This window comes from Pseudomonas sp. NGC7, assembly GCF_047159675.1.
GTDB lineage: Bacteria > Pseudomonadota > Gammaproteobacteria > Pseudomonadales > Pseudomonadaceae > Aquipseudomonas > Aquipseudomonas kermanshahensis.
Window position 1 is genome coordinate 4,379,746 of the sequence record NZ_BAAFZY010000001.1, and the last position, 461,373, is coordinate 4,841,118.

Sequence of the window (461,373 nt, forward strand, 5' to 3'; positions counted from 1 at the left end):
ATCGGCCACAGAATGGGCGAAATCCCCTGTCCTTGCCACCAGAGCCTACGTTTACAGGGCCTCCACTCGCCGGTCACCGGCCGGCGGCGCCGCTTTCAAGATGTGGGTAAAGCTCCCGGTCAGGCCGAACCGAAGCTCTTTGGGCATCAAGAATGTGAAGTGGATGAGCCATGACCCATCGCCGAGCAACAACGTCTCGCTTCTGTACCGAATGACTTCCGCTTCGCTAATGCCGATCGCCACAGCGACTTCCTGATTGCTTGGCTTGCGATCCATTGAGGTGACTCCCTCCGACATTGCGCCGGGAAGCCATCAATACTCCTCCAGAGTCGGAAGCGCTACTTATAAATTTCCACCCTGGCACACCGCTTCATGCTGCAGTAGCCCTTTCAGTATAAAACGTCATCAAAAGGCAATGAGGCCTGCGACAACGCCCTTAGCTAAACGCCAGGGTTTCCACAGGGAAAGGTGGTCGAACAATCGGCTGGAATTGCCCGCGACACCTGCAACAGCGAGGTAGACGAACCACTTTCGCAGCGCTCTGGAGAGTTTCTTTTTTGTGAATCGCAACAGTCGGTACACCTTGAAAAATAACCCTGTCGCTAAAAACGGAAAAGCCCAACACGTGCTGAGCTTAGGCGTCACGCCTCAAGGGGCTTCTGTATTTTCCGCCCCACAAATAAAAGCCCCGCAGACGTTAATCTGCGGGGCTTTCGAATAATGGAGGCCGAGGTCGGAATCGAACCGGCGTAGACGGATTTGCAATCCGGAGCATAACCACTTTGCTACTCGGCCTCAAAGTCGGATCTAGCTGCTTGCGCTTTGCTATCTCCTTGAAACACTGAACCTTTTTCAAAGTTCGCTGCGTTTCGATGGGCGCCATTATGTCTTCAATCATCGAACCTTGCAACCCCCTGAACATAAAAAAATTTCAAGGGGTTCAAGGTGTTAGCGCAAGCGGCCGAGTTTGCTCCAAAGCCCCACCACGGTGTTCTCCACCGTGCCGCTGGCAGCCATGCCAATACGCTCCTGCAGGCTCTTGCGTTCGGCGTAGTGCAGGTGGAACAGGTTGGCGTTGCGGGCGCGGTCGCTGAGGTACTCGTCGCTGGTCTGCAGCTCGTCAACCAGCTTGCGGTTGAGAGCCGCCACGCCCAGCCAGACTTCGCCGGTGGCCACTTCGTCGATGTGCAACTGCGGGCGATAGCGCGAGACAAAGTCTTTGAACAGCTGGTGGGTAATGTCCAGGTCTTCCTGGAACTTCTCCCTGCCCTTTTCGGTGTTTTCGCCGAACACGGTGAGGGTGCGCTTGTATTCGCCCGCCGTGAGCACTTCGAAATCGATGTCATGCTTCTTCAACAGGCGATTGACATTAGGCAGTTGCGCCACCACACCAATCGAACCCAGCACGGCAAAGGGCGCGCTGACGATCTTCTCGCCAATGCAGGCCATCATATAACCACCGCTGGCCGCCACCTTGTCGATGCACACGGTCAACGGGATGCCCGCCTGGCGAATACGCGCCAGCTGCGAAGCCGCCAGGCCGTAGCTGTGTACCAGGCCACCGCCACTCTCCAGGCGCAGCACTACTTCGTCCTGCGGGGTGGCGAGGGTCAGCAGCGCGGTGATTTCGTTGCGCAGGCTCTCGGTGGCCGAGGCCTTGATGTCGCCATCGAAATCGAGCACGAAGACCCGGCCCTTTTCTTCGGCCTTGCCTTTTTTCTGTTGTTTTTCCGCCTTGGCCTGCTGCTTGCGCAGCGCCTTGAGCTGGGCCTTGTCGAGCAGGCCCGACTCCAGGCGCTCACGCAGCTCTTTATAGAACTCGTTGAGGCGGGTGACCTGCAATTGCCCGCCCGGTTTGCGCCGCCCTTTACCGCGCAAACCGGCGATGGCCGACAGCACGACCAGGATGGCAATCACCAGGGTGGCGGTTTTGGCGAGAAAGCTTGCGTATTCGGCAAGAAACTCCACGTTGACTCCTTCATAGACCAGCGCCAGTTCGGCGCGTAACTGCTGCAAGCATACCGGTGCGCCTGAGGCGCTGCCAGCCGGTGTAAACGCTGGCAACACAGTTCAAACAACCTTTTCAAACGCTTGTATGTTTTTTCGTTGACAGCCTGTGTGGCACATCCTAACCTCGCAGCAACCTCAACAGGCCGGATACCTCCGTGGGCAACCTCTACCTGATCCGACATGGCCAAGCCTCCTTCGGTGCCGAGGACTACGACGTCCTCTCGACCATCGGTGTGCGTCAGAGCCAAGCCCTGGGTGAACACCTGGCCCTGCTCGGCGTGCAGCTCGATCGTTGCGTGGCCGGCGACCTGCGCCGCCAGCAGGACACCGCACGCCTGGCCCTGGAGGCCTTGCACGCCACAGGCTGCCCGGTTCCGGCTGTTGAGACCGATGCGGCATTCAATGAGTTCGATGCCGATGGCGTGATCCGCGCCCTGCTGCCCGGCCTGCTGGCGCAAGAACCCGATGCCCTGCGCATCCTGCGCAATGGCGCGCAGCACCGCAGCGAATTCCAGCGCCTGTTCGCGCTGATGGTGCAGCGCTGGCACGTGGGCGATCATCCTGCCGACGATGGCCTGGAGACCTGGCAGGCCTTCACCGCGCGCGTCCAGCGTGGCCTGCAGCGTGTGCTCGAAGGCGCGGGCAGTGGCGACAACATCGCCATCTTCACCTCCGGCGGCACCATTGCGGCCCTGCTCCATCTGGTTACCGGCATTACCCCCAGCCAAGCCTTCGCGCTGAACTGGCAGATCATCAACACGTCGCTCAGCCAACTGAAGTTTCGGGGCCGCGACGTGGCACTGGCCTCCTTCAACAGCCAAGCCCACGTGCAGCTGCTGAGGGCGCCGGAGCTTGTCACCTACCGATGAGCCCGGCTTGTTGTGTCCCTGCGGACGCGAATATAACTTAATAAGGATTACGCCATGAGCGATGTAGCTAAAGCCGTCGAAGCGATGAAAGCAAAGTTCAATCCAGCCGCCGCTGCGGGGCTGGACTTGGTGTTCGGCTTCAACATCACTGACGAAGACAAGCACTTTGCGCTGATCGTCAAGGACGGCAACTGCGAACTGAAAGAAGGCGAAAACCCAGACGCCAACTGCACCCTGGTGCTGGACAGCGAGACCCTCAAGGGTATCGTCAGCGGCGAGACCGACGGCATGCAGGCCTTCATGGGTGGCAAGCTGCGCGTCGAAGGCGACATGATGCTGTCGATGAAACTCAGCGAGCTGTTCCCGTCCTGAGTGATGGGCACGCCGATTGATCAAAAAACCGAAGCCTGACCGGCTTCGGTTTTTTTTTGCCCGATCACATCAAGGCGATTGATCCATCAGCAACACCCTCACCTATATGACGGCTGGCACGCTTGTTCCAACGCCGGCAGGCCATTAGATTAGCCAATAGTTGTTGCGAACGAAAATAAGGAAAACGCATGACGCTCACCGATCAGTCCACCCAGGTCCGCCCCGGCGAAGAACTCGACGCGGCCGTCATCGACCCTTATCTCAAGGCCCATATTCCCGGCCTCGAAGGCTTGCCGAGCATCAGCCAGTTCCCCGGCGGCGCCTCCAACCTCACCTACCTGGTCACCTACCCGGGCCGAGATTTCGTGCTGCGCCGCCCGCCATTCGGGCAGAAGGCCAAGTCGGCCCACGACATGGGCCGTGAATTTCGCATCCTTAATCAGCTCAACAGTGGCTTCCCTTACTGCCCCAAGGCGTACGTGCACTGCACCGACGAGACCCTGATCGGCGGCGAGTTCTATGTGATGGAGCGGGTCAACGGCATCATCCTGCGCTCGGACATCCCGGCTGAACTCAATCTCGACGCAGCCAGCACCGAAGCCTTGTGCAAAAGCTTCATCGACCGCCTGGTCGAGCTGCATCAGGTCGACTACCAAGCCTGCGGCCTGGCCGACCTGGGCAAGCCGGAAGGCTATGTGCAACGCCAGATCGAGGGGTGGACCAGCCGCTACGCCAAAGCCATCACCGATGATGCCCCGCGCTGGGAGCATGTGATTGCCTGGTTGCACGACAAGATGCCCGCCGACCACCCACGCCCCGGCATCGTCCACAACGACTACCGCTTCGATAACGTGATACTCGATGCCGACAACCCGATGCGCATCATCGGTGTGCTGGATTGGGAGATGGCCACCCTCGGTGACCCACTGATGGACCTGGGCAACAGCCTGGCCTACTGGATCGAGGCAGCAGACCCGGCGCCCGTGCAACTGATGCGCCGCCAACCCAGTAACGCGCCCGGCATGCTCACCCGCCGGCAGTTCGTCGACTACTACGCCGAGCGCGCCGGCATTCGCCTCGACAACTTCGATTACTACTATTGCTATGGCCTGTTCCGCCTCGCCGGCATCGTCCAGCAGATCTACTACCGCTACTACCACGGCCAAACCCAGGACAAACGCTTCGCTCAGTTCATCCACATGAACCGGCTGCTGGAGCAGATGGCCTTGCAGGTGACCCGCACCTCCACGCTCTGACGACAGATAACAAGGAAAACAGCATGTCCAAGACCCACTTGTTCGACCTTGACGGCAAGATCGCCTTCGTTTCCGGCGCCAGCCGCGGCATCGGCGAGGCCATTGCCCATCTGCTGGCGCAGCAGGGCGCCCATGTCATTGTCTCCAGCCGCAAACTGGACGGCTGCCAGCACGTTGCCGACGCGATCATCGCCGCCGGGGGCAAGGCCACCGCAGTGGCCTGCCATATCGGCGAAATGGAGCAGATCCAGCAGGTGTTCGCGGGGATACGCGAACAGTTCGGGCGCCTGGATATCCTGGTCAACAACGCGGCCACCAACCCGCAGTTCGGCAACGTGCTGGACACCGACCTGCTCGCCTTCCAGAAGACCGTCGACGTCAATATCCGCGGCTACTTTTTCATGTCGGTGGAAGCCGGCAAGCTGATGCGCGAACACGGCGGCGGCAGCATCATCAACGTGGCGTCGATCAACGGTGTTTCGCCTGGGCACTTCCAAGGCATCTATTCGGTGACCAAGGCTGCGGTGATCAACATGACCAAGGTCTTCGCCAAGGAATGCGCGCCGTTCGGCATCCGCTGCAATGCCCTGCTGCCCGGCCTGACCGATACCAAGTTCGCCTCGGCACTGGTGAAGAACGAGGCCATCCTCAACGCCGCCCTGCAGCAAATCCCGCTCAAGCGCGTGGCCGACCCCAAGGAAATGGCCGGCGCGGTGCTGTACCTGGCCAGCGACGCCTCCAGCTACACCACCGGCACCGCACTCAACGTCGACGGTGGTTACTTGTCCTGATCAGGCCTTGATCGCCTGCAAGGTGTAGCTCAAGGGCAGGCGTGACGGCTGGTGGCGCAAACGCCACTCGCCGTCGGCGCCCTTGTCCATCTGCCCAGGCAACGCTTCCCAAGGGATGCTCGGGTGCTCGACCAGGCCTGTCAGTTGCAGCCCGTGCGCCAGCAAGGCACTGATAACCTCGCCCAGGCCGTGGTTCCACTCATGGGTCTCGGTATGGACGAGGCGCTGGTCGGTTTCGACGTACGTCTGGTCGGTGTGCCACACCGTCGGGGTTTCGTGCTCGAAGTACGGATACTCGATCAACAGGCGGTCCTGGTGGTCTTCGTTGACGGCCATCAGCATCGGGTGGCCATCGCGCAGGAACAGCCGCCCACCCGGCTTCAACAAGGCCGCCACAGCGCGCGCCCACGGCTCGATGCGGGGCAGCCAGCAGAGCGCGCCGATGCCGGTGTAGACCAGGTCGAACGTCCCCGCTGGCAGCACCTGGTCGGCGGCGTAGACATCTGACTCCACATACGCGATTGGCGCTGCGCAGCGTTCGGCCAACGCCCGCGCCTGCGCCAGCGAAGCCGCGGAAAAATCCAGACCACAAACCTGCGCGCCAAGGCGTGCGAGCGACAGGGTATCGGTGCCGATGTGGCACTGCAGGTGAACGGCGTTGAGCCCGTGGATATCGCCCAGCAGCGGCAAGTCGAAACGAACGGTTTCGGAAAGATGCGCGGGGCGTTCGACCAGCAGCTCGACCTCATAGTCTTTCGAGGCAGCGTGCAAGGGGGCGCGTTCGTCCCAGCTGGTGCGGTTGAGTTGCAGCGATCGGTCCATGGTTGACGTCCTTGTCTGCTCGTACTGTTTTATTACAGGCACGTCGCCGCAGCAGCACGCCGCTGCAGCGCCACGCCGTCATTTTTTTGCGCGTAGTAATCGACCCGCGCCCCACCCGCCTGCGGATAAACGTCCACGAACGCCTCGGCCTCGCGGGTATACACGGTGAAACCACCCTGTTTGCGCGGCTCCAGGTAGCCACTGGCATCGTCCCCGAACACCGCCTCTTCCTGCCAGCTGAACTGAATGCATTGGGCAACCAGTTCTGGCGCCTTGTGCGAATCGAGCTGCGCGGTCGGCTTGCCGCCACGTGCCGTTTCCATGGTCGCGGAAGCGCAACCGACCAGCATCAGTACTGCGGCCATCGGCAGAATCGCTCGCATGTTCAATCCTCAGGGCAAAAAAGAAGGCGACTCTAGCATTGGCGGCACCGCGAGTGAATTGTCGGGCGCATGCTGCTGTCGCAGTAGGAACATGCCGTCACAAGGAAACCGCGATGAAAAAGCATCACCTGATACCCGCCTTGCTGCTCGCCGCCCTGCCCTGCCTGCCGTTGGCCGCTTCTGCCGCCCCGTCCGCCGAAGAAAGCATTACGGGGCCAGAAACCCACAACCGTGAACTCAAGGTGGGTGACAAGGCCCCCGACCAATACAAGCGCGATGATCAGACGGTAAAAGACTGGAAGGCCAAAGGCCTGCCCACCCCAGAAAAGGAAAGCCATTGGGTACGCATGGGCGAGCACTACGTGCTGGTGCAGATCACCAATGGGGTAGTGTTGGCGATCCACCCGGCCAGCTGAATCAACTGACCTGCACCAAGGCCGCCATGTGCACGGTGTTGCGCCCGGCGGCCTTGGCCTGATAAAGCGCTGCATCCGCCTGCGCCAGCAGGCTGGAGGTGCTGTCCCTGGGCCCTGGCACACCGCACCACAGCCCGACACTGAAACGCAGCTCGATCTCATCACCGGCAAAACGCGCGGGGCTGTTGGCAATCGCTTCCCGCAAGCCCTGCAACGCGGCCATCGCCCCGCTTCTGTCAGTACCTGGCAACAGCAGCAGGAATTCCTCCCCGCCATAGCGCCCAAGGCTGTCCCCCTGGCGCAAACGCTGCTGCAACTGACGCACGCAATGGCACAACACCTCGTCACCCGCCAAGTGCCCATACAGGTCGTTGATCCGCTTGAAATGATCGATATCGATCATGGCCACGGCCAGGCTGCTCTGCGCCTCGCGGGCGCGGTCCAACTCGACGCCGAAGCGTTCGAGGATCGCCCGGCGGTTGTAGGTGCCGGTCAACACATCGCGCAAGGCCAAGTGCTGTAGACGCGATTCGCTACGCTCCTTGGCCATCAACACCAAGCCGATCGAACACATCATCACCGTGACCGTGCCGATCGCCACCGAAATGCTCTGCTTGAGGTTGCTGGTGTCATAGCGCATTTCCACCGCCGTGCCATTGGCCACCGCCACGGCGCGCATGCCCAGCCCGACCAAGCTGATCAGCGCACCGATCTGCAGCAGCAGGTGCGCCCTGCCTGGTCGCTCGACGTACCGCCTGGCCCAGTACAGGATCATCGAGCACTGCAGCATCAGCACCAGCGTCGCCAGCAGCATGCGTGGTTCGAGGGTGTCGAGAAGCAGCATCAGCCCCACCAGCATGCACGCCGGGATGATGAAGATCAGCCGCCACGGGATCACTTGCTCACGCACCCGGAACAAGCTGGCCGAATAAAACGCCAGGGCCAGTGACAGCAAGCTGTTGCCCAGGCCATAGCTGAGCCACAGCGGCGCTTGCGCGTAAACGGTGTAGCAGACATACGCCAAGGCATGCACCAGCAGCCCGCAGCCGGTTAGCAGCAGGTTGTCGCGGCGGTTGCTGCGGCCGACCAACAACAGGCAGAAAGCCAGAATGGTCGCTACCAGGGCGACCGCGGCGAACAGCGTGGGGGTGTGGGCGATCATCGTGATTCACCGTGTGGCAGTTTGCCGTCTTGGCTGCGGCTTACCGTGCAGTCTAGGTGCCGACGGCCGGCTCGGCCATGACCGAGCGAGACAGAACAGCAGCCGGCAAGCACGCCACTCATCGCTGGCAGGACAATTTTTTGCCCGCCCAGGAAACCAAATGGATCGATCCCAGTCTGAGGAAGTGTCCCGTAAACCTTTGCGGATCAAGGACCTATATCGTGATGACCCGCCTTGCAAGCTTTTCGCTGATTGCCGCCATCCTGCTGACTGCTGGCTGCCACAGCCATCGCTACCATGACGACGACGATGGCTGGCGTGATCGCGACCGTGGCCATGGCCACCATCATCGGCATGACCGTGACGATGACGACGACGACCGTCAATACCGCGGTGACCGCTACTACCGCTGAAGCGTCTTTGCAACCCTGACCCGCCGCCCGCTGCGCGGCACCTTAACCTGATGATTCCTTTTGAGGTTCGTACCATGCGTCTGACTCTGCCTTCCCTTGCCCTCGGCCTGCTGCTGTGCCAGGGCGCTTTCGCCGGTGACGGTACCGCCGCCATTGGCGGTGGCCTGGGTGGTGTACTGGGTAACGTTGTCGGCCAACAGATCGGCGGCAGCACAGGCGCTGCCATCGGCGCCGGTGTCGGCGGCGCTGCCGGCAGTGCGGTAGGCGCTCGCAAGGGCAACCGCACCGAGGCTGCCATCGGCGGTGGCCTGGGTTCTGCGGGCGGTTCGCTGCTCGGTGGCAAAGTCGGCGGTTCTGCCGGCTCCACCATTGGTGCCGGCCTGGGTGGCGCGGCCGGTGGTGCCATCGGTAACCACATGGGCGACAACAACGGCAAGAAGCACCACCGTCACCGTCACTGATCCAGGCGATAAACAGGGGCCGCATAGCGGCCCCTTTTGCGTCTTAAACCCTGCAACACATCAACACACCCTTCATCCCAAGCTGGCACACTGGCTGCTAATGTCTACCGTGCCCCGTGTGAAGGAACACCCCCTCCCCATGAACCACGAGCTGCTCTGGGTCCTCGGCCTGCTGGCCATCGTCGTCGTCCTCTTCATCATCAACCGCCCGCGCATGGACGTGGTCGCCCTCATGGTGATCCTCGCCCTGCCGTTATCGGGCATCCTCACGGTGGAGCAGGCACTGGCCGGTTTCAGCGACCCCAACGTGGTACTGATCGCTGCCCTGTTCGTGATCGGCGAAGGCCTGGTACGCACCGGCATTGCCTACCGCATCGGCGAATGGATGAGCGAACGCGCGGGCAACAGTGAAGCGCGCTTGCTGATACTGCTGATGGTGGCGGTGGCGGGCCTGGGGTCGGTGATGAGTTCTACGGGAGTGGTGGCGATCTTCATCCCGGTGGTGCTGAGCATCGCCGCACGCCTCAAGCTCTCGCCCAGCCGCCTGATGATGCCGCTGAGCTTTGCTGGCCTGATCAGCGGCATGCTCAGCCTGGTGGCCACGCCGCCCAACGTGGTGGTGCACAGCGAACTGGTGCGCCATGGCGAACAGGGCTTCAATTTCTTCAGCTTTACCCCGTTCGGCCTGGTGGTGCTGGTGCTGGGCATCGGCTACATGCTGCTCACCCGCCACTGGCTCAACGGCGAAGTGCGCAAGGACGGCCGGGTAGAAACCCGCCGCACGTTGCTTGACCTGGTACTGGACTACAAGCTCAGCGGCCGCGAGCGGCGCCTGCGCATCCGCCCGCATTCACCGCTGATTGGCCACACCCTGGGCGAGCTGGAGCTGCGTACAAAGCATGGCGCCAACGTGATCGGCATCGAGCGCCAGCACAAATTCACCACACGGGTGATCACCGCCGACTCCAATACCGTGTTGCACCAGGGCGACGTGCTGCTGCTCGACTTGTTCGCCAACCGCGACGACCTGCGCAGCCTGTGCCAGACCATGCAACTGGAGCCCCTGCATTTCAAGGCAGCCTACTTCATCGATCAGTCGCAGGAACTGGGCATGGCCGAAGTGTCGCTGCCACCCGGCTCGCAGCTGATCGGCAAGAGCATCCTCGAGCTGGCGTTCCGTACCCGCTTCGACCTTAACGTGGTCGGCTTGCGCCGCGATCAGGTGGCCATCGAAGAGCAACTGGTGGAAGAAAAGCTGCGCCTGGGCGATACCCTGCTGGTGGTCGGCCCCTGGAAAGCCGTGCGTCAACTGCAGAGCAAACCGCACGACTTTCTGGTGCTGAGCTTGCCCGCCGAGATCGACCAGGTCGCCCCGGCCCGCACTCGCGCGCCGCAGGCCTTGTTGAGCCTGGCGGTGATGGTCGGGCTGATGGTCAGCGGCGCGGTGCCCAATGTGATCGCCGCGCTGATCGGCTGCCTGCTGATGGGCGCAGGCCGGTGCATCGACATGAACAGCGCCTACCGGGCAATCCATTGGCAGAGCCTGGTACTGATCGTCGGCATGCTGCCGTTCGCCCAGGCCCTGCAAAAAACCGGCGGCATCGACTTGGCCGTGACCGGGCTGGTCAGTGTGCTGGGCGGGGCCGGCCCCAGTGCCATTCTTGCCTGCCTGTTTGCCGTGACGGCGGTGATTGGCCTGTTCATTTCCAACACCGCCACTGCCGTGCTGATGGCGCCGGTGGCAATCAGCACGGCCACGCAACTGGGCATGTCGCCCTACCCCTTCGCCATGACCGTGGCCCTCGCCGCATCGGCTGCGTTCATGACGCCCGTTTCGTCACCGGTCAACACCCTGGTGCTGGGCCCGGGGCAATACCGGTTCGGTGATTTCGTCAAAGTCGGCGTGCCATTCACCTTGCTGGTGATGCTGGTGACTGTGGTGATGGTCCCGTGGTTCTTCGGCTTGTAAGGAAATCGACTGGGGATACCGGCAATTTGGCATTATCTTGCAGGATCGCGGCAGATTGACATCAAGTACCCTGTCGAAACACACTGACACGTAATTGCCCCAGGTGCTTCAAGCCGTTGTCCTGGATTTCGTTTCCGCTTGCCGGTCGAGTTCATGGTTTTTCCAGCCCAATCGCGCTTGTTGCCCTATGTCGCGCTGCTTTGCCTCACGTTTGCCCTGACCCTCGGCGGCATCCTGGCACGCCCCATCGAGTCCCTCTCCCTGTTCTGGCCGGTGAATGCGGTATTGGTCGGCGTGCTGTTGCGCTACCCCCGCCAGGCCAACGCCCTCGGCTTCATGCTGGTGTGGCTGGCCATGGTGCTGGCAGACCTGCTGTGCGGCAGCGCCTGGAAGCCGGCGTTGTGGTTCAACCTGTGCAACCTCGGCATGGTGTTCACCGTGTGGCAGTTGTTGTCACGCGTGCCGCGCCTGCACCGACGCATGCGCAGCCCGCATGGCGTACTCAGTGTGTTTGCCGCGTGCGCCGCTGGCGCAATGGTTGCCGCGAGCCTGGCCTCGGTGATGGCCGCACCGTGGTTCGAGCAATCGCTGCAGGCCACCTGGCTGGCCTGGTTCAGTGAACAGTTCTCGACCGGCGTACTGGTGCTACCGGTGCTGCTGTCGGCGCCCTCGGTGCGGGCAATGGTGCGCAGTGGCGCCCAAGCAGTGCGTTTGCCGCCGCTGCTGGTGCTGCTTGGCTCGCTGGCCTTCAGCATCGCCTTCGGTGGGCCAGGGGCGATTGCCTTCCCGATCGCCGCCCTGCTGTGGTGTGCCTGGACCTACCCGCCGTTTCTGGTCTCGATGCTGACGCTCACCGCCGGCAGCACCCTCATCGTCGCAGTCGCGCAAAACCTCATGCACTTCAGCGTGCCGCAGAGCGAACCCGGGGTCACCACCCTGATGTCGGCGCGCTTGGGCATCGCCATGCTGGTGCTCGGGCCGCTGGTGGTGGCCTGCGTCAGCCAGGCCAATCGCAGCCTGATGGCACGCCTGGCGCACCAGGCCACCATCGACCACCTGACTGGGGTACTGACCCGCAGCGCGTTCACCCGCCGCGCCAATGCACTGCTCGATAGCCGCCAGCAACATGCCCAAGCATTGCCGCTGACCTTGATGATGCTGGATATCGATCACTTCAAGGCGATCAACGACGCACATGGCCACGCTATCGGTGATCAGGTACTGCGCCAGTTCGCCCGCACCCTGCAAGACCAGTTGCACGAAGGCGAACTGTTCGCGCGCATGGGCGGCGAGGAGTTCGTCGTGATCCTCCCAGGCCTTGCGCCAGATCGCGCCAAATTCACTGCCGAACGCCTGCGCCGGGCCGTACAGGACCTGCACGTGGTGCACGCCGACCATCGCCTGCAGATCACCGTGAGCATCGGCCTGGACGGCTGCGCCGCCGACACCCCGGCGCCGAGCCTGGACGAGCTGCTGGCGCGCGCTGACCAGGCGCTATACCGGGCCAAGGCGCATGGCCGCAATTGTGTTGAACAGGCCGAGGCACAGCGCCAGGTGGTCTGACTCAACCGGCCAGCAAATCCCAGGACAACTTGGCAATCAGTACGCACAGCAAAATCAGAAACAGCCCACGCACGAAACCTGCGCCCTTGCGCACCGCCAGCCAAGTGCCGGTCAATGCACCGAGGATGTTGCAGGCCGCCATGGGCAAGGCGATGGCATACAGTACGTTGCCCGACGGCACGAAGAACACCAGCGCCGCCAAGTTGGTGGCGATGTTCACCACTTTGGCCGAAGCCGAAGCGTGCAGGAAGTCCAGGGCAAAAAAACGAATGAACAGAAAGATCAGGAAGCTGCCGGTCCCTGGCCCGAACAGGCCATCGTAAAAACCAATGGCCCCACCGATCAACACCGCCAGGCATTGCTCCTTGCGGCCGATCTGCGTGGGCTTGTGCAACGTGCCGAAGTCCTTTTTGCAGAACGTGTAGATCGCCATCAGCACGATCATCACCAGCACGGCCGGGCGCATCACGCTGGGCGGCACCAGCGATACCGTGGCGGCGCCGGCAAACGACATGACAAAGGCACTGAGCGCCGCGGGCACGATCAGCCCCCAGTCCAATGTGACCTTGCGGATGAACGAGCGGGCCGCAAAGGCAGTGCCGCACACCGAGGCCAGTTTGTTGGTGCCCAGCAAGGCCGCCGGTTGCGCGGTGGGCAGCACGTTGAACAGCGCCGGGATCTGAATAAGCCCGCCACCGCCTACGGCGGCATCGATCAAACCGGCGGCAAAGGCGAACACAGAAAGTACAGCGATATCCATCATGACGCGGCTCCAGGCAGTAAGACAGGCTGCAAGGCTAATCAAAGTGCCGCGCTTGTGTTGAAATGCCACATTGCGAAAACTGCAATGAGGAGTAGGCAATGGCCTTGGACATGCTGCGGGAGATTCAGGCGTTCGTCAGTGTCGCCCACAAGCGCAGCTTCGTCGCTGCGGCACGCGCCCTAGGGCGTTCACCCAGCGCGGTAACCCGAGCGGTGCAAACGCTGGAGGACAACGCCGGCAGTAAACTGCTCAACCGCAACGCCAACGCGGTGACCCTGACCGAAGCTGGCGAGCGCCTGCTCCCCCATGCCGAACGCTTGCTGGATGTGCAACGTGATGCAGTCGACGAGTTGGCCGCGCTAAGCGGTACCGCCCAAGGCTGGATCCGTTTCGCCGTGCCGCAATTGCTGGGTGAGCATGTGCTGCCCCGGGTGCTCGCCGAGTTTTCCCAGCGTCATCCACAGGTGACCCTGGACGTGCAGTACAGCGATGCCGCCCTGGACCCGCTGCTGGACAAGTTCGACTTCGTGGTGCGCGGCGCCTTTCCGCAATCCAGCGAGCTGATCGGCTATCCGCTGTGGGGTTACCAACGCCATCTGTATGCAAGCCCGGCTTACCTGGCCAGCGCCGGCAACCCGCAACACCCAGAAGACCTGGAGCACCATGCACTGATTCTGCATACCGCCCCACGCATACTCAAAGCCTGGCATTTCTGCCGAGATGGCCAGATCACCAGCCTGCGCCCAACGCCACGGCTTCGGCTGGGTTCTGGCGATGCGGTGTACCACAGCACACTGGCCGGGGCCGGTATCGCCCGCCTTGCGGCCTGGGTGGGCGAAGCCCAGGTCAAGGCCGGCCGCCTGGTGCGGGTGTGCCCGCAATACCGCCTGACCTCAAGCACCGGCCAAGACCCTCAAATGCACGCGCTGTACCCGGCCGGCGAGTTGCCCGCGCGGGTTCGTGAGCTGCTGCAGGCCCTGCGCCGCGCCGGCCTGTCGGCCTAACGGCGACAGCTCAAAAGGACTGTTCAAATTCTGCTCAATTTAACAGAGCCCGCTTCCGGCTTGGCTTGCAGCATTTTATCCACAGACCTACCCACGTTTTTTGTGGACAGATTTCCCAGCGCAAAGAACGACTTATCGCACATGCAGCAACGCTGTATTAGCCAGCCTGACCAACTCGATCCACTCAAGCGTGCTGATCTCACCCGCCTGTTCCAATGCGCCCGCGCTGCGCAGTGCCTCGTCGTAAGCGTTCTCATCGAGCGTGCCATCAGCGAGAAAACGGCTACGCCACTCCAGCATGGCTGAAGTGCCTTTCTTGCATTCCATGTGTGTTTCGACTCCAAGGCAAAAGACCGGCCCGTCAACGTGGGCCCCAGGACGGCGGCGGGAGATTACACGAGCCATTCGCACTTGAGAATTACTTGCAGGTACCACTGATCAGTCATGGTGAATGAACGGGGCAGCCGGGGGCGCAGGCGGGTGGGCCCATCTGGCGAATCAGACGGGCCGCGAAGGAAGGAGTCGGGTGAAAGTCAGCTTGGCGGGATGGTGCCCAAAATACCTATCAGAATGGTCAGGAGCAGAAAACCACCCAGGAACAGCGTCAGCTTGCCCATCGGAACCTCTACAGTGTGATGCGGGGATGGGCCTATTGTCGGTCCATGGCTGATACGGTTACAGATGCAGGTTTATAGAAAAAAAGCGGATCAGATGCCAGTGATCAGCGGCGCGACCCACCTCAACTCAATTGCTCCAGTTTTGCCAGCGGCAACCAACCGAACTCATCATCGTCATGGCGCCGACACCACATCCAGCCATTGAGCGAGCGCACCTTTTGCACCAGTTGCCCGGGGTCGGCATCCAGCTCATGGGCCGAGTAGTGATCAAGCGCCCTGCCTTTCTCTACACTGAACCGCTCGATCAATTGCGCCGGCACCCACCCCGGCTCCTGCCCAGGGCACGAACACAGGTACCAGTCCTGCCAGCCCGGCTCGCCTTCATAGCGCGGGCCGATATCCAGCAGCGTGCCCTTGGCAAAACGAATCGGCCTTGGGTATTCGCTGCGGTGGCGCTCGATCACGACGTAATGCATAGGGCCTCTCCTTGGCCAGGGGGAAATTATCGATCGTAGCAGAAGCCGTCTGACACGCTGCGACCGCATGGATGTATCTTTATGTGTACAAACTGAGACTTGATACACAAGAACGTTTCCTACAGCTAAATCGGACATACCCTCGATACAGAGGTCCTCTTTACTGGCTTGCATCAACCTATACCTATGGCCTTGCCAAGGAGATGCCCGATGCTTGCCAACCCCTCGACACCTTCAAGCCACCCAACACGCCGCATCCGCCACCTCCTCGCCTGTGCCCTTCTTCCCCTTGGCCTGATGGCGACTGCCGCCTGTTCGGCTGCGTCAGCACCGGCTCAGGCAACGGCCACCTCAGCGGAGCGCTTCGGCCCACTCAAGCACGTTGAAGCTGGCGTTCTCGATGTGGCCTATGTCGAGCAAGGCCCAGCCGATGGCCCTGTGGTCATCTTGCTGCATGGGTGGCCCTACGACATTCACAGTTTCGAGGCGGTGGCACCGAAGCTCGCCGCAAAAGGCTACCGCGTGCTCGTGCCGTACGTACGGGGCTATGGGCAGACCCGCTTCCTTTCAGCGCAGACCCTACGCAATGCCCAGCCCTCGGCCCTGGCCAGCGACGTCATCGCCTTCATGGACGCCCTCCACATCCAGCACGCCGTACTCGCTGGTTTCGACTGGGGCGCCCGCACTGCCGACATCGTCTCGGCCCTGTGGCCCGAGCGGGTCAAAGCACTGGTGTCAGTCAGTGGCTACCTGATCAGCAGCCAGGAAGCCGCCAAGGCGCCGCTCCCCCCCAGTGCCGAACTGCAATGGTGGTACCAATACTACTTCGCCACCGAGCGTGGCCAAGCCGGTTACGACAAGAACCGCCATGCGTTCGCCAAGCTGATCTGGCAGACCGCCTCACCCAAGTGGGCCTTCGATGACACCACCTTCGAGCGCAGTGCCAACGCGCTAGACAACCCCGATCAGGTTGCCATCACCGTGCACAACTACCGCTGGCGCTTGGGGCTGGCACAAGGCGAGGCCCGCTACGCCCCACTGGAAGCGAAACTGGCCACCTTCCCCAGCATCAGTGTGCCGACCATTACCTTGGAAGGTGATGCCAACGGAGCACCGCACCCACCGGCAGAAAGCTATGCACAACGCTTCACCGGCAAGTACGCGTACCGCCTGATCAGTGGCGGCATTGGCCACAACCTGCCCCAAGAAGCCCCCGATGCGTTCGCTCAAGCAGTGATCGACGCGGACCACCTGTAGTCACCGACGTGTTTCCCGCGTCAGCAGCCCCTACTTCAGGGGCTGTAATTGCTACATAAGGTTTCACAACGTTCGGTGACCCTGCTTTACACCGCTGCTGGCGACGGCGCGACCTAAATTGCTCGAAACCCTTGAGCCTGGGGCGTTGAGAACCTTATGCAGCACACGATTTGAAACGGTCAGATGCGAAGTTTGTAGGATCTTTACCCGTACATCGTAGGAGAAATCCAAGCAGTGGCATTTCCCTGTATGAAACATCAGTTTCATCGGCAAAATCGAGCTGCTAGGGTCCCATTTTCCTACAACGGCACGGATGCCCACCGCATGAGAAAAGCATGGACCCGTTCGATGCCTCGGCCCTGAAACTGCAAAAGAACCTGCTCAACCTGCGACAGTCGCGTGATCGATTTAGAAAGGAGGGCTATGACAAGGAAGCCGATGACCTTGATAAGTCGATCGCGCGAATAGAGGCGGTGTTGAGCAAGATGTCGGGCACCGTCAAACCACCGACTTTGCAGTAGCCCCTGTTCAGCCAGCGGCCAGCGCATGAGTGATTTGTAGCGTCTGCGTGGGTAAGCTCTTTGCTCATGCCTTCATACAGGAATAGGGAAATGAGCGTTGACTGGCACGCAGGGCCGATCACCAGAAGCACCCCGCTGGACAAACACTACCGGAGCACGCAAAAAGTTCGACGGTTCCTGACGGATGAGTGCGGAAGCGCATTCAAGTTTGATCGCGCCTTCATGGCCTGGATCAAGAGCGGCGAGCCGTTGACGATGGGCGACGTGGCTGACGGGTGGATACGTACCCATCTTTGAATTTGGCGCGCTGAGGGTGAGGGGTTAACTCAAGCAGATGTGTTCGGTAACTTGCGGCAATACACCAATGCCAGGTGGCGTCTTCGTGGGCCATTTCTTCGGCCTGAGGCACAGCTGGGCGAGCCAAGTGCAGATGTCATTTCAAAGCGTGGAAGACGTTCGGCGGCTTTCAGAGGGGCTTGAGGTTATCCTGTTGCGTGAAACGGAATCCCCTATGATCATCGATTCTGAATCCGTGAATTGGCATCGGATCGATGTGATCGTGCGCACGGTGCATTCCGCCAAGGCTGGCCAAGCCTAATGACCCGAACCGTATGCCCTTTACGCCTTTTGTCGTTCTCTGCTGGAAGCCCTAATGAACAAATTGATCCTGCCTGTCGCCATCTTCTTTAGCGTACTCATCGCTGGGAAAGCCTCCGAGCATTTCGGGCTGGAGGGCAGCTGGAAAATCGGCCTGCTCTGCGTTGTAGCGGCTGCCGTGCAGATCGCCGTGACCCGTTTCCAGCGCCTGCAACAGCAAAAAGTGCAACGCTGACCCTGCGACGGAACCGCCCTAGCCCGCCTTGGCGGGCTTTGTTTTGCCCGTTGAAATCAGAATCGATATCCCCGGTTCGCGAGAGCAGACAAAAGGGAATTGGCCTCACCATCAATCCAACTGTCTGCCTCAGCACCCGCACAGCCAGATGATCGCGGATCCATTTTGTACGTTCATTTCTCGAATGAGCCCACTGCTTTACGCAAATCAAAACAACGAAAGCGGGTAGTTAATGATTAGGCGGTTTTCATTGAAACTGGTATTAGTCCCCCACGCTCGACGCAGTGTCGAATTTCGCCATTTGACGTTCAGGTCTTTAAGCGCGCCAGACTGGAAAACATAAGCCAGTTCACTCTCCCTGCCCCACTCCTCGGCGCCATTCTCAGTACCCACATGGATACCGCTACCCTTAATGTACCGGTTCATAAGGGTCAGCCCGGGCACGCCCAGTGCCGTGAAGTTATAATCATGTCGCAACTGCCAAGAGCGCTCATTAGCATTTTCGTAGCTAGAGTTAAAGCTGTCATTGGCCAGTGAGCCACCCGACGTGCCGTTGACTTTCATCCAACCGTCCTGACCAGAGACCTTTTGCAACCCGATATAAAATGTGTTTGCACCATACTTGGCGAAAAACAACCCAGACCCTGTACGGTTATCAAGATCTCCGGCCAGAGATCGCCCCTCATCCTTACCAGTGAACCATTGTAAATTGGCACCCAGCGTCCAGTCGCCAACGGATTGGCTATGGGTGAGCTGCACCATCTGCTGACTATAGATATCTTTCAACTCAGCCCCCCACACGCCGAGCATCGTCCGCTTGTCATTGAACGTATACTCGCCACCCAGGAAGTTGAACCGATCAGAGGTGACGCCCGGTTTCTGCGCGAGGAACATATCCTCCATGCTGGCATCATTTCGCGGGCTGTTAGCACGGAATTGCCCGCCGTAGAGGGTAACATTTTCGATTTCTCGAGAAGTAATCTGTGCACCGCGGAACGTCTGGGGTAACGACCGGCCGTCATCTGAACGCAAGATTGGCAGCGTGGGCATCCATTCGCCGACCTTGAGCTCTGTAGAAGAGAACCGCGCTTTACCTGCAATTGCCAAACGCCCGTAATCATCGGCCGCGCGGCCATCGTCATGAATGGGCAGCAATTGTGTTCCTCGGGTGCCACGCCCACTGTCTAACTTCACGGCGAACAGCCCCAGGGCGTCAACGCCAAAGCCCACCGGCCCCTGGGTAAAGCCCGACTTATAACTCATGATAAAAGCTTGACTCCACTCTTCTGCTTTGCCTTGAGTGGCAGCGTCGCTTACAAAGTTACGGTTAATGTAAAAATTACGTAGCGCCAGCGCAGCAGTTGAATCCCCTATAAATCCAGCCTCGGTTGCCTGCACGCAGACTGCCGTACTGAGAAGCGGCAGAACAAAAAACATCTTTGCGTTATTGTAAATATATTCGGATGCGCGGATTTTCATTTCTTATTATTTCCATCACAGACATTCAATATAAACGCAGCTTTTCACGCCGAGTATTCATTCAACGAGGTTTTGTACAACGCTTTCTATTATTTGACGCCCCCTTTAAGCAGAGGGTTCTTCCGTTTCAATGAATAGCGCAAGCCTGCATAATCTCAGGCTTATTGCCGCGCCTCCGTGGCGCAGCGCGTGGCTAAGCGCTGGCGCGCTATTGTTGCGACATCCAGCAGACGGCGACGGCCGAGCCCCTCAATTCGTGAGCGCAGGCCAAACTCCCAGTACCCTCTATAAAGTCGAAAAATGAGCACGCCAAAGACAAAGCGCATGGCACTTGGCGAGGCGCGCCCAGAAGAGGAAAACGATCAAGCACTACCTGCAGTGTCGCTGCAGGACAGCAAATCTCAACCCGCGCTGGAAGGTGTCTTGCAGCGGGTGTATTCCAGTTGGTAAAGCGTGGTGGCGAGCTGCTGCTCAGGGTCGTCCAGCAGGTTGCTCAACTCCGCGACCAGTCGCTCTCTGATATGTCCGACATAGTCAGCGGCGCAACCTTCGATCATGATGATCCAGGATGGAATTTCAGTGCCCTCTGATCGGGCCTTCTTCTCCGCAGTCTCAACCTTGCTGACGGCTTCATCAGCGGTGCAGAAGTGGACACCGGTGATCCCTTGTGCGTCGACCAGCGGGGGCAACATTCGATCGCGCAATGCTTGCAGAACGTCCGTGTAGCGCTCGACGGCGACATTGAAGCGCAGGGTCACCAAATAAGCGCCATTACCCACACCGGCCGTGTAATGAACGTCGCAAATTGATCGGGCGACATTACGGTATGACTGCACGACTTTCTGTGTCCATGGCGTCGGCGCATTTAGGCGAGCCAGATAATCTGGCCCCCCCAGCACCTCGACAGAATCAGCCTCGTACAGATTGAAATAGGCAGGCCCAGCATCGAGCGCGATGTATCGTCGCCCCCGCTGAAATCCCGGAATCGCCGCGCGCTCTGGCATGTGTTCACGGTTATGCCATTCGTAGAACTCATCCCGCGCGTCGGGCATAAGATCATGCCAAATTGCAACCACGCCTGTTCCTGCAAAGCTCATGTCTTATTCTCCGGCATTAATCAACGTTTGGATGACGGCCCGCAACCCAGGCAGCTCCCATTTCCGCTACATACGGCACTACCGCCTGAGACTGTTCGCCCAGCCCTGTGCCCCCTACGCGCATGACGTCACCCGCCTTGAGAAACACATTTGGTTTCTGTCCAAGCCCAACACCTGGTGGTGTCCCGGTGATAATCACATCACCCGGCATGAGCGGCATGAAACGGCTCAGGTAAGAAACGATGTGCGCGACACTGAAAATCATGGTCCGAGTGTTACCGTTCTGATAACGCTTGCCGTTCACTTCCAGCCAGAGGTCGAGGTTCTGCGGATCGGCGATTTCATCGCGAGTCACCAACCAAGGGCCAAGTGGCGCGAAGGAAAAGCTGCTCTTACCCTTGGTCCATTGCCCTTCGTACTCAAGCTGATAGGCGCGTTCGGAGACATCGTTAGCCAGGCAGTATCCGGCGATATGATCCAGCGCCTTGCTTTCTTCTACGTGCCAGGCGGGTGAACCAATCACGATGGCCAGTTCAACTTCCCAGTCGAGCTTCTTCGCATCACCCGGCAGAATCACAGGGTCGTTTGCACCGCTGATAGAGCCTGTGTGTTTATTGAATACAACAGGCTGGCTCGGAATAGGCGTGTTGGTCTCGGCGGCGTGGTCAGAATAATTGAGGCCGATGCAGATCAGGTTCGGCACACTGCCCACACACGGCCCCAGACGCGATCCAGCAGGCGCGAACGGCAGACGCTCAATGTCGACGCCCCGCAGCTTCTCGATGCTGGACGGCGACAGCGCCGCTGCATCGATGTCATCGACAATGCCAGTGAGATCCCTGACCTGTCCTTGAGCATCCAAAATTCCAGGCAGTTCTTGTCCAGGCAAACCGAAACGAACCAAGCGCATACGTTACTCCTCAAGCGTTGAAAAAAAGACAGACAGTGAACCTGCCTCGCCGAACTGGATGTCCAGCGGCTGGTGAGTGGGAACTTCGAGTACCCCTGCATAGGAGCCGGTGATCACGACCTGACCCGCTTTCAGATTAATGCCCCGTGCAGAAAGAAAATTTGCAAGCCAGACGATCGGTGCGACGGGGTCATGATCCGGGTGAGTGCCGGCAACGCTCACAGGCTCGCCACCCGGATGTCTAAGCGTTACATCAAGGTGAGTGGGCAAATTGTTCGAGGTTAGTGAAACGGCACGTGCCCCCAGGACTAGCCCCTGGTTGAACAACCCGTCAGCCAGCAACTGCTCAAACGTAACTTTTTGCGGATCGGTGTACCGACTGTCGATCACCTCCAGCGCAAGGTGTACCTGGCTGATAGAGCGCGTTATATCGTCGGCCGTGTAAGGCGCCGCGCGGGCAGGAAGGCCGGCCCCTAACACGCATGCAAGCTCAGGTTCGATTCGCACCTTGGAAGTTGCGGAGCCCAGGGAGTATTGGTCGCAGCTCACGATGCTATCGGTGTAGATAGGCGCGACTATCCACTTGCCGGGCTTGGGCAATGCGCATTTCCATCCGCCCACTTTTTTCCCGGCCAGCACACCGACATGCTGCTGTATCTCGAAGCCTTGCTCTAGGCTCAGTGAAATCTCATTGCATGGCAGGGCATCTAATTTATTACCCGTTTGGCGTGCGTTCACGAGGTGCGCGGCGGCTTGCAGAAGGATGGATTCAGGCGCATCGGCTGATTGACTGAACTTATCCATGCACTTCATCCCTGCACACTGGATTGCCGAGGCCATACCGTACCGAGCTTGTTCGCAGCATCCTCGAGCAATGCATGCAAATCCTCGTAGCGGTCTGGATGCATGCGCAACACCGGACCGGCGATACTCATGGTCCCGACCACAATTCCAGATGGAATGAGCCTCACCGGAACCGCGATTGCCCACACGCCGGCCTCAGCCTCTTCCACAACGAGTCCGTAGCCCCGTGCTCTGGTCGCCGCCAAGTCGGAAAGTAAGCGTTCGACAGTATTGATAGCCCGAGGACCCTTGCCTGTACCCTGGTCTTTGCCCAAACCGTCGCGGATAGCAATCTCGACAGCTTGCTCGTCAGGCATAGATGCAAGCCAGGCTTTGCCATTAGCGGTGGTGTACAGATTGATAGGCTGATCCATGGCGGGCGAGTACATCAACCCAGGTGCAGCGCCTTGAGCCGAGGCCAGCCAGGACAAACCGCCCTCGCATACGACCGTTAGGCGTACCAGCTCATGGGATAAAGACGCTACATTCTCAATGATCGGCTGAACAAGCTCCGGCAAGCCGATGCCGTTCAGATAACGCTGCCCCAAAAGCGCCAATTTGAGTGTCAGACGGTATTGGGATGTCGCCTCATCCTGCTCGGCCCACCCTTGCTCCACCAATTGTGCAAGCACACGGTGCGCAGGCCCCTTTTCCATCCCCAATTCACCTGCAATATCGGACATTCGCATCCAGCGGGCCTCACGAGCCAGCAGCTCGATAGCCTCAAGGCAACGATCAACAGCACCTTTAACGACTCTCATGGAATTATTCTCAGCTGGTTTTGAGCAGCGCCGACGAAAATGTCACGCCGTTCTATCTGGAACACGGTTACAATAGTAATCATCACGCGATCGTCAAGTCAACGCAAATACGTTCAGTCGCTTGCCCCCTCCCCAACTGCTTATCTATACCCGACTCACTAGAAGTACAGCGATGAGGCTGCATTCACGCTGGCGGGCCTTCCACTCCCTCAAACCATGAATGGCTCGTGAACAGCCGGCCTAAGGGCGGCCGACTCATGAACCTGAACCGTGCCAGCACGCTTGACAAAGGCAATGCTCGGGAACAACATTACAAATGGAACGACGTTACAATAACAAAATTACGGTACCGGAGACACTTCATGAGCCATGGCATCCCGAGCGATCCACACCCCAAGCGTCAGTCAAGGAAGGCCGCAGCTAGCGGCTGGATCGGCTCGGCGTTGGAGTACTACGACTTTTTCATTTATGCGACTGCCGCTGCCCTGCTTTTCCCGCAACTGTTTTTTCCAACGGACGATCCAACCGTAGGAATCATCGTTTCACTCGCTAGCTTCGGCGTTGGGTATATCGCACGACCTATAGGAGCAGTGGTGCTAGGGCACCTGGGTGACCGCCATGGTCGCAAGACAGTATTGGTCTACTGCATGTTCTTGATGGGCTTCTCGACCATGTGCATTGGCTTACTCCCGACCTACCAGCAGATCGGCGTGTGGGCTCCCGCAATACTGATTATCTTGCGTCTGATCCAAGGGTTCGCGGTTGCCGGTGAAGTGTCTTGCGCAAGCTCTATGACCATGGAGCATGCACCTGACGGGCGCCGTGGTTACTTCGCAAGCTTTACCCTTCAAGGCGTGCAAGCTGGGCAACTGCTCGCGGCGGGGGTTTTCCTGCCACTCGCCCAATTCATGCCTGCGGATGACTTTGCGTCATGGGGCTGGCGAATTCCCTTCTTGCTCAGCGCTGTGGTGCTTGTGGTCGGATGGATCATCCGCCGCGAAGTACATGAGGCCCCAGTCTTCGCTGAGGCGCGAGCACAGGACAAACCTCGTAAATTGCCAGTAGTCGAGGTACTCACCGAAAGCTGGAAGGATGTGTTGCGCGTCATCTGCATGGCACTCTCTGCAGTACTTGCAATCCTCGCCTCCGTGTTCGGCGCCACCTATGCAGTCCAGCCTGCTTACGGTATTGGTTTTCCCTCCGGCTTGTTCATGTGGATTCCTGTCCTGGGCAATTTGTGCGCTGTGATACTTATCCCATTCGTCGGTAAACTCTCTGACAGAATTGGCCGTCGCCCCCCGGTGATCGTGGGCGTACTCTGCGGCGGTCTCTTGTCGTTTGGGTACCTCTATGCAATCAGCATCCACAATCTCTGGCTGTCTCTGATTCTCTCGCTTCTCATGTGGGGCGTGGCCTACCAAGGTTTCAATGGTGTTTTCCCAAGCATGTTCCCTGAGTTGTTCCGCACACGGGTACGCGTCACTGGTATGGCCATCGGTCAAAACATCGGCGTGGCATGCACTGCGTTTCTGCCAGCCCTGTTCGTATCGGTTGCGCCGCCTGGCACCGAAAATATCCCTCTGAAAATTGGAGCGCTGACTTTCGGTATCTGTGCCATCTGCGCCATTGCGGCGTTTACTACCCGCGAAACGTTCCGTATTCGCCTGAGCGAACTGGGTGACCCCGACGCTGTGCCAATGTCGAAGGAGGAGTACGAACTGCTGCGGGAAAAATCCAATCCCAGATCGAGCACTAGCACCCCGAATCAAGCGCTCAAAAATCAACTCCAGTGATGCCCGACTGACAACCAGACTCATCACTCTCAACGTGTTGCGCAGTTGCTCTGCGCAGCACGTTAAGCACCCCGGCGATAAACGTGTGCGCCGCCAGCAAGAAAGTCCAACAGCTGCGAGCTGGCAATTGGCGTGCCCCCGTCAACTACAGTAGGTTCACATGCATCCACTCATCACCGGCAAAACGCGCATCTATGGATTGATAGGTGATCCGCTCAAGAGCGCCAAATCGCCAATGCTGCTGAATAGGCTATTCGCCGAAGCACAGTCTGACGCCGTCTGCATTCCATTGGAGGTCGGTACGCAGGGCCTGGCCGAGTTCGTAAAAGGCGCGCGCACAATCCGCAACCTCGCCGGACTACTGGTCACCATGCCGCACAAGCAAACCATGCTTGAAGTCGTAGACATTCTTCACCCTACCGCGCGCCAGATCGGCGCAATCAATGTGGTTCGCTGCGACAAGGACGGTCGCTGGGAGGGAGCTGTGTTCGATGGGCTCGGCTGCGTACTGGGCATGCAGCGTCAGGGTGTTTCTCTACACGGGAAATCAGTTCTCCTGGTCGGAGCAGGCGGGGCGGGAAGGGCCATCGCTTTCGCCGTTGCCGCTGCTGGCGCTCGCACACTGACCATTTCAGATTTGGATCCGCTCCGCGCCGTTGACTTGGCGCAAAACGCTGGCAAAGAAGGGGCGTGCAACGTACAAGCAGGGCCTCCAGACCCTACAGGTCATGACATCGTTATCAATGCTACCCCGCTTGGCATGAACCCTGATGATCCGATGCCAATAGAAGCAACGCTGCTGAACCCAGCCACGGTGGTGGTCGACATCATCACTCGAGCCGAGCCGACCGCTTTATTAATTGAGGCACAAACACGCGGATGCAAAACCCTTGACGGCCAGCCCATGCACGTAGGCCAGGCCTTGCTGGCTCTTAGTTTCCTGGGTTTTGAAGACATCGAGCGCCGCTACTCGACGGGATTGTAGCCTCCCATACCCCTCCCCTGACTACCAGCCCGCACCCTCTTCATCACTCCAATCAGAACATTCCACGATGCGCATGCTTTCGGCATGCGCGCACCCCTCACGCCGACTGCTATTGCTCCACAGCGCCGGTAGCGCTCAGCGCCCGATCAAAACGTAACTTACTTCCGTTCATAACAGGGTCGTGATAGGGTGTTTTGCAACCTCAAAAATGTCGCTTGCGCGCTATTCTTTCGCGGTTCGATCCGTAACTTCCATGGCACCGCAGGTTTGTCAAACATACTTATTTATAAAGGTGGATGTTTGAAAGTCGTTCTCCTAGAAGTCAGCCACTGGCACACCCCGCTCTATCTCGATGCGCTTGAGCGCTTGCCTGATGTAACGGTCACGGCGGTGTCCGACGCAACGGGGTCGCGGGGTCCCGCTCTCGCCCAGCGTTTCGGAGCGCAACTTTACGATCACTGGGAAACCCTGCTGGAAAACGAGGAAGCTGATTTTGCCTTCGCCTTTGGCCCGCATGATGAGCTGTATGCCATGGGCGAGGCATTGATCGAGCAAAAGGTCCCCTTCGCGATGGAAAAGCCTTGCGGGCTAACCCAGCATGAGGTGCTGGACCTTTACCAACGCACCGAAGCCAACGGTCTGTTCGTGGCGGTGCCGTTGATATGGAGGCACAGTGAATTACTGAACCGCCTAAAACAAGAAGCCAGGCAGAGTGAAGCCAAGTGGAGAACCCTGGCGTTTCGATTCAACGCTGGCCCGCCTGGACGCTACCTGGCTAACAGTTGCTCTTGGATGCTTGAGCCAAAACGATCGGGGGGCGGATGCACGATCAATCTCGCCCCTCATTTCGTCGATCTGGTTGAGGAAATCTCCGGAGAGGCGATTCGCAGCGTGTCGGCAGTGATGTATCGCGATTCGTTACTGACAGCAGTAGAGATCGGCTCGTTGATGACCTTGGTGACCGAGAGTGGCTGCATCTGCACTATCGAAACGGGGTACAATTATCCCGCCAATACACCCGAGCAGCGGGAGTATTCATTTTCAATGTCAACTGATCAGTTCTATGCGCGCTCTACCGCTGACGGCTTGCGACTGGTCGACGCGGCCGGGCAGGCAAGTGACCTGCACATGAGCTTGAACTCTGACGTGTATTACGACAACTTCGTAACCGACATCCTCGCGCCTGACCGAGACGTTGCTTATACAGGCGCCGGGTTAGCAACCATGCACCGCGTCATGCGCATCATCGAGGCGGCCTATGAGTCAGATCGCCTGGGTGGCGCCCCCATCACCCTATAATGCCCTGACGCGAAACAAAGGACTAAAAATTGTCACATATAGGCCGCTACTTCAATACTCTGGAACTGCTCCTTTCCCATCCTGGCGGCCTCGCCCTGTCTGAAATCAGTGAACAGACTCAAGTGGCGATGGCCACGGCTCACCGTATATTGAGCGCCCTGCGGGAAAGAGGCTACGTTTACCAGGACGAGCAGGACCATTACTGCCTGACGCTGAAAATCCCCAGCATGGGCGTGAACTACATCACTGAAACTGGGTTTGCCAGGATCATGCAACCTTTGCTCAACGAACTAGCCAGCGAAACCGGCGAGCATGTTCGCCTGGCGGAAGTTGCAGAGGATCATCTGACTTGGGTATTGCAGGCCACGAAAAATAACAGGGGCCTTCAATACCGCCGCGCCCTAGACGAAAAAATCATTCCCCATACCACTGCGGCAGGCAAAGCATGGCTCTCCACTATGCGTGATGAGCGCGCCATGCGCATTCTCGCCGCCTGGGATATCGAGAATAGCCGAGAATATGCAGGGCCCAACGCACGCGTTTCGATTCGCGACATTTTTGATGACATCGCACTGATTCGCAAAGAGGGGCATGCGGTAGTACGAGAAGAAGGCGAAGTGGGCGTGTGCGTCGTGGCAGTGCCTGTATTCGACCCCTCACGATCAAGCAACTCAGCCCCGGTGGCAACTCTTAGCATCGCCGGCCCCATTGCACGCATGCGCGAGGAAACCTTGGATGCTCATATTGAACACTTGAAACGTTCGGCCACCAGGGTGGGAGAGTGCTGGTCTCTGTGGACATCTGTCAGCGGGGGAGACTCGTAAGCTGCGCGCTAATGCTCTAACTTGCACCTGGGCCCATTGCGGGCCTCAGGGCTACTGGGGCGACGAGCGATAGAAAGGCAACTACCGAATGTTCCACCCCTTCTCACGCAGATCCTGCACACCTTTGTTCAGTTCATATAAGGCGTTTTCTTCGCGGATGATTTCGAGCACGCAGTTTTCAATACCGCAGGTCGCGTGAACGGCTTCACCCAATCCGATGAAGTCTACCACTCCGGTACCAACTGGATCATGCCCCCACACATCCGTGCCGGTGTCGGACACATGCACAAAGTCGATAGCACTCTGGTAGGCCAGCAAACTCGCTACTGGGTCCTCACCTATGTAAGCAGCGTTGGCGATGTCATAAACGACCCTGACGACATCATCATTGACAGTATCAACAACCTCAGCTAACTCCCGCATCGTAGGGGTGAAGCAATACGGGGTATTTTCTAGCAGCAAGCGCACACCAGCCTGTTTCGCCAGCGGCGTCAGAGCCGCCAGGCTCTCGTACATCCAATCATAAGTCTTTTCGAGCGGTGGAGAAATCATCGGGCGCCGCGTGCCAGGAGATATCACCACCTCCTGGGTACCCCAAGCGACAGCCAGGTCAATCACCGCCTTAATGTGATCAATGCTCTTCTGACGCATGTTGGCGGCGGGACTTGCCAAGTTGACGTCATAGCCGCCGGCATTGAGCGACCTGATCTTGGCATCGTACTGACGTAGACGCACGCTTGCAGCAGAACGCTCTGCAGTCGACATTTCCACCGGCCAGCAATGTGGCGAACTTACGGGCACCTCGAACACACGGTGCCCATGCTCAGAGAGCTGCGCAATTGCATCGATTGCCGTGGATGACCACAGATAAGAAAACGTGCTGATGATCATATCGAAACATCCTTTCAGTTGAGTATTCACCGGAGTGAAACGGGTCATTCATATTATGAATTTTGTAGGCTGACCACTATCGCTTGCAGGAAGACGCGACCATGGATGCAGATAAATGGCGACAGCCAATGCGCTGCTAAGGAAATCCTGATGATGAAAAAAACATAACGTAATCGAATTCCATTGTCAATTTGGTTGCAAAGTCACACTTGGTTTTGTAGGTTAGGGTTCCCACCTACAACAAAATCTATGTGTGAGGGTTGTTAAATGAGAGCTTTGGTGAGTGGCGGTAGCAGCGGCATCGGTGCTTCGGTATGCCTCAGGATCGCGGAGGCTGCGCTTGCCCGGGGCTCGCAGCCGAAAATTGCCGTTTGTGGGCAAGCCCCAAACTCAACCCAGGATGAAATCGTTCGAAAAATCATAGCCATGGGTGGCGTCGCGATATCATTGTCTGGTGATCTCGGCGATCCTGCAGTGCCTGACCAACTGGTAGCAGCTGCAGTGGCCGAATTCGGCGGGCTTGACACGCTGGTTGCGAATGCCGGCGTCGCCAGCCCCGGCGCGATCTGCAATTTGTCCATTGAGGATTGGGACGACATGTTCGCCGTCAATCTTCGCGGCGCCTGGTTGCTTGCCAAAGCAAGCTACCCGCATCTTCGCGAAAGCCGAGGCTCAGCGTGCTTTACCTCGTCGATGTCTGGCCAGCTTCCGCACGCCGGCTCTGGCGCCTACAGCCCCACCAAGGCAGCATTAACAATGCTGGCGCAAACTCTCGCCCTGGAGTGGGCACCTGAAGGCATTCGGGTCAATATCGTGTCCCCAGGCATGACACATACACCCATGTCTGAAAAAATGTACGCTGATCCGCAGATCAAGAAAGCACGAGAAGCGATCATCCCACTGGCCAGAATCGGCGAACCGCTAGACATCGCAAACGTGATCGAATTTCTCATTAGCCCGCTAGCGGGCTATGTCACGGGACAGGATATCTGTGTCGATGGCGGATTCTCCAAATCGATCCTTAGCCATATTCCAGGTCGACCAAGCTCCAAATGATTATCACGGCTGGGGATTGAGCCTATACAGAAAGACTTAAATCCAAACCCTCTACAAGACACTAAAATGGGGCCGTGCGACCTTGCATTGTGTCGTGCGGCTTCGACCGAAGCTGTATCCTCGCGAGCTTCTATTCGCACTTACCTGCGCCTTGGCCTTTTAAACCCCTCCCCTAAAACTCAAGCTCGCCGACCTACTCGGGCGAGGCGAACTTAGCATCGATGGCGACAATATCTACAAGCAGCTGATCTGCGGCGCAGCAGTGGGCTGGATGGTGGTCGGCAAACAAAGCATCAACCCACCGACGAGGGGCGATGGGGTCAGCACCTCTGAGCTATCGGCCAGGCCGAGGGCGAGCTACAAAACGAGCTCATCGACTCGCTGAAACGGTCACCTACTACCGACACAAGCGCACCAGCAAGCGCAGGAAGAACCCCGGCAAGGAATGAATCAGCTATTTCTTCCTGAACAAGTCAGCTAAGCCGAGACCCTTAGGCAGCGATCTGAGCTTGGCTTGACTGAAGTGAGGCGAACTCGAAGCGAAGGCGAGCAGCTAAGGACCTAGTCATGTTGGGGCCGAGGTAGGCAGTTGCGCGACATCTTCGAGAAGGCGCCAATCGACGGGCTCAGAACTACGGACGTATCGGAAGCGCTTCCGAAATAAAGTGCCCATGGGTAGTTTTTCTACGCCCCAAAAACGCAAAAAGCCCTGAATAATCAGGGCTTTGAATATGGCGGAAGCGTAGAGATTCGAACTCTAGGATAGTTGCCCATCGACGGTTTTCAAGACCGTTGCCTTAAACCACTCGGCCACGCTTCCAGCTCGTTTTGCGGCCGCCATAATACCGTAATGAAACACGCTGTCAAACTCTCTGTGTCGCGGGTTGCAGGACGTCTGATAGACTCCTAGCATCTGAACGTCTGAAACCACAGGTTTACCAAGGAGCCTCGCCATGCGCGAACAGGATTACGCCGTACACCACGGCCAGCAGGTCGAGCAGCAGGAGATCAGCAAAGTCCTGCGCAACGCGTACAGCCTGCTGGCACTCACCCTCGCCTTCAGCGGTGTCATGGCCTTTGTGGCCCAGCAGATGCGCGTCGGCTACCCGAACGTGTTCGTGGTGCTGATCGGCTTCTACGGGTTGTTCTTCCTCACCAACAAACTGCGTGATTCGGCCTGGGGCCTGGTGTCCACCTTTGCCCTCACTGGCTTCATGGGCTTCATCCTCGGCCCTATCCTCAACCGTTACCTGGGCATGGCCGGTGGCGCTGAAGTGGTCAGCTCGGCATTCGCCATGACCGCACTGGTGTTCGGTGGCCTGTCGGCCTATGTGCTGATCACCCGCAAGGACATGAGCTTCCTCAGCGGCTTCATCACGGCAGGCTTCTTCGTGCTGCTGGGTGCAGTGGTTGCCAGCTTCTTCTTCCAGATCAGCGGCCTGCAATTGGCGATCAGCGCTGGCTTCGTGCTGTTCTCGTCGGTCTGCATTCTGTTCCAGACCAGCGCGATCATCCATGGCGGCGAGCGCAACTACATCATGGCGACCATCAGCCTGTATGTATCGATCTACAACCTGTTCGTCAGCCTGCTGCAGCTGTTCGGCATCATGGGCCGCGACGACTGATATCGCGCCTCATTAAAAAGCCCGCTTCGGCGGGCTTTTTTGTGCGCCAAAGACTGACTTAAAAGTCAGCTTATTGAGCGAACAGACACCGATCATGCCACCATCGTGCTTGCCCCTACCCCAATTGCGCTTCAGCCCGTAGAATGCGCTCCTTTTTTCTTCCGGGGCGGCTTTCTGCAATGAGCTCACACGAACACAGCCCAGGCGCATCGGCGCCTGCCAATGAACTGGTGCTGGGTCTTGAGGACAAGCCACGGCTGCTGATCGGCCTGCTGGCGGCGCTGCAGCACCTGCTGGCGATCATCGTGCCGATCGTGACACCGGGCCTGCTGATTTGTCAGGCATTGGGTGTTTCGGCGCGGGACACCAACCTGATCGTATCCATGTCGCTGGTGATCTCCGGCATCGCCACCTTCGTCCAGTGCAAGCGCTTCGGGCCGTTTGGCGCGGGGTTGCTGATTGTTCAGGGCACCAGCTTCAACTTCGTCGGGCCGTTGATTGCTGGCGGCGCGCTGATGGTCAAGCAAGGCACGCCGGTAGAAGGCGTAATGGCGGCCATTTTTGGCGTGGTGATCGCAGGCTCCTTCGTGGAGATGGGCGTGTCGCGTATCCTGCCGTTCGTCAAACGCCTGATCACGCCACTGGTGACCGGCATCGTCGTACTGATGATTGGCCTGACCCTGATCAAGGTCGGCCTGATCAGCATGGGCGGCGGCTTTGGCGCGATGGCCAACGGCACCTTCGCCAATGGCGAAAACCTGCTGCTGTCGGGCGTGGTGCTGGCGATCATCGTCATTCTCAACCGCATCCCGGTGGTATGGATGCGCAGCTGCGCTATCGTCATCGCCTTGGCGGTGGGCTATGCGCTGGCCGGCTACCTGGGCCGCCTGGACTTCACCGGCATGCACGAGGCTGCGCTGTTCCAGGTGCCCACGCCGCTGCACTTTGGCCTCAGCTTCTCGTGGGCGCTGTTCATTCCGATGCTGGTGATCTACCTGGTGACATCGCTGGAAGCCATCGGTGACGTTACCGCCACCAGCAAGGTCTCGCGCCAACCGGTCGAAGGCCCGGTGTGGATGCAGCGGATCAAAGGCGGCGTGCTGGTCAACGGCGCCAACTCGCTGCTGGCCGGCTTGTTCAACACCTTCCCCAGCTCAATCTTCGCCCAGAACAACGGCGTTATTCAGCTGACCGGCATCGCCAGCCGCCATATCGGCATCTGGATCGCTGTGATGCTGGTGCTGTTGGGCCTGTTCCCGACGGTTGCTGGAGTGATCCAGGCGGTACCGGAGCCGGTACTGGGTGGCGCGGCCATGGTGATGTTCGGCGCGGTAGCGGCCTCGGGTATCAACATCCTGGCCAGCACGCAGCTGGACCGTCGCGCCCTGCTGATCATTGCTGTGTCGCTGGCCTTGGGCCTGGGCGTGGCCCAAGTGCCTGAGTTCCTGGCCCACATGCCGGCGGCAATCCGCAATGTGCTGGAGTCGGGCGTCGCCACCGGCGGTATCTGCGCCCTGGTGCTGAACTGGTTCCTGCCAGAGAGCAAAGAGCGCGCCTGACCCTTCAGCGCCTCGCTGAAAAGCCCAGCCCCTCTGCACAAGGCCATGAGGTCCTTGTATGAGCGGGGTTGGGCTTTTTTGCTTTATCATGGCGGCATTCCTTTGCATGAGTTGTCCATGAAATTCGCTATCGCGGTTTTTTCCCCGGCCCATGCGCCCTCCTCGCGCCGCGCCCTGCGCTTTGCCGAGGCGGTGCTGGCCGGCGGGCATGAGATTGCCCGGTTGTTCTTCTATCAGGACGGGGTACACAGTGCCTCGGCCAACGTGGTCACGCCCCAGGATGAGCTGGATGTCGCCGCCCAATGGCGCACCTTCATCGACCACCACCAGTTGGACGCGGTGGTGTGCATTGCCGCTGCATTGCGCCGTGGCGTGCTCGACGAGGCCGAAGCCAGCCGCTATCAACGGCCAGCCGCGAACCTGCCCAAGCCCTGGGAGCTGTCCGGGCTCGGCCAACTGCACGAGGCGGCGCAGAGTGCCGATCGGCTGATCTGCTTCGGAGGCGATTGAAATGGCCAAGTCATTGTTGATCATCAGCCGCCAGGCACCCTGGAACGGCCCATCGGCCCGTGAGGCGCTGGACATCGCACTGGCCGGTGGCGCGTTCGACCTGCCGCTGGGCATGCTGTTCTTGGACGATGGCGTGTTCCAGCTCGCCCCGGGCCAGCAACCTTCAACTTTGCAACAGAAGAACCTGGCGGCCAACCTGCAGGCCTTGCCGATGTTCGGCGTAGAAGCGCTCTTCGCCTGCAGCCATAGCCTGCGCCAGCGCGGCCTTGCCGCCGACACCCTGGCGCTACCGGTGCAGGTGTTGGACGACGCGGCACTGACCGCATTGATCGCCCGTTTTGACCAGGTGGTAACGCTGTGATGACAACCCTGCATGTAATTGCCCACTCGCCCTTCGGCGACGACCGCCTGGCCAGTTGCCTGCGCCTGCTCGGTGCCGACGATGCACTGCTGCTGTGCGGTGATGCGGTCTATGCACTGCACGCCGGCAGCGAGCCCCAGCAGCTGCTGCAAGCCGCCGCGCTCGAGCAGCGCTTGTTCGCCCTCGACGAAGACCTGCACGCCCGCGCGGTTGCCAACGACCTGGCCACGCCTGTGGACTACGCTGCATTCGTCGAGCTGTCGCTGCATTACGACAAGGTCAACAGCTGGCTATGAGTACGCTGAACGTTGGCGATCAAACGATTGCCCTGGACAAGGACGGCTTCCTGGTCGACCTGCACGACTGGTCCCCTGCCGTCGCCGATGCCCTCGCCACACGTGAAGGCATCCCGCTGACCGCTGACCACTGGGAAATCCTCGAGCTGCTGCGCCAGTTCTACCAGGAATTCCAGCTTTCGCCGGCCACACGCCCGCTGATCAAGTACACCGCGCTGAAGCTGGGCCCTGAAAAGGGCAACAGCCCGCACCTGAACCGCCTGTTCAACGGCACTCCTGCCAAACTTGCCGCCAAGCTGGCGGGCCTGCCCAAGCCGACCAACTGCATATGATCGAACCACGCCCGCTCACCCTTGAAACACCCGCCGAACACCCGTTCGCCGAATTTGTGCGCATCCTTGGCAAAGGCAAGCGCGGCGCGCGCGGCCTGACCCGCGAAGAAGCCCGCGCGGCCATGACCTTGCTGCTGGAAGGCAAAGTCGAGGACACCCAGCTCGGCGCCTTCCTCATGCTGCTGCGGCACAAGGAAGAAAGCGCCGATGAACTGGCCGGTTTCACCGAGGCCCTGCGCGCGCACTTGCAAGCGCCGCACATTGCCGTGGACCTGGACTGGCCCACGTACGCGGGCAAGAAGCGCCACCTGCCCTGGTACCTGCTGGCGGCCAAGTGCCTGGCCAACAACGGGGTGCGCATCCTGATGCATGGCGGCGGCGCCCACACCGCCGGGCGCATGTTCACTGAACAACTGCTCGAACAGCTGCAGATTCCGCTGTGCCGCGACTGGGCGGCCGTCAGCACCGCGCTCGACCAGCAGCGGCTGGCGTTTTTCCCGTTGCAGGACTGGGCACCCCAGTTGCAACGCATGATTGACCTGCGCAACACCTTGGGCCTGCGCTCGCCAATTCACTCCTTGGCTCGGGTACTGAACCCGCTGGGTGCGCGCTGCGGCCTGCAGAGCATCTTCCACCCTGGCTACCAGGCGGTGCACCGTGAAGCTAGCTGCCTGCTCGGCGACCATGCCGTGGTGATCAAGGGCGATGGCGGCGAGATCGAGGTCAATCCCGATGTCATCAGCCATCTCTATGGCACTACAGCGGGCGAGGCCTGGGATGAAGAGTGGCCAGCCCTGAGCGAACGCCGCCATGTCAAACCACCGAGCCTGCAACCGCAGCAACTGCTCGCCGTGTGGCAGGGTGAGGCCGAAGACAGCTACGGCGAAATGGCCGTGGTCGCCACCATGGCCCTGGCCTTGCGCGGCCTGGGGCAGAACCGTGACGACGCCTTCGCCACAGCGCGCCGCTACTGGAGCGAACGCAAAGCATCGATTTAATCGATTAAAGACCCCGAGTCTTTGCGCTATTTATTCGAACGATATTCCCTAGACTGGGCTCCAACGACAAACAACTTTGTTCCAGGAGCTCAACATGGGCCTTTTGATCGACGGCCGCTGGCACGACCAGTGGTATGAAACCGGCAAAGACGGGGCCTTCAAACGCGAAAACGCCCAGCGCCGCAACGCGTTGCCCGCACCCGAGGCAGGCCGTTATCACCTGTACGTGTCACTGGCTTGCCCATGGGCGCACCGCACCCTGATTTTCCGTGCCCTCAAGGGCCTGTCGCCGCTCATCGATGTGTCGGTGGTGAGCTGGCTGATGCAAGAGAATGGCTGGACCTTCGACCAGCAGCAGGGCTCCACCGGCGACCACCTCGATGCACTCGAATTCCTGCACCAACGCTACACCCAGGATGACCCGCACTACACCGGGCGCGTTACCGTGCCGGTGCTGTGGGACAAAAAAGAGAAGCGTATCGTCAACAACGAATCGGCCGAGATCATCCGCATCTTCAACAGCGCCTTCGACGAGCTGACCGGCAACCGCCTGGACCTCTACCCCGAGCCCTTGCGCCCGGCGATCGAAGCGCTGAACGAACGGATCTACCCCGCAGTGAACAATGGCGTCTACCGCGCAGGCTTCGCCACCACGCAAGAGGCCTACGAGGCCGCGTTTGACGACGTGTTCAATGAGCTGGATTACCTGGAAGACTTGCTGAGCCGCAATCGCTACCTTGCTGGCGAGTACCTCACCGAGGCGGATGTACGACTGTTCACTACGCTGGTGCGCTTTGATGCGGTGTACCACGGGCACTTCAAGTGCAACCTGCGACGCCTGAGCGACTACCACAACCTGTCAAACTGGCTGCGCGAAGTGTACCAGTGGCCGGGGGTGGCGCAGACGGTGGATATGGAGCATATCCAGAAGCATTACTACATGAGCCACAAGACCATCAACCCGAATGGGATCGTGCCTAAAGGGCCATTGCAGGACTTTGGTCTGGCGCATGATCGGGAGCGGTTGGTGGGCCAGGGGATCTGGGTTAACCGGTGACACAGCGGGGCTGCTTTGCAGCCCTTCGCAGCACAAGGCTGCTCCTACAGCTCCGGCGCACGCCTGTGTAATCGATGGACTCGCCCCCGCCGAGGCATCACAGTGCCACGGTGGCGTTCAAAGAAGCCAACGGCAGCGAGGGCGAGACCATGAAGAAGCGACCGCATCAAGCTAAGGCTTAACGGCCTGAGCCCTGTTGATTACAGGGCTCAGGCTGCTAGCTGAAACTGTCCAACTTTCTGGGGGCAGTCCAATGCGTCAATTTTTAGAAATTGCGCAAGACAGTTGCTCCCATAGGCCTCACCTGAATCAATTCATAGGGGCGGATGCTCTTAACCGTGGCGCCTTCAATCCAGGTGGTTGATGCACACCACCTTGGGCTGGGTCATGTCCTCATAGGCAAACCGCACCCCTTCGCGGCCCAGGCTGCCGTACTTGAAGCCCCCAAACGGCATGGCGTCGAAGCGGTAATCGGAGGAGTCGTTGATCATCACGCCACCGGCCTCGATCCGCCGCGCCAGCTTCAGCGCTGTCGACAGGTCTCGGGTGAATACCCCTGCATGCAGGCTGTATTCCGGGGCATTGGCCAGGGCAACGGCCTGGTCGAGGGTGTCGAACGGCTCCAGGATTACTACGGGGGCGAACACTTCCTGCAGCCAGATACGGCTGTCGTGGCTGACCGTTTCCAGTACCGTAGGTGCGTACAGCGCACCTTGCCGGCGATGACCGCAAAGCAGCGTCGCCCCCTGCCCCAGCGCTTCTTCCACCAGTTGCTCGGTACGGCGAGCCGCCTGCTCGGTAACCATCGGGCCGACATCCGTGTCCGGGCTGGCAGGGTCACCCAGCTGCAAAGCCCTGGATTGCGCAACGAACTGCTCGCGGAAGGCTTCGTACACCGCGCGCTGCACCAGAATCCGTTGCGTGCCGATGCAGTTCTGCCCCGCCGCCCAGAAGGCCCCAGAGACACAGGACTCCACGGTCGGCCCCAGGTCGCAGTCCTCCAGCACCAGTACAGGCGCATTGCCGCCCAGGTCCATGGCGAGCTTTTTGAGCCCTGCGCTGCGGGCGATCGATTCGCCGGTGGCAAAACCGCCGGTGAACGAAATCATGCGCACCTCACGCAGCTCGACCAGCGCCTTGCCCAGTTCGACTCCACCGGTTGCCGTGGTCACCACGTTTTCGCCAAGCCCGGCCTGCACCAGGCAATCGACCAGTTTCAACGCCGACAACGGCGCAAGTTCAGACGGTTTGAGGATCACCGCATTGCCCCCGGCAATCGCCGGGCCCAGCTTGTGCGCCACCAGGTTCAGCGGGTCGTTGTAGGGCGTGATCGCGACAATCAGGCCCAGCGGTTCGCGGCTGAACCAGCCTTGGCGGGCTTCGGACCCTTCATAGGCTTCGAACGGCACCACCTCGCCGGCATTGCGCCGGGCTTCTTCGGCGGACAGCTTCAGCGTGTTCACACAGCGCTTCACTTCCTTCTGTGCCTGACGCAGGGTTTTACCGGCTTCGGCCACGATCAAGTTGGCGAACACAGCCGCATCGGCTTCGACCAACCGCGCCGCTTCTTCGAGAATGCGCGCGCGACGGTGCCGGGGCATCGCTGCACTCTCAAGGCACCCCGCCCGTGCGCGTGCCAGCAAGGCGGGCACGGCCGTGGCGTCCAGATTGGGCACACGCCCCACCAGACGGCCGTCGAAGGGGCTGAACACGTCGATGTGGCTCGGCGCTACAGCGTGAACACTGGCCATGCGAGATACGCTCATAAAGGCTCCGTTACTGACGCGGGGTGGTGTGCAGGGCGATGATGTCGGAGAGCAAGGCATAGGCGGTTTCGATACGCCCTGCGCCCGGCCCGGACACCGTGACCGCCCCCAGCAGCGCGCTGTTGAACGACACCGCATTGACCGCGCCATTGATGCCGGCAAGCGGATGATCGAGCGGCAACAAACGCGCTTCGACACTCGCGGACACCGTGCCGTCAGCGCCCTTGCTGGCAGCGCCGATCAGTTTCCAGCACTGCCCCGTGGCATGCGCCTTGACGATATCCGACGCACTGATGCCGCTGATGCCCGAGCACGTCACGTCGCTGACGCTCAAGCGCGCATCCAGCAACTCGTTGGCCAGGATCACCACCTTCAGGCGCACGTCAAAGCCTTCGACATCTGCCGTAGGGTCGGCCTCTGCGTACCCCAGTTGCTGCGCCTGGGCCACCGCATCCGCGAACGACATGCCGTCTTTCATGCGGGTCAGCACGTAATTGGAGGTGCCGTTCAGAATGCCTTCGAAGCCTTGAATCTGCGAACCTGCCAAGGCCTGCTTGGCCAGGCGGATCACCGGGGTGCCGCTCATGACCGCGCCTTCGTATTCGAACGCGACATTGTGGCGGCGCGCCAGCGCCTTCAGTTCGGCGCCGTGCAATGCAATCGGCCCCTTGTTGGTGGTCACCACATGAATGCCGCTCTCCAGCGCCCAGCGGCAGAAGGTGGCCGCCGGCTCGCCATCGACCGGGTTGGTGAAGGTAGCCTCAGCGATGATGTCCGCGCCGGACTGCTTGATGACGGTCTCGTTGAACGCCTCGGCAGTGCCCCCTGCAATCAGGGCGAGCGCGCCCTTTTCGGCGGGCAAGGCTGCCAGCGCGGCAGCGTCCAGGCCATTGCGGTCGACCACCGAACCGAGGAACAGGTCGGTGACGCCGACGATCTTCAGGCTGAAGCCGAGGGTGGCCTGCCAGCTGTCATTATGCGTTGCGATCAACTGGGCCAGGCCTCTGTTGACACCGCCAAAACCGACCAGGGCAATGTTGTATTCAGTCACGAAGGCATTCCTTTTTGCTGTTGTTTGATGGGCCTAGCGTACGAGCCGGCTACGGGCAGTTGAATAGGCCAAAGTGCCGTATTTATTGGGCGTTCTGCCAACACGCGAAATGGCCACTTTACGGATGCCACAGGTAGCTCGCGTTCCCTGTCGGAGCGGCCTTGTGTCGCGAAAGGGTCGCAGAACGCCCCCCAGGTTTCAGCATCGCCGCGTGAATTGTGGGGGCTGCTCTGCAGCCCTTTCGCGACACAAGGCCGCTCCTACAGAAAGGGGCACGCGCAGGGGAGAATGGGGATTAGAAGACAGCGGAGAGCACAAACGAGGTAACGGTGTTTTCAACACCCGGCATGCCGGCGATTTCTTTCCAGACGGCGTGGACCCGTTCCGGGGTCGCCGCAGCAACCCTCAGCATCAAGTCGAACTCGCCACTGAGCACTTCGCACTGGATCACCTCAGGGAGGGTACGCAATTTGGCCAGCACGTCGTCCCCGCGCATGCGGTCGTAGCGATAGACGAAAACCGCCGCGCTGATCAACGATGAAGGGCGGCGGGAATCCCCCAACCGAACGGTGTAGCCCTGTATCGCGCCATCGCGCTCAAGCCGTTCGATACGCTGGCGCACCGCATTGCGCGAGAGGTTGACCTTGGCCCCGAGTTCGGCATGGGCGATCCGCGCATTGGCAGTCAATTCGGCAAGAATGCGCTCGTCCAGCGGGTCGAGGATGCGTTTCATGCCGGCCTCGACTGCGCTGCCAGCAGGGCCTGGCACAAGCCATCAAGGTCCCCTCTGCACAAGGCTGGCGGCCCGTCTTGCACCACGGGCTGCGGTGCAAGCTCACCCTCCCACACGCCCAACTGCGCCAACAGCGCAGCCGACTTGGCCGGCGCAATCTGGCCCAGGGTCACCATCGGTGCGCCCAGGCTGCGTCGATGCATGCGGCCGGCCAGCGCGCCGACAGCCGTGTGCGGGTCGACCAGCGCTGCGGCTTGCGTGCGCAGTTTGATGACTTCGCGGCGCACCTCGGCCTCATCCACCGCATAAGAGTCGAACAACACCCGCGCCTGAAGCCATTGCGCATTGCCGATGCTTAATTCACCGCAAGCCTCGAACTGCGCCATCAGTGCCGCAACGCTGCTGCCACTGCGCCCGTACAGCTCCCAGATGAAGCGCTCCAGGTTCGAATAGAGCGAGAAGTCCATGGCCGGTGACAATGTGCGCTGACTGGCGTGCGGCGCGTAGCGATTGCGGTGCAGAAACCGGTGGAGGGCATCGTTGCTGTTGGTCGACACGATCACCTGGTTGATCGGCAGGCCCATTTTCTGCGCAATGAAGCCGGCGTAGATCTCTGCGAAACTCGCTGCGGGCACACTGAACCCGACCGGGCGGGTGCCGCCCCCCAGTTGCAGCGCCGCGTGGAAGTAGAACACGATCTGGGCAAGTACCCCGACCCAGTTGGTGGAGTTGAAACACACCGGTATCAACCCTTCCAGCGGCCAGGCACGGAACAGCCGCGCCACCAGGGTCTGGCAGTCATCGAAACTGCCATCGACGGGTATCAGCTGAACACTGGCGGGGTCACCCGCCTGCAAGGCGGCCAGGCGGTCTGCCGGGATCTCGTTGCGGGGGTAGAGAATCGCCAAGCGCACCTTCGGCCTGGAAGCGAAGGCTTGGATGGCGGCAATGCCGGTATCGCCATTGGTGGCACCGACCACCAACGCCGCTTCGTCCGACTGCTCGAGAAAGTGGCTGACCAGCCGCGCCTGAAGCTGTGCGGCAAAGTCCTTTGAGGTGTGGGTAGGGCCATGAAACAGCTGCAGGATCCATTCGTTATGGCCAATCTGCTGCAGCGGCGTGATGGCGCGATGGCTGAAGGCCTTGTAGCTGTCGCTGAGCAGCGCACGCAAGGCTTGATCATCGATGGCATCGCCGACAAAAGGCGCGATCACCCGCCAGACCAGCTCATCGAACGGCAGCCATGACCAACTGGCGATCTCCTCAGGGCTGATCACCGGCAAGTGTGCTGGCACATACAGCCCGCCATCAGCGGCAGGCCCCGACAGCACCACCTCACGGAAGTCCGCCCGTACATCACCGTTGCGGGTACTTACGTAGTGCATGAAAACTCCACAGGGTTACGAAGGCCGGTGCGCGTGTGCCACCAGCCAGGAAGAAAACAGCGCGGCATCGGGCGGCAATGGGCGGCCCTGCTCGCGTACCAGGTAAAACGACTCGCTCGCTTCGATGCGCTGGCTGAACGGCGCGACCAGTTGGCCGTCCCTGAGCAGGTCCTCGACCACCGAGGACCGCGCCAGCGCCACCCCCTGCCCCAGCTCGGCCATGCGGATGGTGGACACCAGGGTGTCGAACTGCAGCCCGCGCGAATAATCGACATCGTCCGCGCCCACCCGCTTGAGCCAATACCCCCAGCCCTCCTCATAGCCCAGCACATGCAGCAGCGGGTGGTGCCTGAGGTCGCGTGGTTCGCGAATGGCCGAGCGCGCCATCAGTGCCGGCGAACACACCGGCACCAACACGTCCCAGGTCAAGCGTTGGGCATGCAGGCCGGGCCATTCGCCATTGCCCCAGCGCACTTCCAGGTCGTCCTCGCCATCGGGCGCCTTGACCCAGAGATTGCTGATGTAGCGGATATCGATGTGCGGGTGCTGGCGGCTGAAGTCCGGCAACCGCGGGGCAAGCCAGTACTGCAGAAACGACAGGCTGCCACGCACCTTCACGGGGCCGCGCTTGTGCTGGCCGAAAATCTCGTTGGTGCCCACCGCCAGGCGGCTGATTGCATCCTGCACCACCGGCAGGTACGACTGCCCTTCTTCGGTCAGGCCCAGGCCCCTGGGCAAGCGCTTGAACAAGGCCACGCCCAGGTGGCTTTCGAGTTGCCGAATCTGCTGGCTTACCGCGCCTTGGGTAAGGTGCAGTTCCTCCGCCGCGTGGGTAAAGTTCAAGGCGCGTGCCGACACTTCGAACGACCGCAGCCAGTTGAGCGGCGGCAGGGATTTTTGCTTCATCGACACGACCTCGTTCACAGTTGAATCCGTGCATCATGAACCGGTTTGTTCAGGTCGCGCCAACACCCGCGCCTGCCGATGCCGCAGCCGCCAGGCGCTGTGCACGTTTGTTGCGGGTCACCCAGTAGACGAAGTAGCACCAGGCAATGAACGGGATGCCGAAATACAGGGCAACGCGCTGCTCCGGGTCGAAGGCAATGCCGACACACGCCAGCACGCAACAGGCAATCGCGCCCAGCGGCACCCACGGGTAGCCGCGCACCCTGAAGTGCAGGTCTTCGACCCGGCCACCATTGGCCACATAGTGTCGGCGGAAGGCCATCTGGCTGGCGGCGATGCTCATCCACACCACCACCACCGCCAGGCCGGAAATCGACACCAGCGCCAAGTACACCGTGTCTGGCGCCAGTACGCTGCTGAGCAACGACGCCGCGGCGCCGGCCATGCTCAGCATGATGGCGTTGACCGGCGTGCCGCGTGGCGACAGGCGGGCGAAGCACTTGGGCATATGGCCCTGGTCACTGAGCGTCCACAGCATCCGCGAGGCCGCGTACAACCCGGAGTTGGCGGCCGACAGCAGCGCGGTGAGGATCACGAAGTTCATGATGTCTGCCGAGTACGGAATACCGATCAGGTCGAAGACCATGACGAACGGGCTTTCGACCAGGCCTGCCTGTTCACGCGGCAGCAAGGTGGCCAGGACGATGATGGTGCCGACGAAGAACAACGCCAATCGTACTACCGTAGTACGTATCGCCTTGGGCACGCTGTCCTGTGGGTCTTTTGCCTCACCGGCGGCAATGCCGATGAGTTCGGTGCCGGAGAAGGCGAACGACACCGCCAGCAACGTCATCGCGATCGGCAACAAGCCAGTCGGGAACAAGCCTTCGCGGGTGAAGTTGGACAGCCCGATGCCCTGCACGTGCTGCACATCGAGCAGGCCAAAAATCGCCGCCCCGCCGATGGCGATGAAGGCGATCACCGTCAGCACCTTGACCAGCGACAGCCAGAATTCGGTTTCGGCAAACAGGCGTACCGACACCACGTTGCTGACCAGTACCGTGATCGCGAACAACGCGCTCCAGATCCACACCGGCGTGTCGGGGAACCAGCGCACCATCAGGATACCCGCCGCGGTGAACTCCGAGCCGATCGCTACCGTCCAGGTCAACCAGTACAGCCAGGCCACCGTGTACCCGGTGCCCGGCCCCAGATAGCGGGTTGCATAACTGCTGAACGAACCGGTTTCGGGCATCTGCACCGCCAATTCACCCAGGCAGACCATCACCAGGTAGACCATGACCGCGCCGACGATATAGGCGATGACCGCGCCCAAGGGCCCGGCCTGGTTGACCGTGTAGCCTGACGTCAGAAATAGGCCAGTACCGATCACGCCGCCCAGCGCCAGCATGACGATATGGCGCGTGTGCATCTCTTTCTTGTACCCGGCCGGGTGGCCCGACGCCGCGTTTGAGTGTTCGGTGGACATAGTTGAGTTCTCATGAAGTGGCTGGCACAGCAGCCGGCAGGCGACCCTGAGGCCGCCACCGTCGCTGTGTCAGCGGCTGTTATTGTTATGGCTTTCATGAATCAGGAAGGGCGTGCCCGACGCCTCAGGTGGACACTTCGACGTGCCGGCCACAGGTGTCGCTGCCCTGCCCCTGCGCGCGTTCGACCTGCACAGCGGCGAACGCCTGGCGCAGGTCTTCCAGCAGGTCGGCGGTATCCTCGATGCCGACCGACACCCGCACCAGGCCTTCTGAGATGCCCAGTGCCTGGCGCTCTTCCAGGGTGTTTTCCACGTGGCTGGTTGTCCGTGCCGGCCCGTAGATGGTTTCCACTGCACCCAGGTTGCCGGCGCGGTGGGCGTAGCGCAGCTTGGGCAGCAACTTGACGACAGTGCCCATCCCACCCACCAGCACGAAACTGACGATGGCGCCAAAGCCGCGCATCTGCGCACTGGCGATCGCGTGGCCTGGGTGCCCCGGCAACCCGGGGTAGTTGACCGACTCGACCAACGGCTCGCTGCACAGGTACTCAGCCAAGGCCTGGGCGCTGGCTTGCTGCTGGCGCAGACGCAGCGCCAGGGTCTTGATGCCGCGAATGATCAGGTACGCGGAAAACGGGTCCAGTGAAGCGCCGTTGATTTCGCGGTAGTGACGCACCTGCGCCATCAAGGCTTCGCTGCCGCAGACCACCCCGCCCAACACATCGCCATGGCCGGAAAGGAACTTGGTCGCACTGTGCACTACCACATCGACGCCCAGCAGCAGCGGGTTCTGGTTCAGCGGCGTGGCGAAGGTGTTGTCGGCAACGACCAAGGCGCCCACACGCTTTGCTGCGGCCACCAAGCGGCGGATGTCGAGGATTTTCAGCGTCGGGTTGCTCGGGGTCTCCAAGTAGACCACATCGCAACCCCGGGCGATTTCACGCTCCATGGCGTCGGTGTCGAGGGTGTCGCACAGCGTCACTTCGACGCCCTGACGGGGGAGGAATTCTTCGAATATCTTGTTGGTGCCGCCGTAGCTGTCGCGGGTCGAGACCACGCGTTTGCCATTGCACAGGAAGGTATGCAGCACACCGCTGATGGCCGCCATACCGGTGCTGAAGGCCACGGCCGACTCGGCGTGTTCCAGTGCACAGAGCTTGTCCTCGAGGACCGCAACCGTCGGGTTGCTCATGCGGCTGTAGATGAAGCCCGGCTGCTTGCCCAGCGCAATGTCGTACCAGGCGTCGATATCCTGGTAGCCGTAGGCGGCACTGGCGATGATCGGAGTTTGGGTGGCATTGAAGGGGTGCTCGACGTGTTCCCCCTCCCACACCACCCGCGTCCCAATACCCGGCTGCACGCCGTTAGCGACCTTTGCTTGGTTATTCATGTCATTGTCTCGCATCGATGAAACACGGCGGTGTTTCGACTGGTCTGCGAGGACTATAGAGCGCACCTGCGCCCATGAAAAACGATGCAATTGGGCCCTAAGGGGCGCTTATTTTAATGGCTTACCAAGCCGCCTGCGTCGGGCAAGCCATCCGGGGTTTACGCATTACCCGGTAGGAGCAGCCTTGTGCTGCGAAGAGGCCAGTGATAGCAACGAACATTGTTGTGTTTTCACCGGCCTCTTCGCAGCGCAAGGCTGCTCCTACACAGATTGGGGGCGCAGCGCTATTGCACATAAGCCTGCAGCGCTTGCTGGTCGGCATGGTAGGAGGACCGCACCAGCGGCCCGGACGCCACGTTCTTGAAGCCCATCGCCAAGGCCTGTTCGGCAAACCAGGCGAAGGTGTCCGGATGCACGAAGCGCTGCACCGGCAGGTGGCTGCGCGACGGTTGCAGGTATTGCCCCAGGGTCAGCATGTCGACCTGGTGCTCGCGCATGCGCTGCATCACCTCGATCACTTCTTCATCGGTTTCACCCAGACCCAGCATCAGCCCGGATTTGGTCGGTACGCTGGGCACACGGCGTTTGAAATTCTCCAGCAGGTCCAGCGACCACTCGAAGTCCGAGCCCGGCCGTGCCGCCTTGTACAGGCGCGGCACGGTTTCCAGGTTGTGGTTGAACACGTCCGGCGGCTCCTGCGCGGTGATGGCCAGGGCCACGTCCATGCGGCCGCGGTAGTCCGGCACCAGGGTTTCCAGCTTGACGCCCGGCGACAGCGTGCGGATTTCACGCAGGCAGTCGACGAAGTGCTGGGCGCCGCCGTCGCGCAGGTCATCGCGGTCCACCGAGGTGATCACCACGTACTTCAGGCGCAGGTCGGCAATGGCAATCGCCAGGTTCTTCGGCTCATCGGCATCCAGCGGTTTCGGCCGCCCGTGGCCGACGTCGCAGAATGGGCAACGGCGGGTGCAGATGTCACCCATGATCATGAAGGTCGCCGTGCCACCGGAGAAGCACTCGCCCAGGTTCGGGCACGACGCTTCTTCGCAAACACTGTGCAGCTTGTGCTTGCGCAGCAGCGCCTTGACCCGTGCGACCTCGGGTGACGTGGCAATGCCCACGCGAATCCAGTCAGGTTTGCGCGGCACCTCCTCGGTGGGCAGGATCTTCACCGGGATGCGCGCCACCTTGTCGGCGCCGCGCAGTTTCACACCGGTTTGCAAGGGCTGCGGGCGCGTGGCGGCAGGCAGGGTCTGGTTCATGTTCATGCTCCGGCAATCAAGGCTTCAGCCACGGTAATAACGTTGTGCAACAAAGGGTGTGCGTACCACCTGCATCGGCACCCGCTTGCCTCGCACCAAGGCGAAGACTTCGGTTTCCAATGCCGCGTGCGCACTGTGCACGTACCCCATCGCCAACGGCCCGCCCAGGCTGGGGCCGAAACCGCCGCTGGTGACACGGCCGATTTCCTGGTCGTTGGCATCGACGATCAGCGCCCCTTCCCGCACCGGTACACGCGCTTTGGGCATCAGGCCCACCCGTTTACTGGCCACGCCCTCGCGTTGCTGGGCAAAGAGGCGTTCGGCCCCCGGAAAACCGCCGGTCCGCACGCCCTCGGCACGTCGCGCCTTGGAGATCGCCCAGGTCAGGCTGGCCTCGATCGGTGTGCTGCGCGCATCCATGTCATGGCCGTACAGGCACAGCCCGGCCTCCAGGCGCAGCGAATCGCGGGCACCCAGGCCGATGGCCTCGACCTCGGGCTCGGCCAGCAGCGTGCGGGCGAGCATTGCCGCCGCCTCGGCCGGCACCGAGATCTCGAAGCCATCCTCACCGGTATAACCCGAGCGGCTGACGTAGCAGTCAACACCCAGCAGCTTCACACGGGCGAACTGCATGAAGGTCATGGCGCCGACCTGGGACGCCAGGCGGCCCAGCACCTTGGCCGCCGCAGGCCCCTGCAGGGCCAGCAAGGCGTGGCTTTCGAACAGCGATTCGACCTCGCACTGCCCTTCCAGATGCTGCTTGAGGTGCAGCAGGTCCTGGTCCTTGCAGCCAGCGTTGACCACCAGCAACAGTTCGTCACCGCCCAGGTTGGCCACCATCAGGTCGTCGAGGATACCGCCGTCGTCGTTGGTGAACAGCGCATAACGCTGCATGCCCACCGGCAGGTCGAGGATGTCGACCGGCACCAGCGACTCCAGTGCCTTGGCAGCGCCGGCGCCGCGCAGGCGAATCTGCCCCATGTGCGAAACGTCAAACAGGCCGGCCTGCTCACGGGTATGCAGGTGCTCCTTGAGCACCCCCAGCGGGTATTGCACCGGCATGGCGTAGCCGGCAAAGGGCACCATGCGCGCGCCGAGTTTCAGGTGCAGGTCATGCAGTGGTGTTTGTTTGAGTTGTTCTGTGGACATGAACGATTCCCCGTAGTCGATTCAGGCGCGATAGACCGGATATTCCGCGCACAGCCTGGCCACCGACGCGGCCACCTGGGCCTCGACATCGGCATCGCCAAGGTGATCGAGGATGTTGCAGACCCAGCCGGCCAGGGCCACGCATTCGGCCACCTTGAAGCCACGGGTGGTGACCGCCGGGGTGCCGATACGCAGGCCCGAGGTCACAAATGGCGACTGCGGGTCGTTGGGCACGGCGTTCTTGTTGACGGTGATGTGCGCGCGGCCCAGGGCGGCGTCGGCATCTTTACCGGTGAGGCCCTGGCGGATCAGGCTGACCAGGAACAGGTGGTTGTCAGTGCCGCCGGAAACCACGTCGTAGCCGCGGTCGATAAATACCTGGGCCATGGCCTGGGCGTTTTCGATGACTTGTTGCTGGTAGGCCTTGAAGCCTGGCTCCAGCGCTTCCTTGAAGCACACGGCCTTGGCGGCGATGACGTGCATCAGCGGGCCACCCTGGGCGCCGGGGAACACGGCAGCGTTGAGCTTTTTCTCGATCTCTGGGTTGGACTTGGCCAGGATCAAACCGCCACGTGGGCCGCGCAGGGTCTTGTGGGTGGTGGTGGTGACCACGTCGGCGAACGGGATCGGGTTCGGGTACAGGCCCGCAGCAACCAGGCCGGCAACGTGGGCCATGTCGACGAACAGCAGCGCACCGACCTTGTCGGCGATGGCGCGGAAGCGTGGGAAGTCGAGGGTCTTGGAGTAGGCTGAGAAGCCGGCGACGATCATTTTCGGCGTGTGCTCGACCGCCAGGCGCTCGACTTCGTCGTAGTCGATCAGACCGGTCTTGGTGTCGATGCCGTATTGAACCGCGTTGTACAGCTTGCCCGAGGACGACACTTTAGCGCCGTGGGTCAGGTGGCCGCCGTGGGCCAGGCTCATGCCCAGGATGGTGTCACCGGCCTGCAGCAGGGCCAGGTACACCGCGCCGTTGGCGGAAGAGCCGGAGTGCGGCTGGACGTTGGCGTAGTCAGCACCGAACAGCTGCTTGGCGCGCTCGATGGCCAACTGTTCAACCACATCGACGTGCTCACACCCCCCGTAGTAACGCTTGCCTGGGTAGCCTTCGGCGTACTTGTTGGTCAGCTCGGTGCCCTGGGCCTGCATCACTTGCGGGCTGGTGTAGTTTTCCGAGGCGATCAGCTCGATGTGGTCTTCCTGGCGTTGTACTTCGCGGCTGATGGCCTCCTGCAGCGCAGGGTCGAAGTCGGACAGGGTGAGGCTTTTATGGAACATGTGGGTGCTTCCTTATTGTTGGGGGCAGGCAAGGCCCGGACGGGGTCCGGGCCTGTGCAGTCAGGCGTCTTGGTAGACCGACATGGGCGGGCAGGCACAGGCCAGGTTGCGGTCACCGTAGACGTTGTCCACGCGCCCCACTGGCGGCCAGTACTTGTTCTCGCGCAGCGTCTGCAACGGGTACACCGCCAGCTCCCGGCCGTAGCGATGGGGCCATTCGCCCACCAATTCACTGGCGGTGTGGGGGGCGTTTTTCAGCGGGTTGTCGAGCGCGTCGAAGGTGCCATTTTCCACGGCGCGGATTTCCTCGCGGATGCAGATCATCGCCTCGCAGAAGCGGTCCAGCTCTTCCTTGGACTCGCTCTCGGTCGGCTCGACCATCAGCGTGCCAGCCACCGGGAACGACATGGTCGGGGCATGGAAGCCGAAATCGATCAGGCGCTTGGCCACGTCCTCGACGCTGATGCCGCTGCTGTCCTTGAGCGGGCGCAGGTCGAGGATGCACTCGTGGGCGACCAGGCCGTTCTCGCCGGTGTACAGCACCGGGTAGTACTCCTCCAGGCGCCGGGCAATGTAGTTGGCACTCAAAATCGCCAGCTGCGAGGCACGCTTGAGCCCTTCGCCACCCATCATGCGGATGTACATCCAGGTAATCGGCAGGATGCTCGCACTGCCATAAGGCGCTGCGCAGACGGCACCTTGTTTATGTTCCAGGTGCGCGTGGCCAGGCAGGAACGGCGCCAGGTGCGCCTTGACCCCGATCGGGCCGACACCGGGGCCACCACCGCCGTGGGGGATGCAGAAGGTTTTGTGCAGGTTGAGGTGCGACACGTCGCCGCCGAACTTGCCCGGGGCGCAGAGACCGACCATGGCGTTCATGTTGGCACCGTCCAGGTACACCTGGCCGCCGTGCGCATGGATGATGTCGCAGATGCGGGTGATGCCCTCTTCGAACACCCCGTGGGTCGAGGGATAGGTGATCATCAGCGCGGCCAGTTGCGCCCGGTGCTGCTCGGCCTTGGCTTGCAGGTCGGCCACATCGACGTTGCCGCGCTCATCGCAATTGACCACCACCACGCGCAGGCCGGCCATCTGCGCCGTGGCCGGGTTGGTGCCGTGGGCGGACGACGGGATCAGGCAAACATCACGGCCCGCTTCGCCACGGCTGGCGTGGTAGGCGCGGATGGCCAGCAGGCCTGCGTATTCCCCTTGCGAGCCGGCGTTGGGCTGCAGCGACATCGCGTCATAACCGGTGGCCTCGCAGAGCATCGCCTGCAGTTCGTCCGTCAGTTGCCGATAGCCGAGCGACTGTTCGGCCGGGGCGAACGGGTGCAGGTTGGCGAACTCGGGCCAGGTGATCGGGATCATCTCGCTGGCGGCGTTGAGCTTCATGGTGCACGAGCCCAGCGCGATCATGGTGCGGTCCAGCGCCAGGTCTTTGTCGGCCAAGCTGCGCAGGTAGCGCATCAGTGCTGTTTCAGAATGGTAGCGGTTGAACACCGGGTGCTGCAGGAACGGGGTGTCGCGCAGCAGCTGCACTGGCAAGCAATCGCCACAGCCCTCTGCCAGGGCGACGAAGGCCGGAAGCGCCTGGCCCGGGGCGGCGAACACCTGCCACAAGGCCTCGACACTGGCCTGCTCGCAGGTTTCATCCAGTGACAGGCCGACCCGCTGGGCGTCGATCGGGCGCAGGTTCAGGCCGGCCCCTTGGGCGGCGGCCAGCACATCGGCCGCAGGCCTGGCAGTGACCACGCTGACGGTATCGAAGAAGTGCGCTTGTTCCACTGCGTGCCCGAGCTGCAGCAGCCCTTGCACCAGCACTGCCGTTAACCGGTGCACACGCTGGGCGATCTGCGCCAGGCCTTGAGGGCCGTGGTACACCGCGTACATGCTGGCGATGTTGGCCAGCAGCACCTGCGCGGTGCAGATGTTGCTGGTCGCTTTCTCGCGGCGGATGTGTTGCTCGCGGGTCTGCATGGCCAGGCGCAGCGCCGGCTTGCCAAAGCGGTCGATGGAGACACCGACCAGGCGGCCGGGCATGTCGCGTTTGAACGTATCGCGTGTGGCGAAGTACGCCGCGTGCGGGCCGCCAAAGCCCAGCGGCACGCCAAAGCGCTGGGCGCTGCCCAGCACCACGTCGGCATCGAACTCGCCCGGCGGGGTCAGCAAGGTCAGCGCCAGCAGGTCGGCGGCCACCGCCACTAAGGCGCCGACGGCATGGGCGCGTTGCACCAGGGCCCGGTGATCGGCGATAGCGCCAGTGCTGGCCGGGTACTGCAGCAACAGGCCGAAGTACGCCTCAAGGCCCTGGCCTTCCAGTGCCGCTTCATCACCGATGACCACCTCGATACCCAGCGGCTGGGCACGGGTGCGCAGCACGTCGAGGGTTTGCGGGTGGCAGTGGCGGGACGCGAAAAAGGCCGGTGCCTTGCTCTTTGCCAGGCGCTTGCAGAAGGTCATGGCTTCGGCCGCAGCGGTGGCCTCGTCGAGCAAGGAGGCGTTGGCGATCTGCATGCCGGTGAGGTCGCAGACCAAGGTCTGGAAATTGAGCAGTGCTTCCAGGCGGCCTTGGGAAATCTCTGGTTGATACGGCGTGTAGGCGGTGTACCAGGCTGGGTTTTCCAGCAGGTTGCGCAGGATCGGCGTCGGCGTGTGGCACGGGTAGTAGCCTTGCCCGATGTGGTTGCGAAACAGCTGGTTCTTCGCGGCGATGGCCTTGAGCGCAGCCAGGGCCTCGGCCTCGCCCTGCCCTTTGCTCAGTTCAAGCACGCTGGTGCCTTTGATGCTACCTGGGATGACGCTGTCGACCAGGGCCTGCAGGGAGCCATGGCCGGTCAGCGCCAGCATCGCCTCGATATCGTGCTCACGCGGGCCGATGTGGCGGGCGATGAACTCATTATCCGTGGTCAATGGAAACGGTGCGTTGTGCATGTCGATACCCTGGCTCAGGCGTTGTCGGCCAGGAAGCGGTCGTAGCCGTCCTGGTCCATCAAGGTGTCGAGGTCGGCGAGGTTGGCCACCTGGATACGGAAGAACCAGCCATCCTGCATCGGCGAGGCATTGACCAGTTCCGGGTCGTCGGCCAGGGCCTGGTTGACCGCCACCACCGTACCGTTCAGGGGCATGCTGATGTTGCTGGCGGCCTTCACCGACTCCAGCACTGCGACTTCATTGCCCTCGCCGTACTCGCCCGGCTCTGGCAACTGCACGAACACCACGTCCCCCAGCGCCTCCTGGGCATAGGTGGTGATGCCGACGGTCAGTTCGCCAGTCGCTTCCAGACGCAGCCATTCGTGTTCGGGGGTAAAACGCAGCATGCTCATGGATCTTCCTCTCTTGTTATCAGGTAGGTCCCAGTACAGGACTGATAACTACAAGAGCAAGGGCGATGCCAACTTGATTAAATTCTTTTATTTCAATGGCTTGAGATACAAACCGGCGACAATCCAGTCGACCCAGGCGGAACGAATAAGCTCCAGTGCATCGCCCCGGCAGGCCTGCGTGCCGGGGCGTGCCAATGAACGCGGGGACCTCGCCGAACTGGAGTGCAATCACTCCAGTGGAACGCATTGACACCAGGGTGCTACGCCCGGGTGGCAATGCCGTATTTGCGCAAGCGCTGGCCGATGGCCGTGTGCGACGTCTGCAAGCGTGCGGCCAGTTGCCGGGTCGAGGGATAGGTTGCATAGAGCTTTTCCAGCAGGTTTTTTTCAAACCCCTGCACGGCCGCTTCCAGGCTGATGATTTCGTGTACGTCGGCCTGCTGGCTGCTCAAGGCGGTGCCGGCCAACTCCAGGTCGTCGCAGTCGATCACCTCCCCTTCGCTGATGGCCGCGGCGCGGAAAATCACGTTCTGCAACTGGCGCACGTTACCCGCCCAGCGGTTGCCCAGCAGCAGCGGATGGGTCGCCAGCGCCAACCGGCAGGGCGAGCGCTGTATCTGCGCGCAGGCCTGGCGCAGGAAGTACTCGGCCAGCAGCAGGATGTCCTTGCCTCGCTCGCGCAAGGGCGGCACCTTGAGGTTGAGCACGTTGAGGCGGTAGTACAGGTCTTCGCGAAAGCTGCCTTCGACCACCATGCTTTCGAGGTTGCGGTGAGTGGCACAGACCACCCGCACATTCACCCGCACTTCACCGCCACCGCCGACGCGGCGGAAGCTGCCGTCATTGAGAAAGCGCAACAGCTTGGCCTGCAGGTAAGGCGACATCTCCCCCACTTCATCGAGAAACACCGTGCCGCCATCGCCCAGCTCCAGCAGGCCGGGCTTGCCGCCGCGCTGGGCGCCGGTGAATGCGCCAGCGGCGTAGCCGAACAGCTCGCTCTCGGCCAGGCTCTCGGGCAAGGCGGCGCAGTTGAGGGCCAGAAACGACGCATCGCGCCGGGCACTGAGGGCGTGGCAGGCGCGGGCGACCAACTCCTTGCCGGTGCCCGTCTCGCCCTGGATCAGCAGCGGCGCCTCAAGGCCAGCCACCTTGTGCAGGCGCACCTTGAGTTCCTTCAGCGCCGTGGAATCGCCCAGCAGCCCCTCCAGCCCTTCGGTGTGGTCGTGCAGCAACGACGCCAGGCGCTCGCCGATGCGGCTTGGCGGGTACAGGGTAAGCAGGCCGCCCACCAGGGCATCGGCACCGCCGCTGATGGGCGTGGCTTCCAGCAACAATGCCTGGCCCTGGAACCCGACCTCGCACATGGGCAGGCGAAAGCCCTTGTCGATCAGGGTTTGGGCCAAGTCGGCCTCAGCAAACAGGCGCGACAACGGCTCGCCGGCCGGCTCGCGGCCAATGAGGTTGACCAGAGTGGGGTTGGCCAGCAGCACATGGCCGCCGGGGTCAACCGCCAGCACCGGGTCACTCATCGACGCCAACAGGGCCTCCAGTTGCAGGCGCCGGCGGTGGCCAGGCAGGAAGTCGACCAACTCGACCGCCTGCACCCCCACCACGCGCAACAGCGCACCGTAGAGCTCGTCCAGCACGGCCCGTGACAGCGCCGGGGCGTCGATGTAGACGTTGGGCGGGATCATTTCCACCGCGTCCAGGTTGAGGTTACGCGCCCCTAGCAGCGCCAGGATTTCCTGGGTGATGCCGACGCGGTCGATGAAGGTGACGTGGATTCTCATCGTGATTCCCTGGTTGGCGAAACGACAACAGGGGGACGGCGCACCCGGCGCTGTCCCCCTGGTTAAAACGTGAAGGCGGCGGTTACTCCGCTTCGAGCGACAACGCGGCATGCTCCTGTTTTTTCTGGCGAATGGACCGGTAGGACAGGCCCAGCACGGCAAACCACACAGGCACAGCGAACAACGCCATGCGGGTGTCCGCCTCCAGGGCCAGCAGGCCGAGGATGAAAGCGAAGAACGCCAAGCAGACCCAGCACATGATCGTGCCGCCCGGCATCTTGTATTTCGACGCACGGTGCAGGTGGTCACGCTGTTTGCGGTAGGCCAGGTAAGACAGCAGGATGATCGACCAGACGAACATGAACAGCAGGGCCGACACCGTGGTAATCAGCGTGAACGCGTCGAGCATGTTCGGCACCAGGTAGATCACCAGGGCGCCAGCGGTCAGGCAAATACAGGAGAAGATCAGGCCGTTGGAGGGCACTGCACGGCGTGACAACGCGCTGAACCGGCCCGGTGCATCACCCTCCACCGCCAGGCCATAGAGCATGCGACTGGTCGAGAACACGCCACTGTTGGCCGAAGACGCCGCAGACGTCAGTACCACGAAGTTGATGATCCCCGCTGCAGCAGGCAGCCCGGCCAGCACGAACAGTTCGACGAAGGGGCTCTTGTTGGCCACCACTTCTCGCCACGGGGTCACGGCCATGATGGCAATCAGCGCCAACACGTAGAAGACGATGATGCGCAGCGGGATGGAGTTGATGGCCCGTGGCAGGTTGCGTTCCGGGTTCTTGGTTTCGGCCGCGGTGGTGCCGACCAGCTCGATGCCGACGAAGGCGAACACCGCAATCTGGAAGCCGGCGAAGAAGCCCATGGCGCCGTGGGGGAACATCCCGTCGTCGTTCCACAGGTTGGCCAGCGAGGCGACGTTACCGGTCGGCGACTGATAGGCTGCCGCCACCATGTACACCCCGGTGCAGACCAAGGCGCAGATGGCCACGATCTTGATCATGGCGAACCAGAATTCCAGTTCACCGAACATCTTCACCGTCATCAGGTTGAGCGACAGCAACACACCGACGCAGGCCAGTGCCGGTAACCACAAGGGAATATCCGGGAACCAGAACTGCGAATAGGCGGCGATGGCAATAACGTCGGCAATACCGGTCACGATCCAGCAGAACCAGTAGGTCCACCCGGTAAAGAACCCCGCCCACGGGCCTAACAGGTCCGCCGAAAAGTCGATGAATGACTTGTACTGCAAGTTGGACAACAACAGTTCGCCCATCGCCCGCATGACGAAAAACAGCATGAAGCCGATGATCATGTAGACGAAAATGATCGAAGGCCCAGCCAGGCTGATGGTCTTGCCAGAGCCCATAAACAGGCCCGTGCCAATGGCGCCGCCGATGGCGATCAACTGGATATGGCGGTTGGACAGGTTACGTTTGAGTTCGTGGGTGTCACCCTCAGGCGGACAGTGACCCTGCGGCAGGTTATTCATTGTTATTTACCTTGCTAGTTTAATTGTTTTTATAACGTCACAAGTTCAACTTTCTAACCGGACATGCGTTGCAACAGCCGGCCGAACGCAAGGGAAAGAGCAAGGACTATGCCAAAGGCCAGAGCCCTTTAAATACGGGGGTCTGTGTGGGTATTAACGTTTATTGCTGTAATGAAGCCACTCCAGGCAGTGGCGGTAATGGCGCGGTGTACGACACCGAAGCGTCGTATACCGTGCCCTGCCCTGTGCTGTATCGATATCACTACAATGGAGCGCTATCAGTCCAGGTAAAGCGGTGCCCCCACAACGAACTCTATTTCATGGGTTCAGCCACGACCCTGTGGGAGCGGGCTTGTCCCGCGAACACCGGCAAAGCCGGTGCCATCCACCGAGTCGCCCCATTCGCGGGGCAAGCCCGCTCCCACAGGGACCGCGTAGGCTCACCCACGCTTGATCACGCACGCACCTCGCGCCGCGGCGCGCGGCTGCGCTGTTGTTCTTCCCACCCGTCCACCAAACCGACCGGCACATCGACCGGTGCCAGCGGCTCACGCCCGCGCACCAGGTCGGCGGCACGTTCGGCCAGCATGATGGTCGGTGCGTTGAGGTTGCCGTTGGGCTCGCTCGGGAACACCGACGAGTCGATTACCCGCAGCCCCTGCAGGCCATGCACACGCAGCGTCGAATCAACCACTGCCATGTCGTCCTCACCCATGCGGCAAGAACCGCACGGGTGCATGGTGCTTTCCATGTTGGCACGCACGAAGGCATCGATCTGCTCATCGGTCTGCACCTGCGGCCCAGGTGCCAGCTCCTCGCCGCGGAAGCGGTCCATGGCCGGCTGGGCGATGATCTCACGGGTCAGGCGCACGCAGCGGCGGAAGCCCTCGCGGTCCTCCTCGCTTTGCAGGTAGTTGAAGCGGATTTCCGGGTGCTGATAAGGGTCGGCCGACAGGGCCCGCACATGGCCGCGGCTCTTGGGCTTGTTCGGCCCGGTCAGCACCATGAAACCGTGGCCCTTGAACGGTTTGTCACCGTCGTAGCGCATGGCCGCCGGCAGGAAGTGGAACTGGATATCCGGCCAACGCAGCCCCTTGGACGAGCGGATAAAACCACCCGCCTCGAAGTGGTTACTGGCGCCCAGGCCATCCTTGAACAGCAGCCAACGCAGGCCGATCATCGCCTTGCCCAGCAGGCTCATCTTGCCGTTGAGGGTCACGGGCTCCTTGCACGCGTACTGGATGTAGATTTCCGAGTGGTCCTGCAGGTTTTCGCCCACACCCGGCAGGTCGTGCAGCACCTTGATGCCGGCCTTTTTCAGCACCGCCTCTGGGCCGATACCCGAGCGCTGCAACAGGTGCGGCGAGCCGATCGGGCCGGACGATACCAACACCTCGCGGTTGCAATGCACCGTGTGGGTCTGCCCGCCCTCGTCGTACTCCACGCCCACTGCGCGCTTGCCGTCGAGCAGGATGCGGCGGGTCATGGCGTGGGTCACCACGGTCAGGTTCGGCCGGCTCATCGCCGGACGCAGGTAGGCATTGGCGGTGGACCAGCGCACCCCGTCCTTGACAGTCATGTGCATGGCGCCGAAACCTTCCTGCATGTAGCCATTGCAGTCGGCGGTCTTGATGTAGCCGGCCTCGGCCCCGGCCTCTACCCAGGCACCGTACAGCGGGTTCTGCATGTTGTTGCCGTTGTTGGTGGCCAGCGGCCCTGCGCCGCCGCGGTAGTCATCGCCACCAAACTTGAAATGCTCGGCGCGCTTGAAGTACGGCAGGCAGTTGCGGTAGCTCCAGTGCTTCGCGCCCAGGCTTTCCCATTCATCGAAGTCGCAGGCATGGCCACGGATGTACACCAGCCCGTTGATCGAGGACGATCCCCCCAGCACCTTGCCCCTCGGGCAGTGCAATCGGCGGCCGTCCAGGTGGGCTTCGGCGGCGGTCTCGTAGCGCCAGTTGTACTTCTTGGTATTCATCGGCAACGAGAACGCACTGGGCATCTGGATCAGCACGCTGCGGTCACTGCCGCCGAACTCCAGCACCAGTACCGAGGTGCCGGCATCTTCGGTCAGGCGGTTGGCCAGGACGCAGCCGGCAGAGCCTGCGCCGATGATGATGTAGTCGTATCGATTTTTCATTGTTCTAGTCCTGTACGCGAAGGCCTGCGGCCTCGATGTTGCGTTCATTGCCCTTGGGGTAGCCGCCCCAGCCCAGGCGTGTGGCCAGCAGGCGGGTCAGACCGTAATGCACCAGCCCGGCCAGCAGGCAGGACGGCAGCGAGGCGGTGGCGAAGGTGAAGAAATCGGTATGGGCCAAGGTCTGCGGGTTGAACACCACCACGTAGATGGCAAACCCTGCCACCAGCGCCAGCAGCGCGATGGGGTTGAAGCCTTTGCAGAAGCGCAACGGCGAGCCGCTTTGCTCGGCATACAAATGGCGCAGGTTCAGGCGTTGCTTGCGCAGGAAGAAGTAATCGGCGATGCCGATGCCGGCCAGCGCGCTGTTCAGCGCCGACGTCCACACCAGGAAGATGAAGAAGCCGTCGTAGATACCCGGGAGGCACACCACGATGACCACCGGGATGATGCAGAAGAGCCCGATCAGCATCCCCCAGCCCAGGCTGCGCAACCGCTCCCCGGCCAACTGACGCAGGCCGATGACGGCTGTGTAGAGGATGTTGACCATGCCCGTCAGGTTGGCCAGGGCCAGGAAGCTCAGGGCGATCACGCCGAAGGTCATGCCGCCGGCCAGCCGCATCCAGGCGGTGGGGTCGCTGCTCCCCAGGGTAGTCGCGGCGAACAGGCTAACCGACTCACCCAGCGACGCGGCGCCGAAGATGCCCACCAGGTTGGGCCAAAATGCCGTACGCTGGTTGCTGCACAGGCGCGACAGGTTGCCGATGTAGGGCCACCAGGAGAACCCCGCAGCGATGTTGATTTCTACCGCGATCATGAAGTTGACGTGCGGGTTTTCGAACGGAGGCTGCAAGGGCGGCATGGCCAGCAGTTCGCCGAAACTGTAGCGGCGGGAGATGAAATACATCAGCGCCAGCATGATCAGAATCAAGCTGGGCGCGATCACCGCGCTCAGGCGGCGGATCATGTCCGGCCCGCGCATGGCCACCAGCGCCGCCAGCACGATGGCCAGCAAGGCGCCGGCAGTCACCAGCCAGTCATTGCTGTCGGGCTGGCTGTGCTGCACGAGGGTTTCCAGGTTGTCCAGCGCACGCCCGCACATCAGCCCCAGCACCGCCAGCCACCCCATGGTCAGGATCACCACCGAAAGGGTATAGACCAGCCGGCTGCCATTGAGGCCAAACATGCTGCGCAGGAAAGTGAACTGCTCGACGCCGTACTTGCCGCACGGCAGGCAGGTGGACGAGGCCGCGAGCACCACGCCGATGATGTTGCCGATGATGATCGCGGCAATGCCTTGCAAGGGCCCGACGAACAGCGCAGTGGCACCGCCGATCAAAAACACCCAGGTGGCCACCGCCAACGCCGAGTTGGCGTAGGCATAACCCCAGAAGCCCCAGACCCGCTCGCCCGGCAGCAAAGGCGTATCGCCGCGTTCGGCGGCCAGGCGAAATTCCTGCTCTCTGGAGCGGCTCATGGCTGGCCCCCCAGGCAATACGCGCCCACCACCATGACCAGGGTCAGCACGGCCAGGGCAACAACATCCGCCGCGCTCAGCGCGCCGGGCCAGTGCGCCCTGCCCTCCAGTTCTTCATAGGCGCGCAGGCGCCGTTCCAGGTCTTGTGCACGCTCGGTATCCACTTGGCTGTTCATTGGCATCACCTCGACGGGTTCTTGTTCTTGAAATTCGATGCGTTAATGTGGCCCCGCGTCGCTCGCCAAACCAGGCGACGCGGGCCAGCCCTGTACCTCAGGGCAAGGTGATCCAGACCGCCTTGGTCTCCAGCAGAAACTCCAGTTGTTCAGCGCCCATGTCCTTGCCATAGCCCGATTGTTTGTAGCCGCCAAACGGCATGGAGGGGTCCAGCGTGCTGTGGGCGTTGACGTAGACGGTGCCAGCGCGCAGGCGCGGGATCAGCCCGTGGACCTTGCCCAGGTCGTTGGAATAGATGGCCGCCGCCAAGCCATATTCCGAATCGTTGGCCAGCGCCAGGGCCTGCTCCTGGGTATCGAAGGGCAAGGTCACCAGCACCGGGCCAAAGATCTCCTCGCGGACGATGCGCATGTCGTTGTTGCAGTGGGCGAAGATGGTTGGCTGCACGTAGAAGCCCGGGCCTTCGACCGGCTCGCCACCGTAGTACACCTGCGCCCCTTCGGCCTTGCCCAGGGCGATGTATTCCAGTACCCGCTGCTGTTGCTGGCGCGACACCATGGGGCTGATGAAGCAGTCAGGGTCCAGGCCCGGGGCAATCTTCAGCGTGGCCGTATAGCGGGCCAGCGCTTCGAGGAAGGCTGGGTAGACGCTGCGCTCGACATAGGCACGGGTACCGGCATCACACACCTGCCCCGAGTTGAAGAACACACCGTTGGCGACCGCCTCGGCCGCCGCGTCAAGGTCGGCATCGGCGAACACGATCACCGGCGACTTGCCGCCCAGTTCCAGGGTCAGGCGTTTCATCTGGTCCATCGCCGCCTTGCCCACCGAGCAGCCCACCGGGGTAGAGCCGGTGAAGCTCAGCTTGTCGATGCCTGGGTGGCTGGACATCGCCGTGCCCACCACGCTGCCGCGCCCGGTGACGATGTTCAGCACACCGTCAGGGATGCCCGCCGCCTGCACCAGCTCGGCAAAGCGCAGGGCCGACAGCGACGTCAGCTCCGCCGGCTTGACCACCACGGTGCAGCCGGTCGCCAGCGCCGCGCCGAGCTTCCAGGCCATGGTTTGCAGCGGGAAGTTCCAGGGCACGATGGCCCCCACCACGCCGACCGCTTCCTTGCGGGTGTAGGCCAGGTAGTTGCCCGGCAGCGAAGGCTCGACCGTGCGCCCATGAATCTTGCTGGCCCAGCCGGCGAAATAGCGCAACGTATCGACGGTACCTTGGATATCCACGGCGCGGGCCTGAGCGACCGACTTGCCCATGTCGATCGACTCGATCTGCGCCAGCTCGTCGGCATTGTCTTCAATGAGGTCGGCCAAGCGATGAATCAGGCGCTCACGTTCCAGGGGCTTGAGCTGGCTCCAGGGGCCGCCATCGAATTGCGCACGGGCGGCACGCACCGCGCGGTCGAGGTCGTCCTGCGTGCCCATCGGGATGCGCGTCAGCACGCCCTCGGTGGACGGTTCGATGACCTCGGCGCTGGCACCGTCACTGGCCTCGAGCCAGGCACCGCCAATGAACATGCGCTGGGGCTTGCAGAGAAAACGCTGGGTGGCCTCAGAAACGCCGAAGGCCTGCAGGTAGGTTTTTACCTTGTTGTCCACGGTACGGTCTCCGGATCAGCGGGCGTTGGCACGCGCGTGGAAGATGAAGCCGATGCTGTTCATCAGCAATTGCGCGGCCAGAATCGAAGTCACGCCTGCCGGGTCGTAGGCTGGGGCCACTTCCACCAGGTCCATGCCGACAATCCGCCCCTGGCTGCGCTGGGCCAACGCCTGGATGATCTCAAGTACTTCGTAGTAGAAGAATCCGCCATGGCTCGGGGTGCCGGTGCCTGGGGCGATGGACGGGTCGAAGCCATCGATGTCGATGGTGATGTAGTAGTCGCGGCCTTCGGGGATCTTTGCCAGCACACCTTCGCAGCCCAGGCGACGCACGTCGCGTACCGAGAGGATCTGCGAGCCGGCTTCGCGTGCGGCATCGTAGTCGTCGCGGTTGGAGGACGACACGTTGCGGATGCCCATCTGGGTCATGCCGACGATGTGGTCCAGCTCCGAGGCGCGGCGCAAGGGGCTGCCATGGCCGTAGCGCACGCCATGGCGCTCGTCGACGAAGTCGAGGTGGGCATCGAAGTGCACGATGTGGATCGGCCCACGCCCTTCGAAGGCCTTGATGACTGGCGCATGGATCGAGTGGTCGCCGCCCAGCACGATCGGCATGGCACCCGCCGCGAGGATCTGGCGCACGGCCGACTCGATGTTGGCATTGCTGGTGGCCATGTCGGTGTGCACGATATCGGCGTCGCCGACATCGACCATGCGCAGCTGGTCATCGGTCAGGTAGGTGGCGTCATCTTCGAAGTCGTAGGCACCGGCGTGGCCGAACGAGAACAGGGTCGATGCCTCGCGGATGCCGCGCGGTCCGAACCGTGCGCCCGAGCGCCATTGGGTCCCCATGTCGTTGGGCGCACCGAGGATTGCCACATCGGCGTCGATGGCATTCCAGTCGGTGCAGATGGGTGACTTGGCGAAGGTGCAATGCCCTACGAAGGGCAGGTTCAGGCGGCCGGATTCATAACCGTGCTTTGCCATGTTCGGGTTTCTCCACTTATTGTTTTGGTCAGGAGACGGGGCGACTGCTCGACCGCCGTTGCAGCCACTATGGCGGCAGGCCAACGCGGGAAAAATGCGCAAGTGCAGATGCATACATCGGCCAACCCGAAGTAATCGCCCGCTGCCAGCGGCCAGGCGAAATGCCGGGTGTGCACCGGCAGTCATTTGCAGGTGCCGGGCATTGCAGTGATCACAGGGGCGTGGTTAGCTTGAAAAAAAACAATGGCCGGACGCTCATATCAGCCAGCGCGATGTGACGCACCGCCAGGAGGCCCCAGTGATCCAGCTCCACGACGTCGATCTGAAGCTCCTCAGGGTATTCACCACCATCGTCAGGTGCGGTGGCTTTTCTGCGGCGCAGGCCGCCCTCAACGCCGGCCAATCGACCATCAGCGAACAGATGACGCACCTGGAAACCCGCCTTGGGGTCAAGCTGTGCCAGCGCGGGCGCAGTGGCTTTCGCCTGACCGAACAGGGCGTGGCCATCCACGAAGCCACCTTGCGCCTGCTCAGCGCGGTGGAAAGCTTTTGCATGGATGCCGACGTGCTCAAGCAGCACATCAGCGGCAAACTCAACCTGGGCATCATTGACTCCACCCTGACCGACACCGCCTCGCCTCTGCCGCGCACCACCCAGCGCTTTGTTTCACGCGGGCACGATGCCCACCTGCACATCTACATCGGCGCCCCGGCCGAGCTGGAAGAGCGTGTGCTGGACAGCCGGCTGCACCTGGCCATCGGCCATTTTCCGCTGCGCGTGCCGGGGCTTTCGTACCTGCCGCTGTACGACGAAGCCCTGGGGCTGTACTGCGGCCGCCGCCATCCGTTGTACGCCAGCAAGGCGGCGAACGGCCGGTTGCTTGAAGAGGTTCGCCAGTGCCATATCGTGGTGCGCGGCTATATGCAGCAATACGACCTGGAGCAACTGGGCATCACCAAGGCCGCCGCGACCGTGGAGAACATCGAGGCGGCCGCGATCCTGATCATTTCCGGTGCCTATATCGGGTTTCTGCCGGTGCACTTCGCCGAGCAGTGGGTGAAAACCGGCGAAATGCGCCGGCTGGGCGCGAACACCCTGGACCTCACCTCGCCCTTCGACGTGATCACCCGGCGCGGGGTGTCACCACCGCCGATCCTACGGGCGTTCCTCGAAGACCTGAACGCCTGCATGCACCAGGCCGGGGGCGTTTGAGCCCGCAGGCTCAGGCAATAACCCGGGCAACCTGCTGCGCGCGAACAAGCCCAGTCGTCGCCAGGCCCTGAAGCCTTGCCACCAGCACGGCGCGGGCGGTTGGCGAGGTGGCCGGGTCGATAATCCGATACTGGCGATCGCACCACCCGCTGATCTCCTGTAGCCAGTCGGCTTGCAAGACGGGCTCGGCGTCCAGGCGCTGCAACAGGTAGGCCACTTGCGGCCCTCCACCACGCTTGGGGGGAGTTCCACCTGCAGCACTGCGCAATTCGCGGTGGGCCAAGGCATCACGCAGCAGGGTTGCAGGCTCGGTATCGACTTCCAGCAAGCGAAAGGCTCAGGTTTCACGGCAGCTGATTTCGGAGCCTGGTTCAATCTGCTTTTGCCGCCAGCTGCCTCTCGATCCAGTCGATGAATGCCCGCGAAGTGGGCGCCGCGGTGGATGGCACGGGCTTCGCCCGTGTTCGCGGGGCAAGCCCGCTCCCACAGGGAATTGCGTCAGATATTAGGAGTTGGGCCAGAAGCGTTCACCTTCCAAACAGCATGGCGTCAGTGAGCTGTTTGCGACAACTTTTGCATCACCTCGGCAACCATCTCCTGCGTACTGTTAATACCGTCAACCCGCAACACTGCAGACGTTTGCTCTGCCAACCACGCCTCGTGCCACGCTCGGTTGCGCCCCGAGAAGTTAGGGTCGTCATACTGCGAGGCCCATTCGCGGAAGGCCGCGTGGATTCCGTGCATGTCACCACCCGGTGCAATCCGATCGCCATAGCGCTCTTTTTCACGCGCGGCCAGCCGCTCAAGGCGAATGGGCGTGGGGGTGACGACGAACACGATCAGGTCGACGTGCGTAAGCAAGGCATCGCCCCACACCATGCAGGAACCGGTCAATACCCAATCTTGGTCACCGAGCTGCTGCTGGATCACTTTCACGCGGTCAGGGACAGGCCGCTTGGTCGTGAAAGGTGGGTCGGTGGGCATCCAGTAAGCATCGTCGACATCGACATGCCGCGCGCCAAGCACGGTCGCGAGGTTTTGACCCAAGGTGGTCACACCGGCACATGAAGCACCCGTAATGTAGATTCGCAATTGTTCCTCCATGAATGCACGCCGAAAACGGGCAGCACTATACACCCGACTTGCGCAAGACGCTGAAGCCGACGGCTGGCATCGGGTCAGCGTCAGGAAGAAATGGCAGGCTCAACGCTCCATGACATAAGTACCCGGCGCAGGGCAAAGCGGCCGGTACTTGCGCGAGCCCAGCTTCTTCGGCGGCGCCAGGCTTTCGCCGGAACGCTGCCCAATCCATTCGCGCCAATGCGGCCACCAACTGCCTTGCTGGCGCTCCCCGGCGTTCTGCAGCCAGGTTTCCGGCGCCTCGGCGGCGGCGGGCGCCGCGTAGTAGAACGACTTGGGGTTGCCGGGTGGGTTTACCAGGCTTTGCAAGTGGCCGGCATTGGACAGCACGTAGGTCGTGTCCTCGCCAAACAGCCGGGCGGTGCCGTAGCAGCCTTGCCAGGGGGTGATGTGGTCGGTAGTGCCGCCCACCACATAGGCGCCCACCGTTACCTGGGTCATGTCGATCAACTCGCCAGCAATCTCCAGGGCGCCGGGGTTGCTGTAGGGGTTTTGCTGGATGAGGTCTAGGTAGTCCGCGTGCAGCTGAGCGGGGAGCCGCGTGGTGTCGTCGTTCCAGGCGAGAATGTCAAATGCCGGCGGTGGGTTGCCCAGCAGGTAGTTGTTGACCCAGTAGTTCCAGATCAGATCGTTCGGGCGCATCCAGGCGAACATGCGGCCCATGTCCTGGCCACTGAGCACACCCTTGCGCCGGGAGCTGGCCTTGGCCGCGCGCAGGGCGGACGGCGTGGTGAACAGCCCCAAGGTGGTGTCGTTAAGCGCCGACGCCGTGTCGAGCACGCACACGGCCCAGGTGGTATTGGCCACTTTGTGGCCCTCGCCACGGGCCGCCAGCCAGCCCAGGTAGGCTGCCAGGGTGATGCCGCCCGAGCAGGAGCCCCACATGTTCACATCCGGGCTACGGGTAATTCGACGCGCGACGTCCACCGCCTGATCGAGGCACAGCGCGTAATCGGACAAGCCCCAGTCGCAGTGCTCGCGGGTGGGGTTGCGCCAACTGATGACGAACAGGCTCACGCCGCTGTCCTGTATCCACTTGACCAGGCTTTTTTCCGGCGACAGGTCGATGGCGTAGTACTTGTTGATCTGCGGCGGCGACATGACCAAGGGCCGGGCAAAGACCTTTTCGGTGGTGGGCGCGAACTGCAGCAGCTCGAACATTTCGCAGCGAAACACCACCTCGCCCTTGGCCGTGGCGATGTTTTCACCGACCGTGAAGGGCGTACTGTCGACCTGCCTCGGGAGGCCGCGGTTATTCAGCATGTCCTGGCCGAAGTGGCGGATGCCCCTGGCCATGCTCATGCCGCCTGTGTCCACCAGTTTGCGCAGCGCCGCGGGATTGGTCAGCGGGGAGTTGCTCGGTGCCAAGGCATCGGCCAGCTGTGCTGCGACAAAGCGGGCGCGGCTTTTTTCCAGCGGGGCCAGCTCGGTGGCCTCGATGAAGCGGGTCAGCTCTGCCTGGCCAGCCAGGTAACTCTGCAACAGTGCGCGCAGGAAGGCGTTGGATTGCCAGGCCGGGTCGGCGAAGCGCTTGTCCTTCGGGTCTGGCGCAATGCTGGTGTTGCCTGCGACGATGCCGCGCAGCGCCTTCAGGTAGCCCCCCACATGGGCACCCGCCTTGAGCGGCGAGGTGCCTACGGCCTTGAGCAGGTAGCCGGCTGAACTGGCCAGGTCGGCTGGGCGCATGCTGACCAGGGGGTTGCCTGCCAGGGGCTGGCTGGGGGTGACGGTCTCGTTCGTTTGCGTGGATCTGCTCATGGCGGCTCTTGATTCCGGGCACGGTTGTGTGGTGCTCCGACTCTAAGGCAGCCGTGGCTGCGGCCACTTCTCATCGCACGACAGCGGTTTTTCACTTCATGACGGGGGAGCGATCTGACCGAAAACACCGGCAAACTCGGTGCCATCCACGCTATGGTCAACACGACTCCCCGAAAGAGCAATCACGGCTAGGCACCTCGATGCCTGGACACAGGATGCTAGCGCTCACCGCACCTTCCAGAGGCTCCGTTCGTTGACTGACTCACAGCACAGCCCTACCTACGCAAAACGGTTCGAAGCCGTGCTTGCCTACATCGACAACCATCTCGAAGATGACCTGTCGGTGAATGCACTGAGTCGCATCGCCAACTTCTCGGCGTTTCACTTCCATCGGCAGTTCACGGCGTTCATGGGTGTTCCGGTTTCACGCTATGTGCAACTGATGCGGCTTCGACGCGCGGCGCACCAACTGGTCGCCTCGCCCGCAACGTCGGTGCTGGAAGCGGCATTCGGCGCTGGTTTCGAAAGCCCCGAAGCCTTTTCCAGAGCCTTCAAGCGTGCCTTCGGCATGGCGCCGAGCGTGTTCGCCAAGGCCCCGAACTGGCAGGCCTGGAGTGCGGTATTCGTTGTTCCTCATCGTTCCAGGAGTATCACCATGCAGATCCGTATCGTGGATTTCACCGAAACCCGTGTAGCCGCGCTCGAGCACCAAGGTGCGCCCGCCCTGGTCGGCGAAAGCGTCGCGCGTTTTCGCCAATGGCGGATGCACAGCGGCCAATCGCCAGTGGCCAGCAGCCGCACCTTCGGCATCCCCTACGACAACCCCGACACTACACCGGCGCACGCCTTCCGCTTCGCCGTTTGCGGCGAGATAGACGAGGCTGTGCAGCCCAACGATTTCGGCGTGCACGAACGGGTTATCCCGGCGGGGCGCTGTGCAGTGATTCGGCATAGCGGTTCGCCTGACTACATTGGCGAAACCATCTACCCGCTTTATCGTGACTGGTTGCCGTCGAGCAACGAAGAGCTGCGCGACCATCCGCTGTTCTTCCATTACCTGAGCGCGTACCCGGAAACGCCCTTGGAGCAATGGCAAACGGATATCTACGTCCCGCTGAAGTAGGCCGTGCCATGCCCGCCCGGTGCCAGGCCACCGAGCCCCCACCCATGAGCCTCTTCGATAAAGTGCAGCACTGCACGAGAACGCTCGTCAATCCGTGAAATCAGCGAAAGTTCACTGACCATTTCCGCTTGAGCAAGCGGCACGATGCGGATGCCCGGCATGGTCAGCCGGGTCATGGTTTCCGGCACGATGCTCAGGCCGATGCCGGCGGCCACCAGCCCGGGAATACTCATCAGCGACGGCACATACATGATGTTCTGCGGGTGCAACTGGTGCTGCCGGCACGCCTGGAGGGTGTGGGAGGTCAGGCCGATGCCGGTGCTGTCCTGGAGAAACACGAACTTTTCGTGGCGCAGGGTCGACAGGTCCCCGCTGAAGTGGTCGGCCAATTCATGGTTGTCCGGGATGAGCAGGACGAGCCTGGACTGGCTGAATGGGTGGGTGCGCAGACGGTCCGGCAGGTGGTCCTTGAACACCCGGGCGAAGGCCAGGTCGAGTTTGTGGTCGAGCAACATGTCGAACTGCGCGCGAATCCCGGCGTCGACCAGCGACACCTTGACCTCGGGGAACGTGCTGAAGTAATGCCGGAGCAATTGCGGCAAATTGGCTTCGAACAATGCCGAGTGGTAACCGATGTTGATTTCGCCCACCTCCCCCCGCTTGGCACGCCGGGCCGCGGCCATTGCCCGTTCGCTGGCCTCGATGGACTGCCGCGCGTGAGGCAGGAACGCCTCGCCGGCAGCGGTCAACGCCACGCCGCGGTTCTCCCGCCGGAACAGTGTCAGCCCCAGCTCAGACTCAAGCGTTCGCATCAATTGGCTCAGTGCCGGTTGTGCAATGCCCAGTTGCTCTGCCGCCCGGCTGAAATGCTGCAGGTCAGCGGCGACCACAAACGCTCTCAGGTGACGCAGTTCCATAATCGCTACCCATAAGGCTAATGCCAGTCAGTTAGGGCCAAGGGGGCCGCTGCGCGGCCCTTCGCAGGCAAGCCAGCTCCTACAGGAATAGCGTATTTCTTGTGAATTTCGCTCACCTGTAGGAGCTGGCTTGTCGGGGCGCCGAACCGCTGCGATGGGCTGCACAGCAGCCCCAATTACAGCCGATGACGCTTAACTGACTGGTATTAAACCATAAGGCTGGCTTATCTATTTATCGTGATTTCGATAATTATTCTGCAAGCAGGATGCGCTAACGTCTATTCACTTCGACGATTCCTTTCCACTGCATAGCCCGAGCGGAATCGTATGGGTATTCCGACACCATAAAAACAATGACGAGCCCCTTATGAGCACAATCAGTGACGCGCCTCATGATTCGCGCATGCCTCGCAAAGCGGTGACCGCCGCGACCATTGGCACAGCCCTGGAATGGTTCGACTTCACGTTGTATGGCGCGATGTCCGCGACCATTTTGCCCAAGTTGTTTTTCCCGGCGATGGAACCCACCGCAGGCCTGCTCGCTTCGCTGGCAACGTTCGGTGTCGGCCTGGCCGCGCGGCCCTTGGGCGCCATTACCTGTGGCTACCTCGGTGACAAACTCGGCCGCCGCAACTTGATGCTGGCCACCGTAACCATGATGGGCCTGGCTTCGGTACTGATGGGGTTGTTGCCCACCTACGGCCAGGTGGGTATTTGGGCGCCGATCCTGCTGGTGCTGCTGCGCATCATTCAAGGCTTCGCACTGGGTGGCGAGTCCACTGGCGCGCAACTGATGGCGCTGGAGCACGCCTCCCCCGATCGTCGCGGGCGCTATTCCGGCATGCTCGGCCTGTGCTCGCCCCTTAGCCAGATTTTGGCCAACGGCGTATTGATGGGCCTGGCAGCAACGCTTTCAAGCGAGCAATTCGAAAGCTTCGGCTGGCGAATCCCGTTCCTGATGAGCTTCGTACTGGTTATCGTCGCGATATTCATTCGCCTGAAAGTCGATGAAACCCCGGCCTTCGTGGCCTTGAAGAAGGCCCCGCTCAAACAGGAAAAGAGCCCGCTCACATCAGCCGTGAGCAGCCATTACAAAACCATCCTGCGACTGATGCTGTTCTTCTGCTCGCCCGCTGCGCTGTTCTACTTGATCGTGATTTTCTCCCTCAGCTACCTGACCAAGCACCTCGGCTTTAGCCAATCGACAGGCTTCATGTCGCTGATGGTGGCTAACCTGTGCGCGATTTTCGGTGCGCTTGCCGGTGGTTATCTGTCCGATCGTTGGGGGCGTAAAAAGGCGCTGGCATTGGGCTCGTGCATGACGTTGCTGATTTTGTTCGTCTATTTCCCAATCCTCAACACCCTGAACGTGCCCGCCATCATGGCAATCATGGGGCTGTTCCTGGGCTTCACCCAGTTCCAAAGCGGCATCCAACCTGTGGCCTTCGCCGAAGCGTTTCCTACCCAGGTCCGCTACTCGGGCTCGGCACTGGCCTACACAGGCGCCAATCTGGTAATCGGTGGCCCAATGCCGATGATCGCCGTGTGGCTGATGAGCCAGTCGAACAACTCGCCTTGGCCGCTGGTGACATTGTGCGCGGTGATCAACCTGATCTCGCTGGCGATGATCATCACCGGCCGGGAAACCCGCGGCATCGACCTGAACGCCGTCGCCGAAGACGACACCGTCGACGCCCGCGCTACCACCCTTCTTTCCAAATAACGCAGCAGGACAATCATGAATCGCACCGTTTTCATCCTTAACGGCCCTAACTTGAACCTGCTGGGTCGCCGTGAGCCGCACATCTACGGGCACACCACGCTTGAGCAAATCCGCCAACGCAGTGAAAGCCTGGCGCTGGAACTTGACCTGATATGCGACTTTCGCCAAACCAACCACGAAGGCGTCATGGTCGACTGGATTCAGGAAGCCTTCGAGCAAGGCGCTGCAGTAATCATCAACCCGGCTGGCCTTTCGTTTCACTCGATTCCAGTACTGGATGCGCTGAAATTACTCGACACACCGCTGGTCGAACTGCACCTGTCGAACATTCATGCACGGGACGAACTGCACCGCCACTCGATCATGTCTGGCGTGGTCAATACAGTGATCTGCGGCATGGGCGCTGACGGGTATCCCCTCGCAATCCGAGCTATTGATGCTTTACTGCGGCGTCGGGCAGCCAATAATTAACCGCCCTTCACCGGACGCTGACTGGGTGGTCCTTCGGCAACTTCGGCACGTCGCGCTTACACCCTGAACCGCCCTACCAGCGCTGTCATTTCCCCCACCAGGCCCGACAGCGCCTGGCTCGCCGCACGGGTTTGCTGCGCCCCGGTCGCCGATTGGTTCGACAACTCGCGAATGTTCAGCAGGTTCCGGTCCACTTCCCGCGCCACCTGGGCCTGCTCCTCCGCCGCACTGGCGATCACCAGGTTGCGCTCGTTGATCTCGCCGATGGCGCTGTAGATACCTTCCAGCACCTGCCCTGACGCCAGGGTGACATCCAAGGTCGACTGGGCCCGGCTGGTGCTGGCCTGCATTGATGCAACCGCGGCTTCGGTACCTTGCTGCACGCGCCCGATCATCTGTTCGATTTCCTGGGTCGATGCTTGTGTGCGATAGGCGAGCGTACGCACCTCGTCCGCTACCACCGCAAAACCACGCCCGGCCTCACCGGCGCGGGCGGCCTCGATGGCGGCGTTGAGCGCCAGCAGGTTAGTCTGCTCGGACACCGAACGGATCACTTCCAGCACCTTGCCGATGTCCCGTACCTGCCCCACCAGCTGCTCCAGGTGCCCACTGCTGGCCTGGATCTCATGGGTCATGGCCTCGGTACCAACGATGTTCTCGTTGACTTGCCGGCGGCTTTTTTCGGCCAGCTGATTCGATGCCTGCGTGGTCTCGGACGTGGAGACAGCATTACGTGCGACCTCCTCGACCGCCGTGGTCATTTCGGTGACGGCAGTGGCAGCCTGCTCCAGCTCCTGGCCCTGCTGGCGCAGGTTATTGGCGCTTTCCTCGGTAACGGTGTTCAGCGCCGTCGCCGCGTCAGCCAGCTGTTGTGTGCAGCTGCTGAGCTTGCCGAGGGTTTCGCGCTGGCTCTGCTGCATGCGCTCCAGTTCGTGGAACAGCTGGCCGATTTCGTTACGCCGCTGCACCACCACTGGCACGCTCAGGTCGCCGCCGGCGATGCGCTGAAAGTGCTGGCCAGCTTCACGCAATGGGTGCAACACACGCTGCGCGATGAAGGCCCAGCACAGCGCCGCCAGCAGCAACGTCACGCCCAGCAGCCCCAGGCTCAGCAGTTGTGCGCGCTCCAGACGGCGGTCGGACTCGAGCATGATCTGCTGGCTGCGCTCGCTCAAGGTGGCAACCAGTTGCTGACGCAGCGCCTGCAGGCGGCCCATGGCATTGCCGGCATCGGTGTTGACCTGGAAGTACTGCTCCAGCGAGCGCTGCCGCACGGCCTCACGCTGCCCCGCCACCGCCTTGGCGTAGTCGGCGAAGGTGGCCTGCAGTTCCTTGGCCGCCGTATGCAGCACCGGCTCGCGAGCGTTGTCGACGAACTCATCGACCAGTTTCTGGCTCTTGTCGTTCAATTCGACCGACAGCGCCATGCGCTTGTTCGCACTCTCGTCGTGGCCGGCTAGTTGCTCGATGAAACCCGAAGACACGTTAGCGCTGGCGCGGATCGCCATGAGCAACGCATTGTTCAACCGGTCCGACTGGTGCGCGGTCTGGTCCAGTTCGCTGATCTGCTCATCGCTGCCCACCGCCGCGCGCCAGGCACTGACGGTGGAGAACAGCAAGGTCAGGCTGAACAGCGACAGCACCCAGAACATTCCGGTGCGGATCTTCAGGTCGGCAAACATACGGGCAGTACTCCTCATGGTCCTGTTGGCACCCCTTCTCATCGGGATTTCGATGGCGGGTGAGCAGGTATCGGAGTGCCCGCTGCGGGCTTGAGTGGCGCTGAGGCGCTTGTGTGCGGTAACCGCACGATTGTTACTGGCGCCTTGCATGTGGCGGCGCATACGTGCAAGGGTAAAAAAGGAACGTCAGTCATCAGAACAGGAAGATAAGCACCTTATGCTTGGAATCACACGTATCCATCGCTACGTGCGCCCATTGCCTGCAAGCCAAGCAGCAGCCAGTGGGCGTGACGTCAACGTCAAACCAGGCGCCCGCCTGGCCGCGAAGCTTGCCACCCTCCTCTGCACACCCCGCGCCGTCCCGCCCTACCTCTGGGTCAACCCCGAGCGCCCCCCTGTCGATCGCATGCCCCCTACCTGACCGCCCACGCGCCGTCATCGCACCGGCCTCGCCATTCAGTGGCTGAAGGCGGGATGTTTCACGCAAAAAAAGGGGCAACACCCAATGATCATGTTTCAGGGCAAGAAAATTCACAGCGCCATCTTCGACATGGATGGCACGATGTTCGACACCGAGCGCCTGCGTTTCAGGACGCTGAAGCAAGCTTCGCTGGAAATCTTCGGCACCGCCTTGAGCGAGCAAACGCTGATCGGCTCGCTGGGCCTGAGCGCGAAAAAGGCCGAGGCCCTCGCCAAGGCTCACAACGGCGATGACTTCCCGTATGCGCAGATCCGCCAGCGCGCCGATGAGCTCGAACTGGCGTACGTGCGCAACCATGGCGTGCCGATCAAAGCCGGCCTGCTCGAGGTGCTGGAGCGCCTGCGCAAGTCTGGCCTGACCCTGGCGGTCGCCACGTCCAGCCGCCGCGCCATCGCCGAGGAGTACCTGATCAACGCCAACGTGCTCAAGTACTTCGACATCACCGTTTGCGGTGATGAAGTCAGCCAAGGCAAACCCCACCCAGAAATCTTCCTGCACGCCGCCCGCGCGCTCAATTGCCAACCCAGCCAGTGCTTCATGGTCGAGGACTCGGAAAACGGCCTGCTCTCAGCGATCCGCGCAGGGGGCCAGGCAATCCTGATCGAGGACATCAAGCCGCCCGCGCCCGAGGTCAAGGCCGGCGCGCTCATGGCCTACCGTGGCATGCACGCCTTCCTCGCCGACTTGAGCGAGTGCGTGCCCGACTTGGGCATGCCGGCGCTCGACGAGGCGTTCCCTGCCTCACTGAACCAGTTCCGCGTCGGCATCCACGGCTTCGGCGCCATCGGTGGCGGCTACCTAACCCAGGTGCTGTCCCATTGGGACGGCTACACGCGCCCCTGCGAAATCATTGCCGCGACCCGTTCGCGCATGCTCCGCGAATCGGTCGCTGCGTTCGGCCGCTACAGCGTGCGCTACGGCGCCACCGCGTTCGACCAGACCATCGACAATGTGCGCATGATCGACATGGACGACGAAGAGGCGGTAATCGAGATGTACAACGCCGCCGAAGTCGTCGGCATGAGCCTGCCCGAGCAGGCCATCCCGCATCAGGCCAAGGTCATTGCCAAGGGTTTGCTGCGGCGCTTCGAACGCAGGGGGCGCGAGCTGACCGTACTGATCGTGTTGAACAAGATCGGCGGTGCGGCGTTCGTCCGGCGCCAGGTGCAGGCACAGTTGGCGCTGCTGTGCACGCCACGGGTGTGCAAGCAGGTGCTGGAAAAGACCCATTTCGCCGAAACGGTGGTCAGCCGCATCGTTTCCAAGATCAGCAATGACGCGCTGGTTCGGCAGTTACGCATCAAGTCGCAGATCTTCAAGAACAGCCTGGAAGATGAGCCATCGGTCACCCGCAAACCCGCCACGCCAGCCCCGGAATACGAGCGGCTTATCGGGCACTTCAGGCCCTTTGCACAATCCAGCAGTGCCATGAGCCAGTTGCACCTGATCCTGTTCAACAGCGAGCCCGACATGCCGCTGTACGTGGAGCGAGGCAGTGATTTGCTGGAGCGGTTGCGCCAGGTAAAAACGGTCGCAGACATTACCCAGATCCAGATCATCAAGAACCGCTTATGGAATGGGCCACACGCAATCATCGCCTGGTATGCGAGCCTGCTGGGGCACACCTGGGTCGGCCAGGGCATGGGGGACGCCCGCGTCAGTGCGCTGGCGCAGCGCCTGATTCATCAGGAAGTGGCGCCAGCGTTGATGGCCGAATACCCGCAGATGTCGGAGGTTGTCAGCAGCTTTGCCAATGCGTTTCTCGAACGGTGCAAAACCTCGTTCAAGGACCCTTGCGTGCGGGTTGGGCGCGACCCCCTGCGTAAATTGCAGCGTAACGAGCGCATCCTCAGCAGCATCGACCTGGCCCGCAAGCATGGCATTCAGACCCCTGCGCTGGCGTTTGGGGCGGCGCTGGCCATTCACTATGCGCTGCACGGCAACGCCAGCAAAGATCGCGAGGCCCAGTTGATCAAGGCGCTGTACACGGCCAGCGGCGAACGTGTCGAAGCGGTGCTGACCCATGACGGGGAGTATCAGGGCAAGCCTTATCCGGGGCTGGACCCGGTCAGGGATGCCGAGCTGGTCGAAAGCATTTCGGCCAACTTCCGGCTGTTGCTGGAACGGGACAAGGCTGACTGGGCACTGCCCGCTGCGTTGGCGCGGGGGTCGTCCGAGTGTGGTAGGGCGTCGGCCAAGCATTCGCTACCGGTTGCTTGAAGCGGATTGGTAAGGGCGGTGTGTCGATGTGTTCGCCCTGACATCGTCAGCGCCTGGGAAATCGAGCGCCGCCCGCGCGGCGCATCGCGAGCTCTGCTCGCTCCTACGTTTATATCGGGCCAATCATGCCTGGGGGATTGGCGCGCGAACGACTTGGCGCATGACGCGATGGTGCGTCGTACAAACCCGGCGGTCGCGCGCGCGTGTCACAGGCGTTACTGGCCAAAAACAAACGTAGGAGCGAGCAGAGCTCGCGATGCGCCGCGCGGGCGGCGCTCGAACTCACAAGCGCCGCAAATGTCGAGGTGAACGACTGACTGACTCAACACTGACCACCGCCAGCACTAGGTCGCAAACCGTCGACCGGGAATGACCGCTTTCGACCCTTTGCAGTCGTTCGGGGTGTCTACCAAACCAAGGGCGATTCATACTGCCGGGAGGATAGGTGCTCTGAGGCGTGTAGCCGGCTTGGGAAAAGACAATCCTCGCTGTGCAGATGGGCTTGATGTATCCAGGCCTGTAGGGCCAGCCGAGCTTGCTCTGTAATCTCAAACTGCACGGGGCGCTGAGTTTTCTGCTGCATCAGAACCACTCTGCTAAGGACGTGCACCATGTCGACACACACCGCACGGCAAAGTGCTTGTGGCTGGGTTTGTCGAAGGCCACCTGCACCTGGAAAAAGCCAACGTGATGCAGCGCAAGGCCAACCGTTCCGGCACCTTGAAGGAAGCGATCGCTGTCACCGCCGAACTGAAGCCCACACTGACCCGTGAGGATATCCGCGAACGTTCGATCCAGGTGCTGCGCGCACTGGTTCAGGCCGGTACCACGCATGTGCGTGCCCATGCCGAGTTCGACCCGCCCAAGGCTTCACCGGGCTCGAAGTGGTGCTGGAGTTGCGCGGGCAATTCCGCGAGGTGATCGACATCCAGGTCGTGGCGTTTCCGCAAGAAGGCATTCTCAAGCTGCCTGGCATGCAGGCCATGATGGCCCAGGCAATGGAGATGGGGGCCGATGTGGTGGGCGGCATTCCCTACAACGACGTGTCGCCGCTGGAGCACATAGATTTCGTCTTTGGCTTGGCCAAGCGCTACGGCAAAGACATCGACTTGCACCAGGACTTCGCCGATGACGCCGAGCACATGACCATCAAGTACGTGGCACGTCGAACCATTGCCGAAGGCTACCACGGGCGCGTCTGCGTTGGGCATCTGACCAACCTGGCCGCCGCCTCGCCAGCGCGACGGGCACAGGTGATTGCGTTGCTACGTGAGGCCGACATCAGCGTGATGTGCCTGCCCGCCACCGACCTGCACCTGGGGGCTCGGGGTGACAGTCACAATGTCAGACGCACCCTGACACCGGTGCGTGCACTGCGCGACGGCGGTGTCACGGTTTGCCTGGCCACCAACAACATCCGCAATGCATTCACACCGTATGGCACTGGCGACCTGTTACACATTGCGCAACTGGCCATTCCCGCCTGCCACTTGGGCGGCGCGGATGATCAGGCCACCGTGTTGTCGATGCTCACGACAAACCCTGCCAAAGCCATGGGGTTGAAACGCCACGGTTTGGCGGTGGGCAATGATGCCGACCTGGTGATGGTCGATTGCCGGGCTGTGGCCGATGTCATTCTCGACCTGCCGACACGGCTGATGGTGCTCAAGCGCGGCAAGGTGGTTGCCACGGCTGAGCATCGTAGGTCAGTCGCATGTTGAGGCCATCTTGAGGAATTCGTAATCAAACGGGCTCATTTATCCCCGTGGAGAAGAGCACTGGCTGCGTCTCAGGAAGGTGGCATTGGATCGAGAGCGGCCACTGGCAAGATGGTAGACGTTTCGTTTCTACAGCCAACGCCTGACCTGTTTGCAGTACTGCGCAAACTCCCTCCCGAAAAGGCTGGCAAGGGCCCGCTCCTCCGGCCCGATCTGGAAGCGGTTCATGTAGATCACAAAGCCCAGCACGCCCAGCAGCGCTGGCGGCCAGGCGAGAAAGATCGACCAGGCTATCAGCACTGTGGCGAATCCTAAGTACATGGGGTTGCGTGTGTACCTGTAAACGCCCGAGCTGACCAGGGCCGAAGCCGTTTCAGGCTTCAGCGGGTTGACTGTGGTACGTGCGTGACGGAAGGAAAGCACGCCGGCCAGGCAAACCGCTACGCCTGCCAGCAATACCAACAGCGCAAGGCCAATGCGCCATTCGAGAGTCAGCTCCAGTGTTCCCGGCAAGTGTCGAGCTGCGAACCACGCCAACAGGCCGAACAGGGTAGCGACCAGCGGCGGAGGAATACGGTTGTCCATGATGAATGCCCGGTAGAGAGAAACTGGCTACCAGCGTGAGGGTTGTAGCCACTTCAGGGTCAAGCCGCTTGTGTACGATAGAGACCTCAGGGGCTCATATAACTTTCACCGCGCGCCCAATGAACTTCACCGGGCCCGTTGGAGCACCGGTCGGGGAGCCGCCCGCTTTCTCAAGGGTCAGCTCGAACAGCTGATTCGGCTCAAGCGCAGGCAAGCGCGTCAGCGGCACGCGGTACTGTTCGCCCGGTTTGACCAACCCCAGCGAAACAGGTGCGCGCCACTGCTCGCCCTTGGTCCAGAACTGCAGGGTCATGCCTTCGGGAACATCGTCCACGCCAAGCGGGATCAGTTCGATCATGCTCGCATCGTTGGCTTGCACTACCCACCCCGGGGCCTGCCCCGACGGCGCTACCAGCACCACCATGTAGGTGGTCACAGGCGGTGTCTTGGTCAGCAGCGCCAAGGCCAGAAGCAAGCTCGCGGCCAACCCCGCAGCGCTCAAGCCCTGCCAGAGTCCAAGCCGCTGCCACCAGCCAGCGCGTGGTTGCCCGGACGGTTGAGCCTCTTCAAGGCTGCGCTCGATCCGGCCCCACAAGCGGTGGCTTGGCGTGATGGGTTCAGCCTGCGTGGTCAGTTCGAGCAGGCGGGCCTCCCAGGCATCCACTGCGGCGCGTACGGCCGGCTCCGTTTTCAACCGGTCCTGCATGGCAGCACGCTGCTCGCCACTCAAGGTACCCAGCACGTACTCGGCTGCCAGGTCGTCCAGGTCCTCGGCGCTGTCATCACCTGGGGTACGCTTCATGTCATGCACTCCCGCAGGGCCTTCAGGCTTCGCTTGATCCATGCCTTCACGGTGCCTAGCGGCGCACCCAGCAGCGCTGCGATTTCGGCATTGCTGCAACCGTCCACATACGCGTGCAGGATGCAACGCTGGGGGGCGGGTTGCAGTTGCTCAAGGCAGCGATAGATTTTCGCCGAGCCTGACCACAATTGCAGGTCGTCCAGCTCCGGGGCCAGGGTTACAGCCGCGATCATGCCAGTCTCGTCCAGGTCGGTTTCCCAGCGGCCGTCACGCACGAAGTTCAGTGCCAGGTGACGGGTAATGCTGTAGACCCAGCCCCGGGCTGAACCGCGCGACGGGTCATAGCTGGCAGCACGTGTCCAGATACGCACAAAGGCATCGTGAACGATATCCTCCGCGCTCGCCTGATCGCGCGCGATGCGCCGTGCGACGCCCAGCAAACGCGCCCCCTCATGCTCATAGAGCGCCTGCAAGGCACGGCGGTCTCCTTGGGCACAAGCGGCAAGACAGCCCTCGAAATCAAATGGAACAACGGGCGAATTCAAAATGGGGTCGTTCCTTCATCATGAAACCTGGACGGTGCCCTGCCTTACCGGCCTGGGGCACGTCCAGCAGCGTAGATGATCAATCGCTGGCCTGCCGCTCAAGCCCTCGTCACTTGGCCGACCAGAACACGTAGTCCGCCTGGTACTTGACTACTTGTTGCGCGCCTTTGCTCTGCGCCGTGCAGTCCATGGCAGGCGCTACGCCACCGCGCGTCGCCAGGCGCTGGATGTAGCTGACCCCTTGCATCGCGCCCTTGCCCTCGGCAGGGTTGGCCTTGACCAGTTGATACGGGATATCGCCTTTGGCCGCCGGGGCGACGGCAAGCTGGGTGCCGGTCACTTTCGAACCGTCCTTGGCCTGCCAGGTGGCCGGAGGACCAAAATAGTCACCTATCAGGTTTGCCGCTGCGATCATTGAGCACCGCCTTGGGCCCGACGAAAAACCACTCCGTCTGGCCTGGCGCATTGGCCTTGTCGCGGCATTCGTAGGTGATCTCACCGACACCGACGGTTTCCAGCATGATGGCGTGGCCGTCGGGTACCTTGACGGCGTCCGGGACGCCCGACTGGGCATGGGCGGGTGCAGACGCAAGTACAAGGCAGGCGGCGAGCAGGGAGAAAGCGGGCTTGATGATCATGGGGCGAACTCCGTGGGGTCATGGGTCAGGCAATCACCGACTGCCTGATAAGAACTACCCATCGAGAGCCCTTCTGGATGCACTGGCGCAAAAATATTTTTGCATGCTCGTAATCGATACCGTGCTGACGCCGAAGCAGGCGTGCAGGCTTGCAACGGTCGACTGATCAGGCCGAGGCGGTTACGCTGGCGTTTTACACCTGCACGGAAGCGCCAGTGAAAGAGGCATACCAAGGAAGCTGCTTGTGCGCAGCGGTCAGTTACCTGCTGCTTACCCCGCCAAAGGCCGTGAGCCACTGCCATTGCAGCCAGTGCCGCAAAGGGCACGGGGCAGCATTCGCTTCTTACGGCAGTGTTCCTCGCAGCATGCTGCGCATCCTTCGCGGCGCCACCAGTATCAAGGCCTATGCGTCCTCGCCGCTGGTAGCGCGGGAGTTTTGCGTGGAGTGCGGCTCGACCCTGTTCTGGTCACGCACCCAAGGTGAGTTTGCCGACTGGATATCGATAGCGCTGGGCACGCTTGATACGCCTGTCCTGCCCAAGCAGCAGAAACACCTTCACCTCGATTCTGCTGCCTCGTGGTACGAGCCCTGCAGCGCAGTGCCTCAAACTGACTGAGATTGCAAAGCATCCTGATACCCCTATAATTGCGATCAATTCTTATCCGCACTTTATAATCAGGAAGATCCAGGTGCCCTACCCCCAGCCGCCCGCATCAGCCCGGCATGATGAGATGCACGCCCTGTACCGCGACCACAGCCAATGGCTGCAAGGCTGGATTCGCAGGCGCCTGGGTAATGCAGACCGGGCGGCCGATATTACCCAGGACACCTTTCTGCGCCTGATCAGCAGCGCGCTACGCCAGCCATTGGCAGAGCCTCGCAGCTTTCTGGCCACCGTGGCGCGGCGAGTGATGATCGACCAGCTGCGCCGACGCAACCTTGAGCAGGCCTACCTGGAGTTCCTCGCCAGCCAGCCGGTACTCGAAGAGTGCTCGCCCGAACAACGCCTGCTGATGCTGGAAACCCTGATGCAACTGAACGCCATGCTCGACGGGCTGGGCCAGAAAGTGCGTGACACCTTTCTGTACGTGCAACTCGATGGCCTGACCTACCCAGAGGTCGCCCAGCGCCTCGGTGTGTCGGTCAGTTCGGTGACGAAGTACATGGCCAAGGCCACCGAACGTTGCCTGCTGTTCGCTTTTGATGCGCAACTGTGAACCCCGCCGACCAGCGCCAGGCCCTGCGCGAAGCGGCACACTGGCATGCGCGCTTTCTCGCAGCGCCTGACTGCGCCGAAAACCGGGCACAGTGGCAAGCCTGGCTTGACGAAGCGCCTTTGCACGGTTGGGCCTGGGGGCGCCTGGAGCAATTGCAGGCAGGCCTTGCGGGCGTGCATGGCCCGCTGGCACGGCATACCCTTGCCGCAGGACAGATCGGGACGGGACGGCGTACGGTGCTCAAGACGCTGGTGCTCGGTGTGGGGCTGGCCGGGGTAGCCTGGACAGGCTATCGCAACGCCCCCATCTGGTTGGCCGATGTGCGTACCGCGACCGGCGAACGCCGCAGCCTGACCCTGCAGGATGGCACGCGGCTGACGCTCAATACAGCCTCTGTGGTCGATATCCGGTACAGCGCAGAGCAGCGCCTGATCGTCCTGGTCGAAGGCGAAATCGCCGTACACACCGCCGCTGACTCTCGCCCGCTGCGGGTGCGCACGGTACATGGCGACATGCGCGCCCTGGGCACTGATTTCACCGTGCGCCTGCATGCCGACTGCACCGAGCTGTCCGTTATCGAACACGCCGTTGCGGTGCACAACGCCGCGAGCGCCCATGAGGTGCGGGTTGAAGCAGGCATGGCCCTGGCCTTCGACAACGGGCTGCTGCCAGAGCCACGCCCAGCCGAAATGGCTCGCACGGCATGGCGCGATGGCCAACTGGTGCTCGACGGCTGGCCGCTGCGCCGCGCCCTGGCCGAACTGCAGCGCTACCGCCCCGGCGTGCTGAGTTGCAGTGACGACGTGGCCGGGCTGCGTCTGGCTGGGGTGTATCCACTGGACGACACCGACCGCGCCCTGGTGGCGATTGCCGAGGCGCTGCAGCTGAAAGTCAGCACCTGGACTCGCTACTGGGTCAGGCTGATGCCTGCCACGTCGTGATGTCAGGTGAAAATATTTCTCAACCGCATTGTCGGATTGGCCTCTCTCGTTCGAGCTCTCCTGCAAACCGCCCAAACAGGCATTTGAAGGAGCTGTCATGCCTAGAACAACAAGCTGCCCATACCCACGCCGAAAACACCTCACCTCCCTGCTGCTTGGCAGCGCCATCGCAGTGCATGCCGGGCTGCTGGCCCCGCTGCTGTCGACGGGCGCCCAGGCCCACGCCGAACAGGCCAGCCGCGTCTACGATATCGCCCCAGGGCCGTTGATGACGACCCTGAACCGCTTCGCCCGCGAGGCCGGGGTGCTGCTGTCGTTCGATGCGGCGCTGACCCAGGGACGGCAGAGCAGCGGGCTGCGCGGTGGCTACAGTATCGAACAGGGGTTTGCCCAACTGCTGGCCGGCACCGGGCTACAGGCTTTGCTGGTGGGCAACAACTATGTGCTGGTGAGCCAGGTTGATGCAGGTTCGGCGCTGCAACTGGGCGCAACCAGCATCACGGGTGAAGGTTTGGGCCTGACCACCGAGGGAAGCGGCTCTTACACCACCGGCGAAACTGCCGCCGCCACACGCCTGAACCTGAGCCTGCGCAAAACCCCGCAGTCGATCAGCGTGGTCACCCGCCAGCAGATGGACGACCAGAACCTGCAAAGTGTTTCCGAAGTCCTGAAGCAAACGCCCGGTGTCACGGTCAACCAGGAAAGCTCCGAAGCCTTTACCTTCTATTCGCGCGGTTTCAAGCTGGATAACTACCAGTTCGATGGCGTGCCCAGCCTGTCCTCCGACGGCGGCTCATTGCGCGACAACTACAGCATCGGCAACAGCCTGGTCTATGACCGGGTCGAAGTGCTCAAGGGCGCAACCGGCCTGGTCAACGGCGCCGGCAACCCTTCGGGGGTCATCAACCTGGTGCGCAAGCGCCCCACTGCCGAACTACAAGGCCATATCGGCGCAGGCGCCGGGTCCTGGGACAAATACCAGGCCGACTTCGACCTTGCCGGCCCGTTGACCGACAGCGGTAATGTCCGTGGCCGCATGGTGGCTGGCACCCAATCCCAGCACAGTTACGTCGAGTACCTGACCGGCGAGCAGAACACCTTCTATGGCGTGCTGGAAGCCGACCTCAGCGAGAGCACCCTGTTCACGCTTGGCTACGACGTGCAGAAAAACTACGACAACGGCAGCACCACCGGCGCACTGCCCGCGTTCTTCCTCGATGGCCGTACGGTCAAGTTCGACCGTGACACCAACGCCGCCGACCGCTGGACCTGGCGCAACCAGGAAACCCAGCGTGCCTTTGCAGAACTTGCCCATACCTTCGATAACGACTGGGTACTCAAGGGCGTGCTCAGCAGCCGTGATTACCGCTCGCGCGAGCTGATCTCGGGCATCAGCAGCGAGGCCATCCAGGCAGACGGCAGCATTTCCCATGGCTTTATCGGCGGCAACATCGACCCCGATACCGGCGCCGTGAACAACAACGGCACCGCGAGCAAATTCAACACCACCAGCAAGGAAAAAGGCCTGGACCTGTATGCTCGCGGCCCGTTCTCGCTGGGCGGACGCGTGCATGAAGCCGTGTTCGGCTACAGCATCGCCCACACCAAATCCACCTCCAAGCGTGATGATGGCGTGACCAATGGCGTCATCGACGACGTATTCCAGTGGGACGGCTACGGCGATACCCCGACCAACTTTGAATGGTGGTCCACCTTTGATATCGAAGCGCGGCAGAAGGTTGGCTTCGCGGCCACCATTCTCAAACCCACCGACGCGCTGGCAGTTATCCTGGGGGCACGGATCGTCGACTACAAATGGGACATCGACACGATCAACGCCATCGGTCGCCGCCTCCCGGCCAGCGCCACCAACTCCAGTGAAATCGTGCCTTACGCCGGCGTCACCTACGACCTGGACCAGTACCACACCGTGTATGCCAGTTACACCGACGTGTTCAAGCCGCAGGCCTACAGCCTCGGTACGGACGGCAAGCCCATCGACCCGCTCACCGGCGCCAGCTATGAGATCGGTATCAAAGGCGCCTACTTCGAAAACCGCCTGAATGCCAGCCTGGCCCTGTTCGAGCTGAAGCAGGACAACTTCGCAGTGCTCACCGGCGGCACCACGCCAAGTGGCGGCGGCGCCTACCGGGCAGCGCAAGGCGTCACCACGCGCGGCGTCGAGCTGGAAATGAACGGCGAACTGATGAAGGACCTGCAAGTGATGGCGGGCTACACCTTCGCCGAATCCCACGATGCGGATGACCAGCGCGTGGCGACCAACCAACCGCAACATCTGCTCAAGCTGGCGACCAACTACCGCCTGCAGGGCGAATGGCGCAAGTTCACCGTGGGCGGTAATGCGTATTGGCAGAGTTCGACCTTCTTCAAGCCAAGCGATGAGGACTGGTACGCGATCGACGACCCGGCTGCCAAGTTCGAACAGAAGTCCTACGCGCTGGTGGGGCTGGTAGGTGGCTATGACTTCACCCGCAACCTGAAGGCTACCCTTAACGTCAACAACCTGTTCGACAAGCATTACTACAGTGGCATTGGCAACTACGGCACGGTTTTCTATGGGGCGCCGCGTAACCTGATGGTCAATGTGAAGTACAGCTTCTAGGATATTCCCAAGCACCAGACCGAAGCCCCCGGCACCACGACGCCGGGGGAGAGTGCCCATGATGGGTTCACTGCGCGTAAAGGGTCACGACAATTTCCAACAGAGCAATCACGGCTAGGCACCCCAATGCCTGAACAGCGGATGCTAGCGCTCACCGCACCTTCCGGAGACTCCGCTCGTTGACTGACTCACAGCACTGCCCTGCCTACGCGAAACGGTTCGAAGCCGTGCTTGCCTACATCGACAGCCACCTTGAAGGTGACCTGTCGGTGAACGCCTTGAGCCGCATCGCCAACTTCTCGGCGTTTCACTTCCATCGGCAGTGCACGGCATACATGGGTATCTGTTCATGCCCATGGTCGCCTGGTTGGTGCAATCGGTTTTTCTCAATGTGCAATTCCCTGCCATACCGTTCTGGGGCTGGATGTTGGTCAACATTGGCCTGACCACGCTGGTGAACGTCCTGGGGCTTAGCCTTGCCGACCGGACAAACAAATTGCTGACAGGGTTGGGCATCGCCCTTGTGTTGCTGTTTGTGGTGCTGTGCGTTGTCCACCTGGCCCATCAGTCTCCGGTAGCCCTGACCGCGCCACTCTGGAACCCCAGTAGCACCTTCCTAGGTGTGTCTGCAGCGGCGGCCGTGGCGGCCTATTCCTATCTGGGTTTCGATGCAGTCACTACAATGGCCGAGGAAACGCGCGACGCGAAGCGCAACATCCCGCGCGCCGTGGTGCTGGTGATGGCAACGGCAGGCCTGCTGTTTGCGTTGGTGGCGTACATCATGCAGCTGGTCCATCCCGGCGGCGTATTCGAAGATGCCCAGATTGCTGCTTATCTCATGTCCGTCGAAGTGGGCGGGCAGATATTTGCGGATTGGCTGAACCTCGGTTTGATCATCTCCGGGTTTGCTTCGGGCCTCATCGTGCAACTCAGTACCAGCCGCCTGCTTTACTTCATGGGCCGGGCCGACTGCCCAAGAAGTTCTTCGGCACGCGCAGCCCGAAGACCCAGGCTCCGGTGTTCAACCTGCTGTTCACCGCCGTAATCGGACTGCTGGGTTTGAACCTCACGCTCGAAATGGCGACCTCCTTCATCAACTTCGGTGCCTTCCTTGGGTTCACCGCAGTGAACCTGTGCGTCATCTGCTACTTCTACCGCGCTCGTCGGCGCCAGAGCCTCGGGCTTGTGAGTTATCTGTTGTTTCCACTGCTGGGCATGTGCGTAAACCTGTATCTGGTGAGCCAGCTGAGTGCGACCGCGATCGTCATTGGGCTCTGTTGGCTTACCCTCGGCGTGATCTATCTCACCTGGCTGACACATGTTTCGAAAAATCCATGAAGGAAGTGTTTCATCCGTTCGGTATCAAGATGACCGGACATGATGGACATATTCAAGATCCATTGCACGCAGCGTTGAGAGACCGAGGCTACATCCACAACAAGGTCAGGAAAAAGCCAATCATGGGTTTCCTATGTACAGACCACTTTGAGCCACTGACTGTCCACCATGGGTCGAAAACGGTCGCCAATGCATATCCGGCCCCCATCGCCCCTCATCAGCCAGCCGCCGCCGCTCTGCACAGCGCCTTTCATCGATCTCACTGATGACTACTATCAAGCCGCGCGCCTGTGTAGTTGCCCACCCCCACCCGTATAATCGCCTCCAATTTCCCCCTCCTCTTCGTCTTTCAGGCGACTTCCCCCTTGGAACCCAGCACCATGCCAAGCGACAGCCAGGCCCCTAGCGGCCTTCCCGAACATAATCAACAAAGCGTCAAACAGCAGTGGCTGGCGATTCTATCGGTCGCGGTGGGTGCCTTTGCCCTGGTGACCAGCGAGTTTCTCCCGGTCGGCGTACTCAACGATGTCGCCAGCGACCTGGGCATCAGTGCCGGCCAGGCCGGGCTGATGGTTACCCTGCCCGGCATCATGGCCGCCCTCGCCGCCCCCTTGTTGTCTGTAGGCATTGGCGCCTTGGACCGTCGTTACCTGCTGATCGGCCTGACGCTGATCATGATCATCGCCAACGCGGTGGTGGCCTACGCCAGCGACTTCAACCTGCTGCTGTTCGGCCGTGTGCTGCTGGGCATCAGCATCGGCGGCTTCTGGGCGACGGCCATTGCCCTCAGCGGCCGCCTGGCGCCCAAGGGTGTGGGCGTTGCGCAGGCCACGTCGATCATCATGGTCGGTGTGACACTAGCCACTGTCCTGGGTGTGCCCGTGGGCACCTGGTTGAGTGGCCTGATGGGCTGGCGCATGACGTTTCTGGTGACCGCGTTGGTGGGCGTGCCGGTGCTGCTGGCGCAGATCCTGCTGCTGCCGCGGCTTAACCCGGACAAGGCCATTCGCATCAGTGACCTGCCGGCCCTGTTCATCAATCCGCAGGCGCGGGTTGGCTTGATCGCGGTATTGCTGATTGGCCTGGCGCACTTTGCCGCCTACACCTATGTCGCGCCCTTCTTCAAGCAAAGCGCTGGCTTCGATGGGCCGACCATTGGTTCGCTGCTGCTGCTCTATGGCGTCGCGGGCGTCATCGGCAATATATTCGCCGGCTTCGCCGCCAACCGAAGCGTGCGTCATACCCTGATGCTGGTCGCCCTGATGATAGGCGTCAGCACCGCGCTGTTCCCCTACTTTGCCACCGGCATGACCGGCGCGGCGATGCTGATCGCACTGTGGGGCTTCGCCTTCGGCGCCTTCCCGGCGTGCGCCAGTATCTGGATGTTTGTCGTAGCACCCAAAGATGTCGAACGCGGCATGCCACTGTTCGTCGCTATGTTCCAGGTGATCATTGCCTTGGGCTCGTTCTTCGGTGGGCAGATCGTCGACCAGTTGGGCACCGCAGTATTGCTGAGCTTGGCCACGGCACTGGTGGGTTGTGGTTTTGCGACGGTGCTGGTGCTGGGGCGTAACGTGAGTAACCGATTGGCGGTTCAACCCTGCTGATAGGGGCGCAAGCTGCCAACGGCCTTTGGCAGCTTGCGCCTTTGTGTGCCGCACTCGTATACAGGTCTTTTTGGGCAGGCAGCAGACGCAGCGGCCATAGGGCGACGGCGGTGCGTCGCAGGCGCCCTCAATCATGAGGAAAAATAACGTTCACCTTAAAAACAATGAGATTGCCTCATAATCCTTCACGCCTGAAAATCCCCCTATCGTTTTTTGCGCCGGCTCGCGGGCTACCTGGCGAAGCCCACACTGCGTAAACGCATCGGAAGCTCTGGTGCACTGAACAATTAAGGGATTAAGGCACCGCACAACATGAACAACACGCTTGCTTTTGCTATCAAGAGCGTCTGTTTCGATGAGCACTACCAGCCCTCGAACAACACACGCATCACCACCAACTTTGCCAACCTGGCGAGAGGCTCCAGCCGCCAAGCGAATTTACGCAACACCTTGAAGATGATCGACAATCACTTCAATGCACTGGCGCATTGGGACAACCCCACCGGCGATCGTTACACGGTAGCGCTGGAGATCATTTCTGTTGAGATGAACCTCGATGCTGAAAGCGGTGACCCGGCCCTGCCGCTGATCGAACTACTTAAAACGACCGTCATTGATAAAAAAACCAACACGCGTATCGATGGCATTGTCGGCAATAACTTCTCGTCCTACGTGCGCGATTATGATTTCAGCGTGCGCTTGCTGGCCCACAACAAAGGCCGGCCCACCTTCAGCACGCCAGAGGATTTCGGCGACCTGCATGGAAAACTGTTCCAGTGCTTCGTGAACTCAGCGGCCTACAAAGCGCATTTCAACAAGCCACCGGTTATTTGCCTGAGCGTTTCGAGCAGCAAAACCTATCAGCGCACTGAAAACCAGCACCCTGTACTGGGGGTCGAGTACCAGCAAGACGCGTATTCGCTGACGGATGAGTACTTCAAGAAAATGGGCTTGAAGGTTCGCTACTTCATGCCGCCAAACAGCGTTGCGCCGCTGGCTTTTTACTTCAACGGCGACCTGCTGGGTGATTACACCAACCTTGAACTCATCAGCACCATCAGCACGATGGACACCTTCCAGAAGATTTACCGCCCCGAGATTTACAACGCGAACGCGGTCGCTGGAAGGTCCTATCAGCCCAGCTTGCAGCACCAGGACTATTCATTGACGCGCATTGTCTATGATCGCGAAGAGCGCAGCCGACTGGCGATTGAACAAGGTCGGTTCGCCGAAGAGCACTTCATCAAACCCTACCACGCCGTACTTGAGCAGTGGTCCGCCAATTACGCTCATTGACGCTTCCCACGTTCAAGGTCTTTTACTATGAAAAAGCTGTTACCCACTTCAACCGCCGGCAGTTTGCCTAAACCGTCCTGGCTCGCACAACCTGAGACACTTTGGTCGCCTTGGAAGCTGCATGATGAGGCCCTGATCGAGGGCAAACACGATGCCTTGCGTTTGTCATTGCACGAACAGCAAGTTGCAGGCATTGACATTGTCAGCGATGGTGAGCAAACGCGACAGCACTTTGTCACGACGTTTATTGAGCACCTCAGCGGTGTCGATTTCGAGAAGCGTGAAACCGTTAGAATTCGCGATCGCTATGACGCCAGCGTGCCGACGGTGGTGGGGGCTGTGGCTCGCCAGAAACCGGTGTTTGTCGAGGATGCCAAGTTCTTGCGTCAGCAAACCAAGCAACCCATCAAATGGGCACTGCCAGGCCCCATGACCATGATTGATACGCTGTACGACAGCCACTATAAAAGCCGTGAAAAGCTGGCCTGGGAATTTGCCAAAATTCTCAACCAGGAGGCCAAGGAGTTGGAAGCTGCTGGGATCGACATCATCCAGTTCGATGAGCCCGCATTCAACGTCTTCTTTGATGAGGTGAACGACTGGGGGGTGGCCACCCTGGAGAGGGCCATTGAAGGGCTTAAATGCGAAACGGCTGTGCATATCTGCTACGGGTATGGCATCAAGGCCAACACCGACTGGAAAAAAACCCTCGGGTCAGAGTGGCGGCAGTATGAAGAAGCCTTCCCCAAGCTGCAAAAATCCAGCATCGACATCGTCTCGCTGGAATGCCACAACTCCCGCGTGCCGATGGATCTCATTGAACTGATTCGCGGTAAAAAGGTGATGGTTGGCGCCATTGATGTGGCAACCCATACCATTGAAACCCCCGAGGAAGTTGCCAATACCCTGCGCAAGGCCCTTCAGTTCGTCGACATCGACAAGCTCTACCCGTGCACCAACTGCGGCATGGCGCCGTTACCACGCCACGTTGCCAGGGGGAAATTGAGTGCGTTGACTGCAGGCGCTGAAATCGTCCGCAACGAATACGCCAACGCGTAGATTTAAGTTCCTCCCTCTGTGTTCTTCCCAGCCTTGGCCAATCCCTCTACAATCGAGAGTGTTTCGTATTTGCATCCTCCGCCGGCTGGGAGAGGGAATGTCCACAATGCCCCCCGACGCAGTACCTCATGAGCATCTGCATGTGCTGTACCGCGACCACAACGTGTGGTTGCGTAGCTGGCTGCGCCATCGGCTGAACAACTCAGCGGATGCTGCGGACCTGGCCCAGGATACCTTTGTGCGCGTGCTGCTGGCCCGCACCGCCAGCAGCCTGAAGGAGCCGCGGCATTACCTGGCGACCATCGCCCGTGGCCTGGTCATCGATTTGTACCGGCGGCGCAGCCTGGAACAGGCCTACCTCGAAGCCTTGCAACTGCGCCCCGAAGCGTATGCCCCTTCGGCAGAAACCCGTGCACAGATCCTGGATAGCCTGCTGGCCATCGATCGCCTGCTCGATGGCCTGGGCACGCGTACCCGGCAGATTTTCCTGGCGGTGCAACTGGATGGGCTGTCCTACGAGAAAGCCGCTGAACGCTGTGGGGTATCGGTGAGCACCGTGCGCAAGCACCTGGCCCGCGGCCTGATGCATTGCCTGCTGCTGGACGAGGCATGAAGCGCGCCCTGGCCCAGGCGGTGGACTGGTATGTGCGCCTTAACGAAAGCACGGTCAGCCCTGCCACCCACAGCCAGTGGCAAGCCTGGCTGGCGGCAGACCCGCAGCACGCACAAGCCTGGGCCCGGCTTGAACACTTGCAGCAGCGCTTGGCCCAAGCCCCTGCGGCGGTGGGTGCGGCGACCCTTGAACAAGCCCGGCAACAGCGCCGTGCGGCGGTGAAGATGCTGGCGCTGTTGCTCGGGGTCGGCGTGGTCGGTTGGCAGGGTTATCAGCTTTCCCCTTGGCAGGCGGACTACGCCACGCGCGTGGGGCAACGCCGCCACCTGACGCTGGCTGACGGCAGCCGCTTGGTGCTGGACACCGACACCCAAGTGAACCTGCATTTCGATGGCCAGCAACGGCTGATCGTGCTGAAGCAGGGCGAAATTCTGGTGGAGACGGCCAAGGATGCGCGCCCGCTGAGTGTGCAGTCGGCGGAGGGCCGAATCCTCGCCCTCGGCACGCGCTTTGCCGTGCGCCAGGGGCACGGCAGCACCCGGGTAACGGTCGAGGCGCACGCCGTGGAGGTCCGGCCACGGCTGGCGCAGGCACAGGTGATGCGTGCCGAAGCTGGGCAAACCCTGACCTTTACCGCAGACCGAATCGGGCCACTGCACCCCGCCGCCGCGCAAAGTTCAGCCTGGGCGCGGGGCATGCTGGTGGTGGTCGACTGGCGCCTGGACGACGTGCTCGCCGAGCTTTCACGCTACCGCCCCGGCTACCTCGGTTGCACGCCCGAGGTCGCCGGTTTGCGGCTGTCCGGCACCTTCCTGCTGGATGACAGCGAGGCGGTGCTGGCCAATCTGCAGGACTCCCTGCCCGTGCACATCCGGCGCCTGACCCGTTACTGGGTGCGGATCGAGGCGGGTGCGGCATGAAGCAAAACTTTTTCGCGTGAGGGGTAACAGATTTCGATTTCTGCTTCGGCTCTAGCTGCACATGCGTAAAAAACGCAGCCACTGCCAACCCCAACAGGAAGTTGTTCATGTTCGTACCCCCCTCCCGACTCGCCTGCGGTATCCACCGCGCAGCGCTCACCCTAAGCCTGGCCGGCTCGCTGCTGGTGCTACCCGCTGCCTGGGCGCAAGCACAGCGCTATGACATCCCGGCTGGCAGCCTGGCAGAGGCCCTCAGCCAATTCGCTGCCGCCAGCGGGGTCATGATCACTTTCAGCGCAGAAGATACCGCGGGCCTCGGCTCACCAGGCCTGCAGGGGGATTTCGAGCTGCACCAGGGGTTTGCCCGCTTGCTCCAGGGCAGCGGCCTGCGGCTCGTACAGGCGGGGAACAAACGGTACGTGCTGGCCAAGGCCGAGCGCGGCGCTGCCTTGGAACTGGGCGCCACCAGCATCAACGCCACAGGCCTGGGGGCCACCACCGAGGGCACTGGCTCGTACACCACAGGCCAGAGCAGCACGGCCACCAAACTGCCGTTGACCCTTCGCGAAACGCCGCAGTCGATCAGCGTGGTTACCCGTCAGCGTATGGATGACCAGGGGCTGAACGACATCACCGAGGTGTTGCAACAGACTCCGGGGTTGTCGGTGCAGAGCCTTGGCAGTGAGCGTTTCAACATTTATTCGCGTGGCTACTCGGTCGATAACTACCAGTTCGACGGCATCCCCACCACGCTGGATATCGCCACCCAGATGTCGGCGCAGAGCCTGGCCGACATGGCCATCTACGACCGTGTCGAAGTGCTGCGCGGTGCCACTGGGCTAATGACTGGCGCGGGCGACCCATCGGCCACGATCAACCTCGTGCGCAAACGCCCTACGGCCGAGTTCAAGGGCCACATCACGGCTGGCGTGGGTTCGTGGGACAAGTACCGTAGCGAAGTCGACCTGTCCGGCCCGTTGACGCCCTCCGGTAACGTGCGTGGGCGGATGGTCGCGGCTTACCAGCAGAACAACAGCTTCATGGACCATTATTCCCAGGAAAAGCAGATTTTCTACGGGGTCCTGGAAGCCGACCTGACCGACACCACGTTGCTGACGGTGGGTGCCGACTACCAGAAAAACAACCCGCAAGGCTCGTCTTCGGTGGCGTTCCCGCTGTTCCACAGCAATGGCGAGCAAACGTCGTTCTCGCGCTCCACCAACAGCGCCGCTCGCTGGAGCCATAACCCGCAAGATGCCCTCAACACCTTCGCAAGCCTCGAGCAGAAACTGGCGTATGACTGGACCCTAAAGGCGTCGGTCAACCAGATGTATATCAAGCGTGACGACTACAAACTGGCCACCGCCAGTTGGGGCTTCCCCGACGAGAGCACTGGTGCAGGTGTACGCCTGTATGGTGGCGCAGGCAGCACCTGGCAGAAACAGACCGGCCTGGATGTGCAAGCCCAAGGCCCGTTCCAGCTGTTCGGCCGCCAGCATGAGTTGATCGTCGGCTATAACTACTCACGTTACGAAAACCGCCATACACCGACCCGGGGTACCCGCATCGAAGGCACCTTCGTCAACGTCTACGACTGGGACAACTATACAGACAAACCGGTAATGGGTGGCGGCAAGCTCTATGATGGCGACACCGTCATTCACCAGACCGGCACCTACATTGCCACCCGCCTGCGCCCGACCGATGACCTGTCGGTTATCCTGGGTGCGCGAGTCAGCAAGTACGACTACGACTACGACCTGACCTACCCGGCGACGCCCCTCAGCAACCGCACGACCGACTACAAGGAAAACGGCGTTGTCACCCCTTACGCCGGTGTGGTCTATGACCTCAACGACATCCACTCGGTGTATGCCAGCTGGACCAGCATCTACAAACCACAGAGCCTGCGTGATGCCGACGGCTCGACCCTCGAGCCGCGTGAAGGCGACAACTACGAGGTGGGCCTGAAGAGTGAGTTCTTCGACGGTCGCCTGAATACCAGCATCGCCGCCTTCGAGGTCAAGCAGGACAACCTCGCCGTGCTCGACGAAGGCAAGACCGTCAACAATGATGGTATGACTGCCGCGTACAAAGCCGTGAGCGGCGCCACCACCCGTGGCTTTGAAGTCGAGGCCAACGGCGAGTTGATGCCCGGCTGGAACGTCTCGGCCAGCTATAACCACGGCATCACCAAGGACCGCGATGGCGAGCGCTTGAACACCGAAGCCCCGGCCAACATGGTGAAGCTGTGGAGCACCTACCGGCTACCGGGCGACTTCGACCGCCTGACCGTCGGCGGCGGTGCCAACTGGCAGAGCGGCACCCACATCACCGTCACGCCAAGCACCGCATTGGGCACGGTCAAAGCCAAGCAATCGCAGTTCACCGTGGTCAACCTGATGGCCCGCTATCAACTGACCGACCAACTTTCCACGACGCTCAACATCAACAACCTGTTCGACAAGAAATACATCAGTGCGTTGGATACCACCTTCTACAGCGGCTATTACGGCGAGCCACGCAACGTGATGTTGAATACCCGATACGATTTCTGAGCAGCCCCATGGCCTGAAATAAGGGGCCGCTGCGCGCCGAGTGTGTGATTTTTGCTGCTGAGCCTGCGTCTGAAACGCTACCCCTCGCTGTCGAATGGGGAGTGATAACAGGGCCTTCCATGCAAACGCTGTTGAACGAGATTCTCGACGAAGTGCGCCCCTTGATCGGCAAGGGCAAAGTGGCTGACTACATTCCTGCGCTGGCCGACGTGCCAGCGCAGCAATTGGGTATTGCAGTCTATGGCAACGATGGCAGTTATCACTGCGCGGGTGACGCCCTGGTGCCATTCTCGGTGCAGAGCATTTCCAAGGTATTCAGCCTGGTCCAGGCAATTGGCCATTCCGGTGAAGCCATTTGGGAGCGGCTTGGGCATGAGCCGTCAGGCCAGCCATTCAACTCGCTGGTGCAGCTGGAGTTCGAGCGCGGGCGCCCGCGCAATCCCTTTATCAACGCCGGTGCGTTGGTCATCTGTGATATCAACCAATCGCGCTTCGCAGCCCCCACGTTGTCGATGCGCGATTTCGTGCGACGGCTCTCGGCCAACCCCCATATTGCGATCGATACCCGCGTCGCGGATTCGGAGTATCAATTCCGCGCGCGCAACGCGGCCATGGCTTACCTCATGCAGTCCTTTGGCAACTTCCATAACGACGTCGAGACGGTGTTACGCAGTTACTTCAGTTATTGCGCGCTGCAGATGAGCTGCCTCGATCTGGCCCGCGCCTTCTGCTTTTTGGCCAACGACGGGTTCTGCAAGCACAGCGGCGAGCAAATCCTGAGCCGACGCCAGACCCAGCAGGTGAACTCGATCATGGCCACCAGCGGGTTGTATGACGAAGCCGGGAATTTCGCCTACCGCGTTGGGTTGCCAGGCAAGAGTGGCGTGGGTGGCGGGATTGTAGCAATCGTGCCGGGCCAATTTACCGTATGCGTGTGGTCGCCGGAGCTGAATGCTGCGGGCAACTCCTACGCGGGCATGGCAGCGCTCGAGTTGTTGAGTTCACGTATCGGGTGGTCGGTGTTCTGACGCATTACGTGGGAGCGGGCTTGCCCCGCGAACACCGGCGAAGCCGGTGCCATGCACCGCGTAGCCCCATTCGCGGGGCAAGCCCGCTCCCACACAACTACTCCTACAAAGCCTAGTTTGCGTGCGCCCAAGCACTGGGCCTGCGCGAAGACGCTCCCGAACGCACTTTCTTTATGTCTTAAATCATGACTATATGCGTCGTTTAAGACATATCAATTTCTCTGCATCATGGCTCCACACCCAATCAACGGAGCTGGACCATGACTCAGGAATACAAAGGCACTGCCCTGATCACAGGCGCATCTTCCGGCATCGGCGCGATCTACGCCGAACGCCTGGCTCAACGTGGCTACGACCTGGTTCTGGTCGCCCGCAATCGTGATCGCCTCAATGCCCTCGCCAGCCGTATCACCAACGAGACCCAGCAGAGTGTGGAAGTCTTCCAGGCGGACCTGGCCAGCTCAGCGGACTTGGCCCGCGTCGAGCGCAAATTGCGCGAGGACGCCAGCATCAACCTGTTGGTTAATAACGCCGGCATCGGCACCCACACCAGCTTGATGGAAAGCGATGTCGAGCGCATGGCCGAGATGATCACGCTCAACGTCACCGCACTGACACGGCTCACCTACGCCGCTGCTCCGGGCTTCGTCGCTCGCAAACAGGGCGCAGTCATCAATATTTCCTCCATCGTCAGCCTGGCCCCCGAATTACTGAATGGTGTGTACGGCGCAAGCAAAGCCTACGTAACGGCCTTCACTCAGTCGCTGCACAAGGAGCTGGCAGAACATGGCGTCAGGGTTCAAGCGGTGCTGCCAGGCGCCACAGCGACCGACTTCTGGGAGATCGGGGGGCTGCCTGTCGAAAACCTTGATCCCAACATCGTGATGTCAGCCAGCGACCTGGTGGATGGCGCCCTTCAAGACTTCGACAACAGCGTCCTGATCTCCATCCCTTCCATGCACGACCTGCAGCATTTCGAGCGCTACGAAAGCAGCCGCAAAGCGCTGTTCGGGCATCTTTCCAGCAACACACTCGCACCGCGTTACGGCGTTTGATCGATTGCGCCGGCGTAAAATACTTCGTCACCCACGTTGAACAGTGACACATCACTGCCCACTTCACGCACGATGCCAACGGTATCCCAACCAGCACCTGAACCGCTGATCAGCCATTCGCGCTGGTACGCCTTACCCAGGCGCCAACGCATTGATGAGGACGAAGGGTCTGCAGTGCCGCTTCGGCACGCACGTCAGTCGGTACTCGAATAAGCTAGAAGCAGATGCGGGGCCCCCTGCCCCGCTATTCGAACCTAGGCGCCTGCAGATCATCGATTCGTATGATTTCCTTCACTTTGACACGTCATTTATTCAACGATGCTGCGTCTCACGCACAAACTCGATCAGCGCTTTTAGCGCTGGCGGTACGTGACGCCGGCTTGAGTAGTAGATGAAAAACCTGCTTGGCAAGGCTCTCCAGTCTTCCAGCACTTCCTCCAATTGCCCCCGAGCCAAGTATTCCCTTGCCATCTCCTCATACACGTACGCGATCCCGGCGCCGTCTTTCGCCGCTTGAATCATCATGGTGTCATCTTCCAGTATTAACGGCCCTGCCACGGCCAGGCGCATAGGCTGCCCCTCGGCAAGATATTCCCACTTGTACAGTTTGCCGCTGGGAAAGCGTCGGCCAATGCAGGCGTGCTCAAGTAGCCTTTGCGGTGTGTCCGGTGTCCCGTGCCTACTGAGGTAACTGGGGGCAGCAACGGTGACAAACCCCTGGGGTGGGCCCACCGGGACGGCGATCATGTCACCCGCCAGGCTCTCGCCGAAGCGCACGCCGGCATCGAACCCTTTGCCGACGATGTCGCTCAACCCATCATCGGCCACCAGCTCTACGTTGATGCGTGGGTAGGCTGCCGTGAATCGCGCCAGCAGTGGCGCAATAACAAGACGGGCAGCGGGCCGCGATACGTTCAATCGCAGCGTGCCGGTGGGGACTTCCTGTTTGAAGGTCAATTCATGCAACGCGTTGGCGACCTCCGTCAAGGCAGGGACCAACGTGGCGAGCAGTTGATTACCCGCTTCGGTAGGCGTGACGCTGCGCGTGGTGCGATTAAGGAGCCTGACCCCCAGCTTGCTTTCCAAGGCACGCATGGCGTGGCTCAGAGCTGACGCAGATACCCCTCGCTCGTCGGCGGCTTTGCGAAAGCTGTGATGGCGAGCTACGGCGGCGAAGGCGTCGAGTTCGGAAAGGTCGCAAGGGGATTTCATGAATACAGCTCAGCAGTTCAAACACGATTAGCTATCTTATCGTCGGCAACCTCTCAATGAATACTCTGCGCCTCAATCGACGAGAGGTTTGCATGCAAAAGAATCGACTAGGGACATCCGAGTTGTTGATTTCGCCAATTGGAATGGGCACGTGGGCCATTGCAGGACAAGGATGGGCGTTCAGCTGGGGGGCGCAAGATGATGGCGATAGCCTGGCAGCATTGGAGTATGCGGTAGAACGCGGCGTGAACTGGATCGACACAGCAGCGGTATATGGGCTCGGTCATGCCGAGATATTGACTGGGCAATTGCTGCGTCAGGTGCCAGCTTCGCGTCGCCCGCTAGTATTCACCAAAGGTAGCCTGGTGTGGGACCGCACAACCCGTGAGATCTCTCATTCGCTCGCCCCCCAGTCATTGATGAAAGAAATCGAAGATAGCCTGCGTCGCTTACAGGTGAGTGTCATCGATCTCTATCAGATTCACTGGCCAGCGTTCCCGGCAGATGGAAACAGCGAAGGCATCGAGGAGGCTTTGGCGACCTTGGCCCAAGCCAAGACTCAAGGCAAGATAAGGGCGATTGGTGTATCAAACTTCGATGTTTCCCAGCTTGAGCGAGCCCGCTCCGTAACCGATATCGCCTCCCTTCAACCGCCGTATTCAGCTTTGATGCGTGATGTCGAAGACCAGATCCTGCCGTATTGTGCAACAGCGCAGGTGGGCGTGATTGCCTACTCGACGTTGCAATCTGGTTTACTGACGGGAAGCATGACCCGCGAGCGGATTGCGCAGCTGCCCGACGATGATTGGCGAAAATCGCGGAGCGCCGACTTCCAGGAACCTCGCCTGAGCAAAAACCTCGCGTTGGTAGAAGTCATGGCAAATATCGGTGCCAGGCATGGGGTCAAAGCGGCGGCCGTAGCCATCGCTTGGGTATTGCGTCACCGGGCAGTTTCCGGCGCTATCGTAGGCGCACGCCGCCCCGACCAGGTGAATGGATTGATAGACGCCTGCAGAATTCGTCTTAGCCACGCCGAAATAGAAGAGATACGCCCCTATTTACCTGAAGGTATGGGCACGAATGTACCCAGCAGTGGGGCTTGAGCATCGGATGCCCATTACGCTTCTCCGGTCAGTAAAACTCAATCAATTGGGATGCAATTTTTGCCTCCGGCATCATCTGCTGAAGTCCGCTGCTCAGTTCATCCCCAGCAGCCCTGAGGGCCTCTATGGGCATTTCAGGAAGGCTCTCCAGAATGAACCACATCCGCTTCGTGTTCGAATCAAGCCGGGTGCGGGTGCCCTGACGCCAGTTCCAGCGTCGGCAAGTCACACCGTGATCATCGCGCCAAATGACTTCGCCTTTTTCTGGCGACTCGTTTGCCGCACTGCCATCTTTGGTTGTGTCAAACAGCTCAGTGCCATCGGCGATGGTTAAACGTGGGCCACCTATGTAGGCATCAAAATTTTCTCCGCCAACGGGTATGGCGTACTTGATGCTGATTGCGTTGTACAAATCGACAATGGGATCGATGCTGGGAAGGCTCCCTTCTCGCAGAACTCGCTTGCGCAATGCTTCGGCTGAGCACGGGGTGCGCTGTGGTTTAGCGCCGAACAGCCTGAATGCATTGGCCCATGCAGCCAAGTGGCTCTTAGCCCAAACCGGGGTGTCAGCGACCAACGACTCACAAGCCTTCTCAAGCGCGTCTGTAGAAACCTGGGGGTGTTCGATCTGCGAAGCTTCCACGCTGATACTCAGCGCTCGGAAACCTGGTGCAATCTCAGCCAGTTGGGGGTCAAGAACAGGAGCGACAAATGACATTGCTGGCCTCCACGGCTACTAACGCTGAAAGTTTCTCATGGTGTAGCTGCCCCATGCCGAGCACAGGGTATGGAGGGTGTGGACGAGCGACTTCAGTGTGCATGCCAATGTAGCTGTCTCCGCAGTGAAGGTGATCAATGCAGGGAGTTTTAAACCGTCCCCGCCATCAGATCTAATGATTTACCATCATGGCGCATAAGCTCTTCTTATTAGCCTAATCAACATCTGTAACCGGGGCCGCTTCGCGCCCCATCGCCGGCAAGCGCGGCTCCCACAGGTACAGCGCATGCCTGAAGGCTGGTGATATTCCGGTGGGAGCCGGCTTGCCGGCGATGAGGCCTGCACTGACAGCAGAGCGTTGGATCAGTGTACGCCTTGGGTCGATTGCGGCCAGTCATGACCGTCTGCTTACGACCCATTGCGGTCGTTCACGAGCGACGTGGGCTGCAGTTTCCGTTTCCCGGGCTGACAGTTCAGTGTGCAGCGTTGTTCAGTTGCTGAAGCTCAAGTTGCTTGGCAGCACTGGCCTCAAGGTTTGCACGCTCTTCATCCAGGTACCGATAAATGCTTTGTAGGTTGGCGATCTTCTGCTTGATCTCTGCCATCTTTTTTTCAATGAGCATGGCGCCGTCAGCACAGTCAATCAGCTGGTTCCGCTGCGCATCCAGAATCTCGCCAATTTCCCCAAGGGAAAACCCCATGCTTTGCGCACGCTGGATAAAGTCCAGATCGTGCAGCGTTTGCTCGGTGTAAACGCGATAGTTGTTGGTTTGCCGCAGCGGTGAGATCAGGCCAAGTTGCTCGTAGTAACGCAGCGTATGGCGGCTGGCGCCGCTGCGCGCCTCGAGTTCGCCGATTTTCATGACAATACCGCTTGACCTTAGAGTTGGGTCGATAGTTTACGCTTTGTTTCTCACCTCGAACAAGGAACAGGGAAATGAGCGTGGAGTGCTTTGTCACAGGCGGGACTGGCTTTGTTGGCCAGCATTTGGTGGCGAACCTGAGTGCAAAAGGTCACACCATCAGGGTGTTGATGCGTCGCCCAGAGCAATTGGCTGCACTTCGCGAGCAAGTCGCTAATTTGGGAGGGTGTGCCAGCCGGGTGTTTGCCGTAGCGGGCGATTTGGAACGGGACAACCTGGGGCTGACTCCTGCTGACCGTGAAGTGCTAAGGCACGCCAGTGTCATATTCCATCTAGGCGCCCACTTCGCATGGGGGCTGTCAGTGGAGCATTCTCGTGCGGTAAATGTGGAAGGGGCAAAGCGCGTGGCGCTTCTGGCGGCAGAGCAAAAAAGCCGTTTAGTCATGATCGGCGGCTACATGCTGAAAAATCAGGAACATCTGCAACGCATCGGAATTGATCCTCGTCGTCCGGAGTTGACGAATTGGTCTGCCGTCTATCGACGTGTGGGGGGTTACGAGGGAAGCAAGCTGGAGGCGCATTTTGCAACCCTGGCGCTCATGTCTGCCAAAGGTGGGGAGATTACCGTTGTCCACCCTGCAACGGTCTGTGGCCACAGCCGCACGGGGCATATTCTTGAGGGGCAACCACTGGTGGCGCTGATACGCAACCTTGTGCAGGGAAAGCTCACTGCTGTACCCGGTACCGCCAAGCACTGGCTGCCACTGGTCACCGTCGATTATCTGGCGGAGCTGGTAGCAGTTTGTGCGTTTGACCCTGCCATGGTGGGCCAGGAATTGCTGGCACTTGATGACCACACTCCAAACTTGCGAGAACTCCTGATGCAGGTTGCACAACCGTTGGGCTTAACGTCTCCCAAGCATCACATTCCCCTCCGATTGCTGAAGCTGCTACTGGCTATTCCCCCCGTCGCGTCGTTCTTGCACACAAAACCCGAAGCCTTGGACTTTATCCAGACCACACGTTTTGATACAACGGCGGTCGAGCAATTTGCAAAACGGCACGAAATAGCCAAACCCGATATCCGTCAGTCTTTGCAGCACACGGCAGCGTTCGTCAATTCCTATTGCATCGCCAAAGGCTAGGTACCTGACTTCCCCTCCTCAACAATTATGCCGTCGATACTGGCGGAGCTCTATCGAACGACAACTCAGCGACAGGGATCGCCAGCAATGCAATCAACTTTCGGCAAAGGCGTCATATTTGCACTTTCCGCTGCAGCACTGAACGCAACGATCGGTGTACTCAGCAAAGTACTCATGAATAATGGCTTCACCGCCAGCAGTGTCGCTGTGATCAAGACCGTGCTGGGGTGCATGCTTCTTTCGATCTTACTGTTTTTCCTCAAGCGCCCTGCGGTGTCGACCCAATGGGCTCAGGCGGCTATCTGTGCATTCCTTGGCATCTTTGTGCTGTTCCATTTCGAAACGTCCGCCTATAGACACTACGCTGCGGCAGGTGTGGTAGTGGTGCTGATGGCCAGTGCCTCAATTTCGTCGATCATCCTGGGGCGCATTTTCCTCAAGGATGCGATCACAGCGAACGCTACCCTAGGCGCCGCACTGGCTATCGCTGGGATTTCGGTGATCTTCGGTGGCGACCTGCAGCAGGGCTTTAGCCTGCAAGGTGCTGCGCTGGCCTCCATTGCCGGCTCCGGCTATGGGGCTTTTTCGGTTGCCATGAAACGTATGGGAGTATCGGGAGGGCTGCACTTCACCCGTCAATTGTTGTTCTTTGGCAGCCTGTATCTGCTGATGCCGGCTGCCGCCGATGGTTTCGCGATCGGCGAGTTGTCGCCGCTGGCGATCGCGGCGCTGCTGGCGCTGGCCACGCTGCCGACAATCCTCGGCTTCTTCTGCACCACCAAGGCCATCGAGTACCTGAAGCCATCCCAGGTGCAGGCACTGGAGCTCACGGAGCCACTGTTCGCCGCGCTGCTGGCATTCGTAGCGCTTAACGAAGTGCCGCCTCAAAGCCTATACGCGGGAGCGGCACTGATCATCGTCGGCCTGTGCTTCTCCAATGAGCTGATTCGCTTGGGCGGCAAAGCATCCGCCCCTTCCACTTAGTGAACTATTTCGGGCTGCTGATTACGTTAGTAGCGCGTGTGTCTTGAACCGCATGGCAATCGCCCAAAATGAAAAAGGGCCGCGTACCGCGTGCGGCCCGGAGGCACTCAGACGCTGCGTGTAACGCCGCCATCGACCTTGATGTTCTGGCCGGTAATGTAGGCCGCCCCTTCGCTCGCCAGGAAGGCGACAGTGGCGGCAATCTCCTCACTGGTGCCATAGCGTTTAAGCGGCACACCTTCTCGACGCTGTTCGGTAGCAGGGAGACTGTCGATCCAACCAGGCAGCACGTTATTAATGCGAATGTTGTCAGCGGCGTACTTGTCCGCATAGATTTTGCTGAACGATGCCAAACCGGCACGGAAAACTGCCGAGGTGGGGAAGAGTTCGCTTGGCTCGAACGCCCATGCAGTAGAAATGTTGATGATTGCACCGCCTTTCTGGCGCTGCATGTACGGGGTCACCAGCCGCGCAGGGCGAATGACGTTGAGCAGGTAGGTCTCCATACCCAGGTGCCAGTCTTCGTCGCTGATCTCAAGAATCGGTGCCCGCGGACCATGGCCGGCGCTGTTAACCAGCACATCGATACGGCCCCATTTCTGAATGACTGCGTCGACTAGGCGCTGCAGGTCTTCATTTGACTGGTTACTGCCGGTTACACCAATACCGCCTAGCTCTTGCGCCAGGGCCTCGCCTTTGCCAGACGAAGAGAGAATACCGACCTTGAAGCCGTCAGCAGCCAATCTGCGAGCTGCCGCCGCTCCCATGCCGCTACCACCGGCAGTGACTATTGCTACTTTTTCTACTGACATACATCCCCCTAAGTGAGGCCTGGACGGGTTGTTGGTGAAATGAGACTAGCACCGTTCAGCACGTCTCAGAGAGACAACAACCCTTCTTCCTGCCAGTAGATAATCTATAGCCTCGCCTGTTCAAGTAGCCACGTTCGGACGGTTTCCAGGGCCGCCGGCTGGTGAGCGTTTCGCGGCCAGACCAGATAATAGGCTTTGTCCAAGCTCATTTGATGCGCCATTGCCAGCGCTAACCTTCCTGCCTCTAGGTCTGCTTTGACGAAGTGGTAGCTGGCCAATGCCAGCCCTTGTCCTGCTGCTGCAGCCTCGATCGCAAGTACTGTCTGGTTGAACCGCACATTTTTAGAGGGCTGGCGGATGGGGCTCTGGAAGGCCTGATCTATGAACTCAGGCCAGAAACTGTGAGCGTCATGCAGCAAGGTGTATTCCTGCAGTTTTTCCACGCTCTCTGGCCGACCCAGTTGTTCAAGCAATACCGGGCTAGCCACCGCAACTATACGTTCAGTCAGAAAAAGCTCGGCATTGAGCATATTCTCGAAAGGTGCACGTCCGTAGCGGACAGCGATGTCAGCTCCACCAGGCCGAAATTGCGAAATGCGGTCAGTGGCAAGTACTTGCAGATCGATCTGAGGGTGCGCAACTGAGAACGAGGACAGCCGAGGGATTAGCCACTTCGCCGCAAAAGTAGGCGTGACGCTGACCGTCAGCTCCTGCCCCACAGGCTTGAGGGCTTGCGTGGCCGTAGTGATCAAGGCGAATGCCTCACGAACTGCCAAGCTGTAGCCCTTCCCGGGTTCCGTTAAGCGCAGCCCTCTAGGCAACCGTTCAAATAACTTCAACGCAAGGCTCGTCTCAAGCCCTCGTATCTGCTGTGCCACAGCGGCCTGAGTGACACCTAGCTCGTCGGCAGCCAGCCGAAAATTCAGATGACGGGCCACCACCTCGAAAACCCTGAGCGCGTTAAGGGGAGGCAACAAGGTATGTCCGTTCATAGTGTTTTTTCTACTGGCAAGCGAGGGATTAAATGCCGCTTTGGGAGGATGAAAGGCGATAGCCATTTCTGCGGTTTGCGTGTAATCGCAGTTTTAGAGGCTACGTCGAAGCATCAGGAAAAGGAACCTGTGGCAGTGTAATTCACAGCCGCACTCTCCGTTGCCGGCACATTGGTTGGCATGCTGGCTGAATCGCTGTCGCAAACGAGCCCGGCGATCCAGTCAGCGAATGCGCTCACGGCTGGCGAAAGAAAGCGCTGATGCGGGTATAGCAGGTGCACAGGCACCGAGGCGGGCTGCCAGTCAGCAAGCACTTCGACCAACTGCCCTTCTCGCAGATGCTCCGAAACCACGCTCTCGCCCCTGTGGCCGTTTAACGGAGTCCGTCAGGCGCGTCTCGGCATGTTCGATAAGCCCCAGTATTTCCCGGCACTGCGCCAGATATTGTGGCTTGCGCCAACTGACGCCTTATTTATACGCGCGACTGCGCAGCCATGAGGTACAGAGCTGTTGTGGCCTGCCGAAGAACATTCGAGCGCCGCCAGCAGGCAAGCATGCAAACTGGCTTTGCGCTGCGCTCGATGAACGCCACCCGGTGCTAGTTCCCGGGCAAGAGGATCACGAAGTTCTTTTTCATGTTTTCCAGTACGGTCCATTTGCCCTTGGCGCCCGGTTCGATAATGAACGTGTCGCCAGCGGCCAGTGTGATGGGGGCGCAACCCTCAAGCTCGATGACGCACCGTCCACTCAGCACATGGCAGAACTCCCAAACTTTGTAGTCGATGCGCCACGCTCCGGTGCTGGCTTCCCATTCTCCGGAAATGCGACCGTGCTGTTCATCGTGATAATACTTGGACGTCAGCGTATGCGGGCTGCCTTCCACGACCTCTTCAAAAAAAGGAAGGTCGCGCACCGGTTGGATATCCAGTTGGCGGAACACGGTCAGTTTCTTGTTCATGGTCTTTTCTCAAGCACGTTGTGGGTAGGGCGATACATCAAATAGGCTTCACCGGTTACGCTCAGCATCGGGTGCGGAACGATCTGGCAGGTTTTAACAATGTGAAAACCGTGACGTTCGTAGAAGCGGCGTGCACCGTGGTTTTCTGCATAATCGATCAGGCATAGCCCATCCAGGCCAGAGTCCTCAGCGCGTTGCTGAGCATGGCGAAGAAACTGGACACCCAGCCCTTGGCTGCGCCAGGCCTCATCCAGGGCCAGGCTGGATATGTATAAGGTGTCGGGTATTTCCATGTCGGCATAAGGCGCGAGAACCGGGTCTGTCTCGACAGGCCTGTCTGGGGTCTCGCGCAAGGCATAGCTATGCATCATGCCGATGACGCGCCCTTCGAAAATGGCCATCAGGCAGTTCTTATAGGAAAAGTCGCCCTGTTCCCTGGCATAGCGAGACGTACCGACACTCAGCAATGCTTGTCCTGATGCGGCAAGCTTGCTCCATATGTAATCGGCCATGCCCTCCGATGTCAGTTGAAAGAAGCGTGCAATATCTTGTGCGTCTGAGGCTTGAGCGGGTCTGAAGTCGATAGGCATGTACAGCGCTCCCATGGAATCGGGTGGTTAGTTTTCAAGGATTACGCCTTTGAAAGGGAGGCAGGTTAGGCGGGTTCAACGGTTCCCATCATGCTCTGGGCGAACACTGTCAGCACGGCATGCGACGCTTCACATGCTCAAAGGCAGGTGGCCGTCTAATTGCTCAGGCCTTGGATTCAATCGTGGAATTGCCGGAGGTGGTGAGGCGAGAAGCGGGGCGACATGTACTTCTATGGGGGATGGCCAGAATCAGAGCAGGTTGCCTCCGTATAGGGTCGTATTGCACGAATGGCAGCTACCGACCCAAAGCGGTCAACGGTTGCAAACCTTTTTGGTCAAATCACTTTTACCGCGCGGCCAATGAACTTCACCGGCCCCGTAGGCAGCCCGGTAGGCGAACCGCCAGATTTCTCCAGTGTCAGTTCGAACAATTGGTTGGCCTCTAGCGGTGGCAGGCTCTGTAGCGGAACACGATAGGGCTCCCCGGGTTTGACCAGGCCCAGTGAAACCGGTGCTTGCCACTGTTCGCCCTTGGTCCAGAACTGAAGGGCCATGCCTTCGGGGACAGCATCCTGGCCAAGCGGGATCAGCTCTATCATGCGGCTATCGCTGGTCTGCACCACCCAGCCGGCGGTTTGGCTGTTCGGCGCCACCAATACCACCACGAATTGGGTGGTCGGAGGGGGCGCAGTAAGCAATGTAAACGCCAGGACCGCACTTGCAGCCAGCCCCGCAGCACTCAGCCCTTGCCACAGGCCGAGGCGTCGCCACCATTTAACTCGCTGTTGTGCGGCAGGTGCGGCCAGTTCATTAAGGCTGCGCTGGATGCGGCCCCACAGGCGGGCGCTTGGTGGTTGCGGCGCAGCCAGCGCAGTCAGCTCCAGCAAACGTGCTTCCCAGGCATTCACTGCGGCGCGCAAAGCCGAGTCGCTGACCAGGCGCTCGGTCACTGAGGCGTGTTGCTGTGGCGACAGGGTTCCCAGCACGAACTCGCCGGCGAGGCTGTCCAGTTCCTCGGCAGTATCCGGCTTCATTCCAGGCACTCCCGCAATGCCTTGAGGCTGCGCTTGATCCAGGCTTTGACGGTGCCCAATGGCGCCCCCAGCAGCCCGGCGATTTCGGCGTGGCTGCAGCCGTCCACATAGGCGTGCAGGATGCAACGCTGTGGTGCAGGCTGCAGTTTTTCAAGGCAACGGTAGATCTTCGCCGACCCTGACCAGAGGTCAACGTCATCGAATCCCCCCTGCAATGTGGGCGTCGTATCCATATCGGCTTCGTCCAGCACGGTTTCACGGCGTGAATCGCGGATCGAATTCAGTGCCAGGTGTCGGGTGATGCTGTAGATCCAGCCGCGCGCAGAGCCGCGTGCGGGGTCGAAGCTGGCGGAGCGGGTCCAGATACGGATAAAGGCATCGTGGACAATGTCTTCTGCGCTGGCGTCGTCACGCGCAATGCGCCGGGCAACGCCCAGCAGGCGCGCGCCTTCGTGGTCGTAAAGCGCCTGCAGGGCACGCCGGTCACCCTGTGCGCAGGCCTCCAGGCAGCGGTGGAAGTCGAAGGGGGCGACAGGCGAGTTCAACGTGTGCAGCTTCCTTGTGTCATGCAAGGTACCCCGGCCATCCAGCCGGGGGCTTGCCAACGAGCATAGATGAACGATTTTAAGGCGTATGCTCAAGTGCGCCTTACTTGGCTGTCCAGAACACATAGTCGGCCTGGTACTTGACGACCTGCCTAGCACCTTTGTTCTGCGCCGTACAGTCGCTTGCCGGCGCCACGCCGCCGCGGGTGGCCAGGCGCTGGATGTAGCTGACGCCCTGCATGGCGCCTTTGCCTTCGGCCAGGTTGGCCTTGACCAGTTGATAAGGTATAGCGCCCTTGTCTGCAGGTGCCACCGCCACCTGGGTGCCGGTGACTTTTGATCCGTCCTTGGCCTGCCATGTGGCGGGTGGGCCGAAGTAGTCGCCCACCTGTCTGCCGGCACGGTCATTGAGCGCGGCCTTGGGGCCTACGAATGTCCATTCGGTCTGGCCGGGGGTGTTGGCCTTATCGCGGCACTCGTAGGTGATCTCGCCGACGCCGACGGTCTCGAGCAAGACGCGATGACCATCGGGGACCTTGACCGCATCTGGCAGCGCGGTTTGGGCGTGAGCGGGTTGCAGCGCCAGGGCGAGGCAGCAGGCGAGCAGGCAGACGGAGGGTTTGAGGCTCATGGGTAGTGCTCCTGACAGGTCATTTGGCTGGGCAGTCACAGGCCGCCCATAAGCAATACCCGCCAACGGCCGGACTGGATGCACTGAATGGGTAAAAAACTGGTTTCGCCCATCGGGACCGACAGCTAACGACCCAAAGCTGCCGTTGGCCCAGGTTGACTATCGGCCCAAAGCAGTCTGCAGCACGCAACTGGATTTTTTTATTGAGACTCAGGGTCCCGTAGTCTGTCTTTCGATGTGGTTACCCGAAAAGAACAATAACAGCGCCACTAAGCAAACCGACGTCTGAATAACGCCTAAGCTCGACACAGGCGGGTACTGCAGAATCGATACCAGCCAAGTTGTGATCGCTGCAGCACCCATGGTCATAAAGCCAAACAATGCCGACGCAAGCCCCGCCTGCTTGCCGAATGGTCCCATGGTGATGGCCGTACCCAGAGGGTTGGCCAGACCCATACCCCAGAGAAAACTCGCCATCGACAGCGAGTACCAACCAAGGCCTGGATCGCTCGGCCCGACCAGCAGAAGGCAGCCGGCTAGCATTGCGGTGGTCAGACCCAAGGTAGCGACCGTGCGGCTGCCAAAACGGCGTGCCAGGGGCGGCGCGGCCATGCCGGCAGCGAATACCACGAAGACTGTGACAGCGAAGTACAACCCTGCCTGCAAGGATGACAAACCCATACCGCTCATCAGGATCGCGGGTGCGGCTGCGAAGGATGCGAACAGCCCACTCATAAGCAAGCTCACTGCAGTACCCGGAAGGATGAAGCGTTCATCAGCGATCAGCCGCCAGTAGGCGACCACTACCTGCGTTACCGATTGTGGGGTACGACGCTCAGGCGGCAGCGTTTCGCCAAGTCCACGTGCATAGAAAAACGCGATGACAACAGCAGCAACGCCAACCATCACGAAAATCGCTCGCCACCCCAGCGTTGTTGTCAGCAGGCTGCCGAGCAGCGGTGAGAAACCGGGGGCTGTCGCGGTGGCGATCATGGTCAGCGACAATGCTCGCGCCAGGGTTTGGCCTTCGAACAGGTCGCGTGCAATGGCGCGGGCCAGCACGGCGGCAGCGCAAGCGCCCAGCGCCTGGATGACTCGCCCGGCGATCAGCATATCCAGTGAGCCGGCAAAGCCTGCGACCAATGTGCCTGCTACGAAAAGCCAGAGACCGCCGAGCACGAGCCGCATGCGGCCGAAATGATCCGCCAGCGGCCCAACCACCAATTGCGCGAGCGCAAAGGTGATGAAGAAGCTGGAAAGCGTCAGGCCCAGCTCACGGGACGATACGCCTAGCTGCTGGCCAATGTCCGGAAACGCAGGAAGGATGATGTTGGTGGACAAAATGCTGATCGCCGAAAGCGCAGCCAGTAAAGCCACGATTTTGCCGGTCAGCGGCGTGCTGGTCTCTGTAGGCATCACGCTGTCGCTCGCGGTGTGCGAATGCCCGAGCGCCCGGCCAGCAGGCGGCGCCACACTTCATTCACACCACAGCCCAGCGGCCCGACGATGCCAGTACCGGTTACCACAATGCGTCTCTGCTGCTGAACGTTACTCATTGGAACCTCTCTTTGTCGGTCGGCGTTCTCCCTGGCCGCAGGAGAACGCGTGGCCGGGAGCTGCGTCAGGCTTTCGCCGTGACGCTCGAATCATCGCCGAGGCGGCTGGGGCGGATCTTGAACCAGATGGAGTACATCGCCGGCAGAAACACCAGGGTCATGATGGTGCCGACAAAGGTGCCGCCGATGAGGGTATAAGCCAGGGTTCCCCAGAACACCGAGTGCGTCAGAGGAATGAAGGCGAGAATCGCTGCCAGTGCCGTCAGCAACACGGGGCGGGCGCGCTGTACGGTGGCTTCGACCACCGCATTGAATGGGGCCAGGCCCTCTTTCTCGTTGTGATGGATCTGCCCGATCAGGATCAGCGTGTTGCGCATCAGGATCCCTGACAGTGCAATCAGCCCGACCAGTGCGTTGATGCCAAACGGTTGATGGAACAGGAGAAGCACCGGCACCACGCCAATCAAACCCAGCGGCGAGGTGAAAAACACCATGAACATCGCCGAGATCGAGCGTACTTGCAGGATGATGATCAGCAGCGTCAGGGCGATCATGATCGGCAGCAGTGGCAGAATCGCCTGGCTGGCCTTACCCGATTCCTCGATAGAGCCGGCCATTTCGATGCGAAAGCCAGTTGGCAAGGTTTCGATGATCGGCTGCAGGTCTTTCCATACGGCTGCCGAGACGTCTGGCGGCTGCAGCTCTTCGGCAATATCACCCCGTACGGTGATGGTCGGTGTGCGGTCACGACGGCGCAGAATCGGATCTTCCATACGCACATCGACCTCGCCGATCTGCGACAGCGGAATGCGCTGACCGGCTGAGCCAACCAGTGTGAAACCCTCGATCTTCGACGGATCGAGACGGATATCCCCCGCTGCCCGGCCGACCACCTGCACCGAGCGAATGTCTTCGCGCACCGTGGTGATCGGTACGCCGTTGAGCAGGAACTGCAGCTGCTGGGCGACTGCGTTAGAGGTCAGGCCTACGGCCTGCAGGCGATCCTGATCCAGCGAGAAATGCAGCGTTGGCACCTGAGGGCCCCAGTCGCTGTTCACGGTTCTCATCATCGGGCTGGCTTGCAAAACGCCCTGCACACGAGTGGCGATTTCGCGCAGTTGCATCGGGTCTGGCCCCATCACCCGATAGGCCACAGGATAAGGCGAGTACGGGCCGAAGACCAGTTGCGTGACGCGCACCTTGGCCTCGGGCGCCAGCCCTTCGGAGGCGGCCTCTCGTATACGCAGCTTGAGGGCCTCACGGGCCTCCTGGCTATCCGTCAGCACCACGATCTTGGCAAACGACGGATCGGGCAGCTCCGGCGCCATGGCCAGGAAGAAGCGGGGTGGGCCTTGCCCTACATAGGAGGTCACGATCTTCGCTTCTTCCTGCTCGCGCAGCCATGACTCAACCTTCACCGCCGTGGCGTTGGTCTGCTCGATGGAGGTGCCGTACGGCATTTGCACTTCGACCAGCACTTCGGGGCGGTCGGACGTCGGGAAGAACTGCTTCTTTACCAACCCCATACCCAGTACCGAAACCACGAACAAGGTGATGACCGTCCCAGCCACCAGCCATTTAAGGGCGATGACCCGCGCCAGCAACGCGCGAAAACGGTTGTAGTGGCGGGTGTTGTAGATGGCCGCATGGCCGCCCTCGACCTGCTTGATATCGGGCAACAACTTCACGCCCAGGTAGGGGGTAAACGCCACTGCCACCACCCATGAGGCGATCAGGGCAATGCCGACAATCCAGAACATGTTGCTGGTGTACTCCCCCGCCGTGGACTGGGCAAAGCCGTTGGGCATGAAGCCGATGGCGGTGACCAGCGTACCGGAGAGCATTGGCGCGGCGGTGTGGCTCCAGGCATAGGCCGATGCCTTGAAGCGGTCGTAGCCCTCCTCCATCTTCACCACCATCATTTCGATGGCGATGATGGCGTCGTCTACCAACAGGCCCAATGCGAGGATAAGCGAGCCCAGGGTAATACGGTCGAAGTTCTTGCCCGTGGCGGCCATCACCACAAAGACGATGGCCAGCGTCAGCGGCACGGCAGCGGCAACCACGACGCCGACGCGCCAGCCCATGCTGACAAAGCAGACCAGCATGACCACCAGCAACGCGACAAAGAACTTGATCATGAACTCATCAACGGACGAGGCGATATTGACGGCCTGATCGGTGACTTTGCTCAGCGTCATCCCTAGCGGCATGGCGTCGTTGATACTCGCGGTTTCTGCCTCTAGCGCCTCGCCGAGGTCAAGCCCGTTCCAGCCCTCGCGCATGATCACACCGAGCAGCAAAGCGGGCTCGCCATCGTTGCGTACCAGGAAGGTGGCGGGGTCCTCGTAGCCGCGCTCCACAGCTGCCACGTCGGCAAGCTTCAGCGTACGACCCTGTACGGCAATCGGTGTCTCGCGGATTTTTGCCAGTTTGTCGAAGGCACCATCCAGGCGCATGACGACCTGCGGCCCGGTGGTTTCCACCGAACCGGCAGGCGTCAGGGCGTTCTGGCTATTGAGTGCAGCAAAAATGTCCTGCGGCATCACACCCAGGGTTGCCAGCCGGTCATGGGAGAAGGATACGAAGATGCGCTCGGCCTGTTCGCCGATGATATTGACCTTCTTGACCCCTGGCACGTGCAACAGCCGTTGACGCAGCGATTCGGCGTCACGCACCAGCTGGCGCTGTGGTTCACCCTTGGCCTTCAGGGCATACACCGCGAAGGTCACATCGGAGAACTCGTCATTGATCATCGGCCCGATAACGCCGGCAGGCAACGTTTTGGCTTCATCACCCAGCTTCTTGCGGGCCTGGTAGAACTCTTCCTGGACCTGCGACGGCGGGGTGCTGTCGCGCAACGACACCACAGTGAATGCCAAGCCCGCGCGAGTGTAAGTTTCGCTGCGGTCGTACCACTTCAGCTCCTGCATGCGCTTCTCTAACGGCTCGGCGACCTGATCCTGCATTTCCAGGGCGGTAGCGCCTGGCCAGGCAGTGATAATGGTCATCTGCTTGACGGTAAACGGCGGATCCTCGGCACGACCCAACTGAAAGAACGCCAGCGTTCCGGCCACCGCGATCAGCAAAATCAAGAACAGTGTGATAGAGCGCTCGCGAACCGCGAGGGCGGACAGGTTGAAACGCCCCTTGCTCATCGCTGACTCCCGGCTACCGGTGTGACAGCCACTTGGGCAAGCCGTACTTCCTGGCCATCACGCAGCAGGTGGGCACCTAGGGCAACCACGTGCTCGCCAGCCTTGAGCTTGCCAGCGACACGCGCCGTATCATCACTGATACCTATTACCTGAACGGGCCGCCAGGAGACCTTCGCCGGCTCGCCGGCAATTACCCACACCCCTGTGCCATTGCCTGGATCGTATAGCGCGGCGATAGGTACCTGCAGCAGCTGAGTGGCGCTCTTGCCCTCTGCGATGTTCAGGGTAATGGTGGAGCCGAGCGGCGCGCTCGCCAACGCGCCGTCAAGCACATACCGGGCTTCGAAGGTTCGGGTGGTGGCATCGGCAGCCTCAGAGAGCAAGCGCAGCTTGGCTGCCACGGCAGCGCCGCTATTGCCATACAAGGTAGCTTGAGCTGTGGAGCCAGGCGTCGGGCGCAGGGTTTCAGGAAGGTGCACGACAGCTTCGCGCTGCCCCGCCCGCGCTAATCGGACCACCGGTTGGCCGGCACTGACTACTTGGCCGGGCTCTGCCAGAGTGTCCATCACCACCCCATTGGCGTCAGCCAACAACACCGCGTAGCCCGTGGCATTGCGCGCCACATCAGCCTGAGCCTGGGCAGCGCTGAGCTGAGCCTTGGCGGAGTTGGCGGCGGCCTTGATCTGATCATAGCGCGACGCCGATACCGCGCCGGCGGCTACAAGCACGCGATAACGCGCCTCGTCATCAGCCGTCTGCTTGGCCAGCGCCCTAGCGGAAGCGACCGTCTCCTGCTGCGCACGCGCCTGTAGTTGCAGGTCGACGGGATCGAGGCGCATCAACGGCTGGCCGCGCGTGACCGTTTCCCCAGTGTCAACCAAACGCTCGAGGATCTTGCCCGATACCCGGAAGCCCAGATCACTCTGGGTACGTGCGACCACTACGCCAGTGAATGAACGGCCCGTCTCGGACGACTGCTGGACCGTGGCCGCCCTGATCAACGGCGGCTTGTTGCGGGGGTCTTGGTCGACTGACGACTCTCCACACGCCACCAGGACGGTAGGCAGTAAAAAGGCAAAGGTGGCGAGCTTGAGGCGCATGGGTTCCGTTACTCAAGAGCTAGATATGAACCACATTCTTATTCTGGTGACCAATTCTGTCAATGGTCACAATCCAATAACTAAGGTGCCAGGCTGCGCAATATTAGTGCCGGCAGAAGTACGACGGCCTCAGGCGCTGAATCGAGGTTGTACTGCAATTGAGCCGCGTTGACGTAGGGGCGCAGGATCAAAAAGATTGCATTGACGGCCTCATCCAGGGGTGTTTTGCGCTCGAACTCCCCAGACTGTCGGCCTTCGAGGACGATCTTTTGGATAAGCTCGCGGATACGCAGCTCATGAGTCTTGACCGACGGCCACAGGTCGCGCGAAGCGACGGCGGCGATGTCGTAAAGCTTGCGATCATGGAAGAACAGATCGCTGCCAGCCTCGGAAATCGAGCGAAATAGGCGCCTTACTTTCTCGGATGCGGTCGGCGCCTCGGCAATGGCGGCTTCGACGATTTGCATGATCAGGGCCAGGCGATTGCTGCATATCACCCCGCCGATGGCCTGCTTGGAATCGAAGAATTTATAGATGTAGGCCTTGGAGAAACCGATCGCTTTGGCGAGGTCCGAGACGGTGGTCTTTTCGTAACCATAATGGCCGAAATGCTGCGTCGCCGCGTTGATGATCTGGTCGCGAATCTCATGATCCAGCGGGCCACGTAGGGTCGAGGTGTTCATATCTTCATTCATGACCAAAGCTTAACTCCGTGGCGAACTGATTGACAGATTGTGACTAATATACATCATGGTCACTACCTGTATTAGCTCTAGAGATACGTCATGCCTGCGTCCCGTATTCTTGCTCTCGTGGTAAGCACAAGCCTGGTAGCGGGGTGGGCTTGATGTATCCGGCCTTTGCGATTTGAAGCCTTACCCGAATGGCCCAGATGTCTTTCAGTCGGAGCGGAGCTGTTTGCCCGACCAATATTCCTTTGTTCCAAGGCTGATGGCTGCAGGTCGAGTTGTATTCATGGCTTGTCCTCCTTGTGAGGGAGGACAAGGATGGTCAGTTCGACGCAGAGGCGCTAACCGGACCATAGCTACCATTGCGAAAGTACTGCTATTGCTCATTTTCCGAGGCCGGCGCGAACCCTGTGTGCGGGTTTACCCCCAAAGCAGGCAACGCGAAGGATGGCACGGGCTTCGCACGTGTTCGCGGGTAAACCCGCTCCCACAAAAATCACCTCAGGCACGACTGGCAGCTTGGGGTCGATGACGGCCATTCACGACCGTCTGCTTTCGACTCCTAGCTGACAGCCGTAGCCGTGCTGCAGCCAAAAGGAGGGCTCAGTTCACCATCACTTCGTCCAGCGCCCGTTCAAGGGTGCTGACCGTGCGCTCGATATTGTGCAGTTTTTCGAGCCCGAACAGACCGATACGGAAGGTCTGGAAGTCGGCCGGTTCATCACATTGCAACGGCACTCCGGCGGCTATCTGTAGGCCGTGTTCTGCAAATTTTTTACCGTTCTTGATGTCGGGATCATCGGTGTAGCTCACCACTACACCCGGGGCCTGAAAGCCGGCTGCGGCCACGCTTTTGATGCCTCTGCCGGTCAACATGGCGCGGACTTGATCGCCCAGCGCCTGTTGTTCACCGCGCACCTTGTCGAAACCGTAGGCTTGCATCTCGTTCATCACGTCGTTGAATCGCGCGAGAGAATCGCTGGGCATGGTCGCGTGGTAAGCATGTCCGCCCTGTTCGTATGCCTGCATGATCTGAAGCCACTTTTTCAGGTCGCAGGCAAAGCTGCTGCTTTGCGTCTGCTCGATGCGTTCGAGGGCCAAAGCACTGAGCATCACCAGCGCGCAGCACGGGGAGGCGCTCCAACCTTTCTGCGGTGCGCTGATCAGCAGGTCGACTGCGCACTTGTCCATATCCACCCAAAGCGTGCCTGAGGCGATGCAGTCCAGTACGAACAGCCCCCCCACTGCATGCACAGCGTCGCCAATGGCCCGCAAGTAATCGTCGGGCAGGATAATCCCGGATGACGTTTCAACGTGTGGTGCAAAGACAAGCTGCGGCTTGTGCGCCTCAATGGTCGCCAACACTTCGTCCAGAGACGGGGGCGCGTAGGCTGGCTGGCGACCCGAGTCGATCGGTCGGGCCTTGAGCACCGTGGTAGCCGCCGGAATGTTGCCCATCTCAAGGATCTGGCTCCAGCGATAACTGAACCAACCGTTGCGGATCACCAGGCACTGCTGGCCGGTGGCAAACTGTCGCGCGACCGATTCCATGCCGAATGTACCGCTACCCGGCACTACTGCAACAGCCTGGGCGTTATAGACCTGTTTCAGGGTGCTGGAAATGTTCTTCATCACGCCTTGAAATGCCTGCGACATATGATTGAGCGAGCGGTCGGTGTAGACCACCGAATACTCAACCAGCCCCTCAGGATCAATACTTGGATAGAGCTTTGACATGCGGTAACTCCTTTGGCAGAGATGTCATTGGTATGGACCCAGTCCTAAGCCTTGGCAAATGAGAAGATTGATCGGGGTAGCTCGGGGCAAACCTGGCTAAGTAACGCTTAGCCGTCGGCCAAACGGTCATGGCGAATCGCCTTGAGGGGGCTATCGTTGCTTGTCTGGGCAACGACTACCGACCGAGGGCGGGGCGATGAACACCAGTGATCTTCTCGAACAGTTACTTCGGGCCGGGCAAGGCTCGCAAGCGCAACAAGGCAGCGGTGGCCTGTCATCGCAAGATGGCCTGGGCGGTTTAGGCGGCTTGCTGGGTGGTCTGCTTAACGGCGGCAGCGTCGCGGGTGGCGGTGGTGGCCTTGGCGGTCTACTGGGCGGCCTGTTGCGGGGTGGCGGCAGCGCTGGCGGCGTTAGCCAGGGGCGCGCCACGGGTGGCACCAATTACGCGGCCCTGGCGTCGCTGGGCATGATGGCGTTCCAGGCCTATCAAAGCTGGCAGCGCAGCCAGGCAGCAGCCCCGCAACAGGCCGTGCGTACTGTCGATCAATTGTCCGGCCTCGAGGCCGAGAGCCACAGCCATGCAATCTTGCGCGCGCTGATTGCGGCAGCCAAGGCTGACGGGCGCATCGACGAGCAAGAAGAACAGTTGATCTATGCAGAAATCAAACGCCACACCGGCGACCCGCAACTGCAGCAATGGCTGGATGACGAAGTCAGCAAACCCCTCGACGCTGCCGAAGTGGCACAGTCGGCACAGGACCCGGCCATGGCCGCGGAGATGTACCTAGCCAGCGTGATGCTGGTGGATGACCAGCAGGCCGCAGAGCGGGCCTACCTTGATGAACTGGCCAGCGCTCTACAAATCGACCCGACCTTGCAGGTGCACCTGGAACAACAGGCCAAGGGAGCCGCCTGACCGGGCTGAGATGCCTGCGCGATTTCATTAACCTTACGCCCGCGCAGGCATGGTCCCGAGCGTAAACAGCCTGTGAGGTTGTGCTGCTTAGCTTTCACCTTCCTGCACACTGACCCTCACGCCCGTGCTAGCGATTTCGTACTCGGATTCCGATATCTGCCGCACGGCCCCCCCGAATTGCATTTCAAAATGCACCGGACCTTCATGCCGAATCATTCCATTGGGCGAGCGCTCAACGGTCTCATCCTGATAAATGTTGATCACGTAGACCACATTATCCGTACCCACCCCGACTTTTTTCCCAACGTATTTATCCGCCATATCCGTTCGCCTTGAGTGAAACCTCACAGCGGCTGCACCTGGGATGCAGACCGTTAAAGCCTGTACGCAATGGCGCAAGCGGTCTGTGCGCTACCGTACAGACGCTTCGAATCAGATAGCCACCGCAGGCGAATTAGACAGGCTGGATGGTATCCTTCAGCGGTTTCAACCCGTTGGCGCTAGCGGACGGCGAACGACAAAAGGAAAATGTCATGCGTACACGCACCCTCCTCGCGGCATTCGGCGCCGCGTTCACGTTGCTGTCAGCCCCGGCATCGGCCACCCAGCCGGCACCTCTGACGCCCGCACAGGTGAACAAAGACCGCATTTCGGTAACGGTCGAAGGCAGCGGCCCAGATGTGATCTTGATCCCAGGTTTGGCGTCTTCCCGCGAGGTCTGGCGTGATCTGGCCACCCGCTTGCAGCGCAGCCACCGCCTTCATCTAGTACAGGTCGCAGGTTTCGCCGGCGCACCTGCGGTGTCCGACTCGCGTGGAGAAGTCGTGGCGCCGACGGCCGAGGCCATCGCTGACTACATCCGCACCCAGCACCTCAAGGCCCCGGTCATCATTGGTCACTCGTTGGGTGGCGAGGTGGCGCTGATGCTCGGCGCGCGTCACCCCGATCAGGTCGCGCGGCTGATGGTCGTCGACGCCCTGCCCTTCTACACACTGCTCATGAACCCTTTCGCAACCCGCGAGACAGCCGAACCGCAGGCGGCTGCATTCCGCGATTCGCTGCTGGCGTCAACGCCTGAGCAGGCTGAAGCCCTGCAGCGTGTATCCATTGCCCGCCTGGTAAAAAGCGAAGCAGCCCGGCCTGCGCTGCTTGCGGCGGCGACAAGCTCGGATCGGCAGACCACGGCGCAAGCCACTTACGAACTGATGACCACCGACCTGCGCCCAGAGCTTGATCGCATCCAGGTGCCGGTCGAGGTCGTCTATGCCTATGACCCGGTGTACGGCATCCCCGCGGCCAATGTCGAGGCGACCTTTCGCAACGCCTATGCCAACACTCCGCACATCAACTTCACGCGCATTGACGATAGCTTCCACTTCGTCATGCTCGACCAGCCAGAAGCGTTCGCCAACGTGGTCACTGATTTCCTGCAGCCCTAGCAGGCGCTTACCGCCGCCGTTCAGCGCTTGAGCAGGGCAATGAAAAACAGCCCGCCAAGCGCCGCGGTCGCAATGCCGATCGGCAGGTCTTGCGGGGCGATCAGGGTGCGTGCAGCCACGTCTACCCAGACCAGGAAAATCCCCCCCAGCAGTGCGCTCACCGGCATCAGCCGGCGGTTTTCCGCACCCACCAGCGCCCGCGCCATGTGCGGCACCATCAAGCCGACGAAGCCGATGGCACCGGAGAGCGACACCAGTACACCGGTCAGCAACGAGGTGCAGGTGAACACCTGCAGGCGCAGGCGTCGGCCGCTGAAACCCAGGCTCACTGCGGTCTGCTCACCGCTCATCAGCGCATTCAGCCCGCGCCCCATGACCTGCAAGGCAACCAGCCCCAGCACCACGCAAAGCGCCGGCAACCAGAGGACATGCCAACGCGCCGCCCCCAAGCCTCCCAGCATCCAGAACACCACCGAGGCGGCGGCGTGCTGGTCGCCCGTGTACAGCAGCAGGTTGACCACGGCCATCAACACGAACGACACGGCGACGCCCGCCAGCAGCAGGCGGTCGCTTTCCATGCGGCCATGGCGCCGCGCCACCGCGATCACCAGCAGCATGCTCGCCGCCGCGCCCATGAACGCCGCCAACGGCAGGCTGAAGGCGCCGATGAATTCGCCGAGGTAGAGCATCACCAACACCGCCCCCAACGCCGCGCCGGAGCTGACGCCCAGCAGGTGCGGGTCTGCCAGGGGGTTGCGGGTTACGGCCTGCAACGCCGTGCCGACCAGCGCCAAGCCTGCCCCCACCAAGGCCCCCAGTAAAACCCGGGGGGCGCGAATCAGCCAGACGATCTGCGCCTGGCTCTGGGACCACTCGCCTGACCCGGCGATGCCCAGTTGCTGGCCGACGATCCCGGCCACGTGGCCCAGCGGTACCGATGCGGGGCCGAATGCCAGGGCGATCAGGCACGACACCAGCAACAATGCTGTCAGCATCACGATCAACCACCGGTAGGCCACAGGGCTGTGCCCGACCCTCATTGAACGGCACCTTGGAACAGCTGCGGATGCAGAGCAGCAGCCAGCTTCTCGATGGCCAGGGCGTTCTCGACAGCGGGCGTTACCTCCAGGTAAGTCAGCACAATGAAGCGCTGCTCACGAATCGCCTGCACGTCTTTCAACGCCGGCTGGCGCAGCAAGAAATCGCGCTTCTGCTGCCAGGTGCTAGGGCCATAGTCGACGATCAGGATGACTTGCGGGTCGCGCTCCACCACACTCTCCCAGTTAACCTGGGTCCAACTGGCAGACACGTCTTCCATCACATTACGACCGCCTGCCGCCTCGATCAAAGCCTGGGGTACGCCCAGCCTTCCCGAGGTGGTCGGGCGGTCTTCGCCACTGTCGTACAGAAACACACGGGGTGCAGGCTGCGCGTGTTCGACCCGGCGCTGCACGTCACCGATGCGCGTGCGCATGTTCGCGATCAAGGCGTCGGCCTGGGGCTCGACGGAAAAAATCCGGCCTAGATTGCCCAGGTCGCGATAAACGTCATCCAGGCTGGCCCGTTGCTGGGCCATGACCCACGAACACGACTCGCTCAGCTCGTACACCGGGATACCGAACGGCGCGAGGGTGCTGGGCGTGACTGGCCCACCGACCTGCATGCCGTAGTTCCAGCCGGCAAAGAACAGGTCGGTTTCAGCCGCCAGCAAGGTTTCGATGGCGGGATAACGGCTGGCCAGCGGTGGTACGCCCTGCAGCGCTGCATCCACCCACGGGTCGCGGTGCTTGCTGGCAGTGAAGCCGGTGTAGCCGATGATGTGCTCGTGCAGCCCCAGGTGCAGCAGCATGGCGGTCATGTTCACGTCGTGCACCACGACCCGCTGCGGTGGCTGGGTGAACGTTATGTCGCGGTCACAGCTGCGCACGCTCAGGGGGTAAGCACTGGCCATCGCAGGCAACGCGGTCAGCATCGCCAACAGGCCGATCAGGTTGCGGATAGTCATGTTCGGGTGATCCAGGTAATGCGTGGGTAGGGATGCAGGGGATGCGGGTCGACCAGCGCCTCGACGCCGAAAACCTGCAGCAGCAGCGCGGGGGTCAGCACCTGCTGTGGCGTACCGCAGGCGACGATGCGCCCGCCATCGATGACGTACAGCCGATCGCAAAACGCAGCCGCCAGGTTGAGGTCGTGGAAGCTGGCCAGAATGCTCAGGCCCAGGCCACGCAGGTGCTGAAGCAGCTCCAGCTGGTAGCGTGGGTCGAGGTGGTTGGTTGGCTCGTCGAGTAGCAGCAGCTGCGGCGTCTGCACCAGCGCCCGGGCCAGCAGCACGCGCTGTTTCTCGCCGCCAGACAGGCTGGCAAAGGCCCGTTCGCTCTCGCCGCCAAGGCCGACTTGCGCCAGTGCCTGGGCCACTTGCCGGGCGTCCTCGGCCGTGTCGCCGTCGAACAAGCCCTTGTGCGGTGCGCGCCCCATCGCAACGATGTCGCCAACGCTCAAGCCAAACGCGTCGGGAAACTCCTGCAGCACCACCGCGATGCGTTGTGCGCTCCACCGTGCGCTGCGTTGCCAAAGGTCATCACCGCCAAGGCGCACACGGCCCTCGGCAGGTGCGTTGGCGCGGTAGGCGCACCGCAGCAGGCTGGTCTTGCCGCTGCCATTGGGGCCGATCAAGCCGACGAACTCGCCCTGTTCCACCCGCAGTTCCACGCCCTGCAGCAGCGGGCGCGGCGGCTGTCCCCGTTCAAGCAGGGCCCAGTCCAGGGCCTCGATGTGCAGTTGCGTCATGGGCATCACCTCCAGGAAGCACCGGCCAGGGGCCGGTGCGACAGGCTCAGAAGCTGTAGTCAGCCGTGACGAAGAACGAACGCGGTTCGCCCAGGTACCATTGCCGGCCGTTGTTACCCGTGGTGGTGACGTACTGGCGGTCGAACAGGTTGTTCAACTGCAGGCCCAGGGTCAGGTCCGGTTGCACGTGCCAGTCGATGTTGGCGTCAACCACGGTGTAGCTGGGCACCTCGACGGTGTTGGCGTTGTCGGCGTAGCGGCTGTCGACATAGCGCGCCCCGGCGCCGGCACTGAAGCGTTGGCCGAAGTCTTTGCTCAACCACAGGTTGGCGGAGCGGCGCGGCACGTTGATCGGCTGGTTGCCGGAGTAGTCGTTGGCGCCACTGGCAAACTCGTCATACTCCGCGCGCACCCAGGCGGCGTTGGCCGACAGCTGCACGTCGTACGGCAGGCGCAGTTCGAGGGTGGCCTCGATGCCGTCCGACGACTGTTGGCCGACCTGCTGTTGCAGCGTGGGGTTAAGCGGGTCGGTGCTCAGCAGCTTTTTCTTGACGATGTGATACGCCGCCAGGGTCCACTCGCCTCGCCCGTCAGGCAGCCTGTGCTTGATGCCGGCTTCGGTCTGTTTAGCGGTGCTCAGGTCCCATTGCTGCTGCGCGGCGTTGAGGGTGAGCAGGTTGCTCACACCTTCGGTACTGGTGGCGTACTGGCCATAAACCGACAGGTCCTCGGTCAGCGCGAACACCAGGCCGGCGCGCCAGTTGTCGCCAGACAAGCTGCGATCGGTGCGGGTATCGGCATCCAGGTCGTCGCGGTTCAGGTGCACCTGGTCGCGGCGTGCACCGGTGATCAACGACAGGCGCTCGGTGAGTTGCGTGCGGTTTTCGGCGAACAGCGAGAATTGCTTGGCCTGGTTGGCCTCGCGCGAGCGGTAAGGGTCGTCGCTGATGTACTCGCCCCCACCGGAACCGGACAACGGCACGGTATCGGTCAGGGTGTTGCCGAAGTCGTGCTTGCGCACGAAACGGATCGTGTTGTAGTCGGCGCCCACCACGGTCTGGCTGTCCAGGCCGAACAGTGGGTGTTGCAGGATGAACGACTGGCGATCGCCGAGCTGTTCCTGGGTCTGCTTGATGCTGATGAAGCTGCTGCGCCGCACCTGGTCGCCTGGCAGCCAGGTGTAGGTCTCGGCGTTGCGCCAGCGGCGCTGGGCCTTGAGGAAGTACAGCTGGTTGCTGGCGGTGAGGTTGTCGTTGATCACCCAGTCGGTGACCAGCCGCGTCGACTGGTCGTTGTAATGCACTTCGGCGTTGTCGACGTTGTAGTTGTGATCGCGCAGCGACTCGCGGTAATACCCGTCCACCAACGGCGTCCCCATGTACTGCTGCGGGTCTTGGTCTCCGTAGTCGTGGCTGAGGGTGAAGCTCAGTTCATCGCTGGGCTGCCAGCGCAGCGCGCCGCTGATGGCGAGGCTCTGCGAATCGCCCCGGTCGACCCAGCCGTTGCTGGCCAGCTTGTTGAGGTTCAGGCGGTAGCTCAAGGTGTCGGTCAGCGAGCCGCCGCTGTCCAGGGCCATCTGCCGACGGTCATCCGAGCCGTAGCCCAGGCGCAGGTGATTGCGGATTTCGCCTTCAAAGGGCTTCTTCGGCACGACGTTGACCACCGCACCGGTAGCGCCCTCCCCGTACAGCACCGAGGCCGGGCCGCGCAGCACATCGATGCGCTCGACCGACCAGGTATCGACCGGGAAGGTCACGGTGCCGGCGCCCACGTAAAGCCGGGTACCGTCGTACAACTGCATGGTCGAGCTGTGCCCGGTGAAGCCGCGGGCCGACAAGGCCGTGCCGCCGTTGCCAGGGGTGCCGATGAAGGTGATGCCGGGTGAACGGGTGACTGCGTCCTGCACCGTGGCGTTGTTGCGCGTGAGGATTTGCTCGGCACTGATACTGGTCACGCTGGCTGGGGTTTCCAGCGGCGTCAGGCCAAGCCGCGAACCACTGGTGCCTGGGGTATGCAGGTCGGGCTGAGGGTTGTGCTCGGCTGTGCCGGTAATGTCCGTGGCCGGTAGCGCCAGGGCGTTGTCCGCCTCGGCGGCGTGGGCGGCAACAGAGAGAAACACACAGGGCACCAGGCTGGCGTGCAGCAGCGTACCTGGCAGAGAACTGAACAGCGAATAACGGGACATGTCGTTCCACTTGAAGCAGGAATGAAAGAATCCCGGAGGGAACAACGCAAAGAGGAATCGCGGGCGAGCACGCCCACGGAAACCGGCCTGCGCCCGCCCACCGCGGGTTTGCCAAACGATGCTTCAGGCCGGTCTCCGGGCTCGCGAGGGTCATGAAGCCTTCACCTTCCCATGCCAGGGCACAGTGGTGTCTTGAATGCTTCGCTCGCATACCGTTGCGGGGGCAGCGCCGGACTGATCATCGAGCGATGACGAACCGGCTTCCCGTTTCACCCCATGCACGGCGGCAGGGGGCACCTGAAACAGGCGCGCAGATGACCATCAAAAGGCCGCTGCGTCAACAGGTAGGTGCACACTAAGCCGCTGCTCTGCGGCAGCAGCAACTAGACTGACTGTCTGCAACCGGCGCCCACACCCGACTCCCTGGAGGCAATTGCGCACATGAGCTTCATAGTCTGGGTGGCCATGCTCGGCGCAGTCTTGTTGCTGCTGGCGTTGACCTCCTCTTACCTGCGCTGGATCCCGGTCACGACCTCGGTCGTGTGCCTGGCACTGGGCGTCGCGCTGGGCCCCGGTGGCCTCGGCTTGCTGCAACTCGAGCTGCCCGATGCGCACGGCTGGATGGAGCACCTGACCGAGGTCGCCGTGCTGTTTTCGCTGTTCGTCAGCGGCCTCAAGCTGCGCCTGCCGCTGAGCAGCCGCAGCTGGCGGGTGGCGGTTTTCCTGGCTGGGCCGGTCATGCTGGCTTGCATCGCCGGGGTCAGCCTGGTGCTGCATTACGGCCTGAACCTGGGCTGGGGGGTGTCGGTGTTGATTGGCGCCATCCTTGCCCCGACCGACCCGGTGCTGGCCACCTTGGTCCAGGTCAATGACGCGCAGGACTACGACCGCGTGCGCTTCAGCCTGTCGGGTGAGGCAGGGCTCAACGATGGAGTCGCCTTTCCGTTCGTCATCCTGGGCTTGCTGCTTGTGCAGGGCGCAGCAGGCAGCCAATGGCTGACTGACTGGCTGTGGCAAGACGTGCTGTGGGCGGTGCCCGCCGGCTTGCTCAGTGGCTACTGGATGGGGCGCGGCCTAGGGCACCTGACCCTGTACCTGCGCACCCGGCACGAGGACAGCACCCTCTCGCCCAACGACTACCTGGCGCTGGCGCTGATCGCGATGGCTTATGTGGTCGCCGACCTGATCCATGGCTATGGGTTTCTCGCCGTGTTCGCTGCCGGGCTGGGCCTGCGACAGGCCGAAGTACACACCAGCCCCACCCCACAAGCGCCTGCAGAACACCTTGTGCAGCCGGTGGTTGGCCACCAGCATGTCGCACCGGAGCACGCGGTCAAAGGCGATATCGCCGCGCTGGAAGACACCCAGGTTGCAGCCGGCATCATGCTGGGCGACATGCTCTCGTTTGGTGGGCTTGTAGAGCGGGCGATGGAGGTGTTTCTGGTGACCTTGCTCGGTGTCGTGTTGATCGAGCACTGGGACTGGCGCGCACTGACCGTAGGCGCGGCGCTGTTCGTGTTCATTCGGCCACTGAGCACGCTGATTATCCCCGGGCGTAGTCTGCTGGACCTTCGCCAGCGCGGCATGCTGGGCTGGTTCGGCATACGCGGTATCGGCAGCCTTTACTACCTGTTCTACTCGGTAAACCACGGCCTGAGCGCCAGCGATGCCGCGGCCATCACCAACCTCACGCTGTCGGTGGTGGCGCTGAGTATTGTCGTGCATGGGGTGAGCGTGCAGCCTCTTCTGTCGCGTTATGAAGCTGGCCGAAAACGCCGTGACGGCTAACTAAGCGCCCTGCCCTGCGTGCCTCGGGTCAAGCACACAGCGCCGGCAGTTCGCTACGCAGCAGTGCCGCAGCGGCGGGCTTTAAGAGGGAGGTATTCAGTGCATCGCGCTCAATCCACTTGCAAGCGACGATCTCATTCTTCGGCACCGGTTTATCCTGATCGTCCAGCTGAAGGGTAAAAATGTAATGGAGGGTGTTACCGACTTGCAGCGTGCATAGCGCCACCAGGCGCTCACGGCAAATACCTGTTTCCTCTTTCAGCTCTCGGCTGGCGGCGTGCAACGGTGCCTCATTCGTGCCCACACCGCCCCCCGGAAAGCCCCATTTCCTGGCCTTTCTACGCACCAGGAGTATTTTGCCACTGCGAAAGCACAGCACCGTCGCTCTGCTCCTGAGGCTGCTCCTGTCAGACATGCCTACCTCCTACTTCCCAACACAACGCCCTGCGCTCGTAAGCGGGTAGCGTTATTCACTTGGATGCGAATATCGCGCCACTTTGAAAGCGGATAACCCTGCTTGAGAAAGCGTGGCCCGGGCAGTAGTTCCGTTCGGTAGGTAGAAGATTGCCCAGGCCTGTCGACATTGAAGGCATCTCGGTGCATGGCACCGGCTTCGCCGGTGTTCGCGGGGCAAGCCCGCTCCCACGTAATGCGTCAATTTTTAGAAATTGCGCAAGACAGTTGCCTACAGGCAAGCACTGCTCTCAAGGGCAGCGTTGTACCTGCGCGTTGGCTTGCCAGCGGGCGGTCAAGCGTCAGGGAGCGCTGCGATAATCGAGATTTCGACCAGAACGGCAGGGTCATACAACTTGGCTTGCACCGTCGCGCGCGCTGGCGCACACCCGTGCGGCAACCACTGGTCCCACACCTGATTCATCGCCGCGAAGTCGGCATCGATGTCCTTGAGGTAGAGGGTTGCGGACAAAATTCGTGTCTTGTCTGTGCCGGCCTGGTCGAGCAGTCGCTCGATGTTCTGCAAGGTTTCACGGGTTTGCTGCTGCACATCGCCCGCAAAATCGTTGGCAACCTCACCGGACAGGTACACGGTGCCTTGGTGCTTGACCACAAGGCTCATGCGAGCGTTAGTGTGCAGGCGTTCGATCGTCATCCTGATATTCCTTGTCGTGTCGAGATAGAAAACCACTGCGTCGTGCAGGCCCCCTGTTCTACCCATTAATGGATGTATTGTCCACGCGGGGCTTTTAGCCTAGATGCATTTCGACACCTTTCAGCGGCTTTTCACTGGGGCCAGCGCAAGCGCACACACCAGCCCTGCTGCCTGGCCGCATCGATAAAGCCAACGTCTATCTGCCCCCCGGTGCGTTGCACAATGGTCCGCACGATGGACAACCCCAACCCGGAACCTTCCTCCTGGTTTCCCTGCCCCCGATAGAACGGGTCGAACACCCGCTCCCATTCTTCGGGCGCGATGCCGGACCCGTCGTCACCGACGCACAGCTCTACCGCCTCCGCCGTTTGCTGCATCGACACTTCGACATGCCCCGCCTCGGGCGCGTGGCGAATGGCGTTTTCGACCAGATTCTTGACCACTGCGCGAAGCTCGACTTCACGGATGGTCAGGCGCACATCATCCCCTTCGACGCCAATGTCGAGCTGCTTTCGCTCCGCCAGCGGCATCAGGTCTTCCAGCACCAAGCGGCAAACTTCATGTACCGACACACTGCCGGAGGGCTCTGCACCCAGCTGAGCGCCCGCCAGGGCAAGCAACTGCTCGACCAGTTTGCGGCTCCTGCCGATACCCTGGCGGAGCTGGCTGACTTTGGCCTGGGCTTGCGGGGACATCGGTTCGGACGCCAGCCCCTCGCTCTGCAGGGACAACGCTGTGAGGGGTGTGCGCAGCTCATGGGCTGCATCTGCAACAAATCGCTGCTGGCCCTCCAGCGTGCGCGCGACACGCGCCAGCAGCCGATTGATCGCATGCACGAAGGGGCGGATTTCACTGGCCAGGGCTTGATCATCGATGGGACGCATGTCTTGATCCTCTCGGCTATCGAGCTTCGCCGCCAACGCGGTGACGGGCTTGAACAGCTTGCGGATCAGGTCGGCAACCACGAGCAGCAGCGTCGGAAAGAGAATGGCGAATGGCAGCAATGCTCGCCAGGCACTGTCGCGTGCATCACGGTTGCGGCTGCCGATTTCCTGGGCCACCACGAAGCGCGCCCCTGAGGCGTCTTTGCCGACCCACACGCGAAAGGGCTCGTCACCCACCTGCAGGGTGGACAAACCATCGGCGACCGTGACGGGAATAGGCAGCGGCAGCCGGCTGTCATCGCCATGGCTTGCCTTGGCGCCATCCGCCAGGTACTGAATCACGATCCGGGTTTCTTCGTCGTCTTCGGCCGCAATGGCCTGGTTGTCGCCGTAGTAAAACGTCAGGCCCTGTCGCGTATGCAACGCCGCGACTTGGCGCAGGCTGTTATCCTGGAACTCCAGTGCTTCATCGTAGGCCGACACATAGCTGAACAAGCCGGTCAGGGTCGCCACCAGCAGAATCGCAATCGTCAGCGCCAACGACAGCCGCAGTTGCAGCGAGTACTTCAGACGTCTTTTGAGACCATCCATCCCAGCCCCCTGACATTGCGGATGACATCCTTGCCCAGTTTGCGGCGCAAACCGTGGATCAGAAACTCCACGGCGTTACTCTCGACTTCGTTGCCCCAGCCGTAGAGCCTGTCTTCGAGCTCCGCACGCGACAGGATCGCGCCGGGCCGTACCAACAATGCCTGCAACAGCGTGAATTCACGGTTGGACAACTGCACGGCGTCCTGGCCTGGCACCCACGCGCATTTTGCGGCCGGGTCCAGGGTCACCCTGCCGTTACCCAGCTCGGGCGCCGCACGCCCGCCTTTTCGGCGCATGACCGCACGCATTCTGGCCAGCAACTCGGCCATCTCGAAGGGCTTTTGCAAAAAGTCATCCGCGCCGCCATCCAGGCCACGCAAGCGGTCATCCAGGCCTGACCGGGCCGTGATGATCAGCAACGGCACCGGGTTGTCCGCTGCTCGCAGGTGTTGCAGCACCTGCAAGCCGTCCTGCCCAGGCAACCCTAGGTCGAGCAGGACTTGGTCGTAGGCGTGCGTACGCAGTGCCGCCTCCGCCGTGAGGCCATTATCGACCCAGTCCACGGCATACCCCGCTGCTTCCAGTGCATCCTGTAATGCCTGCGCAATCATGGTGTCGTCTTCGACCAACAGAATTCGCATGGCGTCTCCCTCGGTGCCAACCTTTGAGGGAACGATAGCCTCCCCGGTATCTACAGGAAAGCTGTCGTCCCGCTCCAGCCCTGCTTAGCCCTGTCGCGGGCCCTGCAAGGTATCGAAGGCCTTGAGCAGGTCACTCATCGCCGCCTTGCAATCGCCCTGCTGTGGCTGGCCTGCCCGCAGCGCATCGAGCGAATGATCGATGGCTTTGTCCAACAGGTGCCAGTCACTGGCAGCACGCGGCTTGATGCCCGCCTCGGCATCGTCCCAGGCCTTTTCCAGGTCTTTGATGCGCGCCTTGGCGCCAGGCAGGTCCTGGGCGTCCACCTTCGCCGCGACGTCCTCGGCGATAACCCGAAATGCGCTCAGGTCACCGAGCTTGCTGGGGGCATGAACCCCAGCGGTAGGCTGTTGCGGGTCATCTGCCTTGGAGCAGCCTTGGGTGATGCCGAGTACCGAGGCCAGGCAGGCGACCGCCAAGGCAAAGCGCAGTGTGCGTTGTGAAATCATGGATAAGTACCTCATGTTCAAGGGGCGAGCCGCCGGGACTGGGCGGCACCGATCTGGGCGACGCCAACCAGGATGAAGATGACGCAGAGGAATATCGCGCTGGTCCAGGTAGCGCCCATGCCGAGGCCTCCATAGGCGTGTGCCTGGGTAAGCAGGTCGCCGAGGGATGCGCCCAGGGGGCGGGTAAGGATGTAGGCGACCCAGAACACCAGCACCGTATTGACGCCCAGCCGCCAGGCAATCAGGCAGGCGGCGATCAAGGCGCCGAAAATCAGCGTACCGATGCCAAAGCCCAGGCCCAGTGCCTCAGTCGCTAGGTCGCCACCTGCGGTGCCCAGGGCAAAGGTGCAAAGCACCGTGCTCCAATAGAACCACTCGCGCCGGGCGGTGACGATGTGACGAATCGAAAGGTTGCGCTCCAACGCGTACCAGGCTGCAAAATTGGCCATCAACAGCACTGAAAACACGGCGGTGCTGGTGTAGAGGCTGACATCCAGCACATCGGTCAGGATATCGGTGATCTGGGTCCCCAGAATGCTCACCAGCACAACGCACAACCAGTAAATCCAGGGCTCGCATTCGCGCTTGCGCAGCTGGAGCGCCAGCGCGGCGCTCAGCAGCAAGGCCATCACCACGCTGGTGATGCCCAGCCCCCAACCGACATCGACGGCCAGGAAGTCGGCAAACGTCTCGCCCACGGTGGTGGACATGATCTTGATGATCCAGAAGGACAACGTCACTTCCGGGACTTTATTCAGCCAGCCTGTGCTCACTGTATTCATCGCAAGTACCTCCTCGGATCCTGTCGCGGTCAGGAGGCACATTACGGATGAAAACTTAGCTGGGCCTGAGCTGCGCAGGCTGGTTGTCGGGCGCGGCCTCTGCGACACTGGCCCGGCCAACGATGATTGACCCAGGAAGGCCTCGTGTCCTCACCCCCCTCAGTTGCGCAGCACCTGCCAGTGCTGATCGAAGCCAAGCACCTGAGCCGCGTGGCGGCCTCAGGCAGCCCGCCATTGCTCGCACCGACCGACTTTTCGCTGTGCGCAGGCGAGCGTGTGGCGGTCAGTGGCAACTCAGGCTCGGGCAAAAGTGTCCTGCTTCGCTTGCTGGCGCTGCTGGATGCACCCAGCACCGGCGAAGTCCGGTGGATGAACAGCGCCCTCGCCGCCCAGTCGATCCCCCACTACCGCTCATGTGTCTGTTACCTGGCACAACGGCCTGCGCTGGTGGAAGGTTCAGTCATGGACAACCTGCAGATGCCCTTCAGGCTCAAGTCGCTGCGCCACCGCCGTTTCGACAGCCGCGTGCTCGATGAGCTGCTGGGCCAGGCCGAAAAACCCCAGGGCTTTCTGGACAAGCTGGCCACCGACCTGTCGGGCGGCGAAGCACAACTGGTTGCGTTGATTCGCGTGCTGCTGCTGGAACCCCAGGTGATCCTGTTCGACGAACCCACTTCAGCGCTAGACCCGCGCTCGGCAGCCGCCGTGGAACGGCTGGTGATGAACTGGTTCAACGCATCCAGGCATTCGCGTGCCTATATTTGGGTATCGCATGATCGTGAACAGGCCCGGCGCATGTGCACCCGCCAGATGAGCATGCGGCAAGGTGTGCTTTGCGAGAACATCACATGACCTATCAGAACCTCTCTTATGCGGACCTGGCGATTGCGTCGTTGCTCATCCTGATCAATGGCGTGCTGTCCGTTCTGTTGAAGCTGCAACTGGAGCGGCAATTGCTGTGGGCCGCCCTGCGCACCGTGGTTCAACTATTGGCGATCGGTTACATACTGGGCTGGGTTTTCCAGTTTGCCGAGTGGTATGTGGTACTGCCCTTGATGCTGGCCATGACGCTTGTCGCAGGCAGCTCTGCAGCCGGGCGCGGCAAGCATCGTCACCGCGGCTTGCTCGTCGACAGCATCATCTCTGTCTGGCTGAGCGCTTGGCTGGTCACGGCCATCGGCCTGTTCGTGGTGCTGAAGGTACACCCCTGGTACACCCCCCAGTACGCCATCCCTATCCTCGGGATGGTGCTCGGCAACACGCTCACAGCCGTGTCATTGGGCATCGACCGCATGACACGCGAGCTCACTACCAACCGCGCCACCGTGGAAACGGTCCTGAGCCTGGGCGGTACCCGCTGGGAGGCGGCTCAAGCCGCTGCTGCGCAGGCGGTGAAAGCCGGCATGATGCCAACCCTGAACCAGATGACAGTGGTTGGCATCGTCAGCCTGCCTGGGATGATGACCGGCCAGATCCTCGCCGGGCAAAGTCCGGCAGAGGCCGTCCGTTACCAGATCGTCATCATGTTCCTGATCGCCGCAGCCTCGGGGCTGGGGACCGTGTGCGCGGTGTTGCTGACGTTCCGGCGACTGTTTTCGGCCTCACACCAGTTCATGTCGCACAGGCTCTCGAAGCAGAAGTAATACCCTACAAACGCGCTGAACGTTATACGCAGCAGTCAGCCCACCACCGGCTTCAACAACGCCTGCGCCTCGTAGAGCGGTGGCAGGTAGCGCAGCCGTATCTCGTCAACGCTCAACCGCGAGGCGTGGGTGGTGATCGTCAGGGTCGCCTTCAGCAGGCCGCTACGGTCCAGCAGCGGTACCCCCAGCACCCGCATGCCGATTTCGTATTCCTGGTCGACGATGCAGTAGCCCTGCTGGCGCACGCGCTGCAGCTCAGCTTCCAACAGTACCCGGTCAGTCTGGGTATAGGGCGTGAGCGGACGGAGCGGGTTGCGTGAGAAGTAGTCATTGAGCGCGGCCTCCTCCAGCGCCGCCAGCCAGACTCGCCCGCCGGCGGTGCAGTACATCGGCACCCGCGAGCCGGGCCTGATCGACAACGAGGCGATGTGGCTGTAGCGGCTGCGCACCAGGTGGATGATTTCATCGCCGTCACGGGTGCCGACCGAGACATGCTCCTGGGTCTGCCGCGCCACCTGCTCGACGATGGGCCGCAGCATGCGCGGCAACTGTGCCGAATCCACGTAGGCCTGGCCGATGCGCAGCGCCTTGGGCGTGAGCCAGTACTGGCGGCTGTCGGTGTCGGCAAAGCCTTCGTGTACCAACGTCAGCAGGAAGCGGCGCGCGGCACTGGGGGTAAGGCCCGATTGCCTGGCTGCCTGCGGCACGGTCAGGCGTGGCTGATCGACGCTGAACAGTTGCATCAATGCCAGGCCTTTCTGCAAGCCCGCGATCAAGTCGCGGGGGTGGATATCGGGTTTGTCCATGGGGGTTCTCCAGTGATGCGCGAGCCCGGGTAGGAGCAGCCTTGTGCTGCGAAGAGGCCGGTGGCAACACCCTCGATCTTCGCTGTTTTTACTGGCCTCTTCGCAGCACAAGGCTGCTCCTACAGTGAGGGAGCGTGTTTATGACGGACATTTATTGGTATTACCCGCCAATAATCGCTACCTGACTGCGATTATCGCACTACCCGCCCGACAAGCGCATTTTCCCGCGCCCTGCACCCGGTCACCCTTGCTGCACAACAACAGCAAGCACGGAGGTCAGCATGATTCGGGGTTCGACAGAACTGGTCGCCATCGTCGGTTCACCCATCGCCCAGGTGAAATCGCCTGAAAACTTCAACACCTGGTTCGCCAGCAACGGCTGCGACCTGGCAATGCTCCCCATCGACCTGCAAGAGACTGCGCTGGAAGCCTTTGTCGGCAGCCTGCGCGGCTGGCAGAACCTGCGCGGATGCGTGGTCACCGTGCCTTACAAACAGGCACTGGCCGCACGCCTGGACGGCCTCAGCGCACGCGCCGCCGCACTGGGTTCGGTCAACGTGGTGCGCCGCCACAGTGACGGCCGCCTGCTCGGCGACAATGTCGACGGCGCAGGCTTTCTTGGCGCCACACGCAAACAGGGCTTTCAACCGGCAGGCAAACGCGCGCTGGTGATTGGTTGTGGTGGGGTGGGCAGTGCAATTGCCTATGCACTGGGCGAAGCGGGCGTGCGCCAGATCATCCTGAGCGACCCCAGCACTACCCGCGTTGGCGCGCTTTGCGAAGTACTCGGCACGGCCTTCCCCAGTCTCGAAATCGCCACCCACTACCGCTCGCTGGAAGCGTTCGACGTGGTGGTCAACGCGTCGCCGGTTGGCATGGGCAGCACCGATGAGTTGCCGCTACCAGCGCCGATGCTGACAACCCTGCAACCCTCCACGTTGGTTGCCGACGTGGTCACCTCGCCAGAAATCACCCCGCTGTTGCAGCAGGCACGCGACCGGGGCTGTGCGATCCAGACTGGCCCGCAGATGGCCTTTGCCCAACTCGGCCACCTCGGCGCCTTCATGGGCGTCACCCCGCAGGAGATCTGAGCCATGGCCGCTACCGAACACGCGCAACCAGTGTACGACTTGGTGGTCCTCGGCAGTGGTGCCGGGGGCTTTGCCGCCGCCGCCACGGCCGCCAGCCTTGGCCTGAAGGTACTGATCGTGGAGAAAGCCGACACCTTCGGCGGCACGTCGGCGATTTCCGGCGGTGCGGCGTGGGTGTATGGCACCGATCAAGCCCGTGCAGCCGGCGCCAAAGACTCCCCCGAAGCCATGCGCACCTACCTGAAAACCGTGATTGGTGCCGGCTACAACGCACCGCTGGTAGACGCCTTCATTGCACGCGGGCATGAAGCGCTGCGCTGGCTGGAGCGCCACACCGAACTGCGCTATGCCCTGCGCCCGCACTCGCCGGACTATTACCCGGATGAGCCCGGCGCCACCCAGTTCGGCCGGGCGCTGGAAATGGTCGAGTACGACGGCCGCCGCCTTGGCCCGCGCTTCAAGGACCTTAAAATGCCGCCGCCGGGCATGCTGTTGTTCGGCGGGATGATGGTCAACCGTGTGGATATCCAGCATTTTCTTGGCCTGCGCAAATCACCACGCTCCCTGTGGCATTGCCTGAAGCTGATGGCGCGCTATGCGTTGGACCGCCTTCGCCACCACCGTGGCACCCGCCTGACCACCGGCAATGCGCTGATTGCACGCCTGGCCACCACGGCATTTGCCCACGGGACGCAACTGTGGCTGCGCAGCGAGGCTAAGGCGCTGATCGTCGAGCACGGCGCGGTGACTGGCGTGGTGGTGCAGCACGAAGGCCGGCGCGTGCAGGTGCGTGCCCGGGGTGGCGTGGTCTGCGCCATGGGCGGCTTTGCAGCCGGCGAACTGGCTGCCGCCTACCGCCCGGGCGTTAATGCGCCGCACCTGACCATGTCGCCGCCAACCAACGACGGCGCCGCGCTGCACCTGGGTGAAGCGGTGGATGCTGCCTACGGCGAGGGGCTGGCCGCCAACTTCTTCTGGGCACCCGTTTCCGAGTTGCGCCATGCCAATGGTGAGCGCGAACGCTTCCCGCACCTGGTCACCGACCGTGCCAAACCGGGGGTGATCGCGATCAACCCGGCCGGGCAGCGCTTCGTCAACGAGTCGAACTCCTACCATCACTTCGTGCAGACCATGTTCGCCAGCAACCTCACCACCTGCTGGCTGATCTGCGACGCCGAGGCCATGAACCGCTACGGCCTGGGCCTGGCACGCCCGAAACCTGTGAACAACGCGGCACTGATCGACGCCGGCTACCTGTACCGCGCCGACACACCCCGCGCCCTGGCCGAGGCCATCGGCGTCGACCCTCAGGCATTGCAGGCGACGCTGGAGCGCTTCAACGCCGACGCCCGCAACGGCATCGACCGCGCATTCGACAAAGGCGGCAACAGCTACAACCGCTACATGGGCGACCCGCATCACACGCCCAACCCCTGCCTCGCGCCCCTGGTCAAGGCGCCGTTCTACGCCATCCAGCTCCACACCGGCGACCTGGGCTCGGCACGCGGCCTGGTGACCGACGCTCATGCCAACGTGCTCAACCGCGCCGGCACGCCGGTTGCCGGCCTTTATGCAACGGGCAACGACATGAACTCATTGATGAACGGCACCTACCCCGGGCCAGGCATCACCCTTGGCCCTGCCCTCACCTTCGGCTGGATCGCCGCCAGCCATATTGCCAACCGCCTGCAGGCGCAGGCCCACCCTATGGAGACAAACGCATGTACTACGAACTGAGAACCTACACCCTCGACCCACTGAAGATGGCCGACTGGCTGGCCCTGTACCAAAGCCACGCGCTGGCGGTGCAGAGCGAGCACCTGGGCAAGCTGGTCGGTTTCTTTACCAGTGAATTCGGCGAGGTCAACCAAGTGGTGCACCTGTGGGCCTACACCAGCCTCGACGACCGCATGCAGCGCCGCGCGGCGATGGCGGCGGACCCGCGCTGGGCGGAGTTCTCGCAGCGCAATCGCGAGCTGGGCGCAGTGTTACGGTTGCAGTCGCGGTTGATGCGGCCAACCGGCTTTTCGCCGCTGCAGTAACTGACTGCCCCTCCAACCTGACCGGAGCCCCTCCATGCAACCCCTGGAATGTGACGTACTTGTCCTCGGCTCCGGCGCCTCTGGCCTGGCTGCCGCAGTAACCGCCGCCCATCACGGCCTTAAGGTGATCGTCGCGGAAAAGGCCAGCCAATTCGGCGGTACCAGCGCCTGGTCGGGGGGCTGGTTATGGATACCCCGCAACCCGTTGGCGATCGCCGAAGGCACCGTCGAAGCCGACGATGCGCCGGAACGCTACCTGCGCGCACAGACCCACGTCGCCGAACTGGACCCACGCCAGCAGGCGTTTTTGCGCCATGGACCGGAGATGGTGGCGTTCTTCCAGCGACATACCGCCGTGCAGTTCCAGTCCGGGACGAAAATGCCCGACATGCATGAGGGGGATGGCAGTGCGCGTGGCGGGCGATCCCTGTGTGCGCAGCCGTTCGACGGGCGCCTGCTCGGGCACTGGATCCACCGGCTACGGCCACCTCTGGATATCGTCAGCCTGGCCGGCATGGGCATCGCCGGTGGCGCAGACATGGCCGCCTTCTTCAACGCCAGCCGCTCACCCAAGGCGGCCTGGCACGTGGGCAAACGCCTGATGCGCCATGGGCGCGACTTGCTGCTGCACCGTCGCGGCCTGCAACTGGTCAACGGCAACGCGTTGGTGGCGCGCCTGCTGCGCAGTGCCCTCGACCTGGGCGTGACGCTGTTTCATGACCGGCAGGCCACAGGCTTGCTGAGGGATGGGCGTATCACAGGCGTGCAGTTCAGCGATGGCCAGGTGATCCGTACGCGACGCGGTGTCGTGCTGGCCTGCGGGGGGTTCCCCCATGACCGCCAGCGCATCGCCCAGCTGATACCCCATGCCCCTGAGGGCGATCGCCATTACTCCGCAGCGCCGCCACAGAACAGTGGCGACGGCCTGCGGTTAGGCGAAGAGGTCGGCGCACAGGTCGCCACCACGGCGGCCCACGCCGGGGCCTGGGCGCCGGTCTCACTGGTGCCGCGAAGCGACGGCAGCCTCGGCCACTTCCCGCACCTGATCGACCGCGCCAAGCCGGGTTTCATTGCCGTGCGCCGAGACGGTCGACGGTTCGTCAACGAGGCCGACAGCTACCACGCCTTCATGAATGCGCTGTTCAGCTCCACGCCACCCGGTGAGGAGCCCGAGGCCTGGTTGATCTGCGACCACGTCGCGCAACGTCGCTATGGCATCGGCTGGGCCAAGCCGTTCCCCTTCCCTGCCGGCTTCTATGAGCGCCGTGGCTACCTGTTCAGCGGCCCTACCCTGGCGCAACTGGCCGCACGCTGCGGGATCGACGCAACGCACCTGCAGCGCACCGTGGCGCGTTTCAACCACCATGCGGCGCATGGCACGGATCCGGACTTCCAGCGTGGCGCCTCACTCTACAACCGCGCGCAGGGCGACCCGTTGCACGTGCCCAATCCGTCGTTGCGGCCGCTGCTGCACGGCCCCTTTCATGCGGTAAAACTGCTGCCGGGCAGCCTCGGCACCTTCGCCGGCCTGCACACGGATGCTTCGGCACAGGTAATGGACAGCCTGCAGTGCCCAATACCTGGCCTGTTCGCGGTCGGCAACGACATGCACAGCATCATGGGCGGGCACTACCCCAGCGGCGGTATCACCCTTGGCCCTGGGATGACCTTCGGTTACCTGGCAGGCATGGCACTGTGCAATCAGCCAGAAGACGCCGCGTCACTTTTGTTCGATCATCGAACAGTAGCCCCATCTTTGAATTGACGCTCCCCCCTTCACTGCTCACCATAAATGACCTTGCGCGCCCAGCCTTGCCCTGGGCAAAACCGCGTTCCAGACGCATTGCCGTTCAAAACAATTTCAAGAAACGACTTCACATGACCCCTTCCAAGTTCGACACTGCCAGCCCCCGCCTCGCCCATGGATCCATCGGCGACAAGGTGCGCGGCGCCTTCGCCGTCGGCAAGACCCGCTGGGGCATGCTTGCCCTGGTGTTCTTCGCCACCACCCTGAACTACATCGACCGTGCCGCCCTCGGCATCATGCAGCCCGTTCTCGCCAAGGACATGGGCTGGACGGCGATGGACTACGCCAACATCAACTTCTGGTTCCAGGTCGGCTATGCCATCGGCTTTGTGCTGCAGGGCCGGCTGATCGACAAAGTCGGGGTAAAACACGCCTTCTTCGGCGCCGTCCTGCTGTGGAGCCTGGCCACCGGCGCCCATGGCCTGGCGACCTCGGCAGCGGGCTTTATGGTCTGCCGCTTCATTCTGGGCCTGACCGAGGCGGCTAACTACCCGGCGTGTGTAAAGACCACACGCCTGTGGTTCCCCGCCGGCGAGCGCGCCATTGCCACCGGCCTGTTCAACGCCGGCACCAACGTCGGCGCCATGGTCACCCCGGCGCTGCTGCCACTGATTCTCGCTGCCTGGGGTTGGCAGGCCGCGTTCATCGCCATGGGTAGCCTTGGCCTGGTTTGGGTGGTGTTGTGGGGTTTGAAGTATTTCAACCCTGAGGCGCACCCGCACGTTCGCCAGAGCGAGCTGGACTATATCCAGCAAGACGTGGAGCCCGAAGCCAAACCGGTGCCGTTCAGCCGCATCCTGCGCCAGCGCGGCACCTGGGCCTTTGCCGTGGCCTACTCGATCACGGCGCCGGTGTTCTGGTTTTACCTGTACTGGCTGCCGCCGTTTCTCAACCAGCAGTACGACCTGGGAATCAGCGTCACCCAGATGGGGATCCCGTTGATCCTGATCTGGCTCACTGCAGACTTCGGCAGCATCGGCGGCGGCATTCTGTCGTCCTGGCTGATCGGCCGCGGCATGCGCGCCACCCGTGCCCGGTTGATCTCGATGCTGATCTTTGCCTGCACCATCGTCAGCGTCGTCTTCGCTGCCCACGCCAGTGGCCTATGGGTCGCGGTGCTTGCCATCGCCGTGGCGGTCGGCGCGCACCAGGCCTGGACCGCAAACATCTGGAGCCTGGTCATGGACTACACGCCCAAGCATCTGGTGAGCACGGTGTTCGGCTTTGGCAGCATGTGCGCGGCCATCGGCGGCATGTTCATGACACAGATCGTCGGCAGCGTGCTGACGGTCACCCACAACAATTATGCGGTGCTGTTCACCATGATTCCGGTGATGTACTTCATTGCCCTGGTGTGGATGTACTTCATGGCGCCGCGTGGGATCGAGGCCGCGTAAAGTCCTTTCAGGTTTCCTCTATGGGGCTCTTCGGAGCCTCTTTTTTTGCCTGCAGACAGGCCATGGGACCTCTGCCTAACGTGGAGCGGCCTTGAAGTTTACTGTCATGCGCTGCTTTGCAGCCCTTGCCTGGCAAGCCAGCTTTCACAGAACAACACATACCGAATAGATTTAGCAGGGACCTGTGGGAGCGGGTTTACCCGCGAACACCGGCGAAGCCGGTGCCATACACCGCGGCGCCTGCATCGCCGGCAAGCCGGCTCCCACAGGAGTGGGGACTCGCTTTCGATCTTTGTTCTCTGCGCCGCACAGCGGCCCTTGAAGCTCAAACCCGCGCCAATACCGCCTTGGCTTTCTCCAGCGCCATCCGCGCACGCTGCTCGCCACTCACGCCCTGCTCCAGCAACTGCCGGGTCGGAATCTCCAGGCTCAACGGTACGGTGGCCGGCAAGCCACGCAACAGGCCGATCAAATCAGCATCGCCATCACCTGGGAAGCGCCGTTCGTTGCGGGCCTGGCGCAGGATCTCGTCCATGTCGTCCGGCACCGGGCCGGCCACGTCGCACAGCTGCGCATAGCGCATGCGCTGCGGTGCCAGGTGGGCCAGGTCGTCGAGTGAGGAAGCGGAGCGGTTGAAATGGAATGCGTCCACCAGAACGCAGCCGTTTGCCCGGTCAGCGTTGGCAACCACACGCATGGCCTGGCGCAGGTCGCGAACGTCAGTCCAGGGCATGAACTCCAGGTGCGGATGGATACCATAGCCCGCCGCCAGGTCGCACAGTTCGGCAAAGCGCTCCGTGAGGCGTGCCTCGTCCGGGTCGTTACCGGCCACCAGCAGTTCGGTCCCGCCCAGCTCGGCACCCACCGCCAGAATGGCTTCGAAATCGGCAACACAGGTTTCAGGCTTGAGGCGGAGGATTTCCAGGTCGAGTACCTTGATGCCGGTATCGCGCAGGCGCGCTTGGGTCTGTCGGCGCAGGTCAGCGTCGGCCACCAGCGGGAAGTGCTGCTCCTCTGCGGTAGCCGGCACCAAACGCAGGCCCACGTGGCTGTAGCCGGCACGGGCAGCGGCCTCCACCATGGCTGGCGGCGAAAGCTCGAGCACCGTCAGCGCGGCAAGGGAAAAGATACGGTCAGTCATGTTCGTTACCTGAAGGCAATTAAAGATGTGAAGGGGGCTCGCGTCAGGCGATCGTCTCGGGGGCGCAGGCCCGGCCGCTTTCGGCTGCCTGGCGGATCGCCTCGACCAGGGCCAGCGTGCGGCCACCATCTGCAGCATCGGTCAAAGGGGCCTCTTCACCGCGGGCGACGCGAATGAAGTGCTGCAATTGCAAGGTCAACGCTTCACCTGCTGGCTTTTCGGCGCCACTTTGCAGCAAGGGTGTGTGCCAGCCGGAGCCTGCTTCGCCGTAATGCCAGTGCTTGAGCTGCGGAATGCTCAGTGCGCCGTGGCTGCCGGCCAGCAGGTAGCAGGGCTGGCCATCCTGACGCGGGTAGATCGGGCTCTCGCCGGACGTCAGCTCCCAGCTCCAAGGGGCAGCTACCGCGTCCGAACCTGTCAGGCTGCCCAGCGCCCCGTTGGCGAACTGCAGCAGCACGGCGGCGCTGTCTTCGTTGGCATACCCACGCACATCGTTACGGGTGAACGCCTGCACCTGCACGACCTCGCCGCACAGGTAGCGCAGCAGGTCGAGGTCGTGGATCAGGTTGGTCAGCAAAAAACCGGCGCCCGGCTCGCGGCGCCAGGGGGTGTCGAAGTAGCTGTCGGGCTTCTGCAACTGCCACAGCGCAGTGACATTGATCAGCCTGCCCAGCGCACCCTCGGCGATCAGGCCGCGCGCGCTGGCGATCAGCGGGTTGTGCCGACGATGGTGGCCGACCAGCACTGGCACACCACAGCGCTTGGACGCTTCGACCAACGCACGGACTTCGTCCAGGTGCACGCCCACAGGCTTTTCCACTAACACTGGCACGCCGGCTTCGATGCAATCGAGCGCGGTGGCCACGTGCAGGTTGTTGGGGTTGGCGACGATCACGGCCTGAGGTTTGACGCTGGCCAGCATCTGCCGGTGATCGGCGTAATAGGCCACCCCGCATTCGGCGGCGAAAGCCTCAGCCTGGGGGCCGGGGTCTGCCACCGCGCACAATTGCGCTTGCGGCAACTGGCGCAGGTGCTGGTAGTGCTGGCGGCCCATGATACCGGCGCCAATCAGGGCGATACGAAGCGGTGCATTCAACGGACTGTCCTCTTGTCATTGTTGTCGGGCATAAATTACGGAACAGTGTTCCAGAATTCATACTCGACAATTTAGAACTCGGGTCCGCTTTACAGAAGCGCCGCCTGCACAGACTGTGCGGTTATCGACCACTAATGAACAGGCGGCGCTTCAGGCAAACAGTTCGCTAGCCTGGCTGGCCGCCGACAGTTCGCCCACTGCCGCCAATAAAAGGCTAGCCAGTTCAGGCAGGCGCGCTTGCGCCAGCCGGGCGCTGGGGCCGGCGATGCTCAGCACCCCGATCACCTCGTCAGTGCGTGGGCGCCGCACCACGGCGGCCAACGCTGACGTGCCCACCGCTGAGGTCTGCTCGACCCAGGCATAGCCACGCTCACGTGCACGCTGTAGGTAGCCCAGCAGTTCATCCGTGGAACGCGGCGCATTCGGGCCAAACTGTGCCGGGTCGGCGATGCCTTGGCGCAAGACCATCTGCAGCGCCTCGTCGTCGCTCAGGCTGGCCAGCCAGGCATGACCGGAGGCGGTGTAGAACAGCGGGGCATCGCGGCCCATGTCGGGGTCGTAGCGCAAGCCGGAGCGCGCGCCCTGGGACTTGGCGATCCAGGTCTGGCGGCTGCCTTCGATCACGCCCAGGCGCACCAGCTCGCCGCTGTCCTGGGCTAGGCGATCGAGAATCGGCTGAATGATGTCGGCGCCACTGCTGGACAGGTAGCGAAAGCCCATCGCCACCAGCTTGGCAGACAGCTGATAGCGGCTGTTGTCGCGGTTCTGCCGCACGTAGCCCAGGCGGATCAGCTCGGCCAGCATGCGGTGAGTGGCGCTCTTGGGGATCTCCAGGCGCTCCGCCAACGTCTGCAGGGCAAGGCCCTCAGGCTCGCCGGTCAGGCTTTCTACAAGACTGAAGGCGCGTTCGATCTGACTACCAGCCATGGCTTAGGTCCCTGAAAAATGGATGAATTGTGGAAGATGATTCCACAGCCACGGCCATCGGCGCAGCAGCCAGGCGTTGAAGTGTCCGGTTATCGACCAGTTATGCACGTCCTCACTTGCATCTGGCACCGTCTCACATGAAGAATATGGAATCACGTTCCAATAATAATACTGGAGACCCTGCGATGCCTACCGACACCTTGCAAGCCGAATACGACGTTCTGGTCATTGGCTCAGGCGCAGCCGGCCTGGCCGCAGCGGTAACGGCAGCCTGGCATGGGCAGCGCGTGATGCTGGTAGAGAAGGCGCCGGTGTTCGGCGGTGCCACAGCCTGGTCCGGCGGCTGGGCCTGGGTTCCACGCAACCCGCTGGCCCGCCGCGCCGGCATCGTTGAAGACATCGAACAGCCCCGTACCTACCTGCGTAACGAATTGGGCACGCATTACGATGCTGAACGGGTTGATGCCTTCCTCGAGGCCTGCCCACACATGGTCGCCTTTTTCGAGAAACACACTGCGCTGCAGTTTGTCGACGGCAACGCCATCCCCGACATGCATGGCGACACACCCGGCGCCGCCACCGGTGGGCACCAAGTGATCGCCGCGCCCTATGATGCCCGCGAGGTCGGCGCCCTGTTGCCCCGCCTGCGCAAGACCCTGCGCGAGACCTCGTTCATGGGCATGCCGATCATGGCCGGCACTGACCTGGCCGCTTTCCTCAACATGACCCGCTCGCCACGGGCCTTCTTGCATGTGTGCAAGCGCTTTGGCCGCCACCTGTACCACCTCGCCCGCCATGGCCGGGCCATGCACCTGGTCAACGGCGTGGCTCTGGTGGCGCGCCTGGCCAAATCGGCCGAAGACCTGGGCGTGCGGCTGCAGGAATCTGCCCCGGCCAAGCGCCTGCTGATTGAGCACGGCCAAGTGCGCGGCGCCGTGATAGGCACACCGCAGGGTGACCTTACCGTCCGCGCGAAAGCCGTGGTGCTCGCCGCCGGGGGCTTCCCCAACGACAGTGCGCGGCGCCGGCAGCTGTTTGCGCGTGATGCCAGTGGCCATGACAACCTCGCCCTGCCCCCGCAGTCCTGCTCGGGCGATGGCCTGCGCCTTGGCGAGTCGGCAGGCGGTGTGGTGGCTACCGACCTGAAATCTGCAGTGGCCTGGGCACCGGTCTCCAAAGTGCCGCACCGCGACGGCAGCGTCGGCCACTTCCCGCACATCATCGAACGCGGCAAGCCCGGCGTTATTGGCGTGTTGGCCAGCGGTAGGCGCTTCGTCAACGAAGCGCACGGCTACTACGACTATGTGTCAGCCATGCTCGAGGCGGTGCCGCCGGGCGAGGAAGCCTGCTCGTGGCTGATCTGTGACCACCGCTTCCTGCGGCGTTACGGCCTCGGTCACGCCCGACCTGCGCCGTTGCCGGTATGGCCGCACCTGCGCAGTGGCTACCTCAAGCGCGGTGCCAGCATCGAACAATTGGCCCGCGCCTGCGGCATCGACCCTGTCGGCTTGAGTGCCACCGTCGCGGAGTACAACAGCCACGCGCGCCATGGCCAAGACCCGGCTTTCGGCCGCGGCTCCACGCCGTTCAACCGCAAGCAGGGTGACCCGGCGTACAGCGGGCCGAACCCATGCGTGGCGCCGATCGAACCAGGGCCGTTCTATGCTGTGAAGGTTCAACCCGGTTGCTTTGGCACCTTCGCCGGCTTGCGCACAGATGGCCATGCGCGGGTACTGGATGAGCAAGGCCAGCCGATTGGCGGGCTTTATGCCGCCGGTACCGACATGGCCAGTGTGTTTGGCGGCTGGTACCCCTCAGGCGGCATCAACCTGGGCCCGGCGCTGACGTTCGGTTACGTGGCCGGGCGGCATATTGCCGGGGCGCAGGCACCGGAATAAGGCCACCGTTTGGCGGTCATCGGGTAAAAACTGTACAAAAAAATCATCCTGTATAGCTTTGCGGCGAAAGCTAAACTATACCTGTACAAGAAAACTTTTTTGTACAGGAAAGTGCATGCACAGCTACCTGCAAACCTTCGCCGAACGCTTTGCCAGCCTCGATGCGCACACCCTCGACATGCTCGGTGACCTGTACAGCGAGGACGTGACCTTCCGCGACCCCCTGCACCAGCTCAACGGCTTGCCTGCGCTGAGGGGGTACTTCGCGCAGCTGTACGCGAACGTGCAGGAGGTTCGCTACACCTTCGAGGGTTACGACGAAGTGCAGCCGGGCCACGGGTACCTGCGCTGGACCTTGCATTTTCGCCACCCTCGCTTGGGCAATGGCGCGCTGATCAGCCTGCAAGGCTGCAGCCATCTGCGTTGGCACGAGCGGGTTCACTTTCATCAGGATTACTTTGACGCCGGTGCGCTGCTTTACGAGCACGTCCCGATCATGGGCAGCGCGGTCCGCTGGCTCAAAGGGAGGCTGGCATGAGCCGCTGCTGGGTGACCGGTGCCAGCAGTGGCATCGGCGCGGCGCTGGCCCTGCGCTTGCTGGAGCAGGGGCACCAGGTGGCCTTGGGTGGCCGCCAGGCCGACCGCTTGGCACCCTTAGCGGCGCGGTTTGCGCAGCAGGCCATGCTGGCCATCGGCGATAACGACGAACCGGGCCAGGTCGCCAAGGTCGCCGAGCAGATCGAGCACGCCTGGGGTGCACTCGACCTGGTGATCCTCAACGCGGGCACCTGCGAATACCTGGAGCCGGGGCACTTCGACCCGGCGCTGGTCGAACGGGTGATGCGCACCAACCTGATCGGCACCAGCCACTGCCTTGCCGCTGCCCTGCCCTTGCTGCGCCGTGGCCAGCGCCCGCACCTGGTGGTGGTGGGCAGCTCGGTGAGCTGGCTGGTCCTACCCCGTGCCGGCGCCTATGGCGCGTCCAAGGCGGCCCTGCGTTACCTGGTGGAGTCGCTGCGCATCGACCTGGTCCGCGAGGGCATTGATGTCACCCTCGTCAGCCCTGGCTTCGTCGACACGCCCTTGACCCAGCGCAACGACTTCCCCATGCCACAGCGCTGGAGCGCCGAGCGCGCCGCCGGGCACATCGTCGCGCGCTTGGCCAAACGCCCGCTGGAAATCAACTTCCCCGGCGCTTTCACCTGGGTGTTGCGCCTGCTCGGCGCATTGCCGGTGCGCTGGCGTCTGCAGCTAGGCCAACGCCTGGCACGAAACCCACGGGAATAGCACGCCATGCGCATCGCAATCATCGGCAGCGGTATCGCTGGCCTCACCTGTGCCCACTTGCTCTCACGCCAGCATGCGCTGACGGTGTTCGAGGCGGCTGACTGGGTGGGTGGCCACACCCACACCGTCGACGTGAACTGGGGCGGCCAGCAGTATGCGCTGGACACCGGGTTCATCGTCTTCAACGACTGGACTTACCCGCATTTCATTCGCCTGCTCGAACACCTGGGGGTGGCATCGCGGCCGACCCAGATGAGCTTTGCGGTACATGACCCCGCCAGTGGCCTGGAGTACAACGGCCATGACCTCGACACCTTGTTCGCCCAACGGCGCAACCTGTTGTCACCTGGGTTCTGGGGCATGCTGCGCGACATCCTGCGCTTCAATCGCCAAGCCCTGGCCGACCTGGACAACCGGCGCATCGAAGAGGACACCACGCTGGGCAGCTACCTGCGCACACACGGCTATGGGCGGCGCTTCATCAACCACTACATCGTGCCCATGGGCTCGGCGATCTGGTCGATGTCACGCGCCGACATGCTGGGCTTTCCGTTGCAGTTTTTCGTGCGATTTTGCCGCAACCACGGTTTGCTGTCGGTCAACCAGCGCCCGCAATGGCGGGTGATCGAAGGTGGCTCGCGCAGCTACGTGGCACCGTTGTGCCAGCCCTTTGCCGAGCGTATCCGGCGCAACTGCCCCGTGGCCCGGGTGACCCGTGACCCCGACGGCGTGACTGTGATCAGCGCTGCCGGTACCGAGCGCTTCGACAAGGTGGTGTTCGCCTGCCACAGCGACCAGGCCCTGGCCCTGCTGGCAACGCCCAGTGCAGACGAGCGCGCGGTGCTGGGTACCCTCACCTACGCCAGCAACGATGTGGTGTTGCACACCGACACTCGCCTGCTACCGCGTCGGCGCAAAGCCTGGGCCAGCTGGAACTATCGGCTGGGCGGCGCCGAGCAGGCACCTGCGGCACTCACCTACAACATGAACATCCTGCAGGGCATCGACGCCCCGGTCACCTTCTGCGTGAGCCTCAACCAGACGGCGCAAATCGACCCGGCCCAGGTGCTCGCCCGCTTCAGCTACAGCCACCCGCAGTACAGCCTTGCGGCCTTGGCTGCGCAGGCCCGCCAAGGCGAATTGCAGGGCCGCCAGCACAGCTACTACTGCGGTGCCTACTGGGGCAACGGCTTCCATGAAGACGGCGTGCTCAGCGCGTTGAAAGTGGCAGAATACTTCGGAGAGCGCTTGTGAACAGCAGCCTGTGTCATGGCTGGGTCAGCCATCGGCGGCTGACCCCGCGGCACCATGCATTCCGCTACCGGGTCGGCATGTTCTACCTGGACCTGGACGAGCAAACACACTGGCGCGGCCTGTCGCGCTGGCTCGCGCGCTCGCGGCTGGCGCCCTTGTGCTGGCGGGAAACCGACTACCTGCCCGCACTGACCGCGCGCGGCATACCGTTGGCCCAAGCCGCCCGCCAGCTGGTCGGCCAAGCAACCGGGCACGCACCCCAAGGCGCGGTGCACCTGCTCACGCAACTGCGCTGCTGGGGGCTGTCGTTCAACCCGGTGAGCGTCTACTTCTGCCATGACCGCGACGGCCACCTGGTGGCGATACTGCTGGAGGTCCGCAATACCCCCTGGCGGCAACGCCACCACTACGTGCTGCCGGTGCAAGACGGCCAACCCGACGCATTTAGCCTGGCCAAGGCGTTTCATGTATCGCCGTTCATGCCGCTGGACATGGACTACCGCCTGCGCTTCGTGCTCGACGGCCAGCGCGTGCACGTGCACATGGCGAACTGGCGCGAGGGGCACAAGGTATTCGAGGCCCACCTGGCCCTGCGCCGCGAACCGCTGGACCGGCCCGCATTGCACCGCTACATCCTGAGCTTCCCGTGGATGAGCCTGCGCACAGTGTCTGCCATCTACTGGCAGGCCCTGCGCCTACTGCTCAAGCGCACCCCCGTCTATAACCACACCGCCAGCCAGGGCGACCTGAGCCTTGGCCACGCCTCTAAGGAACCTGATCATGTCCGACCCCACACTGAGCGTTAGCAAGTCGGCCGGCCTGACGCCGGTGCTTGGCAGCCTGGCCCGGATGGCCGTGCTGGCGCAATTGCGGCGCTTGAGCCAAGGCTGCCTGCGTCTGATCTGCAATGACCAGCACTGGAACTTCGGTGACGCCGGCAGTGCGCTGTATGCCGAAGTCGAGATCGTCGATGACGCCGCCTGGAGCCTGATCGCCGGCAACGGTTCGATCGGTGCTGGGGAGGCTTATATCCATGGCTACTGGCGCACCCCCGACCTGGCGGCGGTAACCCGCCTGTTCGTGGCCAACCTGGACGTGCTGGACGCCCTCGAAGGCGGCTTGGCGCGCTTCGGCCGCCCGGCCCTGCGCCTGCTGCATCGCCTTAACCGCAACAGCCGGCGCGGTGCGCGGCGCAACATCCTGGCCCACTACGACCTGGGCAATGCGCTGTTCGAGCGGCTGCTCGACCCTACCCTGATGTATTCTGCGGCACAGTTCGACAGCCCCGAGCAGACCTTGGAGCAGGCCCAATTGAACAAGCTGGAGCGCATCTGCCAGAAGCTTGAGCTCAAGCCCCACGAGCACCTGCTGGAAATTGGCAGCGGCTGGGGCAGCCTGGCCATCCATGCCGCTACCCGCTTCGGCTGCCGGGTGACCACCACGACGCTTTCCGAGGCGCAGTACGCGCACACGCTGCAACGTGTGCAGGCGGCAGGCCTGGAGCAACGCATCACGGTGCTGCGTGAAGACTACCGCGACTTGCAAGGGCGCTTCGACAAACTGGTGTCGATCGAAATGATCGAAGCCGTCGGCCATCGTTACCTGCCCCTGTACTTTCGCCAATGCGCCACGCTGCTCAAGGACGACGGCCTGATGCTGTTGCAGGCCATCACCATTCGTGACCAGCGCTACGAAAAGGCCCGGCGTTCGGTGGACTTCATCCAGCGCTACATCTTCCCCGGCGGCGCCCTGCCCTCGCTTAGCGTGTTGCTCGACGTCGCCAGCCGCCAAACGGCGCTGAACCTGGTACACCTGGAGGACTTCGGCACCGACTATGCGCGCACCCTGCGCCATTGGCGCGACAACCTGCGCCATGCGCGCAACGCGTTGATGGAGTTGGGCTACGACGAAACCTTCCAGCGCCTGTGGGAGTTCTACCTGTGTTATTGCCAGGGCGGTTTCGAAGAGCGCGCCATTGGCGTGGCACAGCTGCTATGGGCCGCGCCCCAGGCCCGCCGCGCGCCCCTGCCAGGCGCCTGACCAGGCAGGCAAAGGCTGGGCACGTCCCGGTAGGTAGGAGCAGCCTTGCGCTGCGAAGAGGCCAGTGAACATTGCGAAGATCAACGGTGCTGTCGCCGGCCTCTTCGCAGCACAAGGCTGCTCCTACAAAGGGCGGGTCATGTGATCACTGCGGTACCGGCATCGCCAGGGTGATGCAGAAGGTAGTACCCGCCTGCTCTGTCGATGTGACCGAAACTTCACCTGCATGCGCCTGGGCTATCTGCCTGACAATAAACAGCCCCAGCCCGATGCTGCCGGCCTTTGCAGCCCGTTGCTGGCCGCGTACCAGCGGCTCGAACAGGCGCCCAAGCAGCTCGGAAGGAATGGGTACGCCCCAATTGTGTACGCTGACCGTGGCTGCACGCCCGTAGCTGCGAGATGTCACCTGAATGGGCGCACCGCGCTCGCCATAAGCGACGGCATTGGCGACCAGGTTGCCGATGGCTTGATGAAGGCGGTCTTTGTCGAACAGGGCGCTGCGCTCGCCTAGGTGCAGGTGAATCAAGGGGTAATCGGGGCAGGTCAAGCGCAGTTCTTCCACGCACCGCGCAACGGCCTCTGACAGGTCGCACAACACTGGATGCAGGGCGATGCCTCGCCCTTCCTGCAACAACGTGTAGTCCAGTAGGTCCGCCACCAAGCGCTGAGCCCGCGCCACAGAATCGCTGATGGTGCCCAGCAGCCTGAGCGTATCGTCGCAATGCTGACGACGCGACAACAACTCTGCAGCCATGCTCACTGCCTGCAGCGGCGTCCGCAGGTCATGGCAGACCATGCCCAGCATCTGCTGGGGCGACACGGTCGGCTTGTACAGGGGCGCCGGTACCGGTGGCATAAAGGCGAGGGAAAGCACGGGGGCAAACTCCTATGGCGGAACAGTTCATCGGGACGCAGGACCAGCATGTGCCCTCAACCAGAGCGGGTCTGTTCGCTACCGAACAGACCCGCGATGCCCGCGCCGCACACACTACTTACTAGACCGGCCAGCTCACGGCACCCGACACCTATGGACAACCCTTGGCTTAGCGCACTCAGCTACGTGCAACGCCTGGCCAACCGCGCCCGGCGCTGGCGCGCGCCACGGCACGCGTTCACCTACGAAAGCCTGCTGCGCTCGGAGCTGTACAGCGCCAAGCAACTGGCCGAGCACGGCACCTGGCTCGCCAGCCAGCACCGCTTGAGCCAATTGCCTGCCGACGATTCGCTGCTCGACCGCCTGGCCGATAACGAACGCATGCTCTACGCAAGCTGTACTGCCCTCGCCGCCGCCCTGCCCGACTCACGCCCAACGCTGCCAGCCGCGCAGTGGCTGCTCGACAACTTCTACTTGGTCGAAAGCCATATCCGCATCGCCAAACGCCACCTGCCCAGCGATTACAGCCTGCAACTGCCCCGGCTGGACAATGGCCCCTCGAACGGCTTGCCGCGGGTCTATGACATTGCACTGGAAACCATCTGCCACGGCGACGGCCGGGTGGACGTCGAGAGCCTGAGCCAATTCGTCGAGGCCTATCAGCAAACCGCCACGCTGACCCTGGGCGAGCTCTGGGCGATCCCGATCATGCTGAGGCTGGCGCTGATCGAGAACCTGCGCCGCGTGGCCGCCCGGGTCATGGCCAACGGGGCGGACCGCGACCTGGCCAATGGCTGGGCCGACACCCTCAGCGAAACCGCCGAACGCGATGCCAAAAGCGTGGTGCTGGTGGTGGCCGACATGGCCCGCTCGGAGCCACCGATGACCGCCGCCTTCGTCGCCGAGCTGGCCAGGCGGCTGCAGGGCCACAGCAGCGCGTTGACCCAGCCACTGGCCTGGATCGAGCAACTGCTGGGCGAGTCGGCAATGAGCATTGAGCGCCAGGTGCAGCTCGATGCGCAACAGCAGGCCATCGACCAGGTCTCTATCAGCAACAGCATCGGCAGCCTGCGGCTGCTGTCGACCGTGGACTGGCGGCTGTTCGTCGAACACCTGAGCCATGTCGAGCAAGTACTCGGCCAAGACCCCGCCGCCGTGTACGCAGCCATGGACTTCGCCAGCCGTGATCACTATCGGCACATCGTCGAACGGCTGGCGCGGCACAGCGCCTTCAGTGAAGAACAGGTGGCCCGCACCGCCATCGAACTGGCGCGTGCCGCGAGCGCGACGTCGCACCCACAGGCAGCCCATGTCGGCTATTACCTGGCAGGCGCTGGCCTGGCGTTGCTGGAACAGCACCTGGGGGCGCGGGTGGCGCTTGCCGAGCGCTGGCAGCGCCTGTTGCACCGGGCACCGCTGGCGTTCTACCTGGTGCCGTCGGCACTGCTCTCGTGCCTGCTGGCCTGGGGCTTCGTCGCGGGCATGGCAGCCGAGGGCTGGCCTGCCTGGGCAGTGGCGGCCATGGCCCTTCCCGTGCTGCTGACCACCAGCCGGCTTGCCATCGGCCTGGTCAACTGGCTGGTGACCCTGACCGTGAAGCCTGCGTTTCTGCCACGGCTGGACTACGCCGCGGGGATTCCCGCCGAGGCCCGCACCCTGGTCGTGGTGCCGAGCCTGCTGGGCAACGCGGCCGACGTCGAAGAGCTGGTCGAAGGCCTCGAGGTGCGCTACCTGGCCAACCGTGATGAGCACCTGCATTTCGCGCTGTTGAGCGATTTCATGGACGCCCCCACACAAGCCTGCGCCGAAGACACGGCCCTGCTCGACCTCGCCAGTGACGGTATTGGTGCACTGAACACAAAATACGGTGAGCGCTTCTTCCTGTTGCACCGGCCGCGGCTGTGGAACCCCACCGAGCGATGCTGGATGGGCCACGAGCGCAAGCGCGGCAAGCTCGCAGCGCTCAATGCCCTGCTGCGTGGACACGGGGCCGAGCGCTTCATACGCATCGTCGGCGACCTACGCACGCTCGATCAGGTGCGCTACGTCATCACCCTGGACACCGACACCCAGTTGCCACGCGATGTGGCGCAGAAGTTTGTCGGTGCCATGCAGCACCCCTTGAACCGCGCCTGCTTCGATGCCGACAGCGGCCAAATCCTGTCAGGCTACGCGATCCTGCAACCACGGGTCGGCATCAGCCTGCCCAGCGTGTCGCGCTCCCCCTACGCCCGCCTGTTCGGCAGCGATGCCGGGGTCGACCCTTACACCCTGGCGGTGTCGGACGTGTACCAGGACCTGTTCCTCAGTGGCTCCTTCATTGGCAAGGGCATCTACGCCGTGGATGCCTTCGAGCGGGCCCTGGACGGGCGCTTTGCCGACAACCGTGTACTCAGCCACGACCTGATCGAAGGCTGCTACGCCCATGCTGGCCTGCTCAGTGACGTGCAGTTGTTCGAGGCGTATCCGGCGCGTTACAGCGCCGATGTAAAGCGCCGCCACCGCTGGATACGCGGTGACTGGCAACTGCTGCCGTGGCTGGTGCCGAGGCTGCGCACCGGCGTCGAAGGCCAGGCGCAGCGCCCGCTGAGCGCGCTGTCGCGGTGGAAGATCTTCGACAACCTGCGCCGCAGCCTGGAGCCGGCCGCGCTGCTGACGGCATTGCTGTGGGGCTGGCTGGCCAGCGCCACGCCGCTGCTGTGGACCGTCGCGCTGCTGGGCCTGCTGCTGACCCGCCCACTGCTGGACACGCTGCTCGAACTGGTGCGCAAGACCACCGATGTGCCGCTGGCCGAGCACCTGCTTGCCGCCCTGCACACCTCGGGCATCTACTTAGTGCGGGCCGGGTTGTCGCTGGCCTGGTTGCCGTTCGAGACCCGCTACAGCCTGGATGCCATCGCACGCACGCTGTGGCGGCTGACCGTGAGCAAACGCCGGCTGCTGCAGTGGAACCCTTCGCGGGAGGATGAACGCAACAGTGCCGATACCCTGCAGGCGGTGTATCGCGAGCAATGGGTACAGCCCGCCCTGGTGCTTGGACTGACGGGCGCATTGGCGATGCAACCCAGTGTCTTGGTGCTGGCCTCGCCCATTCTCGCCCTATGGCTGCTCGGCCCGGCCCTGGCTTGGTGGCTGAGCCGCACTCGGGGGCGCAGCGTGTTCGTACCGCAACCCCAGGACGTGCGTTTTCTGCACCGGCTGGCCAGGCGTAATTGGGCCTTTTTCGACCGCCATGTAGGGCCCGCCGACAACTGGCTGCCCCCCGACAACCTGCAGGAGCCACCCTTCCCCAGCATCGCTCACCGCACGTCGCCGACCAACATCGGCATGGCCCTGCTCTCGCACCTGGCGGCCCATGATTTTGGCTACCTGACGGCCGGCCGCCTGTTCCAGCGCCTGATCCAGATGCTCGACAGCCTGGACCACCTGGAGCGCTACAAGGGGCACTTCTACAACTGGTACGACACCCAGACCCGCGCGCCCTTGCACCCGCTGTATATTTCTGCGGTGGACAGCGGCAACCTGGCGGCCCTGCTACTGACGCTGAAGCCCGGGCTGCTGGCGATGGCCGATACCCCCGTGCTCGACCGCCGCCTGAGCCAGGGCCTGCTGGACACGCTCGATATCCTGCACGAAACGTTCGCCACCGCAGGCCGTGCTGGCGAACCGCTGGAAGCGCTGGGCAAACAGCTGCGCCAAGCCCATGAGCAACCGGCCCCGTTGCCTGCCTCGTTGATGCAACAGCTCGCCGAGCAAGTACAAGGGTTGATCCAGCAATGCGCCCCGCCCACTACTGAGGCCGACGATTGCCTGTTCTGGCTGGAGGCCCTGCATCAGCAATGCCTGGACCTGGCTGGCGAACTTCACGCCTTGCAACTGCCACCCGGCAATGCGCCGGCGCTGCAGGCAGCGTTGAGCTGGCGCCAGCTTGCGCAGCTAGAGCCGGACGACTGGCCCGCCGACGAACGCCTGGCCGTGGCCACTGTCCGCACGCAGGCCTGCCAGCGCATCGAGCAAGCGCACAGCCTGGCGCAGCGGATCGCCGACATGGCCAGCATGGACTTCAGCTTCCTTTATGACAGCCAGCGTGACCTGTTCGCCATCGGCTACAACGCCGATGAGCATCGCCTGGACACCGCGTTCTACGACTTGCTGGCCTCGGAAATGCGCCTGACCAACTTCGTGGTCATCGCCCAGGGCCAAGTCCCCCAGGCCAGTTGGTTCGCCTTGGGCCGGCTACTCACCAGCAATGCCGGCGTGCCGGTGCTGTTATCGTGGTCGGGGTCGATGTTCGAATACCTGATGCCGCTGCTGGTGATGCCGAGCTACGAAGGCACCTTGCTCGACCAGACCTGCCGCGCCGCGGTCGAACGGCAGATCGACCACGGCAACCTGCTGGGCATCCCCTGGGGCGTTTCTGAGTCGGCCTACAACGCCCTGGACGCTCACCTGAACTACCAATATCGGGCGTTTGGCGTACCCGGCCTGGGCCTCAAACGCGGCCTGGGCGAAGAACGCGTGGTCGCCCCCTACGCCAGTGCGCTGGCCCTGTTGGTAGCGCCGGGCGCCGCCTGCCGTAACTTGCAGCGCCTTAGCACACTGGGGCTGGCTGGCCGCTTCGGGCTGTACGAAGCCATTGACTACAGCGAGGCGCGGCTCCCCCCGGGGCAGAGCGCCGTGGTGATCCGCTCGTTCATGGCTCACCACCAGGGCATGAGCCTGCTGGCCCTGACTTCCTTGTTGCTGGGCAAACCCATGCAACGGCGCTTCACCTCCGACCCGCAATGCCAGGCCAGCCTGCTGCTGTTACAGGAACGCGTGCCGAAAACCGCCGCGCCGTACCTGCACACCCTGCAGGCACCGGCCGTGGACGCGGCAGGCCACGCAGGCGAAACCCGGCTACGGGTGTTCAGCGAACCGAATCGCCGCCACCCCGCCGTGCAACTGCTTTCCAATGGCCGCTATCACGTCATGGTCAACCATGTCGGCAGTGGCTATAGCCAGCGCAATGGCTTGGCCGTGACCCGTTGGCGCGAAGACGCCACCCGCGATGACCTGGGCAGTTTCTGTTACCTGCGGGACGTCGCCAGCGGTGCATTCTGGTCAACCACTTACCAGCCCACGCGGCACCGCGGCAGTAATCAGGAGGCTATTTTCAGCGATGGCCGCGCCGAGTTCCGCATCCGTGAAAACGACTTCGACTGCCATACCGAAATAGCCGTGTCCCCCGAAGACGACATCGAACTGCGGCGCCTGCACCTGACCAACCACAGTGACCAGCCGCGCACCCTGGAGCTGACCAGCTACGCCGAAGTGGTGCTGGCACCGGCGCTCAGCGATGCCCTGCACCCGGCATTCAGCAAGCTGTTCGTGCAGACCGAACTGGTCCGCCCACTGCAGGCCATCATCTGCACCCGGCGGCCGCGCTCGCAGCAGGACGCGGTGCCGTGGATGTGCCATGTGCTGGCCGTGCATGGTGCCGACATCGATGCGGTGTCTTACGAAACCGACCGTGCGCGTTTCATCGGCCGTGGCCGCACACTGGTGGCCCCGGCGGCACTGGACCGCCACACCGAGGCCTTGTCCGACAGTGCCGGGGCAGTGCTCGACCCCATCGTGGCAATTCGCTGCCGCATCAGCCTGGCGCCTGGCCAGAAGGCCACGGTCGACCTGGTCACCGGCGTGACCGACAGCCGCGACGCCTGCCTGCAGCAGATTGCCAGGTACCGCGACCGGCACTTGGCCGACCGGGTGTTCGACCTGGCCTGGCCCCATAGCCAGGTGCAGTTGCGACAGCTGAATGGGTCGCTCAACGATGCCCGGCTGTTCGAGCAGATGGCCGCGTCGGTGCTCTACCCCAACGCGGCGCTGCGGGCCAGCGGCGCCCTGCTGGCCCGCAACCGGCGCAGCCAATCGGGCCTGTGGGGCCAGGGGCTGTCGGGGGACCTGCCGATCGTGCTGGTGCAGATTGCTGACCCGGCCAACCTGCACCTGGTCAAGCAAATGGTGCTCGCCCATGCCTATTGGCGGCAGAAGGGCCTGGCATTGGACCTGGTGATCTGGAACGAAGACCAGGCCGGTTATCGCCAGCAATTGCAGGAGCAGATCATGGGCATCGTCACCTCCGGCAGCGAGGCTGCGCTGCTCGATCGCCACGGGGGGATCTTCGTGCGCCCGGCGCAGCAACTGTCGGCAGAGGACCGCACCCTTACCCTGTCGGTGGCGCGGCTGGTGCTCAGCGACAGCCACGGCACGCTGGCCGAGCAGTTGCATCACCGCCGCACACCGCCCACCCCCGCCGCCTTCGAGGCGACCCTGACCTACCCCCCGAGCAAACCCGATAGTCGCTCGCTGGCAGACGCACCGGCGCGGATGTTGGGCAACCGCTACGGCGGTTACAGCGCCGATGGCCGTGAGTACCTCATCGCCCACGCTGATGGCCTGCCACCCCCGGCGCCGTGGGTCAATGTCCTGGCCAACCCACAATTTGGCAGCGTGTTGTCAGAGGCCGGCAGTGCCTATACCTGGTACGAGAACGCCCACGAATACCGCCTGACGCCTTGGCACAATGACCCGGTTTGCGACCCCAGCGGCGAAGCCCTTTACCTGCGTGACGAAGACAGCGGGCAGTGTTGGTCGCCCACCCCAATGCCTTGCCCAGGCCCTGGCCGTTATCGCACCCGGCATGGCTTTGGCTACAGCGTTTTCGAATATGCCGACGACGGCTTGGACAGTGAGCTGTGGGTGTATGTCGCACTGGATGCGCCGATCAAGTTCAGTCGGCTCAAGCTGCATAACCGCTCGACGCAGGCGCGGCGGTTGACGGTGACCTGCTTTGTCGAGTGGGTGCTGGGCGACCTGCGCAGCAAGTCGGCCATGCACGTAGTGACTGAAATCGACCCGGCCAGCGGCGCCGTGTTTGCCCGTAACCGCTATGCCGAAGCATTTGCCCGGCATGTGGGCTTTGTCGATTGCGACCTGCCCTTGTATGGCATTACCTGTGACCGCAGCGAGTTCCTCGGGCGCAATGGCGACTACCAGGCCCCGGCAGGCCTGCGCCAGGCGCGGCTGTCCGGGCGCACCGGCGCCGGGCTGGACCCGTGCACGGCCGTGCAGGTCAGCGTCCTGCTGCAAGCGGGCGAAAGCCGCGAGGTGGTGTTGCGCCTGGGTGCCGGGCCAAACGCCGAGGCCGCCAGCCACTGCGTGCAGCAATACCGAGGGCTGCGCGCGGCCCTGGACGCTCTGGCAAAGGTCCAGGCCTACTGGCGCGACACCTTGGGCAGCGTGCAAATCGAAACCCCCGAGCCGTCCCTGGATGTGCTGGCCAACGGTTGGCTGCTGTACCAGGTGATTGCCTGCCGCTTCTGGGCGCGCAGCGGCTTTTACCAGTCCGGCGGCGCCATCGGCTTTCGCGACCAGCTGCAAGACAGCATGGCCATGCTCCACGCCACCCCAGCCCTGGCCCGCCAGCACCTGCTGACGTGCGCCGCGCACCAGTATGCCGAAGGCGATGTGCAGCACTGGTGGCACCCACCGCTGCAGCGCGGGGTGCGTACCCGCTGCTCCGACGACTTGCTGTGGCTGCCGCTGGCAACCAGCCGCTATGTGGCACTGACAGGCGACCACGCAGTGCTGGACGAGCCGGTCGGGTACCTGCAGGGGCGTGCGCTGAATGCCGGCGAAGAGTCCTATTACGACCTGCCCACCCAGGCGAACCTGGTCGAGAGCCTGTACCAGCATTGCCAGCGTGCCCTCGGGCATGCTCTGCAATACGGGGTTCACGGCCTGCCGTTGATGGGCAGCGGGGACTGGAACGACGGCATGAACCGCGTCGGTGAACAAGGCCTGGGCGAAAGCGTGTGGCTGGGGTTCTTCGGCCACGAGGTGTTGCGGGCGTTCGCCAGCATCGCCCTGGGCCACGGCGACAGCGCCTTCGCCCTGCAGTGCAGCCGCCAGGCCGCCACCCTTGCCGAGCACCTGGAGCAGCATGCCTGGGACGGTGGCTGGTACCGCCGCGCCTGGTTCGACGACGGCCAGGTGCTCGGTTCGGCCAGCAACCAGGAGTGCCGCATCGACTCGCTGGCGCAGAGCTGGGCAGTGCTGTCCGGGGTTGCCCCACCTGAACGGGCGCGGGCCGCCATGGCCGCGCTGGACAAACACCTGGTGCGCCGCGACATCGGCATCGTCAAGCTGCTCGAGCCACCCTTCGACCACGGCGACCTCGACCCCGGCTACATCAAGGGCTACCTGCCCGGCGTACGCGAAAATGGCGGGCAGTACACCCACGCGGCCATTTGGGCGAGCATGGCCTATGCCAGCCTGGGCGATGCTGCCAAGGCCTGGGAACTGCTGCGCTTGATCAACCCGGTGCGCCAAGGCAGCAACGGATTGATCGACACCTACAAGGTCGAGCCCTATGTGATGGCCGCCGATGTCTACGCCGTGCCCCCCCACGCAGGGCGCGGGGGCTGGAGCTGGTACACCGGCTCCGCTGGCTGGATGTATCGGCTGATCGTAGAGAGCCTGCTGGGCCTGCAACGCTGCGGGGACACCCTGCGGATTCAGCCGCTGCTGCCAGCGGACTGGCCCGGCTACACCCTGCACTACCGATTCGGCAGTACCCCGTACCGCATTGAAGTACGCAACGGCGCTAATGCCGAACTGACCTTGACCCTCGACGGCCAGCGGCTGGCCCAGGCGGTGCTGCCGCTGAAGGATGATGGCGTACTGCACCAGGTGATCGCCGAGTACCAGCCGTCACCCTTGCCCATCAACTGAGGCAGCACGTGCTCGCAGGGGCTAACCTTATGCTGATAGACGCTGCCCTCGACGGTCCCGAGCATGCAATCTACGTTCAATCCCCGCCAAAATCACCTGTTGGCCGCTCTGTCTGCGCAGACGTTCGGCCGGCTGGAGCCGCACCTGGAACGGGCCAACCTGCCGCTTGGCAAGGCGCTCTACGAGTCCGGCGACACCCTGCGCCACGTCTACTTCCCCACCGATGCCATCGTTTCGCTGTTGTACGTGATGGAGAACGGCGCCTCGGCAGAAATCTCGGTGGTGGGCAATGAAGGGCTGGTTGGCATCGCCGTGTTCATGGGCGGCGAAAGCACCCCAAGCCGGGCGATCGTGCAAAGCGCCGGGCACGCCTATCGCCTGCCAGTTCAGCATCTGAAGGACGAGTTCAACCGCCATGGCGAGCTGATGATGCTGATGCTGCGCTACACCCAGGCCTTGATCACCCAGATGGCGCAAACGGCGGTGTGCAACCGGCACCACTCCATTGACCAGCAACTGTGCCGCTGGCTGCTGCTGTCGCTGGACCGCCTGCCGGGCGACCGGCTGTGCATGACCCAGGAACTGATCGCCAACATGCTGGGCGTGCGCCGCGAAGGGGTGACCGATGCCGCTGGCAAACTGCAGCGGCTGGGCGTGATCGAATACAACCGGGGGCATATCAGGGTGCTCGACAGGGCACACCTGGAGCAGCTCAGTTGCGAGTGTTACGCGGTGGTCAGGAAAGAGACCGAACGCCTGCTTCCCTACCTGCCGCCTGTACGTCCTTCCGTTTAGCCAAGCGTTACGGCCTGATTTTCTGCTTCGGCTGATAGCTGTACCGCTCTGCCTCAGAGGCTCTTGACGGGTCGGGATGGCCGGAACCTCTTTGGCTTTCCGTCGGCGTCTGTGCCTCGGTATCGTCTTCATCTTTCCCGGTTGGCCAGTCTTCGCCGTGCCCTGGTTCGACAGCGGGGGCATCAGCCTCTGTGAAGCGCTTGCCAGTGGTCATACACACCTCTCAATGCTCAGATGATCTGAGCTACAGCCAGTGTGCGCCTTCCCGGTGGGCAGCAGTTTTATATCGGACCAGAGACCGCCAAGGCATTTGCCGTGCGCGCGTGTTGCAGGGCGGCCTAAGCCGTATATATGATAAGCATTATCGTTTGCAACAATGACCCCTGCGGCGGCCGCACTCCATGCTCCCTTCCCCTGATCCCCTTCTGTGCGATGTGGCCCTGCTCTATCGCCAGCAACACAGCTGGCTGACGCGCTGGCTAAGGCTGCGGCTGAACTGCTCGCAGAGCGCAGCAGACCTGGCGCAAGACACCTTCCTGCGCCTGTTGAACAAACAACATGTGCCACAGTTGCATGCACCCCGCACCTTCCTGGCCAAGGTGGCGCAAAGCGTCTTGTGCAACCATTTTCGCCGGCAAAAACTCGAACGCGCCTACCTCGAGGCGCTGGCGACACTGCCCGAACAGGTTGCGCCCAGCCTGGAAACTCAGGCCATCCTGCTGGAAACCCTGATCGCCCTCGACGCCGCCCTCGACGGCCTGGAGCGCCCGGTGCGCGAAGCGTTCCTGCTGTCGCAGGTGGATGGCCTGGGGCACGCGGACATTGCCGAGCGGCTGGCCGTGTCGATTACCACGGTGAAACGCTACATCGTCAAGGCAGGCGCCCTGTGCATCATGCTCGATCACAGCCTGGACCTGCCATGAACGGCCAGGGCTCAGCGTCGATCCCGGGTGAGGTGGCCGAGCAGGCCATGCACTGGCACCTTGAACTGCAGGAGCCGACCGTCAGCGCTGCCACGCTGGCCGCCTGGATGAGCTGGCGCCAGGCGCACCCGCTGCACGAGCACGCCTGGCAACGGACCCAGGTGTTCGCCCAACGCATGCAGGACATGCGCAGCCCAGGCCAACGCCCCTTGGCCAACGCGGCGCTGCGCCAGCAGCCGTCGCGGCGCACGGCGCTCAAGCAACTGTCGCTGCTGATGGCCGCAGGTGCCGGCGCCTGGTACCTGAAAGACGCCGCGCTGGTACAAGACTGGCGCGCGGACTACCACAGCCGCATCGGCGAGCAACGGCGCTTGACGCTGGCCGATGGCACCCAGGTACAGCTGAACACCGACAGCGCCCTTGATGTGGCATTCGATCACCAGGCCCGCCGCTTGCGGTTGCTGCGTGGCGAGATGCTGATCAGCCGCTCGCCACGCGCCGATAGCCGGCCGCTGTGGGTGGACACCGTGCATGGCCGCCTCGCATCGACACTGGCGCAGTTCAATGTGAGGCAGCACGCCGAGCTCACCCAGGTCAGCGTGTATCAGGGCAGCTTGTCGGTGCAACCTGCCCTGCAGCCCCATCCACCCCTTCTGCTGAGTGCCGGGGAGCAGGCCAGCTTCAACCGCCAGGGCGTGCTCGACCGTCAGCCCGTGCCCCCCGTTGCCCCTGCCTGGAGCCAAGGCATGCTGGTTGCCCAAGGCCAACGCTTGGCGGCCTTTCTCGACGACGTCAGCCGCTATCGCCGTGGGCACCTGGCCTGCGACCCCGCCTTGGCGGACCTTCGTGTGTCAGGCACGTTCCCGCTGGATAACACCGAAAAGATCATCGCCGCAGTCGCGGACACCTTGCAGCTCGACGTGCAGCACTTCACCCGCTACTGGGTGACGTTGAAGCCGCGAATGGCCTGACGCAAAAAAAAGTTGCGCAGAGGTGGTCCGATTTCGCGTCTCACGAGACTTAACCCTCAGCACTTCAAATCAATGGGGGAACACTCGTGAATCGCACCGCACGCAAACGCCAGGGCTGGCAGTTATCGGTTACGCAAAAACTCGCCGGCGCAGTGGTCCAGGGTATCGCTTGCATGAGTGCAAGCGTCCCGCTGCTGCTGACGCCCGGCTGGGCCACCGCTGCCGAGCAGGCGCAGGCCGATTTCGATATCGCTGCCGGCCCACTGGCGCCCGCATTGGCCCGCTTTGGCCAGACCGCGCACATTCTGCTGTCTTACCCCACGGCATTGACCGAGGGCCGCAGCACCAGCGGGCTGCAGGGCCGTTTCGATGTCGACCAGGGCCTGGCGATGCTGCTCGCTGGCACCGGGCTTGAAGCCAGCCGCGGCGTCAACGGCAACTATTCGCTGCAAGCCACTGCCACGGGGGCCTTGGAGCTGAGCGCGGTGTCCATCTCGGGCAAGGCGCCGGGTTCGACCACCGAAGGCAGCGGGCTCTACACGACCTATTCGTCGAGCAGTTCCACGCGCCTCAACCTTACCCCTCGCGAGACCCCGCAATCGCTGACCGTGATGACCCGCCAGCGCCTGGATGACCAGCGCCTGACCAACCTCACTGACGCGCTGGAAGCCGCGCCAGGCATCACCGTGGTTCGCGATGGCCTGGGCTCGGAGAGCGATTCGTATTGGTCGCGCGGGTTTGCCATCCAGAACTACGAGGTCGACGGCGTGCCGACCAGTACCCGCCTGGACAACTACTCGCAGAGCATGGCGATGTACGACCGCATCGAAATCGTGCGCGGCGCCACCGGCCTGATCAGCGGCATGGGCAACCCCTCGGCGACGATCAACCTGATCCGCAAGCGCCCCACCGCCGACGCCCAGGCCAGCATCACCGGCGAAGCGGGTAACTGGGACCGCTATGGCACCGGTTTCGATGTGTCCGGGCCGCTGACCGAAACCGGCAACGTGCGGGGGCGCTTCGTCGCCGACTACAAAACCGAAAAAGCCTGGATTGACCGCTACAACCAGCAATCGCAGCTGATGTATGGCATCACCGAATTCGACCTCAGCGAAGACACCCTGCTGACCGTGGGCTTCAGCTACCTGCGCAGCGACATCGATTCACCGCTGCGCTCCGGCTTGCCGACGCGCTTCACGACCGGTGATCGCACCAACCTCAAGCGCTCGCTCAATGCCGCGCCAGGCTGGTCGTACAACGATCACGAGCAAACCAGCTTCTTCACCTCCATCGAGCAGCAACTGGGCAACGGCTGGAGCGGCAAGGTCGAGCTCACCCATGCCGAGAACAAATTCGACGAGCTGTTCAACTTTGCCATGGGTGAGCTGAGCCCGGAGGGCAGCGGCCTGACCCAGTTGCCCGTGCGCTTTTCCGGCACCCCGCGCCAAGACAACCTCGACCTGTACGTCACCGGCCCGTTCAACCTGTTCGGGCGTGACCATGAGTTGATTACCGGCATGACCCTGTCCCAATACCGGGAAAGCACCCCAAGCTGGGGCGGCTGGCGCTATGACTACGCCGGCTCGCCAGCGGGTGTGATCGACAACCTGTTCACCTGGGACGGCAAGTCTGCCAAGCCGGACTTCGTCGAAAGCGGTAAGTCATCGATCGACGAAGACCAGTACGCGGCGTACCTGACCTCGCGCTTCAGCGTGACCGACGACCTCAGCCTGATTCTTGGCAGCCGCTTGATCAACTGGAAGCGCGACACCTCGGACAGGCCGTATGGCGGCGACGAAACCGAAGTGAACCGTGAGGAAAACGGCGTATTCATCCCTTATGCCGGCGTGGTCTACGACCTCGACGACACCTGGTCGCTGTATGCCAGCTACACCAAGATCTTCAACCCGCAGGGCTCGTGGGTCACCGACGAGAGCAACAAGCCGCTCGACCCGATGGAAGGTGTCGGCTACGAGCTCGGCATCAAGGGCACCCACCTCGATGGCAAGCTCAACTCGAGCCTCGCGGTGTTCAAGCTGGAGCAGGACAACCTGGCCATTTGGCAACACGACAACGTCTACAGCGCCGAACAGGACACCACCTCCAAGGGCATCGAACTGGAGCTGAACGGCGAGCTGGCCGAAGGCTGGCAAGCATCGGCCGGCTATGCCTATTCGGTGACCACTGACGCCGACGACCAGCGCATCAACACCAACCTGCCGCGCAACAGCTTCAAGACCTTCACCAGCTACCGGCTGCACGGGCCACTGGACAAGATCACGGTCGGCGGTGGGGTGAACTGGCAGAGCAAGGTCGGCGCCGACCTGCACACCTTCAGTCAGGGCAGCTACGCGGTCACCAACCTGATGGCGCGCTACGACATCAACCAGCACGTGAGTGCATCGGTGAACCTGAACAACGTGTTCGACCGCGAGTACTACAGCCAATCCGGCCTGTACGGCGTTTATGGCACGCCACGCAATGTAATGACGAGTTTCAAATACAGCTTCTGATTCGAGCCACAGACGCGTCAAATCCCCGCTCAACCCCAAGCCCTGTAGGAGCAGCCTTGTGCTGCGAAGAGGCCCGCGACAACAACGAAGATTGATGGTGTTGTCACGGGCCTCTTCGCAGCACAAGGCTGCTCCTACAGGGGGGGGCGTCCCCGGCAAGTGCGCCTATGTGTGCAAGGAGAATTGGGCGTTGGGTAACGGCATCGCTAAAAATCAGGGCAACCGCTTCTCCATCGGCTGATAGACCAGCCCGGCAAACTCGCCCACGTCGCCTGTCAGAACGAACCCATAGCGTTCGTAGGCGGCCACCGAAGACAACGACGCCCTGACCGTCACCACCGCCTCCCTCGCCTGCGCCAGTGCCGCGTTCATCAGGCGCGTACCGATGCCCCGACGTTGCCAGCCCGGTGCGACGAACAGCATGGCCACGTGGCGGCCTTCCTTGAATTCGATCAACCCGGTGAGGGCGCCGTCCGCGACGCACACCAGCATCAGGTTATCGCCCTCCATACGCTCGGCAAACGCCTGTGCCGCCGCCACCTTGGCGAAGGTGTCCACACCCTGCGCCGACAGCGAAGGCGCAACGGCCTGCATGAATGCGTCCAGGCACAGAGTGCTGGCGGAGGGCAGGTCGTCGTAGGTCAGTTGGCGTATGTGCATGGTCGTCATCCGTGGCGAGTCAAAGCAGGATAGTGCCCTCCCGGAGGCAACCCTAGCAACGCGGGCAATCAAGGGCCGGCCTTAATCGATGAGGAGGTGCAGGTTCATACCCTGGAGCCTGGTGCTGCTGTTCGGCATAACATTTGGGTCAATCCCATGAAGGACCTTTTGCGAGAGTACTTGTCAACTGACACTTATGCCAGTTGCCCTTGTTCTACAGAAGAATACTATCAACCCGTAGTAAATTTTCTTTTGGGAGATTAAACATGTCAGTCAGCATTTCTAAAATCACGGACAGTAATGGCGATGAGCTGAAAGCAGGCGACTCCAACGCAGGAGCGACCCCACCTTTCACCGTTCATGGTACGGCAGCAGCGAATCACAGGATTATTCTTTGGTTAAACAAAGAAATGGTCAGCATGATGCCTACATCAACTAACGATGGAAAATGGACCTACGTATTCACGCCTATGTCTACGTCTAAAGAAATCGACTTGGTCGCTGCGGAAGTGGGCTACTTTAACTCCACTAACGGCACGTTCAATCGTAAGTATTCGGGAACCCAGGTTGGATAAATTTTGATCCAGAAAATCCGCTTTGGGACGCTGTCAACCACTCGTTGATTCGCCCCATCGCGATTAGCCCACATTAGTGGATCACAGCTCCCTCAGCCGCATGTTAATTCTCCCTAGACGCGGCGCCTTGAAAGCTTGCGCAAAGCCATTTACCTCACCTTACCCATTCGGCGCCTGCGCCTGTCTACGGTAACCGGACAACGAAACCCCCGTCTGGCGTTTGAAATACCGGCACAAATACGACGCGTCGACGAAGTTGAGCGTGTCCGCGATTTGCCCAATCGCCAGGGTACTGTATGAAAGCAGTGCCTTGATTTCCAAGGTCACCTGACGGTCAATCAGGCCTTTGGGGGTGTCATTGAAAAAAGCCTTGCTGAGCTGCGACAGATAAAACGGCGTGATCGTCAGCGCATCGGCATAAAACTTCACCTCTCGGTGGCGCATGCAGTGTTTGCCTATCAACTCCCAGAAACGCCAACTGAGTGTTTCCTGGCGGCTGAATTGCCGGCCCGCTTGGTACTGCGCCGGAAGTTGCTCGGCGATCTTCAGAAACAGGTTTTGCAGGTGATTTCTGAGCATGATGTGCTGGTACGTGGGGCAGCGCTGCGCAATGTCCCGCATGTGCGCCAACCAGCCCCCCAGCAGCGGCCTGTCGGCGTTGGCCGGCACGCAGTGTGGGTGGTCATGCAAGAAAACGAACAAGGGGTTTGGCAGTTGGTAAGCCACCTCCGCAGCAAAGCCTTTGGGCATCAGGCAAAAAAATACCCTGAAACTGCGTGAGCGACGTTTGAGCAACGCGATCGTGTCCTCGGCCAACACCATCACATCACCACGCCTGACCGCCTGGTCCTTGAAGTTGAACGCGAAGGCGGCACTGCCGGACAAGCACACCAGCAGCGTAATGTAGGCATGGCCGAAAGACAGCGGCACGCCTACCCCTTCAGCGAGGGTGGTGTCCCCCAAGCGGGGCGGATCGCCCGGTGTAACCAGTTTCGGAATGTGCTGCATGGTGGCTCAACGCTGCCTGCTTAAACTGCGCAAAGCTTATCACCGCTCGCTGATGGAGTTTCGAAAAGTACCGAAACTGCCGAGGTACTAACGTGTACCCGTCAAGCGCCGCCCACTACCCTGTGACGCCCGAGTAACCCAGGATGAGTACAGGACATGCAACTTGAAACACAACGGCTGTGGCTGCGCCCTTGGCAAGAAACAGATGCCGCTGACTTATACGAATATGCCAAGGACGACCGCGTTGGCCCTGTCGCGGGGTGGCCACCGCACACCAGCGTTGCGCACAGTGCCGAGATCATCCGCACCGTGTTCAATCACCCCGAGGTGTATGCCGTCGAACTGAAGGAGAACGGCCGTGCAGTGGGATGTGTGGGCATTCTGATAGGCGGCAACAGCCACTTCGAGATCAGCGAGCAGGAAGGCGAAATCGCCTACTGGATCGGCGTGCCGTACTGGGGCAAAGGCCTGATTCCCGAAGCCGTGCGTGAAGTGATGCGGCACGGGTTTGAAACCCTGAAACTCAAGGCGCTCTGGTGTGGCTATTTCGCTGACAACACCCAGTCTTTTGTTGCCCAATCGAAGTGCGGGTTCCGCCATCACCACACCGAAGAAAACAAATACAACCCGTTCCTTCAGGATTATCGAACCGAACACATCAGCTGCATCACTTACGCGCAGTGGCTCACGCCGGCTGACCACCCGTGACGGGCGCACTGACAGCCAGGTGTGATGTGCGGTGATCGCTTAGCCAACCGCTTTCAACCACGGCCAGCGCTCCCGGTAGCTGGCCGCTTTTTGCTCGAACAAGCCAGGTTGCAGGTTCAATGGGTTGGGCCTTAGCAGGTCGTGCTGAAGATCATCCAGGCCATGGGTGCTGTACAGCGCGCCGGTGTAGACATCTATGCCCAGGCAGGTCGAGCTGATCAGGTAGCGGTCGATGCCATCGGTTACCCGTTGCAATGCCGGGTAGGTGGTGCCGAACTTCGAGGCGTACCACAGGTGAACACGGGCCTGGTTGCGCACCTCGACATTGACGCCAAGGTGCGCGCTGGCCTGCTGAACCCGTGCGATCACCCGGTCTTCAGCCTCCCACGACAGGTCTTCATCGAAGTAGGCAATGTCGTAATCCTTGATGCCCCACGCTGCCGGTTGCCCTGAGCGATGGTTCCAGAAAGCCTGGAACAGGCACCCCGCTGTCAGCATGCAGTGCGGTATATCCAGCGTGGGCAACAGCGACAGCAAAGCCCGGTTGATGGGATTTTCCTGGGCAATGGCCAGTACCTGCGCGTGGCTCAGTGGCTGCATCGTTACCTCCCTGGTGATTACGGGGCTGACGATAAGCCTACCTGAGCGTCAAGACATTCGCACTGCGCTCGGCGTCGCGAGGTGATCATCATCGAAGGGGAGTTGAGCTGACTGCCCTGCCTGCCCTGCCCTTCAGCCATGCGCGGTCGTGGTAGGAGCAGCCTTGTGCTGCGAAGAGGCCGGTGATAACACAGTAAATCTTCAGTGCTATCACCGGCCTCTTCGCAGCGCAAGGCTGCTCCTACACCGGGCGTGCGTGGCTGGGGTACGCAGCATTCGGCTTTCAAGCGCGCAGCTGATACCAGGTGGTCTTGAGCTGTGAGTACTTGTCGAACGAATGCAGCGACAGGTCGCGACCAAACCCCGACTGTTTGCCACCCCCAAACGGCACCGTGACATCCAGCGCATCCACCGTGTTGACCGAAACGGTGCCCGCCTTCAACGCCCGCGCGACGCGATGCACCTGGTTGAAGTCGTCGCTCCACACCGACGCCGCCAGGCCGTAGACACTGTCGTTGGCCAGGCGCACGGCCTGCTCTTCGGTGTCGAACGCGCTGACCGCCAGCACTGGGCCGAACACTTCCTCCCGGGCCAGGCTCATGCTGCCATCGACGCCGGCAAAAATGCTCGGTTCGATGTAGTTGTCCGAGCCGTCAATGGTGAGGCGCCGGCCACCGCACACTAGCTGGGCGCCCTGCGCGTGCGCACGGTCGATGGCGGCCTTGATGCGACCGGTCTGCTCGGCATCGACGATGGCACCCGCGCGGCTTGCCGGGTCGAGTGGGTTGCCGGGCATCCATTGGCGGGCTTTGGCTTGCAAGCGCTCGATGAACGCATCGTGGATCGAGCGCTGCACATACAGGCGCGAGTTCGCCGAACACACTTCACCTTGGTTGAAGAAAATGCCGAACGCTGCTTTTTCCGCGGCCAAGTCCAGGTCCTGGCAGGTGTCGAACACCAGGTTCGGGCTCTTGCCGCCACACTCCAGCCAGACCTGCTTGAGGTTTGACTGCGCCGAGTACTGCATGAAGTACTTGCCTACCTGGGTGGAGCCGGTGAACACCAGGCAGTCGACGTCGGGGTGCAGCCCCAGCGCCCGGCCCGCGTCTTCGCCCAGGCCCGGCACGACATTCAGCACGCCCTCCGGCAAACCGGCTTCCAGCGCCAGTTGCCCCAGGCGCAGCGCCGAGAACGGCGATTGCTCGGCGGGTTTTAGCACCACGCTGTTGCCGGCCGCCAGCGCCGGCGCAAGCTTCCAGGCCGCCATGTCGAGCGGGAAGTTCCACGGCACCACGGCGGCGACCACGCCCAGCGCTTCGCGGGTGATGGTGGCGAGCGCGTTGGGCGCGGTGGGCGCTACCTGGTCGTACAGTTTGTCCAGTGCCTCGCCGTACCAGGCAAAGACATGCGCCGAGCCGGGGACGTCGATGGTGTAGGCATCCATGACCGGCTTGCCCATGTTCAGCGAGTCCAGCAGCGCGAGCTCTTCGCGGTTGGCCATGATCAGCTCGGCCAGGCGCAGCAGCACCTTCTTGCGCTCGACCGGGGCCATGCGCGACCACGGGCCTTGCTCGAAGGCACGGCGTGCGGTGGCCACCGCCAGGTCGACTTCAGCCTGACCACAGGCGGCGACCTGCGCCAGTACCTGCTGGGTGGCCGGGTTGATGGCGGCGAACGTGGCGCCGCTGTTAGCGCTCACCTGCTGGCTGCCGATCAGGGCCTTGTCGGGCAAACGCAGGCTTGCAGCGCGCGTTTGCCAGTATTCGAGACGCTCCATTTTCACTCCCTATGACTGTCTTGGATTCTGGGGCTGCGCTGCAGCCCATTCGCGGCGCAAGGCCGCTCCTACAGACGATCGCCTGCACGTGTAGGAGCGGCCTTGCGTCGCGAATGGGGCGCAAAGCGCCCCCACTGGCTCAGAGCCTGCCCACCAACCGGGCAGTGCGGTCTACAGCGATACGTGTCTTGTCGACCAGTTCGTCCAGCTCGGCGCGGTTGGCCACCAGTGCCGGCGCCATGATCATCCGGCCCAAGGTCGAGCGAATGATCACGCCTTCTTCGAAGCCGAAGGTGCGGCACTGCCAGGCCAGATCGTTCTCGTTGGCAAAGCGCTTGCGGGTCGGCTTGTGTTCAGCGAACTGCAGCGCCGCCACCAGGCCCACACCCTGCACCTGGCCAATCAAGGGGTGATCGGCAAACACTTCACGCAGGATGCGCTGCAGGTACGGCCCGGTGTCATCCTTCACCTGGCGCACGATGCCTTCATCGCGCAGCGCCTTGAGGTTGGCGATGGCCACGGCCGCCGCCACCGGGTGGCCCGAATAGGTCAGGCCGTGGGCAAACACCCCGCCGCGTTCCACCAGGGCTTCGGCGATGCGCTTGCTCAACACCAGGCCGCCCATGGGCACATAGCCGCTGGTCAGGCCCTTGGCGATCGACAGGGTGTCCGGCTCGAAGCCGAAATACTCATGGGCAAACCATTCGCCGGTGCGGCCAAAACCGCCGATCACCTCGTCGGCGCACAGCAGCACGTCGTATTGGCGGCAGATCCGCTGGATCTCGGGCCAGTAGCTTTCCGGTGGGAAGATCATGCCCCCGGCCCCCTGGAAGGGTTCGGCGACAAAACCGGCGACGTTTTCCGCACCCAGTTCGAGGATCTTTTCCTCCAGCTGCAACGCGCAGCGGCGGCCGAACTCGGCCGGGGTCAGCTCGCCACCTTCGGCGTACCAGTACGGCTCGTCGATGTGCGCCACGTCCGGGATCAGCCCGCCCATCTCGTGCATGAACTTCATGCCGCCCAGCGCCGTGGCCGCCAGGGTCGAGCCGTGGTAGCCATTCCAGCGGCCAATCATGATCTTCTTGGTCGGCTGGCCAACCACCTGCCAGTAACGGCGCACGGTGCGGATCAGCACCTCGTTGGCCTCGGACCCGGAGTTGGTGTAGATCGCGTGGCTGTAGTGGCCAGGCAACAGGCTGAACAGCAACTCGGACAGCTCGATCACCGCCGGGTGGGTGGTGTGGAAGAACATGTTGTAGTAGGCCAACTGGTCCATTTGCGCGGCGGCGGCGGCGGTCAGGTCCTTGCGACCGTACCCCAGCTGAGTGCACCACAGCCCCGACATGCCATCCAGGTAACGCTTGCCCTCGCTGTCCCACAGGTGCAGCCGTTCACCTCCAACCATGACCCGCGGGCCTTCGGCATTGAGCGCCTTCTGGTCGAGAAAGGCGTGGATGTGGTGCGCGGCGTCGGCGGCCTGGTAGTCACGGGTCTGGCGTTGGGGAACGAAAGGCGCATTCATGGGTGGTTTTCCTTGTTGTCGGTGGGTGTTGCAGGGCTGCGGCGCTTAGCGCAGCTTGCCCATGTAGCTTTCCAGCGGGTCCTTGCCCAGCACGCCCTGGGCATTGGCCAGCGCGTCGATGAACAAGGAAAACAGTTCGGATTGCGTGCCGATGTCGAGCTTGGCGTAGACGTTTTTGCGGTGGGACTTGATGGTGTCTTCCGACACCCCCAGGCGCTCGGCCAAGGACTTGGTCGAGTGGCCACGCAGGATGAGTTGGGCGATGCGGCACTCGCGCTCGGTCAGCAACGAGCTGCCAAAGTTGTTGAGCGCGGCATGGATACGCTGCTCCAGCACGTTCTCGAAACGCCCCCCGCGGCTCCCCAGCCCGGCGAAGTGCTTGTTGAGCACCGCCAGCACCCAAGGCGTGACACGGCCGAACAGCTCGCGGCTTGGCACGTCCAGTTTGTCGGTGAAGGCCAGCGACACCGCCAGGCTCTGGCGGGGCGCGACCTGCAGGATGTAATTGAGCTCATCCTCCAGGTGCGAATGGCGGTAGAACGACTGGTAGTACTCACTCACTTCGAAGTGGTCAGGGGCCACGTCGAACAGGCCGTAGCAGCCAGACTCGACGCGCTCCACGCAGGCACCGTAGAACGGGTCGAGCAGGTAGAACCCGGAAAGGTAGCGGCTGACATTGCCTTCTGGCAGCCAGGGCGCCTTGTCATCTTGCTCGAACAGCGCGCTCGGCATGCCGTCATGGGGGTAGAGGTAGACGGTGGTGGCCTGGATCGGCCGGATGAACCCGAGCGCACCGAACAAGGTGGCGGCAAAGCCCGGCTGGCCGATCATGTCGGTCACCTTGGCCATGTGCTCGAACCACTGCTCTGAAGCCAATTGGTCACTGTTCACTGGAATTCTGCCGGTAGCGGGAAACGGTATCGCCGTTGGGGCGGCGCGTTGTCTGCAAATACTCCCACGGCCAGGCAGAGACCGAAATCACCCTTTGGGGTGAGCGTTTTCAGGCGACGACCGGCTCACCCCAAAGGGTGATTTCGAGTGTGCCTGGGGTGTGGGAGCATCGTCCGGCCCCACCCCTGAGGGCCGCGCACCGCACGCTGGCCCAGCCTCCTTTCATGACCCCGCAACGGTATCGAGCCCACTCGCCTACCGCGGCGTCCTGCATCCGATTTCAGGAGTTAGCAATGCATACAACAACAACTACAGCCCAACCCGCCCATGCCGCGTCGCCCTCCAGCCCGTCGGGCCGCTTCAGAAAATCCATGGGGCTGAGTGCCCTGGTGCTGTTCGGCCTTGCCTACATGGTGCCACTGGCGGTATTCACCACCTATGGCCTGGTTACCCAGATGACCAAGGGGCACCTGCCCACCGCCTACCTGCTGACCCTCGCCGCCATGCTGCTGACTGCCTACAGCTATGGCCGCATGGTGCAAGCGCACCCCTACTCCGGCTCCGTGTACACCTACACCCGCAAAGCCTTCGGCACCCACATCGGCTTCATGACTGGCTGGACGCTGCTGCTCGACTACATCTTCTTGCCGTTGCTCAGCTACCTGCTGATCGGCATCTACATGTCGGAGTACTTCCCGGCCATCCACGCCTGGGTGTGGGTCGCAGGCTCCATCGCCCTGGTGACCTTCCTCAACCTGATCGGTATCGAATCGATTACCCGGGTGAACTGGATTCTGGTGGTCGTCCAGCTGGTGTTCATCATCGTCTTCGTCGGCTTGTCGATCAGCAACCTGGCCGGCCAGTCGGCGCCTGTGTCATTGCTTGCGCCCTTCCACCATGAGGGCTTCAGCGTGCCGCTGATCATGACCGGCGCCGCCGTGCTGTGCCTGTCGTTTCTTGGCTTCGATGCGGTCTCGACCATGGCCGAGGAAACCAGCAACCCGACGTTTCGCATCCCACTGGCGATCATGGCCGTGTCGCTGATCGGCGGGCTGCTGTTTCTGGTGGTGTCGTATTGCGCGCAGATGGTCTTCCCGGAGTGGGGCAGTTTCGCCGACCCCGACTCGGCCTCGGTGGACGTGATGCGTCGGGTGGGCGGTGAACTGTTGGTGACGGCGTTTACCGCCACCTATGTCGCCGGCTGCTTCGCTTCGGCCATGGTCTCCCAGGCAAGCGTGTCGCGGGTGCTGTTCGCCATGGGGCGCGATGGGGCGTTGCCGGCCGTGTTTGGCCAGCTGGTGACGAAAAAGCGTGTACCGGCGGCGGCGATCATGCTGGTCAGCCTGCTGTCGCTGATCGCCCTGTTCATCACCCTCGACACCGTCGCCAACATGATCAGCTTCGGCGCGTTGTTCGCGTTTTCCGCTGTCAACCTGGCCGTGGTCAAGCACTACCTGGTCGACCAGAAGCTGCGTGGCACGCGCAACTGCCTGCTGTACGGCGTGGTTCCTGGGCTGGGGTTTCTCAGTACGCTGTGGCTGTGGAGCAGCTTGTCGAGCCTGTCGTTCACCATCGGGCTGTGCTGGATGGGCGTGGGGTTCGCCTGCCTGCTTGGGCTGACCCGGGCGTTTCGGGTGAAACTGCCCGAGCTGCAGATGGCCGAATAAGGCTCAGAGCGTCATGAGCATTTCGTGCCAGGCCATGCCACCGTGCGCCGAGGGCGATGGCTGCACGTAGGTGTAGCCCAGCTTTTGGTACAGCGCGACATGCTGCTCTTTGCACATCAGGTGGATGGTCTGCTTGCCCTGGGCCTTCATGCGCTGGATGAACTCGCTCATCAGCCGCGTTGCATAGCCTTTGCCCTGATGTGCGGTGTCGACCACCACCGACATGATCACCACGTTCGGTGCCGCCGGGTCATGGCCGACCAGCTCCTTGAAGGCCTCGTCAGACATGACCACGTCATGCGCACAGCCACTGTTGATGAAGCCGACGGTTTCGCCCTCGGCTTCAAGTAGCAGAAAACCTTCCGGGTACTGGACAATGCGGGTGCGGATTTTTTCCAGGGTTGCCGCTTCATCCCCTTCGTAGGCGCCGATTTCGATCGCGTAGCAGCGTTCAGCGTCGGCGGGCACGGGGTTGCGGAACTGAGGGGCGCTCATGCGCGGACTCCTTGGGGTAATGACGACAGGGCTGCATCATAAATCACTGCCGATTATTTTCGGCATGACAGGATCGTTTCCTGGGCTGAGCGATCTGATTACCATGCCACCCTCGCCACCTCGACACGGAAACGCCCAATGACTGCTACCGCCACGTGCCTCACCGAGCCCGGCCGCTGCGCACGCCTGAAAGCGTCCAGCAGCCGCGACCACGACAGTGTCGACGCACTGGTCATGGCCGCACGCCCCTTCGAGGACCGTGAGCGCTATGCCCGCTTCCTGCAGGTGCAACACCGTTTCCATGGCAGCCTGACGGCGTTGTACCGCGACGAGCAGCTGAATCGACGCCTTCCGGGGTTGGTGCATTTATCGCGGTTCGAAGCGGTGGAGGCAGATCTGCAAGCCTTGGGGTTGCCGCTGCCTGCTGCGCCGCAACGGGTCCTTGCCAGCCCCGCCGAGGCGTTGGGTTGGCTGTATTGCAGCGAAGGGTCGAACCTGGGGGCGGCGTTCCTGTTCAAACAGACCCAGCGCTTGGGCCTGGATGGCAACCTGGGCGCCCGGCACCTGGCGCCCCACCCCGATGGCCGCGGCCTGCACTGGCGTGAGTTTGTCGCCAAGCTTGATGGGTTGGCACTGGAGGCTGATGAGGAAGCGGAGGTGGTGGCCGGGGTGATTGCCGCGTTTGACAGTTATCGGGGGCATTTGCGGGCTGTGTTTGTGGCGGGTGGGGGTTGATAGTGCGTTGGGGCTGACAGGTGGTTGGCTGGGGATTTTGGGCGCGTTTGAGATCGAGCGCCGCCCGCGCGGCGCATCGCGAGCAACGCTCGCTCCTACGTTTGTTTTTGGCCAATAACGCCTGAGACAGGCGCGCGCGACCTCCTTGTTTGTTCGGCGCGATATCGCGTCATGCGCCAAGGCGGTCGCGCGCCCATGCCCCAGGAATAATTGGCCCGAAACAGACGTAGGAGCGAGCGTTGCTCGCGATGCGCCGCGCGGGCGGCGCTCGATCTCATAGGCGCCAAATCAATCAACCCCTACCCCCTCTAGAACTTTTCCCTATTTAAAGGTCTATCTGCACAGGTAAATAGAACCAGAGGTTGGCTTCGCTCATGAAAATGCATGTCGCACGGTTGATGCTTCTCAGCCTGTTCACGTTCGCGGCGGTGGGCTCGGCATCAGCATCACAGATAAAGACCTCGAACGCGGTCTCCCCGGCCGCAACCGTTCAGGCGCTACAGCAACCGGCAGAAAACCCTTGGCCGACCGTGGCCAGCCTGGCGGGTGAACACACGGCGCCGTTGCTCGCCCATGATGACCGCGACTGGCACGATGATCGTTGGCACGATCGCAGAGGCGACTGGCGCCGCGAACAATGGCGCCGCGAGCAAGCCCGCCGCGAAGCCGAGCGCCGACGCGATTGGGAACGCCGTCGTGATTGGGAGCGCCGCCATGAACGGGCCATGCATCACCGCTATCAGGACGATCACCGCTACTATCGCCGTTGATGCGCGGCCCCGGTAGGAGCAGCCTTGTGCTGCGAAGAGGCCGGTACCAGCCACGAATTACTGTGGTCTGTACCGGCCTCTTCGCAGCACAAGGCTGCTCCACAAGACGCAAGACCGTGCATGACCAGCGCGTGCGACAGTCCCCAGGCAAAGATTGAACTACTCGCACTCCCAAGCGCTCTTACTCAGTGAGTGGTTTATTTCCTTGGGCTTGACGCTACTGGAGAACACACTATGCGCCACCTATTCCTCGCCCCCGCGCTGCTGCTCCTGCTGCCTGCCGGTGCTGCCCTGGCCCGCGTCGATGCGGGCGACGTGGCCACCTCGGCCGGTGTTTCCGCTTCGCTGTATTCGACCTTCAAGGACGACAAACGGATTATCCCGGCCCGTGACGAGCTGTCTGCCTTCGTCGCCAGCGGCGGTGCTATCCGCGGTGCCTACGTGGAATCGGCGCTGGAACAGGCACGTAAGGACCATCCCGGCCTGCAGGCCAATGACGAAGAACTGGCCCGGGCCATTCTCTCCAAGGACGACCCTGTAGCAAATCATTGAAACCTTGCACTCAGCACACCCACGCCTGCTTCTCTTCGCAGATTTAGCAGGCGTGGGTGTGCTGCGAGCACACGCAGGCTGAAGGGGTGATACGCTTCCAACGACAATAACAATTGCCGCCGAGTGAGCCCCATGAACATCCTCTACGACGAGCGGGTCGATGGAGCGCTGCCTGACGTGGACCTGCCCGCCCTGCTCAAGGCCCTGCGCGATGCGCAGCCGGACCTGACGATTCTTCATCGCGCAGAAGACCTCAAACCCTACGAGTGTGACGGCCTCTGCGCCTACCGGACGGTGCCACTGCTGGTGGTGCTGCCTGAACGCCTGGAACAGGTTCAGACCTTATTGCAGCTCTGCCACCAACGCGGCGTACCGGTGGTGGCGCGCGGTGCCGGCACCGGGCTGTCCGGGGGTGCCCTGCCACTGGCCAAAGGCATCCTGCTGGTAATGGCGCGCTTCAACCGCATTCTGGAGATAAACCCCGAGGGGCGCTTCGCGCGTGTTCAGCCCGGGGTACGCAACCTGTCCATCTCCCAGGCTGCCGCGCCCTATGGCCTGTACTACGCCCCCGACCCGTCTTCGCAAATCGCCTGCTCCATCGGCGGCAACGTGGCCGAAAATGCCGGGGGCGTGCATTGCCTCAAGTACGGTTTGACCGTGCACAACCTGCTCAAGGTGGAGATTCTCACGGTCGAGGGTGAACGCCTGACTCTGGGCAGCGACGCCCTCGACAGCCCCGGTTTCGACCTGCTGGCACTGTTCACCGGCTCCGAAGGCATGCTCGGCATCGTCACCGAAGTGACCGTCAAGTTGCTGCCCAAGCCCCAGGTGGCGCGGGTGTTGCTCGCCAGCTTCGACTGCGTCGAGGACGCCGGCAGGGCAGTGGCCGAGATCATCGGCGCCGGGATCATCCCCGGCGGGCTGGAGATGATGGACAACCTGGCGATTCGCGCTGCCGAGGACTTCATCCACGCAGGCTACCCCGTGGATGCGGCGGCGATCCTGCTGTGCGAACTCGATGGTGTCGAAGCCGATGTGCATGACGACTGCGAGCGTGTCGCGGCCGTGCTGACCCTGGCCGGCGCACGTGAGGTGCGGCTGGCCTGCGACGAGGCCGAACGCGCGCGTTTCTGGGCCGGGCGCAAGAACGCCTTCCCCGCAGTAGGGCGCATTTCACCTGACTACTATTGCATGGATGGCACCATCCCACGCCGCGAACTGCCCCGCGTACTCAAGGGCATCAGCGCACTGTCCGAACAGTACGGCCTGCGCGTGGCCAATGTGTTCCATGCCGGCGACGGCAACATGCACCCTCTGATACTGTTCGATGCCAACCTGCCCGGCGAACTGGAACGCGCCGAGGCCATTGGCGGCAAGATACTCGAACTGTGCGTGGCGGTAGGCGGCAGCATCACCGGCGAGCACGGCGTCGGGCGGGAGAAGATCAACCAGATGTGCGCGCAGTTTAACAGCGACGAAATCACCCTGTTCCACGCCGTCAAGGCCGCCTTCGACCCGCAAGGGTTACTCAACCCTGGCAAGAACATCCCCACCCTGCACCGCTGCGCCGAATTCGGCGCGATGCATGTGCACCACGGGCAGTTGCCCTTCCCCGACCTGGAGCGTTTCTGATGGGCAAGGACCGCGACATCAGCCAGGCCCTGCTGGAGCAGGTCAACCAGGCACTGATCCTGGGCACACCGCTGCGAATCCAGGGCGGCAACAGCAAGGCCATGCTCGGCTGCCCGCTCGCCGGGGAAGTCATCGATACCCGCGGCCATCGCGGTATCGTCAGCTACGACCCCACCGAACTGGTGCTAACCGCACGCGCCGGCACGCCGCTGCAGGAAGTCGAGGCAGCGCTGCACGAGGCGGGCCAGATGCTGCCTTGCGAGCCCCCGCACCTCGGCCCCGAAGCGACCCTCGGCGGTGTCGTTGCGGCGGGGTTGTCCGGGCCACGGCGGCCATGGGCGGGGGCGGTGCGCGATCATGTGCTCGGCACCCGGGTGATCACTGGCCACGGCAAGCTACTGCGCTTCGGTGGTGAAGTGATGAAGAACGTCGCCGGGTATGACGTCTCGCGGCTGATGGCCGGCAGTTTCGGTTGCCTTGGCCTGCTGACCGAGGTGTCGCTGAAAGTACTGCCGCGCCCGCGCCAATGCCTGAGCCTATGCCTGCCGATGGACCGTCACCAGGCGCTGGCGGCGCTTACCACCTGGGGCCAGCAGCCGCTGCCGATCAGCGCTGCCTGCCATGACGGCGAGGCGCTGTACCTGCGCCTGGAAGGGGGTGAAGGCTCGGTGCAGTCGGCACGCCAACGCCTGGGAGGTGACGTGCTCGACAGCTGCTTCTGGACCGACCTGCGCGAACAGCGCCTGGCTTTTTTCGACGACCCGGCGCCACTGTGGCGGCTGTCCGTGCCCAACGCCACTGGGGAGCTGAACCTACCCGGGCGCCAACTGATCGACTGGGGCGGCGCGCAGCGCTGGCTGAAGTCGAGCGCGCCAGTGGAGTCGATTCGCGCAGCGGTTGCCGACGTCGGTGGCCATGCCACGTGCTACGCACCTGGCGAACAGAGCAGCGCACCATTGCCCGCCGCCCTGCTGCGCTACCACAAAGCCCTCAAGCAGCAACTCGACCCCCAGGGCATCTTCAACCCGGGCCGCCTGTACCCAGACCTATGAGGGCACACCATGCAAACCAACCTGAGTGAAGCCGCGAAACGCCTGCCCCGCGCCGAAGAGGCCGAACGCATTCTGCGTAGCTGCGTGCACTGTGGTTTCTGCACGGCCACCTGCCCCACCTATCAGTTGCTCGGCGACGAGCTGGATGGCCCTCGCGGGCGCATCTACCTGATCAAACAAGTGCTCGAAGGCGCACCGATCACCGCCAGCACGCAACTCCACCTGGACCGCTGCCTGACCTGCCGCAACTGCGAAACCACCTGCCCTTCAGGCGTGAAATACCACGATTTGCTGGACATCGGCCGCGCCGTGGTCGAACAGCAAGTGCCACGCCCGCTCGGCCAGCGCCTGCTGCACGGGGGCCTGCGGGCGGTGGTGCCGCGCCCTGCGCTGTTCAAGGCCCTGTGCCGCACTGGGCAAGCCTTGCGCCCGGTGCTGCCGGCGGCCCTGACAAGCAAGCTGCCCGCCCGGGTGACCGCACCCGGCGTACGGCCGGCGCCACGGCATTCCCGCCGGGTGCTGATGCTCGAAGGCTGCGTGCAACCGGCGCTGTCGCCCAATACCAATGCCGCTGCCGCGCGCGTGCTGGACCGGTTGGGGATCAGCGTCGAACCGATTCGCGAAGCCGGTTGCTGTGGTGCGGTCGATTACCACCTCAATGCCCAGGCCCAAGGCCTGGACCGCGCCCGGCGCAACATCGACGCCTGGTGGCCGGTCATCGAAGCGGGGGCTGAAGCCATCGTGCAAACGGCCAGCGGCTGCGGCGCGTTCGTGCGCGACTACGGCCACTTGCTGGAGGCGGACCCGCGGTATGCCGCCAAGGCGGCGCGGGTCAGTGCCTTGTCTCGCGACCTGGTGGAAGTGCTGTGCGAAGCGCCGGTCGAGCAGCTTGGGCTGTGCGCCGAGCAGCGTGTGGCCTTTCATTGTCCGTGCACCTTGCAGCACGCGCTCAAGCTTGGCGGTGCGGTAGAAGGCCTGCTGACTCGCCTCGGTTTTACCCTGACCGCGGTGCCGGATGGCCATTTGTGCTGTGGGTCGGCGGGGACCTATTCGCTGACCCAGCCAGAGCTGTCGCGGCAGTTGCGGGACAACCGGCTGAATGCCTTGGAGAGCGGCAGGCCGCAGGTCATTGCTACCGCCAACATCGGTTGCCAGGCCCACCTTGCTGGGGCCGGACGCACGCCGGTGCGGCATTGGGTTGAGCTTGTCGATGCGGGTTTGGGGGCGGGATAGGTATGACGTTAGATGTGCAGCGCCTGGGAGATCGAGCGCCGCCCGCGCGGCGCTTCGCAGCACAAGGCTGCTCCCACATCTGTTTCGGGCCAGTGAGGCCTGTGATATTTGCGCGCGACCGCCTTGTTGGTCCAACTCGATATTGAGGTGGGCGGTAAGGGGCCGCGCGCCCATGGAATAGGAATAACTGGCCCGAAACAGATGTGGGAGCAGCCTTGTGCTGCGAAGCGCCGCGCGGGCGGCGCTCGATCTCATAGGCGCAGAAAACCCCAAGGCTGAACACTTTCAGAAATCCCCCACAACTACGTCAGAAAGGCCCTACTTGTCGCGCCTGGCAGCTAAAAACATGATCCCCTCTGGACGACCCAGAGGAGGCCCCGCATGCACCAGTCCGCTCGCCCCACCGCCGAATTGCGCCACACCCTGCGTGAACTGCTGGCCCACAAGGTCAGCAACCCTGATGACGACCCGCACCTGTCGGGGGTGCTGTTCTTCTGTGCCACCGACGAGCGCACCCGCCAGTTGATCGAGCGCATCGAGCTGCTGGCCAGCGAAGCCTTCTTCGACGCCAGTGGCCGCGCCATCACCCACCGGATGCGGGCGGCTGCGGTTGACGGGGTGCGTATCAAGCAAAAACACAAGGCACCGGCCGATGAAACGGTGATACGCATCGCCCTGCCCGACAAAGGCTACATCACGGTCAGCACGGCACGCTTGTAGGCGCAACACGGTGCATTGGCACTGTACGTTGAAGTGCGATCCGCTATCCTCAGCACTCCCCTGCACCGGATCGTTTCATGGAACTGCACATCCGCCTGGAAGGCCGCAAAGGCCTGGCCGACCAGCTCTACCAGCAACTGCGCGCGGGCATCGACAGTGGCCACCTGGCGGCCGGCAGCCAATTGCCGCCCACCCGGCTGCTGGCCGAACAACTGGGCGTGTCGCGCAAGACCGTGGCCGAGGCGTACTCCAGGCTTACCTATGACAACCTGCTCAGTGGCGTGGTCGGTCGCGGTACGTTCATCACTCCGCGCCACCCCCTGCGTTCGAGCGAGGCAACGGCCGTCCCCTTGGCGGCTGCGGCATCCCTCGAACGCTGGCAGCAACGCGGGACGGTGCTGGGCAGGCCGCAACTGCAAGCACCGTCGCGCTATGACTTCGTTGGCGGCGCTTCGAGCAAGACGCAGTTCCCGTTCGACCAGTGGCGCAGCTGCCTGAACTACGCCCTGCGCCGCAGCCAGCGGCACCCCGAGCGGCAGTTCTCTGCCCAGGGGCTGCCTGAGCTGCGTGAAGCCATCGCCCATCACATCGCCTATGCCCGCGGCGTACATTGCAACGCAGCGGATGTGTTGGTATGCAATGGTGCGCAACAGGCGCTGGACCTGATCGCCCGGGTACTGATCGAACCGGGCTGCCCGGTGGCCATGGAAGACCCAGGTTACCCGCCGGCACGTCAACTGTTTCTGGCCTTGGGCGCACGCCTGCAATCGGTACCGGTGGATGATGAAGGGATGTGCGTCGAGCAGATCGCCGACGGCACGCGGCTGATCTACGTGACCCCGTCACACCAGTTCCCCCTCGGCATGCCGATGAGCGAGCCGCGCAGGCGGGCGTTACTGGCACGCGCCGCCGAGCTTGGCGCGTTGATCATCGAGGACGACTACGACTGCGAATTCCGCTACCTGGGGCCACCCGCCGACGCCTTGCAGCGCCTCGACCGGCATGGCCTGGTAGCCTACGTCGGGACCTTCTCCAAGACCCTGCTGCAGGAGCTGCGCCTGGGCTACGCCGTGTTGCCGCCTGCCGTGCTGAAAGCCGCCTGCGTGGCCAAGCACCTGAGCGACTGGCACAGCCCGACCCTGCTGCAATGGGCACTGGCGCGCTTCATCAGCGAGGGCCATCTGAACAAGCACATCCGCCGCTGCCACGATGTCTACAGTGCCCGCCGCGAGCGCATTCTCGCCCGCCTGGGCGGCGACCTGGCGCCTTGGTTCAGCCCCGTGCCGGCCAGCGCCGGTTTCCACTTGAGCGCGCTGGCCAAGCCGGGGGTGGATGTCGAACTGCTGGCAAACCTCGCACGCAAGGTGGAGGTCGGCCTTTACTCGCTGGCGCCCTTCTTCAGTGACGTACCTGTGCGCGCTGGGCTGGTAATGGGCTTCGGCGCTATCGAACTGCTCGACATCGACCCTGCCCTCGACCGCGTTCGCGATACCCTGCAGCGCCTTAGCTAACCGACGCGGCCTGGCCGTTCGGCGCCGAACGGGCAATGGCTGCCGCATAGCCGCGTGGCGCGAAACAGGCCGTCACCAGCAACATCGCCACCACCGTCACGGTCAACAGCACCCACGACGCCTGGAAGTCGCCACTGACGTCGCGCAACCCGCCCGTGATGTACGGCACGATCCCGGTAATGATGAAGCCGATCCCTTGGACAAAGGCCGCCAGGCTCCCCGCTTCGGCGGGTGTTTTCAGGTGCTCCAGCGTCAGTGTCAGGCTCTGGCTGAAGCACGCCCCCAGGCCAAAGCCGATCATCGCCACCCACACGCCCATGCTCAGCGTGGGCGCCAGTAACAGCCCAAGGAAGCCGGCCAGCTGGATCGAAAGCGCCAGCCATAACCCAGGCCGACGGTCGACCCAGCGGCGCAGCAACAACGGCAGGCCTAGCGCGCCGGCAACCTGGAAGATTGTCATCAGCCCCACCAGGTCACCACCGCCCTGGGCGGTCCCGCCGTGCTCCAGGTGATAGGCCGGCAGCCAGGCGACCATGCTGGTATAGCCACCATTGATCAGGCCGAAATACACCGCCAGCAACCAGGCACGGCGGGTGCCGAACCAATGCCCGCCCGTGGCACCCGCCAGCGTCGGCGTAGCCTGCGGTGGGCGCAGCAGCGTCCAGGCCAGCAGCGCCACAAGCGCCGGGATCGCCCACAGGCCCAGCCCGGCCTGCCAATGGCCAAAGTACCCACTGATATGCGGGCCAAGCACCGCCGCCAGGCCGCCACCACTCATCAAGGCCGCGGAATACATGCCCATGGCCCCAGCCAGGCGGGTCGAGAACCAACGGTTGACCAACCCCGGCATCATGCCCTGAACCACCGCCACGCCGAGGCCGGCGACCACCGCGCTGGCAATCAATGCCCAGGCGCTGTCCAGTTGCAGGCGCCACAAGCACGCCAGCGCAATTGCCGACAAGCCGGCGAGCATGCCGCCATGTTCGCTGACCCAGCGCCGCAACCAAGGTTGCAACAACGGCACCAGTCCCATGCACAGCACGGGCAGCGCGGTCAGCAGTGCGGCCTGCTGGTAGCCCAGGCCGGTACTGGCGCGCATGGGTTCGAGCAGCGGCCCGATGCTGGTGAGGATCGGGCGCAAGTTCAGCGCCAGCAGCACCACCAGCAACAGATTCAAGGCAGTTCTCATTGCGTGTTGGCCTGCTTCCACTCAAGGTACAGGCCGGCTTCGCCACTGGGTTTCAGCGGCCGCAACGGCAGGCTCTGCTGTTGCGGTGGGCGCGCCATCTGCGCATACACCGCAGCCGTGGATAAGCCGAAAGGCTCGCCTTCATCGTTGTCATAAGCAAACCAGGCACGCTCGATGCCGCACAGGTGCATGGCCGCCAGGCACATCGGGCACGGGTGACCGCTGGCGTAGACCTCGGCACCGTCCAGACGAGCCTGGCCCAAGGCATGCGCGGCCTTGCGGATGGCCTGCATCTCGGCGTGGGCGGTCGGGTCCTGGGTGCTGTGGATCTCGTTGACCGCGCGCGCCACCACCTGCCCCTGGTAGACCAGCACTGCACCAAAGGGCCGGCCACCGGCCTGAATGTTGGTGCGGGCCAGTTCGAGGGCTTCGCGCATATAGCGTTCTTCGGACATGAATCGGTACTCCTTCTGCAAGACCTGGCCATTATCCCGGCTTGCCGGCCTTGGCAGAAATGAAGAGATTGGATGCCCCTCAGTGGGCACCTGAATGGCCCGATTGGCCTCCGGGCAAAGTGTGCGATTGGCTATCGGGCTGATCGCTGCACAGCGCTAAGGTAGCGCCATGACCACCCAACACCTTCTGGAGAACACCATGAATACACGTATCGAATGGGCCAAGCACGCACCGGAAGCCTACAAAGCCATGGTCGGCCTGGAACAGGCCCTGGCCAAGTGCGGCCTGGAGAATTCACTGCTCGAATTGGTGCGCCTGCGCGCTTCGCAGATCAACGGCTGCGCCTACTGCGTCAACATGCATGCCAATGACGCACGCCAGGCCGGCGAAACAGAAGCGCGCCTGCAAACGCTGAGCGTGTGGCAGGAAACCGCCTACTTCACGCCGCGTGAACGTGCCGCACTGGCATGGGTAGAATGCCTGACCCGGCTGCCGGAGCGCGGTGCGCCACAACCGGAATACGAAGCGCTGCAAGCGCATTTCGAGCCGCAGGAAGTGGTCAACCTGACGCTGGCCATCGCCACCATCAATGCCTGGAACCGCTTCGGCGTCGGCTTTGCGATGGTGCCGGCCTGAACAGGGAGTGAAAGGTCCCACAGGATGAAGTGAGGTCGCCTACTGCGCCATGTCTGCGGCGTTACTAGCATCGGGCATTCGATCAATAACCGAGTACTCCCCGATGAGCGTAACCCTCCACCCTGCGCGCAGCCTGATCCTGCTGTGCGCGGCACTGTTCGCCAGTACTCACCTGCAGGCCACGCCGTTGACCCGCGACAACGGCGCTGCGGTTGGTGAAAACCAGCATTCGCAGACTGCCGGTGCCAGCGGGCCGACGCTGTTGCAAGATGTGCATTTGATTCAGAAGCTGCAGCGATTCGACCGCGAGCGCATCCCAGAGCGTGTCGTACACGCCCGCGGTACCGGTGCCCACGGTGAATTCACCGCCTCTGAAGATCTGCGGTCATTGACGCATGCCCCGCTGTTCACCCCAGGTGAAAAAACTCCAGTATTCGTGCGCTTCTCTTCCGTGGTACATGGCCTGCATTCACCGGAAACCCTGCGCGACCCACGCGGGTTCGCCACACGCTTCTACACCAGTACTGGCAACTGGGACCTGGTAGGTAACAATTTCCCGACCTTCTTCATTCGCGACGCGATCAAGTTCCCGGACATGGTCCACGCCTTCAAGCCCGACCCACGCAGTAACCTCGGTAACGATGCACGGCGTTTCGATCTGTTCTCGCACATGCCCGAGGCCACCCGCACCCTCACCCTGCTCTACTCCAACGAAGGTACGCCCAAGAGCTATCGACACATGGATGGCAACAGCGTGCACGCCTACAAATTCGTCAACGCCAAGGGTGACACGACCTACGTGAAGTTCCGCTGGAAGAGCCTGCAAGGGCAGGAAAACCTCGACCCCAAGGCCGTCGAGAAAATCCAGGGCAAAAATTTCAACCACATGACCCAAGACCTGGTCGCCGCCATTGGTCGTGGTGAGTTCCCCAAGTGGGACCTCTACATTCAGACATTGAAGCCCGAGCAGTTGACCGATTTCGACTTTGACCCACTGGACCCCACCAAAGTCTGGCCCGGCGTGCCCGAGCATCGGGTCGGCCAGATGGTGCTCAACCGCAACGTTGGCAATTTCTTCCAGGAAACCGAACAAGTCGCCCTCGCCCCCTCTAACCTGATCCCAGGCATCGAGCCATCCGAAGATCGATTGCTGCAAGGCCGACTGTTCTCCTACGCCGATACCCAGCTGTACAGGGTTGGGGCCAACGCCAACAGCCTGCCGATCAATCAGCCGAGAGTCGCCGTCAGCAATGGCAACCAGGACGGTGCGTTAAACCCTGGCCGCTCCAGCGGCATGGTCAACTACCAGCCAAGCCGGCTGCAGCCGCGCGGCACCAGTGATTCGGCCCGCGCAAGCCAACTGGCCCTGAGCGGCACAACCCAACAGCAGGGCATTACCCGCGAACAGAACTTCAAGCAGGCGGGTGAACTGTTCCGCGCTTACTCGAAAAGCGAACAGCGCGATCTGATCAATAGCTTTGGCCAATCGCTGGCCGCGGCGGATGATCAGAGCAAGCACATCATCCTGTCCTTCCTGTACAAGGCCGATGCCGAGTACGGCACCGGGGTCGCCAAGGTGGCGAACGGCGATTTGAAGCGCGTCAAGGCACTGGCGGCACTGCTGCAGGATTGACAGGCTGCTCAGGCCTTGTCGTCGACCTGTCGGCTACAGGGCTGCTTGCCAAACGCACCCTGTAGCTGCCGGGGCTCTGCCCGGTCCACTTCTTGAACGCCCGGTGGAATGCACTGGGCTCCTGGAACCCGGCCTGCTCGGCAACCTCGGCGATGCTCAGCACACCTTCGCGCAGGTGCTCGAAGGCCATCGCCCGGCGCACCTCGTCCTTTATCTGCTGGTACGAACGGCCCTCCCGTTCCAGCTGACGGCGGAAGGTACTGGCGCTGACCCCCTGCACCTGCGCCAACGCGGCCAACGTTGGCCATTGCCCGTAGCGGCGGGCGCGCAGGTGGCGATAGACCTCGGCCACCAGGCCGTTCTGGTTGCGAAAGCGAATAACCAGGCCTTGGGGGGCGCTGCGCAAAAAGGTCTTCAAGGCCGGCAGGTCCTGCACTACCGGCAGGCGCAAGTAGGCACTGTCGAACTCCACTTCGGTACGCCCACTGCCCAGGCGCAGGTCAGGCCCCCACAGCAGCAGGTCATCGTCCTGCGCGGGGCGCGATACCGCAAGCTCGGTGCGGTCGATGGCAATGCGCCGCCCTGCCAGCCAGCACAGCAAGCCGATCATCAGCACCAGGTAGGTTTCTTCGGCATACACACGGGTCAAGGGGTCGGCAATGCTCGACTGCACGCTGATCACCGCCCTGCCGCCGCGTAGCGTGAGGCTACCGCGCAGGTCACGCAGGAACAGGCCAAAACCGCCCATGCACTGACGCAAAGCCTTTTCCAGGTTCGGCTCCTGAATCAGGCCACGGCAGATCAGGGCAAAGCTGCCCAGCGGCATGCCGTGGCTGTCGAGGCAGAAAAACTCGTCGTCCAACAGCTGGATCAGGGCCAGCCACAGCTGAGCGAATGCCTTGGCCGGCACGCGTGCCTGGGGCTGTTCGAGCAGTTGCGGGTCGATACCGACCGCACGCAGGTGTGCATCGCGCACGTCCGGGCGTTCGCGCAGGGCATGAAGCATGGCTTCGAGGAAGTACACGGCGACCGTATCGCTATCGCGCATGGCGGATTTCGCTGTCTATGCTGAGTGGCAAAAAGTGCCAGGTTGATTGAACAGATCCGGCATAGGCTCTGGCAGAGCCTTTGCCTAGACTCGGATGAACGAAGGGATCGCCCGCCATTCTCGCAGAGCCAGGCCCGGTCCCGCCATGCCTTCGCAATCGGAGCCCCTATGAGCAGCGCAGAAATTTACGTCGTCAGTGCCGTCCGTTCAGCCATTGGTGGCTTTGGCGGTTCCCTCAAGGACCTGCCGCTGGCCGACCTCGCCACCGCCGTAACCCGTGCCGCCATCGAACGCGCGGGCATGGACGCCGGACAAATCGGCCATGTGGTGATGGGCAGCGTGATCCCCACCGAGCCCCGTGATGCCTACCTGGCGCGGGTTGCAGCGATGAACGCTGGCATCCCCAAGGAAACCCCGGCGTTCAACGTCAACCGCCTGTGCGGCTCGGGCCTGCAGGCCATTGTCTCGGCGGCACAGTGCCTGCTGCTGGGCGACACCGATGTGGCCCTGGCGGCGGGCGCCGAGTCCATGAGCCGCGGCCCGTACCTGCTGCCACAAGCCCGCTGGGGTGCACGCATGGGCGACCTGCAAGGTATCGACTACACGGTCGGCGTGCTGCAAGACCCCTTCGAACACTTCCACATGGGGATCACGGCCGAAAACGTCTCGGCCAAGCACGGTATCACCCGTGAAATGCAGGACGAGCTGGCCCTGACCAGCCAGCGCCGCGCCGCCCGCGCCATTGCCGAAGGCCGCTTCACCAGCCAGATCGTCCCGCTGGAACTGAAAACCCGCAAAGGCAGCGTACAGTTCAGCGTCGACGAGCACGTGCGTGGTGATGTCACCGCCGAGCAGCTGGCCGGCATGAAGACCGTGTTCAAGAAAGACGGCACCGTCACCGCCGGCAATGCCAGTGGTATCAACGACGGCGCGGCCGGCCTGGTGCTGGCCAATGGTGACGCCGTGCGCCGCCTGGGCCTGAAACCGCTGGCGCGCCTGGTGGGCTACGCCCATGCCGGCGTCGAGCCAGAGTTGATGGGCCTGGGGCCGATCCCGGCAACCCGCAAGGTGCTGGAAAAAACCGGCCTGAGCATCCAGGACCTGGACGTGATCGAGTCCAACGAAGCCTTCGCCGCCCAGGCCTGCGCCGTGGCCCGCGAGCTCGGCTTCGACCCGGAAAAGGTCAACCCGAACGGTTCGGGTATTTCCCTCGGTCACCCGGTCGGCGCTACCGGCGCGATCATCGCCACCAAGGCCATCCATGAACTGCACCGCATTCAGGGCCGTTACGCCCTGGCCACCATGTGCATTGGCGGCGGCCAAGGCATCGCCGTAGTCTTCGAGCGCGTCTGAGGAAACTGACACATGAACATCGAACAGATTGCCGTGATCGGCGCGGGCACCATGGGCAACGGCATTGCCCAGGTGTGCGCCGTGGCGGGCTATCACGTGCTGCTGGTGGACGTTTCCGATGCCGCGCTGGAGCGTGGCGTAGCCACCTTGCGCAAGAACCTCGAGCGCCAGGTCAGCAAAGGCACGCTCGACGCCGAAAAGGCCGAGGCGGCGAAAGCCCGCATCCGCACCAGCACCGACTACGCGCAACTCAGTGGCGCGCAGTTGGTGATCGAGGCAGCCACCGAAAACCTGCAGCTCAAGCAGCGCATCCTTCAGCAAGTGGCTGCCAGCGTGGCCGCCGACTGCCTGATCGCCACCAACACCTCGTCGCTGTCGGTCACGCAATTGGCCGCGAGCATCGAGCACCCCGAGCGGTTCATCGGTGTGCACTTCTTCAACCCGGTGCCGGTGATGGCCCTGGTCGAGATCATTCGTGGCCTGCAGACCAGCGACAGCACCTATGCCCAGGCCTTGCTGGTGACCGAGAAGGTGGGCAAGACCCCGATCAGCGCCGGCAATCGCCCAGGTTTTGTGGTCAACCGCATTCTGGTGCCGATGATCAACGAAGCGATCTTCGTGCGCCAGGAAGGCCTGGCCAGTGCCGAGGACATCGACACCGGCATGCGCCTGGGCTGCAACCAGCCGATCGGCCCACTGGCACTGGCCGACCTGATCGGCCTGGATACCCTGCTGGCAATCATGGAGGCCTTCCATGAGGGCTTCAGTGACAGCAAGTACCGCCCAGCGCCGTTGCTCAAGGAAATGGTCGCGGCCGGTTGGCTGGGGCGCAAGAGCGGCCGCGGTTTCTTCACCTATTGAGGAGCAAGTGCCATGCCCCCGGTCAACGCTGCAATGCGCTGTGCCAATTTTGAAGAGCGACGTGACCGGGCCATGGCGCTGTTTGCCGAAAAGGGCTTCGGCCAGGTCAGCATGCGTGAACTGGCGGCCCACGTCGGGCTGACCGCGGGCTCGCTGTATCACCACTTCCCCAGCAAGCAGGACCTGCTGTACGACTTGATCGAAGAGTTGTACGAGGAGCTGCAGGCGACCCTGGACCTTGGGCGCAGGGCCATGGCACGGGGTGGTTCGGCGTTGTCGTGCCTGATTGCGGCGCATTGGCAGTTGCATGCCGAGCGGCCGTTGCAGTTTCGCCTGGCCGAGCGGGATTTTTGCTGCTTGAGCGAAGCGCAACAGGCGCGCCTGATGCTACTGCGCAGGCGTTACGAAACCGGGGTGCTGCACCTGATTGCACCGCGGGCAAGCCTCAAAGGCGAAGCACTGGCGGCGACCGCGCATGTGCTGGCGACGTTGCTCAACCAGTTGCCAGGCCTGCTGCAGGCGCGGCGCCTGCCGGAAGGCGAAGGGCTAGGGTTGATGGAAAGCCTATTGCTAGGAGGCATTGAGCGAACCCTGCGCTAACGTTCACGCTGTTGTAGGAGCAGCCTTGTGCTGCGAAGAGGCCGGCATGGGCACCTACTTCTCTATGGCTGCAATGGCCTCTTCGCAGCACAAGGCTGCTCCTACATCCGGGTAGCCTCAGCGCAACAGGGCCTGGATCTGCTCGTGCAGGGTATCCAGGTCGAACGGCTTGGCCAGGATCGGCGCCTTGCGCGTGATCGGGCTGCCCGATTCGAGAATCTCGGCCGGGTAGCCACTGATGAAAATCACCTTCAGCTCCGGCCGCAGTTTTACCGCGGGCTCGGCGATATCCACCCCAGAGATACCCCCTGGCAAGCGAAAATCGGTGACCATCAGGTCCAGGTGCGGCTTGCTCGCCAGGATCTTGAACGCCTGCTCGCCGTCTTCGGCCACCAGCACGTGATACCCCTCGCCGGCCAGGTAGTCGCGCAAAATCATCCGAATCGCCGGCTCGTCCTCGACCACCAGCACCACATCTTGTGCATCTTCACTCATGATAACGCCTTGAAATTCTTACAGTTGGCCATCTGACCCCAGGCTTACGCAGAGGTTGCTCGCGCCTGGTCGTTTTGTTCTTTGAACGTTGCCAGCGGCAATTGCAACGTGAATGTGGCGCCCTCGCCTTCCTCGCTGTCCACCAGAATCCGCCCGCCGTGGGCCTGGACGATCTGCTCGGAGATGTACAGCCCCAACCCCAGCCCGCCGCTGGCCTGGTGTGCTGCGACCCGCTCGAACTGCTGGAAAATGCGCTGCTGGTTGACGGCGCTGATGCCAATGCCGTGATCCTGCACCTGCACCCAGGCCATGCCGCCCTCCGCGAACACCCGCACCTGCACCGGTTTTCGTTCACCGTAACGCAAGGCATTGGACAACAGGTTGGCCACCACTTGTTCAATCCGAAATTCGTCCCACTCACCCTGCAACGTTTCACAACGTTGCAGCGCGATATGGGTATCCAGCGCGGTGGCCTGGGCGCTGAAGTTTTCCACCAGGCCGCGCACCAGTTGGCCAATATCGAACACCCTGGGCCGCAGTGACAACTTGCCGGTGCGGATGCGCGAGACGTCCAGCATGTCTTCGATCAGCCGGATCAGGCTGTTGATCTGCCGCTCGTCACGCTCGACCATGGCCTGCAGCTTGTCTGCGCTGAAGGCCTCCAGGTTGCCCCGTGCCAGGTGCATCTTGCGCAGCTGGGTTTCCAGAATCAGGCCATTGAGCGGCGTACGCACTTCGTGGGAGACGATCGACATGAAGTCGTCGCGCATGCGCACCGCATGCTCCAGCTCGCACCGCGCCAACTCCAGCTGGCCAAGCAGCACCTCCTGCTCCTGACGGCTACGCTCCAGGGCTTCCAGTTGCCGACCAAGCACCTTGCGCTGGCGGAACAGGTCGACGAACACCGAGACCTTGCTCTTCACTGCCAAGGTGTCGAGCGGCTTGTGCAAAAAGTCCACGGCCCCGCTTTCATAGCCCTTGAAGGCGTAATTCATCTCGCGCCCCGCCGCACTGACAAACACGATGGGAATGTTCTTGGTCTTTTCCGTGCCGCGCATCAACTCGGCCAGTTCGAAGCCATTCATGCCTGGCATCTGCACATCGAGGATGGCCAGCGCAAATTCGTGCTCAAGCAGCAGCGACAATGCCGCTTCCGCAGACTGGGCCTGGTGCACCTCGCGGTCTTCGCCCTGGATCAGGGCCTCGAGCGCCAGCAGGTTTTCCGGCAGGTCGTCGACGATCAGCAGTTTGGCGATGGTGTGGCTTAGCATGCGCTTGTTTCCAGGGTCGCGAGCAATTGCCCGATACCACTCAGAGTAAGGATATGGTCGGGCTGGTGCAGGGCCAAGGCGGCTTCCGGCATCAGCGCGACCTGTGCGTCGCGAGGGTCCTGAACAATCGTGCGGCCCCCATTGTTGTTGATGTAGGCCAGGCCCGCGGCGCCATCCTCATTGGCACCGGTCAGCAGCACGCCAAGCAGGCTGGCGCCGTAGGCATCGGACGCCGACATGAACAGGAAGTCGATGGCCGGGCGCGAGAAGTGCACCGGCGCTTCCTGGCTCAACGACAGCGTCAGGTCACGCTCCACCGAGAGGTGGTACCCCGGCCCAGCAACGTAGATCATCCCAGCGCTGATCCGTTCCTTGTCACTGGCCTCGCGCACTGGGCGCTGCAGCCGCCGCTGCAGCACTTCGGCCAGCTGGCTGTGCCGCCCGTCCGGCAAGTGCAGCACGCACAATACCGGGATGGCGAACGCCGAGGGCAGCGCACCGAGCACCTGGAACAAGGCCGCCACCCCGCCAGCCGAGGCCCCCATCACCACTGCCCGTGCGCCGTTCATGTCTTACGGTAGATCCGTTCCGGCTTGACCAGCGGCTCGAAGCGCTGGCTGTAGGCCGAAAAGTCTACCGACTCCTTGCTGCCCAACACCAGGAAGCCCCGGTGGCAGAGGGATTCATGAAACAGGCCCAAGGCCCGGTCTTGCAGGTCTTTGTTGAAGTAGATCAGCACATTGCGGCAAGACACCAGCTGGGTCTCGGAGAACACGCTGTCGGTGGCCAGGCTGTGGTCGGCGAAGGTCACGTTGTCGCGCAGGCTGCTGTCCATGATGGCGTTGCCATAGGCAGCGGTGTAGTACTCGGCAAAGTCACGGCGGCCACCGGCCAGGCGGTAGTTTTCTTCATACTCGCGCATGCTTTGCATCGAGTAGATACCCTGCTTGGCCCGGTCCAGCGAATGCGGGTTGATGTCGGTGGCATAAATGATAGTGCGCTCAAGCAGGCCTTCCTCACGCAGCAGGATGGCCATCGAGTACACCTCTTCACCGGTGCTGCACCCCGCGACCCAGATCTTGATCGACGGCCAGGTCCGCAACAGCGGCACCACTTCGTTGCGCAGGGCCAGGAAGTGGCTCGGGTCGCGGAACATCTCGCTGACCGGGATCGTCAGGAACTGCAGCAACTGCATGAACATGCCCGGGTCGTGCAGCACCCGCTCTTGCAACGCCGACACCGTCAGGCAGTCGAACTGGCGCAGGGCATGCAGGATCCGGCGCTTGATCGAAGCGCCGGAGTAGTTGCGGAAATCGTAGCTGTACTTGAGGTAGATCGCCTCGATCAGCAGCCGGATCTCGATGTCGGTGTTGCGCTCGCTAGTCAAATTCGCTCCAGTTGCGGCAGCCATACACGGATCAACGAGAACAGGCGGTCCAGGTCGATCGGTTTGGCCAGGTAATCATTGGCGCCAGCCTGCAGGCAACGCTGCTGGTCATCCTTCATCGCCTTGGCGGTCACGGCGATGATCGGCAGCTTGCGCCAGCGCGGTTGCTGGCGGATCAGCCGGGTAGCCTCGAAGCCGTCCATCTCCGGCATCATCACATCCATCAGCACCAGGTCGATGTCGTCATGCTGCTCCAGGCGCTCGATGGCTTCACGCCCGTTACGGCCGATCTCGACGATGGCGCCCTTGTGCTCCAGGGCACTGGTGAGGGCGAAGATATTACGCACATCGTCATCCACTAGCAGTACTTTGCGCCCCTCGAAGACCTTGTCGCGGCTGCGCGCGGTCTTGAGCATGCGCTGGCGCTCATGGGACAACTGCGATTCGACTTTGTGCAGGAACAGCGTCACTTCGTCGAGCAGGCGCTCCGGCGAACGGGCGCCCTTGATGATGATCGAGCGCGAATACTTGAGCAGGTCGGTTTCTTCTTCGCGGGTGAGGTTGCGCCCGGTGTAGACGATCACCGGCGGGAATGAGCGGATGTCCTCGGCAGTCATGCGCTTGAGCAGCTCGTTGCCGAGCATGTCGGGCAGCTTGAGGTCGATGATCATGCAGTCGTAGATGTTCTCGCGCAGCAGCGCCAAGGCGTCCTGGGCCATGGCCACGGCGGTGATCTCGACATCGTCATCGCCGATCAGGCGGGCGATGCTTTCGCGCTGCAGGTCGTCGTCCTCCACCAGCAGGATGTGCTTGAGCTTTTGGGTCAGCTTGGCTTCCAGGCGGGCGAACACTTCCTTGAGTTCTTCACGGCTGGCCGGCTTGACCGCGTAGCCCACGGCGCCCATGTGCATGGCCGCTTCGACGCGATCCTCCACCGAAATGATGTGCACCGGAATATGCCGCGTGCCGGCCAGCTCCTTGAGGCGCTGCAGCACGGTGAGGCCAGAATGGTCAGGCAGGCGCATGTCCAGCAGGATGGCATCGGGGATGTACTGGGACGCCAGCGCAAAGCCCTCGTCGGCGCCATGCGCCACCAGGCAGCTGTAACCCAACTCGTGGGCCAGGTCGAAGAGGATGCGGGCGAAGTTCGGCTCGTCCTCGATCACCAGGATGCAGCGGTTATTGAAGGGGGCCCGCTCGCGGTCATCGGCGAAGGTCGGTGCCGGCAGTTTCGGCGCCACGACGTTGGACGCCTTGGGCGCTGGCGGCAGAGTGTCTACCGCAGGGCGCAGGCTCAGGGCCTCGACTTCCTCGCCCTCATGTTCGTAGCGTTCGGGCATGACCAGGCTGAACACGCTGCCCTGCCCCGGGTTGCTCTCGACATTGATCTGCCCGCCCAGCAGGTGCGCCAGGTCACGCGAAATCGACAGGCCCAGGCCGGTGCCGCCATAGCGCCGGTTGCTGCTGCCGTCGACCTGGTGGAAGGCGCCGAAGATCGCCTGCTGCTGGTCGGCGGCAATGCCAATGCCAGAGTCACGGACGGTGAAAATGATGCCGGTATCAGCCTCGTGGCTGATGGTCATGCTGACCTGACCGTGGTCGGTGAACTTGATGGCGTTGGACAGCAGGTTCTTGAGGATCTGCTCCAGCCGTTGACGGTCGGTGAACAGCGTCACTGGTACCTGCGGCTCGACCTTGACCTCGAAGGCCAGGCCTTTGTGCTCGGCCAGCGGCAGGAACATGCCGCGCAGGCCTTCGACCAGGCGCTCCAGCTGAGTGGTCTCCGGGCGCACTTCAAGCTTGCCGGCTTCGACCTTGGCGATGTCGAGAATGTCGTTGATCAGGTTCAGCAGGTCATTGCCCGCCGAGTAGATCGATTCGGCGAACTTGACCTGCTCGGCGCTGAGGTTGCCTTCGCCGTTCTCGGCCAGCAACTTGGCCAGGATCAACGAGCTGTTCAGCGGCGTGCGCAGCTCGTGGGACATGTTGGCGAGGAACTCGGACTTGTACTTGCTCGAACGCTGCAGGTCGTCGGCGCGGGCCTGCAGCTCTTGCTGGGCCTGGCTGAGCTCATCGTTCTTGCGGTCCAGGGCGTCGGTGCGCTCGGACAGTTGTTCGTTGGTCTGTTCAAGCTCGGCCTGTTGAGTTTCCAGGTGGGCCTGGGATTCCTTGAGCACCCGTGATTGCTCTTCGAGTTCTTCGTTGGCGGTTTTCAGCTCTTCCTGTTGCACTTGCAGCTCTTCGTTCAACTGTTGGGTCTCGGCCAGCACTTCCTGCAGGCGCTGGCGATAACGCGCACTCTCGATGGACATGCCAAGGTTGCCGCCGACCCGCTCCATCAGCTCTTCATCACGCGGCTGCAAGGGGCGCAGGAAGCCCAGCTCGATCACACCATTGATCTGCCCATCATCGGTGGCGGGCATCAGCAATGCACTGCGCGGCAAGCCATTGCCGAGGCCCGAACTCAGGCGGTAGTAGTCTTCGGGCAGGTCGTCGAGGCACAACAGCCGGCCTTCGCGCACGGCCTGGGCCAACAGGCCATCGTGGTCGCCTTTGATCTGCTCACGGGCCTGCTCCTCGGCGCTCAGGCCATAGGTGGCCACGCGCACCAGGCGGCCATGTTCGTCGCGCGCATACACCGCGCCCACCACGCTGCCCAGGTAGGTAGCAAAGAAGCGCAGAATATTGTCGCCCAACATGGGCAGGGTCAGCTGCCCGAGCACCTGCTGGGCCAACTGGGTCTGGCCATTACGCAACCAGGCCTGGTGCTCCAGGCGCTCGGCCGCACGCTGCTGGGCCTGCAGGTTTTCGTCATAGCTGCTCGACAGCGCCAGCAGGTCGCGGCGCCCGAGGTAGGCCAGCAAGGCGCTGAGGCCGACGATGAACAGCACGAAGGCCGAGATCGCGGTCACGGTGACCGAGCTGACTTTCTCGTTGCGGGCCATGCGCAGTTGCTGCTCAGTGTCGATCAGGCCTTCGAATTCCTTGCGGATTTCATCGGTGATGCGCTTGCCGCGCCCATTGCCGATCGATGCCTGGTAATTGCCCTCGCTGCGGCGCAGGGTAATCATCTCGCTGCCGAAATCATTCCAGGCCTTTTGCAGGGCCAACAGCCGATCAATACGGTCAACCTGCTGCGGGTTGTCCTCGACCATGCCGCGCAGGCTCTGCAGGCTGCCGAGAATTTTCGGCTTGGCCACCTCGTAGGGGTCGAGAAAACGTTCGTCGCCGGTGATCAGGAAGCCGCGCATGCCGGTTTCCATGTCGATCGACAGCTTGACCGTTTCGTTGGCATTGCCGATCACGCGGTCCGTATGCTCGACCCACTGCATGGCCGAGAGCAGGTAGTTGATCACCGCGACGAACGCCACTGCGCCCAGCAGGCCGACCCCAAGGGGCAGGCCGATGTTGCGACTCAGCAGCTTGCGAAAGCTTTGCTGGTCAATCGAGGCTACTTGAATCATCTGAAAACGCCCGAGCGAAAAGAATCCATGAAAAAGTGTGGCACCAAGACCGTTATAATTGTCTGCCGCCGCGCTCACCGGTAATAGCGAGTCTAACCAGCTTTGCTGGCGCTGGCAGGGCATTTAGCCAGCATTTGAAGGTTGCAGGCGCGAATCGTTCCATCTGATTGCAGGGATCGGTATCCTCGGGAACTTCTGCCGTCGACCGGCGTACAGAATAAAGACATTCATTTTCACAGGATCCAAACCATGCATCTTCTGGTAGTCGAAGACGACGACATCGTACGCATGCTGATGGTCGAAGTGCTCGACGAGTTGGGCTACACGGTCATCGAAGCGGAAGACGCCGCCGCAGCACTGCGGGTGCTCGAAGACCCTGCGCAGACTTTGGCGCTGATGATGACAGACGTGGGCCTGCCGGACATGCGCGGCGATGAGCTGGCGCAATGGGCACGCAAACTTCGTCCACTGCTGCCGGTGTTGTTTGCCAGCGGTTATGCCGACAACGTAAACGTGCCGGAGGGCATGCACCTGATTGGCAAGCCGTTCAGCATCGAGCAATTGCGCAACAAGGTGGTGGACATACTGGGTACGGCCTGATGCCCGTGTGGCGGCTTTCGCGGGCAAGCCCGCTCCCACCCGAACTGTGTAGCCTCAAAGGCTAGCGCCAGACCTGTGGGAGCTGGCTTGCCAGCGATGAGGCCGGCACAAACACCACAAGGCAGTTGCTCTCACAGGTCTTTAACGACTGTGGGGGCTGCAGCCAGCTACAGTTCGCGGCGTAACAGATACGTGTCCATAATCCACCCCTTGCGCCCCCTCGCCTCCTCCCGCACTTGCAGAATCTGCGCCTTCACCGCCTGCAAAGGCCCGGCAATCAGCACCTCATCTGCGGTGCCCAGATAAGCCCCCCAGTAAATCATCAAACCCGGGTCATCCAGTGAGGCAAACGCGCACTGCCCGTCGAGCATCACCACCACATTGTCGATACGCTCCTGTTCGGCAAGGCGACGCCCAGGCAGTACAGTCAGCGGCTCACCGATACGGTTGAGCGGTACTTGGTGGCGGGCCGCCAGGGCCTGGACGCTGCTGATGCCGGGAATCACTTGCAGTCGCAGCGCCAGCCCGCCTTCGCTGACCCAATCGAGCATGCGCAGGGTACTGTCGTACAGGCCAGGCTCACCCCATAACAGAAAGGCGCCGACATCGTCGGCACCGATCTCGTGCGCGATCAACCGGCTGTACAGCGCGGCCCGCTGCCGGTGCCAATCCTGAACAGCACCCACGTAATCTAGCGCCTGGCCATCGCGGGAAGGGTCGGCGACCTGCACCAGCCGGTAGCCGCCTTCAGGCCGATAGCGCTGCAGAATAGCCTTGCGCAAGCGCACCAGCTCGTCCTTCTCCGTGCCCTTGTCGAGCACGAAGAACACGCTGGCACGACGTAACGCGTCGACCGCTTCATAGGTGACCTGGCGTGGGTCACCCGGGCCGATGCCAATCAACAACAGGTCTTTCATTGCCCTGCCCTTTCGCCAATGCCAGTCAGCCATTGTCGATCAGCCACTCACGCTTGGCAAAGCGCCCCGTCAGAAGATGGAAAAGTTGTAACTTACAATGACGCGAGTCTCATCCATATCTCGCGCCCACTTCTCATAGTTGCTGCGGTAGGTGGAATTACGCAGGCGCACACTGACGTCTTTGAACGTGCCACTTTGCACCTGGTACTTGAACTCGGTGTCGCGTTCCCATTCCTTGCCTTCGGCCGTACTGCCCGGGACTTTGATGTGGTCGCCATTGATGTAACGGGTGAAGAAGGTCAGGCCGGGCACACCCAGTGCCTTGAAGTCATAGTCGTAGCGCAACTGCCAGGAACGCTCCTGGGCGGCGGCAAAGTCGTTGACCTGGGCGTAGTTGACCAGGTACGGGTTGCTGCCATCCAAGTAAGGCATGGCGCTTTCGCCGTACATGCGCTGCCAGCCGGCGCTGACCTTATGGCCGCCCAGGCTGTAGCCGAGCATGCCACTGAAGGCGCGGTGGTCGATGTCGCCGGCGCGGGCATTGCCGATGTCGTGGCTCTTGATCACGCGCAGGTCGGCCGACAGGCTGCCTACCGCCAGCGGCTGGCTGGCCACCAGACCGAGGAAGTGCTGGCGATAGATGTTTTCAAGCTTGGCCACTTGATACTGAGCGCTGACGCGGTCATTGAAACGGTAATCGAGGCCTGCCAGGTCGAAGTGGTCGGCTTCGATGTCGCAGGCATAGCGCTTGTTCTTGCAGTGCACGCGAATGTCCTGGCGATCGGTGGAATCACGCGCGGTGTATTTGTCCAGGCGGGCCAGGGTGAACTTCAGGTCGCGCACTTCTTCAGAGGTGAGCATCGCGCCATGGAACATCGTCGGCAACAAGCGCCCATCGTTGTACTTGAGCAACGGTACATCCGGCATCATCGAGCCATACTTGAGCACGGTGCTGGACACCTTGACCTTGGCCGCCAAGCCCATCTTCGCGTATTGATCAGCCGAGTGCCGTGGATCATGGCCAGACGACGGCAACAGGCCGCTGTTACTGTCCGCAGGGCTGGAGTCGAGTTTGAAACCGACCATGCCCAGCGCATCCACGCCAAACCCTACCGGCCCTTGGGTGTAACCCGACTGAACATTGAGAATAAAGCCTTGCGCCCACTCTTCGCGCTTGGACGCGCCCTGGCTGGAACTGCTATAGCCGTCACGGAAATCCCGGTTGAAGTAGACATTGCGCGCTTCAACCTTGGCGCTGCTGTCTTCAAGAAAACCGGCGGCCTGGGCATTGACGCCGGCACACAAAAGGAACAGGCCGACAACACGGCGCCCAGGGGCGTGAGGGAGGGGGGCAAACATGCGAGGAAATATCCAGAAAGAAAGGCGAAAAACAACCTGCAGCAAACACCTGCTGCGGTACTGCGACACGCTCGAACAGTCGCCGAGCATCATCTGAAAGGATCGCTCAAAGGCTCTATTCCGGGCTATTGGACCTTGGTCTAGAGCCAGTCGCCAGCCCCGTCGAAGTCGTCAACAACTGGCGCATGAAAAACCTGTAAAGTTCCGTGCTTACTTATAAAAAGTTTGCAGTTTACCCAGTAGCGATGAATGACTACACTCGATATCAGCGAACAGCGGAACCCACCCCGTGGCCGGCGTTTTGTTCTTCTTCAATGTTCGTCACGCCCTGCCACGAAAGACGTACAGGAGTGATTACAGTGTCCAGACTTGCAGAGTTTCGAGCTGCCGAAAAAGCGCTTCAGGAACAAATGGCTCAACTGGAAGCGCTGAAAAAGGATGCCGGCCTCAAACGCGAAATCGAATTCGAGCAGAAACTAGTCGGCCTGATGAAAAGCTATGACAAGGGTCTGCGCGATATCATCGCCATCCTCGACCCCAAGGCTGCCACCCGCCCTACTGCCGCAGCCCCCAAACAACAGCGCCGCCCACGCGTGGTCAAGGTCTATGAAAACCCGCACACGGGCGAGCTGATCGAGACCAAAGGCGGCAACCATCGCGGGCTGAAAGCCTGGAAAGAAGAGTACGGCGCTGCCACCGTTGAAAGCTGGGTACGCTGATGAAACGTCCACATGGACTTCACACTTTTTTCACAAGCGCTGGCTCAGTATCGAGACAGCTAAAGGACTAGCGACCCCACGCGCCCGCACATGCGGGCCTCTAATTCAAGCGCCCTGCCTCGTGCAGGGCGCTTTCATTTGCGCAATCGCTTCACTGCCGTATCATGGCCAGCCTGTCTGTTTTGCCGGTGCCGCGCACCGGCCCCGTCTCAGGAGTTCCCATGAGCCTGCACGATCTGCAAACCCTGCCTGGCGTCACCGCGCAGCCGGACGCCGCCACCTCCAAGTTCGTCTTCAACCACACCATGCTGCGGGTCAAGGACATCGAGAAGTCGCTGGACTTCTACACCCGCGTTCTGGGCTTCCGCCTGGTGGACAAGCGCGACTTCCCGGAAGCCGCCTTCAGCCTGTACTTCCTGGCCCTGGTCGACCCGGCGCAGATCCCTGCCGATGACGCCGAGCGCCATCAGTGGATGAAGTCGATCCCAGGCGTTCTGGAGTTGACCCACAACCACGGCACCGAAAACGACGCCGATTTTGCCTACCACAACGGCAACACCGACCCACGCGGTTTCGGCCATATCTGCGTTTCGGTGCCGGACGTGCGTGAGGCCTGCGCGCGCTTCGAAGCACTCGACGTGCCCTTCCAGAAACGCCTGGCAGATGGCCGCATGAACCACCTGGCCTTCGTCAAGGACCCGGACGGTTACTGGATCGAAGTGATCCAGCCGACCGAACTCAAGGGCTGAGGCACACCGCTATTCGCTCGTCGGGCCGGGAACTCCCGGCCCCTTGCTGTGGTATATGAAGGTAACCGCTTCATAAGCACAGCGAGGTAAGGACGATGCAATCTCTTCACTGTGAGCACCGCAAGTACACCATCACCGCCAGTGTGATGCCCCACCCCGACTCCCCCCTGCCCTATGCCGCCGGCTGCCTGATCACCGACCCTGAAGGGCACACCAGCAAGCGCATCTCGATGCCGATGAAATTTTTCTCAGACCTTGAGAATGCCCAGCATGTGTCGCTGGCCCATGGCCGTGCGCTGGTGGATGAACAGCTGGACAAGGGGCACAAAGCCTTCTGATTGACGCAACATAGCGCGCCCCTCCTGTAGGAGCAGCCTTGCGCTGCGAAGAGGCCGGTGCAGCGATCAGAGATTGATGATCCTTGTACCGGCCTCTTCGCAGCACAAGGCTGCTCCTACAGAGGGTCGCGCGCGTATGCGACGGCTGCTTCTACTTGCTCACGCGTAGGGCGCACGCCGGTATACAGCACGAACTGCTCCAGCGCCTGCAGCGCAATCACCTCTAGGCCCGTGATCACTGGCTTGCCCAATGCCTGGGCCCGGCGAATCAGCGGCGTCTGCGCCGGCATCGCCACCACATCGAACACCCGCTCGGCCGCCGCAATGGCCTGTTCGCTAAAGGCCAGCGCGTTGGCCTCCTGCCCGCCAGCCATGCCGATCGGCGTCACGTTTATCAGCATCGGCGGGCACAGGTCGCCGAGCTCAGCCACCCAGCGATAACCACAAACATCCGCCAGTTGCCGCCCCGCCTGTTCATTGCGCGCGACGATCGTGCCCTGGGTAAAGCCCGCGTCACGCAAGGCACTCGCCACCGCCTTGGCCATGCCACCACTGCCGCGCAGAGCAAACGCAGTCGTCGGGTCGACCTCGTGTTGCGCCAGCAACTGCCGCACCGCCAGGTAATCAGTGTTGTAGGCCTTCAGGTGGCCACCGGTATTGACCAGGGTATTGACCGACTCGATTGCCGCAGCGGACGGGTCCACCTCGTCGACCAAGGCCATGCAGGCTTCCTTGTAAGGCATCGACACCCCGCACCCACGAATACCCAAGGCACGAATGCCTGCGACCGCCGCCGGCAAGTCGTCTGTGCTCATGGCCTTGTAGTAGAAGTCCAGCCCCAACTGTTGGTAGAGGTGGTTGTGGAAACGCACGCCGAAGGTGCCAGGCCGCCCGGCCAGGGAGATGCACAGCACCGTGTCTCTGCTGGGAGTTGTCGACATAACCTGCTCCATTTTCAGAACTGAATCGTTTGTTCAGCGTATCAGACGCAGCCGCTTGTCGTCCCTTACACAACCTTTACCGTTTCCCTGTGCTCAGCTGACAGAGGCAGAGTCATAGTATTAGGGCCCCATCTGTGGGGTTGCCCTGCGAGGACGCTTTATGAACCGTCACATTCCCGTAATCGCCCTGCTGGTCGGTGCCCTGGCCATCAGCGGACAAGCTGCTGCCCATGGTGGCCATGGCGGTGGCGGTGGTTGGTATGGACCCGGCCCGCTGTTCGGCGCGGCGGTGGTCGGTGCCGTGGTGGGGGCAACGGTTTATGGCGGTCGTGATCGCACCGTGTATGTGGAGCGCCAGCCAGTCTATTACGCACCGCAGCCGGTCTACGTACAGCCGCCGCCGCAGCCGGTGTACTACCAGCCCTACTATGCACCGGCCCCGCCGCCACCGGGCTATCGCCCTTATTACGGCCCGCCCCCGGTGTACTACGGGCCACCCCGTTGGTGACCGTTGATAAAACCAATGATCACTATCAACTCAGTTAATTTCAAACCGCTGCGGCCGCTGCGTAAGGTAGGGCCATGTTTTACAGGAGGTCCACATGGCCACTATCCAGATCATGTCCGTCGTCGGCAGCGCCGTCCCCCCTTCACTGCGTCAGCAAGGCCTGCTGGCCTGCTGGTACTTGGTGCGTAACGGTGAACCCGTGAGCGGCCCCTTGGCGACCCGCGCCTCGGCTCAAGCCCTGGCCGACCAGCTGCAGCCAGATACCCTGGTCGCTTGACAGTATTTGTTGTGCGTTGCTCCCTACCTTATGGCCCGCCGCTTGGCGGGTCTTTTTTTGCCCGTGTGATCCGACGAGCGGAGGCGGCAGAACCGATCCAGCATGAAGCTTTTTTCATTTCGCCGGGTCGCTTCAACGAGCAATCGACAGCACTTCGACCATACTCCACAATGCAGCGGTTTTTTGGGGGAAAACCCTTGCACAGCCAACGACATACCAACTTTTAGTGAGCCTCAACGTGAAAACATCCCTGTCCATCCTCAGCCTGCTGCTGTTGCTCACAGGTACCGCGACCCTCCCGTCGACTGCTGCTGCACAACCCCCGGCCCAGGTGCAACGTGACCCGGCCAAATTGCACTTGGCTTCGGGCAGCGCCTTGCTGATCGACCTGAACACCAATCAGGAACTGTATGCCAGCCACGCCGACCGCGTGGTGCCCATTGCCTCGGTGACCAAACTGATGACGGCGATGGTGGTGCTGGACGCCAAGCTGCCCATGGATGAAATGCTCACCATGACCATCGCCAACAACCCGGAGATGAAGGGTGTGTATTCGCGGGTGCGCCTGGGCAGCCAGCTGAACCGCCGCGAGACCTTGCTGATTACCCTGATGTCGTCGGAAAACCGTGCGGCCAACAGCCTGGCCAACCACTACCCCGGCGGTTACCCGGCGTTCATCAAGGCCATGAACGCCAAAGCCCGCAGCCTGGGCATGGCGCACACCCGCTATGTCGAGCCGACTGGCCTGTCGACGCAGAACGTGTCCAGCGCCCGCGACCTGTCCAAGCTGTTGATGGCGTCGCGCAAGTACCCGATGCTGAGCGAACTGTCGACCACCCGCGAGAAGACCGTGGCCTTCCGCGCGCCCAACTACACCTTGGGCTTCCGTAACACCGACCACCTGGTGAACAAGAGCAACTGGGACATCAAGCTGACCAAGACCGGCTTCACCAACGAGGCTGGCCACTGCCTGGTGCTGCTGACCCGCATGGACAACCGCCCGGTGGCCATGGTGATCCTCGATGCCTTCGGCAAGTACACCCACTTCGCCGATGCCAGCCGCATGCGTCAGTGGCTGGAAACCGGTGCAGCCAAGCCTGCGCCAGCAGTGGCCATGCAGTACAAGGCTGACCGGGTGAAGGGGCGCTTGGCGGCCGAGTAAGCCAGGCGCGTTGCTGTTGGCGTACGACCTGGGGGCTAGCTCGCTTGCACGATGATCTGGCTCTGCAGGTCCTTGACCATCGCCTCGAGCGTCGGCTTCATGGCGGCAAAATCCTCGGGTGAACACACCACGTTCGGGCGGCTGAACTTGAAGTGCCGCTCGATCACCACCGCATTCCCCTCCTGGGCGTAACGCGCGCTGTATTCCACATTGCCGTCTTGCAGACGCACCTGTTTGGGGATCGCCAGCACGCTGACCTCCGATGGGAATTCGAAGCGCGATGTTTCCACGGTGTCGTTGGAAATGCACACGAAGTGCTGGCTGCGTTCCTTCTCCATGGCAAAGCTGTAAACGTTCTGCGAGATGCCCCCTGCCAGACTGCTCAAGGCCACCACCCCCACCGGCCCGGGCAGGTTGACGAGGTTTTCCGTGCGCCCATCAACGGTGCTGACAAACTCGCCAGTGGCGCTCGGCGGGCGTACCTGGAACGTACCGCTGCCGCGCTGCCCATAGGCGCCGAGCACTTTTTCGACGAGCAGTTCACGGTCGGCCGGCTTCATCGATTTAACCCCATAACGGCTGACCTCGCTGGCCCAGCCTTGCACGGTGGCAACGTTGGTGAAATCCGCCGCCCCCTTGCCGTTGACCTTGAACTTCAGGTCGCTGGACACCTTGTTGAGCTGGATGGCCGGGGTACGCCCGAACTCGCCTGTGGCAGTCAGCAGCACGCGCTTGTTCAATGTGCCCAGCGGCAGGTAGCCTGCGGCAATCGAAGGGTCGGTGGAGTCCAAATACAGGTCCAGGCTCGGCACGTAGGTGATCACGTGGTTCAACACCCCCAGCGCAGGGACCTTGGGAAACACATAGGCATTGCCCAGGTTGATCAAGGCCGGTGTGCTTTTGATACCCGCCGCCGCCAGCAGCGCTTCAAGCAGTGCCACATGGTCCTTGCAATCACCGTAGCGGTTGTCCAGCACGGTCTGCGCGGCATGTGGCACCACCCCGCCGGCACCGACATACACGGCGACATAGCGAATGTTCTCACGCACCCAGTCGCTGAGCGTCAGCGCCTTTTCCCGTGCGGTAGGTAAGTGAGCCGTCAGACGGTGCGCCAACTCGGTGATCGGTGCCGTGACCTCGACCTTGGCCCGTGCCTGATAGGCCTCGGCGAACTGTTTGAAATCGGTGAAGGTCGAGACGGCCAGATAATGCCCGTAGTCCAGGTAGGACACCGCACTGGCCTCGATCCGCGCCCGGTCCGCCGGCACGTAGTCCCAGCGGTAGACCGTGCGCCCGGGTGCAGCCACCGGCATCGACGCCTTGAAGCTGCGCGCGTCCGCTTGCAGGGGCATGTCCTCGGGCATGTCGTAGGTCAGCGTGAACTGCTCGACCGGGTGGAATTCCGGCACGGTGATGTCTTCGAACTGCCCCGGGAACAGCGGCGTGAATCGGTTGCGCTGGTAATGCAGAACCAGGCGATCCCCCACCGCAACTTCAGGGAAGATGATGACCTTGTTGACGCTGTCCTGAAACATCGGCGCCTGCGCAGACGCCTGCTCTTGCTGTTCCTTGATGTGCGCGGCATCCACCCGCACTTTGCGCCCATCGGGCTTTTGCGTGTAGGCCTCGATCACTTCCAGGGTTTCCAGCGAGCGGTTGAAGCTCACCGGCTGCTGGGCGCGGGCCTTGATGGCGCGTTCGTCATTGATCAGCAAGACACTGTCGACGTCCAGGCGGTGGCTGCCATCCTTCTGCACGACAAAGGTCTGCTCGACCTTTTCCAAGGTCACGGAGCGGTCAGTGCCATCGGTGAAGGCCTGCGCCGAGCCACACCAGCTCATTGCAAGCGGCAGCAGCATAGCGGCGACAAGGTAAGACTGTTTCAGCATGGAGATCCTTCTCAATCGAGGTGTATCGAGGCTGCCATCAATCGACAATGATACTCATTGGCGTGGCAAGATGGCAAAATGATTGCACTTCCTGTGCTCACATTGCCAGCGCGGCCAGCACCTCGGCAGACGTCGTCACCTGGCGGAAGTGGTGCTTCCACAAGTCGATGCCCATCTTCCCGGACCTGTCCAGCGACGACCCTACCGTCATGTCGGTCACCAGGGTTGGCGTGAGCCCCGCATCGAACAACGCAAAGCCTGCAGCCAGCACGCAGGTTTCGGTTTGCATGCCGCACACCAGCACCCGCTCCACGCCCAGTTGCTTGATGTATTCGAGGGTTTCGACGGTCTGCCCGTAGCCATGCTTGACGAACACCTGGTCTGCTTCGACCAGGCTCTCGTCCTCGGCTGCCGGGTGCCAGCCCAACTGACGCTGGAACGGCGTGGCCTGCTCATCGTGCAGTTCGACCGAGGCGATGGTCGGGATATTCGCCGACAACCGCCGCAAACCGTCGACCAGCCATTCGGGCGGGCTGAAGGTGGATTGAACATCGACGATGAGCAAAACCTGGCGCATAAGGGTCTCCGGCCATGGGCAAAAAGCGCCGAGTATAACGTGGTGCTAGCACTGCGGTTTGCTGAAAACAGTGCCTGCATGGCCCGCATCGAGGCTACCGCCGATGCAATGCCAAGGTCTGATACTTCTAGCCATCCCCGCGATCCGCGCAGCTTTTTACACCTGACACCCCGGAGTACGACGCGTAAGTTCTCATCAGATCATCAACAGATCCTTTGCCCCATCATGAACCAACAACGAGGTGAGTTTGCCCCCCCGGCAGCGGCTCGCCATTTACTTGATGGGCGATGCTGATACGGCCCAACTGGTGCGGACCAACGATACCGAGCAAGGCGAAGTCGGATGACTGCTCGCAGCTTACTCGTCTTCGCCGCTAAACTCGCCACTCTCCTTCCATGGCAGCCCGCACAATGGATTTGCACTCAACCCCACGCCTCGCTCAGCCCGAAGACGTCGATGCGCTTATAGCGCTGGACGCCATTGCCCGGCACGCGCCGCAACGGCGATCCTTCATCGCCCAGGCAATCGCCAGTCGCCAATGCTGGGTAGCTGCGGACGCGCACGATGCCTCGCTACTGACGGGGTACGGCGTGCTCAACGACGCCTTCTACGACCATCCCTTCATTGCGCTGGTCGTGGTGAGGGAGTCGGCACGCCGCCGCGGTATTGCCGGAGCCATCATGCGGACATTGGAGGCGCAATGCAGGGGCAGCAAGTTGTTCACTTCGACGAATGCATCGAATGCTCCGATGCAGGGTCTTCTTAGCAAACTGGGCTTCATCAGGAGCGGGCAGATCGACAACCTGGATGAAGGCGATCCCGAGCTCATCTTTGTCAAATTCCTCTCGTGAGGCGGGTGTTCGCACGCGAACCCGCGAACACCGGTCATGGCTACCCCCCGATCACCAATCGTAGGTCATCTCCACCGACGCCACGCGCTCTTGGCCGTAATAGCAACCGAACGCGTAGTTGCAGTCCGACACATACTCGCGGTCGAAGATGTTCTGTACATTCAGGCTGGCCTGCAAACCGCGCAGGCTCGCGTCGAATTTGCCCAGGTCGTAGCTGACGGTAGCGTCATACACCGCGTAGGCCGGCACGTCGAACGAGTTGGATGAAGCACCCGGTTTACGGCCGGTGTAGCGGGCACCTGCGCCGAAGGTGAGGCCGTTGAACATGGCCTGGGTAAAGTGGTAATCCACCCACAGGGACGCCGATACCGGCGCCTGCGACTCGCTGCGGTTGCCTTGGTCGCCGTAGTTGCTCTTGGTGTAGAACGAGTCGATGTAGGTGGCTGCCGCCAGCACGTCGATGTTGTCGAGGGTGGACTTGAGTTCAAGTTCAACGCCACGCGAGCGCACCTCACCGTCCTGCGCCTGGTACTGGGGGTTGTCGTCGTCCTGGGTCAACACGTTCTTCTGCTTGACCTGGAACACCGACGCGGTGAGCAAGGTGCCCTCGACCGGCTGGTACTTAACCCCCACTTCGTACTGTTCACCCTCGGTCGGCTCAAACGACTTGCCGGCGCTGTCCGTGCCCAGTGTCGGCAAGAACGACTGGGAATAGCTGACGTAAGGCGCCAGGCCAAACTCGGTGACGTAGGTCAGGCCGATACGGCCCGTGAACTTGTTGTCACGCTGTGAAGCGATGCTTTTGGCCAGCAGGTCTTTGTTGTCGATTTCTGCCCAGTCCTGGCGGCCACCAACGGTCAGGACCCACTCGTCGAGCTTGATCTGGTCCTGCACATACACCCCAGTCTGGCGAACGGTATTGTCCCATTGGGTGTCCAGCACAGGGGTTACGCTGCTGGTGTCGTAGTTGTTCTTGCCGTAGAGGTCGACGGGCAACACGTTGTAGGCGTTATAGCCATCGTATTTGCGGGAGAAGTGGCGGTAGTCCACGCCGGCCAGTGCGGTGTGCTGCAGCGCGCCGGTATTGAATTTGTACTCAAGATTGTTATCGAGGGTGTAGGCGATATTGTGCTGGCGCCAGTCGAGCTTGACCCGGTTGGCCCGGGTGTAATCCACCCCCTCGTCGTCCGTAACGAAACTGCGCAGGTAGAAGCCTTTGTAGCGGTCACGCACATCGGTGTAGCGCGCTGTGGAACGTACCGCCAGGTCATCGCTGAAGCGGTGGCTGAAGTCGTAGCCGAAGATGTACTGGTTACGCTTGTAATCGTTGTAGTGCGAGTCGCCCGAGAAGAAGTCGCGGTCGATGCGCTGGCCCGTCGGGCCACGCTTGAGCGAACCGATCATCGGCAGCGACTGGTAGTCGGCAAGGCCGTCGTCGCGCTGCACCTGTGCCAGCACCGTCAGGGCGGTGTCTTCGTTCGGCGCCCAGGTCAGGCTTGGCGCCAGCAGCAGGCGTTCGCTGTGGGTGTGCGCCACCTGCTCGTTGCCTTTGTCGGCCACACCGACCAGGCGATAGGTGAACGCGCCCTGCTCATCCAATGGGCCGCTGGTGTCGAACGCACCGTTGACCCGGTTGTAACTGCCGGCACCCAGCTTGACCTGGTTGCGCTGCTCGCGGGTCGGGCGTTTGGAGACCATGTTGATCAGCCCGCCCGGCTGGTTTTGCCCGTAGAGCACCGACGATGGGCCCTTGAGCACCTCGATGCGTTCCAGGGTATAGGGGTCGATCTGTGGCGCGCCGCCCAGGCTGCCCGCATACGGCAGGTACGCGCCATCCAGGTACAGCGGGGTCGGGGCGAAGCCGCGGCTGGTGATTTCGTCGGCAATGCTGTTGCGATCGGTGAACCCCCCCGTTGCCAGCCCCGGCGTATAACGCAATGCCTGGGTCAGGTTGCGCGCGCCCTGGGCCTGTACCTGGTCGGCAGTGACGACGTTGATGGCCTGCGGGATTTCCAGAATCGGCGTATCGGTCTTGGTCCCCGTCGCGCTGCGGGTGGCGACATAACCGGTTACCGGCCCGTAGGCCGACTCCACGGACGTGCCGGTGATGCTGGTACTGTCGAGTTGCAGCGTCGACGCATCCCCGACCATGGGCAACAGCGAATAGCTGCCGTTGGCCTGGCGCAGCACCTGCAACTGGCTGCCCACCAGCAATTGGCGCAGGCCGGCCTCGGCACTGTAGCGGCCATGCAAGCCTGGCGACTTCAACGACTGCACGTAGGACGGTTCGAACGACACGGTCACCCCCGCCGCCTCCGCGAACTGGGTGAGCGCAGCGCCCAGCGGGCCGGCCGGGATGTCGAATGCGGCTTCGACACGGGTCTGGGCCATGGCTGGCGGGGCGATCATCGCCGCAGCCAGAGGCGTCGCGAGCGCGATGCTGAACAGCGCGCGATTGACCGCCCGCGTCATTGGTTTTTTGGCACAGTTGATGAGGATAACGGGGTTGCGAGTGTCTGAAGGGAGCATGGGTATTCCTTTCGCCCTGCGGCAGTTTTTACGGCGTCTGATGCGCCTCTACTTAACAAGTCGAATGAGAATTGAAATCGATAACCCCCCTTGGGTAAAAGAGTGCCTGCTTTTGGTTTTGATGTGAGGCGTATATCGAGCGCCGCACGCGGCGTTTCGCAGCACAAGGCTGCTCCTACATTTTTTCGGGCCAATTATTCCTGCGCACAGGCGCGACTGGCCCGAAACAACTGTAGGAGCAGCCTTGTGCTGCGAAGCGCCGCGCGGGCGGCGCTCGATCTCATAGGCGCTGAAAATGCTGAGCGAACACCTTCCCCCCTAAGCCCTCAAACAGCCTCGACCCGCGTCCAGAACCGGCTGAACCGCCGAATGCGTACCGGCAAGGTGCGGGTGAGGTTGTCCAGGGCAGTATCGATATTGCCCAGCTGAAACGCGCCGGACAGGCGCAGCTCGCTCACGGCCGCGTCACACCCCAAATGGCCGGGCCGATAACGTTGCAGTTCGCTAACAACATCGGCAAGGCGCCAGTCGTCCACCACCAGCATGTCGCGGGTCCAGGCATCCGCCAGCGCTGTCGCGGGCTGTACCACGCCGGCTTCATCCGCGCGAAAGACCAGTTGCTGACCGGCCTCGACACGCACGGCCGCCAGCGTGTGCGCCGTGCGTACCTCCACGGCATGTTCCAGCACGAAAACCCGAGTGACGTCAGCATCACAGCGGACAGTAAAACGCGTGCCCAGGGCGCGAATGCTGCCTTGTTCGGTGTGCACGATAAACGCTCGGGCCTGCGCGTCGCGCGCGGTTTGCACAAGGATCTCCCCGCCCAACAGGTGCAAGGCGCGCCATTGGGCGGTGTAACGGATATCGACAGCGGTGGCGGTGTTCAATTGCAAGCGGCTGCCATCCTCCAGGCGCAGCGAACGGCGCTCGCCAACCCCTGTGCGTTGGTCGGCCATCAACCGCGCGATGCCCCCCTCGTGCCAGGCCAGCCCCCCTGCCCCACCCGCAGCCAGCACAATCGACATCACCTTGAGCACTTCGCGGCGCTTGGCCCTGGCACTGCTCAGGGTTGGCCGAGCGATGCCTGGTGCCACGTGCTCGAAGGTGCCCTGCAAGCGCGCCAGGCGCTCCCAGGCCTGCCGGTGAAGTGGATCGCTGAGCAACCAGCGCTGATGCGCGGCGCGCGTACGTTCATCGGCATCGCAGCGCAACTCGACATACCAACTCGCCGCGGCTTCGAGCACGTTCCGATCCAGTGGCGGGGCCCCGGCCACGGTTCAGTCCTCGGCCAGCATCAGGCAATGGGTCAGTGCCCGCACTGCATGCTTCTTGACGGTGGTAACCGAAATGTCCAGGCGCCGCCCGATCTCGACATAGCTCAAGCCATCCAACTGGGCCATCAGGAAAATCTCCCGGGTACGGGCGCCCAGGCCGTCGAGCAGGCGGTCGATTTCCATCAACGCTTCGATGATCAACGTGCGCGCCTCGGGCGAGACGTCGACCTGCTCGGGGCGGGCGGCAAGCGTTTCCAGGTAGGCCTGCTCAACAGCACGGCGGCGGAACATGTCGATCATCAGGCTACGGGCGATGCTGGAGAGGTACGCCCGTGGCTCGCGCAGCTCGGCCGCCTTGCGCAGGGTCAGCACGCGGATGAACGTGTCCTGGGCCAGGTCCGCCGCATGCTCGACACACCCGAGCTTGTTGCGTAGCCAACCGCACAGCCAGGGATGGTGCTCCGCGTAGAGGGTATGCACGGTTTTTTGCAGGGAAGGGTCAGCGCAGGACATGGGGTGAACCGGTCAGGACGTCTTTAATAATGACTCTCATTTAACATGAGCCATCCAACGCTGTGCAACTCTTCATTCACGCGACATCATTCATGGCTTCATTCATGCCGCTACTGCCATGCCGCCAAGCTGTCTTCCGGCCCATCGGCATGGCTTTTAAAAAACGCCCTCAAGTGCTCGATGAAACACGATACCTTCGCGGACAGGTTCAAACGCTCAAGGTAAACCGCGTAGATATCCGCCGGCGGTGTCTGGTAATCACCCAACACCTCCACCAGGCGCCCACTGCGCAAGTGGTCCGCCAGGTTCCATTCGGCCCGCATCAGGATGCCTTGCCCCTCCAACGCCCAGTTCAACGCCACCTCACCATCGTTGGTGCTCAGGCTTCCACGCACCTTGACCGATTCTGACTGCTTGCCACGGCTCAAGCGCCAGAGGCCAAAGGCGGCATCGTTCTGGCGTAACACGATGCAATTGTGTGCAGCCAGGTCCTTGGGCACCTCGGGTGTTCCGCAGGCTTCCAGGTAGCTGGGCGCGGCACACAGCCTGCGGCGGTTGGCTGCGATCTTGCGCGCGATCAGGCGCGAGTCGGGCAATTCACCAAAGCGGATAGCCACATCGATTGCGTCATTGGGCAGCTGGATGGGCCGATCGGTCAGGTGCAGTTGCACCTCCACCTCGGGGTAACGCTTGGCAAACGATGAAATCGCCGGCCCCACATGGGTACGGCCAAAGCCCAACGGCGCATTGACCCGCAGCAGGCCCTTGGGCTCGGCGCGGCTGCTGGACACCTGGCGCTCCATCTCCTCGATCTCACCGAGTATGCGCCGGGCATTGACCAGGTAGGTCTCGCCCTCGGCGGTCAGGCTAATGCTGCGTGTGGTGCGGTTGAGCAACCGCACGCCCAGCCGCTGTTCCAATTGCGCCAGGCGCTTGGAGACCGCAGGTGGGGTCAGGTTCATCTCACGCGCGGTGGCAGCCAGGCTGCCCACGCGGATGAGCTGGGTGAAAAAGGCCAGCTCGGACACTGGATTCATAATTAACCTGAAGGAAACAATGAGTTGAATTTCATTGTATTACACGGTTTTTAAAAAACCATTACCTTGGCCCTGCGTGATTAACCCTAAGAAATCTGGGCTATCGAGCTGCCACGGCCAGGTGTTGCCTGCCGCCACCGATAAGCCCAGCCGCCACAAGAACCGACTCACAACAATAATTCGGAGACGGCAATGGCCAAGCGAGTGTTAGGCAAGTTGTACGTGCAGGTGCTGATCGGGGTAACCCTCGGGGTACTGATCGGGGTGTTCTGGCCACAGGTCGGCGCAGACCTCAAGCCGGTGGGCGATGCCTTCATCAAACTGATCAAGATGGTCTTCGCACCGATCATTTTCGCCACGGTGGTGCTGGGCATCGCCAAAATGGAAAACATGAAAGAGCTCGGCCGCGTGGGCGTGCGTGCGCTGATCTACTTCGAAGTACTGTCCACCTTTGCCCTGGTGCTGGGCCTGGTCGTGGTCAACCTTGTACAGCCTGGGCAAGGCATGAACGTCGACCCAGCCACCCTCGATGCCAAAAGCATTTCCACCTACACCGCGGCAGCTGCAAACAGCTCGGGCGGGTTCATCGACTTTCTGTTGCATGTCATCCCCGGCAGCGTGACCGATGCCTTTGCCAAGAATGAGATCTTGCCGATCCTGCTGTTCTCGACCTTGTTCGGCATCGCCCTCTCGCACCTGGGCCCGCGCGGCAAACCGATGGTCGATGTGCTTGAAGCGTTCTCCCACGGCATGTTCTTCATTGTCGGCATGATCATGCGCGTGGCGCCGCTCGCGGCCTGTGGTGCAATGGCATTTACCGTCGGCAAGTACGGGCTGGGCTCGATCGTCTCGCTCGGCAAGCTGATGGCAACCATGTACCTGACCTGCTTCCTGTTCGTGGTGATTGTGCTGGGCGCCATCGCTCGGCTGTCCGGTTTCAGCCTGTGGAAGTTCCTCAAGTACCTCAAGGAAGAACTGTTCACCGTACTGGGCACCAGTTCATCGGAGTCGGTGGTGCCGCAACTGATGAACAAGCTGGAGAAGGTCGGCGTGTCCAAACCGGTGGTGGGCCTGGTGATCCCTTCCGGCCTGACCTTCAACCCGGACGGGCAATGCATCTACTACACCATGGCGGCCATCTTCATCGCCCAGGCCACCAACACGCCACTGACGCTGATGGACCAGTTGATCGTGCTGGGCGTGCTGCTGCTGACCTCCAAAGGCTCTGCAGGTGTGACCGGCTCTGGCTTCATCACCCTGGCCGCAACTTTGGCAACCATGGACAACATCCCGGTGGCCGGCATGGTGCTGCTGCTGGGCGTCGACCGCTTCATGTCCGAGGCCCGCGCCATCACCAACACCATCGGCAACGCCGTCGGCACCGTGGCCATTGCGCACTGGGTTGGCGCTTTGGACAAGCCGCGCATGGCCCAGGTGCTGGACGGCCAGCTACCCGCAGAACCCGAAAAACCCGAGGCCACTCAGCTACACACCCCGCTTCTACACAGGGAGGCCAGCACCAGCGGCACCCTGGCCCCCTGAAAACGCAGACATCGAACAATCAGCCTTGTGATGCAGTGAGGAAAAAACCGTGGATAAAGAATCAGCCGTGTCATCGCTCACCGACGTGATGGCGAAGTTCACCGCCTATATCGGCAAGCGCCTGCCCAAAGACGTCAAGGAGAAAACCGCAAAACTGCGCGCCGCAGAAACCAACCCACTGGCCATTGCCGTGTATGACTCGATGGCCGACAACCAGGAGTACGCCGACAAACTCGACCGCCCCAGCTGCCAGGACACAGGGGTCATTCAGTACTTCATCTCGGCGGGGGCCAGGTTCCCGCTACTGAGCGAGCTTGAAGGCATTCTGGAAAACGCCACCAAAGAGGCCACCATCAAGGGCCCGCTGCGCCACAACGCGGTAGAAACCTTCATCGAGAAAAACACCGGCACCAACACCGGCTCGAAGATCCCGTGGCTGGACTGGGAAATCATCCCGGATGCCGACTACGCCATTGTCGATGTGTACATGGCCGGTGGGGGCTGCACCTTGCCAGGCTCGGCCAAGGTGCTGATGCCAGGCCAGGGCTATGAAGGGGTCACCGAGTTCGTCTTCGACGTGATCACTTCGCGAGGCGTCAATGCGTGCCCGCCCTTGCTGGTTGGCGTTGGCGTGTCGACCTCGGTGGAGACCGCTGCGCGCCTGTCGAAAAAGGCGATCCTGCGCCCGGTCGATTCTAGCCACCCGAACGAAAGCGCCGCCATGATGGAAAAGCTTCTGGAAGATGGCCTCAACGAAATCGGCATCGGCCCGCAGGGGCTGACTGGCAACAGCAGTGTCATGGGCGTAAACATCGAGTCTTCCGCGCGTCACCCCTCGACCATTGGCGTCGCGGTATCGACCGGTTGCTGGGCGCACCGCCGCGGCAAGATCCGCATCAACGCCGACCTGTCCTACGACATCCTCTCGCACGAAGGGGTAGTACTGTGAAAAAGATCCTGACCACCCCGATCAAAGACGAAGACCTGGCCAACCTCAATGTCGGCGACGTGGTTTATCTCACCGGCCAGTTGGTGACGTGCCGCGACGTCGCGCACCGTCGTTTGATCGAGCTCAAGCGAGAGTTGCCGGTTGACTTGCGCGGCGGTGCGATCTTTCACGCTGGGCCTATCGTGCGCAAAAAAGACGATGGAAGTTTCGAGATGGTGTCCATTGGCCCAACCACCAGCATGCGCATGGAGAAGTTCGAAAAGCAGTTCATCGAGCAAACCGGCGTCAAGCTGATCATTGGTAAAGGCGGCATGGGGCCGGAAACCACCACCGGCTGCCTGGAAAACAAAGCCGTGCATGCGGTGTTCCCAGGGGGCTGTGCGGTGCTGGCTGCAACGCAGGTAGAAGAGATCGAACGTGCCGAGTGGCAAGACCTGGGGATGCCTGAAACCCTGTGGGTCAACCGGGTACGGGCGTTCGGCCCGCTGATCATTTCCATCGACACCAAGGGCAATAACCTGTTCGAACAGAACAAGGCCCGCTTCAACGCGCGCAAAGGGGCGGTGATCGAGAAGATCAACAGCCAGGTTCGCTTCATCAAATAACCGCGCCAAATCGGGGCCGCTATGCGGCCCCGATACAAGCACCTCATGCCTTCGACAATTCGCCAATCTTCTCCAGCCGCGCCCGCACGATGTTGCGGCTGATGTTCAACAACCGCCCGGTCTGCAGCTGGTTCCCGTGGCAATACCGATACGCCGCCCGGAATACCGTCTCCTCGATGTGCTCATACAGGTTCGGCACGTTCTGCTCGAACAACGCCAACAAGGCGCTTTCAAGGTTAGGCGGCGCCGCGAGCGCGGCCGGGGCGTTGGCCTGCGTGGCATACACCTGGGCCGCACCCTGCGGCCTCATGTCCACCAAGTGCAGGTCTGCGGGCGCTACCACCTGGTAGCGGCATACCAGCAAGGCATGGTGGATCGCGTTTTCCAACTCGCGGATGTTGCCCGGCCAGCTGTGGGCCAGTAATTTGCGCTCGGCATCCGGGCTGAGCGACGCACGTTCATAACCCAGGCGCCGGCAATGCTCTTCGATGAAAAATTCGGCCAAGGGCAGGATGTCGCCGGGCCGCTCACGCAGCGGTGGCAGGCGGATGGTGGCGACGTGCAGGCGGTAGAACAGGTCTTCGCGAAAATGCCCCGCCACCACAGCGTCGGCCAGGTTGACGTTGGTCGCGGCCACCAGGCGCACGTTGATCGGGATCGGTGTACGCGAGCCCAGCCGCACGACTTCGCGCTCCTGCAGCACCCGCAGCAACTTCACCTGCATGTTCAACGGCAGGTCCCCAATCTCGTCGAGAAACAGCGTGCCGCCATTGGCCGCCTCGAACCAGCCGGCTTTGTTCGAGGTGGCTCCGGTGAACGCCCCTTTCTCATGGCCGAACAGTTCGCTTTCCACCAGGGTTTCGGCAAAGGCACCGCAGTTCACCGCCACGAACGGTTCGCGGCCACGGCGGCTCAGCTGATGGATGTGGCGAGCGACAAGTTCTTTGCCGGTTCCGGTTTCGCCGATGATCAGGGTATTGGCCTCGCTGGGCGCCAGGCGCTCGATACGGCTGAGCAGCTCCTGGGAGCGAGGGTCCTTGAACACAAGCACGGTGGCACGTACCGACTTGGTCAGCTCTCGGGCATTAGGGTGGGTGATCAGCGACATGGGGGCATTCCTGGCAATTGACGCGCAGCCCCATAGTGCCCGAAACAAATTAGATCAAAAAATTATTAATTAATATTTATATATTCCATTTTTGAATATTTGATATTCCAACAACCGACTGCTGCTGCAGCAGCAACGCGCCAGCACTGCCCTGCGTGCCGATCAGCAGGCTGGGCTGCACGCCGCGCCCCTCCCATGTGCTGAAGGCCCCGCCGTTAAAGGCCTGCAGCCGCCTTTTCAAAGACTGGCATGCATTTCGCTCCTGGCCTGGCAATGCCTGGTTCGCTGCAGCACGCGGCCCAGACCTGTTGAACCCTTGTTTGGAGCCGCACATGAACACACTCTGGCGTCACGGCCTGGCCCTGTTGGGCGGCCTGTTACTCAGCCTGACCACATTGGCCGCCGAGCCACCGGCAGCGGTGCGTATCGCCATCGTTGCCTTCACCCAAGGCGGCGCGCCGGTCTTCGGGGGCATCCCGGGGCGGGTGATCGAAGACGGCTGGCTCGAACAGCAGTTGGCCGCCCGCGGCGTGAAGCTGCAATGGACCGCCCTGCCCCACGCCGGCGCGGGGCCACAAATCAACGAAGGTTTCAGCAACGACAGCCTAGACTTCGCCGTACGCGGCGACCTGCCCTCGGTCATCGCTGGCGCCGGCCAAGTGCCCGGCAAGCTGATCGTGCCGGGTGGCAGCGGCAACAACATTTACCTGGTGGTGCCCAGCGGCTCTGCGGTGCGCAGCATCCAGGACCTCAAAGGCAAGCGCCTGGCCCTGCACCGCGGGCGGCCCTGGGAATTTGCCTTCAGCAACTTCCTGGAAAGCCAGGGCCTCAAGCTGACCGACTTCAAGATCGCCAACCTCAACCCGCAGGTCGGTGCCGCCGCCGTGTCGGCCGGCAAGGTCGATGCCGCCGTGCTGCTCAACGAAGCCTACGCCCTGGAAGACAAAGGCGTGGCGCGGATTCTCTGGTCGACCAAGCAAGGCGCCAACGACTGGCGACTGGTGTCCGACCTGTGGGGCACCGACCGCTTCGTGCAGCAGCACGCCGACCTTACGCAGCTGGTGGCCACGGCCTGGGTGCGCGCGGCCTGGTGGATCTCCCAAGCGCAGAACCGCGACGCCTATTACGCGCTGTCGTCCCGCGCCGGGGTGGCCGAAAGCGTGCTGCGCCGCGATGACCAGGACGACCCGGTGGCCTGGAAAGCGCGCTGGGCGCCGAAAAGCGATGCCCAACTCAAAGCCCACTACGACGCCCTGGGCCAATACGCCTTGGCCAACCGCCTGATCCGCACGCCCTACGACATCACCAGCGACCTGGCCACAGGCTTCACCCGCCAGGCGCTCATCGACCTGCAGCTCACCCACTATTGGCCGTCCCTGAACGCTCAAATCAGCCAACAACCTTGAGAACATCTTCCATGAAATTGCCTGTTTCCATCGTTTTCGGCCTCAGTGCCCTGGCCTTTTCCATTGGCGCCCTGGCCGCCGACACCTACGCCCCCAAACCCGACCCGCAACAAGGCGACGGCCGCGTTTCGAGCTTCTACACCTGGTCCAAGGCAATCCCGGCCACCCCCGGTAAACTGCTGCGCAGCGAGCCGCTGGACTCAGCGCTGAGCTTGCCCAACGCCGCCAGTGCCCAGCGCATCCTCTACACCTCGCTGGACGGCATCGACGGCAAGACGCCAATCGTGGTCTCTGGCGCGCTGTTCATTCCCAAGGGCCCGGCGCCCGCCGGTGGCTGGCCGGTCGCCAGTTGGGGCCACGGCACCGTCGGGGTGGCGGATATCTGCGCACCGTCCTGGGCCGGGCGTTCCTACCGCGATGTGCAATACCTGAACCGCTGGCTCGAAGAGGGCTATGCCATCGTCGCCACCGACTACCAAGGCCTGGGTGTACCCGGTGGCCACCCGCTGCTGAACAACCGCATGGCCGCCTACGGCATTCTCGATGCCGCCAAGGCCGTGGTCGCCGGCGTGCCGGGGCTGGCCGACAAGGTCCTGATCATCGGCCAGTCCCAGGGTGGCGCCGGTGCCTTTGCAGCCGGTGCCTATGCCGCAACCTATGCACCCAAGCTGGGGGTCAAGGGCAGCATCGGCACCGGCGTGATCTACACCGTGGGGTCGAAAAACGTCGGTGAGCAGGACCAGAACAAGGTCGACCCGGCCCTGGCCTACGGCTTCTACACCTTGCTCGCCGCACAGCAGTACGACCCGAGCATCGACCCGCGCGACTTCTACACCGACAAGGCCCTGCCGCTGTTCGAGCAGGCGCGCACCAGTTGCCTGTCGGCACTGGTCAGCGATGTGGTCGGCACCGGCCTGACCCCCGCCAACGCCAAAAAGGACTACCAGGGCGACCAGCTCAAACCGTGGCTGGCCCAAGTGTCGTACCCCACCCTCAAACTGGCCCAGCCGATCTTCATCGGCACCGGCGCCGAGGACAAGACCCCTGCCGCCGCGACCCAGGTTGCACTGATGCAGGATGCCTGCAAGGCCGGCTCGGTGGTGCAGGGCCACCTGTACAAAGGCCTGGGCCATAGCGAAACGGTCAACGCCTCACTCAAGGACTCGATCCCCTTCGCCCGCCAGGTCATCAGCGGCCAGCCGGTCACGCCCAACTGCAGCCCCAGCGTCCAGTAAGGAGGCCACCCCATGAGCATCGAATTCTTCACCCGCCTGCCACTGCATGGCGAAACCCAGTACCTGCCTGGCGATCCACGCAACCGCGGCGACTGGCACGCAGGTGGCGACAGCAGCGGTGCGGTGTCCGGGTTCGCGGTAGGTGATCACTTCACCTACATCGATTACCTCGGGCAAATCGCCCGCGCTGCGGAAATCAACGGCTTCGGCGGCGCACTGATGGTCAATGCGCCCACCGGCGAAGAGCCGTGGACCGTGTGCTCGCTGCTGGCACGGGAAACCCGCACGCTCAAGTTCGTCACCGCGTTCCAGCCTTATCACTACACGCCCTGGGTGGCCGTGCAACAGGCCGCGACCTACCAGCGCGCCACCGGCAACCGGCTGGTATGGAACATCATCAACGGCGGCTCTGATGCCATCCAGCGCCAGGTCGGCGACTTCGAGGGCCACGACGAGCGTTACGCCCGCGCCACCGAGTTCATGGACGTGGTACGTGGCTACTGGCACAACGAGCAGTTTCACTACGAGGGCACCTATTACCGCGCCGAGGGCGGCGGGCTGCGCGGGCCGCTGAAAAAAGCCGAGCTGCCGCTGATCTGCACCGCCGGTTCTTCGCTGGCCGCGCGCGAGTTCGCCGCCAAGCATGCGGACTTCTACCTGATGCGTGCCGAACACCCGGACGAGATTGCCGCGCTGATCGCCGACATCCGCGCCCGCGCCTTGAAGTGGGGGCGTACCGACATTCGCTTCGGCCTATCCATCGACGTGATTGCCCGCGAGACCGAAGAGGCCGCGCGGGCCGAGGCCAAACGTTTCTTCGACGAAGGCGTGGCCAAGGGCACGGTCAAGGCCCGCGCCGCCCACGCGGGCCTGCGCACGGCACGCAAGCTGAGCTACGAGCACGGCTACAGCGACAAGGACGAGCAGCAGGCCTTCGACGATTTCTTCATCCACCCCAACGTGTGGACCGGCTTCGGCTATATCGGCATCCCGCCAGGCTGCGCGCTGGTGGGCAGCTATGCCAACGTAGTGGCGCGCATTCGCGAGTACCACGGCATCGGCATCGACCTGTTCTTCCTTGCCGGCTACCCGCACCTGGAAGAAGCCTACCGCCTCGGCGAGCACATCTTGCCGCACTTCCGTGGCCAGCGCGCCGCCCTCGCCCGGCCGGCGCCCACCCCCGTGCAACTGCACGCCAGCAACGGGGGCTGACGCCATGGCCTGGGACGGTTACCCATTAAGCCGGCGCGCCTTCATTGGCCATGCCGGCGTACTGGCCGGCGGGTTGCTGGCGGGCTGTGGCCCAAGCGACAGCCCTGGCGACGCGGTCGCCGACCAGCCACGCCATGGCGGGCGCCTGCGTCTTGGCATCATCGATGGCAACCAAAGCGGCAACCTCGACGCCCATAAACCGGTCGGCAGCGGCATCGTCCGCGGCTTTGCCCTGTACAGCAAGCTGTGGGAGTGGGACGAGCAGATGCAGCCGCGCCTGGCCCTGGCCGAGTTCGCCGAGCCCAATGCCGACGCCAGCGGCTGGACGTTGCGGCTCAAGCCTGGGCTGGAGTTTCACCACGGCAAGAGCATCGACGCTGACGACCTGATCTTCTCCATCAGGCGCCTGACTGACCCGCAGCTGGCCTCGCCCTATGCGGCGCTGCTGCACTGGGTCGACCGCGACAACCTGGTCAAGCTCGACGATCGCACCGTGCGCCTGGCTTTTCGCGAAGGCCGCAGCTACCTGCCGTTGCCCGAGACGTGGGTCAACTTCGGCGGCATCGTGCCGGTGGACTACCACCCGGTCACCAACCCGGTCGGTGCCGGCCCTTATAAACTCAAAAGTTTCACCCCGGGCCAGCGCTCGCTGTTCACCCGTTTCGACAATTACTACAAGCCCGGCAAACCGTATGCCGATGAACTGGAGATCATCGACTTCAAGGACCAGACCGGCCGCCTGGCGGCCTTGCGCGCCGGGCAGATCGACATGGCCAACGTCATGTCCACCGAGCACCTGCAAGTGCTGCAGGCCGACCCACGCCTGCGCCTGCTGAAGTCGGTGAGCGGCAATTGGTTGTCGTTCGACATGAACACCACCAAAGCGCCCTTCGACGACCCGCGGGTGCGTGAGGCGTTTCGCCTGCTGGCAGACCGAGAGGACTTGGTGCGCCGGGCACTCAATGGCCAGGGCCGGGTGGCCAACGACCTGTACGCCCCTTTCGACCCCACCTTCGACCACAGCCTCGGGCCACGGCCGCATGACCCACAACGGGCGGCGCAATTGCTCAAGGACGCGGGCCACGAAGGCCTGCAGGTGGAACTGGTCACGACCCCAGGGCCTGGGCTTGCCTCGGCCCTGGTGCTGGCCGAACAGGCACGGCGCATCGGCGTGACGATCACGGTGCGCCAAGTCGACCTGGCGACGTTCCAGGGGCCGCAACGCGACGACTGGACGTTGAGCACTGGGGGCAGCATCGGTGCGCCGTTTCTGGCCAGCGCCATCCATACCGACGCGCCGTTTGCCGTGGCCAACAAGACTCACTTCCACGACCCGGCATTCAGCGAGGCCTTCCTCGCTGCCATGGCCCAGCCTGACCTTGAGAAACGCAAAGCCCTGGTGCACCGCGCCCAACGCATCCAGTACGAACGGGGCGGCATGCTGATCTGGGGCTTTGCCGACTTGCTCGACAGTGTCAGCACACGGGTCGGTGGGGCGCAGGCGGAGCAGTCGCTGTTCAGTACCTGGCGGTTCGAGAGCCTGTGGCTCAAGCGCTAAACGCTGGGCCAGCACAATTTTCTGTGGGAGCGGGCTTGCCCCGCGAAGCAGGCACCTCGAGTGGATGGCACGGGCTTTGCCCGTATTCGCGGGGCAAGCCCGCTCCCACAAGGGGCGCATAGCGCCCCCGGCAGTCGCCATAGGCACCCAATAACCGCAGGCGCGGCTGCGCCCTCGCTTTTCCCATTCCCGAACAGAACGAGGCTCAGCCCCATGCTCCGCGTTGCCTTGCTGCACCCGACATTCCAGCCCAGCGCCCTGGCACTGGCCATCCTGGCCGCCAGCGTACCGCTGGCCTACGCCGAGGACACCCAACTGCAAACCGTCACCGTCCAAGCCGAACAGGCTGACGACGACGCCCTGCCCACGCGCCCACCGGCCTCGATCTACGGCGGCTTGGAAAGCAAAGTCCTCGACACCCCACGCTCGGTCACCCAGATCAACGCCGAGCAATTGGCCCGCGACCCGATCCAGAGCTCGGACGACCTGGTCAAGTACGCCCCCGGCATCACCCGTGGCGGCGGCCAGAACGCCGGCATCGCCCCGCAAATGCGCGGGCAAAGCTCCGAGGTGTTCCAGGATGGCCAACGCGCCTACGGCGTACGCCACCCCGCCAACTTCAACGCCTATGAAGGCGCCGACATCGTCGCCGGGCCCTCGTCGGTCACCTACGGATCGGTCAGTGGCAGCGGCGGCTACATCAACTACCTAAGCAAGAAGCCCGACTTCAACCGCTTCCGCACCCGCCTGAGTGGCGAAATCGGCAGCTGGATCCCCGATGGCGAATCACGCGATGCCACCCAATTCAGCATCGACAACACCGGCCCCCTCAGTGACAGCCTGGCCTACCGGGTCAGCATCACCCGCCAGCGTCAGGAAACCTTCTACGACAACGTCGACAACAACTTCGACGCGTTCTACGGCGCCCTCGCCTGGCGCAACGACAACCTGCGGGTGGACTGGAACGCCGCCTACGACGACTACTACGACTACAACATCACCCACGGCTGGAACCGCGCCACCCAGGACCTGGTCGACCACGGCAGGTACAACGCCGGGCGCGCCACGCCGATCATCCAGAACGGCAACAGCCTGTGGTCGCCGGTGCTGTCATCGGGTGCCAGCGATGCCCAGGTACTCGGCTGGGTGCAGCGCCAGCGCAACGCGCAGGGCCAGTACCAGGTGGTCGATGGCAGCTTCCAGGGCGCCTCACCCAATACCCAGGCCAGCCCAGGCAGCTTGCGCGGCTGGGTGTACGACCCGTCGCTGGCAGGCAATGGCCAGACCTCGCTGTCGTCACAGAGCGGCCAGCGCGCGCAGGACCAGAACCGCTCGCGGCGCTTCACCACACAACTGCGCGTCGAGGGCGACCTGACCCCGTCGATCACCCTGGCCAACAGCACTTTCTACCAGCACTCCACCGACACCACCGACGCGGTGGGCGCGTTCCAGGTGCAGGGCAAGGACGACATCTTCGACAACCGCTTCGAGTTCCGCGCCCGTGGCCAATGGCAGCTGGGCGGCCTGACGCTGGTCGACGACAGCAACACCGGGCTGATCTACCGCCGCGAGACCAACGAGTCGATCGCCGCCAACAACAATTTTGGCTCCACCATCAACGCCTACGACCTCACCCTCGACCCGACGCTGAAAAACCCTGGCGACCTGCTTGGCCTGAGTGGGCGCAACCCCGCCGGTGGCAACGGAGCCTGGATCGGCCAGCCCGGCGTGCCACAGTTGTCCAATTACTATGGCTGGCTCAACCTGCCCGCCATGTACCCGGCAGGGCACGGTTTGTACTCTGAATCGGTAGCGCCCTACACCGCCGACAGCACCTGGACCACCCAAACCCTGTTCAGCCAGCACAACCTGCGCCTGGGCGAGCGCGTGGGGCTGAACGTGGGGGCCAGCCGCAGCTGGATCGATGCCCGTATCGAAAACCCCTTCGTGCTCGCGGGCGGCAACCCGCGCAAGGACTCGGACAAATACCGGTTGTTCTCGGTACAGGTCAGCCCCTATTTCAAACCCACCGACAACAGCACCCTGTACTACACCTTCGACCGATCCCTCGCCGTCAACACCGGGTTCTTCACCAATGGTTTGGGCTGGGGCAGTGGCGCCGGGGCCAACCAGCTCAACCCGCTGGCGTTCGAGAGCCTTAGCGTGCTGCACGAAGTGGGGCTGAAGGTCGAAGCCATGCCCGACCAGTTGTTCTTCACCTTGGCCGCCTACAAGCAGGCGCGCGACCAGTCGCCAGACAGCAACAACAACATCGCCCGGTTGATCGTCAAAGGCTGGGAAGCAACCCTGCGCTACCAGGACCCACACCTGCGCGGCGGCCTCAACCTCAGCCGCATCAGTGCCTACAACGAGTTCACCAGCCAGGCCGGGTTCGCCTCAGCAGGGTTCATCCCCGACAACGGCACCGTGTTCGGCGACAACAACAGCCTCAACCAGCGCCCGTCCGGCAAGTTCGATGCGGTGCAGATTCCTGAGTACAACGCCGGCGGCTATGTCGATTACCGCTTCGATTCCGGGTTCGGCGTGGAGCTCTCTGGCTGGTGGACCAGCAGCTGGTACCTGAACCTGAGCAAGACGGTGAAGGTGCCCGACGAATACAACCTCGACCTTGCCGCGTATTACCGCCAGCCACAGTGGGGCGTGACGCTGCGCATGCTCAACGTCACCGACGAACTGAATTTCGTCAGCGGCCTGGCCGGCTCGACCAACACCTTCCTGCAACCCATGCCTGGGCGCACCTTGCTGGCCCAGGTCGATTACCAGTTCTGACCCTTCCTCAACGTAAAAGGCCATCGCCATGTCCATTGAATTCGTCGGCATGATTTTCCCCCGCCAGTGGTCCGAGACCCGCGGCGTGCGCTCGCCCGACTTCGACCTGCCGTTCATCCGCCACCACGCCCGCGCCCATGAGCATGCCGGTTTCGACCGGGTACTGATCGCCAGCGGCCCAGGCAGTGCCGACAGCCTGCAGATTGCCGCCTATGCGGCCGCGCACACCGAGCGCCTCGGCTTCATGATCGCCCACCGCCCTGCCCTGACCGCGCCGACGGTGGCCGCGCGGGCATTCGCCACCCTCGACCACACCACCGGCGGCGGGCGCATTCGCCTGCATGCGATCACCGGCATCACGGCCGAGCCGCAAGAAGGCGACACCCTGCTGGACAAGACCGCGCGTTACCAGCGCGCCGACGAGTACCTGGAGATTGTCCGGCGCACCTGGACTGCCGAAGAGCCGTTCGACTTCGAAGGCCGCTACTTCACCATCAAGGGCGCTTTTTCGCCGGTCAAGCCGCTGCAGCAGCCGCATATCCCGATTTCCTTTGGTGGCTCGTCCGACATCGCCTACCAGATCGCCGTCAAACATGCCGACCTGTATGCCCTGTGGGGTGAACCGCTGAGCGGCGTCGCCGAGCAGATCGCCAAGCTCAAGGCTGCGGCGAGTGCCGCTGGCGTGGCGGCGCCACGGGTGAGCTTGTCGGTGCGGCTGATCCTGGGTGCCACCGAGGAGCTGGCCTGGCAGCGCGCGGAGCAGATCCTCGCGCAGATCAAGGCCAACCCGCAGTTTGCGGCGGACAGCCCCTGGCAGAAGCGCATCAAGGGCACCGGTTCCGAACGCCTGCTCGCCGCCGCCGCCCGGGCGGACCGGCATGACCGGGCATTGTGGATGCCGACGGCGACAGCGGTGGGGGCTTATGGCGATACCACGGCGCTGGTGGGCACGCCGGAGACCGTCGCCCAGGCGTTGCTGGATTATGTCGACCTGGGGGTGAGCACCTTCCTCAACCGCGGGTATGACCCGTTGTACGACACGGTGGATTACGGGCGCTGGGTGATTCCGGCGGTGCGGGAGGAAGTGCGGCGGCGGCAGGCGCGATTTGCTGGGTGATGGTGCCCAGCTGGGGATTGCATCTGGGGTGCCAGGTGCATGCCTTGGGCCTTGCAGCGCCTAGGTGCATGCCTTGAGCCTTGCAGCGCCTGTAAGATCGAGCGCCGCCCGCGCGGCGCATCGCGAGCAACGCTCGCTCCTACGTTTGTTTCGGGCCAATTATTCCTGGGGCAAACGCGCGCGACCGCCTTGACGCATGACTCGATATCGCGTCGAACAAACAAGGCGTTCGCGCGCGCCTGTCACAGGCGTTATTGGCCAAAAACAAACGTAGGAGATTCTATGGTGCGAGGGAAGCATCAAGTAGGCGCTTCCTCCGCCGTCCCCCTCAATATCAAGGCGCAAGCCGACGCATGGCCTGATACATAGATGCAACCGGGTTCCTAAGTTCAAAAGCAGCTAGACAGTGTGGGCGAGTCCATACATAGGAGCAGCCTTGTGCTGCGAAGGGCCGCAAACGGCCCCACCCGTTTCAGCTATGTTGCGAACCTTCAAACCACGCCAGCTTCTCACGCAACTGCACCACTTCCCCCACAATCACCAGGGTCGGCGCATGCACTTCATGCTGGGCCACAAGCGCCGGCAAATCCGCCAGGGTGCCCGTAAACACCCGTTGATTGCGCGTAGTGCCTTGCTGCACCAGCGCCGCTGGCGTACTGGCCGCACGCCCATGACGAATCAGTTCGGCGCAAATGGTCGGCAAGCCCACCAACCCCATGTAGAACACCAGGGTTTGCGCCGGTGCCACCAAGTCATCCCAAGGCAAATTGCTGGTGCCATCCTTGAGGTGCCCGGTAACAAAGCGCACCGATTGGGCGTAGTCGCGGTGGGTCAGCGGGATGCCGCCATAGGCTGAGCAACCACTGGCCGCGGTAATGCCGGGCACCACCTGGAAGGGGATGCCCTGCTCGGCCAGCTGTTCGATCTCCTCGCCACCACGGCCAAAGATGAACGGATCGCCACCCTTGAGGCGCAGCACGCGCTTGCCCTGCTTGGCCAAGTCGACCAACAGGCGGTTGATCTGGTCCTGCGGCACAGCATGGTCAGCGCGGCGCTTGCCGACGTAGATACGCTCGGCATCACGCCGGCACATGTCGATGATGGCCGGGGCCACCAGTCGGTCGTACAGCACCACATCGGCCTGCTGCATCAGGCGCAACGCGCGGAAGGTCAACAAGTCCGGATCGCCCGGCCCTGCCCCCACCAGATATACCTCACCGCCCTGCTGCACCGGCGCGCCATCGACCATGGCCTGCAACAGGCGTTCGGCCTCGGCACCCTGCCCCGCCAGCTGACGCTCGGCAATCGGGCCCTGGAAGACATTTTCCCAAAAGCCGCGACGCTGGTTGACGTCTGGGTACAGGCGTTTGACCTGGTGCCGGAACCGCGCAGCCAGCCCGGCGAGTTCGCCATAGGCCGAAGGGATCCACGCTTCCAGCTTGGCACGAATCAAACGCGCCAGCACGGGCGCATCACCCCCACTGGAGACTGCCACCACCAACGGCGAGCGGTCGACGATGGCCGGGAAGATCACCGTGCACAGGGCCGGCGCGTCCACCACATTGACCGGCAGGTTGAGCGCCTGGGCATCGGCCGACACCTGGGCGTTCAGCCCAGCGTCATCAGTGGCCGCGATCACCAGCCGGCAACCGACCAGGTCGGGCGCCTGATAGCCGCGTACCAAGACCTCACCGCCACCTTCCCGGGCCAGTGCGGCCAGTTGGCCGTCAACCTCGGGCGCCACCACGCGCAGCGCGGCGCCGGCATCCGCCAGCAGGCGCGCTTTGCGCAAGGCAATTTCACCGCCGCCGACGACCAGTACCCGGCCGCCCTGCAGCTTGTGGAACAGTGGCAGGTAATCCATTTAGCGGATGACCTCGACACCACCCATGTACGGCTTGAGCACCTCAGGCACACGGATCGAACCGTCGGCCTGCTGGTAGTTCTCCAATACCGCCACCAGGGTGCGGCCGACTGCCAGGCCAGAACCGTTGAGGGTATGCACCAGCTCTGGTTTGCCGGTTTCCGGGTTGCGCCAGCGGGCTTGCATGCGACGCGCCTGGAAATCACCGCAGTTGGAGCAGGAGCTGATCTCGCGGTACTTGTCCTGGCTCGGTACCCACACTTCCAGGTCGTAGGTTTTCACCGCACCGAAGCCCATGTCGCCGGTGCACAGCGCCAGTACCCGGTAGGGCAGTTCCAACAACTGCAGCACGCGCTCGGCATTGGCGGTCAGGCCTTCGAGGGCTTCCATCGACTTGGATGGCTCGACTACCTGGACCATTTCGACCTTGTCGAACTGGTGCTGGCGGATCATGCCACGGGTGTCACGGCCCGATGCGCCGGCTTCACTGCGGAAGCAAGGCGTGTGGGCGACCAGCTTGAGCGGCAGTTGCTTGGCATCGAGGATTTCGCCGGCAACCAGGTTGGTCAGCGAAACCTCGGCGGTTGGGATCAGGTAGAAGTCAGCTTCGCCTTCGCGGCTGATCTTGAACAGGTCTTCCTCGAACTTCGGCAGCTGGCCGGTGCCCTGCAGGGCCGGCGCTTGTACCAGGTACGGGGTGTAGTGCTCTTCGTAGCCGTGCTCGCCGGTGTGCAGGTTGATCATGAACTGCGCCAGGGCGCGGTGCAGGCGGGCGATCGGGCCACGCAGCACGGCAAAGCGGGCGCCAGACAGCTTGGCTGCCGCTTCGAAGTCCAGGCCACCGCTGATTTCGCCCAGGGCGACGTGGTCTTTGATTTCGAAGTCGAAGGCTTTAGGGGTGCCCCAGCGGCGTACTTCAACGTTGTCGTCTTCGCTGGCACCAACCGGCACGCTGGCGTCCGGCAGGTTAGGAATGGTCAGCAGGATGCCATCCAGCTCAGCCTGGATGCCGTCCAACTCGACTTTGCCTGCGGCCAGCTCATTGGCCATGCGCTCGACGTCGGCCATCAGCGGCGCAATATCTTCGCCCTTGGCCTTGGCCTGGCCGATGGACTTGGAACGGGCGTTACGCTCCGCCTGCAGTTGCTCGGTGCGCGTCTGCACGGCCTTGCGGCGCTCTTCCAGTGATTCGATGCGCGCGACATCCAGGCTGAAGCCACGGGAGGCCAGGCGATCCGCCACTTCCTGAAGTTGGCCGCGTAACAGTTTGGAATCGAGCATATCGTTCTCTCGTTATGTGTAGGTGTTGGTTCAGAATCGGGTCAAGGACAGGCCGGCCCAGGTCGCGAGCAGCCCGCCCACCACGCTGATACCGGTATAGCCCAAAGCCAGGGGCATCTGCCCGCTTTCCATGAGGCGTACGGTATCGAGCGAAAAGGAGGAAAACGTGGTTAAGCCGCCCAGGAAGCCGACGATCAGGCCCGCGCGCAGCTCGACCGGCACCATGGGCTTGTGCAAAAACAGGCCATACAGCAGGCCGATCAACAAGCAGCCGATCAGATTGACGGCCAGCGTACCGAGATAGAAGTGCCGTGGCCAGTGGGCGACCACCCAGTTGGTGGTCGCAAAACGCAGCAAAGTACCCGCGATACCGCCTGCACTGACGGCAGCGATCAGTGCAATCATGGTTTTCTCCGTTGCCGGGGGCTACTGCGATCCAGCTCGGCCAGGTGCCGTAGCTTCTCGCCGATTTTCAGCTCCAGGCCGCGGGGCACGGGTTGGTAATACTGGCGAGGCTCGAGTTGGTCAGGGAAGTAGTCTTCACCTGCCGCGTAGGCATCGGGCTCGTCATGGGCATAGCGGTATTCGTCGCCGTAGCCCAATTGCTTCATCAACTTGGTCGGGGCGTTACGCAGGTGCAGCGGCACTTCCAGCGAACCATGCTCGGCCGCCTCGCGCAGGGCAGTCTTGAAGCCCATGTACACCGCATTGCTCTTTGGCGCACAGGCGATGTAGGTAATGGCCTGGGCCACGGCCAGCTCACCCTCGGGGCTGCCCAGACGCTCTTGCACGTCCCACGCCGACAGGCACAGACTCAGGGCACGAGGGTCGGCATTGCCGATGTCTTCGCTGGCCATGCGCACCACGCGGCGGGCGATGTACAGCGGGTCGCACCCCCCGTCGAGCATACGCGCGAACCAGTACAGCGCGGCATCGGGGTTGGAGCCACGCACCGATTTGTGCAACGCCGAGATCTGGTCATAGAACGCCTCGCCGCCCTTATCGAAGCGCCGACGGCTGTCACCGAGCAGGCTTTGCAGCAGCTCGACGCCAATTTCGCTGCCATCTTCAGCCAGGTCCGAGGCGTTTTCCAGAAAGTTGAGCATGCGCCGGCCATCGCCGTCGGCGGCCGCCATGAGCATCTTGAAGGCCTCGTCGCCCACCTGCAGGTTGTGCTTGCCCAGGCCGCGCTCTTCGCTCAAGGCTCGGTCGACGAGCTTGCGCAGCGCCGGCTCGTCCAAGCTCTTGAGCACGTACACCCGCGCGCGGGAAAGCAACGCATTGTTCAGCTCGAAGGACGGGTTTTCGGTGGTGGCGCCGATGAAGATCAGCGTGCCGTCTTCCACGTAGGGCAAAAAGGCGTCCTGCTGCGACTTGTTGAAGCGGTGCACTTCGTCGACGAACAGGATGGTCCGGCGGCCATACTGGGCAGCCTGCTGCTTGGCCACCTCGACCGCCTGGCGGATCTCCTTGACCCCTGCCAGTACCGCCGAGACCGTTTCGAAGTGCGCGTCACAGAACTGCGCCAGCAGCCGCGCCAGGGTGGTTTTGCCCACCCCGGGCGGCCCCCAGAAGATCATCGAGTGCAACGCCCCCTGCTCCAGCGCCTCGCGCAGCGGCTTGCCGCGCGCCAGCAGGTGCTCCTGGCCAACGTACTCGTCCAGGTTGGACGGGCGCAGGCGAGCAGCCAGGGGCTGGGCGACGGGTTCGCTTCGAAACAGGTCCATCACGGGCTCCGGTTACTCCTGGATGATATCCGCGCCTTTCGGGACATCGAACTTGAACTTGCTGTCAGGCACTGCCTGGTTGGCCTTCACCCCACTGAACAGGATGTTGGTCCGCTGGCCGACACTGTCAATCAGCTGCATGTCATTGATCAGGCCCTTGCGGAACGACACGCGCAGGGAGTCGAACAAGGTGTCCTTGGTTTTCGGCTTCAAGGTGAAATCCATGACTTCGCCCTGCTCCTTGGACGCGATGTCGAAGCTCTGGCTGATCTTCGACACGTCACCGGACAGCAGCAGCGCCGGGGTCTGGTTCAGGCGTACATCAAGCTTCTTGATGGTGGCCTGCTCAAGGTCCGGGTCCCACAGGGTGACCATCTTGCCATCAGACACCACCACCTGCTCCTGCGGGGCATCGGTGTGCCAGTAGAACAGGCCCGGGCGCTTGACGGTCATCTGGCCCTTGGTCTCCTGCAGGCTGGTGCCGTCGGCACCCAGCGTCAGCTGAGAGAAATTGGCATCGATCGTCTGCGACTTTTCCAGCAACTGGGTCAGGCGCTTCACGTCCAACTCGCCGGCATGGGCCGACACAGAGCCCATGGCCAGGGCAGAAACCAACAGCATGCGAATCGCGCGCATGGAAATCCTCGTAGGACAGTAAATGAGCCAGGCGCCCAGCAGGCGCCCGGCAAGGTGTTCATCAATCGCGCGGGCCGCCTGGGGCTATCACTTCCCGCGAGCCGTTGCTGTTCATCGGGGTGACCACGCCGGCCATCTCCATTGCCTCGATCATGCGTGCGGCACGGTTGTAGCCGATCTTCAGCTTGCGCTGCACAGCCGAAATGGAGGCACGGCGGCTCTCGAGCACGAACTGCACGGCTTCATCATACAGTGCATCGCTTTCCGAATCGTCGCCGTCACCACCACCGCCGCCACCTTCGAAGCCGCTGCCGGCCTCTTCGACGCCGTTGAGGATGTCGTCGTTGTAGTCCGGCGCGCCACGCAGCTTCCAGGCTTCCACCACGCGGTGCACTTCGTCATCGGAAACGAACGCACCGTGCACGCGGATCGGCAGGCTGGTGCCGGGTGGCATGTACAGCATGTCACCGTGACCGAGCAACTGCTCGGCGCCACCCTGGTCGATGATGGTGCGGGAGTCGATCTTGCTCGACACCTGGAACGCCATGCGCGTCGGGATGTTGGCCTTGATCAGGCCGGTGATCACGTCAACCGACGGGCGCTGGGTGGCGAGGATCAGGTGAATACCGGCGGCCCGCGCTTTCTGAGCGATACGGGCGATCAGTTCTTCGACCTTCTTGCCGACGATCATCATCATGTCGGCGAATTCGTCGACCACCACCACGATGGTCGGCAGGGTCTTCAGCGCGGGTGGCTCGTCGTCCATGCTCTCGCGACGGTACAGCGGGTCGTGGATGACCTCGCCGGCCTCCTGAGCGTCCTTGATCTTGCGGTTGAAGCCGCCCAGGTTACGCACGCCCATCGCGGCCATCAGCTTGTAGCGCCGCTCCATCTCGGCGACGCTCCAGCGCAGCGCGTTGGCGGCGTCCTTCATGTCGGTAACCACCGGGCACAACAGGTGCGGGATGCCTTCGTAGATCGACAGTTCGAGCATCTTCGGGTCGATCATGATCAGCCGCGCGTCTTCCGGGCCGGACTTGAACAGAATCGACAAGATCATCGCGTTCACACCCACCGACTTACCAGAACCGGTAGTACCGGCCACCAGCAGGTGCGGCATCTTGGCCAGGTCGGTGATCACCGGTTTGCCACCGATGTCATGGCCCAAGGCCAACGCAACCGGCGACTTGGACTCGTCGAACTGCGGCGACGACAGCACTTCAGAGAAACGCACCATCTGCCGGTTTTCGTTAGGGATCTCGATACCCACGGTGGTCTTGCCCGGGATCACCTCGACCACGCGCACGCTGGTCACCGCCAGCGAGCGCGCCAGGTCCTTGGCCAGGTTGGCGATACGGCTGACCTTGACCCCTGCCGCGGGCTGGATTTCGTAGCGGGTAATGACCGGGCCTGGGTGGATGGAGTCCACCGAGACTTCCACGCCGAATTCCTTGAGCTTGATTTCCAGCAACTGGCCAACACCGGCCAGGGATTCTGGCGAGTACTCGATCTTTTTCTGCTCGGCCGGATCGAGAATGGAGATCGACGGCAACGTGCCTTCCACAGCGCTGTCGACGAACAGCGGGGTCTGTTTTTCCTTCATCACCCGCTTGCTCGGCTCCGGCGCCTTGGCCGGGGCTGGCGGGATGATCACTGGCGCCGCAGGTTGCTCGCGGGGCACCACTGTCTCGCGCGCCACCACGGGTTCACGCGGTGGGGCAGGCCGGGCGGGCGACTCTTCGCGCTCGACGCTACGCTCACGCAGCTGAGGCTTGACCGGCTCGCGCTTCTGTGCAGCCGCTGGCGCGGTGTTGAAACTCGGTTCATCCACCTCACGCAACTGCGCCTCCAGGCGCTTGCGCTCGTTGCGGGCTTCCCACCAGCGGTTGGCGGCGCCTTGCACCAGCTCGAACAGGTCGAGGGTGATCTTGCCGGTAAGGTCCATCACTTTGAACCAGGACAGGTCGGTGAACACCGTCAGGCCAAACAGGAACAGGGCAATGAACATCAACGTGCTGCCCTGCACGTTCAGCAGGCTGCGCGCCAGTTCGCCCAGGCTTTCGCCGAGGGCACCGCCCGCGGAGAACGGAATGCTCGCCGGCGGGTGGAAATGGATATGCGCCAGGGCTGCGCCCGACAGCACCAGGAACACCAGCCCGATCAGGCGCCAGGAGAACAGCCAGCCGCTCCATTCCCAGGGTTGGTGGCGCTCGCGGAAGATCTGCCAGGTCTTGATCGCCAGCAGCAGCGGGAAGATGTAGGCGAAATAGCCCAGCACCATGAACAGGATGTCGGCGAAGTAGGCCCCTGCTCGCCCGGCGGCGTTTTGCACCTGGTCAATGTTGCTGGTGTGGCTGAAGCCAGGGTCGGAAGTGTCGTAGGTCAGCAGCGCCATCCACAGGTACAGGCACAGGGCGCCGACAGCGATCAACGCACCTTCCTTGAGACGATAGTGCAGCTGCTGCCGCCACATAGGCACTGGCAAGGGAGCTGGAGTTGCGGTGGATTTCTTCAAAACGCGTCTATTCCTGCGCGTGCTGCGCGTCCAATAGTGATCGGCCGGTGTCTGGCCAATGAACCACTACTTTTAACATTACTGCCCGCCAGCCGCCATGGCGGCGCGCCGCACATGGGCTTGAGGGGGCTGCTTTCACTTAGCTGCAATTTGAGCATGCATTTTCTTTTGTGACAAAGGCTTATGCTGTGTTTTTGCACAGGTGTGACAGCAAATGTCTCGGATGGTGCCTGAGGCCTCATGAATGTGTAGGAAAATGCCTAAAGGGCTGCCTTCGCTACGGCGAATGAACCGCAGTGATTGACCCTGCTTTTCAGCCACGCCATGCTGACCACTCCCCTCCCCCACCGCACGATAGACCATGCTTACCTGGCTGACCCGCGACTCGCTGACCTTTCCGCCCCTGGAAAAGGCCCTGCACGAACCCAACGGCTTGCTCGCCGCCGGCGGCGACCTGAGCCCCGAGCGCCTGGTGCAGGCCTATCGCCACGGCTGCTTCCCCTGGTACCAGGACGGCCAGCCGATCCTCTGGTGGTCACCCAACCCTCGCACCGTGCTGCTGCCAGACGAACTGCACGTCTCGCGCTCGCTGGCCAAGTTCATGCGCCAGGGCCACTACCAGGTCAGTTTCGACACCGACTTCGCCGGCGTGATCGCCGCCTGCGCCGCGCCACGTGACTACGCCGACGGTACATGGATCACCGACACCCTGCGCGCGGCCTACTGCGAGCTGCACCGGCTCGGCTACGCCCATTCGGTGGAGGTGCGCCAGGATGGTGAGCTGATCGGCGGCCTGTACGGCCTTGCCATGGGCCGCCTGTTCTTCGGCGAATCGATGTTCAGCCGCGCCGACAATGCCTCCAAGGTCGGCTTCGTGACCCTGGTCACACACCTGCGCCAGGCCGGTTTTGTGCTGATCGACTGCCAGATGCCGACCAACCACCTGCACAGCCTTGGCGCGCGCGCCATCAGCCGCGCCGACTTTGCCGACTACCTCGCGCGCTACCTCGACCAGCCCAACAGCGCCACCTGGGTTCCCTAGGCGAGTTCTCAGAGCTGGCTTACACTTAAGGCAAAGTCTCACCGAAGGGGTTGATCATGACAGAGTTGGCGCGGTTGAAGTTTTATGCCACTCAACCCCACTCCTGCAGCTACCTGCCCGAGGAGCAGGCAACCACGCTGTTTCTCGACCCCAGCCAGCCAATGGACGTGAACGTGTACGCCGACCTGTCGGAGATGGGTTTTCGGCGCAGTGGCGATCACCTGTACCGCCCCCATTGCCAAAACTGCAACGCCTGTGTGCCAGCACGCATTCCGGCGGCGCGCTTCATCCCCAACCGCCAGCAACGGCGCATTCTCAAGCGCAACGCCGACTTGACCGTGACCGCCGCACGCCCGGCGTTCAAGGAAGAGTATTTCGACCTGTACCGGCGCTACATCGAGACACGCCACGCCGACGGCGACATGTACCCGCCCAGCCGTGATCAGTTTTCCACCTTCCTGGTACGTGACCTGCCCTTCTGCTGGTTCTACGAGTTCCGCCTGGCAGGGCGCCTGCTGGCGGTGGCGGTATGCGACCTGCTGCCCAACGGCTTGTCGGCGGTCTACACCTTCTACGAGCCCGATGAGGAGCGCCGCAGCCTGGGCCGTTTCGCCATCCTCTGGCAGATCACCGAAGCCCTTCGGCAGAACCTGGAGGCGGTTTACCTCGGGTACTGGATCAAGAACTGCAAGAAGATGAACTACAAGACCCAGTATCGCCCCATCGAGCTGCTGATCAACCAGCGCTGGGTCACCCTCAACTGAAAGCATTGGCTTGAAATACTATTTTCCGGCATAATCCACGCCACTTTTTTGCCCGGTGCGGTTATGCGTCGGGCCAACACTGGACACCGAGGGCTCAACTGCATGTCGAAAGAAGACAGCTTCGAAATGGAAGGTACTGTCGTCGACACCCTGCCCAACACCATGTTCCGCGTGGAGTTGGAAAACGGGCACGTCGTAACCGCGCACATCTCCGGAAAGATGCGCAAGAACTACATCCGTATTCTCACTGGCGACAAGGTCCGCGTCGAACTGACACCTTACGACCTGAGCAAAGGCCGCATCACGTATCGTGCGCGCTAAGCCCAAGCCATGAAAAAGCCCGGCCAAGTGCCGGGCTTTTTTGTGCCTGCAAGAGTGGTTGGGCTGCTTTGCAGCGCATTCGCAGCGCAAGGCTGCTCCTACCTGGGAATGTGACACCCTGTAGGAGCAGCCTTGCGCTGCGAATGGGCCGCAAAGCGGCCCCCGCTATCACGCCACCTCAGCCGTGGTTTCGAAGTCGAACACCAACTCGCCATCGCGCAAGTCGACGTGCACCACGCCGCCATGCTCGGCAAGCTCACCGAACAGGATCTCTTCAGCCAGCGGCCGCTTGATCTTGTCCTGGATCAGCCGCGCCATCGGCCGTGCACCCATCTGCACGTCGTAGCCCGACGCCGCCAGCCAGCCTCGTGCGTCATCACTGACCTCCAACAGCACACGTTTATCTTCCAGCTGCGCCTGCAGTTCGATAAGGAACTTGTCGACGATGCTCTTGATGGTTTCGTGGCTCAGGCGGCCAAACTGGATGATGGTGTCCAGGCGGTTGCGGAACTCCGGCGTGAAGCTCTTGCGAATGACTTCCATGGCATCGGACGCATGGTCCTGATGGGTAAAACCGATCGAAGCCCGCGCCGCAGTCTCAGCCCCGGCGTTGGTGGTCATGATCAGGATCACGTTACGGAAGTCCGCCTTGCGCCCGTTGTTGTCGGTCAGCGTGCCGTGGTCCATCACCTGCAGCAGCAGGTTGAAGACTTCAGGGTGCGCCTTCTCGATTTCGTCCAGCAACAACACGCAATGCGGCTGCTTGGTGATCGCCTCAGTCAACAGGCCACCCTGGTCGAACCCGACGTAGCCAGGCGGTGCACCGATCAAGCGCGAAACGGTATGCCGCTCCATGTACTCGGACATGTCGAAGCGCACCAGCTCCACACCCAGCGCCTTGGCCAACTGCCGCGCCGCTTCGGTCTTGCCGACACCGGTTGGCCCGGCGAACAGGAACGAACCCACCGGTTTATCGGGCGCCTTGAGCCCCGCACGGGACAGCTTGATCGCCGTCGCCAGCGAGTCGATGGCCGCGTCCTGCCCGAACACGGTCAGCTTCAGGTCACGCTCAAGGTTGCGCAGCAGCTCCTTGTCGGAACTGGTGACATGCTTCGGCGGAATCCGCGCGATCTTGGCGACGATGTCTTCGACTTGTGGCACCTCGATACGCTTGACTCGGTTTGCCTCAGGCTGCAGGCGCTGGTAGGCACCCGCCTCGTCGATCACGTCGATGGCCTTGTCCGGCATGTGCCGGTCGTTGATGTAACGCGAGGCCAGCTCTGCAGCGGCGCGCAGGGCTTCGTCGCTGTACTCGATGTTGTGGTGGCTCTCGAACCGGCCCTTGAGCCCGCGCAGGATCCCCACGGTGTCTTCCACCGAAGGCTCGCTGACATCAACCTTCTGGAAACGCCGCGCCAGGGCACGGTCCTTCTCGAAGATGCCGCGGAATTCCTGGAAGGTAGTCGAACCGATGCAGCGAATATCGCCAGACGACAGCAGCGGCTTGAGCAGGTTGGACGCATCCATGACCCCACCGGAAGCCGCACCGGCGCCGATGATGGTGTGGATCTCGTCAATGAACAGGATCGCCTGCGGGCGTTTGCGCAGTTCGCCGAGCAGCGCCTTGAAACGCTTCTCGAAGTCGCCGCGGTACTTGGTACCGGCCAGCAGCGCACCCAGGTCGAGGGAATACACCACGCTCTGGGCCAGCAGGTCAGGTACCTGGCCGTCGACGATACGCTTGGCCAGGCCTTCGGCGATGGCCGTCTTGCCCACCCCGGCCTCACCGACCAGCAGCGGGTTGTTCTTGCGCCGGCGCGCCAGGATCTGCGCAACACGCTCGACTTCCTGCTCACGGCCCACCAGCGGGTCAATACGCCCGGCACGTGCCAGTTCGTTCAGGTTGCTGGCATAGGCGTCCAGTGGGTTGCTCGACGATGACGTTTCGCCACCGTCCTCGTCCTGCATCTCCTGGTCGCCTTCGGTGTTAGGGCCATGGCCCGGCACCTTGGAAATACCGTGAGCGATGTAGTTGACCACGTCGATACGGGCCACGCTCTGCTGCTTGAGCAGGAACACGGCCTGGCTTTCCTGTTCGCTGAAGATCGCCACCAGCACATTGGCGCCGGTCACTTCGCGCTTGCCGGAGCTCTGCACATGGAACACGGCACGCTGTAGCACACGCTGGAAGCCCAGGGTCGGCTGGGTTTCGCGGTCTTCGTCGTTGACCGGAATCAGGGGTGTGGTGGAATCGATGAACTCTTGCAGGTCGTGCTTGAGTTTGTCGAGATTGGCGCCACAGGCGCGCAGAACGGTCGCAGCAGCCTCATTGTCAAGGAGTGCCAGCAGCAGATGTTCGACGGTCATGAACTCATGACGCTTCGAACGAGCCTCCTTGAAGGCCAGATTGAGGGTGACTTCGAGCTCGCGGTTTAACATAGCTTCACCTCATACCCAAGTGGTCGGCGATTAACCGTCCTTCTCGATTTCACAGAGTAGCGGATGCTGGCTTTCCCTGGCGTATTGGTTGACCTGCATGGCCTTTGTTTCGGCGATGTCACGGGTAAACAATCCGCACACTGCCCGCCCCTCGGTATGGACGGTCAGCATGATCTTGGTCGCCAGCTCGCGGTTCAGACTGAAGAACGTCTCGAGCACTTCGACGACGAAATCCATTGGTGTGTAGTCATCGTTGAACAAAACCACCTTGTACATCGGTGGCGCCTGCAGGATCGGCTTGGCTTCCTGGACAGCAAGACCTGAGCCGTCGTCCTCATTCGATTGCGGGCGATCCTGATTGAATGTTAGTCGAATCTCACTAGGTGCATGCATGGAAAGAATTTCATCATGATCGACAGGTTAAAGTTGTGGGTTGAGCGCAAAGTCAGCCTCCGGCGCACGCGCCGCATGACCTTGACTATCGGCAAAACGGTGTTACAACCAATAAGAACCCACCGTGGTCGATAAAGATCCGCGCAGTCAACCAGATTTTTCGCATGGTTCGTATGCGGATGAAGTGGATGATACTCCAGTGATGGAGTCCTTTGCAGAGGGACATAGGGATGGCAAGCGGTAAAGTCAAGTGGTTCAACAATGCCAAGGGCTACGGATTCATCAACGAGGAAGGTAAATCCGATGACCTTTTCGCTCATTACTCGGCCATCCAGATGGACGGATATAAGACGCTGAAGGCTGGCCAGTCCGTGGAGTTCGACATCATCCAGGGCCCCAAAGGCCTGCACGCGGTCAACATAAAGGACGCCGCTGCCGCTAAGGACGCCGCTGCCGCTGCGGCTGCCAAGGCCCAAGGCCAGACTGCAAGCGAAACCGCCAGAGCCTGACCACTGCTCCGTGTGGGTATACGAAAAAACCGGTCGCCTCTTTAGCCAGGCGACCGGTTTTCTCTTGCCTCACATATGCTTGATCATCTCATCGCCAAAGCCCGAGCTGCCCACCAACGTCGCCCCGTCCATCAGGCGTTCGAAGTCATAGGTCACGGTCTTGGCGGCAATCGCGCCATTGGTGCCCTTGATGATCAGGTCGGCCGCCTCGGTCCAGCCCATGTGGCGCAGCATCATCTCTGCAGACAGAATCACTGACCCCGGGTTGACCTTGTCCTGCCCGGCGTACTTGGGCGCGGTGCCGTGGGTGGCCTCGAACATGGCCACGGTATCCGACAGGTTGGCACCCGGCGCAATGCCGATACCACCCACCTCTGCTGCCAGGGCGTCGGACAGGTAGTCACCGTTGAGGTTGAGGGTGGCGATCACGTCGTATTCAGCGGGGCGCAGCAGGATCTGCTGGAGCATGGCGTCGGCGATGGCATCCTTGACGATGACCTCACGCCCAGTCTTGGGGTTTTTGAACGTCATCCAAGGGCCGCCGTCGAGCAGCTCGGCAGCAAACTCGTCACGGGCCACCTCGTAGCCCCAATCCTTGAAGGCCCCTTCGGTGAACTTCATGATGTTGCCCTTGTGCACCAGGGTCAGCGACTCGCGGTCGTTGTCCACCACGTATTGCAGGGCCTTGCGCACCAGGCGCTTGGTGCCCTCGCGGGAAACGGGTTTGACGCCGATACCGCAGTCCTGGTCGAAACGGATCTTAGTGACGCCCATTTCCTCCTTGAGGAACTTGATCACCTTGTTCGCCTCGGGCGAGCCGGCTTTCCATTCGATGCCGGCGTAGATGTCTTCGGAGTTCTCGCGGAAGATCACCATGTCGACATCGCCCGGTTTTTTCACCGGGCTCGGTACGCCCTGGAACCACACCACCGGGCGCAGGCACACGTACAGGTCAAGCTGCTGGCGCAACGCCACGTTCAGCGAGCGGATACCGCCCCCGACCGGCGTGGTCAGCGGGCCCTTGATCGACACCACGTACTCGCGCACCGCATCGAGGGTTTCCTGCGGCAGCCAGGTGTCCTGGTCGTAGACCTGAGTGGCCTTCTCACCCGCGTACACCTCCATCCAGGCAATCTTGCGCTTGCCGCCGTAGGCCTTCTGCACGGCGGCGTCCACGACCTTGATCATCACCGGCGAGACATCGACGCCAATCCCATCGCCTTCGATATAAGGAATGATGGGGTTATCGGGCACATTGAGCGAATGGTCTGCATTGACGGTGATCTTGGTGCCGTCGGTCGGAACCTTGATTTTCTGGTATCCCATGCTTGCACTACTCCGCTTTCGGGTGTGATTGGACATCCTGCAATCCAATGAGCCTAAACCACATCTGCTGACCTGCAAGGGCTGCGACATCGCGCCACATTGCCCCTACGTCTTTGGTCTTATAAATGGCGCCGATGTCACTTGGCCTTGCTGATTAGCCCAAAGGGTTTGATATACTCCGCCGCGACCGAAGGGTCATTGGGGCGATCCCTAGGAAAATGCGGCTCGCCCTTGGCCAAGAACGGCCACAAAGCCTGGGCTGTTACCGCAGTTCAGCACTTGACGCTCGACTGATGCATCCACCATCACCGCTCGCAGCCTCTCGACTTTCCGCTCATGGCGTCGCCAGGGCGAAGCGCCTACCCTGCGCACCTCGAGACTCGAGTACGCTCAGCACATAGAGAGTTAACCCGCATGCCCACCCGTTCCAAGATCATCTATACCTTCACCGACGAAGCCCCCGCCCTCGCCACCTACTCGCTGCTGCCGATCGTCGAAGCCTTCACCGCTTCCGCTGACATCGCCGTCGAAACTCGCGACATCTCCCTGGCCGGCCGTATCCTCGCGGCATTCCCGGAGCAACTGGGCGCCGAGAAGCAAGTAGGCGATCACCTGGCGGAACTGGGCCAACTGGCTACCACGCCTGAAGCGAACATCATCAAGCTGCCGAACATCAGCGCCTCGGTACCGCAGCTCAAGGCCGCGATCAAGGAACTGCAAGGCAAGGGCTTCAACATCCCTGACTACGCCGACGAGCCGTCCACCGAGGCCGAAAAAGAATCTCGCGCCCGTTACGACCGCATCAAAGGCAGCGCCGTTAACCCGGTACTGCGCGAAGGCAACTCTGACCGCCGCGCGCCGCTGTCGGTCAAGAACTACGCACGCAAGCACCCGCACAAGATGGGCGCCTGGGCTGCCGACTCGCAGTCGCACGTTGCCCACATGACCCAAGGCGACTTCTACGGCAGCGAAAAAGCCGCCCTGATCGAGGCTGACGACAGCCTGCGCATCGAGCTGGTCGCCAAAGACGGCACCACCACCGTCCTGAAAGCCAAGACCGCGGTCAAGGCTGCCGAAATCGTCGACTGCGCGACCATGAGCCGCAAAGCCCTGAAAGCCTTCATCGCCGAGCAGATCGCCGATGCCAAGGCCTCCGGCGTGCTGCTGTCGGTGCACCTGAAAGCCACCATGATGAAGGTCTCCGACCCGATCATGTTCGGCGTCATCGTCGAAGAGTTTTATAACGACGTGCTGGCCAAGCACGCCGCTGCACTGGCTGAAGTAGGCTTCAACGCCAACAACGGCATCGGCGACCTGTACGCCCGCATCAAAGACCTGCCAGCTGACAAGCAGGCCGAGATCGAAGCCGACATCCAGGCCCTGTACGCCGTTCGCCCGGCCCTGGCCATGGTCAACTCCGACAAAGGCATCACCAACCTGCACGTGCCGAGCGACGTCATCGTCGACGCCTCGATGCCGGCCATGATCCGTGACTCGGGCAAGATGTGGAACACCGCCGGTGAGCTGCAAGACGCCAAGGCGATCATCCCGGACCGCTGCTACGCCGGCATCTACCAGGCCACCATCGAAGACTGCAAAGTCAACGGTGCCTTCGACCCAACCACCATGGGCAGCGTGCCGAACGTTGGCCTGATGGCGCAGAAAGCCGAAGAGTACGGCTCCCACGACAAGACCTTCCAGATCCAGGCCGATGGCGTGGTTCGTGTGGTCGATGGCAAAGGCCAGGTCGTGCTGCAGCAGAACGTCGAAGCTGGTGACATCTTCCGCATGTGCCAGACCAAAGACGCGCCGATCCAAGACTGGGTCAAGCTGGCCGTCAACCGTGCCCGCCTGAGCAACACCCCGGCGGTGTTCTGGCTGGACCCGGCTCGCGCCCACGACGGCGTGATGATCGAGAAAGTCCAGAAGTACCTGAAGGATCACGACACCGCTGGCCTGGACATCCGTGTCCTGGCACCGGTCGATGCCATCAAGTTCTCCCTGGCTCGCATCCGCGAAGGCAAGGACACCATCTCGGTGACCGGCAACGTGCTGCGCGACTACCTGACCGACCTGTTCCCGATCATGGAGCTGGGCACCAGCGCCAAGATGCTGTCGATCGTCCCGCTGATGAACGGCGGTGGCCTGTTCGAAACCGGCGCTGGCGGTTCGGCACCGAAGCACGTGCAGCAGCTGGTTGAAGAGAACTTCCTGCGTTGGGACTCGCTGGGTGAATTCCTGGCCCTGGCCGCTTCCCTGGAGCACCTGGGCAACACCTACGACAACCCGCGCGCCAAAGTCCTGGCCAACACCCTGGACCAGGCCACCGGCAAGTTCCTCGACACCAACAAGTCGCCTTCGCGCAAAGTCGGTGGTATCGACAACCGCGGCAGCCACTTCTACCTGACCCTGTACTGGGCCGAGGCCCTGGCTGCTCAGGCTGACGACGCCGCCCTGCAGGCACGCTTCGCACCGCTGGCAAAAGCCCTGGCCGAGAACGAAGCGACCATCGTCGCCGAGCTCAACGCCGTTCAAGGCAAGCCGGCCGACATCGGCGGCTACTACGCCCCGAATGCCGAGCTGACCGCCAAGGTGATGCGCCCAAGCCAGACCTTCAACAGCGCCATTGCCGCCCTGTAAGGTCCGCTTGAAGTAACCCCACAAACCCCGGCCACGCACCGGGGTTTGTGCTTTCTGGATCTTGGGGGCTGCTTTGCAGCCCATCGCCAGCAAGCCAGCTCCCACAGGCAATGTGCATACCCTGAGATTTATGCACCACCTGTGGGAGCTGGCTTGCCGGCGATGGACCGCAACGCGGTCCCGGCAATCGACAAGGACACTTCAATGACCTGGCAACCCCACATCACCGTCGCCACCCTCGTCGAGCACGAAGGTAAATTCCTGTTCGTCGAAGAATTCAAAGCCGGCCAGCACGTCTTCAACCAACCCGCCGGCCACCTCGAACCCAACGAAACCCTGCCCCAGGCCGCCCTGCGCGAAACCCTCGAAGAAACCGCCTGGGAAGTCGAACTGACCGGCGTGGTCGGCATCTACCTGTACACCGCCCCCAGCAATGGCGTGACTTATCAGCGCATCTGCTTCGCCGCCCGCCCCGTGCGCCACCATGCCGACCTGGCACTGGACAGCGACATCGTCCGTGCCGTCTGGCTGACCCGCGACGAACTGCTGGCCGACCCCACCCGCTGGCGCAGCGAGCTGGTGCCGCGCTGCCTTGACGACTACCTCGCCGGCCCGCTGCACAGCCTCACGCTGCTGCGCGACTGACGTGCAGCCTCGGGTTTGATAGAATCGGCGTTTTTCCCCTCTGATACACATCGGTAGCCATGACCAGCCCAGCACTCAAAGACCCCGCCAAGACCCGCGTCATCGTCGGCATGTCCGGCGGCGTGGACTCCTCCGTCTCCGCCCTTCTGCTCATGGAGCAGGGCTACCAGGTGGAAGGGCTGTTCATGAAGAACTGGGAAGAGGACGACGGCACCGAATACTGCACCGCCCGCGAAGACCTGGCCGACGCCCAGGCCGTGTGCGACCGCATCGGCATCAAGCTGCACACCGCCAACTTCGCCGCCGAGTACTGGGACCACGTCTTTGAACACTTCCTCGAAGAATACAAAGCCGGCCGCACGCCTAACCCGGACATCCTCTGCAACCGCGAAATCAAGTTCAAGGCGTTCCTCGACTACGCCCTGTCGCTGGGCGCCGACCTGATCGCCACCGGCCACTACGTGCGCCGTCGCGACACCGGCGCGCTCACCGAGCTGCTAAAGGGCCTGGACCCGAACAAGGACCAGAGCTACTTCCTGCATGCGGTTGGCGGCAAAGAGATCGCCCGCACCCTGTTCCCAGTCGGGGAGTTGGAAAAACCAGAGGTACGCGCCATTGCCGAAAAGCATGGCCTGGCCACCGCCAAGAAGAAAGACTCCACCGGTATCTGCTTCATCGGCGAGCGCCGTTTCAGCGACTTCCTCAAGCAGTACCTGCCAGCCCAGCCCGGTGAAATCCAGACCACCGACGGCGAAGTCATCGGCCGCCACCATGGCCTGATGTACCACACCATCGGCCAGCGCCAAGGCCTGGGTATTGGCGGCCTGAAGGACGCCGGCGACGAGCCGTGGTACGTGCTGCACAAGGACCTGGCCCGCAATGTGCTGGTGGTCGGCCAGGGCAATGAACACCCTTGGCTGTTCTCCCGCGCCCTGCTCGCCTCGGAAATCTACTGGGTCAACCCGATCGACCTCAGCAGCCCGCGCAAGCTCACCGCTAAGGTGCGCTACCGCCAGAGCGACCAGCACTGCACCCTGGAACTGACCGAGAGCGGTTACCGCGCCGTGTTCGACGAACCGCAACGCGCGGTCACCCCAGGCCAGTCGGTGGTGTTCTATGACGGTGAGGTGTGCCTGGGTGGCGGCGTGATCGAGACTGCCGAGCCCTGGAGCCCGCGCGCATGAGCAACCTGCAGGAGCAATTGATTGCCCTGGGCGGCGTATTCCAAGCCGCCGTGCTGGTCGACCGCATCGCCCGCACCGGCCAGGCCAGCGAGGCCAACATCGGCTGCATGCTGGGTAGCCTGCTGGTGCGCGATCCCAAAGACACCCTGGAGGTGTTCGGCGGTGACGACCTCAACCTGCGGGACGGCTACCGCGCCCTGGTCGGCGCCCTGGAGCGCGACCCCAGCAGCCTGCAGCGCGAGCCCTTGCGCTATGCCCTGTCCATGCTGGGCCTGGAACGCCAACTGGCCAAGCGCGGCGACCTGCTCGACACCATCGGCAACCGCCTGCCGCAAATCCAGTCACAGGCTGACCATTTCGGCCTGGTTCATGAAAACGTCATCGCTTCCAGTGGCGCCTTGTACCAGGACACCCTGAGCACCTTGCGCCAGCGTATCCAGGTACACGGCGACATGCGCTTCCTGCAGCAGGCCAGCAACGCTTCCAAAATCCGCGCCCTGCTGCTGGCCGGCATCCGCGCCGCGCGCCTGTGGCGCCAGCTGGGCGGCCATCGCTGGCAGCTGGTGTTCAGCCGTCGCAAGCTGCTCAACGAACTGTACGACATGATGCGCAGCGCCAGCTGAGGGGCTGCGCTGATCCTTGTAGGAGCGGGCTTGCCCGCGAAGCAAGTGACTCGGTGGATGGCACCGGCTACACCGGTGTTCGCGGGCAAGCCCGCTCCCACAGGGTTTGCCACCAGCATCAAATAGGCCCGACCTTTGGTCAGCCACCCGACCCGGGCGCTTTTTTCATGTATGATATGCGCCCTTCCAAAAGCCTGACTGTCCGAGAACACCCCATGCAGCTTTCCTCGCTCACTGCGGTTTCCCCTGTAGACGGCCGTTATGCCGGCAAAACCCAGGCCTTGCGCCCCATTTTCAGCGAATACGGCCTGATCCGTTTCCGCGCCCTGGTCGAAGTGCGCTGGCTGCAGCGCCTGGCCGCCCACCCGCAGATCGGCGAAGTACCGGCGTTCTCCGCCGAAGCCAACGCCCTGCTGGACACTCTGGCCACCGACTTCAAGCTCGAGCACGCCGAACGCGTCAAGGAAATCGAGCGCACCACCAACCACGACGTCAAGGCCATCGAGTACCTGCTCAAAGAGCAGGCTGCCCAACTGCCTGAGCTGGCCAAGGTCAGCGAGTTCATCCACTTCGCCTGCACCAGCGAGGACATCAACAACCTGTCCCACGCCCTGATGCTGCGCGCTGGCCGTGACGACGTGCTGCTGCCGCTGATGCGCCAGATCGCCGACGCCATCCGCGCCCAGGCCCACGCCTTGGCCGACGTGCCGATGCTGTCGCGCACCCACGGCCAACCGGCTTCGCCGACCACCCTGGGTAAAGAGCTGGCCAACGTCGTGTACCGCCTGGAGCGCCAGATCGCCCAGGTAGCCGCCGTGCCACTGCTGGGCAAGATCAACGGCGCCGTGGGCAACTACAACGCCCACCTGTCGGCTTACTCGCAGATCGACTGGGAAGCCAACGCCCGCGCCTTCATCGAAGACGAGCTGGGCCTGCAGTTCAACCCGTACACCACGCAGATCGAGCCGCACGACTACATCGCCGAGCTGTTCGACGCAATCGCCCGCTTCAACACCATCCTCATCGACTTCGACCGCGACGTCTGGGGCTACATCTCCCTGGGCTACTTCAAGCAGAAGACCGTCGCCGGTGAAATCGGCTCGTCGACCATGCCGCACAAGGTCAACCCGATCGACTTCGAGAACTCCGAAGGCAACCTGGGTATCGCCAATGCGCTGTTCCAGCACCTGGCCAGCAAGCTGCCGATCTCGCGCTGGCAGCGCGACCTGACCGACTCCACCGTGCTGCGCAACCTGGGCGTGGGCTTCGCTCACAGCGTCATCGCCTACGAAGCCAGCCTGAAGGGCATCGGCAAGCTGGAAGTCAACACCGCACGTATCGCCGCCGACCTGGACGCCTGCTGGGAAGTCCTGGCCGAGCCGATCCAGACCGTCATGCGCCGCTTCAACATCGAGAACCCGTACGAGAAGCTCAAAGAGCTGACCCGTGGCAAGGGCATCACCCCTGAGGCGCTGCTGACCTTCATCGACGGCCTGGACATGCCAGCCGACGCCAAGGCCGAGCTCAAGCAGCTGACCCCTGCCACTTACATCGGTAACGCGGCAGCACAGGCCAAACGCATCTAAGCTGACCGTCGCGTTCAACGCCCGGCTTAGCCGGGCGTTTTTATTCCCGGACGAAAATTACGTTTTTTCAATAGGTTGAACATGAATCCTGATACTCCACTGCAGCTGCTGGGCGGCATCTCGGCCCGCGAATTCATGCGCGACTACTGGCAGAAGAAGCCCCTGCTGGTACGCCAGGCCTTCCCCGACTTCATCAGCCCGATCGAGCCCGACGAACTGGCCGGCCTGGCGCTGGAAGAAGAAGTCGAATCGCGCCTGGTGCTCGAACACGGCGAGCGCCCGTGGGAGCTGCGCCGCGGCCCGTTCGAAGAAGAGGTCTTCGCCACCCTGCCCGAGCGTGACTGGACCTTGCTGGTACAGGCCGTGGACCAGTTCGTCCCGGAAGTGGCCGAACTACTGGAAGAATTCCGCTTCCTGCCCAGCTGGCGCATCGACGACGTGATGGTCAGCTTTGCAGCCCCAGGTGGCAGCGTCGGCCCGCACTTCGACAACTACGACGTGTTCCTGCTGCAAGGCCACGGCAAGCGCAACTGGAAGATCGGCCAGATGTGCAACAGCGAGAGCCCGCTGATCGAGCACGCCGACCTGCGCATCCTCGCCGACTTCGAACAGAGCGGTGAGTGGACCCTGGAACCTGGCGACATGCTCTACCTGCCGCCGCGCCTGGCCCACTACGGCGTAGCCGAAGACGACTGCCTGACCTACTCGGTCGGCTTCCGCGCGCCAAGCGCTGCTGAAGTGCTGACCCACTTCACCGACTTCCTCGGCCAGTTCCTGCCGGACGAAGAGCGCTACAGCGACGCCGACGCCCAGCCGGTCAGCGACCCGCACCAGATCCAGCACGACGCCCTCGACCGCCTCAAAGGCCTGCTCGACAAGCACATGGGTGACAAAGACCTGCTGCTGACCTGGTTCGGCCAGTTCATGACCGAGCCGCGCTACCCGGAGCAGGTCGTGGGTGAAGAGCTCACTGAGGAACAGCTGATCGAAGCGCTGGAAGATGGCGCCATCCTGATCCGCAACCCAAGCGCGCGCATGGCCTGGTCCGAGCTCAACGATGACCTGATGCTGTTCGCCAGCGGCCGCAGCTGCCCGTTGCCGGCCAAACTGCGTGAGCTGCTGAAGCTGGTCTGTGCTGCCGATGCGTTACACATCGAAAACCTTGCAGAGTGGCTGCAGGATGAAGATGGCCTTATGCTGGTACAGCAGCTGATCAAACAAGGAAGCCTGGGATTCGCCAATGAATAAGATTCGTGTGCGCCTCGCCGACTGGCATAAGGACAACGCCGACATCCGCCGCATCCGTGAGGCGGTGTTCATTGCCGAACAGCACGTACCACCAGAGCTGGAATGGGATTCCGACGATCCAAGCGCTGCGCACTTCCTGGCGCTGGAAGGCGACTACCCAATCGGTACCGCCCGCCTGCTGCCTGACGGCACCATTGGCCGGGTCTCGGTGCTCAAGGACTGGCGCGGCCTGAAAGTGGGCGATGCACTGATGAACGCGGTGATCGTCGAAGCGCAGGACCGTGACCTGAAACAGCAGATGCTCAGTGCACAGGTACACGCCACGCCGTTCTACGAGCGCTTGGGCTTTCGCGTCGTCAGCGAAGAGTTCCTTGAAGCCGGCATCCCGCATGTGGACATGGTGCGCGACTCGCGCGCCTGATCCATAAGCCGTGGTTTCACTGACCCCTTCGCGGGGCAAGCCCGCTCCCACAGGTCCTCCACTGCATTCAGGATCAGTGCAAGACTTGTGGGAGCGGGCTTGCCCCGCGAAGAGGCCGGTACAGCCAAATACATCTCCCCAGACAAAAACCTGTACATCCATCCAGATAAAACTTGCCTCTGCGCCCCTGCTTGCGCATCCTAGTGCCCATCAACCCCGATGAAGCGTGCTCGGCCATGCGCCTGTTCCTCTGCGAAAAACCCTCCCAGGCAAAAGACATCGCCAAAGTGCTCGGCGCCAACCGCAAGGCCGACGGCTGCTGGCAAGGCACCGACGTCTGCGTCACTTGGTGCATCGGCCACCTGCTCGAAACCGCCCCGCCCGACAGTTATGACGAACGCTACAAGCGCTGGAACCTCGCCGACCTGCCGATCATTCCCGAAAAATGGAAGATGCTGGTCAAGCCCAAGACCGCCAGCCAGTTCAAGGCCGTCAAACGCCTGCTAGGCGAGGCGCGCGAGCTGGTCATCGCCACCGACGCCGACCGCGAAGGCGAAATGATCGCCCGCGAACTGGTCGAGCACTGCCGTTACCGCGGGCCGATCCAGCGCCTGTGGCTGTCGGCCCTTGATGATGCCTCCATCCGCAAGGCCCTGGCACGCCTGCTGCCGGGCCAGGAAACCTTCAGCCTTTATCACTCGGCGCTGGGCCGCTCCCGCGCCGACTGGCTGATCGGCATGAACATGAGCCGGCTATTCACCTTGCTCGGGCGCCAATCCGGCTACCAGGGCGTACTGCCGGTAGGCCGGGTACAGACCCCGACCCTGCGCCTGGTGGTGGACCGTGATCGCAGCATCGCCGACTTCGTCCCGGTACCGTTCTGGGCCATCGACGTGCAACTCGAACAGGCTGGCCAGGGCTTCAACGCTCAGTGGCGAGCACCAGAAGATGCTTGTGACGACCAGGGCCGGTGCCTCAACCAGGTGCTGGCGCAACAGGCTGCCGCCGACATGGGCAATGCGGGCACTGCCCGCGTGGCCAAGGTGGCGACTGAACGCGTACGCGAAGCCGCCCCCCTACCCTTCGACCTGGGCACCCTGCAGGAGCTGTGCTCAAAGAAGTTCGGCTTCGGCGCCCAGGAAACCCTCGACATCGCCCAGGCCCTGTACGAAACCCACAAATTGATCACCTACCCGCGCAGCGACTGTGGTTACCTGCCGCTGAGCCAGCACGCCGAGGCCCCCGCCATCCTTGCCGCCCTGCAGCGCGCCGATGCCAGCCTGGCGCCGCTGCAGGCTCACCTGGAGCCCCAGCGTCGCTCCCGCGCCTGGAACGACGCCAAGGTCAGCGCCCACCACGGCATCATCCCCACTGCCGCGGCCAGCGACCCCTCGCGCCTGCCCGCTAAGTACAAGGCGGTCTACACCCTCATCCGCGCCCGTTACCTGGCGCAGTTCCTGCCCAACCACGAGTACGACCGCACCCAGGCCGATTTCGACTGTGCAGGCCATGCCTTGCGTGCTGTGGGTAAGCAGATCGTCGAGCCTGGCTGGCGCCGTGCCTTGCCCGAGGCGCTGACCCCGGCCAAAGGCCGCGAGGCGCCGCCGGCCCAGGTTCTGCCAGCCCTGCGCGAAGGCCAGGACTGCAACGTGCAAGGGCTGCAACTCAAGGACATGTGGACCCAGCCACCCAAGCCCTTTACCGAAGGCGACCTGATCAAGGCCATGAAAAACGTCGCCAAACTGGTAGATGACCCGCGGTTGAAGCAGAAGCTCAAGGAAACCACGGGCATCGGCACCGAAGCGACACGGGCCAGCATCATCCAGGGCCTGCTCGACCGTGGTTATCTGGTCAAGAACGGCAAGGCCTTATCCGCGACGCCCGCAGCCTTCAGCCTCATCGACGCCGTACCCAGGGCCATTGCCGACCCCGGGACCACGGCCATCTGGGAGCAGGCACTGGACATGGTGCAGAGCGGTGAAATGAGCCTGGAAGAGTTCGTCGCCCGGCAGTCGGCCTGGATGGGCAAGCTGGTCGAGCGCTGCAGCGGCATGCGCATGACCATTACCGCGCCAGCGGCCGGCGCCGCGCCACCTTGGAAAAAGAAGCGCCGGGGGGGCGGCAAAAGTAAAGCCACCGGAAGCAAACCAGCAGCAGGCAAGCCAAGGCAACCTCGTAAAAAGGCAGCGACCTGAAGCCTGCACAGTACCTGTGGGAGCGGGCTTGCCCGCGAAGAGGCCGTCACAGGCGGCACTAAAACACAGCAAAAGCACAAAACCCGACCAACGCACTGGCGCCGTGAAATTTACCTGCTAAATTTTCATGAAAATAATCACAATAATTTTCATGAGGCACCGGCATGTTCAAGCAATCCGCGCAACACATCGCCAGCTATTACGCCCAGACCTACCCCACCCGCATTCCCCTGCGCCCCACCCTGCAAGGCCGCCACGATACCGACATCCTCATCGTCGGCGCAGGGTTCAGCGGCCTGCACACCGCCCTGAGACTGACCATGGCCGGCAAGCGTGTCACGCTGCTGGAAGCAAGCCGTGTGGCGTGGGCCGCTTCCGGGCGCAACGGCGGCCAAGCGTTGCTGGGCTGGTCGTGCGACATGCCACCGCTGGAGAAGGCCCTTGGCGTAGAACGCACCCGGCGCCTGTGGGACAGCATGTGCTGGGCGGCCGATGAAATGCGTGAGCTGCCACAGCGCCATGGCTTCGATATCGACTACCGGCTTGGCAGCTTGTGGACAGCCGTGCTACCGCGCCGCGTAAAAATGCTTGAAGAAGCCCTGCACGACGCCGAAACCAAATGGGGCTATGACGCCCTGCGCCTGATAGGGCGCGACGAGCTACCCCAGTGGATCGACAGCCCACGCTACCAAGCCGCGCTGTATGACGCCAAAGGCGCCCACCTCAACCCCCTCAAGCTCGCCCAAGGCCTTGCCAGCAATATCGAGGCAGCCGGTGGCCACATTTTCGAGCAAAGCCAGGTGCTCGGCTACCAGCAGACCGGCAACGGTTATGTGACCCGCACTGAGCATGGCGAGGTACACAGCCAAATCCTGGTACTGGCCTGCAACGCGTACATCGACCGCCTCGACCCGGCCCTGTCGCGCCGCTTGCTGCCCGTCGGCTCCTACCAGGTCGCCACCGCGCCCCTGGAAGCTGACGTCGCCAAGTCATTGTTGCCGCGCAACAGCTGCGTGATCGACAACCAGTTCGTACCCGACTATTTCCGCCTTACCCCCGACAACCGCCTGCTGTTTGGCGGCGGCTGCACCTACCTGGGCGGCATCCCCAAGGATGTGGCCAGCGCCACCCGCCCCTACCTTGAACGGGTGTTCCCGCAGTTGGCCGGCGTGGCCATCGACTATGCCTGGGGCGGCCACATCGACTGCAGCATCCAGCGCACCCCCGACATCGGCCGGGACGGCGAGCGCTATTGGTTACAAGGCTTCTCGGGCCACGGCGTGCTGCCGACCCTGGCCGGGGCGCGGGCGGTCAGCGATGCGATCCTTGGCAACGATGACCTGCTGGCGCTGTACCAAGGTATCGATAACGGCCGCTTCCCAGGCGGCGACTTGATGGCCGCACCGCTGGAAGCCGCAGCCAAAGCCTGGTACAGGTTGCGCGACCATGTCTGATGAAGTTCAAACACTGGCGCTGCTGATTCGCGACCTGCGCAAGCACCGCGGGCTGACGCTCGACGAGCTGGCCAGCAAGGTCAAGCGCTCACTGGGGTTTCTGTCCCAGGTCGAGCGCGGTTTGTCACGGCCAACCGTGGCCGACCTGACCGCAATCAGCGAAGCGCTGCACGTACCGACCACCTACTTCTACCAGGCCGGCCAACCCCGGCCGCTGGACTGGGTTACCCGACCGGGCGAGCGGCGCACCATTTACTACGCCGAAGGCATCAGCGATGTGCTGGTGTCGCCCACCTTGAATGGCGGCTTTTCCATGCTCGAAAGCCACTTGGCGCCCGGCGCCAGCAGTGGCGAGGGGCACCTGAACGACAGTTCCGAGCAAGGCGGTTTCGTCCTGGAAGGTGAGCTGACGCTGTGGCGCGATGGCCACGCCGAGGCCGTCACGCTCCGGCGCAACGACAGCTTTCAGCTGCCGCCGCACAGCCAGTTCCGCTACGCCAACCTGACCGACCAGACGACCCGGGTTCTCTGGGTCTTCCGATGAGAGCACAGCATGACCATCACAACAGGTTTTCCCGATCTGCTCAGTGAAGTACGCGCCTTCCGTGCCCGCTACCCCGAAGTACGCCATGTCGACCTGCTGAGCCTGGACATCCCCGGGCATTTCTACGGCAAGCGCTACCCCGTCGACATGCTGGAAAAGGTCGCCGCCGGCAGCCCGCTGAAACTGCCGCAGAACTGCGTGTTGCTAGGGGTACAGGGCGGGCTGTTCCCGATTGGTGACTACTGTTTCAGCGACGGCGACCCGGATGCCGTGCGGCGCCTGATCCCCGGCACCCTCAAGCCAGTCACCTGGGAGCGCGAGCCGCTGGGGCAGATGTTGATCAGCTCCGACGGCACCGCCGCGCCCATCGAGTTCGAGCCCCGGGAAGTGCTCACCCGCGTACTGCAACGCCTGGCGCGGCGTGGCATTCGCCCGGTGGTGGCGTTCGAGCTGGAGTTTTACCTGTTCGAGCGGGCACTGAAGGAAGGGCTGCCGCAGTGCCCCCGCGACCCGTTCAGCGAAGACCCGGACGATCAGCCCAACATGCACATCGAGCGCCTGTCGCGCTTCAGCGACGTGCTGCGCGACATGGTAGAAACGGCCAATGCCCAAGGGGTGGATGCCAATGTCATCACGGCCGAACTGGGGCCGGGCCAGTTCGAGATCAATTTCGGCCACTGCGACGACGGCCTGCGCGCCGCCGACTGGGCTGCCCTGTTCTGCCGCAGCACCCGTGGCGTGGCGCTCAAGCACGGGCTGCGTGCTTCATTCATGAGCAAACCCTACCTGCACGCCCCAGGCAGCGGCATGCATGTACACGTCAGCCTGTACGACAACGACGGCAACAACCTGCTGGCTGCCGATGGGCAACGCCCGCTGCGCCATGCGGTGGCGGGCTGCCTGGCGGTCCTGCCCCACTGCATGCCGATCTTTGCAGCCAACCACAATGCGTTCCGTCGCTACGGCGCCATGGTCAACGCCGCCAGCCGTGCGAGTTGGGGCTATGAAGACCGCGATGCGTGCATACGCATTCCCGAGTCCGATGTACGTAATTTGCGCATCGAGCATCGTCTGGCTGGCGCGGATGCCAACCCGTACCTGGTGCTGGCGGCGATCCTGTGCGGGATGGAGCATGGGCTGGATGCGGCGCAGGAGCCGATCACACCGCTGAACGAAGACCGCGGCAGCGGCATCGACTTCCCCAAGGACATGCTCAGCGCAGTCACCGCGATGCGCAGCCACCCCGCAGTGAATGAGGGGCTGGGGGAAGAATTCGTGATGGTGTATTGCGAGAACAAGCGGCAAGACCACTTGGCATTCATGCAAGAAGTCAGCGCCAGGGAGTACCGCTGGTTCCTGTAATGGCTCGATTGCCGGTGCCGGCCCTTTCGCGGGGCGAGCCCGCTCCCACAGGTTTACTACCAGGTTAAAGACGGTGATATACCTGTGGGAGCGGGCTTGCCCCGCGAAAAGGCCAGTACTGACAACACAGAAATCTCTCCTATTCTCAATAGCTCACTCCCACAGGTTTACTACCCGGTTAGAGACGGTGGTATTCCTGTGGGAGCGGGCTTGCCCCGCGAAAAGGCCAGTACTGACAACACAGAAATCTCTCCTATTCTCAATAGCTCACTCCCACAGGTTTACTACCCGGTTAGAGACGGTGGTATTCCTGTGGGAGCGGGCTTGCCCCGCGAAGAGGCCAGTACTGACAACTCAGAAATCTCACCTATTCTCAATAGCTCACTTGGCAATCCCCTGCACAGAGGAGACGCGACCATGAGCTACGTAACCACGAAGGATGGCGTTCAGATCTTCTACAAAGACTGGGGCCCGCGCGATGCGCCGGTCATTCACTTCCACCACGGCTGGCCGCTCAGTGCCGATGACTGGGATGCCCAGTTGCTGTTCTTCCTGGCCCAAGGCTTTCGCGCGGTCGCCCACGACCGCCGCGGCCACGGGCGCTCTAGCCAGGTGTGGGATGGCCATGACATGGACCACTACGCCGATGACGTAGCCGCCGTGGTCGACCACCTGGGCATCCAGGGTGCGGTGCATGTCGGCCATTCCACGGGTGGCGGCGAAGTGGTGCGCTACATGGCACGCTACCCCGGCGACAAGGTGGCCAAGGCGGTACTGATTGCCGCAGTGCCACCGCTGATGGTGCAGACACCGTCCAACCCAGGCGGCCTGCCCAAGTCGGTCTTCGACGGCTTCCAGGCCCAGGTCGCGAGTAACCGGGCGCAGTTCTACCGCGACGTGCCCACGGGGCCTTTCTACGGCTACAACCGGCCCGGGGCCAAACCGTCGGAAGGCATCATCGGCAACTGGTGGCGCCAAGGCATGATCGGCAGTGCCAAGGCGCACTACGACGGCATCGTGGCGTTTTCGCAGACTGACTTCACCGAGGACCTCAAGCGCATCACCCAGCCGGTGCTGGTCATGCACGGTGACGATGACCAGATCGTGCCTTACGAGAACGCGGGCCCTTTGTCGGCCAAGTTGCTGCCTAATGGCACGTTGAAGACCTACAAAGGGTATCCGCACGGCATGCCGACCACCCATGCCGATGTGATCAATGCGGATTTGCTGGCGTTTATTCGGAGTTGAGAGTTTTCAGGCCGATTGCTTGTTAAATGAAGTATCGCAATTGGCCTGTACTCACGCCTTCATGCAACTGGTAAAATTATCAGTTGCGCACCTATAGCCTCTGACTGAAAGTAGCCTGAACTGTATCCATCCAAGAGGTACGCCATGCAGGACTCCCTTCAGTACCAGCGCACCATAAAAGGCCGGCACCCCAACGAACGCTTCAATACGCTTGTTTATACAGCTTATGGTTACATCAATAAGCCACCCCCAGCCGTTTACCTTGGCTTCACTGGGCAGCGCTATGATAGCTTCACGAACTGCTATCTCCTCGGCGAGGGTTATCGCGCTTACAGCCCTTCACTGGCGCGTTTCTTATCTCCAGATAACCTAAGCCCATTTGGACAAGGAGGGCGAAATGCATATGCTTACGGTGCAAACGACCCAATTAATCATGTCGACCCCTCGGGTCATATGCCTAGCAAAAAAACCACAAACGTTGGTTACGTGAATTATTCTACTTCTGAGCAGGCATACCAGAAGATGAAATCCGTGTATAAGTCGAGAAAAGACTTGTATAAAAAAAGTAAAACGGAGCTAGTAAGTCTCGCACGTGACGCGACGCAAAGGATCGCCGGACTGGAGGAAGTTGACTGGGCCAGTCCATCCATCAAGAGGAAGTACCTTTTACGAGCCGCCGAACTCCCTCTGAAAAAGCAGCTTGTAACGCTAATATCTCAATATGACCCAGACGAGACAGAAGCGAACCTGAAATCTCATTACAACCAATATGTCGAGAACTTGGAAAAAAAGCTGATAGAGAAAAATTTAATAAAAAAGTCAACGTCCACGTCAACCTTGGAAACCTTGCTGAGCGATTCAAATTCAGACATCCGGCAGGCTGGGTTTACCTAGCAACGTAGCTGAAGCAGAATTCCACTTCCCGATTACCTTAGTCCCCAAAAATGCCCTTCGAACTCACCGTAGACCCCCTCACCCTACTCATCCTGGCCCTGGTCGCCTTCATCGCCGGCTTCATCGACGCCATCGCCGGCGGCGGCGGCCTGCTCACCACCCCGGCCCTGCTCACCGCCGGCATGCCGCCACACCTGGTGCTGGGCACCAACAAGCTCAGCTCTACCTTCGGCTCGGCCACGGCCGGCTTCACTTACTACAAGCGCAAACTGTTCCACCCCGCGCAGTGGCGCCCGGCGTTGTTCGCTACCCTGGTAGGCGCCTCGCTGGGTGCGGTGATCGCCCACTACCTGCCCGCCGAATGGCTGAACAAGATGCTTCCGGTCGTGGTCTTCGCCTGCGGCGTCTACTTGCTGTTCGGCGGCACGCCCAAGGCGCCGCTGGATGCCGACGCACCGATCAAGAAAAAATGGCAGGCCCCCCAAGGCTTCACGCTGGGTTTCTACGATGGCGTGGCAGGCCCCGGCACTGGCGCGTTCTGGACCGTGAGCACCCTGCTGCTGTACCCGATCGACCTGGTGCGCGCCAGCGGCGTGGCGCGCAGCATGAACTTCGTCAGCAACATCGCGGCGCTGACGGTGTTCATCATTTCCGGGCAGGTGGATTATGTCGTCGGCCTGTGCATGGGCCTGTCGGTGATGGTGGGTGCGTTCTTCGGCGCACGCACGGCGATCAGCGGCGGCAGCAAGTTCATCCGCCCGGTCTTCATCACCGTGGTGCTGGCGCTGACCGTGCGCCTAGCGTGGCAGCACTGGTTCGGGCAGGCCTAAGCGTTCAGCCACGTACAAATCGATCAGGTACCGGGCGATGGAACGCCCGGCCGGCAGCGGCGGCAGGTCATGCACGCTGAACCACTGGGCATCCTCGATCTCGTCGGGCTGCATGACGATCTCGCCGCCCGCGTACTCGGCATGGAACCCCAGCATCATCGAATGCGGGAACGGCCAGCACTGGCTGCCGACGTAACGGATGTTCTGCACCTCGACCGCTACCTCTTCACGCACTTCGCGCACCAGGCAATCCTCGGCCGACTCGCCGGGCTCGGCAAAACCCGCCAAGGTGCTGTAGACACCGGTGACGAAACGCGGCGAGCGCGCCAGCAGAATCTCGTCACCGCGGGTGACCAGCACGATCATGCTCGGCGAAATGCGCGGGTAGCTGCGCAGGTCGCAGGGCTGGCAGTACATCGCCCGCTCCCAACGGATTTGCGTCATCGCCTGGCCGCAGCTACCGCAAAAACGGTGCTCGCGTGCCCAGGTACCGATCTGCGCGGCATAACCCAGCACCTTGTACAGGTCGAAGTCGCCTTCGAGCATGAACGCGCGCAGGCCACGCCAGCTGCAACCCGGCAGGTCGGTGGCGCTGCGCAGTTCGAGCAGGAACACCGGCTCGCCATCGAAGTGACCGATACCATGCTCGCACAGCACGTCCAGGTCCTGGCGCTTGAGCCATTCGCGGGGGAACAGCGCGCCGTTGTCGTCCACCAGGAACCCTTCCGGGCTGCGAGCGACGGCCAAGCCCCCGGTGATCTGCGGGTCGAGTACTGCGGTAGTCCAGCGTGCTGACATGTCGGGGTTCCTTGCTGCGCGCCCCCGACCCAGTCAGTCGGCGAACGTCGGTTTCTGTTTGCTCATGTGCGCCGCCACGGCCACGCGCAGGTCTTCGGACTGCAGCATCGCGGCGTTCCAGGTGGCGATGTATTCAAGGCCATCGTCAATGCGGTGGTCACGCATGTAGCTGAGCATTTCCTTGGTGCCGGCCACGGCGATCGGCGATTTTGCGGCAATCTCACGGGCGATGGCAAAGACCCCGTCAAGCAGCGCGGCCTGATCATCATAGACCCGGTTGACCAGGCCGATGCGCAGCGCCTCATCGGCCTCGACGTTGCGCCCGGTGAATGCCAGCTCGCGCATGATGCCGTCGCCAATGATACGTGGCAAACGTTGCAGCGTGCCAACATCGGCGGCCATGCCCATGTCGATTTCCTTGATCGAGAACTGCGCATCTTGGCTGCAGTAGCGCATGTCGCACGCCGAGATGAGGTCGATGGCGCCCCCAATGCAGTAGCCCTGGACTGCCGCCAGCACCGGCTTGCGGCATTTGTCGACGGCATTGAACGACGCCTGCAGGCGCAAGATGGTGCTGCGCAGCAAGCGCGCATTACGGCCAACGTCCTTGCCCAACTGGCCGGCCAGCGAGGCCAGCATCATCAGGTCGATGCCGGCAGAGAAATGCTTGCCCGCACCGCTGATGACAACGGCGCGCACCGCATCGGTGTCGTCGACCCACTGGAAGATGTCGATGATCTCCTCCCAGAAGGCAGCGTTCATCGCGTTGACTTTCTCGGGGCGGTTGATCTGGACGTGGGCGATGCTATCAGTCAGTTCAACCTTGAACGCGCTGTACTCGGTCACGGGCGGCACTCCTGCTGGGAAAGGGTCATAACGCAGGATGTTAACCCAGCCAGGAGGCCGCACTTGTGCCAAAAGCAGGACGGCAAATCTTGCCTAAGTCGGCTCGATCCGGCACCGTGCGCCATCGCTGAATCATAAGGATACATATTCATGCCCCGCTCCCTGCCCGGTGCGCTCGCCCACAACTTCCTGGGCCAGTCACCGCTTTGGTATAAGGCTGTCATCGGCCTGTTCCTGGTGCTCAACCCCTTGCTGTTGCTGACTGCGGGCCCGGTCACGGCGGGCTGGGTGCTTGTGATCGAATTCATCTTCACCCTCGGCATGGCGCTCAAGTGCTACCCGTTGATGCCTGGCGGCTTGTTGCTGGTCGAAGCACTGCTGCTCGAGATGACCACCCCACAGGCCCTGTACGAAGAGCTGCTGCACAACTTTCCCGTGATCCTGCTGCTGATGTTCATGGTCGCCGGCATTCACTTCATGAAAGAGCTGCTGCTGTTCCTGTTCTCGCGGATCTTGCTCGGTGTGCGCTCGAAGGCGGCCCTGTCGCTGCTGTTCTGCGTGCTGTCAGCGTTCCTCTCGGCCTTTCTCGATGCGCTGACAGTCACGGCGGTGATCATCAGCGCTGCCGTGGGCTTCTACGCGGTCTTTCACCGCGTTGCTTCGGGTGCCAACCCGCGTGAAGAAAGCGCGCTCGACAGCGACCAGCAGATCCCGCAACTGCACCGTGAAGACCTCGACCAGTTCCGCGCCTTCCTGCGCAGCCTGTTGATGCACGGTGCGGTCGGCACTGCATTGGGCGGCGTGTGCACGCTGGTGGGCGAACCGCAAAACCTGCTGATCGGCCATGAAATGGGCTGGCACTTCGCCGACTTCTTCCTCAAGGTCGCCCCGGTGTCGTTGCCGGTGCTCGGCGCCGGGCTGTTGACCTGCGTAGCGCTGGAAAAACTACGCCTGTTCGGCTACGGCACACTGATGCCCGAACGCGTGCGCCAGGTGCTGGCCGCCTACGCCGCCGAAGATGACGCCGCCCGTACGCCGGCCCAGCGTGCCGCGCTGTGGGTACAAGGCAGCGCCGCGCTGATCCTGATCATCTGCCTGGGCCTGCACATTGCCGAAGTGGGCCTGATCGGCCTGTTGGTGATCGTGTTGATCACTGCGTTCACCGGCATCACCGACGAACACCGCCTGGGCCGGGCCTTCCAGGATGCCATGCCGTTCACCGCGCTGTTGGTGGTGTTCTTCGCCGTGGTCGCGGTGATCCATCAGCAGCAGTTGTTCAGCCCGCTGATTGCCTGGGTACTGGCACTGCCTGCCGAACAACAACCGGGCATGCTGTACCTGGCCAACGGTTTGCTGTCGGCGATCAGCGACAACGTGTTCGTCGCCACTATCTACATTACCGAGGTCAAGCAGGCCTTCATGAACGGTGGCATGAGCCGCGAGCATTTCGAGACGCTGGCGGTGGCGATCAATACCGGCACCAACTTGCCGAGCGTGGCAACGCCGAATGGGCAAGCGGCGTTCCTCTTCCTGCTGACCTCGGCGATTGCACCACTGATCCGCCTGTCGTACGGGCGCATGGTGTGGATGGCGTTGCCCTATACCGTGGTCATGGGTGGGCTGGGCTGGTGGGCGGTGACTTACTGGCTGTAAAACCTGGCGGCGTGGGGATATTCGATACAACTTTTCCCGCACGCCCGCATCGAAGCAAAGGTAAATCCCCATCCGCTTCAAGGAGGTTCGCTATGGCGATGCGCACGGCACTGATGCTTTCCTGCATGACCCTTGCCCTGGTCGGCTGCGCGGGTTCGAACGATGAACACCGCACGCCGCCGACCACCCAGCAGGTCGACCTGCAACGCTACCAGGGCACCTGGTATGAGCTGGCGCGCCTGCCAATGTTCTTTCAGCGCAACTGCGTTCAATCCGAAGCGCGTTACGGCTTGCGTGAGGACGGGCGCATCGACGTCAACAACCGCTGCAAGGAAAAGGACGGCCAATGGAACGAGGCCAAGGGCATCGCCGAAGCCCAGCAACCGGGCAAGACTGACAAGCTCTGGGTGCAGTTCGACAACTGGTTCAGCCGGCTGGCTCCGGGCCTGACCAAGGGTGAGTACTGGGTGCTTTACCACGACAAGGACTACCGCGTGGCCCTGGTCGGGCACCCCAACCGCGAGTACCTGTGGTTGCTCTCGCGCACGCCGGCAATCACCGACCAGGAACGCGAGGAACTGCTGTCGATTGCCCGCAAGCAAGGCTACGACACCAGCAAGCTGATCTGGCGCCAGGAGGGCTAGCCCGCCGCGCGGCTGGCATGTCGACGACGCGGGGCAATCAGGCTAAGGTGTGCGCCCCGCCTCCCCTCGAAGGAACGAGCCGTTGATCACCTGCCACGTCAAATACACCGTCGACCCTTACCAGCTACCGGCCTTCGAAGCCTATTCGCGCCTGTGGATGCGCCTGGTCACGCGCATGGGCGGCAAGCACCATGGCTATTTCCTGCCTGCCGAAGGTGCCAACAACATCGCCTACTGCCTGTTCAGTTTTTCCAGCCTGGCCGCCTACGAGCAGTACCGCAAGCAGGCAGAGACCGACCCGGAATGCATCGCTGCAGTTGCCCTGGCCACTGAGCAACGGTTCATCCTCAGCTATGAACGCAGCTTCCTCAAGCCGTTGCTCGAACCGCGCATTCGCTCGCTGGCGCTGTGCGTTTTCCATCACCAAGGGAAGATTCTGGTCAACGTCTTCGACGACCCGGTGACGCAGCAGACGCTGTGCCGCCCACTCGGGGGTGGCATCGAGTTTGGTGAGCGGGGCCGTGACGCCATCGCCCGGGAAATCGAAGAAGAACTGGGGCAGTCGATCAGCGATGTGCGGTTGCTCGGCACGCTGGAGAGCTTGTTCCACTATGCCGATACGCCGGGGCATGAGATTGTGCAGGTATTCGATGCACGCTTCGACGACGCCAGCCTTTACCAGCAGCCCTGGGTAGAAGGCCGCGAGTCCGACGGCAGCCCCTTCCGCGCCCGGTGGTGCGACAGCGCCGACTTCGACCGCATCGGCCCGCTTGTGCCGCAGGGCCTGCAAGCGTTGTTGCGCGACCTGTCGCTGCTGGGCTGAAGCAAAGGAGCCTGATCATGGACCTGCTGTTTCTAGGCACCAGTGCCGGGGTGCCGACCAAGGCCCGCAACGTCAGTGCCACGGCCCTCATCGAGGCCAGCGGCAGCCACTGGTACCTGATCGATTGCGGCGAAGGCACGCAGCATCGGCTGCTACAGACGCCGCTGTCGATACGCGACCTGCGCGGCATCTTCATCACCCACGTACACGGCGACCATTGCTTCGGCCTGCCCGGCCTGCTGGCCAGCGCCGGGATGAGCGGGCGTACCCAGCCGCTGGATATCATCCTGCCCGCCGCCCTGCATGACTGGGTGCGCCTGGGCTTGACCGCCAGCGACACTTACCTGCCTTTCGAGGTGCGCCTGCTGGCCGTTGAAAGCCTGACTGACTGGCGTAGCGAGACGCTGCAGGTCAGTACCGTGCAGCTGTCGCACCGGGTGCCGAGCGTGGGCTTCGTGCTCACCGAGCTCAACCCTGAGCCGCGCCTGGACGTGCAGCGCCTGGATACCGAAGGCATTCCACGCGGGCCGTTGTGGGGCGACCTGGCCAAAGGGCTGTCGGTCGAGCATGAGGGGCGGACCCTGCACGGCCAGGACTACCTGCGCGCATCGCGGCCGGCGCGACGGGTGATCGTGTGCGGTGACAACGACAACCCCGAGCTGTTGGCGGAGGCGGCCAAGGGCGCGGATGTGATGGTGCACGAAGCGACCTTTACCCAGGCGGTCGTCGAGCGCACGGGGGCTACGTTCGGCCACAGCACAGCGGCGCAAGTGGCACGGTTTGCCGAGGCGGCGGGTGTGCGCAACCTGGTGCTCACGCATTTCAGCGCACGCTACCAGGGCGATCCGCGGCGCAGCCCGTGCATCGACGATGTACGTGTGGAGGCCCTGGCGCATTACAGCGGGCATCTGACCTTGGCGCAGGACCTGCAGCGGTATCACATTGGGCGGGATGGGTGTCTTGTGGTGGTGGGGTAGATAGGGTTGCGGCTGATAGGTGCATACCGTTAGGGCTGTGGCGCCTATGAGATCGAGCGCCGCCCACGCGGCGCATCGCGAGCAACGCTCGCTCCTACGTTTGTTTCGGGCCAATTATTCCTGGGGCAAACGCGCGCGACCGCCCTGGCGTATGGCTCGATATCGCGTCGAACAAACAAGGCGGTCGCGCGCGCCTGCCACAGGCGTTATTGGCCAAAAACAAACGTAGGAGCGAGCGTTGCTCGCGATGCGCCGCGCGGGCGGCGCTCGATCTCATAGGCGATGAAAACCTCCCGCCAGGCACCTGTCAGCCGAACCACCCCTTCAAGACATACACCCCCTACGCCGCCAACCGCCCACTGGCAATCGCCTCCGACGCCGCCAGCATCGCCCGCAACAACACCGCACACCCCGCCGCCAGGTCCTCCGGCGTGGCGTTCTCGATTTCGTTGTGGCTGATGCCATTCTCGCAAGGCACGAAGATCATCCCCGCTGGCCCCAATTCGGCCAGGAAGATCGCGTCATGCCCCGCTCCACTGACGATATCCATGTGCGGCAGGCCCAGCGCACCTGCCGAATCGCGCACGGCATCGACGCAGGCCTTGTCGAAATACAGGGCCGGGAAATCCGCCGTAGGGATCAGCTCATGCGCCAGGCCATGCTTGGCGCAGGTGCTCTCGATCACCCCACGCACCTCGGCAATCATCGCGTCCAGTTGCTCGCCTTCAAGGTGACGGAAGTCCAGGGTCATGCGCACCTCACCCGGGATCACGTTGCGTGACCCCGGGTAGGCCTGCAGGCAACCCACCGTGCCACAGGCATGTGGCTGGTGCCCAAGGGCCGTACGGTTGACTGCCTCGACCACGGCGGCAGCGCCCACCAAGGCATCCTTGCGCAAGTGCATGGGCGTTGGGCCGGCATGGGCTTCGACCCCGCGCAGGGTCAGGTCGAACCACTTCTGGCCCAGCGCACCCAACACCACGCCGATGGTCTTGGCCTGGTCTTCAAGGATCGGCCCCTGCTCGATATGCGCTTCAAAATAAGCCCCCACCGGGTGGCCGAGTACCGCGCGCTGGCCGGCGTAACCGATCGCATCGAGCGCCTCGCCAACACTCACCCCCTGTGCATCACGCTTGGCCAGCGTCTCTTCCAGCGTGAACTTACCGGCGAACACCCCAGAGCCCATCATGCAGGGGGCAAAGCGCGAGCCCTCCTCGTTGGTCCACACCACCACTTCCAACGGCGCTTCGGTTTCAACGCCGAGGTCGTTGAGGGTGCGGATCACCTCCAGCCCGGCCATCACCCCATAACAGCCATCAAACTTGCCGCCGGTGGGCTGGGTATCAATATGGCTGCCGGTCATCACCGGTGGCAGCTTGGGGTTGCGCCCCGGGCGGCGGGCGAAAATATTGCCGACCGCATCGACACTCACGGTGCAACCGGCTGCCTCGCACCACTCGACGAAGAGGTCGCGGGCCTGGCGGTCGAGGTCGGTCAGCGCCAGCCGGCAAACACCGCCTTTGGCCGTGGCGCCGAGGCGGGCAAGGTCCATCAGCGATTGCCACAGGCGTGCGCTGTCAACATGGCGGGCGGTGGTCTTGAGGATATCGTGGACTGGAGTCATGGGTTTTCCCCTCAGGCTTTTTTGTTGTTTATCAGGGCCTCTTCGCGGGCAAGCCCGCTCCCACATTGAACGTGCCGTAGCCTGTGGGAGCGGGCTTGCCCGCGAAGAGGCAAACTCAGTATCACGGCAACGGCTTGGCCAACCGCGCCGGGCTGCGCGCCGCCAAGCCACCCAGGACGTAATACAACGCCCCACCCAGCAGCGAGCCGGTGAACCAGCCATAGTCGTAGAACCAGCTGAAGCTGCTGTTGCCGATCGACATCACGGTCAGCGCCACCGGGACGCCGAAGGCGGCAAACCCAGCCCAGTTCCAGGCCGGATACACGTCATCGCGGTACAACCCCGCCAAGTCCAGGCGCTGGCGACGGATCAAGAAGTAGTCCACCACCATGATCCCGGCAATCGGCCCGAGCAGGCTCGAGTAACCCAGCAACCAGTTCGAATAAACGCTTTCCAGGCTCAGGTCCGAGACGATCCAACCCAGCTTCTTGAGCAGTTCATGGCCCATCAGCGCCAAGCCGATAAACCCGGTCAGCCACACCGCGCGGCTTCGCCCGATCAGGCGTGGCGCGATGTTCTGGAAGTCGTTGGTGGGCGAGACGATGTTCGCCGCCGTGTTGGTCGACAACGTGGCGATCACGATCAACGCCATGGCCAGCGCCACCCAGCCCGGGCTTTGGATCTTGCCGATCAGGCTGACCGGGTCAGACACCGTTTCACCCACCAGCGACGCGGACGCTGCGGTCAGCACCACACCCAATGCCGCAAACAGGAACATGGTCAGCGGCAGGCCGAAGATCTGCCCCAGTATCTGGTCCTTCTGGCTTTTGGCGTACCGGCTGAAGTCGGGAATGTTCAGCGAGAGCGTGGCCCAAAAACCGACCATGGCGGTGAGCCCGGCACAGAAGTAGCTGACCACGCTGGCGCCCTCTGGCCGCTTGGGCGGCTGCGCCAGCAACTCGGTCATCGACATGTGCGGCAGTGCCCAGAACAGCAGGCCCACGCCCACCGCCACCAGCAACGGCGCCGAAAGCGTTTCGAGCCATTTGATCGACTCCGCCCCGCGCAACACCACCCACAAGTTAAGCGCCCAGAAGATCATGAAGCCGATCACCTCCCCGGTGCCCTCCAGAGCCTTCCAGCCATCGAACATCGAGCCGAGGAACAGGTGAATGGCCAGGCCGCCGAACATCGTCTGGATGCCGAACCAGCCGCAAGCGACCACCGCGCGAATCAAGCACGGCACGTTCGAGCCGAGGATGCCAAACGAGGAACGCAACAGCACCGGAAACGGGATGCCGTACTTGGTGCCAGGGAACGCGTTGAGGGTCAGCGGGATCAGCACGATGAGGTTGGCCAGCAAAATGGCCAGCAGCGCCTCGCCCACGCTCAGGCCAAAGTAGGCCGTGAGCACGCCGCCGAGGGTGTAGGTGGGCACGCAGATGGACATACCCACCCACAGGGCGGTGATGTGCCATTTGTTCCAGGTGCGTTGGTGCACCTTGGTGGGTGCGATGTCGTGGTTGTAGCGCGAGCTGTCGAGCACGTCAGTGCCTGCCTCCAGCTCGAACAGGCCATCCTGCTCGATCACTTGCGATCTGCTCTGTTGCATGGGGCCTTCTCCAGGTTTTTCTAATTGTTTGCTCATCGGGCTAAAGCGATGGCCGGAGTACACACACCACCAGTACTGCTCCTCCGGTCCGGCCTGGCGGTTGTGGCCGTACTCAAATTACGTGCCGGGTTGGCCTGAGCCGTCCCGGGTGGCCGCCGCCGACCGGAGGTAATCAACTGAACTGAAAGGCATTTATCGACGCAAAGCGAAAGCACGGTTATCCCTTCGCCTGCCTGTTGCGCCCGCTCAAGCCAGGCTTGCGTCCGGCGCGTGTTTCAAACCGGTGCAGCCTGTTTTTTCAGCCACGCGGCAGGCGTCTTCTGGCCCGCTATCAAGCAGCTGATTTTGCATGGAAAATCTTGACCAATTTGGCTTCTTGTCAAGTGCGTCAAAATGGTGAAAGGCCTCACCATTTTGGTGATTAAAACAATAATTGTTTAAATATCAATAAGTTACAAAAGTTCTAAGCTCATAAATTATTTTCTTGAACAATCCCAAATCACCATCTAGATTCCATTCTTGTCAGGCCTGACAGGATTGTAGGCTACCCTTCGATCACCGGCAGTCACTGGCGTATAACAATTCAAGAACCGGCTCAGACCGGTCAGCCTGCGAGGAAGACGGCATGTCCCTGTTGATCCGTGGTGCCACCGTGATCACCCACGAAGAGCGTTACACCGCCGATGTCCTGTGTGTCGATGGCCTGATAGCGGCCATAGGCGCAAACCTCGAACCGCCCACCGACTGCGAAATCCTCGACGGCAGTGGCCAGTACCTGATGCCCGGCGGCATCGACCCGCACACCCACATGCAACTGCCCTTTATGGGCACCGTGGCCAGCGAAGACTTCTTCAGCGGCACCGCTGCCGGCCTGGCCGGTGGTACCACCTCCATCATCGACTTCGTCATACCCAACCCGCAGCAATCATTGCTGGAGGCCTTTCACACCTGGCGTGGCTGGGCGCAAAAGAGTGCCTGCGACTACGGCTTCCACGTCGCCATCACCTGGTGGAGCGAGCAGGTCGCAGAAGAGATGGGCGAGCTGGTGGCCAACCACGGGGTGAACAGCTTCAAGCACTTCATGGCGTACAAGAACGCCATCATGGCGGCCGACGATACCTTGGTCGCCAGCTTCGAGCGCTGCCTGCAACTGGGCGCGGTGCCTACCGTGCATGCCGAGAACGGCGAGCTGGTCTACCACCTGCAGAACAAGCTGCTGGCCCAAGGCCTGACCGGGCCAGAGGCACACCCGCTGTCGCGCCCTTCGCAGGTCGAAGGCGAGGCGGCCAGCCGTGCTATCCGTATTGCCGAAACCATCGGTACGCCGCTGTATGTGGTGCACATCTCGAGCCGCGAAGCCCTGGACGAGATCACCTACGCTCGGGCCAAAGGCCAGCCGGTGTACGGTGAGGTACTGCCAGGCCACCTGCTGCTCGACGACAGCGTCTACCGCAATCCGGATTGGGCCACGGCCGCAGGCTATGTAATGAGCCCGCCCTTCCGCCCGCGGGAACACCAGGAAGCCCTGTGGCGCGGCCTGCAGTCGGGCAACCTGCACACCACCGCCACCGACCACTGCTGCTTCTGCGCCGAACAAAAGGCCATGGGCCGCGATGACTTCAGCCGCATCCCCAATGGCACCGCCGGTATCGAAGACCGCATGGCGGTGCTGTGGGATGCCGGAGTCAACAGTGGGCGCTTGTCGATGCAGGAATTCGTCGCGCTGACCTCCACCAACACGGCCAAGATCTTCAACCTGTTCCCGCGCAAGGGCGCGATTCGCGTCGGTGCCGACGCTGACCTGGTGCTGTGGGACCCGCAGGGCACGCGGACGATTTCGGCGCAAACCCACCACCAGCGTGTGGACTTCAACATTTTCGAAGGCCGCACCGTTCGCGGCATCCCCAGCCACACCATCAGCCAGGGCCGTGTGCTGTGGGCCGATGGCGATTTGCGCGCCGAGCCTGGCGCCGGTCGTTACGTGGAGCGCCCGGCCTACCCCTCGGTGTACGAGGTGTTGGGCCGCCGCGCCGAGCAACAGCGCCCGACACCCGTTCAGCGCTGAGCATTACCCGCACTGCACCTGCACTGCCGTACCGGCCCTGAAGAGGCCGGGCGGCGCCGTATTGCCGTTGACTGCCACATCCAAAAAAGAAAAGAGAGGCTACAACCGTGATCGATGCCCTGAACCACTTGCCGCGCCCCCGGGCCGGCGCCGACCAGCTGGCCGAGCGCTTCGGCGATCTCGCCCCTCCCCTCACCGCCCGCCAGGCCGCCGTGGAGAGCGCACGCTGCCTGTATTGCTACGACGCGCCCTGCGTCAATGCGTGCCCCAGCGAAATCGACATTCCCTCGTTCATCCACCGCATCAGTGACGAGAACCTGCAAGGCGCCGCCGAACGCATTCTCTCGGCCAATATTCTCGGCGGCAGTTGCGCCCGTGTCTGCCCGACCGAAATCCTCTGCCAACAGGCCTGCGTACGCAACAACGCCCAAGAATGCGCACCGGTGCTGATTGGCCAGTTGCAACGCTATGCGCTGGACAACGCGCACTTCACCGAGCACCCCTTCACCCGCTCCCCCGCTACCGGCAAGCGCATCGCCGTGGTCGGCGCCGGCCCTGCGGGGTTGTCCTGCGCGCACCGCCTGGCCATGCATGGGCATGACGTGGTGGTGTTCGAAGCCTGCGAAAAAGCCGGTGGCCTCAACGAATTCGGTATCGCCCGCTACAAACTGGTAGACGACTACGCCCAGCGCGAAGTGGAATTCCTGCTGGGCATCGGTGGCATCGAAATCCGCCACGGCCAACGCCTGGGGGACAACCTTGGCCTGGGCGAGCTGCGCGATCAATACGACGCGGTGTTCCTGGGCCTGGGCCTGAATGCGGTGCGCCAGCTCGGCTTGGCCGATGAAGAGGCACCTGGGGTGCTCGCCGCCACGCAGTACATCCGCGAACTGCGCCAGGCCGATGACCTGAGCCAACTGCCGCTGGCCGACCGCTGCCTGGTGATTGGCGCCGGCAACACCGCCATCGACATGGCCGTGCAGATGAGCCGCCTGGGCGCCCGTGACGTCAACCTGGTTTACCGCCGCGGCCACGCCGACATGGGCGCCACCGATCACGAGCAAGACATCGCCAAGGCCAACCAAGTGCGCCTGCACACCTGGGCGCGCCCCGAGGCGGTACTGCTGGACGATGCCGGCCAGGTGCGCGGCATGCGCTTCGCCCGCACCGAGCTTGCCGACGGGCGCCTGCGCGACACCGGCGAAACCTTCGAGCTGGCCGCCGATGCGATCTTCAAGGCCATCGGCCAACGCTTCGATGACGCCAGCCTCGCCGACCCCGTGGCGGCGCAGCTGGCCCGCGAGGGTGAACGCATCCGCGTCGATGCGCACATGCGCACCAGCCTGGCGGGCGTCTACGCGGGCGGCGACTGTACCGCCCTGGGCCAAGACCTCACCGTCCAGGCTGTGCAGCACGGCAAGCTGGCCGCTGAAGCCATCCATGCCCAACTCATGCTCAACGTGGAGGCAGCGTAAATGGCCGACTTGTCTATCGAATTTGCCGGCATCAAGGCACCCAACCCGTTCTGGCTGGCCTCGGCGCCCCCCACCGACAAGGCCTACAACGTGGTCCGCGCCTTCGAGGCTGGCTGGGGCGGTGTGGTCTGGAAAACCCTGGGCGAAGACCCGGCGGCGGTCAACGTGTCGTCGCGCTACTCGGCGCACTACGGCCCCAACCGCCAGGTGCAGGGGATCAACAACATCGAACTGATCACCGACCGCTCGCTGGAGATCAACCTGCGCGAGATCACCCAGGTGAAGAAGGACTGGCCCGACCGTGCGCTAATCGTGTCGTTGATGGTGCCGTGCGAGGAAGAATCCTGGAAGTTCATCCTGCCTCTGGTGGAGGCCACGGGCGCAGATGGTATCGAGCTGAACTTCGGCTGCCCCCACGGCATGCCTGAGCGCGGCATGGGCGCAGCAGTCGGCCAGGTACCGGAATATGTGGAGATGGTCACCCGCTGGTGCAAGACCTATTGCGCCCTGCCGGTGATCGTAAAGCTCACACCCAACATCACCGACATTCGCCAGTCGGCCCGCGCCGCGCACCGTGGCGGGGCGGATGCGGTGTCGTTGATCAACACCATCAACTCGATCACCAGCGTGGACCTGGACCGCATGGTGGCCCACCCGATAGTCGGCGACCAGAGCACCCATGGCGGCTATTGCGGGTCGGCGGTCAAGCCGATCGCGCTGAACATGGTCGCGGAAATCGCCCGCGACCCGGAAACACGCGGCTTGCCCATCTGTGGCATCGGCGGCATCGGCAACTGGCGAGACGCGGCCGAGTTCATTGCCCTGGGCAGTGGCGCCGTGCAGGTATGCACGGCAGCGATGCTGCACGGGTTCCGCATTGTCGAAGACATGAAAGATGGCCTGGCGCGCTGGATGGACCAGCATGGGCACCGTAACCTGGAAGCGTTCAGAGGCCAGGCGGTGGGGCACACCACTGACTGGAAGTACCTGGACATCAACTACAAGTCAGTGGCGCACATTGACCAGGACGCCTGCATAGGGTGCGGTCGTTGCCATATCGCCTGCGAAGACACCTCGCACCAGGCCATTGCCAGCACGGCCAAGGCCGACGGCACCCACGTCTACAGCGTGATCGAGGAGGAATGCGTGGGCTGCAACCTGTGCCAGATCACCTGCCCGGTGGAAAACTGCATCGACATGGTGGCGCAGGATACCGGCAAGCCTTACCTGAACTGGACACAGGATCCGCGTAACCCCTATCGCGAGGCGAGCTGAGGCTGAATAGGCCGGGGCCGCTGCGCGGCCCTTCGCGGGGCAAGCCCGCTCCCACAGGCGTTGTGTGCTTTTTCAGGCAGGCAGAAATCCTGTGGGAGCGGGCTTGCCCCGCGAAGGGCTGCGAAGCGGCCCCAACTATAGTCAAACCACCGCTGTCTCATGCAAGTACACCCACACCACCCGCTGCTCGTCACACTCCACAATCGCCAACGAATACCGCGCAGTCTCCTGCCCCGGCAAGCGGTGGGTCTCCTTGTAGCGCACCGCCACACTCGCACCCGCCTGCCACACTACCTGCACCTCACTGACCTCGATTTCCAGCCCTGGTCGAACGCCGGCCCCCCGCTCGAACAACTGCCCCACCTGCTGGTGATCAACAATCGCGCCCGTCGTGGTGACCATACTGAAGTTGTCGGCAAACACCGCCATCAACTCGCTGCGAAGCGCCTCGGTCTGCGCAGCGGGCCGGGTGAATACCGCATGGATCAGATCATGTACATCGTGGATGCTGCGTACAGCCCGTTCACTCAAGGTCATATTCAAGGTTCCAAACCAATGCCGCGCAGGATGACGCTGGTCACCGTCTGCACCGCGTTTTCAAACGCCCTGTCCGACAATGCCTCGCCGCCATTGAGCAACGCCACCTGATAACCGAAGTCCGCATAATGCTGGGTCGATGCCCAGATCATGTACAGCAGTGCAGACGGCTCCACCGGCAAGATGCGGCCCTCTTCCACCCAACGGCGGATCTTGGCCTCCTTCAGCTTTGCCCATGGCACCAGGCTTTCATCCAGGCTCACGCCCAGCACAGGCGCCCCGTGCAGCATTTCTTCAGCCCAGATCTTGGATCCCAACGAGCGCGAGCGCGAGTGGCCCATCTTGGCCCGGATGTAACTGGTGAGCACCACCCGCGGGTCATCGAAATTTTCGAAGCACAGCGCGTCCTGTTTCCACACGTCTAGCAGGTCCTGCAGCACCGCGCGGAACAGTTCGTCCTTGGTACTGAAGTAGTAATGCAGGTTGGAGCGCGGCAACTCGGCCTGTTCGGCGATGTCGCCCATAGAGGTAGCGCCGTAGCCTTTTTCGGCGAATACCTTTTCTGCTGCCTGAAGAATCTTCTCGATATTGCGCCGACGGATCTCGATCTTGTGGTTGGCCATTAAGGTTGGGCCGTCCACACCGCCAGCTCATAGCCGTCCGGGTCCACGAAATGGAACCGGCGGCCCCCCGGGAACGCAAACGTCGCCCGGCTGATCACCGCCCCCGCCGCCTCAATCCGCTGCTGCGTTGCCTCCAGATCGTCCGCATACAGGATGACCAGCGGGCCACCCGGGCGCACCGGCTCACCCGTGGTAAAGCCCCCGGTCAGGCGACCATCGCTGAACTCCGTGTAACTAGGCCCGTAATCGGTGAAACGCCAGCCGAACGCGCTGCCATAAAACGCCTTGCTCCGTGCGATATCGCCGACGTTGAATTCGATGTTGTCGATCTGCCGATCGTGGCCACGAACGCTCATGCATAGTCCTTGCTGAGAGAGGTAATTGCCCCAGTCTACTCCGGTCGTTTCGCCCAATCGAATCAGGCAGCCTGGAACAATCGCGTGACCACGGGCTGCTGACGGTGACGCGCTTGCCAAATGTCGTAATCGGCCTGGATGGCAAGCCAGAGCCTGGCCGTACTGATACCGGCCATTTCCAGGCGTAATGCGAGGTCTGGAGACATTGCGGCACGGCCATGCAACACCCGAGAAAGCGCTTCACGCGAGAACCCCAGGTGCGACGCAAAGGCTTTCACCGTCAGGCCCAACGCCGGCAGAACGTCCTCACGCAAGGTTTCGCCGGGGTGTGGCGGATTGTGCAAAGGCATGATCAGCCCTCCTGTTCAGTGATAATCAAGGTAATCAACCAGTTCGACATCCGAACCCACAAAACGAAAAATCAGCCGCCAGTTACCCGAAACACTGACTGACTGATGATCATGGGTAGCTCGCCGCGTCCATTTGGGGGACAGGCATAGCGTGATCCTATGCATCACACATGGCAAAGTATCACATGTGACGTCATGCGTCACACACTGATTGAGACCAGAACACATGCGGGTAGCACACTATCCACACCGCGCCCGGTCCCGCGCCGGGCACTGCGCACGGTGCAGGTTCAGTGCCGTGTTGATGATGCCGATATGGCTGAACGCCTGCGGGAAGTTACCCAGCATTCGCTTGCCGGCCGGGTCGTACTGTTCCGCCAGCAAGCCGAGGTCGTTGCACAGGCCGCTCAGCCGTTCGTACAAGGCTTGCGCCTGCGCTTGCCGGCCCAGCAGGACATAGACGTCGGCGAGCCAGAACGAACACACCAGGAAGGTGCCCTCGCCTGGGGTCAGGCCATCGCTGCAGCTGTCGGTGTCATAGCGCAACAGCAGGCCATTTTTCAGCAGGCGCTGCTCGATTTCCTGCAGGGTGCGCAGAAAACGAGGGTCATCCGCTGGCAAAAAACCGGTCAAGGCGATGTGCAGCAGGCTGGCGTCCAACTCGTTGGCGCCATAGGCCTGCACGAAAAATGTGCCGCTGGGATCCAACCCGTTCTCACACACGTCCCGATGGATCTCATCCGCCACCTGGCGGTAATGCCGCCCGCGCGCGCGGTCTTCTTCGGTGGTGTCGGCCAACCCTGCGGCGCGGTCGAATGCCACCCAGGCCATCACCTTGGAGTGCACGAAATGCTGCCGGCCGCCGCGCACTTCCCAGATACCTTCATCGGGCTCGCGCCAGATGCGCTCGACATACGGCAGGATCAACCGGGCAATCGCGGCGCTGCGTGGGTGGCGGGGCAAACCGCCTTTGATTGCTTGGCTCATGGCATCGGCCAGTTCGCCGTAGATATCCAGCTGCCGCTGCCCCGACGCCGCGTTGCCCACCCGCACCGGCTGCGAGTGCTCGTAACCGGCCAACCACGGCAAGGTGTATTCCTGCAAGTCGCGCTCGCCGGCCAGGCCGTACATGATCTGCATCTGCTCGGGGTTGCCGGCGACCGAACGCAGCAGCCATTCACGCCAGGCCTGGGCTTCGTCGAAGTAGCCAAGGTTCATGAACGCCAACAAGGTCATGGTGGCGTCGCGCAGCCAGCAGAAGCGGTAGTCCCAGTTGCGTTCACCGCCGATACGTTCGGGCAGCGACGTGGTAACCGCGGCAACGATCCCGCCGGTGGGCGCGTAGGTCATCGCCTTGAGCGTGAGCAGCGAACGACGCACCCGGGCGGTATAAGGGCCGACCTCCGGGCAGCGGGCGGCAAAGGCCTGCCATTGGTCGATGGTTTGCCCCAGCGCGGTGTCGACATCGCAATCGGGCTGAACAGGCAGGTGCGAGGGCTGGTGGCGCAGGCTGAAGACCTGGCGTTCACCGGCACGCACGCGAAAACGTGCAACGGTGTGGTGGTCGCGGGCATGCGGGGGCACGGTGCTGCTGAGGATCAGCCGGTCTGGGCCAGCGACGGCGCTGAGGGTCAAGGGGTCGAGCCGTTCCACCCACGGCACGCTGCGGCCGTAGTCGAAACGCATCACCAGGTCCATTTCGAAGTTGGTTTCGCCAGCAAGCCCCTCGACGATGCGGATGACCGAGTTGACCTCGCTCAAAGGCATCAAGTCCAGCACGCGGGCCCGGCCTGAGGCGGTGACCCAGGTGGTTTCCAGTACCAGGGTGTCGTCGAGGTATTGCCGGCTGGTGTGTTCGACCGGGTCGCAGGGGGCCAGGCGCCAACGGCCGTTTTCATCGTTGCCTAGCAGCGCTGCGAATACCGCCGGGGCGTCGAAGCGCGGCAGGCACAGCCAGTCGAGCGAGCCATCCCGGCTGACCAGGGCGGCGCTGCGGCAATTGCCGAGCAGGGCGTAGTCTTCGATAGCTGCGGGCATTGGATCTCCTTTCAATTGGCCGGGTCTGTTGCCTGTACTGGCCTCTTCGCGGGCAAGCCCGCTCCTACAGGTTCTGCACAGTGCTCAAGACTGTGGGAGCGGGCTTGCCCGCGAAGAGGCCGGCACAGGCAACACCGCTTGATCAGGTCACCCCAGGCGGTGCCATTCCCGCTTGTCCCGGGTCAGCAGTTCATTGCCAGCCTCGGGCCCATCCTCACCCGCCGGGTATTCATGCACCTCGCCCTCCTTGGCCCAGGCGTCGAGAAACGGCTGCACCGCGCGCCAGCCGTTCTCGATGTTGTCGGCGCGCTGGAACAAGGTCTGATCGCCGGTCAGGCAGTCGTAGATCAGCGTCTCGTAGCCCGTCGCCGGGGTCATCTTGAAGAAGTCTTTGTAGGCAAAACCCAGCTCGACATTCTCCATCACCAGCTCCGGCCCTGGGCGCTTGGCCTGCAAGTCGAACCACATGCCCTCATTGGGCTGGATCTGGATTTTCAGGTAGTTGGGTTTGGGCCGTTCCAGCTCCGACTCGCGAAACTGCGCATACGGCGCAGGCTTGAAGCAGATGGCAATCTCGGTGTCGCGCACGCTCATGCGCTTGCCGGTACGCAGGTAGAACGGCACGCCGGCCCAGCGCCAGTTGTCGATCATCACCTTCAGCGCCACGTAGGTTTCGGTCTGGCTGTTTTGCGCTACGTTGGCCTCCTGGTGGTAACCGGCCAAGCGCTTGCGCCCCTGCTTGCCAGCGCTGTACTGACCGCGCACGGAGTTCTTCAGCGCCATCTTCGTCGACCACGGGCGAATGGCACCGATCACCTTGGCCTTTTCACCACGTACCGCATCGGCGCCAAAGGCAGCCGGCGGCTCCATGGCGACCATCGCCAACAGCTGGAACAAGTGGTTGGGGACCATGTCGCGCAGGGCCCCGGTGTTGTCATAGAACGCACCCCGGGTCTCGACGCCAACGGTCTCGGCGGCGGTGATTTGCACATGATCGATGTAGTGGTTGTTCCAGAACGACTCGAACAGGCCGTTGGAGAAGCGGCTGACCAGGATGTTCTGCACCGTCTCTTTACCCAGGTAATGGTCGATGCGGTAGATCTGCCGCTCGCCCATCACCTTCAGCAAACAGGCATTGAGTGCCTCGGCGCTGGCAAGGTCGGTCCCGAAAGGCTTCTCCACCACGACCCGACGGAAGCCCCCGCCGGACTCGTCGAGCAAGCCGGCCTGGCCCAGGCGTTGGGCCACTTCGGGGAAGAAGCGTGGCGATGTCGCCAGGTAGAAAATCGCGTTGCCATGCCGGGTCGCGTCGATGCGTTTGGCGATGGCCTGGTAAGTGGCCGGGTCCAGAAAGTCGCCGGTCTGGTAGTCCAGCTGTTTGGCCAGGCGCGCCCAGAGCTTTTCGTCCAGGCACTTGGCGTCCCCCTCACTGCCCTTGTCCCGCTCCAGCATGAACGCGTGCAGGCGGTCGGCGAACGCTTCGGCAGTGGCCGCATTGTGGTCGACGCCGACAATGCGCAGGTTGCGGTCCAGCAACCCGTCGCGGCTAAGGTTGTACAGCGCCGGCATCAGCAGGCGCTTGACCAGGTCGCCATTGGCGCCAAACAGAAACAAGGTACAAGGCGGTGCAGCTGGGATCGTCTGTTTAGTCATTCGCCTTTCTTCTCGACATGGCCACCGAAGCCCAGGCGCATGGCCGAGAGGATCTTGTCACCGTAAGTGCCTTGCTGCTGGCGCGAGCGGAAGCGTGCAAACAGCGCGCTAGACAGCACTGGCACTGGCACAGCTTGCTCAACGGCGGCGTCGATGGTCCAGCGGCCTTCGCCACTGTCCGACACCGAACCACTGAACTGCGCCAACTGCGGGTCGGCCACCAAGGCGTCGGCAGTGAGGTCGAGCAGCCACGAGGTCACCACACTGCCACGACGCCAGACTTCAGCGATTTCGGCCACGTTGAGGTCGAAACGCTGGTCTTCCGGCAGCTCGTTGCCGCCTTTGCTGCGCAGCAAATCGAAGCCTTCGGCGTAGGCCTGCATCAGGCCGTATTCGATGCCGTTGTGGACCATTTTCACGTAGTGACCGGCACCGGGCGGGCCTGCATGAATGTAGCCATGCTCGGCGCGCTGGTGCTCGCCTTCGCGGCCATGGGTACGCGGGATGTCGCCAACGCCGGGTGCCAACGCCTTGAACAGCGGCTCGAGGCGTTCGAACACGTCCTTTTCGCCACCGATCATCATGCAGTAGCCACGGTCCAGGCCCCACACACCCCCTGAGGTGCCGACGTCCAGGTAATGCAGGCCACGTTTGGCCAGTTCGCCCGCACGGCGCATGTCGTCTTTATAGAAGGTGTTGCCACCGTCGATGATCGCATCGCCCGGTTCCAGCAGCTCGGCCAGTTGGGCGATGGTCTGCTCGGTAGGCTCCCCGGCCGGCAGCATCACCCACACCGCGCGCGGTGCCTTGAGTTTCTGTACCAGTGCACCGAGGTCGTGCGCACCTTGGGCTCCCTCGCCCTCCAGCCCCACAATGGCGTCACGGTTGCGGTCGTGCACCACGGTGCGGTGGCCGGCGCGCATCAGGCGCCTTGCAATATTGCCGCCCATGCGGCCCAGCCCGACGATTCCCAATTGCATGAGCCGATGCTCCCCTTGCGAAATAGATGACGACTACAGTTCAGCGTTTCAGATTAGTCCAGCGTACCGCCGAAGGGTTCAGCGACGAACGGCAAGACCACGATAAACAAAAAAGTTCCCACGGGCGGTGAAAGAATTCAGAATGCGCCCCGCATGAAGCGACTACGCTTGAAAATGTCTCCACCAATTGCGAGGTGTGCAATGGGTACTTTGATGCCAGCGACTCCCATCCAGACACTCTACGTCTCAGTGCGCCGTGATGAACTGGCCCGCCTGAAGCAAGAACGCGATCAGCTGCAACAACGTGTCGCGCAACTCAGCCAAATGCTGGAACAAGCCAATATTGGCGAAAAATCCGTCAGCCGCTGACGAACTTTCTACTCGTTGACGGGGGCACGCCCTCCTTACCGTAGCATCCGCCGCAGGCCCGCTCCGGAGCCTGCATCCGCCGATGGATACGCGTATGTCCCCCGTTGCCTATTTGCTCCCTGCCGCCCTGCTCATCGCCTGCCTGCCGGCGCAGGCGAGCACGCCACAAACAAACCCGCCACAACAATGCCAGACGCTGACTGAGGCCGAGTCCCGCGCCTTGTTCGAGCAATGGAATGCCAGCCTGCAGACTGGCGATGCGGCGGCCGTCGCCAAACTGTACAGCGACGATGCGGTATTGCTGCCCACGGTGTCGAAGGTGCCTCGGCTGACCCCCGACGAGCGAATCGACTACTTTGAGCACTTTCTTGCTGATCGGCCAAGTGGCACGCTGGACACGCTTCACCTGACCCCTGGCTGCAACAAGATGACCCTGGCAGGGCTGTATACCTTCGACTTTGCCGCCAACGGCAAGCAGGTACCCGCGCGCTACACCTTCACCTACCGCTGGGACGGGCAGGCCTGGCTGATCAGCCACCACCATTCCTCACTGTTGCCACAAAGCTGAGGTCGCCTTAGCAAGACACCAGCAAATTGCGTGTTTTACCCGCCCCATAAGAGGGCGAGAAAACACGCACGCGCCCCATGACGACGCGCCGCCCTTCCCGCCTGCCCCACCCTCGATCATCCCTGTTCACATCCAGTCACATTCGCCAACGTTTGCGTCTAAATCAGCCATAACGAAAGTGACCAGTGGGTCACCTTTTTTACTTCTTCTCTCCTACACTCAGCATTCGGCCCGCCATTTGCTCAGAGGAAGAGTGACGTAGAAAAGTCGAACTTTCACAAACGGCGGTGGGTCAGCAATTAAGTAGGGCACGTGCAAAGGGGGCTTCCCCACCAGGGCCCGCCAACCCCAATCAGTCCAATCGCCGTCGGCCGGAATGCTGATCGCGTTGAGCCTGTGCGCACGACTCAGGGGCATGGATGGCACTACACAGTTTTGTATTAGAGAGAACCAACACGAGATAACACCACGGGTGCCAGCACCCGGCCAAGCATAGGGACGGAGAGAAGTATGATCAGTGCCGCTGTCGAGCCTCACGTAGATTCATTCAACCCGGACAACCGCGAACCGCTTACCCCGGATTTCGCCACGACAGGCAAGGCACCCGGCGCCCAGCGCCAGCACAACCCGAACAAACGCAAGATTCTGTTCGTCACCTCGGAGATCGCCGACCTGGTCAAGACCGGCGGCCTGGGCGATGTTTCCGCCGCCCTGCCCCGCGCCTTGGCGCATCTGCATGATGTACGGGTATTGATCCCCGGCTACCGCCAGGTGATGGAAAGCGACAACCCGATTCACATTGTCGGCGAATTGGGCGGCCATGCGGCGCTGCCGCCGTGCAAGATCGGGCGCATGGACCTGGCTGACGGCCTGGTCATCTATGTGTTGATCTGCCCTGAGTTGTACCAGCGTGATGGCACTCCCTATGGTGCCAACAATGGTCGCGACTGGCCCGATAACCACATCCGCTTCGCCCGCCTGGGCTTGGCCGCCGCCGAAATTGCCGCAGGCGAAGGCATGATCCACTGGAAGCCCGAAGTGGTGCATGCCCACGACTGGCCCGCCGGCCTGGCGCCCGCCTACATGCATTGGCGCGGGCTGAACACGCCGACCCTGTTCACCATTCACAACCTGGCCTACCAGGGCGTCTATAGCCGTGGCTGCAGCCCGGAACTGGCGATCCCCGAGCATGCCATGCAGCAAGAAGGCATGGAGTTCTACGGCAAGCTGTCGTTCCTCAAGGCGGGCCTGGCCTACTCCAGCCACATCACCACGGTCAGCGCCACCTATGCCCGGGAAATCACCACGCCGGAGTTTGGCTGCGGCCTGGATGGTTTCCTCTCGGCCAAGGCCCAGCAAGGCCTGCTGGGCGGCATTCCCAATGGCATCGACGAAAGCTGGGATTCGGCCACCGACAAACACCTGCAACACAACTTCAGCATCAACGACTGGGCCGGCAAGGCGCGTAACACCGAAGCAGTGCGCCAGTTGTTCGAGCTGGAGCCTTCCGAAGGGCCGTTGTTTGCCGTGGTCTCGCGCCTGGTCTACCAGAAAGGCCTGGACCTGACCCTGGGCGTGGCCGACTACATCGTCGAGCAAGGCGGGCAGATCGCGATTATCGGCCGTGGCGAGCCGGAAGAAGAACAGGCCATGCGCGAACTGGCGCTGCGTCACCCAGGCCGCATCGGCGTGCGCATCGGCTTCAACGAAACCGATGCCCGGCGCATGTTCGCCGGCAGTGATTTCCTGCTGATGCCCTCGCGCTATGAGCCATGCGGCCTCAGCCAGATGTACGCGCAGCGCTTCGGGTCGCTACCGGTGGCGCGTAATACCGGTGGCCTGGCCGACACCATCGAGTGCGGTGTCACCGGCTTCCTGTTCAACGAATCGACCGTCGAGAGCTACCGTGAGGCGCTCAGCCGCGCCTTCTATGTCTACGGCAAGAAAGACCTGCTCAACGCCATGCGCTGCCTGTCGATGACCCAGCCGTTCAACTGGTGCCAGGCGGTGGAACCCTACGCCCGCCTTTACGAGGACTTGGTCAAGCAGGCACAGGTCAGCCATTACTGAGCGGAGAACCGAAGATGCACAGGCATGGCGCACACTTGCTGGACGCCACGTCGGCGCGCTTCGCCCTCTGGGCGCCGGATGCGCGCAGCGTGAGCGTGGAATTGGAGCAGCAGCCTGCTGTAGCACTGCTGCCCGACAATGATGGCTGGTACACGGGGGATGCCCCGTGTCAGGCCGGTGATCGGTATCGTTACCGGGTGGACGGCACATTGCTGGTCGCCGACCCCGCGTCGCGCTACCAACCCGAAGGGGTGCAAGGGCCCAGCGAGGTGGTGGATGTTGCCAGCTATGCCTGGCAACACCCTTGGCAGGGCCGGCCGTGGCATGAGGCGGTCATCCAGGAATTGCACGTCGGCGTGCTGGACGGCTACACCGGGGTTGCCCGGCAGTTGCCGCGCCTGGCCGAAATCGGCATCAGCGCCATCGAGCTGATGCCGCTGGGGCAGTTCCCGGGCGAACGCAATTGGGGTTACGACGGCGTGCTGCCGTTCGCGCCGCAAAACACCTACGGCACCCCGCAGCAACTGTGCGCGCTGGTCGACCAGGCGCACGGCGAAGGGTTGATGGTGTTGGTGGACGTGGTCTACAACCACTTTGGCCCGGATGGCAATTACCTGCACCAGTACGCCAGCCCGTTCTTTCGCGAAGACCGGCAAACGCCCTGGGGCGCGGCGATCGACTTCCGCCGCGCAGAAGTGCGCGAGTTTTTCATCCAGAACGCCTTGATGTGGCTGTGCGACTACCGCTGCGACGGCCTGCGCCTGGATGCGGTGCATGCCATCGACCAGCCGGACTTTCTGGTCGAGCTGGCGCAACGGGTGCGTGCTGCCGTGGCGCCCGGCCGGCATATCTGGCTGGTGCTGGAGAACGAGCACAACCAAGCCTTTTTGCTGGAGCAGGGTTTCGATGCCCAGTGGAACGACGATGGCCACAACGCCCTGCACGTGCTGCTCACCGGCGAAACCGAAGGCTACTACGCCGACTATAAACACCGCCCCATCGACCAGTTGGCCCGCTGCCTGTCGGAAGGCTTCGTGTTCCAGGGCCAGGCCAACCGCCATGGCACGCCACGGGGCGAGCCAAGCGGGCATCTTGAGCCCAGCGCATTCGTGCTGTTCTTGCAAAACCACGACCAAATCGGCAATCGCGCACTGGGTGAGCGCCTGACCCGCCTCTGCCCGCCGCAGGCTTTGCGGGCAGCCACCGGCCTGTTGCTGCTGGCGCCGATGATCCCGTTGTTGTTCATGGGCGAGGAGGATGGCAGTTGCAGCCCGTTCCTGTTCTTTACCGACTTCCATGACGAATTGGCCGATGCGGTGCGCGAAGGCCGGCGGGGCGAGTTTGCCCACTTCGCCGCGTTCGCCGACCCCGAGCAGCGTGAACGCATCCCCGACCCCAATGCCGCACAGACCTTTGCCTCGTCACGGCCGCAAAACAAGGACGTCATTGCCGGTTGGCATGGCCTCTATCATCAGTTGCTCGACTTGCGCCGCCGCCACGTCATCCCGCACTTGCCGGGCAGCCGCGCGCTGGGCGTTGACGTGCACGGCGACAAAGCGCTGACCGCACGTTGGCAGTTGGGCGACGGCAACACCTTGCGCATTGACCTCAACCTGTCCGCAAGCCCCCAAGCCGTCGCGCTGCCGCCCGCCGAAAGCCGGCTGTTCGACAGCAGTGACACCCGCCACCCCGATACGTCCCTGGCCGCGTACAGCTGCGTGGTCAGCCTGCTTCCCCCTGGCCAGGAGCGCCCATGAGCGAAACCGCCCTGCACCGTTTGGCGGCCCGCGTCGGGCTTAGCCGCGACTGGATCGATGCCAATGCCCGGCCGCAGCGAGTCAGCGATGACGTACTGCGCAATGTCCTCGAAGGCCTCGGCCACCCCGCCGCCGACGAAAACGCCATCCAAGCCAGCCTGCGCGCCGTGGAGGCCGCCGAAGACAGCGAACACCTGCCGCCCTTGTTGACCGTCGAGCTTGGCCAACCCCTGGCGCTGGGCCGCTACTTCAGCGCCAACAGCACCGTGCGTTGCACCTTGGAAGACAACAGCCAGCGCACCCTTACCCTGGACAACCAGGGGCGCCTGGCTGCCGAGCTGCCCCTCGGCTACCACGCACTGGAAATCGACGGCCGCACCTGCACCGTGGCCGTGGCGCCTTCACGCTGCTACAGCCTGGCCGACAGCGTTGCGCAACCGCCCCCACGCTGTTGGGGCCTGGCCGTGCAGCTGTACAGCCTGCGGCGCACTGGCGATGGTGGCTATGGCGACTGCCTGGCACTGGAACAACTGGCGCGCACCGCCGCCGAGCGCGGCGCCGATGCCTTGGCGATCAGCCCGATTCATGCGCTCTCGGCCATCGACCAGGAGCATTACAGCCCCTACTCGCCGTCCAGCCGCCTGTTGCTCAATACCCTCTATGCCAGCCCAGCCGCGCTGTTCGGCGAGCGCGCCGTACGCATGGCGATCGAAGCCTGCGGCTTGGAACAGGTGCTCGAAGACCTCGAGCAGCAGCCGCTGGTCGACTGGCCGCGCGCCGCTGCTGCTCGCCTGCGCCTGCTCGAAGCCCTGTACCAGGACTTCAGCCAGGGCGACCACCCGCTGCGCAAGGACTTCGACAGCTACCGCGCGGCCGCCGGCCAAGCCCTGGAACACCATTGCCGCTTCGAAGTGTTGCAAGCGCAAGCGGTGGAGCATGGCCTGGGCGCTGACTGGCGCAATTGGCCCCGCGCCTGGCACGACCCCTACCACCCCGAAGTCGAGGCCTTCGCCAACGCCTACCCGGCCAAGGTCGAGTTCCACGCCTTTTGCCAGTGGCTGACCGAACGTAGCCTGCAGCGCGCCCAGGAGGCCGCGCGGGGCAATGGCATGACCATTGGCCTGATCGCTGACCTGGCGGTGGGTGCCGACGGCGCCGGCAGCCAGGCCTGGAGCCGCCAGGACGAGTTGCTGGCCAACCTCAAGGTCGGCGCGCCGCCCGACATTCTCAACCGTTCGGGGCAGGACTGGGGTATTTGTGCGTTCTCGCCCGAAGGCCTCAAACGCAACGGCTACCGCGCGTTCATCGAGATGCTGCGGGCCAACCTCGCCCACGCCGGCGGCCTGCGCATCGACCACGTCATGGGCCTGCGCCGGCTGTGGTTGATCCCGCGTGGCGCCAAACCCAGCGAAGGCGCTTACCTGAATTACCCGCTCGACGACCTGCTGCGCCTGCTGGCGCTGGAATCGGTTCGGCACCAGGCGGTCATCCTCGGCGAAGACCTCGGCACCGTGCCCGAAGGCCTGCGCGAACAGCTGGCCGACAAGGCCGTGCTGGGCATGCGCGTGCTGCCTTTCGAACAGACCCAACCTGGCCACTTCAAGCCCATTCTCGACTGGCCCGACAGCGCCCTGGCCACCACCGGCACCCATGACCTGGCGCCGCTGGCCGGCTGGCTGGAAAACCGCGACATCGACTGGTTCCATCGCCTGCACTTGATCGATGCCGCCAACGAACTGCACTGGCGCCACGACCGCCAAAAAGAACACAACGGCCTGCGCCGCACCCTGGAGGCCAACTACGGCCCGCTACCCGATAACGACGCGGTGATCGACGCCGCCATCCGCTACGTCGGCCACACCCGCGCCCCACTGGTGCTGGTGCCCCTCGAAGACCTGCTGGGCTGCGACGAGCAACCCAACCTGCCTGGCACCACCGCAGGCCACCCCAACTGGCGCCGGCGCTTTGCTCTGCCGGTGCGCGAACTGCTCGACGACGAAGACGCCGCACGGCGCCTGGAACTGCTGGCCCAGGCCCGCGAACAAGCCTGGGAGCGTGACCGATGAAACCCCTGACCGCGACCTTACGCCTGCAATTTCACAGCGACTTCACCCTCGACCACGCGGTGCCGCTGGTGCCGTATTTCGCCCAGTTAGGCATCAGCCACCTGTATGCCTCGCCGATCCTCAAAGCCCGCGCCGGCTCACGCCATGGCTACGACGTGGTCGACCCGACCCAGGTCAACCCGGAGCTCGGCGGCGAGGCGGCGCTGCAGCGCCTGGTCGCCGCCCTGCGCCAGCACGGCATGGGGCTGATCCTCGACACCGTGTCCAACCACATGGCCGTGGGCGGTGCCGACAACCCCTGGTGGCAAAGCCTGCTGGCCTGGGGCCGGCGCAGCCCGTATGCGGAGTTTTTCGACATTCAGTGGCACTCCAGCGACCCGCTGCTGGCCGGCCAGTTACTGCTGCCCTTCCTCGGCAGCGACTACGGCGCAGCCTTGAAGCAAGGCGAGATCCCGCTGACCTTCGACAATCAGCACGGCGTGCTGGAAGTTGCCCATTACGATCATCGCTTCCCGATCTGCCCAATCGACTATGGCTGGATCCTCGCGCAAAGCCCTGAGCCCGCCTTGCAGGCGTTGGCCGCGCACTTCACCGCGCTGAGCGACAGTGCCCAACCGCTGAACGATGCCCTGCCCTTGCAGGCTGAGCTGGCGCGCCTGGTAAACGACGGCGCCGACCTCGAATCGGCCCTCATCGCGTTCGATAGCCGCAGCGAGGCCGGCCTCAAACGCCTGCACCTGCTGCTTGAACGCCAGACCTATCGCCTGGCCAGCTGGCGCACCGCCGCCGACGACATCAACTGGCGGCGCTTCTTCGACATCAACGAGCTGGGCGGCCTGCGGGTCGAGCGTGCAGCGGTGTTCGAGGCCACCCACGCCAAGCTGTTCGAGCTGATCGAGCGCGGCCTGGTGGATGGCCTGCGCATCGACCATATCGACGGCCTGGCCGACCCCCGCGGCTATTGCCGCAAGCTGCGCCGCCGGGTCGACAGCCTGTTGGCGCGGCGGCCACTGAACGCGGCGCTGGAACACTTCCCTCTCTACGTGGAAAAAATCCTCGGCGCCGACGAGCACCTGCACCAAGACTGGCTTACCGACGGCACCACCGGCTACGAGTTCATGAACCAGGTCTCGCTGTTGCAACACGACCCGGCCGGCGAGGCGCCGTTAACCGAATTGTGGGCCAACGTCAGCGAGCGCCCAGACTTCCCCGAGGAAGTGCGCCTGGCACGCCACCTGGTGCTCAATGCCAGCCTGGCCGGTGACTGCGAATCGGTGGCCCAGGCCTTGCTGCAGGTGGCCCGCGACGACCTGATGACCCGCGACCTGACCCTAGGCGCAATCCGCCGGGCGTTGCAGGCACTGGTCGCGCACTACCCGGTGTACCGCACCTACTTCAACGCCTGCGGCCGCCCTGCAGAAGATGAAGCCTTCTTCCAGCAAGCCTTGGCCAATGCCCGCCAAGACCTCAGCGAAGCGGACTGGCCGCTGCTCGACCAGCTCGAACAGTGGCTCGGTGGCCAGCCCTGGCGCCGCCTGCCACCGGGCCGGCCACGCAAGCACTTGCGCCATGCCTGTGTGCGCTTCCAGCAACTGACCGCGCCCAGCGCCGCCAAGGCCGTGGAAGACACGGCGTTCTACCGCAGCGCCCGGTTGCTGTCGCGCAACGATGTGGGCTTCGAGGCCGAGCGTTTCAGCGCAGGCAGCGAAGTGTTCCACAACGAAGCCCAGCGGCGCCTGCGCGACTTCCCCGACAGCCTGCTGGCCACCGCCACCCATGACCACAAGCGCGGCGAAGACACCCGCGCCCGCCTGGCCGTGCTCAGCGAACGCGGCCCGTGGCTGGCCAGCCGGGTGGAGCATTGGCGCGAGTTGGCGGCGCCGCTGCGGGCGCAACTGGACGACGGCCTGGCCCCCAGCCCTGGCGATGAGCTGATGCTGCTGCAGACGCTGCTGGGCAGTTGGCCGCTGAACCTGGACCCACACGATGACGGCGCCCTGCGCCAGTACGCCGAGCGCCTGCGGCAATGGCAACAGAAGGCCCTGCGTGAAGCCAAGTTGCGCAGCAGCTGGAATGCCCCGAACGAGGCCTACGAGGCCGCCTGCGCCAGCTACATCGACGGCCTGCTGCTGGATGACGAGAACCAGCAGTTGCGCAAGTCCGTGGCCGATGCCGCCCAGCTCATCGCCTGCCCTGGCGCACTCAATGGGTTGGTCCAGACGCTGTTGCGCATGACCGTGCCCGGCGTGCCCGACCTGTACCAGGGTAACGAATACTGGGACTTCAGCCTGGTCGACCCGGACAACCGCCGCCCCGTCGATTACGCGCTCAGGCGCCGCACCCTGGACGACGCCACTACCCCCGCCGAGTTGCTGGCGCACTGGCGCGACGGCCGCATCAAGCAGGCCTTGATCGCGCGGGTGCTGGACTGCCGCCAGGCGCATGCCGAGCTGTTCCGGCGTGGCGCCTACCTGCCGCTGAACGTGCAGGGTCGGCATGCCGACAAGGTGCTGGCCTTTGCCCGCCTGGGTGACGACGAACGCGCCATTGTCATTGCGCCACGCCTGGCCAGCAGCCTGCTCGGCGGCGCCCCTACACCGTTGATCCCGGCCCATAACTGGGACGATACCCGGCTGATACTGCCGTTTGCCTTGTCGCCTGCCAACTCGACGGGACTTTTCTCCAGTGCTGCGGTCAGCCCTACAAAGGAGCTGCTGTTGAGCGCCGTACTGTCGGAATTTCCGGTCAATGTGTTGATACAACAATCTTGAGCATCAGGAGCGTCATGATGAGTGTCGATGAGAAACGTATCCGTGAATTTGCCTACCAGATCTGGGAATCGGAAGGTAAGCCTGTGGGTGAGGAGGAACGCCACTGGGAGATGGCGCGCAAGCTTGCCGAAGCTGAAGCACTTGCCCCCAAGGCAGCACCGCGCAAGAAAGCGGCGGCCAAGCCGAAGGTAGCGGCAGAACCGGTTGCAAAACCTGCAGCTGCGAAGAAGCCCCGGGCGGTGAAAAAGCCCGCCGCCGGTTAAACCTGAACAGGCCCCTTCGCGGGGCAAGCCCGCTCCCACAGGGCCCCCACTGCCTCAAGCGTGGTGATGATCCTGTGGGAGCGGGCTTGCCCCGCGAAGGGGCCCGGTCAGGCCTACATATCCCCCTTCCACCACGGTCACTCGAGGACTGCCATGAGCCCCCGTACCCCGAAGAAAACCCGCTCGGTCGCCCCCTCGCGCATTCGCGAAGGCATGCCCTTCCCCCTTGGCGCCACCTGGGACGGGCTTGGGGTCAACTTCGCCCTGTTCTCGGCCAACGCCACCAAGGTCGAGCTGTGCCTGTTCGACTCCACCGGCGAGCAGGAAATCGAACGCATCGAGCTGCCGGAATACACCGACGAGATCTACCACGGCTACCTGCCCGACGCGCACCCGGGGCTGGTCTACGGCTACCGCGTCTACGGCCCTTACGAGCCCGAGAACGGCCACCGTTTCAACCCCAACAAGCTGCTGATCGACCCGTATGCCAAACAACTGGTCGGCAGCCTGAAATGGTCCGAGGCACTGTTCGGCTACACCATCGGCCACCCCGACGGCGACCTGTCGTTCGATGAACGCGACAGCGCGCCCTTCGTGCCCAAATGCAAAGTCATCGACCCGGCCTTCACCTGGGGCCGCGATCAGCGTGTGCAGGTGCCGTGGGAGCGCACCATCCTCTACGAAGCCCACACCCGCGGCATCAGCATGCGCCACCCGGCGGTGCCGGAAGAACTGCGCGGCACCTTCGCTGGCCTGGCCAACGACGAGCTGCTCAAGCACATCAAAGAGCTGGGCGTTTCCAGTATCGAGCTGCTGCCGATCCATGCCTTCGTCAACGACCAGCACCTGCTGGACAAAGGCCTGAACAATTACTGGGGCTACAACAGCATCGCCTTCTTCGCACCACACCCCCGTTACCTCGCTAGCGGCAAGATCGCCGAGTTCAAGGAGATGGTCGCGCACCTGCATGACGCCGGGTTGGAGGTGATCCTGGATGTGGTCTACAACCACACCGCCGAGGGCAACGAGCGTGGCCCGACGCTGTCCATGCGCGGCATCGACAACGCCTCCTACTACCGGCTGATGCCCGACGACAAGCGTTACTACATCAACGACTCCGGCACGGGCAATACCCTCGACCTGAGCCACCCGTGCGTGCTGCAACTGGTCACCGACTCGCTGCGCTACTGGGCCGGCGAGATGCATGTGGATGGCTTCCGCTTCGACCTGGCCACCATCCTCGGCCGCTACCACGACGGCTACAGCGAACGCCACGGCTTCCTCGTGGCGTGCCGCCAGGACCCGATGCTGAGCCAGGTCAAACTGATTGCCGAACCTTGGGACTGCGGCCCTGGCGGCTATCAGGTGGGTAACTTCGCGCCGGGCTGGGCAGAGTGGAACGACCGCTTCCGCGACACCGTGCGGGCATTCTGGAAAGGTGACGAAGGCCAGTTGGCCGACTTCGCCTCGCGCATGACCGCGTCAGGGGACATGTTCAACAACCGTGGTCGGCGCCCCTATGCCTCGGTCAATTTCGTCACCGCCCACGATGGCTTCACCTTGCGCGACCTGGTGTCGTACAACGGCAAGCACAACGAGGACAACGACGAGAATAACCAGGACGGCACCGACAACAACCTGTCCTGGAACTGCGGCGCTGAAGGGCCTACCGAAGACCCTGAAATCAATGCCCTGCGCATGCGCCAGATGCGCAACTTCTTCGCCACCCTGCTGTTCGCCCAGGGCACGCCGATGATTGTCGCTGGCGACGAGTTCAGCCGCACCCAGCATGGCAACAACAACGCCTATTGCCAGGACAGCGAGATCGGCTGGGTCAACTGGGACCTGGACGAAGACGGCACCGCGCTGCTGGCCTTCGTCAAGCGCCTGACCCGGCTGCGCCTGGCCTACCCGGTGCTGCGCCGCTCACGCTTTTTGGTCGGCGACTACAACGAGGCAATCGGGGTCAAGGATGTCACCTGGCTGGCGCCGGATGGCAGCGAGATGAGCGTCGAGCAGTGGGAAGACCCTCATGGCCGCTGCCTGGGCATGCTGATCGACGGGCGCGCGCAGGTCAGCGGCATCGCCCGGCCCGGCGCCGAGGCGACGGTGCTGCTGATCGTCAATGCCCACCACGACACCGTGCCGTTCCAGCTGCCGGCGGTGCCCGACGGGGACTACTGGAGCTGCCTGGTCGACACGGATCGGCCAGAGCTGCGCAAGGGCCAGCACTTGCAGTTCGAGAGTACCTTCGAGGTGAAGGGGCGCTCGATGTTGTTGATGGTGTTGCAGCACGAGGACGAGTGAACCCACCTACCCTAGGCAGGTCCTAGCATTAAACCGCCCCGATGATGACCTTGTGGGAGCCCCTGTGAAGCTCGAAGCCAGCAGCCCCGGTTTCGCCACTGTTGACCAGGCCCCAGCCGTGCACCGGCTGCGGGTGCTGACGGTCAACACCCACAAGGGCTTCACCGCCTTCAACCGACGCTTCATCCTGCCGGAACTGCGCGAAGCGGTGCGCAGTACTCAGGCCGATATCGTGTTCTTGCAGGAGGTGCTCGGCAGCCACGATCGCCACGCCGCGCGCTACCCCGGCTGGCCGCAGACGTCCCAGTACGAATTTCTCGCTGACAGCATGTGGAGCGACTTCGCCTACGGCCGCAACGCCGTATACCCCGACGGCCACCACGGCAACGCCCTGCTGTCGAAATACCCGATCATCGAGCACCGCAACCTCGACGTGTCGATCACCGGCCCCGAGCGCCGCGGCTTGCTGCATTGCGTGCTCGATGTACCTGGCCCGCACCAGGTGCATGCCATCTGCGTGCACTTGTCGCTGCTGGAGAGCCATCGCCAACAGCAACTGCAGTTGCTGCGCAGGCTCCTCGAGTCTCTGCCCGAAGGTGCACCCGTTATCATCGCTGGCGACTTCAACGACTGGAAGCTGCGCGGCAATCGCACCCTGGGCCTGCGCAACGACCTGCACGAAGCGTTCGAACGGCACCACGGCCACCTCGCACGTACCTACCCGGCGCGTATGCCGCTGCTGCGCCTGGACCGCATCTACCTGCGCAATGCGCAAAGCCATGCGCCGCAGATTCTGGGGCACAAACCTTGGACGCACCTCTCCGACCATCTGCCGCTGTCGGTCGAGGTCAAGCTGTAGCAATCATTCTTCATAGCCAGGCATCCGCAAATAGCGAACCTTGCTATACCCGACCATTTAACTCAACAAATCAGCCACTTGAACCAAATCATGTGCAATGAACACAACCTTCACGCTTTCTTGACGCAAGCCGCTCCCTCTCCTTAGCTGAACATTATCTAGTCGTAAAGATCTCGCGCCGGGCCTCTAGCTCGCGCCTTCGTGCGCGTTTGCAAAAGCAGGCGTGCTGGTTTGGGTCGCCCACTGTTTTTGCCGTACAGCTCGTGACAACAGGCCAGGTCCTTGGGCTGTACCACAAAAATAAACGGAGATCCGCCATGAAAAGAACCTCGAATCCCTTGTGCTTCGACAGCATTTTCTACGCGGTTTCCACGTCGCTGCTTCTGGCAACCCCAGTGGAAACTTTCGCGTTCGAACTGCAGGACGACCCGACCTCTCCCAGCTTCCTACAACAACCGGCGATGCCGCAGCTATCGCTCGACCCGGTCAGCGCCAGCGGCGTGAGCCTCGGCACATTGAACGCGTTTTCGGAGAAAATGACCGAACGCCACGGGCAGGCGGCACCGGACCTGGTCGCCAGCCAGTGGTCGCAGTTTTTCCCGGGTGCCACGCGCACCGGTGCACAACCGCCTGACCAGCTCGAAGCCCCCAGCCAGCAACTGCTGGTTGGCCCAGACCTGTTCCTGCGCGAGACCGGCGCAGGCAATGTGCACCGCGCGGGGATTTTTGTCGGCCACAACAACCTGCAAAGCAGCTTCAACGGTATTCGCCCCCTGCTGGGCGACAAGCAACGCAATGCGGTGAACCTGAGTGGCGAGAGCCTGGGGGTGTACTGGAGCATGACCCATGAACGGGGTTGGCACCTGGATGCCGTGGCCATGGGTTCGCGCATCGATATCAATGGCCGTGGCGAAAGCGGCCAGCGCCTGGACGACAGCGGCCATGCCATGACCTTCTCCCTGGAAGGCGGCTTCCCGATCGGCTTGGGCGGCGGTTGGGTGATCGAGCCACAGGCGCAGTTGATCAACCAGCAGTTTTTCCCCGGCAGCCGCGTGCAGGAAGAGACGCTGCAGGCGTTCGACAGCCAGCCCAGCTGGAGCGGCCGGGTCGGTGCCAAATTGTCCGGGCGCTACGAAGTGCGCGGCATGCCCATCGAACCCTATGTACGCACCAACGTCTGGTATGACTTCAGCAATGCTGAAGAGGTGAAGCTGGACCAGGTCGACAAGATCTCCAGCTCGCGGTACTCGACCACTGTGGAATTAGGGTTGGGCCTGGTGGCCCGGGTGACGCCGAATGTGGCGCTGTTCGTGAGTGCGGATTACAGCAGCGATGTGGATGACAATGACCTCAATGGGCTGATCGGCAGCCTTGGGGTGCGGATGCGGTGGTAGCCGGCCTATAGCCCTTGTGCTGCGCATGCGATGGTATGCCTGCCTGTAGGAGCAGCCTTGTGCTGCGAAGAGGCCGGTGAAAGCAGCCTAGAGTCACTGTGCTTTCACCGGCCTCTTCGCAGCACAAGGCTGCTCCTACACGGGCAATGTTTGCCCCGCTCAGGCAGGCTTGAGGATCAACACGCCCAGCGGCGGCAGGTTGAGCGCCAGCGACAACGGCTGCCCGTGGCTGGTGACGGCTTCGCTTACCACCGCCCCCAGGTTACCCACGTTGGACCCGGCATACAGTTCGGCATCGCTGTTGAGCAGCTCTTCCCAACGCTCGCCAAACGGCACGCCAATGCGATACCCCTCGCGCGGCACCGGGGTGAAGTTGGCCACCACCAATAACGGCTCGCCATTGCTGCTCCAGCGCAGCCAGGCATACACGCTGTTTTGCGCGTCATCACCGATCAGCCACTGGAAGCCCTGGGGCTGGCAGTCCTGCTCATGCAGCGCAGGCACCTCGCGGTACAGGCGGTTAAGGTCGCCGACCAGGCGCTGCACGCCCTTGTGCTCGGGGTACTGCAGCAGGTACCAGTCCAACTCGCTGTCGTGGTTCCACTCGCGCCACTGGCCAAATTCGCAGCCCATGAACAACAGCTTCTTGCCCGGGTGCGCCCACATGAACGTGAGGTAGGCACGCAGGTTGGCGAACTTCTGCCAGCGGTCGCCTGGCATCTTGTCGATCAGCGAGTGCTTGCCGTGCACCACCTCATCGTGGGAAATCGGCAGAATGAAGTGCTCGGAATAGGCATAGATCAGCCCGAAACTCATCTCGTTGTGATGATAAGTGCGGTGAATCGGGTCGTTCTGGATGTAGTGCAAGGTGTCGTGCATCCAGCCCATGTTCCACTTGTAGGCAAAGCCCAGGCCGCCCTGCTGGATCGGCTGGCTGACGCCGGGCCAGGCGGTGGATTCTTCGGCGATGATCAACGCGCCAGGGGCTTCGTGCGCCGCCACGCCATTGAGGTGGCGGATGAAATCGATGGCCTCCAGGTTCTCGCGCCCACCATGGCGGTTGGGCACCCATTCGCCGGCCTTGCGTGAGTAGTCGCGGTACAGCATCGACGCCACGGCATCGACACGCAGGCCGTCGATGTGGAACTGCTTGAGCCAGAGCAATGCCGAGGCCAGCATGAAGCCACGCACCTCGTTGCGCCCAAGGTTGTAGATCAGCGTGTTCCAGTCCTGGTGGTAGCCCTCCAGGGGGTTTTCGTATTCGTACAGGGCCGTGCCGTCGAAGCGTGCCAGGCCGTGCTCGTCGGTAGGGAAATGCGCCGGCACCCAATCGAGGATCACACCGATGCCGCCTTGGTGGCAGGCATCGATGAAGGCGGCGAAGTCTTCGGCACTGCCGTAGCGTGAGGTGGGCGCGAACATCGACAGGGGCTGATAGCCCCAGGAGCCGCCGAAGGGGTGCTCCATGATCGGCATCAGTTCGATGTGGGTGAAGCCCAGCGCCTGCACATAGGGCACCAGGCGTTCGGCCAGCTCGCGCCAGTTGTAGTAACGCGCCACCTCGCCCAGGTCATCCAGCTCGCACTGCCACGAGCCGACATGCAATTCGTAGATCGACAGGGGCGCGTTGTAGGCGTGACGTTGCGCACGCTGCGCCATCCAGTCGTGGTCTTGCCAAGGGTGGCTGAGCGCACCGGCGACCTTTGACGCGGTGCTCGGCGGCAGCTCGGTGGCGCGGGCCAGCGGGTCGGCTTTCAGGGGCAGCACGCCCTCTTTGCCCAACACTTCGAACTTGTAGGTTTCACCCACGCCAAGCCGCGGCACGAACAGCTCCCACACCCCAGCGCTGTGGCGCAGGCGCATGGGGTGGCGGCGGCCGTCCCAATTGTTGAAGTCACCCACCACCGACACCCGCCGCGCATTCGGCGCCCACACCGAGAAGCACACGCCGTCGATGCCATCGGCCTGCATCGGCTGGGCACCAAAGCGCCCGGACAGGTCACGGTGGTTGCCTTCGGCGAACAGGTAAAGATCCATGTCACCCAACTGTGGGCCAAAGCTGTACGGGTCTTCGGTCACCTGCTCACCACCGGCCCAGCCGATTTGCAACAGGTAGGGCTGTGCGTCATCAAGGTGCGCGGTAAACAGCCCAGGCAAGCTGGCCTGCACCATTTCGGCGAGCACGCGGCCGTCGTGGCGCGACAGCACGCGCGCATTCAGGGCATTGGGCAGGAAGGCGCGGACCCACTGCCCGCCAGCGCCGTCGCCATGGGGGCCAAGTACCGCAAATGGATCGGCGTGCTCGGCGCGGGCCAGGGCGTCGAGGTCCCGTTGCCGAAGACCGCCGGTATCACGCGTGGTTGCATTCATCTATGACTCTCCCCAGGTACTGATCAGTCCATGCAAGCCATGCAAAGGCACGGCCAGCCAATTCGGTCGATTTTCAGCTTCGTATGTAATTTCGTACGCGGCCTTTTCCAGGCAGAACAATTCCAGCGCGGCGCGCTCGCCTTCGGCCTGTTGCCAGGCGTGGGGCATGGCAGCGGTAGCCAAGCCATAGGCCTCGACAAACGCATGACGGGATTGGTGCAGATAGTGCCTGGCAACCCGTTGCCGAGCCTTGCGCGCCGGGTCGGAAAGGTCCACCGCAGAGGCGTTGCGCAGAATCATCGCAGCAGCATAGTCGAAGGATCGCAGCACGCCGCTGACATCTTTGTAGGGGCTGTGACGCGCCCGGCGTTCTTCCAGTGGGCGCGCCGGTTCGCCCTCGAAATCGATCAGGTAAGCATCACCCTGCACCACCAGTACCTGGCCCAGGTGCAGGTCGCCATGCACGCGCATCAGCAGGCCGCCTTGGGCTTGCCGGGCGAGGTTGTCGATGTGCTGGGTCAGGCCGTCGCGCTGTTGCTGCAGGTCGTCGACCAACGCCTGGCTGTCGCTGTCCAGGCTGTCGCGGTGCTGGGCCAGCAGGTCGAGGGCGTGGGTCAGCTCGGCAGTGATCTGGGTGCCCCAGCGCTCGCTGTCCTGGGCATCGCTTGTGCGCGGCTGAAAGGCCGCATCTTCGGTTGGCGCTGCCAACAACACGTGCATCTCGCCCAGACGCTGGCCCAACAAGGCAGCAAAGCCATCAAGTTCGGCCAAAGCATCGGTGTGGGCTTCGCTGGCCGAGCTGGTTGGTTCCATCTCATCGCGGATGGCCCGTTCCAGGGTGTTCTGGGTCCAGGCCCAGGCATCGCCCTGATTGCTCAGGTAGCCCTGGGCGATCATCAACAGGTGCGGGGTGGCGTGCTCGTCCACGCGGCTGACCCACCCCAGCAACGGTGAAATATTGGTAAAGCCCGCCGCAGTTAGGTAGGCGCTCATCTCAAGTTCTGGATGAATGCCTGGGTTGACCCGGCGGATCAGCTTGAGCACCACCCGATCGGCAACCACCACCGAGCTGTTGGACTGCTCGGCGCTGAGGTAGCGCACAGGGCTCTCTTCGGTGAGCCCCAGCTTGGCAAGCTGTTCGGTGCATTCGAAACGCAGCTCGCCTAAGCCATTGCCACAGGGCAGCCGGTGGTGTTCCTGGCAGGCCCGCAGTACAGCGCGGATGAATGGCTCAAGGACGAAGGCGTCGGTGATCAAACCAACCTGTCGGCCACGGCGCACGCGCGACAATGCCAACTGCTGAGGCAAGGCACTGTTGATCTGCTCTTCAGGCAACAGGCCGAACGGCAGTTGGTAGTGGTTGGCGACGCCATCGCTGAGCACTTCCAGTTCGCCGAGCAATACCGGCGTGGTGGCCGTGCCAAAACGCACGCCATAACGCAGGCGAACCTGGTCGATCGGCCCTTCCTTGCCGGCGAACCAGCGCCGTTTCGGCAGGTATTGCGGCAGGATCGAGCCTTCTAACATCTCGCTGGAAGGCGCCTCGAGCAGCTCTTCCAGGCGCTTGCGCAGCACCAGTGTGGTCAATTCAGGTAACCCCTCGGTGGCCTGGATATGCCAGCTGGGCATGCGGTCGTGCGACGCCAGCAGAAACCAGTAAAAAGCATAGGGCGGCAATGTCAGCAAAAACGGCAGCTGGCCGATCGGGGGAAAGGCGCTGCCGCCTAGCATCTCCACCGGCACTTTATCGGCGTATTGCGACAGCTCGAGTTCCGCGGCCTGGGCGGCGCGGGACACGTTGGCCACGCAAAGAATCACTTCGCTGTTGCCCTCTTGGTCGGTGTACTCGCGGATGTACGCGAGGATGCGCCGGTTGCTCGGCGTGAGCATGCGGATGCTGCCACGGCCAAACGCCTTCTGCTGGTTGCGCACCGCCAGCAGGCGGCGGTTCCAGTTGAGCAACGAATGCGGGTCGTGGGACTGGGCCTCGACGTTGACCGTCTGGTAGCCGTACAGCGGGTCCATGATCGGTGGCAGCACCAGGCGCTGCGGGTCGGCGCGGGAAAAGCCGCCGTTGCGGTCCGGCGACCATTGCATGGGGGTGCGCACGCCGTCGCGGTCGCCCAGATAGATGTTATCGCCCATGCCCAGTTCATCGCCGTAGTACAAGGTCGGTGTGCCGGGCATCGACAGCAGCAGGCTGGTCAGCAGTTCGATGCGCCGTCGGTCACGTTGCAACAGCGGCGCCAGGCGGCGGCGGATGCCAAGGTTGATACGGGCGCGGCGGTCTTCGGCGTAGTAGTTCCACAGGTAGTCGCGTTCGCGGTCGGTGACCATCTCCAGGGTCAGCTCATAGTGGTTGCGCAGGAAAATCGCCCACTGGCTGTTGGCGGGGATTTCCGGGGTTTGGCGCAGGATGTCGGTGATCGGGAAGCGGTCCTCCATGGCCAGGGCCATGTACATGCGCGGCATCAGCGGGAAGTGAAAGGCCATGTGGCATTCGTCGCCATCGCCCTCGCCAAAGTACGGGCGGGTGTCTTCGGGCCATTGATTGGCTTCGGCCAGCAGCATGCGGTCGGGGTAGTTGGCGTCGATCTCGGCACGGATCGCCTTGAGCACCCGGTGGGTCTCGGGGAGGTTTTCGTTGTTGGTGCCGTCGCGCTCGATCAGGTAGGGGATGGCGTCCAGGCGCAGGCCGTCGACGCCCAGGTCGAGCCAGAAGCGCATCACCCCGATCACCGCCTTGAGCACTTGCGGGTTGTCGAAGTTCAGGTCTGGCTGGTGCGAATAGAAGCGGTGCCAGAAATACTGGCCAGCGACTGGGTCCCAGGTCCAGTTGGACTTCTCGGTGTCGAGGAAGATGATGCGCGTGCCGTCGTATTTCTGGTCGTCATCCGACCACACGTAGAAGTCGCGTGCCTTGCTGCCCCGCTTGGCCAGGCGGGCGCGCTGGAACCACGGGTGCTGGTCGGAGGTGTGGTTGATGACCAGTTCGGTGATCACCCGCAGGCCGCGCTTGTGCGCCTCGGCGATGAAGCGCCGGGCATCGGCCATGCTGCCGTAGTCGGGGTGCACAGCTTTGTACTCGGCGATGTCGTAGCCGTCATCGCGCCGTGGCGAGGGGTAGAACGGCAGCAGCCAGAGGGTGTTGACGCCCAGTTCGGCAATGTAGTCGAGCTTGCTGATTAACCCGGCGAAATCGCCGATGCCGTCGTTGTTGGCATCGAAGAACGACTTGATGTGCAGCTGATAAATCACCGCGTCCTTGTACCACAGCGGGTCATCGATAAAGGCTGCTGGTCGTGAACGCTTGGCCATGGGTGACTCCTTTCAATTCTGCGGATGCGCGCTACCTGGTTTTAGGGCTGCTGCGCAGCCCATCGCCGGCAAGCCAGCTCCCACAGGTTTTGTGCTGGTTTCACAGGCAGCACCGGGCCTGTCATTTGACTGCAAAGCTCGCAGCCGACGCCGGCCCCTGTGGGAGTCGGCTTGCCGGCGATGGGCCGCACAGTGGCCCCCGGCTTGAAGGCCTAACTGGCCTTTTCAATTCGCCAGATACCAAACGGCTGATGCCAGGGCTCGATGCGCATCCATTGGGTCTTGCCATGCCAGGTCCAGCGGTGGCCGTTCATCAGGTCTTCGCCAACAGTGTCGGCGTTATCGTCCAGGCCCAACTCCCACAGCGGCAGCTCGAAGCTGGCTTCCTGGGCGTTGTGCGGGTCGAGGCTGATCGCCACCAAAATGAAGTTGTCGCGCTCGGGCGTGCGCTTGGCGAAGTACAGGATGTTGTCGTTCCAGCAATTGAAAAACGCCACCCCTAGGTGAGTCTGCAAAGCGCGGTTCTGCCGGCGGATGCGGTTGAGCTGGGCGATTTCGGCAATGATGTTGCCGGGTTGGGTGAAATCACGCGGGCGGATTTCGTACTTCTCCGAGTCCAGGTATTCCTCTTTGCCGGGCAGCGGCGTGGCTTCGCACAGCTCGAAGCCCGAATACATGCCCCACAACCCCGACCCCATGGTCGCCAAAGCCGCGCGAATAAGAAAACCCGCCCGCCCCGAGGTGTGCAGGAAAAACGGATTGATGTCCGGCGTGTTGACGAAGAAATTGGGCCGGTAGCACAGGCTCCACGGCGGCTGGTTGAGCTCTTCGTAAAACTCGCGCAGCTCCTGCTTGCTGTTGCGCCAGGTGAAATAGGTGTAGCTCTGGGTGTAGCCGACCTTACCCAAGCGCGCCATCATCGCCGGCTTGGTGAAGGCCTCGGCCAGAAAAATCACGTCCGGGTGCTGGCTGCGCACATTGGCTATCAGCCATTGCCAGAATGGCAACGGTTTGGTGTGCGGGTTGTCGACGCGGAAGGTCTTCACGCCCTCCTCGACCCAGCCAACCACCACGTCACGCAGGGCCAACCACAGCGAAGGCACGGCCTCTGGGGCATAGAAGTCGACGTTGACAATGTCCTGGTACTTTTTCGGCGGGTTTTCCGCATAGCGGATGGTGCCGTCGGGGCGCCAACTGAACCAGCCGGGGTGCTCCTTGAGCCAAGGGTGGTCTTGCGAGCACTGTATGGCGAAGTCCAGGGCGATTTCCAGGCCATGCTCTGCAGCCGCGGCCACCAGGCGACGGAAGTCTTCACGGGTGCCCAGTTCCGGGTGAATGGCGTCGTGGCCGCCTTCGGGGCTGCCGATGGCGTAAGGGCTGCCTGGGTCATTGGGCGCTGCCTGCAAGGCATTGTTGCGGCCCTTGCGGTGTTTTTTGCCAATCGGGTGAATGGGCGGGAAGTACAGCACGTCAAAGCCCATGTCGCGGATCATCGGTAGGCGTTCGTGCACGTCGTTGAAGGTGCCATGGCGCTCGGGGCTGTCGGTGATCGACCGCGGGAACAATTCATACCAGCTGGCGAACTGCGCCGCCGGGCGGTCGACGTCGACGGGGAATTCGCTGCTGCGCGTAAGGTAGCTGCGGTGCTCGGCTTCGGTCATCAGCCGTGTGGCTTCGGGGCCCAGCAACAGCGCCACCTGGTCATCCTCAGGCAGTGTCGGCAGCCGCGCCTGCAAGGCTACGATCTGTTCACGCAAGAAGCCCTCGCTGCGCTCTGCGCCTTTGCCCAGCAGAAGACGGCCTTCCTCAAGCTCCAGCTTGACCTCGACGCCAGCGTGGTACTTCTTCTCCAGGTCGTGGCAATAAGTGGCGAACGGGTCGATCCAGGCCTCGATACTAAACAGGTGCGGGCCCAGCTCCGTTGGGGTGAACTCGCCCAGCCACAGGTCATTGCCGGGTGAATGCATAGGCACGCAGTGCCAGCGGCGGCTGTGGGCCTGGCGCCAGTTGAGCATCACAGCGAGGCGGTCATGGCCGTCGCTGTAAACCTTGCTACTGACCGCGACCGCCTGGCCGCTGATGGCCTTGGTGGCGAACGTGCCGCCGTCGAGCGCAGGTTGCGTGCTTTCGATCACGATGCGCGGCGCCAGCAGCGCCTGGGCCAGGCTGATGGCCTGGTCTGGGTGATCGTTCGCCATGGGCACGCTTTCGAAGGGCTCGTTTCGTGACATCGGACCTTGCTCCCTTAGGCTGGTGGCGGTAAGGGTTCAGAGCCGGGCGCGGGCGTAGGGGTTCAAATAAATTGAGCGAACGGCAGCCCCTGACAGTCAGAGCCTGCAGCACCTCTTCATTCACCCACGCGAGGTCAGGCCATGAACATTCCCATTCCACCGGAAACCCCCGATCCAAACATCGACGACCCCAGCTTGCCGCCACCCGTGCCGGAAGAGGACCCGGACGAGCTGCCGATCAAGCCGACCGTACCGCCGACGGTGGGCGACCCGCCGAGCCAGGAGCCACCGGTGAAGGCTTAAGGGTAGACCACCGCTACTGATATTTTTGCCAGTAGCGGCGCCTGCCGGTTGTGCTGAAGATGAGTTCTCCTTATTGCGGGCAGGAGAACTCATCATCGTGGACATCACACGGCATGTAATCGACTGCTTCCAGAATGCTGGTGTGGTCGATCCCGACACGGGCACTCGCCTTGCGCACCTGGACAAGGACAAGTGTGAGTTCGCGTTAATGTGGCTGGAGATATGCCACGGTATCCCTCTGGATCGCGATTACCGCACGCTAGGCGAACTGGCCGAGGCGCTTGGCGAGGCGATAAGGTTTCGCTGACACCGCCGGCTTATCAATGATTCCCCCTCTTTCGACCCACCCAACACCTGTCATTTTTGCTAGGTGTGCACGTTCCACTCTCCCTATACGCTTCGATCACTGGCCCTAGCCTGGGCCGCCGACCGCAGCGCAAGGGAGCTGGGCATGAACGACCTCATCACCGCGAACAGTAACGACACGCCCGCCGAGCGCTCGGACGCTGCCACCTACATGAAGCTGTTCCCCGATACCCGGGAACGTTGCGCACCAGCCTCGCCATGGGCGGACAATGAGCGGCCAGCCTACTTGGTCCATCTCAAGGGCCTGATAGAAGAACTGCAGATACAGGCAAAGGTCGCCGAGCCGGTAACCCTGCAGACTCGCCGCCCGGACTTGCTGCAACTCAAGCTGAACAACAGGAACATCCGTAAAAGCCTGGCGAAGATCGACATCGTGCTCGAGGTGCTCGAGCGGCATGCGGGGGTGGCGCGTAAGGACTTGCCAAGGGCTGTGGCCGAGGGCGTGTACAAGGGTAATGTTCCCTTCCACAACGCCTGGGAAGCGATCAAGGCCACGCTGGCCATGAAGCAGCTGCCCCTGTGGGACTTGCTGTACAGCGTGAACATGGGCATGCCCGCCTTCAGCTTCGATGCTGCAACGCTTAACGCCCAGCACAACGCCGCGCTGCTGAGCAGCGGTTTCTCGCCGCAATTGCGGACCCTGCTGGTGCACCCCGCCAGCGCGGCGAAAGACTTCTACAAGACGCAGTTCCACATCCTCGCCACGGGCCCGAAAGGCAACCTCGATACCACCTACCAACTGACCCGGGCACTGGGCCTGACACGCAGGGAGCTGCGCCGTCTGCTGGCCGTGAGCGCCCTCGGCAAACATAACACCTCTGTGACCCGCAGCCCTTACGTCACCAGCCAAACGGTGGCTGAGGCTTCGAGCAAAGCCTACGGCGCAGCGTTCATCAACGCTGGAGGCGCCCCTCTGTATCTGGTGGACGCCGCCTAGACCGAGAAGGCCGATGCGCCATCGAGCGGTGCAAATAAAACCGCCAAGAAGACCATCACGATCGCTGGGATCAGCACCCAGCATATCGATCGCCTGCAACGCATCCTGCGCCTGCAGCGTGCACTTGGCCTGGCCTCCGACGAGGCCGATGCCCTGGTCATGGCGGCCTTGCACGCCGAAGGCCAACGCCCCGCCCAGTACCAGCTGACTACCAGCACCCTGCGCGCCCTGGGCCTGTTCCGCCATCTGCAACAGAAGTACCAGGTACAGCCGCTGCAGTTTGCAGCACTGCTGCACGAAATCCCCTGCCATGGCACCGAGCGTCAGCTGTCGTTCTACGACAGCGTGTTCGCGCCCCGGCACGATAGCGAAGGGCAAAAACTGACGGATGTGCTGGTGCTCGATGACCAGCCGTTCGACCCCAATGCCACCACGGGTGAGGATGCCTTGACCGTCAAGCGCCTGGGGTTGGCGCTGCGAGTCGACCCCCTCGTGCTGCGCGCCATCCTCGACACCGTCACGACCGAACAAGCGCTGGCCAAACCACAGCGCTCGCTTGCGGTGGTGTCGGCCTGCTACCGCCTGGCCACGCTCACGCAACTGTTCGGCACCTCGCAGCTGGAAGGCTGGATCGTCCTGAAGCTGTTGATGAAGCAGTCCCCCGCTTTACCAGCAGCAACTGGCCGGCCGCCCGAGCCTAGGGGCACAGCCGCAACCCTTGCAGGACGACAAGGCGAGCATCGCCGACGCCGCCGTTGCCACGCAACCGCAAGCAGACATTGTCGATACCATCGCCGGGGTGATGGCAACGATGGAGTGGGTTGCCCAACAGAGCGTCAACGCCCTGGACATCGCAGTGCTCCTCCACGACGGGCCACTGGAAGAGCCTGGGTTAAAAACCCTGTTCGAACTGTACGCGTCCAAGAAGAAAGCAGCCTCTGGCAAACTCGACCTGCGCCAGGAACTGAGCACCGCGCTGGGCCTGCCAAGCAAGGAGCACCTACTGCCACTGCTGCAATGGGTCGCAGTCGATGAAGACGTATTGGTAAACCGCATCGATGCCGTTCACCAAGAAGTGCAGAAGTCAAAAGGCAAACGCCAACCGCTCGAGTGTTTTACCGCAGACGACCGGGCGCAGTGGTTGACGTTGCAGCGCTACAGCCGCGCGGTCAGCCTGTTCGGCATCGGGCATGCCGCCCTTGACCAGATCATGCCGCACCACTTCAACCTCGGCGCCATCCCTCGCCCGCTCGACCTCACCACCCTGCACCAGCTTGGTCGCTACACAACACTGCTGGGCGGGCTGGCCACCGACAAGCACGAGCCGGACTTGTTGCGTTACCTCGAGCAGGTGCGAACCCCGCTCGACGCCCCAGGCGAGGCCAAGGCCTGGGCCGACCTGGAAGCACTGCTAGGGCACGACCAGGGTGGCCTGGCCAAGCTCGGCATCCCTCTGCCCACCACGCTGCACGCCTTGGCCCGGGTACTGCAACTGACACAGCTGGCGAGCCGGCAAGGCCTGTCGGTGGATGGCTTGGTGGTCATCGGCGCACTCACCGAGTCGACAGATGACAACGCCTTCGAACAGGCGGCCATCGCGCTGCGCCAGAGCTGCTCCAGCCAGCAATGCCAGGCGTTGGATGCCCAGCTCAAGCTGGCCTGGCGCGATGCACTGATGCAATGGATGCTGGTGCACTGGGCCGCCCCGCACAAGGACCTCAAACGGATCAAAAGCCCTGAAGCCCTGGCCGATTACCTGCTGATCGACCTGCAGGTCTCTCACGAACCGCTTACCACCCGGGTGCTCTCGGCGATCGCCAGCCTGCAGCGCTACCTGCAGCAGATCCACTCACGCCTGGAGGACGGCTATGGCGACAAGGCAATCCCCCAAGCCATGCGCGACGAGTGGGATAATTTTTCTTGCAGCTTCGAGCGCTGGAAACTGCGCAAGGATGCCCAAAACGAACCGCAGAATTTCATCGACCCCTCGCGCCGCACGCGCACGAGCAGCGCCTTCGCCGAGCTTGAAACCCAGCTGGCCCAGGGCAAGTGCACACCGGACGAAATCCAGACCGCCCTGCTCGGCTACCTGAGTACCTTCGAGCACGTCAGCAATATCCAGCCGCTTTCGGCGTACGCCAGCGGTATTGATCCTCTGAGCGATACCTACCACTTCATCGGCAAGAGCAATGTCGAGCCACCCCAGTACTACTGGCGCACGCTGGACATGAAACAACGCGACGCCGACAACGCACCGAGCATGCTGGCCTGGGGGGAGTGGGAGGAGATCACGCTGGCAATGAATGGCGAGATGGTCAAGGGGCCATTGCCGGTGGTCGAGGGTGTCAAGAAAGAAATTACGACTAAGAAGAACGACTCAGCAACTAAAGACAAAACCGCTGAGACCCTTGCACAGGAACTCTTGGAGAAGCAAAAAAACGAAGATGACCAACGTACGGAAGTAGACCTGATCCGACCGGTCATCATCGCCGGGCGCCGGTATGTGGTGTGGGTCGAGCGGGACACCGCGGCAATTCCCATGGGACCGGACAAAAAACCGAGCGAGTACCATGCGCTGCGGGTGAGCTTCGCCTTCCAGCAGATCGACGGGAACTGGAGCCCGGCCAATGTGTTGATGCTGCTGGATGGGCATGATGCGGCAGGACATTTTGATGAAAGTAAAGATAGCAAAGGCACTCTGAACAAATTCTTGAAGACCAAGAAGTTCCAGGCGGGTTTGATGGTGATGGTGAATCAACTGGGGGGGCGCGAAAATGACCCTTGGTTGATGGTGATGTTGTTCGATGTGGAGAAGGTCAAGGATTCGGAGGGCAACGTCAATACCAGCACCTGGGAGCGTGACAACGAATATTTCCTGATTGGCAAGGATCTCCTACTGCTCGACACCAAGACATTGGATGAGGACGATTCGAAAGGCAGGGCCATTGAGAAAAGACTGGTAAAAAACTGGATAACCCTTTTCCGTGACCCGCGTACGGTGCAGCATCCCTATATTGGGCCTCGTCAGACCGTAGAGGACCAAAAAAGCAAGCCGCAATGGGAAATGCTAGGGGGAACTATTAAGTTAAACAATATTATTAATTTCGAAGACCCCATCGATTTCGACGACCTCAACCCTAACCAAAAAAACAGGATACATGAAACAAAATACACAATTAGAGCACCAATAACCTCCAAGCCCATTAGTTCGATTCAATACCCAGAGATCGCCTTGATGCATGATAAACTCGGGGCTATTGGCACATTAAAAATCCTAGAACTCATGGCTCTTGATGCAAACTCCTATACCGCACCATACGTCATCCACAAAGTCGAAACAACCATAACGAACCAACTTATCCAGGGAGTTACAATCACCACATTTAGGGGGATAGGAGACGAGAGTCCCGAGAAAATAGACATCACCCTATTTGACTCCCAATTCGACTCACACAACAAGCCCATACAGCGTTATCACAGCCACCCACGCGACCAAATCTTTTTTTATCGCTCAAACCTCAGCGAAGCTTACCAGGATTGCATTTTAGGTATAACCATAACACACGACAACCTCGATGAAACCTATGACATTAAACTTCAACACAAGAATCTGACCCCAGCCTTCCCAACGCTTACAGTTTTCGTATCACCAACAAACGAAACCCTAGCCACCCTCCAACAACCTTTATCTATCGCAGACTTAAACAATCTCAAAGAATACAATTTAACAGACCTAGAATCTGCCTTAACCAGCCCCATTCACTTGGACGCTCTAAGCAGCATAAAGACCTCCATTTTGAAAGCCCGCTACACTTCAAGCCCTGATTCAGAGGAGCCGTCCAAAGATGTTTCGAAGCACTCTGCTGGCACGATTTCGGTCCATGCAGCCATCACTCGCGCGCAGCACGCAGCCCAGTTTGAGGCTGTTAGCAAGTACATCGCAATGGAAAAGTCCGCCATCCTGGCTGAAGTAAACGCGACCCTTGACCAGGCCCTGGTGAAGCGTCTGGACTCGCTTATTCGCCTTCGGCACTTTCAACCTGAGGCCTGTGTTCGCATCCTGCTCCGTTTCGGCCCCGAGCATCCACCGGTCTTCGCCGATGAACTTCCCCTCGATGGCCAGAGCACGATTGATTTTCAACTTCCCATCAGCCGTGATCGGGCCATCAAAAGCTATTCATTCAACTTTTCCGTCTATTATCTTACTAACAGTAAGACGACGAACCTGACTTACAACCTCATCGACATAGCCGACGATGCCGTGGACAGCGTACACATCAGGCGCAATGCCGAGCAGGCCCTCTACCTGGATTTGTCCGAAGTCAATCAAGCGGACCCCACAAACGCCCTATCGGTCAATTACCTGCGCCTGAACACCCTGTTCGGCAAGCGCCTGGTCGCTGAGGCCACGCAGTCGGTCATGCAGGTGTTGTCCTGGCCGACCCAGCACCTGCCCGAACCGCGCCTGGAACCTGGCGGCACCAGCAGTACCGTCGACTTCCGCGGTGCCAACGGCATGTATTTCTGGGAATTGTTCTTCCATGCCCCGCTGCTGATTGCCTGGCTGCTGCGGCAAAACCGCGACTACCGGGGTGCCTGGCAGTGGTGCACCGGCCACTTGTTCGACCCCTACCGTACCTGGAGAACAGACCAGGACACCCCGCAGTACTGGTTGAGCAAGCCGATCCGAGATGACCATGGCGCCTATCGAAAAATAGCGGAAACCGACGATCCCGACCTGATCGCCTATGCCGAGCCCGAGCGCTACCGCAAAGCGCTTCACCTGTTCGTGGTGGAAAACTGGCAACGCGAGGGTGACGAACTGTACCGCCAGCTCACCCCGGCCACGCTGGAGGCCGCCGCGCAATGCTACGACAAGGCCCTGCGCCTGATCGGCCTGTTGCCCGAGCACTTGTCGAGCGCCCCGGCCGATGCGCCGACGCTGGCACAAGCCACCCCGGACCAGTTCACCCCGCCGCTGAACAACAAACTGGTCGAGCTGCGCAACCTGCTGCGCAACCGCCTGTTCAACCTGCGCCACGGCCTGAGCCTGGACGGCAAGCCCGTGCCGATCATGCTCGACCCCGACTTCCTGGAGCGCCTCGCCCAGGGTCACACCAGCGCCAGCGAGGGTCCGGTAGCCAGGCTCACGCTCCCGCAGGTGCCACCTTGCCGTTATGACGAGGCGCGCACATTCGCCCGGGAGGCCGTGGAACAGCTGATCGGCATGGGGCAGACGCTGCTGGGCTATTACCAGGCCGAAGCCAACCAGCAGCTTGAATTGCTCAGCAAGCGCAACCTGATCAAACTGCTGGACTTCCCTTACCAGCTTCAGCAACAGGCGCTGGAGTTGGCCAAGCGCGAGCGTGAGACGTTACTCAGCAGCAAAGCGATGGTGCAGCAACGTCTGGATTACTACCAGGAACTGAACGACGTCGGGGTTAAAAGCCTGGAGGAGTCTGCGCTCTCGTATTGGACCGCTTCATATGGCACCCGCATAGCCGCAGCTCCGTTCTATGCCCTTACTTCCGCTATGTCTTTTCTACCCACTATCGGTGGAGCTGCAATGGGTGGTTGGTCACCTGAAGAGGCACCCGAGGCGGTCGCCAACCTCATCGAATCAGTCTCAGAACTACTGGAAACACAGGGTAACGTCTTCGACAAGAGTGCTGAATTCCAACTCCGTGCCAAACAATGGCAGTACGAAGCCAAGCAAGCCACCCTCGAACTCGCCGTCCTCGACAAACAACTGCGCGAAAGGGACGTGCAGCTCAAGGCCGCCAACATCGCCCTGCAAGAAGCCCACGCCACCCGCGCAGCCCACCAGGCCGAGTATGAGGTGATGACCTCGGTGTTCCCCAGCCGCACCACCTACCTGTGGCTGATCGGCCGGCTCTCGCAAATCTACGCCGCCGCCTATGATGCCACGCTGTCACTGTGCCTGATGGCCGAGACTTGCCTGCAGTATGAGCTGGGTAATTTCAAGAGCACCTGGATCAAACCCGGCGCCTGGCTGGATAACTGGCGCGGTATGCTAGCCGGCGAAGCCCTGGCACGGGACCTGATGCTGATGGACTTGGCCGCCATTAGTGAGAACCATCGGCCACTGGATATTCACGCTGAGCTCTCCCTGGTGACGGACCTCGGCTTCAGCGAAAAGACACTTGAAGAAGCGCTGAAAAAAGATGAAATTCTTTTCGATCTGGCCCCCCACCATTTCGACAAGCACTTCCCCGGCCATTATCTGCGCAGGATCGAGCGCATCTTTCTCACGTTCACATACCGTGGTAGCACTAAACCCTCTTCGCCCTCGGGCATGCTCTACCAGACCGCCAACAGGGTGTTGCTAAAGGATGATTCCGACGGCGCGACGTTCCTTTACGGTGTCGACGGTGGCGACCCCAAAAACATACTGCTAAATCTGAACCCCGGCCAAAAGATTGCCATCTGGTCACCTAAACAAGAATTCACCAACTACGGCCTGCAACCCTCAATTCCCGATAAGTCTCGCTACCAGCCATTCGAAGGGACCGGATTGCTTTCCAGCTGGAGGCTCGAATTTCCGCGTGGCGCAAAAAATAATTCCAGTTTGTTTGAGGGTGACACTTGTAAGCTCGATGATATTAAAGTGCATGTCATCTACTCGGCGCTGGACGGCTCGGCCGACTTTCGTAAGCATGTAAAAAATTTACTGCAGATAACCGGTGTTAACGTCGTCGCCCCCCCCGCCCCGACTAAGAATCCATCTGGAGCGACTGGCAAGGCCGACAAGGCAGTTGCCCGCGCCAAGAAGGCCGAACAGGCGGCTATCGCAGCCCAGCTCGCCGCCGAAGCCGCTGCCGATACCCCGGCGTTGAATGCCTCAGTGGCAGCGGGCGAGAAGCTCAAAGCGACGCAGGCGGTCACTGATGCGAAGAACGCTGCTGAAGCAGCCACAATAGCCAGAGAAAAAACCGAGGCAGCGGCTGCCTCTGGCAAGGTGAACGAAGCCAATACCGAAGCCACCAAAGCAGAAACGGCGAGAGACGACGCACTCAAAGCAGCCGCTAACGCAGTCGCTGCAAGCCTGGCTGCGCAGGGTCTTGACATCCAGCGCCGAGCTAGCGCCTTGGCCGAGGCCATGAAGGCTGATCAGGAGGCCGCTGCGTGGAGTAAGGCCGCGCAGAATGACGCCGACGCCGATGCACTCAAAGCCACCGAAGCTGCAGATCAACTGGCGACGGCCAATACAGCGGCAACCGAAGCCAAAACCGCAGCCAGTAAAGCCAAGGCTGCCAGAGAAAAAGCCGACAACGCAACAACAGCGGATGACGCAGAAAAAGCGGCGGAGGAAGCCAAAAGCGCGGCCGACGAGGCGAAAGCCGCAGCGAAAAAAGCCGCCGACGCCCGCAAGGAAGCCGAAGACGCTTACAGGCTTAAAAAAGATCAAGAGGCTGAACTGATCACTAAGAAAATTGCGTACCTGGAAAAAAACATGAACAAGGAAATCAAAATCACCCGATGGACAGGGAACGGCAACGAATATTACGACCGTGGCATTCTGATCAGTATCGACAAAAAAAATAATACGTTCACATTAAAAAGCGAGGTCTATCAAACAAGCTACACATTCCCCATAACAGACGCGCCCCTTGACTAAGAACCTGTAATGCTTACAGCCCCCGGGCCGTAAACAGGTTATGCATTTCAACCCACACAAGGACACCACAATGAGCACAACAGAAAACACAACGCTTGAGACATTCCAAGCGTTCTTGGAAGAGTATCTAGACTATAAATACGCCATCGACGAGACAACATCGCTCTTTGACATTAATGGAGATGGAAGTAAATGGGCCAAGGCCCTGGCGAGAGGGTTCAACGGGCTCAACATTTCCCATAGCGAACTGTCCGAACTTGAGACCGTTGGTAACTTGCTGAATAAGATAAACGGGACTGAATAGCCCCCGTGCACCAGGCTGCGTACACACTGAGTGGTTTCTCAGTGTGTACGCAGCCTGGTGCACGGAGGGTCAACGTCGGCTCATGCTCGCATTAGTTGTTATGAACAAGAACGGTGCTTTGAATCAACAGGTCCTGTTGATTTCCGAAACGCTGATCTCTCGCATCCTGAACTTCTGCACCTTCCCGGTAACGGTCATCGGAAACTCGTCAACAAAGCGGATATGCCGCGGCACCTTGTAGTGCGCGATGCGTGCCTTGCACCAGCCCTGCAGCTCATCGACCGTGGCGCTGTGCCCGGGGTGCAGTTTGATCCAGGCCACGATTTCTTCGCCATAACGGTTGCACGGGATGCCGATCACCTGGGCATCCGCGACCGCCGGGTGGGTGTAGAAAAACTCCTCCAGCTCGCGCGGATAGATGTTCTCGCCGCCGCGGATGATCATGTCCTTGTTGCGCCCGACAATGCGCACATACCCCTGTTCGTCCATGACCGCCAAGTCGCCCGAATGCATCCAGCCGGCTGGGTCGATGGCATCCGTCGTGGCCTGTGGGTTGTCCCAATACCCGAGCATCACGCTGTAGCCCCGCGTGCACAGTTCGCCGATTTCGCCCCTGGCAACCATGCAGCCGTCGGCGTCCACCAGCTTGTTTTCCAGCTGCGGCTGGGTGCGCCCGACCGTGGTCACGCGCAACTCAAGCTCGTCGTCCGGGCCGGTTTGCAAGGACACCGGGCTGGTTTCGGTCATGCCATAGGCAATTTGCACTTCGGCCATGTGCATCTGGTCGATAACCCGGCGCATCACTTCGATCGGGCAGGTAGCGCCGGCCATGATGCCGCTGCGCAGGCTCGAGAGGTCCATGGCCTGGCGGGCCGGATGGTCGAGCATGGCGATGAACATGGTGGGCACGCCATACAGGATGCTGGCGCGTTCTTCGGCCACGGCGCGCAGGGTGAGCTCGGCGTCGAAGGCGTCGTTGGGGTAGATCATAGTGCTGCCGTGGGTGATGCAGCCGAGGTTGGCCATGACCATGCCGAAGCAGTGGTACAGCGGCACCGGGATCACCATGCGGTCGGCCGAGGTCAGGCCCAGGCTTTCGCCGACCATCAAGCCATTGTTGAGGATGTTGTAGTGGCTGAGGGTGGCGCCCTTGGGCGCGCCGGTGGTGCCGGAGGTGTACTGGATGTTCACCGGTTGGTCGAACTGCAGGCTTTGCTGGCGGGCCGTGAAGGCCTCGAGCGTGGTCTGCCCTGCCCGCTCGGCCAGCGCCTGCCACGGCAAGAAGCCCTGCGGCGGCTGGGCAGCCAGGCTGATCACCCCGCGCAGCTCGGGCAGGCCTTCACTGGCCAATTCACCGGGGGCAACGCTGGCCAGCTCCGGCACCAGGCCCTGGACCATGGCGTGGTAATCCGACGTCTTGAAGGCATCGGCGCACACCAGCCAGCGGCAGCCGGACTGGCGCAGCACGTATTCCAGCTCGCCCACGCGATACGCCGGGTTGATGTTGACCAGGATCGCGCCAACCTTGGCGCTGGCCAGTTGCAGGATGCACCACTGGGTGCAGTTGGGCGACCAGATGCCCACGCGGTCGCCGGTGTTCACGCCCAGGGCCATCAAGGCGCGGGCGTGCACATCGACCTGTTCGGCCAACTGCCGCCAGCTGTAGCGCAGGCCCTGGTGGCGCGCCACCAACGCTTCGCCATCGGCGCAGCGGGCCACGGTGGCATCGAAGGCCTGGCCGATGGTCTGGGTCAGCAAGGGCCGGTCCTGGCGACCGCGGGTATAGCTCGGTTGACTCATGGGTGTCCCTTCTTGTGGTTGTTCTGGGCACGACTGAAGCAAGCGGGAGATACTCTGGCGCAGATTTACGTTTACGTAAAGGTGATGAGGCGATTGACAGTAATGGTATGCAGGTTTACGTTAACGTAAAGGTTAGAGCGACATCGCATCTATCGACCTAAGCCCGCTCCCACAGGGGACGATGAAAAGTCCATGAGCTACGGTGTTACCCAATTTCAAGAACAAGAAGGTGCCCACGCATGCATTACCCCTCCCTGAACTTCGCCCTGGGCGAAACCATCGACATGCTCCGCGACCAGGTCAGCACCTTCGTCGCCGCCGAACTGGCGCCGCGCGCCGCGCAGATCGACCACGACAACCTGTTCCCCGCCGATATGTGGCGCAAGTTCGGTGACATGGGCCTGCTGGGCATCACCGTGTCGGAAGAGTACGGCGGCGCCGGCCTGGGCTACCTGGCCCACGTGGTGTCGATGGAAGAAATCAGCCGCGCCTCGGCCTCGGTCGCCCTGTCCTACGGCGCCCACTCCAACCTCTGCGTCAACCAGATCAACCGCAACGGCACCCATGAGCAAAAGCTCAAGTACCTGCCCAAGCTGATCAGCGGCGAGCACATCGGCGCCCTGGCCATGAGCGAACCTAACGCCGGCTCCGACGTGGTGTCGATGAAGCTGCGCGCCGAAAAACGCGGCGACCGCTACGTGCTCAACGGCAGCAAGACCTGGATCACCAACGGCCCCGACGCCAACACCTATGTGATCTATGCCAAGACCGACCTGGACAAGGGCGCGCACGGCATCACCGCGTTCATCGTTGAACGCGACTGGAAAGGCTTCAGCCGCAGCAACAAGTTCGACAAGCTGGGCATGCGTGGCTCCAACACCTGCGAGCTGTTCTTCGATGACGTCGAAGTACCGGAAGAAAACATCCTCGGCCAACTCAACGGCGGCGTGCGCGTGCTGATGAGCGGCCTGGACTACGAACGCGTGGTGCTGTCCGGCGGCCCGACCGGCATCATGCAAAGCTGCATGGACCTGGTGGTGCCCTACATCCATGACCGCAAGCAGTTTGGCCAAAGCATCGGCGAGTTCCAGCTGATCCAAGGCAAGATCGCCGACATGTACACCCAGCTCAACGCCAGCCGCGCCTACTTGTACGCCGTGGCCCAGGCCTGCGACCGCGGCGAGACCACCCGCAAGGACGCGGCCGGGGTCATCCTGTACACCGCCGAACGCGCCACGCAAATGGCCCTGGAAGCGATCCAGATTCTGGGCGGCAACGGCTACATCAACGAGTTCCCGGCCGGCCGCCTGCTGCGCGACGCCAAACTGTACGAAATCGGCGCTGGCACCAGCGAAATCCGCCGGATGTTGATCGGCCGCGAATTGTTCAACGAAACCCGCTGAGCACAAGGGACGGGCGCACATGGCTACCTTGCATACCCAGATCAACCCGCGATCGGCGGAATTCGCCGGCAACAGCGCGGCCATGCTCGAACAGGTCCAGGCCCTGCGTGGCCTGCTCGCGCACATTGCGCAGGGCGGCGGCCCCAAGGCCCAGGAACGGCACACCTCACGCGGCAAACTGCTGCCGCGTGAACGCATCGACCGCCTGCTGGACGCAGGCTCCCCCTTCCTTGAAATCGGCCAGCTGGCGGCCCACGAGGTGTATGGCGAAGACGTGCCGGCCGCCGGCGTGATTGCTGGCATTGGCCGGGTAGAAGGCGTGGAATGCATGATCGTGGCCAACGACGCCACGGTCAAAGGCGGCTCGTACTACCCGCTGACCGTCAAAAAGCACCTGCGCGCGCAAACCATCGCCCTGCAGAACCGCCTACCGTGCATCTACCTGGTGGACTCCGGCGGCGCCAACCTGCCCCGCCAGGACGAAGTGTTCCCCGACCGCGAGCACTTCGGGCGGATTTTCTTCAACCAGGCCAACATGAGCGCGCTGGGCATCCCGCAGCTCGCCGTGGTCATGGGCTCGTGCACCGCCGGTGGCGCCTATGTGCCCGCCATGGCCGACGAAGCGATCATGGTGCGCCAGCAGGCCACCATCTTCCTGGCTGGCCCGCCGCTGGTGAAGGCCGCGACCGGTGAAGTGGTAAGTGCCGAAGACCTCGGCGGCGCTGACGTGCACTGCCGCATCAGCGGCGTGGCCGACCACTACGCCGACAATGACGAACACGCCCTGGCCCTGGCCCGGCGCAGCGTGGCCAACCTCAACTGGCACAAACTGGGCAAACTGCAGTGCCAGGCGCCCATCGCCCCGCTGTACGCCGCCGATGAGCTGTACGGCGTGGTGCCGGCCGACGCCAAGCAACCGTTCGATGTGCGCGAGGTCATCGCCCGCCTGGTCGATGGCTCGGTGTTCGACGAGTTCAAGGCACTGTTCGGCACCACCTTGGTGTGCGGCTTCGCCCACCTGCACGGCTACCCGATCGCGATCCTGGCCAACAACGGCATTCTGTTTGCCGAAGCCGCGCAAAAAGGCGCGCACTTCATCGAACTGGCCTGCCAGCGCGGCATCCCGCTGCTGTTCCTGCAGAACATCACCGGCTTCATGGTCGGCAAAAAGTACGAAGAAGGCGGCATCGCCAAGCACGGCGCCAAATTGGTAACCGCAGTGGCCTGTGCCCAGGTGCCAAAGTTCACCGTGATCATCGGCGGCAGCTTCGGTGCCGGCAACTATGGCATGTGCGGCCGCGCTTACGACCCCCGCTTCCTGTGGATGTGGCCCAACGCACGCATTGGCGTGATGGGTGCCGAGCAGGCCGCTGGCGTGCTGGCCCAGGTCAAGCGCGAACAAAGCGAGCGCAGCGGCCAGCCGTTCAGCGCCGAAGACGAAGCCAAGCTCAAGCAGCCGATCCTCGACCAGTACGAACACCAGGGCCACCCTTACTACTCCAGCGCCCGGCTGTGGGACGACGGCGTTATTGACCCGGCGCAAACCCGCGACGTGCTCGGCCTGGCGTTGTCTGCCGCGCTGAACGCCCCGATCGAACAGAGCCGCTTCGGCATTTTCCGGATGTGACCCATGAGCGATTTCAGCACCCTAGAAGTGGTCAAGGACCCTCGCGGCTTCGCCACCCTGTGGCTCAGCCGCGAAGACAAGAACAACGCTTTCAACGCACAGATGATCCGCGAACTGATCGTCGCCCTCGGCCAGATCGCCGAAGACAGCAGCCTGCGTTTTCTGCTGCTGCGTGGCCGTGGCCGGCACTTCAGCGCCGGCGCCGACCTGGCCTGGATGCAGCAGTCTGCGCAATTGGACTTCAACACCAACCTCGATGACGCCCACGAGCTCGGCGAGCTGATGTACGCCCTGCACCGGCTCAAGGCGCCGACCCTGGCCGTGGTGCAAGGCGCGGCCTTTGGCGGCGCCCTGGGCCTGATCAGTTGCTGCGACATGGCCATCGGCGCCGAAGACGCCCAACTGTGCCTGTCGGAAGTGCGCATCGGCCTGGCCCCGGCCGTGATCAGCCCATTCGTGGTCAAGGCCATCGGTGAACGCGCCACCCGCCGTTACGCCCTCACCGCCGAGCGCTTCAGCGGCGTGCGGGCCCGTGAACTGGGCCTGCTGGCCGAGGTGTACCCCGCCCACGAGCTGGATGCCCACGTCGAGGCCTGGGTCGCCAACCTGCTGCTAAACAGCCCGCAAGCCCTGCGCGCCAGCAAAGACCTGCTGCGCGAGGTCGACGACGGCGAGCTGAGCCCTGCCCTGCGCCGCTACTGCGAAAACACCATCGCCCGCATCCGCGTCAGCGCCGAAGGCCAGGAGGGCCTGCGCGCCTTCCTCGAAAAGCGCCGCCCTGCCTGGCAAACCGACGACAACAAGGAGCCGCGCCCATGAGCCGCACCCCGTTGACCACCCTGCTGGTCGCCAACCGCGGTGAAATCGCCTGCCGGGTGATGCGCACCGCCAAGGCCATGGGCCTGACCACCGTCGCCGTGCACAGCGCCACCGACCGTGACGCCCGGCACAGCCGCGAAGCCGATATCCGCGTCGACCTCGGCGGCACCAAGGCCGCCGAAAGCTACCTGCAGGTCGACAAACTGCTGGCCGCCGCCAAAGCCAGCGGCGCGCAGGCCATCCACCCGGGCTATGGCTTTCTTTCAGAAAACGCAGGCTTTGCCCGCGCCATCGAACACGCCGGGCTGATCTTCCTCGGCCCACCGGCCAGCGCCATCGACGCGATGGGCAGTAAGTCAGCGGCCAAAGCACTGATGGAAGCTGCCGGCGTGCCCCTGGTACCGGGCTACCATGGCGAAGCTCAAGACCTGGAAACCTTCCGCGCCGCCGCCGAGCGCATCGGCTACCCGGTACTGCTGAAGGCCAGCGCCGGTGGTGGTGGCAAGGGCATGAAAGTGGTCGAGGACGAAAGCCAACTGGCCGACGCCCTGGCCTCGGCGCAGCGCGAGGCGCAATCGTCGTTCGGCGATGCCCGCATGCTGGTTGAAAAGTACGTACTCAAGCCCCGTCACGTAGAAATCCAGGTGTTCGCCGACCAGCACGGCAACTGCCTGTACCTCAACGAACGTGACTGCTCGATCCAGCGCCGCCACCAGAAGGTGGTTGAAGAAGCCCCCGCACCCGGCCTGTCGCCCGAGCTACGCCGGGCCATGGGCGAGGCCGCGGTGCGCGCCGCCCAGGCCATCGGCTATGTGGGTGCAGGTACGGTGGAATTCCTGCTCGATGCCCGTGGCGAGTTCTTCTTCATGGAGATGAACACCCGCCTGCAGGTCGAGCACCCGGTCACCGAAGCCATCACCGGCCTCGACCTGGTGGCCTGGCAGATCCGCGTCGCCTGTGGCGAGGCGTTGCCAATCACGCAGGACCAAGTGCCGCTGATTGGCCACGCCATCGAGGTGCGCCTGTATGCCGAGGACCCGGCCAACGAATTTCTGCCGGCCACTGGCACGCTGACGCTGTACCGCGAGTCGGCGCCGGGCGAAGGGCGCCGGGTCGACAGCGGAGTAAGCGAGGGGGACGTGGTGTCGCCGTTCTACGACCCCATGCTGGGCAAGCTGATAGCCTGGGGTGAAGACCGTGAGCAGGCACGCCTGCGCCTGCTGGCGATGCTCGATGAGTTTGCCATCGGCGGGCTGAAGACCAACATCGCCTTCCTGCGGCGCATCCTCGCGCACCCAGCGTTTGCCGACGCCGAGCTCGACACCGGGTTTATCCCACGTCACCAGGACGTTCTGCTGCCCGCCCCCCAAGCGCTGCCAGCGCCCTTCTGGGAAGCCGCCGCAGAAGCCTGGCTGCAAGGCCAGGCCGGCCAGCAACGGGACGACGACAACCGCTCGCCGTGGGCTGAACGCAATGGCCTGCGCCTGGGCTTGCCCGCGCGCAGCAGCCTGCACCTGACCAGCGCCGGGCAAGACCAGGCGGTGGCACTGGAACGTAGCGCGGCATCCACCTGGCAACTCAACGGCGAGCAACTGGTGCACGATCAGGCGGGCGTGCGCCGCCAGCACCTGGCGATACGCCGCGGAGGCACGTTGTACCTGCGCTGGGACGGTGAAATGCATGCCATCGAAGCCTTCGACCCCATTGCCGAGGCCGAGGCCAGCCACAGCCACCAAGGCGGCCTGGGCGCGCCCATGAACGGCAGCATCGTGCGGGTATTGGTCGAGCCAGGCCAAGTGGTAGAAGCCGGCACAGCGCTGGTGGTACTGGAGGCCATGAAGATGGAGCACAGCATTCGTGCGCCGCATGCCGGCACGGTGAAGGCGCTGTTCTGCCAGGAAGGGGATATGGTGAGCGAAGGGACCGTGCTGGTCGAGCTGGTGGAGTGAACCAAGGGGCCTGCCACAGGAATAATTGGCCCGAAACACCTGTAGGAGCAGCCTTGTGCTGCGAAGCGCCGCGCGGGCGGCGCTCGATCTCACAGGCGCCACGACACCCCAGCCGTGCATGCAATAGCGGCCTTGCCAGGGCGCCGGGCCGGTCGGAAAGGGCTGCAATGCAGCCCCAGTACGCTAGAAGCTGCCATGCACCCGCACAACCACCCCCAAAAACTCACAGCCGTCTTCGCACAACAGCGTTGGGTAATTGCTGTTCAAGGCCTTCAGATACCGCTGCCCACCCTCCTCAGCCAGCTCACGGAAAATCGCCGGTTTGCCCGGCTGCCGAGCGATAACCAAACGCCCCGGCTCCACCTCCACCCCAGGGTCCACCAGCATCCGCATCCCCTGCGGCACACTGCGGCCACTGGCGGCGCTCATCGCTTCATTCTCAACGGTCAGCCAGAACGCCTTGCCCTTGGCCAGGTAGTCCGTCTGCTCGAATACGCTCGCCTCTGCCCCCTCTAGCTCATCCCAGCCCAGCACCGGGTAGCGGAAGCACACGATGTATTGCATGAGGTCCAGGTCATCGTCGGTGTCATCCATGTCATAGCTGCCGCGGTCCTCGCCTACCTGGCCCACAATGCGCAGTTGCAAGCTGACGTTGTAGTGGGGCATGCCAATCTCGACGAACGTGCGGTTCATCGACTCGATCTTCGGCTGGCGCCGTTTGTTCACCCAATGCCCCACGCTGCCTTGAGACACGCCAACGCGTTCGGCTAGCTGTTCTTGGGTGAGCCCAAGCTCCTCCATCCGGTCACGGACGAGGGCAATCCATTTATCCATATTCATCGCTGGCACGATACGGACTGCCTTCAAGCGCTCAATAAACATCCTGTATTATTTATCAGAAAGCATGAAAATACTTAAGGTATTAGTATCGACCTGAACCTTTTCCCTATTGGCATTTGCAGGTATCAGGATGAAACCACCGAAAAACGAAGAAACAGATCTCGACAGCGAAGCGGCCCGCCGCGCCCTCGACTACTACCTCAACCCCAACCCGCCACGCCCCACCATCGAGAACAAAATCTGGACCCTGCACGAAGGCGTAACCGGTGACCAAGCCCAGGAGCACGCCATTGCCCTGCTCCGCTGCGCCGCCGCCACCGCACAAGAAACCGCCGTGCACCAGCACGGCACGCAGCGCGAACTGACCTTCGCCTTGATGCACATGATGGACATGGCACGCGCACTGCTGGAGCACAAACGCACCGTGCAGACGGGTCTGTAGGTAAAAAAAGAAGGGAGAGACGTGATGGCCGTGTAACGGCAATGGCCCCGATTGCCGGGACAAGGAAGCGCATCGGTAAAACTTTTTTACCGAATTAGCGAAATATCATTTGACTGGCAAATGATAACGATTATTATTGCACTCAGCTGATCGCGAGATCTGCTGGATAACCTGGAGCTTAGGTCGCTCTCAGATTATCTCCTCATCAGGCTAATCACGGTTTTTGACCCGGCTTTTTGCCGGGTCTTTTTTTTGGCTCTTCAGGCTAATGAAGATCGTGAATGGCCGGCATGATAGCAAAAGTGTGTCAGACCGTGAACGCTCATTACAAAACTTTGCGGAATCAGCACTTGAGAATCAATCTCGTTTCCACTACGCTGATTACGCATCAAGGAAGATGCCCCCATCCCTCCCCCTTTGAGCAAGGAGCTGTCCATGACCCGTCTGCTGCTGCCCCTTGAGCACGAATCCCCTACTACAGAGCACGATGCCGACAATGAACTGTTGCACGGCTTGAAACGGCTGCCTCGGCGTGTTCAGCAAGTGTTCCTGCTCAACCGCCTCGAGCAACTGGACTTTGCCAGCATTGCTGCCCGGCTCGATTTGCCCTTGGCGAGCATCGAGCGGCATATGGACCAGGCATTGCAAGCAGGCCGCTCCCGCCGCGATGTGTTGGCGAGTGTTGCCGGGCAATGGTATGTGCGGTTACAGAGCCCCCAGGTGACCGCCTGCGAGCGAATCGACTTTCGCCGTTGGCTGGATGCGGATCAGGCTAACTTGCAAGCGTTTCACGATACGGAGCTGCGCTGGCGCAGCCTGCTGGCCCCAGCACGGCAGCTGGGCCATGACGGTTGGTACCGGCAAGGCCGGGCGGCACTGTCGTTGGGTGGGTGTTCGATTGCGCTTGGGCTGGGTGTGGCGGCGTTGGTGCTGTTTGGCTTTTGGGCTTGATCAACCGATTAACAATGCTGCACCTCATCGCCCTTGATGCATAAAAGCAGTAGCCATGCGCTTACTGTGCAGGCCAAGAACAACAGCCCCAAGCTCATCGGAAGCGCACTCTGGCCAGATGCAATGAGACTGCCAGCAAAGCCGCCACTTGCGAATAGCAATGTCATATTCAGTGATGCGGCTGCACCTGCCTGCTCAGGGTAACGAGCCAAGGCTTGAGTAGTGGCAGCCGGGCGCACCAAAATTGTCCCGGTAGTGCATATGATCATCGGCAACATAATTCCCGCTACCGTTAACCCTGCCACTCTCTCCCAAAACAAAATCATGATTCCCGCAGCGCCGATAAGCATGAACCCCATTCTGATTTGAGCTTGCGGGCTGACACGTCTATTCAAGAAAGCCGCACCTGCTCCTCCGGCTACGTACGCCAGCCCATAAGCGATAAATACAATCGAAAACTGATAAGACGTCAGACCGACTAGGTCCATTAGTAACAAAGGCGCGATCACAATAAAGGAAAAGTGACAGGAAAATGCAAGACCTGAAAGCATTGAATTCGCAAGATATTTCGAGTCACTCAACATTATAATAAAGATGCGTAAGCATAGCGCACGCCTACAGAGTATTGATGTGTCGTTCAACAGCACCCATGACAGAAATGAAACAATAACCGCAATAACTACGAACACTGTAAAACCACCTTCCCAACCAAAAGACTGTTGGATAAAGGCCCCTGCAATTGGTGATAACGAGATAAACAGCCCACTTGCGCTCGTCAAGAGAATACGCATGGCGTTGCGCCGTTTACCCACATATAGATCCTGCACCAGGGCCTGACCTAAAACGAAACTACCACAACCAACAGCCTGTACTAGGCGGAACGTTATGAATGTCTCATAAGTTGTAGAAAAAATACAGCCGACCGCTCCCAGAATGGATATCCCCAGGCCAGCTAGCAACAAATTTTTACGCCCCATCACATCCGACAATGGGCCTATCACCAGCTGCGACAAAGCAACACCAAAGGCGAAAAAACTCACGGAATAAGCTATATACTTCGGTTCGACGCGATACTCATCCGCTAGCGCGGGAAATGATGGAAGGATCACATCCAACGGAAACACGCCTAAGAGACACAACATAACCAATAAAATCAAGTGAAAAAAATTATTGGCCGAGCCCATAGCCCGCTTCAAAAAACCAATCCCGCAGCGTTGAATTTCGAAAAATAGATCTCATCATCTAGTAAATCCGTAGCCTGAATTGCTCGAAGCGTCATTTCAGAAATCTCGGGCATTCGCTTTACCCAATTAGCCTCTAGGCCATCAGCAACTTTCACTCCAATATCAGGCCGACTTTTAAAAACCAAGTGCAGAAATATTATATCGGGCCGACCGAATACAGCCAGCACCTGAATTATCACTTGCACTATATAGTCTTTTTCACGTATAGCAATTTGCGACCACAAACGAGCAAAACAATCGGAAAAAAATATCGCATGACGCCCTTCATCGTGCAGGTGATCACTAAGCATATGCGCGACAGGCGTAACAAGAGACTCACGAGACAGCTTATATAACTCATGAGTTATCAAAGTTTCAGACACGAATGCGATACAAAATCTGGTTAAACACCTGAACTCTAACGGGCTCTCCCTCACTACCTGATCTAATCTTTCTAGTCTGGCAGATTTCATTCGCAACAAACCAAAGTGGCTTGCCACCTGGTCTGCGATCTCCCTTGAGAACAGCGCATGGTATCCCTCATCCGCATAGAGCTTCAAAGCAGTACGGCGCTCACCCTCATCAAAATATCTTTCTAAATCACCACTCACCATACAGTTTATGGCTTGATTAACATGAGTCATTTCGAGCGCCGTTGTGTAATCCATAAAATATACTAAATGGTAGAGATGCGCTCTCAACAGCTCTGGCTTTGACAGGCTCTCTGACGACTCATGAGACAGGGCCGGGCTAAGCACAACAGGAAACCATAGTTCAGGTTCAGCTTGGGAAAAATCAGCTGATGAAAAGCCATAGGCATATGGGCGCGAGCGTACAGAACTGGATAAGTGCCAGTTTCGAAAAACAGCGCTACTACGATTAGGTCTATTTTTCATGACGCACCTCAACCGCGCTTAATCTATTAAAGACTTTAAGCAGCTAGGCGTAGCCGAGCCATTGCTATAGCCACAGCCTACAAAAAACAGCACCTGCTCATTAGGATTTTCAAGCCTCAGGAGTGGCTCAATACGGCATTCATTTAGTGCACCGGTTAGCCAAGTATTCATTCCGCGAGCAGTCGCCGCCAGTTGGAAAGTCTGTGACACATGCCCGATCTCTATTAAGGCTACTCGGTAGGCACGCGAATGTTCATATTTCCACCACAACTTGTCGAATCGGGAAGTTAAAAAAAGCCCCACAGGTATATCATTTGAAAAATGTTGCCCACCGAGCAAGTCACCTAGCAACTCTAACTCGCTCCGCCAATGTAAGTTGTGCCGATGAGGATCGTAGTAGTAAACACCAGGCGCAAGCCCTGTAACGTTATTCACGTATACATAGCCTTCTGTAGCATTTAGGCCACCCACTGATGGGCTACTCCGACGCCTAGAATAGTTCTCAACCCCTCCTTCCCCTTTAGAAAGCACACGATGATCATCAAAACCTAAAGTAAGGTGCAGAAGTTCGCTCAAATCCACCAGAGAAATCGGTGATGCATGAAAATCCCTAGCAGTTGCCCTCCGCCTTAAAACATAATCTAATACATTCGCACAGCTCGAACTTGGCAGTGAGATACCTCCCATGATTGCCTGCCCCACCTCAGCAGGCAATGATTTATCCAAAACACTATTGCAGTGCTCAAGGTATTGAGCCGCCCATTCGTGCTCGTTAGTAGGTTGGTTTTCCAAGATGACATTCTTAGTACCAACATGAAAAATCCTAGAGAGAACATCCCAACCCCAAACACTGCCATCACCCTCAGACTCTGCCAATACCTTACAACATTTAAAGTCGTCATCAATAGTACCGACTGCTCCTTCACCGTCATTCTTATAAATTAGATTTACTAAGCGTTTTGCGTGCTCAACTGATAGCTGATACTGCTTATGCCGCTTGAAGTCCCAACAAACCAGAAAGTCATCTACCACAATGAAAAAGCAATCTTGGCTGATCATATACACTCCTTTAGCTAGAGCGCAGGCCGGCACTGCGCTTTAGCGTTTATCGGCTAAGGCTTACTGAGCCTTCTTGACCAGGTGAGCCATGTTGGCAAGTTTTACAGATTCCATTTTGATAGTTTTCATTTTTTGAATCTCCGTATAAATGTCGCGTTATTGCGACACTCCTGATAATAGCGACACCTCCAAGATGCACAAGCCGAATCAAGCAGAGAAACTTCTGATAGAGTTGTAGGAATTTTTACCATGCCAATTAAATGCTAAGAGCTCTAAATCGCCAGAACCCATCTAACATGAGCTTTTCAGGCATTTGAAAGGCGACCATACCCCGCAGTTATCAGACTTAACAGAAGAGGGACTCGTCGTCAGACAAAAGCTGAGAGTCAGACTTGACGCAGCTCTTCGGGCTGATAACGCGCTGCATATCATGGTCTAAGAATAACCGCAGTGAGCCTTTCCAGAAGGGTCACTGACTCGGAGCAGCAAACCGACGGGTGCGCTTTCTGTAGCGTTAATTAAAGCGCCGTAAGGTCTCCGAGTATCTGATTGCGACTCAAAGCGGTCGCATAACAGTTCCTGATTAAGCGGATCAGCGCCGCTTGGAGAGCTAAATCATTAGTGGAGTGCCGAGCGTTTCAGCACAGCACCATCTACCGAAGGAACTCGCACACGCAGTGCAATCAGCAACGCGGCCAGCAGCATCAGCACGGCCGCCGCCACGAATACACCTGCGGTGCCTCCGAGGCTGAGCATTGCCCCACCAGCGGCTGCGCCTGTGGCGATGGCCGACTGTACAGACGCTACCACCATGCCCCCGGCGCTTTCCGCCTGGTCAGGGACCGCACTGGCGACCCAGTTCGACCACGCCACCGGCACACCCCCAAAGGCCAAGCCCCAGATCGCCAGCAGTACGGCCTGCCCTGGCACCGACGCCGGCAACAGGACCAGCGCCAGCGCAGCAACGCCCACCAGCGCGGGCATCAACACCAGGGTGGCCAATGGGTGACGAGTAAGCATCCACCCGGCCACCAATGTGCCGACAAAGTTCGCCACTCCAAAACCCAGCAACATCAGCGACAGCCCCTGCGGGCCAATGCCAGTCGTACCTTCGAGAAATGGCCGAACGTACGTGAACATCGCGAAGTGGGAGCTGTGCACCAGCACACAACCGAACATGCCCATAGCAATCCCTGGGCGCTGCAACACTTCAAGTACCGTGCGCAGGCGTGCCGGCTGACGCGGCGCAAGGCTCGGCAGCGTGAGTGACTGGAAAGCCAGGGTCACCCCCCCCACCGTCGCTGCAGCGAAGAACGCACTGCGCCAGCCATATAGCCCGCCCAGATAACTACCCAGCGGAACCGCAACCACCGTTCCTATGGCGATGCCACTGAAAATGATCGAGAGCGCTCGCGGCAACAAAGCCTCCGGCACCAACCGCATCGCCACCGCCGCCGCCATGCTCCAAAACCCGCCAAGCGCGATACCTAACAAGATACGCATCAACAAAAGCACCGCGAAACTAGAGGAAACGGCAACCAACAAATTGGAAGCGATCATCAACGTAGAAAAACCCAGCAACACCCAGCGACGATCAATGCTGCGAGTCAGGCCAGGTACCAATAGGCCGGCGAAAAGCGCCACCACGGCTGTCACCGTTACCGCTTGGCCAGCCAGCGCTTCGGATACCCCCAACTCGGTCGCCATCGGCGTCAACAGGCTGGCCGGAAGGTACTCAGCGGTCAGCAAGCCAAACACGCCCATGGCCAACGAGAATACAGCCATCCACGCGGGGGTTGCAGGTTCTGCATCCGCCCCGGCGCCCGGGCGGCTGTCGGGTACGGCATTGCACACAAGGTCAGTCATTGCATGGATCTCCCAATATTCAATTGCGACCCGTAGTCTAGGCGCGAGAGTCAGGATGATCTATGATCAAAAAAATCAGTTTATTGATCAAAACACCTGAATAATGCCGACAGACCAATTTGCCCTCTCTTCCGATCTCATAAACGAGCTGTTGCGGGGCATGCGCCTGCGCGGTGTCGACTACCGGCGTATCCAAGCGGGTCCGACGTTCGGCTTGGGCTTCGCTGCTAAACCCGGGCATGCCTGGTTCCACTTCCTGGCTGTCGGCGAAGCGGTGCTGCGCTTGGAAGACGGGACAACCTATGCGCTGTCCGCCGGTAACGCCGTCTTCATCTCCCATGGCGCTGCCCATCAATTGCTCTCACATACGCACGTGCCCGTGCAGAGAATTGACCTTCTGGACGGCGAGCCTCTCGGCGACGCCGTCAGCGCGGTAGACACCAGAACCGATGCTGGCCCCTTGCCAACCACGATTTTGTTCAGTGGGTGCATGGAGTTCGAATTCGCCAGCCTCCATGGCCTAGGCAAGCTGATGCCGGGCTTGATGCTGATTGATACCGGCGGCCAGCGTTACCCTGGGCTGGTGCCTATTCTCAACACCATGGAGCGCGAGGTCAGCGCCGCACGCGTCGGCTTCGCCGGCATCCTCGCGCGATTGGCCGACGTGGTCGCCGCCATGGTCGTTCGAGGTTGGGTCGAGTGCGCCTGTGGCAACGCATCCGGCCTGGTTGCCGCCCTGCGCGATCCGCGGCTAGCAGGTGCACTCCTGGCGCTGCACCAACAACCGGGCCGCGACTGGACCGTCGAGCTATTGGCAGAGCAATGCAGTACGTCCCGCTCGGTCTTCGCCGAGCGTTTTCAATTGACGATTGGCATGACCCCGCTGCGCTACGTCACCGAAGTGCGAATGCGGCTTGCCAGCCAGTGGCTGACGCTAGAAAGGGTGCCAATTGAAGAGGTCGCGCAGCGTTTGGGCTATACGTCTCAAGCAGCGTTCAGTCGGGCGTTCAAGCGTGTTACTGGTATGACGCCTGGATTGAGTCGGAGGTTGAGGCAGTCGACAGCCACCGGAAGCTGAGTACCTCTGTGATGTGATTTCGATTATTCGTCACAAGTACCCTTCCTCTTACAGTCCGCTATCGACCCATAGTGGACTCTCGTCACTTGAGGAACCCGCGGAAGATGAAAATCTCTGTTCCCAGCTTTCGAGCCCACGAACACTAATAAAAGTGATTCATATTTGAGATGCAGGCGCACGATTGACTGCCATAGAGCAGTGGTTGCCCAAGATGAATTGATGATGGCGGAGCAAGCTGACTTATGGCGACCGTCGCTACCCCACCCATTGCGTCGGATGGTGGGTGGCACAGGGCAGCCAACACCAGGTGCTTTGTAATGCACCCGATTCTTGTTATAAGACTGGCCGTTTTTCACGCAATATACCGCGCTTGGCACCCTACGATGGCCAGTGGACGGTTTTTCAAGTAAGGACGCTGAATGATCAAGCTCAAACCCCTTTTGCCAATCGTGGCCGCATTGACCATGACTGGCTGCGTGACCACCGAGCGTATGCCGGATGGCAAAACCAGGATTCGCTTCTCTGATGACACGGCCAACTCGCTGGCCTCGTTGATGCCCGCTGCTGTGGTCCCAGGTAATTTTGCTGCTGCGAGTGGTGGCGAACTGGACCTGTTGGCGAAAAAGAGCGCGGCGGGGGGTGGCGTTTACCTGTACTTCAACGGTCGCTATGACTTCACTTGTGCCTCCGCGCTGCTTTACAGCGCCAAATCTGGCCGTCCACTGAGTGAGTCTGACAATGTCGGCTGCCGGGATCGTTATTATCAACGTCAACTGGCCCTAAAACAGGCGGGTCAGCCCTACGATCGAGCGGCGCCTGCCTATGACGCATACAATCCGAACAATGAATACTGGGAGAAATTAAAGGGACAAACCCTGGGGCAGTTGGCGACCACGCAGCAATTTGCCACGCGTACGTCCACGAGCACCCAGCTTGAGCGCGATGGTTCTTACACCATAACTTTGAAGTTTGCAGGAAATGGGGGTGGGGTGCACGTGGCCGTGGTTCCCCAGCCATTCCGAGTTCCGGTGGTCATGGAGAATGCGGTTGAACAGGCGAAACTGCGCAACGGCATTCCAATTGACGACTGGGTTACGTGTAATGTGCTGCTCAACTATGACCGAACGGTAGACCGTGGCCAACGGCCCCGACATATTGCGCCAGACGCATACCGGCAATACGAGGTACGTTTCAACGTGGCTTCTGTCAGTTGCAAGCTCGGTATTCGTTGACCGTAGGCAAGCCAGTGCCAGCTAATCGGCTCACGAAAGCAGCTTGCGCGCCCCTTGATGGCGCTGGCATGCAGCGAACACGAGCGAAGTCCGTGCCCGCCGGCGGAATTTCTGCTTGGCGGGCAAGCCAGACCTGCAAGGGCCGATACTAGCCGATAAGATCAGTCCACCCGCACGAACACGTTCTTTGCTATATCACTGCCGCCAACTGACTCCAGGCGCTCGGATATCCAGCACGCTAACGGTGATCAGCACAATGCCGTGTTACGCCCTTTAGTTGGTCCTAACCGTTCCTTCAACAATGTGCTCTTACGGTACTGCTATTCGCCAATGGCAGCTAAGGGTCGAAAGCAGACCGTCGCGACTGACCGCAATCGACCCATAGCGGCCCTTCGTGCAGGGCAGCAATCGGCCAGAAGCGGCCCTTCGTGACAGGCAAAAATCAGCCAAAAGTGCGCTTTATCTGATCACGAATGAAGCACACTGGCGTGTTGTTGCCCACGATGCCCCAGATGCCTCGTCGCGGAGCTTGTCTGCCAACGGACTGAAACAGCTTGGCGCTGGTGTACTTCCTCGACCGCTCGACTCGGAGTTATGGCCGCGCCCGAAGCGTGATTGCTATGGCGAATTTAGCCAGTTTGCCGAAAGGTGCTCTGAGCAGGCTAGGTAGGCTCCAGCGACCCTGGACGAATACTCCCTTGGCATGGCTCATGGCGCGAAACCCCTCGATACCGTGGTAGGCCCCCATACCGCTCGGCCCTACGCCGCCGAATGGTAGATCATCCACAGCAACGTGCAGCAGAGTGTTGTTGATGCCGACATTCCCGGATGTGGTGCGCTTGAGCACAGCCTCGCTGTCGGCATCCATATTGCCGAAATAGTAAAGCGCTAGTGGACGCGGCCTGGCGTTGATGTAGTCAATTACTTCGTCGAGAGAGCGGTAGGTGCGAACCGGTAGCAGTGGGCCGAAGATTTCTTCCTGCATGACCAATGCATCGTCTGCGGCTCCCACGATCAACACCGGAGCCAATGTCCGCGGTCGCTCCGTCGCACGCTCTGGGGTCACTCCTACCTCAATCACGTCTGCTCCCTTTGCGCGCGCGTCTTTGATGAGCGTATGCAACCGCATGTAATGCCTGTCGCTGATGATCGAGGTGTAATCGGGACTTGCTGGGCCTTGCGGATAAGTACGGGCAACAGCGTCGCGGTATCGGGTGATGAACTCGCCCAGGTCGTCTTCATGAACCAGGGCGTAGTCCGGTGCAACGCAGGTCTGACCAGCATTGGATAATTTGCCGAAGACGATGCTTTCCAATGCGCTACGCCCTGTATGGCCTGGCGCCAAGACCACGGGGCTCTTGCCGCCCAGTTCAAGGGTCAGCGGTACCAGATTGTCACTGGCGGCGCGCATTACCATTCGACCTACCTGAGTGCTGCCGGTGAACAGCAGGTGATCGAACGGAAGGCTGCTGAAATAGGCGCCTGTCTCAGGGCCGCCGAGTACCACTGCTACCTCATCGGCAGAAAAGCAGCTCGCCAGCATGCGCTGAATCAATTCGCTGGTGCGTGGCGTAAGCTCGGAGGGTTTGATCATCACCCGGTTGCCAGCCGCGAGCGCAGTTGCCAATGGGATGAAGGTTAGGGAGAACGGGTAGTTCCAAGGTGCCATGACTCCAATCACACCTTTAGGCTGGTACTCCACATAGGCGCGGCCGGCGCGATGAAACGCCGCGACATGACGACGTTCGGGCTTCATGAAACGGCGCAGGTGTCGTAACAAGTAGTCAATGGACTGAACCACGCCAAGCAGTTCCATGATGTCGGTTTCATGCCTGGAGCGATTGCCGAAATCAGTACTGATCGCATCCTCTACTTCACGCCTGTGAGCGAGCACCACCGCGCGCAATTTGATCAGGTTGGCCCTGCGTCGTTTGAGGCTGGGTGGCCCGTCGTTAAGAAATGCCCTTCTTTGTTGATCGAGCGTATTGGCGATGTCGATAACTGGGGAGTCTTCTACAGCGACGGTCATCTTGCGTCTCCCAGGCCGTTGTAATGCGCAGACGTTTCAATCCATTTCCGGTACTGGCGAGTGCGAAAGGCCATGAAGAGCTGTTGCAGGATCAGCGCGCGCAACGGTGAAACGCTCGGATCGGGCTTTTTAGCCCGGCTGAGTTTGCGCAATTGAAACTTCACTACTGCCATGTTCGCCAAGGATGCGATGGCTTTGTTTTTCCAGGTGATCGGCGGCAATTGAGGGGCATTCTCTTTGCCCTGCAACCAATCACGAGGCAAGTGCGGATCGATGGCTAACGCCGTTCCGATGCCCACCATGTCCACACCACTCTGCACGACGCTTTCGGCCACCGGCCGGCGACGTATACCGCCGGTGACCATCACCGGCATTTGGGCGACGGTTTGGAGATCACGGGCGAACTCAAGGAAATAAGCTTCGCGAGCGAGGGTGCGACCATCGCGCGCGTCACCCTGCATGGCGGGTACTTCGTAGCTGCCTCCCGACAACTCCACCATGTCCACGCCCAGGTCGTTGAGCAACTCAACTACCTTTTTCGCATCATCGGCGGTGAATCCTCCGCGCTGGAAATCGGCGGAGTTGAGTTTGACCGCCACTGCAAAATCCGCAGAAACCACAGCCCTGACGGCCTTGACGATTTCGAGCAACAGGCGTGCCCGGTTTTCTAGAGAGCCACCCCACTCGTCCGTCCTTTGGTTGGTCAACGGCGAAAGGAACTGGCTCAACAAATAGCCATGGGCAGCGTGGATTTGCACGCCGGTGAATCCGGCTTGTTCGCCCAGACGTGCGGTGTTGGCAAAGCGCTGAATGACTTCTTCGATCACGCCAGCGGTCATCGCGTGAGGCGTGGCAAAACGCTTGGACATTTTACCCAGTTCCAGCGGCACGGCTGACGGTGCCCAGGTTTTTTGCCCAAGATTGGACTGCATCTGCCGACCTGGGTGATTGATCTGCAACCAGAACTGCGCACCGCTAGATCGCCCAATACGCGCCCAGCGCTTGAACTTGTCCAGTTGCTGATCGTCCTGCAACACCACGCCACCCGGCCCGGTCATGGCGCGGCCGTCGACCATCACGTTGCCGGTGATAATCAGGCCTGCACCACCGTCGGCCCATGCTTGATAGAGACGCATGAGTTCTTCGGAGGGTGCCTGGTCAGCATCCGCCATGTTCTCTTCCATGGCGGCTTTGGCGATTCGGTTCTTGATGGTCGAACCGTTGGGAAGCATCAGGGTGTTGAACACATTCATCGAGCAGTCCTCAACTGGAGATGAGGCCACCTTAAGCTTGAAGTAAACTTTAAGGTCAATACCTTTTCAAGGTCAGTCGATGTTCAACGCGCCAGACCCTGGCAAGCGCGTCACCATATGGGCGCCCAACAACCGAGCGGGTGTGTAGGCGCCGCCAGCTGGGCGCATCTGTAGCAGGTAGTCGACCACAGCCAAGGCTGCGTTGACCGTCAGACTGTAGACGTTTGCGGTGTGCACGCGTGCGACTTTGCATTCGCCGCGAGCGTTTCTAGCCTCACCCCATACATAGGTGCCTTGATCGGCACGCTTTTCCTGATCCGGGCCGACTACTGTCTTGCCGATGCGCGCCTTCAGCAGGCTCTGCACGAAGGACAAACCCAACAGTGGACGAATGAAATTGGCGAATCTGGCGCCGCGAATCATCCCCGCAGAGCCTGGAATAAACACTTCGATATTGGCAATACCAGTGGTATGCCAAGCTGTGGAAACGTCGCCCCAAGGAATGGTCATGGCCAATTTCTCTCCGGCGCCAAAGTCGATACGCCGTACCCGATACGCCAGCGGTACTGAGACGATTTTGCCGTCACGACGAACCTTGCCGCCCTGCGCCATGCCTTCAATCGAAGTTTTGGCAGTACCGGGTGAAAAGCTCGAGCGCGAATCAAACCCCAGCGCCAGATGCGTTGCATCCGGCAGTGCGTTTTTCAATGCAGCGGCGACACAGTCAGTCGGCACCACATCAAAGCCGACGCCGGGGCAAATGACCACACCCGCCGCGCGCGCCCGTTCACTCAAGGACTGGGCGTGCTCAAATACGGCAATTTCGCCGGTGATGTCCAGGTAGTGCGCATTGGCGCGCAAGCAGGCTTCCATCATAGGGGTGGCGGTCGCTGAAAACGGCCCTGCGCAATTCAGAACCAAGCCATGGCCTTTGATCTGAGCCAGCAACCGCACTTCATCGTCCAGTCCGAACACTCGGGTTTCAACGCCCAGCTCCCGACCCAGGGCTTCGACCTTGTCACGGTTGCGTCCCGCCAGCACAGGTTTAAGTCCACGCTTTACAGCATCACGAGCGATCAACTCGCCGGTGTAGCCATTGGCGCCATAGATCATCCATTTGAACATATCCAGGTTGTCTTGCTGACCCATGCATTGCTCCTGACGGTATTGATGACGTGCGTTATTGCCTTGCCCAATCAGTGTCAGACGCTAGCGTTAAAGTCAGGTTGAGGGTCAAGCGGAAGTGAGCAACTGCCGGTGGAAATTATTTGCAGTGGTGGGGATTGACCTTAAAGCGAGGTTTAAGGTGAGGATGCGCTGACCTGCTTGATTGATGGAACCCGGATGATGCTCAAGACCTTTGTTTCTTATGCGTTGGTATTGATAGGTAGCGCTTTGATGACATTTGCAAATGCTGATACCGCCCCTTCCACAATGACTGCCAAGAATCGCCAAATTCTGGTGATTCTGACCAATCACGCCAGCTATCCATCGCGAACCGATACCACGGGGTTGTGGCTGACTGAGCTAACGCATTTCACCGATGTAGTGGAGGCGGCTGGCTACAGCACAGTTTTTGCCAGTCCCAAAGGCGGAGCGGTGCCACTGGATGAGCGCAGCCTAGGTTGGCTGTACATGGACAAGGCCGCCCGAGAGCATTTGCAGTCCCCTGCCTTTCGCGCTCGCCTGCAAAGCACGCTGCCGATCGCCGATATCGATCCGTCCCAGTTCGGCGTCATCTACTTCACCGGGGGCCATGGAGTGATGTGGGACTTCCCCAATAATCCCGACCTGCGGCGTGTCGCCGAACACATCTACAACCAAGGTGGCATCGTCTCGGCCGTCTGCCATGGCGTAGCGGGTCTGTTGGATCTGAAGGATGAACAAGGCCAGTTGATCATCAAGGGCAAGAACATCACCGGCTTCTCTGATCGCGAAGAGCTGTTCTCCGGCATGAAAAGCCAGGTTCCCTTCTTCCTTGAGGATAAGTTGGTGAGCCAGGGTGCGCGATACCGCAAGGGCTGGCTGCCATTCACGTCATTTGCCATCACGGATGGAAGGCTTGTCACCGGCCAAAACCCTCAATCGCCCAAAGCCGTAGCTGAAGCCGTGATGGCGTTGCTCTCTGGCGAAAACGTAACTCGCTGAACCCTGAAGTAGTTCCCACCTCGCGGAGAAAGACCGATTGAAACTCGCAAGCGCCGTATTAACAGGATTGCTGTTCAGCTCAATTGCCAACTCTGTGTTGGCGGGGACGTCTGAAATGCTCAGCCCGACTGAAACCAACACAATCGATATCGCAGGCCACACAGTGCCGGTCGTCAAGGGCGGCCTGTACGACCGTTATCGCTCGAACCCGCCCTTGTCAGTGATTGCAGCAGAACTGCCGGATGTTGATTTGAGCTGGTTCAAAGGACTGGAAAAGCACAAGGTCGACATTGGCTTCGAGTCATACTCCCCGAACTTTTACTACCAGAACAGTCGCGTTACGGCGGTCTATACAGCCGATCTGGACGCACTGCGGGCCCTGATGCCTCCGGAAGTAATGGCCACCGTGCAACCCCTACAAGTCTGGCCGGGCCGGGGTTTGATCGCATTCACCGCGTACACCTATGAACATTGCGATAACGACGCCTATAACGAAGTGGCCGTGTCGATTATCACCAACAAGCCCGGCAAATCGAATCTGGGGCCGTTCACGCTGATTGGCCAGTCGATGTCTGGCGATTTCTGGGGCTATGTGCTCAAGCTGCCGGTCAATACAGAGCTTGCGCGGGTTCGTGGTGTCGTCGGCTATAACCTGCCGAAATGGCTGACCGGGATTGACCGCAAGGAAGGTGAGCAATCGGTAGTCTATGACATCACCGACAGCCAGACGGGCAAGGTCGATGTGTCCTTCAAAGCGAAGAAGCTCAATGGCCTCTCGCATGATGTCGATATCGTCACCAGCAGCTTCACCAACCTCGATCATCAGGGCCGACTGGTCTATGGGTACGCTGTTTCCCGCCAGCTCAGCCACGGCTCCAGCCGCGATGCGGATTCAGCCACCCTTACCCTGGGTGACGGCAGCCTGTCGAATTACCTCCGTGCCCTGAAACTCGGGAAAATGATGAAGTACGAATACGTGCCTGAGTTCCAGAGTGCGCTCTACGCGCCTAAACCGCTTGCCACTCTGGTTGGCGAGCGCTGAAACCTGTTACGCCTGTCAGGCCCGGGAAGCCTGGCGGGCGTTTTTTCTCGTGGAAGACGTTACCGCACGCTTGCCGGAAGCTTGGCCACCCCCTTCTTCACGCAAACGATTTATCAGCATTTGCGCATTGTCCGCACACGCCATGCCTTCGGGCTTACCCTCGATGCCCTTGATGACGAGCAGAAGTTGCGCTTTGTTCTGGGCTAGCCGTTCCTGTAGAACACCGATTTCCTCAACCTTTTGCTTGAGCCCACTGAGCAACTCATCGTGCTGCCAGCCGCTGGCATTCATCGGCATCAATTGCCGGATTTCTTCCAATGAAAAACCAGCCGCCTGCGCTCCGGTGATGATCTCCAGAACCCACTCGGTATCAGGCGCATAGTCCCTGTAGCCATTTGCTTTGCGTTCGACGGACCTGATCAGGCCGCTTGCCTCATAGAATCGGATGCGTGACGGCGCCAACCCGCTGATTTTCGACAGTTCGCCTATTCTCATAACCCACCCTGAAAAATCTATTGACCTTGAAGTTGACTTTAAACCTAAAGTCATAGGGCGGCCAAGCAGCACAAATGCAATGTGTTGCTCAGCCGTTATGGAAGTCATGGGGCAGGCGCAACAATCCACAATCGCGCCCTCTGAACCGCCTATCGGATGGGCTGCACTTTGTTCATTCAAGGCCCTGCTCCGAACGCGATTCGGTATAGGCCTTCACTTCATTCTGGAGATACGAACATGGGGTATGTCACTACGCAAGACGGTGTTGAAATATTTTACAAAGACTGGGGGCCACGCGATGCCCAGGTAGTCTTTTTCCACCACGGATGGCCGCTTAGCGCGGACGATTGGGACGCGCAAATGCTCTTTTTCCTGGCTAACGGTTTCCGGGTTGTAGCACACGACCGGCGTGGTCATGGGCGATCCAGCCAGGTCTGGGATGGACACGACATGGATCACTATGCCGATGACGTCGTGGCAGTGGTTAATCATCTCGGCGTGCAAGGCGCTGTCCATGTCGGTCATTCCACCGGGGGAGGTGAAGTCATCCATTACATCGCACGCCACGGCGAAGACCGCGTGTCGAAAGCAGCCATCATCAGCGCTGTGCCGCCGCTGATGGTTCAGACCCCGAGCAATCCTGGCGGCCTGCCTAAATCAGTTTTCGACGACTTGCAGGCACAACTACAGGCGAATCGCGCACAGTTCTATCACGACGTTCCAGCAGGGCCTTTTTACGGCTATAACCGCCCGGGTTCAAAACCGTCCGAGGGCATCGTCTGGAACTGGTGGCGACAAGGCATGATGGGCTGTGCAAAGGCACACTATGACGGGATCGTGGCGTTTTCCCAGACCGACTTCACCGAAGATTTGAAGAGCATCAAGATTCCTGTCCTGGTGATGCATGGTGATGATGACCAGATCGTTCCTTATGAGAATGCCGGTGTTCTGTCAGCCAAACTTCTGCAAAACAGTACGCTGAAAATCTACCCGGGCTTCCCGCACGGAATGCCTACAACCAATGCCGATACGATTAACGCCGATCTGCTCGCATTCGTAAGGAGCTAATCAATTATAGGGCGGTGGGTACCCCGCCCTATATTTTTCAACGCCACCAAATTGGCGCTTTTAAATTCAGCGAGATGCCGTCAAAACTGTGCAATATGGATAACTGCTTTTTTAGCCGATAGCGGTGGTTGGCGAGCGTCTCCTTTGGGTCGAAAGCGGTCAGTCGCGAACGGCGGCTATCGACCCATAGCAGTCGGTCGGCACAGTCACTGAGCGAAGGTCGTTGAAACTGGCAGAACTGTTTACAGGCTTAATGCGCAGGCCGCTTCAGCACGGCATGACGTTCGAATCTCACGCTATCACTCCATTATTGGCAGTTGCGCACGTGGAAGAGGTAGGAGCCGATGACTTCGGCACGTCGAGCAAACCGCTCTATTTCTTTTACCCTGAACAGCTCATGACCTGGTGTGCGCTCGACGATGACAGCTTGAATGGCATCGTAGAACTGCTCGTACGCGATTGAGTAGCCAAGCTTTTTGAAGACGACGTGCAGAGCCTGGTAAAAGCGCTCTTCATCGTTCGGATGTCGAGTGTGCCAGGTGTCAACGCTTAGCCAGGGTAGAAGAAGCAGTTGGAGCGCCATCATGTCCATGATGAGCTTCCTGCATGTTAGGCGAATGTGATTGTAGCGACGTACAAATCGATTCCAAAACTGAAACGCCACCCCAGAAAGGTAACCGCTAAATCCCAGGCACAAAAAAAGAGGCCCTAAGGCCTCTTCTTTGTGATCCCAGCGACGCACTGAGGATCGAATTTGGAGCGGGAAACGAGACTCGAACTCGCGACCCCGACCTTGGCAAGGTCGTGCTCTACCAACTGAGCTATTCCCGCGTCGTGATGGGTGCCATTCTAGCGATATCTAAAACGGCGTCAACCCCTTGATTCAAAAAAGTTTTATTTTTGTTCCGAGCCTTCGCGCAGGTGGGGCCAGGCGGCCAGCAGGTAATGCGCCATCGACCACAGCGTCAGCCCTGCCGCCACCAGCAGCAGGCCGTAACCCAGAATCACCCACATCGTCACCGCAGGTGGGTTGCCCAGCAGAATGACCAGCGCCAGCATCTGCGCCGCGGTCTTCCACTTGCCGAGGTTGGACACCGCCACGTGCGCCCTCGCCCCCAGTTCGGCCATCCACTCGCGCAGCGCCGAAACGACGATCTCACGGCCGATGATCACCGCTGCGGGCAAGGTCAGCCAGAAGTTGGCGTGTACCTGCACCAGCAGCACCAGCGCCACGGCGACCATCAGTTTGTCGGCCACTGGGTCCAGGAAGGCACCGAACGGCGTGCTCTGCTGCAGGCGACGCGCCAGGTAGCCGTCCAGCCAGTCGGTGGCGGCGGCAACGGCGAACACACTGCTGGCGGCCATATAGCTCCAGTGATAGGGCATATAGAACAGCAGGATGAAGATCGGGATGAGCAGGACGCGTAGAACGGTGAGCAGGTTTGGAATATTCATCGGTACGACTGGCTGCGGGTTGAGCCCGGCATTCTACTCGCTATGCAGGCTGGCATAAATCGACTCGGCAAGCTTTTTACTGATGCCGGGGGCTTTGGCGATCTCATCGATACTGGCGCGGTTGAGCTCTTGCAGGCCGCCGAAGTGTTTCAGCAGGTCGCGCCGGCGCTTGGGGCCGACCCCGGCCACGTCTTCCAGGCTGGACACGCGACGGGCCTTACCGCGGCGGGCACGGTGGCCGGTGATGGCGAAGCGGTGGGCTTCGTCGCGGATCTGCTGGATAAGGTGCAGCGCCGGTGAGTCGCCCTTGAGGGTGAACTCGTGGTGCACGTCGTTGAGGTACAGGGTTTCGAAACCGGCCTTGCGGGTCACGCCTTTGGCCACGCCGAGCAGGGTCAGGTCGGTGAAGGCCAGCTCCTGCATCACGTCGCGGGCCATGTTCAACTGGCCTTTGCCGCCGTCCACCAGCAAAACGTCGGGCAACTTGCCCTCGCCGTCCTTGATGCGCCCGTAGCGGCGGGTCAGGGCCTGGTGCATGGCGGCGTAGTCGTCACCGGCGGTGACGCCTTCGATGTTGAAGCGCCGGTAGTCGGACTTGATTGGGCCTTCGGGGCCGAACACCACGCAGCTGGCCACGGTGGCTTCGCCGCTGGAGTGGCTGATGTCGTAGCACTCCAGGCGCTGCGGCACTTCGTCCAGGCCCAGCACCTGGGCCAGGGCCTCGAAGCGCGCGGCCATGTGCTGGCGGTTGGCCAGGCGGGCGTTGAGGGCCTGTTCGGCGTTGGTCACGGCCAATTGCTGCCAGCGGGCCCGAGTGCCGCGCACCCGGTGGGTGATGGTCAGCTCGCGGCCGCGTAGGGTCTGCAGTGCTTCGCTGATGGCTTCGAAGTCTTCGTGCACCACGTTGACGATGAGTTCGCCAGGCAGCTCACGCTCGGCGTTGCCCACGTAGTACTGGGACAGAAACGCGGCCATGACTTCAGCCACCTCCTCCTCGATACCCACCTGTGGGAAGAAGTTTTTGCTGCCCAGCACCCGCCCGCCGCGCACGCTGATCAGGTGCACGCAGGCGCCACCGGGGTTGACGAAGGCCGCGATGACGTCGACGTCGCCTGTACCGCCTTCGATGTACTGCTGGTCCTGCACGCGGCGCAACAGGGCGATCTGGTCGCGCAGTTCGGCGGCCTTCTCGAAATTGAGGGCCATGGCGGCCTTCTCCATTTCGGCATTGAGCTCGTTGCCCAACTGTTGGCTGCGGCCTTCGAGGAACATCACCGAGTGGCGGATATCGTCGGCGTACTCGTCTTTATCCACCAGGCCGACACACGGCCCTTTGCAGCGTTTGATCTGGTACTGCAGGCACGGCCGGGTGCGGTTGGCGTAGTAGCTGTCTTCGCACTGGCGCACCGAAAAGGCCTTTTGCAACAGGCTAAGGCTTTCGCGAATGGCGCCGGCGCTGGGGTACGGGCCGAAGTAACGGCCCTTGGCTTTTTTTGCACCGCGGTGGATGCCCAGGCGCGGGAAGTCGCCGTCAGACAGGAAGACATAAGGGTAAGACTTGTCGTCGCGCAACAGGATGTTGTACGGCGGTCGCCATTCCTTGATCAGGTTCTGCTCCAGCAGCAGTGCCTCGGTCTCGTTGGCGGTGATGGTGGTCTCGACCTGGGCGATACGGCCCACCAGCGCGGCGGTCTTGGGGGCCAGTCCGGTTTTACGGAAATAGCTGGCCAGACGCTTCTTGAGGTTTTTGGCCTTGCCCACGTAGAGCAGCCGCGCCTCGGCGTCGAACATACGGTAAACGCCCGGGCGACCGCTGCAGGTCGCCAGGAACGCGCTGGCATCAAAAGCTTGGGACATGAGGTTTACAGGCTTGCGTCAACCATACCGTGGCGAACGGCCAGCAAGGTCAGTTCGACGTCGCTGGTGACCGAGAGTTTTTCAAAGATCCGATAACGGTAAGTATTGACGGTCTTGGGCGAGAGGCACAACTTGTCCGAGATGATCTGCACCTTCTGGCAGCCGACGATCATCAAGGCGATCTGGATTTCCCGCTCGGACAAAGCATCAAACGGCGAGCCTTGCGGCTGGAACGACTTCAGCGCCAATTGCTGGGCGATTTGCGGGCTGATGTAGCGCTGGCCGGCAAAGGCCAGGCGAATGGCCTGGACCATTTCGTCGAGCCCGGCGCCCTTGGTCAGGTAACCGGCTGCGCCGGCTTGCAGCAGGCGCGTGGGGAATGGGTCTTCCTCGCACACGGTGACCGCGACCACCTTGATGTCAGGGTGGCTGCGCAACAGTTTACGGGTAGCCTCCAGGCCACCGATGCCCGGCATTTTCACGTCCATCAGGACGACGTCCGGCTTCAGTTCCCGGGCCAGCTTCAGCGCCGCTTCCCCTGAATCCCCCTCACCCACCACCTGCAAGCCGTCGATGTCGGCCAGCATGCGTGTAATACCGGTTCGTACCAGATCGTGATCATCGACCACTAAGACCCTAATCAAGCACACACCTCGTCTACAGGGCGATTGGATCCCGCCACCTTAACAAAATTTTTCATGGCGGGCCTAACGCAAAACTTCTGTCAGATAGGCCTGACGGCCAAGTGTGAAAGGCCTCACTGTTTCGCGGCTTTTAACCTCACCTGACAAACGCCCCAGCAAGTGCCAGAGCGCTGCTTGATCGGCGAGCGGCAATTGCCGAAAGGCCCCCAGCAATTCGGCCTCATCCTGGGTCATGTTTTCCAGCGGCGCGGGGGTGCGCACACCGCTGAGCACGTAGAGGGCATCCACGCCATGGGCGGCCACTGCGGCCAGGTAATCGGCACGCGGCGTGCGTTCGCCACTTTCGTATTTACCCTGGGCATTGGGCTCGACCCCACCAATGTCACCAAACACCCGCTGGGTCATCCCCAACCGCTCACGTTCTTCCCGCAGTCGCGGACCGAATCCATTCATAGGGTGCATCTCCTTAGTCCCTAGACACCATCCAACGCCGCTCACCTTCCTGTAAGCAGCTGTAAATTCCTGGGTCCACTATGCCCATGGTCACCGGCCACGACAAGCCATCACTGAGCTATCAGTCGATTGCGCGCTGCATGCGCACGAAGCACTCATCTTCGCCCATTTCGACAAAGCCCCTGCGCTGATACAACTGCCTGGCCGGGTTGCTGCGGAACACCATCAAACGCAGCAGTGGCACGCGCCGCTGCTTGGCCCAACCAGCGAGCGCCTCCAACACCCCACTGCCGATACCGCGCCCGCGGTGCTCGGGCAGCAGGTGCAACTCGCGAATGAACAGTGCCTGGCGGTCTTGGCTGAGGCTGCAGTAGCCCAGCACCGTGTCACCTTCCATCACCAGCCATTGCTCGCGCCAGCCCCAGGCCTGATCGAAGGCGTCTTCGAGCCAAAACAGGTCGAACTCACGGTAGTACGGCAGCATGGCCCGGCGCGTAAGGTCGCGGGCAAAGCTGCGGTGGGCGTCGGTGGCAGGTACAAGGTTCATGGCCATTAGTGTGCACTGCTCAGGTGGCGTAGCACACCGGCGAGCTGCCTGGGCCACGCCGTTCCAGCTCATCCTCCAGCCACTCGGCGAGCACCTGGGCATTGTTGTGCTCGGTGTTTTTGGCGGCATACAGCAAGGTCAGCGGCCCTTTGGCCGCCAGGTCCAGCAGTGGGTACCAGTGCTCGGGGTGGGCGGCCAGCTGTTGCTGGTAGCGCTGGGTGAAACCGGCGAAATCCACCTCCCCCTGGTGAAACGCCCTGCGCAATTCGTCCGAAGGTGCCACCTCGCGCAACCATTGGCCCTGCAGGTCTTCCTTGCGTTTGTTGCGCGGCCACAGGCGGTCGACCAGCACGCGCTGGCCATCTTCGTCGGCGACCGCTTCGTAGACACGTTTGCAGCGGATCATGGCTTTCTCCCGCATTTACCGTCTGTCTTGAGCCTAGTGAATTCATTGACCGAGGTCACGGACCGGTCACGAATTGCTCCTAAGCTCACAGCCTTCGGCACCTTCGCCCGACGCCAACCGGAGCCCCCATGGCAACCCCGTCCCTGGCCAGCCAGCCGCCACTGGCCCAACGCGATTCCCGCCCGCAGCTGTCCCACAAGCCCGGGCGTGCCACCCTGGTTTTGTTCTTCGGCCTGCTACTGGCAGGCATCGCCTACACCGCCTGGAGCCTGAAACAGGACGTCAGCGCCAGCGGCACGGTGATCACCACCGTCACCCCCTTCCTGTTGTTGGGCCTGGCGCTGCTGATTGCCCTGGGCTTCGAGTTCGTCAACGGCTTCCATGACACCGCCAACGCCGTCGCCACGGTTATCTATACGCATTCTTTGCCGGCACCGGTCGCCGTGGTCTGGTCGGGGTTGTGCAACTTCCTGGGGGTGCTGCTTTCCAGCGGCGCGGTGGCCTTTGGCATCATTGCCTTGTTGCCGGTAGAGCTGATTTTGCAGGTAGGTTCTTCGGCCGGTTTCGCCATGGTCTTCGCCCTGCTGCTGGCCGCGATCATCTGGAACCTGGGCACCTGGTGGCTGGGCCTGCCGGCGTCCTCCTCGCACACGCTGATCGGCTCGATCATCGGCGTAGGCGTGGCCAATGCGCTGATGCATGGGCGCGACGGCACCAGCGGCGTGGATTGGACCCAAGCCAGCAAGGTGGGGTATGCCCTGCTGTTTTCGCCACTGATCGGCTTTGCCTGCGCGGCCCTGTTGCTGCTGGCGCTGCGCGCGCTGGTCAAGCGCAAAGAGCTGTACCAGGCGCCAGAAGGCCAGACGCCGCCACCGTGGTGGATCCGTGGCGTACTGATCCTGACCTGCACCGGGGTATCGTTTGCCCATGGCTCCAACGATGGGCAAAAAGGCATGGGGCTGATCATGCTGATTCTGGTCGGCACGCTGCCGATGGCGTATGCACTGAACAAGACCATGCCCAGCGAACAGGCCCTGCAGTTCTCGGCCGTGGCCGAAGTGACGCGCCAGGCCCTGGTGCGCCATGACCCACAAGCGGCGCCCGCAGACCCGCGCCAAACCCTGACCGCGTTCATCGCCGAACCCAAGCCCAACCCGCAACTGGTACCAGCCCTGGCCGCCCTCACCGGCATGATCGGCGAAGAGGTGAAGGGTTACGGTTCGCTCAAGCGCGTGCCGGCCGAAGCCATGGCCAACGTGCGCAATGACATGTACCTGACCAGCGAAGCCATCCGCCTGCTCGACAAGCACCAGCTGACAAACTTCGATGCCGACACCCGCAGCCATGTGCAACTGTTCAAGACACAGCTGGACGACGCCACGCGCTACATTCCTCTGTGGGTCAAGGTAGCTGTGGCCATCGCGCTGGGGCTGGGGACTATGGTCGGCTGGCGACGCATTGTGGTGACTGTGGGCGAGAAGATCGGCAAGACCCACCTGAGCTATGCCCAAGGCGCATCGGCGGAGGTGGTTGCGATGTGCACCATCGGGGCGGCCGACATGTTCGGTCTGCCGGTCTCGACTACCCACGTGCTGAGCTCGGGTGTGGCTGGGACCATGGTCGCCAATGGCTCGGGGATTCAGAAGCGTACGTTGATCAACTTACTGATGGCCTGGGTGCTGACCCTGCCCGCGGCAATGCTGCTGGCAGGTAGCCTGTACTGGCTTCTTAACCAGATTTTCTAGGCTGCAATAAAGAACCTGTGGGAGCGGGCTTGCCCGCGAATGCGATGGTGGACCTACCACAGCATTCGCGGGCGAGCCCGCTCCCACAGGTTCAGGGATGCCCGATCATCCCGGGATTTTCAGGCCACGCTGAACCGCCGGCCGCTCCAAAAACGTCGCCAGCACCCGCTGCACTTCCTTGAACGCATCGAACCCGACCAGCTCACGGGCGTTGTAGCGCTCCACGAGGTTGCGCACCCAAGGGAAAATGGCGATGTCGGCGATGCTGTATTCGTCGACCATCCACTCGCGGCCTTGCAGGTGGCGGTCCAGCACACCCAGCAGGCGCTTCGATTCGTTGACGTAGCGATCCCGCGGGCGTTTGTCTTCGTATTCCTTGCCCGCAAAGAAATGGAAGAACCCGACCTGGCCGAACATCGGCCCGATGCCGCCCATCTGGAACATCAACCACTGCAGGGTCTGGTAACGGGTGGCGGGGTCCTGGCTGAGCAACTGCCCGCTCTTTTCCGCGAGGTACTGCAGGATCGCGCCCGACTCGAACAACGGAAGCGGCTGGCCGCCGGGGCCGTTCGGGTCGAGGATGGCGGGGATCTTGTTGTTGGCGCTGAGGGAAATGAACTCCGGGCTCAACTGGTCATCGTTGTCGAAGCTGACTTTGTGCGGCTCGTACGCCAGGCCGATCTCTTCGAGCATGATCGACACCTTGACCCCATTCGGCGTCGGCAACGAATACAGCTGCAAGCGCTCGGGGTGCTGGGCGGGCCATTTGCGGGTGATGGGGAATGCGCTCAGATCGGTCATGGTCAACCTTGCCTGGGGAATGGAGCTGTTACTTTAGTGACATCCCGCGTGGCTGACCATCACCGCCCCTTCATCGGCACAGGCGGCTCAAGCCTGGCCGTGGGCCTTGAGCTTGAGCTTTTCGGTGTCGACCCGAACGAACACCGAGTCCGCCGTCACCGTGAGTACATCGTCTGCCCAGACCTCACAGATAACCCGGCTCTTGCGCCCGACGTCGCCTTCTACGCGTGCCTTGAGCAGCAACTCGACACCCATGGGGGTCGGTTTCAGGTAGCTGAGGTTGAGTGTGCCCGTGACGCAGTCGATACGCGGCAGGCTGCCCGGTTCGCGGCCTTCGTTGCGGTAGTGATAGGCCATGGCGGTCCAGTTGGAGTGGCAATCGACCAGCATGGCCAGTAAGCCGCCATAAACCAGGCCGGGCCAGCCGATGAAGGTGCTGTCGGGCGCGTGGCGGCACAGCAGGTGGATGCCGTCGGCGTCCCAATGGCTTTGCAGGTGCAGGCCGCTGGGGTGGGAGCAGCCACAGCCGTAGCAGGTGCCTTCCGGTGCAGCAAGCTGCTGGAGGGAAAGGGTGTGCTCGTTCATACGCTTCCTGTGCTTGTTGGAATGGGAAGTGAGGCAAGCGTCGATGGTAGCGCCGCGCTGGGCCAGCGCCAATGAGAAAGGGGCGCTAAGCGCCCCCTCTGGATCAAGCAGTCTGTGCGACCACCTTGCCGCGCCGCTGGGTCAGCGACACCAGCAGGATGAACAGCGTCACCCCGGCAGTCATCAGCGTCTCGTAGCGGTAGGCATCGCTGAACAGCATGTAGCCCAGGACCATGACGATGGTGCCGATCACCAGCCAGGTCAGATAAGGGAACAGCCACATCTTAAGCTCCAGCGGCGTGCCCTCACGGTCTGCACGGGCCCGCATGCGCAGCTGGGACACGGCAATCACCAGGTACACCAGCAAGGCAATGGCGCCGGTGGTGGACAGCAGGAAACCGAACACCTTGCCGGGGAACACATAGTTGACGAAGCAACCGGCAAAGCCTGCCAGGGTCGAGAAGATGACCGCTACCGTTGGCACGCCAGCACCCGAAATGCGCTTGGTCATGCTCAGCGCCTGGCCACGGGCACCCAGGGAGTAGAGCATCCGCGAGGCCGTGTACAGGCCGGAGTTCATGCAGCTGGTGACCGCCACCAGCACCACCAGGTCGACCAGCAGCTTGGCGCCCGGCACATTGAGCACTTCCAGCACCCGCTGGAACGAGCCCACGGCTTTCAGGGCCGGGTCGTTCCAGGCCACCAGCGACACCACCAGGAAGATCGAGGCCAGGTAGAAGATCGCGATGCGGTACACCACCAGGTTGGTGGCACGGCGGATCTTGTCTTTCGGGTTGGCTGTTTCGTCAGCGGCAATGGTGACGATCTCGGCGCCGAAGAACGAGAAGATGGTGATCAGCACGCCACCCAGCACAGTGCCAAAGCCATTGGGCATGAAGCCGCCATTGTCCCACAGCCGGCTCACGCCCGAGACCTCGGCCAACGGCCAGAAGCCGAACACGGCCAGGCTGCAGACGATGATGAAGGCAACGATGGCAACCACCTTGACCAGCGCGAACCAGTACTCGAAGGCACCGAAGTTCTTCACGCTGATCAGGTTGGTACCCGACAGCACGACCATGATCAGGAAGGCGAACAACCACGAAGGCACGCCGGGGAAGTAGGCATGCAGGATGTCTGCGCCAGCAATCGCCTCGACCGGGATGATCAGCACCCAGAACCACCAGTACAACCAACCGATGGTGAAGCCTGCCCAAGGGCCGATGGCCTCGGAGGCGTACGTGGAGAACGAGCCGCTGTTGGGGTTGGCGATGGCCATTTCGCCCAGCATACGCATCACCAGCAGCACCAGCAGGCCGGTCATGGCGTAGGAGATGAGGATGGCCGGGCCGGCGGTGGCAATGGCGTTGGAGGAGCCGATGAACAGGCCGGCGCCGATGATGCCGGCGATGGAGATCATGGACACCTGACGGGACGTCAGGCCGTGCTGCAAGGACCGCTGTTTCTTGTTTTCTAGCGAAGCCATGGAGAACCCTCGAATGGGTCGCCGTCGTGGGACGGCTAAAAAATGGAGCAGAATTCTTATTAATTTCGGGTGTGCGTTTTTTGTTGTTTTGTAGATGCCGGCGGTGGCTACTTCCCTCCTCTTCGCACGACCGGTTGTAATCGTTGATCCAGGTCAGTATTAATCTATAGGCCTGGGTCAACAAACGACCTTTTCGAAGCACATGATTCCAATACGGAATGAACTTCTTCCTTTTTTGCTCGGTACGCGCCTGTCATGTCCAAACGCCTGATGCCCTCGACCACCGCCCTCCAGTGCTTCGAAGCGGCTGCCCGCCACCTGAGCTTCACCCGCGCGGCGCAAGAGCTGCACCTGACCCAGAGCGCGGTCAGCAAACAGGTCGCGCAACTGGAGGACATGCTGTCGCACTCGCTGTTCCAGCGCATTCGCCGGCGCCTGCACCTGACCCCGGCCGGTGCGCTGTACCTGACCGAGGTGAACAAGATCCTCACCCAGATCGACATCTCCAGCCGCTACATCCTCAGCTATGGCGATGAGACCGAAGTGCTGCGCATCGCCACCCAGCCGACCTTCGGCGCGCGCTGGCTGGTGCCCAGGCTAAAGGGGTTTGGTGATCGCTATCCGCGTATTCACCTGGATATCCGTAACGAGCTGGAACCCTTCGACCTGGTGCAGTCCAAGGCCGACATCGCCTTCTTCTTCGGCCAGGGCACCTGGCCTGGGGCGACGTGTATCGAGCTGTTCAGCGAAGAAGTGGTGCCGGTGTGTGCCCCAGAGCTGCTCGCCAACCACCGTTTCACCAGCGCCGAGGCGCTGACCGAGCACCGCCTGCTGCAGTGTGTATCGCGCCCGGAGGCCTGGCATGAATGGTTTTTGGGGCTGGGGTTGCACAGCCAGAACAGCTACCACGGGCCGCGCTTCGACACGTTCTACCTGTGCATCCGGGCCGCTATCGCCGGCTGTGGCATTGCCCTGATTCCGCGGTACCTGGTGGCGGAGGAGTTGAACGAAGGCAAGCTGGTGGTGGCCTGGGACCACCCGGTGCCGAGCAATGGCAGGCACTTCATCGCCCATGCCGAGCATGCGGCGGAGGTGCCGAAGGTCAGGGCCTTCGTGCAGTGGATTCGCGAGCGGGTGGCTGAAGGGGATTGAGGCCAGTGCAGGTAACACAAAATCTTACAAGATCACGAATCCAAGGAATGATCGCAATCAAATAATTCGTTTGCGCAATACAGCCCCGGCACGCTTCGATAGTGGGAAACTCGAACAAGGTCCGCGTGCACCATGAATCAGGAAAGTATCAGCCAGTCCATTGCCATCGTTCACCCAATTACACTTTCCCACGGCAAGAATGCGGAAGTCTGGGACACCGACGGCAAACGTTATATCGACTTCGTCGGCGGTATCGGCGTACTCAACCTGGGCCATTGCAACCCAGCCGTGGTCGAAGCGATCCAGGCCCAGGCCACCCGCCTCACGCACTATGCCTTCAACGCAGCCCCCCACGGCCCGTACCTTGCCCTGATGGAGCGCCTCAGCGAGTTTGTCCCGGTCAGCTACCCGCTGGCCGGCATGCTCACCAACAGTGGCGCGGAAGCGGCGGAAAACGCCCTGAAAGTGGCCCGTGGCGCCACCGGCAAGCGCGCGATGATTGCATTCGACGGTGGCTTCCATGGCCGCACCCTGGCAACCCTGAACCTCAATGGCAAGGTCGCCCCGTACAAGCAACGCGTCGGCGATCTGCCAGGCCCGGTCTACCACCTGCCCTACCCCAGTGCCGACACCGGCGTCACCTGCGAACAGGCACTCAAGGCCATGGACCGGCTGTTCAGCGTCGAACTGGCGGTTGAAGATGTGGCAGCTTTCATCCTCGAACCGGTCCAGGGTGAAGGCGGCTTCCTCGCCCTCGACCCAGCATTCGCCCAGGCACTGCGCCACTTCTGCGACAAGCACGGCATTTTGATCATTATCGACGAGATCCAGTCGGGCTTTGGCCGTACCGGCCAGCGCTTTGCCTTCCCGCGCCTGGGCATCGAGCCCGACCTGCTGCTGCTGGCCAAAAGCATCGCAGGCGGCATGCCACTAGGTGCGGTCGTGGGCCGTAAAGAATTGATGGCATCACTGCCCAAGGGTGGCCTGGGCGGGACCTATTCGGGCAACCCGATTGCCTGCGCAGCGGCGCTGGCGAGCCTGGCGCAGATGACCGACGAGAACGTCGCCACCTGGGGCGAACGCCAGGAACAGGCGATTGTCAGCCGCGTCGAGCGCTGGAAAGCCCAGTACCCGTTCATCGGGAGGCTGACCGGTGTCGGCGCGATGCGCGGCATCGAATTCGTCAACGCCGACGGCAGCCCGGCACCGGCCCAGTTGGCCAAGGTCATGGAAGCAGCGCGCGGCAAAGGCCTGTTGCTGATGCCCAGCGGCAAGGCGCGGCATATCATCCGCCTGCTCGCACCACTGACCATCGAAGCCGAGGTGCTCGAAGAAGGCTTGGATATCCTCGAGCAGTGCCTGGCAGAGTTGAACTGAGGCTTACAGGCCCAGCTCTTCAGGGGTGAGCATGTCGGACTCGAAGGCGATCCAGCCACCTTCGAGTTCGGCGTGGCCGTTGACGATCGGGCCGTAGTAGGTCAGGCCGTTTTCCAGGGTAACGCAGATGTGCGTGGCCGGCTTTTCGGGAGCTGCGAGCGTACCGACGAAATGCACCTTCTTCAGGGTTTCGGTCACCGCTTCAAGGCCCACGCGCATGCTGGGGTTTTCCGAGGCCTCGATGTCGCCCCCGCGGTCTTCAGCGCTGATGGTCACGGTGGCGGTGTACGGGTACTTGCTGCTCAAGCGGGGTTACCTCAATTAGATGTGTAGGCGTTTTGGCGCGTAGAGTACGGCAGCCTTTGCCTGCTGTCTCTACTGGCCTCTTCGCGGGTGAACCCGCCCCCACAGGTACAGCGTCATGCCTGGCACCTGGGTGGCCGTCATCAACAGATCAAAATGGCCTCACCCGCCCCGATCTGTTAGGGTGCCCGCCGATGCACGCCACACCACACGAGGATCCCGAGTGAGCGCCGAAGAACCCCTGATCGCCGACCTGTTCGAGGTCGACAAACGCCTGTCCCTCAAGCCCGTCGTGGACTTCAACACTTACCTGCGCAACGCGTTCGCCGAAGGCCCGTGCCAGTGCCATCGCTGCCGTGACGGTGGCGACCAGAGCAGCTACAGCCACGCGCACAATTTCACCCTGGAAGGCCGCCCGCTCAACCGCCGCTTCGCCAACACCGCAGGCAGCGATGTGCTGCTGGTGCTGAAAAAAGCCTGGCTGTCGTACCACAAAGAAGACCTCAACCTGGTCGGCGCGCTGGACATGGCCAAGCTCAAGACCTTCACCGACGACGCCCTGCACGAGCGCTTGCTGGCCCTGCTGCCTGCTAGCGGCCTGGCCCGTGAAGTGGACGGCCAATGGCTGCTACAGGCTCAGGTCGACTGACGGCCCGGCGGTAAAGCAGGATTCTTCCGGTCTGCTAACGTGGGAGAATCCGCCCATCCGCAGGTAGTCCGCCATGGCCCGTACAACGCCCATCGAGCTGTATCGCAATATCGGCATCGTCGCCCACGTGGATGCCGGCAAGACCACCACCACCGAGCGCATCCTGTTTTACACCGGGGTCAATCACAAGATGGGCGAGGTGCACGATGGCGCCGCGACCATGGACTGGATGGCCCAGGAACAGGAGCGCGGCATCACCATCACCTCGGCAGCCACCACGGCCTTCTGGCAGGGCTCGACCAAGCAGTTCCCCGACAAGTACCGCTTCAACATCATCGATACCCCTGGCCACGTCGACTTCACCATCGAGGTAGAACGCTCGCTGCGCGTGCTCGACGGCGCGGTGGTGGTGTTCAGCGGCGCCGACGGGGTCGAACCGCAATCGGAAACCGTGTGGCGCCAGGCCAACAAGTACCACGTGCCGCGCCTGGCCTACATCAACAAGATGGACCGCCAGGGTGCCGACTTCCTGCGCGTGGTCAAGCAGATCGACAAGCGCCTGGGGCATCACCCGGTGCCGATCCAGCTGGCCATCGGCAGCGAAGAGCACTTTGTCGGCCAGATCGACCTGGTGAAGATGAAGGCCATCTACTGGAACGATGCCGACAACGGCACCACCTACCGCGAAGAAGCGATCCCTACCGAGCTCCAGGCGCTCGCCGACGAATGGCGCGCGCACATGATCGAAGCCGCGGCAGAGGCCAACGATGAGCTGACCACGAAGTTTCTCGAAGGCGAGGAACTCAGCATCGACGAGATCAAGGCCGCCCTACGCCAGCGCACCATTGCTAACGAAATTGTGCCGACCATCCTTGGCTCGTCGTTCAAGAACAAGGGCGTGCCGCTGATGCTCGATGCGGTCATCGACTACCTGCCCGCACCGTCGGAAATCCCTGCAATCAAGGGCACCCACCCGGACGATGAAGAACAGCACCTTGAGCGCCACGCCGACGACAAAGAGCCCTTCTCGGCCCTGGCCTTCAAGATTGCCACTGATCCGTTTGTCGGCACCCTCACCTTTGCCCGAGTGTATTCCGGGGTGCTCAGCTCCGGTAATGCCGTGCTCAACTCGGTCAAGGGCAAGAAGGAACGCATCGGCCGCATGGTGCAAATGCACGCCAACCAGCGCGCCGAAATCAAGGATGTGTGCGCCGGCGACATCGCCGCATTGATCGGCATGAAGGATGTCACCACCGGCGATACTTTGTGCGACATCGATAAGCCAATCATCCTAGAGCGCATGGACTTCCCCGACCCGGTGATCTCCGTAGCCGTGGAGCCTAAGACCAAGGCCGACCAAGAAAAAATGGGCATAGCCCTGGGCAAGCTGGCCCAGGAAGACCCGTCGTTCCGCGTGCGCACCGATGAGGAAACCGGCCAGACCATCATCTCCGGCATGGGCGAGTTGCACCTGGACATCATCGTCGACCGCATGCGCCGCGAGTTCAACGTCGAGGCCAATATCGGCAAGCCGCAGGTGGCCTATCGCGAGAAGATCCGCAACACCTGCGAGATCGAAGGCCGCTTCGTTCGCCAATCCGGCGGGCGCGGCCAATACGGCCACTGCTGGATCCGCTTCGCCCCGGGCGACGAAGGCAAGGAAGGCCTGGAATTCATCAACGAGATCGTCGGTGGCGTGGTACCCCGCGAGTACATCCCGGCCATCCAGAAAGGTATCGAAGAGCAGATGAAGAATGGCGTGCTCGCCGGCTACCCACTGATCAACTTGAAGGCAGCGGTGTTCGACGGCTCCTACCACGACGTCGACTCCAACGAAATGGCCTACAAGATAGCCGCGTCCATGGCCACCAAGCAGCTGTCGCAAAAAGGCGGGGCAGTGCTGCTAGAGCCGGTGATGAAGGTTGAGGTGGTGACCCCAGAGGAATACCAGGGCGACATCATGGGCGACCTGAGCCGGCGTCGCGGGATGATCCAGGATGGCGATGAGACGCCAGCCGGCAAGGTTATACGCGCCGAAGTGCCGCTGGGCGAAATGTTCGGCTATGCCACTTCCATGCGCTCGATGACCCAGGGCCGCGCCAGCTACACGATGGAGTTCATCCGCTATGCCGAGGCACCGGCCAGCATTGCTGACGGGATCGTGAAGAAGAACCGCGGGGAATAATTCATTCACCTGTGCCGGCCCCTTCGCGGGCAAGCCCGCTCCCACAGGAACTCCATTCGCCTTGAATCCGGTGGCATACCTGTGGGAGCGGGCTTGCCCGCGAAGGGGCCGGTGCAGGTAATAACCTTCTCAGAGCTGCTCGCCAGCCCGCTTCAACAGCTTCTTGCACCGCTCCGACAAGTGCACCACGCGTAGATGCTTGCCCGCCTTGGTATACCGCTCACGCAAGGTTTTCAGCGCCGCAACTGCCGAATAATCGACAAAGCTCAAATGCTGGCAGTCCAGCGTAACCTGCACCGGATCCTTCGCCGTATCGAACTGGTTGAGGAACGAGGCGGTCGAGGCAAAGAACAACGTGCCATGTACCTGATAACGCTTGCCGCCGCCCGCTTCCTCGTGGCTGTCGGCATACAGCTCCCGCGCATGCTGCCAGGCAAAGTTCACCGCCGCGATGACAATACCAAACAGTACCGCTACGGCCAGGTCGGTGAACACCGTGACGATGGTCACCGCAATGATTGCCAGCACATCGTTCACCGGCACCTTGTGCAACACGCGCAACGAGGCCCAGGCGAAGGTCTGCTGAGCAACCACGAACATCACCCCCACCAGGGCTGCCAGCGGAATACGCTCGATCAGCGGCGACAAGAACAACACGAACAGCAGGATCATCACCCCGGCAACCACGCCCGATAGCCGGCCGCGGCCATTGGAGCTGAGGTTGATCACCGTCTGCCCGATCATCGCGCAGCCGCCCATGCCACCGCACAGGCCCGAAACCATGTTGGCGGCGCCCAGGGCCACGCACTCACGGTCAGGGAAGCCACGGCTTTCGGTGATTTCGTCGGTGAGGTTGAGCGTCAGCAGGGTCTCCAGCAGGCCGACCATGGCCATCAGCACCGCGTAGGGTGCGATGATCTTGAGCGTTTCAAGGTTCCATGGCACATCTGGCAGCGTCACTTGCGGCAAGCCACCGGCGATGTGCGCCATGTCGCCGAGGGTGCGGGTCGGCAAACCCAGCAGGTACACCGATAGGCCTACCCCCAGGATGGCCACCAGCGCGGGCGGTACGGCGCGGGTCAGCTTGGGCAGTATGTAGACCACCAGCATGGTCAGCGCCACCAGGCCGACCATCAGGTACAGCGGCGAACCGCTGAGCCACTGACCGCCTTGCTTGAAGTGCTCCAACTGAGCCAGGGCGATGACGATCGCCAGGCCGTTGACGAAGCCCAGCATCACCGGGTAAGGCACCAGGCGCACCAGCTTGCCCAGGCGCAGCAGGCCAAACAAGATCATCACCACCCCGCCAAGCAGCACCGTGGCCAGCAAGTACTGCACCCCGTGTTGCACCACCAACGCGATGATCACCACCGCCATGGAGCCGGCAGCACCAGAAATCATGCCCGGACGGCCGCCGAACAGTGCAGTCAGGGTACAGATGATGAAAGCGCCATACAGGCCCATCAGCGGGTTGAGGTGCGCCACTAAGGCGAAGGCGATGCACTCAGGCACCAGGGCGAACGAGGTGGTCAGGCCGGCGAGCAGGTCGGCGCGCAGTCGTACGGGTTTCATGAAGTTCCTGTGAGGCGGTCCAGGCGGAGGGGCTGGCAATCGAGGGGCGCGATGTTACGGAATTTGTCTGACAGCGGCCACCGCTCAAACGTGCAGGATGCCGCCCCTTGATGCATAACCTGCACAACCTGGGCAAATTTGCCATCATGTTGATACCCACTGCGGAGATCATGGACATGCCGCTACGCCCGCTTTTCACTTCCTTGCTGCTGGCTGCCACCCTCAGCGCTCACGCCGCCACCGAAGTCCTCCCCTTGCAGTACCGCAGCAGCGCCGAACTGCTGCCCGCTGCGCAATCGTTCATCGGCAAGGACGGCACCGTCAGCGCCTTCGAGAACAAGCTGATCGTCAATGCCAGCCCCGAGCGCATCGACGACCTGCGCAGCCTGCTGCAACAGTTGGACACCGCGCCCAAACGCCTGCTGATCAGCGTCGACAACAACGACAGCAACTTCCAGGACACCCGCGGCAACGCTCACGTCATCCGCTACGGCACCAGCAACCGCGAAGGCGGCATGCAGCAGGTTCAGGCCACCGAAGGCCAGGCCGCGCTGATCCAGGTTGGCCAGAGCATCCCGGTCACCAGCACCAGTACCGACGGTTATGGGCGCATTCAAAGCAACACCGAATACCGCAATGTGACCCAAGGTTTCTACGTTACCCCCAGCCTGAGCGGCGAAACGGTTCGTCTGCAAATAAGCACCAATAATGATCGCATCAGCCAGGAACGTGCAGATGTAGTGAAAGTGCAAAGCACCGACACGACAGTCACCGGCAAGCTCGGGGAATGGATCACCTTGGCGGGGTTCAACCAGCAGAGCCAGTCCGATCGTAGCGCGTCAAGCCACACTTACAGTACCCAGCGCGGTGAAAACATGACTTTACGTGTAAAAGTCGACCTTCTGGACTGATCCCAGGCAATTCAAGGCCTCGACCAATGGCCTAGAAACTGACTGCCGAGTCGTATTAGACCAAAGATGTAGTAAGTGAAAAAAGTCACTACAAAACATTTGACAGGTACTTTTTCTCAAGGGCATGATGGCCTCGCTCCCGCTAATCAGGGGCCCTGGCAAGGGCCTTCGAGGCGTGCTCCTCCCACCCCTGGAGGCGCCTCGTGTCTATACGGCCCACAAGGCGGTTCGACGGGATTGCGACTGCAACGAAGAAGTTGTCCCGAGGGACGGAAGCGCATCACCGCAGTTCTGGCAATCGCGTAGCACCGCAGCAAGGCAACCACGAGCCGACCTGCAGCGCACACCTTCGCCTGGCCTGCACCCCCTTCCCCTTCGAGCCTTCGCGTTCGCCGCCGCACGCCCCCGAACAGGACAGCCGCCAGGCCTCTGATCTGCACCCGAGCATCAGCACAATTACCCCAAGATCGATGCGACGAGGTTTATTTCCATGGCACTGACACGCGAACAGCAAATTGCAGCCCTCGAGAAAGACTGGGCCGAAAACCCGCGCTGGAAAGGCGTGACCCGTACCTATACCGCCGCTGATGTCGTTCGCCTGCGTGGCTCCCTGCAGCCGGAGCACACCCTGGCCCGTCAGGGCGCAGAAAAACTGTGGAAGCTGGTCACCCAGGGTGCCCACCCGTCCTTCCGCCCAGAAAAAGATTTCGTCAACTGCATGGGCGCCCTGACCGGCGGCCAGGCAGTACAACAGGTCAAAGCCGGCATCCAGGCTATCTACCTGTCTGGCTGGCAAGTTGCCGCCGACAACAACTCGGCCGAGTCCATGTACCCCGACCAGTCGCTGTACCCAGTCGACTCGGTACCGACCGTGGTCAAGCGCATCAACAACTCGTTCCGCCGCGCCGACCAGATCCAGTGGAAAGCCGGCAAGAACCCAGGCGACGAAGGCTACATCGACTACTTCGCGCCAATCGTAGCTGACGCCGAAGCCGGTTTCGGCGGCGTACTGAACGCCTACGAGCTGATGAAGAACATGATCGAAGCAGGCGCTGCCGGCGTGCACTTCGAAGACCAACTGGCCTCGGTTAAAAAATGCGGCCACATGGGTGGCAAGGTACTGGTACCCACCCAGGAAGCTGTACAGAAGCTGGTTGCCGCGCGCCTGGCAGCTGACGTTTCGGGCGTGCCGACCATCATTCTGGCCCGTACCGACGCCAACGCCGCCGACCTGCTGACCAGCGACTGCGACCCGTACGACCAACCGTTCGTGATCGGCGAGCGCACCCGTGAAGGCTTCTACAAAGTGCGTGCAGGCCTCGACCAGGCAATCTCCCGCGGCCTGGCCTACGCACCGTATGCCGACCTGATCTGGTGCGAGACCGCCAAGCCGGACCTGGACGAAGCCCGCCGCTTCGCTGAAGCGATCAAGAAGGAATACCCGGACCAGATCCTGTCGTACAACTGCTCGCCTTCCTTCAACTGGAAGAAAAACCTGGACGACGCTACCATCGCCAAGTTCCAACGCGAGCTGTCGGCCATGGGCTACAAACACCAGTTCATCACCCTGGCTGGCATTCACAACATGTGGCACGGCATGTTCAACCTGGCGCACGACTACGCCCGCAACGACATGACTGCCTACGTGAAGCTGCAGGAGCAGGAATTCGCTGATGCCAGCAAAGGCTACACCTTCGTTGCGCACCAGCAGGAAGTGGGCACTGGCTACTTCGATGACATGACCACCGTGATTCAAGGTGGGGCTTCGTCGGTGACTGCGCTGACCGGTTCGACTGAGGAAGAGCAGTTCCACTGATCACAGTAGACTGTTGAAGGAAGGCCCGGGACTCGCAAGCATCTCGGGCCTTCTTTTTTACCTGCACTGGCCTCTTCGCGGGCAAGCCCGCTCCCACAGGTTCTGCGCCTATTCAAGCATGGCGCGATACCTGTGGGAGCGGGCTTGCCGGCGAAGAGGCCAGTGCAGACGAAAGCAAAACCCAGGATCCGGACTATGCTTGTGGCAGCACAGTAGCAAGGACTGCCCATGCTTCGTCCAAGCCACCTGATCACAATCGCCGTCGCAGCCGCTGCTTTTTATCTCTATGCACTGGCCAGCGACAATGCCCTGCTTGGCCTGCTGGTCAAACCCGTTCCGGTACTGGCACTGATCGCCTGGCTCTACCAGGGACCCAACACTGTATACCGCCACTGGATCGTCATCGGCCTGGGTTTCTCGGTACTGGGTGACGTACTTCTGGCCATCCCAGCCGACCTGTTCGTGTTCAGTTTGGCAGCGTTTCTCTGCGCCCACCTGGCTTACCTGCGTGCCTATTGCAACCTGACGTTACGCCCGGCCCTGCCAGCTCTGCTGCTGAGCGCGGCGACGGGCTCGACGCTGCTGGGGGTGCTGGCCAGCCACAGCCTCGGCCCACTCCTGGTCCCAGTGGCGCTGTATGCCCTGACGATCAGTGCCATGCTCTGGCGCGCTCTGGCATGCGGCGGTATCGCCGGGCTCGGCGCGTGCATGTTCGTATTTTCTGACAGCCTGATCGGCATCGACCGCTTCGTCAGCCCGTTCGCTGCTGCGCCTTACCTGATCATCGTCGCTTACTGGCTGGGCCAGTGGGCAATCGCTTCATCGGCCCGCCACGGCTTAACCGATAAAGTATTGACCCAGAGCGGTGCGCAAGGCGCTGGAAGCTGTTAGAACGAGCCTTTTTCGCATTTGCAAGTAGCCAACCCGCCCGGGCAACTTTGCAAGGCTCACAAGAGGAGAATTTCACCGCACCAAGCTCAATGCGATTAATTATCATTACATAATTAGGAATTCGTTACATCGCGCAAGAAACATAATTAACAAAAACGCGCGCAATGCCCGAAATTCAAGGCTTTCAGCCAGTTACGAAAGATTTTTGTTCTTAATCCTACGAATAAATTGCCACAGAAATTTTACTTGCACCGGGTTTACCCATAAAATCAGCGCGATTGATTCAGCTGCGACATTTGGTCACTGCATGTGCGACACCAGGTCGCCGCTCTACTTATTTCAGACTGCAGAGCTGGGTCTCTGTATAAGGATCTCTAGCATGTCCGATTCGGCAGGACTCATCGCCCACAACTGGGGCTTTGCCATCTTCCTTTTGGGTGTCGTCGGCCTGTGTGCCTTCATGCTCGGTCTGTCCAGCCTGCTCGGTAGCAAGGCCTGGGGCCGCGCCAAGAACGAACCCTTCGAGTCCGGCATGCTGCCCGTCGGCAGCGCCCGCCTGCGCCTGTCCGCCAAATTCTATCTGGTCGCGATGCTGTTCGTGATCTTCGATATCGAAGCCCTCTTCCTCTTTGCATGGTCTGTGTCCGTCCGCGAAAGCGGCTGGACCGGGTTCGTCGAAGCGCTCGTTTTCATAGCAATTCTGTTGGCAGGTCTTGTCTACCTTTGGCGCGTCGGTGCTCTTGATTGGGCTCCCGAAGGTCGCCGCAAGCGGCAAGCGAAGCTGAAACAATGAGGCTTTGGCAATGCAATACAATCTCACCAGAATCGATCCGGATGCGCCCAACGAGCAGTACCCGGTAGGTGAACGGGAAACCGTCACCGACCAACTGCTCGAGGACCAGGTCCACAAGAACATCTACATGGGGAAACTCGAAGATGTGCTGCGTGGCGCGGTCAACTGGGGTCGCAAGAACTCCCTCTGGCCGTATAACTTCGGCCTGTCCTGCTGCTACGTGGAAATGACCACGGCCTTCACGGCGCCCCACGACATCGCCCGCTTCGGCGCCGAAGTCATCCGGGCCTCGCCGCGTCAGGCCGACTTCATGGTCATCGCCGGTACCTGCTTCATCAAGATGGCGCCGATCATTCAGCGCCTGTACGAGCAGATGCTCGAGCCGAAGTGGGTCATCTCCATGGGTTCGTGCGCCAACTCCGGTGGCATGTACGACATTTACTCGGTCGTTCAGGGGGTCGACAAGTTCCTCCCCGTGGATGTTTACGTGCCTGGCTGCCCGCCTCGCCCTGAAGCGTTCCTGCAAGGCTTGATGCTGCTGCAGGAGTCGATTGGCCAGGAGCGACGCCCGCTTTCCTGGGTTGTTGGTGATCAAGGCATTTACCGTGCCGAGATGCCTGCCCAGAAAGACCTGCGTCGTGAACAGCGTATCGCGGTAACCAACCTGCGCAGCCCCGACGAAGTCTGATCCAGCGACCTGCCGCCCGCTCCTCAAGGAGCCGGCGGCCTGGCTTCATTCTCTACGTTGACTCAAAGCGACCGAGACCATGACAGCGGACACCGCTATTTATATTCCGCCTTACAAGGCTGACGACCAGGATGTGGTCGTCGAATTGCACAACCGTTTTGGTGCCGACGCATTCGTCGCCCAGGAAACCCGCACCGGCATGCCGGTGCTGTGGGTAAAACGTGCACAGCTCAAAGAAGTACTCAGCTTCCTGCGCAACGTCGCCAAGCCGTACAGCATGCTGTACGACCTGCATGGCGTCGACGAGCGCCTGCGCACCCAGCGCCGCGGCCTGCCCGCCGCCGATTTCAGCGTGTTCTACCACCTGCTGTCGGTCGAGCGTAACAGCGACGTGATGATCAAGGTGTCGCTCAGCGAAGGCGACCTGAACCTGCCGACCGTGACCGGCATCTGGCCTAACGCCAACTGGTACGAGCGCGAAGTCTGGGACATGTTCGGCATCGACTTTGCCGGCCACCCGCACCTGAGCCGCATCATGATGCCGCCCACATGGGAAGGCCACCCGCTGCGCAAGGACTACCCAGCCCGCGCCACCGAGTTCGACCCCTACAGCCTGACCCTGGCCAAGCAGCAGCTTGAAGAGGAATCGGCACGTTTCAACCCGGAAGCCTGGGGCATGAAGCGCCAGGGCGCCAACGAGGACTACATGTTCCTCAACCTCGGCCCCAACCACCCCTCTGCCCACGGTGCGTTCCGTATCGTCCTGCAGCTGGACGGTGAAGAGATCGTCGACTGCGTCCCGGACATCGGCTACCACCACCGTGGCGCCGAGAAGATGGCCGAGCGCCAGTCCTGGCACAGTTTCATCCCCTACACCGACCGTATCGACTACCTCGGCGGGGTGATGAACAACCTGCCGTACGTACTGGCGGTAGAGAAGCTGGCCGGCATCAAGGTGCCGCAGAAGGTCGACGTGATTCGCATCATGCTCGCCGAGTTCTTCCGCATCACCAGCCACCTGCTGTTCCTGGGTACCTACATCCAGGACGTCGGCGCCATGACCCCGGTGTTCTTCACCTTCACCGACCGCCAGCGCGCCTACACCGTGATCGAAGCAATCACCGGTTTCCGCCTGCACCCGGCCTGGTACCGCATCGGTGGCGTCGCCCACGACCTGCCGCGCGGCTGGGACAAGCTGGTCAAGGACTTCGTCGACTGGCTGCCTAAGCGCCTCGACGAATACACCAAGGCCGCCCTGCAGAACAGCATCCTCAAGGGCCGTACCGTCGGCGTCGCCGCGTACAACACCAAGGAAGCGCTGGAATGGGGCACCACCGGTGCCGGCCTGCGTTCCACCGGTTGCGACTTCGACCTGCGTAAAGCGCGCCCGTATTCTGGCTACGAAAACTTCGAGTTCGAAGTACCGCTGGCCCACAACGGCGATGCCTACGATCGCTGCATGGTCCGTGTCGAGGAGATGCGTCAGAGTATCCGCATCATCGACCAGTGCCTGCGCAACATGCCGGAAGGCCCGTACAAGGCGGATCACCCGCTGACCACGCCGCCGCCGAAAGAGCGCACCCTGCAGCACATCGAAACCTTGATCACGCACTTCCTGCAAGTCTCGTGGGGCCCGGTCATGCCGGCCAACGAGTCGTTCCAGATGATCGAAGCGACCAAGGGCATCAACAGTTACTACCTAACGAGCGATGGCGGCACCATGAGCTACCGCACCCGGATCCGTACCCCGAGCTACCCGCACCTGCAGCAGATCCCTTCGGTGATCAAAGGCAGCATGGTCGCCGACCTCATTGCGTACCTGGGCAGTATCGACTTCGTTATGGCTGACGTGGACCGCTAAGCATGAACAGCACGCTTATCCAGACAGACCGTTTCGCCCTGAGCGAAACCGAGCGCTCGGCCATCGAGCACGAGATGCATCACTACGAGGACCCGCGCGCGGCGTCCATCGAAGCCTTGAAGATCGTCCAAAAGGAACGTGGCTGGGTGCCGGACGGCGCCATTCACGCCATCGGCGAAGTGCTGGGCATCCCGGCCAGTGACGTCGAGGGTGTGGCGACTTTCTACAGCCAGATCTTCCGTCAGCCGGTCGGCCGCCACATCATCCGTGTGTGCGACAGCATGGTCTGCTACATCGGTGGCCACGAGTCGGTGGTCAGCCAGATCCAAAGCGAACTGGGCATCGGCCTCGGCCAGACCACCGCCGACGGGCGCTTCACCCTGCTGCCGGTCTGCTGCCTGGGCAACTGCGACAAGGCCCCGGCCCTGATGATCGACGATGACACCTTTGGCGACGTGCAGCCTGCTGGCGTTTCCAAACTGCTGGAGGGTTACGTATGACCATTACTTCCTTCGGCCCGGCCAACCGCATCGCGCGTTCGGCCGAAACCCACCCACTGACCTGGCGTCTGCGTGACGACGGCGAGCCGGTGTGGCTTGCCGAGTACCAGGCCAAGAACGGTTACGCTGCTGCCCGCAAGGCACTGAGCGAGATGTCGCAAGACGACATCGTGCAGAACGTCAAAGACTCCGGCCTCAAGGGCCGCGGCGGCGCAGGCTTCCCCACGGGTGTGAAGTGGGGCCTGATGCCTAAAGACGAATCCATGAACATCCGCTACCTGCTGTGCAACGCGGACGAAATGGAGCCGAACACCTGGAAGGACCGCATGCTGATGGAGCAACAGCCCCATCTGCTGGTCGAGGGCATGCTGATCAGCGCCCGCGCCCTGAAGGCCTACCGCGGCTACATCTTCCTGCGTGGCGAGTACACCACCGCAGCGAAAAACCTCAACCGCGCCATCGACGAAGCCAAGGCCGCTGGCCTCCTGGGCAAGAACATCCTGGGCTCGGGCTTTGACTTCGAGCTGTTCGTGCACACCGGTGCCGGCCGCTACATCTGCGGTGAAGAAACCGCACTGATCAACTCGCTGGAAGGCCGTCGCGCCAACCCACGTTCCAAGCCGCCCTTCCCTGCCGCCGTTGGCGTATGGGGCAAGCCGACCTGCGTGAACAACGTCGAGACCCTGTGCAACGTGCCGGCCATCGTCGCCAACGGCAACGACTGGTACAAGTCGCTGGCCCGCGAAGGCAGCGAAGACCACGGCACCAAGCTGATGGGCTTCTCCGGCAAGGTGAAAAACCCTGGCCTGTGGGAACTGCCATTCGGCGTCACCGCCCGTGAGCTGTTCGAAGACTACGCCGGCGGCATGCGCGACGGCTTCAAGCTCAAATGCTGGCAGCCAGGCGGCGCCGGTACTGGCTTCCTGCTGCCCGAGCACCTCGACGCACAGATGTACGCCGGCGGCATCGCCAAGGTTGGCACCCGGATGGGGACTGGCCTGGCCATGGCGGTCGACGACAGCATCAACATGGTCTCGCTGCTGCGCAACATGGAAGAGTTCTTCGCCCGCGAATCGTGCGGCTGGTGCACCCCATGCCGTGACGGCCTGCCGTGGAGCGTGAAAATGCTGCGCTCGCTGGAGCAAGGCCAAGGCCGCGCCGAAGACATCGAGACCCTGCTGGGTCTGGTCAACTTCCTCGGCCCAGGCCGTACCTTCTGTGCTCACGCACCGGGTGCCGTCGAGCCGTTGGGCAGTGCCATCAAATACTTCCGCTCCGAATTCGAGGCCGGTGTCGCCCCAGCCAGTGCTGCCGATGCCCTGCGCCCGAACCTGGCCAAGCCAGTACCGAGCGGGCCGATCGTGGTCGGCGCATAACAAGATGAGCTGCGGGTGGTCCGTGCCACCCGCCAGCCTGCAGGCCGGCCCGAACGATTCGCGGCGGGCCGCAGGCGTACAGATTTCCATTAGCCACGCCCGCTCACGCGGGCCAACGAAGAACTTTGAACAATGGCCACTATCCACGTAGACGGCAAAGCGCTCGAAGTCAACGGTGCAGACAACCTGTTACAGGCATGTCTGTCGCTCGGCCTCGACATCCCTTATTTCTGCTGGCACCCCGCGCTTGGTAGCGTTGGCGCCTGCCGGCAGTGCGCGGTCAAGCAGTACACCGACGAGAACGACACCCGTGGTCGTATCGTCATGTCCTGCATGACCCCTGCCTCCGACGGCACCTGGATCTCCATCGAAGATGAAGAGTCCAAGGCGTTTCGCGCCAGCGTCGTCGAATGGCTGATGACCAACCACCCGCACGACTGCCCAGTGTGCGAGGAAGGCGGTCACTGCCACCTGCAGGACATGACGGTAATGACCGGCCACAACGAGCGCCGCTACCGTTTCACCAAGCGTACCCACCAGAACCAGGACCTCGGCCCGTTCATCGCACACGAGATGAACCGCTGCATCGCCTGCTACCGCTGCGTGCGCTACTACAAGGACTACGCAGGCGGTACCGACCTGGGTGTTTATGGCGCCCACGACAACGTGTACTTCGGCCGCGTTGAAGACGGCGTGCTGGAAAGCGAGTTCTCCGGCAACCTGACCGAGGTCTGCCCGACCGGCGTATTCACCGACAAGACCCACTCCGAGCGCTACAACCGCAAGTGGGACATGCAGTTCGCACCGAGCATCTGCCACGGCTGCTCCAGTGGCTGCAACATCAGCCCAGGTGAACGCTACGGCGAACTGCGTCGCATCGAAAACCGCTTCAACGGCTCGGTCAACCAGTACTTCCTGTGCGACCGTGGCCGCTTCGGTTATGGCTACGTCAACCGCACCGATCGCCCACGCCAGCCACGCCTGGCCGATGGCACCAAGCTGAGCCTGGACGCCGCACTGGACAAAGCCGCCGACCTGCTGCGCGGGCGCACCATCGTCGGTATCGGCTCGCCGCGCGCCAGCCTCGAAAGCAACTACGGCCTGCGTGAGCTGGTCGGTGCCGACTACTTCTATTCGGGCATGGAAGCGGGCGAACTGGCCCGTGTGCGCCTGGCCCTGAACGTGCTGAACAACAGCCCGCTGCCGGTGCCGACCCTGCGCGACATCGAAGACCACGACGCTGTGTTCGTGCTTGGCGAAGACCTGACCCAGACCGCCGCCCGCGTTGCCCTGTCCGTACGCCAGGCCACCAAAGGCAAGGCCGAAGCCATGGCCGAGGCGATGAAAGTGCAGCCTTGGCTGGACGCCGCAGTGAAAAACATCGGCCAGCACGCGCTGTATCCGCTGTTCATCGCCAGCCTGGCTGAAACCAAGCTGGATGACGTCGCTGAAGAATGCGTACACGCAGCCCCGGCTGACCTGGCCCGCATCGGCTTCGCCGTGGCCCACGCCATCGACCCGAGCGCCCCGGCCGTTGCAGGCCTGGACGAAGAAGCCAAGGCCCTGGCCCAGCGCATCGCCGATGCCCTGGTTGCGGCCAAGCGCCCATTGGTAGTTGCCGGTACCTCGCTGGCCGACCCGGCGTTGATCGAAGCCGCCGCCAACATCGCCAAGGCCCTGAAGCTGCGCGAGAAAAACGGTTCGCTGAGCCTGGTCGTGCCTGAAGCCAACAGCTTCGGCCTGGCGATGCTGGGCGGTGAGTCCGTCGATGCCGCGCTGGACGCGGTCATCAGCGGCAAAGCCGACGCCATCGTGGTCCTGGAAAACGACCTGTACACCCGCGTCTCGGCCGCCAAGGTCGATGCCGCCCTGGCTGCAGCCAAAGTCGTGATCGTTGCCGACCATTCCAACACCGCCACCCTGGAACGCGCTCACCTGGTACTGCCGGCTGCCTCGTTCGCCGAAGGCGACGGCACCCTGGTCAGCCAGGAAGGCCGCGCCCAGCGCTTCTTCCAGGTGTTCGACCCGCAATACCTGGACAGCAGCATCCTGGTCCACGAAGGCTGGCGCTGGATGCACGCCCTGCGTGCGACCCTGCTGAACAAGCCGGTCGACTGGACCCAACTGGACCACGTCACCAGCGCCTGCGCCGAAGCCGCCCCACAACTGGCTGGCATCGTCAACGCAGCGCCTTCCGCCGCGTTCCGCATCAAGGGCATGAAACTGGCCCGTGAACCGCTGCGCTACTCCGGCCGTACCGCCATGCGCGCCAACATCAGCGTGCACGAACCGCGTACCCCGCAAGACAAGGACACCGCGTTCGCCTTCTCGATGGAAGGTTACTCGGGCTCCGTCGAACCGCGCCAACAAGTGCCGTTCGCCTGGTCGCCGGGCTGGAACTCGCCGCAAGCCTGGAACAAGTTCCAGGACGAGGTCGGTGGCCATCTGCGTGCCGGTGACCCGGGCGTGCGCCTGATCGAATCGCAAGGTGATCGCCTGAACTGGTTCAACGCCATCCCGGGCGCATTCAACCCGGCCCGTGGCACCTGGACCGCCGTGCCGTTCTTCCACCTGTTCGGCAGCGAAGAAAGCTCCTCGCGCGCCGCCCCGGTGCAAGAGCGCATTCAGCCTGCCTACGTGGCCCTGGCCAAGTCCGAAGCCGACCGCCTGGGTGTCAACGAGGGTGCCCTGCTGAGCCTGAACGTCGCCGGTGTGGCCCTGCGCCTGCCGCTGCGCATCAATGAAGAGCTGGGCGCTGGCCTGGTCGCGCTGCCGAAAGGCCTGGCCGGCATTCCGCCTGCCATCTTCGGTGCATCCGTCGAAGGCCTGCAGGAGGCAGCACAATGAGCTGGTTCACCCCCGAAGTGATCGATGTGATCATCCAGGTCGTCAAGGCTATCGTGGTGCTGCTGGCCGTAGTCGTCTGCGGTGCGCTGCTCAGCTTCGTCGAGCGCCGCCTGCTGGGCTGGTGGCAGGACCGCTACGGTCCTAACCGTGTCGGCCCGTTCGGCATGTTCCAGATCGCCGCCGACATGCTGAAGATGTTCTTCAAGGAAGACTGGAACCCGCCCTTCGTCGACAAGATGATCTTCACCCTGGCGCCGGTCGTGGCCATGAGCGCCCTGCTGATCGGCTTCTCGATCATCCCGATCACACCGGGCTGGGGCGTCGCCGACCTGAACATCGGCCTGCTGTTCTTCTTCGCCATGGCCGGCCTGTCGGTGTACGCCGTGCTGTTCGCCGGTTGGTCGTCGAACAACAAGTACGCGTTGTTGGGCAGCCTGCGGGCCTCGGCACAGACCGTCTCGTACGAGGTGTTCCTGGGCCTGGCGCTGATGGGCGTGGTGGTGCAGGTGGGTTCGTTCAACATGCGCGACATCGTTGAATACCAGGCCCAGAACCTGTGGTTCATCATTCCGCAGTTCTTCGGCTTCTGCACCTTCTTCATCGCTGGCGTCGCCGTGACTCACCGTCACCCGTTCGACCAGCCGGAAGCGGAACAGGAACTGGCCGACGGCTACCACATCGAGTATGCCGGCATGAAATGGGGCATGTTCTTCGTCGGTGAGTACATCGGCATCATCCTCATCTCGGCGCTGCTGGTGACCCTGTTCTTCGGCGGCTGGCACGGTCCGTTCGACCTGCTGCCTCAGGTGCCGTTCCTGTGGTTCGCGCTGAAGACCGCGTTCTTCATCATGCTGTTCATCCTGCTGCGCGCCTCGATCCCGCGCCCACGCTATGACCAGGTGATGGACTTCAGCTGGAAGTTCTGCCTGCCGCTGACCCTGATCAATTTGCTGGTGACCGCTGCGATCGTGCTTTACAACACGCCAGCCGTCGCGGCCCAGTGAGGATTTGACCCATGTTCAAGTATATCGGCGACATCGTTAAGGGCACCGGCACTCAGCTGCGCAGCCTGGCCATGGTGTTCTCCCACGGGTTCCGCAAGCGCGACACCCTGCAGTACCCCGAAGAAGCGGTGTACCTGCCGCCGCGCTACCGCGGCCGCATCGTCCTCACCCGCGACCCCGACGGCGAGGAGCGCTGCGTAGCGTGCAACCTCTGCGCGGTGGCCTGCCCGGTCGGCTGCATTTCGCTGCAGAAGGCCGAGACCGAGGACGGTCGTTGGTACCCCGAGTTCTTCCGCATCAACTTCTCGCGCTGCATCTTCTGCGGCCTGTGCGAAGAGGCGTGCCCGACCACCGCGATCCAGCTGACTCCGGATTTCGAAATGGCCGAGTTCAAGCGTCAGGACCTGGTGTACGAGAAAGAAGATCTGCTGATCTCCGGCCCCGGCAAGAACCCTGACTACAACTTCTACCGTGTTGCGGGTATGGCGATCGCTGGCAAGCCGAAAGGCTCTGCACAGAACGAAGCCGAGCCGATCAACGTGAAGAGCTTGCTCCCATAAGGACAGAAAGATGGAATTCGCTTTCTACTTCGCATCCGGGATCGCCGTGGTCTCCACCCTTCGGGTGGTGACCGGCACCAACCCCGTGCACGCCCTGCTCTACCTGATCATTTCGCTGATTTCCGTGGCAATGATCTTCTTCGCCCTGGGTGCGCCGTTCGCCGGCGCCCTGGAAGTGATCGCCTACGCCGGCGCCATCATGGTGCTGTTCGTCTTCGTGGTGATGATGCTCAACCTGGGGCCGGCGTCGGTCGCCCAGGAGCGCGGCTGGCTCAAGCCTGGCATATGGGCCGGGCCGGTGATTCTCGCCGCCCTGCTGCTGCTCGAGCTGCTGTACGTGCTGTTCGTCACCCCAAGCGGCGCAGCCATCAGCGGTACCACCATGGACGCCAAGGCCGTGGGCATCAGCCTGTTCGGCCCGTACCTGCTGGTGGTCGAACTGGCCTCGATGCTGCTGCTCGCCGCAGCCGTCACCGCCTTCCACCTGGGCCGCGTTGAGGCGAAGGAGTAAATCATGGGTGCTATCCCTCTCGAGCATGGTCTGGCGGTCGCCGGCATCCTGTTCTGCTTAGGTCTGGTTGGCCTGATGGTCCGCCGCAACATCCTCTTCGTGCTCATGAGCCTGGAAGTCATGATGAACGCCTCTGCCCTGGCGTTCATCGTCGCCGGTGCCCGTTGGGTCCAACCCGACGGCCAGGTGATGTTCATTCTGGTGATCAGCCTGGCAGCCGCCGAGGCCAGTATTGGCCTGGCTATCCTGCTGCAGCTGTATCGCCGCTTCCACACTCTCGACATCGATGCTGCCAGTGAGATGCGCGGATGAACCTTATCTTCCTGACTTTCGTCTTCCCCCTGATCGGCTTCTTGCTGCTGTCGTTCTCGCGCGGGCGGTTCTCGGAGAACCTGTCCGCCCTGATCGGCGTCGGCTCGGTGGGCCTCTCGGCCGCGACAGCCGCCTACGTCATCTGGCAGTTCAATGTCGCCCCGCCTGAAGGCGGTGCGTACAGCCAGCTGCTGTGGCAGTGGATGTCGGTGGACGGCTTTGCGCCGAACTTCACCCTGTACGTGGACGGCCTGTCGGTCACCATGCTCGGCGTGGTCACCGGCGTAGGCTTCCTGATCCACCTGTTCGCGTCCTGGTACATGCGTGGCGAAGCCGGTTACTCGCGCTTCTTCTCGTACACCAACCTGTTCATCGCCAGCATGCTGTTCCTGGTGCTGGGCGATAACCTGCTGTTCATCTACTTCGGCTGGGAAGGCGTGGGCCTGTGCTCGTACCTGTTGATCGGTTTCTACTACAGCAACCGCAACAACGGTAACGCAGCACTCAAGGCCTTCATCGTCACCCGTATCGGCGACGTGTTCATGGCTATCGGCCTGTTCATCCTGTTCGCCCAGCTGGGTACCCTGAACGTGCAGGAACTGCTGGTGCTGGCACCGCAGAAGTTCCAGGCGGGTGACACCTGGATGGTCCTGGCTACCCTGATGCTGCTGGGTGGCGCGGTCGGTAAATCAGCCCAGCTGCCGCTGCAGACCTGGCTGGCCGACGCAATGGCGGGCCCGACCCCGGTTTCGGCACTGATCCACGCCGCAACCATGGTGACCGCGGGCGTATACCTGATCGCCCGTACCAACGGCCTGTTCCTGCTGGCGCCGGACGTCCTGCACCTGGTCGGCGTAGTCGGCGGTGTGACCCTGGTACTGGCCGGCTTCGCCGCGCTGGTTCAGACCGACATCAAGCGTATCCTCGCCTACTCGACCATGAGCCAGATCGGCTACATGTTCCTGGCCCTGGGCGTTGGCGCCTGGGACGCGGCGATCTTCCACCTGATGACCCACGCCTTCTTCAAGGCCCTGCTGTTCCTTGCCTCCGGTGCGGTGATCGTTGCCTGCCACCACGAGCAGAACATCTTCAAGATGGGCGGCCTGTGGAAGAAACTGCCGCTGGCCTACGCCAGCTTCGTGGTCGGTGGTGCCGCCCTGGCTGCCCTGCCAATCGTCACCGTGGGCTTCTATTCCAAGGACGAGATCCTCTGGGAAGCCTTCGCCAGCGGCAACACCGGTTTGCTGTACGCCGGCCTGGTCGGTGCGTTCATGACCTCGCTGTACACCTTCCGCCTGATCTTCATCGCCTTCCACGGCGAAGCCAAGACCGAAGCCCACGCGGGCCACGGCATCAGCCACTGGCTGCCGCTGGGCGTGTTGATCGTGCTGTCGACCTTCGTCGGCGCCTGGATCACCCCGCCACTGGCCGGTGTACTGCCTGAAAGCGCCGGCCATGCCGGTGGCGACGCCAAGCACTCGCTGGAGATCGCCTCGGGTGCCATCGCCATCGCCGGTATCCTGCTGTCGGCCCTGCTGTTCCTGGGCAAGCGTCGTTTCGTCAGCGCCGTCGCCAACAGCAGCATCGGCCGCGTCCTGTCGGCCTGGTGGTTCGCTGCCTGGGGCTTCGACTGGATCTACGACAAGCTCTTCGTCAAACCTTACCTGCTGATCAGCCACATCCTGCGCAAGGACCCGGTTGACCGCAGCATTGGCCTGATCCCTCGGATGGCCCGTGGCGGCCACGTCGCCATGAGCAAGACCGAGACCGGCCAGCTGCGTTGGTACACCGCCTCGATCGCCGTCGGCGCCGTGCTGGTACTCGGCGCTGTGGTAGTGGCCGCGGTATGACTATGAATCTTGCGACTTTGCCAAAGGAAACCAACCCGTCATGATTTTGCCTTGGCTGATCCTGATCCCCTTCATCGGCGGCTTCCTGTGCTGGCTGGGTGAGCGCTTCGGCGCCACCCTGCCGCGCTGGATCGCGCTGCTGACCATGTCCCTGCTGCTCGGCATCGGCCTGTACCTGTGGGGCACCGGCGACTACACCCTGGCCCCTGCTCCGGGCGCCGAACCTGCCTGGGCACTCGAATACAAAGTCGAGTGGATCAAGCGCTTCGGCATCAGCATCCACCTGGCCCTCGACGGCCTGTCGCTGCTGATGATCCTGCTGACCGGCCTGCTCGGTGTACTGTCGGTACTGTGCTCCTGGAAAGAGATCCAGCGCCACGTCGGCTTCTTCCACCTCAACCTGATGTGGATCCTGGGCGGTGTGGTCGGTGTGTTCCTGGCCCTGGACCTGTTCCTGTTCTTCTTCTTCTGGGAAATGATGCTGGTGCCGATGTATTTCCTCATCGCGCTCTGGGGTCACAGCTCCGCAGACGGCAAGAAGACCCGGATCTACGCTGCAACCAAGTTCTTCATCTTCACCCAGGCCAGCGGCCTGATCATGTTGGTGGCGATCCTTGGCCTGGTGCTGGTCAACTACAACACCACCGGCGTACTCACCTTCAACTACAGCGACCTGCTCAAGGCCGAACTGCCGGCCGGTGTCGAGTACGTGCTGATGCTGGGCTTCTTCATCGCCTTCGCGGTCAAGCTGCCGGTGGTGCCGTTCCACTCCTGGCTGCCTGATGCGCACGCCCAGGCACCGACTGCAGGTTCCGTGGACCTGGCGGGTATCTTGCTGAAGACGGCGGCCTACGGCCTGCTGCGCTTCGCCCTGCCGTTGTTCCCGAACGCCTCGGCCGAGTTTGCGCCGATCGCCATGACCCTGGGCCTGATCGGTATCTTCTACGGTGCCTTCCTGGCCTTCGCGCAAACCGACATCAAGCGCCTGATCGCCTTCTCCAGCGTTTCGCACATGGGCTTCGTGCTGATCGGTATCTACTCCGGCAGCCAGCAAGCCCTGCAAGGCGCGGTGATCCAGATGCTGGCCCACGGCCTGTCGGCAGCCGCGCTGTTCATCCTGTCCGGCCAGCTGTACGAGCGCCTGCACACCCGTGACATGCGTCAAATGGGCGGCCTGTGGCACCGCATCGCCTACCTGCCTGCGATCAGCCTGTTCTTCGCCGCCGCATCGCTGGGCCTGCCAGGCACCGGCAACTTCGTCGGCGAGTTCCTGATCCTGATCGGCAGCTTCGCCAGCGTGCCGTGGATCACCGTGATCGCCACCACCGGCCTGGTCTTCGGCTCGGTCTACTCGCTGATCATGATCCACCGCGCCTACTTCGGCCCAAGCAAAAGCGACGCCGTGCTGGCCGGCATGGACGGCCGCGAGCTGATCATGGTGCTGGGCCTGGCAGTGCTGCTGATCGTGCTTGGTGTGTACCCGCAGCCGTTCCTCGACACTTCTGCCGCCACCATGAGCGGTGTGCAGCAGTGGCTTGGTTCCGCTTTCACTCAACTCGCTTCGGCCCGGTAAGAGCGCTATGGAATTCACCACTCAACACTTCATCGCATTGGCGCCGATGCTGATCACCACCATCACCACGGTGGTGGTGATGCTGGCGATCGCCTGGAAGCGCAACCACTCGCAGACCTTCCTACTGTCCACCGTGGGCCTGAACCTGGCCTTGCTGTCGATCTTGCCAGCACTGAAGGTCGCGCCCCTGGCGGTGACCTCGCTGATCACCATCGACAAGTTCGCCTGCCTGTACATGGCGATCATCCTGGTGGCCACGCTGGCCTGCGTCACGCTGGCCCATGCCTACCTTGGCGAAGGCGCCAAAGGCTTCCCGGGCAACCGTGAAGAACTCTACCTGCTGCTGCTGATGTCGGCACTGGGTGGCCTGGTGCTGGTCAGTGCCAACCACCTGGCCGGCCTGTTCATCGGCCTGGAGCTGCTGTCGGTGCCGGTCTATGGCCTGGTGGCGTATGCCTTCTTCAACAAGCGTTCGCTGGAAGCCGGCATCAAGTACATGGTGCTGTCGGCTGCAGGTTCTGCCTTCCTGCTGTTCGGCATGGCATTGCTTTACGCCGATGCCGGTAGCCTGAGCTTCGACCAGATCGGTAAAGCCCTGGCAGCCACCAACATGCCAAGCCTGGTCGCACAACTGGGCCTGGGCATGATGCTGGTCGGCCTGGCCTTCAAGCTGTCGCTGGTGCCGTTCCACCTGTGGACCCCGGACGTGTACGAAGGTGCTCCGGCGCCCGTCGCTGCGTTCCTGGCCACCGCCAGCAAGGTTGCGGTATTCGCCGTGGTCGTGCGCCTGTTCATGCTCTCCCCTGCTGCCAGCAGCGGCGTGCTGAGCACCGTTCTGGCGGTGATCGCGGTGGCTTCGATCCTGGTCGGTAACCTGTTGGCACTGACCCAGAGCAACCTCAAGCGTCTGCTGGGTTACTCGTCGATCGCCCACTTCGGTTACCTGGTCATCGCCCTGGTCGCCAGCAAGGGCCTGGCCCTGGAAGCCATGGGCGTGTACCTGGTCACCTACGTGATCACCAGCCTGGGTGCCTTCGGCGTCATCACGTTGATGTCCTCGCCTTACGGCGGCCGTGATGCTGACGCCCTGTACGAGTACCGTGGCCTGTTCTGGCGCCGTCCGTACCTGACTGCCGTGCTGACCGTGATGATGCTGTCGCTGGCCGGCATCCCGCTGACTGCAGGCTTCATCGGCAAGTTCTACATCATCGCCACCGGCGTCGAGTCGCACCTGTGGTGGCTGGTCGGCGCCTTGGTGATCGGTAGCGCCATCGGTGTTTACTACTACCTGCGCGTCATGGTCACCCTGTACCTGGTCGAGCCAAACCTGCGTCGTCACGATGCCCCGCTGAAGTGGGAACAGCGCACCGGCGGCGTCATGCTGCTGGCCATCGCTATCCTGGCCTTCGTGCTCGGTGTGTACCCGCAACCGCTGCTGGAAATGGTTCAGCAGGCCGGCCTGCAACTGATCGGCTGATCAGCCCTGCAAGACAAAACACCCCGCTCATGCGGGGTGTTTTTTTTTCTGCGCCAAAGGGGCTGTCTACTCGACCGCTTCAGGCAATGCGGCCCTGCGCAGGTCGCCATTGGCCGATGGCAGGTGGACTTCAGGGTTAGGCATACCGCTGGGAGAAAGTTCATGGGTCATTTCAAACTCGGCTCGCACTGACCAGCCACAGGCCTCGGTGGTGCATTGCAGGTAGGCGACCCGAAGAAATATATGGCGCCCCTCACTGGTACGTATGCGCATACGGCTGTTGCAATGCGGGCAGACCAGCTTATACGTACTCACGATAGGCACCTGCTGGCATTACATACGCTGTTGATCTGTGAGAATGATCGTTTAGTTGTGTCAGTATTTACTGCATAAGTGACTGTATTCTTCGGTTTGATGCTTCTCATTGCAGAAATGCTCCTTAAAAACGCAGGGCTGTATTCATAGCGATTAGTTTAAGCCCATGGAATATCATTAAACCAGACATGGATATTTGTTATGAGTACTAACTTGCTCTCGCCTGTACTTGCGCGCCTGAAGCTTTTGATGGGTTGCGAGACCGATGCTGAGCTATCCAGAGCGCTGGCCATCAGCCCGCAGACGTTGAGCAGCTGGAAGGTTCGCGACAGCATTCCATACTCAATATGCATAGAAATCGCCAGGCAGCATGCGTGCTCCCTCGACTGGCTGCTGCTGGGTGAACCTGTTCAACATCGCAACGCTGAAAAGGATGACTGGGAGTGGGACATGCTCGAGCGGCTACGCACGCTTTCTGCAGACGACCGCCAGGCGGTGCTGCTGCTCATCCAGGACAAACAACGTATCCAACAACTGGAACAGCAACTGAGCGCGCTTGCCAAACACCTGCCTGAAACCCTCAGCCGTTAACCTCTGCGTCGCCAACGCTGGATGATTTCGCTCGGGTCCAGCGCATCCAGCGAAGCCATGACCTTTAGGCTGATCGGGATTACCACCACGGCTGCCACGAAGGCGGCCATGCCACGGGTAAGCATGGGCGCCAGGGACATCACCAACGGCTCGAACAGGTGGCCCACACCTACGGTCACGAACACCAGCAGCCCTTTCTTGCAGATCGTCAGGCGCGTGGATGTATTGGTGATCAAGCGGTCTCGAGCGGCGCTGACCAACAGGGCCCCCAGCAACGCGCTGAACAGGACCGTGCCATCCATGCCCACGAGCTCCAGAGCGGCCACGAACAGGCCCTCGAACAATGTGCACTCACGCATAAGCACCTCCCCTGCGCGACGCCTTCCGCTGGGGAACTGCGCGCAGATCTCGCAGGATCGAGGCCTCTACAAAGCGCGTGTAACAAACCAGCAGTGCCCGCCCATGATCGTGCCCAGATACATCCTCCAGGCGTTTATAGCCCCGCTCACGCAGTGCCGCGCGCCAACGTGCGAACTCTCGCGCTGCATCGATAGCGGCACATTGTGCTGCAACCTCGAAGTGCGCCTGACTGGTATCGGGCCGAAGCTGCAAGCGCTCACGCAATGCCGCCAGCTCCAGACGCGGCCAGAACGGGTCATGGCAGTCTGGGAACCGGGGCCCTACGGCAGTAGGTTCAAGATGAGTTGCTGTTCGCTGATTCATGTTCATCCCCCCTCACTGCTCGGCCAGCATGCCGTAGCGAATCGCCCTGATGACGGCCGCCACGCGTGTAGGCACATCGAACTTGCGCAAGATATTGGCAACGTGAAAGTTCACCGTTGACTCCTTGCACTCCAAGATCTGGCCAATTTCCCACGAGCTCTTGCCGTAGGCACACCACAGCAATACCTGCCGCTCACGCGGCGTCAGGTGGATGGGTGAATCCGAGAGGGATTCGGGCGAGTGTCGTGCGTTGTCATTCATCGTTGAACTCCACGAGTGTTTGAGAGAGGCATCACTGCCGATCTGCAAACACCTTACGAAGCACCCCGCCCCCCCTCCAGCCGAGCAACTTGTAAAGAACTTGCCTACAAAACCGTCTGACGAAGGTTGCGCGAGATTTACTGCAGTTCTTCGTGCTCCAAGCGCCGTTTCGCTCGTCTCAACGCCGTTGTCCATTCGCCTTTTGCCTGGAGTCGTACGATGCGTTCCGTTTTACCCCTCTCGTCTTGCCTTGGCCTGCTGGCTGCCATCACCGCCACGCCACCGGCCCTGGCCGCACAATCGGTCGAGTTGGGCCAGGTGCTGATCACCGACGAGGAGCAAAGCGAACTGACGGCCGCCAGCGAGCGTTTGCGCGAAATCCCAGGCGCCAGCAACCTGGTGGACATGCAGCGTGTGGGGCAAGGCCGGGTCGCCAGTAACCAGGATGTACTCGCCTACCAGCCTGGCGTGTTCGCGCAGTCGGCGGGCAATGACGGTATCAAGCTGTCGATCCGTGGGTCGGGCATCAACCGGGCACCCGGGGCGCACGGTTCCGGGGTCTACACGATGTTCGACGGTTTGCCGCTCACGGGCCCAGGCGGTACCCCATACGAGCTGTTCGAGCCCCTGTGGCTGAGCCGTGCCGAGGTTTTGCGCGGGGCCAATGGCTTCGATCAAGGCGCCCTGGCCCTGGGGGGCGCTATCAACTACGTCACCCATACCGGCTACGATGCCGCGCCCTTGCAGGTGCGATACGAGGTCGGCAGCCGCGGCTATCAGCATCGACACATCAGCTCTGGGCAGGTGCTGGGGAACCTCGATTACTACGTGGCGCTGACCGACTCGGAATACGACGGCTATCAGGTGCACAGCAGTGGCAGTGCCAAAGGTATTGCCGCGAACGTCGGCTACCGTTTCAACCCGAACCTGGAAACGCGTTTCTACCTGCGCTACCGGGAAACCGAGAACGACCTGGCCGGGCGCCTGACCAAGGACCAGATCAAGCATGACCCGCGTGCCGCCAACGCGGCCTACCTGGCGCGCGACGACAGCCGCCCGCAACCGGGCAGCACCTGGGTGGCCAACAAGACCACCTTCTACCTCGAGGACGATGCCCGGGTGGAAGCCGGGCTGGTCTATCACGACTTCCCAATGGACCTGCGCGAAGGCCCGATGCGCCTGAAGGTCGCTTACACCGATGTCAGCGGCACCCTGAACTACTTCCGCCGCGACACCCTGCTGGGTCGCGAGAGCAAAACCACCCTAGGCTGGCGAACCACCAAACACCTGCCCAACAGTGGTGCTTCGCAATTTGCCCGCACCAGCGGCGATAACTTCGGCGCACGCAGCCGCGACTTCAGCTACCAGGGCTCGGACACCGTGTTACATGCAGGCAACGATCTGGAGCTGATCCCGGACCTGTGGCTGACCACCGGCCTGGCGATGATCTATACCCGCCGCGAAAGCGACGTCAGCTACCCGCTCACGGGTGGCAAGGTCAGCCAGCATGACTGGGACTACGCGCCGCGCCTGGGCCTGCGCTACGACATCAGCCCGCAACTGCAGGTTTACGGCAACCTGAGCCGCTCGGTCGAGCCGCCACACCCCTGGTCGCTGATCTGGAGCTCACCGGTAGCGACGCAGCCGATCGACCTGCAAAATCAGACAGCCACCACGCTGGAGCTCGGCGCGCGCGGCGACTCGGCGTTGGGGCGTTGGGACCTGGCCTGGTATTACTCGCAAGTGCGCCACGAACTGTTGGCCGTGGAAATCGTGCCAGGCCTGCCGGCCAAAGAGATCAATGCCAGCGCCACCGTGCACCAGGGTGTCGAGGCAGGCCTGGACACTACGCTGTGGGAGCGAGCAGGCACAGGCAAGCTGAGCCTGCGCCAGGCCTACACCTTCAGTGACTTCCACTACCGTGACGACGAGCAGTTCGGTGACAACCGCCTGCCAGGCATCCCCATGCACTACTACCAGGGTGAGCTGCGTTATGACTGGCCCAACGGCTTCTATGCCGGGGTCAACACGCAGATGGCGTCGAAGGTGCAGGTGGATTATGCCAACAGCTATCACGCCGACGCCTACGCCTTGCTGGGCGCGCGCCTGGGTTGGGACTCACCGAAACAGGACTGGCAGACCTGGCTGGACCTGCGCAACCTGACCAACAAACGCTACGCCGCGACAGTAACGCCAGGCTACAACGACGCCGGGCAGGACATTGCCCGCTCGACGCCGGGTGAAGGGTTTGGGGTTTATGCGGGGGTTTCCTACAGCTTCCGATAAACGCCGGGGCCGCCATGCGCCCCCGCACCTGAACAGGGCTTCAGACCGCCCTGTTCAACTTCACCCACGCAGCGAACTTGTCGACAAACCCCTGCAGAAACGGCCGCGTCTTATCATTGAGTTTGCCGGATTCCTCGAACAGGTTCGCCGCGCCCCCCAGGTACGCCTCAGGCATCTGCATGCAAGGCATATCGAGAAACACCAGCGACTGGCGCACGGCATGGTTGGCACCAAAGCCGCCAATGGCCCCCGGCGACACACTCACCACTGCCGTCGGCTTGCCGCTCCAAGCGCTTTCGCCATAAGGGCGTGAGCCAACATCGATTGCGTTCTTCAGGCAACCCGGCACCGAACGGTTGTACTCCGGCGTGACGAACAGCACAGCGTCACTGCGGCTAATCTCGTCACGAAAGCGCTTCCAGGACGCTGGCGCGGTGGCCTCGACGTCTTCGTTATACAGGGGCAGATCGCCAATCTCGACAATCTTCAAGGCAAGGCTGGACGGCGCCAGCTCCGAAAGTGCGCGGGCTACCTTGCGGTTGTAGGAATCCTTGCGCAAGCTGCCGACGACGACCGCTACCGAATACACCTGGCTCATGGCGATTTCCAACCTTTGCTGGCTAAGAGGACGTTGTAGTTATAGATGACCGTTTCTCGGCGCTTTGGTTTTTTTTCCACCCGGCGAAAACTTCCGGGTATCTTGTACGGTCTATGTTTCCAGACATTTCTTACGTAATTCAGAGGTTTTCACCCAAATGGCAGCAGTAATGGTCGGCCAATTCCACGCCCGTGACGCCGAAGGCCGCATCTACCCCGTCCACGAGTTCCAAGAGTCGACCCTCCAGGTCGACGGCAGCACATTGGGCGCGCCAATCACTACCTATCGCCTGGCCATCGGCGATCGGGTCAACCACCTGGGCGAAAACCGTTTCGAGCTGGCACAGACCGGCGTCGAGATCATTCGTATTCCTTGATGCAATCCACGGTGTAGCGACCGTTTTCGTTCTGCAGGCCATGCACGTCGGCGACGAAACCGGGGAAGCCATCGTTGAACGCCCGGGCAAATGCCAGGTAGTCGAGTATCGAGCGGGTCGCTTCGGTGAACCGCTCTCCCGGCATGATCAACGGAATGCCAGGCGGATACGGCACCAGCATCACCGCTGCTACCCGCCCCAGCAGGGCCTCGATCGGGACGGCCTCCACTTCGCCGCGCACCATCTGGTCATACGCCCGGGCCGGGCTGACAGCCACCTCCGGCAAACGCGTGAACAGCCGCTTGAGCTGCTTGGCCGTGGCATTGGCGCGGTAGCATTCGTGCAACTGGTCACACAGGTCGCGCAGCCCTATCCCCTGATAACGTGAGGCATCGGCTGCCACCACACTGGGCAGGCAGGCGTTCAACCGCGTGTTGCCATCGTAGTGGCGCTTGAACTCCAGCAACTCGGTCAGCAAGGTGCTCCATTTGCCCTTGGTGATGCCCATGGAGAACAGCACCAGGAAGCTGTACAGGCCGGTCTTTTCTACCACCAGCCCACGCTCCCAGAGAAACTTGCTGACCACCGCTGCCGGAATACCCTGTTCGCCCAGCACACCGCCTGCGCTCAAACCGGGCATGACCAAGGTCACCTTAAGCGGGTCGAGCAGCACGTAGTTGCCCGCCACCTCCCCAAAACCATGCCACTCTGCCCCTGGCTGCAGCAGCCAGTCCTGCGCGGCCAGGTGCTGGATGCCTTCTGCCGTCGGCGGCTGCCAGATGCTGAACCACCAGTCGGCGGCAGCGATGTGCGTGCGCAGATTGGCCAGCGCGCGGCGAAAGCTCAGCGCCTCGTCGAACATTTCTTGCAACAGCGAACGCCCGGCCGGACCTTCCATCATGGTCGAGGCCACGTCCAGCGACGCCAGGATGCTGTACTGCGGCGAGGTCGAGATGTGCATCATGAACGCTTCATTGAAGCGATCCCGGTCCAGCTGGCGCCTGGCGCCGTCCTGCACATGAATCATCGACGCCTGGCTGAACGCCGCCAGCAACTTGTGCGTGGAATGGGTGCTGAACACCAGCGGGCTGTCGGCCGCGCAAGCGGTGCCCATGGCGTAGCGCCCCTCGAAGAACTCATGAAACGCCGCATAAGCGAACCAGGCCTCGTCAAAGTGCAGCACCTCGACGCTGGCACCGAGCGTCTGCTTGATCAGCCCGGCGTGATAGCACAGGCCGTCGTAGGTGGAATTGGTCACCACCGCCAGCTTGATGCGCTGCCCGCGGTCACGGGCCAGGGGGTTGGCCTGGATCTTTGCCTGGATCGAAGCTGGGCTGAATTCACTGAGCGGGATCGGGCCGATGATGCCCAACTCATTGCGTTCCGGGCAAAGATAGATCGGGATGGCCCCGGTCATGATGATCGCGTGTACCACCGACTTGTGGCAGTTGCGGTCCACCAGCACCAGGTCATCACGGCCGACCATGGCGTGCCAGACGATCTTGTTGGCGGTGGAGGTGCCGTTGATCACGAAGAAGGTGTGGTCGGCACCAAAATTACGCGCGGCCCTGGCCTCTGCCTGGGCCAGCGGGCCGGTGTGATCAAGCAACGAACCCAGCTCTGGCACCGAGACTGACAAGTCCGAGCGCAGGGTGTTTTCCCCAAAAAACTGATGGAAGGCTTGGCCAACAGGGCTCTTGTGATAAGCCACGCCGCCGCCGTGGCCCGGTGTATGCCAGGAGTAATTGGATTGCGCGGTGTGCTGCACCAGGGCTTTGAAAAAGGGCGGCAGCAGGCCGTCGAGGTAGCCGTGGGCAGCGCGGGCCACCTGGCGTGCGAGAAACGGCACGGTGTCTTCGAACAGATACAGAATGCCGCGCAACTGGTTCAGCTCGCTCATGACCTCGGCGGGGGCGTTTTCCAGGGTGACCTGTTCGCCCAAGGCGAAAATCGGCAGGTCTGGCGCGCGCAAGCGGGCCAGGCGAATCAGCTCGGCCATGTTCTGCAGCAGGTGGGTATTTTCGCCCACGCCTTCGGCTGCGATCAGCATGCAGGCAAGGCCGTGATGGGTGGCGGCGACCAGTCGCGCTTCGGCGTGGTCCGCTGCGGCCAAAATGGCGAAGCCATCTTGGCTCAACTCTTCGGCAATCCCCCGTATGCGGTCACCGGCGACGCTGTCGGCCTTGATCGCACGGTGGACGATGAGGATGGGGAACTTGAGGTCCTTGTACATCAGGCAACTACCTCTGAAGGACGGGCTGTCCTTTTCAGGGTAGTTGCAGGTGCGGCCTTGTGTGCTGGGGTTTAGCCCGCAGAGGCCTCGGTCAACGCCTGCCACATCGAAGGCGCCCCGGCCGACTTGGCAATTGCCGCCAGCCGCTCGGCATGCGCCTCGAGCTCTTCGGCACTGGCCATGATCACCCGCCCGGGCGCACGGCCGGTAATGCGGCGAATCTCGCTGCCGCCACTGCCCTGCCCTTCGTTATCACCTTCAGCGCCATTGCCAGCCAGCGACAGGCTGGTCTGGCCACCGGTCATCGCCAGGTAGACGTCGGCCAGCAGTTCCGAGTCGAGCAAAGCGCCGTGCAGCTCACGGCCCGAGTTGTCGATGTCGTAGCGTTTGCACAGGGCGTCGAGGCTGTTGCGCTGCCCCGGGTGCCGGGAACGCGCCAGCAGCAGGGTATCGAGAATGGTGCAATGCTGCGAAAGGTCGGCGCGGTCGTGCTGGCCCAGCAGGGCGAACTCGTTGTTGATGAAGCCGACGTCGAACGCCGCGTTGTGGATGACCAGCGTGGCGCCCTGGATGAATTCGAAGAACTCCTCGGCGACCTCGGCGAACCGCGGCTTGCCGATCAGGAAGGTGTCGGTGATGCCGTGAACACCAATGGCGCCTTCGTCACTCTCGCGATCGGGCTGCAGGTAAACGTGGAAATGCCGCCCGGTCAGGCGACGGCCAATGACCTCGACACAACCGATCTCGATGATGCGATGGCCTTCACTGACCGGCATACCGGTGGTTTCGGTATCGAGAATGACCAGGCGTTTATCTTGCTGCTGCTCCACGCGGGGGCTCCCACTTGCTTCAGTGACAAAAGTGACAAAGCCGAGGATTGTACCCCAGCTCAGCGCGCGGCGCGCACCTCATCCACCCCACGGTTGGCCAGTTGGTCGGCGCGTTCGTTGCCCGGGTGGCCAATGTGGCCGCGCACCCACTTCCAGCTCACCTTGTGCCGGTTGACCTGTTCGTCGAGCATTTGCCAAAGGTCGGCGTTTTTCACCGGCTCCTTGGCGGCGGTCTTCCAGCCGCGCTTCTTCCAGTTGACCATCCATTCGTTGATGCCCTTCATCACGTACTGCGAGTCGGTGGTCAGCACCACCTCGCATTCACGCTTGAGCGACATCAGGCCCTGGATCGCGGCCATCAGCTCCATGCGGTTGTTGGTGGTCTCGCGTTCGCCGCCCCACAGTTCCTTCTCGACGCCCTTGTAGATCATCAGCACGCCCCAGCCGCCAGGGCCCGGGTTGCCCTTGCAGGCGCCATCGGTAAACATTTCGACGCTATCGCTCATGTACCACTCTTGTTCAGTGCTTTTCAGAATCAGGATTGGCCGCCGTACGGTTGACCTTGGCCAGCGGCAGCGGCAGCAGTTTGCCCATGGGTTCGCGGCGCTCCAGGCGCAACGGCCGCAGGCCGACCACCATCTTGCGCGCCACCAGCAGGTAGACGCCGCCGCCCGAGGTTTGCCAGTTGCCTGCCGCGCGTTCCCAGCCCGCCAGGCGTTGCTGCCAGGCCGGCGAGGCAAGCGGCGGACGATAGCACCCGAAGCGGCGTTTCTCCAGCGCGAAACCCAGCAGGTTGAGCCAGTCGCCCACCCGCGACGCCGAGATACAGCGCGCCTTGCGCAGGGCGCCATGGCTGAACAGGTGGCGCATGCCCCACCCGCTCCAGGGGTTGATACCGATGATCAGCAGATGCCCACCCGGGCGAACGGCGCTGGCGGCCTCGCGCAACAGGCCATGGGGTGACAGGCTGAAGTCCAGGCCATGCTGCAGCACCACCACGTCGGCGGCGTGCTCGCTCAACGGCCAGGCTTGCTCCTCACAGACGATCTCCACCCCCGGCAGCGGTGCCCCGAGGCGCACGTTGCGTTGCACCTGAGGGGCGCTGGGCGGCGCTTCGGCGCAGGGCCCATAGTGCACCAGGTAACCGCCGAAGAAGCGCCCGAGCTCTTCTTCCAGCAGTTTTTCTTCTTCCTTGAGCATCAGTTGCCCGAGCGGGCCGTTGAACCACTCACGGGCCAGGCTGATCAGCTCGACCCAGTCGGGGTCGGCCTGGGCAAAGGCTTGGTCGGTCATTGCGTTCTCCCTCGAAGGTTCTCGCGCCACGCCATCGCGGCTAAGATGCCCTCATGTCCCACGCTTGGCGATACGGATCCGCACCATGATACAGATCGATGCTCTCCCCGCTTTCTCCGACAACTACATCTGGTTGTTACAGGATACTGCCAAACGCCGCTGTGCGGTGGTCGACCCTGGCGATGCCGGCCCAGTGGAAGGATGGCTGGCGGCCCACCCCGACTGGGTGTTGACCGATATTCTGGTCACCCACCACCATAACGACCATGTCGGCGGTGTCGAACGGCTCAAGCAACTGACCGATGCCAAGGTCTACGGCCCGGCCAACGAGCGCATCCCCGCCCGCGATGTAGCGCTGGCGGACGGCGATGAAATCACGGTACTCGGCGTGCCCTTCCAGGTCATCGGCGTGCCCGGGCACACACTTGGCCATATCGCCTTCTATTCGGCGCAACCGGCAACGCCCCTGCTGTTCAGTGGCGATACCCTGTTCGCGGCCGGCTGTGGGCGCATGTTCGAGGGCACCGCCGAACAGATGCACCCGTCGCTGCAGCGCCTGGCCGCCCTGCCCGAGCACACCGAGGTGTATTGCGCCCACGAATACACGCTGAGCAACCTGCGTTTTGCCAAAGCCGTCGAACCGCAAAACCTGCACGTTCTGCAACGCTTCGACGAGGTTACCCAGCTGCGCGCCGAAAATCGCATCACATTGCCATCAACGATCGGCTTGGAACGCCTGACGAACCCCTTTATTCGCACGACTGAAACATCCGTTAAACAAAAAGCAGACGAATGGAAGGGACATTCAAACACCACGCATGTCGCTGTTTTTGCTGCCTTGAGGTCTTGGAAGGACACCTTCTGATAACCTCAAGATATATCGCATGTGCGGCACAACGGTTGACCCGGCGGGTAGCGGTTTCTAGAATCGCCGAAATTTTTCGCCCGGAAACCTGTCCCAGCCGATGCCTTCCCGTAGCCGCAGAACCTCTCATTCCGTCGCCCTGACGCGCCTGGCCCAGATCAGTGCGCTGGCCCTGGCCGCCACCTTGGTGGGCTGCCAGAGCACCCGTCAGCTCGACGAATCCGATAGCGTTCGCGCGCACAACTACCAGGCGCGGATCAAGCACAAACCGGCACCGCTGCTGGTCAAACCAGCCGAGCAGGCGCCGCAGGACGTGTGGGAACGCATGCGCCAAGGCTTCGCCCTGCAGGACAGCATCGACGTCAACCCGCGCATCGAACAGCAGCGCCTGTGGTTTGCCAGCAACCCACGCTTCATCGAAAGCGCGGGCGAGCGTGGCAGCCTCTACCTGCACTACATTGTCGAACGCCTCGAAGAGCGCGACATGCCGCTGGAACTGGCCCTGCTGCCAGCCATCGAAAGCGCCTACAACCCGATGGCCTACTCGCGTGCCCATGCAGCGGGCATGTGGCAGTTCATCCCGTCCACCGGGCGCCACTTCAACCTGCGCCAGACCAATTTCTACGACGGCCGCCGCGACGTGACCGCGTCGACCAACGCCGCACTGGACTACCTGAGCCGCCTGCACGACATGTTCAACGGTGACTGGCTGCTGGCCCTGGCGGCCTACAATGCCGGTGAAGGTACCGTCAGCCGTGCGATCGAGCGCAACGAACGGCTCGGCCTGCCGACCGACTACTGGAACCTGCCACTGCCGCAGGAAACCCGCGACTACGTGCCCAAGCTTTTGGCCCTGTCGCAAGTGGTGTCCACGCCTGACGCTTATGGCGTCAACCTGAACCCGATCGCCAACGAACCCTACTTCGAGGCGGTGGCCATCAATGATCGCCTAGACCTGTCGCGCGTTGCCGCCTTTGCCGACATCGACGAAGACGAGCTGATCCAGCTCAACCCGGCCTTCAAGAAGCGCATGACCGTGGACGGTCCCCAGCAACTGCTGGTACCGACTGCCAAAGCGCAATTGCTGTCCGCCAGCCTGTCCAACCTCAAGCCTGAGCAATTGGTCAGCCTGCAACCGAACAAGGCCGTGTTCGCCCGCGCCGTGGCCGAAGCCAAGGCACCCGCGACGGCCGCGCGCAGCTACCGGGTAAAACGGGGCGACAACTTGGGCAGCATCGCCAAGGCCAACCGGGTGTCGGTCCGGGACATCAAGCGCTGGAACCGCATGTCGGGCAACAGCCTGAAGGCAGGCCAGGTATTGGCACTGCGCGGTGGTAATGCGCCGAGCGCCGCGGGCAACCGGGTAGCGGCGTCTTCGCAGCGTTCAACCCAATACAAGGTGCGCAAGGGCGACTCGCTGTACCTCGTGGCCAAGCGCTTCAATGTCGAGATGAAGCACCTCAAACGCTGGAACCCGCGCAGCGGGCATGCGCTAAAACCCGGTCAGACGCTGACGGTTTACCTGTCGCATTGATGTAACGCCAGGGGCCGCGCAGCGGCCCTTTCGCGTCGCAAGGCTGCTCCTACAGGTACAGCGTTACCTGCACTGGGCTTTCCCGCCAATACCGCCTTCAAAACCTCTCTTTTTCCAACCCCACCAAGCTGTTACTGTACTCGATCAAAGCCCAACGCCTCTGGATCGGATGCCGACTTGATACGTCCCCTCCTGCTGTCAATCAGCCTGGCCTTGAGCTTTCCCGCCGTCGCGATGGTGAGCGAAAGCCACGGATACGCGCAGTTCGGCACGCTCAAGTACCCAGCCACATTCACCCACTTCGACTGGGTCAACCCGCAAGCGCCTAAAGGCGGCACCTTGCGGGCTATGGCATTCGGTACCTTCGACACGCTCAACCCTTACACCTTCAAGGGATCGAGCCCGATTACCACGCCAAACTTCCAGCAATATGGCATCAGCGAGCTGAACGAGCCGTTGATGATCGGCACCGGGCAGTACGACCCCTCGGGCGACGAACCGACCTCAAGCTACGGCCTGATCGCACGCTCGGTGGAGTACAGCGAGGACCGCAGCTGGGTCGTGTTCAACCTGCGCCCGCAGGCACGCTTCCATGACGGCCACCCGATCACCTCGGCGGACGTCGCGTTCTCCTATCGCACGCTGCTCAAGGATGGCCACCCCCTCTACCGCACCAACCTGCAGGAAGTGCAACGGGTAGACATACTTGGCCCCTTGCGCATCCGCTTCGTCTTCAAGCGCGCCGGCAACCCGCTGCTGATCCTGCGCCTGGGCGAAATGCCGGTGCTGCCCAAGCATTACTGGCAGGGCCGCGACTTCAAGGCGACCACCTTCGAGCCGCCGCTGGGCAGCGGCCCCTACCGCATTACCCAGGTTGAGCCTGGCCGGCGGCTGGTGTTCGAACGGGTGAAGAACTACTGGGGCAAGGACCTCGCCGTCAACCGTGGCAAGTACAACTTCAAGCGGGTCGAATACGAGTTCTACCGTGACGCCACCGTGGCGTTCGAAGCGTTCAAGGCCGGCGAATTCGATATCTATATCGAACACCAGGCCAAAAACTGGGCCAATGGCTACAACTTCCCGGCGGTGCGCCGCGGCGATGTGATCAAGGCACAGATCCCGCACCGTATTCCGACCCAGACCCAAGGCCTGTTCATGAACAGCCGCAGGGCCACGTTCAGCGACCCGCGCGTGCGCCAGGCACTGGGCCTGATGCTCGACTTCGAGTGGACCAACCGCGCCCTGTTCAGCAGCGCCTACCGCCGTTCGACCAGCTACTACCCCAACAGCGAATTCGCCGCCAGCGGCCTGCCCACCGGCAAGGAATGGCTGCTGCTGGCACCGTTCCGCGACCAACTGCCCGAAAAGCTCTTCAGCGAGCCCTACAAGGTCAGCCAGACCGATGGCCGCGGCATCAACCGCCAAACCCTGCGCCAAGCCCTGGCCCTGCTCGGCGAAGCGGGCTGGAAGCTAAACGGCCAGCGCCTGGTGGACAGCAAAGGCCAGCAGTTGCGCCTGGAGCTGCTGCTGGTAAACCCGAACCTCGAACGTATCCTGCAACCTTATGTCGAAAATCTGTCCAGCATCGGTATCGACGCACGCTTGCGCACCGTGGACCGCGCCCAGTACAAACAACGCCTGGACCAGTTCGATTTCGACATGATTCTGATGACCCTGAACCAGACCTTGAGCCCAGGCCTAGAACAGTGGCTGTACTTTCACTCAAGCCAAGCCGCGACCAAGGGCAGCAAGAACTATGCTGGGGTCAAGGACCCGGTGGTCGACCACCTGCTCGACACCTTGCTCGCCGCGCGCACCCGCGACGACCAGGTCGCCGCCGCCCGCGCCTTGGACCGCGTGCTTTCATGGCAGTACTACATGATCCCCAACTGGTATCTCGACAATCACCGCCTGGCCTACCGCAACCGGTTCGCCTTTGTCACCACGCCGCCCTACACCCTCGGGCTGAACAGCTGGTGGATCAAGCCTTCGGAGAAAGCCAAATGATGCCAACGCACCGCCTGCGCCAGCTGGCCGGCAGCCTGCTGCTCGCGTGCCTAAGCCTGCCCACGCTGGCCGCCCCCCAACACGCACTGACGCTCTACGACGAGGCGCCGAAATACCCCGCCGACTTCAAGCATTTCGACTACGTGAACCCCGATGCGCCCAAGGGCGGCACGTTCCGCCAGTCCAGCTTCGGCGGCTTCGATAGCCTCAACCCCTTCATCAACAAGGGTGTGGCCGCCGAAAACATCAGCGTCATCTACGACACCCTGATGCGCCAGAGCCAGGACGAGCCGTTCACCGAATACGGCCTGGTTGCCGGCAAAATCGAAAAAGCCCCGAACAACAGCTGGGTACGCTTCTACCTGCGCCCCGAAGCCCGCTTCCATGACGGCCACCCGATGCGTGCCGACGACGTGGTCTTCACCTTCAATGCCCTGATCAAGGACGGCGCGCCGCTGTACCGCCAGTACTACGCCGACGTTGCCGAAGTGGTCGCCGAAGACCCGCTGCGGGTGCTGTTCAAGTTCAAGCACCAGAACAACCGCGAACTGCCGCTGATTCTCGGCCAGCTGCCTGTGCTACCCAAACACTGGTACGAAAACCGCGACTTCAACCGCGGCAACCTGGAAATACCGCTGGGCAGCGGCCCGTACAAGGTCGCCGAGGTCAAGGCCGGGCGTACCATCCGCTACGAGCGGGTCAAGGACTACTGGGCCAAGGACCTGCCGATCAACCGTGGTCAGTTCAACTTCGATGCCATGACCTTCGACGCTTACCGCGACACGGCCGTAGCGCTGGAGGCATTGAAGGCTGGGGCGTTCGACTACGCGCTCGAGGTAAGCGCAAAAAACTGGGCCACCGCCTACAACGTCCCGGCGGTCCGCGATGGCCGCTTGATCAAGGAAGAGCTGCCCAACGGCAACCCCACCGGCATGCAGGGTTTCATCTTCAACCTGCGCAAACCGGTCTTCCAGGACATCCGCGTGCGCCAGGCGCTGAGCCTGCTGCTGGACTTCGAGTGGACCAACAAGCAGCTGTTCAACGGTGCCTACACCCGCACCGGCAGCTACTTCGAAAACTCCGACATGGCCGCCAGGGGCGTGCCCTCCCCTGACGAGCTGAAAATACTCGAACCGCTGCGCGGCAAGGTGCCCGAGCAGGTCTATAGCGAGGCGTTCCACAACCCGGTCACCGACGCCAGCGGCATGATCCGTGAACAGCAGCGCCAGGCCTACAAGCTTCTGCAGGAGGCCGGCTGGAAAATCGTCGACGACAAGATGGTCGACAAGGACGGCAAGCCGGTGTCCATCGAGTTCCTGCTGGCCCAGACCGAATTCGAGCGCATTCTGCTGCCGTTCAAACGCAACCTTGCCGACTTGGGCATTGACCTGAACATCCGCCGGGTCGACGTTTCGCAATACATCAACCGCCTGCGCTCACGCGACTACGACATGATCGTCGGCGGTTACCCGCAATCCAATTCGCCAGGCAACGAACAGCGCGAGTTCTGGTCCAGCGCCGCCGCCGACAACCCCGGCAGCCGCAACTTCATCGGCCTGCGTGACCCGGCCATCGACCAACTGGTGGAACAGTTGATCAACGCCGACTCACGCCAGAGCCTGATCAACCACGCACGGGCGCTGGACCGCGTGCTGCTGTGGGGCTACTACGTGATCCCCAACTGGCACATCAAGACCTGGCGCGTGGCCTACTGGAACCACATCGGCCACCCGAGCGTCTCGCCCAAGTACGACATCGGCATCGACACCTGGTGGATCAAGCCTGGCGTGACCCCAGCCGTCACCGATGCCTCTGCGGGCGAGGCCAACTGAGATGCTGGCCTATATCCTGCGCCGCCTGCTGCTGATCATCCCGACCCTGTTCGGCATCCTGATCATCAACTTCATCATCGTCCAGGCCGCGCCCGGCGGCCCGGTCGAGCAAATGATCGCCAAGCTCGAAGGCTTCGAAGGCGCTACCAGCCGCATCGCCGGCGGCGGCGCCGAAGTCTCGGTGGCCGGTTCCAGCTACCGCGGCGCGCAGGGCCTGGACCCGGCGCTGATTGCCGAGATCGAGCGTATGTACGGCTTCGACAAGTCACCGCCCGAACGCCTCTGGATCATGATCAAGAACTACGCCCAGCTGGATTTTGGCGACAGCTTCTTCCGCGATGCCAAGGTCATCGACCTGATCATCGAGAAGATGCCGGTGTCGATCTCGCTAGGGTTATGGAGCACCCTGATCATGTACCTGGTGTCCATCCCCCTGGGCATCGCCAAGGCCGTGCGCCACGGCAGCCACTTCGACGTCTGGACCAGTTCGGCGATCATCGTCGGCTACGCCATCCCGGCGTTCCTGTTCGCCATCCTGCTGATTGTATTGTTCGCCGGTGGCAGCTACTTCGACTGGTTCCCGCTGCGGGGGCTGACCTCGAACAACTTCGATGAACTGTCCACCACCGGCAAGGTGCTCGACTACTTCTGGCACCTGGTGCTGCCGATCACCGCACTGGTCATCGGCAACTTCGCCACCATGACCCTGCTGACCAAAAACAGCTTCCTCGACGAGATCAACAAGCAGTACGTGGTCACCGCCAAGGCCAAAGGCCTGAGCCGCTCGCGGGTGCTGTACGGGCATGTGTTCCGTAACGCCATGCTGCTGGTGATCGCCGGCTTCCCCTCGGCCTTCATCGGCATCTTCTTCACAGGCTCGCTGCTGATCGAGGTGATTTTCTCGCTCGACGGCCTGGGCCTGATGAGCTTCGAGGCGGCCATCAACCGCGACTACCCGGTGGTCTTCGGCACCCTGTTCATCTTCACCCTGCTAGGGCTGGTGGTGAAACTGATCGGCGACCTGACCTACACCCTGGTCGATCCACGCATCGACTTCGCCAGCCGGGAGCACTGACATGGCACTGTCCCCTCTCAACCGCCGGCGCTTCGAGCGCTTCAAGGCCAACCGCCGCGGCTGGTGGTCGTTGTGGCTGTTCCTCATCCTGTTCGGCCTGAGCCTGGGCGCCGAGCTGATCGCCAACGACAAACCGATTGCCGTGCGTTACGACGGCGAGTGGTACTTCCCTGCGTTCAAGCGCTACCCGGAGACCACCTTTGGCGGCGAGTTCCCGCTGGAGGCCAACTACAAGAGCCCGTACATCCGCGAACTGCTGGCCAAGAAAGACAGCTTCGTGCTGTGGGCGCCAATCCCCTTCAGTTACCAAAGCATCAACTACGACCTCAAGGTCCCGGCCCCCGCCCCGCCTTCGGCGGACAACTGGCTGGGCACCGATGACCAGGGCCGTGATGTGATGGCGCGGGTGATCTACGGCTTCCGCGTGTCGGTGCTGTTCGCCCTGACCCTGACCATCCTCAGTTCCATCGTCGGCGTCATCGCCGGGGCCTTGCAGGGCTTTTATGGCGGCTGGGTCGACCTGGCCGGTCAGCGCTTTCTGGAGATTTGGTCGGGCTTGCCGGTGCTGTACCTGCTGATCATCCTCGCAAGCTTCGTGCAGCCCAACTTCTGGTGGCTGCTGGGGATCATGCTGCTGTTCTCGTGGATGAGCCTGGTGGACGTGGTGCGCGCCGAGTTCCTGCGTGGCCGCAACCTTGAATACGTGCGCGCCGCCCGCGCCCTGGGCATGCGCAATGGCGCGATCATGTACCGGCACATTCTGCCCAACGCGATGATCTCGACCATGACCTTCATGCCGTTCATCCTCACCGGCGCCATCGGCACGCTGACCGCCCTGGACTTCCTCGGCTTCGGCCTGCCCGCTGGCTCGCCGTCGCTGGGCGAACTCGTCGCCCAAGGCAAATCCAACCTGCAGGCGCCATGGCTGGGCATCAGCGCCTTCGCCGTGCTGGCGGTGATGCTGAGCTTGCTGGTGTTCATCGGCGAATCCGCCCGCGATGCCTTCGACCCAAGGAAATGACATGAGCGAACATAACCTGATCGAAGTGCGTGATCTCGCGGTGGAGTTCGTCACCGGCGAGCAGGTCAACCGGGTGGTCGACGGCATCAGTTTCGACATCCGCAAGGGCGAGACCCTGGCCCTGGTCGGCGAGAGCGGCTCGGGCAAATCGGTGACCGCCCACTCGATCCTGCGCCTGCTGCCCTACCCCCTCGCCCGCCACCCCAGCGGCAGCATCCGCTACGAGGGCAAAGACTTGCTGCAGCAGAGCGAGAAGGCCTTGCGGCATATCCGTGGCAACCGCATTGCCATGATCTTCCAGGAGCCGATGACCTCGCTGAACCCGCTGCACTGCATCGAGAAGCAGATCAACGAAATCCTGCTGCTGCACAAAGGCCTGACCGGCAAGGAAGCCACCGCACGCACGCTGGAGCTGTTGGAACTGGTCGGGATTCCCGAACCGCGCAAGCGCCTCAAGGCCCTGCCGCACGAGTTGTCCGGTGGGCAGCGGCAGCGGGTAATGATCGCCATGGCGCTGGCCAACGAGCCAGAACTGCTCATTGCCGACGAACCCACCACCGCGCTGGACGTGACCGTGCAGTTGAAGATTCTCGACCTGCTCAAGGAGCTGCAGGCGCGGTTGGGCATGGCGCTGCTGTTGATCAGCCATGACCTGAACCTGGTGCGGCGCATTGCCCACCGCGTGTGCGTGATGCAGCGCGGGCAGATTGTCGAGCAGGCGGATTGCGCGACGCTGTTCAGTGCGCCGCAGCATCACTACACGCAGATGCTGATCAATGCCGAACCCAGCGGCCAACCTGCCCACAACCCAGTCGGCGCGCCGTTGCTGGAGGTGGATGACCTCAAGGTCTGGTTCCCCATCAAAAAAGGCTTCTTGCGGCGCACCGTGGACCATGTGAAGGCGGTGGACGGCATCAACTTCAGCTTGCCCCAGGGGCAGACGCTGGGGATTGTCGGCGAGAGTGGCTCGGGCAAGTCGACGCTCGGGCTGGCCATCTTGCGCTTGATTTCAAGCCAGGGCGGCATTCGCTTTCACGGCCAAGACCTCGCCGGGCTGAACCAGAAGGCAGTACGCCCACTGCGGCGAGAAATGCAGGTGGTGTTCCAAGACCCGTTTGGCAGCCTCAGCCCACGCATGTGCGTGGCAGACATCGTAGGTGAAGGGTTGCGAATTCACCGCATCGGCACCGCTGAAGAGCAGGAAGCGGCGATCATTGCTGCGTTGGAGGAAGTGGGGCTGGACCCGCGGACACGGCACCGCTACCCGCACGAGTTCTCGGGCGGGCAGCGCCAGCGCATTGCGATTGCCCGGGCGTTGGTGTTGAAACCGGCGTTGATCCTGCTGGATGAACCCACCTCGGCGCTGGACCGCACGGTGCAGCGGCAGGTGGTGGAGTTGCTACGCAGCCTGCAGCAGAAGTACAACCTGACCTACCTGTTCATCAGCCATGACCTGGCAGTGGTCAAGGCGCTGAGCCATCAGTTGATGGTGATCAAGCAGGGGCAGGTGGTGGAGCAAGGGGATGCGCAGGCGATCTTCCACGCGCCGCAGCATGCGTATACGCGGCAGTTGTTGGAGGCGGCGTTTTTGGAAGTTGAGACGGCGGGCTAGGTTTCGGAGCGTTGTTTGATCCTCAAGGCATACGCCTTCCACTGTAGGAGCAGCCTTGTGCTGCGAAGAGGCCGGTGGCAGCGCTGAAGATTCCCGGTGGGGTCACGGGCCTCTTCGCAGCACAAGGCTGCTCCTACACAGATCGCGCATGACCGGAGGGGCACCATTGCGACCTCCCTCCCTACCGATCTCGGCACACGCTATATATTTTTGTATACATCGTTGTAACCACCCGTAAACAACGCTAGGATTCCCCGCGGTTGGCCATCTGCCATCCTGCCATCTTTTTTGCGATCGCTGACTGATCACGCCCTGGGGAGGTCGTGGTCGGTTAATTTCGCCTATCGCTATATACAACAATATATAACGTTGCCAGGCCCGCCACCGCCATGGCCGACCCAGGAGCAGTAATGAAGCCGCTAACACCGCGCACCGTGATGGTTGCCGTCGCAGCCCTCGGTGCTCAACCCGCTGTCGCCGAACAGAACAACACCTTCAACCTCGGCGAAATCCAGATTTCCGCACCACGGGACGAAACGCTGTCCACGGGTGGTAGCGTCATCGACTTGAAAGACATTCGGCTGCACGACCGCGAGACCGTCGGCAGCGCACTCACATTGGCCCCTGGGGTCAACCTCGGTTACATCGGTGGTCGCGCCGAGCAGGTGGTATTCGTGCGCGGTTTCGATCGCCTGCAGGTGCCGGTGTTCATCGACGGCATTCCCACCTACGTACCTTACGACGGCAACATCGACCTGGGGCGTTTCACCACCTACGACCTGTCACGCATCCAGGTGGACAAGGGCTTCGCCTCACTGCTGTACGGCCCCAACACCCTGGGCGGGGCGATCAACCTGGTGACCCGCCGCCCCACGCAAGCGTTCGAGGGCGAAGTGGGTGGGGGGCTGGAGCTGACCGATCACGGTAACGTGAATGCCTACCGCAGTTACGCCAACGTGGGTTCCAACCAGGGCCTGTGGTGGGTTCAGGGCGGCGTGTCGTATGTCGATTACGACTACACCCTGCTGCCCGATGACTTCAAGCCAACCAACAACCAGCAGGGCACGGGGCGGCGCGAGAACAGCAACCACCGCGACAGCAAATTCAGCTTCAAAGTGGGCTTCACCCCCAGTGAAACCGATGAATACGTGCTCGGCTACGTTCAGCAGGAAGGCAGCAAGGGCCAACCGCCGTATGCCGGCGACCTGCCGACCACCGGCCAACGTGCGCGCTGGTGGGAGTGGCCGCGGTCGGACAATACCAGTGTGTTCATCGCCACCAAGACCGGCTTTGGCGAGCACGCCCTGAAAACGCGCGTGTACCACGACACCTTCAAGAACTCGCTGGAAAGCTTCACCTATCGCAATGGCGTGGTCGGCGCTTTGCAGCCGGGCTTCCCCAGTAAATACGATGACGAGAGCAGCGGCTTTTCGGTGGAAGGCGACTTGGCCTTGAGCGAGGCCAACCGCCTGGGCATTGCCTATCACTTCAAAGACGATGTGCATCGCTCGCGTGATGGCGCCAACCCCCAGACCCACTTCCGCGACCAGACTCAGTCGATTGCCCTGGAAGACACCCTGCGCCTGAACGACATCTTCAGCGTGGTGGGCGGCGTCTCGTACAACTACCGCAAGAGCCTGGACGCACAGAACTACGGCACCAACGCCAGCTCGCCATCGCAGGCCACGCTCTACGACGAACCCACCGGCAGCAACGACGCCGTCAACGCGCAACTGGGCCTGTTCGCCAATACCAACCCGCTGCTGGGCACCCACGACGACGGCCAACTGCGCCTGACCGTGGCACGCAAAAGCCGCTTCGCGACCATCAAGGACCGCTACTCGACGCGCTTCGGCACGGTGATCCCCAGCCCCGACTTGAAGTCTGAGCGGGCGACTCACTATGAGCTCGGCTACAGCGGCCAGATCGCCCCGCAATGGAAGCTGGACGCCGCGCTGTTCGTGGCCAACATCGAGGACTCCATTCAAAACGTCACGGTACCCGCGCAGCCTAACTGCGCTGCGCCCTGCGGCCAGTACCAGAACATTGCCAAAGCGCGAAACCAGGGTGTGGAGCTTGGCATCAACGGCGACCTGGGCAACTGGGAATTGGCGGCAAACTACACCTGGCTCGACCGCGAGAACCTCAGCGACCACGACCTGCACCCGACCGATACCCCACGCCACAGCGCGTTCGGCTCGGCCTCGTGGCATCTGGGTGACTGGCAACACACTGCCAGCGTGGAAGCCGCATCGCGTCGCTACAACACCTCGGACGGCAACCAGATGGCGCCCGGCTACGCGGTGTACAACCTCAAGAGTGGCTACCGCTTCAGCAACGATGTGCTGATCGAGGGCGGCATTCGCAACCTGTTCGACCGGCTGTATGAGTACAGCGAGGGCTACCCTGAAATGGGCCGTCAATACTTCGTGCAATTCAATGTGCCGCTGTAACCGCTGGCTGGCGGGCCTGCTGCTGACGGTCAGCACGCTGCTGAACGCTGCCCCGCAAACCGTGGTGGTCATGACCAGCTACCCCGAAGAGGTGATGACGCGGATCGAGGATGGCTTTGCTCAAGCCCACCCAGGCTATCGCCTGCACATCCTCTGGCGCCAGGGCTTCGATGCCCTGCCCTATCTGCTGCAAGCACAGCAGGGCGGTGTCGATGTCTATTGGGCACCGTCGCCGGGCAACTTCGCCCGGCTGGCGAACGCCGGTAGCTGGCAACCCCTGGGGATCAGCCTGCAGGGCCTGCCGGCACAGATCGGTGGTTTGTCATTGCGTGACCAACGCCAGCTGTACCAGGCAACCGAGCTCGCGGGCTATGGCTTTGCCATCAACGCCACGTCGCTGGGCGAACTGGGGGTTCCGGTACCAAGGGACTGGCCAGACTTGCTCGACCCACGACTGCGCGGGCGCATTGCGCTACCAGATCCAGGCCGGGTCGGCTTTGCGCCGGTCCTGCTGGATATCGTCTTGCGTGCCTATGGCTGGGAACGTGGCTGGGCCCTCTGGAGTGAACTGGCCGGCCAGGCGCGCCTGGTAACGCGGGGTGGCACCCTGGTCAGTGATGAAGTGACCAGCGGGCGTGCAGCCGTCGGGTTGTCGATCGATTTCTTTGTCGCCTCGGCCAAAGCCAATGGCGAGCCGGTGGATTTCGTCTATCCGGCCCATGGCGGCCTTAACCCTGCATTCATCGCCATTACAGCCCACAGCCAGGCATTGGCGGGTGCCCGAGCGTTTGCGCAGTTCGTGCTGTCGGAAGCAGGCCAAGGGCTGCTGGCCGATGCCGATATCCGCAAACTGCCCGTGCGCCCCAGTGTCTATCGGCAGTTGCCGGCGGACTACCATGACCCGTTCGTTGCTGCCGGCCTGGGCGCCTATGACTACGGCAACGGTAGCTCACGCGAACGCCTGGCCTTGATCAGCTCATTGTTCACCCACTGGCTCGGCATGCCCCATGAAGCCTTGGGCGAGCTCTGGGCTCGGCTGCACGCGGCCGAAGCAGCTGGGCTGGACGTCACCGCCATACGCCAACAGTTGACTGCACCGCCCCTGGATGCCGAACAAGCCGAAGCGAAGCCCTTGCTGGCACTGTTCGCGGCGCGCCAGGACCAGGGCATGACGCAAGCGCCGGCCACCGACGCGGACGAACTCGGCCGCCGGGAAATCAGCTGGCAGTTCCAGGCCGCGCTTCACCGAGCAGAGGCAGCCCGTTTGCTCGATGGTTTGGGGCAGTGACTGCCGTACGCGCCGCCTGGTTGATGATGGGTTTGCTGACGAGCCTGCTCGCCAGCGCCGCGACCACGCACACCGCGGCCAACCGTGAAGCCTACGCCCAGCCGTTCACCGGGCTGGACGAAGGCCAACTGGAACGCTTCTTCCGCGGGCGCAGCCTGTTCCGCCAGGCTTGGGTGGTTGCACCGTCCCGAGACGAGGCGGTGGATGGCCTTGGGCCGCTGTACAACCGGGTGTCGTGCATCGCCTGCCACCCCAAGAACGGCCGCGGCCAGGCACCTGAACACGGGCAGCCGATGCGCAGCATGTTGCTGCGCTTGTCCCTGCCGGGGCACGACGACCATGGCGGGCCAAAGCCTCACCCCCTCTACGGCGATCAGTTGAACGATCAGGGTGTGCCTGGCGTGCTGGGTGAAGGGCGCGCCCATGTGCACTGGGAGGAGCAGGCGGTGCCGCTGGGCGATGGCGAAACCGTCATGCTGCGCAAGCCGCGTGTCGAGCTGCGTGAGCTGGCTTATGGGCCATTGGACGCGGTGTTAACGTCGGCACGCGTGGGTTCGCCGGTCATTGGCCTTGGTTTGCTGGAGGCTATCGATGAGCGCACCCTGCACGCCATGGCCTCCGAAGCCAAACCAGATGGCGTTACGGGGCAGGTCAATCAGGTGTGGAGTGTCGAGCGACAACGCACCGAGGCAGGCCGCTTTGGCCTCAAGGCCAACCAACCGGACCTGCGCCAACAAATCGCCCACGCCATGCTGGGTGATCTTGGCATCACGTCCCCGCTCGCCCCCGTGCAGAACTGCACGCCCACTCAACTGGCCTGTGCCCAAGCAGCGCATGGCGGCGAGCCGGAGTTGGACGCCCTGCAACTCGGCGACCTGCATTTCTACCTCGCTCACCTGGCCGTACCGGCCCGTCGACAACAGGCCGAACCTGCGGTCATTGAGGGCGAAAAACTGTTCACTGCCAGTGGCTGCACCGCCTGTCACCGCCCCGAGCTGATCACCGGCACACACCCGCTTTATCCCGCCCTGACACAGCAACGCATCGCGCCGTATACCGACCTGTTACTGCACGACATGGGCCCCGGCCTGGCCGATGGCCGTGAAGACTCTCTCGCCAACGGTCGGCAGTGGCGCACGGCGGCGTTGTGGGGGCTTGGCCTGAGCGAACGGATTACCCCCGGCAGCGGCTATCTGCACGACGGCCGAGCGCGCACCCTGGAAGAAGCGATTGTCTGGCATGGCGGTGAAGCAGAAGTGGCCCGGCAACGCTATGCGGCGCTGAGCAAAGGCGAGCGGCAGGCGATACGTGCGTTTCTTGAATCTTTGTAGCGCTTGCAAAAAAACCACAGCCCGCACGACAATAAGATTCATTACCACTCGCGAACTATTCCATCACCATGCCCGCCAACGATCTATCCCTGCGTAGCGCCGTCAATGATCTGTACTGCGAACATCACGGCTGGCTCAATGGCTGGCTGCGCAAACGCCTGGGCAATACGTTCGATGCCGCCGACCTGACGCAGGACACCTTCGTGCGGGTGATCAAGGCACGCAGTGCGCTGGATATTCGCGAGCCACGCCCCTATCTGTCGCGAATTGCCAAGGGCCTGCTGATCGACCTGATTCGTCGACGCTCACTGGAGCAGGCCTACCTGGAGGCCTTGGCTAGCCTGCCGGAGGCGTTGCAGCCTTCGCTGGAGGAACAGGCGATCCTGTTGCAGGCACTGGTAGAAATCGACCGCCTGCTGCAAGGGCTTGGCCCGAAGGTGAAGCAGGTGTTCACGCTGTCGCAGTTCGACGGCCTGACCTACCCGCAGATTGCCGAGCACATGAACATCAGCGTGCGCAGCGTCAACAACTACATGGCCAAAGCCATGGAGCATTGCTGTTTGATGCAGTTGCAACTGGCATGAGCCTGTCGCCCGCCGAGTTGAACGCCATCAGTGTCGCCGCGCGCTGGTACGCGCGGCTGCACTCGGGCATCGCCACCGACGCCGACCGCAGCGCCTGGAACGACTGGCTAGTTGCCGACCCGGCCCACCGTCAGGCCTGGCAACGCATGGCCGCCGTGGGCGAGCAGATGACCCGCGTGCCCGGCGCCCTGGCGGCCCCTGCCTTGCGCGGCGCCGAGCGCTCTCGGCGCCAGCTGTTGCGCAGTGTCGTGATACTGGTGCCGGCCACTTCGCTGGGCTGGCTGGGTTGGCGCAGCGACACCTCGCAACAACTGCTGGCCGACTACCGCACCGCCGTGGGTGAACGCCGCGCGTTTCGCTTGCCCGATGGCGGCTCGTTGCTGCTGAACACCGACACGTCGGTGAACCTCAAGTACGACGGCCAGCAACGGGTGCTGGAACTGTTGCGCGGCGAAATTCTGGTCACCACGGCGGCCGACCCCGCGCAACGGCCGTTCAGTGTGCGCACCCGGCATGGCCAGGTACGGGCGCTGGGCACGCGTTTTCTGGTTCGCTCCCAAGCCTTGGAGGGTGACGTGGCCGTGCTCGAGAAGGCGGTGGAAGTGAGGGCGTCCAGCGGTGCGTTGACAGTGCGTGTGGAAGCTGGGCAATCCATCGCGTTTTCTGACCGTTCGGTGGGGGCAATACGGCGCAATGACGCCTCTGTAGGGGCCTGGCAACAAGGCAGCATCATCGCCCTGGATCGCCCCTTGGGTGAACTGCTGGCGGACCTCTCGCGCTATCGCACCGGGGTGCTGCGCTGTGATCCCCGCATTGCCCAGTTGAAGGTTTCTGGCGCGTTCCCCATCGATGACACCGACCGGGCATTGGCGGCACTGGAGACCGGGTTTGCGCTGCGCGTCACGCGCTACAGCCGTTTTTGGGTCACCGTATCGCCGCCCCCTTCCCCAGCGGGCTGAAAAAACTTTCGCGGGTTTTGCACTTTTCTTACACGACGTTCGGCTCATCCCCCAAAGGGTTCTATTGATTGTTTTCAGGGGGAGGATTGGTATGTCTGCTGTGTTCAAGCGTGGTCGTCTGGCGACTGCAATAAATGTCGGGCTGTTGGCGGCAACCACCGCCGGCGCCTGGCCCATGACGACGTATGCAGCGCCGCAGCCGACGCAGCAAAATGCCGTACGGTCGTACACTATTGCGGGGGGCAGCCTGACTGAAGTCCTCAGCCGCTTCGCCAGTGCGGCGGGCGCCGCGATTTCGTTCGATGCCCGGCAAACAGACGGTTTGCAGAGCCCCGGCCTCAAAGGTGCGTTCGGTGTCAGCGAGGGCTTTACCCAGATTCTGGCAGGCAGCGGCCTGCAGGCCGAGCCGCGGTCAAACGGCACTTATGTGCTGCAGGCGGTGCCGTCGTCGGGCTCGGCACTGGAGCTGGGGGCCACCAACATCACCAGCCAGGTGCTGGGCGCAACCACTGAGAACAGCGGCTCGTACACCACGGGCGCAGTGACCATCGGCAAGGGCGAGCACTCGCTCAAGGAGACGCCGCAGTCGGTCACGGTGATGACGCGCAAAATGATGGACGACCAGAACCTGTACACCATCGATCAGGTCATGGAAAAGACGCCCGGCATCACCGTGTACGACTCGACCATGGGCGGCAAATACTTCTATTCGCGCGGGTTCCGCATGTCGGGCCAGTACCAGTACGACGGCGTGCCGCTGGACATGGGCAACCTCTATGTTCAAGCCGACAGCTTCAGCAGTGACATGGCCTACTACGACCGGGTCGAGGTGCTGCGCGGCGCAGCCGGCATGATGAAAGGGTCGGGCGGGACCGCTGGCGGGGTGAACTTCGTGCGCAAGCGTGGCCTGGCGGCGGCGCATACCGACATCACCCTGTCCGGAGGCAGTTGGGACAACTATCGCGGGCAGCTCGACACCGGTGGGCCGCTGAACGCAGCCGGCACCTTGCGTGGCCGGGCAGTCGTGGCGGAGCAGAGCCGGCATTACTCGGTCGACGACGCCAACCGCAAGGACCAGGTGTACTACGGCGCCCTCGACGTCGATGTCAGCCCCGACACGACGTTGGGCCTAGGCGTTGCCTACGAGGACGTGGATGCCAACCCCTGCTGGGGCGGCCTGCCACGCTACCGGGACCGCAGCGACCTGAACCTCAGCCGCTCGACCTGCCTCGACCCTTCGTGGAATACCTGGCGCAGCCAGCGCACCACGGTGTTCACCGACCTCACCCACCAGCTCGACGAAGACTGGAGGCTCAAGGTGGCGAGCGTTTATACAAAGAACACCCAAGACATCAAGTACGCCTTCGCGTCCGGTGCGGTGACGCCTGGCATTGATACCACTGGCATGCTGGGCAGTATGTATGACTATGACCAGGTCGATTACGGCCTGGATGCCTATGTGGATGGCAAGTTCGCTGCCTTCGGCCAGCAACATGAACTGGTGCTGGGCATGAACGCCAGCCGCTCGAAGAAAGATGACTTCTACTCGGTGGCGTTCCTTGCGCAACGGCAGAACGTGTTCAACCCCGACAAGTTCATCCCTGAGCCAGATGACAGCTACTTCATCGAGCACTCGTCGCGCGGTGGCCCGGTCAAGTCCGTGACCACACAAAAAGGCCTCTACTCGACCCTGCGCCTGAAACTGGCCGACCCGTTGACCCTGGTGATGGGGGGCCGGGTGAGTTGGTATAACGCCGAGACCGATACCGTCTTCATCGACACCGCCACGCCGCCGCCGCACTCCAACGCCCGCGAGACCGGGCAGGTCACACCCTTTGCCGGCGTGCTGCTGGACCTGAACGAAAACCTGACGGCCTACGCCAGCTACTCGGACATCTTCACCCCGCAAGGCAGCTACCGGGACGAACAAGGTTCGGCGCTCAAACCGTTGGTGGGCCAGAGCTATGAACTGGGGATCAAGGGGGCCTGGTTCGACGGGCGTTTGAACGGCGCCTTCAACCTGTTCCGCACCATTCAGAAGGACCAGGCGCAGACCGACTACAACTCGTCGTGCCCCTCCTCGGATGGCTATTGCTACGTGAACGCCGGCAAGGTCCGCGCCCAGGGTTTCGAGGCCGAGATCAGTGGTGAAGTCATCGAGCGCCTGCAATTGCTGGCGGGCTACACCTACACCCAGACCAAGACCCTCGACGATATCGACACCAGCCTGAACGGCGCGGCGTTCAACAGCTATGTGCCTCGGCACGTGCTGCGCCTGTGGGGCGAGTACGCGCTCGATGGCGCTTTTGAGCGGTTCAGCCTGGGTGCCGGGGTGAACGCGCAGAGCGATAACTTCCGGGTTTCGCCTGCCAGTGGCGAGAAGATCAGCCAGGCGGGGTACGCGGTTTGGAATGGCCGGATCGGTTACCGGATCGACGATACCTGGTCGGTGGCGGTTAACGGCAACAACCTGTTCGACAAGCGTTATTACGCCAGTATCGGGACAGAGACGTTTGGTAATTATTATGGGGAGCCGCGTAATTTCATGGTGTCGGTCAAGGCCAGTTTTTGATGTGAGGGGTGGGGTGAGCCGGCGGTAGATTGAGGGAGGGCCGCCAGGTGCATGGCGATGGATTTGCAGCGCCTATGAGATCGAGCGCCGCCCGCGCGGCGCATCGCGAGCAACGCTCGCTCCTACGTTTGTTTCGGGCCAGTGAGGCCTGTGAAGTCTGCGCGCGACCGCCTTGTTTGTCCGACTGGATATCAAGGTGGGCACCAAGGGGCCGCGCGCCCATGCCTCAGGAATAACTGGCCCGAAACAGATGTGGGAGCAGCCTTGTGCTGCGAAGCGCCGCGCGGGCGGCGCTCGATCTCATAGGCGCCGCAAAACTCAAGACATGCACCCACACCCAATCATCAAAAATTCTGACAACAATCGTCTTCCATCATCAGCCAAAACGGGCATAAATTCTCTACCGTCAACCCCCAGCACCAACGGTAGAGCCCAATGCCCAGCCACCACCAAACGCCCGCCTCCCCTGCCCTGGACATCCTGATCCAGCGCTCCGCCCTGCCCAGCCCTGCGCTCAGCGAGGCCCAGGCACACGCCTTGCTGCAGGCGCACTACGGCTTCGCGGGCAGCCTGTCATCGCTGGGCAGCCAGCAAGACTTGAACTTCCGCGTGGATGCCGCCCAGGGCCGTTTCGTGCTCAAGGCCTGCCACGGCAGCTATGCCCAGGTCGAACTGGAGGCGCAGCATGCCGCGCTGGCGTACCTGCGCGAACAGGGTTTGCCGGTACCCGCAGTGCGCCCGGCGCAAAACGGGCAGGCATTGCTGGCCCTGGACATCGATGGGCAACCGCTGCGGGTGCGCCTGCTCGACTACATCGACGGCCAACCGCTGACCCGCCTCAAACACATGGCACCGCGCCTGATAGCCGAGCTGGGCGGGCTTTGCGCGAAAGTGGACCAAGCATTGGCCGAGTTTGACCACCCCGGCTTGAACCGCACCCTGCAATGGGACCCGCAGCACGCGCAGGCGTTGATCCAGCACCTGCTGCCGGTGCTGCAGGACGCCGGGCAACGCGCCCGTGTCGAGCAAACCACTCAACTGGCGGCCGAGCGCCTGGCACCACTGGTGGAGCAGCTGCCAAGCCAAGCCGTGCACCTGGACATCACCGATGACAACGCCGTGTGGGCCCGCGATGACGAGCGCCAGTGGCAGGTGCAGGGCGTCATCGATTTTGGCGACCTGCTGCGTACCTGGCGCATTGCCGACCTCTCGGTGACCTGCGCAGCACTGCTGCACCATGCCGAAGGCGACCCACTGCGCATTCTGCCGGCGGTGCGGGCCTACCAGGCCCTCAACCCGCTGAGCGAAGCCGAACTGCGTGCCCTGTGGCCGCTGGTGCTCAACCGCGCCGCGGTATTGGTGCTGAGCAGCGAGCAACAGCTGGCTGTAGACCCGGGCAACCAGTACATCCGCAACAACATCGCGCACGAATGGGAGATTTTCGACACCGCGGCTGCCGTGCCATTCGCACTGATGGAGGCGGCTATTCTGCTGGCGGCCGGTATTCAACCCAGCCGGCCCGACCTGGCCAGTTGCGCGCCCCTGCTGCCTGAACGGGTCGGCCAGCCGGTGGCTCGCCTCGACCTGGGCGTGCTCAGCCCGCACTGCGAAGCGGGCAACTGGGAACAACCAGGCTTCGACCAGCACCTGCTGGCTGCACAACCGGCCCCGGCGTGCACGCTGCATGGCCAATATCGCCTGTCACAAACCCATATCGACCGCGCTGAAGAACCTGCCACCTGCGCGCTGGGTGTCGAATTGCATGTGCCCAACGCCAGCACCGTGCAGGCGCCGCAGGCCGGTACCTGGCAGCGCCATGGCGATGGCCGCGGTTGCCTGCGCACACCCCACTGGAGCTTGTGGCTAGGTGGCCTGGAGGATGCTCCGGCAGATGGGCAGGCCCTGGCAAAAGGTCAAAAATTGGGCAGCAGCGGTGGCTTGCTCAGCATTCAGCTGTGCCTGGATAACGGCGCCCGCCCGCCGTTTCTCGCCACCCCCTCCCAGGCCGCTGCCTGGCTAGCGCTGTGCCCGTCGCCTGCCGCGCTGCTGGGCTTTGATTGCGACGCCGAACCGCTGACCGATGCACAGGCGCTGCTGGCACGTCGTGATGCCAGCTTCGCCCGTTCGCAAAAGCACTACTACGCGCAACCGCCCCATATCGAACGCGGCTGGCGCAATTATTTGATCGACATGCAGGGCCGGTCTTACCTGGACATGCTCAACAACGTGGCCGTGCTTGGCCACGGGCACCCACGCATGGTGGCGGAATCGGCGCGGCAATGGTCGCTGCTGAACACCAACTCGCGCTTCCACTACGCGGCCATCGCCGAGTTCTCCGAACGCCTGCTGAAGCTGGCGCCAGCAGGCTTCGACCGGGTGTTCCTGGTCAATAGCGGCACCGAGGCCAACGACCTGGCCATCCGCCTGGCCTGGGCCTACAGCGGCGGGCGCGACCTGCTCAGCGTGCTGGAGGCCTACCACGGCTGGTCGGTGGCTACAGACGCCATTTCCACCTCTATCGCCGACAACCCGCAAGCCCTGGAAACCCGGCCAGACTGGGTGCACCCGGTCGAGGCACCGAACACGTTCCGTGGGCGCTTCCGTGGTGCCGACAGTGCCGCCGACTACCTGCGCGACGTCGACGCCAAGCTGGCCGACCTCGATGCCCGTGGCCGCCAACTGGCCGGTTTCATCTGCGAGCCGGTGTACGGCAACGCCGGGGGCATCTCGCTGCCAGCGGGCTACCTGCAGGACGCCTACACCAAGGTGCGCGCCCGTGGTGGCGTGTGCATCGCCGACGAGGTGCAGGTGGGTTATGGCCGACTGGGCGAGTACTTCTGGGGCTTCGAGGAGCAAGGGGTGGTGCCCGACATCATCACCATGGCCAAGGGCATGGGCAACGGCCAGCCGCTGGGGGTAGTGATCACCCGCCGCGAAATCGCCGAGGCGCTGGAGGCGCAGGGTTACTTCTTCTCATCGGCGGGGGGCAGCCCGGTCAGTTGCCGCATCGGCATGGCGGTGCTGGACGTGATGCAAGAGGAAGGGCTGTGGGACAACGCCCGCGACACCGGCCGCTACTTCAAGGCGCGCTTGCAGGCGCTGGTCGACAAGCACCCGCTCGCAGGTGCGGCGCATGGCTCGGGCTTCTACCTGGGGCTTGAGTTGGTACGCGACCGGCAGACGCTGGAGCCGGCGACCGAGGAGACCTTGCTGCTGTGCGACCGCTTGCGTGACCTGGGCATCTTCATGCAGCCGACCGGCGACTACCTCAACATCCTCAAGATCAAACCACCGATGTGCACCACACGGGCGAGCGTGGACTACTTTGTCGACAGCGTGGACCGTATCCTGTCGGAAGATCTGTAAGAGATTGTTATAGGCCTGCTTGAAAACTCATACTTTTCTGCAGCAACACACCGTCATAACGGGGGCCGCTGCGCAGCCCATCGCAGCCTACGCGGCTCAACCGATCAATCAGGTTTTCTGACAATGGCCTTCACCAGCGACTCACTTGCCGTTTTTCTGGCCGTACTGGAGGCAGGGTCGTTTTCCGCAGCAGCGCGCAAGCTGGGCCGCGTGCCTTCGGCCGTGAGCATGGCCATCGCCCAGCTGGAAGCCGAGCTGGACCTGGCCCTGTTCGACCGGGCCACGCGCAAAGCCTTGCCAACCAGCGCCGCCTTGGCCCTCGAACCTCAGGCCAGGCAGGTGATCTGCCAGCTCAACCTGCTCGACGCCCAGGCCCTGCAGCTGCACAAGGGGCTGGAAAAGCGCCTGACCATCGCCATGGCACCCGAGCTGCAAACCGGCCGCTGGAGCCAACCGCTGGAAACCCTCGCGCAAGAATTCCCAAGCCTTGAGATCGAAGTGCGTTCGGCCACGCAAGCCGAAGCGATTCGTTTGCTGCATGACGGCAGCGTGCAGTTGGCGCTGGTTTTCGAACGGCCCGGCATCGATGAGCGTGAGTCATTTCTTGAAGCCGGCAGCCAGTTGCTGGTCGCCGTCGCATCACCCCGCCACCCCGCCGGACGCAACAGTGGCACACCACTGCCCGAAGAAGCCTTCGCCGAGCAACGGCAAATCATCGTGGCCTCCGGCAAAGCCACCGGCTCCGACCCGCGCATGGTGTTGTCGCGGCGCATCTGGCTGACCGACAGTTACCTAGCTACGCTGGAACTGGTGCAATCCGGCCTGGGGTGGGCCTACCTGCCGCAGCCGCTGGTCGAACCGTTGATTGCCTCGGGCGCCTTGGCCGAGGTGCGCTTCGACAACATGGCCAGCCGCTTACGGCTGTGGGTCGACATCATCTGGGTCAAACCGCGGCCCCTGGGCCTGGGCGCGCGGCGCTACCTGGAAGTCGTACGGCAACTGTTCGAAAAGGAGCCGCCAAGGGCCTGACCACGCGCAATGGCCGCCCGGCCGACATCATCAGGCGGGCGCGATCAACCGGTAGCCGACGCCCGCCTCGGTGATGATGAAACGCGGCGCCATGGGGTCATCCCCGAGTTTTTGCCGCAGGTGCCCGACCACGATCCGCAGGTAGTGGGTATCGTCCACATGGGTCGGCCCCCAAATGTCCTTGAGCAACTGCTGCTGGGTAATCACCCGGCCCGGGTGCCCGGCCAGCTGGGCCAGCAACGCATACTCCTTGCGGGTCAGCGCCACCTCGACGCCCTCCAGGGTCACACGGCGGAAGGCAAAGTCCACGGTCAACGGCCCGAAACTGGCCGCCACCTCGCCCCCGCCGGCCTGCGGCACCTGGCGTAGCAAGGCGCGCACCCGCGCCAGAAATTCCTGAATGCCAAACGGCTTGGTCACGTAGTCATTCGCGCCGCCGTCCAGCGCATCGACCTTCTGCACCTCACTGGCCCGCACCGACAGCACCAGCACCGGCACTGCGCTCCACTCACGCAGTTCGCGCAGCACTTGCTGGCCGTCCATGTCCGGCAGGCCGAGGTCGAGCACCACCAGGTCGGGCTTGCCCAAGGCGGCCTGCGCCAGGCCCTCGCTGCCGGTGGCGGCCTCGATCACCTTGTAGCCCTGGGACGTCAGGCTGATGCGCAAAAACTTGCGGATCTGCGGTTCGTCGTCGATGACCAGGAGGGTGGCGGACTGGCTCATGGGGCTTCGCTTTCGGCTTCAGGTTGAGGGGGCAGCGGCAAGCATAAAGTGATGCCAGTGCCCTGGCCATCGATCCCTTCACCCACCAGGATCTGCCCGCCATGGGCGCCAATCATGCCCTGGCAGATCGCCAGGCCGAGGCCAGTGCCCTGCCCGCCCCGGTCACCGCGGGCGGCGGTGTAGAACATGTCGAAAATCTTCTCCCGCTCGGCCACCGGAATGCCGGGGCCCTGGTCGCTGACGGCAATGCGCAGTTGTTCACCCTGCACCGACACCTGCAGTTCCAGCCGACCCTGGGCCGGCGAGAAGCGTGCAGCGTTCTCCAGCACGTTGACCAAGGCCTGCTCGATCAGCGCCGCATGCACGAACAGCAACGGCAGCTCGGCCGGCACATCGGTGTGCACGCGCAGGGGCGCAAGCACCACTCGCAGGCGGTTCAGCGCACTGCCGACGATGTCTGCGGGGGCCACCCAATCGCGGGCCAGCTTGAGGCCGCCATGGCCCAGGCGGGTCATGTCGAGCAGGTTCTGGATGTAGCGGTCCAGGCGCTCGGCCTCGTTGCGGGTGCCTTCCAGCAGCTCGCGGCGGTCGTCCTCGGGGATCGCCTCGCCCAGCGCCAGCAAGCTGTCGATGCTGCCGCGCATGGCGGTCAAGGGCGTGCGCAGGTCGTGGGAGACCGAGGCTAACAAGGCACTGCGCAGTTGCTCGGTTTCGCCATGCAGGCGCGCCGCCTCCAATTGTTCGGCCAGGCGGGCGCGGGCCAGGGCTTGGGCCAGGGGTTGGCCGAGGGCCATGAGCAGGCGCCGGCGCTGGGCGCTGAGCGGGTCGCCAGAGTGCGGGCGTACGCCGAGCAGGGCCAGCGGGTGGTCATCGACCGCCAGCGGCCACCACCACCAGCGGCCATTGGGCAAGGTGTCGCTGCCATGGCCCGCCGCCTGCCCGTGCTGCCAGGCCCACTCGGCGGCGGCGCGCTCGTTGTCGCTGAGGCCGTGGGCCTCGCCACTGGCCAGGTGCAGCTGGCCTTCGGGGTTACGTTCGAGCAGGCAGACTTGCACATCCTGCCAGCCGTCAAGGTGTTGGCCGGCGGCGTTGAACACCGCTTGGCGGTCGGCGGCAACGGTCAGGCGGCGGGATAAATCAAGCAACTGGTTGGTCTGCGCCTGCGTCTCGCGCAGCGCCTGCAACTGGCGGCGCTGGCGGGCCGCAAGGTTGCCGGTGAGGGCCGCCATCAGCAGGAAGAACACCAGGGTCAGCACGTCTTCCTCGCGCTGGATGCTGAACGAGAAATTGGGCGGGATGAACAGGAAGTCGTAGGTCAGAAACGACAGCGCGGCGCAGGCCAAGGCCGGCCCCAGGCTGCTGCGCACCGCTACCAGCAGCACGGCGGCAAGGAACACCAGGGAGATATTGGGCAGCGCCAGCACGCTGGACACGGCCCACGACAAACCGGCCGCCAGCAGCGTGGCAAACAGGGCCAGCAGGTAGTGCCGCCACACCCATACCCGTTGCACCGCCGCACTGGCCGGGGCCGGCTGGGCATCGCGGTCGAGCACGTTGATCTCCAGGCCGTGGCTTTCGCGCAGCAGCCGCGCCGCTACACCGGCGCCGAAGAAGCGACGGCGCAGGCGATCACGCGACTGCCCCACCAGCACCAGGCTGGCACGCCGCTCGCCGGCGTGCTGGATCAGCGTGCGCGCCACTTCACCAGCGCGCAGCAGCACCACTTCGCCGCCCAGGTGCTCAGCCAGTTGCTGCGCGGCTTGCAGGCGTTGGCGTGCGGCTTCGTCGCGCAGCTTACCGTTGTCGACGTGCACCAGGCTCCAGGGCAAGTGCCGGCGTTGTGCTACGCGGCTGGCGTGGCGCACCAGGCGTTCGGCCTGGTCGTCGCCATCGATGCCCACCAGCAGGCGCCCGCGCAGGGCCGGAGCCTCCTGCCCGCGCTGGCGGTAGCCGTGGGCCAGGTCGGCGTCGACCTGGGCGGCGGCGGTCTGCATGGCCAGCTCGCGCAATGCGGTGAGGTTGGTCTGGGAGAAATAGGCATCGATCGCAGCCCGCGCCTGCTCGGGCACGTACACCTTGCCTTCGCGCAGGCGCTCCAGCAATTCGCGCGGTGGCAGGTCGATCAAGACCAATTCGAACGCTTCCTGCAGGACCCAGTCCGGCAGGGTTTCGCGCACCTGCACGCCGGTGATGTCGCGGACCTTGTCGTTGAGGCTTTCCAGGTGCTGGACGTTGACCGTGGTGTACACGTCGATGCCGGCGGCGAGCAGTTCCTGAACGTCCTGCCAGCGCTTGGCGTGGCGGCTGCCGGGGGCGTTGGTGTGGGCCAGTTCGTCGACCAGGGCCAACGCAGGTGCGGCCTTGAGCAGGCCGTCGAGGTCCATTTCCTCCAGGGTGACGCCACGGTACTCGCTGCGCAGCAGGGGCTGCTGGGGCAGGCCACCAAGCAGCGACTCGGTTTCGGCGCGGCCATGGGTTTCGACGACCCCGGCCAGCAGGTGTACGCCCTGGCGTTGCTGGCTGTGGGCGGCTTGCAGCATGGCGTAGGTCTTTCCCACACCCGGTGCGGCGCCAAGGAACACCTTCAGCCTGCCGCGGCCTTCGCGCGGAAGGTTGGCCAACAGCGCGTCTGCGCGGGCGGAATCACTCATGTTTCATCCTTAGATTGTGCGGCGATCGGTGAATCTGGGCCTGCTTTGCAGGCCTTCGCGGGCAAGCCCGCGCCTACAGGGCCCTCACCGCCCTTGCGAGCGGTGCGATACGGCCCCAAGCTCACTGCCCCAACCTCTCCAGGGCCTGGTTCAGCGCCAGGACATTGACCACAGGCGGCCCGATCAATGGGTGGAGGGTGGCCTCTTCCACCAGGGCTTGCAAGCGTTCAACGGGCACCTTGCGAGCCGCTGCCACACGCGCTACCTGATAAGCCACCGCCTCCGGCGGCAAATGCGGGTCCAGGCCACTGCCTGAGGTGGTCAACAAGGCTTGCGGCACAGGCCCTTGCTCAGCCCGGTACAGCTTCGCGGCCTCGCTGCCCACCCGCTCGGCCAGCGCCGGGTTGCTCGGCGACAGGTTGCTGGCACTGCTGGCAACCGTGGCATAAGCCCCTGCCGAGGGCCGCGAATGGAACCAGCCATCGTCTTGGAAATCCTGGGCGATCAGCGCCGAGCCGCGCACCTCGCCGCGCGCGTCACGCACCAGGCTGCCATTGGCCTGTTCAGGGAAGGCGACCTGGGCAATACCGGTCACCGCCAACGGGTACAACGCGCCGGTGACCAGCGTCATCAACAAGGCCAGGCTCAAGGCCGGGCGTACATAAGTGTTCATGGCGGCCTCCTCAGACCAGGTGCAAGGCATTGAGCAGCATGTCGATCAGCTTGATCCCGGCGAACGGCACGATGATCCCGCCCAGCCCGTAGATCAGCAGGTTGCGCCGCAGCAGGTGGGCCGCGCTCGCCGCGTACACCCGCACACCGCGCAGCGCCAGCGGGATCAACACGATGATGATCAGCGCGTTGAACACGATCGCCGACAAGATCGCGCTCTGCGGGCTGGCCAGGTGCATCAGGTTGAGCACGCCCAGCTGCGGGTAGATGGCCGCGAACAACGCCGGCAGGATGGCGAAGTACTTGGCCACGTCGTTGGCAATCGAGAAGGTGGTCAAGGCGCCACGGGTCACCAGCAGTTCCTTGCCCACCTGGACCACGTCCAGCAGCTTGGTCGGGTCGCTGTCCAGGTCGACCATGTTGGCCGCCTCACGCGCTGCCTGGGTACCGTCGTTCATGGCCATGCCCACATCGGCCTGGGCCAGCGCCGGGGCGTCGTTGGCGCCGTCGCCGCACATGGCGACCAGGCGGCCGTCGTTTTGCTCCTGACGGATGCGCGCCAGCTTCTTCTCTGGGGTGGCCTCGGCCAGCACGTCATCGACCCCGGCCTCGGCGGCAATGGCAGCGGCGGTCAGCGGGTTGTCACCGGTCACCATCACGGTGCGGATGCCCAGCTTGCGCAGCTCGGCAAAGCGCTCGCGAATACCCGGCTTGACCACGTCCTTGAGGTGGATCACCCCAAGCAAGCGCTGGTCGACACACACCAACAGCGGCGTGCCGCCACTCTGGGCAATGCGCTCGACCTCGCGGGCCAATGCCGGCGGCATTTCCAGCCGTTGCAGGCCAACGAATGCCAGCACCGCATCGACAGCACCCTTGCGGTAGCGGTGCTGCTGGAAGTCGACACCCGACAACCGCGTCTCGGCGCTGAAGGCGATCGGTACGAGCTGCTGCCCGGAGGGTTCGACGAAGTCGTGCAACTGGCGCAGGTACTCGACGATCGATTTGCCCTCGGCCGTGTCATCGGCCAGCGAGGCGAACAAGGTGCCCTCCCCCAGCTCCTTGGCGGTGACGCCCGGCGCGGCATGCAGCGCGCTGCAGCGGCGGTTGCCGAAGGTGATGGTGCCGGTCTTGTCGAGCATCAGGGTGTGCACGTCGCCCGCAGCTTCCACCGCGCGGCCGGAACGGGCAATGACGTTGAGCCGGACCAGGCGGTCCATGCCGGCAATGCCAATGGCCGACAGCAAGCCGCCGATGGTGGTGGGGATCAACGTCACCAGCAGTGCGGCCAGGAAGATCAACGGCAGGCTACCGCCGGCAAAGTGGGCGAACGGCTGCAGGGTCACGACCACGATCAGGAAGATCAGGGTCAGGCCAATCAGCAGGATATCCAGGGCAATCTCATTGGGCGTTTTCTGGCGTTTGGCCCCTTCGACCAAGGCGATCATGCGGTCCAGGGTTGATTCGCCAGGGTTGCTGGTGATGCGGATCAGCAACCAGTCAGACACCAGCCGCGTGTTGCCGGTGACCGCCGAGCGGTCGCCGCCGGACTCGCGGATCACCGGGGCCGACTCACCGGTGATGGCCGCCTCGTTGACCGCCGCGATGCCTTCGATTACCTCACCATCACCCGGGATCAGCTCACCCGCGATCACCTTGACCACATCGCCCTTGCGCAGCGCGGTCGCGGCAACCGTTTCGAATGCGCCAGCGCTGTCGCGACGTTGGGCGTTCAGCCCCTGGCTCCCAGCCTTGAGGCTGTCGGCGCGGGCCTTGCCACGGCCTTCGGCGAGGGCTTCGGCAAAGTTGGCGAACAGCACGGTAAACCACAGCCACAGGGCAATTTGCACCGCCACTGTTGTGCTCACGCCACTGCCGGGGGCAAAACACAACACAGTGGTCAGCGCGGCAGTCAGCGCCACCACCAGCATCACCGGCGAGCGCTTGAGCTGCCGAGGGTCCAGTTTAACGAAGGCCTGGATCAGGGCCGGGCGCCAGAGCGCGGCGAAGCGGGTCTGGTCCTTGGCGCTGTGGGGGGCTTTTACTTCAGGAATGGGCATGTTCATGGTGGTTCCTCAGAAGCCCAGGCTCAGGTGTTCGGCAATTGGCCCGAGGGCCAAGGTCGGCAGGAAGGTCAGGCCACCCACCAGCAGGATGGTTACCAGCAACAGGCCGGTGAACAGCGGGCCGTGGGTGGGGAAGCTGTTCAGCCCCTGGGGTGCGCTCTTTTTCGCCGCCAGGCTGCCGGCCAAGGCCAATATCGGCAGGATGTAGCCGAAGCGGCCGATCAGCATGGCCAGGCCGAGCATCAGGTTGTGGTACACCGTGTTGGCGCCAAAACCGGCAAAGGCCGAACCGTTGTTGGCGGTGCCGGAGGTGTAGGCGTACAGCAGTTGGCTAAAGCCATGGGCACCGGGGTTGCTCACCGCCGCCGCCGGGCCCGGCAGGCTGGCGGCGATGGCGCCCAGCACCAGCACGCCGACCGGCATCACCAGCAAGGTCGCCACCAACAGTTGCACCTCACGCGCCTGCAGCTTCTTGCCCAGGTATTCCGGGGTACGGCCAATCATCAGGCCGGCCAGGAACACGGCGATCAGCACGAACAACAGCATGCCGTAGAGCCCCGCACCGACGCCGCCGAAGATCACTTCGCCGACCATCATGTTGACCATCGCGACCATGCCGGTCAGCGGGTTGAGGCTGTCGTGCATGGCATTGACCGAGCCGTTGGAGGCTGCCGTGGTGGTCACTGTCCACAGCACTGAACCGGTGGTGCCGAAGCGGCTTTCCTTGCCTTCGAGCGGCGCGCTTTGCTGCACCTGCGCGCTCTGCAAGGCCGGGTTGGGCTGGTATTCGGACCACAGCGCTGTAGCCCCACCGATAAGGAACAGGCTCAGCATGCAGGCAAGAATCGCCCGGCTCTGGCGCAGGTCTTTCACGTAATGGCCGAAGGTAAACACCAGCGCCGCCGGGATGAGAATGATCGACGCCACCTCGAACAGGTTGCTCCAGGCCGTGGGGTTTTCGAACGGGTGTGCCGCGTTGACGCCGAAGAAGCCGCCGCCGTTGGTGCCCAGCTGCTTGATGGCGATCTGGCTAGCCGCCGGGCCGAGCGGGATGGTCTGGTCAGTGCCTTGCAGGGTCAGTGCGTGCGCATAGTCGGCAAAGGTCTGCGGCACACCCTGCCACACCAGCAGCAGCGCCAGCACCAGGCACAGGGGCAACAACCCATAGAGCGTGGCCCGGGTCATGTCGACCCAGAAGTTGCCCAGGGTGGCGGCCGAACGGCGGGCAATGCCGCGGCACAGGGCCACAAGTACTGCCAGGCCAGTGGCAGCACTGACGAAGTTCTGCACCGTCAGGCCCAGCATCTGGCTCAGGTAGCTGACCGATGACTCGCCGCTATAAGCCTGCCAGTTGGTGTTGGTGACGAAGCTGACGGCGGTGTTGAACGCCAGCGACCACTCCTGCCCGGGCAATTGCTGTGGGTTCAGCGGCAAGTAGCCCTGCAACAGCAGCACGGCAAACAACAGCAGGAAGCCGGCCAGGTTGAAGGCCAGCAACGCCAGGGTGTATTGCTTCCAGTTCTGCTCCTGGTCGGCGCGTACGCCTGCCAGTCGATAACAGGCCTGCTCTACCGGGCCCACCACCGGTGACAGCCAGGTGCGCTGGCCTTCCATCACCTTGTAGTAGAACCGCCCAAGCCAGGGTGCCGGTAGCAGCACGATGGCGAAAAACGCCAGTAACAAGGCAAAGTCGTAACTGTGCATGGCCACTCCCTAGCTGCGATCGGCGCGCAGCAGCGCCATCAGCAGGTAAATCGCCAATGCCACTGCCAGCAGCAGTGACAGCCCGTCGAGCATGTTCATGTGTGGAGCTCCCCGTGGTGCGGCGCTTGGGCCGCTTTGGGGAAATTGTCCGAGGGAGGGGCGTAAAGGGGCGAGATCGAGGGATGGATCAACGCATAAAGAATGCGTAAAAAACGCAGCCCCTTGTAGGAGCGGCCTTGCGTCGCGAAAGGGCTGCAAAGCAGCCCCAGATTTCAGCGTTACCACGATAATCGCTGGGGCTGCTATGCAGCCCTTTCGCGACGCAAGGCCGCTCCTACGGTGTTTGCTGCCCGGCGTTGCGGCTCCAGTCAAGCAGCAGGCTATACCCCACCGCCAGCAACGTCGGCCCGATGAACAGGCCAATGAAACCAAAGGCGATCAACCCGCCGAACACACCCAGCAGCACGATGACCAGCGGCAGGTTGCCGCCACGGCTGATCAGATAGGGCTTGAGCACGTTGTCCACGCCGCTGATGACGAAGGTGCCCCAGATACCCAGGAACACCGCCATGCCGTACTCCCCTTTCCACGCCAACCAGGCCGTCGCGGGGATCCACGCCAGGGGTGGCCCCATGGGGATCAGGCTGAGCATGAAGGTCACCAGGCCCAGCACGATGGCCCCGGGGACGCCGGCGATCAGGAAGCCGATCAGCGCAAGCAAGGCCTGGGCCGCTGCCGTGCCGATGACACCGTTGACCACACGTTGCACGGTGCCCGCCACCAGGTCCAGGTAGTACTCGGCGCGGTCACCGGTCAAGCGCTGCAACAGGCGCAGCACGAACGCTGACAGGCGCGGGCCGTCACGGTAGAAGAAGAACACGAAGACCAGGCTCAAGCTCAGTTCGAGCATGCCGCTGCCGATCTGCGCACTGCGCGCCAGCAACCAGTTGCCGACCTGGCCCAGGTAAGGCTTGATCGAAGCAATCAAAGCCGCACCTTGCTGGTCGAGCGATTGCCACCAATTGACCATGCGCTCACCCACCAGAGGAATGCTGCCCAGCCAGGCCGGCGCCTCGGGCAGCCCATCCACCTGCACATCACGGACAAACGCCGTGGCATCGCGGATATGATCCGCCAGGTTGAAACCCAGCCATACCAGCGGCAACGCCACGATAAGGATCCAGGCTGCGGTCAGCAGGCTGGCGGCCAACGTTTCGCGCCCGCCCAGCGCACGCGTCAGCAAGCGCATCAGCGGCCAGCTGGCAAAGGCCAGAATGGCGCCCCACAGCAGCGCCGAAATGAACGGTGCCATGACCCACAAGGCAGCGCCGAGCAACGTCAACAGGACGATCTGGATCAGCAGGCGGTCATTATTGGCCATGGCGGTGCTCGTTCAACGGATCAGTTCCAGGTGCAGGCCATCGGTAGGGGCGTTGCCGACCTCGAGCCGGTTGCTGCGCACGCCCGCCTTGACCAGTTGCTCACGCCACGCTTCGGCCTCTTTGCCGCTGAGGCTGGCGCGCAAGGTGCTGTCCAGGTTGAGGCTACGCCCCAACAACGCCACCCAGGCAGGTTGCGGCGTGCTCAGGTCAGGGTAGTCGAGCTTGCCGGTGTCGCGCATTTCGCGCAGCACCGTGGCGGCCGTGGGCAGCAGCTCACCCAGCGGGCTGGCAGCAACGAACTCTTCCACGTGCAGGTAGGCGCGGCGGTTGCCGCGGGTGACGCTGTACAACGCCACCAGTGTGTCGGCCTCTTCTGCAGAACGGCGCAGGAGGATGAACGCCTGCTGCTCGTCACCGCCATTGAGCCGTGCATTGGCGAATACATCATTGGCCCAAAGGCTGGCTTCGCCGCAGTCGCGGCCCTGGCACCAGAACAATGGGTAACCACCGTCGTGTTGCAGTGCTTCGCGGGCGCTGGTAAACGCCTCGCGGGCCGTGCGCTCCACCGGCAGTTCATAGGTGACCGAGCTGACCTGGCCACGGCTTTCGACCTTGTCGTCGACCCGCAGGCGGCCGCTGATCTTGCGCAAAGGCCCCATGGGGTACACGCGCTCCTGCTCCACCGCAGGGCGTTGGTCGACCACTTTGGCATCCACGGGAACGGGCAGGCTACCTGCCCACAGCAAGGGGCTGGCGAGCACGAAGCAGGCAGCGAGGGTAGTACGGAGGGTTACGGGCGCGCTCATCGGCAGCCCAGTCGGCGCGGGGCGCCGAAGCTAAGGTCCAGCGTGTCTGGCATGTGCATGGTTGTCTCCCTGTTCAACCCGCCAAGCCTCGGCACTTGTCCGGTGCAAGTCAAGCAAAGCCAAAGAAGCGATTGAAACAGTCTGCGACAAGGGCCGCGCCCTGCTCATCGTTCAGGTGCAGGTGATGCCCCCCGGGCAGCGTCACCTGTTCAAAGGGTAGCTGCTCCAGCAACTCAGTGTGGCGCGCCAGCATGCCGTCGGCGGCCACCACCAGGCAGGCCGGGCAACCCACCCGCCTGACAAAGGCCATGGCTTGCGCGTGGCTCAGGCGAACAGGGGACGGCAAGGTCAGGCGGCTGTCGCTGCGCCAGCTGTACCCCCCCGCTACCGGCATCAGCCCACGCTGGGCCAACAGTTCGGCTGCCTCGCGGCTAACGGCGACCATACCCTTCATGCGCGCCTGCACGCCCTGCTCCAACGCTGGGTAGACGGATTTACGTTTGCCATCCAGGCGCAACTGCGCCTGCAATGCCATGCCCAGGCGTTCACCGGCGTCCTGCTCGGCCCCAGTGGGCGGAATGACGCCATCGATCAGCGCCAGGTGGCTGACCCGCTCCGGCAAGGCGCCCGCCAGTTGTACCGAGATGATCGCCCCCAGTGAATGGCCCAGCAAGGCAAAACGCTGCCAACCCAACTGCTCGGCCACCCGCAACACATCGTGGGCGTAGTCGGCCAGCGCATAACTGGCGCCAGGCGGGCGATGCTCCGAGTAACCATGGCCCGCCAGGTCCAGGGCGACGATGCGCAGGCCCTGCAGCCGCGGCGCCAGCCGGGCGAAGCTGTTGGCGTTGTCCAGCCAGCCGTGCAGGGCAATCACCGGCAGCCCATCCTCAGGGCCGAACAGGTGCGCAGCCAGTTCGATATGGCCCAGGCTCAGGCGGATTTCTTCCATGTGCGCGCTCATTCGTGGCTCCAACGGTCGAACAGGCCCTTGATCAGGCTGGCGGTGTCGGTCGGGCGTTCCAAGGGGAACATATGCCCGCCCGGCACGCTGTGGTACTCGCCTTTGGCCATGCCGCGCACGGCCAGCGTGTGGTGCCGGCGGATCACGTTGCTGCGCTCGCCGCGCACCATCGCCAGTGGTACCTGCAGTTGCCGGGCAGGCGCTGGGCTGGCGTGGGGGATGCTGCGGTAGATACTGATCTCGGTCGCCGGGTCGAAACGCAGGCGAAGCCCTTCTTGCGCGGGCTCCAAGCCATGCTCCAGGTAGGCTTCCAGGCAGTCGGGGTCAAAGTGGCGGAACAAGCGTTTGCTGGCGAAATAGTCCCGTGCGCTGTCGCGGTCGGCAAACGCCTCGCGCCGGCCCAAAGTGCGGCCGGCCGGGGTGATGCGGTCGATAAAGCCAAAACGCTTGGCAGTGCGCAGCAGCCACTGATCGGCGCGGGTCAGCACCGGCGAGTCGAGCATCACCACCCCGCGGTAATACTCGGGGCAACGCAAGGCGGCATGCAAGTGCAATACCCCGCCCAACGAATGGCCAACCCCCCAGACCGGCGCGTCCTGCTGCGCCAGGTGGTGCAGCAATTCATCGACCAGGTTCTGCCAGTTTTCATTCACCGGGAAGCGCGGGTCGTGGGCATGCTGGGGCAGGTGGTGAACGTGATAGTCCGGCGCCAGGGCAGCGAACAGCTTGCCGTAGGTGGCAGACGGGAAACCATTGGCGTGGGCAAAGAAGATGTGCTGCGACATGGCGCCTGGTCCGGACGGTGGGAGGATGGCCCATTGTCGGCATCGCGGGGCCGCTCGGCAATGTCCGGAAAGGTCATCGGCGAGGGCTATCAGGTCATCGGGTACGCACAAAACTGGCCAGCGAACGCTGCAGGCAGGCCTGCATATAGGCCAGCTGGCTCTCGAGCACTTCACGCGCCAGGCACTGGTCCTCATAGTCGAGCTGCAATCGGCGCAGCGCCAGGCAACTGGTCTGCAGCAAGCGGGACACCCGCAGGCAGGCTTCCTGCAGCTCGCCCAGGTCGTCTTTAGCATCGCCCACCTTGCCCATCAGGTGGTAAAGCTTGGCGTCGGCCGAGTCGCGCAACACGCTGTACTGGGCAAAGTCCAGCACCACGCCTTCCTGCACTTTGTCTACTGTGGGTTGCAAGTCCAGTGAACGTAACAGCGCTTGCATATCACCCTTCATCAACTGCTCCCTGCCTGGCCACTCATTCGATGTGGCGCCACGCTAGCAAGCGGTCGAGTGAAGCGGCAACTGGCAGAAATGCCAGTTGCCAAGCGGCGTCAGGCTGGCGAACTGATTGCGCGCAAGGTCATCAGGCCTGCCAACGGCCACTCCCCTTCCAGCTCCGCCAGGCTGGCGGTGCTCATGGGCGCCGGTTGCTGCACATGGCCATGCTCAAGGGCACAGACCAACGCCCCCACCAGCGGCTGGTGGCTGACCAACAGCACATGCTCCAGGCCGAGCTTTTCGATTTCACCGATCACCAGCTGCACATTGCTGTCCGGCGTCAGCCAGGCCACGGTGCGCACTGGCGCGGGGAAATCCAAGGTGTCATGCACCAGCGCTGCCGTTTGCTGGGCACGGACATAAGGGCTGGCGATGATGGCCTGCAACGGCTGCCCAAGCAGGCGCGCGGCACTGTGCAGCACCTGCTCGCGGCCATGGCTGGTCAGGCGGCGTTCGGCGTCGCTGTTGGCCCGAGGCTCTGCCTCACCGTGGCGCAGCACCCACAGCTTCACAGCTTGGGCTCTTCGTCACGCACCGGGTGCGGCGCGGGTGCCACAGCATGGGGCGCCTCACCTTCCGGGGCGCGCGGGGCTGGCCAGTCGGCGAATGGCCAAGGCTTCTGGTCGCTGTGGAAGCTGCCGAAGCGGCCGATCTGCGCCAGGTACTGGCTGAGGCTATCGCCGAAGTTCATCAGGCTGGCGCTGGGGGCGCCGTAGATCAGGCGGTAGATCAGCTGTACCAGCACCAGGCCGCCCAACAGCAGCTCGGCCAATTGCCAGACCACCAGGAACACCAACATCCACAGCACCCGCAGGATGATCGACTCGCGCTGGGCGCGTTCGGGCGTATCGTTCATGTGTCGCTCCTTGTTCGGGCCGAAGCCGCTGACGGCTTAATTAAAACCACTGATAGAAATGAAATCGACGTCGGTCTTGGGCTCGGCGCGCATCAGGTGCTCGATCACCTGGTTCAAGGTACGGCCCTCGAACAGGATGGCGTGCAGGCCCGCCACCAGCGGCATGTACACCTGAACTTCCTGCGCCTTGGCCTTGAGCACCTTCAGGGTGTTCACCCCTTCGGCCACTTCGCCCAGGCGATTGACGGCCTGCTCCAGGCTCAGGCCTTGGCCCAGGGCGTGGCCGACCTGGTAGTTGCGGCTCTTGGGCGAGGAACAGGTAACGATCAGGTCACCGACACCGGCCAGGCCCAGGAAGGTCATGGGGTTGGCACCCTGGCTCACGGCGAAGCGGGTCATTTCGGCCAGGGCACGGGTGATCAGCATGCTCTTGGTGTTCTCGCCCATGCCCAGGGCCACGGCCATGCCGGCAATAATGGCGTAGACGTTTTTCAGTGCCCCGCCCAGTTCGACCCCGAAGCGATCGGCACTTGCGTAGACGCGGAAGGTACGCCCGTGCAATACGGCCTGCACCTGTTGGCAGAGTTGTTCGTCTTCGCTGGCGACCACGGTGGCGGTCAGCGCATGTTCGGCGATCTCGCGGGCCAGGTTTGGCCCCGACAGGACGCCGATACGGGCTTGAGGTGCGATTTCTTCGATGATCTGGCTCATCAGCTTGAAGCTCTGCGCCTCAATACCCTTGGTCAGGCTGACCAGGCCCTTGCCGCGCAACAACTCGGCATGGGGCGCCAACACGCTGCGCAAGGCGCTCGACGGCAAGGCGACGAACACCAGGTCGCAGGCCTGCAAGGTGGCCAGCAGGTCGTTGACCGGCTCTACGCCGTCGTGCAGGCGAATGCCTTTGAGGTAGCGTGGGTTCTCGCGGTTGACACGCATGGCCTCGGCCTGCTCGGGGTCGCGCATCCATTGGCGCACCGGCACACCGTTTTCCGCCAGCAGGTTCGCCACGGCGGTGCCGAAGCTGCCGCCTCCCAGAACTGCAACAGGCTGCTGTTCAGTCATATCTAATCCGTTAAAGCCAAAAGTTAAGTGGCGACGCTGCATTATACGGTGCGTATTCGACAGGGCCAGTGCCAGCGCCTACGAAAGGGCCGGCAAGGAAACCCAGATCACTGGCAAAAGCCCTGCGGTCGGTTAACATGCCTGTTTCATCCCTGAAACAAGGTCGTACCGTGTTCCCAGGCACGCCTCCTTACCCGCGTCTTCTGCTTCTGACTGCCCTGCTCGGCGGCCCGGCCATGGCCGACGATCTGTTCATCGACAACGCCGACCTGCCGCAGGTTCTGACCGCCACCCGGCTCAAACAATCCCCGGCAGCGGTCCCTGGCAGCATGACCGTGCTCGACAGTGAGCTGATCCGCGCCAGCGGCGCCCGCGATATCCCCGAACTGCTGCGCCTGGTGCCGGGCATGATGATCGGCTACGGCGTCGGCAACCAGCCGACGGTCAACTACCATGGCAGCAACGTCAACGATGCGCGGCGCATGCAGGTGCTGATCGATGGCCGCTCGGTGTACCGCGCGGGCCTGGCGACGGTGGACTGGAGCGACATCCCCCTGGCCATGGAAGACATCGAGCGCATCGAGGTGTTCCGCGGCCCCAACACAGTCAGCTATGGCGCCAACGCCTTGATGGCCGTAGTCAACATCCTCACCCGCAACCCGGCGGACAGCCATGGCACGCGCCTCAAGGTCACCCGCGGCGAGGATGGCATCAACGATTTCTACGCCAGCCATGGTTTTGGCTGGGATGGCGGCGACATGCGCCTGTCGGTGTCCGGCCAGCAAGACGATGGCTTCGATCAGGACCAGTACGGCCAGGACTACCGTGACAGCCGCCGCCTCACCCGCTTCAACCTCAGCGCCAGCCACACCCTGGCCCCCGACCAGACCCTGGAATGGCAATTGGCGGCCAAGGAAGGCAGCAACCAGCGCCCCTATACCTACCAGCCGGTGTTCCCCTACGTCACCGAGCGCGGCGACAACACCGACGCCAACGCCAAGGATTACGCGGGTTCGGTACGCTGGAACATCGACTTCAACCCCGAGCACAGCCTTTACGTCCAGGGTTCGGCCCAGCACTTCGACCGCCAGCAAGTCTGGCGCGCCTGCGATGCGGCGCTGTCGTTCAGCCCAGAGCTGACCCGCCTGTGGCAGTTGAACCCGAACTTTGCCGAGCTGGTGGCGCGCGGCGCAAACGATCCACCGCGCAGCAGCAACCCCGAAGAACAGGCGCTGGTCGATGCCATCAAGGACCAGTGGAACAACCAAGGTGGCCGCGATGTGGTCTGCGGCGATGTCGACCAGAGCACCCGCGAAACCCGCTACGACCTGGAAATCCAGGACACCCTGAGCCTGACCGACAGCCTGCGCCTGCTCAGCGGCATGAACTACCGCTATGATCGTGCCGACTCGCAGACGTACTTCAATGGCAGCCTCGTCGACCAGACCTGGCGCCTGTTCGGCCAGTTGGAATGGCGGGCCGACGAACACTGGATCATCCAGGGCGGGGCGATGTTCGAAGACGCGCGCCTGTCTGGCAGTTCGCTGACCCCACGGGTGGCGGTCAACTACTTGATCACCCCGCGCCATGGCCTGCGTGCTGTCTATTCCGAAGCGGTACGCTCCCCCGACATGTTCGAGAACAACGTCAACTGGAGCTACACGGTCAAAAACCTCAACCCCAGTGCGTTTGGCCAGCCGCACGGTGAGTATTTCGTCAAGACCCGCGGCCCGGGCGACCTCGAGCAAGAGCGCATGCGCTCGCGCGAACTGGGCTACAACGGCTATTTCAGCGACATCGACCTGAGCATGGATGTGAAGCTGTTCTACGACGAGATCACCGGAATGATCAGCGAGCCTTTGAAGAACAACCAGTACATCGCCAGCAACAGCAACAAGGCGCGCTTTACCGGCAGCGAGGCGCAACTGGACTGGCGCCCCACCCTGCGTGACCGCCTGCGCGTGACCTACGCCTACGTCGACGCCTGGGCCAGCAACCCCGACGACCGCCGCCTCAGCGCCCGCAACAGCGGCTCGGCGGGCTGGATGCGCGAGTGGGGCGACGGCTGGTCGAGTGCGCTGTTCTACTACGGTGACGATGCCCTCAACCAGTACCGCTACGAGCGCCTGGACCTGCGCCTGGCCAAGCGCTTCCGGGTACAGGGCAGCAACCTTGAGCTGGCGGCGCTGTGGCAACAACGCCTGGACGATGAGCCCACGACTGCGCTGCAAAACCGCTACGACAGCCGCCACCGCCTGAGTGTCAGCGCGGAGCTGGAGTTCTAATGGCCCGCTTGCTGCGCGTGCTGCTGCTTTGCCTGTGGCCCCTGGGGCCGCTGTCCGCCGGTGAAATCTTGCTGGTCGGTGGCGAGGATCAGCCCGGCATTCGCAGTTTCGTCGCCGCATTCGAAAGCCATCGCCCGCATGATCGGGTGCGCTTCCAAACCACTGCCGACTTGCCCCGCCCAAGCCAGCTCAAGGCCGATCAACGCCTGGTGCTGCTTGACAGTGCCGCGCTGGACTGGCGCCTGAGTGAAAACGCCGGGCCACCAGCATTGGCCATGCGCGTCAGCCGAGTACAGGCTGAACAGCGCCTGGGAAAGTCGCGCCCCCCCTTCCTGACGCTGCTGTGGAGCGACCCGCCCCTGGCCCGGCAACTGCGCCTGGCGCGCTACCTGCTGCCTCAGGCGCAACGCATCGGTGTGCTTTACGGTAGGCAAAGTGCCTTTTTGCTCGATGAACTGCGCCATGCCGCCCGCCCGCTGGGCCTGGAGATCATTGCCCAGGACTGGCCCGACCAACGTGACAGCCGGCCCTTGCAACAGCTGTTAGGCAACAGCGATGTACTGCTGGGCCTCGACGACCCCGCTCTGTACAACCCCAAGACGGCGAAAAACCTGCTGCTCAGCAGCTACGGCCGGCAAATGGCGTTGATTGGCCCAAATGCCGGCTTCGTTCGCGCAGGCGCCCTGGCCAGCACCTACAGCGACCAGGACGACTGGCTGGCCGTGCTCGACCATTTGCTCGACCAGCCACCCGCGCGCTGGCCGCGAAGCCTTTACCCGGCGCGCTACGGCGTCAGTGGCAACCAGCAGGTAGCACGCGCCCTGGGCCTTGAACCGATCGACCCGAACGCCGCTGCCAAGGCCCTGGCCGAAGGAGAATCCACCCCATGAGCAGACGCCTGAGCTGGGACATCCACACCCGCACCCAGATCATCAGCCTTGGCCCGGCCCTGCTGCTGACCTTGCTGCTGATCAGCTTCTTTACCTTCGTGCGTATCCAGGACTTGCGCCAGGAACTCAACCACACCGGCCAACTGATCGCCAACCAGCTGGCGCCCGCCTCCGAATACGGGGTTATCTCGGGCAACAACGAGGTGCTCGAAGGGCTGATGCGCGCCACCCTGAGCATTCCGCACGTGCGCTTTCTCGAAGTGCAGGACAGCCGCAACCACATCCTGGTCTACGTCGAGCAGTCCGACGAAAGCGCCAACCGCGCACAGCAGGTGGAAGTGTTCCAAGCGCCGATCCGCCTTCAGCAAATTCGCTTGGACACCGACTTCCTGCAGCCCGGCAACACCTCCACGCCGGCCATTGGCGACGACTACCTGGGGCGGGTGATCGTCGGCATGTCCGATGACGCCTTCAGCCAGCGCCAGCAGGAAATCGTCATCAAGGCGGGCATCCTGGCCTTGTTCGCCCTGCTGTTCACCTTCCTGCTGGCCCGCCGCCTGGCCATGAGCCTGGCCAAGCCGATCAGCGACATGGGCCACGCGGTCAAGGCCATTCAGCAAGGCGAGTACAACACGCCCCTGCCCGTGGTGGATGACAGTGAACTGGGCCATCTGGCGCACCACATCAACAACCTGGCCAACGCCCTGGAGCAAGCCAGTGACGAGCAGAAGCGCGCCATCGCCCAGTTGACCCAGGCACGCGAGGAAGCCGAACAGGCCAACCGGGCCAAGTCGGACTTCCTGGCGATGATGAGCCATGAGCTGCGCACCCCCATGAATGGCGTGCTGGGCATGCTGCAATTGCTCGAAACCACACCGCTGACCAGCGAGCAGGCCGAGTACACCGCCGTTGCCAGCGAGTCCACCGGGCACCTGCTCAAGGTCATCAACGACATTCTCGATTTCTCGCGCATCGAACGCACCGCACTGGAGCTGGAGCGCATCGACTTCAACCTCGGCGAGCTGATCGCCAGCAGTGTCCAGTCGTTCCAGCACAGTGCCCAGCAACGTGGCCTTGGCTTGCACCTGAACATGCCGACGGGCATCGAGCACCTGAACGTGAACGGCGACCCCACGCGTATTCGGCAGATTCTGCTGAACCTTGTCGGCAATGCCCTGAAATTCACCGAGCAGGGCCAGGTGCAGGTCGAAGCGCGCTGCCAGGTGCTGGACCGCCAACTGCTGTGGTTCACCTGCAGCGTACGCGACACCGGTATCGGCATCGACAGCGACCGCCTGGAAATGATGTTCGTCGCCTTCCAGCAGGCCGACAGCTCGATTTCCCGGCGCTATGGCGGCACTGGCCTGGGCCTGTCGATCGCACGTACGCTGGCCGAACGCATGGGCGGCAAGCTGCGCGGTGAGAGCCGCGAAGGCCTGGGCTCGACCTTTACCCTGGAAATGCCCTTGGCCCTGGCCGCACCGGCCCAGGCGCCACTGCCCGGGGCGGTGCGTGAACAGCGCCCACTTACCGGCAGCGAGCGGGTGCTGCTGGTAGAGGACAACCCGGTCAACCAAAACGTCATCGAAGCCATGCTGCGCAGCCTGGGGCTTGAGGTCAGCGTGGCGGCAGACGGTATCCAGGCGGTCGAACAGGTCAGCCAGCAACCGTTCGCCGCCATTCTGATGGACTGCCGGTTGCCGAACCTGGATGGCTATGAAGCCACCCAGCGCATCCGCCTGCTGCCAAACGGCATCCACGTGCCGATCATCGCCTTGACCGCTAACGCCTTGCAGGGCGACCGTGAGCGTTGCATGGCCGCGGGCATGGACGACTACCTGAGCAAACCCTTGCGCCGCACCGAGCTGCAGCGGGCGCTGCAACGCTGGTTACCCGGTCAGACAACCGCGACTGGCGATAAATGCTAAAGTGCGGCAGTCTTAAGGACTGGACAGGACGTTCTTCGGACCTGAAAATAGACGTTTCAGTGAACACCTGTACTTCTTTCGCCAGGTGCACTGTGACTTTCACCACAACGCAATAGTCTACCTGTAGGCTGCCGCCCCGGAGTCATCGCTTTTCGGGCCGGCCGGGAAGATTCATCCCCTGCCGCAGGGGGTTATTGAGGAGCTCGCATGACCAAACAACACGCCTTTACTCGGGAAGACCTGCTGCGCTGCAGTCGCGGTGAGCTGTTCGGCCCAGGTAATGCGCAACTGCCCGCGCCGAACATGCTGATGGTCGATCGCATCACCCATATCAGCGAAGAAGGCGGCAAGTACGGCAAAGGTGAATTGGTCGCCGAGCTGGATATCAATCCGGACCTGTGGTTCTTCGCCTGTCACTTCGAAGGCGACCCGGTGATGCCGGGCTGCCTGGGCCTTGACGCCATGTGGCAGCTGGTCGGTTTCTTCCTCGGCTGGCAAGGCCTGCCGGGCCGCGGCCGTGCGCTGGGTTCGGGTGAAGTGAAGTTCTTCGGCCAGGTATTGCCGACCGCCAAGAAAGTCACTTACAACATTCATATCAAGCGCGTCCTGAAGGGCAAGCTGAACATGGCCATCGCCGATGGCTCGGTCAGCGTCGACGGCCGCGAGATCTACACCGCCGAAGCCCTGCGGGTCGGCGTGTTCACCTCCACTGACAATTTCTAAGGGTTATTCGCATGCGCCGCGTCGTTATCACTGGTCTGGGCATCGTATCGTGCCTGGGCAATGACAAAGAGACCGTCACCGAAAACCTGCGTAAAAGCCGTCCGGGTATCCGTTTCAACCCGGAATACAAGGAAATGGGGCTGCGCAGCCAGGTTTCCGGGTCGATCGACCTCAACCTTGAAGAACTGATCGACCGCAAGGTCTACCGCTTCGTCGGCCACGCCGCGGCCTACGCCTACCTGGCGATGCAGGACGCGATCAAGGACGCCGGCCTGACTGAAGAGCAGGTTTCCAACCCGCGTACCGGCCTGGTTGCCGGCTCCGGCGGCGCCTCGACCCTGAACCAGATGGAAGCGCTGGACACCCTGCGCGAGAAAGGCGTTAAGCGCGTCGGCCCATACCGTGTTACCCGCACCATGGGCAGCACCGTTTCGGCTTGCCTGGCCACGCCGTTCAAGATCAAGGGCCTGAACTACTCGATCTCCTCCGCCTGCGCCACCAGTGCACACTGCATCGGCACCGCGCTGGAGCAAATCCAGTGGGGCAAGCAAGACATCGTCTTCGCCGGTGGTGGTGAAGAAGAGCATTGGAGCCAGTCGTTCCTGTTCGATGCCATGGGCGCCCTGTCGACCAAGCGCAACGAAACCCCGAAACTGGCCTCGCGCGCCTACGACAACGACCGTGATGGCTTCGTCATCGCGGGCGGTGGCGGCATGGTGGTGGTCGAGGAGCTGGAGCACGCTCTGGCCCGTGGCGCCAAGATCTACGCCGAAATCGTCGGCTACGGCGCGACCTCCGACGGCTACGACATGGTTGCCCCAAGCGGCGAAGGCGCCATCCGCTGCATGCAGCAGGCGCTGTCCACCGTCGACACCCCGATCGACTACCTGAACACCCACGGCACCTCGACCCCGGTCGGTGACGTTGCCGAGATCAAAGGTGTTCGCGCCGTGTTCGGCGACAAGGCACCGAAGATCAGCTCGACCAAGAGCCTGTCGGGCCACTCGCTGGGCGCCGCTGGCGTGCACGAGGCGATCTACTGCCTGCTGATGATGGAAAACAACTTCATCGCCGGCTCCGCCAACATTGACGAACTGGACCCGGAGGTCGCCGACCTGCCGATCCTGCGTCAAACCGAAGAAAACGCCAAGATCGATACGGTCATGAGCAACAGCTTCGGCTTCGGCGGCACCAACGCTACCCTGGTGCTCAAGCGCTGGGAAGGCAAGTAAGGCCTTGATGCAGTAATGAAAACGCCCCGACTGGTTCGGGGCGTTTTCTTTTGTGTTACCTAGCCTTGGGCAACACAGCCAGAAAATTATCTTTGGCCACCTTGTGCGCCACCGCCTCCGGCAACGCATCCAGAAACGGCTTGAACCCGTGCATCTGCTCGCCAAGGCTCCCAAACTTGCCCACCACATCCGACCCGAGCATGAACCGCTCCGGGTAACGCTCTACCAACGCCACCCAAGCCTTGCGCGGCACACCCTTGTCATCCAGCAGATAAGGCTCGAGCACGCTCCACGACAGGTCGACATACAGGTTCGGGTAATCCTCCAACAAGCGCGTCAGCACCGGCAGCAGAAAGTCCATCTGCGTCTGATGCCGATGAATTTCCATGCTGCTGCCAGCATGCGCCCAGATGAAACGCGTGTGCGGGTGATTGCGCAGCGGCTCTTCGATTTCGGCTAGGTACAGTGGGTTGCGTTCACGCTTGGAGGTGATGTTGGAGTGCAGCAGCACTGGCAAGTCCCGCTCGGCCGCCAGGTGATAGATGCGGGTCATGGCCTCGTTGTTGGCGCGCGGGGTGTCACCGCTGGTCAACGCCGTCAGGTCGTCGTGGCGGGTGAACACCTCACCAATGCCCTGCCAGAGCCCAGGGTAGAGATCGAGCATGCGCTCGATATGGCTGACCGCGTTCTTGTCCACCGGGTTGAAGCCGGTCAGAAACGGATGAAAGCGCTTGCGCTGCGCTGCGGGCAGTTCTTGCACCGCTGCCGCCACGTAGGTATCGGTCGCGCTGTACCAATAGGCATCGGCGTCGTCCCCGGCGTAGTAGCGCGGGCGCTTGGGTTCGTCCTCATGCCATTTCTTGGCCACTGGAATACCAGAAATCATCGACTGCTCGATGCCGGCTTCATCCATGGCCTTGATCAAGGCCGGCATGCCCTCCGTCTCCTGGAAAAAGTCGACGTAGTGCAGGTGGGCGTCACTGTAGCGGTAATCACGCGCCTGCGCCGACAGGCACACCCCTGCGCACAACAACGCGCCAGCCAGCATTCTGGCGATCATGGGCAGCTTCCTTCTCCTGGTTCGAACAGGGTAGACCGACCGCCAAGCGCAGCAGTTCAGCCCTGCCTGGCAAACCGCTATGCTTGGAGCACCTGCAACCTGCCTGGAGCCCCTCATGAGCAGCCCCCTGGTCATCCGCCCACGTGCCGAGTCGGTCGAGGGCCAGCCGATTTTTCGCCCGCTGCCCTCGGCCCAATGCCGCAGTGTCGGCCCTTTCGTGTTCTTCGACCATATGCTCGAAACGGACTACGCCCCAGGCCATGGCATGGACATACGCCAGCACCCGCATATCGGCCTGTCGACGCTGACGTACCTGTTCGAAGGCGAGATCCTGCACAAGGACAGCCTCGGCTCCGAACAGCACGTGAAGCCGGGCGATGTCAGCTGGATGACGGCAGGCAGTGGCGTGGCGCATGTCGAGCGCACCCCTGCCAGTGCGCTTGCCCGAGGCTCGCGGCTGCATGGCCTGCAGGTGTGGCTGGCGTCACCCCGCGCGCTCGAACAAGGCACGCCCCATTACAGCCATCACCCGGCGGCTAGCCTGCCGGTGAGCGATAACCTCGGTGTGCGCATTTGCATGATTGCGGGCAGTGGCTTCTGCCTGGAATCGCCGGTGCCCGTGCTCTCCCCTACCCTTTACGCGCATGTGCAGATGCAGCCCGCCACTGCATTGCGGGTACCTGATGAGCCAGTGCAACGGGCGCTCTACCTGCTGGATGGCGAGTTGATGCTCAATGATGAGGAGGTTGAGCCATGCAGCCTGGTGGTGCTGCCGGAGGGTGAGCAGGTGACGTTGTATGCGGAGGGTGAGTGCCAGCTGGTGTTGATCGGCGGCGAGCCACTGGATGGGCCGCGGCGGATGAACTGGAATTTCGTGGCGAGCGATCCGGCCTTGATCGAGCAGGCCAGGGTGAGATGGGCTGCGGGGGATTGGCCTACGGTACCGGGAGAGACCTCGCGTATCGAGTTACCCAGATAAATGGGGGGCCGCTTTGCGGCCCAATCGCTGGCAAGCCAGCTCCCACAGGTGCGGCGCTCGACTTGGAGGCTACACAGTTCGGGTGGGAGCCGGCTTGCCGGCGAAAGGGCCGCGCAGCGGCCCCCATGCACGGTCAGCGCTGGAACACTTCAGTCAGCAGATTGTGCATCGAGCGGAACGCCCGCTCCGATGTCTTGCGGTCGTACTGCATCTTGCCCGGTACATTGGCATTCGGGTCAGTGAACGAGTGCACCGCACCACCGTAGCTAAGCAGCTGCCAGTCGACCTTGGCCGCGTTCATCTCCTCCTCGAACGCCGGCAGTTGCTCCTTCGGCACCAGCGGGTCCGCTGCGCCGTGCAACACCAGCACCGAGCCCTTGATACGCTTGGCATCTTCAGGGTTCGGGGTGTCCAGCGTGCCATGGAACGACACCGCCGCCCTCAGGTCGGCGCCCGTGCGCGCCAGCTCCAACGCACAGCAACCGCCGAAGCAGAAGCCAAAGGTGGCCACCTTGCCAGGCTCCAGCAGTGCCTTCGACTGCGCCAGCAACTGCGACAGCGCTTCATTCATGCGCTTGCGCAGCTCGGCGCGGTCGTTCTTCAGCGGCATCATCGCCGCCCCTGCCTCGTCGGCATTGGACGGCCGCACCGACTGCCCATAGAGGTCGGCAATCAGCACCACATAGCCCTTCTCGGCCACTTCCTTGGCAATGCGCTCGGCACCTTCGCCAATACCCATCCAGTTCGGCGCCATCACCAGGCCAGGCTTAGGTAGCGCACCGGGCTCATGGACCAGACGGCTTTCATACGTTTTGCCGGACAGGTGATAAACCAGCGATTCGACGATTACCTTGCTCATCAAGCACTCCTTAAGGCTTCACCATGAAAAAAGCCCGCCGAAGCGGGCTTTCCTTTGCATCAACTCAAGCAGATAGCTCGACCAGCAGCTTGTTCAGGCGACGAACGTAGGCCGCCGGGTCTTTCAAGCTGTCACCGGCCGCCAGGGCCGCCTGATCGAACAGGATGTGCGACAGCTCGGCGAAGCGGTCTTCGCTCTGCTCGTTATCCAGCTTCTCGATCAGCGGGTGGGTCGGGTTGAACTCGAAGATCGGCTTGGAATCCGGCACCTTCTGCCCGCTGGCTTCGAGGATCTGACGCATCTGCAGGCCCAGGTCCTGTTCGCCGATGGCGAGGATAGCCGGCGAGTCGGTCAGGCGGTGGGAAACACGCACCTCGGCAACGCTTTCACCCAGCGCGCCTTTCAGGCGCTCGACCAGCCCTTCTTTGTCCTTGGCGACTTCTTCCTGGGCCTTCTTGTCTTCCTCGGAGTCCAGCTTGCCCAGGTCCAGGTCGCCGCGGGCAACGTCGACGAAGCTCTTGCCGTCGAACTCGTTGAGGTAGCTCATCAGCCACTCATCGATACGGTCGGTCAGCAGCAGCACCTCGATCCCTTTCTTGCGGAAGACTTCCAGGTGCGGGCTGTTCTTGACCTGCGCGTAGGTCTCGCCGGTGAGGAAGTAGATCTTGTCCTGGCCTTCCTTGGCGCGGGTCAGGTAGTCGGCCAGGGCGACGCTCTGCTCTCCGCTGTCGTCATGGGTGGAGGCGAAGCGCAGCAGGCCTGCGATCTTCTCTTTGTTGGCGAAGTCCTCGGCCGGGCCTTCCTTCAGCACTTGGCCGAAGTTCTTCCAGAAGCCCTTGTACTGCTCAGGCTCGTTCTTCGCCAGTTTCTCCAGCATGTCCAGCACGCGCTTGGTCAGCGCGGTCTTCATCGAATCGATGATCGGGTCTTTCTGCAGGATCTCGCGCGACACGTTCAGCGACAGGTCGTTGGAGTCGACCACGCCTTTGATGAAGCGCAGGTACAGCGGCAGGAACGACTCAGCCTGGTCCATGATGAACACGCGCTGCACATACAGCTTCAGGCCACGCGGTGCTTCACGCTGGTACAGGTCGAACGGCGCGCGGGCCGGCACGTACAGCAGCGAGTTGTATTCGAGCTTGCCTTCAACCTTGTTGTGGCTCCAGGCCAGCGGGTTTTCGAAGTCATGGCCGATATGCTTGTAGAACTCCTGATACTCCTCGTCCTTGATCTCGGTACGCGGACGGGTCCACAGGGCGCTGGCGCGGTTGACGGTTTCCCATTCCTCGGCTGGCTGTTCTTCGCCTTCGGCAGCGGCTTGCTCCTTTGGCAGCTGGATCGGCAGGGCAATGTGGTCGGAGTACTTCTTGACCAGGTTGCGCAGGCGCCAGCCATCGGCGAACTCCTGCTCGTCCTTCTTCAGGTGCAGGACGATGCGGGTACCGCGCTCTGGCTTGTCGACGGTGGCGACTTCAAACTCGCCCTCGCCTTTCGACGACCAGTGCACACCCTCGGAGGCTGGCTGGCCAGCGCGACGGCTGTAGACGTCGACCTTGTCAGCCACGATGAAGGCCGAATAGAAGCCCACACCGAACTGACCGATCAGGTGCGAGTCCTTCTTCTGGTCACCGGTGAGGTTCTTCATGAAGTCGGCGGTGCCGGACTTGGCGATGGTACCCAGGTGGGTGATGACGTCTTCGCGGCTCATGCCGATGCCGTTGTCGTCGAGCGTGATCGTACCGGCGTCCTTGTCGAAGCTCAGCCGAATGCGCAGATCCGCGCCGCCTTCGAGCAGGTCCGGCTTGGCCAGGGCCTCGAAACGCAGCTTGTCAGCGGCGTCGGAGGCGTTGGAAACCAGCTCACGCAGGAAGATTTCCTTGTTGGAATACAGCGAGTGAATCATGAGGTGCAGCAGCTGCTTTACCTCGGTCTGGAAGCCCAGGGTTTCCTTTTGTGTTTCCACACTCATGGTCTTCAAAACTCCGATCAGATGACAGTGGGCGCCTGGCAGCCGGTTCGGCCTGCGTTGATGGCGGATGTCATGCAGATGGGGGCTGCCCAGACGATTTCAAGGGCTTTTCCGGTTCGATCTTGAAATGCGCCCGCGCAGTGGCGATTGGCGACTGCCGATCACCCTGCCAGGCGGTGATGGCGACATTAGTCACCCGCCGCCCCTGACGCCACAGCTGGCACTGGGCATACGTGTCGCGAAAATGACCGGCGCGCAGGTAGTCGATGGAGAAGTCGATGACCTTCGGAATGCTCGCACTCTCGCTGAAGATCAGCAGGTACAGCGCTGCAGAAAGCTCCATGAAGCCTGCGATCACCCCGCCGTGGATCGCGGGCAGTAAAGGGTTACCAATGTTGTCCGCACTGGCGGGCAGTCGAAACAACAGGTCCTCGCCCTCGCGCTCGCATTCGATGCCGATCAAGCCGGCATAGGGAATCAACGCCAGCAGGGGCCGGTAGTCACCGACCGCATGGGCCGCATTGAGCTGTTGACGGATTTCGAGCGGGATCATGCGTCACCTTCCTTGAGCCGGTTGCCAAAGCCGAGGCCGCCCTTGACTTGCGGCCCCAGGCGCATGAACGTGCCTACCACCTGGCAGATCGGCCGGTCGGGGTCGTCCTGGTAGGCACTGCCGCGTGTGAAGATCACATCCCGGGTAACCCGATAACACTGGGCGTGGCCAAAGATGTCCTTGCCGGCTTCGGCCGCGTGCATGTAGTCGATGCGCAGGTCCAGGGTCGGGCACACCTCGAATCGTGGCAGTGCACACAGGGTGGCCATGCCGCAGGTGGTGTCCAGCAACGTGGTCAACGCCCCGCCGTGCACCGCGCCGGTTTGCGGGTTGCCGACGATCGCAGGTGACCACGGCAGGATCAACGTCATGCCGTCGGCGTCGGCATGTGCCACACGCATGTGCAACAACTGACAATGCTTCAAGGCCGACAGAAAACGTTCAGCCATGGCTATCAAGCTTGAATCGCTCATCGCAAGTTCCAGGGCCGCTGATGCACGGCATAAAAACGTTAAAAAGTCTATATAGAACGGGGGGTTATATATCTGTAATCTTCGCGGAACTTCTTCCGCGTAGTTGCACTCGAAGGAACAAGTCACTTATTCCACCAAGGAGATACACCCCCATGCGTAAACCTTTTGCTTTTGCTCTCATGCTGGCTGCTACCATGGGCCTGGCCGCTTGCGATAAAGCGAGCGAAGATAAAGCCCAGGACGCACAGCAACACGCTGAGCAAGCCCAGGAAAAGATGGGCGAGGCTCAGGATAAGATGAACGAAGCCGCCAAGGAAAACGCCGAAGCCGCCAAAGATCAGGCCGAAGCGCAGCAGAAGGCAGCTGAAGAAGCCGCTCCGTCGACGGAAGCAGCACCTGCTACTCCGGCCGAACCTGCCAAGCAGTAATCGGCGCGTACAAAAAAACCCGACAATGTCGGGTTTTTTTGTACCTGCAGTTTAAAGATTAAACGTTTCAGGCGCCGGAAACGGAACTTTCTTTAGCGGCGTCAATCGGCGCACTTTCCGTGGGCGTGTACACCATCACATCCAGCACATCGGAATGGAATTCGCGGCGGTACAGAATCAGCACTACGCCGACACTCATGCCCATAAATAACCACGGGCTGATAAACCAGCTCAACATGGCCATGCCAAAGTAATAAGCACGCAACCCGAAGTTGAACTGGTTGGCCGCCAGCGACAGCACCCTCGCCGCCCGTGAGGCAAATGCCTTGCGCTCCAGTTCATTGACCAGGCGCTCACCAATCATCGGCGCCGAGCCGACCAGCACGGCTGCAAAGTTGTACTGGCGCATGCACCAGCTGAAGGTGAAAAAGGCATAGACGAACACGGTCGCCAGGCACAGCAGTTTGATTTCCGACATGCCCTGGGACGCCTGCTGCACCAAGGGCAGGTCAGCCAACAGCGACAGCGCCCGGTCCGAAGCGCCGAGCACAGTCAGAATGCCAGCAAGAATGATCAGCGTGCTGGAGGCAAAAAACGAGGCATTGCGCTCCAGGTTACCGATCACGCTGGCGTCAGCGATGCGGTTGTCGCGCAGCAACATGCGGCGCATCCAGTCTTCACGGTACAAGTGCAGCACGCTGGCCAGGCAGGCGGTGTCGCGGCCTTTCCAGATGGCATAGCGGGTATAGCCGCCCCAGCAGGCGACAAACCAGGCGATTGCCAGCAGGTTGTTGAGATTGCTTTGAATGAAGTTCATGCAGGTTTCCCGAAAGCCAGGTGCACAAGAGTAGAGACCGCATTTCGACGCCCGCAAGCCCGGAAAGACACACCGCTGTCACAAATTGTTTTTGCCTGCCCGGCCCATCGCCGGTGCACACAAACAAAAACCCCGCGCCCTTTCGGACGCGGGGTTTTCAGGTGAGAACCGCTGGCAGGCACCCTACGGCTTGTGGCCGGTGCCGCCCTCAGGCTTCAACCTATCAAGCCAGCGCTTCGCGCGGCTTGCCCAGCATGCGGTCGCAGACCACGGCAGCGGCCAGAGTCACCACCGACGGCACCAGCCAGGCCAGGCCTTGATCGCTCAGCGGCAGGTGTGCAGCGGCGTCCGGCAGGACATGCGCCAGGCTGCTGCCTTTGATCGCGTCGACAATACCGAACACCAGCGACACCAGCATGACCGGCGCAAGAATGCGCGTTGGCGAGTTCCACAGGTCCTTCACGAAGCTCAGGCCCACCACCACGATGCACGGCGGGTAGATCGCCGTAAGCACCGGGATCGAGAACATGATCAGCTTGGTCAGGCCCAAGTTGGAAATCAGCAGCGAGAAGCCCGCCAGGATCACCACCAGTGCGCGGTACGACAGCGGCAGAATCTGGCTGAAGTACTCGGCGCACGCGCAGGTCAGGCCAACCGCGGTCACCAGGCACGCCAGGGCGATCAGCACGGCCAGGAAGCCGCTGCCCAGCGAACCGAAGGTGTGCTGCACGTAGGCATGCAGTACGGCTGCACCGTTGGTAGCATCAGCCGCGATTTCGTGGCTGCCAGCACCCAGGCGGAACAGGCTGATGTACACCAGTGCCAGGCCCACACCCGCGATCAGGCCGGCGATGATGGCATAGCGGGTGATCAGCTTCGGCGATTCGACACCGCGCGAGCGGATGGCATTGACGATGACGATACCGAACACCAGCGCGCCCAGGGTATCCATGGTCAGGTAACCATCGGAGAAGCCCTTGGAAAACGCCGCGGCGGCATAGGCCGGTTGCGCTTCACCAATGGTACCGGCAGGCAGCGCGAACGCGGCGATGCCCAGCACGGCCAAGGCGATGATCTTCAGCGGTGCAAGGAAACGCCCCACGGTATCGAGCAGTTTGCCCGGATACATGGACACCGCCAGCACCACGATGAAATACACCAGGCTGTAGATGAACAACGCCAACGGGCTTTCACCGGTCAACGGCGCCACACCGACCTCGAACGACACGGTCGCGGTACGCGGCGTCGCGAACAGCGGGCCAACCGACAGGTAGCACACGGCGGCCAGCAGGCCACCGAAGAACTTGCCGATCGGGCTGCTCAGGGCATCCATGCCGCCACCGACCTTGGCCAGCGCGACCACGGTGATGACGGGTAGGCCCACAGCGGTCACCAGGAAGCCAAGGGCCGCCATCCACACGTGCGGGCCAGACTGCAGACCGACGATAGGCGGGAAGATGATATTGCCGGCGCCCACGAAAAGCGCAAACGTCATAAAGCCAAGCGCCAGGATATCCTGGCCTTTTAGAACTTTCATTTAAGGTAGTACCACACTGCTGAAATCGGGATTCGAGAGGGGATTTCCCTATGGATGAGGGAAATGCTGCCCGGCTTGGTGAGCCAGACCCGTTTAGCGTGTCGTTCCCTTTTGGGGGACGGGCACAGAGTGAACGCGTAGATTAACCGTTTTAACCGTTAAACGCACTGGCACAGTGCTGCTTGTCCGATGTGCGTATGTGTTTGTCGTCTGTGCGACCGGGGACGGGGTAATTATCGCTGCGGGGCGGAAAGTGTCTGTATGAAAATCCCTATCAAACCCATCGAACATTCTTTGTTGCCTGTGTCGGCCTCTTCGCGGGGCAAGCCCGCTCCCACAGAGCCAAGGTAGCATCGGCCTTGTGGGAGCGGGCTTGCCCCGCGAAGAGGCCGACACAGGCAAACATACCCCCAACAACGACAAAGGCCACCCGAAGGTGGCCTCTGTGCGCGTGGGGGGTGAAGCGTATTACTTCTTGGCTTCCCAGCCAGTCAGCTCGGCCAGGGCCTTGCCGATGTCGGCCAGCGAACGCACGGTTTTAACACCTGCGTCCTGCAGCGCAGCGAACTTCTCGTCCGCAGTGCCTTTGCCGCCAGAGATGATGGCGCCAGCGTGGCCCATGCGCTTGCCCGCAGGTGCGGTAACACCCGCGATGTAGGAAACGACAGGCTTGGTGACGTGGGCCTTGATGTAGGCCGCGGCTTCTTCTTCAGCCGAACCGCCGATCTCACCGATCATGACGATCGCTTCAGTCTTCGGGTCTTCCTGGAACAGCTTCAGGATGTCGATGAAGTTGGAGCCTGGGATCGGGTCACCGCCGATGCCGACGCAGGTCGACTGGCCGAAACCGGCGTCGGTGGTCTGCTTAACGGCTTCATAGGTCAGGGTGCCGGAACGCGAAACGATACCGACCTTGCCTGGCAAGTGAATGTGACCTGGCATGATGCCGATCTTGCACTCGCCTGGGGTGATGACGCCTGGGCAGTTAGGGCCGATCAGGGTAACGCCCAGCTCGTCGCACTTGACCTTGGCATCCAGCATGTCCAGGGTAGGAATGCCTTCGGTGATGCAGACGATCAGCTTGATGCCGCCGAAGGCCGCTTCCAGGATCGAGTCTTTGCAGAACGGAGCCGGAACGTAGATGACCGAAGCATCAGCGCCAGTCGCTTCCACAGCTTCCTTGACGGTGTTGAACACCGGCAGGCCCAGGTGGGTGGTGCCACCCTTGCCTGGGGTAACGCCGCCGACCATCTTGGTGCCGTAGGCGATGGCTTGTTCGGAGTGGAAAGTACCCTGCGAGCCGGTGAAGCCCTGGCAGATGACTTTGGTGTCTTTATTGATCAGGACGCTCATTACTTGCCCTCCGCAGCTTTGACAACTTGTTGAGCAGCGTCGGTCAGGCTGGTTGCCGCAATGATGTTCAAACCGCTTTCTGCCAGTACTTTAGCGCCCAGTTCGGCGTTGTTGCCTTCGAGGCGAACGACGACCGGAACTTTAACGCCGACTTCTTTCACTGCACCGATGATGCCTTCGGCAATCATGTCGCAGCGAACGATGCCGCCGAAGATGTTGACCAGAACGGCCGCGACATTGCTGTCGGACAGAATGATCTTGAAGGCTTCGGTAACGCGCTCTTTGGTAGCACCACCACCTACGTCGAGGAAGTTGGCTGGCTTGCCGCCGTGCAGGTTGACGATGTCCATGGTACCCATGGCCAGGCCGGCACCGTTGACCATGCAGCCGATGTTGCCTTCCAGGGCCACGTAGTTCAGCTCGAAGCTGGCAGCGTGAGCTTCACGAGGATCGTCCTGCGACGGGTCGTGGAAGGTTTTCAGCTTAGGCTGACGGTACATGGCGTTTGCGTCGATGTTGATCTTCGCATCCAGGCAGTGCAGGTCGCCGTCGGCCTTGATGACCAGCGGGTTGACTTCCAGCAGGGCCAGGTCGTGTTCTTTGAACAGCTTGGCCAGGCCTACGAAAATCTTGGCGAACTGTGCAACTTGCTTGCCTTCCAGACCCAGCTGGAATGCCAGTTCACGACCCTGGAACGGCTGAGCGCCGACCAGCGGATCGATAGTAGCCTTGATGATCTTCTCAGGAGTTTCGTGAGCGACTTTCTCGATGTCCACGCCACCTTCGGTGGAGGCCATGAACACGATGCGGCGGCTCGAGCGATCGACTACAGCGCCCAGGTACAGCTCTTTGGCGATGTCAGTGCAGGATTCGACCAGGATCTTGGTCACTGGCTGACCGTTGGCGTCGGTCTGGTAGGTTACCAGGCGCTTGCCCAACCATTGCGCAGCGAACGCCTTGGCGTCTTCCTTGCTGCGAACCAGCTTGACGCCGCCCGCTTTACCGCGACCACCTGCGTGAACCTGGGCTTTAACAACCCACTCGGAACCGCCGATCTTGTCGCAAGCTTCTGCTGCAGCTTCAGGGGTATCGACAGCGAAACCCTTGGAAACTGGCAGGCCGTATTCAGCGAACAGCTGCTTACCCTGATACTCGTGAAGATTCATGCTTTTTACCGTCTTCGTTAGGTACTGCGCTTCGGCGCTGCGCCATTGCTGGCGCCGCACCACCTGTGACCGTTAACCCCGGGTTATCCCGTGTAGTCCGATCCGGCGGACTTTCCGCGGTGAGTCATGCACGCAAGACTCACGACGGGCAGCCCGCCGTGGTTTCTTATAATTAACGCTTCTTACGGTTGGCCACGTGAATGGCGCCGCCATTCACTGCCAGCGCTGCTTCATGCAACGCTTCGGACAGGGTTGGATGGCTGAAGACCATCATGCCCAGATCCTCGGCACTGGTGCCGAATTCCATTGCGATTGCGCCCTGCTGTACCAGTTCGGCAGCCGATGGGCCAATCACGTGCACACCCAGTACGCGGTCGGTCTTGGCGTCAGCGATAACCTTGACGAAACCACCGGTGTCGTTGGCTGCCATCGCACGGCCGCTGGCCGCGAACGGGAAGGTGCCTACGTTAACCTCAACACCCTCGGCCTTCAAGGATTGTTCGGTCTTGCCGACCCACGCGATTTCCGGGTGGGTGTAGATAACCGATGGGATCAGGTCGTAGTTCATCTGGGCCTTGTGGCCTTTGATGCGCTCGACAACCATGATGCCCTCTTCCGAGGCCTTGTGCGCCAGCATCATGCCACGTACCACGTCACCGATGGCGAACACGCCCGGCACGCTGGTAGCGCAGTGATCGTCGACGAAGATGTAGCCACGTTCGTCGATGGTGACGCCGCTGTCGGAAGCGAGCAGATCAGTGGTCACTGGACGACGGCCGACCGCAACGATCAGCTTGTCGAAGGTGATCTTCTGTTCGCCTTCGGCATTGGTGTAAGTCACTTCGACTTCGTTGCCGTTGACTTTCGAGCCGGTGACGCGAGCGCCCAGCTTGATGTCCAGGCCTTGCTTGGTCAGGGTCTTCTGGGCTTCTTTCGACACGGCGGTGTCGGCAGCCATCAGGAAGGTGTCCAGGGCTTCCAGGACGGTGACTTCAGCGCCCAGGCGCGCCCATACAGAGCCCAGCTCCAGGCCGATCACGCCAGCACCGATCACACCCAGACGCTTAGGAACCGACTGGAATTCCAGGGCGCCGGTGGAGTCGACGATGACGTTCTGGTCGACCGGAGCCGGCGGAATGTCGATCGGACGCGAGCCGGAGGCCAGGATCACGTTGTCGGCTTCGATGATTTCGGTGGTGCCGTCAGCTTTGGTGACTTCGACTTTCTTGCCGGCCAGCAGTTTGCCGTGGCCCTGGATCGAAGTTACGCCGTTAGCCTTGAACAGGGTAGCAACGCCACCGGTCAGGTTCTTGACGATGCCAGCCTTGCGGCCAACCATCGCGGCGACGTCCATCTTCACTTCGCCAGTGGAGATACCGTGGACGTTGAAGCTCTCTTTGGCTTCCTTGTATTTCCAGGAGCTGTCCAGCAGCGCCTTGGACGGGATGCAACCTACGTTCAGGCAGGTGCCGCCCAGGGCCAGTTTGCCCTCGGCGTCGGTGTATTTCTCGATACAGGCAGTCTTCAGACCAAGTTGGGCAGCCTTGATGGCAGCCACATAGCCGCCAGGACCTGCACCAATCACCACTACGTCGAATTTCTGGGTCATAAAAGATTCCTTATCAGCTACAAGCTACAAGCCGCGAACCGCGCGGCCCCGCCTCTTTCGAAGCCAGGGGCCGAACGGTACGCAGCCAGAGGGTTAGATGTCCAGCAGCAGGCGAGACGGATCTTCCAGCAGGTTCTTGATGGTGACCAGGAAGGTTACCGCTTCCTTGCCGTCGATCAGGCGGTGATCGTACGACAGCGCCAGGTACATCATCGGGCGGATGACCACTTGACCATTGATGGCCATCGGGCGCTGGATGATGTTGTGCATGCCGAGAATGGCAGCCTGCGGCGGGTTGACGATCGGGGTCGACATCATCGAACCGAAGGTACCACCGTTGGTGATGGTGAAGGTGCCGCCGGTCATTTCTTCGATCGACAGTTTGCCATCACGGGCCTTCTTGCCGAAGGTGGCGATGCCGTTCTCGATTTCAGCCAGGCTCATCGACTCGGCGTTACGCAGCACCGGTACTACCAGGCCACGGTCGCTGGAGACGGCAACGCCGACGTCGGCGAAACCGTGGTAGACGATGTCGTTGCCGTCGATCGAGGCGTTCACAGCCGGGAAGCGCTTCAGGGCTTCGGTGGCAGCCTTGACGAAGAACGACATGAAGCCCAGGCGTACGCCGTTGTGGGTCTTCTCGAACAGGTCCTTGTACTTCGAACGCAGGGCCATGACTTCGGTCATGTCGACTTCGTTGAAGGTGGTCAGCATCGCCATGTTGGACTGGGCTTCAACCAGACGCTCGGCGATCTTGGCACGCAGACGGGTCATCGGCACGCGCTTCTCGGTACGATCGCCAGCGGCGGTCACAACCGGGGCAGCAGCGGCAGCGGCAGGCTTGGCAGCCGGCGCAGCAGCAGGTGCAGACTTCTTGTTGGCGACTGCAGCGACAACGTCTTCCTTGGTGACGCGACCGCCTTTGCCGGTGCCGGCAACGGTAGCCAGGTCGATGCCGTTCTCTTCAGCCAGCTTGCGTGCGGCAGGCGCGGCAACCGGGTCGTCTTCGCCAGCATCGGCGGCAGCGGCAGCCGGGGCAGCAGCGGCCGGAGCAGCAGCAGGCGCAGCGGCAGCGCCACCTTCAACGATCGAACCCAGCAGCTCGTCGGACAGGACGGTGTCGCCCTCGCCCTTGACGATGTCACCCAGCACGCCATCGGCGGTGGCCAGGACTTCCAGGACGACTTTGTCAGTCTCGATGTCGACGATCAGCTCGTCACGCTTGACGGCGTCGCCCGGCTTCTTGTGCCAGGTGGCAACGGTGCCGTCGGCGACCGATTCCGGGAAGGTTGGGGCTTTGATCTCGATAGCCATTATCAGTGTTTCCTTAAATTCGGTTTCAGGTGCGCGAAGGCGTTAAACAGTGAAGGCGTCTTGCAGCAGTTTTTCCTGCTGTTCGGCGTGCTTCGAAGCGTAACCACAGGCTGGCGCGGCAGAGGCGTCGCGGCCGGCGTATTCCAGGACCAGTGCCTTGTTGTGGCGGCCCAGGATACGGCGCATGTGGTGCTGGCTGCTGTACCAGGCGCCCTGGTTCATCGGCTCTTCCTGACACCAGACTGCATGCTTGAGGTTGGTGTACGGCGCCAGGATTTCGACCAGGTCGTCTTCCGGGAACGGGTACAGCTGCTCGATACGCACGATGGCGATGTCTTCGCGGCCTTCGGCACGGCGTTTTTCCAGCAGGTCGTAGTAGACCTTGCCGCCACACAGCACCAGGCGCTCGACCTTGGCTGGATCCTGGGTGTCGATTTCCGGGATCACGGTCTGGAACGAGCCTTCTGCCAGGTCTTCCAAGGTCGAGACGGCCAACTTGTGGCGCAGCAGCGACTTCGGCGTCAGGACGATCAGCGGCTTGCGCAGCGGACGGATGACCTGGCGACGCAGCAGGTGGTAGATCTGAGCCGGGGTGGTCGGTACGCAGACCTGAATGTTGTGCTCGGCGCACAGCTGCAGGTAACGCTCCAGACGCGCGGAGGAGTGCTCCGGGCCCTGCCCTTCATAGCCGTGCGGCAGCAGCATGGTCAGACCGCACAGACGGCCCCACTTGTGCTCGCCGCTGGTGATGAACTGGTCAATCACCACTTGCGCGCCGTTGGCGAAGTCGCCGAACTGGGCTTCCCAGATCACCAGCGCGTTCGGCGTGGTGGTCGAGTAGCCGTATTCGAACGCCAGTACCGCTTCTTCCGACAGGAAGGAGTCGTACAGGTCGAAGCGCGGCTGGCCTGGGAACAGGTTCTGCAGCGGCACGTAGGTGCTGGCGTCCTTCTGGTTGTGCAACACCGCGTGGCGGTGCGAGAAGGTGCCACGGCCGATGTCCTGGCCGGTCATGCGGATCGGGTGACCTTCGAACTGCAGGGTGGCGTACGCCATGGTCTCTGCATAACCCCAGTTGATCGGCAAGCCACCGGCCTGCATCTTCTGGCGATCTTCGTAGATCTTCGACACCTGACGCTGAACCACGAAACCTTCTGGCAGCTCGAGCAGCTTGGCCGACAGGTCTTGCAGGGTCTTGAGGTCGAAGCGGGTGTCGTGACGCGCGGTCCAGGCATGGCCCAGGTACGGACGCCAGTCGACGAACAGCTCGCGGTTCGGCTCCTTGACCAGGCTCTTGACCACGTGCAGGCCGTTGTCCAGGGCGTTGCGGTACTCGTCGATCTTGGCCTGAGCACGCTCGGCATCGATGCGACCGGCCTGGATCAGCGCTTCGGCATACAGCTCACGGGTGGTGCGCTGCTTGCTGATCTGCTGATACATCAGCGGCTGGGTACCGTTCGGCTCGTCGGCCTCGTTGTGGCCGCGGCGGCGGTAGCAAACCAGGTCGATGACCACGTCACGCTTGAACTGCATGCGGTAATCGATGGCCAGCTGGGTCACGAACAGCACGGCTTCCGGGTCATCACCGTTGACGTGCAGGATCGGCGCCTGAATCATCTTGGCAACGTCGGTGGCGTACTCGGTGGAACGCGAGTCCAGCGGGTTGCTGATGGTGAAACCAACCTGGTTGTTGATCACGATGTGCACGGTACCGCCGGTCTTGAAACCGCGGGTCTGCGACATCTGGAAGGTTTCCATCACCACGCCCTGGCCTGCGAACGCAGCATCGCCGTGGATCGAGATCGGCAGCACCTTGTCGCCAACGGTGTCGTTGCGGCGGTCCTGACGGGCGCGCACCGAACCCTCGACCACTGGCGAAACGATCTCCAGGTGGGACGGGTTGAACGCCATGGCCAGGTGAACTTCGCCACCGGTGGTCATCACGTTGGAGGAGAAGCCCTGGTGATATTTCACGTCACCGGAGCCCAACTCGTTCATCTTCTTGCCTTCGAACTCGTCGAACAGCTCGCGCGGGTTCTTGCCGAAGGTGTTGACCAGCACGTTCAGACGGCCACGGTGGGCCATGCCGATCACGACTTCCTTGGTACCGTAGGAGCCGGAGCGCTGGATCATCTCGTCCAGCATCGGAATCAGGCTTTCGCCGCCTTCCAGGCCGAAACGCTTGGTGCCTGGGTATTTGGTGCCCAGGTACTTCTCAAGGCCCTCACCGGCCGTGACGCGCTCGAGCAGGTGAGCCTGCACGTCAGCGGAAAACTCCGGACGGCCGCGCACGCTTTCAAGGCGCTGCTGGAACCAGCTGCGCTGCTCGGAATCGACGATATGGGTGAACTCGGCGCCAATGGTGCGACAATATGTCTTCTGGAGCGCCTCGGAGATCTCGCGTAGGCTCGCTTCCTCTTTGCCGATGAACAGGTCGCCGGCACGGAAGGTCGTATCAAGATCGGCATTGGTCAAGCCGTAGTGATTGATCGACAGGTCTACGGGCGCAGGGCGCTGCCACAACCCCAACGGGTCGAGCTTGGCAGCCTGATGGCCGCGCATACGATAGGCCTGGATCAGTCGCAGAACTTCAACCTGCTTCTTCTCGTGTTCACTGCTCACGCTCCCGGCGGATACCGGTTGGGCGCGGCGCTGGTTCTTTGCCAGCAGTACGAAATGGTCGCGGATTGTCGAGTGCGATACATCGGTAGCGGTGCTGCCGTCGGCTGGCAACTTCTGGAAGTAAGTGCGCCACTCTTCTGGCACAGCGTTAGGGTCGTGCAGGTAAAGCTCGTAGAGCTCTTCCACATATGCAGCGTTACCACCTGAAAGGTGGGCGCTTTCCCACATGCGCTGCATCACGCTTTCTTGCATGCTTGGTCACCCTCGGTTAGGGGACGATCGGCGAGAGCCACAGCAAACCTGGAAAAGTCCGAACACAGCGACTGAACCACGCCACTTGGATCTTGCTGATTTTCCGGGTACCAGCCCGGAAAGCCCCTGCTGGTCTCATATCTTCATAGGTAATGAGCGCGGGCTTTGTGGGCCCTTGCTCGAGTTTTACCTCAGTGCGGGCTCACCACCCGCACCTCGGCTTACTGCAGGTACAACGCTTTGAATCAGGTACCGCTTTGCAGCAGCATGTTACGTACGTGACCGATTGCCTTGGTTGGGTTCAGACCCTTAGGGCAAACGTTTACGCAGTTCATGATCCCGCGGCAGCGGAAGACGCTGAACGGGTCATCCAGGGACGCCAGGCGCTCCTGGGTCTTGGTGTCACGGCTGTCGGCCAGGAAGCGATAGGCCTGCAGCAAGGCAGCGGGGCCCAGGAACTTGTCTGGGTTCCACCAGAACGACGGGCAAGAGGTCGAGCAGCAAGCGCACAGGATGCACTCGTACAGACCGTCCAGCTTGTCACGCTCTTCTGGCGACTGCAGACGCTCGATGGCCGGAGCCGGGGTGTCGTTCTGCAGGAATGGCTTCACCTTCTCGTACTGCTTGTAGAAGATGCTCATGTCGACGACCAGGTCACGAATGACCGGCAGGCCCGGCAGCGGGCGCAGCACCAGCTTGTTGCCCTTGACCACGCCCGACAGCGGGGTGATGCAGGCCAGGCCGTTCTTGCCGTTCATGTTCATGCCATCGGAACCGCACACGCCTTCACGGCAGGAGCGACGGTACGAGAAACCCTCGTCCTTTTCCTTGATCAGTGCCAGTACGTCCAGGACCATCAGGTCCTTGCCGCCGGTATCGACGTCGAACGACTCCATCTTGGGCGCCGAGTCGGTGTCGGGGTTGTAACGATAAACTTCGACTTTCAACATAGCAGCCACCCTTAGTAAGTCCGGATTTTAGGCTCGAAGGCCGGCACGGTCTTCGGCGCAAAGTTGACGCCGCGCTTGGCAACGCGCTTCTCACCCGGGTAGTACAGGGTGTGGCACAGCCAGTTTTCGTCGTCACGGTCTTCGAAGTCTTCACGGGCGTGAGCACCGCGCGACTCTTTACGGGCTTCGGCCGCAATGGCAGTAGCTTCGGCAACTTCCAGCAGGTTCTGCAGCTCCAGCGCTTCGATACGCGCGGTGTTGAAGGCCTGGGACTTGTCGTTGATCTTCACGTTGGCGATGCGGTCACGCAGGCCAGCCAGCTGCTCGATACCCTTCTGCATGTATTCGCCAGTACGGAATACACCGAAGTAGTTCTGCATGCAGCTTTGCAGCTCGCGCTTCAGGCTTGCCACGTCTTCGCCAGTGGTACGCTCGTTGAGCTTGTTCAGGCGGTTCAGGGCAACATCGACGTCGGTGTCGCTGGCATCGCGGTACTCGACGCCTTCGGTCAGCGCCTTTTCCAGGTGCAGGCCGGCAGCACGGCCGAACACGACCAGGTCGAGCAGCGAGTTACCGCCCAGGCGGTTGGCGCCGTGGACCGATACGCATGCCACTTCACCTACGGCGAACAGGCCCGGAATGATGTGGTCCTTGCCTTCGGCGTCCATGGTGATGGCCTGGCCATGAATGTTGGTGGCAACACCACCCATCATGTAGTGACAGGTCGGCACGACCGGCACCGGCGCGACCACTGGGTCGACGTGGGCGAAGGTCTTGGACAGTTCGCAGATACCTGGCAGGCGGCTGTGCAGCACTTCCTCGCCCAGGTGGTCCAGCTTCAGCAGTACGTGGTCCTTGTTCGGGCCCACGCCGTTGCCGGCGATGATTTCTTTGACCATGGAACGGGCAACAACGTCGCGGCCGGCCAGGTCTTTCGCGTTCGGCGCGTAACGCTCCATGAAGCGCTCGCCGTGGGCGTTGATCAGGTAGCCACCCTCACCGCGGCAACCCTCGGTGACCAGTACACCGGCGCCGGCGATGCCGGTTGGGTGGAACTGCCACATTTCGATGTCCTGCACCGGCACACCGGCACGCAGGGCCATGCCGACACCGTCACCGGTGTTGATCAGGGCGTTGGTGGTCGAGGCGTAGATACGGCCCGCACCCCCAGTAGCCAGAACGGTGGCCTTGGACTTGATGTACAGGGTTTCGCCGGTTTCGATGCAAATGGCGATCACACCAACGAACGCACCGTCCTGGTTCTTCACCAGGTCAACGGCGTAGTACTCGTTGAGGAAGGTGGTGCCGGCTTTCAGGTTGCCCTGGTACAGGGTGTGCAGCAGCGCGTGACCAGTACGGTCGGAAGCGGCGCAGGTACGAGCAGCCTGGCCACCCTTGCCGAAGTCCTTGGACTGGCCACCGAACGGACGCTGGTAGATACGGCCGGTTTCGGTACGCGAGAACGGCAGGCCCATGTGGTCCAGCTCGAAGACCGCAGCCGGGCCTTCCTGACACATGTATTCGATAGCGTCCTGGTCACCGATATAGTCGGAACCTTTGACGGTATCGTACATGTGCCAACGCCAGTCATCGTTCGGGTCGGCCGAAGCGATGGCGCAGGTGATGCCGCCCTGGGCGGATACAGTGTGCGAACGGGTCGGGAAGACCTTGGTCACTACGGCAGTCTTGTGACCACCTTGAGCCAGCTGCAGCGCTGCGCGCATGCCGGCGCCGCCGCCACCAATAATGATGGCGTCGAAGGAAATAGTTGGAATGCTAGCCATGGATCAGATACCCCAGAGAATCTGCACACCCCAGACGAAGTAAGCGAACATCGCAACGCCGCATACCGCCTGGAACAGGAAACGAATCGCAGTTGCCGACTTGCCGAACGCCATTGGCGTCAGGTAGTCGGTGGCAATGGTCCACATGCCGACCCAGGCGTGAGCGCCCAGGGCAACGAGGGCCAGCAGACTGAAGATCCGCATCGCGTTGTTGGAGAACAGACCGTGCCACTGGGCATAGTCGATACCTGGGTGGGCTACGACGTAACCGATCAGGAAGAGGAAGTAAGCCGCGAGAACGACCGCAGAGACGCGCTGTGCCATCCAGTCATAGAGGCCCGAACGCGACAGGTTCGTGACATTGGTTACCATACCCAAACTCCCACCAGAACGATCACCACCACGGAGATGACAATCACGATTTTCGAGCCCAGTTTGCCGCCTTCCAGCGTCTCACCGATGCCCATGTCCATGATCAGGTGGCGAACACCTGCCACCAGGTGATACAGCAGGGCGGACAGCAGGGCCCAGGTCACCAGTTTGGCCAGCGGACTGGTCAGACACGCCTTCACCTCACCGAAGCCTTCCTCAGAACCCAGGGACTTGCCCAATGCATAAAGCATGATGGCCAGGCCGAGGAACAGGATGACGCCGGAGATACGGTGCAGAATGGACGTGTACGCGGTGATCGGGAGCTTGATGGTCCTTAGGTCTAGGTTTACAGGTCGTTGGCTTTTCACGGCTTTTTTCACACTGAAGAGCCCCTAGCGAACAGGGCAAAGTTGTTGGTAAGTGTACTGGTCAGGTACCCACCACCCAGGGAACGGCGACCCCCAGCAGTTCGGGCTTGCAAGCCCCTGGCGGTCGGGTGCCGAGTATAGACAGTTAGGCTGCTTATGACAACGTGATGGGGTAGCCCAAATAGCGCATTGCCTTTAGCGAGCAAAAGGCGTAAATGGGCGACAATTTCGAGAAAAATCAGGCCTCAGGCCCCGTTTCAACCAGCCTTTAGGCAAATTGACATCTGAATTTATCCCTCTATAGTGGTGCGGGCCCTGCGTGGGGGGTCTGTCTGATGATTTCAAGCATTAATAGGAGGCCACATGGCTGACAAAAAAGCGCAGTTGGTCATCGAGGGCGCTGCCCCCGTCGAGCTGCCCATTTTAACCGGCACCGTTGGTCCTGATGTAATCGACGTCCGCGGGTTGGGGGCCACTGGTCACTTCACCTTCGACCCTGGTTTCATGGCGACTGCCTCGTGCGAGTCGAAGATCACCTACATCGACGGCGACAAGGGTATTCTGCTGCACCGCGGCTACCCCATCGAACAGCTCGCCGAACAATCGGACTACCTCGAAACCTGCTACCTGCTGCTCAACGGCGAACTGCCGAATGCCGAGCAGAAGGCCCAGTTCGTCAGCACCGTGAAAAACCACACCATGGTTCACGAGCAGCTGAAGTCCTTCTTCAACGGTTTCCGCCGCGACGCTCACCCCATGGCGGTGATGTGCGGTGTGGTCGGCGCCCTGTCGGCGTTCTACCACGACTCCCTGGACATCAATAACCCGCAACACCGCGAAATTTCCGCGGTGCGCCTGGTCGCCAAGATGCCGACCCTGGCCGCGATGGTTTACAAGTACTCCATGGGTCAGCCGATGATGTACCCGCGCAACGACCTGTCGTACGCGGAAAACTTCCTGCACATGATGTTCAACACCCCGTGCGAGATCAAACCGATCAGCCCGGTGCTGGCCAAGGCAATGGACCGGATCTTCATCCTCCACGCCGACCACGAGCAGAACGCCTCCACCTCCACCGTGCGCCTGGCAGGCTCCTCGGGTGCCAACCCGTTCGCCTGTATCGCCGCCGGTATCGCCGCACTGTGGGGCCCTGCCCACGGCGGTGCGAACGAAGCCGTACTGACCATGCTCGATGAAATCGGCGATGTCTCGAACATCGACACCTTCATCGCCAAGGCCAAGGACAAGAACGATCCGTTCAAGCTCATGGGCTTCGGTCACCGCGTTTATAAAAACCGCGACCCACGCGCCACCGTGATGAAGCAAACCTGCGACGAAGTCCTGCGTGAGCTGGGCATCAAGAACGACCCGCAGCTGGAACTGGCCATGCGCCTGGAAGAGATCGCCCTCACCGATCCTTACTTCATCGAGCGCTCGCTGTACCCGAACGTCGACTTCTACTCGGGGATCATCCTCAAGGCGATCGGCATTCCGACCAGCATGTTCACCGTGATCTTCGCCCTGGCGCGTACCGTCGGCTGGATCTCGCACTGGAAAGAAATGCTCTCCAGCCCGTACAAGATTGGCCGCCCGCGCCAGCTGTACACCGGCGAGCAGAAGCGCGACATCGTCGCCCTGACCGACCGCAAGTAAGCTCCTCGAGCCGAACGCAAAAAGGCTGCCCTCGGGCAGCCTTTTTTATTGCCATGTCCCGTCCTGAATAAGGTTTACACCTCCCATCCCGAATTTCCGGAGATCCAGATGGCGCAAGGTGTTAAGCGTACTCAGCGTGATTACTCCCGGGCGGCAGGTCCAGTGGGTGACGTCGATGGCCGCTTCGGTCGGGCCGTACAGGTTGTACAGGCCCGCCCCTGGCAGGCGCTGCAGGGTCTGGCGCGCCAGCTCGGCCGGCAATGCCTCGCCACTGCACACCACACGCTTGAGGCTGCGGCAGCTTTCCACCGCTTCGTGGGTCATGAACGCCTGCAGCATCGACGGCACGAAGTGCAGCGTGCTGATGGCGTACTGGTTGATGGTGTCGACCAGCAGCTGCGGGTCGCGGTGGGCACCCGGCTGGGCCATGACCAGGCGCGCACCGGTCATCAGCGGCCAGAAGAACTCCCACACCGACACGTCGAAGCTGAACGGGGTTTTCTGCAGCACGCTGTCACTGGCGTCCAGGCCATAGGCTTTCTGCATCCACCACAGGCGGTTGACCAGTGCCTGGTGGCTGTTGCCGGCGCCTTTCGGGCGGCCGGTGGAGCCGGAGGTGTAGATCACGTAGGCCTCGGCTGGAAAACACCCGCTGAAGCTCTGAATGAGTATCTAAAATCTGTTCAACAATCTTGTGTTGCGACGATCGATTGAATCCGCCCAATACACCAGTCAACGCTTCCAGTCTGAGCTGCTTGGACATGGCATAACCCAAAGCATGAGCCGCAGAGGCCAATGCTGGGACAACGCACCAATGGAGCGATTTTTCGGCACGCTCAAGTCAGAATGGGTGCCTGCCAAGGGCTACTCAGAAATTGAAGAAGCTAGACAGGACATGACCAGCTTCTTTATGCGTTACAACCGCATTAGGCTCCACAGCTACAACAACTACCTGTCGCCAATAGCCATGGAGCAGCAAGCGGCTTGATCACCGTAATCGGTGTCCGGAAAAACTTGACCAGAACAAGCCCGCTCCCACAGGTTCATCACTGCCCGTAAAACCAGTGATGCACCTGTGGGAGCGGGCTTGCCCCGCGAAGAGGCCGGCGCAGGCGACGCATTATTCAGTCCCTGCGGTAAGGCAACATCCCCCGCGCCTCTTCGGCATACCCCTGCACCCCTTCCCGCTCCTGCAACAAAAACCCTTCCACCGCCCGCCGCAACCCGGGATGCAGCAGGTAATGCCACGACCGCGTCAGCACCGGCTCGAACCCTCGGATCAGCTTGTGCTCCCCCTGGGCCCCCGCATCGAACCGCTGCAAGCCTTCAGCAATGGCAAAGTCCATGCCCTGGTAGAAGCACGTCTCAAAGTGCAGCCGGTCGAACTCATCCAGGCATCCCCAGTAACGGCCATACAGGCTGTCACCGCCCACCAGGCTCAGGGCCATGGCCACGTCACGCCCGCCTTGCCTGGCCATCACCACCCGCAGCGCCTCGGGCATGCGCTCGGCCAGCAGGCTGAAGAACTCACGGGTCAGGTACGGCGCGCGCCGGCGCACTGCATAGGTGTTGGCGTAGCACAGATAGACAAAGTCCCACTGCGCCTCATCCAGTTCATCACCCCGGTACCACTGAAAGTCGATGCCCTGCCCGGCCACTTGCTCGCGCTCTTTGCGCATCTGCTTGCGCTTGCGCGAGCTGAGCGTGTCGAGAAAGTCCTGGAAGTCCCGATAGCCTCGGTTGCGCCAGTGGAACTGGCAACCCAGCCGCTCCATCCAGCCTGGCAAGCCGGCCATCTGCTGGTCCAATGCCGGGTCGGTGAAGTTGATGTGCGCGCCAGAGAGCCCGCCCTTGCCCAGGTACTCGGGCAATGCTTGCAGCACCAGCAGGCCATCGGCGGGGTCGGCGGCCAGCAGGCGCGGGCCACTGACCGGGCTGAACGGCACGGCGCCCAGCAGCTTGGGGTAGTAGGCAATGCCTGCCCGCTCACAGGCATCGGCCCAGCCGTGGTCGAACACGTATTCGCCAAACGAATGCCACTTGCGGTAGGCCGGCAGCACGGCGCGTACCTGCCCTTCACGCTCCAGCACCAGGTGCTCGGCAGCCCAGCCGGTGGAGCGTGCAACGCTGCCACTGTCCTCCATCGCGCTGAGAAAGGCGTGGCGCAGAAACGGTTGGCCCGCAGGCACCAGGGCATCCCAGGTGGCCGCCGGAAGATCACGCAGATGAGCAAGGCTGTACAGGCTGGTCACGGTTTCGACTCGCTGTCTTGAGGCCCTCAGTATCCCGGAAGAATGGCCCATCACTCAAATGACGATCACCTGGCCAATCTGTTCATTGCCGATTACTTAACAACAGTGCCACTAATTAGACATTAATCTGTCATTCCCCCCCGCAATACTTGCGCCTGTTTTCCGGAACCCCAGAACCTGTCTATTCAGGCCCTTTCCGAAGACATGCCAACACAGGGGCGAGCGCTGAGCCTCCCCCATTTTTTTCTAGTAGGGAGAACCTTATGCGTCTTGTTTCCACACTTACCGGAGTGAGCCTCACCGGCATGATGCTGGCTCTGAGTACTCCGGCCAGTGCTGCTGTCGACGCCAAGCTGCTCGAAATGCTCCGCGCCAATGGCTCGATCAACCAGGCGCAGTACAACGAACTGCAAGGCGATCTGGCAAAAGAGACCAAGGAAAAGGCCGACCAGAAAGCGCAGTCCGAGCGTATGAGTTCCTTTGAACAAAAAGTGGCATGGGCCGCCAAGACCCAGATCAAGGGTGATGTGCGCCTGCGTTACGAAGACGTCAACGTTGACGACCCGAACAGCAGCAGCGGCAACCAGGACCGCCAGCGCGTCCGCGCCCGTGTCGGCTTCTACAGCGAAATCAACCCGCAAGTCGATGCTGGCGTGCGTATCGCCACCGGTAGCAGCGCCGACCGCCGCTCGACCAACCAGAGCTTCGACAACTATTTCGACAAGAAATCGCTGTGGGTCGACCTGGCCTACCTCGACTGGCACCCGACCGCAGTGCCAAACCTGCACCTGATCGGCGGCAAGATGCCACAGCCGTGGGTGAGCATGGGCGATATCATCTGGGACAGCGACATCAACCCGGAAGGCGTGGCCGCGACGTACAAGGCTGACCTGGGCGGCGCCGAAGTGTTCGCCAGTGCCGGTCAGTACACCCTCAAGGACAACGTCGACGGCGACGGCGTGCAGTACAAGCACGATGCGCAGGTCTACCACGGCCAGCTGGGCGCCAAGTTCGCCCCTGCCGACGTGATGAAGGTCACTGTGGGTGCGAGCATCTATGGCTACGACAACGACAAGGAAGCGGCCATTCTGCAGTCGTTCGGCAACACCACCAATGAGTTCAACCTGGTGGAAGGCTTCGGTCAGCTCGACTTCACCGGCTTCGCCATCCCGCTGTCGGCCTACGGCCAATACGTGAAAAACACCGAGAGCACCGACGGTGAAGACCAAGCCTGGCTGGCCGGTCTGAAAACCAAGGTCGGCGCTTGGAGCCTGGACTACAACTACCGCGATGTTCAACGTAACGCCGTGGTCAGCCTGTTCACCGACTCCGACTTCGGCAACGGCTTCACCGGCTCTCGCGGCCACAAGTTCAAGGTCGGTTACGAGATCGACAAGAACTTCTCGCTGGGCGCGGCGTACCTGATGGCCAAGACCGATTTGTCGCAGTTGCCGAACAGCAATGCTGACGTAGACACGCTGCAGGTAGACCTGGAAGCCAAGTTCTAAGCAACCGCTTCACTGCTTCACTCAAGGCGGGAAATGCCGACCCCATCCGGTATTTCCTGCCTTTTTTTGTCTGTGACATTGTAGGGGGCCGCTTTGCGGCCCCGGTAATCAGCGTTTACGCAGAATCACGCTACCCACCGAATACCCCGCGCCAAACGAGCTCAGCACGCCCACCGCACCCTCTGCCAGGTCATCCTGGTACAGGTGGAATGCAATCACCGACCCCGCCGAACTGGTGTTGGCATAACGGTCCAGAATCACCGGTGCCTCTTCTTCGGTGGCTTCACGCCCCAGCAGCTTCTTGACGATCAAGTGGTTCATGCTCAGGTTGGCCTGGTGCAACCAGAAGCGCTTGACGTCGCTCGGCTGCAGGTCATTGGCTTCAAGGTGCTCACCGATCAGCTCAGCCACCTTCGGGCACACTTCACGGAACACCTTGCGGCCTTCCTGGATGAACAACTTGTCCGCAGCACCTTCCCCCTCCTCCGCCGCGCGGTTGAGGAAGCCGAAGTTGTTACGGATGTTGTTGGAAAACCCGGTCCACAACTTGCTGCTGACAATCTCGAACTGGTGCTTCGAGGTGGCCTGGTCGGCACGCTCGATCAGCACGGCGGTGGCGGCATCACCGAAGATGAAGTGGCTGTCGCGGTCGCGGAAGTTCAGGTGGCCGGTGCAGACCTCGGGGTTGACCATCAGTACCGAACGCGCCTGGCCCAGCTGCACGCTGTTGGCGGCGGTCTGGATGCCGAAGGTGGCTGACGAGCAGGCCACGTTCATGTCGAAGGCAAAGCCCTCGATGCCCAATGCATTTTGCACTTCGATGGCAATGGCCGGGTATGGGCGCTGCAGGTTGGAGCACGCGACGATCACACCATCGACATCGGCAGCGGTACGGCCCGCACGTTCAAGCGCCTGGCGAGCAGCGGCCACAGCCATTTCACACAAAATCGACGGCTCGTCATTGGAGCGCTCTGGCAGGCGTGGCTTCATGCGTTGCGGGTCGAGGATGCCGGCCTTGTCCAGCACGAAGCGGCTCTTGATGCCCGAGGCCTTCTCGATGAAAGCGGCGTCGGACAGCGGCGCTGCCTCGACCTCGCCGCGCTCGATGGCGGCGGCGTTGTCGTGGTTGAACTGCTGCGCCCACGTGTTGAAGGACTCCACCAGTTCTTCGTTGGAAATGCTCTGGGCCGGGGTATACAGGCCGGTGCCGCTGATCACGACGTTATGCACGGTCGTTCCTCTGGTCAAAGGCCATCGCCACGGGGCGCTGGCTGGAAAATGCGTAATAGCACTTTAGTGCCAATTTAGTGGCGAGGGCTGCGATCCCTGTGGGAGCGGGCTTGCCCGCGAAGGGCCGCAACGCGGCCCCAAACTGCACCAATATTGCCACAATTCAGGAAGTTTAACCTTCCACCTGACTCCACTGTTTGCTGAGACGCTTGTCAGAAATCGGCACTTTGGTACCCAACTGCTGAGCGAACAACGACACCCGGTATTCCTCCAGCAACCACCGGTACAGCGTCAGTTGCTCATCACGCTTGCCCTCCTGGGCGTGCTTGTCGGCACGTGCCTTGTACTGGGCCCAGAGGTTTGCCAGCTCGCCACTCCAGACGCGGTCCTTCTGCACCTGCGAGCCGAGCTTCTCCAAGCGTAACTCCACGGCCTTGAGGTAACGCGGCAACTCCTTGAACCAGGCGCCCGGGGTTTCGCGAACGAAGCCCGGGTACACCAGGTTGGCCAGCTGTTGCTTGATGTCGTTCAGCGCCACCGCCTGGCTCAGGTCGATCTTGCCTTTGAAGCGCTTCTGCAGCCCGTGCCACAACTTGAGCACTTCCAAGGTCTGGCGCGCCAGGCGCTCAGCGTGCTCGGCCCAACTGCCACGTTTGCGCTCGGCCAAGCCGGCCAAGGCCGCACCGTCGCGCGGCAGCGGGTGTTCACCCTCGAGGATGCAGCTGTCCAGGCTGGCCAGCAGAATGTCTTCGACCAGTGCCTCGACACGGCCCAGCTCGCGGTACAGCAAGCCCAGTTCGGTCAGCCCGGGCAGCTTGCCACGCAAAAACTTGGCAGGCTCCGCCAACTGCTGCAGCAACAGGCGCTGCAAGGCGCGACGGTGCTGAAACTCGGCTTCGGCCTGGGTCGAAAAACGCCCTTCGCGCACGGTGCCGTTTTCGTCCACCAGCGCCGGGTAGACGGTCATCGACAGGCCGGCGATCTTCTGCTGGGTGCTCTGCGCCACTTCACTGAAGGCCTTGGCCTGCACCGGGCGTTCGGCGTTCTCGCTGCGTGGCACGGCCAGTGCGGCCTGGCTGGCGGCGACAAAGCGTGCGGTCAGCTCGGCCAGGTCGCGGCCTTCGCCGAGGAACTTGCCCTGGCCATCGACCACTTCGATGTTCATCCGCAGGTGGCCTTCGACCAAGTTGACCGATTCTGCCCAGGCCTCTTCGGACACACGCGCACCGGTCATGCGCAGCAGCTCCTGGCCCAAGGCCTGGGGCAACGCGCCCTGGCCGAAGGTCATGCGCGCCAGTGCGGCCTTGACGAAGTCCGGTACCGGCACGAAATTCTTGCGCAGAGCCTTGGGCAGGTTGCGCACCAGCGCCACACACTTGGCTTCGATCAGGCCCGGCACCAACCATTCCAGGCGCTCACCCGGCAGGCTTGGCAACAGCGGCGCCGGTACGCGCACGGTCACACCGTCGCGGGGGTGGCCCGGCTCGAAGTGGTAGGTCAACGACAGGCGCAAGTCCCCTACCTGCAGGCTGTCCGGGTACTGCGCCGCGGTGACTTCGCTGGCTTCACGCGCCAGCACGTCTTCTTCGCGCATGATCAGCAGGTTGGCGTCGTTCTGGCTGGTCATGCGGTACCAGGCATCGAAGGTCGCGGTCTGGTGAATTTCCTCGGGCAGGCGCGCTTCGTAGAACGCGTAGAGGGTCTCTTCATCGGCGAGAATATCGCGCCGACGGGCCTTGGCCTCAAGTTCGTCGAGCTGTTCGAGCAGGTGTTTGTTGGCCGCCAGGCACTTGGCCCGCGACTGGATCTCGCCGCCCACCAGCCCCTCGCGGATGAACAGCTCGCGGGAGGTCACCGGGTCGATCGGGCCAAAGTGCACCGGCCGGCGCCCCACCAGAATCAGCCCATACAAGGTGATCTGTTCATAGGCCACCACTTGCCCGCGCTTTTTCTCCCAGTGCGGTTCGAAGTGGTTCTTCTTGACCAGGTGGGTGGCCAGCGGCTCGATCCAGTCGGGCTCGATCTTGGCAACCATCCGCGCATACAGTTTGGTGGTCTCTACCAGTTCGGCAGCCATGACCCACTGCGGGCGCTTGCGGCCCAAGCCCGAGGACGGGTGGACCCAGAAGCGCCGCTGACGGGCACCTTGGTAATCGCCCTCTTCCGTCTTCTGGCCGATCTGGCTGAGCAGGCCGCTGAGGATGGCCTTGTGCATCCGCTGGTAATCGGACGGTTCCTTGTTGACCGTCAATTGCAGGTCACGGCAAATCAGCGCCAGCTGGCGGTGGGCATCGCGCCATTCGCGCAGGCGCAGGTAATTGAGGAAGTTCTTTCGGCACCAGTTACGCAACGGGTTGGCCGTCAACGCCTGGCGCTGTTCTTCAAAGCCACGCCACAGGTTGACCAGTGCGGCGAAGTCGGAATCGACGTCCTTCCACTGAGCATGCGCCTGGTCGGCCGCCTGCTGGCGCTCCGGCGGCCGCTCGCGCGGGTCTTGCACCGACAGGGCGCTAGTGACGATCAACACTTCCTGCAGGCTGCCCTGGCGTGCGCCTTCAAGCAGCATGCGGCCCAGCCGTGGGTCGATCGGCAAGCGCGCCAGCTGTCGCCCAAGCGGGGTCAACTGGTTCTCGCGGTTGACCGCCGAGAGCTCCTGCAACAGGTTGAAACCGTCGCTGATGGCCTTGCCATCCGGCGGCTCGATGAACGGGAATGCGTCGATCGCACCCAGGCGCAGGTGCAGCATCTGCAGGATCACCGCCGCGAGGTTGGTGCGCAGGATCTCAGGGTCGGTGAACGCCGGCCGGGCGTTGAAATCCTCTTCGCTGTAAAGGCGTACACAGATGCCCGGTTCGACCCGGCCGCAGCGGCCCTTACGCTGGTTGGCGCTGGCCTGCGACACCGCCTCGATCGGCAGGCGCTGGACCTTGGCGCGGTAACTGTAGCGGCTGATGCGGGCGGTGCCGGTGTCGATCACATAACGAATGCCCGGCACGGTCAGCGAAGTCTCGGCGACGTTGGTGGCCAGGATCACGCGGCGCCCGGTGTGCGACTGGAAAATGCGGTGCTGCTCGGCGGGCGACAGGCGCGCATACAGCGGCAGAATCTCGGTATGGCGCAGTTGCGCCTTGCGCAAGATCTCTGCGGCGTCGCGGATTTCCCGCTCGCCCGGCAAGAAGATCAGCACATCCCCAGGGCCCTTGGCCTCGCTGCGCTCATGCTGCGCCAGTTCGTCCAGGGTGGCGAGGATCGCCTGGTCGACGGTGAGGTCTTCCTCGATCTGGTTGCCTTCCTCGTCCTGCTCGCTGGTCAGCGGGCGGTACCAGGTTTCGACCGGGAAGGTGCGCCCCGACACCTCGATGATCGGCGCGCCATCGAAGTGCTGGGAGAAGCGCTCAAGGTCGATGGTCGCCGAGGTGATGATCAGCTTCAGTTCCGGGCGGCGGTGCAGCAGGGTCTTGAGGTAGCCGAGCAGGAAGTCGATGTTGAGGCTGCGTTCGTGAGCCTCGTCGACGATGATCGTGTCGTAGCGTTCGAGGAAGCGGTCGTGCTGGGTTTCGGCCAGCAGGATGCCGTCGGTCATCAGTTTGACCAGGGTATTGGCATCACTCTGGTCTTCGAAACGCACCTGGTAGCCGACCAGCCCGCCCAGCGGCGTGCCGAGTTCTTCGGCGACACGGGTAGCGACGCTGCGCGCAGCGATACGGCGTGGCTGGGTGTGAGCGATCAGGCCATGGCTACCGCGCCCCAACTCGAGGCAGATTTTCGGCAACTGAGTGGTCTTGCCCGAGCCGGTCTCACCGGCAATCACCAGCACCTGGTGCTCGGCCAGCGCCTTTTTGATCTCGTCACGTTTGGCAGCAATCGGCAGGCTGTCGTCGTAGCGCACGGTTGGCACGCTTTGCTGGCGTGCGGTGACCTGCGCGCAGGAGGCCTGGACCTTTTCCACCCACTGGGCGAGCTTCGCTTCGTCCGGGCGTTTGCGCAGCTCGTGCAATTGCCGACGCAGACGGTGGCGGTCGGCGATCATGGCGTGGTCGAGGTTTTTCAGGAGCTGGTCGATGGCTTGGTCTGTCATGGGGCTTTTTAGTGATGCAGGTGAGCCTGCTTTTTCATGATCGGCATTTGAAGAGGCGCAATTGTCGCAGATTTGCGGGTTCTTTGCTGTCCGCGCTGGCCGCACCTTTGTGTGTAGGAGCAGCCTTGTGCTGCGAAGAGGCCGGTGACAACAACGGTGATGTCGGTTGCTATCACCGCCCTCTTCGCAGCACAAGGCTGCTCCTACAACGATCAGGCAGGCGCGCTATGTTTAGTGAAGGCTGATGTAAAGGTTGCCATTCACTGCTTTAATCAACCTTACGCCGCATGTGAGTATCAAAGGCATGACTCCCGCCCAGCCTATCGCCCCACCGTCCTCCCGCCCTTCGCTGCCGAAGGCCCGGAGCCGTGCTGGGGAAAATCCGCTGGTCCACATCATCCTCGCCTTCTGGGCTTTGTGGCACTGCCGTCACGCGCGCCCACCGGACACTTCGCTCACGCCATTGTGACCCAACCCGGCCACCGTCTGGCCGTTTGACTCAACTGGGCCGCCTGCATGCGCGGTGGCCCTGTGCGCCCGTGAGCGAATTCATCATGCACTTTGCACCCGTAGAGCACGCCAGCCAATTCCTGGCCGACAACCCCGATATCGAGCTGTTCGAGCTGTTCATCCTCGACGCCAATGGCGTCCCCCGCGGCAAGCTGCTACACCGCGAGGAACTGCTGGCGGTCTACCAGACCGGGCGCCCGCTGCCCAGCACCATCCTGGGCCTGACCCTCAATGGCGATGACGTCGAAAACTCTGGCCTGGTCTGGGACGTTGGCGACATCGACTGCCGCGCCTACCCACTGGAAGGCAGCTTGGTGCGCCTGCCCTGGCGGCGCGTACCCACCGCTGCCGTGCAGGTCAGCATGCACCCCAGCGAAGGCCTGCCGGCGAGCATTGCCGACCCACGCCATGTGTTGCTGCGCACTGTCGAAGCGCTCAAGGCCGATGGCTACCACCCGGTGATGGCGTGTGAACTGGAGTTTTACCTGCTCGACCAAAAACGCGATGCCCAGGGCCGCCCGCAGCCGGCTCTGGACAACGACGGTGGGCGCCCGCGCAGTACGCAGGTGTATGGCCTGCGTGAACTGGAACAGATCGAGCCCTTCCTCGCCGACCTTTACGCCGCGTGCAAAGCCCAGGGTATCCCGGCCCGCACGGCGATCTCCGAGTACGCACCTGGCCAGGTGGAAATCACCCTTGAGCACGGCGATGCGCTGCTGGCCATGGACCAGGCCGTGCGCTACAAGCGCCTGGTCAAAGGCGTGGCCCATGCGCATGGCATGCAGGCTTGTTTCATGGCCAAACCCTTTGCACAACTGGCCGGCACCGGCATGCACATGCACCTGAGCCTGGCCGACAGCGCCGGCAAAAACCTGTTCGCCAGCGAGGACAAGGCCGGTACGCCGTTGTTGCGCCAAGCGGTGGCCGGCATGCTGCGCCACCTGCGCGATTCGCTGCTGCTGTTTTGCCCCAATGCCAACTCGTTCCGCCGCTTCCAGGCCAACAGCTACGCGCCACTGGCGCCCACCTGGGGCGTCGACAACCGCACGGTCAGCCTGCGCGTACCGGGCGGCCCGGCCAACAGCCGACACGTGGAGCACCGCATCTGCGGTGCCGATGCCAACCCTTACCTGGCCGCAGCGGCCATCCTCGCCGCCAGCCACCGCGGCATCCGTGAACAGCTGGACCCCGGCGCCCCCGTTGAAGGCAACGGCTATGCCCAGGCCACCGAGCACTTGCCCACCGACTGGCTGACCGCCCTGGATGCCCTGCAGCATTCGGGCTGGGCCCGGGAGGCACTGGGCGCTGAATTTCTTGGGGTGTACCTGAAGGTCAAGCGCGCCGAGTACCGCCAGTTCATGGCCGAAGTCAGCGAACAGGACTGGCGCTGGTACCTGCACCAGGCCTGAGCCCCATTCATAACAAGGAACACCCATGAACGCAGCATTGAACAAGGGACCGGCCCAACGCGCGCCGTCCTATTACAGCGCCACCCTCAATGACCACACGCAGTACCCGACCCTCAAAGGCACCGTGCACGTCGACGTGGCCATCATCGGCGGTGGGTTCACCGGCGTGGCCACCGCTGTGGAGCTAGCAGAGCGCGGCCTGAAGGTGGCCATTGTCGAAACCAACCGCATCGGCTGGGGCGCCAGTGGGCGCAATGGCGGCCAAGTGACCGGCAGCTTGTCGGGCGACGAAGCCATGCGCACGCAAATGCGCGATCGCCTGGGCAGCGAGGTGGATGATTTCATCTGGCACCTGCGCTGGCGCGGGCACCAGGTCATCGAGCAACGGGTGGCACGCTACGGCATCGACTGCGACCTCAAACGCGGCCACCTGCATGCCGCGATGAAGCCGTCGCACTTGAACGAACTGCGCGGTTTCGCGGCCGAGGCAGAGCGTCGCGGCATGGGCGATCAGGTCGAGATGCTCGACCGCAGCGCCATGGCCCAGCACCTGCAGAGCCCGCTGTACCTGGGCGCCTTGAAAAACCGCCGCAACCTGCACCTGCACCCGCTCAACCTGTGCCTGGGCGAGGCCCGCGCCGCCCACAGCCTGGGCGCGTTGATCTTCGAGCATTCAGAGGTGCTGGACATCGTCCACGGCCCGCGCCCGGCAGTGGTGACCGCCGAGGGGCGCATCGAAGCCCGCCAGGTGATGCTGGCCGGCGATGTCTACCACAAGCTGGAGCAACGCACGCTCAAGGGCAAGATTTTCCCGGCCATGGGCGGCATCGTTACCACTGCGCCGCTGGGTGAACTGGCCGAGCAGATCAACCCGCAGGACCTGGCGGTGTATGACTGCCGCTTTGTCCTCGACTATTACCGCCTGACCGCCGACAAGCGCTTGCTGTTTGGCGGCGGCGCCAACTACTCCGGGCGTGATTCACGCGACATCGAAGGTGAACTGCGGCCCTGCATCGAACGCACCTTCCCGGCGCTCAAAGGGGTGCCGATCGAGTTCCAGTGGAGTTGCGCCATGGGCATCGTGGTCAACCGCATCCCGCAACTGGGCAAGCTCTCGGACAATGTCTGGTACTGCCAGGGTTACTCCGGGCATGGCATTGCCACCAGCCACATCATGGGCGAGATCATGGCCGAAGCGCTGACCGGGACACTGGAGAAGTTCGACACTTTCGCGCAGTGCAAGCACGTGCGGGTGCCGATGGGGGACTTGCTGGGGAATCCGCTGTTGGCGGCGGGGATGTGGTACTACCAGATGCTCGAGAAATTGCGCTGATTTCACCGGCCCTTTCGCGGGCAAGCCCGCTCCTACAGTGAGATACCTTTAGGAGCGGGCTTGCCCGCGAAAGGGCCAGCAAAGCCAGCCCAGAATACAGCCTCAAGCGATCTTCTTGAGCCCTTGCTTCTTCAGCTCTTCATCGCGCAACTCACGGCGCAGGATCTTGCCCACGTTGGTGGTCGGCAACGTATCGCGGAACTCGATGTAGCGCGGCACCTTGTAGCCGGTGACATTGGCGCGCATATGCTCCATCACCTGCTCCTTGGTCACGGTCATGCCCGGCTTGACCACGATGAACACCTTGATCACTTCGCCCGACTTTTCGTCCGGCACGCCGATGGCCGCACACTGCAGCACACCTGGCAGGCCGGCCAGCACGTCTTCCAGCTCGTTGGGGTACACGTTGAAACCGGAGACCAGGATCATGTCCTTCTTGCGGTCGACGATGCGCATGTAGCCGTCCGGCTGGATCAACGCGATGTCGCCGGTCTTGAGCCAACCCGCGCTGTCGAGGATCTCGGCAGTGGCGTCCTCGCGCTGCCAGTAGCCCTTCATCACTTGCGGGCCCTTGATGCACAACTCACCCACCTCGCCCAGCGGCAGTTCATTGCCACTGTCGTCGATGATCTTGCACAGCGTCGAAGGCACCGGAATACCGATGGTGCCAACCTGGTTGGCCTCGGACGGGTTGACGGCGGCAACCGGGCTGGTTTCGGTCATGCCATAGCCTTCGCAGATGGCGCAACCGGTAACGGCCTTCCAGCGCTCGGCCACGCTCAATTGCAGGGCCATGCCGCCAGACAAGGTGATTTTCAGCGCAGAGAAGTCCAGCGCGCGGAACCCTTCGTTGTTGCACAGGGCGACGAACAAGGTGTTGAGGCCAACGAAGCCGCTGAATTTCCACTTGCTCAGCTCTTTGACCATCGCCGGCAAATCACGCGGGTTGCTGATCAGCACGTTATGGTTGCCGATCAGCATCATTGCCATGCAATGGAAGGTAAAGGCATAGATGTGGTAAAGCGGCAGCGGCGTGATCAGGATCTCGCAGCCTTCATGCAGGTTTGAGCCCATCAGCGCCCGGCATTGCAGCATGTTGGCCACCAGGTTGCGGTGGGTCAGCATCGCGCCCTTGGCCACGCCCGTGGTACCGCCGGTGTATTGCAGCACGGCGACATCGTTGGGTTGCGGGTTGGCCTCGGTGACCGGCTGGCCCTTGCCCAGCGCCAGGGTGTCGTTGAAGCGCACTGCACGCGGCAAATCATAGGCCGGCACCATCTTCTTCACGTACTTGATCACACTGTTGATCAGCAGGCGCTTGAGCGGCGGCAGCAGGTCGGCCACTTCGGTGACGATGACATGCTTGACCTGGGTCTTGGGCACTACTTTTTCGGCCAGGTGGGCCATGTTGGCCAGGCACACCAGCGCCTTGGCACCGGAATCGTTGAACTGGTGCTCCATCTCCCGCGTGGTATACAGCGGGTTGGTGTTGACCACGATCAGCCCTGCACGCATGGCGCCGAATACCGCTACCGGGTATTGCAGGACGTTTGGCAGTTGCACGGCAATGCGATCACCCGGTTTCAGGTCGGTGTGTTGCTGCAGCCAGGCGGCAAACGCCCCCGACAGCGCATACAGTTCGCCATAAGTGATAGTCTTGCCCAGGTTGCTAAAGGCCGGTTTGTCGGCAAAGCGTTGGCAGGATTGCTTGAGTACCGCCTGGATATTGGGGAATTCGTCAGGATTGATTTCCGCCGTAATCCCGGCTGGGTATTTATCCTTCCAAAAATGTTCGATCATGGAAGCCCACTCCTTCAGCAACAGCGAAGTTCGATTCACGCGTCGATGCGCTTATTATTGATATGTGATGGCGGCTCATTGCAAACCGGATCATCTGAAAGCGGCCCGAGAGTAACAGCTTTGCCAGGGGTCGCCTAGAGGCCAAAACAGGCCTCACGGTCACAAAAATGACTCAATGAACGATACAAGTCATTTTTAGAGTATTTATCCAAAATGTCGCAAAACGGGCCAAAAGGCCCGTTCCAGAGGTGTCCTGCATCGCTGTCAGGCGATATCACGCAACTCGCGCCGCAGGATCTTGCCCACCGGGGTCATCGGCAGCGACTCGCGCAGCACGATGTGCTTGGGCACTTTGTAGCCGGTGAAATTGGCCTTGCAGTAGGCCTTCAGCTCATCGACGCTCAAGCCGCCCTCGCGCGGCACCACGAACAGTTTCACCGCCTCGCCAGAACGCTCGTCCGGCACACCGATGGCCGCGCAGTTGGCCACCTGCGGATGGCCCATGATCACGTCCTCGATCTCGTTGGGGTACACGTTGAAACCCGAGACGATGATCATGTCCTTCTTGCGGTCGACGATGCGGGTGAAGCCGTCCGGGTCGATCACCGCGATATCACCCGTCTTCAGCCAGCCTTGTGCGTCCAGGGTCTGCGCGGTGGCCTCGGGTTGCTGCCAATAGCCCTTCATCACCTGCGGGCCCTTGATGCACAGTTCACCCCGCTCGCCCAGCGGCAGTTCGTTGCCGTCGTCGTCGATTACCTTGAACGCCGTGCCTGCCACCGGGATACCCACCGTGCCCAGACGCGCCAACTGGCCATAAGGGTTGGTACTGGCGACCGGCGAGGTTTCGGTCAGGCCATAACCTTCGACGATGCGGCAGCCCGTGAGGCTCTCCCAGCGCTCGGCGGTGGCCTTGACCAGCGCGGTGCCACCGGAGTTGGTGACCTTCAGCGCAGAAAAATCCAGTTGCCGGAAGCCGGGGTGGTCCATCAGCGCGACGAACAGCGTGTTGAGCCCCAGCAGGCCGGAAAAACGCCACTTGCCCAACTCCTTGATGAAGCCGGCAATGTCTCGCGGGTTGGTGATCAGCACATTGTGGTTGCCGGTGACCATCATGCACATGCAGTTCGCGGTAAAGGCATAGATGTGATAAAGCGGCAGCGGCGCGATCATCACCTCCTGGCCTTCTTTGATCATCTTCTGCCCGTCTGGCCCGTGCTGCGAGAAACACGCCAGCACTTGG

396 protein-coding genes, 3 tRNA genes, 9 pseudogenes and 1 riboswitch (1 of these 409 only partly in view) are annotated in these 461,373 nt (G+C 62.1%); of the genes and pseudogenes, 211 read left to right on the forward strand and 197 right to left on the reverse strand.

Annotated features, from left to right (window positions below; genetic code table 11):
- Window positions 1–51: 51 nt before the first annotated feature.
- The 3 genes from ACMCNM_RS19635 to sohB all read right to left on the reverse strand — a co-directional run bounded on the left by ACMCNM_RS19635 (window position 52) and on the right by sohB (window position 1,968).
- On the reverse strand, window positions 52–276 hold the full coding sequence (locus ACMCNM_RS19635; RefSeq protein ID WP_027592688.1) for a hypothetical protein: 225 nt from the start codon (window positions 274–276) through the stop codon (window positions 52–54).
- A gap of 445 nt (window positions 277–721) precedes the next feature.
- Window positions 722–795, reverse strand: a tRNA-Cys gene (locus ACMCNM_RS19640).
- 153 nt (window positions 796–948) lie between these two features.
- Window positions 949–1,968 (reverse strand): protease SohB, encoded by a 1,020-nt coding sequence (sohB, locus tag ACMCNM_RS19645; protein WP_085273210.1) that lies wholly within the window; start codon window positions 1,966–1,968, stop codon window positions 949–951.
- A gap of 197 nt (window positions 1,969–2,165) precedes the next feature.
- Here sohB and ACMCNM_RS19650 point away from each other — a divergent pair, with 197 nt between their 5' ends.
- The 4 genes from ACMCNM_RS19650 to ACMCNM_RS19665 all read left to right on the forward strand — a co-directional run bounded on the left by ACMCNM_RS19650 (window position 2,166) and on the right by ACMCNM_RS19665 (window position 5,298).
- The gene (locus tag ACMCNM_RS19650; protein WP_412765213.1) at window positions 2,166–2,879 is read left to right on the forward strand and encodes a histidine phosphatase family protein; all 714 of its coding nucleotides are present in this window, start codon (window positions 2,166–2,168) and stop codon (window positions 2,877–2,879) included.
- A gap of 54 nt (window positions 2,880–2,933) precedes the next feature.
- A complete protein-coding gene (locus ACMCNM_RS19655; protein WP_412765214.1) occupies window positions 2,934–3,251 on the forward strand; it encodes an SCP2 sterol-binding domain-containing protein in 318 nt (105 codons plus the stop codon).
- 188 nt (window positions 3,252–3,439) lie between these two features.
- Entirely contained in the window at window positions 3,440–4,507 is a 1,068-nt protein-coding gene (locus ACMCNM_RS19660; protein ID WP_412765215.1) for a phosphotransferase family protein, read from the forward strand.
- A gap of 23 nt (window positions 4,508–4,530) precedes the next feature.
- Complete coding sequence (locus ACMCNM_RS19665) at window positions 4,531–5,298, forward strand: SDR family oxidoreductase (RefSeq protein WP_027592693.1); 768 nt, start codon at window positions 4,531–4,533, stop codon at window positions 5,296–5,298.
- Here ACMCNM_RS19665 and ACMCNM_RS19670 read toward each other — a convergent pair whose 3' ends face one another.
- Together ACMCNM_RS19670 and ACMCNM_RS19675 are read right to left on the reverse strand one after the other, a co-directional pair.
- Window positions 5,299–6,120, reverse strand: a complete 822-nt coding sequence (locus tag ACMCNM_RS19670) for a class I SAM-dependent methyltransferase (protein ID WP_238217283.1) — start codon at window positions 6,118–6,120, stop codon at window positions 5,299–5,301.
- A 32-nt stretch (window positions 6,121–6,152) separates the two neighbouring features.
- A complete protein-coding gene (locus ACMCNM_RS19675) occupies window positions 6,153–6,503 on the reverse strand; it encodes a hypothetical protein (RefSeq protein ID WP_027592695.1) in 351 nt (116 codons plus the stop codon).
- 113 nt (window positions 6,504–6,616) lie between these two features.
- Between ACMCNM_RS19675 and ACMCNM_RS19680 the strand changes: the two genes are divergently transcribed.
- Window positions 6,617–6,919, forward strand: coding sequence for an RcnB family protein (locus tag ACMCNM_RS19680; RefSeq protein WP_027592696.1), 303 nt, complete (start codon window positions 6,617–6,619; stop codon window positions 6,917–6,919).
- A gap of 1 nt (window position 6,920) precedes the next feature.
- Here ACMCNM_RS19680 and ACMCNM_RS19685 read toward each other — a convergent pair whose 3' ends face one another.
- The gene (locus tag ACMCNM_RS19685; protein WP_412765216.1) at window positions 6,921–8,081 is read right to left on the reverse strand and encodes a GGDEF domain-containing protein; all 1,161 of its coding nucleotides are present in this window, start codon (window positions 8,079–8,081) and stop codon (window positions 6,921–6,923) included.
- Window positions 8,082–8,305: 224 nt separating this feature from the next.
- Between ACMCNM_RS19685 and ACMCNM_RS19690 the strand changes: the two genes are divergently transcribed.
- From ACMCNM_RS19690 to ACMCNM_RS19705, 4 genes are all read left to right on the forward strand, one after another.
- Window positions 8,306–8,494 (forward strand): hypothetical protein, encoded by a 189-nt coding sequence (locus ACMCNM_RS19690; RefSeq protein WP_085273060.1) that lies wholly within the window; start codon window positions 8,306–8,308, stop codon window positions 8,492–8,494.
- A 74-nt stretch (window positions 8,495–8,568) separates the two neighbouring features.
- Window positions 8,569–8,955, forward strand: a complete 387-nt coding sequence (locus ACMCNM_RS19695; RefSeq protein WP_027592699.1) for a glycine zipper domain-containing protein — start codon at window positions 8,569–8,571, stop codon at window positions 8,953–8,955.
- Between the two features lie 139 nt (window positions 8,956–9,094).
- Window positions 9,095–10,924, forward strand: a complete 1,830-nt coding sequence (locus ACMCNM_RS19700) for an SLC13 family permease (RefSeq protein ID WP_412765217.1) — start codon at window positions 9,095–9,097, stop codon at window positions 10,922–10,924.
- A 138-nt stretch (window positions 10,925–11,062) separates the two neighbouring features.
- Window positions 11,063–12,487, forward strand: a complete 1,425-nt coding sequence (locus ACMCNM_RS19705) for a GGDEF domain-containing protein (protein ID WP_027592701.1) — start codon at window positions 11,063–11,065, stop codon at window positions 12,485–12,487.
- 1 nt (window position 12,488) lies between these two features.
- Here the strand turns inward: ACMCNM_RS19705 and ACMCNM_RS19710 are convergent, their stop codons facing one another.
- Complete coding sequence (locus ACMCNM_RS19710) at window positions 12,489–13,250, reverse strand: sulfite exporter TauE/SafE family protein (RefSeq protein ID WP_027592702.1); 762 nt, start codon at window positions 13,248–13,250, stop codon at window positions 12,489–12,491.
- Between the two features lie 98 nt (window positions 13,251–13,348).
- Between ACMCNM_RS19710 and ACMCNM_RS19715 the strand changes: the two genes are divergently transcribed.
- On the forward strand, window positions 13,349–14,254 hold the full coding sequence (locus ACMCNM_RS19715) for a LysR substrate-binding domain-containing protein (protein WP_412765218.1): 906 nt from the start codon (window positions 13,349–13,351) through the stop codon (window positions 14,252–14,254).
- A gap of 132 nt (window positions 14,255–14,386) precedes the next feature.
- Here ACMCNM_RS19715 and ACMCNM_RS19720 read toward each other — a convergent pair whose 3' ends face one another.
- Both ACMCNM_RS19720 and ACMCNM_RS19725 read right to left on the reverse strand, forming a co-directional pair.
- On the reverse strand, window positions 14,387–14,581 hold the full coding sequence (locus ACMCNM_RS19720; protein WP_186704072.1) for a hypothetical protein: 195 nt from the start codon (window positions 14,579–14,581) through the stop codon (window positions 14,387–14,389).
- Window positions 14,582–14,993: 412 nt separating this feature from the next.
- Window positions 14,994–15,347 carry an SH3 domain-containing protein gene (locus ACMCNM_RS19725; RefSeq protein ID WP_085273059.1) on the reverse strand — a complete coding sequence of 118 codons (354 nt, stop codon included), beginning with the start codon at window positions 15,345–15,347 and terminating at the stop codon, window positions 14,994–14,996.
- Between the two features lie 210 nt (window positions 15,348–15,557).
- Between ACMCNM_RS19725 and ACMCNM_RS19730 the strand changes: the two genes are divergently transcribed.
- The 5 genes from ACMCNM_RS19730 (at window position 15,558) to ACMCNM_RS19750 (ending at window position 17,957) form a co-directional block, all read left to right on the forward strand.
- Window positions 15,558–16,604, forward strand: a complete 1,047-nt coding sequence (locus ACMCNM_RS19730) for an alpha/beta fold hydrolase (protein WP_412765219.1) — start codon at window positions 15,558–15,560, stop codon at window positions 16,602–16,604.
- Between the two features lie 335 nt (window positions 16,605–16,939).
- Window positions 16,940–17,125, forward strand: coding sequence for a hypothetical protein (locus ACMCNM_RS19735; RefSeq protein WP_027592707.1), 186 nt, complete (start codon window positions 16,940–16,942; stop codon window positions 17,123–17,125).
- A 90-nt stretch (window positions 17,126–17,215) separates the two neighbouring features.
- On the forward strand, window positions 17,216–17,422 hold the full coding sequence (locus tag ACMCNM_RS19740; RefSeq protein WP_027592708.1) for a DUF6434 domain-containing protein: 207 nt from the start codon (window positions 17,216–17,218) through the stop codon (window positions 17,420–17,422).
- Between the two features lie 85 nt (window positions 17,423–17,507).
- Window positions 17,508–17,723: a hypothetical protein gene (locus tag ACMCNM_RS19745; protein WP_412765220.1), complete on the forward strand. Its 216-nt coding sequence runs from the start codon at window positions 17,508–17,510 to the stop codon at window positions 17,721–17,723.
- A gap of 54 nt (window positions 17,724–17,777) precedes the next feature.
- Window positions 17,778–17,957, forward strand: a complete 180-nt coding sequence (locus tag ACMCNM_RS19750; protein WP_085273057.1) for a hypothetical protein — start codon at window positions 17,778–17,780, stop codon at window positions 17,955–17,957.
- A gap of 207 nt (window positions 17,958–18,164) precedes the next feature.
- On the opposite strand, the gene ACMCNM_RS19755 is transcribed toward ACMCNM_RS19750, so the two are convergent.
- The 5 genes from ACMCNM_RS19755 to ACMCNM_RS19775 form a co-directional block, all read right to left on the reverse strand.
- A complete protein-coding gene (locus ACMCNM_RS19755; RefSeq protein ID WP_412765940.1) occupies window positions 18,165–19,394 on the reverse strand; it encodes an OprD family porin in 1,230 nt (409 codons plus the stop codon).
- 443 nt (window positions 19,395–19,837) lie between these two features.
- Window positions 19,838–20,533, reverse strand: a complete 696-nt coding sequence (locus tag ACMCNM_RS19760) for a hypothetical protein (RefSeq protein WP_186681178.1) — start codon at window positions 20,531–20,533, stop codon at window positions 19,838–19,840.
- 16 nt (window positions 20,534–20,549) lie between these two features.
- Entirely contained in the window at window positions 20,550–21,443 is an 894-nt protein-coding gene (locus tag ACMCNM_RS19765; protein WP_186681180.1) for a fumarylacetoacetate hydrolase family protein, read from the reverse strand.
- A gap of 3 nt (window positions 21,444–21,446) precedes the next feature.
- Window positions 21,447–22,247 (reverse strand): 2-keto-4-pentenoate hydratase, encoded by an 801-nt coding sequence (locus tag ACMCNM_RS19770; RefSeq protein ID WP_412765221.1) that lies wholly within the window; start codon window positions 22,245–22,247, stop codon window positions 21,447–21,449.
- A 5-nt stretch (window positions 22,248–22,252) separates the two neighbouring features.
- Window positions 22,253–23,047 (reverse strand): IclR family transcriptional regulator, encoded by a 795-nt coding sequence (locus ACMCNM_RS19775; protein WP_027592714.1) that lies wholly within the window; start codon window positions 23,045–23,047, stop codon window positions 22,253–22,255.
- 362 nt (window positions 23,048–23,409) lie between these two features.
- Here ACMCNM_RS19775 and ACMCNM_RS19780 point away from each other — a divergent pair, with 362 nt between their 5' ends.
- The 4 genes from ACMCNM_RS19780 to ACMCNM_RS19795 all read left to right on the forward strand — a co-directional run bounded on the left by ACMCNM_RS19780 (window position 23,410) and on the right by ACMCNM_RS19795 (window position 27,948).
- On the forward strand, window positions 23,410–24,840 hold the full coding sequence (locus ACMCNM_RS19780) for an MFS transporter (protein ID WP_412765222.1): 1,431 nt from the start codon (window positions 23,410–23,412) through the stop codon (window positions 24,838–24,840).
- A 160-nt stretch (window positions 24,841–25,000) separates the two neighbouring features.
- Complete coding sequence (locus tag ACMCNM_RS19785) at window positions 25,001–25,825, forward strand: shikimate dehydrogenase family protein (protein WP_412765223.1); 825 nt, start codon at window positions 25,001–25,003, stop codon at window positions 25,823–25,825.
- Between the two features lie 300 nt (window positions 25,826–26,125).
- Entirely contained in the window at window positions 26,126–27,124 is a 999-nt protein-coding gene (locus tag ACMCNM_RS19790) for a Gfo/Idh/MocA family protein (protein WP_027592717.1), read from the forward strand.
- A 29-nt stretch (window positions 27,125–27,153) separates the two neighbouring features.
- Window positions 27,154–27,948 carry an IclR family transcriptional regulator gene (locus tag ACMCNM_RS19795; protein ID WP_186681190.1) on the forward strand — a complete coding sequence of 265 codons (795 nt, stop codon included), beginning with the start codon at window positions 27,154–27,156 and terminating at the stop codon, window positions 27,946–27,948.
- Window positions 27,949–28,029: 81 nt separating this feature from the next.
- Here ACMCNM_RS19795 and ACMCNM_RS19800 read toward each other — a convergent pair whose 3' ends face one another.
- A complete protein-coding gene (locus tag ACMCNM_RS19800; protein WP_186704077.1) occupies window positions 28,030–28,839 on the reverse strand; it encodes a sugar phosphate isomerase/epimerase family protein in 810 nt (269 codons plus the stop codon).
- Window positions 28,840–29,118: 279 nt separating this feature from the next.
- Between ACMCNM_RS19800 and ACMCNM_RS19805 the strand changes: the two genes are divergently transcribed.
- The gene (locus ACMCNM_RS19805; protein ID WP_412765224.1) at window positions 29,119–29,895 is read left to right on the forward strand and encodes an SDR family NAD(P)-dependent oxidoreductase; all 777 of its coding nucleotides are present in this window, start codon (window positions 29,119–29,121) and stop codon (window positions 29,893–29,895) included.
- 732 nt (window positions 29,896–30,627) lie between these two features.
- Here ACMCNM_RS19805 and ACMCNM_RS19810 read toward each other — a convergent pair.
- Window positions 30,628–30,715, reverse strand: a tRNA-Ser gene (locus tag ACMCNM_RS19810).
- 133 nt (window positions 30,716–30,848) lie between these two features.
- Here ACMCNM_RS19810 and ACMCNM_RS19815 point away from each other — a divergent pair.
- The 8 genes from ACMCNM_RS19815 (at window position 30,849) to ACMCNM_RS19850 (ending at window position 36,633) form a co-directional block, all read left to right on the forward strand.
- Window positions 30,849–31,520, forward strand: a complete 672-nt coding sequence (locus ACMCNM_RS19815) for a Bax inhibitor-1/YccA family protein (RefSeq protein WP_412765225.1) — start codon at window positions 30,849–30,851, stop codon at window positions 31,518–31,520.
- A 179-nt stretch (window positions 31,521–31,699) separates the two neighbouring features.
- The gene (locus ACMCNM_RS19820; protein ID WP_085273009.1) at window positions 31,700–33,079 is read left to right on the forward strand and encodes a nucleobase:cation symporter-2 family protein; all 1,380 of its coding nucleotides are present in this window, start codon (window positions 31,700–31,702) and stop codon (window positions 33,077–33,079) included.
- 117 nt (window positions 33,080–33,196) lie between these two features.
- Complete coding sequence (gene tusD, locus ACMCNM_RS19825) at window positions 33,197–33,589, forward strand: sulfurtransferase complex subunit TusD (protein WP_099428820.1); 393 nt, start codon at window positions 33,197–33,199, stop codon at window positions 33,587–33,589.
- A gap of 1 nt (window position 33,590) precedes the next feature.
- Window positions 33,591–33,950: a sulfurtransferase complex subunit TusC gene (gene tusC / locus ACMCNM_RS19830; protein WP_099454724.1), complete on the forward strand. Its 360-nt coding sequence runs from the start codon at window positions 33,591–33,593 to the stop codon at window positions 33,948–33,950.
- Window positions 33,950–34,246 carry a sulfurtransferase complex subunit TusB gene (gene tusB / locus ACMCNM_RS19835; RefSeq protein WP_412765226.1) on the forward strand — a complete coding sequence of 99 codons (297 nt, stop codon included), beginning with the start codon at window positions 33,950–33,952 and terminating at the stop codon, window positions 34,244–34,246. Before tusC ends, tusB begins: the two co-directional genes overlap by 1 nt.
- Entirely contained in the window at window positions 34,243–34,578 is a 336-nt protein-coding gene (locus ACMCNM_RS19840) for a TusE/DsrC/DsvC family sulfur relay protein (RefSeq protein WP_027592724.1), read from the forward strand. Before tusB ends, ACMCNM_RS19840 begins: the two co-directional genes overlap by 4 nt.
- Window positions 34,575–35,576 carry a glycosyl transferase family protein gene (locus tag ACMCNM_RS19845; protein WP_412765227.1) on the forward strand — a complete coding sequence of 334 codons (1,002 nt, stop codon included), beginning with the start codon at window positions 34,575–34,577 and terminating at the stop codon, window positions 35,574–35,576. Before ACMCNM_RS19840 ends, ACMCNM_RS19845 begins: the two co-directional genes overlap by 4 nt.
- Window positions 35,577–35,670: 94 nt before the next feature.
- On the forward strand, window positions 35,671–36,633 hold the full coding sequence (locus tag ACMCNM_RS19850; RefSeq protein ID WP_412765228.1) for a glutathione S-transferase family protein: 963 nt from the start codon (window positions 35,671–35,673) through the stop codon (window positions 36,631–36,633).
- A 347-nt stretch (window positions 36,634–36,980) separates the two neighbouring features.
- Here ACMCNM_RS19850 and ACMCNM_RS19855 read toward each other — a convergent pair whose 3' ends face one another.
- The 19 genes from ACMCNM_RS19855 to speB form a co-directional block, all read right to left on the reverse strand.
- Entirely contained in the window at window positions 36,981–38,399 is a 1,419-nt protein-coding gene (locus ACMCNM_RS19855; RefSeq protein ID WP_412765229.1) for an aldehyde dehydrogenase family protein, read from the reverse strand.
- Window positions 38,400–38,409: 10 nt separating this feature from the next.
- Entirely contained in the window at window positions 38,410–39,450 is a 1,041-nt protein-coding gene (locus ACMCNM_RS19860) for a homoserine dehydrogenase (protein WP_412765230.1), read from the reverse strand.
- A 295-nt stretch (window positions 39,451–39,745) separates the two neighbouring features.
- The gene (locus tag ACMCNM_RS19865; RefSeq protein WP_412765231.1) at window positions 39,746–40,183 is read right to left on the reverse strand and encodes an Lrp/AsnC family transcriptional regulator; all 438 of its coding nucleotides are present in this window, start codon (window positions 40,181–40,183) and stop codon (window positions 39,746–39,748) included.
- Window positions 40,180–41,568 carry a threonine synthase gene (thrC, locus tag ACMCNM_RS19870; RefSeq protein ID WP_265968237.1) on the reverse strand — a complete coding sequence of 463 codons (1,389 nt, stop codon included), beginning with the start codon at window positions 41,566–41,568 and terminating at the stop codon, window positions 40,180–40,182. Before thrC ends, ACMCNM_RS19865 begins: the two co-directional genes overlap by 4 nt.
- A gap of 15 nt (window positions 41,569–41,583) precedes the next feature.
- The gene (locus tag ACMCNM_RS19875; protein WP_099454474.1) at window positions 41,584–42,474 is read right to left on the reverse strand and encodes a LysR substrate-binding domain-containing protein; all 891 of its coding nucleotides are present in this window, start codon (window positions 42,472–42,474) and stop codon (window positions 41,584–41,586) included.
- A 49-nt stretch (window positions 42,475–42,523) separates the two neighbouring features.
- The gene (locus ACMCNM_RS19880; RefSeq protein WP_027596346.1) at window positions 42,524–43,963 is read right to left on the reverse strand and encodes an amino acid permease; all 1,440 of its coding nucleotides are present in this window, start codon (window positions 43,961–43,963) and stop codon (window positions 42,524–42,526) included.
- A 124-nt stretch (window positions 43,964–44,087) separates the two neighbouring features.
- Window positions 44,088–45,353, reverse strand: a complete 1,266-nt coding sequence (locus tag ACMCNM_RS19885) for a cystathionine gamma-synthase family protein (protein ID WP_412765232.1) — start codon at window positions 45,351–45,353, stop codon at window positions 44,088–44,090.
- A 284-nt stretch (window positions 45,354–45,637) separates the two neighbouring features.
- Window positions 45,638–46,615, reverse strand: coding sequence for a lipoyl synthase (lipA, locus tag ACMCNM_RS19890; RefSeq protein ID WP_412765233.1), 978 nt, complete (start codon window positions 46,613–46,615; stop codon window positions 45,638–45,640).
- Between the two features lie 24 nt (window positions 46,616–46,639).
- Entirely contained in the window at window positions 46,640–47,764 is a 1,125-nt protein-coding gene (gene gcvT, locus ACMCNM_RS19895; RefSeq protein WP_412765234.1) for a glycine cleavage system aminomethyltransferase GcvT, read from the reverse strand.
- Between the two features lie 21 nt (window positions 47,765–47,785).
- Complete coding sequence (glyA, locus tag ACMCNM_RS19900; protein ID WP_412765235.1) at window positions 47,786–49,042, reverse strand: serine hydroxymethyltransferase; 1,257 nt, start codon at window positions 49,040–49,042, stop codon at window positions 47,786–47,788.
- A 60-nt stretch (window positions 49,043–49,102) separates the two neighbouring features.
- Window positions 49,103–51,973, reverse strand: coding sequence for an aminomethyl-transferring glycine dehydrogenase (gene gcvP, locus ACMCNM_RS19905; RefSeq protein ID WP_412765236.1), 2,871 nt, complete (start codon window positions 51,971–51,973; stop codon window positions 49,103–49,105).
- 14 nt (window positions 51,974–51,987) lie between these two features.
- A complete protein-coding gene (gcvH, locus tag ACMCNM_RS19910; protein WP_027596340.1) occupies window positions 51,988–52,365 on the reverse strand; it encodes a glycine cleavage system protein GcvH in 378 nt (125 codons plus the stop codon).
- A gap of 260 nt (window positions 52,366–52,625) precedes the next feature.
- Window positions 52,626–54,155: a sigma 54-interacting transcriptional regulator gene (locus ACMCNM_RS19915; protein ID WP_412765237.1), complete on the reverse strand. Its 1,530-nt coding sequence runs from the start codon at window positions 54,153–54,155 to the stop codon at window positions 52,626–52,628.
- Between the two features lie 82 nt (window positions 54,156–54,237).
- On the reverse strand, window positions 54,238–55,662 hold the full coding sequence (gene cycA / locus ACMCNM_RS19920; protein ID WP_238211363.1) for a D-serine/D-alanine/glycine transporter: 1,425 nt from the start codon (window positions 55,660–55,662) through the stop codon (window positions 54,238–54,240).
- Window positions 55,663–56,116: 454 nt separating this feature from the next.
- Window positions 56,117–57,802, reverse strand: coding sequence for a choline dehydrogenase (gene betA, locus ACMCNM_RS19925; protein WP_412765238.1), 1,686 nt, complete (start codon window positions 57,800–57,802; stop codon window positions 56,117–56,119).
- A gap of 4 nt (window positions 57,803–57,806) precedes the next feature.
- Window positions 57,807–59,276 (reverse strand): cytosine permease, encoded by a 1,470-nt coding sequence (locus tag ACMCNM_RS19930; RefSeq protein ID WP_099429686.1) that lies wholly within the window; start codon window positions 59,274–59,276, stop codon window positions 57,807–57,809.
- Window positions 59,273–59,452: a hypothetical protein gene (locus ACMCNM_RS19935; RefSeq protein ID WP_027596335.1), complete on the reverse strand. Its 180-nt coding sequence runs from the start codon at window positions 59,450–59,452 to the stop codon at window positions 59,273–59,275. Before ACMCNM_RS19935 ends, ACMCNM_RS19930 begins: the two co-directional genes overlap by 4 nt.
- Before the next feature lie 97 nt (window positions 59,453–59,549).
- Window positions 59,550–61,058, reverse strand: a complete 1,509-nt coding sequence (locus ACMCNM_RS19940; RefSeq protein ID WP_412765239.1) for an aldehyde dehydrogenase family protein — start codon at window positions 61,056–61,058, stop codon at window positions 59,550–59,552.
- A 15-nt stretch (window positions 61,059–61,073) separates the two neighbouring features.
- Window positions 61,074–62,045 (reverse strand): agmatinase, encoded by a 972-nt coding sequence (speB, locus tag ACMCNM_RS19945; protein WP_412765240.1) that lies wholly within the window; start codon window positions 62,043–62,045, stop codon window positions 61,074–61,076.
- 298 nt (window positions 62,046–62,343) lie between these two features.
- Here speB and ACMCNM_RS19950 point away from each other — a divergent pair, with 298 nt between their 5' ends.
- Window positions 62,344–63,258 carry a LysR family transcriptional regulator gene (locus ACMCNM_RS19950; RefSeq protein ID WP_027596332.1) on the forward strand — a complete coding sequence of 305 codons (915 nt, stop codon included), beginning with the start codon at window positions 62,344–62,346 and terminating at the stop codon, window positions 63,256–63,258.
- Between the two features lie 10 nt (window positions 63,259–63,268).
- Here ACMCNM_RS19950 and ACMCNM_RS19955 read toward each other — a convergent pair whose 3' ends face one another.
- The 3 genes from ACMCNM_RS19955 to ACMCNM_RS19965 all read right to left on the reverse strand — a co-directional run bounded on the left by ACMCNM_RS19955 (window position 63,269) and on the right by ACMCNM_RS19965 (window position 66,156).
- A complete protein-coding gene (locus ACMCNM_RS19955; protein ID WP_412765241.1) occupies window positions 63,269–63,586 on the reverse strand; it encodes a hypothetical protein in 318 nt (105 codons plus the stop codon).
- A gap of 221 nt (window positions 63,587–63,807) precedes the next feature.
- Window positions 63,808–64,350 (reverse strand): adenylate kinase, encoded by a 543-nt coding sequence (locus tag ACMCNM_RS19960; protein ID WP_412765941.1) that lies wholly within the window; start codon window positions 64,348–64,350, stop codon window positions 63,808–63,810.
- A gap of 111 nt (window positions 64,351–64,461) precedes the next feature.
- A complete protein-coding gene (locus ACMCNM_RS19965; protein WP_412765242.1) occupies window positions 64,462–66,156 on the reverse strand; it encodes an alpha/beta fold hydrolase in 1,695 nt (564 codons plus the stop codon).
- A gap of 253 nt (window positions 66,157–66,409) precedes the next feature.
- Between ACMCNM_RS19965 and ACMCNM_RS19970 the strand changes: the two genes are divergently transcribed.
- Window positions 66,410–67,279 (forward strand): AraC family transcriptional regulator, encoded by an 870-nt coding sequence (locus ACMCNM_RS19970; protein ID WP_412765243.1) that lies wholly within the window; start codon window positions 66,410–66,412, stop codon window positions 67,277–67,279.
- Here ACMCNM_RS19970 and ACMCNM_RS19975 read toward each other — a convergent pair.
- The gene (locus ACMCNM_RS19975; RefSeq protein ID WP_412765244.1) at window positions 67,261–68,196 is read right to left on the reverse strand and encodes a LysR family transcriptional regulator; all 936 of its coding nucleotides are present in this window, start codon (window positions 68,194–68,196) and stop codon (window positions 67,261–67,263) included. The genes ACMCNM_RS19970 and ACMCNM_RS19975 overlap by 19 nt on opposite strands.
- 367 nt (window positions 68,197–68,563) lie before the next feature.
- On the opposite strand from ACMCNM_RS19975, the gene ACMCNM_RS19980 reads away from it, so the two are divergent.
- Both ACMCNM_RS19980 and ACMCNM_RS19985 read left to right on the forward strand, forming a co-directional pair.
- Window positions 68,564–69,919: an MFS transporter gene (locus ACMCNM_RS19980; protein ID WP_085273201.1), complete on the forward strand. Its 1,356-nt coding sequence runs from the start codon at window positions 68,564–68,566 to the stop codon at window positions 69,917–69,919.
- Window positions 69,920–69,934: 15 nt separating this feature from the next.
- Window positions 69,935–70,390 carry a type II 3-dehydroquinate dehydratase gene (locus ACMCNM_RS19985; protein WP_186682475.1) on the forward strand — a complete coding sequence of 152 codons (456 nt, stop codon included), beginning with the start codon at window positions 69,935–69,937 and terminating at the stop codon, window positions 70,388–70,390.
- Window positions 70,391–70,446: 56 nt separating this feature from the next.
- On the opposite strand, the gene ACMCNM_RS19990 is transcribed toward ACMCNM_RS19985, so the two are convergent.
- A complete protein-coding gene (locus ACMCNM_RS19990) occupies window positions 70,447–72,072 on the reverse strand; it encodes a methyl-accepting chemotaxis protein (RefSeq protein ID WP_412765245.1) in 1,626 nt (541 codons plus the stop codon).
- Window positions 72,073–72,289: 217 nt separating this feature from the next.
- Here ACMCNM_RS19990 and ACMCNM_RS19995 point away from each other — a divergent pair, with 217 nt between their 5' ends.
- Window positions 72,290–72,493 carry a hypothetical protein gene (locus tag ACMCNM_RS19995; protein ID WP_217835009.1) on the forward strand — a complete coding sequence of 68 codons (204 nt, stop codon included), beginning with the start codon at window positions 72,290–72,292 and terminating at the stop codon, window positions 72,491–72,493.
- 84 nt (window positions 72,494–72,577) lie between these two features.
- Window positions 72,578–74,773, forward strand: a complete 2,196-nt coding sequence (gene mtlD, locus ACMCNM_RS20000) for a bifunctional mannitol-1-phosphate dehydrogenase/phosphatase (protein WP_412765246.1) — start codon at window positions 72,578–72,580, stop codon at window positions 74,771–74,773.
- Window positions 74,774–75,200: 427 nt separating this feature from the next.
- Here mtlD and ACMCNM_RS20005 read toward each other — a convergent pair.
- Window positions 75,201–75,377, reverse strand: a pseudogene (locus ACMCNM_RS20005) (integrase); the annotation flags it as partial.
- A 38-nt stretch (window positions 75,378–75,415) separates the two neighbouring features.
- Here ACMCNM_RS20005 and ACMCNM_RS20010 point away from each other — a divergent pair.
- Together ACMCNM_RS20010 and ACMCNM_RS20015 are read left to right on the forward strand one after the other, a co-directional pair.
- A complete protein-coding gene (locus ACMCNM_RS20010; RefSeq protein ID WP_412765247.1) occupies window positions 75,416–75,694 on the forward strand; it encodes a hypothetical protein in 279 nt (92 codons plus the stop codon).
- Window positions 75,661–76,494, forward strand: a complete 834-nt coding sequence (locus ACMCNM_RS20015; protein WP_412765248.1) for an amidohydrolase family protein — start codon at window positions 75,661–75,663, stop codon at window positions 76,492–76,494. The genes ACMCNM_RS20010 and ACMCNM_RS20015 overlap by 34 nt, the downstream gene beginning before the upstream one ends.
- A 126-nt stretch (window positions 76,495–76,620) precedes the next feature.
- Here the strand turns inward: ACMCNM_RS20015 and ACMCNM_RS20020 are convergent, their stop codons facing one another.
- The 4 genes and pseudogenes from ACMCNM_RS20020 to ACMCNM_RS20035 form a co-directional block, all read right to left on the reverse strand.
- A complete protein-coding gene (locus ACMCNM_RS20020; protein ID WP_027596318.1) occupies window positions 76,621–77,076 on the reverse strand; it encodes a methyltransferase family protein in 456 nt (151 codons plus the stop codon).
- A 94-nt stretch (window positions 77,077–77,170) separates the two neighbouring features.
- Window positions 77,171–77,878 carry an anti-sigma factor domain-containing protein gene (locus ACMCNM_RS20025; RefSeq protein ID WP_027596317.1) on the reverse strand — a complete coding sequence of 236 codons (708 nt, stop codon included), beginning with the start codon at window positions 77,876–77,878 and terminating at the stop codon, window positions 77,171–77,173.
- Window positions 77,875–78,423: a sigma-70 family RNA polymerase sigma factor gene (locus tag ACMCNM_RS20030; protein ID WP_027596316.1), complete on the reverse strand. Its 549-nt coding sequence runs from the start codon at window positions 78,421–78,423 to the stop codon at window positions 77,875–77,877. Before ACMCNM_RS20030 ends, ACMCNM_RS20025 begins: the two co-directional genes overlap by 4 nt.
- A gap of 109 nt (window positions 78,424–78,532) precedes the next feature.
- Window positions 78,533–79,061: pseudogene (locus ACMCNM_RS20035) on the reverse strand (DUF3455 domain-containing protein).
- A 215-nt stretch (window positions 79,062–79,276) separates the two neighbouring features.
- Between ACMCNM_RS20035 and ACMCNM_RS20040 the strand changes: the two are divergent.
- The 15 genes and pseudogenes from ACMCNM_RS20040 to ACMCNM_RS20110 all read left to right on the forward strand — a co-directional run bounded on the left by ACMCNM_RS20040 (window position 79,277) and on the right by ACMCNM_RS20110 (window position 95,317).
- A complete protein-coding gene (locus tag ACMCNM_RS20040; RefSeq protein ID WP_412765249.1) occupies window positions 79,277–79,678 on the forward strand; it encodes a GFA family protein in 402 nt (133 codons plus the stop codon).
- Between the two features lie 115 nt (window positions 79,679–79,793).
- The gene (locus ACMCNM_RS20045; protein ID WP_033694335.1) at window positions 79,794–80,279 is read left to right on the forward strand and encodes a sigma-70 family RNA polymerase sigma factor; all 486 of its coding nucleotides are present in this window, start codon (window positions 79,794–79,796) and stop codon (window positions 80,277–80,279) included.
- Window positions 80,276–81,220, forward strand: a complete 945-nt coding sequence (locus tag ACMCNM_RS20050) for a FecR domain-containing protein (RefSeq protein WP_412765250.1) — start codon at window positions 80,276–80,278, stop codon at window positions 81,218–81,220. The genes ACMCNM_RS20045 and ACMCNM_RS20050 overlap by 4 nt, the downstream gene beginning before the upstream one ends.
- A gap of 97 nt (window positions 81,221–81,317) precedes the next feature.
- Entirely contained in the window at window positions 81,318–83,843 is a 2,526-nt protein-coding gene (locus ACMCNM_RS20055; RefSeq protein WP_027596312.1) for a TonB-dependent siderophore receptor, read from the forward strand.
- A gap of 179 nt (window positions 83,844–84,022) precedes the next feature.
- Window positions 84,023–84,187: pseudogene (locus ACMCNM_RS20060) on the forward strand (AraC family transcriptional regulator); the annotation flags it as partial.
- Window positions 84,188–84,192: 5 nt separating this feature from the next.
- Complete coding sequence (locus tag ACMCNM_RS20065) at window positions 84,193–84,888, forward strand: APC family permease (protein ID WP_412765251.1); 696 nt, start codon at window positions 84,193–84,195, stop codon at window positions 84,886–84,888.
- A complete protein-coding gene (locus ACMCNM_RS20070; RefSeq protein ID WP_412765252.1) occupies window positions 84,861–85,181 on the forward strand; it encodes a hypothetical protein in 321 nt (106 codons plus the stop codon). The genes ACMCNM_RS20065 and ACMCNM_RS20070 overlap by 28 nt, the downstream gene beginning before the upstream one ends.
- Window positions 85,182–85,561: 380 nt before the next feature.
- Window positions 85,562–86,788 carry an MFS transporter gene (locus ACMCNM_RS20075; RefSeq protein WP_027596311.1) on the forward strand — a complete coding sequence of 409 codons (1,227 nt, stop codon included), beginning with the start codon at window positions 85,562–85,564 and terminating at the stop codon, window positions 86,786–86,788.
- Window positions 86,789–87,100: 312 nt separating this feature from the next.
- Window positions 87,101–88,084 carry a DUF1852 domain-containing protein gene (locus ACMCNM_RS20080; RefSeq protein ID WP_412765253.1) on the forward strand — a complete coding sequence of 328 codons (984 nt, stop codon included), beginning with the start codon at window positions 87,101–87,103 and terminating at the stop codon, window positions 88,082–88,084.
- 27 nt (window positions 88,085–88,111) lie between these two features.
- Window positions 88,112–89,143, forward strand: coding sequence for a methionine synthase (locus tag ACMCNM_RS20085; protein ID WP_412765254.1), 1,032 nt, complete (start codon window positions 88,112–88,114; stop codon window positions 89,141–89,143).
- A 97-nt stretch (window positions 89,144–89,240) separates the two neighbouring features.
- On the forward strand, window positions 89,241–89,756 hold the full coding sequence (locus tag ACMCNM_RS20090; RefSeq protein ID WP_050580784.1) for a sigma-70 family RNA polymerase sigma factor: 516 nt from the start codon (window positions 89,241–89,243) through the stop codon (window positions 89,754–89,756).
- Window positions 89,753–90,676, forward strand: coding sequence for a FecR domain-containing protein (locus ACMCNM_RS20095; protein ID WP_027596307.1), 924 nt, complete (start codon window positions 89,753–89,755; stop codon window positions 90,674–90,676). The genes ACMCNM_RS20090 and ACMCNM_RS20095 overlap by 4 nt, the downstream gene beginning before the upstream one ends.
- Before the next feature lie 107 nt (window positions 90,677–90,783).
- Window positions 90,784–93,234 carry a TonB-dependent siderophore receptor gene (locus tag ACMCNM_RS20100; protein WP_412765255.1) on the forward strand — a complete coding sequence of 817 codons (2,451 nt, stop codon included), beginning with the start codon at window positions 90,784–90,786 and terminating at the stop codon, window positions 93,232–93,234.
- A 119-nt stretch (window positions 93,235–93,353) separates the two neighbouring features.
- Window positions 93,354–94,262, forward strand: coding sequence for a glutaminase B (gene glsB, locus ACMCNM_RS20105; RefSeq protein WP_027596305.1), 909 nt, complete (start codon window positions 93,354–93,356; stop codon window positions 94,260–94,262).
- 260 nt (window positions 94,263–94,522) lie between these two features.
- Complete coding sequence (locus tag ACMCNM_RS20110) at window positions 94,523–95,317, forward strand: SDR family NAD(P)-dependent oxidoreductase (RefSeq protein ID WP_265969497.1); 795 nt, start codon at window positions 94,523–94,525, stop codon at window positions 95,315–95,317.
- Here ACMCNM_RS20110 and ACMCNM_RS20115 read toward each other — a convergent pair.
- Window positions 95,314–95,409: pseudogene (locus ACMCNM_RS20115) on the reverse strand (alcohol dehydrogenase catalytic domain-containing protein); the annotation flags it as partial. The gene ACMCNM_RS20110 and the pseudogene ACMCNM_RS20115 overlap by 4 nt on opposite strands.
- A gap of 220 nt (window positions 95,410–95,629) precedes the next feature.
- On the reverse strand, window positions 95,630–96,529 hold the full coding sequence (locus tag ACMCNM_RS20120) for a LysR family transcriptional regulator (RefSeq protein WP_186680663.1): 900 nt from the start codon (window positions 96,527–96,529) through the stop codon (window positions 95,630–95,632).
- 92 nt (window positions 96,530–96,621) lie between these two features.
- Here ACMCNM_RS20120 and ACMCNM_RS20125 point away from each other — a divergent pair, with 92 nt between their 5' ends.
- Window positions 96,622–97,632, forward strand: a complete 1,011-nt coding sequence (locus tag ACMCNM_RS20125; RefSeq protein ID WP_412765256.1) for an aldo/keto reductase — start codon at window positions 96,622–96,624, stop codon at window positions 97,630–97,632.
- Between the two features lie 28 nt (window positions 97,633–97,660).
- Here ACMCNM_RS20125 and ACMCNM_RS20130 read toward each other — a convergent pair whose 3' ends face one another.
- Complete coding sequence (locus ACMCNM_RS20130; protein ID WP_186703429.1) at window positions 97,661–98,350, reverse strand: B3/4 domain-containing protein; 690 nt, start codon at window positions 98,348–98,350, stop codon at window positions 97,661–97,663.
- Between the two features lie 473 nt (window positions 98,351–98,823).
- Window positions 98,824–99,213 (reverse strand): MerR family transcriptional regulator, encoded by a 390-nt coding sequence (locus tag ACMCNM_RS20135; protein WP_412765257.1) that lies wholly within the window; start codon window positions 99,211–99,213, stop codon window positions 98,824–98,826.
- 74 nt (window positions 99,214–99,287) lie between these two features.
- Here ACMCNM_RS20135 and ACMCNM_RS20140 point away from each other — a divergent pair, with 74 nt between their 5' ends.
- Together ACMCNM_RS20140 and ACMCNM_RS20145 are read left to right on the forward strand one after the other, a co-directional pair.
- Complete coding sequence (locus ACMCNM_RS20140; protein WP_412765258.1) at window positions 99,288–100,358, forward strand: SDR family oxidoreductase; 1,071 nt, start codon at window positions 99,288–99,290, stop codon at window positions 100,356–100,358.
- An 87-nt stretch (window positions 100,359–100,445) separates the two neighbouring features.
- Window positions 100,446–101,342 carry a DMT family transporter gene (locus ACMCNM_RS20145; RefSeq protein ID WP_412765942.1) on the forward strand — a complete coding sequence of 299 codons (897 nt, stop codon included), beginning with the start codon at window positions 100,446–100,448 and terminating at the stop codon, window positions 101,340–101,342.
- A gap of 107 nt (window positions 101,343–101,449) precedes the next feature.
- On the opposite strand, the gene ACMCNM_RS20150 is transcribed toward ACMCNM_RS20145, so the two are convergent.
- From ACMCNM_RS20150 to ACMCNM_RS20215, 14 genes and pseudogenes are all read right to left on the reverse strand, one after another.
- On the reverse strand, window positions 101,450–102,154 hold the full coding sequence (locus ACMCNM_RS20150; protein WP_412765259.1) for an SDR family oxidoreductase: 705 nt from the start codon (window positions 102,152–102,154) through the stop codon (window positions 101,450–101,452).
- 104 nt (window positions 102,155–102,258) lie between these two features.
- On the reverse strand, window positions 102,259–103,146 hold the full coding sequence (locus tag ACMCNM_RS20155; protein WP_412765943.1) for a LysR substrate-binding domain-containing protein: 888 nt from the start codon (window positions 103,144–103,146) through the stop codon (window positions 102,259–102,261).
- Window positions 103,147–103,259: 113 nt separating this feature from the next.
- On the reverse strand, window positions 103,260–103,499 hold the full coding sequence (locus ACMCNM_RS20160) for a LysR substrate-binding domain-containing protein (protein WP_412765260.1): 240 nt from the start codon (window positions 103,497–103,499) through the stop codon (window positions 103,260–103,262).
- 245 nt (window positions 103,500–103,744) lie between these two features.
- Window positions 103,745–104,104 carry a cupin domain-containing protein gene (locus ACMCNM_RS20165; RefSeq protein WP_412765261.1) on the reverse strand — a complete coding sequence of 120 codons (360 nt, stop codon included), beginning with the start codon at window positions 104,102–104,104 and terminating at the stop codon, window positions 103,745–103,747.
- The gene (locus ACMCNM_RS20170) at window positions 104,101–104,694 is read right to left on the reverse strand and encodes an N-acetyltransferase family protein (RefSeq protein WP_412765262.1); all 594 of its coding nucleotides are present in this window, start codon (window positions 104,692–104,694) and stop codon (window positions 104,101–104,103) included. The genes ACMCNM_RS20165 and ACMCNM_RS20170 overlap by 4 nt, the downstream gene beginning before the upstream one ends.
- A gap of 335 nt (window positions 104,695–105,029) precedes the next feature.
- Entirely contained in the window at window positions 105,030–105,728 is a 699-nt protein-coding gene (locus ACMCNM_RS20175) for an anti-sigma factor domain-containing protein (protein WP_186680644.1), read from the reverse strand.
- Complete coding sequence (locus ACMCNM_RS20180) at window positions 105,725–106,273, reverse strand: sigma-70 family RNA polymerase sigma factor (protein WP_186680641.1); 549 nt, start codon at window positions 106,271–106,273, stop codon at window positions 105,725–105,727. The genes ACMCNM_RS20175 and ACMCNM_RS20180 overlap by 4 nt, the downstream gene beginning before the upstream one ends.
- Before the next feature lie 103 nt (window positions 106,274–106,376).
- Entirely contained in the window at window positions 106,377–106,904 is a 528-nt protein-coding gene (locus ACMCNM_RS20185) for a DUF3455 domain-containing protein (protein ID WP_412765263.1), read from the reverse strand.
- Between the two features lie 210 nt (window positions 106,905–107,114).
- Window positions 107,115–108,320 carry a Bcr/CflA family efflux MFS transporter gene (locus ACMCNM_RS20190; RefSeq protein ID WP_412765264.1) on the reverse strand — a complete coding sequence of 402 codons (1,206 nt, stop codon included), beginning with the start codon at window positions 108,318–108,320 and terminating at the stop codon, window positions 107,115–107,117.
- 20 nt (window positions 108,321–108,340) lie between these two features.
- Window positions 108,341–108,460, reverse strand: a pseudogene (locus ACMCNM_RS20195) (beta-ketoacyl synthase N-terminal-like domain-containing protein); the annotation flags it as partial.
- A gap of 65 nt (window positions 108,461–108,525) precedes the next feature.
- Window positions 108,526–111,618, reverse strand: a complete 3,093-nt coding sequence (locus ACMCNM_RS20200) for an efflux RND transporter permease subunit (protein WP_412765265.1) — start codon at window positions 111,616–111,618, stop codon at window positions 108,526–108,528.
- Window positions 111,615–112,718, reverse strand: coding sequence for an efflux RND transporter periplasmic adaptor subunit (locus ACMCNM_RS20205; protein WP_412765266.1), 1,104 nt, complete (start codon window positions 112,716–112,718; stop codon window positions 111,615–111,617). The genes ACMCNM_RS20200 and ACMCNM_RS20205 overlap by 4 nt, the downstream gene beginning before the upstream one ends.
- Before the next feature lie 80 nt (window positions 112,719–112,798).
- Window positions 112,799–113,413: a TetR/AcrR family transcriptional regulator gene (locus ACMCNM_RS20210; protein ID WP_412765267.1), complete on the reverse strand. Its 615-nt coding sequence runs from the start codon at window positions 113,411–113,413 to the stop codon at window positions 112,799–112,801.
- Window positions 113,414–114,010: 597 nt separating this feature from the next.
- Window positions 114,011–115,144, reverse strand: a complete 1,134-nt coding sequence (locus ACMCNM_RS20215; RefSeq protein ID WP_412765268.1) for an aminotransferase class V-fold PLP-dependent enzyme — start codon at window positions 115,142–115,144, stop codon at window positions 114,011–114,013.
- Window positions 115,145–115,340: 196 nt separating this feature from the next.
- On the opposite strand from ACMCNM_RS20215, the gene ACMCNM_RS20220 reads away from it, so the two are divergent.
- Window positions 115,341–116,060 carry a tellurite resistance TerB family protein gene (locus tag ACMCNM_RS20220; protein ID WP_412765269.1) on the forward strand — a complete coding sequence of 240 codons (720 nt, stop codon included), beginning with the start codon at window positions 115,341–115,343 and terminating at the stop codon, window positions 116,058–116,060.
- An 87-nt stretch (window positions 116,061–116,147) separates the two neighbouring features.
- Here the strand turns inward: ACMCNM_RS20220 and ACMCNM_RS20225 are convergent, their stop codons facing one another.
- Window positions 116,148–116,381, reverse strand: coding sequence for a hypothetical protein (locus ACMCNM_RS20225; RefSeq protein ID WP_412765270.1), 234 nt, complete (start codon window positions 116,379–116,381; stop codon window positions 116,148–116,150).
- Between the two features lie 212 nt (window positions 116,382–116,593).
- Here ACMCNM_RS20225 and ACMCNM_RS20230 point away from each other — a divergent pair, with 212 nt between their 5' ends.
- The gene (locus tag ACMCNM_RS20230; RefSeq protein WP_412765271.1) at window positions 116,594–117,499 is read left to right on the forward strand and encodes an alpha/beta fold hydrolase; all 906 of its coding nucleotides are present in this window, start codon (window positions 116,594–116,596) and stop codon (window positions 117,497–117,499) included.
- A 20-nt stretch (window positions 117,500–117,519) separates the two neighbouring features.
- On the opposite strand, the gene ACMCNM_RS20235 is transcribed toward ACMCNM_RS20230, so the two are convergent.
- Genes ACMCNM_RS20235 through ACMCNM_RS20250 form a run of 4 tightly spaced genes read right to left on the reverse strand, consistent with a single transcriptional unit; the run spans window position 117,520 to window position 122,471 of the window.
- A complete protein-coding gene (locus ACMCNM_RS20235; protein ID WP_412765272.1) occupies window positions 117,520–118,539 on the reverse strand; it encodes a FecCD family ABC transporter permease in 1,020 nt (339 codons plus the stop codon).
- Window positions 118,536–119,519: an ABC transporter substrate-binding protein gene (locus ACMCNM_RS20240; protein ID WP_412765944.1), complete on the reverse strand. Its 984-nt coding sequence runs from the start codon at window positions 119,517–119,519 to the stop codon at window positions 118,536–118,538. Before ACMCNM_RS20240 ends, ACMCNM_RS20235 begins: the two co-directional genes overlap by 4 nt.
- Complete coding sequence (locus tag ACMCNM_RS20245; protein WP_412765273.1) at window positions 119,501–120,286, reverse strand: ABC transporter ATP-binding protein; 786 nt, start codon at window positions 120,284–120,286, stop codon at window positions 119,501–119,503. Before ACMCNM_RS20245 ends, ACMCNM_RS20240 begins: the two co-directional genes overlap by 19 nt.
- 46 nt (window positions 120,287–120,332) lie before the next feature.
- Complete coding sequence (locus tag ACMCNM_RS20250; RefSeq protein ID WP_412765274.1) at window positions 120,333–122,471, reverse strand: TonB-dependent receptor; 2,139 nt, start codon at window positions 122,469–122,471, stop codon at window positions 120,333–120,335.
- 108 nt (window positions 122,472–122,579) lie between these two features.
- Window positions 122,580–122,787, reverse strand: a riboswitch (cobalamin riboswitch).
- A 125-nt stretch (window positions 122,788–122,912) separates the two neighbouring features.
- Between ACMCNM_RS20250 and ACMCNM_RS20255 the strand changes: the two genes are divergently transcribed.
- The gene (locus ACMCNM_RS20255; RefSeq protein WP_412765275.1) at window positions 122,913–124,259 is read left to right on the forward strand and encodes a cation:proton antiporter; all 1,347 of its coding nucleotides are present in this window, start codon (window positions 122,913–122,915) and stop codon (window positions 124,257–124,259) included.
- A 28-nt stretch (window positions 124,260–124,287) separates the two neighbouring features.
- Here ACMCNM_RS20255 and ACMCNM_RS20260 read toward each other — a convergent pair whose 3' ends face one another.
- From ACMCNM_RS20260 to ACMCNM_RS20285, 6 genes are all read right to left on the reverse strand, one after another.
- Entirely contained in the window at window positions 124,288–124,674 is a 387-nt protein-coding gene (locus ACMCNM_RS20260) for an NUDIX domain-containing protein (RefSeq protein ID WP_099429745.1), read from the reverse strand.
- A gap of 333 nt (window positions 124,675–125,007) precedes the next feature.
- Window positions 125,008–125,367: a RidA family protein gene (locus ACMCNM_RS20265; protein ID WP_412765276.1), complete on the reverse strand. Its 360-nt coding sequence runs from the start codon at window positions 125,365–125,367 to the stop codon at window positions 125,008–125,010.
- A 131-nt stretch (window positions 125,368–125,498) separates the two neighbouring features.
- Window positions 125,499–126,842 carry an ATP-binding protein gene (locus ACMCNM_RS20270; protein ID WP_412765277.1) on the reverse strand — a complete coding sequence of 448 codons (1,344 nt, stop codon included), beginning with the start codon at window positions 126,840–126,842 and terminating at the stop codon, window positions 125,499–125,501.
- Window positions 126,818–127,483, reverse strand: a complete 666-nt coding sequence (locus tag ACMCNM_RS20275; RefSeq protein WP_412765278.1) for a response regulator — start codon at window positions 127,481–127,483, stop codon at window positions 126,818–126,820. Before ACMCNM_RS20275 ends, ACMCNM_RS20270 begins: the two co-directional genes overlap by 25 nt.
- 84 nt (window positions 127,484–127,567) lie before the next feature.
- Window positions 127,568–128,005: a hypothetical protein gene (locus ACMCNM_RS20280; RefSeq protein ID WP_412765279.1), complete on the reverse strand. Its 438-nt coding sequence runs from the start codon at window positions 128,003–128,005 to the stop codon at window positions 127,568–127,570.
- Between the two features lie 2 nt (window positions 128,006–128,007).
- A complete protein-coding gene (locus ACMCNM_RS20285) occupies window positions 128,008–128,772 on the reverse strand; it encodes a hypothetical protein (protein WP_274888586.1) in 765 nt (254 codons plus the stop codon).
- A gap of 174 nt (window positions 128,773–128,946) precedes the next feature.
- On the opposite strand from ACMCNM_RS20285, the gene ACMCNM_RS20290 reads away from it, so the two are divergent.
- Window positions 128,947–129,624 carry an ATP-binding cassette domain-containing protein gene (locus tag ACMCNM_RS20290; RefSeq protein ID WP_412765945.1) on the forward strand — a complete coding sequence of 226 codons (678 nt, stop codon included), beginning with the start codon at window positions 128,947–128,949 and terminating at the stop codon, window positions 129,622–129,624.
- A complete protein-coding gene (locus tag ACMCNM_RS20295) occupies window positions 129,621–130,415 on the forward strand; it encodes an ABC transporter permease (RefSeq protein ID WP_274888587.1) in 795 nt (264 codons plus the stop codon). The genes ACMCNM_RS20290 and ACMCNM_RS20295 overlap by 4 nt, the downstream gene beginning before the upstream one ends.
- 35 nt (window positions 130,416–130,450) lie before the next feature.
- Here the strand turns inward: ACMCNM_RS20295 and ACMCNM_RS20300 are convergent, their stop codons facing one another.
- The gene (locus ACMCNM_RS20300) at window positions 130,451–131,221 is read right to left on the reverse strand and encodes an IclR family transcriptional regulator C-terminal domain-containing protein (protein ID WP_412765280.1); all 771 of its coding nucleotides are present in this window, start codon (window positions 131,219–131,221) and stop codon (window positions 130,451–130,453) included.
- A 281-nt stretch (window positions 131,222–131,502) separates the two neighbouring features.
- Here ACMCNM_RS20300 and ACMCNM_RS20305 point away from each other — a divergent pair, with 281 nt between their 5' ends.
- From ACMCNM_RS20305 to ACMCNM_RS20325, 5 genes are all read left to right on the forward strand, one after another.
- Complete coding sequence (locus ACMCNM_RS20305) at window positions 131,503–132,312, forward strand: shikimate dehydrogenase family protein (protein WP_412765281.1); 810 nt, start codon at window positions 131,503–131,505, stop codon at window positions 132,310–132,312.
- 3 nt (window positions 132,313–132,315) lie between these two features.
- Window positions 132,316–134,049, forward strand: a complete 1,734-nt coding sequence (locus tag ACMCNM_RS20310; protein ID WP_412765282.1) for an FAD-dependent oxidoreductase — start codon at window positions 132,316–132,318, stop codon at window positions 134,047–134,049.
- On the forward strand, window positions 134,034–134,354 hold the full coding sequence (locus ACMCNM_RS20315) for an NIPSNAP family protein (protein ID WP_085273160.1): 321 nt from the start codon (window positions 134,034–134,036) through the stop codon (window positions 134,352–134,354). The genes ACMCNM_RS20310 and ACMCNM_RS20315 overlap by 16 nt, the downstream gene beginning before the upstream one ends.
- Before the next feature lie 34 nt (window positions 134,355–134,388).
- Window positions 134,389–136,119 (forward strand): FAD-dependent oxidoreductase, encoded by a 1,731-nt coding sequence (locus tag ACMCNM_RS20320; protein WP_412765283.1) that lies wholly within the window; start codon window positions 134,389–134,391, stop codon window positions 136,117–136,119.
- Window positions 136,120–136,232: 113 nt separating this feature from the next.
- Window positions 136,233–137,558, forward strand: a complete 1,326-nt coding sequence (locus tag ACMCNM_RS20325; protein WP_186680567.1) for an MFS transporter — start codon at window positions 136,233–136,235, stop codon at window positions 137,556–137,558.
- Window positions 137,559–137,883: 325 nt separating this feature from the next.
- Here ACMCNM_RS20325 and ACMCNM_RS20330 read toward each other — a convergent pair whose 3' ends face one another.
- The 3 genes from ACMCNM_RS20330 to ACMCNM_RS20340 form a co-directional block, all read right to left on the reverse strand.
- Complete coding sequence (locus tag ACMCNM_RS20330) at window positions 137,884–138,699, reverse strand: sugar phosphate isomerase/epimerase family protein (protein ID WP_412765284.1); 816 nt, start codon at window positions 138,697–138,699, stop codon at window positions 137,884–137,886.
- 43 nt (window positions 138,700–138,742) lie between these two features.
- Window positions 138,743–139,795, reverse strand: coding sequence for a Gfo/Idh/MocA family protein (locus ACMCNM_RS20335; protein ID WP_412765285.1), 1,053 nt, complete (start codon window positions 139,793–139,795; stop codon window positions 138,743–138,745).
- Between the two features lie 150 nt (window positions 139,796–139,945).
- Window positions 139,946–140,722 (reverse strand): IclR family transcriptional regulator, encoded by a 777-nt coding sequence (locus tag ACMCNM_RS20340; protein ID WP_085273155.1) that lies wholly within the window; start codon window positions 140,720–140,722, stop codon window positions 139,946–139,948.
- Window positions 140,723–140,907: 185 nt separating this feature from the next.
- On the opposite strand from ACMCNM_RS20340, the gene ACMCNM_RS20345 reads away from it, so the two are divergent.
- The 6 genes from ACMCNM_RS20345 (at window position 140,908) to ACMCNM_RS20370 (ending at window position 147,201) form a co-directional block, all read left to right on the forward strand.
- Complete coding sequence (locus ACMCNM_RS20345; protein ID WP_412765286.1) at window positions 140,908–142,620, forward strand: FAD-dependent oxidoreductase; 1,713 nt, start codon at window positions 140,908–140,910, stop codon at window positions 142,618–142,620.
- A 115-nt stretch (window positions 142,621–142,735) separates the two neighbouring features.
- A complete protein-coding gene (locus ACMCNM_RS20350; protein ID WP_085273153.1) occupies window positions 142,736–143,158 on the forward strand; it encodes a nuclear transport factor 2 family protein in 423 nt (140 codons plus the stop codon).
- Window positions 143,155–143,907 carry an SDR family NAD(P)-dependent oxidoreductase gene (locus ACMCNM_RS20355; protein ID WP_412765287.1) on the forward strand — a complete coding sequence of 251 codons (753 nt, stop codon included), beginning with the start codon at window positions 143,155–143,157 and terminating at the stop codon, window positions 143,905–143,907. Before ACMCNM_RS20350 ends, ACMCNM_RS20355 begins: the two co-directional genes overlap by 4 nt.
- 6 nt (window positions 143,908–143,913) lie before the next feature.
- Window positions 143,914–145,161 carry an NAD(P)/FAD-dependent oxidoreductase gene (locus tag ACMCNM_RS20360; RefSeq protein ID WP_099454548.1) on the forward strand — a complete coding sequence of 416 codons (1,248 nt, stop codon included), beginning with the start codon at window positions 143,914–143,916 and terminating at the stop codon, window positions 145,159–145,161.
- Window positions 145,158–145,967 (forward strand): DUF1365 family protein, encoded by an 810-nt coding sequence (locus ACMCNM_RS20365; protein WP_186703449.1) that lies wholly within the window; start codon window positions 145,158–145,160, stop codon window positions 145,965–145,967. Before ACMCNM_RS20360 ends, ACMCNM_RS20365 begins: the two co-directional genes overlap by 4 nt.
- Entirely contained in the window at window positions 145,942–147,201 is a 1,260-nt protein-coding gene (locus ACMCNM_RS20370; protein WP_412765288.1) for a class I SAM-dependent methyltransferase, read from the forward strand. Before ACMCNM_RS20365 ends, ACMCNM_RS20370 begins: the two co-directional genes overlap by 26 nt.
- Before the next feature lie 145 nt (window positions 147,202–147,346).
- Here the strand turns inward: ACMCNM_RS20370 and ACMCNM_RS20375 are convergent, their stop codons facing one another.
- Window positions 147,347–148,075 (reverse strand): sensor histidine kinase, encoded by a 729-nt coding sequence (locus ACMCNM_RS20375; protein WP_412765289.1) that lies wholly within the window; start codon window positions 148,073–148,075, stop codon window positions 147,347–147,349.
- 153 nt (window positions 148,076–148,228) lie between these two features.
- On the opposite strand from ACMCNM_RS20375, the gene ACMCNM_RS20380 reads away from it, so the two are divergent.
- The 5 genes from ACMCNM_RS20380 to ACMCNM_RS20400 all read left to right on the forward strand — a co-directional run bounded on the left by ACMCNM_RS20380 (window position 148,229) and on the right by ACMCNM_RS20400 (window position 162,055).
- Entirely contained in the window at window positions 148,229–156,853 is an 8,625-nt protein-coding gene (locus ACMCNM_RS20380) for a GH36-type glycosyl hydrolase domain-containing protein (protein ID WP_412765290.1), read from the forward strand.
- Between the two features lie 63 nt (window positions 156,854–156,916).
- Window positions 156,917–157,648, forward strand: coding sequence for a Crp/Fnr family transcriptional regulator (locus tag ACMCNM_RS20385; RefSeq protein ID WP_412765291.1), 732 nt, complete (start codon window positions 156,917–156,919; stop codon window positions 157,646–157,648).
- A 401-nt stretch (window positions 157,649–158,049) separates the two neighbouring features.
- Window positions 158,050–158,571, forward strand: coding sequence for a sigma-70 family RNA polymerase sigma factor (locus ACMCNM_RS20390; RefSeq protein ID WP_099454554.1), 522 nt, complete (start codon window positions 158,050–158,052; stop codon window positions 158,569–158,571).
- Window positions 158,568–159,542 (forward strand): FecR domain-containing protein, encoded by a 975-nt coding sequence (locus ACMCNM_RS20395; protein WP_412765292.1) that lies wholly within the window; start codon window positions 158,568–158,570, stop codon window positions 159,540–159,542. Before ACMCNM_RS20390 ends, ACMCNM_RS20395 begins: the two co-directional genes overlap by 4 nt.
- A gap of 173 nt (window positions 159,543–159,715) precedes the next feature.
- Window positions 159,716–162,055 carry a TonB-dependent siderophore receptor gene (locus ACMCNM_RS20400; RefSeq protein WP_412765946.1) on the forward strand — a complete coding sequence of 780 codons (2,340 nt, stop codon included), beginning with the start codon at window positions 159,716–159,718 and terminating at the stop codon, window positions 162,053–162,055.
- Between the two features lie 213 nt (window positions 162,056–162,268).
- On the opposite strand, the gene ACMCNM_RS20405 is transcribed toward ACMCNM_RS20400, so the two are convergent.
- Window positions 162,269–162,715 carry a GNAT family N-acetyltransferase gene (locus ACMCNM_RS20405; RefSeq protein ID WP_412765293.1) on the reverse strand — a complete coding sequence of 149 codons (447 nt, stop codon included), beginning with the start codon at window positions 162,713–162,715 and terminating at the stop codon, window positions 162,269–162,271.
- A gap of 266 nt (window positions 162,716–162,981) precedes the next feature.
- On the opposite strand from ACMCNM_RS20405, the gene ACMCNM_RS20410 reads away from it, so the two are divergent.
- Complete coding sequence (locus ACMCNM_RS20410) at window positions 162,982–163,290, forward strand: hypothetical protein (protein WP_265969729.1); 309 nt, start codon at window positions 162,982–162,984, stop codon at window positions 163,288–163,290.
- Window positions 163,291–163,449: 159 nt separating this feature from the next.
- Here the strand turns inward: ACMCNM_RS20410 and ACMCNM_RS20415 are convergent, their stop codons facing one another.
- Entirely contained in the window at window positions 163,450–164,298 is an 849-nt protein-coding gene (locus ACMCNM_RS20415) for a helix-turn-helix domain-containing protein (protein ID WP_412765294.1), read from the reverse strand.
- Between the two features lie 156 nt (window positions 164,299–164,454).
- Between ACMCNM_RS20415 and ACMCNM_RS20420 the strand changes: the two genes are divergently transcribed.
- Complete coding sequence (locus ACMCNM_RS20420; protein ID WP_412765295.1) at window positions 164,455–165,006, forward strand: GNAT family N-acetyltransferase; 552 nt, start codon at window positions 164,455–164,457, stop codon at window positions 165,004–165,006.
- A 39-nt stretch (window positions 165,007–165,045) separates the two neighbouring features.
- Here ACMCNM_RS20420 and ACMCNM_RS20425 read toward each other — a convergent pair whose 3' ends face one another.
- From ACMCNM_RS20425 to ACMCNM_RS20440, 4 genes are all read right to left on the reverse strand, one after another.
- Window positions 165,046–165,606, reverse strand: coding sequence for a nucleotidyltransferase family protein (locus ACMCNM_RS20425; RefSeq protein ID WP_412765296.1), 561 nt, complete (start codon window positions 165,604–165,606; stop codon window positions 165,046–165,048).
- Between the two features lie 283 nt (window positions 165,607–165,889).
- Window positions 165,890–167,383, reverse strand: a complete 1,494-nt coding sequence (locus ACMCNM_RS20430; RefSeq protein WP_238216848.1) for an aldehyde dehydrogenase — start codon at window positions 167,381–167,383, stop codon at window positions 165,890–165,892.
- 139 nt (window positions 167,384–167,522) lie between these two features.
- Window positions 167,523–168,905 carry an aspartate aminotransferase family protein gene (locus tag ACMCNM_RS20435; RefSeq protein ID WP_412765297.1) on the reverse strand — a complete coding sequence of 461 codons (1,383 nt, stop codon included), beginning with the start codon at window positions 168,903–168,905 and terminating at the stop codon, window positions 167,523–167,525.
- Between the two features lie 45 nt (window positions 168,906–168,950).
- On the reverse strand, window positions 168,951–169,754 hold the full coding sequence (locus ACMCNM_RS20440) for a helix-turn-helix transcriptional regulator (RefSeq protein WP_412765947.1): 804 nt from the start codon (window positions 169,752–169,754) through the stop codon (window positions 168,951–168,953).
- A gap of 335 nt (window positions 169,755–170,089) precedes the next feature.
- On the opposite strand from ACMCNM_RS20440, the gene ACMCNM_RS20445 reads away from it, so the two are divergent.
- On the forward strand, window positions 170,090–171,463 hold the full coding sequence (locus tag ACMCNM_RS20445) for an APC family permease (protein WP_252824802.1): 1,374 nt from the start codon (window positions 170,090–170,092) through the stop codon (window positions 171,461–171,463).
- A 3-nt stretch (window positions 171,464–171,466) separates the two neighbouring features.
- Here ACMCNM_RS20445 and ACMCNM_RS20450 read toward each other — a convergent pair whose 3' ends face one another.
- Entirely contained in the window at window positions 171,467–171,958 is a 492-nt protein-coding gene (locus ACMCNM_RS20450; protein WP_412765298.1) for a GNAT family N-acetyltransferase, read from the reverse strand.
- Window positions 171,959–172,096: 138 nt separating this feature from the next.
- On the opposite strand from ACMCNM_RS20450, the gene ACMCNM_RS20455 reads away from it, so the two are divergent.
- From ACMCNM_RS20455 to ACMCNM_RS20490, 8 genes are all read left to right on the forward strand, one after another.
- Window positions 172,097–172,693 (forward strand): biliverdin-producing heme oxygenase, encoded by a 597-nt coding sequence (locus ACMCNM_RS20455; RefSeq protein WP_412765299.1) that lies wholly within the window; start codon window positions 172,097–172,099, stop codon window positions 172,691–172,693.
- 374 nt (window positions 172,694–173,067) lie between these two features.
- On the forward strand, window positions 173,068–173,463 hold the full coding sequence (locus ACMCNM_RS20460) for a hypothetical protein (protein WP_186680523.1): 396 nt from the start codon (window positions 173,068–173,070) through the stop codon (window positions 173,461–173,463).
- Window positions 173,464–173,697: 234 nt separating this feature from the next.
- Complete coding sequence (locus tag ACMCNM_RS20465; protein WP_412765300.1) at window positions 173,698–174,015, forward strand: DUF2388 domain-containing protein; 318 nt, start codon at window positions 173,698–173,700, stop codon at window positions 174,013–174,015.
- Between the two features lie 132 nt (window positions 174,016–174,147).
- A complete protein-coding gene (glcD, locus tag ACMCNM_RS20470) occupies window positions 174,148–175,647 on the forward strand; it encodes a glycolate oxidase subunit GlcD (protein ID WP_412765301.1) in 1,500 nt (499 codons plus the stop codon).
- On the forward strand, window positions 175,647–176,699 hold the full coding sequence (gene glcE / locus ACMCNM_RS20475) for a glycolate oxidase subunit GlcE (RefSeq protein ID WP_412765302.1): 1,053 nt from the start codon (window positions 175,647–175,649) through the stop codon (window positions 176,697–176,699). Before glcD ends, glcE begins: the two co-directional genes overlap by 1 nt.
- 9 nt (window positions 176,700–176,708) lie before the next feature.
- Window positions 176,709–177,932: a glycolate oxidase subunit GlcF gene (gene glcF, locus ACMCNM_RS20480; protein ID WP_412765303.1), complete on the forward strand. Its 1,224-nt coding sequence runs from the start codon at window positions 176,709–176,711 to the stop codon at window positions 177,930–177,932.
- Window positions 177,933–178,313: 381 nt separating this feature from the next.
- A complete protein-coding gene (locus ACMCNM_RS20485; protein ID WP_027593708.1) occupies window positions 178,314–178,652 on the forward strand; it encodes a hypothetical protein in 339 nt (112 codons plus the stop codon).
- Between the two features lie 77 nt (window positions 178,653–178,729).
- A complete protein-coding gene (locus ACMCNM_RS20490; protein ID WP_412765304.1) occupies window positions 178,730–180,163 on the forward strand; it encodes a PLP-dependent aminotransferase family protein in 1,434 nt (477 codons plus the stop codon).
- Here the strand turns inward: ACMCNM_RS20490 and ACMCNM_RS20495 are convergent.
- A complete protein-coding gene (locus ACMCNM_RS20495) occupies window positions 180,156–181,352 on the reverse strand; it encodes a cyanate transporter (protein ID WP_412765305.1) in 1,197 nt (398 codons plus the stop codon). The two genes, ACMCNM_RS20490 and ACMCNM_RS20495, sit on opposite strands and share 8 nt — an antisense overlap.
- The gene (locus ACMCNM_RS20500) at window positions 181,349–181,807 is read right to left on the reverse strand and encodes a nucleoside deaminase (RefSeq protein ID WP_027593711.1); all 459 of its coding nucleotides are present in this window, start codon (window positions 181,805–181,807) and stop codon (window positions 181,349–181,351) included. Before ACMCNM_RS20500 ends, ACMCNM_RS20495 begins: the two co-directional genes overlap by 4 nt.
- 199 nt (window positions 181,808–182,006) lie before the next feature.
- Here ACMCNM_RS20500 and ACMCNM_RS20505 point away from each other — a divergent pair, with 199 nt between their 5' ends.
- Both ACMCNM_RS20505 and ACMCNM_RS20510 read left to right on the forward strand, forming a co-directional pair.
- The gene (locus ACMCNM_RS20505) at window positions 182,007–182,444 is read left to right on the forward strand and encodes a carboxymuconolactone decarboxylase family protein (protein ID WP_186680510.1); all 438 of its coding nucleotides are present in this window, start codon (window positions 182,007–182,009) and stop codon (window positions 182,442–182,444) included.
- Window positions 182,445–182,619: 175 nt separating this feature from the next.
- Window positions 182,620–184,077, forward strand: a pseudogene (locus ACMCNM_RS20510) (catalase); the annotation flags it as partial.
- Here the strand turns inward: ACMCNM_RS20510 and ACMCNM_RS20515 are convergent.
- Window positions 184,046–185,125, reverse strand: a complete 1,080-nt coding sequence (locus ACMCNM_RS20515) for an AraC family transcriptional regulator ligand-binding domain-containing protein (protein WP_412765306.1) — start codon at window positions 185,123–185,125, stop codon at window positions 184,046–184,048. The pseudogene ACMCNM_RS20510 and the gene ACMCNM_RS20515 sit on opposite strands and share 32 nt — an antisense overlap.
- A gap of 168 nt (window positions 185,126–185,293) precedes the next feature.
- On the opposite strand from ACMCNM_RS20515, the gene ACMCNM_RS20520 reads away from it, so the two are divergent.
- The 3 genes from ACMCNM_RS20520 to ACMCNM_RS20530 are packed head-to-tail and all read left to right on the forward strand — an operon-like array spanning window position 185,294 to window position 187,939.
- A complete protein-coding gene (locus ACMCNM_RS20520) occupies window positions 185,294–186,478 on the forward strand; it encodes an acetyl-CoA C-acyltransferase family protein (RefSeq protein WP_412765307.1) in 1,185 nt (394 codons plus the stop codon).
- Between the two features lie 12 nt (window positions 186,479–186,490).
- Window positions 186,491–187,339, forward strand: coding sequence for a 3-hydroxybutyryl-CoA dehydrogenase (locus tag ACMCNM_RS20525; RefSeq protein WP_412765308.1), 849 nt, complete (start codon window positions 186,491–186,493; stop codon window positions 187,337–187,339).
- Window positions 187,340–187,351: 12 nt separating this feature from the next.
- Complete coding sequence (locus ACMCNM_RS20530) at window positions 187,352–187,939, forward strand: TetR/AcrR family transcriptional regulator (protein ID WP_099453692.1); 588 nt, start codon at window positions 187,352–187,354, stop codon at window positions 187,937–187,939.
- 117 nt (window positions 187,940–188,056) lie between these two features.
- On the opposite strand, the gene ACMCNM_RS20535 is transcribed toward ACMCNM_RS20530, so the two are convergent.
- From ACMCNM_RS20535 to ACMCNM_RS20555, 5 genes are read right to left on the reverse strand one after another with little or no spacing between them, the layout of a single operon-like run.
- Window positions 188,057–188,434, reverse strand: a complete 378-nt coding sequence (locus ACMCNM_RS20535; protein ID WP_099429781.1) for a response regulator — start codon at window positions 188,432–188,434, stop codon at window positions 188,057–188,059.
- Between the two features lie 44 nt (window positions 188,435–188,478).
- Window positions 188,479–189,705, reverse strand: coding sequence for a hybrid sensor histidine kinase/response regulator (locus tag ACMCNM_RS20540; protein WP_027593718.1), 1,227 nt, complete (start codon window positions 189,703–189,705; stop codon window positions 188,479–188,481).
- On the reverse strand, window positions 189,699–190,274 hold the full coding sequence (locus ACMCNM_RS20545; RefSeq protein WP_099429783.1) for a chemotaxis protein CheB: 576 nt from the start codon (window positions 190,272–190,274) through the stop codon (window positions 189,699–189,701). Before ACMCNM_RS20545 ends, ACMCNM_RS20540 begins: the two co-directional genes overlap by 7 nt.
- Entirely contained in the window at window positions 190,271–191,092 is an 822-nt protein-coding gene (locus ACMCNM_RS20550) for a CheR family methyltransferase (protein ID WP_027593720.1), read from the reverse strand. Before ACMCNM_RS20550 ends, ACMCNM_RS20545 begins: the two co-directional genes overlap by 4 nt.
- Window positions 191,089–194,556: a response regulator gene (locus ACMCNM_RS20555; protein ID WP_412765309.1), complete on the reverse strand. Its 3,468-nt coding sequence runs from the start codon at window positions 194,554–194,556 to the stop codon at window positions 191,089–191,091. The genes ACMCNM_RS20550 and ACMCNM_RS20555 overlap by 4 nt, the downstream gene beginning before the upstream one ends.
- 249 nt (window positions 194,557–194,805) lie before the next feature.
- On the opposite strand from ACMCNM_RS20555, the gene ACMCNM_RS20560 reads away from it, so the two are divergent.
- Window positions 194,806–195,156, forward strand: coding sequence for a response regulator (locus ACMCNM_RS20560; protein WP_412765310.1), 351 nt, complete (start codon window positions 194,806–194,808; stop codon window positions 195,154–195,156).
- 167 nt (window positions 195,157–195,323) lie between these two features.
- On the opposite strand, the gene cobF is transcribed toward ACMCNM_RS20560, so the two are convergent.
- Window positions 195,324–196,073, reverse strand: a complete 750-nt coding sequence (gene cobF / locus ACMCNM_RS20565; RefSeq protein ID WP_412765311.1) for a precorrin-6A synthase (deacetylating) — start codon at window positions 196,071–196,073, stop codon at window positions 195,324–195,326.
- A 69-nt stretch (window positions 196,074–196,142) separates the two neighbouring features.
- Window positions 196,143–197,432, reverse strand: a complete 1,290-nt coding sequence (locus ACMCNM_RS20570) for an OprD family porin (protein ID WP_412765312.1) — start codon at window positions 197,430–197,432, stop codon at window positions 196,143–196,145.
- A gap of 359 nt (window positions 197,433–197,791) precedes the next feature.
- Here ACMCNM_RS20570 and ACMCNM_RS20575 point away from each other — a divergent pair, with 359 nt between their 5' ends.
- The 3 genes from ACMCNM_RS20575 to ACMCNM_RS20585 all read left to right on the forward strand — a co-directional run bounded on the left by ACMCNM_RS20575 (window position 197,792) and on the right by ACMCNM_RS20585 (window position 199,238).
- Window positions 197,792–198,151: a histone-like nucleoid-structuring protein, MvaT/MvaU family gene (locus tag ACMCNM_RS20575; protein ID WP_027593725.1), complete on the forward strand. Its 360-nt coding sequence runs from the start codon at window positions 197,792–197,794 to the stop codon at window positions 198,149–198,151.
- A gap of 221 nt (window positions 198,152–198,372) precedes the next feature.
- Window positions 198,373–198,900, forward strand: a complete 528-nt coding sequence (gloA, locus tag ACMCNM_RS20580) for a lactoylglutathione lyase (RefSeq protein WP_186680490.1) — start codon at window positions 198,373–198,375, stop codon at window positions 198,898–198,900.
- A 95-nt stretch (window positions 198,901–198,995) separates the two neighbouring features.
- Window positions 198,996–199,238 (forward strand): hypothetical protein, encoded by a 243-nt coding sequence (locus tag ACMCNM_RS20585; protein ID WP_099429788.1) that lies wholly within the window; start codon window positions 198,996–198,998, stop codon window positions 199,236–199,238.
- Between the two features lie 116 nt (window positions 199,239–199,354).
- Here the strand turns inward: ACMCNM_RS20585 and ACMCNM_RS20590 are convergent, their stop codons facing one another.
- Window positions 199,355–200,179 (reverse strand): shikimate 5-dehydrogenase, encoded by an 825-nt coding sequence (locus tag ACMCNM_RS20590; RefSeq protein ID WP_412765313.1) that lies wholly within the window; start codon window positions 200,177–200,179, stop codon window positions 199,355–199,357.
- Window positions 200,180–200,339: 160 nt separating this feature from the next.
- On the opposite strand from ACMCNM_RS20590, the gene ACMCNM_RS20595 reads away from it, so the two are divergent.
- The 3 genes from ACMCNM_RS20595 (at window position 200,340) to pbpG (ending at window position 202,126) form a co-directional block, all read left to right on the forward strand.
- Window positions 200,340–200,687 carry a hypothetical protein gene (locus ACMCNM_RS20595; protein WP_099429790.1) on the forward strand — a complete coding sequence of 116 codons (348 nt, stop codon included), beginning with the start codon at window positions 200,340–200,342 and terminating at the stop codon, window positions 200,685–200,687.
- A gap of 94 nt (window positions 200,688–200,781) precedes the next feature.
- Window positions 200,782–200,964, forward strand: a complete 183-nt coding sequence (locus ACMCNM_RS20600; protein ID WP_027593730.1) for a hypothetical protein — start codon at window positions 200,782–200,784, stop codon at window positions 200,962–200,964.
- A 238-nt stretch (window positions 200,965–201,202) separates the two neighbouring features.
- Entirely contained in the window at window positions 201,203–202,126 is a 924-nt protein-coding gene (gene pbpG / locus ACMCNM_RS20605; RefSeq protein WP_027593731.1) for a D-alanyl-D-alanine endopeptidase, read from the forward strand.
- Window positions 202,127–202,161: 35 nt separating this feature from the next.
- On the opposite strand, the gene ACMCNM_RS20610 is transcribed toward pbpG, so the two are convergent.
- The gene (locus tag ACMCNM_RS20610; protein ID WP_412765314.1) at window positions 202,162–204,015 is read right to left on the reverse strand and encodes a DUF3857 domain-containing transglutaminase family protein; all 1,854 of its coding nucleotides are present in this window, start codon (window positions 204,013–204,015) and stop codon (window positions 202,162–202,164) included.
- A 97-nt stretch (window positions 204,016–204,112) separates the two neighbouring features.
- The gene (locus tag ACMCNM_RS20615) at window positions 204,113–204,592 is read right to left on the reverse strand and encodes an isochorismatase family cysteine hydrolase (protein WP_027593733.1); all 480 of its coding nucleotides are present in this window, start codon (window positions 204,590–204,592) and stop codon (window positions 204,113–204,115) included.
- A gap of 410 nt (window positions 204,593–205,002) precedes the next feature.
- On the opposite strand from ACMCNM_RS20615, the gene ACMCNM_RS20620 reads away from it, so the two are divergent.
- On the forward strand, window positions 205,003–205,443 hold the full coding sequence (locus ACMCNM_RS20620; protein ID WP_027593736.1) for a GNAT family N-acetyltransferase: 441 nt from the start codon (window positions 205,003–205,005) through the stop codon (window positions 205,441–205,443).
- A 51-nt stretch (window positions 205,444–205,494) separates the two neighbouring features.
- On the opposite strand, the gene ACMCNM_RS20625 is transcribed toward ACMCNM_RS20620, so the two are convergent.
- The 4 genes from ACMCNM_RS20625 to ACMCNM_RS20640 form a co-directional block, all read right to left on the reverse strand.
- Complete coding sequence (locus ACMCNM_RS20625) at window positions 205,495–207,972, reverse strand: TonB-dependent siderophore receptor (protein WP_412765315.1); 2,478 nt, start codon at window positions 207,970–207,972, stop codon at window positions 205,495–205,497.
- A gap of 326 nt (window positions 207,973–208,298) precedes the next feature.
- Entirely contained in the window at window positions 208,299–209,246 is a 948-nt protein-coding gene (locus ACMCNM_RS20630) for a FecR domain-containing protein (protein ID WP_412765316.1), read from the reverse strand.
- A 3-nt stretch (window positions 209,247–209,249) separates the two neighbouring features.
- Window positions 209,250–209,759 carry a sigma-70 family RNA polymerase sigma factor gene (locus ACMCNM_RS20635; RefSeq protein WP_027593739.1) on the reverse strand — a complete coding sequence of 170 codons (510 nt, stop codon included), beginning with the start codon at window positions 209,757–209,759 and terminating at the stop codon, window positions 209,250–209,252.
- Between the two features lie 110 nt (window positions 209,760–209,869).
- Complete coding sequence (locus tag ACMCNM_RS20640) at window positions 209,870–210,796, reverse strand: LysR substrate-binding domain-containing protein (RefSeq protein ID WP_412765317.1); 927 nt, start codon at window positions 210,794–210,796, stop codon at window positions 209,870–209,872.
- A gap of 192 nt (window positions 210,797–210,988) precedes the next feature.
- On the opposite strand from ACMCNM_RS20640, the gene ACMCNM_RS20645 reads away from it, so the two are divergent.
- The 3 genes from ACMCNM_RS20645 to ttdB are packed head-to-tail and all read left to right on the forward strand — an operon-like array spanning window position 210,989 to window position 213,892.
- Entirely contained in the window at window positions 210,989–212,338 is a 1,350-nt protein-coding gene (locus ACMCNM_RS20645) for a dicarboxylate/amino acid:cation symporter (protein ID WP_027593741.1), read from the forward strand.
- 49 nt (window positions 212,339–212,387) lie between these two features.
- Window positions 212,388–213,287: a L(+)-tartrate dehydratase subunit alpha gene (gene ttdA / locus ACMCNM_RS20650; RefSeq protein ID WP_027593742.1), complete on the forward strand. Its 900-nt coding sequence runs from the start codon at window positions 212,388–212,390 to the stop codon at window positions 213,285–213,287.
- Entirely contained in the window at window positions 213,284–213,892 is a 609-nt protein-coding gene (ttdB, locus tag ACMCNM_RS20655) for a L(+)-tartrate dehydratase subunit beta (RefSeq protein WP_027593743.1), read from the forward strand. Before ttdA ends, ttdB begins: the two co-directional genes overlap by 4 nt.
- Before the next feature lie 43 nt (window positions 213,893–213,935).
- On the opposite strand, the gene ACMCNM_RS20660 is transcribed toward ttdB, so the two are convergent.
- Both ACMCNM_RS20660 and ACMCNM_RS20665 read right to left on the reverse strand, forming a co-directional pair.
- Complete coding sequence (locus ACMCNM_RS20660; RefSeq protein ID WP_099429798.1) at window positions 213,936–215,000, reverse strand: sigma-54 interaction domain-containing protein; 1,065 nt, start codon at window positions 214,998–215,000, stop codon at window positions 213,936–213,938.
- 76 nt (window positions 215,001–215,076) lie between these two features.
- Entirely contained in the window at window positions 215,077–215,334 is a 258-nt protein-coding gene (locus tag ACMCNM_RS20665; protein WP_412765318.1) for a hypothetical protein, read from the reverse strand.
- Here ACMCNM_RS20665 and ACMCNM_RS20670 point away from each other — a divergent pair.
- From ACMCNM_RS20670 to ACMCNM_RS20695, 6 genes are all read left to right on the forward strand, one after another.
- Complete coding sequence (locus ACMCNM_RS20670) at window positions 215,333–216,406, forward strand: ABC transporter substrate-binding protein (RefSeq protein WP_339549066.1); 1,074 nt, start codon at window positions 215,333–215,335, stop codon at window positions 216,404–216,406. The two genes, ACMCNM_RS20665 and ACMCNM_RS20670, sit on opposite strands and share 2 nt — an antisense overlap.
- Before the next feature lie 11 nt (window positions 216,407–216,417).
- Window positions 216,418–217,641 (forward strand): lipase family protein, encoded by a 1,224-nt coding sequence (locus ACMCNM_RS20675; RefSeq protein WP_099429799.1) that lies wholly within the window; start codon window positions 216,418–216,420, stop codon window positions 217,639–217,641.
- 12 nt (window positions 217,642–217,653) lie between these two features.
- Window positions 217,654–218,853, forward strand: a complete 1,200-nt coding sequence (locus ACMCNM_RS20680) for an LLM class flavin-dependent oxidoreductase (protein WP_186703476.1) — start codon at window positions 217,654–217,656, stop codon at window positions 218,851–218,853.
- Between the two features lie 4 nt (window positions 218,854–218,857).
- Window positions 218,858–220,411, forward strand: a complete 1,554-nt coding sequence (locus tag ACMCNM_RS20685; protein ID WP_412765319.1) for an ABC transporter substrate-binding protein — start codon at window positions 218,858–218,860, stop codon at window positions 220,409–220,411.
- A 213-nt stretch (window positions 220,412–220,624) separates the two neighbouring features.
- A complete protein-coding gene (locus tag ACMCNM_RS20690) occupies window positions 220,625–223,201 on the forward strand; it encodes a TonB-dependent receptor (RefSeq protein WP_412765320.1) in 2,577 nt (858 codons plus the stop codon).
- 28 nt (window positions 223,202–223,229) lie between these two features.
- Window positions 223,230–224,318 carry an LLM class flavin-dependent oxidoreductase gene (locus ACMCNM_RS20695; protein WP_099429803.1) on the forward strand — a complete coding sequence of 363 codons (1,089 nt, stop codon included), beginning with the start codon at window positions 223,230–223,232 and terminating at the stop codon, window positions 224,316–224,318.
- 472 nt (window positions 224,319–224,790) lie between these two features.
- Here ACMCNM_RS20695 and cysG read toward each other — a convergent pair whose 3' ends face one another.
- The 6 genes from cysG to ACMCNM_RS20725 all read right to left on the reverse strand — a co-directional run bounded on the left by cysG (window position 224,791) and on the right by ACMCNM_RS20725 (window position 232,299).
- Window positions 224,791–226,182 carry a siroheme synthase CysG gene (gene cysG / locus ACMCNM_RS20700; RefSeq protein WP_027592727.1) on the reverse strand — a complete coding sequence of 464 codons (1,392 nt, stop codon included), beginning with the start codon at window positions 226,180–226,182 and terminating at the stop codon, window positions 224,791–224,793.
- Window positions 226,183–227,463: a serine--tRNA ligase gene (serS, locus tag ACMCNM_RS20705; protein ID WP_186681199.1), complete on the reverse strand. Its 1,281-nt coding sequence runs from the start codon at window positions 227,461–227,463 to the stop codon at window positions 226,183–226,185.
- A 30-nt stretch (window positions 227,464–227,493) separates the two neighbouring features.
- Window positions 227,494–227,868 (reverse strand): fluoride efflux transporter CrcB, encoded by a 375-nt coding sequence (gene crcB / locus ACMCNM_RS20710; protein WP_085273002.1) that lies wholly within the window; start codon window positions 227,866–227,868, stop codon window positions 227,494–227,496.
- The gene (locus ACMCNM_RS20715; RefSeq protein WP_085273001.1) at window positions 227,865–229,190 is read right to left on the reverse strand and encodes a replication-associated recombination protein A; all 1,326 of its coding nucleotides are present in this window, start codon (window positions 229,188–229,190) and stop codon (window positions 227,865–227,867) included. Before ACMCNM_RS20715 ends, crcB begins: the two co-directional genes overlap by 4 nt.
- Window positions 229,191–229,202: 12 nt before the next feature.
- Window positions 229,203–229,826 (reverse strand): outer membrane lipoprotein chaperone LolA, encoded by a 624-nt coding sequence (gene lolA / locus ACMCNM_RS20720; protein ID WP_027592731.1) that lies wholly within the window; start codon window positions 229,824–229,826, stop codon window positions 229,203–229,205.
- Between the two features lie 61 nt (window positions 229,827–229,887).
- Window positions 229,888–232,299 (reverse strand): DNA translocase FtsK, encoded by a 2,412-nt coding sequence (locus ACMCNM_RS20725; RefSeq protein WP_412765948.1) that lies wholly within the window; start codon window positions 232,297–232,299, stop codon window positions 229,888–229,890.
- A 403-nt stretch (window positions 232,300–232,702) separates the two neighbouring features.
- On the opposite strand from ACMCNM_RS20725, the gene aat reads away from it, so the two are divergent.
- The 3 genes from aat (at window position 232,703) to infA (ending at window position 234,468) form a co-directional block, all read left to right on the forward strand.
- Window positions 232,703–233,383: a leucyl/phenylalanyl-tRNA--protein transferase gene (gene aat, locus ACMCNM_RS20730; protein ID WP_186681201.1), complete on the forward strand. Its 681-nt coding sequence runs from the start codon at window positions 232,703–232,705 to the stop codon at window positions 233,381–233,383.
- Window positions 233,384–233,439: 56 nt separating this feature from the next.
- Entirely contained in the window at window positions 233,440–234,147 is a 708-nt protein-coding gene (locus ACMCNM_RS20735) for an arginyltransferase (protein WP_027592734.1), read from the forward strand.
- A gap of 102 nt (window positions 234,148–234,249) precedes the next feature.
- Window positions 234,250–234,468, forward strand: a complete 219-nt coding sequence (infA, locus tag ACMCNM_RS20740; protein WP_002553999.1) for a translation initiation factor IF-1 — start codon at window positions 234,250–234,252, stop codon at window positions 234,466–234,468.
- Between the two features lie 168 nt (window positions 234,469–234,636).
- Here infA and clpA read toward each other — a convergent pair whose 3' ends face one another.
- Complete coding sequence (gene clpA / locus ACMCNM_RS20745) at window positions 234,637–236,907, reverse strand: ATP-dependent Clp protease ATP-binding subunit ClpA (RefSeq protein WP_186681204.1); 2,271 nt, start codon at window positions 236,905–236,907, stop codon at window positions 234,637–234,639.
- A gap of 30 nt (window positions 236,908–236,937) precedes the next feature.
- A complete protein-coding gene (gene clpS / locus ACMCNM_RS20750; protein ID WP_003251220.1) occupies window positions 236,938–237,300 on the reverse strand; it encodes an ATP-dependent Clp protease adapter ClpS in 363 nt (120 codons plus the stop codon).
- A gap of 230 nt (window positions 237,301–237,530) precedes the next feature.
- Between clpS and cspD the strand changes: the two genes are divergently transcribed.
- Window positions 237,531–237,809, forward strand: a complete 279-nt coding sequence (gene cspD / locus ACMCNM_RS20755; RefSeq protein ID WP_186703742.1) for a cold shock domain-containing protein CspD — start codon at window positions 237,531–237,533, stop codon at window positions 237,807–237,809.
- Window positions 237,810–237,878: 69 nt separating this feature from the next.
- Here the strand turns inward: cspD and icd are convergent, their stop codons facing one another.
- Window positions 237,879–239,135, reverse strand: coding sequence for an NADP-dependent isocitrate dehydrogenase (gene icd, locus ACMCNM_RS20760; RefSeq protein WP_027592737.1), 1,257 nt, complete (start codon window positions 239,133–239,135; stop codon window positions 237,879–237,881).
- Between the two features lie 414 nt (window positions 239,136–239,549).
- Here icd and ACMCNM_RS20765 point away from each other — a divergent pair, with 414 nt between their 5' ends.
- From ACMCNM_RS20765 to ACMCNM_RS20830, 14 genes are all read left to right on the forward strand, one after another.
- A complete protein-coding gene (locus tag ACMCNM_RS20765) occupies window positions 239,550–241,775 on the forward strand; it encodes an NADP-dependent isocitrate dehydrogenase (RefSeq protein WP_027592738.1) in 2,226 nt (741 codons plus the stop codon).
- Between the two features lie 204 nt (window positions 241,776–241,979).
- Window positions 241,980–242,420 (forward strand): NUDIX hydrolase, encoded by a 441-nt coding sequence (locus tag ACMCNM_RS20770; RefSeq protein WP_027592739.1) that lies wholly within the window; start codon window positions 241,980–241,982, stop codon window positions 242,418–242,420.
- Between the two features lie 59 nt (window positions 242,421–242,479).
- Window positions 242,480–243,604 (forward strand): tRNA 2-thiouridine(34) synthase MnmA, encoded by a 1,125-nt coding sequence (mnmA, locus tag ACMCNM_RS20775; RefSeq protein WP_027592740.1) that lies wholly within the window; start codon window positions 242,480–242,482, stop codon window positions 243,602–243,604.
- The gene (gene hflD, locus ACMCNM_RS20780; protein ID WP_264309367.1) at window positions 243,601–244,227 is read left to right on the forward strand and encodes a high frequency lysogenization protein HflD; all 627 of its coding nucleotides are present in this window, start codon (window positions 243,601–243,603) and stop codon (window positions 244,225–244,227) included. Before mnmA ends, hflD begins: the two co-directional genes overlap by 4 nt.
- Before the next feature lie 215 nt (window positions 244,228–244,442).
- Window positions 244,443–245,813, forward strand: coding sequence for an adenylosuccinate lyase (purB, locus tag ACMCNM_RS20785; protein WP_027592742.1), 1,371 nt, complete (start codon window positions 244,443–244,445; stop codon window positions 245,811–245,813).
- An 81-nt stretch (window positions 245,814–245,894) separates the two neighbouring features.
- Window positions 245,895–247,061, forward strand: coding sequence for a cupin domain-containing protein (locus tag ACMCNM_RS20790; RefSeq protein WP_099428812.1), 1,167 nt, complete (start codon window positions 245,895–245,897; stop codon window positions 247,059–247,061).
- Entirely contained in the window at window positions 247,054–247,482 is a 429-nt protein-coding gene (locus ACMCNM_RS20795) for a GNAT family N-acetyltransferase (RefSeq protein WP_060511170.1), read from the forward strand. The genes ACMCNM_RS20790 and ACMCNM_RS20795 overlap by 8 nt, the downstream gene beginning before the upstream one ends.
- 236 nt (window positions 247,483–247,718) lie before the next feature.
- Window positions 247,719–249,677, forward strand: coding sequence for a DNA topoisomerase III (locus ACMCNM_RS20800; RefSeq protein ID WP_412765949.1), 1,959 nt, complete (start codon window positions 247,719–247,721; stop codon window positions 249,675–249,677).
- 164 nt (window positions 249,678–249,841) lie between these two features.
- The gene (locus ACMCNM_RS20805; RefSeq protein WP_412765321.1) at window positions 249,842–251,131 is read left to right on the forward strand and encodes an NAD(P)/FAD-dependent oxidoreductase; all 1,290 of its coding nucleotides are present in this window, start codon (window positions 249,842–249,844) and stop codon (window positions 251,129–251,131) included.
- A complete protein-coding gene (locus tag ACMCNM_RS20810; RefSeq protein ID WP_099428809.1) occupies window positions 251,124–251,675 on the forward strand; it encodes a helix-turn-helix domain-containing protein in 552 nt (183 codons plus the stop codon). The genes ACMCNM_RS20805 and ACMCNM_RS20810 overlap by 8 nt, the downstream gene beginning before the upstream one ends.
- A gap of 15 nt (window positions 251,676–251,690) precedes the next feature.
- Window positions 251,691–253,037, forward strand: a complete 1,347-nt coding sequence (locus tag ACMCNM_RS20815) for a glutamine synthetase family protein (protein WP_412765950.1) — start codon at window positions 251,691–251,693, stop codon at window positions 253,035–253,037.
- A 417-nt stretch (window positions 253,038–253,454) separates the two neighbouring features.
- The gene (locus ACMCNM_RS20820; RefSeq protein WP_412765322.1) at window positions 253,455–254,285 is read left to right on the forward strand and encodes an alpha/beta fold hydrolase; all 831 of its coding nucleotides are present in this window, start codon (window positions 253,455–253,457) and stop codon (window positions 254,283–254,285) included.
- Between the two features lie 144 nt (window positions 254,286–254,429).
- A complete protein-coding gene (locus ACMCNM_RS20825) occupies window positions 254,430–255,179 on the forward strand; it encodes an RHS repeat-associated core domain-containing protein (RefSeq protein WP_412765323.1) in 750 nt (249 codons plus the stop codon).
- A gap of 50 nt (window positions 255,180–255,229) precedes the next feature.
- Window positions 255,230–256,009 carry a TSUP family transporter gene (locus ACMCNM_RS20830; protein ID WP_412765324.1) on the forward strand — a complete coding sequence of 260 codons (780 nt, stop codon included), beginning with the start codon at window positions 255,230–255,232 and terminating at the stop codon, window positions 256,007–256,009.
- On the opposite strand, the gene nudC is transcribed toward ACMCNM_RS20830, so the two are convergent.
- Window positions 255,977–256,807, reverse strand: a complete 831-nt coding sequence (nudC, locus tag ACMCNM_RS20835) for an NAD(+) diphosphatase (RefSeq protein WP_027592752.1) — start codon at window positions 256,805–256,807, stop codon at window positions 255,977–255,979. The genes ACMCNM_RS20830 and nudC overlap by 33 nt on opposite strands.
- A 33-nt stretch (window positions 256,808–256,840) precedes the next feature.
- Window positions 256,841–257,653 carry a crotonase/enoyl-CoA hydratase family protein gene (locus ACMCNM_RS20840; protein ID WP_099428805.1) on the reverse strand — a complete coding sequence of 271 codons (813 nt, stop codon included), beginning with the start codon at window positions 257,651–257,653 and terminating at the stop codon, window positions 256,841–256,843.
- 150 nt (window positions 257,654–257,803) lie between these two features.
- Here ACMCNM_RS20840 and nhaB point away from each other — a divergent pair, with 150 nt between their 5' ends.
- From nhaB to ACMCNM_RS20865, 5 genes and pseudogenes are all read left to right on the forward strand, one after another.
- A complete protein-coding gene (gene nhaB / locus ACMCNM_RS20845; RefSeq protein WP_186681223.1) occupies window positions 257,804–259,306 on the forward strand; it encodes a sodium/proton antiporter NhaB in 1,503 nt (500 codons plus the stop codon).
- Between the two features lie 92 nt (window positions 259,307–259,398).
- Window positions 259,399–259,950 carry a lipocalin family protein gene (locus ACMCNM_RS20850; RefSeq protein ID WP_186681225.1) on the forward strand — a complete coding sequence of 184 codons (552 nt, stop codon included), beginning with the start codon at window positions 259,399–259,401 and terminating at the stop codon, window positions 259,948–259,950.
- 82 nt (window positions 259,951–260,032) lie between these two features.
- Window positions 260,033–260,332: pseudogene (locus ACMCNM_RS20855) on the forward strand (NIPSNAP family protein); the annotation flags it as partial.
- Entirely contained in the window at window positions 260,327–260,773 is a 447-nt protein-coding gene (locus ACMCNM_RS20860; RefSeq protein WP_238217318.1) for an NUDIX hydrolase, read from the forward strand. The pseudogene ACMCNM_RS20855 and the gene ACMCNM_RS20860, both read left to right, overlap by 6 nt.
- Window positions 260,774–260,790: 17 nt before the next feature.
- Entirely contained in the window at window positions 260,791–261,750 is a 960-nt protein-coding gene (locus ACMCNM_RS20865; protein ID WP_412765325.1) for an MBL fold metallo-hydrolase, read from the forward strand.
- Between the two features lie 340 nt (window positions 261,751–262,090).
- Here the strand turns inward: ACMCNM_RS20865 and ACMCNM_RS20870 are convergent, their stop codons facing one another.
- Together ACMCNM_RS20870 and ACMCNM_RS20875 are read right to left on the reverse strand one after the other, a co-directional pair.
- Entirely contained in the window at window positions 262,091–263,374 is a 1,284-nt protein-coding gene (locus tag ACMCNM_RS20870) for a Zn-dependent hydrolase (protein ID WP_186703736.1), read from the reverse strand.
- Window positions 263,375–263,495: 121 nt separating this feature from the next.
- Window positions 263,496–264,986 (reverse strand): NCS1 family nucleobase:cation symporter-1, encoded by a 1,491-nt coding sequence (locus ACMCNM_RS20875; RefSeq protein WP_274885967.1) that lies wholly within the window; start codon window positions 264,984–264,986, stop codon window positions 263,496–263,498.
- A 625-nt stretch (window positions 264,987–265,611) separates the two neighbouring features.
- Between ACMCNM_RS20875 and hydA the strand changes: the two genes are divergently transcribed.
- From hydA to preA, 3 genes are all read left to right on the forward strand, one after another.
- A complete protein-coding gene (gene hydA, locus ACMCNM_RS20880) occupies window positions 265,612–267,051 on the forward strand; it encodes a dihydropyrimidinase (RefSeq protein ID WP_027592759.1) in 1,440 nt (479 codons plus the stop codon).
- 107 nt (window positions 267,052–267,158) lie between these two features.
- On the forward strand, window positions 267,159–268,526 hold the full coding sequence (locus tag ACMCNM_RS20885; protein WP_412765326.1) for an NAD(P)-dependent oxidoreductase: 1,368 nt from the start codon (window positions 267,159–267,161) through the stop codon (window positions 268,524–268,526).
- Window positions 268,527–269,801, forward strand: coding sequence for an NAD-dependent dihydropyrimidine dehydrogenase subunit PreA (preA, locus tag ACMCNM_RS20890; RefSeq protein WP_085272989.1), 1,275 nt, complete (start codon window positions 268,527–268,529; stop codon window positions 269,799–269,801).
- Window positions 269,802–269,942: 141 nt separating this feature from the next.
- On the opposite strand, the gene ACMCNM_RS20895 is transcribed toward preA, so the two are convergent.
- The 8 genes and pseudogenes from ACMCNM_RS20895 to gnd all read right to left on the reverse strand — a co-directional run bounded on the left by ACMCNM_RS20895 (window position 269,943) and on the right by gnd (window position 276,337).
- Window positions 269,943–270,338 (reverse strand): DUF4440 domain-containing protein, encoded by a 396-nt coding sequence (locus tag ACMCNM_RS20895; RefSeq protein WP_412765327.1) that lies wholly within the window; start codon window positions 270,336–270,338, stop codon window positions 269,943–269,945.
- Window positions 270,339–270,340: 2 nt separating this feature from the next.
- Window positions 270,341–270,961 (reverse strand): TetR/AcrR family transcriptional regulator, encoded by a 621-nt coding sequence (locus ACMCNM_RS20900; protein ID WP_027592763.1) that lies wholly within the window; start codon window positions 270,959–270,961, stop codon window positions 270,341–270,343.
- Complete coding sequence (locus tag ACMCNM_RS20905; protein WP_412765328.1) at window positions 270,961–271,317, reverse strand: VOC family protein; 357 nt, start codon at window positions 271,315–271,317, stop codon at window positions 270,961–270,963. Before ACMCNM_RS20905 ends, ACMCNM_RS20900 begins: the two co-directional genes overlap by 1 nt.
- Before the next feature lie 62 nt (window positions 271,318–271,379).
- On the reverse strand, window positions 271,380–271,667 hold the full coding sequence (locus tag ACMCNM_RS20910; RefSeq protein WP_099428796.1) for a HigA family addiction module antitoxin: 288 nt from the start codon (window positions 271,665–271,667) through the stop codon (window positions 271,380–271,382).
- 15 nt (window positions 271,668–271,682) lie between these two features.
- Window positions 271,683–271,769: pseudogene (locus ACMCNM_RS20915) on the reverse strand (Killer protein); the annotation flags it as partial.
- A gap of 138 nt (window positions 271,770–271,907) precedes the next feature.
- Window positions 271,908–273,704: a glycoside hydrolase family 15 protein gene (locus tag ACMCNM_RS20920; RefSeq protein WP_412765329.1), complete on the reverse strand. Its 1,797-nt coding sequence runs from the start codon at window positions 273,702–273,704 to the stop codon at window positions 271,908–271,910.
- Window positions 273,705–273,851: 147 nt separating this feature from the next.
- On the reverse strand, window positions 273,852–275,357 hold the full coding sequence (zwf, locus tag ACMCNM_RS20925) for a glucose-6-phosphate dehydrogenase (protein WP_412765330.1): 1,506 nt from the start codon (window positions 275,355–275,357) through the stop codon (window positions 273,852–273,854).
- The gene (gnd, locus tag ACMCNM_RS20930; RefSeq protein ID WP_186680879.1) at window positions 275,354–276,337 is read right to left on the reverse strand and encodes a phosphogluconate dehydrogenase (NAD(+)-dependent, decarboxylating); all 984 of its coding nucleotides are present in this window, start codon (window positions 276,335–276,337) and stop codon (window positions 275,354–275,356) included. The genes zwf and gnd overlap by 4 nt, the downstream gene beginning before the upstream one ends.
- 201 nt (window positions 276,338–276,538) lie before the next feature.
- Here gnd and ACMCNM_RS20935 point away from each other — a divergent pair, with 201 nt between their 5' ends.
- From ACMCNM_RS20935 to ACMCNM_RS20980, 10 genes are all read left to right on the forward strand, one after another.
- Window positions 276,539–276,706 carry a DUF6026 family protein gene (locus tag ACMCNM_RS20935; RefSeq protein ID WP_177323874.1) on the forward strand — a complete coding sequence of 56 codons (168 nt, stop codon included), beginning with the start codon at window positions 276,539–276,541 and terminating at the stop codon, window positions 276,704–276,706.
- Window positions 276,707–276,800: 94 nt separating this feature from the next.
- The gene (locus tag ACMCNM_RS20940; protein ID WP_186680876.1) at window positions 276,801–277,274 is read left to right on the forward strand and encodes an SgcJ/EcaC family oxidoreductase; all 474 of its coding nucleotides are present in this window, start codon (window positions 276,801–276,803) and stop codon (window positions 277,272–277,274) included.
- Between the two features lie 510 nt (window positions 277,275–277,784).
- A complete protein-coding gene (glgA, locus tag ACMCNM_RS20945) occupies window positions 277,785–279,344 on the forward strand; it encodes a glycogen synthase GlgA (protein WP_099428793.1) in 1,560 nt (519 codons plus the stop codon).
- 14 nt (window positions 279,345–279,358) lie between these two features.
- Window positions 279,359–281,101: a malto-oligosyltrehalose trehalohydrolase gene (treZ, locus tag ACMCNM_RS20950; RefSeq protein ID WP_412765331.1), complete on the forward strand. Its 1,743-nt coding sequence runs from the start codon at window positions 279,359–279,361 to the stop codon at window positions 281,099–281,101.
- The gene (gene malQ, locus ACMCNM_RS20955) at window positions 281,098–283,167 is read left to right on the forward strand and encodes a 4-alpha-glucanotransferase (RefSeq protein WP_412765332.1); all 2,070 of its coding nucleotides are present in this window, start codon (window positions 281,098–281,100) and stop codon (window positions 283,165–283,167) included. Before treZ ends, malQ begins: the two co-directional genes overlap by 4 nt.
- Window positions 283,164–285,938, forward strand: a complete 2,775-nt coding sequence (locus ACMCNM_RS20960; protein WP_412765333.1) for a malto-oligosyltrehalose synthase — start codon at window positions 283,164–283,166, stop codon at window positions 285,936–285,938. Before malQ ends, ACMCNM_RS20960 begins: the two co-directional genes overlap by 4 nt.
- Before the next feature lie 14 nt (window positions 285,939–285,952).
- Window positions 285,953–286,201 carry a DUF2934 domain-containing protein gene (locus ACMCNM_RS20965; RefSeq protein ID WP_264309397.1) on the forward strand — a complete coding sequence of 83 codons (249 nt, stop codon included), beginning with the start codon at window positions 285,953–285,955 and terminating at the stop codon, window positions 286,199–286,201.
- A 153-nt stretch (window positions 286,202–286,354) separates the two neighbouring features.
- A complete protein-coding gene (gene glgX / locus ACMCNM_RS20970; protein ID WP_186680864.1) occupies window positions 286,355–288,508 on the forward strand; it encodes a glycogen debranching protein GlgX in 2,154 nt (717 codons plus the stop codon).
- Window positions 288,509–288,572: 64 nt separating this feature from the next.
- Complete coding sequence (locus ACMCNM_RS20975; protein ID WP_085272611.1) at window positions 288,573–289,367, forward strand: endonuclease/exonuclease/phosphatase family protein; 795 nt, start codon at window positions 288,573–288,575, stop codon at window positions 289,365–289,367.
- Between the two features lie 317 nt (window positions 289,368–289,684).
- The gene (locus ACMCNM_RS20980; RefSeq protein ID WP_186703732.1) at window positions 289,685–290,761 is read left to right on the forward strand and encodes an autotransporter outer membrane beta-barrel domain-containing protein; all 1,077 of its coding nucleotides are present in this window, start codon (window positions 289,685–289,687) and stop codon (window positions 290,759–290,761) included.
- A gap of 159 nt (window positions 290,762–290,920) precedes the next feature.
- On the opposite strand, the gene glgB is transcribed toward ACMCNM_RS20980, so the two are convergent.
- The 3 genes from glgB to ACMCNM_RS20995 all read right to left on the reverse strand — a co-directional run bounded on the left by glgB (window position 290,921) and on the right by ACMCNM_RS20995 (window position 298,680).
- Entirely contained in the window at window positions 290,921–293,131 is a 2,211-nt protein-coding gene (gene glgB, locus ACMCNM_RS20985; RefSeq protein ID WP_099454766.1) for a 1,4-alpha-glucan branching protein GlgB, read from the reverse strand.
- Window positions 293,132–296,449: a maltose alpha-D-glucosyltransferase gene (treS, locus tag ACMCNM_RS20990; protein WP_412765334.1), complete on the reverse strand. Its 3,318-nt coding sequence runs from the start codon at window positions 296,447–296,449 to the stop codon at window positions 293,132–293,134.
- A 212-nt stretch (window positions 296,450–296,661) separates the two neighbouring features.
- Window positions 296,662–298,680, reverse strand: a complete 2,019-nt coding sequence (locus tag ACMCNM_RS20995; protein ID WP_412765335.1) for an alpha-1,4-glucan--maltose-1-phosphate maltosyltransferase — start codon at window positions 298,678–298,680, stop codon at window positions 296,662–296,664.
- A gap of 141 nt (window positions 298,681–298,821) precedes the next feature.
- On the opposite strand from ACMCNM_RS20995, the gene ACMCNM_RS21000 reads away from it, so the two are divergent.
- The 5 genes from ACMCNM_RS21000 to ACMCNM_RS21020 all read left to right on the forward strand — a co-directional run bounded on the left by ACMCNM_RS21000 (window position 298,822) and on the right by ACMCNM_RS21020 (window position 308,229).
- Window positions 298,822–298,983, forward strand: coding sequence for a hypothetical protein (locus ACMCNM_RS21000; RefSeq protein ID WP_003251307.1), 162 nt, complete (start codon window positions 298,822–298,824; stop codon window positions 298,981–298,983).
- Between the two features lie 97 nt (window positions 298,984–299,080).
- Entirely contained in the window at window positions 299,081–299,290 is a 210-nt protein-coding gene (locus tag ACMCNM_RS21005; RefSeq protein ID WP_225935621.1) for a hypothetical protein, read from the forward strand.
- A gap of 144 nt (window positions 299,291–299,434) precedes the next feature.
- Entirely contained in the window at window positions 299,435–300,286 is an 852-nt protein-coding gene (locus ACMCNM_RS21010) for a Tc toxin subunit A (protein WP_412765336.1), read from the forward strand.
- Window positions 300,287–301,004: 718 nt separating this feature from the next.
- Window positions 301,005–307,925 (forward strand): neuraminidase-like domain-containing protein, encoded by a 6,921-nt coding sequence (locus ACMCNM_RS21015; RefSeq protein ID WP_412765337.1) that lies wholly within the window; start codon window positions 301,005–301,007, stop codon window positions 307,923–307,925.
- 70 nt (window positions 307,926–307,995) lie between these two features.
- On the forward strand, window positions 307,996–308,229 hold the full coding sequence (locus tag ACMCNM_RS21020; protein WP_339549385.1) for a hypothetical protein: 234 nt from the start codon (window positions 307,996–307,998) through the stop codon (window positions 308,227–308,229).
- A 123-nt stretch (window positions 308,230–308,352) separates the two neighbouring features.
- Here the strand turns inward: ACMCNM_RS21020 and ACMCNM_RS21025 are convergent, their stop codons facing one another.
- Window positions 308,353–310,029, reverse strand: coding sequence for an AMP-binding protein (locus tag ACMCNM_RS21025; RefSeq protein ID WP_412765338.1), 1,677 nt, complete (start codon window positions 310,027–310,029; stop codon window positions 308,353–308,355).
- 239 nt (window positions 310,030–310,268) lie between these two features.
- On the opposite strand from ACMCNM_RS21025, the gene ACMCNM_RS21030 reads away from it, so the two are divergent.
- The 4 genes from ACMCNM_RS21030 to ACMCNM_RS21045 are packed head-to-tail and all read left to right on the forward strand — an operon-like array spanning window position 310,269 to window position 315,827.
- On the forward strand, window positions 310,269–311,432 hold the full coding sequence (locus ACMCNM_RS21030) for an isovaleryl-CoA dehydrogenase (protein ID WP_027592784.1): 1,164 nt from the start codon (window positions 310,269–310,271) through the stop codon (window positions 311,430–311,432).
- 19 nt (window positions 311,433–311,451) lie between these two features.
- The gene (locus ACMCNM_RS21035) at window positions 311,452–313,059 is read left to right on the forward strand and encodes a carboxyl transferase domain-containing protein (RefSeq protein WP_027592785.1); all 1,608 of its coding nucleotides are present in this window, start codon (window positions 311,452–311,454) and stop codon (window positions 313,057–313,059) included.
- 3 nt (window positions 313,060–313,062) lie between these two features.
- A complete protein-coding gene (locus ACMCNM_RS21040; protein WP_099454772.1) occupies window positions 313,063–313,878 on the forward strand; it encodes a gamma-carboxygeranoyl-CoA hydratase in 816 nt (271 codons plus the stop codon).
- Window positions 313,875–315,827 (forward strand): acetyl/propionyl/methylcrotonyl-CoA carboxylase subunit alpha, encoded by a 1,953-nt coding sequence (locus tag ACMCNM_RS21045; RefSeq protein WP_186703725.1) that lies wholly within the window; start codon window positions 313,875–313,877, stop codon window positions 315,825–315,827. The genes ACMCNM_RS21040 and ACMCNM_RS21045 overlap by 4 nt, the downstream gene beginning before the upstream one ends.
- 183 nt (window positions 315,828–316,010) lie before the next feature.
- Here ACMCNM_RS21045 and ACMCNM_RS21050 read toward each other — a convergent pair whose 3' ends face one another.
- The gene (locus ACMCNM_RS21050; RefSeq protein ID WP_033693983.1) at window positions 316,011–316,709 is read right to left on the reverse strand and encodes a LexA family transcriptional regulator; all 699 of its coding nucleotides are present in this window, start codon (window positions 316,707–316,709) and stop codon (window positions 316,011–316,013) included.
- A gap of 88 nt (window positions 316,710–316,797) precedes the next feature.
- Between ACMCNM_RS21050 and ACMCNM_RS21055 the strand changes: the two genes are divergently transcribed.
- Both ACMCNM_RS21055 and ACMCNM_RS21060 read left to right on the forward strand, forming a co-directional pair.
- On the forward strand, window positions 316,798–317,109 hold the full coding sequence (locus ACMCNM_RS21055; RefSeq protein ID WP_027592789.1) for a DUF6124 family protein: 312 nt from the start codon (window positions 316,798–316,800) through the stop codon (window positions 317,107–317,109).
- Window positions 317,110–317,544: 435 nt separating this feature from the next.
- Window positions 317,545–318,060: a DUF4880 domain-containing protein gene (locus ACMCNM_RS21060; protein ID WP_412765339.1), complete on the forward strand. Its 516-nt coding sequence runs from the start codon at window positions 317,545–317,547 to the stop codon at window positions 318,058–318,060.
- Between the two features lie 8 nt (window positions 318,061–318,068).
- Here the strand turns inward: ACMCNM_RS21060 and ACMCNM_RS21065 are convergent, their stop codons facing one another.
- The 4 genes from ACMCNM_RS21065 to ACMCNM_RS21080 all read right to left on the reverse strand — a co-directional run bounded on the left by ACMCNM_RS21065 (window position 318,069) and on the right by ACMCNM_RS21080 (window position 323,104).
- Entirely contained in the window at window positions 318,069–319,256 is a 1,188-nt protein-coding gene (locus ACMCNM_RS21065; protein WP_412765340.1) for an MFS transporter, read from the reverse strand.
- Window positions 319,253–320,179 (reverse strand): diiron oxygenase, encoded by a 927-nt coding sequence (locus ACMCNM_RS21070; RefSeq protein WP_412765341.1) that lies wholly within the window; start codon window positions 320,177–320,179, stop codon window positions 319,253–319,255. Before ACMCNM_RS21070 ends, ACMCNM_RS21065 begins: the two co-directional genes overlap by 4 nt.
- Window positions 320,180–320,197: 18 nt before the next feature.
- A complete protein-coding gene (locus tag ACMCNM_RS21075; protein ID WP_412765342.1) occupies window positions 320,198–321,238 on the reverse strand; it encodes a SagB family peptide dehydrogenase in 1,041 nt (346 codons plus the stop codon).
- 618 nt (window positions 321,239–321,856) lie between these two features.
- Window positions 321,857–323,104, reverse strand: a complete 1,248-nt coding sequence (locus ACMCNM_RS21080) for an MFS transporter (RefSeq protein WP_274885993.1) — start codon at window positions 323,102–323,104, stop codon at window positions 321,857–321,859.
- A gap of 103 nt (window positions 323,105–323,207) precedes the next feature.
- Here ACMCNM_RS21080 and ACMCNM_RS21085 point away from each other — a divergent pair, with 103 nt between their 5' ends.
- Window positions 323,208–324,182: an AraC family transcriptional regulator gene (locus ACMCNM_RS21085; protein ID WP_412765343.1), complete on the forward strand. Its 975-nt coding sequence runs from the start codon at window positions 323,208–323,210 to the stop codon at window positions 324,180–324,182.
- A gap of 419 nt (window positions 324,183–324,601) precedes the next feature.
- Window positions 324,602–325,414, forward strand: a complete 813-nt coding sequence (locus ACMCNM_RS21090) for a hypothetical protein (protein ID WP_274885995.1) — start codon at window positions 324,602–324,604, stop codon at window positions 325,412–325,414.
- A 592-nt stretch (window positions 325,415–326,006) separates the two neighbouring features.
- Here ACMCNM_RS21090 and ACMCNM_RS21095 read toward each other — a convergent pair.
- The 3 genes from ACMCNM_RS21095 to ACMCNM_RS21105 form a co-directional block, all read right to left on the reverse strand.
- Window positions 326,007–327,443 carry a coniferyl aldehyde dehydrogenase gene (locus tag ACMCNM_RS21095; protein ID WP_412765344.1) on the reverse strand — a complete coding sequence of 479 codons (1,437 nt, stop codon included), beginning with the start codon at window positions 327,441–327,443 and terminating at the stop codon, window positions 326,007–326,009.
- The gene (locus tag ACMCNM_RS21100) at window positions 327,440–328,696 is read right to left on the reverse strand and encodes an NADH:flavin oxidoreductase/NADH oxidase family protein (protein WP_412765345.1); all 1,257 of its coding nucleotides are present in this window, start codon (window positions 328,694–328,696) and stop codon (window positions 327,440–327,442) included. Before ACMCNM_RS21100 ends, ACMCNM_RS21095 begins: the two co-directional genes overlap by 4 nt.
- Before the next feature lie 72 nt (window positions 328,697–328,768).
- Window positions 328,769–329,845: a saccharopine dehydrogenase family protein gene (locus ACMCNM_RS21105; protein WP_412765346.1), complete on the reverse strand. Its 1,077-nt coding sequence runs from the start codon at window positions 329,843–329,845 to the stop codon at window positions 328,769–328,771.
- A 195-nt stretch (window positions 329,846–330,040) separates the two neighbouring features.
- Between ACMCNM_RS21105 and ACMCNM_RS21110 the strand changes: the two genes are divergently transcribed.
- Window positions 330,041–330,844, forward strand: coding sequence for a type 1 glutamine amidotransferase domain-containing protein (locus ACMCNM_RS21110; RefSeq protein ID WP_412765347.1), 804 nt, complete (start codon window positions 330,041–330,043; stop codon window positions 330,842–330,844).
- Between the two features lie 115 nt (window positions 330,845–330,959).
- The gene (locus ACMCNM_RS21115; RefSeq protein ID WP_412765951.1) at window positions 330,960–331,886 is read left to right on the forward strand and encodes an acetoacetate decarboxylase (ADC); all 927 of its coding nucleotides are present in this window, start codon (window positions 330,960–330,962) and stop codon (window positions 331,884–331,886) included.
- 15 nt (window positions 331,887–331,901) lie between these two features.
- Here ACMCNM_RS21115 and ACMCNM_RS21120 read toward each other — a convergent pair whose 3' ends face one another.
- On the reverse strand, window positions 331,902–332,381 hold the full coding sequence (locus ACMCNM_RS21120; protein ID WP_238215091.1) for a MerR family transcriptional regulator: 480 nt from the start codon (window positions 332,379–332,381) through the stop codon (window positions 331,902–331,904).
- 237 nt (window positions 332,382–332,618) lie between these two features.
- Here ACMCNM_RS21120 and ACMCNM_RS21125 point away from each other — a divergent pair, with 237 nt between their 5' ends.
- Window positions 332,619–333,449 carry an alpha/beta fold hydrolase gene (locus ACMCNM_RS21125; protein WP_412765348.1) on the forward strand — a complete coding sequence of 277 codons (831 nt, stop codon included), beginning with the start codon at window positions 332,619–332,621 and terminating at the stop codon, window positions 333,447–333,449.
- Window positions 333,450–333,756: 307 nt separating this feature from the next.
- Here ACMCNM_RS21125 and ACMCNM_RS21130 read toward each other — a convergent pair whose 3' ends face one another.
- The 8 genes from ACMCNM_RS21130 to ACMCNM_RS21165 all read right to left on the reverse strand — a co-directional run bounded on the left by ACMCNM_RS21130 (window position 333,757) and on the right by ACMCNM_RS21165 (window position 338,811).
- A complete protein-coding gene (locus ACMCNM_RS21130; RefSeq protein ID WP_274888272.1) occupies window positions 333,757–334,041 on the reverse strand; it encodes a hypothetical protein in 285 nt (94 codons plus the stop codon).
- Window positions 334,042–334,204: 163 nt separating this feature from the next.
- Window positions 334,205–334,280 (reverse strand) — tRNA-Gly (locus ACMCNM_RS21135).
- Between the two features lie 63 nt (window positions 334,281–334,343).
- Window positions 334,344–334,904: a CDP-diacylglycerol--glycerol-3-phosphate 3-phosphatidyltransferase gene (gene pgsA, locus ACMCNM_RS21140; protein ID WP_027592792.1), complete on the reverse strand. Its 561-nt coding sequence runs from the start codon at window positions 334,902–334,904 to the stop codon at window positions 334,344–334,346.
- A gap of 33 nt (window positions 334,905–334,937) precedes the next feature.
- On the reverse strand, window positions 334,938–336,761 hold the full coding sequence (gene uvrC / locus ACMCNM_RS21145; RefSeq protein WP_085272601.1) for an excinuclease ABC subunit UvrC: 1,824 nt from the start codon (window positions 336,759–336,761) through the stop codon (window positions 334,938–334,940).
- Window positions 336,762–336,766: 5 nt separating this feature from the next.
- Window positions 336,767–337,405 carry a UvrY/SirA/GacA family response regulator transcription factor gene (uvrY, locus tag ACMCNM_RS21150; RefSeq protein WP_027592794.1) on the reverse strand — a complete coding sequence of 213 codons (639 nt, stop codon included), beginning with the start codon at window positions 337,403–337,405 and terminating at the stop codon, window positions 336,767–336,769.
- Window positions 337,406–337,468: 63 nt separating this feature from the next.
- Window positions 337,469–337,858 carry a helix-turn-helix domain-containing protein gene (locus ACMCNM_RS21155; RefSeq protein ID WP_027592795.1) on the reverse strand — a complete coding sequence of 130 codons (390 nt, stop codon included), beginning with the start codon at window positions 337,856–337,858 and terminating at the stop codon, window positions 337,469–337,471.
- Window positions 337,859–337,979: 121 nt separating this feature from the next.
- Window positions 337,980–338,411, reverse strand: coding sequence for a GNAT family N-acetyltransferase (locus tag ACMCNM_RS21160; RefSeq protein ID WP_412765349.1), 432 nt, complete (start codon window positions 338,409–338,411; stop codon window positions 337,980–337,982).
- Between the two features lie 13 nt (window positions 338,412–338,424).
- Window positions 338,425–338,811, reverse strand: a complete 387-nt coding sequence (locus tag ACMCNM_RS21165) for a DUF488 domain-containing protein (protein WP_099428758.1) — start codon at window positions 338,809–338,811, stop codon at window positions 338,425–338,427.
- A gap of 128 nt (window positions 338,812–338,939) precedes the next feature.
- Between ACMCNM_RS21165 and ACMCNM_RS21170 the strand changes: the two genes are divergently transcribed.
- Window positions 338,940–340,556: an inorganic phosphate transporter gene (locus tag ACMCNM_RS21170; RefSeq protein WP_252825145.1), complete on the forward strand. Its 1,617-nt coding sequence runs from the start codon at window positions 338,940–338,942 to the stop codon at window positions 340,554–340,556.
- 105 nt (window positions 340,557–340,661) lie between these two features.
- Here ACMCNM_RS21170 and ACMCNM_RS21175 read toward each other — a convergent pair whose 3' ends face one another.
- The 3 genes from ACMCNM_RS21175 to ACMCNM_RS21185 all read right to left on the reverse strand — a co-directional run bounded on the left by ACMCNM_RS21175 (window position 340,662) and on the right by ACMCNM_RS21185 (window position 343,428).
- Entirely contained in the window at window positions 340,662–341,357 is a 696-nt protein-coding gene (locus tag ACMCNM_RS21175) for a glutathione S-transferase N-terminal domain-containing protein (protein WP_027592799.1), read from the reverse strand.
- Window positions 341,358–341,444: 87 nt separating this feature from the next.
- Entirely contained in the window at window positions 341,445–341,942 is a 498-nt protein-coding gene (locus ACMCNM_RS21180; RefSeq protein WP_099428755.1) for a PaaI family thioesterase, read from the reverse strand.
- Between the two features lie 103 nt (window positions 341,943–342,045).
- Window positions 342,046–343,428: an amino acid permease gene (locus tag ACMCNM_RS21185; RefSeq protein WP_027592801.1), complete on the reverse strand. Its 1,383-nt coding sequence runs from the start codon at window positions 343,426–343,428 to the stop codon at window positions 342,046–342,048.
- 255 nt (window positions 343,429–343,683) lie between these two features.
- Here ACMCNM_RS21185 and gcvA point away from each other — a divergent pair, with 255 nt between their 5' ends.
- Both gcvA and ACMCNM_RS21195 read left to right on the forward strand, forming a co-directional pair.
- Window positions 343,684–344,580 carry a transcriptional regulator GcvA gene (gene gcvA / locus ACMCNM_RS21190; RefSeq protein ID WP_027592802.1) on the forward strand — a complete coding sequence of 299 codons (897 nt, stop codon included), beginning with the start codon at window positions 343,684–343,686 and terminating at the stop codon, window positions 344,578–344,580.
- A gap of 132 nt (window positions 344,581–344,712) precedes the next feature.
- On the forward strand, window positions 344,713–345,957 hold the full coding sequence (locus tag ACMCNM_RS21195) for an aspartate aminotransferase family protein (protein ID WP_186680800.1): 1,245 nt from the start codon (window positions 344,713–344,715) through the stop codon (window positions 345,955–345,957).
- A gap of 3 nt (window positions 345,958–345,960) precedes the next feature.
- On the opposite strand, the gene ACMCNM_RS21200 is transcribed toward ACMCNM_RS21195, so the two are convergent.
- Window positions 345,961–346,263, reverse strand: a complete 303-nt coding sequence (locus ACMCNM_RS21200; protein ID WP_186680798.1) for a hypothetical protein — start codon at window positions 346,261–346,263, stop codon at window positions 345,961–345,963.
- Window positions 346,264–346,483: 220 nt separating this feature from the next.
- On the opposite strand from ACMCNM_RS21200, the gene ACMCNM_RS21205 reads away from it, so the two are divergent.
- Together ACMCNM_RS21205 and fusA are read left to right on the forward strand one after the other, a co-directional pair.
- Window positions 346,484–346,909, forward strand: coding sequence for a hypothetical protein (locus ACMCNM_RS21205; RefSeq protein WP_186680795.1), 426 nt, complete (start codon window positions 346,484–346,486; stop codon window positions 346,907–346,909).
- 73 nt (window positions 346,910–346,982) lie between these two features.
- Entirely contained in the window at window positions 346,983–349,094 is a 2,112-nt protein-coding gene (fusA, locus tag ACMCNM_RS21210) for an elongation factor G (protein ID WP_186680792.1), read from the forward strand.
- A 129-nt stretch (window positions 349,095–349,223) separates the two neighbouring features.
- Here fusA and ACMCNM_RS21215 read toward each other — a convergent pair whose 3' ends face one another.
- Window positions 349,224–350,666, reverse strand: a complete 1,443-nt coding sequence (locus tag ACMCNM_RS21215) for a SulP family inorganic anion transporter (protein ID WP_412765350.1) — start codon at window positions 350,664–350,666, stop codon at window positions 349,224–349,226.
- Window positions 350,667–350,842: 176 nt separating this feature from the next.
- On the opposite strand from ACMCNM_RS21215, the gene ACMCNM_RS21220 reads away from it, so the two are divergent.
- From ACMCNM_RS21220 to nuoN, 16 genes are all read left to right on the forward strand, one after another.
- Entirely contained in the window at window positions 350,843–351,577 is a 735-nt protein-coding gene (locus tag ACMCNM_RS21220) for a secretin N-terminal domain-containing protein (RefSeq protein WP_412765952.1), read from the forward strand.
- Window positions 351,578–352,067: 490 nt separating this feature from the next.
- Window positions 352,068–353,393 (forward strand): isocitrate lyase, encoded by a 1,326-nt coding sequence (gene aceA, locus ACMCNM_RS21225; RefSeq protein ID WP_012273289.1) that lies wholly within the window; start codon window positions 352,068–352,070, stop codon window positions 353,391–353,393.
- A gap of 228 nt (window positions 353,394–353,621) precedes the next feature.
- Window positions 353,622–354,284 carry a lysoplasmalogenase gene (locus tag ACMCNM_RS21230; protein WP_412765351.1) on the forward strand — a complete coding sequence of 221 codons (663 nt, stop codon included), beginning with the start codon at window positions 353,622–353,624 and terminating at the stop codon, window positions 354,282–354,284.
- 379 nt (window positions 354,285–354,663) lie between these two features.
- Entirely contained in the window at window positions 354,664–355,077 is a 414-nt protein-coding gene (locus tag ACMCNM_RS21235; RefSeq protein WP_003251427.1) for an NADH-quinone oxidoreductase subunit A, read from the forward strand.
- Window positions 355,078–355,087: 10 nt separating this feature from the next.
- On the forward strand, window positions 355,088–355,765 hold the full coding sequence (locus tag ACMCNM_RS21240; RefSeq protein ID WP_012313769.1) for a NuoB/complex I 20 kDa subunit family protein: 678 nt from the start codon (window positions 355,088–355,090) through the stop codon (window positions 355,763–355,765).
- A gap of 79 nt (window positions 355,766–355,844) precedes the next feature.
- Window positions 355,845–357,626 (forward strand): NADH-quinone oxidoreductase subunit C/D, encoded by a 1,782-nt coding sequence (nuoC, locus tag ACMCNM_RS21245; protein WP_027592809.1) that lies wholly within the window; start codon window positions 355,845–355,847, stop codon window positions 357,624–357,626.
- A 2-nt stretch (window positions 357,627–357,628) separates the two neighbouring features.
- Complete coding sequence (gene nuoE, locus ACMCNM_RS21250) at window positions 357,629–358,126, forward strand: NADH-quinone oxidoreductase subunit NuoE (protein ID WP_003251433.1); 498 nt, start codon at window positions 357,629–357,631, stop codon at window positions 358,124–358,126.
- Window positions 358,123–359,502 (forward strand): NADH-quinone oxidoreductase subunit NuoF, encoded by a 1,380-nt coding sequence (nuoF, locus tag ACMCNM_RS21255; protein WP_027592811.1) that lies wholly within the window; start codon window positions 358,123–358,125, stop codon window positions 359,500–359,502. Before nuoE ends, nuoF begins: the two co-directional genes overlap by 4 nt.
- 132 nt (window positions 359,503–359,634) lie before the next feature.
- Complete coding sequence (nuoG, locus tag ACMCNM_RS21260; RefSeq protein WP_412765352.1) at window positions 359,635–362,349, forward strand: NADH-quinone oxidoreductase subunit NuoG; 2,715 nt, start codon at window positions 359,635–359,637, stop codon at window positions 362,347–362,349.
- Window positions 362,346–363,353 carry an NADH-quinone oxidoreductase subunit NuoH gene (nuoH, locus tag ACMCNM_RS21265; protein WP_027592813.1) on the forward strand — a complete coding sequence of 336 codons (1,008 nt, stop codon included), beginning with the start codon at window positions 362,346–362,348 and terminating at the stop codon, window positions 363,351–363,353. Before nuoG ends, nuoH begins: the two co-directional genes overlap by 4 nt.
- Before the next feature lie 11 nt (window positions 363,354–363,364).
- Entirely contained in the window at window positions 363,365–363,913 is a 549-nt protein-coding gene (gene nuoI, locus ACMCNM_RS21270) for an NADH-quinone oxidoreductase subunit NuoI (protein WP_027592814.1), read from the forward strand.
- 10 nt (window positions 363,914–363,923) lie between these two features.
- Window positions 363,924–364,424: an NADH-quinone oxidoreductase subunit J gene (nuoJ, locus tag ACMCNM_RS21275; protein WP_412765353.1), complete on the forward strand. Its 501-nt coding sequence runs from the start codon at window positions 363,924–363,926 to the stop codon at window positions 364,422–364,424.
- Between the two features lie 3 nt (window positions 364,425–364,427).
- Complete coding sequence (gene nuoK / locus ACMCNM_RS21280; RefSeq protein ID WP_008096201.1) at window positions 364,428–364,736, forward strand: NADH-quinone oxidoreductase subunit NuoK; 309 nt, start codon at window positions 364,428–364,430, stop codon at window positions 364,734–364,736.
- Entirely contained in the window at window positions 364,733–366,586 is a 1,854-nt protein-coding gene (gene nuoL / locus ACMCNM_RS21285) for an NADH-quinone oxidoreductase subunit L (RefSeq protein ID WP_027592816.1), read from the forward strand. Before nuoK ends, nuoL begins: the two co-directional genes overlap by 4 nt.
- 40 nt (window positions 366,587–366,626) lie before the next feature.
- Window positions 366,627–368,159, forward strand: coding sequence for an NADH-quinone oxidoreductase subunit M (gene nuoM, locus ACMCNM_RS21290; protein ID WP_186680783.1), 1,533 nt, complete (start codon window positions 366,627–366,629; stop codon window positions 368,157–368,159).
- A gap of 7 nt (window positions 368,160–368,166) precedes the next feature.
- Window positions 368,167–369,636 (forward strand): NADH-quinone oxidoreductase subunit NuoN, encoded by a 1,470-nt coding sequence (nuoN, locus tag ACMCNM_RS21295; protein WP_085272593.1) that lies wholly within the window; start codon window positions 368,167–368,169, stop codon window positions 369,634–369,636.
- 66 nt (window positions 369,637–369,702) lie between these two features.
- Here nuoN and ACMCNM_RS21300 read toward each other — a convergent pair whose 3' ends face one another.
- The gene (locus ACMCNM_RS21300; RefSeq protein WP_081717454.1) at window positions 369,703–369,951 is read right to left on the reverse strand and encodes an ogr/Delta-like zinc finger family protein; all 249 of its coding nucleotides are present in this window, start codon (window positions 369,949–369,951) and stop codon (window positions 369,703–369,705) included.
- Window positions 369,952–370,152: 201 nt separating this feature from the next.
- On the opposite strand from ACMCNM_RS21300, the gene ACMCNM_RS21305 reads away from it, so the two are divergent.
- On the forward strand, window positions 370,153–370,542 hold the full coding sequence (locus tag ACMCNM_RS21305; RefSeq protein WP_412765354.1) for a helix-turn-helix domain-containing protein: 390 nt from the start codon (window positions 370,153–370,155) through the stop codon (window positions 370,540–370,542).
- Here the strand turns inward: ACMCNM_RS21305 and ACMCNM_RS21310 are convergent.
- From ACMCNM_RS21310 to ACMCNM_RS21320, 3 genes are read right to left on the reverse strand one after another with little or no spacing between them, the layout of a single operon-like run.
- Complete coding sequence (locus ACMCNM_RS21310) at window positions 370,539–370,901, reverse strand: hypothetical protein (RefSeq protein WP_099428747.1); 363 nt, start codon at window positions 370,899–370,901, stop codon at window positions 370,539–370,541. The genes ACMCNM_RS21305 and ACMCNM_RS21310 overlap by 4 nt on opposite strands.
- Entirely contained in the window at window positions 370,894–371,265 is a 372-nt protein-coding gene (locus ACMCNM_RS21315; protein ID WP_275746067.1) for a head completion/stabilization protein, read from the reverse strand. The genes ACMCNM_RS21310 and ACMCNM_RS21315 overlap by 8 nt, the downstream gene beginning before the upstream one ends.
- Window positions 371,266–371,277: 12 nt before the next feature.
- Window positions 371,278–371,526: a helix-turn-helix domain-containing protein gene (locus ACMCNM_RS21320; protein WP_027592821.1), complete on the reverse strand. Its 249-nt coding sequence runs from the start codon at window positions 371,524–371,526 to the stop codon at window positions 371,278–371,280.
- Between the two features lie 219 nt (window positions 371,527–371,745).
- Here ACMCNM_RS21320 and ACMCNM_RS21325 point away from each other — a divergent pair, with 219 nt between their 5' ends.
- Window positions 371,746–373,812 carry a TonB-dependent receptor family protein gene (locus ACMCNM_RS21325; protein ID WP_186680771.1) on the forward strand — a complete coding sequence of 689 codons (2,067 nt, stop codon included), beginning with the start codon at window positions 371,746–371,748 and terminating at the stop codon, window positions 373,810–373,812.
- Between the two features lie 40 nt (window positions 373,813–373,852).
- On the opposite strand, the gene ACMCNM_RS21330 is transcribed toward ACMCNM_RS21325, so the two are convergent.
- A complete protein-coding gene (locus ACMCNM_RS21330) occupies window positions 373,853–374,410 on the reverse strand; it encodes an NADPH-dependent FMN reductase (protein ID WP_027592823.1) in 558 nt (185 codons plus the stop codon).
- A gap of 157 nt (window positions 374,411–374,567) precedes the next feature.
- Here ACMCNM_RS21330 and ACMCNM_RS21335 point away from each other — a divergent pair, with 157 nt between their 5' ends.
- Window positions 374,568–374,786 (forward strand): hypothetical protein, encoded by a 219-nt coding sequence (locus ACMCNM_RS21335; protein ID WP_027592824.1) that lies wholly within the window; start codon window positions 374,568–374,570, stop codon window positions 374,784–374,786.
- On the opposite strand, the gene ACMCNM_RS21340 is transcribed toward ACMCNM_RS21335, so the two are convergent.
- From ACMCNM_RS21340 to ACMCNM_RS21355, 4 genes are all read right to left on the reverse strand, one after another.
- On the reverse strand, window positions 374,770–377,019 hold the full coding sequence (locus ACMCNM_RS21340; RefSeq protein WP_412765355.1) for an Orn/Lys/Arg decarboxylase N-terminal domain-containing protein: 2,250 nt from the start codon (window positions 377,017–377,019) through the stop codon (window positions 374,770–374,772). The two genes, ACMCNM_RS21335 and ACMCNM_RS21340, sit on opposite strands and share 17 nt — an antisense overlap.
- Window positions 377,020–377,090: 71 nt before the next feature.
- Window positions 377,091–377,849: a DNA polymerase III subunit epsilon gene (gene dnaQ / locus ACMCNM_RS21345; RefSeq protein WP_085272590.1), complete on the reverse strand. Its 759-nt coding sequence runs from the start codon at window positions 377,847–377,849 to the stop codon at window positions 377,091–377,093.
- Window positions 377,850–377,908: 59 nt separating this feature from the next.
- The gene (gene rnhA / locus ACMCNM_RS21350; RefSeq protein WP_412765356.1) at window positions 377,909–378,355 is read right to left on the reverse strand and encodes a ribonuclease HI; all 447 of its coding nucleotides are present in this window, start codon (window positions 378,353–378,355) and stop codon (window positions 377,909–377,911) included.
- 13 nt (window positions 378,356–378,368) lie between these two features.
- The gene (locus ACMCNM_RS21355) at window positions 378,369–379,142 is read right to left on the reverse strand and encodes a class I SAM-dependent methyltransferase (protein ID WP_186680764.1); all 774 of its coding nucleotides are present in this window, start codon (window positions 379,140–379,142) and stop codon (window positions 378,369–378,371) included.
- 85 nt (window positions 379,143–379,227) lie between these two features.
- On the opposite strand from ACMCNM_RS21355, the gene gloB reads away from it, so the two are divergent.
- From gloB to ACMCNM_RS21430, 15 genes are all read left to right on the forward strand, one after another.
- On the forward strand, window positions 379,228–380,007 hold the full coding sequence (gloB, locus tag ACMCNM_RS21360; protein ID WP_412765357.1) for a hydroxyacylglutathione hydrolase: 780 nt from the start codon (window positions 379,228–379,230) through the stop codon (window positions 380,005–380,007).
- A 100-nt stretch (window positions 380,008–380,107) separates the two neighbouring features.
- Window positions 380,108–381,541, forward strand: a complete 1,434-nt coding sequence (locus ACMCNM_RS21365) for a lytic transglycosylase domain-containing protein (protein WP_027592830.1) — start codon at window positions 380,108–380,110, stop codon at window positions 381,539–381,541.
- A 177-nt stretch (window positions 381,542–381,718) separates the two neighbouring features.
- On the forward strand, window positions 381,719–383,548 hold the full coding sequence (locus tag ACMCNM_RS21370) for an extracellular solute-binding protein (protein WP_216642501.1): 1,830 nt from the start codon (window positions 381,719–381,721) through the stop codon (window positions 383,546–383,548).
- On the forward strand, window positions 383,545–385,380 hold the full coding sequence (locus ACMCNM_RS21375; RefSeq protein WP_412765358.1) for an extracellular solute-binding protein: 1,836 nt from the start codon (window positions 383,545–383,547) through the stop codon (window positions 385,378–385,380). The genes ACMCNM_RS21370 and ACMCNM_RS21375 overlap by 4 nt, the downstream gene beginning before the upstream one ends.
- 1 nt (window position 385,381) lies before the next feature.
- Entirely contained in the window at window positions 385,382–386,455 is a 1,074-nt protein-coding gene (locus tag ACMCNM_RS21380) for a microcin C ABC transporter permease YejB (RefSeq protein WP_027592833.1), read from the forward strand.
- A 1-nt stretch (window position 386,456) separates the two neighbouring features.
- Window positions 386,457–387,476, forward strand: a complete 1,020-nt coding sequence (locus ACMCNM_RS21385) for an ABC transporter permease (protein ID WP_027592834.1) — start codon at window positions 386,457–386,459, stop codon at window positions 387,474–387,476.
- A gap of 1 nt (window position 387,477) precedes the next feature.
- Window positions 387,478–389,088, forward strand: coding sequence for an ABC transporter ATP-binding protein (locus tag ACMCNM_RS21390; protein WP_027592835.1), 1,611 nt, complete (start codon window positions 387,478–387,480; stop codon window positions 389,086–389,088).
- A 410-nt stretch (window positions 389,089–389,498) separates the two neighbouring features.
- Complete coding sequence (locus ACMCNM_RS21395) at window positions 389,499–391,541, forward strand: TonB-dependent receptor plug domain-containing protein (RefSeq protein ID WP_265967974.1); 2,043 nt, start codon at window positions 389,499–389,501, stop codon at window positions 391,539–391,541.
- The gene (locus tag ACMCNM_RS21400; protein ID WP_412765359.1) at window positions 391,528–392,829 is read left to right on the forward strand and encodes an ABC transporter substrate-binding protein; all 1,302 of its coding nucleotides are present in this window, start codon (window positions 391,528–391,530) and stop codon (window positions 392,827–392,829) included. Before ACMCNM_RS21395 ends, ACMCNM_RS21400 begins: the two co-directional genes overlap by 14 nt.
- Complete coding sequence (locus ACMCNM_RS21405; protein ID WP_412765360.1) at window positions 392,826–394,160, forward strand: di-heme oxidoredictase family protein; 1,335 nt, start codon at window positions 392,826–392,828, stop codon at window positions 394,158–394,160. Before ACMCNM_RS21400 ends, ACMCNM_RS21405 begins: the two co-directional genes overlap by 4 nt.
- Before the next feature lie 68 nt (window positions 394,161–394,228).
- Window positions 394,229–394,744, forward strand: a complete 516-nt coding sequence (locus ACMCNM_RS21410; protein WP_412765361.1) for a sigma-70 family RNA polymerase sigma factor — start codon at window positions 394,229–394,231, stop codon at window positions 394,742–394,744.
- Entirely contained in the window at window positions 394,741–395,703 is a 963-nt protein-coding gene (locus ACMCNM_RS21415) for a FecR domain-containing protein (protein ID WP_412765362.1), read from the forward strand. The genes ACMCNM_RS21410 and ACMCNM_RS21415 overlap by 4 nt, the downstream gene beginning before the upstream one ends.
- Window positions 395,704–395,794: 91 nt before the next feature.
- Entirely contained in the window at window positions 395,795–398,275 is a 2,481-nt protein-coding gene (locus ACMCNM_RS21420) for a TonB-dependent siderophore receptor (RefSeq protein WP_412765363.1), read from the forward strand.
- Between the two features lie 435 nt (window positions 398,276–398,710).
- Window positions 398,711–401,641, forward strand: coding sequence for an aminotransferase (locus ACMCNM_RS21425; protein ID WP_412765364.1), 2,931 nt, complete (start codon window positions 398,711–398,713; stop codon window positions 401,639–401,641).
- 123 nt (window positions 401,642–401,764) lie between these two features.
- Window positions 401,765–402,670, forward strand: a complete 906-nt coding sequence (locus ACMCNM_RS21430; protein WP_412765365.1) for a LysR family transcriptional regulator — start codon at window positions 401,765–401,767, stop codon at window positions 402,668–402,670.
- 30 nt (window positions 402,671–402,700) lie between these two features.
- On the opposite strand, the gene ACMCNM_RS21435 is transcribed toward ACMCNM_RS21430, so the two are convergent.
- The 14 genes from ACMCNM_RS21435 to ACMCNM_RS21500 all read right to left on the reverse strand — a co-directional run bounded on the left by ACMCNM_RS21435 (window position 402,701) and on the right by ACMCNM_RS21500 (window position 416,834).
- Window positions 402,701–403,393, reverse strand: coding sequence for a response regulator (locus tag ACMCNM_RS21435; protein WP_412765366.1), 693 nt, complete (start codon window positions 403,391–403,393; stop codon window positions 402,701–402,703).
- Window positions 403,390–406,044, reverse strand: a complete 2,655-nt coding sequence (locus tag ACMCNM_RS21440; protein WP_412765367.1) for a DUF4118 domain-containing protein — start codon at window positions 406,042–406,044, stop codon at window positions 403,390–403,392. The genes ACMCNM_RS21435 and ACMCNM_RS21440 overlap by 4 nt, the downstream gene beginning before the upstream one ends.
- A gap of 121 nt (window positions 406,045–406,165) precedes the next feature.
- Window positions 406,166–406,717 (reverse strand): potassium-transporting ATPase subunit KdpC, encoded by a 552-nt coding sequence (gene kdpC, locus ACMCNM_RS21445; protein WP_412765368.1) that lies wholly within the window; start codon window positions 406,715–406,717, stop codon window positions 406,166–406,168.
- Window positions 406,718–406,727: 10 nt separating this feature from the next.
- On the reverse strand, window positions 406,728–408,782 hold the full coding sequence (gene kdpB, locus ACMCNM_RS21450) for a potassium-transporting ATPase subunit KdpB (RefSeq protein WP_412765369.1): 2,055 nt from the start codon (window positions 408,780–408,782) through the stop codon (window positions 406,728–406,730).
- Window positions 408,783–408,791: 9 nt separating this feature from the next.
- Window positions 408,792–410,486, reverse strand: a complete 1,695-nt coding sequence (gene kdpA, locus ACMCNM_RS21455) for a potassium-transporting ATPase subunit KdpA (RefSeq protein WP_339549489.1) — start codon at window positions 410,484–410,486, stop codon at window positions 408,792–408,794.
- 9 nt (window positions 410,487–410,495) lie between these two features.
- A complete protein-coding gene (gene kdpF / locus ACMCNM_RS21460) occupies window positions 410,496–410,585 on the reverse strand; it encodes a K(+)-transporting ATPase subunit F (protein WP_033693985.1) in 90 nt (29 codons plus the stop codon).
- Between the two features lie 235 nt (window positions 410,586–410,820).
- Entirely contained in the window at window positions 410,821–411,867 is a 1,047-nt protein-coding gene (locus ACMCNM_RS21465) for an AI-2E family transporter (RefSeq protein ID WP_027592850.1), read from the reverse strand.
- Between the two features lie 12 nt (window positions 411,868–411,879).
- On the reverse strand, window positions 411,880–412,674 hold the full coding sequence (locus ACMCNM_RS21470) for a DUF4892 domain-containing protein (RefSeq protein ID WP_027592851.1): 795 nt from the start codon (window positions 412,672–412,674) through the stop codon (window positions 411,880–411,882).
- Between the two features lie 109 nt (window positions 412,675–412,783).
- Window positions 412,784–413,638: an alpha/beta hydrolase gene (locus ACMCNM_RS21475; protein WP_412765370.1), complete on the reverse strand. Its 855-nt coding sequence runs from the start codon at window positions 413,636–413,638 to the stop codon at window positions 412,784–412,786.
- Window positions 413,635–414,423, reverse strand: a complete 789-nt coding sequence (locus ACMCNM_RS21480; RefSeq protein WP_027592853.1) for an alpha/beta fold hydrolase — start codon at window positions 414,421–414,423, stop codon at window positions 413,635–413,637. Before ACMCNM_RS21480 ends, ACMCNM_RS21475 begins: the two co-directional genes overlap by 4 nt.
- 94 nt (window positions 414,424–414,517) lie before the next feature.
- Entirely contained in the window at window positions 414,518–414,859 is a 342-nt protein-coding gene (locus tag ACMCNM_RS21485; RefSeq protein ID WP_186680887.1) for a hypothetical protein, read from the reverse strand.
- Between the two features lie 110 nt (window positions 414,860–414,969).
- Window positions 414,970–415,428: a phosphohistidine phosphatase SixA gene (gene sixA / locus ACMCNM_RS21490; protein WP_412765371.1), complete on the reverse strand. Its 459-nt coding sequence runs from the start codon at window positions 415,426–415,428 to the stop codon at window positions 414,970–414,972.
- A complete protein-coding gene (locus ACMCNM_RS21495) occupies window positions 415,425–415,772 on the reverse strand; it encodes a DUF4389 domain-containing protein (protein ID WP_085272571.1) in 348 nt (115 codons plus the stop codon). The genes sixA and ACMCNM_RS21495 overlap by 4 nt, the downstream gene beginning before the upstream one ends.
- 36 nt (window positions 415,773–415,808) lie before the next feature.
- Window positions 415,809–416,834, reverse strand: coding sequence for an NAD(P)H-dependent glycerol-3-phosphate dehydrogenase (locus tag ACMCNM_RS21500; RefSeq protein ID WP_027592857.1), 1,026 nt, complete (start codon window positions 416,832–416,834; stop codon window positions 415,809–415,811).
- A gap of 137 nt (window positions 416,835–416,971) precedes the next feature.
- Here ACMCNM_RS21500 and ACMCNM_RS21505 point away from each other — a divergent pair, with 137 nt between their 5' ends.
- The 5 genes from ACMCNM_RS21505 to fabB all read left to right on the forward strand — a co-directional run bounded on the left by ACMCNM_RS21505 (window position 416,972) and on the right by fabB (window position 423,892).
- A complete protein-coding gene (locus ACMCNM_RS21505) occupies window positions 416,972–419,119 on the forward strand; it encodes a TonB-dependent receptor plug domain-containing protein (RefSeq protein ID WP_412765372.1) in 2,148 nt (715 codons plus the stop codon).
- A complete protein-coding gene (locus tag ACMCNM_RS21510; protein ID WP_186703920.1) occupies window positions 419,119–420,009 on the forward strand; it encodes an ABC transporter substrate-binding protein in 891 nt (296 codons plus the stop codon). Before ACMCNM_RS21505 ends, ACMCNM_RS21510 begins: the two co-directional genes overlap by 1 nt.
- On the forward strand, window positions 420,006–421,937 hold the full coding sequence (locus ACMCNM_RS21515; protein WP_027592860.1) for an ATP-binding protein: 1,932 nt from the start codon (window positions 420,006–420,008) through the stop codon (window positions 421,935–421,937). Before ACMCNM_RS21510 ends, ACMCNM_RS21515 begins: the two co-directional genes overlap by 4 nt.
- Before the next feature lie 207 nt (window positions 421,938–422,144).
- Complete coding sequence (gene fabA, locus ACMCNM_RS21520; protein ID WP_027592861.1) at window positions 422,145–422,660, forward strand: 3-hydroxyacyl-[acyl-carrier-protein] dehydratase FabA; 516 nt, start codon at window positions 422,145–422,147, stop codon at window positions 422,658–422,660.
- Between the two features lie 11 nt (window positions 422,661–422,671).
- The gene (fabB, locus tag ACMCNM_RS21525; RefSeq protein WP_412765373.1) at window positions 422,672–423,892 is read left to right on the forward strand and encodes a beta-ketoacyl-ACP synthase I; all 1,221 of its coding nucleotides are present in this window, start codon (window positions 422,672–422,674) and stop codon (window positions 423,890–423,892) included.
- Between the two features lie 55 nt (window positions 423,893–423,947).
- Here fabB and ACMCNM_RS21530 read toward each other — a convergent pair whose 3' ends face one another.
- Window positions 423,948–424,952, reverse strand: coding sequence for an amidohydrolase family protein (locus ACMCNM_RS21530; protein WP_186680723.1), 1,005 nt, complete (start codon window positions 424,950–424,952; stop codon window positions 423,948–423,950).
- Window positions 424,953–425,067: 115 nt separating this feature from the next.
- Here ACMCNM_RS21530 and ACMCNM_RS21535 point away from each other — a divergent pair, with 115 nt between their 5' ends.
- Complete coding sequence (locus ACMCNM_RS21535; protein WP_186680721.1) at window positions 425,068–425,931, forward strand: pirin family protein; 864 nt, start codon at window positions 425,068–425,070, stop codon at window positions 425,929–425,931.
- Window positions 425,932–426,064: 133 nt separating this feature from the next.
- On the opposite strand, the gene ACMCNM_RS21540 is transcribed toward ACMCNM_RS21535, so the two are convergent.
- From ACMCNM_RS21540 to ACMCNM_RS21555, 4 genes are all read right to left on the reverse strand, one after another.
- Window positions 426,065–426,790: a dienelactone hydrolase family protein gene (locus ACMCNM_RS21540; RefSeq protein ID WP_186682537.1), complete on the reverse strand. Its 726-nt coding sequence runs from the start codon at window positions 426,788–426,790 to the stop codon at window positions 426,065–426,067.
- Window positions 426,791–426,854: 64 nt separating this feature from the next.
- The gene (htpG, locus tag ACMCNM_RS21545) at window positions 426,855–428,759 is read right to left on the reverse strand and encodes a molecular chaperone HtpG (RefSeq protein WP_412765374.1); all 1,905 of its coding nucleotides are present in this window, start codon (window positions 428,757–428,759) and stop codon (window positions 426,855–426,857) included.
- Between the two features lie 70 nt (window positions 428,760–428,829).
- Complete coding sequence (locus ACMCNM_RS21550) at window positions 428,830–429,312, reverse strand: PaaI family thioesterase (protein WP_027592867.1); 483 nt, start codon at window positions 429,310–429,312, stop codon at window positions 428,830–428,832.
- Window positions 429,309–429,785, reverse strand: a complete 477-nt coding sequence (locus ACMCNM_RS21555) for a PaaI family thioesterase (protein ID WP_186682531.1) — start codon at window positions 429,783–429,785, stop codon at window positions 429,309–429,311. Before ACMCNM_RS21555 ends, ACMCNM_RS21550 begins: the two co-directional genes overlap by 4 nt.
- Before the next feature lie 152 nt (window positions 429,786–429,937).
- On the opposite strand from ACMCNM_RS21555, the gene ACMCNM_RS21560 reads away from it, so the two are divergent.
- Window positions 429,938–430,213 carry a hypothetical protein gene (locus tag ACMCNM_RS21560; protein WP_027592869.1) on the forward strand — a complete coding sequence of 92 codons (276 nt, stop codon included), beginning with the start codon at window positions 429,938–429,940 and terminating at the stop codon, window positions 430,211–430,213.
- Window positions 430,214–430,280: 67 nt separating this feature from the next.
- On the opposite strand, the gene ACMCNM_RS21565 is transcribed toward ACMCNM_RS21560, so the two are convergent.
- From ACMCNM_RS21565 to sdhC, 11 genes are all read right to left on the reverse strand, one after another.
- Window positions 430,281–431,030, reverse strand: a complete 750-nt coding sequence (locus tag ACMCNM_RS21565) for a DUF599 domain-containing protein (protein ID WP_099428721.1) — start codon at window positions 431,028–431,030, stop codon at window positions 430,281–430,283.
- A 223-nt stretch (window positions 431,031–431,253) separates the two neighbouring features.
- Window positions 431,254–432,567: a branched-chain amino acid transport system II carrier protein gene (brnQ, locus tag ACMCNM_RS21570; RefSeq protein ID WP_027592871.1), complete on the reverse strand. Its 1,314-nt coding sequence runs from the start codon at window positions 432,565–432,567 to the stop codon at window positions 431,254–431,256.
- 468 nt (window positions 432,568–433,035) lie between these two features.
- Window positions 433,036–433,920: a succinate--CoA ligase subunit alpha gene (gene sucD / locus ACMCNM_RS21575; protein ID WP_003254203.1), complete on the reverse strand. Its 885-nt coding sequence runs from the start codon at window positions 433,918–433,920 to the stop codon at window positions 433,036–433,038.
- On the reverse strand, window positions 433,920–435,086 hold the full coding sequence (gene sucC / locus ACMCNM_RS21580; RefSeq protein ID WP_008091914.1) for an ADP-forming succinate--CoA ligase subunit beta: 1,167 nt from the start codon (window positions 435,084–435,086) through the stop codon (window positions 433,920–433,922). Before sucC ends, sucD begins: the two co-directional genes overlap by 1 nt.
- Before the next feature lie 172 nt (window positions 435,087–435,258).
- Window positions 435,259–436,695 (reverse strand): dihydrolipoyl dehydrogenase, encoded by a 1,437-nt coding sequence (lpdA, locus tag ACMCNM_RS21585; RefSeq protein ID WP_027592872.1) that lies wholly within the window; start codon window positions 436,693–436,695, stop codon window positions 435,259–435,261.
- A 93-nt stretch (window positions 436,696–436,788) separates the two neighbouring features.
- Entirely contained in the window at window positions 436,789–438,009 is a 1,221-nt protein-coding gene (gene odhB, locus ACMCNM_RS21590; protein ID WP_027592873.1) for a 2-oxoglutarate dehydrogenase complex dihydrolipoyllysine-residue succinyltransferase, read from the reverse strand.
- A gap of 42 nt (window positions 438,010–438,051) precedes the next feature.
- Entirely contained in the window at window positions 438,052–440,883 is a 2,832-nt protein-coding gene (locus ACMCNM_RS21595) for a 2-oxoglutarate dehydrogenase E1 component (RefSeq protein WP_027592874.1), read from the reverse strand.
- Between the two features lie 245 nt (window positions 440,884–441,128).
- A complete protein-coding gene (locus tag ACMCNM_RS21600) occupies window positions 441,129–441,833 on the reverse strand; it encodes a succinate dehydrogenase iron-sulfur subunit (RefSeq protein ID WP_008091906.1) in 705 nt (234 codons plus the stop codon).
- Window positions 441,834–441,844: 11 nt separating this feature from the next.
- Window positions 441,845–443,617: a succinate dehydrogenase flavoprotein subunit gene (gene sdhA / locus ACMCNM_RS21605; protein WP_027592875.1), complete on the reverse strand. Its 1,773-nt coding sequence runs from the start codon at window positions 443,615–443,617 to the stop codon at window positions 441,845–441,847.
- 3 nt (window positions 443,618–443,620) lie between these two features.
- Window positions 443,621–443,989 carry a succinate dehydrogenase, hydrophobic membrane anchor protein gene (gene sdhD / locus ACMCNM_RS21610; RefSeq protein WP_027592876.1) on the reverse strand — a complete coding sequence of 123 codons (369 nt, stop codon included), beginning with the start codon at window positions 443,987–443,989 and terminating at the stop codon, window positions 443,621–443,623.
- Window positions 443,983–444,369, reverse strand: a complete 387-nt coding sequence (sdhC, locus tag ACMCNM_RS21615) for a succinate dehydrogenase, cytochrome b556 subunit (protein WP_077068487.1) — start codon at window positions 444,367–444,369, stop codon at window positions 443,983–443,985. The genes sdhD and sdhC overlap by 7 nt, the downstream gene beginning before the upstream one ends.
- Window positions 444,370–444,720: 351 nt before the next feature.
- On the opposite strand from sdhC, the gene gltA reads away from it, so the two are divergent.
- Window positions 444,721–446,010, forward strand: a complete 1,290-nt coding sequence (gltA, locus tag ACMCNM_RS21620; RefSeq protein ID WP_027592878.1) for a citrate synthase — start codon at window positions 444,721–444,723, stop codon at window positions 446,008–446,010.
- A gap of 153 nt (window positions 446,011–446,163) precedes the next feature.
- Here the strand turns inward: gltA and ACMCNM_RS21625 are convergent.
- Window positions 446,164–446,643: pseudogene (locus ACMCNM_RS21625) on the reverse strand (AMP-binding protein); the annotation flags it as partial.
- A 61-nt stretch (window positions 446,644–446,704) separates the two neighbouring features.
- Between ACMCNM_RS21625 and ACMCNM_RS21630 the strand changes: the two are divergent.
- Window positions 446,705–446,998, forward strand: coding sequence for a transposase (locus ACMCNM_RS21630; protein WP_412765375.1), 294 nt, complete (start codon window positions 446,705–446,707; stop codon window positions 446,996–446,998).
- A 136-nt stretch (window positions 446,999–447,134) separates the two neighbouring features.
- Here the strand turns inward: ACMCNM_RS21630 and ACMCNM_RS21635 are convergent, their stop codons facing one another.
- Window positions 447,135–448,262, reverse strand: a complete 1,128-nt coding sequence (locus tag ACMCNM_RS21635) for a GNAT family N-acetyltransferase (RefSeq protein WP_412765376.1) — start codon at window positions 448,260–448,262, stop codon at window positions 447,135–447,137.
- Between the two features lie 263 nt (window positions 448,263–448,525).
- On the opposite strand from ACMCNM_RS21635, the gene ACMCNM_RS21640 reads away from it, so the two are divergent.
- Window positions 448,526–449,770, forward strand: a complete 1,245-nt coding sequence (locus ACMCNM_RS21640; RefSeq protein WP_099455012.1) for a putative porin — start codon at window positions 448,526–448,528, stop codon at window positions 449,768–449,770.
- 108 nt (window positions 449,771–449,878) lie between these two features.
- Here ACMCNM_RS21640 and ACMCNM_RS21645 read toward each other — a convergent pair whose 3' ends face one another.
- Both ACMCNM_RS21645 and hrpA read right to left on the reverse strand, forming a co-directional pair.
- Window positions 449,879–451,000: a beta-ketoacyl-ACP synthase III gene (locus tag ACMCNM_RS21645; RefSeq protein ID WP_099430154.1), complete on the reverse strand. Its 1,122-nt coding sequence runs from the start codon at window positions 450,998–451,000 to the stop codon at window positions 449,879–449,881.
- A gap of 172 nt (window positions 451,001–451,172) precedes the next feature.
- Window positions 451,173–455,078, reverse strand: a complete 3,906-nt coding sequence (hrpA, locus tag ACMCNM_RS21650) for an ATP-dependent RNA helicase HrpA (protein ID WP_412765377.1) — start codon at window positions 455,076–455,078, stop codon at window positions 451,173–451,175.
- Between the two features lie 554 nt (window positions 455,079–455,632).
- On the opposite strand from hrpA, the gene ACMCNM_RS21655 reads away from it, so the two are divergent.
- Both ACMCNM_RS21655 and ACMCNM_RS21660 read left to right on the forward strand, forming a co-directional pair.
- Window positions 455,633–456,997: a glutamine synthetase family protein gene (locus ACMCNM_RS21655; RefSeq protein ID WP_412765378.1), complete on the forward strand. Its 1,365-nt coding sequence runs from the start codon at window positions 455,633–455,635 to the stop codon at window positions 456,995–456,997.
- A 25-nt stretch (window positions 456,998–457,022) separates the two neighbouring features.
- On the forward strand, window positions 457,023–458,330 hold the full coding sequence (locus ACMCNM_RS21660) for an NAD(P)/FAD-dependent oxidoreductase (protein WP_186681938.1): 1,308 nt from the start codon (window positions 457,023–457,025) through the stop codon (window positions 458,328–458,330).
- Window positions 458,331–458,432: 102 nt separating this feature from the next.
- Here ACMCNM_RS21660 and fadD1 read toward each other — a convergent pair whose 3' ends face one another.
- Both fadD1 and fadD2 read right to left on the reverse strand, forming a co-directional pair.
- Window positions 458,433–460,130 (reverse strand): long-chain-fatty-acid--CoA ligase FadD1, encoded by a 1,698-nt coding sequence (gene fadD1 / locus ACMCNM_RS21665; protein WP_412765379.1) that lies wholly within the window; start codon window positions 460,128–460,130, stop codon window positions 458,433–458,435.
- A gap of 264 nt (window positions 460,131–460,394) precedes the next feature.
- Window positions 460,395–461,373, reverse strand: partial view of a long-chain-fatty-acid--CoA ligase FadD2 gene (fadD2, locus tag ACMCNM_RS21670; RefSeq protein WP_186681942.1) — the 3' portion only. 710 nt of this gene lie beyond the right edge of the window; 979 of the gene's 1,689 nt are visible here — the last part of the coding sequence; the start codon falls outside the window, past its right edge — the gene reads right to left on this strand; it ends in the stop codon at window positions 460,395–460,397.

Bases quoted from the DNA above. Each gene is read 5' to 3' on its own strand.
- ACMCNM_RS20415 (WP_412765294.1), bottom strand. From the start codon at position 164,298: ATGCAGCACATTCCGAAACTGGTTACACCGGGCGATCCGCCCCGCTTG.
- ACMCNM_RS20395 (WP_412765292.1), top strand. From the start codon at position 158,568: ATGAACGGCCAGGGCTCAGCGTCGATCCCGGGTGAGGTGGCCGAGCAG.
- ACMCNM_RS20275 (WP_412765278.1), bottom strand. From the start codon at position 127,483: ATGCGAATTCTGTTGGTCGAAGACGACACCATGATTGCGCAGGCATTA.
- ACMCNM_RS21495 (WP_085272571.1), bottom strand. From the start codon at position 415,772: ATGAACGATACGCCCGAACGCGCCCAGCGCGAGTCGATCATCCTGCGG.
- ACMCNM_RS20025 (WP_027596317.1), bottom strand. From the start codon at position 77,878: ATGAAGCGTACCCCAGGTGATGACAGCGCCGAGGACCTGGACGACCTG.
- ACMCNM_RS19965 (WP_412765242.1), bottom strand. From the start codon at position 66,156: ATGAGCAGATCCACGCAAACGAACGAGACCGTCACCCCCAGCCAGCCC.
- ACMCNM_RS20215 (WP_412765268.1), bottom strand. From the start codon at position 115,144: ATGTCAAAGCTCTATCCAAGTATTGATCCTGAGGGGCTGGTTGAGTAT.
- ACMCNM_RS19700 (WP_412765217.1), top strand. From the start codon at position 9,095: ATGAACCACGAGCTGCTCTGGGTCCTCGGCCTGCTGGCCATCGTCGTC.
- ACMCNM_RS21120 (WP_238215091.1), bottom strand. From the start codon at position 332,381: ATGAGAATAGGCGAACTGTCGAAAATCAGCGGGTTGGCGCCGTCACGC.
- ACMCNM_RS20980 (WP_186703732.1), top strand. From the start codon at position 289,685: ATGAAAAGAACCTCGAATCCCTTGTGCTTCGACAGCATTTTCTACGCG.
- nudC (WP_027592752.1), bottom strand. From the start codon at position 256,807: ATGTCAGCACGCTGGACTACCGCAGTACTCGACCCGCAGATCACCGGG.
- ACMCNM_RS21030 (WP_027592784.1), top strand. From the start codon at position 310,269: ATGCATTACCCCTCCCTGAACTTCGCCCTGGGCGAAACCATCGACATG.
- nuoI (WP_027592814.1), top strand. From the start codon at position 363,365: ATGTTCAAGTATATCGGCGACATCGTTAAGGGCACCGGCACTCAGCTG.
- nuoJ (WP_412765353.1), top strand. From the start codon at position 363,924: ATGGAATTCGCTTTCTACTTCGCATCCGGGATCGCCGTGGTCTCCACC.
- ACMCNM_RS21100 (WP_412765345.1), bottom strand. From the start codon at position 328,696: ATGAATGTGTTCAACACCCTGATGCTTCCCAACGGTTCGACCATCAAG.
- ACMCNM_RS21235 (WP_003251427.1), top strand. From the start codon at position 354,664: ATGTCCGATTCGGCAGGACTCATCGCCCACAACTGGGGCTTTGCCATC.
- ACMCNM_RS20820 (WP_412765322.1), top strand. From the start codon at position 253,455: ATGAGCTACGTAACCACGAAGGATGGCGTTCAGATCTTCTACAAAGAC.
- cycA (WP_238211363.1), bottom strand. From the start codon at position 55,662: ATGAATAACCTGCCGCAGGGTCACTGTCCGCCTGAGGGTGACACCCAC.
- ACMCNM_RS21390 (WP_027592835.1), top strand. From the start codon at position 387,478: ATGAGCGAACATAACCTGATCGAAGTGCGTGATCTCGCGGTGGAGTTC.
- purB (WP_027592742.1), top strand. From the start codon at position 244,443: ATGCAGCTTTCCTCGCTCACTGCGGTTTCCCCTGTAGACGGCCGTTAT.
- ACMCNM_RS20530 (WP_099453692.1), top strand. From the start codon at position 187,352: ATGCCCCCGGTCAACGCTGCAATGCGCTGTGCCAATTTTGAAGAGCGA.
- ACMCNM_RS20505 (WP_186680510.1), top strand. From the start codon at position 182,007: ATGAATACACGTATCGAATGGGCCAAGCACGCACCGGAAGCCTACAAA.
- ACMCNM_RS20765 (WP_027592738.1), top strand. From the start codon at position 239,550: ATGCCCACCCGTTCCAAGATCATCTATACCTTCACCGACGAAGCCCCC.
- ACMCNM_RS19735 (WP_027592707.1), top strand. From the start codon at position 16,940: ATGGACCCGTTCGATGCCTCGGCCCTGAAACTGCAAAAGAACCTGCTC.
- ACMCNM_RS21320 (WP_027592821.1), bottom strand. From the start codon at position 371,526: ATGAATGACAACGCACGACACTCGCCCGAATCCCTCTCGGATTCACCC.
- ACMCNM_RS20595 (WP_099429790.1), top strand. From the start codon at position 200,340: ATGAACCGTCACATTCCCGTAATCGCCCTGCTGGTCGGTGCCCTGGCC.
- ACMCNM_RS20390 (WP_099454554.1), top strand. From the start codon at position 158,050: ATGCTCCCTTCCCCTGATCCCCTTCTGTGCGATGTGGCCCTGCTCTAT.
- clpS (WP_003251220.1), bottom strand. From the start codon at position 237,300: ATGCATGCACCTAGTGAGATTCGACTAACATTCAATCAGGATCGCCCG.
- ACMCNM_RS19990 (WP_412765245.1), bottom strand. From the start codon at position 72,072: ATGTTTGCCGACCTGAAGATCCGCACCGGAATGTTCTGGGTGCTGTCG.
- ACMCNM_RS20075 (WP_027596311.1), top strand. From the start codon at position 85,562: ATGCCAAGCGACAGCCAGGCCCCTAGCGGCCTTCCCGAACATAATCAA.
- lipA (WP_412765233.1), bottom strand. From the start codon at position 46,615: ATGAACCAGACCCTGCCTGCCGCCACGCGCCCGCAGCCCTTGCAAACC.
- gcvH (WP_027596340.1), bottom strand. From the start codon at position 52,365: ATGAGCATGCTGCGTTTTACCCCCGAACACGAATGGCTGCGTCTGGAA.
- nuoH (WP_027592813.1), top strand. From the start codon at position 362,346: ATGAGCTGGTTCACCCCCGAAGTGATCGATGTGATCATCCAGGTCGTC.
- nuoL (WP_027592816.1), top strand. From the start codon at position 364,733: ATGAACCTTATCTTCCTGACTTTCGTCTTCCCCCTGATCGGCTTCTTG.
- ACMCNM_RS21400 (WP_412765359.1), top strand. From the start codon at position 391,528: ATGTGCCGCTGTAACCGCTGGCTGGCGGGCCTGCTGCTGACGGTCAGC.
- ACMCNM_RS21215 (WP_412765350.1), bottom strand. From the start codon at position 350,666: ATGAAACCCGTACGACTGCGCGCCGACCTGCTCGCCGGCCTGACCACC.
- ACMCNM_RS20640 (WP_412765317.1), bottom strand. From the start codon at position 210,796: ATGAATCCAGTGTCCGAGCTGGCCTTTTTCACCCAGCTCATCCGCGTG.
- ACMCNM_RS20920 (WP_412765329.1), bottom strand. From the start codon at position 273,704: ATGCCCGCAGCTATCGAAGACTACGCCCTGCTCGGCAATTGCCGCAGC.
- ACMCNM_RS20535 (WP_099429781.1), bottom strand. From the start codon at position 188,434: ATGAGTGAAGATGCACAAGATGTGGTGCTGGTGGTCGAGGACGAGCCG.
- ACMCNM_RS20260 (WP_099429745.1), bottom strand. From the start codon at position 124,674: ATGTCTGACAGGAGCAGCCTCAGGAGCAGAGCGACGGTGCTGTGCTTT.
- ACMCNM_RS21440 (WP_412765367.1), bottom strand. From the start codon at position 406,044: ATGAGTGATTCCGCCCGCGCAGACGCGCTGTTGGCCAACCTTCCGCGC.
- ACMCNM_RS19655 (WP_412765214.1), top strand. From the start codon at position 2,934: ATGAGCGATGTAGCTAAAGCCGTCGAAGCGATGAAAGCAAAGTTCAAT.
- ACMCNM_RS20995 (WP_412765335.1), bottom strand. From the start codon at position 298,680: ATGTCACGAAACGAGCCCTTCGAAAGCGTGCCCATGGCGAACGATCAC.
- ACMCNM_RS21560 (WP_027592869.1), top strand. From the start codon at position 429,938: ATGCGTAAACCTTTTGCTTTTGCTCTCATGCTGGCTGCTACCATGGGC.
- ACMCNM_RS20665 (WP_412765318.1), bottom strand. From the start codon at position 215,334: ATGTGCGGCTCCAAACAAGGGTTCAACAGGTCTGGGCCGCGTGCTGCA.
- ACMCNM_RS19865 (WP_412765231.1), bottom strand. From the start codon at position 40,183: ATGAAACGCATCCTCGACCCGCTGGACGAGCGCATTCTTGCCGAATTG.
- ACMCNM_RS21095 (WP_412765344.1), bottom strand. From the start codon at position 327,443: ATGACCGTCGCTGTAGAAGACTCCCCAGTTATCGACATCGCCAATACG.
- ACMCNM_RS20940 (WP_186680876.1), top strand. From the start codon at position 276,801: ATGTCCCCCGTTGCCTATTTGCTCCCTGCCGCCCTGCTCATCGCCTGC.
- aceA (WP_012273289.1), top strand. From the start codon at position 352,068: ATGGCACTGACACGCGAACAGCAAATTGCAGCCCTCGAGAAAGACTGG.
- sucD (WP_003254203.1), bottom strand. From the start codon at position 433,920: ATGAGCGTCCTGATCAATAAAGACACCAAAGTCATCTGCCAGGGCTTC.
- ACMCNM_RS20615 (WP_027593733.1), bottom strand. From the start codon at position 204,592: ATGCGCCAGGTTTTGCTCATCGTCGATGTTCAATCCACCTTCAGCCCG.
- ACMCNM_RS21395 (WP_265967974.1), top strand. From the start codon at position 389,499: ATGAAGCCGCTAACACCGCGCACCGTGATGGTTGCCGTCGCAGCCCTC.
- ACMCNM_RS19750 (WP_085273057.1), top strand. From the start codon at position 17,778: ATGAACAAATTGATCCTGCCTGTCGCCATCTTCTTTAGCGTACTCATC.
- ACMCNM_RS20355 (WP_412765287.1), top strand. From the start codon at position 143,155: ATGAGCCGCTGCTGGGTGACCGGTGCCAGCAGTGGCATCGGCGCGGCG.
- ACMCNM_RS19820 (WP_085273009.1), top strand. From the start codon at position 31,700: ATGAGCTCACACGAACACAGCCCAGGCGCATCGGCGCCTGCCAATGAA.
- nhaB (WP_186681223.1), top strand. From the start codon at position 257,804: ATGCCCCGCTCCCTGCCCGGTGCGCTCGCCCACAACTTCCTGGGCCAG.
- nuoC (WP_027592809.1), top strand. From the start codon at position 355,845: ATGACAGCGGACACCGCTATTTATATTCCGCCTTACAAGGCTGACGAC.
- ACMCNM_RS21180 (WP_099428755.1), bottom strand. From the start codon at position 341,942: ATGAACGAGCACACCCTTTCCCTCCAGCAGCTTGCTGCACCGGAAGGC.
- gnd (WP_186680879.1), bottom strand. From the start codon at position 276,337: ATGCAATTGGGAATCGTCGGGCTGGGCCGCATGGGCGGCAATATTGCA.
- lpdA (WP_027592872.1), bottom strand. From the start codon at position 436,695: ATGACCCAGAAATTCGACGTAGTGGTGATTGGTGCAGGTCCTGGCGGC.
- ACMCNM_RS20405 (WP_412765293.1), bottom strand. From the start codon at position 162,715: ATGCACATACGCCAACTGACCTACGACGACCTGCCCTCCGCCAGCACT.
- ACMCNM_RS20965 (WP_264309397.1), top strand. From the start codon at position 285,953: ATGATGAGTGTCGATGAGAAACGTATCCGTGAATTTGCCTACCAGATC.
- ACMCNM_RS20500 (WP_027593711.1), bottom strand. From the start codon at position 181,807: ATGTCCGAAGAACGCTATATGCGCGAAGCCCTCGAACTGGCCCGCACC.
- ACMCNM_RS20675 (WP_099429799.1), top strand. From the start codon at position 216,418: ATGAAATTGCCTGTTTCCATCGTTTTCGGCCTCAGTGCCCTGGCCTTT.
- ACMCNM_RS21080 (WP_274885993.1), bottom strand. From the start codon at position 323,104: ATGACTGACCTTGTGTGCAATGCCGTACCCGACAGCCGCCCGGGCGCC.
- ACMCNM_RS20200 (WP_412765265.1), bottom strand. From the start codon at position 111,618: ATGAGCAAGGGGCGTTTCAACCTGTCCGCCCTCGCGGTTCGCGAGCGC.
- ACMCNM_RS20540 (WP_027593718.1), bottom strand. From the start codon at position 189,705: ATGCTAAGCCACACCATCGCCAAACTGCTGATCGTCGACGACCTGCCG.
- ACMCNM_RS20340 (WP_085273155.1), bottom strand. From the start codon at position 140,722: ATGGCTGGTAGTCAGATCGAACGCGCCTTCAGTCTTGTAGAAAGCCTG.
- ACMCNM_RS20325 (WP_186680567.1), top strand. From the start codon at position 136,233: ATGACCCCTTCCAAGTTCGACACTGCCAGCCCCCGCCTCGCCCATGGA.
- ACMCNM_RS20385 (WP_412765291.1), top strand. From the start codon at position 156,917: ATGCAATCTACGTTCAATCCCCGCCAAAATCACCTGTTGGCCGCTCTG.
- ACMCNM_RS21170 (WP_252825145.1), top strand. From the start codon at position 338,940: ATGGCAACCCCGTCCCTGGCCAGCCAGCCGCCACTGGCCCAACGCGAT.
- ACMCNM_RS20515 (WP_412765306.1), bottom strand. From the start codon at position 185,125: ATGCGCGATAGCGATACGGTCGCCGTGTACTTCCTCGAAGCCATGCTT.
- ACMCNM_RS21465 (WP_027592850.1), bottom strand. From the start codon at position 411,867: ATGGCCAATAATGACCGCCTGCTGATCCAGATCGTCCTGTTGACGTTG.
- glyA (WP_412765235.1), bottom strand. From the start codon at position 49,042: ATGTTCCATAAAAGCCTCACCCTGTCCGACTTCGACCCTGCGCTGCAG.
- ACMCNM_RS20265 (WP_412765276.1), bottom strand. From the start codon at position 125,367: ATGACGATCGAACGCCTGCACACTAACGCTCGCATGAGCCTTGTGGTC.
- ACMCNM_RS20330 (WP_412765284.1), bottom strand. From the start codon at position 138,699: ATGACTGACCGTATCTTTTCCCTTGCCGCGCTGACGGTGCTCGAGCTT.
- hrpA (WP_412765377.1), bottom strand. From the start codon at position 455,078: ATGACAGACCAAGCCATCGACCAGCTCCTGAAAAACCTCGACCACGCC.
- hydA (WP_027592759.1), top strand. From the start codon at position 265,612: ATGTCCCTGTTGATCCGTGGTGCCACCGTGATCACCCACGAAGAGCGT.
- ACMCNM_RS20140 (WP_412765258.1), top strand. From the start codon at position 99,288: ATGAGCGTGGAGTGCTTTGTCACAGGCGGGACTGGCTTTGTTGGCCAG.
- ACMCNM_RS20175 (WP_186680644.1), bottom strand. From the start codon at position 105,728: ATGAAGCCGGATACTGCCGAGGAACTGGACAGCCTCGCCGGCGAGTTC.
- ACMCNM_RS19675 (WP_027592695.1), bottom strand. From the start codon at position 6,503: ATGCGAGCGATTCTGCCGATGGCCGCAGTACTGATGCTGGTCGGTTGC.
- ACMCNM_RS19780 (WP_412765222.1), top strand. From the start codon at position 23,410: ATGAGCCATGGCATCCCGAGCGATCCACACCCCAAGCGTCAGTCAAGG.
- ACMCNM_RS20570 (WP_412765312.1), bottom strand. From the start codon at position 197,432: ATGTTTGCCCCCCTCCCTCACGCCCCTGGGCGCCGTGTTGTCGGCCTG.
- ACMCNM_RS21415 (WP_412765362.1), top strand. From the start codon at position 394,741: ATGAGCCTGTCGCCCGCCGAGTTGAACGCCATCAGTGTCGCCGCGCGC.
- ACMCNM_RS19690 (WP_085273060.1), top strand. From the start codon at position 8,306: ATGACCCGCCTTGCAAGCTTTTCGCTGATTGCCGCCATCCTGCTGACT.
- fabB (WP_412765373.1), top strand. From the start codon at position 422,672: ATGCGCCGCGTCGTTATCACTGGTCTGGGCATCGTATCGTGCCTGGGC.
- ACMCNM_RS21600 (WP_008091906.1), bottom strand. From the start codon at position 441,833: ATGTTGAAAGTCGAAGTTTATCGTTACAACCCCGACACCGACTCGGCG.
- ACMCNM_RS21070 (WP_412765341.1), bottom strand. From the start codon at position 320,179: ATGAAAAATAGACCTAATCGTAGTAGCGCTGTTTTTCGAAACTGGCAC.
- ACMCNM_RS20135 (WP_412765257.1), bottom strand. From the start codon at position 99,213: ATGAAAATCGGCGAACTCGAGGCGCGCAGCGGCGCCAGCCGCCATACG.
- ACMCNM_RS20320 (WP_412765283.1), top strand. From the start codon at position 134,389: ATGCAACCCCTGGAATGTGACGTACTTGTCCTCGGCTCCGGCGCCTCT.
- ACMCNM_RS20095 (WP_027596307.1), top strand. From the start codon at position 89,753: ATGAAGCGCGCCCTGGCCCAGGCGGTGGACTGGTATGTGCGCCTTAAC.
- malQ (WP_412765332.1), top strand. From the start codon at position 281,098: ATGAGCGAAACCGCCCTGCACCGTTTGGCGGCCCGCGTCGGGCTTAGC.
- ACMCNM_RS20420 (WP_412765295.1), top strand. From the start codon at position 164,455: ATGCAACTTGAAACACAACGGCTGTGGCTGCGCCCTTGGCAAGAAACA.
- gltA (WP_027592878.1), top strand. From the start codon at position 444,721: ATGGCTGACAAAAAAGCGCAGTTGGTCATCGAGGGCGCTGCCCCCGTC.
- ACMCNM_RS20935 (WP_177323874.1), top strand. From the start codon at position 276,539: ATGGGTACTTTGATGCCAGCGACTCCCATCCAGACACTCTACGTCTCA.
- ACMCNM_RS20825 (WP_412765323.1), top strand. From the start codon at position 254,430: ATGCAGGACTCCCTTCAGTACCAGCGCACCATAAAAGGCCGGCACCCC.
- nuoM (WP_186680783.1), top strand. From the start codon at position 366,627: ATGATTTTGCCTTGGCTGATCCTGATCCCCTTCATCGGCGGCTTCCTG.
- ACMCNM_RS20125 (WP_412765256.1), top strand. From the start codon at position 96,622: ATGCAAAAGAATCGACTAGGGACATCCGAGTTGTTGATTTCGCCAATT.
- ACMCNM_RS20130 (WP_186703429.1), bottom strand. From the start codon at position 98,350: ATGTCATTTGTCGCTCCTGTTCTTGACCCCCAACTGGCTGAGATTGCA.
- ACMCNM_RS20145 (WP_412765942.1), top strand. From the start codon at position 100,446: ATGCAATCAACTTTCGGCAAAGGCGTCATATTTGCACTTTCCGCTGCA.
- gloA (WP_186680490.1), top strand. From the start codon at position 198,373: ATGAGCCTGCACGATCTGCAAACCCTGCCTGGCGTCACCGCGCAGCCG.
- ACMCNM_RS21125 (WP_412765348.1), top strand. From the start codon at position 332,619: ATGGGGTATGTCACTACGCAAGACGGTGTTGAAATATTTTACAAAGAC.
- ACMCNM_RS21325 (WP_186680771.1), top strand. From the start codon at position 371,746: ATGCGTTCCGTTTTACCCCTCTCGTCTTGCCTTGGCCTGCTGGCTGCC.
- ACMCNM_RS21430 (WP_412765365.1), top strand. From the start codon at position 401,765: ATGGCCTTCACCAGCGACTCACTTGCCGTTTTTCTGGCCGTACTGGAG.
- ACMCNM_RS21420 (WP_412765363.1), top strand. From the start codon at position 395,795: ATGTCTGCTGTGTTCAAGCGTGGTCGTCTGGCGACTGCAATAAATGTC.
- ACMCNM_RS20560 (WP_412765310.1), top strand. From the start codon at position 194,806: ATGCATCTTCTGGTAGTCGAAGACGACGACATCGTACGCATGCTGATG.
- rnhA (WP_412765356.1), bottom strand. From the start codon at position 378,355: ATGAGCGATAGCGTCGAAATGTTTACCGATGGCGCCTGCAAGGGCAAC.
- ACMCNM_RS21480 (WP_027592853.1), bottom strand. From the start codon at position 414,423: ATGTCGCAGCACATCTTCTTTGCCCACGCCAATGGTTTCCCGTCTGCC.
- ACMCNM_RS21090 (WP_274885995.1), top strand. From the start codon at position 324,602: ATGATCAAGCTCAAACCCCTTTTGCCAATCGTGGCCGCATTGACCATG.
- ACMCNM_RS20735 (WP_027592734.1), top strand. From the start codon at position 233,440: ATGACAGAGTTGGCGCGGTTGAAGTTTTATGCCACTCAACCCCACTCC.
- ACMCNM_RS20225 (WP_412765270.1), bottom strand. From the start codon at position 116,381: ATGGCGGATAAATACGTTGGGAAAAAAGTCGGGGTGGGTACGGATAAT.
- ACMCNM_RS21115 (WP_412765951.1), top strand. From the start codon at position 330,960: ATGCTCAGCCCGACTGAAACCAACACAATCGATATCGCAGGCCACACA.
- ACMCNM_RS20875 (WP_274885967.1), bottom strand. From the start codon at position 264,986: ATGCAACAGAGCAGATCGCAAGTGATCGAGCAGGATGGCCTGTTCGAG.
- ACMCNM_RS20790 (WP_099428812.1), top strand. From the start codon at position 245,895: ATGAATCCTGATACTCCACTGCAGCTGCTGGGCGGCATCTCGGCCCGC.
- glcD (WP_412765301.1), top strand. From the start codon at position 174,148: ATGAACATCCTCTACGACGAGCGGGTCGATGGAGCGCTGCCTGACGTG.
- ACMCNM_RS20300 (WP_412765280.1), bottom strand. From the start codon at position 131,221: ATGGACAAACCCGATATCCACCCCCGCGACTTGATCGCGGGCTTGCAG.
- ACMCNM_RS20280 (WP_412765279.1), bottom strand. From the start codon at position 128,005: ATGAGGTACTTATCCATGATTTCACAACGCACACTGCGCTTTGCCTTG.
- ACMCNM_RS21365 (WP_027592830.1), top strand. From the start codon at position 380,108: ATGCCTTCCCGTAGCCGCAGAACCTCTCATTCCGTCGCCCTGACGCGC.
- kdpC (WP_412765368.1), bottom strand. From the start codon at position 406,717: ATGAACACTTATGTACGCCCGGCCTTGAGCCTGGCCTTGTTGATGACG.
- ACMCNM_RS20485 (WP_027593708.1), top strand. From the start codon at position 178,314: ATGCACCAGTCCGCTCGCCCCACCGCCGAATTGCGCCACACCCTGCGT.
- gloB (WP_412765357.1), top strand. From the start codon at position 379,228: ATGATACAGATCGATGCTCTCCCCGCTTTCTCCGACAACTACATCTGG.
- ACMCNM_RS20085 (WP_412765254.1), top strand. From the start codon at position 88,112: ATGAAAAAGCTGTTACCCACTTCAACCGCCGGCAGTTTGCCTAAACCG.
- kdpA (WP_339549489.1), bottom strand. From the start codon at position 410,486: ATGCACAGTTACGACTTTGCCTTGTTACTGGCGTTTTTCGCCATCGTG.
- ACMCNM_RS21330 (WP_027592823.1), bottom strand. From the start codon at position 374,410: ATGAGCCAGGTGTATTCGGTAGCGGTCGTCGTCGGCAGCTTGCGCAAG.
- ACMCNM_RS20080 (WP_412765253.1), top strand. From the start codon at position 87,101: ATGAACAACACGCTTGCTTTTGCTATCAAGAGCGTCTGTTTCGATGAG.
- ACMCNM_RS20960 (WP_412765333.1), top strand. From the start codon at position 283,164: ATGAAACCCCTGACCGCGACCTTACGCCTGCAATTTCACAGCGACTTC.
- ACMCNM_RS20020 (WP_027596318.1), bottom strand. From the start codon at position 77,076: ATGGACAACCGTATTCCTCCGCCGCTGGTCGCTACCCTGTTCGGCCTG.
- ACMCNM_RS20220 (WP_412765269.1), top strand. From the start codon at position 115,341: ATGAACACCAGTGATCTTCTCGAACAGTTACTTCGGGCCGGGCAAGGC.
- aat (WP_186681201.1), top strand. From the start codon at position 232,703: ATGCTTACCTGGCTGACCCGCGACTCGCTGACCTTTCCGCCCCTGGAA.
- crcB (WP_085273002.1), bottom strand. From the start codon at position 227,868: ATGATTGCACTGATCGCTGCCGTCAGTGCAGGCGGTATCGCGGGTACT.
- ACMCNM_RS20770 (WP_027592739.1), top strand. From the start codon at position 241,980: ATGACCTGGCAACCCCACATCACCGTCGCCACCCTCGTCGAGCACGAA.
- nuoK (WP_008096201.1), top strand. From the start codon at position 364,428: ATGGGTGCTATCCCTCTCGAGCATGGTCTGGCGGTCGCCGGCATCCTG.
- ACMCNM_RS20170 (WP_412765262.1), bottom strand. From the start codon at position 104,694: ATGCCTATCGACTTCAGACCCGCTCAAGCCTCAGACGCACAAGATATT.
- ACMCNM_RS20045 (WP_033694335.1), top strand. From the start codon at position 79,794: ATGCACGCCCTGTACCGCGACCACAGCCAATGGCTGCAAGGCTGGATT.
- uvrC (WP_085272601.1), bottom strand. From the start codon at position 336,761: ATGTCCCAAGCTTTTGATGCCAGCGCGTTCCTGGCGACCTGCAGCGGT.
- ACMCNM_RS21655 (WP_412765378.1), top strand. From the start codon at position 455,633: ATGCACTTTGCACCCGTAGAGCACGCCAGCCAATTCCTGGCCGACAAC.
- ACMCNM_RS20805 (WP_412765321.1), top strand. From the start codon at position 249,842: ATGTTCAAGCAATCCGCGCAACACATCGCCAGCTATTACGCCCAGACC.
- ACMCNM_RS21535 (WP_186680721.1), top strand. From the start codon at position 425,068: ATGAGCAGCCCCCTGGTCATCCGCCCACGTGCCGAGTCGGTCGAGGGC.
- ACMCNM_RS19785 (WP_412765223.1), top strand. From the start codon at position 25,001: ATGCATCCACTCATCACCGGCAAAACGCGCATCTATGGATTGATAGGT.
- ACMCNM_RS21425 (WP_412765364.1), top strand. From the start codon at position 398,711: ATGCCCAGCCACCACCAAACGCCCGCCTCCCCTGCCCTGGACATCCTG.
- ACMCNM_RS20295 (WP_274888587.1), top strand. From the start codon at position 129,621: ATGACCTATCAGAACCTCTCTTATGCGGACCTGGCGATTGCGTCGTTG.
- ACMCNM_RS20660 (WP_099429798.1), bottom strand. From the start codon at position 215,000: ATGTCGCTGATCACCCACCCTAATGCCCGAGAGCTGACCAAGTCGGTA.
- ACMCNM_RS19670 (WP_238217283.1), bottom strand. From the start codon at position 6,120: ATGGACCGATCGCTGCAACTCAACCGCACCAGCTGGGACGAACGCGCC.
- ACMCNM_RS20590 (WP_412765313.1), bottom strand. From the start codon at position 200,179: ATGTCGACAACTCCCAGCAGAGACACGGTGCTGTGCATCTCCCTGGCC.
- ACMCNM_RS20230 (WP_412765271.1), top strand. From the start codon at position 116,594: ATGCGTACACGCACCCTCCTCGCGGCATTCGGCGCCGCGTTCACGTTG.
- ACMCNM_RS19875 (WP_099454474.1), bottom strand. From the start codon at position 42,474: ATGAAGCAAAAATCCCTGCCGCCGCTCAACTGGCTGCGGTCGTTCGAA.
- ACMCNM_RS21025 (WP_412765338.1), bottom strand. From the start codon at position 310,029: ATGAGTCAACCGAGCTATACCCGCGGTCGCCAGGACCGGCCCTTGCTG.
- ACMCNM_RS20830 (WP_412765324.1), top strand. From the start codon at position 255,230: ATGCCCTTCGAACTCACCGTAGACCCCCTCACCCTACTCATCCTGGCC.
- ACMCNM_RS19725 (WP_085273059.1), bottom strand. From the start codon at position 15,347: ATGCATTACGTCGTGATCGAGCGCCACCGCAGCGAATACCCAAGGCCG.
- ACMCNM_RS19635 (WP_027592688.1), bottom strand. From the start codon at position 276: ATGGATCGCAAGCCAAGCAATCAGGAAGTCGCTGTGGCGATCGGCATT.
- treS (WP_412765334.1), bottom strand. From the start codon at position 296,449: ATGGCCAAGCGTTCACGACCAGCAGCCTTTATCGATGACCCGCTGTGG.
- ACMCNM_RS21640 (WP_099455012.1), top strand. From the start codon at position 448,526: ATGCGTCTTGTTTCCACACTTACCGGAGTGAGCCTCACCGGCATGATG.
- ACMCNM_RS21340 (WP_412765355.1), bottom strand. From the start codon at position 377,019: ATGTACAAGGACCTCAAGTTCCCCATCCTCATCGTCCACCGTGCGATC.
- gcvT (WP_412765234.1), bottom strand. From the start codon at position 47,764: ATGTCCACAGAACAACTCAAACAAACACCACTGCATGACCTGCACCTG.
- ACMCNM_RS20455 (WP_412765299.1), top strand. From the start codon at position 172,097: ATGACTGCTACCGCCACGTGCCTCACCGAGCCCGGCCGCTGCGCACGC.
- preA (WP_085272989.1), top strand. From the start codon at position 268,527: ATGGCCGACTTGTCTATCGAATTTGCCGGCATCAAGGCACCCAACCCG.
- glgX (WP_186680864.1), top strand. From the start codon at position 286,355: ATGAGCCCCCGTACCCCGAAGAAAACCCGCTCGGTCGCCCCCTCGCGC.
- ACMCNM_RS19775 (WP_027592714.1), bottom strand. From the start codon at position 23,047: ATGAGAGTCGTTAAAGGTGCTGTTGATCGTTGCCTTGAGGCTATCGAG.
- ACMCNM_RS21485 (WP_186680887.1), bottom strand. From the start codon at position 414,859: ATGCAAGCGCTGTTACGTTCACTGGACTTGCAACCCACAGTAGACAAA.
- ACMCNM_RS20350 (WP_085273153.1), top strand. From the start codon at position 142,736: ATGCACAGCTACCTGCAAACCTTCGCCGAACGCTTTGCCAGCCTCGAT.
- ACMCNM_RS19665 (WP_027592693.1), top strand. From the start codon at position 4,531: ATGTCCAAGACCCACTTGTTCGACCTTGACGGCAAGATCGCCTTCGTT.
- ACMCNM_RS21055 (WP_027592789.1), top strand. From the start codon at position 316,798: ATGAAACCACCGAAAAACGAAGAAACAGATCTCGACAGCGAAGCGGCC.
- mnmA (WP_027592740.1), top strand. From the start codon at position 242,480: ATGACCAGCCCAGCACTCAAAGACCCCGCCAAGACCCGCGTCATCGTC.
- sdhA (WP_027592875.1), bottom strand. From the start codon at position 443,617: ATGGCTAGCATTCCAACTATTTCCTTCGACGCCATCATTATTGGTGGC.
- ACMCNM_RS21310 (WP_099428747.1), bottom strand. From the start codon at position 370,901: ATGCGTGAGTGCACATTGTTCGAGGGCCTGTTCGTGGCCGCTCTGGAG.
- ACMCNM_RS21315 (WP_275746067.1), bottom strand. From the start codon at position 371,265: ATGAATCAGCGAACAGCAACTCATCTTGAACCTACTGCCGTAGGGCCC.
- ACMCNM_RS21175 (WP_027592799.1), bottom strand. From the start codon at position 341,357: ATGACCGATCTGAGCGCATTCCCCATCACCCGCAAATGGCCCGCCCAG.
- ACMCNM_RS21160 (WP_412765349.1), bottom strand. From the start codon at position 338,411: ATGGCCATGAACCTTGTACCTGCCACCGACGCCCACCGCAGCTTTGCC.
- ACMCNM_RS19850 (WP_412765228.1), top strand. From the start codon at position 35,671: ATGGGCCTTTTGATCGACGGCCGCTGGCACGACCAGTGGTATGAAACC.
- kdpB (WP_412765369.1), bottom strand. From the start codon at position 408,782: ATGAACATGCCCATTCCTGAAGTAAAAGCCCCCCACAGCGCCAAGGAC.
- ACMCNM_RS20685 (WP_412765319.1), top strand. From the start codon at position 218,858: ATGGCCTGGGACGGTTACCCATTAAGCCGGCGCGCCTTCATTGGCCAT.
- ACMCNM_RS21165 (WP_099428758.1), bottom strand. From the start codon at position 338,811: ATGATCCGCTGCAAACGTGTCTACGAAGCGGTCGCCGACGAAGATGGC.
- ACMCNM_RS21470 (WP_027592851.1), bottom strand. From the start codon at position 412,674: ATGAGCGCGCCCGTAACCCTCCGTACTACCCTCGCTGCCTGCTTCGTG.
- ACMCNM_RS21505 (WP_412765372.1), top strand. From the start codon at position 416,972: ATGCCTGTTTCATCCCTGAAACAAGGTCGTACCGTGTTCCCAGGCACG.
- ACMCNM_RS19980 (WP_085273201.1), top strand. From the start codon at position 68,564: ATGAGCACAATCAGTGACGCGCCTCATGATTCGCGCATGCCTCGCAAA.
- ACMCNM_RS19935 (WP_027596335.1), bottom strand. From the start codon at position 59,452: ATGAACAGCCAAGTGGATACCGAGCGTGCACAAGACCTGGAACGGCGC.
- ACMCNM_RS20465 (WP_412765300.1), top strand. From the start codon at position 173,698: ATGCGCCACCTATTCCTCGCCCCCGCGCTGCTGCTCCTGCTGCCTGCC.
- ACMCNM_RS20555 (WP_412765309.1), bottom strand. From the start codon at position 194,556: ATGATTCAAGTAGCCTCGATTGACCAGCAAAGCTTTCGCAAGCTGCTG.
- ACMCNM_RS19715 (WP_412765218.1), top strand. From the start codon at position 13,349: ATGGCCTTGGACATGCTGCGGGAGATTCAGGCGTTCGTCAGTGTCGCC.
- brnQ (WP_027592871.1), bottom strand. From the start codon at position 432,567: ATGAAAGTTCTAAAAGGCCAGGATATCCTGGCGCTTGGCTTTATGACG.
- ACMCNM_RS20400 (WP_412765946.1), top strand. From the start codon at position 159,716: ATGAGTGCAAGCGTCCCGCTGCTGCTGACGCCCGGCTGGGCCACCGCT.
- ACMCNM_RS19815 (WP_412765225.1), top strand. From the start codon at position 30,849: ATGCGCGAACAGGATTACGCCGTACACCACGGCCAGCAGGTCGAGCAG.
- ACMCNM_RS20380 (WP_412765290.1), top strand. From the start codon at position 148,229: ATGGACAACCCTTGGCTTAGCGCACTCAGCTACGTGCAACGCCTGGCC.
- ACMCNM_RS21110 (WP_412765347.1), top strand. From the start codon at position 330,041: ATGATGCTCAAGACCTTTGTTTCTTATGCGTTGGTATTGATAGGTAGC.
- ACMCNM_RS20910 (WP_099428796.1), bottom strand. From the start codon at position 271,667: ATGCCTTTGCACAATCCGCCACACCCCGGCGAAACCTTGCGTGAGGAC.
- glgA (WP_099428793.1), top strand. From the start codon at position 277,785: ATGATCAGTGCCGCTGTCGAGCCTCACGTAGATTCATTCAACCCGGAC.
- ACMCNM_RS20435 (WP_412765297.1), bottom strand. From the start codon at position 168,905: ATGAATGCGCCTTTCGTTCCCCAACGCCAGACCCGTGACTACCAGGCC.
- glsB (WP_027596305.1), top strand. From the start codon at position 93,354: ATGCAAACGCTGTTGAACGAGATTCTCGACGAAGTGCGCCCCTTGATC.
- gcvP (WP_412765236.1), bottom strand. From the start codon at position 51,973: ATGCACAACGCACCGTTTCCATTGACCACGGATAATGAGTTCATCGCC.
- sucC (WP_008091914.1), bottom strand. From the start codon at position 435,086: ATGAATCTTCACGAGTATCAGGGTAAGCAGCTGTTCGCTGAATACGGC.
- ACMCNM_RS20370 (WP_412765288.1), top strand. From the start codon at position 145,942: ATGTCCGACCCCACACTGAGCGTTAGCAAGTCGGCCGGCCTGACGCCG.
- ACMCNM_RS20610 (WP_412765314.1), bottom strand. From the start codon at position 204,015: ATGCTGAAACAGTCTTACCTTGTCGCCGCTATGCTGCTGCCGCTTGCA.
- ACMCNM_RS21220 (WP_412765952.1), top strand. From the start codon at position 350,843: ATGCCGCTACGCCCGCTTTTCACTTCCTTGCTGCTGGCTGCCACCCTC.
- ACMCNM_RS19755 (WP_412765940.1), bottom strand. From the start codon at position 19,394: ATGTTTTTTGTTCTGCCGCTTCTCAGTACGGCAGTCTGCGTGCAGGCA.
- ACMCNM_RS19720 (WP_186704072.1), bottom strand. From the start codon at position 14,581: ATGGAATGCAAGAAAGGCACTTCAGCCATGCTGGAGTGGCGTAGCCGT.
- ACMCNM_RS19740 (WP_027592708.1), top strand. From the start codon at position 17,216: ATGAGCGTTGACTGGCACGCAGGGCCGATCACCAGAAGCACCCCGCTG.
- ACMCNM_RS20520 (WP_412765307.1), top strand. From the start codon at position 185,294: ATGAGCAGCGCAGAAATTTACGTCGTCAGTGCCGTCCGTTCAGCCATT.
- ACMCNM_RS19710 (WP_027592702.1), bottom strand. From the start codon at position 13,250: ATGATGGATATCGCTGTACTTTCTGTGTTCGCCTTTGCCGCCGGTTTG.
- ACMCNM_RS20895 (WP_412765327.1), bottom strand. From the start codon at position 270,338: ATGACCTTGAGTGAACGGGCTGTACGCAGCATCCACGATGTACATGAT.
- mtlD (WP_412765246.1), top strand. From the start codon at position 72,578: ATGATCATGTTTCAGGGCAAGAAAATTCACAGCGCCATCTTCGACATG.
- nuoF (WP_027592811.1), top strand. From the start codon at position 358,123: ATGACCATTACTTCCTTCGGCCCGGCCAACCGCATCGCGCGTTCGGCC.
- ACMCNM_RS20690 (WP_412765320.1), top strand. From the start codon at position 220,625: ATGCTCCGCGTTGCCTTGCTGCACCCGACATTCCAGCCCAGCGCCCTG.
- glcE (WP_412765302.1), top strand. From the start codon at position 175,647: ATGGGCAAGGACCGCGACATCAGCCAGGCCCTGCTGGAGCAGGTCAAC.
- ACMCNM_RS19880 (WP_027596346.1), bottom strand. From the start codon at position 43,963: ATGTCCACCGAACACTCAAACGCGGCGTCGGGCCACCCGGCCGGGTAC.
- ACMCNM_RS20185 (WP_412765263.1), bottom strand. From the start codon at position 106,904: ATGAGCCTCAAACCCTCCGTCTGCCTGCTCGCCTGCTGCCTCGCCCTG.
- ACMCNM_RS19765 (WP_186681180.1), bottom strand. From the start codon at position 21,443: ATGCGCTTGGTTCGTTTCGGTTTGCCTGGACAAGAACTGCCTGGAATT.
- ACMCNM_RS20620 (WP_027593736.1), top strand. From the start codon at position 205,003: ATGGATTTGCACTCAACCCCACGCCTCGCTCAGCCCGAAGACGTCGAT.
- ACMCNM_RS19660 (WP_412765215.1), top strand. From the start codon at position 3,440: ATGACGCTCACCGATCAGTCCACCCAGGTCCGCCCCGGCGAAGAACTC.
- glcF (WP_412765303.1), top strand. From the start codon at position 176,709: ATGCAAACCAACCTGAGTGAAGCCGCGAAACGCCTGCCCCGCGCCGAA.
- ACMCNM_RS20305 (WP_412765281.1), top strand. From the start codon at position 131,503: ATGATTCGGGGTTCGACAGAACTGGTCGCCATCGTCGGTTCACCCATC.
- lolA (WP_027592731.1), bottom strand. From the start codon at position 229,826: ATGCGCGCGATTCGCATGCTGTTGGTTTCTGCCCTGGCCATGGGCTCT.
- ACMCNM_RS21595 (WP_027592874.1), bottom strand. From the start codon at position 440,883: ATGCAAGAAAGCGTGATGCAGCGCATGTGGGAAAGCGCCCACCTTTCA.
- ACMCNM_RS20670 (WP_339549066.1), top strand. From the start codon at position 215,333: ATGAACACACTCTGGCGTCACGGCCTGGCCCTGTTGGGCGGCCTGTTA.
- ACMCNM_RS21230 (WP_412765351.1), top strand. From the start codon at position 353,622: ATGCTTCGTCCAAGCCACCTGATCACAATCGCCGTCGCAGCCGCTGCT.
- ACMCNM_RS20345 (WP_412765286.1), top strand. From the start codon at position 140,908: ATGCCTACCGACACCTTGCAAGCCGAATACGACGTTCTGGTCATTGGC.
- ACMCNM_RS19975 (WP_412765244.1), bottom strand. From the start codon at position 68,196: ATGGAACTGCGTCACCTGAGAGCGTTTGTGGTCGCCGCTGACCTGCAG.
- ACMCNM_RS20440 (WP_412765947.1), bottom strand. From the start codon at position 169,754: ATGGCCAAGGTGACCGACATGATCGGCCAGCCGGGCTTTGCCGCCACC.
- nuoE (WP_003251433.1), top strand. From the start codon at position 357,629: ATGAACAGCACGCTTATCCAGACAGACCGTTTCGCCCTGAGCGAAACC.
- pgsA (WP_027592792.1), bottom strand. From the start codon at position 334,904: ATGAATATTCCAAACCTGCTCACCGTTCTACGCGTCCTGCTCATCCCG.
- ACMCNM_RS20725 (WP_412765948.1), bottom strand. From the start codon at position 232,299: ATGTGGCGGCAGCAGCTGCACTATCGTCTCAAGGAAGGTGCGTTGATC.
- treZ (WP_412765331.1), top strand. From the start codon at position 279,359: ATGCACAGGCATGGCGCACACTTGCTGGACGCCACGTCGGCGCGCTTC.
- betA (WP_412765238.1), bottom strand. From the start codon at position 57,802: ATGAAAAATCGATACGACTACATCATCATCGGCGCAGGCTCTGCCGGC.
- ACMCNM_RS19995 (WP_217835009.1), top strand. From the start codon at position 72,290: ATGCTTGGAATCACACGTATCCATCGCTACGTGCGCCCATTGCCTGCA.
- ACMCNM_RS21000 (WP_003251307.1), top strand. From the start codon at position 298,822: ATGAACATTCCCATTCCACCGGAAACCCCCGATCCAAACATCGACGAC.
- ACMCNM_RS21040 (WP_099454772.1), top strand. From the start codon at position 313,063: ATGAGCGATTTCAGCACCCTAGAAGTGGTCAAGGACCCTCGCGGCTTC.
- ACMCNM_RS21380 (WP_027592833.1), top strand. From the start codon at position 385,382: ATGCTGGCCTATATCCTGCGCCGCCTGCTGCTGATCATCCCGACCCTG.
- speB (WP_412765240.1), bottom strand. From the start codon at position 62,045: ATGGCAAAGCACGGTTATGAATCCGGCCGCCTGAACCTGCCCTTCGTA.
- ACMCNM_RS19800 (WP_186704077.1), bottom strand. From the start codon at position 28,839: ATGATCATCAGCACGTTTTCTTATCTGTGGTCATCCACGGCAATCGAT.
- ACMCNM_RS21240 (WP_012313769.1), top strand. From the start codon at position 355,088: ATGCAATACAATCTCACCAGAATCGATCCGGATGCGCCCAACGAGCAG.
- ACMCNM_RS21020 (WP_339549385.1), top strand. From the start codon at position 307,996: ATGAGCACAACAGAAAACACAACGCTTGAGACATTCCAAGCGTTCTTG.
- cspD (WP_186703742.1), top strand. From the start codon at position 237,531: ATGGCAAGCGGTAAAGTCAAGTGGTTCAACAATGCCAAGGGCTACGGA.
- htpG (WP_412765374.1), bottom strand. From the start codon at position 428,759: ATGAGTGTGGAAACACAAAAGGAAACCCTGGGCTTCCAGACCGAGGTA.
- hflD (WP_264309367.1), top strand. From the start codon at position 243,601: ATGAGCAACCTGCAGGAGCAATTGATTGCCCTGGGCGGCGTATTCCAA.
- ACMCNM_RS21085 (WP_412765343.1), top strand. From the start codon at position 323,208: ATGCCGACAGACCAATTTGCCCTCTCTTCCGATCTCATAAACGAGCTG.
- ACMCNM_RS19760 (WP_186681178.1), bottom strand. From the start codon at position 20,533: ATGAGCTTTGCAGGAACAGGCGTGGTTGCAATTTGGCATGATCTTATG.
- ACMCNM_RS20285 (WP_274888586.1), bottom strand. From the start codon at position 128,772: ATGAATACAGTGAGCACAGGCTGGCTGAATAAAGTCCCGGAAGTGACG.
- ACMCNM_RS20245 (WP_412765273.1), bottom strand. From the start codon at position 120,286: ATGACGCAACTGCACATCGAGGCCCTGGACTGGGCCCTGCTTGAACGG.
- ACMCNM_RS20090 (WP_050580784.1), top strand. From the start codon at position 89,241: ATGTCCACAATGCCCCCCGACGCAGTACCTCATGAGCATCTGCATGTG.
- ACMCNM_RS21195 (WP_186680800.1), top strand. From the start codon at position 344,713: ATGAATCAGGAAAGTATCAGCCAGTCCATTGCCATCGTTCACCCAATT.
- ACMCNM_RS21185 (WP_027592801.1), bottom strand. From the start codon at position 343,428: ATGGCTTCGCTAGAAAACAAGAAACAGCGGTCCTTGCAGCACGGCCTG.
- ACMCNM_RS21385 (WP_027592834.1), top strand. From the start codon at position 386,457: ATGGCACTGTCCCCTCTCAACCGCCGGCGCTTCGAGCGCTTCAAGGCC.
- glgB (WP_099454766.1), bottom strand. From the start codon at position 293,131: ATGAATGCAACCACGCGTGATACCGGCGGTCTTCGGCAACGGGACCTC.
- ACMCNM_RS20425 (WP_412765296.1), bottom strand. From the start codon at position 165,606: ATGCAGCCACTGAGCCACGCGCAGGTACTGGCCATTGCCCAGGAAAAT.
- ACMCNM_RS20210 (WP_412765267.1), bottom strand. From the start codon at position 113,413: ATGAATGAAGATATGAACACCTCGACCCTACGTGGCCCGCTGGATCAT.
- fadD1 (WP_412765379.1), bottom strand. From the start codon at position 460,130: ATGATCGAACATTTTTGGAAGGATAAATACCCAGCCGGGATTACGGCG.
- ACMCNM_RS21045 (WP_186703725.1), top strand. From the start codon at position 313,875: ATGAGCCGCACCCCGTTGACCACCCTGCTGGTCGCCAACCGCGGTGAA.
- ACMCNM_RS21475 (WP_412765370.1), bottom strand. From the start codon at position 413,638: ATGAGCGCGCACATGGAAGAAATCCGCCTGAGCCTGGGCCATATCGAA.
- ACMCNM_RS20545 (WP_099429783.1), bottom strand. From the start codon at position 190,274: ATGAACGGCGCACGGGCAGTGGTGATGGGGGCCTCGGCTGGCGGGGTG.
- ACMCNM_RS20905 (WP_412765328.1), bottom strand. From the start codon at position 271,317: ATGAGCGTTCGTGGCCACGATCGGCAGATCGACAACATCGAATTCAAC.
- cobF (WP_412765311.1), bottom strand. From the start codon at position 196,073: ATGAAAGACCTGTTGTTGATTGGCATCGGCCCGGGTGACCCACGCCAG.
- ACMCNM_RS21010 (WP_412765336.1), top strand. From the start codon at position 299,435: ATGAACGACCTCATCACCGCGAACAGTAACGACACGCCCGCCGAGCGC.
- ACMCNM_RS20255 (WP_412765275.1), top strand. From the start codon at position 122,913: ATGAGCTTCATAGTCTGGGTGGCCATGCTCGGCGCAGTCTTGTTGCTG.
- ACMCNM_RS20110 (WP_265969497.1), top strand. From the start codon at position 94,523: ATGACTCAGGAATACAAAGGCACTGCCCTGATCACAGGCGCATCTTCC.
- ACMCNM_RS21660 (WP_186681938.1), top strand. From the start codon at position 457,023: ATGAACGCAGCATTGAACAAGGGACCGGCCCAACGCGCGCCGTCCTAT.
- ACMCNM_RS19855 (WP_412765229.1), bottom strand. From the start codon at position 38,399: ATGAGCGTATCTCGCATGGCCAGTGTTCACGCTGTAGCGCCGAGCCAC.
- ACMCNM_RS21105 (WP_412765346.1), bottom strand. From the start codon at position 329,845: ATGGGTCAGCAAGACAACCTGGATATGTTCAAATGGATGATCTATGGC.
- ACMCNM_RS20430 (WP_238216848.1), bottom strand. From the start codon at position 167,383: ATGGAGCGTCTCGAATACTGGCAAACGCGCGCTGCAAGCCTGCGTTTG.
- ACMCNM_RS21130 (WP_274888272.1), bottom strand. From the start codon at position 334,041: ATGGACATGATGGCGCTCCAACTGCTTCTTCTACCCTGGCTAAGCGTT.
- ACMCNM_RS21550 (WP_027592867.1), bottom strand. From the start codon at position 429,312: ATGATCCCGCTCGAAATCCGTCAACAGCTCAATGCGGCCCATGCGGTC.
- ACMCNM_RS20625 (WP_412765315.1), bottom strand. From the start codon at position 207,972: ATGCTCCCTTCAGACACTCGCAACCCCGTTATCCTCATCAACTGTGCC.
- cysG (WP_027592727.1), bottom strand. From the start codon at position 226,182: ATGGATTACCTGCCACTGTTCCACAAGCTGCAGGGCGGCCGGGTACTG.
- ACMCNM_RS20645 (WP_027593741.1), top strand. From the start codon at position 210,989: ATGGCCAAGCGAGTGTTAGGCAAGTTGTACGTGCAGGTGCTGATCGGG.
- ACMCNM_RS20585 (WP_099429788.1), top strand. From the start codon at position 198,996: ATGCAATCTCTTCACTGTGAGCACCGCAAGTACACCATCACCGCCAGT.
- ACMCNM_RS19730 (WP_412765219.1), top strand. From the start codon at position 15,558: ATGCTTGCCAACCCCTCGACACCTTCAAGCCACCCAACACGCCGCATC.
- ACMCNM_RS20600 (WP_027593730.1), top strand. From the start codon at position 200,782: ATGGCCACTATCCAGATCATGTCCGTCGTCGGCAGCGCCGTCCCCCCT.
- ACMCNM_RS20235 (WP_412765272.1), bottom strand. From the start codon at position 118,539: ATGAGGGTCGGGCACAGCCCTGTGGCCTACCGGTGGTTGATCGTGATG.
- sdhD (WP_027592876.1), bottom strand. From the start codon at position 443,989: ATGGTAACCAATGTCACGAACCTGTCGCGTTCGGGCCTCTATGACTGG.
- ACMCNM_RS19840 (WP_027592724.1), top strand. From the start codon at position 34,243: ATGAGTACGCTGAACGTTGGCGATCAAACGATTGCCCTGGACAAGGAC.
- ACMCNM_RS20445 (WP_252824802.1), top strand. From the start codon at position 170,090: ATGCATACAACAACAACTACAGCCCAACCCGCCCATGCCGCGTCGCCC.
- tusC (WP_099454724.1), top strand. From the start codon at position 33,591: ATGGCCAAGTCATTGTTGATCATCAGCCGCCAGGCACCCTGGAACGGC.
- ACMCNM_RS21515 (WP_027592860.1), top strand. From the start codon at position 420,006: ATGAGCAGACGCCTGAGCTGGGACATCCACACCCGCACCCAGATCATC.
- ACMCNM_RS21060 (WP_412765339.1), top strand. From the start codon at position 317,545: ATGACCCGTCTGCTGCTGCCCCTTGAGCACGAATCCCCTACTACAGAG.
- ACMCNM_RS19680 (WP_027592696.1), top strand. From the start codon at position 6,617: ATGAAAAAGCATCACCTGATACCCGCCTTGCTGCTCGCCGCCCTGCCC.
- ACMCNM_RS21050 (WP_033693983.1), bottom strand. From the start codon at position 316,709: ATGTTTATTGAGCGCTTGAAGGCAGTCCGTATCGTGCCAGCGATGAAT.
- ACMCNM_RS20165 (WP_412765261.1), bottom strand. From the start codon at position 104,104: ATGAACAAGAAACTGACCGTGTTCCGCCAACTGGATATCCAACCGGTG.
- ACMCNM_RS19695 (WP_027592699.1), top strand. From the start codon at position 8,569: ATGCGTCTGACTCTGCCTTCCCTTGCCCTCGGCCTGCTGCTGTGCCAG.
- ACMCNM_RS20900 (WP_027592763.1), bottom strand. From the start codon at position 270,961: ATGGCCAACCACAAGATCGAGATCCGTCGGCGCAATATCGAGAAGATT.
- ACMCNM_RS20250 (WP_412765274.1), bottom strand. From the start codon at position 122,471: ATGTCCCGTTATTCGCTGTTCAGTTCTCTGCCAGGTACGCTGCTGCAC.
- ACMCNM_RS19885 (WP_412765232.1), bottom strand. From the start codon at position 45,353: ATGAATAACCAAGCAAAGGTCGCTAACGGCGTGCAGCCGGGTATTGGG.
- ACMCNM_RS20460 (WP_186680523.1), top strand. From the start codon at position 173,068: ATGAAAATGCATGTCGCACGGTTGATGCTTCTCAGCCTGTTCACGTTC.
- ACMCNM_RS20055 (WP_027596312.1), top strand. From the start codon at position 81,318: ATGCCTAGAACAACAAGCTGCCCATACCCACGCCGAAAACACCTCACC.
- ACMCNM_RS20695 (WP_099429803.1), top strand. From the start codon at position 223,230: ATGTCCATTGAATTCGTCGGCATGATTTTCCCCCGCCAGTGGTCCGAG.
- ACMCNM_RS20870 (WP_186703736.1), bottom strand. From the start codon at position 263,374: ATGACTCCAGTCCACGATATCCTCAAGACCACCGCCCGCCATGTTGAC.
- ACMCNM_RS21500 (WP_027592857.1), bottom strand. From the start codon at position 416,834: ATGACTGAACAGCAGCCTGTTGCAGTTCTGGGAGGCGGCAGCTTCGGC.
- tusB (WP_412765226.1), top strand. From the start codon at position 33,950: ATGACAACCCTGCATGTAATTGCCCACTCGCCCTTCGGCGACGACCGC.
- fabA (WP_027592861.1), top strand. From the start codon at position 422,145: ATGACCAAACAACACGCCTTTACTCGGGAAGACCTGCTGCGCTGCAGT.
- fusA (WP_186680792.1), top strand. From the start codon at position 346,983: ATGGCCCGTACAACGCCCATCGAGCTGTATCGCAATATCGGCATCGTC.
- ACMCNM_RS20850 (WP_186681225.1), top strand. From the start codon at position 259,399: ATGGCGATGCGCACGGCACTGATGCTTTCCTGCATGACCCTTGCCCTG.
- ACMCNM_RS20065 (WP_412765251.1), top strand. From the start codon at position 84,193: ATGCCCATGGTCGCCTGGTTGGTGCAATCGGTTTTTCTCAATGTGCAA.
- ACMCNM_RS20205 (WP_412765266.1), bottom strand. From the start codon at position 112,718: ATGCGCCTCAAGCTCGCCACCTTTGCCTTTTTACTGCCTACCGTCCTG.
- kdpF (WP_033693985.1), bottom strand. From the start codon at position 410,585: ATGAACATGCTCGACGGGCTGTCACTGCTGCTGGCAGTGGCATTGGCG.
- ACMCNM_RS21555 (WP_186682531.1), bottom strand. From the start codon at position 429,785: ATGAGCGATTCAAGCTTGATAGCCATGGCTGAACGTTTTCTGTCGGCC.
- ACMCNM_RS19930 (WP_099429686.1), bottom strand. From the start codon at position 59,276: ATGAGCCGCTCCAGAGAGCAGGAATTTCGCCTGGCCGCCGAACGCGGC.
- ACMCNM_RS20800 (WP_412765949.1), top strand. From the start codon at position 247,719: ATGCGCCTGTTCCTCTGCGAAAAACCCTCCCAGGCAAAAGACATCGCC.
- ACMCNM_RS20865 (WP_412765325.1), top strand. From the start codon at position 260,791: ATGGACCTGCTGTTTCTAGGCACCAGTGCCGGGGTGCCGACCAAGGCC.
- ACMCNM_RS20680 (WP_186703476.1), top strand. From the start codon at position 217,654: ATGAGCATCGAATTCTTCACCCGCCTGCCACTGCATGGCGAAACCCAG.
- ACMCNM_RS20120 (WP_186680663.1), bottom strand. From the start codon at position 96,529: ATGAAATCCCCTTGCGACCTTTCCGAACTCGACGCCTTCGCCGCCGTA.
- ACMCNM_RS20190 (WP_412765264.1), bottom strand. From the start codon at position 108,320: ATGCCTACAGAGACCAGCACGCCGCTGACCGGCAAAATCGTGGCTTTA.
- icd (WP_027592737.1), bottom strand. From the start codon at position 239,135: ATGGGATACCAGAAAATCAAGGTTCCGACCGACGGCACCAAGATCACC.
- ACMCNM_RS20410 (WP_265969729.1), top strand. From the start codon at position 162,982: ATGTCAGTCAGCATTTCTAAAATCACGGACAGTAATGGCGATGAGCTG.
- ACMCNM_RS21305 (WP_412765354.1), top strand. From the start codon at position 370,153: ATGAGTACTAACTTGCTCTCGCCTGTACTTGCGCGCCTGAAGCTTTTG.
- clpA (WP_186681204.1), bottom strand. From the start codon at position 236,907: ATGTTAAACCGCGAGCTCGAAGTCACCCTCAATCTGGCCTTCAAGGAG.
- ACMCNM_RS20635 (WP_027593739.1), bottom strand. From the start codon at position 209,759: ATGTCCTGCGCTGACCCTTCCCTGCAAAAAACCGTGCATACCCTCTAC.
- ACMCNM_RS20450 (WP_412765298.1), bottom strand. From the start codon at position 171,958: ATGAGCGCCCCTCAGTTCCGCAACCCCGTGCCCGCCGACGCTGAACGC.
- ACMCNM_RS21530 (WP_186680723.1), bottom strand. From the start codon at position 424,952: ATGATCGCCAGAATGCTGGCTGGCGCGTTGTTGTGCGCAGGGGTGTGC.
- ACMCNM_RS20715 (WP_085273001.1), bottom strand. From the start codon at position 229,190: ATGGACCTGTTTCGAAGCGAACCCGTCGCCCAGCCCCTGGCTGCTCGC.
- zwf (WP_412765330.1), bottom strand. From the start codon at position 275,357: ATGACTAAACAGACGATCCCAGCTGCACCGCCTTGTACCTTGTTTCTG.
- ACMCNM_RS21335 (WP_027592824.1), top strand. From the start codon at position 374,568: ATGGCAGCAGTAATGGTCGGCCAATTCCACGCCCGTGACGCCGAAGGC.
- ACMCNM_RS21410 (WP_412765361.1), top strand. From the start codon at position 394,229: ATGCCCGCCAACGATCTATCCCTGCGTAGCGCCGTCAATGATCTGTAC.
- infA (WP_002553999.1), top strand. From the start codon at position 234,250: ATGTCGAAAGAAGACAGCTTCGAAATGGAAGGTACTGTCGTCGACACC.
- nuoN (WP_085272593.1), top strand. From the start codon at position 368,167: ATGGAATTCACCACTCAACACTTCATCGCATTGGCGCCGATGCTGATC.
- ACMCNM_RS21375 (WP_412765358.1), top strand. From the start codon at position 383,545: ATGATGCCAACGCACCGCCTGCGCCAGCTGGCCGGCAGCCTGCTGCTC.
- ACMCNM_RS19915 (WP_412765237.1), bottom strand. From the start codon at position 54,155: ATGAGAATCCACGTCACCTTCATCGACCGCGTCGGCATCACCCAGGAA.
- tusD (WP_099428820.1), top strand. From the start codon at position 33,197: ATGAAATTCGCTATCGCGGTTTTTTCCCCGGCCCATGCGCCCTCCTCG.
- serS (WP_186681199.1), bottom strand. From the start codon at position 227,463: ATGCTCGATTCCAAACTGTTACGCGGCCAACTTCAGGAAGTGGCGGAT.
- ACMCNM_RS20795 (WP_060511170.1), top strand. From the start codon at position 247,054: ATGAATAAGATTCGTGTGCGCCTCGCCGACTGGCATAAGGACAACGCC.
- gcvA (WP_027592802.1), top strand. From the start codon at position 343,684: ATGTCCAAACGCCTGATGCCCTCGACCACCGCCCTCCAGTGCTTCGAA.
- ACMCNM_RS21155 (WP_027592795.1), bottom strand. From the start codon at position 337,858: ATGAATGGATTCGGTCCGCGACTGCGGGAAGAACGTGAGCGGTTGGGG.
- ACMCNM_RS20155 (WP_412765943.1), bottom strand. From the start codon at position 103,146: ATGAACGGACATACCTTGTTGCCTCCCCTTAACGCGCTCAGGGTTTTC.
- ACMCNM_RS20360 (WP_099454548.1), top strand. From the start codon at position 143,914: ATGCGCATCGCAATCATCGGCAGCGGTATCGCTGGCCTCACCTGTGCC.
- ACMCNM_RS21540 (WP_186682537.1), bottom strand. From the start codon at position 426,790: ATGAGCAAGGTAATCGTCGAATCGCTGGTTTATCACCTGTCCGGCAAA.
- ACMCNM_RS21075 (WP_412765342.1), bottom strand. From the start codon at position 321,238: ATGATCAGCCAAGATTGCTTTTTCATTGTGGTAGATGACTTTCTGGTT.
- nuoG (WP_412765352.1), top strand. From the start codon at position 359,635: ATGGCCACTATCCACGTAGACGGCAAAGCGCTCGAAGTCAACGGTGCA.
- ACMCNM_RS21565 (WP_099428721.1), bottom strand. From the start codon at position 431,030: ATGAACTTCATTCAAAGCAATCTCAACAACCTGCTGGCAATCGCCTGG.
- ACMCNM_RS20315 (WP_085273160.1), top strand. From the start codon at position 134,034: ATGTACTACGAACTGAGAACCTACACCCTCGACCCACTGAAGATGGCC.
- ACMCNM_RS20310 (WP_412765282.1), top strand. From the start codon at position 132,316: ATGGCCGCTACCGAACACGCGCAACCAGTGTACGACTTGGTGGTCCTC.
- ACMCNM_RS19770 (WP_412765221.1), bottom strand. From the start codon at position 22,247: ATGGATAAGTTCAGTCAATCAGCCGATGCGCCTGAATCCATCCTTCTG.
- ACMCNM_RS20150 (WP_412765259.1), bottom strand. From the start codon at position 102,154: ATGTCAGTAGAAAAAGTAGCAATAGTCACTGCCGGTGGTAGCGGCATG.
- odhB (WP_027592873.1), bottom strand. From the start codon at position 438,009: ATGGCTATCGAGATCAAAGCCCCAACCTTCCCGGAATCGGTCGCCGAC.
- ACMCNM_RS20100 (WP_412765255.1), top strand. From the start codon at position 90,784: ATGTTCGTACCCCCCTCCCGACTCGCCTGCGGTATCCACCGCGCAGCG.
- ACMCNM_RS21435 (WP_412765366.1), bottom strand. From the start codon at position 403,393: ATGAGCCAGTCCGCCACCCTCCTGGTCATCGACGACGAACCGCAGATC.
- ACMCNM_RS20810 (WP_099428809.1), top strand. From the start codon at position 251,124: ATGTCTGATGAAGTTCAAACACTGGCGCTGCTGATTCGCGACCTGCGC.
- ACMCNM_RS19985 (WP_186682475.1), top strand. From the start codon at position 69,935: ATGAATCGCACCGTTTTCATCCTTAACGGCCCTAACTTGAACCTGCTG.
- ACMCNM_RS21510 (WP_186703920.1), top strand. From the start codon at position 419,119: ATGGCCCGCTTGCTGCGCGTGCTGCTGCTTTGCCTGTGGCCCCTGGGG.
- ACMCNM_RS19845 (WP_412765227.1), top strand. From the start codon at position 34,575: ATGATCGAACCACGCCCGCTCACCCTTGAAACACCCGCCGAACACCCG.
- ACMCNM_RS20495 (WP_412765305.1), bottom strand. From the start codon at position 181,352: ATGAGAACTGCCTTGAATCTGTTGCTGGTGGTGCTGCTGGCGCTGAAC.
- ACMCNM_RS21355 (WP_186680764.1), bottom strand. From the start codon at position 379,142: ATGACCGACCAAGCCTTTGCCCAGGCCGACCCCGACTGGGTCGAGCTG.
- ACMCNM_RS19685 (WP_412765216.1), bottom strand. From the start codon at position 8,081: ATGATCGCCCACACCCCCACGCTGTTCGCCGCGGTCGCCCTGGTAGCG.
- ACMCNM_RS20525 (WP_412765308.1), top strand. From the start codon at position 186,491: ATGAACATCGAACAGATTGCCGTGATCGGCGCGGGCACCATGGGCAAC.
- ACMCNM_RS21035 (WP_027592785.1), top strand. From the start codon at position 311,452: ATGGCTACCTTGCATACCCAGATCAACCCGCGATCGGCGGAATTCGCC.
- ACMCNM_RS20490 (WP_412765304.1), top strand. From the start codon at position 178,730: ATGGAACTGCACATCCGCCTGGAAGGCCGCAAAGGCCTGGCCGACCAG.
- thrC (WP_265968237.1), bottom strand. From the start codon at position 41,568: ATGCACTACGTAAGTACCCGCAACGGTGATGTACGGGCGGACTTCCGT.
- ACMCNM_RS20270 (WP_412765277.1), bottom strand. From the start codon at position 126,842: ATGGATGGTCTCAAAAGACGTCTGAAGTACTCGCTGCAACTGCGGCTG.